413 protein-coding genes, 2 other RNA genes, 1 pseudogene, 4 riboswitches and 1 other annotated feature (1 of these 421 only partly in view) are annotated in these 461,373 nt (G+C 48.7%); of the genes and pseudogenes, 122 read left to right on the forward strand and 294 right to left on the reverse strand.

Annotation, left to right across the window (positions count from 1 at the left end; genetic code table 11):
* The 3 genes from LQE92_RS00005 to LQE92_RS00015 form a co-directional block, all read left to right on the forward strand.
* Positions 1-303 (forward strand): formate--tetrahydrofolate ligase (locus tag LQE92_RS00005; RefSeq protein WP_231060973.1); only part of this gene is annotated, 303 nt, incomplete at its 5' end.
* A 101-nt stretch (positions 304-404) separates the two neighbouring features.
* The gene (locus LQE92_RS00010; RefSeq protein WP_231060974.1) at positions 405-1,034 is read left to right on the forward strand and encodes a cyclodeaminase/cyclohydrolase family protein; all 630 of its coding nucleotides are present in this window, start codon (positions 405-407) and stop codon (positions 1,032-1,034) included.
* Between the two features lie 46 nt (positions 1,035-1,080).
* Positions 1,081-1,932 (forward strand): bifunctional 5,10-methylenetetrahydrofolate dehydrogenase/5,10-methenyltetrahydrofolate cyclohydrolase, encoded by an 852-nt coding sequence (locus LQE92_RS00015; protein ID WP_231060975.1) that lies wholly within the window; start codon positions 1,081-1,083, stop codon positions 1,930-1,932.
* A 75-nt stretch (positions 1,933-2,007) separates the two neighbouring features.
* Here LQE92_RS00015 and LQE92_RS00020 read toward each other — a convergent pair whose 3' ends face one another.
* Positions 2,008-3,360, reverse strand: coding sequence for an MATE family efflux transporter (locus LQE92_RS00020; protein ID WP_231060976.1), 1,353 nt, complete (start codon positions 3,358-3,360; stop codon positions 2,008-2,010).
* 153 nt (positions 3,361-3,513) lie between these two features.
* Between LQE92_RS00020 and LQE92_RS00025 the strand changes: the two genes are divergently transcribed.
* The 3 genes from LQE92_RS00025 to deoD all read left to right on the forward strand — a co-directional run bounded on the left by LQE92_RS00025 (position 3,514) and on the right by deoD (position 5,434).
* The gene (locus tag LQE92_RS00025) at positions 3,514-3,972 is read left to right on the forward strand and encodes an Lrp/AsnC family transcriptional regulator (protein ID WP_231060977.1); all 459 of its coding nucleotides are present in this window, start codon (positions 3,514-3,516) and stop codon (positions 3,970-3,972) included.
* Between the two features lie 100 nt (positions 3,973-4,072).
* Complete coding sequence (locus LQE92_RS00030) at positions 4,073-4,648, forward strand: TetR/AcrR family transcriptional regulator (RefSeq protein WP_231060978.1); 576 nt, start codon at positions 4,073-4,075, stop codon at positions 4,646-4,648.
* 72 nt (positions 4,649-4,720) lie between these two features.
* On the forward strand, positions 4,721-5,434 hold the full coding sequence (gene deoD, locus LQE92_RS00035) for a purine-nucleoside phosphorylase (protein WP_231060979.1): 714 nt from the start codon (positions 4,721-4,723) through the stop codon (positions 5,432-5,434).
* Here the strand turns inward: deoD and LQE92_RS00040 are convergent.
* On the reverse strand, positions 5,424-6,350 hold the full coding sequence (locus tag LQE92_RS00040) for a PfkB family carbohydrate kinase (protein WP_231060980.1): 927 nt from the start codon (positions 6,348-6,350) through the stop codon (positions 5,424-5,426). The genes deoD and LQE92_RS00040 overlap by 11 nt on opposite strands.
* A gap of 86 nt (positions 6,351-6,436) precedes the next feature.
* Here LQE92_RS00040 and cls (LQE92_RS00045) point away from each other — a divergent pair, with 86 nt between their 5' ends.
* Genes cls (LQE92_RS00045) through LQE92_RS00055 form a run of 3 tightly spaced genes read left to right on the forward strand, consistent with a single transcriptional unit; the run spans position 6,437 to position 11,556 of the window.
* Positions 6,437-7,966 carry a cardiolipin synthase gene (cls, locus tag LQE92_RS00045; RefSeq protein ID WP_231060981.1) on the forward strand — a complete coding sequence of 510 codons (1,530 nt, stop codon included), beginning with the start codon at positions 6,437-6,439 and terminating at the stop codon, positions 7,964-7,966.
* Between the two features lie 48 nt (positions 7,967-8,014).
* Positions 8,015-8,989 (forward strand): Gfo/Idh/MocA family protein, encoded by a 975-nt coding sequence (locus LQE92_RS00050; RefSeq protein WP_231060982.1) that lies wholly within the window; start codon positions 8,015-8,017, stop codon positions 8,987-8,989.
* Positions 8,990-9,036: 47 nt separating this feature from the next.
* Positions 9,037-11,556 carry a glycoside hydrolase family 2 protein gene (locus tag LQE92_RS00055; protein ID WP_331001201.1) on the forward strand — a complete coding sequence of 840 codons (2,520 nt, stop codon included), beginning with the start codon at positions 9,037-9,039 and terminating at the stop codon, positions 11,554-11,556.
* Between the two features lie 56 nt (positions 11,557-11,612).
* Here the strand turns inward: LQE92_RS00055 and LQE92_RS00060 are convergent, their stop codons facing one another.
* The gene (locus LQE92_RS00060) at positions 11,613-12,668 is read right to left on the reverse strand and encodes a PTS transporter subunit IIC (protein WP_231060983.1); all 1,056 of its coding nucleotides are present in this window, start codon (positions 12,666-12,668) and stop codon (positions 11,613-11,615) included.
* Positions 12,669-12,944: 276 nt separating this feature from the next.
* Here LQE92_RS00060 and LQE92_RS00065 point away from each other — a divergent pair, with 276 nt between their 5' ends.
* The 39 genes from LQE92_RS00065 (at position 12,945) to LQE92_RS00255 (ending at position 55,402) form a co-directional block, all read left to right on the forward strand.
* A complete protein-coding gene (locus LQE92_RS00065) occupies positions 12,945-14,063 on the forward strand; it encodes a DUF3048 domain-containing protein (protein ID WP_231060984.1) in 1,119 nt (372 codons plus the stop codon).
* Between the two features lie 65 nt (positions 14,064-14,128).
* The gene (gene spoIVA, locus LQE92_RS00070; protein WP_231060985.1) at positions 14,129-15,604 is read left to right on the forward strand and encodes a stage IV sporulation protein A; all 1,476 of its coding nucleotides are present in this window, start codon (positions 14,129-14,131) and stop codon (positions 15,602-15,604) included.
* A gap of 159 nt (positions 15,605-15,763) precedes the next feature.
* Positions 15,764-17,458 (forward strand): MutS-related protein, encoded by a 1,695-nt coding sequence (locus LQE92_RS00075; RefSeq protein ID WP_231060986.1) that lies wholly within the window; start codon positions 15,764-15,766, stop codon positions 17,456-17,458.
* A gap of 7 nt (positions 17,459-17,465) precedes the next feature.
* Positions 17,466-17,939 (forward strand): ribonuclease HI, encoded by a 474-nt coding sequence (rnhA, locus tag LQE92_RS00080; RefSeq protein ID WP_231060987.1) that lies wholly within the window; start codon positions 17,466-17,468, stop codon positions 17,937-17,939.
* A 100-nt stretch (positions 17,940-18,039) separates the two neighbouring features.
* Positions 18,040-19,272, forward strand: coding sequence for a tyrosine--tRNA ligase (tyrS, locus tag LQE92_RS00085; protein WP_231060988.1), 1,233 nt, complete (start codon positions 18,040-18,042; stop codon positions 19,270-19,272).
* A gap of 34 nt (positions 19,273-19,306) precedes the next feature.
* Positions 19,307-19,450, forward strand: coding sequence for a hypothetical protein (locus LQE92_RS00090; protein ID WP_231060989.1), 144 nt, complete (start codon positions 19,307-19,309; stop codon positions 19,448-19,450).
* Between the two features lie 24 nt (positions 19,451-19,474).
* Complete coding sequence (gene alaS / locus LQE92_RS00095) at positions 19,475-22,117, forward strand: alanine--tRNA ligase (RefSeq protein WP_231060990.1); 2,643 nt, start codon at positions 19,475-19,477, stop codon at positions 22,115-22,117.
* Positions 22,118-22,225: 108 nt separating this feature from the next.
* Positions 22,226-22,402, forward strand: coding sequence for a 30S ribosomal protein S21 (gene rpsU / locus LQE92_RS00100; protein WP_003504099.1), 177 nt, complete (start codon positions 22,226-22,228; stop codon positions 22,400-22,402).
* A 92-nt stretch (positions 22,403-22,494) separates the two neighbouring features.
* Positions 22,495-22,758, forward strand: coding sequence for a YabP/YqfC family sporulation protein (locus LQE92_RS00105; RefSeq protein WP_147595893.1), 264 nt, complete (start codon positions 22,495-22,497; stop codon positions 22,756-22,758).
* The gene (locus LQE92_RS00110) at positions 22,751-23,992 is read left to right on the forward strand and encodes a sporulation protein YqfD (RefSeq protein WP_231060991.1); all 1,242 of its coding nucleotides are present in this window, start codon (positions 22,751-22,753) and stop codon (positions 23,990-23,992) included. Before LQE92_RS00105 ends, LQE92_RS00110 begins: the two co-directional genes overlap by 8 nt.
* Positions 23,993-24,072: 80 nt before the next feature.
* Positions 24,073-25,071 carry a PhoH family protein gene (locus LQE92_RS00115; RefSeq protein WP_231060992.1) on the forward strand — a complete coding sequence of 333 codons (999 nt, stop codon included), beginning with the start codon at positions 24,073-24,075 and terminating at the stop codon, positions 25,069-25,071.
* Entirely contained in the window at positions 25,068-25,571 is a 504-nt protein-coding gene (gene ybeY / locus LQE92_RS00120) for an rRNA maturation RNase YbeY (protein ID WP_231060993.1), read from the forward strand. The genes LQE92_RS00115 and ybeY overlap by 4 nt, the downstream gene beginning before the upstream one ends.
* A gap of 9 nt (positions 25,572-25,580) precedes the next feature.
* Positions 25,581-26,690 carry a DUF3048 domain-containing protein gene (locus LQE92_RS00125; RefSeq protein ID WP_231060994.1) on the forward strand — a complete coding sequence of 370 codons (1,110 nt, stop codon included), beginning with the start codon at positions 25,581-25,583 and terminating at the stop codon, positions 26,688-26,690.
* Entirely contained in the window at positions 26,683-28,350 is a 1,668-nt protein-coding gene (locus LQE92_RS00130; RefSeq protein WP_231060995.1) for a putative polysaccharide biosynthesis protein, read from the forward strand. Before LQE92_RS00125 ends, LQE92_RS00130 begins: the two co-directional genes overlap by 8 nt.
* Before the next feature lie 196 nt (positions 28,351-28,546).
* Positions 28,547-29,209, forward strand: coding sequence for a hypothetical protein (locus LQE92_RS00135; RefSeq protein ID WP_231060996.1), 663 nt, complete (start codon positions 28,547-28,549; stop codon positions 29,207-29,209).
* A gap of 80 nt (positions 29,210-29,289) precedes the next feature.
* On the forward strand, positions 29,290-30,522 hold the full coding sequence (locus LQE92_RS00140) for a BaiN/RdsA family NAD(P)/FAD-dependent oxidoreductase (protein WP_231060997.1): 1,233 nt from the start codon (positions 29,290-29,292) through the stop codon (positions 30,520-30,522).
* The gene (locus tag LQE92_RS00145; protein WP_231060998.1) at positions 30,519-32,147 is read left to right on the forward strand and encodes an NAD(P)/FAD-dependent oxidoreductase; all 1,629 of its coding nucleotides are present in this window, start codon (positions 30,519-30,521) and stop codon (positions 32,145-32,147) included. Before LQE92_RS00140 ends, LQE92_RS00145 begins: the two co-directional genes overlap by 4 nt.
* Before the next feature lie 67 nt (positions 32,148-32,214).
* Positions 32,215-33,057, forward strand: a complete 843-nt coding sequence (proB, locus tag LQE92_RS00150) for a glutamate 5-kinase (RefSeq protein ID WP_231060999.1) — start codon at positions 32,215-32,217, stop codon at positions 33,055-33,057.
* A gap of 45 nt (positions 33,058-33,102) precedes the next feature.
* Positions 33,103-33,954 carry a patatin-like phospholipase family protein gene (locus LQE92_RS00155; protein ID WP_231061000.1) on the forward strand — a complete coding sequence of 284 codons (852 nt, stop codon included), beginning with the start codon at positions 33,103-33,105 and terminating at the stop codon, positions 33,952-33,954.
* Between the two features lie 9 nt (positions 33,955-33,963).
* Positions 33,964-34,191: a DUF896 domain-containing protein gene (locus tag LQE92_RS00160; RefSeq protein WP_147595882.1), complete on the forward strand. Its 228-nt coding sequence runs from the start codon at positions 33,964-33,966 to the stop codon at positions 34,189-34,191.
* On the forward strand, positions 34,188-34,742 hold the full coding sequence (locus LQE92_RS00165) for a 5-formyltetrahydrofolate cyclo-ligase (RefSeq protein ID WP_231061001.1): 555 nt from the start codon (positions 34,188-34,190) through the stop codon (positions 34,740-34,742). The genes LQE92_RS00160 and LQE92_RS00165 overlap by 4 nt, the downstream gene beginning before the upstream one ends.
* A 34-nt stretch (positions 34,743-34,776) precedes the next feature.
* Positions 34,777-36,024, forward strand: a complete 1,248-nt coding sequence (locus LQE92_RS00170; RefSeq protein ID WP_231061002.1) for a glutamate-5-semialdehyde dehydrogenase — start codon at positions 34,777-34,779, stop codon at positions 36,022-36,024.
* A 60-nt stretch (positions 36,025-36,084) separates the two neighbouring features.
* On the forward strand, positions 36,085-37,524 hold the full coding sequence (gene miaB / locus LQE92_RS00175; protein ID WP_231061003.1) for a tRNA (N6-isopentenyl adenosine(37)-C2)-methylthiotransferase MiaB: 1,440 nt from the start codon (positions 36,085-36,087) through the stop codon (positions 37,522-37,524).
* 16 nt (positions 37,525-37,540) lie between these two features.
* Positions 37,541-38,509 carry a C39 family peptidase gene (locus LQE92_RS00180; protein ID WP_231061004.1) on the forward strand — a complete coding sequence of 323 codons (969 nt, stop codon included), beginning with the start codon at positions 37,541-37,543 and terminating at the stop codon, positions 38,507-38,509.
* A 47-nt stretch (positions 38,510-38,556) separates the two neighbouring features.
* Positions 38,557-41,190 (forward strand): DNA mismatch repair protein MutS, encoded by a 2,634-nt coding sequence (gene mutS, locus LQE92_RS00185; RefSeq protein WP_231061845.1) that lies wholly within the window; start codon positions 38,557-38,559, stop codon positions 41,188-41,190.
* A 1-nt stretch (position 41,191) separates the two neighbouring features.
* Positions 41,192-43,051, forward strand: coding sequence for a DNA mismatch repair endonuclease MutL (gene mutL, locus LQE92_RS00190; RefSeq protein WP_231061005.1), 1,860 nt, complete (start codon positions 41,192-41,194; stop codon positions 43,049-43,051).
* A 12-nt stretch (positions 43,052-43,063) separates the two neighbouring features.
* On the forward strand, positions 43,064-44,020 hold the full coding sequence (gene miaA, locus LQE92_RS00195) for a tRNA (adenosine(37)-N6)-dimethylallyltransferase MiaA (RefSeq protein ID WP_231061006.1): 957 nt from the start codon (positions 43,064-43,066) through the stop codon (positions 44,018-44,020).
* A 28-nt stretch (positions 44,021-44,048) separates the two neighbouring features.
* Positions 44,049-45,332, forward strand: coding sequence for a methionine gamma-lyase family protein (locus LQE92_RS00200; RefSeq protein ID WP_231061007.1), 1,284 nt, complete (start codon positions 44,049-44,051; stop codon positions 45,330-45,332).
* Positions 45,333-45,483: 151 nt separating this feature from the next.
* Positions 45,484-46,182: a RadC family protein gene (radC, locus tag LQE92_RS00205; protein ID WP_231061008.1), complete on the forward strand. Its 699-nt coding sequence runs from the start codon at positions 45,484-45,486 to the stop codon at positions 46,180-46,182.
* A 1-nt stretch (position 46,183) separates the two neighbouring features.
* A complete protein-coding gene (mreC, locus tag LQE92_RS00210) occupies positions 46,184-47,044 on the forward strand; it encodes a rod shape-determining protein MreC (RefSeq protein WP_231061009.1) in 861 nt (286 codons plus the stop codon).
* A complete protein-coding gene (gene mreD, locus LQE92_RS00215; RefSeq protein ID WP_231061010.1) occupies positions 47,041-47,565 on the forward strand; it encodes a rod shape-determining protein MreD in 525 nt (174 codons plus the stop codon). Before mreC ends, mreD begins: the two co-directional genes overlap by 4 nt.
* Positions 47,558-50,461, forward strand: coding sequence for a penicillin-binding transpeptidase domain-containing protein (locus LQE92_RS00220; RefSeq protein WP_231061011.1), 2,904 nt, complete (start codon positions 47,558-47,560; stop codon positions 50,459-50,461). The genes mreD and LQE92_RS00220 overlap by 8 nt, the downstream gene beginning before the upstream one ends.
* Positions 50,462-50,481: 20 nt before the next feature.
* Positions 50,482-51,156, forward strand: a complete 675-nt coding sequence (gene minC / locus LQE92_RS00225; protein WP_231061012.1) for a septum site-determining protein MinC — start codon at positions 50,482-50,484, stop codon at positions 51,154-51,156.
* Between the two features lie 41 nt (positions 51,157-51,197).
* Positions 51,198-51,989, forward strand: a complete 792-nt coding sequence (gene minD, locus LQE92_RS00230; RefSeq protein WP_147595870.1) for a septum site-determining protein MinD — start codon at positions 51,198-51,200, stop codon at positions 51,987-51,989.
* A 12-nt stretch (positions 51,990-52,001) separates the two neighbouring features.
* Positions 52,002-52,283 (forward strand): cell division topological specificity factor MinE, encoded by a 282-nt coding sequence (gene minE, locus LQE92_RS00235; protein ID WP_147595869.1) that lies wholly within the window; start codon positions 52,002-52,004, stop codon positions 52,281-52,283.
* Positions 52,284-52,293: 10 nt separating this feature from the next.
* Positions 52,294-53,436 carry an FtsW/RodA/SpoVE family cell cycle protein gene (locus LQE92_RS00240; protein ID WP_231061013.1) on the forward strand — a complete coding sequence of 381 codons (1,143 nt, stop codon included), beginning with the start codon at positions 52,294-52,296 and terminating at the stop codon, positions 53,434-53,436.
* 2 nt (positions 53,437-53,438) lie between these two features.
* A complete protein-coding gene (gene mgsA / locus LQE92_RS00245; protein WP_147595867.1) occupies positions 53,439-53,834 on the forward strand; it encodes a methylglyoxal synthase in 396 nt (131 codons plus the stop codon).
* A gap of 25 nt (positions 53,835-53,859) precedes the next feature.
* Positions 53,860-54,891, forward strand: a complete 1,032-nt coding sequence (locus LQE92_RS00250) for a D-alanyl-D-alanine carboxypeptidase family protein (RefSeq protein WP_231061014.1) — start codon at positions 53,860-53,862, stop codon at positions 54,889-54,891.
* A 91-nt stretch (positions 54,892-54,982) separates the two neighbouring features.
* On the forward strand, positions 54,983-55,402 hold the full coding sequence (locus LQE92_RS00255) for a twitching motility protein PilT (protein WP_147595865.1): 420 nt from the start codon (positions 54,983-54,985) through the stop codon (positions 55,400-55,402).
* A 174-nt stretch (positions 55,403-55,576) separates the two neighbouring features.
* Here LQE92_RS00255 and LQE92_RS00260 read toward each other — a convergent pair whose 3' ends face one another.
* Positions 55,577-55,786 (reverse strand): DUF378 domain-containing protein, encoded by a 210-nt coding sequence (locus tag LQE92_RS00260; RefSeq protein WP_147595864.1) that lies wholly within the window; start codon positions 55,784-55,786, stop codon positions 55,577-55,579.
* A gap of 93 nt (positions 55,787-55,879) precedes the next feature.
* Here LQE92_RS00260 and LQE92_RS00265 point away from each other — a divergent pair, with 93 nt between their 5' ends.
* From LQE92_RS00265 to LQE92_RS00300, 8 genes are all read left to right on the forward strand, one after another.
* Positions 55,880-57,271: an HlyD family efflux transporter periplasmic adaptor subunit gene (locus LQE92_RS00265; RefSeq protein ID WP_231061015.1), complete on the forward strand. Its 1,392-nt coding sequence runs from the start codon at positions 55,880-55,882 to the stop codon at positions 57,269-57,271.
* A gap of 92 nt (positions 57,272-57,363) precedes the next feature.
* Positions 57,364-57,894, forward strand: a complete 531-nt coding sequence (locus LQE92_RS00270; protein WP_231061016.1) for a cell division protein SepF — start codon at positions 57,364-57,366, stop codon at positions 57,892-57,894.
* A gap of 13 nt (positions 57,895-57,907) precedes the next feature.
* On the forward strand, positions 57,908-58,678 hold the full coding sequence (locus LQE92_RS00275) for a YlmH family RNA-binding protein (RefSeq protein ID WP_231061017.1): 771 nt from the start codon (positions 57,908-57,910) through the stop codon (positions 58,676-58,678).
* A gap of 40 nt (positions 58,679-58,718) precedes the next feature.
* Entirely contained in the window at positions 58,719-59,840 is a 1,122-nt protein-coding gene (aroB, locus tag LQE92_RS00280) for a 3-dehydroquinate synthase (RefSeq protein WP_231061018.1), read from the forward strand.
* Positions 59,841-59,843: 3 nt separating this feature from the next.
* Positions 59,844-60,413 (forward strand): signal peptidase II, encoded by a 570-nt coding sequence (gene lspA / locus LQE92_RS00285; protein WP_231061019.1) that lies wholly within the window; start codon positions 59,844-59,846, stop codon positions 60,411-60,413.
* Positions 60,410-61,321: an RluA family pseudouridine synthase gene (locus tag LQE92_RS00290; RefSeq protein ID WP_231061020.1), complete on the forward strand. Its 912-nt coding sequence runs from the start codon at positions 60,410-60,412 to the stop codon at positions 61,319-61,321. Before lspA ends, LQE92_RS00290 begins: the two co-directional genes overlap by 4 nt.
* A gap of 64 nt (positions 61,322-61,385) precedes the next feature.
* Entirely contained in the window at positions 61,386-62,018 is a 633-nt protein-coding gene (locus LQE92_RS00295) for a cytidylate kinase-like family protein (RefSeq protein WP_231061021.1), read from the forward strand.
* Positions 62,019-62,276: 258 nt separating this feature from the next.
* Positions 62,277-67,745, forward strand: coding sequence for a cadherin-like beta sandwich domain-containing protein (locus tag LQE92_RS00300; protein ID WP_231061022.1), 5,469 nt, complete (start codon positions 62,277-62,279; stop codon positions 67,743-67,745).
* Between the two features lie 87 nt (positions 67,746-67,832).
* Here LQE92_RS00300 and glmS read toward each other — a convergent pair whose 3' ends face one another.
* On the reverse strand, positions 67,833-69,650 hold the full coding sequence (gene glmS / locus LQE92_RS00305) for a glutamine--fructose-6-phosphate transaminase (isomerizing) (protein ID WP_231061023.1): 1,818 nt from the start codon (positions 69,648-69,650) through the stop codon (positions 67,833-67,835).
* 421 nt (positions 69,651-70,071) lie between these two features.
* Between glmS and LQE92_RS00310 the strand changes: the two genes are divergently transcribed.
* From LQE92_RS00310 to LQE92_RS00335, 6 genes are all read left to right on the forward strand, one after another.
* Positions 70,072-71,016 carry an aldo/keto reductase gene (locus LQE92_RS00310; RefSeq protein WP_231061024.1) on the forward strand — a complete coding sequence of 315 codons (945 nt, stop codon included), beginning with the start codon at positions 70,072-70,074 and terminating at the stop codon, positions 71,014-71,016.
* 323 nt (positions 71,017-71,339) lie between these two features.
* On the forward strand, positions 71,340-72,059 hold the full coding sequence (locus tag LQE92_RS00315; protein WP_231061025.1) for a tRNA lysidine(34) synthetase: 720 nt from the start codon (positions 71,340-71,342) through the stop codon (positions 72,057-72,059).
* A 27-nt stretch (positions 72,060-72,086) separates the two neighbouring features.
* Entirely contained in the window at positions 72,087-73,151 is a 1,065-nt protein-coding gene (locus tag LQE92_RS00320; RefSeq protein ID WP_231061026.1) for a tyrosine-type recombinase/integrase, read from the forward strand.
* Positions 73,152-73,230: 79 nt separating this feature from the next.
* The gene (locus LQE92_RS00325) at positions 73,231-74,700 is read left to right on the forward strand and encodes a DNA-3-methyladenine glycosylase 2 family protein (protein ID WP_231061027.1); all 1,470 of its coding nucleotides are present in this window, start codon (positions 73,231-73,233) and stop codon (positions 74,698-74,700) included.
* Positions 74,701-74,719: 19 nt separating this feature from the next.
* Positions 74,720-75,259, forward strand: a complete 540-nt coding sequence (locus LQE92_RS00330) for a methylated-DNA--[protein]-cysteine S-methyltransferase (protein WP_231061028.1) — start codon at positions 74,720-74,722, stop codon at positions 75,257-75,259.
* A 367-nt stretch (positions 75,260-75,626) separates the two neighbouring features.
* Complete coding sequence (locus tag LQE92_RS00335; protein ID WP_231061029.1) at positions 75,627-75,992, forward strand: hypothetical protein; 366 nt, start codon at positions 75,627-75,629, stop codon at positions 75,990-75,992.
* 69 nt (positions 75,993-76,061) lie between these two features.
* Here the strand turns inward: LQE92_RS00335 and LQE92_RS00340 are convergent, their stop codons facing one another.
* The gene (locus LQE92_RS00340) at positions 76,062-76,436 is read right to left on the reverse strand and encodes a LysM peptidoglycan-binding domain-containing protein (RefSeq protein ID WP_231061030.1); all 375 of its coding nucleotides are present in this window, start codon (positions 76,434-76,436) and stop codon (positions 76,062-76,064) included.
* A 187-nt stretch (positions 76,437-76,623) separates the two neighbouring features.
* Here LQE92_RS00340 and lexA point away from each other — a divergent pair, with 187 nt between their 5' ends.
* On the forward strand, positions 76,624-77,238 hold the full coding sequence (lexA, locus tag LQE92_RS00345) for a transcriptional repressor LexA (RefSeq protein ID WP_231061031.1): 615 nt from the start codon (positions 76,624-76,626) through the stop codon (positions 77,236-77,238).
* A 107-nt stretch (positions 77,239-77,345) separates the two neighbouring features.
* Here lexA and rsfS read toward each other — a convergent pair whose 3' ends face one another.
* The 18 genes from rsfS to LQE92_RS00435 all read right to left on the reverse strand — a co-directional run bounded on the left by rsfS (position 77,346) and on the right by LQE92_RS00435 (position 93,885).
* Complete coding sequence (gene rsfS, locus LQE92_RS00350; protein ID WP_231061032.1) at positions 77,346-77,702, reverse strand: ribosome silencing factor; 357 nt, start codon at positions 77,700-77,702, stop codon at positions 77,346-77,348.
* Complete coding sequence (gene yqeK / locus LQE92_RS00355) at positions 77,699-78,307, reverse strand: bis(5'-nucleosyl)-tetraphosphatase (symmetrical) YqeK (RefSeq protein WP_231061033.1); 609 nt, start codon at positions 78,305-78,307, stop codon at positions 77,699-77,701. The genes rsfS and yqeK overlap by 4 nt, the downstream gene beginning before the upstream one ends.
* Positions 78,308-78,346: 39 nt before the next feature.
* Positions 78,347-78,973, reverse strand: coding sequence for a nicotinate-nucleotide adenylyltransferase (gene nadD / locus LQE92_RS00360; protein WP_231061034.1), 627 nt, complete (start codon positions 78,971-78,973; stop codon positions 78,347-78,349).
* Between the two features lie 50 nt (positions 78,974-79,023).
* Positions 79,024-79,314: a ribosome assembly RNA-binding protein YhbY gene (gene yhbY, locus LQE92_RS00365; RefSeq protein WP_231061035.1), complete on the reverse strand. Its 291-nt coding sequence runs from the start codon at positions 79,312-79,314 to the stop codon at positions 79,024-79,026.
* Between the two features lie 8 nt (positions 79,315-79,322).
* Entirely contained in the window at positions 79,323-80,609 is a 1,287-nt protein-coding gene (obgE, locus tag LQE92_RS00370) for a GTPase ObgE (protein ID WP_231061036.1), read from the reverse strand.
* Between the two features lie 77 nt (positions 80,610-80,686).
* Positions 80,687-80,977, reverse strand: coding sequence for a 50S ribosomal protein L27 (gene rpmA / locus LQE92_RS00375; RefSeq protein WP_147595844.1), 291 nt, complete (start codon positions 80,975-80,977; stop codon positions 80,687-80,689).
* Positions 80,978-80,980: 3 nt separating this feature from the next.
* Positions 80,981-81,328, reverse strand: coding sequence for a ribosomal-processing cysteine protease Prp (locus LQE92_RS00380; protein ID WP_231061037.1), 348 nt, complete (start codon positions 81,326-81,328; stop codon positions 80,981-80,983).
* Positions 81,329-81,341: 13 nt separating this feature from the next.
* The gene (gene rplU / locus LQE92_RS00385; protein WP_147595843.1) at positions 81,342-81,650 is read right to left on the reverse strand and encodes a 50S ribosomal protein L21; all 309 of its coding nucleotides are present in this window, start codon (positions 81,648-81,650) and stop codon (positions 81,342-81,344) included.
* 179 nt (positions 81,651-81,829) lie between these two features.
* On the reverse strand, positions 81,830-82,201 hold the full coding sequence (locus LQE92_RS00390) for a lipocalin-like domain-containing protein (RefSeq protein WP_231061038.1): 372 nt from the start codon (positions 82,199-82,201) through the stop codon (positions 81,830-81,832).
* Between the two features lie 155 nt (positions 82,202-82,356).
* Positions 82,357-83,547, reverse strand: a complete 1,191-nt coding sequence (locus LQE92_RS00395; RefSeq protein ID WP_231061039.1) for a ribonuclease E/G — start codon at positions 83,545-83,547, stop codon at positions 82,357-82,359.
* Positions 83,544-84,287: a TIGR03936 family radical SAM-associated protein gene (locus LQE92_RS00400; protein ID WP_231061040.1), complete on the reverse strand. Its 744-nt coding sequence runs from the start codon at positions 84,285-84,287 to the stop codon at positions 83,544-83,546. Before LQE92_RS00400 ends, LQE92_RS00395 begins: the two co-directional genes overlap by 4 nt.
* Positions 84,271-86,139, reverse strand: a complete 1,869-nt coding sequence (locus LQE92_RS00405; RefSeq protein ID WP_231061041.1) for a TIGR03960 family B12-binding radical SAM protein — start codon at positions 86,137-86,139, stop codon at positions 84,271-84,273. Before LQE92_RS00405 ends, LQE92_RS00400 begins: the two co-directional genes overlap by 17 nt.
* A gap of 224 nt (positions 86,140-86,363) precedes the next feature.
* Complete coding sequence (locus tag LQE92_RS00410) at positions 86,364-88,613, reverse strand: response regulator (protein WP_231061042.1); 2,250 nt, start codon at positions 88,611-88,613, stop codon at positions 86,364-86,366.
* A gap of 92 nt (positions 88,614-88,705) precedes the next feature.
* Positions 88,706-89,326, reverse strand: coding sequence for an ABC transporter ATP-binding protein (locus tag LQE92_RS00415; RefSeq protein ID WP_231061043.1), 621 nt, complete (start codon positions 89,324-89,326; stop codon positions 88,706-88,708).
* On the reverse strand, positions 89,316-90,245 hold the full coding sequence (locus LQE92_RS00420) for an ABC transporter ATP-binding protein (protein ID WP_231061044.1): 930 nt from the start codon (positions 90,243-90,245) through the stop codon (positions 89,316-89,318). Before LQE92_RS00420 ends, LQE92_RS00415 begins: the two co-directional genes overlap by 11 nt.
* 9 nt (positions 90,246-90,254) lie before the next feature.
* A complete protein-coding gene (locus tag LQE92_RS00425; RefSeq protein WP_231061045.1) occupies positions 90,255-91,127 on the reverse strand; it encodes an ABC transporter permease in 873 nt (290 codons plus the stop codon).
* A complete protein-coding gene (locus LQE92_RS00430) occupies positions 91,108-92,112 on the reverse strand; it encodes an ABC transporter permease (protein WP_231061046.1) in 1,005 nt (334 codons plus the stop codon). Before LQE92_RS00430 ends, LQE92_RS00425 begins: the two co-directional genes overlap by 20 nt.
* Before the next feature lie 93 nt (positions 92,113-92,205).
* Entirely contained in the window at positions 92,206-93,885 is a 1,680-nt protein-coding gene (locus LQE92_RS00435; RefSeq protein ID WP_231061047.1) for an ABC transporter substrate-binding protein, read from the reverse strand.
* 266 nt (positions 93,886-94,151) lie between these two features.
* On the opposite strand from LQE92_RS00435, the gene LQE92_RS00440 reads away from it, so the two are divergent.
* A complete protein-coding gene (locus LQE92_RS00440) occupies positions 94,152-94,979 on the forward strand; it encodes a DUF368 domain-containing protein (RefSeq protein ID WP_231061048.1) in 828 nt (275 codons plus the stop codon).
* Positions 94,980-94,986: 7 nt separating this feature from the next.
* Here LQE92_RS00440 and LQE92_RS00445 read toward each other — a convergent pair whose 3' ends face one another.
* The 18 genes from LQE92_RS00445 to LQE92_RS00530 form a co-directional block, all read right to left on the reverse strand.
* Positions 94,987-96,210, reverse strand: a complete 1,224-nt coding sequence (locus LQE92_RS00445; RefSeq protein WP_231061049.1) for a hypothetical protein — start codon at positions 96,208-96,210, stop codon at positions 94,987-94,989.
* On the reverse strand, positions 96,207-96,767 hold the full coding sequence (locus LQE92_RS00450; protein ID WP_231061050.1) for an RNA polymerase sigma factor: 561 nt from the start codon (positions 96,765-96,767) through the stop codon (positions 96,207-96,209). Before LQE92_RS00450 ends, LQE92_RS00445 begins: the two co-directional genes overlap by 4 nt.
* A 188-nt stretch (positions 96,768-96,955) precedes the next feature.
* Positions 96,956-97,381, reverse strand: a complete 426-nt coding sequence (locus LQE92_RS00455) for a hypothetical protein (RefSeq protein ID WP_231061051.1) — start codon at positions 97,379-97,381, stop codon at positions 96,956-96,958.
* A gap of 68 nt (positions 97,382-97,449) precedes the next feature.
* Positions 97,450-98,736 carry a bifunctional phosphoribosyl-AMP cyclohydrolase/phosphoribosyl-ATP diphosphatase HisIE gene (gene hisIE, locus LQE92_RS00460; protein ID WP_231061052.1) on the reverse strand — a complete coding sequence of 429 codons (1,287 nt, stop codon included), beginning with the start codon at positions 98,734-98,736 and terminating at the stop codon, positions 97,450-97,452.
* A 26-nt stretch (positions 98,737-98,762) separates the two neighbouring features.
* The gene (hisB, locus tag LQE92_RS00465) at positions 98,763-99,350 is read right to left on the reverse strand and encodes an imidazoleglycerol-phosphate dehydratase HisB (protein ID WP_231061053.1); all 588 of its coding nucleotides are present in this window, start codon (positions 99,348-99,350) and stop codon (positions 98,763-98,765) included.
* A gap of 9 nt (positions 99,351-99,359) precedes the next feature.
* Positions 99,360-100,649, reverse strand: a complete 1,290-nt coding sequence (gene hisD, locus LQE92_RS00470; protein ID WP_231061054.1) for a histidinol dehydrogenase — start codon at positions 100,647-100,649, stop codon at positions 99,360-99,362.
* Between the two features lie 40 nt (positions 100,650-100,689).
* Positions 100,690-101,349, reverse strand: a complete 660-nt coding sequence (hisG, locus tag LQE92_RS00475) for an ATP phosphoribosyltransferase (RefSeq protein ID WP_231061055.1) — start codon at positions 101,347-101,349, stop codon at positions 100,690-100,692.
* 43 nt (positions 101,350-101,392) lie between these two features.
* Positions 101,393-102,652 (reverse strand): ATP phosphoribosyltransferase regulatory subunit, encoded by a 1,260-nt coding sequence (hisZ, locus tag LQE92_RS00480; protein WP_231061056.1) that lies wholly within the window; start codon positions 102,650-102,652, stop codon positions 101,393-101,395.
* A 90-nt stretch (positions 102,653-102,742) separates the two neighbouring features.
* Positions 102,743-103,276, reverse strand: a complete 534-nt coding sequence (locus LQE92_RS00485) for a Holliday junction resolvase RecU (RefSeq protein WP_231061057.1) — start codon at positions 103,274-103,276, stop codon at positions 102,743-102,745.
* A gap of 59 nt (positions 103,277-103,335) precedes the next feature.
* Positions 103,336-104,349: an RluA family pseudouridine synthase gene (locus tag LQE92_RS00490; RefSeq protein WP_231061058.1), complete on the reverse strand. Its 1,014-nt coding sequence runs from the start codon at positions 104,347-104,349 to the stop codon at positions 103,336-103,338.
* Between the two features lie 32 nt (positions 104,350-104,381).
* Positions 104,382-104,939 carry a hypothetical protein gene (locus LQE92_RS00495; protein WP_231061059.1) on the reverse strand — a complete coding sequence of 186 codons (558 nt, stop codon included), beginning with the start codon at positions 104,937-104,939 and terminating at the stop codon, positions 104,382-104,384.
* A gap of 7 nt (positions 104,940-104,946) precedes the next feature.
* Entirely contained in the window at positions 104,947-106,551 is a 1,605-nt protein-coding gene (locus tag LQE92_RS00500) for an MBL fold metallo-hydrolase RNA specificity domain-containing protein (protein WP_231061060.1), read from the reverse strand.
* Between the two features lie 15 nt (positions 106,552-106,566).
* Entirely contained in the window at positions 106,567-108,438 is a 1,872-nt protein-coding gene (locus LQE92_RS00505) for a YgiQ family radical SAM protein (RefSeq protein WP_231061061.1), read from the reverse strand.
* 37 nt (positions 108,439-108,475) lie between these two features.
* Positions 108,476-109,138, reverse strand: coding sequence for an HAD family hydrolase (locus LQE92_RS00510; protein WP_231061062.1), 663 nt, complete (start codon positions 109,136-109,138; stop codon positions 108,476-108,478).
* The gene (locus LQE92_RS00515; protein ID WP_231061063.1) at positions 109,135-110,553 is read right to left on the reverse strand and encodes an RsmF rRNA methyltransferase first C-terminal domain-containing protein; all 1,419 of its coding nucleotides are present in this window, start codon (positions 110,551-110,553) and stop codon (positions 109,135-109,137) included. Before LQE92_RS00515 ends, LQE92_RS00510 begins: the two co-directional genes overlap by 4 nt.
* A gap of 31 nt (positions 110,554-110,584) precedes the next feature.
* A complete protein-coding gene (locus tag LQE92_RS00520) occupies positions 110,585-111,400 on the reverse strand; it encodes a GTP pyrophosphokinase (RefSeq protein ID WP_147595818.1) in 816 nt (271 codons plus the stop codon).
* A 106-nt stretch (positions 111,401-111,506) separates the two neighbouring features.
* The gene (locus LQE92_RS00525) at positions 111,507-112,310 is read right to left on the reverse strand and encodes a M23 family metallopeptidase (RefSeq protein ID WP_231061846.1); all 804 of its coding nucleotides are present in this window, start codon (positions 112,308-112,310) and stop codon (positions 111,507-111,509) included.
* Between the two features lie 99 nt (positions 112,311-112,409).
* Complete coding sequence (locus LQE92_RS00530) at positions 112,410-113,879, reverse strand: aminoacyl-histidine dipeptidase (protein ID WP_231061064.1); 1,470 nt, start codon at positions 113,877-113,879, stop codon at positions 112,410-112,412.
* An 85-nt stretch (positions 113,880-113,964) separates the two neighbouring features.
* On the opposite strand from LQE92_RS00530, the gene LQE92_RS00535 reads away from it, so the two are divergent.
* Positions 113,965-114,894 carry a hypothetical protein gene (locus LQE92_RS00535; protein WP_231061065.1) on the forward strand — a complete coding sequence of 310 codons (930 nt, stop codon included), beginning with the start codon at positions 113,965-113,967 and terminating at the stop codon, positions 114,892-114,894.
* A gap of 53 nt (positions 114,895-114,947) precedes the next feature.
* Here the strand turns inward: LQE92_RS00535 and LQE92_RS00540 are convergent, their stop codons facing one another.
* Genes LQE92_RS00540 through rsmD form a run of 3 tightly spaced genes read right to left on the reverse strand, consistent with a single transcriptional unit; the run spans position 114,948 to position 116,732 of the window.
* Positions 114,948-115,640, reverse strand: a complete 693-nt coding sequence (locus LQE92_RS00540) for a DivIVA domain-containing protein (protein WP_231061066.1) — start codon at positions 115,638-115,640, stop codon at positions 114,948-114,950.
* A 27-nt stretch (positions 115,641-115,667) separates the two neighbouring features.
* Positions 115,668-116,144, reverse strand: a complete 477-nt coding sequence (coaD, locus tag LQE92_RS00545) for a pantetheine-phosphate adenylyltransferase (RefSeq protein ID WP_231061067.1) — start codon at positions 116,142-116,144, stop codon at positions 115,668-115,670.
* Positions 116,145-116,168: 24 nt separating this feature from the next.
* On the reverse strand, positions 116,169-116,732 hold the full coding sequence (rsmD, locus tag LQE92_RS00550) for a 16S rRNA (guanine(966)-N(2))-methyltransferase RsmD (protein WP_231061068.1): 564 nt from the start codon (positions 116,730-116,732) through the stop codon (positions 116,169-116,171).
* Between the two features lie 223 nt (positions 116,733-116,955).
* On the opposite strand from rsmD, the gene LQE92_RS00555 reads away from it, so the two are divergent.
* Complete coding sequence (locus LQE92_RS00555) at positions 116,956-117,168, forward strand: alpha/beta-type small acid-soluble spore protein (RefSeq protein WP_147595810.1); 213 nt, start codon at positions 116,956-116,958, stop codon at positions 117,166-117,168.
* A gap of 275 nt (positions 117,169-117,443) precedes the next feature.
* On the opposite strand, the gene LQE92_RS00560 is transcribed toward LQE92_RS00555, so the two are convergent.
* A complete protein-coding gene (locus LQE92_RS00560; RefSeq protein ID WP_231061069.1) occupies positions 117,444-117,593 on the reverse strand; it encodes a hypothetical protein in 150 nt (49 codons plus the stop codon).
* 109 nt (positions 117,594-117,702) lie between these two features.
* Between LQE92_RS00560 and LQE92_RS00565 the strand changes: the two genes are divergently transcribed.
* Entirely contained in the window at positions 117,703-118,020 is a 318-nt protein-coding gene (locus LQE92_RS00565; RefSeq protein WP_231061070.1) for a hypothetical protein, read from the forward strand.
* Between the two features lie 15 nt (positions 118,021-118,035).
* On the opposite strand, the gene LQE92_RS00570 is transcribed toward LQE92_RS00565, so the two are convergent.
* A complete protein-coding gene (locus LQE92_RS00570; RefSeq protein ID WP_231061071.1) occupies positions 118,036-118,851 on the reverse strand; it encodes a carbon-nitrogen hydrolase family protein in 816 nt (271 codons plus the stop codon).
* A 131-nt stretch (positions 118,852-118,982) separates the two neighbouring features.
* On the opposite strand from LQE92_RS00570, the gene LQE92_RS00575 reads away from it, so the two are divergent.
* The gene (locus LQE92_RS00575) at positions 118,983-120,107 is read left to right on the forward strand and encodes a PTS transporter subunit EIIC (protein ID WP_231061072.1); all 1,125 of its coding nucleotides are present in this window, start codon (positions 118,983-118,985) and stop codon (positions 120,105-120,107) included.
* A 5-nt stretch (positions 120,108-120,112) separates the two neighbouring features.
* On the opposite strand, the gene LQE92_RS00580 is transcribed toward LQE92_RS00575, so the two are convergent.
* Both LQE92_RS00580 and LQE92_RS00585 read right to left on the reverse strand, forming a co-directional pair.
* The gene (locus LQE92_RS00580; RefSeq protein ID WP_231061073.1) at positions 120,113-120,754 is read right to left on the reverse strand and encodes a lactate utilization protein; all 642 of its coding nucleotides are present in this window, start codon (positions 120,752-120,754) and stop codon (positions 120,113-120,115) included.
* A gap of 104 nt (positions 120,755-120,858) precedes the next feature.
* Complete coding sequence (locus LQE92_RS00585; RefSeq protein WP_231061074.1) at positions 120,859-121,428, reverse strand: DUF305 domain-containing protein; 570 nt, start codon at positions 121,426-121,428, stop codon at positions 120,859-120,861.
* 133 nt (positions 121,429-121,561) lie between these two features.
* Between LQE92_RS00585 and LQE92_RS00590 the strand changes: the two genes are divergently transcribed.
* Positions 121,562-121,735 carry a hypothetical protein gene (locus tag LQE92_RS00590; RefSeq protein WP_231061075.1) on the forward strand — a complete coding sequence of 58 codons (174 nt, stop codon included), beginning with the start codon at positions 121,562-121,564 and terminating at the stop codon, positions 121,733-121,735.
* Positions 121,736-121,747: 12 nt separating this feature from the next.
* A complete protein-coding gene (locus LQE92_RS00595; protein ID WP_231061076.1) occupies positions 121,748-121,990 on the forward strand; it encodes a spore coat protein in 243 nt (80 codons plus the stop codon).
* 84 nt (positions 121,991-122,074) lie between these two features.
* Here the strand turns inward: LQE92_RS00595 and LQE92_RS00600 are convergent, their stop codons facing one another.
* Positions 122,075-122,731 (reverse strand): HAD family hydrolase, encoded by a 657-nt coding sequence (locus LQE92_RS00600; RefSeq protein WP_231061077.1) that lies wholly within the window; start codon positions 122,729-122,731, stop codon positions 122,075-122,077.
* Between the two features lies 1 nt (position 122,732).
* Positions 122,733-124,085 carry an MATE family efflux transporter gene (locus LQE92_RS00605; RefSeq protein ID WP_231061078.1) on the reverse strand — a complete coding sequence of 451 codons (1,353 nt, stop codon included), beginning with the start codon at positions 124,083-124,085 and terminating at the stop codon, positions 122,733-122,735.
* Between the two features lie 165 nt (positions 124,086-124,250).
* Here LQE92_RS00605 and LQE92_RS00610 point away from each other — a divergent pair, with 165 nt between their 5' ends.
* On the forward strand, positions 124,251-125,648 hold the full coding sequence (locus tag LQE92_RS00610) for an MATE family efflux transporter (RefSeq protein WP_231061079.1): 1,398 nt from the start codon (positions 124,251-124,253) through the stop codon (positions 125,646-125,648).
* A 468-nt stretch (positions 125,649-126,116) separates the two neighbouring features.
* The gene (locus LQE92_RS00615; protein WP_231061080.1) at positions 126,117-126,416 is read left to right on the forward strand and encodes a hypothetical protein; all 300 of its coding nucleotides are present in this window, start codon (positions 126,117-126,119) and stop codon (positions 126,414-126,416) included.
* A 31-nt stretch (positions 126,417-126,447) separates the two neighbouring features.
* Here LQE92_RS00615 and LQE92_RS00620 read toward each other — a convergent pair whose 3' ends face one another.
* From LQE92_RS00620 to LQE92_RS00640, 5 genes are read right to left on the reverse strand one after another with little or no spacing between them, the layout of a single operon-like run.
* Positions 126,448-127,647, reverse strand: a complete 1,200-nt coding sequence (locus tag LQE92_RS00620) for an FprA family A-type flavoprotein (RefSeq protein WP_231061081.1) — start codon at positions 127,645-127,647, stop codon at positions 126,448-126,450.
* A gap of 37 nt (positions 127,648-127,684) precedes the next feature.
* Positions 127,685-128,695: an NAD(P)H-dependent glycerol-3-phosphate dehydrogenase gene (locus tag LQE92_RS00625; protein ID WP_231061082.1), complete on the reverse strand. Its 1,011-nt coding sequence runs from the start codon at positions 128,693-128,695 to the stop codon at positions 127,685-127,687.
* A 47-nt stretch (positions 128,696-128,742) separates the two neighbouring features.
* A complete protein-coding gene (gene plsY, locus LQE92_RS00630; protein WP_231061083.1) occupies positions 128,743-129,378 on the reverse strand; it encodes a glycerol-3-phosphate 1-O-acyltransferase PlsY in 636 nt (211 codons plus the stop codon).
* Between the two features lie 2 nt (positions 129,379-129,380).
* The gene (gene der / locus LQE92_RS00635) at positions 129,381-130,706 is read right to left on the reverse strand and encodes a ribosome biogenesis GTPase Der (protein ID WP_231061084.1); all 1,326 of its coding nucleotides are present in this window, start codon (positions 130,704-130,706) and stop codon (positions 129,381-129,383) included.
* Positions 130,699-132,075, reverse strand: a complete 1,377-nt coding sequence (locus LQE92_RS00640) for a DUF512 domain-containing protein (RefSeq protein ID WP_231061085.1) — start codon at positions 132,073-132,075, stop codon at positions 130,699-130,701. Before LQE92_RS00640 ends, der begins: the two co-directional genes overlap by 8 nt.
* A gap of 187 nt (positions 132,076-132,262) precedes the next feature.
* Here LQE92_RS00640 and LQE92_RS00645 point away from each other — a divergent pair, with 187 nt between their 5' ends.
* Positions 132,263-133,483, forward strand: coding sequence for a ribose-phosphate pyrophosphokinase (locus LQE92_RS00645; protein WP_231061086.1), 1,221 nt, complete (start codon positions 132,263-132,265; stop codon positions 133,481-133,483).
* A 59-nt stretch (positions 133,484-133,542) separates the two neighbouring features.
* Here the strand turns inward: LQE92_RS00645 and LQE92_RS00650 are convergent, their stop codons facing one another.
* From LQE92_RS00650 to ruvA, 20 genes are all read right to left on the reverse strand, one after another.
* Positions 133,543-137,448 carry a cadherin-like beta sandwich domain-containing protein gene (locus tag LQE92_RS00650; protein WP_231061087.1) on the reverse strand — a complete coding sequence of 1,302 codons (3,906 nt, stop codon included), beginning with the start codon at positions 137,446-137,448 and terminating at the stop codon, positions 133,543-133,545.
* Positions 137,449-137,549: 101 nt separating this feature from the next.
* Positions 137,550-137,726, reverse strand: a riboswitch (cobalamin riboswitch).
* Between the two features lie 8 nt (positions 137,727-137,734).
* A complete protein-coding gene (locus LQE92_RS00655; protein ID WP_231061088.1) occupies positions 137,735-138,601 on the reverse strand; it encodes an AraC family transcriptional regulator in 867 nt (288 codons plus the stop codon).
* Between the two features lie 80 nt (positions 138,602-138,681).
* Positions 138,682-140,166, reverse strand: coding sequence for a DUF4430 domain-containing protein (locus tag LQE92_RS00660; RefSeq protein WP_231061089.1), 1,485 nt, complete (start codon positions 140,164-140,166; stop codon positions 138,682-138,684).
* 15 nt (positions 140,167-140,181) lie between these two features.
* Complete coding sequence (locus LQE92_RS00665) at positions 140,182-141,117, reverse strand: ECF transporter S component (RefSeq protein WP_231061090.1); 936 nt, start codon at positions 141,115-141,117, stop codon at positions 140,182-140,184.
* On the reverse strand, positions 141,084-142,775 hold the full coding sequence (locus LQE92_RS00670; protein WP_231061091.1) for an ABC transporter ATP-binding protein: 1,692 nt from the start codon (positions 142,773-142,775) through the stop codon (positions 141,084-141,086). The genes LQE92_RS00665 and LQE92_RS00670 overlap by 34 nt, the downstream gene beginning before the upstream one ends.
* The gene (locus LQE92_RS00675) at positions 142,748-143,632 is read right to left on the reverse strand and encodes an energy-coupling factor transporter transmembrane component T (protein WP_231061092.1); all 885 of its coding nucleotides are present in this window, start codon (positions 143,630-143,632) and stop codon (positions 142,748-142,750) included. Before LQE92_RS00675 ends, LQE92_RS00670 begins: the two co-directional genes overlap by 28 nt.
* 15 nt (positions 143,633-143,647) lie before the next feature.
* Positions 143,648-147,124, reverse strand: a complete 3,477-nt coding sequence (locus LQE92_RS00680) for a cobaltochelatase subunit CobN (RefSeq protein ID WP_231061093.1) — start codon at positions 147,122-147,124, stop codon at positions 143,648-143,650.
* Entirely contained in the window at positions 147,117-148,142 is a 1,026-nt protein-coding gene (locus LQE92_RS00685; RefSeq protein WP_231061094.1) for a radical SAM/SPASM domain-containing protein, read from the reverse strand. Before LQE92_RS00685 ends, LQE92_RS00680 begins: the two co-directional genes overlap by 8 nt.
* Positions 148,129-149,061, reverse strand: coding sequence for an ATP-binding protein (locus tag LQE92_RS00690; protein WP_231061095.1), 933 nt, complete (start codon positions 149,059-149,061; stop codon positions 148,129-148,131). The genes LQE92_RS00685 and LQE92_RS00690 overlap by 14 nt, the downstream gene beginning before the upstream one ends.
* Positions 149,062-149,095: 34 nt before the next feature.
* Positions 149,096-150,919: a VWA domain-containing protein gene (locus LQE92_RS00695; protein ID WP_231061096.1), complete on the reverse strand. Its 1,824-nt coding sequence runs from the start codon at positions 150,917-150,919 to the stop codon at positions 149,096-149,098.
* Between the two features lie 84 nt (positions 150,920-151,003).
* Positions 151,004-151,186, reverse strand: a riboswitch (cobalamin riboswitch).
* 59 nt (positions 151,187-151,245) lie between these two features.
* Positions 151,246-153,351, reverse strand: coding sequence for a thioester domain-containing protein (locus LQE92_RS00700; RefSeq protein WP_231061097.1), 2,106 nt, complete (start codon positions 153,349-153,351; stop codon positions 151,246-151,248).
* A 236-nt stretch (positions 153,352-153,587) separates the two neighbouring features.
* Complete coding sequence (locus tag LQE92_RS00705) at positions 153,588-154,316, reverse strand: MBL fold metallo-hydrolase (RefSeq protein WP_231061098.1); 729 nt, start codon at positions 154,314-154,316, stop codon at positions 153,588-153,590.
* A gap of 75 nt (positions 154,317-154,391) precedes the next feature.
* A complete protein-coding gene (locus LQE92_RS00710) occupies positions 154,392-155,906 on the reverse strand; it encodes a carboxypeptidase M32 (RefSeq protein ID WP_231061099.1) in 1,515 nt (504 codons plus the stop codon).
* 123 nt (positions 155,907-156,029) lie between these two features.
* A complete protein-coding gene (locus tag LQE92_RS00715; protein ID WP_231061100.1) occupies positions 156,030-156,482 on the reverse strand; it encodes an NUDIX hydrolase in 453 nt (150 codons plus the stop codon).
* Positions 156,483-156,571: 89 nt separating this feature from the next.
* A complete protein-coding gene (locus tag LQE92_RS00720; RefSeq protein WP_231061847.1) occupies positions 156,572-158,068 on the reverse strand; it encodes a peptidoglycan D,D-transpeptidase FtsI family protein in 1,497 nt (498 codons plus the stop codon).
* Complete coding sequence (locus LQE92_RS00725; RefSeq protein WP_231061101.1) at positions 157,980-159,434, reverse strand: FtsW/RodA/SpoVE family cell cycle protein; 1,455 nt, start codon at positions 159,432-159,434, stop codon at positions 157,980-157,982. Before LQE92_RS00725 ends, LQE92_RS00720 begins: the two co-directional genes overlap by 89 nt.
* Before the next feature lie 8 nt (positions 159,435-159,442).
* Positions 159,443-161,641 carry a U32 family peptidase gene (locus LQE92_RS00730; protein ID WP_231061102.1) on the reverse strand — a complete coding sequence of 733 codons (2,199 nt, stop codon included), beginning with the start codon at positions 161,639-161,641 and terminating at the stop codon, positions 159,443-159,445.
* A gap of 100 nt (positions 161,642-161,741) precedes the next feature.
* Positions 161,742-162,155 (reverse strand): cell division protein ZapA, encoded by a 414-nt coding sequence (locus LQE92_RS00735; protein ID WP_231061103.1) that lies wholly within the window; start codon positions 162,153-162,155, stop codon positions 161,742-161,744.
* Between the two features lie 128 nt (positions 162,156-162,283).
* On the reverse strand, positions 162,284-163,294 hold the full coding sequence (ruvB, locus tag LQE92_RS00740) for a Holliday junction branch migration DNA helicase RuvB (protein ID WP_231061104.1): 1,011 nt from the start codon (positions 163,292-163,294) through the stop codon (positions 162,284-162,286).
* Positions 163,295-163,347: 53 nt separating this feature from the next.
* Entirely contained in the window at positions 163,348-163,962 is a 615-nt protein-coding gene (ruvA, locus tag LQE92_RS00745) for a Holliday junction branch migration protein RuvA (RefSeq protein WP_231061105.1), read from the reverse strand.
* A gap of 173 nt (positions 163,963-164,135) precedes the next feature.
* Between ruvA and LQE92_RS00750 the strand changes: the two genes are divergently transcribed.
* Positions 164,136-165,191, forward strand: coding sequence for a ribonuclease H-like domain-containing protein (locus LQE92_RS00750; protein WP_231061106.1), 1,056 nt, complete (start codon positions 164,136-164,138; stop codon positions 165,189-165,191).
* Here the strand turns inward: LQE92_RS00750 and LQE92_RS00755 are convergent.
* From LQE92_RS00755 to LQE92_RS00825, 15 genes are all read right to left on the reverse strand, one after another.
* The gene (locus tag LQE92_RS00755; RefSeq protein ID WP_231061107.1) at positions 165,183-166,049 is read right to left on the reverse strand and encodes a transcriptional regulator; all 867 of its coding nucleotides are present in this window, start codon (positions 166,047-166,049) and stop codon (positions 165,183-165,185) included. The two genes, LQE92_RS00750 and LQE92_RS00755, sit on opposite strands and share 9 nt — an antisense overlap.
* 356 nt (positions 166,050-166,405) lie before the next feature.
* On the reverse strand, positions 166,406-167,245 hold the full coding sequence (locus LQE92_RS00760; protein ID WP_231061108.1) for a tyrosine-type recombinase/integrase: 840 nt from the start codon (positions 167,243-167,245) through the stop codon (positions 166,406-166,408).
* A 174-nt stretch (positions 167,246-167,419) separates the two neighbouring features.
* Positions 167,420-167,899 (reverse strand): hypothetical protein, encoded by a 480-nt coding sequence (locus LQE92_RS00765; RefSeq protein WP_231061109.1) that lies wholly within the window; start codon positions 167,897-167,899, stop codon positions 167,420-167,422.
* Between the two features lie 117 nt (positions 167,900-168,016).
* Entirely contained in the window at positions 168,017-168,964 is a 948-nt protein-coding gene (locus LQE92_RS00770) for a dimethylarginine dimethylaminohydrolase family protein (RefSeq protein ID WP_231061110.1), read from the reverse strand.
* Between the two features lie 32 nt (positions 168,965-168,996).
* Positions 168,997-172,533, reverse strand: a complete 3,537-nt coding sequence (locus tag LQE92_RS14500; protein WP_231061111.1) for a M14 family metallopeptidase — start codon at positions 172,531-172,533, stop codon at positions 168,997-168,999.
* A gap of 57 nt (positions 172,534-172,590) precedes the next feature.
* Entirely contained in the window at positions 172,591-173,556 is a 966-nt protein-coding gene (locus tag LQE92_RS00780) for an ABC transporter ATP-binding protein (protein WP_231061112.1), read from the reverse strand.
* Positions 173,549-174,583, reverse strand: a complete 1,035-nt coding sequence (locus LQE92_RS00785; protein ID WP_231061113.1) for an ABC transporter ATP-binding protein — start codon at positions 174,581-174,583, stop codon at positions 173,549-173,551. The genes LQE92_RS00780 and LQE92_RS00785 overlap by 8 nt, the downstream gene beginning before the upstream one ends.
* 12 nt (positions 174,584-174,595) lie before the next feature.
* Positions 174,596-175,510, reverse strand: coding sequence for an ABC transporter permease (locus tag LQE92_RS00790; protein ID WP_231061114.1), 915 nt, complete (start codon positions 175,508-175,510; stop codon positions 174,596-174,598).
* A 12-nt stretch (positions 175,511-175,522) separates the two neighbouring features.
* Positions 175,523-176,440 (reverse strand): ABC transporter permease, encoded by a 918-nt coding sequence (locus LQE92_RS00795; protein WP_231061115.1) that lies wholly within the window; start codon positions 176,438-176,440, stop codon positions 175,523-175,525.
* A gap of 156 nt (positions 176,441-176,596) precedes the next feature.
* Positions 176,597-178,327 carry a peptide ABC transporter substrate-binding protein gene (locus LQE92_RS00800; protein ID WP_231061116.1) on the reverse strand — a complete coding sequence of 577 codons (1,731 nt, stop codon included), beginning with the start codon at positions 178,325-178,327 and terminating at the stop codon, positions 176,597-176,599.
* Between the two features lie 68 nt (positions 178,328-178,395).
* Complete coding sequence (locus LQE92_RS00805) at positions 178,396-179,322, reverse strand: dimethylarginine dimethylaminohydrolase family protein (protein WP_231061117.1); 927 nt, start codon at positions 179,320-179,322, stop codon at positions 178,396-178,398.
* A 152-nt stretch (positions 179,323-179,474) separates the two neighbouring features.
* A complete protein-coding gene (gene rpsA / locus LQE92_RS00810) occupies positions 179,475-180,590 on the reverse strand; it encodes a 30S ribosomal protein S1 (protein WP_231061118.1) in 1,116 nt (371 codons plus the stop codon).
* On the reverse strand, positions 180,571-181,437 hold the full coding sequence (gene ispH, locus LQE92_RS00815; RefSeq protein WP_231061119.1) for a 4-hydroxy-3-methylbut-2-enyl diphosphate reductase: 867 nt from the start codon (positions 181,435-181,437) through the stop codon (positions 180,571-180,573). Before ispH ends, rpsA begins: the two co-directional genes overlap by 20 nt.
* A 7-nt stretch (positions 181,438-181,444) precedes the next feature.
* The gene (gene cmk, locus LQE92_RS00820) at positions 181,445-182,113 is read right to left on the reverse strand and encodes a (d)CMP kinase (protein WP_231061120.1); all 669 of its coding nucleotides are present in this window, start codon (positions 182,111-182,113) and stop codon (positions 181,445-181,447) included.
* A gap of 23 nt (positions 182,114-182,136) precedes the next feature.
* Complete coding sequence (locus LQE92_RS00825; RefSeq protein ID WP_231061121.1) at positions 182,137-183,432, reverse strand: BaiN/RdsA family NAD(P)/FAD-dependent oxidoreductase; 1,296 nt, start codon at positions 183,430-183,432, stop codon at positions 182,137-182,139.
* 135 nt (positions 183,433-183,567) lie between these two features.
* Here LQE92_RS00825 and LQE92_RS00830 point away from each other — a divergent pair, with 135 nt between their 5' ends.
* The gene (locus LQE92_RS00830) at positions 183,568-184,674 is read left to right on the forward strand and encodes a DUF362 domain-containing protein (protein ID WP_231061122.1); all 1,107 of its coding nucleotides are present in this window, start codon (positions 183,568-183,570) and stop codon (positions 184,672-184,674) included.
* A gap of 2 nt (positions 184,675-184,676) precedes the next feature.
* Here the strand turns inward: LQE92_RS00830 and LQE92_RS00835 are convergent, their stop codons facing one another.
* The 10 genes from LQE92_RS00835 to LQE92_RS00880 form a co-directional block, all read right to left on the reverse strand.
* Positions 184,677-185,948, reverse strand: a complete 1,272-nt coding sequence (locus LQE92_RS00835) for a M16 family metallopeptidase (RefSeq protein WP_231061848.1) — start codon at positions 185,946-185,948, stop codon at positions 184,677-184,679.
* A gap of 88 nt (positions 185,949-186,036) precedes the next feature.
* Positions 186,037-187,449: an oxaloacetate decarboxylase subunit alpha gene (locus tag LQE92_RS00840; RefSeq protein WP_147595747.1), complete on the reverse strand. Its 1,413-nt coding sequence runs from the start codon at positions 187,447-187,449 to the stop codon at positions 186,037-186,039.
* A 23-nt stretch (positions 187,450-187,472) separates the two neighbouring features.
* Positions 187,473-188,597 (reverse strand): sodium ion-translocating decarboxylase subunit beta, encoded by a 1,125-nt coding sequence (locus LQE92_RS00845; protein ID WP_231061123.1) that lies wholly within the window; start codon positions 188,595-188,597, stop codon positions 187,473-187,475.
* A 63-nt stretch (positions 188,598-188,660) separates the two neighbouring features.
* Positions 188,661-189,038 (reverse strand): biotin/lipoyl-containing protein, encoded by a 378-nt coding sequence (locus LQE92_RS00850; protein WP_231061124.1) that lies wholly within the window; start codon positions 189,036-189,038, stop codon positions 188,661-188,663.
* Positions 189,039-189,063: 25 nt separating this feature from the next.
* Complete coding sequence (locus LQE92_RS00855; protein ID WP_231061125.1) at positions 189,064-189,390, reverse strand: OadG family transporter subunit; 327 nt, start codon at positions 189,388-189,390, stop codon at positions 189,064-189,066.
* 15 nt (positions 189,391-189,405) lie between these two features.
* Complete coding sequence (locus LQE92_RS00860) at positions 189,406-190,860, reverse strand: acyl-CoA carboxylase subunit beta (protein WP_231061126.1); 1,455 nt, start codon at positions 190,858-190,860, stop codon at positions 189,406-189,408.
* 306 nt (positions 190,861-191,166) lie between these two features.
* Positions 191,167-191,568, reverse strand: a complete 402-nt coding sequence (locus LQE92_RS00865) for a VOC family protein (protein WP_231061127.1) — start codon at positions 191,566-191,568, stop codon at positions 191,167-191,169.
* Between the two features lie 57 nt (positions 191,569-191,625).
* The gene (locus LQE92_RS00870) at positions 191,626-192,342 is read right to left on the reverse strand and encodes a J domain-containing protein (protein ID WP_231061128.1); all 717 of its coding nucleotides are present in this window, start codon (positions 192,340-192,342) and stop codon (positions 191,626-191,628) included.
* Position 192,343: 1 nt separating this feature from the next.
* On the reverse strand, positions 192,344-193,246 hold the full coding sequence (locus LQE92_RS00875) for a DUF5685 family protein (protein WP_231061129.1): 903 nt from the start codon (positions 193,244-193,246) through the stop codon (positions 192,344-192,346).
* Positions 193,247-193,275: 29 nt separating this feature from the next.
* Positions 193,276-194,577, reverse strand: a complete 1,302-nt coding sequence (locus LQE92_RS00880; protein WP_231061130.1) for a D-alanyl-D-alanine carboxypeptidase family protein — start codon at positions 194,575-194,577, stop codon at positions 193,276-193,278.
* A 146-nt stretch (positions 194,578-194,723) separates the two neighbouring features.
* Here LQE92_RS00880 and LQE92_RS00885 point away from each other — a divergent pair, with 146 nt between their 5' ends.
* The 4 genes from LQE92_RS00885 (at position 194,724) to LQE92_RS00900 (ending at position 197,572) form a co-directional block, all read left to right on the forward strand.
* Positions 194,724-195,350: a histidine phosphatase family protein gene (locus LQE92_RS00885; protein ID WP_231061131.1), complete on the forward strand. Its 627-nt coding sequence runs from the start codon at positions 194,724-194,726 to the stop codon at positions 195,348-195,350.
* A 12-nt stretch (positions 195,351-195,362) separates the two neighbouring features.
* Positions 195,363-195,547: riboswitch (cobalamin riboswitch) on the forward strand.
* A 138-nt stretch (positions 195,548-195,685) separates the two neighbouring features.
* Positions 195,686-196,438, forward strand: a complete 753-nt coding sequence (locus LQE92_RS00890; protein WP_231061132.1) for an energy-coupling factor ABC transporter permease — start codon at positions 195,686-195,688, stop codon at positions 196,436-196,438.
* A complete protein-coding gene (locus LQE92_RS00895; RefSeq protein WP_231061133.1) occupies positions 196,435-196,755 on the forward strand; it encodes an energy-coupling factor ABC transporter substrate-binding protein in 321 nt (106 codons plus the stop codon). The genes LQE92_RS00890 and LQE92_RS00895 overlap by 4 nt, the downstream gene beginning before the upstream one ends.
* A gap of 34 nt (positions 196,756-196,789) precedes the next feature.
* Positions 196,790-197,572 carry a sirohydrochlorin cobaltochelatase gene (locus LQE92_RS00900; protein WP_231061134.1) on the forward strand — a complete coding sequence of 261 codons (783 nt, stop codon included), beginning with the start codon at positions 196,790-196,792 and terminating at the stop codon, positions 197,570-197,572.
* 86 nt (positions 197,573-197,658) lie between these two features.
* On the opposite strand, the gene LQE92_RS00905 is transcribed toward LQE92_RS00900, so the two are convergent.
* The 21 genes from LQE92_RS00905 to fba form a co-directional block, all read right to left on the reverse strand.
* Positions 197,659-199,077 carry a DUF6612 family protein gene (locus tag LQE92_RS00905; protein ID WP_231061135.1) on the reverse strand — a complete coding sequence of 473 codons (1,419 nt, stop codon included), beginning with the start codon at positions 199,075-199,077 and terminating at the stop codon, positions 197,659-197,661.
* Positions 199,078-199,143: 66 nt separating this feature from the next.
* Positions 199,144-200,598 carry a tetratricopeptide repeat protein gene (locus LQE92_RS00910; protein WP_231061136.1) on the reverse strand — a complete coding sequence of 485 codons (1,455 nt, stop codon included), beginning with the start codon at positions 200,596-200,598 and terminating at the stop codon, positions 199,144-199,146.
* Position 200,599: 1 nt separating this feature from the next.
* A complete protein-coding gene (locus LQE92_RS00915; RefSeq protein WP_231061137.1) occupies positions 200,600-201,244 on the reverse strand; it encodes a precorrin-8X methylmutase in 645 nt (214 codons plus the stop codon).
* A 9-nt stretch (positions 201,245-201,253) separates the two neighbouring features.
* Positions 201,254-201,787 (reverse strand): cob(I)yrinic acid a,c-diamide adenosyltransferase, encoded by a 534-nt coding sequence (locus tag LQE92_RS00920; protein WP_231061138.1) that lies wholly within the window; start codon positions 201,785-201,787, stop codon positions 201,254-201,256.
* A 24-nt stretch (positions 201,788-201,811) separates the two neighbouring features.
* The gene (locus LQE92_RS00925) at positions 201,812-203,308 is read right to left on the reverse strand and encodes a cobyric acid synthase (RefSeq protein WP_231061139.1); all 1,497 of its coding nucleotides are present in this window, start codon (positions 203,306-203,308) and stop codon (positions 201,812-201,814) included.
* A gap of 41 nt (positions 203,309-203,349) precedes the next feature.
* On the reverse strand, positions 203,350-204,408 hold the full coding sequence (locus LQE92_RS00930; protein WP_231061140.1) for a pyridoxal phosphate-dependent aminotransferase: 1,059 nt from the start codon (positions 204,406-204,408) through the stop codon (positions 203,350-203,352).
* Positions 204,409-204,418: 10 nt separating this feature from the next.
* On the reverse strand, positions 204,419-205,399 hold the full coding sequence (gene cbiB / locus LQE92_RS00935) for an adenosylcobinamide-phosphate synthase CbiB (RefSeq protein WP_231061141.1): 981 nt from the start codon (positions 205,397-205,399) through the stop codon (positions 204,419-204,421).
* 1 nt (position 205,400) lies between these two features.
* On the reverse strand, positions 205,401-205,994 hold the full coding sequence (locus tag LQE92_RS00940) for a histidine phosphatase family protein (protein WP_231061142.1): 594 nt from the start codon (positions 205,992-205,994) through the stop codon (positions 205,401-205,403).
* Between the two features lie 3 nt (positions 205,995-205,997).
* A complete protein-coding gene (locus tag LQE92_RS00945; protein ID WP_231061143.1) occupies positions 205,998-206,342 on the reverse strand; it encodes a bifunctional adenosylcobinamide kinase/adenosylcobinamide-phosphate guanylyltransferase in 345 nt (114 codons plus the stop codon).
* Between the two features lie 106 nt (positions 206,343-206,448).
* Entirely contained in the window at positions 206,449-207,207 is a 759-nt protein-coding gene (locus tag LQE92_RS00950; RefSeq protein ID WP_231061144.1) for an adenosylcobinamide-GDP ribazoletransferase, read from the reverse strand.
* The gene (locus LQE92_RS00955; protein WP_231061145.1) at positions 207,204-207,746 is read right to left on the reverse strand and encodes a bifunctional adenosylcobinamide kinase/adenosylcobinamide-phosphate guanylyltransferase; all 543 of its coding nucleotides are present in this window, start codon (positions 207,744-207,746) and stop codon (positions 207,204-207,206) included. The genes LQE92_RS00950 and LQE92_RS00955 overlap by 4 nt, the downstream gene beginning before the upstream one ends.
* A gap of 27 nt (positions 207,747-207,773) precedes the next feature.
* Positions 207,774-208,904: a nicotinate-nucleotide--dimethylbenzimidazole phosphoribosyltransferase gene (gene cobT / locus LQE92_RS00960; RefSeq protein ID WP_231061146.1), complete on the reverse strand. Its 1,131-nt coding sequence runs from the start codon at positions 208,902-208,904 to the stop codon at positions 207,774-207,776.
* A gap of 4 nt (positions 208,905-208,908) precedes the next feature.
* Positions 208,909-210,294, reverse strand: a complete 1,386-nt coding sequence (locus LQE92_RS00965; RefSeq protein ID WP_231061147.1) for a cobyrinate a,c-diamide synthase — start codon at positions 210,292-210,294, stop codon at positions 208,909-208,911.
* On the reverse strand, positions 210,291-212,324 hold the full coding sequence (gene cobK, locus LQE92_RS00970) for a precorrin-6A reductase (RefSeq protein WP_231061148.1): 2,034 nt from the start codon (positions 212,322-212,324) through the stop codon (positions 210,291-210,293). The genes LQE92_RS00965 and cobK overlap by 4 nt, the downstream gene beginning before the upstream one ends.
* A 24-nt stretch (positions 212,325-212,348) precedes the next feature.
* Positions 212,349-213,080, reverse strand: coding sequence for a precorrin-3B C(17)-methyltransferase (gene cobJ, locus LQE92_RS00975; RefSeq protein ID WP_231061149.1), 732 nt, complete (start codon positions 213,078-213,080; stop codon positions 212,349-212,351).
* Positions 213,077-214,183: a cobalt-precorrin 5A hydrolase gene (locus tag LQE92_RS00980; protein WP_231061150.1), complete on the reverse strand. Its 1,107-nt coding sequence runs from the start codon at positions 214,181-214,183 to the stop codon at positions 213,077-213,079. The genes cobJ and LQE92_RS00980 overlap by 4 nt, the downstream gene beginning before the upstream one ends.
* A 25-nt stretch (positions 214,184-214,208) precedes the next feature.
* Positions 214,209-214,964 (reverse strand): precorrin-4 C(11)-methyltransferase, encoded by a 756-nt coding sequence (cobM, locus tag LQE92_RS00985; protein WP_231061151.1) that lies wholly within the window; start codon positions 214,962-214,964, stop codon positions 214,209-214,211.
* Positions 214,957-215,652, reverse strand: coding sequence for a precorrin-2 C(20)-methyltransferase (gene cobI / locus LQE92_RS00990; RefSeq protein WP_231061152.1), 696 nt, complete (start codon positions 215,650-215,652; stop codon positions 214,957-214,959). The genes cobM and cobI overlap by 8 nt, the downstream gene beginning before the upstream one ends.
* A 56-nt stretch (positions 215,653-215,708) precedes the next feature.
* A complete protein-coding gene (locus LQE92_RS00995) occupies positions 215,709-216,026 on the reverse strand; it encodes a hypothetical protein (protein ID WP_231061153.1) in 318 nt (105 codons plus the stop codon).
* A 15-nt stretch (positions 216,027-216,041) separates the two neighbouring features.
* Positions 216,042-217,184, reverse strand: coding sequence for a cobalt-precorrin-5B (C(1))-methyltransferase CbiD (gene cbiD / locus LQE92_RS01000; protein WP_231061154.1), 1,143 nt, complete (start codon positions 217,182-217,184; stop codon positions 216,042-216,044).
* A 230-nt stretch (positions 217,185-217,414) separates the two neighbouring features.
* Complete coding sequence (gene fba / locus LQE92_RS01005; protein WP_231061155.1) at positions 217,415-218,356, reverse strand: class II fructose-1,6-bisphosphate aldolase; 942 nt, start codon at positions 218,354-218,356, stop codon at positions 217,415-217,417.
* A gap of 233 nt (positions 218,357-218,589) precedes the next feature.
* On the opposite strand from fba, the gene LQE92_RS01010 reads away from it, so the two are divergent.
* Positions 218,590-219,210, forward strand: a complete 621-nt coding sequence (locus tag LQE92_RS01010; RefSeq protein WP_231061156.1) for a DUF4397 domain-containing protein — start codon at positions 218,590-218,592, stop codon at positions 219,208-219,210.
* Positions 219,211-219,229: 19 nt separating this feature from the next.
* Here LQE92_RS01010 and LQE92_RS01015 read toward each other — a convergent pair whose 3' ends face one another.
* From LQE92_RS01015 to LQE92_RS01025, 3 genes are read right to left on the reverse strand one after another with little or no spacing between them, the layout of a single operon-like run.
* Positions 219,230-221,050: an ABC transporter ATP-binding protein gene (locus tag LQE92_RS01015; protein WP_231061849.1), complete on the reverse strand. Its 1,821-nt coding sequence runs from the start codon at positions 221,048-221,050 to the stop codon at positions 219,230-219,232.
* A gap of 25 nt (positions 221,051-221,075) precedes the next feature.
* Entirely contained in the window at positions 221,076-223,301 is a 2,226-nt protein-coding gene (locus LQE92_RS01020; RefSeq protein WP_231061157.1) for an ABC transporter ATP-binding protein, read from the reverse strand.
* A 24-nt stretch (positions 223,302-223,325) separates the two neighbouring features.
* Positions 223,326-223,922 (reverse strand): MarR family winged helix-turn-helix transcriptional regulator, encoded by a 597-nt coding sequence (locus LQE92_RS01025; protein WP_231061158.1) that lies wholly within the window; start codon positions 223,920-223,922, stop codon positions 223,326-223,328.
* 325 nt (positions 223,923-224,247) lie between these two features.
* Between LQE92_RS01025 and LQE92_RS01030 the strand changes: the two genes are divergently transcribed.
* The gene (locus LQE92_RS01030) at positions 224,248-225,195 is read left to right on the forward strand and encodes a LysR family transcriptional regulator (RefSeq protein ID WP_231061159.1); all 948 of its coding nucleotides are present in this window, start codon (positions 224,248-224,250) and stop codon (positions 225,193-225,195) included.
* Between the two features lie 42 nt (positions 225,196-225,237).
* Here LQE92_RS01030 and LQE92_RS01035 read toward each other — a convergent pair whose 3' ends face one another.
* The gene (locus LQE92_RS01035) at positions 225,238-226,581 is read right to left on the reverse strand and encodes a sensor histidine kinase (RefSeq protein WP_231061160.1); all 1,344 of its coding nucleotides are present in this window, start codon (positions 226,579-226,581) and stop codon (positions 225,238-225,240) included.
* A gap of 2 nt (positions 226,582-226,583) precedes the next feature.
* Positions 226,584-227,327 carry a LytR/AlgR family response regulator transcription factor gene (locus tag LQE92_RS01040; protein WP_231061161.1) on the reverse strand — a complete coding sequence of 248 codons (744 nt, stop codon included), beginning with the start codon at positions 227,325-227,327 and terminating at the stop codon, positions 226,584-226,586.
* 286 nt (positions 227,328-227,613) lie between these two features.
* On the opposite strand from LQE92_RS01040, the gene LQE92_RS01045 reads away from it, so the two are divergent.
* Positions 227,614-230,274, forward strand: coding sequence for a leucine-rich repeat protein (locus tag LQE92_RS01045; protein ID WP_231061162.1), 2,661 nt, complete (start codon positions 227,614-227,616; stop codon positions 230,272-230,274).
* Positions 230,275-230,519: 245 nt separating this feature from the next.
* Here LQE92_RS01045 and thrC read toward each other — a convergent pair whose 3' ends face one another.
* Both thrC and arcC read right to left on the reverse strand, forming a co-directional pair.
* The gene (gene thrC, locus LQE92_RS01050; RefSeq protein ID WP_231061163.1) at positions 230,520-231,731 is read right to left on the reverse strand and encodes a threonine synthase; all 1,212 of its coding nucleotides are present in this window, start codon (positions 231,729-231,731) and stop codon (positions 230,520-230,522) included.
* 147 nt (positions 231,732-231,878) lie between these two features.
* Positions 231,879-232,817, reverse strand: a complete 939-nt coding sequence (arcC, locus tag LQE92_RS01055) for a carbamate kinase (RefSeq protein WP_269141838.1) — start codon at positions 232,815-232,817, stop codon at positions 231,879-231,881.
* 343 nt (positions 232,818-233,160) lie between these two features.
* Between arcC and LQE92_RS01060 the strand changes: the two genes are divergently transcribed.
* Positions 233,161-234,141, forward strand: coding sequence for a serine hydrolase domain-containing protein (locus LQE92_RS01060; protein ID WP_231061164.1), 981 nt, complete (start codon positions 233,161-233,163; stop codon positions 234,139-234,141).
* Between the two features lie 114 nt (positions 234,142-234,255).
* Positions 234,256-235,089, forward strand: a complete 834-nt coding sequence (locus tag LQE92_RS01065; protein WP_231061165.1) for a C40 family peptidase — start codon at positions 234,256-234,258, stop codon at positions 235,087-235,089.
* Positions 235,090-235,137: 48 nt separating this feature from the next.
* Here the strand turns inward: LQE92_RS01065 and LQE92_RS01070 are convergent, their stop codons facing one another.
* The 8 genes from LQE92_RS01070 to argS all read right to left on the reverse strand — a co-directional run bounded on the left by LQE92_RS01070 (position 235,138) and on the right by argS (position 246,642).
* A complete protein-coding gene (locus LQE92_RS01070; protein WP_231061166.1) occupies positions 235,138-235,332 on the reverse strand; it encodes a hypothetical protein in 195 nt (64 codons plus the stop codon).
* A 269-nt stretch (positions 235,333-235,601) separates the two neighbouring features.
* Complete coding sequence (locus LQE92_RS01075) at positions 235,602-236,891, reverse strand: O-acetylhomoserine aminocarboxypropyltransferase/cysteine synthase family protein (RefSeq protein ID WP_231061851.1); 1,290 nt, start codon at positions 236,889-236,891, stop codon at positions 235,602-235,604.
* Positions 236,892-236,986: 95 nt separating this feature from the next.
* Positions 236,987-238,156: an iron-containing alcohol dehydrogenase gene (locus LQE92_RS01080; RefSeq protein WP_231061167.1), complete on the reverse strand. Its 1,170-nt coding sequence runs from the start codon at positions 238,154-238,156 to the stop codon at positions 236,987-236,989.
* A gap of 47 nt (positions 238,157-238,203) precedes the next feature.
* On the reverse strand, positions 238,204-239,268 hold the full coding sequence (locus LQE92_RS01085) for a hypothetical protein (RefSeq protein WP_231061168.1): 1,065 nt from the start codon (positions 239,266-239,268) through the stop codon (positions 238,204-238,206).
* Between the two features lie 47 nt (positions 239,269-239,315).
* The gene (locus LQE92_RS01090; protein ID WP_231061169.1) at positions 239,316-240,488 is read right to left on the reverse strand and encodes an iron-containing alcohol dehydrogenase; all 1,173 of its coding nucleotides are present in this window, start codon (positions 240,486-240,488) and stop codon (positions 239,316-239,318) included.
* A 113-nt stretch (positions 240,489-240,601) separates the two neighbouring features.
* Positions 240,602-241,624, reverse strand: a complete 1,023-nt coding sequence (locus LQE92_RS01095) for a dipeptidase (protein ID WP_231061170.1) — start codon at positions 241,622-241,624, stop codon at positions 240,602-240,604.
* Complete coding sequence (locus LQE92_RS01100) at positions 241,608-244,862, reverse strand: DEAD/DEAH box helicase (RefSeq protein WP_231061171.1); 3,255 nt, start codon at positions 244,860-244,862, stop codon at positions 241,608-241,610. The genes LQE92_RS01095 and LQE92_RS01100 overlap by 17 nt, the downstream gene beginning before the upstream one ends.
* A gap of 10 nt (positions 244,863-244,872) precedes the next feature.
* On the reverse strand, positions 244,873-246,642 hold the full coding sequence (argS, locus tag LQE92_RS01105) for an arginine--tRNA ligase (RefSeq protein WP_231061172.1): 1,770 nt from the start codon (positions 246,640-246,642) through the stop codon (positions 244,873-244,875).
* Positions 246,643-246,801: 159 nt separating this feature from the next.
* On the opposite strand from argS, the gene LQE92_RS01110 reads away from it, so the two are divergent.
* Positions 246,802-247,254 (forward strand): hypothetical protein, encoded by a 453-nt coding sequence (locus LQE92_RS01110; protein ID WP_231061173.1) that lies wholly within the window; start codon positions 246,802-246,804, stop codon positions 247,252-247,254.
* Between the two features lie 96 nt (positions 247,255-247,350).
* Here LQE92_RS01110 and efp read toward each other — a convergent pair whose 3' ends face one another.
* From efp to coaBC, 7 genes are all read right to left on the reverse strand, one after another.
* Entirely contained in the window at positions 247,351-247,908 is a 558-nt protein-coding gene (efp, locus tag LQE92_RS01115) for an elongation factor P (protein WP_231061174.1), read from the reverse strand.
* 58 nt (positions 247,909-247,966) lie between these two features.
* Entirely contained in the window at positions 247,967-248,467 is a 501-nt protein-coding gene (locus LQE92_RS01120) for a YqeG family HAD IIIA-type phosphatase (RefSeq protein ID WP_231061852.1), read from the reverse strand.
* Positions 248,467-248,934 (reverse strand): transcriptional regulator NrdR, encoded by a 468-nt coding sequence (gene nrdR, locus LQE92_RS01125; RefSeq protein WP_147595695.1) that lies wholly within the window; start codon positions 248,932-248,934, stop codon positions 248,467-248,469. The genes LQE92_RS01120 and nrdR overlap by 1 nt, the downstream gene beginning before the upstream one ends.
* 24 nt (positions 248,935-248,958) lie before the next feature.
* Entirely contained in the window at positions 248,959-249,216 is a 258-nt protein-coding gene (locus LQE92_RS01130; RefSeq protein ID WP_231061853.1) for a YlmC/YmxH family sporulation protein, read from the reverse strand.
* 87 nt (positions 249,217-249,303) lie between these two features.
* A complete protein-coding gene (locus tag LQE92_RS01135; protein WP_231061175.1) occupies positions 249,304-250,911 on the reverse strand; it encodes a peptide chain release factor 3 in 1,608 nt (535 codons plus the stop codon).
* Between the two features lie 66 nt (positions 250,912-250,977).
* Positions 250,978-252,510, reverse strand: a complete 1,533-nt coding sequence (gene cls / locus LQE92_RS01140; RefSeq protein WP_231061176.1) for a cardiolipin synthase — start codon at positions 252,508-252,510, stop codon at positions 250,978-250,980.
* A 60-nt stretch (positions 252,511-252,570) separates the two neighbouring features.
* Positions 252,571-253,761, reverse strand: coding sequence for a bifunctional phosphopantothenoylcysteine decarboxylase/phosphopantothenate--cysteine ligase CoaBC (gene coaBC, locus LQE92_RS01145; protein ID WP_231061177.1), 1,191 nt, complete (start codon positions 253,759-253,761; stop codon positions 252,571-252,573).
* 128 nt (positions 253,762-253,889) lie between these two features.
* Here coaBC and LQE92_RS01150 point away from each other — a divergent pair, with 128 nt between their 5' ends.
* Positions 253,890-254,654: a type III pantothenate kinase gene (locus LQE92_RS01150; RefSeq protein ID WP_231061178.1), complete on the forward strand. Its 765-nt coding sequence runs from the start codon at positions 253,890-253,892 to the stop codon at positions 254,652-254,654.
* A gap of 135 nt (positions 254,655-254,789) precedes the next feature.
* On the opposite strand, the gene LQE92_RS01155 is transcribed toward LQE92_RS01150, so the two are convergent.
* The 22 genes from LQE92_RS01155 to LQE92_RS01260 all read right to left on the reverse strand — a co-directional run bounded on the left by LQE92_RS01155 (position 254,790) and on the right by LQE92_RS01260 (position 279,141).
* Positions 254,790-255,413, reverse strand: a complete 624-nt coding sequence (locus tag LQE92_RS01155) for an ECF transporter S component (protein WP_231061179.1) — start codon at positions 255,411-255,413, stop codon at positions 254,790-254,792.
* A gap of 95 nt (positions 255,414-255,508) precedes the next feature.
* A complete protein-coding gene (locus tag LQE92_RS01160; RefSeq protein WP_231061180.1) occupies positions 255,509-256,237 on the reverse strand; it encodes a peptidoglycan recognition protein family protein in 729 nt (242 codons plus the stop codon).
* Between the two features lie 152 nt (positions 256,238-256,389).
* Positions 256,390-257,235 carry a putative manganese transporter gene (locus LQE92_RS01165; RefSeq protein ID WP_231061181.1) on the reverse strand — a complete coding sequence of 282 codons (846 nt, stop codon included), beginning with the start codon at positions 257,233-257,235 and terminating at the stop codon, positions 256,390-256,392.
* Positions 257,236-257,258: 23 nt separating this feature from the next.
* Positions 257,259-259,136, reverse strand: a complete 1,878-nt coding sequence (locus LQE92_RS01170) for an ATP-dependent helicase (RefSeq protein ID WP_231061182.1) — start codon at positions 259,134-259,136, stop codon at positions 257,259-257,261.
* On the reverse strand, positions 259,130-260,584 hold the full coding sequence (gene gltX / locus LQE92_RS01175) for a glutamate--tRNA ligase (RefSeq protein WP_231061183.1): 1,455 nt from the start codon (positions 260,582-260,584) through the stop codon (positions 259,130-259,132). Before gltX ends, LQE92_RS01170 begins: the two co-directional genes overlap by 7 nt.
* Positions 260,585-260,611: 27 nt before the next feature.
* A complete protein-coding gene (locus LQE92_RS01180; protein WP_231061184.1) occupies positions 260,612-261,349 on the reverse strand; it encodes a Sir2 family NAD-dependent protein deacetylase in 738 nt (245 codons plus the stop codon).
* Positions 261,350-261,456: 107 nt separating this feature from the next.
* On the reverse strand, positions 261,457-263,460 hold the full coding sequence (feoB, locus tag LQE92_RS01185; protein WP_231061185.1) for a ferrous iron transport protein B: 2,004 nt from the start codon (positions 263,458-263,460) through the stop codon (positions 261,457-261,459).
* A complete protein-coding gene (locus LQE92_RS01190) occupies positions 263,457-263,684 on the reverse strand; it encodes a FeoA family protein (protein WP_231061186.1) in 228 nt (75 codons plus the stop codon). The genes feoB and LQE92_RS01190 overlap by 4 nt, the downstream gene beginning before the upstream one ends.
* A 124-nt stretch (positions 263,685-263,808) precedes the next feature.
* On the reverse strand, positions 263,809-265,248 hold the full coding sequence (locus LQE92_RS01195; RefSeq protein WP_231061187.1) for a spore germination protein: 1,440 nt from the start codon (positions 265,246-265,248) through the stop codon (positions 263,809-263,811).
* A gap of 95 nt (positions 265,249-265,343) precedes the next feature.
* Positions 265,344-266,033 (reverse strand): L-ribulose-5-phosphate 4-epimerase, encoded by a 690-nt coding sequence (locus LQE92_RS01200; protein WP_231061188.1) that lies wholly within the window; start codon positions 266,031-266,033, stop codon positions 265,344-265,346.
* 69 nt (positions 266,034-266,102) lie between these two features.
* Positions 266,103-266,411, reverse strand: a complete 309-nt coding sequence (locus LQE92_RS01205) for a Dabb family protein (RefSeq protein WP_231061189.1) — start codon at positions 266,409-266,411, stop codon at positions 266,103-266,105.
* Positions 266,412-266,429: 18 nt separating this feature from the next.
* A complete protein-coding gene (gene gltA / locus LQE92_RS01210; RefSeq protein WP_231061190.1) occupies positions 266,430-267,812 on the reverse strand; it encodes an NADPH-dependent glutamate synthase in 1,383 nt (460 codons plus the stop codon).
* Positions 267,812-268,699 (reverse strand): sulfide/dihydroorotate dehydrogenase-like FAD/NAD-binding protein, encoded by an 888-nt coding sequence (locus LQE92_RS01215; protein WP_231061191.1) that lies wholly within the window; start codon positions 268,697-268,699, stop codon positions 267,812-267,814. Before LQE92_RS01215 ends, gltA begins: the two co-directional genes overlap by 1 nt.
* Positions 268,700-268,981: 282 nt before the next feature.
* A complete protein-coding gene (locus tag LQE92_RS01220) occupies positions 268,982-270,154 on the reverse strand; it encodes a Yip1 family protein (RefSeq protein ID WP_231061192.1) in 1,173 nt (390 codons plus the stop codon).
* A gap of 123 nt (positions 270,155-270,277) precedes the next feature.
* A complete protein-coding gene (locus LQE92_RS01225) occupies positions 270,278-270,991 on the reverse strand; it encodes a zinc ribbon domain-containing protein (protein WP_231061193.1) in 714 nt (237 codons plus the stop codon).
* 19 nt (positions 270,992-271,010) lie between these two features.
* Complete coding sequence (locus LQE92_RS01230; protein ID WP_231061194.1) at positions 271,011-271,979, reverse strand: FHA domain-containing protein; 969 nt, start codon at positions 271,977-271,979, stop codon at positions 271,011-271,013.
* A gap of 24 nt (positions 271,980-272,003) precedes the next feature.
* Complete coding sequence (locus tag LQE92_RS01235) at positions 272,004-273,026, reverse strand: AAA family ATPase (protein WP_231061195.1); 1,023 nt, start codon at positions 273,024-273,026, stop codon at positions 272,004-272,006.
* 32 nt (positions 273,027-273,058) lie between these two features.
* Positions 273,059-273,808 (reverse strand): YARHG domain-containing protein, encoded by a 750-nt coding sequence (locus LQE92_RS01240; protein WP_231061196.1) that lies wholly within the window; start codon positions 273,806-273,808, stop codon positions 273,059-273,061.
* Positions 273,809-273,882: 74 nt separating this feature from the next.
* On the reverse strand, positions 273,883-275,118 hold the full coding sequence (locus LQE92_RS01245; RefSeq protein WP_231061197.1) for an AI-2E family transporter: 1,236 nt from the start codon (positions 275,116-275,118) through the stop codon (positions 273,883-273,885).
* A 207-nt stretch (positions 275,119-275,325) separates the two neighbouring features.
* Positions 275,326-276,048 carry an HAD family hydrolase gene (locus LQE92_RS01250; RefSeq protein WP_269141839.1) on the reverse strand — a complete coding sequence of 241 codons (723 nt, stop codon included), beginning with the start codon at positions 276,046-276,048 and terminating at the stop codon, positions 275,326-275,328.
* Between the two features lie 3 nt (positions 276,049-276,051).
* A complete protein-coding gene (locus LQE92_RS01255) occupies positions 276,052-277,326 on the reverse strand; it encodes a diaminopimelate decarboxylase (protein WP_231061199.1) in 1,275 nt (424 codons plus the stop codon).
* A gap of 81 nt (positions 277,327-277,407) precedes the next feature.
* Positions 277,408-279,141: a DUF5050 domain-containing protein gene (locus LQE92_RS01260; RefSeq protein ID WP_231061200.1), complete on the reverse strand. Its 1,734-nt coding sequence runs from the start codon at positions 279,139-279,141 to the stop codon at positions 277,408-277,410.
* Positions 279,142-279,658: 517 nt separating this feature from the next.
* Between LQE92_RS01260 and LQE92_RS01265 the strand changes: the two genes are divergently transcribed.
* The gene (locus LQE92_RS01265) at positions 279,659-279,964 is read left to right on the forward strand and encodes a hypothetical protein (protein ID WP_231061201.1); all 306 of its coding nucleotides are present in this window, start codon (positions 279,659-279,661) and stop codon (positions 279,962-279,964) included.
* 70 nt (positions 279,965-280,034) lie between these two features.
* Here the strand turns inward: LQE92_RS01265 and guaB are convergent, their stop codons facing one another.
* The 3 genes from guaB to LQE92_RS01280 all read right to left on the reverse strand — a co-directional run bounded on the left by guaB (position 280,035) and on the right by LQE92_RS01280 (position 283,617).
* Complete coding sequence (gene guaB, locus LQE92_RS01270; protein ID WP_231061202.1) at positions 280,035-281,489, reverse strand: IMP dehydrogenase; 1,455 nt, start codon at positions 281,487-281,489, stop codon at positions 280,035-280,037.
* Between the two features lie 203 nt (positions 281,490-281,692).
* Positions 281,693-283,315 carry a chaperonin GroEL gene (gene groL, locus LQE92_RS01275; RefSeq protein ID WP_231061203.1) on the reverse strand — a complete coding sequence of 541 codons (1,623 nt, stop codon included), beginning with the start codon at positions 283,313-283,315 and terminating at the stop codon, positions 281,693-281,695.
* Between the two features lie 29 nt (positions 283,316-283,344).
* Positions 283,345-283,617 carry a co-chaperone GroES gene (locus LQE92_RS01280; RefSeq protein WP_147595667.1) on the reverse strand — a complete coding sequence of 91 codons (273 nt, stop codon included), beginning with the start codon at positions 283,615-283,617 and terminating at the stop codon, positions 283,345-283,347.
* 337 nt (positions 283,618-283,954) lie between these two features.
* Here LQE92_RS01280 and LQE92_RS01285 point away from each other — a divergent pair, with 337 nt between their 5' ends.
* Positions 283,955-284,215 carry a hypothetical protein gene (locus tag LQE92_RS01285; RefSeq protein WP_231061204.1) on the forward strand — a complete coding sequence of 87 codons (261 nt, stop codon included), beginning with the start codon at positions 283,955-283,957 and terminating at the stop codon, positions 284,213-284,215.
* 17 nt (positions 284,216-284,232) lie between these two features.
* On the opposite strand, the gene pdxR is transcribed toward LQE92_RS01285, so the two are convergent.
* From pdxR to LQE92_RS01315, 6 genes are all read right to left on the reverse strand, one after another.
* Positions 284,233-285,654 (reverse strand): MocR-like pyridoxine biosynthesis transcription factor PdxR, encoded by a 1,422-nt coding sequence (pdxR, locus tag LQE92_RS01290; protein WP_231061205.1) that lies wholly within the window; start codon positions 285,652-285,654, stop codon positions 284,233-284,235.
* Between the two features lie 12 nt (positions 285,655-285,666).
* Positions 285,667-286,296: an SGNH/GDSL hydrolase family protein gene (locus LQE92_RS01295; protein WP_231061206.1), complete on the reverse strand. Its 630-nt coding sequence runs from the start codon at positions 286,294-286,296 to the stop codon at positions 285,667-285,669.
* A gap of 81 nt (positions 286,297-286,377) precedes the next feature.
* Positions 286,378-288,039 carry a glutamine--tRNA ligase/YqeY domain fusion protein gene (locus LQE92_RS01300; protein WP_231061207.1) on the reverse strand — a complete coding sequence of 554 codons (1,662 nt, stop codon included), beginning with the start codon at positions 288,037-288,039 and terminating at the stop codon, positions 286,378-286,380.
* 104 nt (positions 288,040-288,143) lie between these two features.
* Entirely contained in the window at positions 288,144-288,638 is a 495-nt protein-coding gene (locus LQE92_RS01305) for a PaaI family thioesterase (RefSeq protein WP_231061208.1), read from the reverse strand.
* A 26-nt stretch (positions 288,639-288,664) separates the two neighbouring features.
* Positions 288,665-289,072: a GtrA family protein gene (locus LQE92_RS01310; RefSeq protein ID WP_231061209.1), complete on the reverse strand. Its 408-nt coding sequence runs from the start codon at positions 289,070-289,072 to the stop codon at positions 288,665-288,667.
* Positions 289,073-289,103: 31 nt separating this feature from the next.
* Positions 289,104-291,248, reverse strand: a complete 2,145-nt coding sequence (locus tag LQE92_RS01315; protein ID WP_231061210.1) for a DNA topoisomerase — start codon at positions 291,246-291,248, stop codon at positions 289,104-289,106.
* Between the two features lie 177 nt (positions 291,249-291,425).
* Here LQE92_RS01315 and LQE92_RS01320 point away from each other — a divergent pair, with 177 nt between their 5' ends.
* On the forward strand, positions 291,426-292,685 hold the full coding sequence (locus LQE92_RS01320; protein WP_231061211.1) for a Y-family DNA polymerase: 1,260 nt from the start codon (positions 291,426-291,428) through the stop codon (positions 292,683-292,685).
* Here the strand turns inward: LQE92_RS01320 and sigG are convergent.
* A complete protein-coding gene (gene sigG / locus LQE92_RS01325; protein ID WP_231061212.1) occupies positions 292,670-293,452 on the reverse strand; it encodes an RNA polymerase sporulation sigma factor SigG in 783 nt (260 codons plus the stop codon). The genes LQE92_RS01320 and sigG overlap by 16 nt on opposite strands.
* A 510-nt stretch (positions 293,453-293,962) precedes the next feature.
* Between sigG and LQE92_RS01330 the strand changes: the two genes are divergently transcribed.
* Entirely contained in the window at positions 293,963-294,412 is a 450-nt protein-coding gene (locus LQE92_RS01330; protein WP_231061213.1) for a MarR family winged helix-turn-helix transcriptional regulator, read from the forward strand.
* Positions 294,409-295,098: a hypothetical protein gene (locus LQE92_RS01335; protein ID WP_231061214.1), complete on the forward strand. Its 690-nt coding sequence runs from the start codon at positions 294,409-294,411 to the stop codon at positions 295,096-295,098. Before LQE92_RS01330 ends, LQE92_RS01335 begins: the two co-directional genes overlap by 4 nt.
* Positions 295,099-295,353: 255 nt before the next feature.
* Here LQE92_RS01335 and LQE92_RS01340 read toward each other — a convergent pair whose 3' ends face one another.
* The 18 genes and pseudogenes from LQE92_RS01340 to LQE92_RS01425 form a co-directional block, all read right to left on the reverse strand.
* Positions 295,354-296,052: a hypothetical protein gene (locus LQE92_RS01340; RefSeq protein WP_231061215.1), complete on the reverse strand. Its 699-nt coding sequence runs from the start codon at positions 296,050-296,052 to the stop codon at positions 295,354-295,356.
* Positions 296,053-296,131: 79 nt separating this feature from the next.
* On the reverse strand, positions 296,132-296,872 hold the full coding sequence (gene sigE, locus LQE92_RS01345) for an RNA polymerase sporulation sigma factor SigE (protein WP_231061216.1): 741 nt from the start codon (positions 296,870-296,872) through the stop codon (positions 296,132-296,134).
* Between the two features lie 58 nt (positions 296,873-296,930).
* A pseudogene (locus LQE92_RS01350) lies at positions 296,931-297,752 on the reverse strand (sigma-E processing peptidase SpoIIGA); the annotation flags it as partial.
* A gap of 153 nt (positions 297,753-297,905) precedes the next feature.
* On the reverse strand, positions 297,906-298,601 hold the full coding sequence (locus LQE92_RS01355; protein WP_231061217.1) for a response regulator transcription factor: 696 nt from the start codon (positions 298,599-298,601) through the stop codon (positions 297,906-297,908).
* Positions 298,579-300,120: a histidine kinase gene (locus LQE92_RS01360; RefSeq protein WP_231061218.1), complete on the reverse strand. Its 1,542-nt coding sequence runs from the start codon at positions 300,118-300,120 to the stop codon at positions 298,579-298,581. The genes LQE92_RS01355 and LQE92_RS01360 overlap by 23 nt, the downstream gene beginning before the upstream one ends.
* Before the next feature lie 105 nt (positions 300,121-300,225).
* The gene (locus LQE92_RS01365) at positions 300,226-300,480 is read right to left on the reverse strand and encodes a hypothetical protein (RefSeq protein ID WP_231061219.1); all 255 of its coding nucleotides are present in this window, start codon (positions 300,478-300,480) and stop codon (positions 300,226-300,228) included.
* Positions 300,481-301,096: 616 nt separating this feature from the next.
* Positions 301,097-302,374, reverse strand: coding sequence for a serine hydroxymethyltransferase (locus LQE92_RS01370; RefSeq protein ID WP_331001208.1), 1,278 nt, complete (start codon positions 302,372-302,374; stop codon positions 301,097-301,099).
* A gap of 250 nt (positions 302,375-302,624) precedes the next feature.
* Complete coding sequence (ftsZ, locus tag LQE92_RS01375; RefSeq protein ID WP_231061220.1) at positions 302,625-303,824, reverse strand: cell division protein FtsZ; 1,200 nt, start codon at positions 303,822-303,824, stop codon at positions 302,625-302,627.
* A gap of 186 nt (positions 303,825-304,010) precedes the next feature.
* A complete protein-coding gene (locus LQE92_RS01380) occupies positions 304,011-304,772 on the reverse strand; it encodes a cell division protein FtsQ/DivIB (RefSeq protein ID WP_231061221.1) in 762 nt (253 codons plus the stop codon).
* A gap of 13 nt (positions 304,773-304,785) precedes the next feature.
* The gene (locus LQE92_RS01385) at positions 304,786-305,952 is read right to left on the reverse strand and encodes an FtsW/RodA/SpoVE family cell cycle protein (protein ID WP_231061222.1); all 1,167 of its coding nucleotides are present in this window, start codon (positions 305,950-305,952) and stop codon (positions 304,786-304,788) included.
* Between the two features lie 30 nt (positions 305,953-305,982).
* The gene (gene murD / locus LQE92_RS01390) at positions 305,983-307,341 is read right to left on the reverse strand and encodes a UDP-N-acetylmuramoyl-L-alanine--D-glutamate ligase (RefSeq protein WP_231061223.1); all 1,359 of its coding nucleotides are present in this window, start codon (positions 307,339-307,341) and stop codon (positions 305,983-305,985) included.
* Positions 307,342-307,356: 15 nt separating this feature from the next.
* Positions 307,357-308,313, reverse strand: a complete 957-nt coding sequence (gene mraY, locus LQE92_RS01395) for a phospho-N-acetylmuramoyl-pentapeptide-transferase (RefSeq protein ID WP_231061224.1) — start codon at positions 308,311-308,313, stop codon at positions 307,357-307,359.
* A gap of 98 nt (positions 308,314-308,411) precedes the next feature.
* The gene (locus tag LQE92_RS01400) at positions 308,412-310,166 is read right to left on the reverse strand and encodes a peptidoglycan D,D-transpeptidase FtsI family protein (RefSeq protein ID WP_231061225.1); all 1,755 of its coding nucleotides are present in this window, start codon (positions 310,164-310,166) and stop codon (positions 308,412-308,414) included.
* A 29-nt stretch (positions 310,167-310,195) separates the two neighbouring features.
* A complete protein-coding gene (locus LQE92_RS01405; RefSeq protein WP_231061226.1) occupies positions 310,196-312,178 on the reverse strand; it encodes a peptidoglycan D,D-transpeptidase FtsI family protein in 1,983 nt (660 codons plus the stop codon).
* Between the two features lie 52 nt (positions 312,179-312,230).
* The gene (locus LQE92_RS01410) at positions 312,231-312,755 is read right to left on the reverse strand and encodes an FtsB/FtsL family cell division protein (RefSeq protein ID WP_231061227.1); all 525 of its coding nucleotides are present in this window, start codon (positions 312,753-312,755) and stop codon (positions 312,231-312,233) included.
* Between the two features lie 40 nt (positions 312,756-312,795).
* Complete coding sequence (rsmH, locus tag LQE92_RS01415) at positions 312,796-313,731, reverse strand: 16S rRNA (cytosine(1402)-N(4))-methyltransferase RsmH (RefSeq protein WP_231061228.1); 936 nt, start codon at positions 313,729-313,731, stop codon at positions 312,796-312,798.
* 2 nt (positions 313,732-313,733) lie between these two features.
* The gene (gene mraZ / locus LQE92_RS01420) at positions 313,734-314,165 is read right to left on the reverse strand and encodes a division/cell wall cluster transcriptional repressor MraZ (RefSeq protein WP_334301388.1); all 432 of its coding nucleotides are present in this window, start codon (positions 314,163-314,165) and stop codon (positions 313,734-313,736) included.
* Positions 314,166-314,364: 199 nt separating this feature from the next.
* Positions 314,365-314,511, reverse strand: a complete 147-nt coding sequence (locus tag LQE92_RS01425) for a Spo0E family sporulation regulatory protein-aspartic acid phosphatase (RefSeq protein WP_231061230.1) — start codon at positions 314,509-314,511, stop codon at positions 314,365-314,367.
* A gap of 203 nt (positions 314,512-314,714) precedes the next feature.
* Between LQE92_RS01425 and ychF the strand changes: the two genes are divergently transcribed.
* On the forward strand, positions 314,715-315,812 hold the full coding sequence (gene ychF / locus LQE92_RS01430) for a redox-regulated ATPase YchF (protein ID WP_231061231.1): 1,098 nt from the start codon (positions 314,715-314,717) through the stop codon (positions 315,810-315,812).
* A gap of 72 nt (positions 315,813-315,884) precedes the next feature.
* On the opposite strand, the gene LQE92_RS01435 is transcribed toward ychF, so the two are convergent.
* The 3 genes from LQE92_RS01435 to LQE92_RS01445 all read right to left on the reverse strand — a co-directional run bounded on the left by LQE92_RS01435 (position 315,885) and on the right by LQE92_RS01445 (position 318,305).
* The gene (locus LQE92_RS01435) at positions 315,885-316,160 is read right to left on the reverse strand and encodes a DUF1292 domain-containing protein (protein WP_231061855.1); all 276 of its coding nucleotides are present in this window, start codon (positions 316,158-316,160) and stop codon (positions 315,885-315,887) included.
* Positions 316,161-316,359: 199 nt separating this feature from the next.
* Entirely contained in the window at positions 316,360-317,631 is a 1,272-nt protein-coding gene (locus tag LQE92_RS01440; RefSeq protein WP_231061232.1) for a sensor histidine kinase, read from the reverse strand.
* Entirely contained in the window at positions 317,628-318,305 is a 678-nt protein-coding gene (locus tag LQE92_RS01445; RefSeq protein ID WP_231061233.1) for a response regulator transcription factor, read from the reverse strand. The genes LQE92_RS01440 and LQE92_RS01445 overlap by 4 nt, the downstream gene beginning before the upstream one ends.
* 192 nt (positions 318,306-318,497) lie before the next feature.
* Here LQE92_RS01445 and LQE92_RS01450 point away from each other — a divergent pair, with 192 nt between their 5' ends.
* Positions 318,498-319,220 carry a polyphosphate polymerase domain-containing protein gene (locus LQE92_RS01450; RefSeq protein WP_231061234.1) on the forward strand — a complete coding sequence of 241 codons (723 nt, stop codon included), beginning with the start codon at positions 318,498-318,500 and terminating at the stop codon, positions 319,218-319,220.
* Entirely contained in the window at positions 319,217-319,903 is a 687-nt protein-coding gene (locus tag LQE92_RS01455) for a DUF4956 domain-containing protein (protein ID WP_231061235.1), read from the forward strand. Before LQE92_RS01450 ends, LQE92_RS01455 begins: the two co-directional genes overlap by 4 nt.
* 11 nt (positions 319,904-319,914) lie before the next feature.
* Here LQE92_RS01455 and LQE92_RS01460 read toward each other — a convergent pair whose 3' ends face one another.
* The 10 genes from LQE92_RS01460 to LQE92_RS01505 form a co-directional block, all read right to left on the reverse strand.
* The gene (locus tag LQE92_RS01460; RefSeq protein WP_231061236.1) at positions 319,915-321,342 is read right to left on the reverse strand and encodes a Na+/H+ antiporter NhaC family protein; all 1,428 of its coding nucleotides are present in this window, start codon (positions 321,340-321,342) and stop codon (positions 319,915-319,917) included.
* Positions 321,343-321,356: 14 nt separating this feature from the next.
* A complete protein-coding gene (locus tag LQE92_RS01465) occupies positions 321,357-322,331 on the reverse strand; it encodes an asparaginase (protein ID WP_231061237.1) in 975 nt (324 codons plus the stop codon).
* A gap of 188 nt (positions 322,332-322,519) precedes the next feature.
* Complete coding sequence (locus LQE92_RS01470; RefSeq protein WP_231061238.1) at positions 322,520-323,590, reverse strand: CFI-box-CTERM domain-containing protein; 1,071 nt, start codon at positions 323,588-323,590, stop codon at positions 322,520-322,522.
* Positions 323,591-323,781: 191 nt separating this feature from the next.
* Complete coding sequence (locus LQE92_RS01475) at positions 323,782-324,510, reverse strand: YebC/PmpR family DNA-binding transcriptional regulator (RefSeq protein ID WP_231061239.1); 729 nt, start codon at positions 324,508-324,510, stop codon at positions 323,782-323,784.
* Positions 324,511-324,599: 89 nt separating this feature from the next.
* A complete protein-coding gene (locus LQE92_RS01480) occupies positions 324,600-325,979 on the reverse strand; it encodes an MATE family efflux transporter (RefSeq protein ID WP_231061240.1) in 1,380 nt (459 codons plus the stop codon).
* Positions 325,966-327,318 carry a hemolysin family protein gene (locus LQE92_RS01485; RefSeq protein WP_231061241.1) on the reverse strand — a complete coding sequence of 451 codons (1,353 nt, stop codon included), beginning with the start codon at positions 327,316-327,318 and terminating at the stop codon, positions 325,966-325,968. Before LQE92_RS01485 ends, LQE92_RS01480 begins: the two co-directional genes overlap by 14 nt.
* Positions 327,319-327,362: 44 nt before the next feature.
* Positions 327,363-327,707, reverse strand: coding sequence for a type II toxin-antitoxin system PemK/MazF family toxin (locus LQE92_RS01490; RefSeq protein ID WP_147595623.1), 345 nt, complete (start codon positions 327,705-327,707; stop codon positions 327,363-327,365).
* An 89-nt stretch (positions 327,708-327,796) separates the two neighbouring features.
* Positions 327,797-328,978, reverse strand: coding sequence for an alanine racemase (alr, locus tag LQE92_RS01495; protein WP_231061242.1), 1,182 nt, complete (start codon positions 328,976-328,978; stop codon positions 327,797-327,799).
* Positions 328,979-329,008: 30 nt separating this feature from the next.
* Positions 329,009-330,523: an NAD(P)H-hydrate dehydratase gene (locus tag LQE92_RS01500; protein ID WP_231061243.1), complete on the reverse strand. Its 1,515-nt coding sequence runs from the start codon at positions 330,521-330,523 to the stop codon at positions 329,009-329,011.
* A 99-nt stretch (positions 330,524-330,622) separates the two neighbouring features.
* A complete protein-coding gene (locus LQE92_RS01505; RefSeq protein ID WP_231061244.1) occupies positions 330,623-331,279 on the reverse strand; it encodes a redox-sensing transcriptional repressor Rex in 657 nt (218 codons plus the stop codon).
* A gap of 221 nt (positions 331,280-331,500) precedes the next feature.
* Here LQE92_RS01505 and abc-f point away from each other — a divergent pair, with 221 nt between their 5' ends.
* Positions 331,501-333,417, forward strand: coding sequence for a ribosomal protection-like ABC-F family protein (gene abc-f, locus LQE92_RS01510; RefSeq protein ID WP_231061245.1), 1,917 nt, complete (start codon positions 331,501-331,503; stop codon positions 333,415-333,417).
* A gap of 102 nt (positions 333,418-333,519) precedes the next feature.
* On the opposite strand, the gene LQE92_RS01515 is transcribed toward abc-f, so the two are convergent.
* The 3 genes from LQE92_RS01515 to LQE92_RS01525 all read right to left on the reverse strand — a co-directional run bounded on the left by LQE92_RS01515 (position 333,520) and on the right by LQE92_RS01525 (position 336,909).
* On the reverse strand, positions 333,520-334,386 hold the full coding sequence (locus LQE92_RS01515) for a DUF6612 family protein (protein ID WP_231061246.1): 867 nt from the start codon (positions 334,384-334,386) through the stop codon (positions 333,520-333,522).
* Positions 334,387-334,473: 87 nt separating this feature from the next.
* Positions 334,474-335,379, reverse strand: coding sequence for a S8 family peptidase (locus LQE92_RS01520; protein ID WP_231061247.1), 906 nt, complete (start codon positions 335,377-335,379; stop codon positions 334,474-334,476).
* A 315-nt stretch (positions 335,380-335,694) separates the two neighbouring features.
* Positions 335,695-336,909: an NADP-dependent isocitrate dehydrogenase gene (locus tag LQE92_RS01525; protein ID WP_231061248.1), complete on the reverse strand. Its 1,215-nt coding sequence runs from the start codon at positions 336,907-336,909 to the stop codon at positions 335,695-335,697.
* A 236-nt stretch (positions 336,910-337,145) separates the two neighbouring features.
* Here LQE92_RS01525 and LQE92_RS01530 point away from each other — a divergent pair, with 236 nt between their 5' ends.
* Complete coding sequence (locus LQE92_RS01530; protein WP_231061249.1) at positions 337,146-338,378, forward strand: 6-phosphofructokinase; 1,233 nt, start codon at positions 337,146-337,148, stop codon at positions 338,376-338,378.
* Positions 338,379-338,459: 81 nt separating this feature from the next.
* Here the strand turns inward: LQE92_RS01530 and LQE92_RS01535 are convergent, their stop codons facing one another.
* From LQE92_RS01535 to rd, 11 genes are all read right to left on the reverse strand, one after another.
* Positions 338,460-340,157: a GGDEF domain-containing protein gene (locus LQE92_RS01535; protein WP_231061250.1), complete on the reverse strand. Its 1,698-nt coding sequence runs from the start codon at positions 340,155-340,157 to the stop codon at positions 338,460-338,462.
* Between the two features lie 94 nt (positions 340,158-340,251).
* Positions 340,252-342,606 carry a SpoIID/LytB domain-containing protein gene (locus LQE92_RS01540; RefSeq protein WP_231061251.1) on the reverse strand — a complete coding sequence of 785 codons (2,355 nt, stop codon included), beginning with the start codon at positions 342,604-342,606 and terminating at the stop codon, positions 340,252-340,254.
* 110 nt (positions 342,607-342,716) lie between these two features.
* Positions 342,717-342,896: non-coding RNA, 6S RNA (gene ssrS / locus LQE92_RS01545), on the reverse strand.
* Between the two features lie 73 nt (positions 342,897-342,969).
* Positions 342,970-343,410, reverse strand: a complete 441-nt coding sequence (locus LQE92_RS01550; RefSeq protein WP_269141840.1) for a cytidine deaminase — start codon at positions 343,408-343,410, stop codon at positions 342,970-342,972.
* Positions 343,411-343,470: 60 nt separating this feature from the next.
* Positions 343,471-344,127 carry a deoxyribose-phosphate aldolase gene (deoC, locus tag LQE92_RS01555; protein ID WP_231061252.1) on the reverse strand — a complete coding sequence of 219 codons (657 nt, stop codon included), beginning with the start codon at positions 344,125-344,127 and terminating at the stop codon, positions 343,471-343,473.
* A gap of 123 nt (positions 344,128-344,250) precedes the next feature.
* Entirely contained in the window at positions 344,251-345,039 is a 789-nt protein-coding gene (locus tag LQE92_RS01560; protein WP_231061253.1) for a TIGR03915 family putative DNA repair protein, read from the reverse strand.
* 9 nt (positions 345,040-345,048) lie between these two features.
* A complete protein-coding gene (locus tag LQE92_RS01565; protein ID WP_231061254.1) occupies positions 345,049-346,578 on the reverse strand; it encodes a putative DNA modification/repair radical SAM protein in 1,530 nt (509 codons plus the stop codon).
* Positions 346,579-346,731: 153 nt separating this feature from the next.
* Positions 346,732-348,090 carry an MATE family efflux transporter gene (locus LQE92_RS01570; protein ID WP_231061255.1) on the reverse strand — a complete coding sequence of 453 codons (1,359 nt, stop codon included), beginning with the start codon at positions 348,088-348,090 and terminating at the stop codon, positions 346,732-346,734.
* Positions 348,091-348,242: 152 nt separating this feature from the next.
* Positions 348,243-350,771, reverse strand: coding sequence for an FAD-dependent oxidoreductase (locus tag LQE92_RS01575; RefSeq protein WP_231061256.1), 2,529 nt, complete (start codon positions 350,769-350,771; stop codon positions 348,243-348,245).
* A 15-nt stretch (positions 350,772-350,786) separates the two neighbouring features.
* The gene (locus LQE92_RS01580) at positions 350,787-351,188 is read right to left on the reverse strand and encodes a bacteriohemerythrin (protein ID WP_231061257.1); all 402 of its coding nucleotides are present in this window, start codon (positions 351,186-351,188) and stop codon (positions 350,787-350,789) included.
* 42 nt (positions 351,189-351,230) lie between these two features.
* Positions 351,231-351,392: a rubredoxin gene (rd, locus tag LQE92_RS01585; RefSeq protein ID WP_231061258.1), complete on the reverse strand. Its 162-nt coding sequence runs from the start codon at positions 351,390-351,392 to the stop codon at positions 351,231-351,233.
* Positions 351,393-351,524: 132 nt separating this feature from the next.
* Between rd and LQE92_RS01590 the strand changes: the two genes are divergently transcribed.
* Complete coding sequence (locus LQE92_RS01590; protein ID WP_231061259.1) at positions 351,525-352,199, forward strand: Crp/Fnr family transcriptional regulator; 675 nt, start codon at positions 351,525-351,527, stop codon at positions 352,197-352,199.
* Positions 352,200-352,362: 163 nt separating this feature from the next.
* On the opposite strand, the gene LQE92_RS01595 is transcribed toward LQE92_RS01590, so the two are convergent.
* The 15 genes from LQE92_RS01595 to LQE92_RS01665 all read right to left on the reverse strand — a co-directional run bounded on the left by LQE92_RS01595 (position 352,363) and on the right by LQE92_RS01665 (position 369,092).
* Positions 352,363-352,851 (reverse strand): dihydrofolate reductase, encoded by a 489-nt coding sequence (locus tag LQE92_RS01595; RefSeq protein WP_231061260.1) that lies wholly within the window; start codon positions 352,849-352,851, stop codon positions 352,363-352,365.
* An 18-nt stretch (positions 352,852-352,869) separates the two neighbouring features.
* On the reverse strand, positions 352,870-353,700 hold the full coding sequence (gene thyA / locus LQE92_RS01600) for a thymidylate synthase (RefSeq protein WP_231061261.1): 831 nt from the start codon (positions 353,698-353,700) through the stop codon (positions 352,870-352,872).
* 22 nt (positions 353,701-353,722) lie between these two features.
* On the reverse strand, positions 353,723-356,101 hold the full coding sequence (locus LQE92_RS01605; protein WP_231061262.1) for a ribonucleoside triphosphate reductase: 2,379 nt from the start codon (positions 356,099-356,101) through the stop codon (positions 353,723-353,725).
* 199 nt (positions 356,102-356,300) lie between these two features.
* The gene (gene hflX / locus LQE92_RS01610; protein WP_231061263.1) at positions 356,301-357,536 is read right to left on the reverse strand and encodes a GTPase HflX; all 1,236 of its coding nucleotides are present in this window, start codon (positions 357,534-357,536) and stop codon (positions 356,301-356,303) included.
* Positions 357,537-357,595: 59 nt separating this feature from the next.
* The gene (locus tag LQE92_RS01615) at positions 357,596-358,771 is read right to left on the reverse strand and encodes a tetratricopeptide repeat protein (protein ID WP_231061264.1); all 1,176 of its coding nucleotides are present in this window, start codon (positions 358,769-358,771) and stop codon (positions 357,596-357,598) included.
* A gap of 9 nt (positions 358,772-358,780) precedes the next feature.
* On the reverse strand, positions 358,781-359,650 hold the full coding sequence (locus LQE92_RS01620; protein ID WP_231061265.1) for a DegV family protein: 870 nt from the start codon (positions 359,648-359,650) through the stop codon (positions 358,781-358,783).
* A 45-nt stretch (positions 359,651-359,695) separates the two neighbouring features.
* Entirely contained in the window at positions 359,696-360,208 is a 513-nt protein-coding gene (locus LQE92_RS01625) for a dUTP diphosphatase (protein ID WP_231061266.1), read from the reverse strand.
* A gap of 173 nt (positions 360,209-360,381) precedes the next feature.
* On the reverse strand, positions 360,382-361,050 hold the full coding sequence (locus LQE92_RS01630; protein WP_231061267.1) for a YkgJ family cysteine cluster protein: 669 nt from the start codon (positions 361,048-361,050) through the stop codon (positions 360,382-360,384).
* Positions 361,051-361,111: 61 nt separating this feature from the next.
* Positions 361,112-361,459, reverse strand: an RNA gene (gene rnpB, locus LQE92_RS01635) — RNase P RNA component class A.
* Between the two features lie 420 nt (positions 361,460-361,879).
* Positions 361,880-363,535, reverse strand: a complete 1,656-nt coding sequence (locus tag LQE92_RS01640) for a nucleoside kinase (RefSeq protein ID WP_231061268.1) — start codon at positions 363,533-363,535, stop codon at positions 361,880-361,882.
* Positions 363,536-363,559: 24 nt separating this feature from the next.
* Positions 363,560-364,354 (reverse strand): Nif3-like dinuclear metal center hexameric protein, encoded by a 795-nt coding sequence (locus tag LQE92_RS01645; protein ID WP_231061269.1) that lies wholly within the window; start codon positions 364,352-364,354, stop codon positions 363,560-363,562.
* A gap of 16 nt (positions 364,355-364,370) precedes the next feature.
* Complete coding sequence (locus tag LQE92_RS01650) at positions 364,371-365,132, reverse strand: tRNA (adenine(22)-N(1))-methyltransferase (RefSeq protein WP_231061270.1); 762 nt, start codon at positions 365,130-365,132, stop codon at positions 364,371-364,373.
* Positions 365,133-365,161: 29 nt separating this feature from the next.
* The gene (gene rpoD, locus LQE92_RS01655; RefSeq protein ID WP_147595595.1) at positions 365,162-366,265 is read right to left on the reverse strand and encodes an RNA polymerase sigma factor RpoD; all 1,104 of its coding nucleotides are present in this window, start codon (positions 366,263-366,265) and stop codon (positions 365,162-365,164) included.
* A 49-nt stretch (positions 366,266-366,314) separates the two neighbouring features.
* Positions 366,315-368,072, reverse strand: a complete 1,758-nt coding sequence (gene dnaG / locus LQE92_RS01660) for a DNA primase (protein ID WP_231061271.1) — start codon at positions 368,070-368,072, stop codon at positions 366,315-366,317.
* 15 nt (positions 368,073-368,087) lie between these two features.
* Positions 368,088-369,092: a deoxyguanosinetriphosphate triphosphohydrolase gene (locus LQE92_RS01665; RefSeq protein ID WP_231061857.1), complete on the reverse strand. Its 1,005-nt coding sequence runs from the start codon at positions 369,090-369,092 to the stop codon at positions 368,088-368,090.
* A gap of 263 nt (positions 369,093-369,355) precedes the next feature.
* Between LQE92_RS01665 and LQE92_RS01670 the strand changes: the two genes are divergently transcribed.
* Positions 369,356-370,708 carry a sodium-dependent transporter gene (locus tag LQE92_RS01670; RefSeq protein ID WP_231061272.1) on the forward strand — a complete coding sequence of 451 codons (1,353 nt, stop codon included), beginning with the start codon at positions 369,356-369,358 and terminating at the stop codon, positions 370,706-370,708.
* A gap of 65 nt (positions 370,709-370,773) precedes the next feature.
* Here the strand turns inward: LQE92_RS01670 and LQE92_RS01675 are convergent, their stop codons facing one another.
* From LQE92_RS01675 to LQE92_RS01690, 4 genes are all read right to left on the reverse strand, one after another.
* Positions 370,774-372,270, reverse strand: coding sequence for an RNA-binding domain-containing protein (locus LQE92_RS01675; protein WP_231061273.1), 1,497 nt, complete (start codon positions 372,268-372,270; stop codon positions 370,774-370,776).
* 72 nt (positions 372,271-372,342) lie between these two features.
* Entirely contained in the window at positions 372,343-374,091 is a 1,749-nt protein-coding gene (locus LQE92_RS01680; protein WP_231061274.1) for a S8 family peptidase, read from the reverse strand.
* Between the two features lie 138 nt (positions 374,092-374,229).
* Complete coding sequence (locus LQE92_RS01685; RefSeq protein WP_231061275.1) at positions 374,230-374,943, reverse strand: YggS family pyridoxal phosphate-dependent enzyme; 714 nt, start codon at positions 374,941-374,943, stop codon at positions 374,230-374,232.
* Between the two features lie 114 nt (positions 374,944-375,057).
* Complete coding sequence (locus LQE92_RS01690) at positions 375,058-375,711, reverse strand: YczE/YyaS/YitT family protein (protein ID WP_231061276.1); 654 nt, start codon at positions 375,709-375,711, stop codon at positions 375,058-375,060.
* A gap of 160 nt (positions 375,712-375,871) precedes the next feature.
* Between LQE92_RS01690 and LQE92_RS01695 the strand changes: the two genes are divergently transcribed.
* The gene (locus tag LQE92_RS01695; RefSeq protein ID WP_231061277.1) at positions 375,872-376,780 is read left to right on the forward strand and encodes an AraC family transcriptional regulator; all 909 of its coding nucleotides are present in this window, start codon (positions 375,872-375,874) and stop codon (positions 376,778-376,780) included.
* A gap of 68 nt (positions 376,781-376,848) precedes the next feature.
* Positions 376,849-377,098 (forward strand) — a binding site (T-box leader).
* 112 nt (positions 377,099-377,210) lie between these two features.
* On the forward strand, positions 377,211-378,593 hold the full coding sequence (locus LQE92_RS01700; protein WP_334301385.1) for a TrpB-like pyridoxal phosphate-dependent enzyme: 1,383 nt from the start codon (positions 377,211-377,213) through the stop codon (positions 378,591-378,593).
* 62 nt (positions 378,594-378,655) lie between these two features.
* On the opposite strand, the gene LQE92_RS01705 is transcribed toward LQE92_RS01700, so the two are convergent.
* Positions 378,656-379,810, reverse strand: a complete 1,155-nt coding sequence (locus LQE92_RS01705; RefSeq protein ID WP_231061279.1) for an aldo/keto reductase — start codon at positions 379,808-379,810, stop codon at positions 378,656-378,658.
* Between the two features lie 79 nt (positions 379,811-379,889).
* A complete protein-coding gene (locus LQE92_RS01710; protein ID WP_231061280.1) occupies positions 379,890-381,491 on the reverse strand; it encodes a spermidine synthase in 1,602 nt (533 codons plus the stop codon).
* A 151-nt stretch (positions 381,492-381,642) separates the two neighbouring features.
* Here LQE92_RS01710 and LQE92_RS01715 point away from each other — a divergent pair, with 151 nt between their 5' ends.
* Entirely contained in the window at positions 381,643-381,840 is a 198-nt protein-coding gene (locus tag LQE92_RS01715) for an endonuclease Q family protein (RefSeq protein WP_231061281.1), read from the forward strand.
* 200 nt (positions 381,841-382,040) lie between these two features.
* On the opposite strand, the gene LQE92_RS01720 is transcribed toward LQE92_RS01715, so the two are convergent.
* Positions 382,041-383,009, reverse strand: coding sequence for a helix-turn-helix domain-containing protein (locus tag LQE92_RS01720; RefSeq protein WP_231061282.1), 969 nt, complete (start codon positions 383,007-383,009; stop codon positions 382,041-382,043).
* Positions 383,010-383,199: 190 nt separating this feature from the next.
* Between LQE92_RS01720 and LQE92_RS01725 the strand changes: the two genes are divergently transcribed.
* Genes LQE92_RS01725 through LQE92_RS01745 form a run of 5 tightly spaced genes read left to right on the forward strand, consistent with a single transcriptional unit; the run spans position 383,200 to position 389,479 of the window.
* On the forward strand, positions 383,200-383,817 hold the full coding sequence (locus LQE92_RS01725) for an MptD family putative ECF transporter S component (protein ID WP_231061283.1): 618 nt from the start codon (positions 383,200-383,202) through the stop codon (positions 383,815-383,817).
* Positions 383,814-384,533, forward strand: coding sequence for an energy-coupling factor transporter transmembrane component T (locus tag LQE92_RS01730; RefSeq protein WP_231061284.1), 720 nt, complete (start codon positions 383,814-383,816; stop codon positions 384,531-384,533). Before LQE92_RS01725 ends, LQE92_RS01730 begins: the two co-directional genes overlap by 4 nt.
* Positions 384,530-385,984, forward strand: coding sequence for an ABC transporter ATP-binding protein (locus LQE92_RS01735; RefSeq protein WP_231061285.1), 1,455 nt, complete (start codon positions 384,530-384,532; stop codon positions 385,982-385,984). The genes LQE92_RS01730 and LQE92_RS01735 overlap by 4 nt, the downstream gene beginning before the upstream one ends.
* A 26-nt stretch (positions 385,985-386,010) precedes the next feature.
* Positions 386,011-387,771 carry an ABC transporter ATP-binding protein gene (locus tag LQE92_RS01740; protein WP_231061286.1) on the forward strand — a complete coding sequence of 587 codons (1,761 nt, stop codon included), beginning with the start codon at positions 386,011-386,013 and terminating at the stop codon, positions 387,769-387,771.
* The gene (locus LQE92_RS01745) at positions 387,764-389,479 is read left to right on the forward strand and encodes an ABC transporter ATP-binding protein (protein ID WP_231061287.1); all 1,716 of its coding nucleotides are present in this window, start codon (positions 387,764-387,766) and stop codon (positions 389,477-389,479) included. Before LQE92_RS01740 ends, LQE92_RS01745 begins: the two co-directional genes overlap by 8 nt.
* 217 nt (positions 389,480-389,696) lie before the next feature.
* Here LQE92_RS01745 and LQE92_RS01750 read toward each other — a convergent pair whose 3' ends face one another.
* Positions 389,697-391,778 (reverse strand): elongation factor G, encoded by a 2,082-nt coding sequence (locus LQE92_RS01750; protein WP_231061288.1) that lies wholly within the window; start codon positions 391,776-391,778, stop codon positions 389,697-389,699.
* A gap of 250 nt (positions 391,779-392,028) precedes the next feature.
* Between LQE92_RS01750 and aroF the strand changes: the two genes are divergently transcribed.
* The 4 genes from aroF to LQE92_RS01770 all read left to right on the forward strand — a co-directional run bounded on the left by aroF (position 392,029) and on the right by LQE92_RS01770 (position 397,001).
* The gene (aroF, locus tag LQE92_RS01755; RefSeq protein ID WP_231061289.1) at positions 392,029-393,045 is read left to right on the forward strand and encodes a 3-deoxy-7-phosphoheptulonate synthase; all 1,017 of its coding nucleotides are present in this window, start codon (positions 392,029-392,031) and stop codon (positions 393,043-393,045) included.
* On the forward strand, positions 393,042-394,139 hold the full coding sequence (locus tag LQE92_RS01760) for a prephenate dehydrogenase (protein ID WP_231061290.1): 1,098 nt from the start codon (positions 393,042-393,044) through the stop codon (positions 394,137-394,139). The genes aroF and LQE92_RS01760 overlap by 4 nt, the downstream gene beginning before the upstream one ends.
* Before the next feature lie 42 nt (positions 394,140-394,181).
* Entirely contained in the window at positions 394,182-395,447 is a 1,266-nt protein-coding gene (aroA, locus tag LQE92_RS01765) for a 3-phosphoshikimate 1-carboxyvinyltransferase (RefSeq protein WP_231061291.1), read from the forward strand.
* Between the two features lie 93 nt (positions 395,448-395,540).
* Positions 395,541-397,001 carry a DEAD/DEAH box helicase gene (locus tag LQE92_RS01770; RefSeq protein ID WP_231061292.1) on the forward strand — a complete coding sequence of 487 codons (1,461 nt, stop codon included), beginning with the start codon at positions 395,541-395,543 and terminating at the stop codon, positions 396,999-397,001.
* A 63-nt stretch (positions 397,002-397,064) separates the two neighbouring features.
* Here the strand turns inward: LQE92_RS01770 and LQE92_RS01775 are convergent, their stop codons facing one another.
* Genes LQE92_RS01775 through LQE92_RS01820 form a run of 10 tightly spaced genes read right to left on the reverse strand, consistent with a single transcriptional unit; the run spans position 397,065 to position 406,591 of the window.
* On the reverse strand, positions 397,065-399,338 hold the full coding sequence (locus LQE92_RS01775; RefSeq protein ID WP_231061293.1) for a complex I subunit 5 family protein: 2,274 nt from the start codon (positions 399,336-399,338) through the stop codon (positions 397,065-397,067).
* The gene (locus tag LQE92_RS01780; RefSeq protein WP_231061294.1) at positions 399,335-400,819 is read right to left on the reverse strand and encodes a complex I subunit 5 family protein; all 1,485 of its coding nucleotides are present in this window, start codon (positions 400,817-400,819) and stop codon (positions 399,335-399,337) included. The genes LQE92_RS01775 and LQE92_RS01780 overlap by 4 nt, the downstream gene beginning before the upstream one ends.
* Positions 400,820-400,844: 25 nt before the next feature.
* On the reverse strand, positions 400,845-402,326 hold the full coding sequence (locus tag LQE92_RS01785; RefSeq protein WP_231061295.1) for a complex I subunit 5 family protein: 1,482 nt from the start codon (positions 402,324-402,326) through the stop codon (positions 400,845-400,847).
* A 35-nt stretch (positions 402,327-402,361) separates the two neighbouring features.
* A complete protein-coding gene (locus LQE92_RS01790; RefSeq protein ID WP_231061296.1) occupies positions 402,362-403,855 on the reverse strand; it encodes a complex I subunit 5 family protein in 1,494 nt (497 codons plus the stop codon).
* Complete coding sequence (locus LQE92_RS01795) at positions 403,855-404,229, reverse strand: sodium:proton antiporter (protein ID WP_231061297.1); 375 nt, start codon at positions 404,227-404,229, stop codon at positions 403,855-403,857. Before LQE92_RS01795 ends, LQE92_RS01790 begins: the two co-directional genes overlap by 1 nt.
* Positions 404,230-405,207, reverse strand: coding sequence for a hydrogen gas-evolving membrane-bound hydrogenase subunit E (gene mbhE / locus LQE92_RS01800; RefSeq protein ID WP_231061298.1), 978 nt, complete (start codon positions 405,205-405,207; stop codon positions 404,230-404,232).
* Positions 405,191-405,454: a hydrogenase subunit MbhD domain-containing protein gene (locus LQE92_RS01805; protein WP_231061299.1), complete on the reverse strand. Its 264-nt coding sequence runs from the start codon at positions 405,452-405,454 to the stop codon at positions 405,191-405,193. Before LQE92_RS01805 ends, mbhE begins: the two co-directional genes overlap by 17 nt.
* Positions 405,441-405,767 (reverse strand): cation:proton antiporter, encoded by a 327-nt coding sequence (locus tag LQE92_RS01810; RefSeq protein ID WP_231061300.1) that lies wholly within the window; start codon positions 405,765-405,767, stop codon positions 405,441-405,443. The genes LQE92_RS01805 and LQE92_RS01810 overlap by 14 nt, the downstream gene beginning before the upstream one ends.
* Positions 405,768-406,130, reverse strand: coding sequence for a monovalent cation/H+ antiporter complex subunit F (locus LQE92_RS01815; RefSeq protein WP_231061301.1), 363 nt, complete (start codon positions 406,128-406,130; stop codon positions 405,768-405,770).
* Positions 406,127-406,591 (reverse strand): Na+/H+ antiporter subunit E, encoded by a 465-nt coding sequence (locus LQE92_RS01820; RefSeq protein WP_231061302.1) that lies wholly within the window; start codon positions 406,589-406,591, stop codon positions 406,127-406,129. Before LQE92_RS01820 ends, LQE92_RS01815 begins: the two co-directional genes overlap by 4 nt.
* Positions 406,592-406,744: 153 nt before the next feature.
* Between LQE92_RS01820 and LQE92_RS01825 the strand changes: the two genes are divergently transcribed.
* From LQE92_RS01825 to LQE92_RS01835, 3 genes are all read left to right on the forward strand, one after another.
* Positions 406,745-407,419, forward strand: coding sequence for a Crp/Fnr family transcriptional regulator (locus LQE92_RS01825; RefSeq protein WP_231061303.1), 675 nt, complete (start codon positions 406,745-406,747; stop codon positions 407,417-407,419).
* A 66-nt stretch (positions 407,420-407,485) separates the two neighbouring features.
* Positions 407,486-407,797, forward strand: a complete 312-nt coding sequence (gene trxA / locus LQE92_RS01830) for a thioredoxin (RefSeq protein WP_231061304.1) — start codon at positions 407,486-407,488, stop codon at positions 407,795-407,797.
* Between the two features lie 429 nt (positions 407,798-408,226).
* The gene (locus LQE92_RS01835) at positions 408,227-409,528 is read left to right on the forward strand and encodes a hypothetical protein (protein WP_231061305.1); all 1,302 of its coding nucleotides are present in this window, start codon (positions 408,227-408,229) and stop codon (positions 409,526-409,528) included.
* 104 nt (positions 409,529-409,632) lie between these two features.
* Here LQE92_RS01835 and LQE92_RS01840 read toward each other — a convergent pair whose 3' ends face one another.
* From LQE92_RS01840 to LQE92_RS01860, 5 genes are all read right to left on the reverse strand, one after another.
* Entirely contained in the window at positions 409,633-410,643 is a 1,011-nt protein-coding gene (locus tag LQE92_RS01840) for a hypothetical protein (protein WP_231061306.1), read from the reverse strand.
* 157 nt (positions 410,644-410,800) lie between these two features.
* Positions 410,801-411,688, reverse strand: a complete 888-nt coding sequence (locus tag LQE92_RS01845) for a D-psicose 3-epimerase (protein WP_231061307.1) — start codon at positions 411,686-411,688, stop codon at positions 410,801-410,803.
* Positions 411,689-411,710: 22 nt separating this feature from the next.
* Entirely contained in the window at positions 411,711-412,973 is a 1,263-nt protein-coding gene (locus LQE92_RS01850) for an L-rhamnose isomerase (RefSeq protein ID WP_231061308.1), read from the reverse strand.
* A gap of 104 nt (positions 412,974-413,077) precedes the next feature.
* On the reverse strand, positions 413,078-414,091 hold the full coding sequence (locus LQE92_RS01855; RefSeq protein WP_231061309.1) for a LacI family DNA-binding transcriptional regulator: 1,014 nt from the start codon (positions 414,089-414,091) through the stop codon (positions 413,078-413,080).
* 111 nt (positions 414,092-414,202) lie between these two features.
* Positions 414,203-414,628: a pyridoxamine 5'-phosphate oxidase family protein gene (locus LQE92_RS01860; RefSeq protein WP_231061310.1), complete on the reverse strand. Its 426-nt coding sequence runs from the start codon at positions 414,626-414,628 to the stop codon at positions 414,203-414,205.
* A gap of 278 nt (positions 414,629-414,906) precedes the next feature.
* On the opposite strand from LQE92_RS01860, the gene LQE92_RS01865 reads away from it, so the two are divergent.
* Positions 414,907-415,965 carry an ABC transporter substrate-binding protein gene (locus tag LQE92_RS01865; RefSeq protein WP_231061858.1) on the forward strand — a complete coding sequence of 353 codons (1,059 nt, stop codon included), beginning with the start codon at positions 414,907-414,909 and terminating at the stop codon, positions 415,963-415,965.
* A 71-nt stretch (positions 415,966-416,036) separates the two neighbouring features.
* On the opposite strand, the gene LQE92_RS01870 is transcribed toward LQE92_RS01865, so the two are convergent.
* The 8 genes from LQE92_RS01870 to LQE92_RS01905 all read right to left on the reverse strand — a co-directional run bounded on the left by LQE92_RS01870 (position 416,037) and on the right by LQE92_RS01905 (position 425,118).
* Entirely contained in the window at positions 416,037-418,133 is a 2,097-nt protein-coding gene (locus LQE92_RS01870) for a hypothetical protein (protein WP_231061311.1), read from the reverse strand.
* Positions 418,130-420,253, reverse strand: coding sequence for an efflux RND transporter permease subunit (locus LQE92_RS01875; RefSeq protein ID WP_231061312.1), 2,124 nt, complete (start codon positions 420,251-420,253; stop codon positions 418,130-418,132). Before LQE92_RS01875 ends, LQE92_RS01870 begins: the two co-directional genes overlap by 4 nt.
* Before the next feature lie 20 nt (positions 420,254-420,273).
* Positions 420,274-420,852: an HdeD family acid-resistance protein gene (locus tag LQE92_RS01880; RefSeq protein WP_231061313.1), complete on the reverse strand. Its 579-nt coding sequence runs from the start codon at positions 420,850-420,852 to the stop codon at positions 420,274-420,276.
* A 137-nt stretch (positions 420,853-420,989) separates the two neighbouring features.
* Positions 420,990-421,553: a TetR/AcrR family transcriptional regulator gene (locus tag LQE92_RS01885; protein ID WP_231061314.1), complete on the reverse strand. Its 564-nt coding sequence runs from the start codon at positions 421,551-421,553 to the stop codon at positions 420,990-420,992.
* A 117-nt stretch (positions 421,554-421,670) separates the two neighbouring features.
* Complete coding sequence (locus LQE92_RS01890; protein ID WP_231061315.1) at positions 421,671-422,468, reverse strand: ABC transporter permease; 798 nt, start codon at positions 422,466-422,468, stop codon at positions 421,671-421,673.
* Complete coding sequence (locus LQE92_RS01895; protein WP_231061316.1) at positions 422,461-423,351, reverse strand: ABC transporter ATP-binding protein; 891 nt, start codon at positions 423,349-423,351, stop codon at positions 422,461-422,463. The genes LQE92_RS01890 and LQE92_RS01895 overlap by 8 nt, the downstream gene beginning before the upstream one ends.
* A 12-nt stretch (positions 423,352-423,363) precedes the next feature.
* A complete protein-coding gene (locus LQE92_RS01900) occupies positions 423,364-423,513 on the reverse strand; it encodes a hypothetical protein (protein WP_231061317.1) in 150 nt (49 codons plus the stop codon).
* A gap of 189 nt (positions 423,514-423,702) precedes the next feature.
* Positions 423,703-425,118: a VanW family protein gene (locus tag LQE92_RS01905; protein ID WP_231061318.1), complete on the reverse strand. Its 1,416-nt coding sequence runs from the start codon at positions 425,116-425,118 to the stop codon at positions 423,703-423,705.
* A gap of 136 nt (positions 425,119-425,254) precedes the next feature.
* Between LQE92_RS01905 and pyrB the strand changes: the two genes are divergently transcribed.
* Together pyrB and LQE92_RS01915 are read left to right on the forward strand one after the other, a co-directional pair.
* The gene (pyrB, locus tag LQE92_RS01910; RefSeq protein WP_231061319.1) at positions 425,255-426,178 is read left to right on the forward strand and encodes an aspartate carbamoyltransferase; all 924 of its coding nucleotides are present in this window, start codon (positions 425,255-425,257) and stop codon (positions 426,176-426,178) included.
* A 55-nt stretch (positions 426,179-426,233) separates the two neighbouring features.
* On the forward strand, positions 426,234-426,656 hold the full coding sequence (locus LQE92_RS01915; protein ID WP_231061320.1) for an aspartate carbamoyltransferase regulatory subunit: 423 nt from the start codon (positions 426,234-426,236) through the stop codon (positions 426,654-426,656).
* A gap of 115 nt (positions 426,657-426,771) precedes the next feature.
* On the opposite strand, the gene LQE92_RS01920 is transcribed toward LQE92_RS01915, so the two are convergent.
* On the reverse strand, positions 426,772-426,984 hold the full coding sequence (locus LQE92_RS01920) for a hypothetical protein (RefSeq protein ID WP_231061321.1): 213 nt from the start codon (positions 426,982-426,984) through the stop codon (positions 426,772-426,774).
* Between the two features lie 344 nt (positions 426,985-427,328).
* Between LQE92_RS01920 and LQE92_RS01925 the strand changes: the two genes are divergently transcribed.
* On the forward strand, positions 427,329-427,754 hold the full coding sequence (locus tag LQE92_RS01925) for a hypothetical protein (RefSeq protein WP_231061322.1): 426 nt from the start codon (positions 427,329-427,331) through the stop codon (positions 427,752-427,754).
* A gap of 385 nt (positions 427,755-428,139) precedes the next feature.
* Positions 428,140-428,556, forward strand: a complete 417-nt coding sequence (locus LQE92_RS01930) for a hypothetical protein (RefSeq protein WP_231061323.1) — start codon at positions 428,140-428,142, stop codon at positions 428,554-428,556.
* Between the two features lie 80 nt (positions 428,557-428,636).
* On the opposite strand, the gene LQE92_RS01935 is transcribed toward LQE92_RS01930, so the two are convergent.
* The 5 genes from LQE92_RS01935 to LQE92_RS01955 all read right to left on the reverse strand — a co-directional run bounded on the left by LQE92_RS01935 (position 428,637) and on the right by LQE92_RS01955 (position 432,568).
* Complete coding sequence (locus tag LQE92_RS01935; protein ID WP_231061324.1) at positions 428,637-429,188, reverse strand: NAD(+) diphosphatase; 552 nt, start codon at positions 429,186-429,188, stop codon at positions 428,637-428,639.
* 38 nt (positions 429,189-429,226) lie between these two features.
* Positions 429,227-430,159, reverse strand: coding sequence for a cysteine synthase A (gene cysK, locus LQE92_RS01940; RefSeq protein ID WP_231061325.1), 933 nt, complete (start codon positions 430,157-430,159; stop codon positions 429,227-429,229).
* A 115-nt stretch (positions 430,160-430,274) separates the two neighbouring features.
* Positions 430,275-430,844 carry a phosphatase PAP2 family protein gene (locus tag LQE92_RS01945; RefSeq protein WP_231061326.1) on the reverse strand — a complete coding sequence of 190 codons (570 nt, stop codon included), beginning with the start codon at positions 430,842-430,844 and terminating at the stop codon, positions 430,275-430,277.
* A 72-nt stretch (positions 430,845-430,916) separates the two neighbouring features.
* Positions 430,917-431,549: an RNA polymerase sporulation sigma factor SigK gene (gene sigK / locus LQE92_RS01950; RefSeq protein WP_231061327.1), complete on the reverse strand. Its 633-nt coding sequence runs from the start codon at positions 431,547-431,549 to the stop codon at positions 430,917-430,919.
* 104 nt (positions 431,550-431,653) lie between these two features.
* Positions 431,654-432,568: a LysR family transcriptional regulator gene (locus tag LQE92_RS01955; RefSeq protein ID WP_331001210.1), complete on the reverse strand. Its 915-nt coding sequence runs from the start codon at positions 432,566-432,568 to the stop codon at positions 431,654-431,656.
* A gap of 152 nt (positions 432,569-432,720) precedes the next feature.
* Between LQE92_RS01955 and LQE92_RS01960 the strand changes: the two genes are divergently transcribed.
* Positions 432,721-433,353, forward strand: coding sequence for a chromate transporter (locus LQE92_RS01960; RefSeq protein ID WP_231061328.1), 633 nt, complete (start codon positions 432,721-432,723; stop codon positions 433,351-433,353).
* Entirely contained in the window at positions 433,337-433,891 is a 555-nt protein-coding gene (locus tag LQE92_RS01965; protein WP_231061329.1) for a chromate transporter, read from the forward strand. The genes LQE92_RS01960 and LQE92_RS01965 overlap by 17 nt, the downstream gene beginning before the upstream one ends.
* Positions 433,892-433,902: 11 nt before the next feature.
* Here LQE92_RS01965 and LQE92_RS01970 read toward each other — a convergent pair whose 3' ends face one another.
* Positions 433,903-434,211, reverse strand: a complete 309-nt coding sequence (locus tag LQE92_RS01970; RefSeq protein ID WP_231061330.1) for a hypothetical protein — start codon at positions 434,209-434,211, stop codon at positions 433,903-433,905.
* A 517-nt stretch (positions 434,212-434,728) separates the two neighbouring features.
* Between LQE92_RS01970 and LQE92_RS01975 the strand changes: the two genes are divergently transcribed.
* Positions 434,729-436,129 carry an MATE family efflux transporter gene (locus LQE92_RS01975; RefSeq protein ID WP_231061331.1) on the forward strand — a complete coding sequence of 467 codons (1,401 nt, stop codon included), beginning with the start codon at positions 434,729-434,731 and terminating at the stop codon, positions 436,127-436,129.
* Positions 436,130-436,159: 30 nt separating this feature from the next.
* Here the strand turns inward: LQE92_RS01975 and aspS are convergent, their stop codons facing one another.
* The 7 genes from aspS to purH all read right to left on the reverse strand — a co-directional run bounded on the left by aspS (position 436,160) and on the right by purH (position 446,191).
* On the reverse strand, positions 436,160-437,905 hold the full coding sequence (gene aspS, locus LQE92_RS01980; RefSeq protein WP_231061332.1) for an aspartate--tRNA ligase: 1,746 nt from the start codon (positions 437,903-437,905) through the stop codon (positions 436,160-436,162).
* Between the two features lie 358 nt (positions 437,906-438,263).
* The gene (locus LQE92_RS01985) at positions 438,264-439,628 is read right to left on the reverse strand and encodes an alanine/glycine:cation symporter family protein (protein WP_456298549.1); all 1,365 of its coding nucleotides are present in this window, start codon (positions 439,626-439,628) and stop codon (positions 438,264-438,266) included.
* Between the two features lie 72 nt (positions 439,629-439,700).
* Complete coding sequence (locus tag LQE92_RS01990) at positions 439,701-441,710, reverse strand: ABC transporter permease (RefSeq protein WP_231061334.1); 2,010 nt, start codon at positions 441,708-441,710, stop codon at positions 439,701-439,703.
* Positions 441,703-442,470: an ABC transporter ATP-binding protein gene (locus LQE92_RS01995; RefSeq protein ID WP_231061335.1), complete on the reverse strand. Its 768-nt coding sequence runs from the start codon at positions 442,468-442,470 to the stop codon at positions 441,703-441,705. Before LQE92_RS01995 ends, LQE92_RS01990 begins: the two co-directional genes overlap by 8 nt.
* Before the next feature lie 136 nt (positions 442,471-442,606).
* Entirely contained in the window at positions 442,607-443,596 is a 990-nt protein-coding gene (locus tag LQE92_RS02000) for a sensor histidine kinase (protein WP_231061336.1), read from the reverse strand.
* Positions 443,597-443,620: 24 nt separating this feature from the next.
* On the reverse strand, positions 443,621-444,292 hold the full coding sequence (locus LQE92_RS02005; RefSeq protein WP_231061337.1) for a response regulator transcription factor: 672 nt from the start codon (positions 444,290-444,292) through the stop codon (positions 443,621-443,623).
* A 348-nt stretch (positions 444,293-444,640) separates the two neighbouring features.
* Positions 444,641-446,191: a bifunctional phosphoribosylaminoimidazolecarboxamide formyltransferase/IMP cyclohydrolase gene (gene purH, locus LQE92_RS02010; RefSeq protein ID WP_331001211.1), complete on the reverse strand. Its 1,551-nt coding sequence runs from the start codon at positions 446,189-446,191 to the stop codon at positions 444,641-444,643.
* 52 nt (positions 446,192-446,243) lie between these two features.
* A riboswitch (ZMP/ZTP riboswitch) is annotated at positions 446,244-446,326 on the reverse strand.
* Between the two features lie 169 nt (positions 446,327-446,495).
* On the opposite strand from purH, the gene LQE92_RS02015 reads away from it, so the two are divergent.
* Positions 446,496-447,521 (forward strand): aldo/keto reductase, encoded by a 1,026-nt coding sequence (locus LQE92_RS02015; RefSeq protein ID WP_231061339.1) that lies wholly within the window; start codon positions 446,496-446,498, stop codon positions 447,519-447,521.
* Positions 447,522-447,935: 414 nt separating this feature from the next.
* Here LQE92_RS02015 and LQE92_RS02020 read toward each other — a convergent pair whose 3' ends face one another.
* From LQE92_RS02020 to LQE92_RS02080, 13 genes are all read right to left on the reverse strand, one after another.
* A complete protein-coding gene (locus LQE92_RS02020) occupies positions 447,936-448,490 on the reverse strand; it encodes a putative ABC transporter permease (protein ID WP_231061340.1) in 555 nt (184 codons plus the stop codon).
* 37 nt (positions 448,491-448,527) lie between these two features.
* Positions 448,528-449,655 (reverse strand): metallophosphoesterase, encoded by a 1,128-nt coding sequence (locus LQE92_RS02025; RefSeq protein WP_231061341.1) that lies wholly within the window; start codon positions 449,653-449,655, stop codon positions 448,528-448,530.
* Positions 449,656-449,760: 105 nt separating this feature from the next.
* On the reverse strand, positions 449,761-450,612 hold the full coding sequence (locus LQE92_RS02030; RefSeq protein WP_231061342.1) for an aminotransferase class IV: 852 nt from the start codon (positions 450,610-450,612) through the stop codon (positions 449,761-449,763).
* Positions 450,570-451,919 carry an aminodeoxychorismate synthase component I gene (gene pabB, locus LQE92_RS02035; protein ID WP_231061343.1) on the reverse strand — a complete coding sequence of 450 codons (1,350 nt, stop codon included), beginning with the start codon at positions 451,917-451,919 and terminating at the stop codon, positions 450,570-450,572. The genes LQE92_RS02030 and pabB overlap by 43 nt, the downstream gene beginning before the upstream one ends.
* A complete protein-coding gene (locus tag LQE92_RS02040; RefSeq protein ID WP_231061344.1) occupies positions 451,885-452,526 on the reverse strand; it encodes an anthranilate synthase component II in 642 nt (213 codons plus the stop codon). The genes pabB and LQE92_RS02040 overlap by 35 nt, the downstream gene beginning before the upstream one ends.
* 405 nt (positions 452,527-452,931) lie before the next feature.
* A complete protein-coding gene (locus tag LQE92_RS02045) occupies positions 452,932-453,657 on the reverse strand; it encodes an amino acid ABC transporter ATP-binding protein (protein WP_231061345.1) in 726 nt (241 codons plus the stop codon).
* Complete coding sequence (locus LQE92_RS02050) at positions 453,644-454,354, reverse strand: amino acid ABC transporter permease (protein WP_331001212.1); 711 nt, start codon at positions 454,352-454,354, stop codon at positions 453,644-453,646. Before LQE92_RS02050 ends, LQE92_RS02045 begins: the two co-directional genes overlap by 14 nt.
* A 14-nt stretch (positions 454,355-454,368) precedes the next feature.
* Positions 454,369-455,211: an ABC transporter substrate-binding protein gene (locus tag LQE92_RS02055; RefSeq protein WP_231061346.1), complete on the reverse strand. Its 843-nt coding sequence runs from the start codon at positions 455,209-455,211 to the stop codon at positions 454,369-454,371.
* A 68-nt stretch (positions 455,212-455,279) separates the two neighbouring features.
* The gene (locus LQE92_RS02060; RefSeq protein WP_231061347.1) at positions 455,280-456,668 is read right to left on the reverse strand and encodes a glycine--tRNA ligase; all 1,389 of its coding nucleotides are present in this window, start codon (positions 456,666-456,668) and stop codon (positions 455,280-455,282) included.
* 52 nt (positions 456,669-456,720) lie between these two features.
* Positions 456,721-457,362 carry a hypothetical protein gene (locus LQE92_RS02065; RefSeq protein ID WP_231061348.1) on the reverse strand — a complete coding sequence of 214 codons (642 nt, stop codon included), beginning with the start codon at positions 457,360-457,362 and terminating at the stop codon, positions 456,721-456,723.
* A gap of 90 nt (positions 457,363-457,452) precedes the next feature.
* Positions 457,453-458,139 carry a DNA repair protein RecO gene (recO, locus tag LQE92_RS02070; protein ID WP_231061349.1) on the reverse strand — a complete coding sequence of 229 codons (687 nt, stop codon included), beginning with the start codon at positions 458,137-458,139 and terminating at the stop codon, positions 457,453-457,455.
* 38 nt (positions 458,140-458,177) lie between these two features.
* A complete protein-coding gene (era, locus tag LQE92_RS02075; protein ID WP_231061350.1) occupies positions 458,178-459,077 on the reverse strand; it encodes a GTPase Era in 900 nt (299 codons plus the stop codon).
* A gap of 31 nt (positions 459,078-459,108) precedes the next feature.
* Positions 459,109-461,373 carry the 3' portion of an insulinase family protein gene (locus LQE92_RS02080; protein ID WP_231061351.1) on the reverse strand. It continues 675 nt past the right edge of the window, so 2,265 of the gene's 2,940 nt are visible here — the last part of the coding sequence; its start codon lies off the right edge, out of view; the stop codon is at positions 459,109-459,111.

Raw genomic sequence — 461,373 nt, forward strand, 5'->3', positions numbered from 1 at the left:
CATGGCAAGGGAGTGGTGCTGACGGCGGCAGCGAAGAAGCAGGCGAAGCAGCTGGAGGAGTTGGGCTATGGAGACTGCCCGATCTGTATGGCGAAGACGCAGTACAGCTTTTCCGACGATCAGAAGCTGCTGGGAGCGCCGAAGGACTTCGAGGTGACGGTAAGGAACCTGAAGATATCGGCAGGAGCGGGGTTCATCGTGGCATTGACAGGAGAGATCATGACGATGCCGGGACTGCCGAAGGTACCGGCCGCGGAGAAGATCGATGTGGATGAGAGCGGCAAGATCACAGGCCTGTTCTAAGATGAAAAATCTGTAATAGCTTTTTGTTTATTTATTTGGGGACAGTCCTCCAGGCTGTCCCCTTTTTGGAAGATTTCTGACAGAAAATCGGAGGTAGGGAAATGGGATTTTCAACTGTACAGTGTAATGAATTTGTAGAAGTGCTTGCTTCGAAGGCTCCTGTACCGGGCGGCGGAGGCGCCAGCGCTCTGGTGGGGGCGGTAGGTACGGCTCTCGGAAATATGGTGGGTTCTCTGACCGTGGGAAAGAAGAAATATGCGGATGTGGAAGAGGAAATGTGGTCACTGAAATCCAAAGCAGATACTCTTCAAAAAGAGCTTCTTAACCTGATTGAAAGAGATGCGGAAGTATTCGAACCTTTGGCGAAAGCATATGGAATGCCCAGAGAAACAGAAGAGGAAAAAGCGGAAAAAGCCCGCGTAATGGAGATTGTTCTGAAGGACGCCTGCTCCGTTCCCATGGAGATCATGGAGAAATGCTGTGATGCCCTCGATCTGATCGTCGAATTTGCTGCGAAGGGCTCTGCTCTGGCTATCAGTGACGCAGGCGTAGGGGCAGTATTCTGCAAAGCGGCGCTCCAGGGTGCAAGCCTGAACGTATATATAAATACGAAGTCCATGAAGAACAGAGAATATGCGGAAGAACTGAATCAGAAAGCGGACGCGATGCTCGCAAAGTATACGAAGCTGGCGGACGAAGTATTTGAAAGTGTATTGGGAAGATTGAAATAACAGCCTGAGGGCTTGAACAAATTGATTACAACAGGAGGATTTTGCGATGGCAAAGCAGTTGCTCGGAAAAGAGGTTGCCGCCGCTTTGAATGAAAAGATCAAAGCGAATGTGGAAGGATTAAAAGCAAAAGGAATCAATCCCACGCTGGGAATCGTTCGTGTAGGAGAAAGACCGGATGATCTTTCTTATGAGAGAGGTGCGACGAAACGGTGCGATACTCTCGGGGTGGCAGTAGAAAAGTTCCTGCTTCCGGTGGACGTGACGCAGGAAGAACTGATGGCTACCATTGATAAGGTAAATGAGGATGAGAACATTCATGGGGTATTGATTTTCAGACCGCTCCCCAAGCATTTGGATGAAGCCGCCGTGATTAAGGCGCTGAAGCCGGAAAAGGATGTGGACGGGATTACAGACGGCTCCATGGTGGGAGTATTCGCCGGAACAAAACAGGGTTTTCCTCCCTGCACTCCTCAGGCGTGTATGGAAATCCTGGATCACTATGGAATTGACTGCACCGGTAAAAAAGCCGTTGTGGTAGGCAGAAGCCTTGTGGTCGGCAAGCCGGCTGCCATGATGCTGATCAAAAAGAATGCTACCGTTACCATATGCCATACGAGGACGAAGGATATGCCTTCTGTGACAAGAGAAGCGGATATCGTGATTGTAGCGGCAGGACGTGCCGGAGTTGTGAATGAGTCTTATGTGGCTCCCGGACAGGTAGTGATCGATGTGGGAATCAACGTGAATGACGAAGGAAAGCTCTGCGGCGACGTGAAATATGACACAGTGGAACCCATAGTGGACGCGATAACCCCCGTACCCGGAGGAGTAGGAGCAGTTACTACTTCCGTGTTGGTCGGACATGTGGTTGAAGCAGCCATGAGAACAGTGAAATAAAGAAATCAAAAATACCAGCCCCAACGGCAGACCATAGGTGACCCGGGGGCTGGTATTTTGATATACTTTGTAAAATCATCTCTGTGGAATGTTTACTTTAAGCAGTGTTTTTCTATGTATCCGGTAATAAAGCAGGCCGATTGCGTCTGCCAGGAGCCATCCGGCAGGCACAGACACCCAGATTCCGATCACTCCGATGGAAGGAACGGCAGAGAGAGCATAGGCCAGCGCAACACGGGTGCCCAGGGATACGACAGTGAGGATGACGGACATGCCCGGCTTCTGGACAGCCCGGTAAAGGCCGTAGAGCAAGAACAGGCAGCCGATGCCGCAGTAAAAGGCTCCTTCTATTCTCAGATACTGTACTCCAATGGCGAGAATCTCAGTCTCATGTGGCTGGACGAAAATCAACATGAGCGGCCGGGCAAATATGCAGACAGCAGCCGTGATCGCCAGGCAGAATAGAAGAGATACCAGCATGGCGCTTCGGATTCCTTTTTGAATCCGTTTTGTTTCATGAGCTCCGTAGTTTTGTGCGATAAACGTGGAAAAGGCGTTTCCGAAATCCTGTACCGGCATGTATGCAAAAGAATCAATTTTAACAGCAGCCGCAAAGGCAGCCATTACAACGGGACCAAAGCTGTTGATCAGACCCTGCACCATGAGGATGCCGAAATTCATAATGGACTGCTGCAGACAAGTCAAGAAGGAAAACTGTGCAATTTCTGTTAAATATTCTTTTTTAAATATTCTGTTCTTTTTTTGTATCCGGAATTCCGGAACGCGGATCAGAGTATACAGAAGAATACCTATGCCGGAGACAAACTGAGACAGGACTGTTGCAATGGCGGCACCTGCGACCCCCCAATGGAAGGAGAGGACAAATACCAGGTCTAAAATGATATTAAGTCCTGCGGAAATGCCGAGAAACAAAAGCGGTACCATGGAATTGCCGATGGAACGAAGGAGGGAGGCATAAAAATTATAAAGGAATGTCGCGCTGATCCCGATAAAGATAATCCATAGATAGCTTCTCATGAGAGGATAGATTTCAGGAGGAATCTGGAGCAGCCGCATGATCGGATCTATCCAAATAAAAACGGCGATATTGAGAAAAAGAGTACAGACGGCTATCAATATAAAAGATACGAAAAGGCTGGACTTCAGACGATCCATATCTCTTTCTCCATAACGGGTAGAAAAGACGACGCCGCTGCCCATGCAAAGCCCCATCAGGATAGAAGTAAGGAAGGTCATGAGCGTATAGGAAGAGCCTACGGCCGCCAGGGCATTGGAACCCAGGAACTGTCCTACAATAAGAGTGTCCGCAATATTATAAAGCTGCTGCAGAAGATTTCCCAGTATCATAGGGAGCGCAAAGCGCAGCATGGTTGATGTGATATTACCGTGTGTAAGGTCCCTCTTCATGACTCCTCCAATACAAATAGAAATTTATATATTTCGTTTCGTATTGATTCTAGGATATATTTTAATTTATGTCAATATTATTATTTCTTTTTGTTGCGAAAGAGGTGAGAATTTAGTAAAATATAACAAAATATAGAAAAACGAGGTGGCAATATGTTTTTGAGTGGGTTAGACGATCTGGACCAGAAAATCTTAACGCTTCTGATAGAAAACGCGAGACTTTCTTATTCTGATATCGGAGAGAAGACAGGTATTTCCCGTGTGGCGGTGAAGGCCAGGATAAGTGCCCTGGAGGACAAAGGAATCATAGAAGAATATACGACTGTCATCAATCCGCAGAAGATAAGCGGAGCCGTATCCTGCTATTTTGAAATTGAAACAGAACCTGCCTGTCTTCAGGACGTCATAGACCGTCTGAACGGAAATGAATCCATCACACAGATTTATCGAGTGACCGGCAGGAGCAAGCTTCATGTACATGCAGTCGCAGCAGGGCAGGAGGAGATGGAGCGCCTCATACGGCAGGAAATGGATACGCTCCCCGGAATTCTGAATATCAGCTGCGATACGATTTTGTCCCGGATCAAGGATATCAAAGGCCTTCGGCTTTAGAGGTCTGCATTTCTGATTGACAAGATGGGAAATATGTGTTTTTATTACATTAAATAAAAATTCATTGAAAATTAATTCAACGAAAAAACGAGGAAAATCAATGGGTCTGAGGTCCGAGCAGAAGGAAAGAAGGAAAGAAACGATCATTTGGGCGGCTGTAGATCAATTTTTGTCTAAAGGGTATTCCACCACTAAGATTGAGGATATTGCAAAGGCTGCAGGAATGAGTTCGGGGCTTTTGTTTCATTATTTTAATTCCAAAGAAAATCTTTATGAAGAGCTGATCAAAATGGGAATGGATGGAAAAAACGTACCGTTTGAAATGGACTTTTCCTCGCCTCTGGCGTTTTTCCAAAATTATATAATTAAACTTCTTTCTCTTGTAAAGGAAAAACCTCAGGCGGCAAAATTATTTGTTCTGACGGCACAGGCACAGAGAGGAGACGGCGCCCCTGAGAGAATACGCAGGCTGGCCAGAAATGAAAACACCATAGAATTTTCGGCTGAGCTGATACGGCTGGGACAGATGCAGGGAAGCATTCGGAAAGGAGACGCTGTGGCTTTATCACTGGCTTTTTGGTGCAGTGTCCAGGGGATCATGGAACAGCTGGCGGTCAGCGAGACTTCACCGGTTCCGGATCCGGACTGGCTTCTGGATATTCTGAGAGGGAAATAATCGATATGGTTCCTGGTAATCTTCCATTAAATATGATAAACTGATAAAAACAAAATACAGGAGGTATGGAAAATGGCGACTCCTCACAACCAGGCGGCCACAGGCGAAATAGCGGAAAGCATTCTGCTGCCGGGCGATCCGCTGAGAGCGAAATTTATTGCGGAGAATTTTCTGGAGGATGTAAAGGAATTCAACTCCGTGCGGAATATGCTGGGGTATACGGGAAACTATCAGGGAAAACGAGTATCGGTCATGGGAACGGGCATGGGCTGTCCGTCCATAGGGATATATTCTTATGAACTGATCCATTTTTATGGTGTGAAGAATCTGATCCGGGTGGGATCCTGCGGAAGCATTCAGGAGCATGTGCAGGTGGGAGATATCGTGATGGCCATGGGGGCCAGTACCGACGGCAATTATGCCCACCAGTATAAACTGCCGGGGACTTATTCCGCAACGGCCTCCTATGAGCTGCTTGCAAGAGCCGTGCAGTCGGCATCCGAACACGGATTTTCTCATGTGGAAGGAAATATTCTTTCTTCTGATCTTTTCTACACGGAAACACCCGAATGGAAGGAATGGGCGAAGATGGGGCTTTTGTCCATCGAGATGGAAAGCTATGCGCTTTACTGCAATGCGAACCGGGCCGGGGTTCGGGGGCTGGGGATCTTTACGGTATCCGATTCCATTGTGACAGGAGAATCCCTTCCGGCGGAGGAACGCCAGGTCGGATTCACCAATATGATGCAGGTGGCATTGGAGACGGCCGTTTTCTTTACGGAATAGGAGAGCTTTGCGGGATCGGGATGGAGAGCGCGTCAAATGTCTCTTTGGAGAGACAAGCTCCCCTTGTCCCGACGACTGCCGCAGAAACCCGGTTGGCAGTCCGGATGGATTCTTTCAGGGAAAGTCCCGATGCCAGACAGGCCATGACGGCTCCGATATGCGCGTCTCCAGCGCCTATGGTGTCTGTAACGGAATCTGTCTGTACCGGGGGGATGTATCCACAGGAAACTCCGTCATCGTAGTAAGCGCCGTTTTCTCCCAGTGTGATGATCACGATGTTTTCGGTGAGGGTGTGAAGCGCCTGAGCAGCCTGTTCCACTGCTGTTTCTCCGGTATAGGACAGCGCCTCTGTCTCATTCAGGTGAAGAACGGGGCGCAGCGCAAAAAGACGCTTCATCTTGTCCGGTCCAATCTGGCATATCCGGGGCCCCGGAGCGAAAAATATCCGAAGGCCAGGAGTGGCTTCCAGATAGCGGAGGATAGCTTCCCCTGTGGATTCTTCTATTTCAAGGCCGCACACATAGGTATAGTCTCGGCAGTTTTTTGGGAGGAGCTGGAACCATTCCTCCCGGAACCGGTATTCGGCGCCATGGCAGGAAAGAAAGGTCCGCTCTCCGCTGTCTTCTACGAAGCAATAACAGCATCCGTTTTTTTCGTCAGGTGCCGGGATGGGAACAGAGACATTTCGTGCGGCAAGCTCACCGCGTATGAAGTCTCCGTAGACTCCTGTCCCTATGGGGGAAAATAAGACTGCCGGGACCTGGAACAGCCGAATCGTATGAAAGACATTCCAGGCACACCCGCCCAAGGACATTTCCTGACTTATGATATGAATATCTTCTCCGGTGGAGGGAAGATGTGGAATCCGTATGATGACATCGGCTGCGGCAGAGCCGATCACTAGACAATTTGGCATTGTAAAGCCTCCCTTTCTTGACTGCCATTATAGTACCACAAAATGCCGGAAAAAGAAATGATATGGTCGGGGGCAAAGAGGTGATTATGAAATACAAAAAGCTGATAACCAACAGAATTCTGATCACGGGACTTCTTTTGATCATTCAGGTGGTATGGATGGCGATTCTTCTTTTAAAGCTGGGCAATTATTCTGTCTGGATCAATATTGCATTTTCTGTCCTCAGCGTTCTGATCGTGCTTTATATTATCGGTAAAGATGAAAACTCGGCGTATAAAATCGCCTGGATCATCCTGATCTTGTGTCTACCCTTGTTTGGCGGTCTTCTGTATCTTTGCTTCGGAAATAAAAATCCGTCTAAAAAGATGCGCAAGCGTCTGGAACTGGAGCACAGACGCCTTGAAAAGGAATTCCAGGGCGATGATATGGCCATTGATGAAATACGGGCGCTGGATGAACGGGCCTCAGGCGTCAGCACATATCTTAAAAATACCAGCGATTATACCATATATAAGGACACGGACTCCAAATATTATCCAGTGGGTGAGCTGATGTTCAAGGACATGCTGGAGGCTTTGGAAAAGGCGGAATATTATATCTTCATGGAATACTTTATCATAGAAGAAGGCGTCATGTGGAACAAGATTCTGGAGATTCTGGAGCGTAAGGTATCACAGGGTGTGGATGTCCGTCTTATCTATGACGATATGGGCTGTGTGGCGCTGCTGCCTGGCAGCTATGCGAAGATTCTGGAGAAAAAAGGGATAAAGTGTATGGCATTCAACCCATTCGTACCGTTTCTTTCCATGGTCATGAACCACAGGGACCACAGAAAGATCATGGTGATAGACGGCCATACGGCGTTTACCGGAGGAATAAACCTGTCAGACGAGTATATCAACTTAAAGCAGCGGTTCGGCCATTGGAAGGATACGGGAGTACGGCTTGTGGGAGAGGCAGTCTGGAATTTCACTCTGATGTTCCTGGAAATGTGGAATGCATACCGAAAGGAGGACAGGAGTCTGGAGCAGTATAAGACTCATGTCCATCATCCAAAAGCCTTTACAGGAAGCGGATATGTGCAGCCCTTCGGAGATTCTCCTCTGGATAATGAGACCGTTGCGGAAAATGTCTATATCGAGATACTTAACCAGGCGAGACATTACTGCTATATCTTCACGCCCTATCTGATCGTGGATAATGAGATGAAGACAGCTCTTTCTCTGGCCGCCAAACGGGGAGTTGATGTGCGGATCGTGACTCCGGGGATACCGGATAAACCTCTGGTCTTTCGGCTCACTCGTTCCAATTATGCGCCGCTCCTGCGGGCCGGCGTGAAGATATACGAATATACGCCGGGCTTTATCCATGCGAAGAGCTATGTGTGCGACGATGAATTTGCAGTTGTAGGGACCATCAATATGGACTACAGGAGTCTGTATCTGCACTTTGAATGCGGAACATTTATGTACCGGACGGAAGCGGTGATGGATCTTAAGATGGACGCTGTCCAGACCATAGGAAAGAGCCGTCCTGTTTCCCTCAGGGAATGCCGGACCGGAATTTTTGGAGGTCTGCTGGATTCGGTACTGCGGATACTGGCCCCTTTGTTTTAAAAATAATAGAAGGATTCATGCATCATATGGTGCGGAAGGAGGCTATATATGAAGGTGGGAATTTTGGGAGCGGGAAATATCGCCAATCAAATGGCGGAAGCTGTCTGCGGTCTTCGTGGAAAGCAGATAGAGGCATATGCCGTGGCGTCCAGGGCTCATGCGCGGGCAAAGGCATTTGCAGATAAATACGGTTTTAAAAAAGCGTATGGTTCATATGAAGAGCTGGTAAATGACGGAGAGGTGGACCTGATTTATGTGGCGACACCTCATTCCCACCATTATGAGCATATGAAGCTGTGCCTGAATCATGGGAAAGCCGTCCTGTGTGAAAAAGCATTTACTGTAAATGCTGCACAGGCCAGAAAAATCTGTGCTCTTTCAGAAGAAAAAGGAATCCTGGCGGCAGAGGCCATATGGACCCGCTATATGCCCAGCCGGAAGATGATCGACGAGATCATCGCAGCCGGCGCCATCGGGGAGGTACGTTCTCTCAGTGCCAATTTGTGCTATGTCATCCACCATGTTCCGCGGTTAAAGGATCCGGCCTTGGCTGGAGGAGCGCTTCTTGACGTGGGTGTCTATACACTGAATTTCGCCTCCATGGTCTTTGGAGACGACGTAAAGGCAATGACTTCAACAGCCGTGCTGACAGACGCCGGCGTGGACGAACAGAACAGCATTACTCTGACTTATGAAGACGGCAGGATGGCTTATCTTTACAGCGGAATGTCAGTCCAGAGTGACAGAGAAGGGACCATAAACGGAGATAAGGGATACATAAAGGTTCAGAATATCAACAACTGTGAATACATCCGTGTATATGACCTGGACCGGAAGCTGAAAGCGGAATATAAGGCGCCGGGTCAGATAAACGGATATGAATACGAAGTGCTGGCCTGCCAGGAAGCGCTTAAAAACGCTGCGGTCGAATGCCCTCAGATGCCTCATTCTGAGACCATACGCATCATGGAATGGATGGATCAGCTCAGAGCTTCGTGGGGAGTTGCATATCCCTGTGAATAAAGAAACAGGGACAGGCAGAATCAGGAGACAAGAGAGGCGGAAATTGAATGGATGGATGGAAGACGAGGTGGAGTGATTCCGTTACCCCCGATCATGTCTGGGGGGAATATCCCAGACCTTCTCTGGTGCGAAACGGCTGGATGAGTCTGAACGGCCTGTGGGAATATAAATTTACAGAAGATGAAAATATGCCGGAAGCATTTGAAGGACAGATTCTTGTCCCTTTTTCTCCGGAAGCGCCTCTGTCCGGTGTGAACCGGCAGCTTATGCCGGAAGAGCTGCTCTGGTACCGGAGGTTTTTTTCGGTTGGAGATATACTGCGAAAGTATGATGCCGGCCGGCTGCTTCTGCATTTTGGAGCGGTGGACCAGTCCTGTACGATATACATCAATGGGAAAGAAGCAGGAAGCCATGTGGGCGGATATCTGCCGTTCACATTGGACATCACGGATTTTTGCAGCAGGGAGGCGGAAAACGAGTTACTGCTTAAGGTGAAAGATGTAAGTGATACCTCATGGCACAGCAGAGGGAAGCAGAAGCTCGACTGCGGCGGTATGTTTTATACGGCCCAAAGCGGTATCTGGCAGCCGGTCTGGCTGGAATCCGTGCCAGAGGATCCTGTCCGCTATGTCAGGATACGCACAGACTATGAGGAAGGACAGGTTAAGATCAAGGTGGGGACCAGGAAAACGGTCCCGGTACAGATAATGGTCTTAAAGCCGTTTTCCGATCTACTTGTAACGGAATTTTCGGAACACGGAGCTTTGCCTGAGGGAGAATGGGAAGAAGAAAAGGTTAGGATCAAGGCTTCTGGGAACCGGGAGTGGACGATTGACCTCGAGGATTTTGAGAGCTGGTCACCGGAGCATCCCTTTCTTTATGGAGTGCTCATAAAAACGAAACAGGATTCTGTACTCAGTTATTTTGCCATGCGAAAATGTGAGGTCAAAAAAGATGAAAATGGAATCTCCAGGATTTTTCTGAATGGCCGTCCTTATTTTCAGACAGGTGTTCTGGACCAGGGATATTGGCCTGACGGCCTTTATACGGCTCCCTGTGACCAGGCGCTTATCTATGATATTGAGCTGGCAAAAGACATGGGATTCCGGATGATGAGAAAACATGTGAAGATAGAACAGGAGAGGTGGTATTATCACTGTGACAGGCTGGGAATGTTGGTCTGGCAGGATATGGTCAACGGAGGGAGTTCATACAGACAGTGGTTTGTCACCTATCTGGCGACTGTTTTTAACTATCTCCATATTTCTGTGAAAGACCGCTGGCAGAGGCTTCTGTCCCGAAGGGAGAAGGAAGGCCGCGCAGAGTTTTGCAAAGAGGTCAGGGAGACGGTGAAGGTCCTTTACAATCATCCGTGTATTGTCTGCTGGGTTCCGTTCAATGAAGGATGGGGGCAGTTTGATGCAGAAGGGATCACAGAAGAGATTCGGAGCCTTGACGGAACCCGCATCATAGATCAGGCCAGCGGCTGGTATGACCAGGGAGGAGGAGACATCAAAAGCATCCATTCTTATTTTCTGCCTTTTATATTTCGGAAGGAGGGGCGGGCAGCAGCTCTTACTGAGTTCGGTGGCTATTCCCTGCAGATAGATGGGTATCGTCTCGGCGGAAAGGCATACGGTTATAAGCGGTTTGAATCGGAGGAGACACTTAAGAAGGGTTTGGAGCGTCTCATGGAAAAAACCGTGATTCCTTCTGTGAGAAAAGGGATATCCGCCACGGTATATACCCAGCTTTCAGATATTGAAGATGAAATAAATGGGTTGATGACATACGACAGGAGCATTGCCAAGGTAGATAAAAACTGGATGAAGGTTTTGAATGAGCGGCTTATCCGACAGGGAGAACCAAAAGGTATTTCGGTGAGTACGAGGGGAAAAAAGACGCCGTTTAATAAAAAAAATCGCGCGGCAGTGTCTATTATTGGAGGCAGTGACGGACCGACTGCTGTTTTTCTGGCAGGAAAGAGCAGACATAAAAAAGACCGGGAGAGATGGGAAAGGCGTCTGAAGTCTCTTTGCCGCAGTACGGTGCCCGGCACTCACACCGTTGAAGAACTGGAGAAATATCTGATCGAGAAATATGGGGCGGAGAAGCAGGATCCGAATTCCCGTTCCTATGAGATGGCCAGGCGATGTATGTGGGGAAACCTGGTGCTTGACGAACGTCCGGATCTCGTAAAAACTCCGATGCCGGCGCCTATTGGAAGGCATCCGGAGAAAGCAGAGCTGGAGGCGTATATCGGCCGGATAGAGAAGCGGAACCAGGAGGCAGAGCAGATTTCTTCCGATCTGCTTCCCATGAGATACGAGAGGTATCGGATCCTTTTAAGGAAAGACGGGAAGGTATGTGGGGAAATGAATGTGGAGACAGAGGCGGTGCGCCAGCGTATGTCAGTCTCTTTTTCCACGGAAGGCAGATGGGATGAAGCGAATGAAATGGCAGCAGACATTTACCGGTATTTCGGAGTCAGTACAGAGGATATGGAGAATAGGAGTGAACGATTCCTGGCTTATGCGGCTGCCGTGGGTGTGAACAGACATCCGTAAGCCAGAAAACCGGCCCGTGCTATATGCACGAGCCGGTTTTGCCGTATGAAATGTAATCAAACGTCCAGCTTCATATCCCCGTCCTTAATCCAGTTCTTTTTTCTCATGAACCAGGATATCAGACAGGCAAGGACACCAGGAAGCAGGAAATGGAGCAGAGCAATCTTCAGAAGCACGATACCTGCGCCTTCTGCCGCGGCCATAGTCTGGAAAGTCATGATCTGTCCCACCAGGCCGGCGGTCCCCATTCCGGAGCCGACGGGATTGTTGGTCATATGAAAGACCATGGTGGACAGAGGCCCTAATATGGCGCTGGTGATAATAGCTGGCAGCCAGATGACCGGTTTTCTGACGATATTGGGAACCTGAAGCATACTGGTTCCGATACCCTGCGCCAGCAGACCGCCCATTTTGTTTTCTTTATAGCTGGCTACCGCAAAACCGATCATGTTGGCGCAGCATCCGACCGTAGCCGCTCCCGCGGACAGGCCGGCCAGGCTCAGAGAGACGCCAAGGGCCGCGGAGCTTATGGGCAGGGTGAGGATCATCCCCATCAGGACGGATACAATGATTCCCATGAGGAAAGGCTGCTGTTCAGTTCCCCAATTGATCAGCGCGCCTAAAGAAGTCATAAAAGCGGAGATGGGAGGGCTGAGGACAAGGCCGACAGCGGAGCCGGCGGTGATACAGACGATCGGAGTCAGGACAATGTCCAGCTTCGTTTTGCCCGCGATCAAATGCCCGATTTCGATTCCCACATATGCGGCAATAAACGCGCCGAGAGGTTCGCCGGGGCCGGTCAGGATGATGCTTCCGTCAACAAGCACCTTTCCTGCGATGATCTGGCTGGCAAAAGCGCCGACCATACCGCTGGTGGCCGCGGAAAGGACTACCAGGGGACTTTCCTTAAATTTGCATGCTACGCCGCAGCCTATGCCTGCGCCTGTCAGAGCCGCGGCCATTTTGCCGAAGAAGAACAGAAAGTTCCCCACAGGTCCGCCAATCAGATTTCCGATCTGCTGGATGATGGTTCCGACGATCAATGTGGAAAAGAGGCCAGTGGCCATGCCGCTGAGGCCGTCGATGAACAGCCGGTTCAGCCATTTTTTCATAAGTGTTACCGCCTTTCTCATACTTTGCTTTACTCTCCCAGACAATACTTATGTAAAAATAATAAATACAACTGTCTTGTCAGATGCCGCAACCCAGCATACCACAGAACAAGAAAAGAAGCAAGAGATTTTTATGAGAATTCATGGAAAAGAAATTGCGGTAAAGTCCCGTATATGATACAATTGGCGTACATGGATGCTGGGTTTCATGTTTCCGTTTTTTGGAAATATTAGTAAGGAAACTCTGATTTCTATATGGGGGAGGCGGGAACGTTTATGAAAAGACTTAAAAAAAGAAAGCTTCAAATGGGAGTATCCTTGTTTGTCATCCTGATGCTTTTGGCCGGCTGCGGCAGGAAACAGGAGGAAACTGAGAAAGCGGCTGAAACGGTGAAAGCTACGGAAACGGTTCCAGAAACGGAGGCTGTCACTGAAACGGCAGAGACAGAGCCGGAAACAGAAGCGGTCCCGGAGGGGATGGTCAGGAGCTATCTGACCGGCCAGTGGGTGCCGGAGGAGATAGGCCGCAGACGTCCGGCGGCCGTGATGATCAGCAATGTGAAAGCCGCCCAGCCAAGCTATGGATTGAGTGCGGCGGATGTCATATACGAAGCTCCCGCAGAGGCCAGCGCCGTTCGTTTTGTTGCTTTTTTTGAGCGGTATGATGATCTGAAGGAGATAGGCTCTATCCGGAGCGCCAGGACTTATCATGCGTTCTTTCAAAAAGAATTTGAGTCCATTTTCTTCCACTACGGCCAGTGCGAATATGCGAGGCCTTATCTGGAGGGCGGCCAGTGCGACTGCGTAAACGGCGTAACAGGGGCCAGCGAATGGGCTTACCACAGTATGGAGGGCCGTGAGAAGCCTCATCATCATTTTACGTCGGGAGAAGAGATTGAGTATGCTATAGAACGGATGGGATATGATAACCAGTATCCGGAAAGCTATACGGGCCATTATCAGTTTGCAGCGGACGGAGAGACGCCGTTCATGCCTGACGCGTCGCCTGCCAGCCGGGTATCTGTGGAATACATTTCCAATAAGCCCTGGTTTGAATACAATGCCGAAGACGGTCTCTATTACCGCTATCAGTTCGAGGGGCCTCATATGGACGCCGGTAATGACGAACAGCTGGCATGCAGGAATATTATCATCCAAGTATGCGATTATGAACATTATTTTGATACGGATTATCTGAATATTTTTGTACAGGGAGAAGGCGCAGGACAATTTATCACCGACGGAAAGGTGATACCGGTCACCTGGAAAAAGGACGGAGAATGGGGAGTGACCCATTATTATGATTCACAGGGCAATGAGATCAAGCTGAACCAGGGAAAGACCTGGGTCTGTATTGTCCGCACAGAACGGGCCGGACGAGTGCAGATTTCATAAATAAAGGGTATAATGGGAAATCCCTTCTGCATATACTTTATCAGCATATACAGGAGGGATTTTTTATGGACAATTTTCATGTATACAAGGACATCCAGGCAAGAACGGGCGGAGAAATCTATGTGGGAGTGGTAGGGCCGGTACGGACGGGAAAATCCACTTTTATCAAGAGGTTCATGGATCTTTTGGTGCTGCCGAATATCAAGGATGCCCACGAGAAGAGCAGAGCACAGGATGAACTGCCGCAGTCGGCGGCTGGAAAGACCATTATGACGACGGAACCGAAATTTATACCGAAAGAAGCGGCAGCTATCCAGGTGGGGAATGACGTGGATGTAAAGGTGCGGCTGATCGACTGTGTGGGCTTTATGGTGGACGGAGCGAGCGGACATATAGAGAACGAAGAAGAGCGGATGGTGAAAACACCCTGGTTCGATTATGAGATTCCCTTTACCCAGGCAGCGGCCATCGGGACGGAAAAGGTCATTAAGGAACATTCCACCATTGGTATTGTCATCACCACCGACGGTTCCTTCGGAGAAATCCCCAGGGCCGGATACATAGAAGCGGAGAAACAGACCATCGATGAGCTGAGGGAGATCGGAAAACCCTTCGTTATGCTCCTCAACACCATGACGCCCTATTCCGATGAGGCCAAAGGGCTGGCAGAGAAGCTGTCCGAGGAATATCAGGTACAGGTGCTCCCGGTCAACTGCGAGCAGCTTAAAAAAGACGATATAACCAGGATACTGGAAGAAGTGCTGAATGAATTTCCGGTATCGGAATTGGATTTCTATATGCCGAAATGGGCGGAGATCCTGCCTGCCACCCACTGGCTGAAGGAAAAGATTCTGGGCATCGTGAAGGAGATGATGGGCGGCATCACATATATGAAGGACCTGTTATCGGAATATATCCAGGGAGACGATTCTCCCATAAAGAGAGTACAGCTGCGGCGTGCTGATCTGTCCGACGGAAAGGTCTCTCTCGACGTGATGGTAGACGATGGAGTTTATTATCAGATACTGAGCGATTACACCGGCGTACCCATTGGCGGAGAATATCAGCTGATGGGGATTTTGAAGCAGTTCTCCAAGACGAAAGGAGAATATGACAAGATGAAGAATGCCATGGACGCTGTCCGGCAAAAAGGATATGGAGTCATCATGCCGGAGCGGAGCGAGATTCTTCTGGATGATCCGGAGGTCATTAAGCACGGGAATAAATTTGGAGTCAAGATCCATGCACAGGCTCCTTCCATCAACCTGATTCGGGCTTCCATAGAAACAGAGATCGCTCCCATCGTGGGAGATGAGAAACAAGCGGAGGACCTGATCGCTTATATCCGGGAGAACAGCCAGGAAAATGACGACGGCGTTTGGAATACCAGTATTTTTGGAAAATCCATAGAACAGATCGTCACAGACGGCATACAGACAAAGGTCGCTCAGATGACCGACTCCTGTCAGCTGAAACTTCAGGAAACCCTCCAGAAGATCATCAACGACAGCAATGGCGGCATGATCTGTATCATTATCTGATTGTTGACTTTCAGTCGGGAAGCTTTTATACTGGTTCTGATAACTGCAGAGAGAAATAAGGGTGCATAGATCCGGCGGCGCCGGCTGATTCCAATACCGCCGCAGGCCGGAATGTGCATCTTTCAAAGCTTCGACAGAGAATCACAAGAGGATGACAGAATGGACGAACAGACTATGATTTATATCGGCATCATTGCCGGAGTGCTTTTGATTCTGCTGGTACAATATTTTATATCCAGAAAAGCGCACTATCGGAATATATGCCAGAAGGTAAAGGAACAGTGGGGAAAGGTTTCAGACCGGGAATATACACTGGAAGAGTTCGACAAAATTTCCCACTACTATGAGCAGCATAAGGGAGAAAGGTTTTCCATCGACGATATTACATGGAATGATATGGGGATGGACGATATTTTTCTCCTTTTGAATACGACCGGATCGGCAATTGGAGAAGAATACCTGTACTGGGCGCTCCGCACGCCGGAATTTGATGAAAAGGTTCTTAAGCGCCGCTCGGAGCTGGCAGATTATTTCCGTGCCAATACTACGGCACGGGAACAGTACGCAGTCTGTTTCGCACAGATGGGAAGAAAGAAAAGGATCGCACTTGCGGATTACGTCCATAAGCTGAAAGAAATGCCAAAAACAGCAGCATGGCCCCATGTGCTGGCGATACTGCTTTTGATCGGTGCCATCGGCTCCTTCGGGATTCGTCCGGCCTATGGCATCGGGATTCTGCTGTGTGTCATTATATTCAATGTCATCACCTATTATAAATATAAAGGGGACATGGATGTCTATTTCCAATGTATGTCTGAAGTGGCGGATCTGGTGGAATATGGCCTCAGGCTGAACCGGATCGACATAAAAGCAGAGATTCTGGAGCCTTATCAGAAAAATCTCAGGGAGACTTGCTCAGGCCTTAAGCCGGTCAGGAGCCAGTCATGGATTCTGTCCACCAAATCAGGAGTGGGAGGTTCCCTTATGGAAGCCGCCATAGACTACATGTGCATGATGACACATCTGGATCTTCTGATGTTCCACAAGATTACAAAAGTGATAAAGAATAAGGGAGCGGAGCTGGAGCTCCTTATGGAAACCATGGGATGCCTGGAACTTGGACTCTGTATCGGATCCTACCGGGAGTTTCTGGGTTCCTTCTGTGAACCGGTTTTTCACAGAAAGTCCTCCGGAACACTCTGCTGCCAGGAAATCTATCATCCGCTGGTGGAGAATGCCGTACCGAATACCATAAGGACGGACAAGCCGGTGCTGGTGACCGGCTCCAATGCTTCCGGTAAGTCCACATTCCTTAAAACCATCGGAATAAACGCTATATTGGCCCAGACCATATACACGGTTTCAGCAAAGTATTATGAAACGGATTTTTGCAAGGTGTATTCGTCCATGGCTTTGAGTGACAGCCTGGAGACTAAAGAAAGCTATTACATGGTAGAGATAAAATCCCTCAAGCGGATATTGGATACCATTGGAGATGAGATACCGGTGCTCTGTTTCGTCGATGAGGTCCTGCGCGGCACCAATACGGTGGAACGGATTTCTGCGTCCGCCAAGATTCTGGAGAGTATGGCGGGGAAAAACGTACTATGCTTTGCCGCTACCCATGACATCGAGCTGACTAAGCTTCTTTGTGATCTATATGCCAACTACCATTTTGAAGAGCAGATCGAAGACAATGACGTCCTGTTTTCCTATAAGCTGTATCCTGGCAGGGCGGAGACCAGAAATGCAATCCGGCTGCTGAGCATCATGGGATACGACGGCAGGATCATTGAAAATGCTCAGGCTATGGCAGAGCGGTTTGTAAAAACCGGAGAATGGAGTTTGGAATAGCATGACTATGAAGGTTACGATATATACGGACGGCTCGGCCAGGGGAAATCCCGACGGGCCTGGAGGCTATGGAGCGGTTCTCCAATATGTGGACGGCAGCGGCGTGCTCCATGAGAAGGAGTTGTCCGCCGGATATAAGAAGACGACGAATAACCGGATGGAACTCATGGGAGTCATTGCAGGCCTGGAGGCCTTAAACAGACCATGTGAGGTGGAAATCGTTTCGGATTCGGCCTATGTGGTGAAGGCATTCACGGAGCATTGGCTGGACGGATGGATTCGGAAGGGATGGAAGCGCGGAAAGAATGAGCCGGTGAAAAACGTGGATCTGTGGAAACGGCTTTTGAAAGCAAAGGAACCGCATGATGTATCTTTTCGATGGGTAAAGGGGCATGCAGGACATCCGGAAAATGAAAGATGCGACTGTCTGGCGACGGCCGCTGCAGACGGAGACGATCTTTTAACAGACGAGGGCGCTTGACAGCGTCCTTTTCCACTTTATTCTTGCAGAAAAAAGCGGTCTGTGATACGATATGATAATGAGTAAAAATATGGACGATTTTACAAGGAGGAGATAATAGATGTCTCAAAATGTATACGACACCCTGGTAGAACGCGGTTTCATAGAACAGGCTACCAACGCGGATGAGATTCGTGAGATGCTTGGGAAGGAACGGGTGACGTTTTACATCGGTTTCGATGCTACAGCTGACAGTCTGACGGCTGGACATTTTCTGACCATCATGGCCATGATGCATATGCAGAAGGCCGGACACCGCCCCATCGCTCTTCTGGGTGGCGGGACTACCATGGTGGGCGATCCAAGCGGCAAATCGGATATGCGTAAAGTCATGACAAAGGAGACGATCGCGCACAATGCCGAGTGCTTTTATAATCAGCTGTCCCGCTTCATAAGCTTTGATAATGACGGTGCGATCATCGAAAACAACGCCGACTGGCTTTTAAATCTGAATTATGTGGATTTTCTCCGGGATGTGGGGGCCCATTTCAGCGTAAATAAAATGCTGACCGCGGAATGCTATAAGCAGAGGATGGAAAAAGGCCTGACGTTTTTCGAATTCAATTATATGGTCATGCAGTCCTATGATTTCCTGGTGCTGAACCGGAAGCATGGATGCAGGCTGCAGATGGGCGGCAATGACCAGTGGTCCAATATCATAGGAGGCGTGGAGCTCATCCGCAGAAAGGAGAGCATGCCGGCATATGGCCTCACATTTAAGCTTCTCACCACCAGTGAAGGCATTAAGATGGGAAAGACCATGAAGGGAGCCGTGTGGCTGGATCCGGCCAAGACATCTCCTTATGAATTTTACCAATACTGGAGGAACATTGAGGACGCAAAGGTAGAAGAATGCCTTGGCCTTCTTACTTTCCTTCCCATGGATGAAGTGAGGCGGCTGGGAGCTTTAGAGGGTGCAGAGATCAACTGCGCGAAAGAAGTGCTGGCCTATGAGATCACCAAGATCGTTCACGGTGAAAAAGAAGCGGAAAAGGCTCAGGAGGCCGCTAAGGAGTTGTTCGCCCGGGGCGGCATGAGTGAGGACATGCCTACCACCGTATACAGGAAGACAGACTTGGATGATGGGAAGGATCTGATCACTCTGCTTGTGGATACGAAGCTGGTGCCCACCCGGTCGGAAGGGCGCAGATTGATCACCCAGGGAGGAGTGACGGTAAACGGTGAAAAGGTGACGGCCATTGACCGGAAATTTACCAGTGCCGATCTGAAGGACGGCGCTCTGCTCATAAAAAAGGGAAAGAAAGCGTATCATCAGGTTAAAATAGAAGCGTAACGGATAAATCAAGATCAGAAATGGAGGGTTTTCCATGGGAGCATTTTTTTCAGTACTGTATCAGACCGCAGTAAAATTTGTATTTTTGGGAGCGTTGGCATTTGGCGGTATCATGTGCGGGATCAAGCTGAGGAAACACAAAGATGCCAAGGTGAACGAAGACCCGGCAAAAAAATAAAGACAAAATGAAACACATGGAGGAATGATCGTGGAAAAGTACGGCGTAAATCAGCTCAGGCGGATGTTTCTTGAGTTTTTTGAAAGCAAAGGGCATTTGATAATGAAGAGCTTTTCTCTGGTGCCCCATAATGACAACAGTCTGCTGTTGATCAATTCGGGCATGGCACCGCTCAAGCCCTATTTTACAGGACAGGAGATACCTCCCAGAAAACGGGTGACCACCTGCCAGAAATGTATCCGTACAGGAGATATTGAAAATGTTGGGAAAACGGCCCGCCACGGCACGTTTTTTGAGATGCTGGGAAATTTTTCTTTCGGGGATTATTTTAAGCATGAAGCCATCGCGTGGTCCTGGGAATTCTTGACAAAAGTGGTAGGACTGGACGCTGACCGCCTGTATCCTTCCGTCTATCTGGAAGATGATGAAGCTTTTGAAATCTGGAATAAGGAAATTGGCATACCGGCAGACCGGATTTTTAAATTCGGGAAAGAGGATAACTTCTGGGAGCACGGAGCTGGGCCCTGCGGTCCCTGTTCTGAGATCTATTATGACAGAGGAAAAAAATATGGATGCGGCAGGCCGGGATGTACCGTAGGCTGCGAGTGTGACCGGTATATGGAGGTCTGGAATAACGTTTTCACCCAGTTCAACAATGACGGCCACAACAACTATACTCCTCTGGACTATAAGAATATTGATACCGGGATGGGCTTGGAGCGTCTTGCGGTAGTGGTTCAGGATGTGGAGTCCATATTTGCCGTGGATACCATCAAGGCTTTACTGGATAATGTGGCGGAACTCGCCGGTATTTCTTATATGGAGAATGAAGATAAGGATGTGTCGCTCCGTCTGATCACGGATCACATCCGCTCCTGTACCTTTATGATCTCTGACGGCATCATGCCTTCCAATGAAGGCCGGGGTTACGTGCTGAGGAGACTTCTGCGACGGGCGTCCCGTCATGGAAGGCTTCTTGGAATCGAAGGGAAATTCCTGGCCAGACTGAGTGAAACGGTCATTGAATTGTCCAAAGACGGCTATCCGGAGCTGGATGAAAAGAAAGAAATGATCTTCAAGGTCCTTACGGAAGAAGAGGATAAATTCGATAAGACCATCGACCAGGGCCTGAATATTCTGGCAGAACTGGAAAGCAGGCTCAGAGAAGAAGGAAAAACAGTGCTTGAGGGAGAAGATGCCTTCCGCCTCTATGACACTTATGGATTCCCTCTGGACCTGACCAGGGAGATCCTGGAAGAAAAAGGGTTTTCCGTGGATGAAGAAGGGTTTAAAAAGGCCATGGAGGTCCAGCGGGAAATGGCCAGAAGCTCCAGGAAGAAAAGCAATTATATGGGGCGTGAAGACATCTATCAGGGGCTTGACGCGGAGCTCACCACAGAATTTACCGGCTATGAGACACTTTGTGATACGGGACTGATAACAGCTCTGACCACGGCAGATGAGATCGTGCAGGCGCTGACAGATGGTCAGGCCGGCACGGTAATTACGGACAGGACTCCCTTTTATGCCACGATGGGCGGACAGAAAGCGGACACCGGTATCCTGTGTACCAATGATGCCGAGTTTATCGTGGAAGACGTCATAAAGCTTCAGGGTGGAAAAGTGGGCCATGTGGGCCATGTGTCAAAGGGAATGCTCCAGGTGGGAAGCCAGGTGTCCATGAGGGTGGACAGTGAGAACCGTACAGAGACTTGTAAAAACCACAGTGCGACCCATCTTCTTCAAAAAGCCCTGCGTATGGTACTTGGTTCTCATGTGGAACAGGCCGGTTCTTTTGTGGCGGCTGACAGGCTCCGGTTTGACTTCACTCATTTTTCGGCCATGACTCCCGACGAGATTGAGAAGGTAGAAGAAATCGTAAATGAAGAGATTCTGGCTTCAATTCCTGTGCAGACGGATATCATGAGTATCGAGGATGCCAAGAAAGCCGGAGCGATGGCGTTGTTTGGTGAGAAATATGGGGATACGGTCCGGGTGGTATCCATGGGAGATTTCTCGAAGGAACTCTGCGGCGGGACTCATGTGGCGAACACTGCATCCATCACCACATTCAAGATTATTTCCGAGGCGGGCATCGCCGCCGGAGTCAGAAGAATTGAAGCTCTTACGGGAAAAGGGGTATTCCGCCATTATAAGGATCTGGAAGCGGAGCTCCACGCGGCCGCAAAGGCTGCTAAAGCGGAACCGTCAGGGCTTATCAAGAAGATTGAAGCCCTGCAGGAGGAAATAAAAACCCTTCACTCTGAAAATGAAAAGCTCAAAAGCAAGCTGGCCAATGAAGCCGTAGGCGACGTGATGGACCAGGTTACAGAGATAAATGGTGTTAAAGTCCTGGCTGCCCAGGTAAAGGATGTAGACATGAACGGTCTCAGGGGTCTGGGCGATCAGCTGAAGGAGAAGATCGTCGAAGGCGTGGTGGTCATCATTTCTGAAAATGCAGGCAAGGTCAGCCTGATGGCGACGGCAACGGAAGAAGCACAGAAGAAAGGCGCTCACGCCGGAAATCTTATAAAAGCTATCGCATCCTGTGTCGGCGGCGGCGGCGGCGGACGTCCCGGTATGGCCCAGGCCGGCGGAAAGAATCCCGCGGGTATAGAGGAAGCGCTGAAAAAAACACTGGAAGTTGTTGCAGAACAAGTAAAATAGGTATTGACGAAAACGGATTTTATGATATACTAAAGGTAGTGCGAAAAATATACCCAAACAGTTGTATTATGCACAATACACAACTGGAGGGAGGTTAGGTGTGAGTCTATGTCAAACGTTATTGTGAAAGACAATGAAAGTTTAGATAGTGCCTTACGCAGATTCAAAAGAAACTGTGCGAAGGCCGGCATTCAGCAGGAGATTCGTAAAAGAGAACATTACGAAAAACCCAGCGTTCGTCGCAAGAAGAAGTCTGAAGCCGCAAGAAAACGTAAATACAATTAATTGTGCAGACAAAAAAGAGCCATTGTACCTCAATGGTTCTTTTTTTTACCCCTTTTTCATAAACTGAAATGTAAAAGAAAAGAGGGGCGCCGATGAAAAAAGGGATGGAATCTTTGGTGTCGGCCCTGGAGCTTCCGCAGGACTTATGTCTGGGGGCCGCCGTCATCACTGCTCTCGGATGCAGGGAGCTTACCATCGAGAACCATAAAGGAATCCTGGAATACGGACCCGAGTGTATACGGGTCTTAAGCGGTATGTGCAGAATTAAGATTACCGGAAGTGATCTGGTGATCTCCTATTTCAACCGGGAGGCTATGAAAATCGAAGGAAGGATTCGTGAGATCATTTATGAATAGACGTGGGCAGTGGAACGGAAGCTTAACGGTCAGAGCGGAAGGTGGAAGCCCTGAACGTTTTTTTAATTTATGCGGTTTTCACGGGATTTCGCTTACGAGGATTGAACGGGACGGAGACGGATACCGGTTCTGTATAGCTGCCCGCGACTTTTATGAAGCCAGGAAACTCTCCAGGAAAGCACAGGTAAAGCTTCTGATAAAAGAAAAAAGAGGACTTCCCTTTTTTCTGAAGAGAAGCCGGAAGCGTCTGGCTTTTTATGTGGGCATTCTTGTCTGCACGGGCCTTCTATACGCTTCTTCGTTATTTATATGGGACATCCGCATGGAGGGAAATACCAAATACACGGACAGCACTCTTCTTCATTTTCTAGAGACGAAGGGATATTCACATGGGATGAAGAAAGCGGGAATCGTGTGTGAGGATATTGAAAAAGATATCCGGAATCACTATAACGACATTACCTGGGTGTCTGCAGAGATATCCGGAAACCGTCTGATCATCCGAATCAAGGAGAATCAGGTGCTGGAAGCGGCGGCCGATTCCGGACAAGAGGAAGAAAAGGAAGAGACAGAGCCTTTGACCAGCCAGGAGGTGCCGGATACTTCAGCTCTGGGACGAAACGTGACGGCCAGCAGAGGAGGAGTTATTCTTTCCATGATCACCAGGACCGGGACTCCGGCCGTCCATGTGGGAGACACGGTAGAGCCGGGGCAGATTCTGATCTCCGGAATCGTGGAGATCAAGGATGAGGGCGGAAATCTTTTGAAGACCGAGGGCGTAAAGGCTGATGGCGACGTCATTGCCAGCACGACTTATCTTTATAAAGACAGTTTTTCCCTGACATATCCAGAACAGTATTATACGGGGCAAATAAAGGTACGCCGCTATCTGTGGCTGTTCGGAAGCCGCCATTATGTGCCGGGAGGAAAGAATACTTATGAAAAGTCGGATGAGGTGGACACTTACAGCCAGGTACATCTTTGGGGAAATTTTTATCTGCCGGTGGGATGGGGATCTGTTACTGCCAGGGAATACCGTGATGCCGAAGGAGTGTATTCAGAGACAGCCGCAAAAGAGCAGGCAGAAAAACGGTTTCGGGCATATTGTGAAAATCTGGAAGCGGCAGGTGTAAAGGTGGAGGACGCTTCTTATCAGGCTTCAGTGGGGACAGATACCTGTGACGTGACCGGCACGATCCATGCCACGGAGGCCATCGCACTTACAGAGGAATAACTTTTTTTGGAAAAGGGGTTCTATTTACGGAAAAAAATGTTAGAATAAGAAATAGCAAATAGAAGGAGACAGAAGAAAGCATGGGTATTGTGGAAACGATGATCGACATTCCTGCGGAACACGAGCGGAATGTCTGCGGCCAGTTTGATGCTTATCTGAAGAAGATCGAGCGGACTCTTCGCGTGACTATGGTGTCCAGAGATGGATACATCAAGGTCATCGGTCCAGAGCAGATGGTGACAAGGGCCAGCAGTGTCTTCGGAAATCTGATCGAGCTTTCAAAACGAGGCAATATCATTACGGAACAAAATGTGGATTATGCTTTATCCTTGACGTTTGAAGAAAAAGACGGCAAGATCCTGGAAATCGACCGGGATCTGATCTGCAGGACGATATCCGGTAAGCCGGTCAAACCAAAAACCATCGGACAAAAAGAGTACGTGGACGCCATACGGGAAAAAATGATCGTATTCGGCCTTGGGCCGGCCGGCACCGGAAAGACATATCTGGCCATGGCAATGGCAATCCAGGCTTTTAAGAACAATGAAGTCGGCAGGATCATCCTGACGCGGCCTGCCATAGAAGCGGGAGAGAAACTGGGCTTCCTTCCGGGAGATCTGCAAAGCAAGATAGACCCCTATCTGCGCCCTCTTTATGATGCTCTTTATGAGATCATGGGGGCCGACAGCTACCTGCACAATGCAGAAAAGGGACTTATTGAGGTGGCCCCTCTGGCTTACATGAGAGGCAGGACTCTGGATAATGCGTATATCATCCTGGATGAGGCGCAGAATACGACTCCCGCACAGATGAAGATGTTCCTTACCAGGATCGGATTCGGCTCTAAGGTCATCGTAACTGGAGATATGAGTCAGCGTGATCTTGTGGGGGACGGGCCATCCGGATTGGATATGGCTGTGAAGGTGCTCCGAAAGATTGATGAGATTTCTTTTATACGCCTGAGCAGCAAGGATATTGTGAGACATCCTCTGGTGCAGAAAATCGTACAGGCTTATGAGGCATACGAAAGCAAAAGCCCGTCGGGTGGAAAGGCAAGAAAGCCAGGAGGAAACAGATGACCTGTGATATTTCATATGAAGCGTGCAGGCCTTTTGAGATTCCTTATGAGGATATCGTAAGGCGCGTGGTGGACGCAGCGCTCATACAGGAGTCCTGTCCCTATGAGGCGGAGGTCAGTGTGACGCTCACGGACGCCGAAGAGGTACGGAGGATCAACCGGGAATTCCGGGGGCTTGATAAGACGACGGATGTGTTGTCTTTTCCCATGGCAGAATATGGATCGCCGGCAGATTTTGACTTTCTGGAGGAAGAGAGTGCGTTTGACTGCTTCAATCCGGAGACCGGCGAACTCCTGCTGGGGGACATCATTCTTTCTGTGGATAAGATTCGGGAGCAGGCTGCCGCATACGGCCATTCGCTCACAAGGGAACTGGCTTTTTTGACGGCGCACAGCATGCTTCATCTAATGGGTTACGACCACATGGAGGAAAAAGACAGGATTTTAATGGAGGAACGCCAGCAGCTTCTGATGGAAGCTCTGGACATTCCGAGAGAATAGGATGGATATATGAAAAAGAGGCCGATGGTTTTTGCTGCTCTCGCATTGCTGCTTGTCCTGCTTTCCAGCTGCGGAAAACAGGCTGATGAGACGCTTCCGGTCACAGAAATATCTTCTGAAACCGAAGCAGTGAAAGAAACGACAGAGGAAGAGAATGAGACGGCAGAAGAAGAAATGGAAGAGACGCTTCCAGAAGGATTGTGCAGAAGCTATCTGACTGGAAAAGTCGTATCTGAGGCCATAGGAAGAAGGCGCCCGATTGCTGTGATGCTGAGCAACGTCCGGGCCGCCGTCCCGCAGAGCGGCATTGGAAAAGCAGATGTGATCTACGAAGCTCCTACGGAGGGAAATACCGTCCGACTGATGGGGATTTTTGAAGACTGGGACAGTCTGGACAAGATTGGTTCCATGAGGAGCGCGAGGACCTATTATGTTTTGCTCCAGCATGAATTTAATCCTATCTTCGTCCATTACGGCCAATGCAATTATGCTCTGGACTATATCGATACGGATAATTGTGATAACCTGAACGGTGTGCTGGGCATTGGGGAGACCGTCTTTTACCGGACGGACGACCGGCCGAAGCCTCACAATGCCTATGCATCTGCTGCGGGGATCACTGCCGGGGCAGAGAAGATGGGATACAGCTGGCAGTACGCGGAGGATTATACGGGACATTATCAGTTTGTGAAAGACGGAGAGGTTCCGGAGCTGACCGGCGCGTCCGCGGCAAATTTTGTGAAGCCGGGTTATTCATCGAATACTCCTCTTTTTACCTATGATTCTGAATCGGGAGAGTATTACCGCTCCCAGTACGGAGAGCCGCAGATTGACGATACGACTGGGGAACAGCTGTCCTGCCGGAATATTCTGTTCCAATATTGTGAATATGAGCATTATTATGACACAGAATATCTCTATATCTATGTGATGGGAGAAGGCGCTGGGAAATATATCACTGACGGAAAAGCCATCGACGTTACCTGGAAAAAGGACGGTGACTGGGGAATCACCCGGTATTACGATACAAATGGAAATGAAATCAAGCTGAACCAGGGAAAGACCTGGGTCTGCATCATTCAAACAGAAAAGGCAGAGAACGTAGAAATCTATGAGTAGCCAAAATCAAAGACTAAAGAGAAAAAAGAAAAATAATAACTTCCTTGTGCAGGGAACAATCCTTGCGGGGGCCGGGATTCTGGTACGGATCATAGGACTTGTGTACCGGATTCCCATGCAGAATAAGATTGGCAGCGCGGCCATGGGAATGTATTCATCCGCGTTTTATATTTACAATATCATGCTGCTGCTGTCTTCCTACAGCCTGCCCCTTGCCGTATCCAAAATGGTTTCGACCAGGGTGGCTCTGGGCCAGCATAAAAATGCTTATCGGATATTCCAGAGCTCCTTACTGTTTTCCCTGGTATCCGGCGGTGCGGCATGTCTTCTCACGTTTTTCGGTGCGGACTTTTTTGCGGCGAAATTATTAAATGAACCGGGGGCGGCATATGCGATCAAGGTACTGGCGCCCACAATTTTTGTTATGGCGTTCCTGGGAACTCTGAGAGGATATTTTCAGGGCCTTGGTACCATGATTCCGACCGCAGTGTCTCAGGTGTTTGAACAGATCATCAATGCAGTAGTCAGTGTTTTAGCCGCGTTCCTTTTGTTTGATATGGGCGCGAAGATGGACATTGCGAAGGGGAAGGATTTTTATGCGGATGCCTACGGCGCTGCCGGCGGTACTATTGGTACGGCGGTGGGAGCCTTGGCGGCCCTTTTCTTCTGTTTCGTAGTGTTCCGCATGTATAAGCAGGTCCTGAACAAGCAGATGAGGCGGGATAATACGGTGATGCTGGAATCCTACGGCAATATCGCAAGAGTTCTCATAGCGACCATCATCCCGGTCATCATCAGTGGGACTGTGTACAATATCAGCAACCTGATCGATAACAGCATATATGGATTCTATATGAAGTCCACAGGCGGCACGGCTCATTACATGGCCAACTGGGGGGTATATTCCGGTCAGTATTATCTGCTGATAAACGTACCCATCGCCATTTCCAACGCATTATCTTCCTCCATGCTTCCCTCTCTGACCAGAACGGTGACGGAAGGAAAGAAAGGAGAGGTGCTCCGGAAGATCAATGTGACGATTCGCTTTTCCATGATCGTAGCAATCCCTGCGGCTGTCGGACTGACGGTCCTGAGTTCTCCTATCGTGAATATGCTGTTTAAGCAGGATACCCAGCTGGGCGGAGATCTGCTGTTCTTAGGCTCTCTTGCGGTGATCTTTTTCTCCCTGTCCACGGTGAGCAACGGCATCCTGCAGGGAATCAATAAAATGAAGGTCCCTGTGAGAAATGCCCTGATCTCTCTGATTCTTCATGTGGGTGTTCTCATCGCGCTCCTGTACGGGCTGAAAACAGGAATCTACGGGGTCGTCATAGCCAATATGCTGTTCGGTCTTTCCATGTGTATCCTGAATGGGATATCCATAGCCAATTTCCTGGGGTACAGACAGGAGGTCAAGAAAACCTTTGTGCTTCCGTTTCTGGCTTCTGTAATCATGGGAGGGGCTTCCTATTTGGTCTATTATCTGGTGAACATGGTCACGAAGAGGAATTCCATAGCCTGTCTGCTGGCTGTTATTGTGGCTGTCGTCGTATATTTTGTGATGCTAATCGTGTTCCGCTGTGTCAGCGAGAGTGAGCTTCGAAGTATGCCGATGGGCGGTAAGCTGGCCTCCGCGGCGAAAAAACTGCATCTGATGTAACCAATGGCCATGTTTAAAATCTGCATAGTGGTAGATACTAGAAAGAGGATGATACTATCCTCTTTCTTTTTTATGTAAAAGGAAGGCCGCTTCGCAGCTGCACATCGGCGCTCAAAGCAGGATTACCCACTTTGTTCTTTTATGAGAAAGTGCGCCGCAAAGCGTGTTATCAACTTAAAAATAGGGGTGAATCACTATGAAAAAAACCATATGGTTGTATCTTTTAAGCTTTTGCCTGCTTTTTTTCGTATTTTCTACAGTCTATTATTTCAGTTACCGGAATCTGGAACAGAAAAAGGAGCTGGAGCTGGCGGAGAAAGAACAGGGAAGCAAATCGCAGTTTAACACGGTGGAAGCGGAGACTCATGTTCCGATGACCGCAGCCGCGGATGGTGCTGAATCTGGGCAGAATACGGATGAAAATGCTGTGGCTGCCGGAAAAAAAGACGGGTCGGTGGTGACAAGGGATATGCTTTACATTTCTCAGAATTATGATCCGAAGACGGAAGTCCTGACGGAAACCATTCTGCCCATGCCGGAGGATTATCTGGGGCTTACCAGAGAAGAATTGATCTCTCTTATGAAATCATCGGACAGCGGAAAGAGCCTGGTGTCTTTTTCTGCCTCGCGCCTGGTAGTTAGGAGTGAGGAGGCAGTGAATCCCGATGATTACCGATTCCTTCTTATCTTGGAGGAAGGTTATCTGAAAATTTACTACAGCGACAGGCGGGATGTCTATATGGAAACCTATCTGACAGAAGAGGAGCTTCCGAAATCTGAACTAGAGGTTCTTAAGAGCGGTTATTATATAAAGGGAGTGGGAGAGCTCTACGACTATCTGGAATCCATCACCAGCTGAACTTGCAATCCCACGGTACTCATATTATAATGGCTGTAGCTAAACTGCGGGATACACTCAGCGCAGAAAGGAGACAGGCCATGAAAAAGACAGTGATAATCGGGGGCGGAGCGGCCGGCATGACGGCCGCCATCGCTTCCGCTGGTGCCGGGGATGCGGTCACTCTTCTGGAGCACAGCCCCCAGCTGGGGAAGAAGTTACTGTCCACGGGAAACGGCCGGTGCAATCTGACCAACCGGAATCAGGATGCTTCTTTTTACCGCTGTTCGGAAGCGGATTTTCCAGAAAAAGCACTCCGGCAGTTCGGATTTAAAGAAACGCTTGATTTTTTCCGGGGACTTGGACTGTTTTTTAAAGAAAAAGAGGGATACGTATATCCCCGTTCGTCTCAGGCCTCTTCCGTACGGAATGCTTTGCTGCGTGAACTCGAACGACGGAAGGTAGATTTGAGACTGGAAACAAAGGTGCAGGAAATTGTAAAACATGGAAAAGGATTTAAGGTGAAAACAACGGAATCCTCCTTTGCATCTGACTGCGTCATACTGGCCTGCGGAGGAATGTCGGCTCCGACCACAGGTTCCGACGGAAGCGGTTATGGTCTGTCGGCTAAAATGGGGCACAGGATAATTGAGCCGGTGCCGGCTTTGGTGCAGCTTCATTCTTCCAGAACTGCCCTTCAGAAAGCGGCAGGTGTTCGGGCAGACGGGCGGATCTCTCTTTACATAATGGAAAATGGCGGACGGACATTTGCCGGAGCCGATACCGGAGAGATTCAGCTGACGGATTATGGGATTTCCGGAATCCCTGTTTTTCAGGTCAGCCGCTATGCTTCGAGAGCTCTGTCGGAGAATAAACAGGTATGGGCTGAAGTTGACTTTCTTCCAGAGTACACATCTATAGAGACAAAACAGAAGCTTTTCCGATCTATTCGTCTGGAAAAGAAAGGCTATGACTGTCTGGAGGTGCTTTGCGGCCTGTTTCCGGAGAAGCTGGCCCTGGCATTTTTAAAGGAGGCGGGTATTCCGTTTCATCTTCCGGCGAAACAGCTGGATGAGAAACGGGCAGAGAAGCTCTGCCGGACCGTCACATGTTTTTTGGTACCGATTTCTGGTACGAATTCTTTTTCCCAGGCCCAGGTGACTGCGGGAGGAGTAGATGTACGGGATGTGGTGCCTGAGTCAATGGAGTCAAAGCTCGTCCCAGGACTGTACTTTGCTGGAGAGATCCTGGATGTGGACGGTATCTGCGGCGGATATAATTTACAGTGGGCATGGACCAGCGGCTGGCTGGCCGGAAAGCAGGGCAGAAAATGATACGGATCGCACAGCTTAAGCTTCGTCCCGAAGAGGATGAGGCTGAGCTCTATAAAAAGCTTTGCAGAAAACTAAAACTTCGGAAAGAGGATATTCTTTCCTGGAAGATTGTTAAAAAATCCATTGATGCCAGGAAAAAGGAAGATATTCAAATTGTCTTTCAGGTGGATGTGGAGATAAAGAAAAAAGAAAGCGCAATAATAGATTATTTGAAAAACGCACAGGTTCAGTTGATAAAAGAGGAAAGCTACCGGTTCACAGAGCCGGGAGCGGAACCGCTGAAGAACCGGCCCGTGATCGCCGGTACAGGACCAGCCGGACTCTTCTGCGGTTATATGCTGGCGAAAGCTGGATACTGTCCGATTCTTTTAGAGCGGGGCGGCCCTGTGGATGAACGTGCGGAGACGGTAACCACATTCTGGAAGACCGGAATTCTGGATCCAGAATGTAATGTCCAGTTCGGGGAAGGCGGCGCCGGGACATTTTCCGACGGAAAATTAAATACTCTTGTAAAAGATCCGGCCCATCGAGGGAAAAAAGTCCTTGAGATATTCGCCCGGATGGGAGCAGGAGAAGAAATTTTGTATGAACAAAAGCCCCACATCGGTACAGATGTGTTAAAACATGTGATAAAAAATCTGAGAAGGGAAATCGAACAGGCCGGAGGAGAATTTCACTTCCATTCCAAAGTATCCGGACTGGACACAGATGGAGGCAGATTGACGGGAATTCATGTTTCCGGGACAAAGAAAGAGGAAGAAAAATTCTTTCCCGCAGATTGTCTTGTGCTGGCCATCGGCCACAGTGCCCGGGACACCTTTAAACTGCTATACGAAAAGAGACTGGATATGAAAGCCAAATCTTTTGCAGTGGGCTTACGGGTCGAGCATCCGCAGCAGATGATACAGGTTTCTCAGTATGGAGAGACCTTTGCCGGGCTTCTCGCCCCTGCTCCTTATAAGCTGACCGCAAGGTCGAAAGACGGAAGGGGAGTTTATTCCTTCTGCATGTGTCCCGGCGGCTATGTGGTCAACGCTTCATCTGAACCGGGGATGACGGCTGTCAATGGCATGAGCAACAGAAGCCGGGACGGCAGAAACGCAAACAGCGCCATGATCGTAACGGTATCGCCGGAGGATTTTGGAAATGGGCATCCCCTTTCCGGAATCGCATTTCAGAGAGAGCTGGAAAAGACTGCTTATGAACTGGGCGGAGGAAGAGTTCCTATTCAGCTTTATGGGGATTTTAAAGAAGACAGAATGAGCCGTTCTCTGGGAGATGTCCTTCCAGATACTATGGGTGGAAATCATTTTGCAAATCTGCGTCGTCTGCTTCCGGAATATTTAAACAAGGCGCTGATAGAGGGTATTGAACAATGCGGGAAGAAATTACGGGGATTCAGCCGATATGATGCGGTGCTTTCCGGCGTAGAGAGCCGGACGTCATCCCCCATACGGATTGAACGGAATGATTCCATGGAAGCGAACATTCCCGGAATTTATCCGTGTGGAGAAGGCGCGGGATATGCAGGAGGGATCACATCAGCCGCCATGGACGGGATGAAGGTGGCGGAGGCCATTGCGTCTCGCTTTTCTCCTCGTTTCCTGCAGAGCAGAAAAGATTGATTCTGGATGTCAAATCTGCTAGAATAACGGTGTTGAGGAGAGAAAAAGAAGATAAGAGAGGATACATATGGACAGAAAAGCAAGGCTTTCAGGGAAAAATCGGATCGTCGTGAAGATTGGATCTTCCTCACTCACTCATAAATATACGGGATATTTGAATTTAAATAAAGTAGAGAAGCTGGCACGGGTGCTCTGTGATTTGAGAAATCAGGGGATGGAGGTCGTGCTGGTGAGCTCCGGCGCCGGTGCGGTGGGCAGAAAGACTATGGGATACATGGAGCGTCCGGATGACCTTCCAGTCAAGCAGGCGCTGGCCGCAGTCGGCCAGGCAAAACTAATGATGACCTATCAGAAGATTTTTTCGGAGTATAATCAGGTGGTTGCTCAGATTCTGATGACAAAGACGACCATGCTCAATGACAATTCCAGAAGAAATGCCAGAAATACCTTTGATGAATTGTTTAAAATGGGAGTAATTCCCATTGTCAATGAAAATGACACAGTCGCCACACATGAGATTGAATTCGGAGATAACGACCGGCTGTCTGCCATTGTGGCGGCGGTGATACACGCGGATCTGCTGATACTTCTTTCCGATATTGATGGTCTTTATGAGGATGATCCCAAGAGGGATCCTGAGGCGGAATTTATCCGGGAGGTGGAAGAAATCACCGATGATCTGCAGGAAATGGGGAAGGAGACCACCGGGAGCACAGTGGGAACCGGCGGAATGTCTGCAAAGATCGTAGCGGCCCGGATGGCCACCGATGCGGGGATCGATATGGTAATCACCAATGGAGAAAATGTGGAGAATATATACAGGGTCCTGGACGGAGAACAGGTCGGCACACTGTTCCTGGCCCATAAAAACAGGGATTTTGATCTGATTGAATATCTGACAGCATATTGAGACATCCCAGGGATTGATGAGCGGACAGGAAGGAGTGGACATAACATGAAGAAAGCAAGTCTTGTTTTGGAGGGCGGAGCTACCCGCGGAGTTTTTTCTGCCGGCGTCCTGGATTTCCTGATGGAGAAAGAATTATATATTCCCTATGTAATCGGTGTTTCTGCAGGAGCCTGCAACGCGGTGGACTATCTGTCCCGGCAGATTGGAAGGACAAGGGACTGCATGATTCCCCGCGATAAAAAAAACGGCTATATGAATTTAAAGAAGGCGTTAAAAACTAAAAGCCTGTTTGATATGGATATGATATTTGACCGATATCCCAAAGAACTGTTTCCCTTTGATTTTAAGACCTATCAGGAATCAGCCCTGCGCTGTGAGATGGCTGTGACCAACTGCCTGACCGGAAAAACGGAATATCTGGATGACCGAGAAAATGAAGACCGTCTGTTTGCCATCTGCCGTGCTTCCTGCAGCATGCCGGTAGTCACCCCGATGGTAGAAATCGGCGGAGTCCCATATCTGGACGGCGGCTTGTCTGATTCGGTGCCTGTTGCCAGAGCCCTGAGGGAAGGTCATAAAAAATGTGTGGTAATCCTCACCAGGAACGCAGGCTATCGAAAAAAGCTGTCTCATAAAGCCGCAGTGATCTATCATTCTGTTTACAAGGAGTATCCGGAGCTTGTAAAGACGATCTGCAGGCGGCCGGTAATGTATAACCGTACAATGGAGCTGATCGAACGGCTGGAAAAGGAAGGGCATATCTTTGTGCTGAGACCGCTGGAGCCTGCCGTATCCAGGACGGAGCAGGATCCGGAGGTGCTGGAAAGCTTCTACCGGCATGGTTATGATCTGATGGAGTCCAGATATGAAGAGCTTCTCTCATATTTGGACAGATAAGGAGAGTTTATGACGGAAAAAGAAATTCAAAGAATCAACGAGCTTTATCACAAATCGAAAAAAGAGGGGCTCACTCCGGAAGAAAAAAGGGAACAGGCGGCACTTCGTGAAGCTTATATTCAGGCGATCCGCATGAATTTGAAAGGAACCCTGAATAATGTAAGCATTCTGGAGCCGGACGGCAGTGTGACGGAGCTTAAAAAGGTCAAGGAAGCGAAAGACAGGAAAAGACAATGATGACAAAAAAAGAGATCAGGCGGATGGCCAATGAAAACAGAAAAGCCATGCTCCCCGGTGAAGAGGAAGAGAAGAGCAGGAAAATCTACGAACAGATTCTGTCCCTGCCGGAATATAAAGGGGCCCACAGTCTGTACTGTTATGTGGATTTCAATCATGAGGTCAGGACCTGGGATATCATGGAAAAAGCCATGGAGGAAGGAAAACGGGTTGCGGCCCCGAGAGTGGACGGGGACTCTATGGACTTTTATTATATCACGTCCAGAGAGGATCTGGAGCCGGGATGCCTCGGAATCCTTGAGCCGAAGACCGGGCTTTCCATGGCGGCAGAGGAGGAAGCCTTTTTTCTGATGCCCGGGGTAGCCTTTGACAGAGAACATCATCGCGTGGGATATGGGGGCGGTTACTATGACCGGTATCTGGAGCGGTTCCCAAAACTGACAAAAGTGGCGGTAGCCTATGAATGTCAGGTTTTTGATCAGGTTCCCCATGAGACTTTCGATATCTGCCCCGCCGTTCTTGTGACGGAGGCAGGAATCAGCAGGAAGTGAGCGGAGAGCCGTTTTACAGTCAGGAGGATTGAAAATGGAAGAATTGATCAAAATGGGAGAACGGGCCAGGACGGCTGCGTCTTTGTTAGGCAGATTAGGGATAGTTGAAAAAAACAGAGGTCTGTCTGCGGCGGCTGATGCTCTGACTGCCAATGCAGGATCCATATTAAAAGCCAATGAGATGGACATGGAAGCAGGAAGGAAAAAAGGGATGCATCAGGGACTATTGGACCGGCTTATGCTGACTGGAGCCCGGATAGAAGCCATGGCCGAGGGCCTGCGCCAGATTGTTTCCCTGGACGATCCGGTGGGAGAAGTCCTTTCCATGAAGAAGAGACCGAACGGACTTGTGATAGGAGAAAAAAGAGTGCCTATCGGCGTGATCGGAATCATATATGAATCTCGTCCCAATGTGACGGCCGACGCGTTCGGGCTCTGTTTTAAAGCAGGAAACGCTGTAATCTTAAAGGGAGGAAGCGACGCTCTGAATTCCAATAAGGCAATCACGTCCTGTCTGAGAGAGGCGCTGGCCGGCTGCGGGCTTCCTGAGGATTCCATCCAGCTTCTGGAAAGTACGGACCGGGAGGCTGCCAAGGCGCTTATGCGTATGAACGGCTATATTGATGTCCTGATACCCAGAGGAGGTGCCGGACTCATCCGTACCGTAGTGGAAAATAGTACGGTTCCCGTAATAGAGACCGGGACGGGCAATTGCCATATATTTGTAGATGAAAGTGCGGATATCGATATGGCGGTCTCTATCATCTTCAATGCCAAGACACAGAGGATCGGTGTATGCAATGCCTGTGAGTCCCTGGTGATTCATAAAGGCATTGCAGACAGGCTGATGCCTGCTCTGGCGGCGGAGCTTTCTGAAAAGCAGGTAGAAATCCGCGGTGACGAAACGGTCTGCCGGCTGCTTCCAGATGCGGTCAGGGCTTCCGAAGAGGACTGGGGAACCGAATACCTGGATTATATCTTATCAGCAAAGACAGTTGGCTCTGTAGGAGAAGCCATTGCCCATATCAACCGTTATAACACGAAGCATTCGGAAGCGATCATCACAAAAGATTATGCAAATGCCCAGAGGTTCCTGGATGAGGTGGATGCCGCTGCCGTATATGTAAATGCCTCCACCCGGTTTACCGACGGATTTGAGTTCGGCTTTGGGGCGGAGATCGGTATCAGCACGCAGAAGCTCCATGCCAGAGGCCCGATGGGGCTTAAGGCGCTGACAACGACTAAATATATCATATATGGAAACGGGCAGGTCCGTCCCTGAATTGATTTTTTTAAAAGCGTCGGCTATAATAGAAAGGATTAAGAGAAGGGACAAAGAACCGTGGATAAAACAGAATATGTCAATATAATAGAACAAGCGCCGGTTGGTGAGCCAGAGCGGCAGCATTATTTCATGCAGGAGCTCCGTGAAATTGTAATGGAGAGATCCGATAAATTGGGAAGGCCTTTATATGCCAATGTGACGACCTTCGGATGCCAGATGAATGCCAAGGATTCGGAAAAGCTTCTTGGTATTTTGGAGGCAGCCGGATTTACCGCTTCTGGGGAGGAAACTTCAGACTTTGTGATCTATAATACTTGTACGGTCAGAGACAACGCCAACCAGCGCGTATATGGACGTCTGGGTTATCTGAACAGCCTGAAACAGAAAAATCCGGATATGATCGTTGCCCTCTGCGGCTGCATGATGCAGGAGCCGTCTGTGGTGGAAAAAATAAAGAAAAGCTATCGATTTGTGGACCTTGTATTTGGCACTCATAATATTTTTAAGCTGGCAGAGCTTCTTTACCGGCAGATGACAGAACGGCATATGGTAGTTGACATATGGAACGGAACGGATGAGATTGTGGAAAAGCTTCCGGCAGAACGGAAATATTCCTTTAAATCCGGGGTGAACATCATGTACGGCTGCAATAATTTCTGCAGCTACTGTATCGTACCATATGTCAGAGGGAGAGAACGCAGCCGGAATCCGAAAGATATCGTGGAAGAAGTAAAGAATCTGGTAAAAGACGGCGTGGTGGAAGTGATGCTGCTCGGACAGAATGTGAATTCCTATGGGAAAACTCTGGATCCGCCTATGAGCTTTGCAGAACTTTTAAAAATGGTAGCTGCAGTGGAGGGTCTCGAACGCATTCGTTTCATGACGTCTCATCCGAAGGATCTATCGGATGAGCTGATCAGGGTGATGAGAGACTGTCCGAAGGTCTGCCGTCATCTGCATCTTCCTCTTCAGTCAGGCAGCTCCAGAATACTTTCTCAGATGAACCGGGTTTATGGAAAAGAGCAGTATCTGGCTCTGGCAGAAAAAATAAAGACAGAAATTCCGGATATTTCTCTGACTACAGACATCATCGTAGGGTTTCCGGGCGAGACGGAAGAGGATTTCCAGGAGACTTTAGACGTAATCCGCAGAGTGAGGTATGACAGTGCCTTTACTTTCCTCTATTCTAAGCGGACAGGCACTCCTGCGGCAGCCATGGAAGATCAGGTGCCGGAAGAGATTATGAAAGACCGGTTTGAGCGTCTCTTAAAAGAAGTACAAAGAATTTCCGCTGAAATGAGCGGAAAAGATGTGGGGAAAGTCATGCCGGCTCTTGTGGAAGGGCTGGATGACCATAATCCTGGTATGGTTACCGGCCGTTTGAGCAATAATATAATGGTACACATTCCGGGTGAAGCTTCTGACATCGGAAAGATCATTCCGGTGAAGCTTGAAGAATCCAGAGGATTCTATTATATGGGGACGCGCCTCCCTTAAATATGGAGGTATGGGTATGAAAAAGTGGATTTGTTTTAGTCTGAAAAAGGAAAAAAGAGTGTGGGAAGTCCTGCTGGCAGCCTTTGCCGTGGGTTTTTTCTGCTATGGAGCGCTGGTCTCCTTTGGGACAAGCTGGCAGAATGAATTGAAAATCCAGTTTGCAAAGGTGGCACCGGCAGCTGGGAAAAGCATTAGGATCCTTGACCGGTCGGGAAGTTCACCGGAAGCCTCCGCTAAAGGGAATGGCTCTGTCCAAAAGTTGTCTTATGAACGGATGAAGAGTGGGGACATCATGTATTCCGGTTATTTTGGTCTTCTGAACATCAGGAGCATTCCCTCAAAGAGAGGAGAGCTGCTTGGCCAGATTGCTTACGGGGATGAAGTGCAGGTGTACTGGAAGGAAGATTCCGGCTATGTCAGGGTCTTATGCAAGAAAGCACATTCCGATGAATTCATAGAAGGATATTGTACCAGGAAGGAACTTTCCGACGCAGAACCAAAGGATGCGCGCATTTATCTTGGCGTCGCTGATTTTAAGCAGTATGACGCACGGTGGGCAAATGTTTCACTGGGCGGCAGCTATGAGACGATTGCGAGCGCCGGCTGCACCACCACCTGCTTGGCAATGGCTTATTCGTATCTGGAAGGCTATATGACGACTCCGGATATGATGGAGGAACGGCTGTTTTATAATGATGACGGCCTTTTGAGCTTTCCGAAAGCATATGTGAAAATCTCCGAGAAAGATTATCTTTCTTCAGCCCTTGAAAAGCTGCAGCAGAAGATTCCTGTACTGATCGGATGCAAACGGGATGACGGAAGTCCTCACTGGGTGCTGATCATGGGATACAGCGGGGATGGTGTGAACCTGAATACGGAAGATTTTCTGATTCATGACCCAGCCTCTGAGGAGCGGCATACTCTGGCGGATTTTTTCGCTGAATTTCCAAATTTCAACAAGATCGCATATTATAACGGGACATGAAAGTCAACAGAATAGAGAGGTAAAACGTGGCAGCACAATTATCACCAATGATGCAGCATTATCTGGAGACCAAAAAACAGTATCCCGACTGTATCCTTTTTTACAGGTTGGGGGATTTTTATGAAATGTTTTTTGAAGACGCGCAGACGGTTTCCAGAGAGCTTGAAATCACACTGACAGGAAAGGACTGCGGACTGCCGGAACGGGCTCCCATGTGCGGAGTCCCTTATCATGCAGTGGACACGTACCTGAACCGGCTGGTTCAAAAAGGTTATAAAGTAGCCATTGCAGAACAAATGGAGGACCCCAGGCTTGCAAAAGGGTTGGTCAAACGGGAGGTCATCCGGGTCGTGACTCCCGGCACGATTTTAAGCAGCCAGGCTCTTGATGAGACCAGGAATAATTATCTGATGTGCATTGTCTATTTGGCAAAATCCTTTGGAATCGCCATAAGCGATGTGACAACCGGTGAATTTCTGGTCTCAGAAGTGCCTACGATCCGTGCGCTTTTGGATGAGATTTATAAATACATGCCTTCAGAGATTATCTGCAATGAAGCCTTTTATATGTCAGGAGTCGATCTGGAGGATATGAAGAACCGCCTGAATTTTATCATCTCTCCTCTGGATAATCATTATTTTGATGAGGATATCTGCCAGGATACTCTGAAACGGCATTTTCATGTGGAACGCCTCGAGGGTCTTGGACTGGAGGATTATAAGATCGGTCTGATCGCTTCTGGAGCTGCGCTTCTCTATCTCTTGGATACTCAGAAAAACTCATTGGGGCATATTACAAAGCTGGTGCCTTACCAGTCTGGAAAATATATGGTGATCGACACTTCCACCAGACGGAATCTGGAACTTTTAGAGACTCTGAGGGAGAAACAGAAAAGAGGTTCTCTTTTATGGGTGCTTGACAAAACCAGAACTGCTATGGGCGCCAGAATGCTCAGAAGCTTTATTGAGCAGCCTCTCATAGAAAAAGCGGAGATCACAAAACGCCAAGACGCTGTGGAAGAATTGAACGGGGAATATATCACCCGGGAGGAACTGATCGAATATCTGAATCCCATCTATGATCTGGAGCGGCTCATTGGAAGAATCTCCTATCAGACGGCCAATCCGAGAGATCTGATCGCGTTTAAGAATTCCCTGCAGATGCTTCCCCATATCAAACATCTGATGGAGCAGCTGACAGCGCCCCTTTCTAAAGAAATCTGCGGACAACTGGATACACTGGAGGACTTGGCAGAGCTGATCGGCCGCGCGGTCGTGGAAGATCCTCCCATAAGCGTGCGGGAGGGCGGCATCATCCAGGAGGGCTTCAACGAAGAGGCCGACCGTCTGCGGAAAGCAAAGACAGAAGGAAAGAAGTGGCTTGCCGAACTGGAGACGAAAGAGCGCGAGAGAACGGGAATCAAAACGCTCCGGGTCAAATTCAACAAGGTGTTCGGCTATTATCTTGAGGTGACGAATTCTTTCCTGTCCCAAGTGCCTGACGACTATGTCAGAAAACAGACCCTCACCAACGCAGAACGCTTTACGACGGATGAACTGAAAAAACTGGAAGAGATCATCCTGGGGGCGGAAGACAAACTTTTCATCCTGGAATATGATTTGTTCTGTTCGCTGAGAAATACCATAGCCGAGCAGGTGGCCCGAATCCAGAAAACAGCCCGCAGCATTGCCTGGATCGATGTATTGACCTCACTTTCTGTGGTGTCCACCAGGAATGGCTACGTGAGGCCCAAAATTAATGAAAAGGGTCTGATCGATATAAAAAACGGCCGCCATCCTGTGGTGGAACAGATGCTTCGGGACGACCTGTTCATTGCCAATGACACCTATCTCGACAATGGAAGCAATCAGATATCCATCATTACCGGGCCGAATATGGCCGGAAAATCCACTTATATGAGACAAACGGCGCTCATTTGTCTAATGGCGCAGATTGGGAGCTTTGTTCCGGCGGAAGCTGCCAATATCGGCATCTGTGACAGGATCTTTACTAGAGTCGGGGCTTCCGACGATCTGGCAAGCGGCCAGAGCACCTTCATGGTGGAGATGACTGAAGTGGCAAATATACTCCGGAACGCGACAAAAAACAGCCTTTTGATCCTGGATGAGATTGGCCGGGGGACCAGTACCTTTGACGGCCTGAGTATTGCCTGGGCTGTTATAGAATACATATCCAATACGAAGGTTTTGGGGGCGAAGACGTTGTTCGCTACCCATTACCATGAGCTGACAGAGCTGGAAGGTTCCATAAGCGGCGTGAATAATTATTGTGTTGCAGTGAAAGAAATGGGGGACGATATCGTATTCCTCCGGAAGATCGTCAAAGGCGGAGCAGATAAAAGTTACGGAATTCAGGTGGCAAAGCTCGCCGGAGTGCCGGATCCGGTGATCGTGAGGGCGAAAGAGCTGGTGGAGGAGTTATCGGATGCCGATATTTCTGCCCGTTCCAAAGAAATTGCCGATGCCAGCCGGCAGGCGTCCCATAAGAAACCGGTCCCGAAGCTGGATGAGGTCGATCTAAAACAGATGAGCCTGTTTGATACGGTGAAAGATGATGATATCCTGAAAGAGCTGGAATCTCTGGAGCTTGTCACGATGACTCCGATCGATGCCCTGAATACTTTATACCGGCTGCAGAACAATTTGAAGAACAGGTGGTAATATGCCAAAGATCACAGTGTTAGACCAGGATACAATTAATCAGATCGCAGCAGGCGAGGTCATAGACCGGCCGTGCTCCGTTGTCAAAGAGCTGATGGAAAATGCCATTGATGCAGGTGCGACAGCCGTGACAGTAGAAATCAAGGATGGGGGAATCTCTTTTATCCGTATTACCGATAATGGGTGCGGGATTGAAAAAGAACAGATTCCGACGGCATTTCTCCGTCATTCCACCAGTAAGATCCGTTCCGTGGAGGATCTGCTCACGGTATCCTCCCTGGGTTTTCGTGGAGAGGCACTTTCAAGCATCGCTTCGGTATCCCAGGTGGAGCTGATCACAAAGACAGCTGAGGCCCTGACTGGCTCCCGGTACCAGATCCATGGCGGAAAAGAAATTTCACTGGAGGAGATCGGGGCGCCGGACGGCACCACTTTTCTGGTCCGGAACTTATTTTATAATACACCGGCAAGGAAGAAATTTTTAAAAACAGCCCAGACGGAAGGAGCTTATATCAGCAGCCTGATAGAACGCATGGCCCTGTCCAGGCCAGATGTGTCCATCCGGTTCATCCAGAACAATCAAAGCCGGATCCATACTTCGGGAAACCACAATCTGAAGGACCTGATCTACATGATATATGGCAGAGAAATCGCCGGGAACCTTCTGCCGGTAGAAGCTGTAAAAGAAACGGTGAAGATTTCCGGATATCTGGGGAAACCGCTTATCTCCCGGGGGAATAGGACTTACGAAAACTATTTCATCAACGGGCGCTATATCAAAAGCAATTTGATCAATAAAGCCATTGAAGACGGCTATCATTCTTATATGATGCAGCATAAGTACCCTTTCGTGGTTCTCCAGCTGGAGATCGAACCGGAGTTTCTGGATGTAAACGTCCATCCTTCCAAGATGGAGCTTAGATTCCGGAATCAGGAAGAAATCTATGATTCGGTCTACAGAGCAGTACATGATACCCTGGCCGGAAAGGAATTGATCCGCAAAGTATCCCTGGATACGGAACTTCAGGGATTCGGTGCCGGGGATGCTGCAGGGGAGAAGACAGATACCAAAAAGCATACTGTCCAAAGAGCGCCGGAACCTTTTGAAGTCAAGCGCATGGAAAGAGACCGGGAACCCCTCTGGAATCAGGAGAAGGTGCGGGAATCCACAGTATATATGGAAACGCCTGCCAAACAGCCGGAGGTAAAGATCGAGCCCGCTGCAAAGGAAGCACCGAAGCAGCTGGAGCTGTTTGAGGAAAAGCTGCTGACGAAAGAGGCACGGGATGAATACCGCTTTATTGGTCAGCTGTTTGATACCTATTGGCTGATTCAATACCGGGATGAATTTTTGATCATCGATCAGCACGCAGCTCATGAAAAAATCCTTTATGAGCGGATGGTTCGCCAGTTGACGGAGAAGAAGGTCCTGGCTCAGATGGTCAATCCGCCGATCATACTTACTCTGAATCTGCGGGAAGAAGAAGTTTTAAAAAGCCATAAAGAAAGATTTTTGGCCCTTGGTTTTGAAATTGAGCCTTTTGGAGGCAGAGAGTACGCTGTCTACAGTGTTCCCTCAAATCTCTATGGAATCGCCCAGACCGAAATTTTGATGGAGGTTCTCGACAGTCTGTCGGAAGAACTGGAACAGGAGTCTGAGCAGGTGATTTTGGAGAAGCTGGCTTCCATGAGCTGCAAAGCCGCCGTAAAAGGCGGGGATTCTCTGTCTGTGAAGGAAGCAGAAGCCCTGATCGATGAGCTCCTCACGCTTAAGAATCCTTATGCCTGCCCCCATGGGCGCCCTACCATTATTTCCATGAGCCGCAGAGAATTGGAAAAAAAATTTAAAAGGATTGTATAAAGGATCACGAAGATGAAAAAACCCTTATTGATATTGACCGGTCCCACGGCCGTCGGGAAGACAGCGCTTTCCATCCGGGCGGCAAAAGCCTTTGGCGGAGAAATAATCAGCGCGGATTCCATGCAGGTCTACCAATACATGGACATTGGATCCGCGAAAGTGACAAAAGAAGAGATGGCGGGGATTCCCCACCATCTTATTGACGTCCTGCGGCCGGAGGAGTCCTTTCACGTGGTAAAATTTCAAAAAATGGCCAAAGATGCAATAAAGGAAATTTACGAACGGGGACATCTGCCGATACTCACCGGAGGAACCGGATTCTATATTCAAGCTTTGCTGTATGACATTGATTTTACGGAAAATGACGCAGATACCGGATACAGAGAAAGGCTGGAAAGACTGGCTGAGGATAAGGGCGCAGGATATCTCCATCAGATGCTCCGGGAGAGGGATGCCCGGGCCGCAGAAGATATCCACGAAAATAATATAAAACGTGTGATCCGTGCTTTGGAGTTCTACGAGAAAACAGGGAAGCCCATTTCGGAGCATAACCAGGCTGAACGGGAAAAGGAATCTCCTTATCAGTTTGCTTATGTGGTGCTGTTCCGAGACCGGACGGAGCTTTATAAGCGCATTGATCTTCGTGTGGAAAAGATGATGGAAGACGGGCTTTTAGACGAAGTCCGGCATTTGAAAGAAATGGGATATACGAGAGATATGGTATCCATGCAGGGACTGGGTTATAAAGAACTTCTCGCGTACCTGGAAGGAGAGACGACTCTTTCAGAAGCGGTCCGGATACTGAAGCGGGACACAAGACATTTTGCGAAAAGACAGCTGACCTGGTTCAAGCGGGAGAGACAGACAGACTGGATTTCCATAGACGGCAGATCTGAAGAAGAAATTCTTTTGGAAATTGAGGACATCATGAGAAAAAGAATGGCCACGTCCGGCCGGACTGACGGCTGAATATGGGAAAGAAAAAGGGAGACAGAATATGGAATCATTAGAGACGATGTATAAGAGCATCGGTATAGATAAAAAGGTCCTGGAGCTGGGGACAGAAGTAGAAGCTTCTTTAAGGGACCGCTTCGATAAAATTGACAGGACCGCTGAATATAACCAGCTTAAAGTGCTTCATGCCATGCAGAAGAACAGAGTGGCGGAGGCACATTTTTCTGGATCGACCGGATACGGATACAATGATCTGGGACGGGAGACCCTGGAAGCGGTGTACGCAGATGTCTTCCATGCGGAAGCGGCGTTAGTACGGCCGCAGATCACCTGCGGCACCCATGCGCTGAATGTTGCGCTGGCCGCGAATCTCCGTCCGGGAGACGAGCTCCTTTCACCAGTTGGAAAGCCTTATGATACTTTGGAAGAAGTCATCGGTATACGGGAATCCAAAGGATCTCTGAGGGAATATGGCATCACATACGCCCAGGCTGACCTGAAGCCCGACGGTTCCTTTGACTTTGAAGCGATTGCAGGGAGCTTGAACGCCAGAACAAAGCTGGCTACCATTCAGCGGTCTAAAGGATATGCCTCCAGGCCCACCTTGTCAGTCTCACGGATTGGAGAATTGATTTCTTTTCTCAAGGAAAAAAAGCCGGATATCATCTGTATGGTGGATAACTGCTATGGGGAATTTTCAGAAGAGACTGAACCGACAGATGTGGGGGCTGATATGTGTGTAGGTTCTCTTATCAAAAATCCGGGAGGCGGTCTGGCCCCATGCGGCGGATATATCGTGGGTAAGGAAGCTTGTATTGAACAGGCGGCATACCGGTTGAGTTCGCCGGGACTTGGAAAAGAAGTTGGAGCCAGTCTTGGGCTGAACCAGACTCTTTATCAGGGATTTTTTCTTGCGCCTACGGTGACTGCCGGCGCCATAAAAGGAGCCATATTTGCGGCGGCGGTGTATGAGAGACTGGGATTTCCCGTTTATCCGTCTTCGGATACTGCCCGTCACGACATCATCCAGGCGGTCGATCTCGGATCTCCCGAAGCTTTGAAAGCTTTCTGCCTGGGGATCCAGGGGGCGGCTCCTGTGGATTCTTTTGTCACCCCGGAGCCCTGGCCGATGCCGGGATACGATTCTGATGTCATCATGGCGGCCGGAGCGTTTGTACAAGGCTCCTCTATCGAGCTTTCTGCCGACGGGCCTTTAAAACCGCCCTATACGGTCTTTTTTCAGGGGGGACTGACCTACTGTCACGCGAAGACCGGCATCCTTTTTTCCGTACAGAAAATGCTGGATAAAAATGTGATATCTTTCTGAGGAATTCATTAAGATTCACATTTCTGGTGTACAGGGAATAAAAATTGTGCTAAACTGTTAGTTAGTAAAATTTTGGTTTTACGGGGGGTTTTTGGTAAGACTCCGGTTTTTGTCTGGCTTGTCATCCCATATGGAAAAAGGAGACGAGCCTATGGAAGAAAAGAAAAATACCATTCGGGAGCTGCCGGCTTCCGAACGTCCTTATGAAAAATGTATGGCCTTGGGGCCGGCGGCACTGTCCGACGCAGAGCTTTTGGCAGTGATCCTCCGGACCGGTACGAAAGGGCAGGGAGCGCTGCAGACAGCCAGGCATGTGCTGTCCCTGAATCCTTCCGTGGACGGGCTTTTGGGACTTCATCATCTGAATGTCCGGGAGTTTCAGTCCATTCCCGGTATCGGCAAGGTAAAGGCCATACAGCTTTCCTGTATCGGAGAGCTTACAAAACGGATGAGCAGAAAAAGCATCGACAGGGAGAAGGCGTTCGTATCTCCCGGAGCCGTTGCGGCATACTTCATGGAAGAAATGCGCCACAAGGAAAAAGAAGAGCTCCGTGTGGTGCTTTTGGATACAAAAAGCCGTTTTCTCCATGACCTGGTGATCTCCATGGGCACGGTGAACAGCTCCTTGGTCTCTCCCAGGGAAATCTTTTTGGAAGCGTTAAAATACCAGGCGGTCAGTATCATTCTGCTACATAACCATCCCAGCGGCGACCCTGACCCCAGCAAAGAGGATATCCTGGTGACCCGCAGGGTATATGAAGCAGGCAGGCTTCTGGGAATCTCCCTGGCCGACCATATCATAATCGGGGACAATTGTTTTATCAGTTTAAAAGAACGAGGAATATTGTAGGATGAAGAACAAAAAGAAAGCTTCTTTGCCGGCCAGATACCTGTTGTTTTTTCTGTTACTGTTTTGTATCGGGCTACTGACCGTCAATTACTTTAAGCCGGGATTTCTGAGTCCGGTAACCAACGCAGTGAACTCTGTGCTTCTTCCCATGCAGAAGGGACTGAATCATCTGGGGACCGGCTTTGCGGATACCGCTTATGACTATCAGAGCCTGGAAGAAGCCAGGACGGAGAACCAGCAGTTAAAGGAGGAGCTGGCTTCTCTTAAGGAGGATATCGGAAATTATCAGCAGGGACAGACGGAGCTCAAGCAGCTTCAGGAGTTGTTTGAACTGAAGGGACAGTATACGGACTATGAGATGACAGGAGCCCGGGTGATACAAAAGGACGCGGGGAACTGGTATCATTCCTTTGTGATCGACAAGGGAACAGAGGACGGCATCCAGGCGGATATGAATGTGATCGCCGGCGGTGGTTTGGTAGGGATCGTTACAGAAGTGGGGAAAAATTTTGCCAAGGTCCGTTCTATCATCGATGACGACAGCAATGTGAGCGCCATGTCCTTGAATTCCGGCGATACCTGTATCGTTTCCGGAGATCTGAAGCTTTATAGTGAAGGGAAGCTCCGTCTCAGTTATATCGATAAGAATGACAATATCTGGGATGACGACAAGATCGTGACCTCCAATATCAGCGACAAATATCTGCCGAACATCCTGATCGGCTATGCCCAGGATATTCAGACAGACAGCAATAATGTGACCAAATCCGGGTATCTCGTGCCTGCGGTGGATTTTGACCATCTGCAGACGGTTCTGGTCATCAAGACCCTGAAAGTAACAGGCGAGGAGAATCAGCCATGAAAATCAAGCGGATCCTTGTGATGGCAGTCGTCATTTTCGCCGGTTTTTTCCTCCAATATGGAATATTTGCAAATGTTCCGCTGATCGATACGGTTCCTAACATTCTTTTGATCATCACCGTGTCTTTCGGATTTATGAAGGGAAAGATCCAGGGAATGGTAATCGGGCTGTTCTGCGGCCTTTTTACGGACATTGTATCGATGAACGCGCTGGGGTTCCATATGATAATCTATATTATCATAGGCTATATAAACGGCGCTTTCCATCAGTGGATGTATTCGGATTACATTGTGTTCCCGCTCATTGTCACCACATTCAGCAGCATCTTGTACAACCTGTATTTTTATGTTTTCCAGTTTCTTGTGAGGAATCGGCTGGATTTTATCTATTATCTGACGCATGTGATCTTGCCGGAGGTGATTTATACGGTGGTCCTGACAGGCATCATTTATCAGCTGCTTTCTTTTATCAATTATAAACTGGAAATGACAGAACGAAGGAGTGCGACAAAATTTGTTTAGTGAAATTTGGGAAGTTCTCGTAAGCGGCATTAAAAGGGTAGTGAAATCCAGGCTGTTTGTGGTCAGCATTATTTTTATTGCCATGTTCACCAGTCTGGTGTTCCGTCTTTTCAAGCTGCAGATTGTGGAGGGGGCTGACTACCAGGAAAATTATGTCCAGAAGACGCTCAAGACAGTCAATGTTTCTGGAACAAGAGGAAACATTTATGATCGGAACGGGAATCTTCTGGCTTACAACAAGCTGGCCTATGCGGTCACTGTCGGCGATACGGGAGTTTATGCGAATGGGTATCAGAGAAATGAAATGCTGCTTCGTTTAATCCCGATTCTGGAGAAGCATGGTGAGACCTTGATAACGTCTTTATCCATTACTCTGGACGAAAACGGCGTTCCGCAGTACACCACCAGCACAGAAGAAGAAAGACGCCGGTTCCTGAGGGATGTATACGGCTTAAAAAGTACCGATGGCCTGGATGATGAGAATGGAAAATATCCTTCCAATATTTCCGCCGCCGATTTGTTTGAAAAGCTGAAGGAGCGGTACGGAATCGGAACAAATCAGGACAAGACTACTTATGAGATTGAAGATACCATGGCGCTCAAGCTCATGAATATCCGGTATGCTATGGCGCTTAACGCATACCGCCGTTACGATGCCGTTACGGTGGCTTCCGATGTGAAGCTGGAAACGGTGGCAGATATCAAAGAACATTCGGATGAACTGCGGGAAGTAAATGTGGAAGAAGAGACCATCCGCGTTTACAATGACAGCTATGCTTTCGCCCATATTCTCGGTTATACCGGGAAGGCGGATCAGGAAGAGCTGGAGGAGCTTCAGGGACAAAATGACAGCTATGAGCTGAACGATGTGGTGGGGAAATCCGGAATCGAGTCCGCTATGGAGCTCGATCTGACTGGAATCAAGGGAAGCCAGACCATGTACCTGGACAGCGAGGGGCGTATCCTGGAAGTAACCGATACGGTGGACCCGGAGGCCGGAAGCGATGTATATCTGACCATAGACCGGGATCTGCAGGTGGGTATCTATGCCTTGATCGAACAGAGCCTGGCCGGTATCCTGGTGGCAAAGCTGACGGACGATGAATCCTATGTGATCACAGACGATACCGATACTTCCGATATAAAAATTCCTGTAAAGAATGCGTATTATCAGTTTATCAATAACAATATTCTGTCCATGAGCCATTTTGCGGCAGATGATGCCAGCGATTTGGAAAAGAGCATTTATGACCGTTTTGTGGACAGAAAAGCTTCCGTGATTCCGGAACTTTTATCCCATTTGTCTTCGATAGAGGCTCCCACGTTTGATAAGTGTGAGAAGTCCATGCAGGATTATCAGGATTACGTATTTGATTATATGAGAGACAATTCCTTTTTCCTGGAAGGTTCCCTGAATTCAGAGGATGAGATTTATCTGGGGTGGGTCAATGAGACTATCAGCTTTCACGATTTCCTGTATCATGCGGTGGAGAGCAATTGGATCGACACCACGAAGCTTTCTACCCAGGAAAAATACACCAGTACGGATGATACCTTCCAGTCTCTGGTGAATACGCTTGCCGCAGCCATGGACAGTGATGTCGGGTTCCATAAGCTGATCTATAAATATTTGATAGAGGATGATGTTATTTCCGGAAGAGAGCTCTGCCTCTGCCTCTATGAGCAGGGCGTTCTGGAATATGACGAGGCCGCCATCGCCAGTTTGTCAGAGGGAGGAAAGAAGGCGGCGTTCAATTTCCTGAAGGAAAAGATAGCCAATTTGGAGCTGACTCCAGCTCAGATGGCCCTCGACCCCTGCTCCGCATCCTGTATCATAACCGATGTCAAAACCGGGGAGGTCAAAGCGCTGGTCACTTATCCAGGATATGATATCAATAAATTTTCCGGCTCCATCGACGTGGCATATTATAATCAGCTGTATAATGATCTGAGCCAGCCTTTTCTGAATCGGGCCACTCAGGTAGAGACGGCGCCGGGTTCCATTTTCAAGGTTCTGACCACGGCCATCGGCCTGGAAGAAGGCGTTATAACCGAGGCGGAAGAGATTGACGACACAGGCGTCTTCGAAAAACAGGGACTGCATCTTAGGTGCTGGCAGGCCGGCGGACACGGAAAGCTCAGTGTGATCGGAGCCATCGCCCAGTCCTGTAACTATTACTTTTCAGAGGTGGGCTACCGTCTTTCCCAGTCCAATGGAAATTACGATGGAGATAAGGGCATTGCCACCATACAAAAATATGCGAGCATGTTTGGCCTGGGTACGAAATCCGGCGTGGAGATTGCGGAAAGCGAGCCTCACATAACGGATCAGAACCCAATTCCTTCATCCATCGGACAGGGTACTCATACCTACGCGAACATTCATCTTTCCAGATATCTGACGGCGGTGGCCAGCAGCGGAAATCTGTATAAATACAGCCTGATCTCTAAGGTACAGAAGAATAGTGGGGAAGTGACTCAGGAATATACGCCTCAGCTGGAAGGCCATGTGGAGCTGGCACAGTCCACATGGGATGCGATGCACAACGGCATGGAGGCCGTGGTGGGCCCGGCCGGCACGTATTTCACTACGTTTGCAAATTCGCCTATTAAGACAGAGATCGGGTTCGCCGGTAAATCCGGTACAGCTGAGCAGGCAAAACAGCGGGCGAACCATGGTACCTTTATCGGATATGCCCCGGCGCGTATCCAGGAAACGGATCCTTATGTGGAGCCGGAAGTAGCCGTTTCTGTTTCCATACCCAACGGCTACGGGGCCAGCAATGCGGCAGCCATCGCGGAAAAAGCTCTCCGCCTGCAGTACGGTTATATCACTCTGCAGTCAATCTTAGAGGAAAACCACGCAGCGGATGCCAATGATTATATACCAGAATAAAAAACCGGTGAGGTGATAAGATGCGGCAGACAGTCATTATCAAAGGCAATAATTATGGCCTTTCCGTGTTCCTGGATCCGGAAGTCCCCATGGACAAGCTCCTTGAGGACATTACCGCAAAATTCCGGGATTCCGCGAAATTTTTCCGCGGAGCGAAAATGGCCGTTACCTTTGAAGGACGGACTCTTACACCAGAAGAAACGAATCAGATCGTAAATACCATTTGTGAAAATTCTGAGATAGATATCTCCTGTGTCATTGACACGGACAAAGCACGAGAGGCCTTCTTCCGGCGTACGCTGGAAGAAGAGGCAGAAGAAGAAGGCGACGGAAAGCCTGTCGGGAGCGGCCAGTTCTATAAAGGGACGCTTCGTTCAGGACAAGTCCTGGAAGCAGAGGGGAACATTGTCATTTTGGGAGATGTGAACCCAGGGGCGAGGATTGTCGCCAAAGGAAATATTATTGTGCTGGGAACCCTGCGTGGTACGGCGATAGCCGGACTGGGCGGAAAGAAGCATGCCATTGTCGTGGCCCTGGAGATGGAACCAATTCAAATCCGAATAGGAGATGTGACAGCCCGCACCGGCGGCCGCCACGTCTCTGAGGGCGGTGCGCAGATCGCGTACCTGGACTTCGGCAAGATCTACATAGAGCCTCTCTGCAAAGAGGTCATCGATGAGGTCAGCTTCCGTTAGGTATCTGACAGCAGGAATTTGAATTTTGGAGGAATGAGTTTATGAGTGAAGTCATTGTAATTACGTCCGGCAAGGGAGGGGTTGGAAAAACCACTACATCGGCCAACCTCGGTATCGGCCTTGCCATGCTGAACAAGAAAGTAGTTTTGATCGACACAGATATCGGCCTCAGAAACCTGGATGTGGTGATGGGGCTGGAGAACAGGATTGTCTATAATCTGGTGGATGTGGTGGAAGGCAGCTGCCGTATGAGCCAGGCGCTGATCAAGGATAAGAGGTATCCGAATCTGCAGCTTCTGCCTTCGGCACAGACAAGGGACAAGTCCAGTGTGTCACCGGAGCAGATGAAGAAGCTGATCGATTCTTTGAGAGAAGAGTTTGACTATGTCCTTTTGGATTGTCCTGCCGGCATAGAGCAGGGCTTCAAAAATGCCATAGCCGGAGCCGACCGGGCGATCGTGGTCACCACGCCGGAGGTTTCCGCGATCAGGGACGCTGACCGTATCATCGGGCTTCTGGAGGCCAATGAGATTCGCCGCATCGATCTGATCGTGAACCGGATTCGGATGGATATGGTTCAGAGGGGTGATATGATGTCGATTGAAGATGTCATTGATATCCTGGCTGTCCATCTGATCGGCGCTGTCCCTGACGATGAACACATCGTGATCTCCAGCAACCAGGGCGAGCCGCTGACAGGGTCGGACTGTATGGCGGGACAAGCCTATATGAATATCGCAAGACGTGTCACCGGTGAAGAAGTGCCGATGCTGGACCTGAACGTGAAAAATGGTTTTTTTTCCAGGTTGGCCGGGCTTTTTAAGAAGAAATAAGGGGGACAAGTCATGGGATTGTTTGATTTTTTTTCGAAGAATAAATCGGGGAATGTGGCAAAGGACCGGCTGAAGCTTCTGTTGGTGTCCGATAGGGCCAATTGTTCTCCTGAAATGATGGAAGCTATTAAAAATGACATCATCAAGGTGATTTCCAAATATATGGACGTAGATACAGAAGCGCTGGATATCCAGATCACCCAGACGGAATCAGAAGGCGGTCACGGCGCCGTCCCGGCCCTCTTTGCGAATATTCCAATTAAAGACATAAAAAATGGGAATCCTAACAGATAAAGGATGAAATATGTTTAAGTTTAAAGAGTACCGTTTTCGTTATTTCAATATCAGACTCATATTATTTGTACTGTCCCTGGCAGTGATCGGCATATTGTTTGTGAAGAGCGCCACGATAAATTCCGGGACAGATACTTATAACAAACAGATTTTCGGCGTGGCTCTGGGAGTGGCATGCATGTTCTTAGTTTCTTTGATTGATTATCACTGGATCTTGCAGCTTTACTGGCCTATTTATGCAGTCAATATCGCGATGCTCCTGGCCACAAAGTTCATGGGGCAGTCCGGCGGAGGAGCGCAGCGCTGGCTGAATCTGCCGGTAATCGGTCAGATACAGCCGTCTGAGTTTTCGAAGATCATGCTGATTTTATTTTTCGCCATGTTTTTCTATAAACACCGCGAAAAAATCAGTTCGGTGCGGATTGTGATTCTGTCACTTATTCTGTTTGGCATTCCAGCGTATATGATATTTGATCAGCCGAATCTTTCCACGACCCTTGTAACGGTGGTGATATTCCTGGTCATGCTGTATGTGGCGAAAATAAGCTATAAATGGATCGGAGGCGTGTTTGCGGTTCTGGTACCTGCCGGCATCTGGTTTATTTATTATATCCAGCAAGAGGGACAGAAGCTTCTGCAGCCATACCAGGTGAACAGGATCATGTCGTGGATCAACCCGTCCAAGTATCCCGCGGACAATACTCAGCAGCAGATGAATTCTATCATGGCCATCGGTTCCGGACAGCTTCATGGGAAGGGGCTGGCAAATACCACCCTGGCTTCCGTGAAAAACGGGAATTTTCTGTCCGAAGAGGACACGGATTTTATTTTCGCCGTGATCGGGGAAGAGGCCGGTTTTGTGGGAAGTGTCATCATCATCAGCCTGCTGGCCCTTCTGACGGCAGAATGCATCTATATGGCCGCAAGAGCGAGAGATATGACAGGAAGACTTATCTGCAGCGGCATGGCGGCTTTGATTGCCTTCCAATCTTTTGTAAACATCGGTGTGGCAACGGGGCTTGTTCCCAACACAGGCCTGCCGCTTCCTTTTATCAGCGCCGGACTGAGCTCGCTTCTGAGCATTTTTATAGGTATGGGATTGGTTTTGAATGTCGGTCTTCAAAGAAAATATGATAATAGAGGAGGGTTTTAAGTATGAATGTGGGACTTATCGCACATGATGCAAAGAAAAAGCTGATGCAGAATTTTACGATCGCGTATCGGGGGATTCTTTGTAAGCATGAACTCTATGCGACAGGTACAACGGGGCGTCTGATTGAAGAAGTGACAAATCTGAGCATCCACAAATTTCTGGCGGGCCATCTGGGCGGAGAACAGCAGCTGGCGGCACAGATTGAGAACAATCAGATTGATTTAATGATCTTTCTGCGGGATCCCCTCCACCCGAAGTCACACGAGCCGGATGTTTTCGAGGTCATCCGTTTGTGCGATATCCACAATATTCCTCTGGCTACGAATCTGGCCACAGCTGAGCTCCTGGTGAAAGCGATGGAGCGGGGAGATATGGAATGGCGGGAAGCTTACAAATAATTTTAAGAAGGAAATGATACAGGATATGCCACGAACAACAACAGCGAAGCAGGTAAAACGTACCCGGATTGCACTGAAATTCGGCCTTGCCATATTGGCGGTCGCCGCCTGCACGATCGTCTTCTCATGTTTTATTAAAAGCCCTTTTTCAGGAAAAGGCAGTACTTCCATGCTGGCCGCTTATGAAGGACAGGATGAGGATCTGTCCATGGAGGCGCCGGATGTTCCTGGAGAAGCCCCGGCCCTGTTTGCGGAGAAGCTTTGCGTAGTTACAGCGGATTCAGAGGCAGATCCTGACATCACGTCTGAGGCCGGTGTGACCTTTGACCGAACCAACGGAGAAGTGGTCTACAGTAAAAATGCTTATGAACGGCTTTATCCTGCCAGTGTCACAAAGATCATGACCTGCCTGGTAGCTTTAAAATACGGGGACCTGTCTAAGGAGATTACTGTACGGGCCGATATGCTCGCAAATCTGGACCCGGATTCTTCTGTATGTCGTGTAAAGGATGGGGATACGCTGAACCTGGAGCAGCTTTTGTATGGACTGATGCTCCCCTCAGGAAATGATGCAGCCAATGTGATCGCGTATTTGGTCGCAGGGGGGGAAGAAGCGTTCGTGGAGTTGATGAACCAGGAAGCCCGTTCTCTGGGAGCGACGGACAGCCACTTTGTCAATGCCCATGGGCTGAATGATCCGAATCATTACACAACGGCGTACGATATCTACCTTATTTTTAACGAGTTGATGAACTATGAAGAGTTTATGAAGATCATCGGTACGCAGCAATATACGGCGCAGTATACCAACAATGGACAGCCGGTGACTAATACGTGGAACAGAGGAATCTGGTATTTCTGCGGACAGGCGGTGGCGCCGGACGGCGTAACTCCTCTTGGGGGAAAGACTGGTACGACTCCGGAAGCGAAATTCTGCCTTTCTATGGCATCAGAGGATGAGACGGGAGCGCAGTATGTTTCAGTGGTCCTGAAAGCCGATAGCCGTGAGTCGTTGTACGTTACCATGACCTCTCTGCTTTCAAAAATTCAGAAATAAGGATTGTACTTTCATGTGATTTATACTATAATTAGAACAGGGTTTTATAAATATCCGAACTATTACTTAGTGACTAAAGGAGGAGTGCATTATGGTGCAGATCATAGCAGGAAAGATGGGGAAGGGAAAGACAAAGTTTCTGCTTGAAAAAGCAAATGTGGCAGTGAAAGAATGTAAGGGGTCCCTCGTATATCTCGACAAAAATACGAAAAATATGCACGAGTTAGACAACAAAGTTCGTCTTATCAATGTCTATGATTATCCGATTCGTTCTTATAATGCTTTTATTGGATTCCTGTGCGGCATTATTTCACAGGATTATGATCTGGAATATGTATTCCTGGACAGTTTCTTAAAGCTGGCGCACCTGGAAGGCCAGGACATCTCCGCCGCTTTGATTGAATTAGAACAGCTTGGACAACAATATGGAGTTACCATCATCCTGAGTATTTCTATGGACGCACAGGATCTTCCTGAACATGCACAGTCAAAAGTGATTGTTTCCTTATAGTAACTTACATAATGAATGATAAATATGGTTCGGGACGTGATAACCCCACGTCCCGAATTTATTCTTTGACACCGACCGTATATGCATTGTGTTTCCCTGCCAAAGAATAAAGCCCCCGGCGGATCGCAGAGGCAGAAAGAACGCATCTGCATCCCAAAAGATGACGGAACGTTTTCAGTCAGTACCGTTTCCGACACGGCCGAACATACTGATAAGATACAGGCCGCAAATGCCCACAACAGCGTAAATGATGCGGGAAATCAGGGTCATGTCCCCGAACAGGAATGTGACCAGGTTGAATTTGAAGAATCCGATTAGACCCCAGTTCACGGCACCGATGATGGTGATGACGAGAGCGGTGTAATCAAGTGGTTTGGAATTCATGAGCTTTTCCCTCCTTTCCTTTTTTTAGTTTATTCTTATTTCAGGATATTATTATGGGAAAGATTTCCAAGGTTTGTTTTAAAGGAGCCATTCATGGCAAGTACAAGCAAAAAGATCATTCGTTATAAAAAACCGAAAAATATAAATATCGGCATAGCCGTATTTGCCGTTATTTTTTTATATTTGATCATCGTGCTCATTCAGTTCATGATCAAACCTAAAATTAAGATGTATGAAGTCTTAGACGGAGACATTGCCAACGATTCTTTTTATACGGGAGTGATACTCCGAAACGAAACAGTGGTGAATTCCGATTATGCCGGATATGTAAACTACTATCTGCGGGAAAAGCAAAAAGCTGCGGTCGGGAACCTGATTTTCACTGTGGATGAGAATGGCTCCATGACTGAATATCTGAATCAGTCCTCAGGAGAAGAGAGCAGGTTGTCTGATGATAATCTGAAAGAAATGAAAGAATTACTGGCAGATTTCAGTACGTCTTACTCTGACAGCCAGTTTTCAGACGTATACGATATCAATACAACTCTTAATTCTATGCTGATGGAATATATCAATATCAATGCCCTGCAGGAGCTGAGCACAGCGGAAGGAGAGGGAAACGCGATTTCCTTTCAACGGTGTTACGCACAGACCAGCGGGATTGTTATCTATTCGACGGATGGAATGGAGGGGCTGACTGCAGATCAGGTATCAGCAGATACTTTCTCTAAGGAAAATTATCAGAAGACCACTTATGCCGGCGGACAGCTGATAAACAGTGGTACTCCTGCTTATAAAATGATCACCGATGACTCCTGGTCAGTGGTGATTCCTCTGGAAGAGGACGAACTGTCGGATTACACCGATGTGACCTCAGTGTCTGTTCATTTTCCGAAGAAAAATCTGGATGCGGCGGCCGGTTTTTCCGTTTTTACCGGAAAAGACGGAGTATCCTATGGGAAAATCGACCTCAATAAATATATGATCCAATTTGCAGGTGAGCGTTTTGTGGAAGTGGAAGTGAAAAATTCTCAGGCAGAAGGGCTGAAAGTGCCCAAGACAGCGTTGACCACGAAAGACTTTTTTGTCATCCCCGCGAATTTCATTACCTCAGGAGGAGACAGTGCCGAAGAAGGCTTCTATAAAGAGGTCTATGCCAATGACGGGACTTCCACAATGGAGTTTACTGTAGCTGACATATACCGCACCACTGATGAATACTACTATGTTTCCATGGATGATTTTACAGAAGGAGATTATATCATACTTCCAGACTCCAATGAACGATATCAGATCGGCGCAAAGGAATCACTGCAGGGAGTATACAATATAAACCGGGGATACGCTGTTTTTAAGCAGGTGGAGATTCTGGATGAGAACAGTGAATATTGTATCGTTAAGAAGAATATGTCATATGGTCTTCGAAGCTATGACCACATCGTGCTGAACGCATCTCTTGTAAAGGAGGACGATATTCTCCGCTGATTTTTAGAAAAAATACATATAATCTGTTGACACAATTCGCAAAAACATTGATAATGATAGGTGAGTAAAAAATTGAAAGGCGGTCTTTACCCATGAGTAAGTTTATTGATAAATTTCTTGACTCCATGAAACTGAACGACGAAGACGATTACGACTACGAAGATGACTATATGTATGATGAGGAGGAAGATGACGATTACGAGGAGGAACAGCCGAGGAAAAGCTTCTTCCATCGTGAGAAACGAACTGCAGAGGAGGAACCGGAAATGGTGGATAGAAAGCCTGCGGCTGCAAAATCTAAACCGAGGACAAGCAATGTAGTTCCCATGCGTGCTGCTACAAGAGGCGGGATGGAAGTCTGCATGGTAAAGCCCAGCAGTCTGGGAGATGCTCGCGAAATTTGTGATACGCTTTTGAGCGGCCGTGCAGTTGTCATCAATATGGAGGGGATTCCCACGGAAACTGCGCAGAAGATTATTGACTTTACATCTGGCGCATGTTATTCCATGAATGGGAATATGCAGAAGATTTCCAATTACATATTCATCGCGACTCCTCAGACTGTGGAATTATCCGGTGATTTTGAGGATTTAATGGGCAGTTCTTCCGGTCTTTCAGACTGACGGGTTGAAAAAGATGGATAGAGAAGAGCAGTTGTTTCTACACCGTCTCCATGATTTATCTGATGCGTGCTTTCAGCGGGGAATTCCCGTTTATACGGATTTTTTGAATTTACATGAGCAAACAGTTTTTCTTTCGGCGCTGCCGGAGTTTTCCCATGTCCGCTGTTATCTGGACGGCGGTTATGAGACAGCAGAGAGAAAGATTGTTTGCTTTCTTCCTGTTTATGGGGGATTTGAAGAAGGGCCAGACAGGGAACAGCTTCCCATAGTTCCGGTACGGATTTCCTCTTCTGCGGGAAAATTTACAGTACCAAGCACCCATCGGGATTATTTGGGAGCTGTGCTGAACCTGGGAATTGAGCGGGGAAAGATCGGAGATATCATCGTCGGGGATGGATTTGCGTACTGTCTCTGTACGGAAAATATGTCTGATTTCCTGATGGAAGAATTAAAGTCCGTCAGACGTAATCCCGTGGCCTGCACCAGAGCGTCTTTTGCGGATTTGGAAGAAAACCAGAGCTTCACTGTCATCACTGGTTCCATCGCTTCCCTGAGGATGGACGCGCTGCTGGCGCTTCTTATGAAGTGTTCCCGCTCAAGAGCGTCTGAATGTCTGGCAGAAGAGAGGGTGTTTTTGAACGGAAAATTATGTGTTTCTCAGACGGCTGTGCCAAAAACAGGGGATATCCTTTCTGTCAGAGGAGTTGGGAAATATATTTTTGACGGGGTCCTCACTTCAACGAAAAAAGGACGCCAGATGGTTCAGCTGAAAAAATATGACTGAGGCGGCATTTAGATTATAAAATATGAAAGGGTGATAAGAAATGACAGCAGAAAATAAAGTGGAGCCTGAAGAAATCATGGTACATCAGAATGGAAAGCCCATATACCCGGTCATTTTAACGGATTCCTTTTACAGCCTCCCAAAATCGGCGGCACAGCTTAACCTTTCTGGCAGAAAAGTATGCATTGTAACAGACAGCAGGGTGGCAAAGCTGTATTTGGAAGAAATAAAAAACATTTTTGACAGCATATCCGAGAAGATAGTATACTTTGTTTTTCCGGCGGGAGAGCCCTATAAAAACCTGGATACCGTAAAAAGCCTTTATGAGTATCTGATCTGTCATTCCTTTGACCGGAATGACATCCTGGTGGCGCTGGGCGGCGGAGTGACGGGGGATTTGACCGGCTTCACGGCCGCCACATATTTAAGAGGAATTGATTTCATCCAGGTGCCTACTACCCTCCTTTCTCAGGTGGACAGCAGCATCGGCGGCAAAACCGGCGTGGACTTCGACGCTTACAAAAATATGGTAGGGGCCTTTTATATGCCCAGACTGGTATATATCAATGTCTCGGTGTTAAAAAGCCTTCCCGAGGAACAATTTGCTTCTGGCATGGGAGAGGTCATAAAGCATGGCTGTATTCGTTCCGGAGAATACTATCATTGGCTGGAAGCCAATAAAGAGAGCATCCGGCAGAGAAAGACAGATTTCATGGCGGCAATGGTAAAGGGAAGCTGTCTCATCAAACGCGCTGTGGTAGAAGAGGATCCGACGGAAAAAGGGATACGCGCCCTTTTGAATTTTGGACATACCCTTGGCCATGCCATCGAAAAAGAAAAGGGGTTTACGCTGAGCCACGGGGCCTGTGTGGGAGTGGGATGTGTAGCAGCGGCTTATCTGTCCGAACGGCGCGGAATGCTGAAACCGGAAGAGTTTAAGAATCTGGAGGAGCTCCTTGCCTATTTCCGTATTCCCGTTTCGCTGCAGGATATCAATGTATCAAACGTGCTGGACGCGGTAAAGCATGACAAGAAAATGGACTCTGGTGTCATTCGGTTTATATTACTCCGGGCCTTGGGCGATGCCTGCATCGACAAAACCGTTTCGGCGGAAGAAATGGAGTCGGCCATGGACTATCTGACAAAACCAAGAGGAGAATAACATATGGAAGAAAACCAAACAAAAAAACGGCTTTTTACGGTATTCCGCTATCTTTTTGGGGCAGTTTTGCTCGTGGGATTCGACCAATGGACAAAGAGCCTGGCGGTGGCACATCTGAAGGGACAGGAAGCGTATCCTGTCATCAAAGGAGTCTTTGAGCTCTCCTATCTGGAAAACCGGGGAATGGCATGGGGGCTTTTGTCCGGCCAGCGGTATGTCTTCCTGATTGGGAGTGTTCTCATCCTTCTTCTGATTGCATATGCTTTCTGGAAGGCTCCATCAACCAGGAGATACCTGCCGGCTCGTCTGATTCTGACTGTGCTCTGTGCCGGAGCCGTCGGAAATCTGGCGGATCGTCTTGTACAGGGATATGTGGTGGACTTTTTTTCCTTAACACTGATTGATTTTCCGGTATTCAATGTGGCGGACTGTTATGTGGTGGCTGCAGGAATCGCTTTTGTGATCTTTTTTCTGTTTTATTATAAAGACGAAGAACTTGCCGTCTTTCTCCCCGGAAGAAGAAAGAAGAAAAGCACACCGGATAAAAACAGAGGAGAGGATGCGCAGATATGACGTTTTTCTCTTACAGAGCGGCAGATGAAGATGTGGGAAAAAGGCTGGATAAGTTTCTGTCTGAAAAGCCGGAAATGCCCTCCAGAAGTTATCTAAAGAAACTGATTGAGGAATCCCAGGTCCAAGTCGATAAAAAGGCCGTAAAGGGCAATTACAGGGTTCAGGCGGGGAATGAGATCGAGGTATCCGTTCCGGAGCCGAAGGAACTGGAAGTAGAAGCAGAACCGATGGAACTGAATATCGTCTATGAAGATGATGACCTGCTCATCGTTGACAAGCCGAAAGGCATGGTAGTACATCCTGCCGCAGGGCATGAATCACACACACTGGTCAACGGCCTCTTGTATCACTGCAGAGATAATCTGTCTGGAATAAACGGAGTTCTCCGTCCCGGCATTGTCCACAGAATCGACCGGGATACAACCGGACTTCTGCTGGTGTGTAAAAACGATTTTTCCCATGCGGCCATTGCGGAACAGCTGAGGGTCCATTCCATTAACAGGCGTTATCATGCCATAGTCCATGGTGAGATCAGAGAAGACGGCACGGTGGATGCCCCCATCGGAAGGAACCTCAATGACCGAATGAAAATGGCGGTGAACCCAAGGAATGGAAAAGAAGCGGTTACCCACTATCACATATTGGAGCCGCTTAAAAAATACACTTATATCGAATGCCGGCTGGAGACCGGCCGCACCCATCAGATTCGTGTCCATATGGCATCCATCCATCATCCTCTGCTGGGTGATACGGTCTATGGACCTTCGAAATCTCCAATCTCTCTTGAGGGCCAGACACTTCACGCAAAAGTTCTCGGTTTTATTCATCCGAGGACAGGCAGCTATCTGGAATTTGAGGCTCCGTTACCTGAGTATTTTGAAAGATTATTGGTGAAATTGCATATATAACTATACTTTCTTTGACAAATATAGTATAATATAACTATCTTAAGGATGAGAGGAGCTGAATGCTATGCATGGAAATCTAGTGATTACCATCGGAAGAGAATGCGGAAGCGGCGGAAGATTCATCGGACAGAAGCTGGCAGAGCGCCTTGGAGTCAGATGTTACGATAAGGAATTACTTGCATTATCCGCGAAGAACAGCGGGCTGTGTGAAGAAATCTTTGAACATCATGATGAAAAGCCCACCAACAGCTTTTTATATTCACTGGTCATGGATACCTATTCCATGAGCTATAATCCTTCTAACTTTGTGGATATGCCCTTGAACCAAAAGGTATTTCTTGCTCAGTTTGATACCATCAAGAAACTGGCAGAGCAGGAATCCTGTGTGATCGTAGGGCGCTGCGCCGATTATGCGCTCGCGGAATATCCGAATATGGTCTCCGTATTTACCACCGCATCTTATGATGACAAGGTGGAGTACCTGAAAGAACATTATCATATCGAACCGTCAAAGATCAAGGATTTCATTACAAAGACCGATAAAAAACGCGCGTCTTATTATAATTATTATTCCAATAAAAAATGGGGGAGCGCAAAGAGCTACGACCTCTGCATCAACAGGAGTGCGGTTGGATTTGACGGGGCAGTGGACGTCATTCTGAACTTTGTAGATGTTAAAAAAGCAGATAAGAAATAAATCGAGTATTATGATTCAATAGAGCCGGCAGAAACAACTGCCGGCTCTTAGTTTTTGTCATTGGTTCATTACAAAATAAATAATAAGATTAAGGAAAGAAATTTGGTTAAAGTGTAGAAAATAACAATAAAATCTCAAAATAGTTGACGCAAATTAGTGATCGGCTATATAATCCAAGTAATTCATGGTTTATATTTTTTACATTTAAAGGTATGATCAATGAAAAAAATCAGGGGAATGGGAAAGAGAGGGGAAGGCATGAAATCCAAAAAACGGTGGTTTAAGAAGAGTGCAGCCATGTTTCTGGCTCTTTGGATGGCAGCGGTTAATTTACTGCTCGCATTTCCGGTTCAGGCGGCGCTTGACGAAATGGATGCAGGACAGTGGAACACGGATCTGGAGGGGGTTCAGGCGGTTGGTTCCGAACTTACTTATGTGGACGGAGGCCTTTTGGTAGAAGGCGGCGGTGACGCGGCGGCAATGACATCAGTTAAAAAAGAAGGGGATTTTATTTTTGAGACAGATGTGACATTCCGAAGCGGTTATGTAGCCAATCTGATTTTCGGCTCTGAGCTCAGTAATTTAGGTGCAGAGCATCCACTGGAAAATTCTGTCGTGTTCAAACTGGACAGAAGAAAAGAACGAAAGAATGAGACAAAGCTCTTTTATTACAGTTTTGAGAAGGGGTTTCCCGAGATTGGAACAAACAATGGGAGGGCGTTTGAATATGAAAAAGATACTTATCACCTAAAAGCCGTTGTAAAGGACAACTTGTGTACCTGTTATGTAGATGATGTTTTAGTTGCTTCCGGCAATATTTCAGAATACTATAAGTTGGGATATATTGGCGTAGCAACAGCAGAAGGCAGTTCTGCCGTTTTCCAGAATACATACTTCAAGCAGGAAGCAGAAGGAGAAAAGGAAGATACCTGGAAAACAAACCTGGAAGGCAGACATGTCGTAGATGCCAAATCTGATTTTACAGAGGACGGTATCTGGATGACTCCGGATAAAGACAATGGCAAGAGAGACGCTATGGTAATCAGCGATACCATGTCAAACGGCAGCTTCGTCTATGAAACTGATGTTTTCTTCAAGGACGGCGAGGTGGCGGACTTGATATTTGGCGCGCAGAATACTGACAAGCAGGAAGTTTCCTGTCTGTTCAAATTTAACCGGAACAATCCGGCTGAGACGAAAATGTTCGCTTATGGTTATGGATTCCCTACATTTGCGCCGAACTGTGGAAGCTTCGATCTGGGAAAAGAAAACTATCATCTTAAACTGGTGGTAAATGTAAATAAAAACTTCTGTATGGGGTATGTCGACGATGTGCTGGTTTGTGCCGGAGAACTTCCGGATTGGTATGAAGACGGCCATTTTGGCATAGGTACTTCGGAAGAAAATGGTACATATGGCAGCGTTGTATTCCAGAATACTTATTTCCGTGAGGGAAAGGAGGTCTTATGGAATACTAATCTTGAGGGTATTACCCCCATCAAGGCAGATTTTGAGTATACTGATGACGGCTATAAACTTATCTATGCCAATATCCCGGGAGAAAATGACGCCTTTGCAGGCAGTTCCACTCTTTCCGGCGAACGATTTAAATTTGAATCGGATGTTATTTTCCAGGATGGCAATGTAGCAAACCTGATTATCGGAGCGCCCAGCGCAGATTCGTTAGAAGATGGCTTTGTATTTAAATTAGACCGCAGTAATCCTCGGGAGACAAAGGTTTTTTGCTACGGTCATGGCTGGTCTCTTGTATGCGAAAATACGAATGAGTCTCTGTATGAGCTTGGCAAGGACAGTTATAATATGAGGGCTGAAGTAGACGGTAATTTATGCAGTCTGTATATTGACGGTGAGCTGGCATGTACAGGCGCACTGAAGGATTGGTATAATCCCGGTTATTTGGCTGTCGGCGCAGGGGAACATTCTACTGTTACTTTCCAAAATACTTATGTATCGAAGCTGAAGACAGAACAGGGCGGTTCTGAGAGCTGGAATACCAGTATGAATAAGGATGGTATGACAGCCATTGGCAATGTCATTACTTATGATGAGTACGGCCTTCGCGTAAATGCTGGCGGCGAATCTTATCTGATGAGTGATGTTTACATGGGCCCGGATGATTCCTTTGTTTATGAAACTGACGTAAAGTATGTGAACGGAGACTGCCTGGGGCTTATGTTTGGAGCAAAGAATCCGGATGCCAAAGATGATGCTTATGTCTTTTATATGAACCGCACCGGCGGCGGCGGAAACTGGTGGAACAAAGATACCAGATTCTGGAAGTTTAATACTGGCGCAGGGGATACTTTCTTCAGCGATGATCATTCCGGCAGTTTGACAGAAACGGATTTGTTTGAGATTAATAAGGAAGATTATCATTTAAAAATAGAAATAAATAGTGACTATTTCTGGGCGTACATTGATGGAAAGCTGGTTCATCAGTTCTATTTGCCGGGATATCAGGGCGGTTACCTGGGGATGCGTATCGATGGTACCGCATATTTCCAGAACACGATGGTTACAAAGACAGAAACTAGAGAATTAGCGGAAATTACGGATGTGCGTGTGGAAGGAAGTAGGCTGACGCCGGAGTTCAGCAGGCTGGATACGGATTATAGTGTGCTGGCGGTTGATCATACTCAGAAAACGGCAAAAATTGCCGCTGAATTTACGGGCGAAGATGTAACACTGACCATCAATGGGAAAGAGGCGGAGAATGGTGTATACGTGGATGTACCTCTGGAGGTGGGGAAGCAAATCATCCCTGTCAAGCTGGTGGATAATATAAAAAAAACTGAGTTTAATGTAACCGTGTCCATTTACAGAAAGGAAAGTCCTGAAAAATTTATGACGGAATCCTGGAGGGACCAGTATCATTTCTCTCCTCTAGAGGGCTGGATCAACGATCCCAACGGTCTGATTTATTATAATAACCAGTGGCATCTGTTTTATCAGTATATTCCGTTAACGACGATCCATGATGATTACGCGAAGCACTGGGGACACGCTGTATCCGATGATTTGGTGCACTGGGAAGAGGTCCCTGTAGCTTTGGCTCCAGACGAGCTTGGTTCTATTTGGTCCGGCAGTACCGTGGATGATCCCGAGAACAAATCCGGTCTTTTTGATGGCCCCAGTACGAATAACCTGCTGGCGTTCTTTACTCATATGAACGGCGGACAGAGTCAAAGCATCGCGTACTCCGAGGACGGCGGCCTTACCTGGACAAAGTATGATAAGAACCCGATTTTAACGGTAGAGAAGAATGATCCGCTCCGTGACGGCGCATTCCGAGATCCCAATGTATTTTGGTGTGAACAGGCAGATAAATATCTGATGGTAGTGGCCGGCGGTCCCCTTCGTATTTATTCTTCCGATAATCTTTTAGACTGGACCTTTGAGAGCGCTTATGGCGGAAATGCAGCGTACCGTCCCTCTGGTGTAGGGGAAATACATTCCGAATGTCCCGATTTATTCCCTCTGCCGGTAGACGGTAACAAAAATAACATCAAGTGGGTCTATACCGGGGCCGGAGAGTGGTATATCATCGGTGACCTGGAGCAGAGAAAAGTGGATGGAAAGCTGAGCTGGTGCTTCGTGCCGGACGAATCTGGAAGCAGAAGGCTGACCATTCCCGGAACGGATTCTTATGCGGCAGTAAGTTTCAAGAAAGGCCCGGAGGGCCGTGTGGTCATGGTAGGATGGATGGCAAGCTGGGGAAGGATTTTCAACGCGCCTACAGAAGGCTGGAACGGTACCTATACTCTGTGCTACGATATATCTTTAAAAACGACGTCCGAAGGTATCCGTCTGTATCAGGAGCCTGTAAAAGAATATGAACAGCTAAGACAAAAGCCTATTTTTGAAGAAGAAGATGTTATAATTGAAGCGGACGGCGCTAACATTCTGGAAGGCTGCCGCAGCGACCAATTTGAGCTGGTGGCACATTTGAAGCCGGAAGACAGCGTAACAGAAGTTGGCTTTAAACTGTTACAGGGAACTGACCAGGAAATGATCGTGAAATACAACCCTCAGACCGGCGTCCTTACTCTGGACAGCAGCAAAGCATCGGCTGCCGGAGGAGGAAGCTTTAATGGAATCTATAATTATAATCTTCGTAAGAATGATGATGGCTCTGTTGATTTAAGTATCTTTGTGGATAAGGGTTCCATCGAAGTAATCCCAAACCACGGACAGGTTTACGGCTCCGTTCTTGTATTTCCTAACTATGCAGGAATCGGTATGGAAGCTTTTTCGACAGGCGGCAATACCGCAGGCAGTCTGGTAATTTATCCACTAACCGGTATCTGGAGAGAGGAAGCTTCTGGAGAAACAACTCCTGTAGAGATTTATCTCAGCGCGGAGGAAGGAAAGACCATTACAACAGGAGAAGAATTCACGATATATTCCAGAGTGGCTCCTGATACGGCTTCCCAGGCGGTGGACTGGACTGTGGAAGATCTCAGCAGTGCAGTGGAGATCGCAGCGCAGGATGATGTTTCCATTACCCTTAAGGCGGTATCGGTCGGTACTTTTACAGTGACGGCGGTAACGAAAGATGGAAGCTTAACAAAATCTGTAAATATAAATATCATGGAAAACCCTTTCCGCACGAACATCACAGGCTGGAGTGTTTCTGGAAGTGGAAACTGGACACTGGTTCCGGAAGGCTATCAGGGGGTCAGCACCGGAGGCGATGTATTTGCAATCGGTAAAGAGACGTTTGAAGATGGCTTTAAGCTTGAGTTTGACGTGACCGTGCTGGAGGGTACCGCGTTTGGTGTTGTCTTTAACGCAGGAGACAATCCGGGCGGCAGCTCTTATATGGTGAACTTTGACTTTGGTACCGATAATATGGGACAGCAGTTCCGCTGGACTGAGTTTCCTTACAGAGGCGATGCAAGCAATCATGCAATCGCGAAATTTGATGATACCTTCCGACCAGAGATTGGCAAGAAACATCATATTGAAATGAGCTATGTGGACGGAAAACTGACCTATATCATGGATGGTCATACTATTTTTGACGGTGTAAAAGAGAAAAACGCGACTTATTCCGGAGGCCATGTCGGCGTAATCGGTTTCAAGAGCACATCCGTCATAAATGATTTCTATGTAACAGGTGTATCCAGACTTAAAGATTTAAGCGTTTCCTCTGGCACTTTGTCACCTGCGTTTGATCCTTCGGTTTTGGAATATGAAGTGACAGTAGAGAATGCGGTGGAAAAGATTCAGGTGATACCTGTGAGTGATGCTGGTGTGGAAATCCTGGTAAATGGAGAAGTAGTGGCAAATGGCGCAGCTTCTGATGAAATAGCTCTTGCGGCAGGTGAGAATACGATTACGGTGGCTACAAAGTCCTGGGATGGAGAAACAGTCTATACGATTTCTGTAACCAGGGAAGAGAAGGCAACAGATCCAACAGACCCTTCAGATCCAACAGACCCTACGGATCCGGCAAAGCCTACGGAACCGACAAAACCTACAGATCCAACAAAGCCGACAGATCCAGCAAAACCTACAGATTCAACAAAGCCGACAGATTCAACAAAGCCGTCTAGTCCGTCAAACCCGACAGCAGGCTCGACGAATGGGAAGGGAAACGTACCTACTGGCAATGTGACTGCAATCGTACCGGTGTTTGTTATCATGATGCTCGCGGCAGCAACTCTTGTGATAGCAGCGTTCAAGAGAAAAAGAAGTAAATAAACAATACAAAAAAAGCTCCCCTGCCCTTCAAGATTGTGGGGCAGGGGAGTTAATGTACCGAAAGTATTTTTTCTTTGGGTAACGTTTTTATTCTACGGTTACAGATTTTGCCAGATTCCTCGGCTTATCCACATTAAGTCCCTTCATATCAGAAGTATAGTAGGCCAGGAGCTGCAGGATCACGGCAACTGGAAATACCGTAAACCGGTCATGGGGTACCGGAACCGAAAAATGCATGTCGCAGATATCATCGGTTATTTCCGCATGTTGCTTGGTGATCAGAATAACGAACGCGCCTCTGGCTTTCACCTCTTTGATATTAGAAATTGTCTTTCCATAAATATGGTCCTGAGTGGCTACTGCAATAACAGGTGTGTTTTCTTCTATCAGAGCGATTGTTCCATGCTTTAATTCTCCTGCCGCATAAGCCTCCGCATGGATATAGGAGATTTCCTTGAGCTTCAGGGAACCTTCCAGGGAAAACGCATAGTCCAGGCCTCTTCCCACAAAGAAGGCATCCTTTGCCTTCGCCAGGATACTGGCGGCTGTTTTGAGCTTTGCTTTGTTTTCCAGGATTTTCTGGACTGCCGGTATCGTATCCAGAAGACGGGATACAAACTCACCGGCGTCCTTTTGTGAAAATTTTCCACGGACCATCGACATACGGCAGCCGATCAAATAAAGACTTGCCAGCTGTACCATATACGCTTTTGTACTGGCCACAGCGATTTCAGGCCCGGCATGAGTGTAAAACACATAGTCACTTTCTCTCGCGATAGTAGAGCCCTTTACATTGACCACGGACAGTACTTTAGCACCGCGTTCTTTGGACAGGTGGAGAGCCGCAAGGGTATCGATGGTCTCGCCTGACTGGGAAATCACGATCACCAGAGTCCTGGCATCCACCAAAGGATTCTCATAGCGGAATTCAGAAGCGATATTGACAGATACAGGAATCTTGATGATCGGTTCGATCAGCGCTTTCCCAACCATTCCCGCATACATGGCGGTCCCGCAGGCTACGATGGCAATTTTGTCGCAGAAGGAAAAGAGCTCGTCGGGAATCTCGTCTTCAGAAAAATCAGGAATTCCCTCCCGGAGCCGGGGTAAAATCGTATTTCTGAGCGCCTCCGGCTGTTCATGAATCTCTTTCAGCATATAATGCGGGTAGCCGTTCTTTTTGGCCGCCTCCACGTTCCAGCTCACCTCAAGGATTTCCGGTTCCACCGGGTTCCCATCCAAATCCTGTACAGATATACCATCCTGACGGAGAGTGACGATCTGATATTCCGGAATTACGAAATAGCGGTTTGTATAGGGGATGATAGCTGTGACATCAGAGGCCACAAATGAACCGTCCTCCATGTGGGCAGCCACCATAGGACTTATGTTCCGGACACAGAATATCTGATCGTGAATATCCTCAAACATGATGCAGAACGCGTAAGAGCCTGAGATTTCACGAATGGTTTTCCGGATAGCGTCGTAAGGGTCTCCTTTATAATAATGATCAAGGAGTTTTGCAGCCACTTCCGTATCGGTTTCTGATACCAAAGAATCCCGGAACCCGAAACGATCGATCAGATTGTGATAATTTTCTATGATACCGTTGTGAATCAAAGTAATCCTGCCGGCAATATGGGGATGGGCATTGACATCATTTACTCCTCCATGGGTAGCCCATCTGGTATGGCCGATGCCGCAGTGGGATTCAATATCCACAGCAGTACACGCGTCCTTTAACGTAGCTACGGGTCCGGCTTTTTTCATCAGAAAACGGTCATTTCCACTGGACAAAAGCGCAACTCCGGCACTGTCATATCCTCGGTATTCCAGCTGCTCTAGCCCCTCCAGTAAGACAGTCAGGGCATCCAGGCGCCCCGTATAGCCAATTATTCCGCACATAAATTAGTCTCCTTTATAATTCCAAATGTATGTAGTTTTTGTATGATGAGTCCCTGATCATATTGAATTTGTTTTGCCGTCACCGGCATATTTGCCAATATGTACACGCACAGGTAGCATGGAAGAGTACCCGCCGAATTTTCGATAATCTCTTCTCCTCGTCACCCTCAAAAAACGGAGGGGCATGGCGCTTTTTCTATGAAGTTTTTTCGCTACGGCCTCCCAACCCATAACTCTTCCCTACTATATCATTTTCACCTTTTCCAGTCAAGTTACGCATAAAATACGGAGAATTTGCAGAAGAATTTAAATTTTACCCCTTGTTTACAGACGTTATACGCCTTATAATGGTAAATGAGAATCCTATTCCACAATAAAATGGATACGAGACACTGAAACCAGTTCGAAAGGAGTAACGATCATGAAATACATAGAGGTAGGAAAATCTGGCGTTAAAGCTTCCAACCTGATCATGGGCTGTATGCGGTTAAAAGGAAAAACACCAGCAGAGGCGGAAAAGCTGATCCGAACGGCTATGGAAGAGGGCATCAATTATTTTGACCATGCGGACGTTTATGGCAGAACCGGAAAACGCGGAGAATGTGAAGAGATATTCAGCAAGGCGATCAGTCTTTCCAAGCCTTCTGTCCGGGAGAAAATGATCATCCAAAGCAAGTGCGGGATTGTAAAAAGCGCGACCGGGGCTTATGATTTTTCCAAGGAGCATATCCTGAAGGCCACAGACGGCATTTTAAGCCGTTTAAATACAGATTATCTGGATTTCCTCCTGCTTCACCGTCCGGATACTCTTATGGAGCCTGCGGAAGTGACAGAGGCTTTTGAAACCTTATTTAAACAGGGCAAGGTACGTCATTTCGGCGTTTCCAATCAGAGACCTCTGCAGGTCAAGCTTCTGCAGAAATATCTTCCCTATAAGCTGGAGGTAAATCAGCTGCAGCTCAGTATCGTCCACTGTCCGATGATTGATTCCGGCATAGCCGTGAACATGGACATCGAACAGGCTTGTGACAGAGAAGGCTCCATTCTGGAATATTCCAGGCTTCATGATATGACGATACAGGCGTGGTCACCGTTTCAGCAGGGTTTTTTCGGCGGGCCGTTCCTGGGAGATCTTGAGAATTATCGAAAATTAAACGAAGTGATCGACCGTCTGGCGGCTAAATATGAAGTAGCGAATACAGCAATCGCCGTAGCGTGGATCACCAGACATCCGGCCAATATACAGGTAATCCTAGGTACCACAAATATACAGAGAATGAAGGATGCGTGCAGGGGCTCTGAGATTTCTCTGACCAGAGACGAGTGGTATGAAGTCTATCAGGCGGCCGGAAAGAAGCTGCCGTAAATACACAATTGAAAATAAGAGTAACATAGTGGAAGCAAAGGCACAGAGACAGTCGGCATGGATTGACGGTTTCTGTGCCTTTATGATATAATCTCATTATATCTATTCGTTAAAGTTGAGTTTAGCGAATAGATATGGATATCGAGGAATACTATTCTTCCGGTCCATTCCCTTAGGTTATCCCGTACCTTTAAATCATTTTCTGAATGGCTCCGGATGCTATTGATTAGTGCTCTCGTCTTGTGATAAAATATTAATTTAACTGGTAATCCATATTTATTGTTACCCGCAAAAAATTCTATGAAGGATAAAGGAACGATGACATGAATCTTCAAAAATTGCTCAGTTATACCCGACGCGCAGTGGATGACTACCATATGATCTCGCCCGGCGATAAAATAGCCGTAGGGATATCCGGCGGAAAAGACAGCCTGGCCCTTTTATACGCTCTTCATGGACTGCAGAGATTTTATCCGAATCCATTCACCATTGAAGCGGTCAGCATTGCTGTTTTTAAGGAAATAAATCTGAAGCCGGTAAAGACTCTCTGCAGGGAGCTGGGGGTTCCCTATACCATTGTTCCAACGGACATCTCCGAAATCGTTTTTAAAGAGCGTAAGGAGGAGAATCCCTGCTCTCTGTGCGCCAAAATGCGGAAAGGGGCCTTCAATGAAAAGGCCAAAGAATTAGGATGCAATAAAGTGGCCTATGCCCATCACAAGGATGACATTGTAGAGACCATGTTAATGTCTTTAATATTTGAGGGACGCTTCCACTCTTTTTCTCCTTATACATATTTGGACCGTATGGACCTGACGGTCATCCGTCCGCTCTTATATGTGCCGGAAGCGGACATCATCGGTTTTAAGAATCAATATGAGCTTCCAGTCTGCAAAAACCCCTGTCCCGCCGACGGCCATACAAAGCGGGAATATGCGAAGGACCTTGTACGTCAGCTGAATTCAGAGCACCCAGGCGCCAAAGAACGAATGTTTGCAGCCGTCACAAATGGAAAAATCCCCGGCTGGCCCCAAAAAGTATAAAAAAGAAAGGAAAGGAGTTCCGGTCCTATGGAACAAAAGCCTTATTATGAACAGGTCGATATACAGAATACGAAAAAGCTCCGCGAGCTGGTGTCCACTCTCCCATCTTTTTCCGCTGTATTTTTCCGAGGCATCGAGCAGACCACCTCATCCCGCACAAGAATCGCATATGCTTATGATCTCCGGGTATTTTTTGAATTTTTACTGAAGGAAAACCCTTACTACCGGAACAAAGAAATGAAGGATATCACACTTGACGATTTAAACAGGGTGAGGGCCTTTGATCTGGAAGAATATATGGAATATCTTAAGTATTATTCCAGTGATGAAAATATAGAACATATCAATAAGGAACGCGGTATAACACGGAAAATTTCCGCCCTGAAATCTTTTTACAATTATTTCTATAAGAAAGAACTGCTTCAGAATAATCCTGCCGCTCTGATCTCTCTTCCCAAGCTCCATGAAAAGGATATTATTCGTCTGGATATCGACGAGGTGGCTACTCTTCTGGATCAAGTGGAAAACGGTGAAGGACTTACAAAACGCCAGCAGGCATTTCATGAAAAAACAAAGATACGGGATGTGGCCCTGCTGACTCTGCTGCTTGGCACGGGTATCCGTGTTTCTGAATGTGTGGGTCTGGATATGAACGATGTGGATTTTCGGAATGATGGAATCCGAATCCACCGGAAAGGCGGAAAGGAAGTCGTCGTATATTTTGGTGAAGAAGTACGTGAGGCACTACTGGGCTATTTGGAGGAACGGAAACGGATCATACCGGTTTCTGGACATGAACAAGCTCTTTTTCTGTCTCTCCAGTCCAGGAGGATGAGCGTAAAAAGCGTGGAGAATCTGGTAAAGAAATACGCGAAGATTGTATCTCCTCTGAAAAAAATCACGCCTCACAAGCTGCGGAGCACATATGGCACGAATCTTTACAAAGAGACTGGAGATATCTATCTTGTGGCAGACGTGCTCGGCCACTCTGACGTGAACACTACCAGGAAGCACTATGCCGCGCTCGAAGAAGAACGGCGGCGCAGTGCAAGAAATGCAGTGCGTCTGCGTGAGAAGCCGGATAAAAAATAGCAACCGTTCAGAATAATCAAAAACCATGTCCGAAAACAGGAAGACTCATGGCACTAAGAAAGCTATAATATGATGGGAGGTGAGAAATACGATAGAAAAAGAAAAAGGGATGTATGCGGCGTTTAAGGCAAAAGACGCACGTTTTGACGGGCGTTTTTTTGTAGGCATCTCGTCTACGGGGATCTACTGCCGGCCAGTTTGCCGGGCAAAAATGCCCAAAGAAGAAAATTGTACTTTTTATGCCACGGCGGCGGAAGCAGAACAAGCAGGGTATCGGCCTTGTCTGCTGTGCAGGCCGGAGCTGGCTCCCGGACAATCTATCACCGATGCCAGCGCCGCATTGGCCCGTAAAGCTGCAAGACTGCTGGAAGAAAGCTGCGGCAGCGGTCTCAGCCTGGACGAACTTGCAGGGCGGCTGGGCTGTTCGGGCCGGCACCTGCGGCGAGTGTTTGCGGAGGAATATCATATCTCTCCCATACAATATTTACAGACCTGCCGGCTGCTGCTTGCCAAAAATTTATTGACGGATACTGACTTACCAGTTCTGGATGTGGCCATGGCGTCAGGATTTGGAAGCCTGAGCCGGTTTAATGACCTATTTAAAAAACAATACAGGATGCCACCTGCGGCTCTGCGGAAAAACAGGACAAAAAAGGGGCGGCACAACGGTGGTCTTACACTTGCGCTGAGTTACCGCCCTCCTTATCTCTGGGACAAAATATTGAATTTCTTGGCTGACCGCGCAATTAAGGGGATTGACCTGGTACGGGACGGTGAATATTGGCGAACAGTATGTCTGAAAAACAGTTCAGGACAACGGATCTTTGGTTGGCTAAAAGTAGGACACGCCGCAGAAAAAAACACATTGCTCATTACGGTAAGTTTGAGTCTGCTGCCAGTATTATCCCAAATATTATCCCGAATCCGCCGTCTGTTTGACCTCTATTGCGACCCGGAGACAGTGTATGAAACCCTTAATATCATGAATGAAGTCCAACCCGGCCTGTGTGTTCCGGGAACCCGCGTGCCGGGATGCTTTGATTCTTTTGAAATGGCGGTGCGCACAGTGCTGGGTCAGCAAATCACGGTGAAAGCGGCAGGTACTTTGGCCGGGCGGTTAGTAGCAGCTTATGGGAAACAAGTTGAGACAGGTATCGAGGGCCTGACCCATGTGTTCCCTTCGCCAGAGGACGTTGTAACCTTGGGTGAAAATATTGAAGATTGTTTTGGGGTGTTGGGCATCATTGCATCCCGTTCCCGGACCATCCGGGCCTTAGCTCTAGGCCTGGTCACTGGCGATCTCACCTTGGACCCAACTGCACAGCCGGAAGAAGAGATGAAAAAACTGCTGAATATCCGGGGAATTGGGTCATGGAGCGCCCAGTATATTGCCATGCGTGCTATGGAATGGCCCGACGCATTTCTGGAAACAGATGCTGGCATTAAAAAAGCTCTGGATTTCCGTCCACCGAAGGAGATACTGAAGATGGCAGAATCCTGGCGGCCATGGCGCAGCTATGCCACAGTCAATCTATGGAATACATTGTAATTGTAAAGGAGGATTTCGCATGTTTTATCAAACAACATATCTATCTCCTGTCGGCCTGCTTACTTTGGCATGCGATGGTGAAAACTTAACAGGTCTTTGGATGGCGGGTCAAAAGTATTTCGGAGAAAGTATGCCAGAGAATATGGCAATGCAGGATGATCTGCCAGTTTTTTGCCGTGCGAAAAACTGGTTGGACCGGTATTTTGCCGAAGAGAATCCCCAGATTTCTGAACTGCCTTTACGTCCCATCGGCAGTGAATTTCGTATGGGAGTATGGAAGATTTTGTGCGATATTCCTTATGGACAAGTCATCACTTACGGCGATATAGCAAAAAAAATGGCGGTCAGGCTTGGCAAAAAAACAATGTCCAGCCAAGCGGTCGGCGGTGCCGTGGGCCATAATCCCATTTCAATCATTATCCCTTGTCACCGGGTGGTAGGTGCAGGCGGAAGTCTGACAGGTTATTCAGGAGGCATTAGTAAGAAGATTAAACTTCTAGAATTAGAAGGCGCAGACATGTCCCGCCTTTTTGTGCCGGCAAAAGGGACGGCGCTTTAACGCAAAAAAGAAAAGGATGCGGTGACTCTCTCCTTTTCTTTAATAAAATATAGTATACCTTTAAATACCTTTCAAACAAACTTATCTTTACGAATTAGAGGAGACAGGAGAAAATCCGTTTCCATCCAGGCGGGTCGCTGGCAGCCGTAACCAGCATCTTTACGGCCTCCGGTCGGTCCTTTCCAACTGACATGGATAAATCGATATTTTTCCATGTCAGATTCCGACAAAAATCCGCATGACATGCGATTTTTGCCTCCCTTCGGCCGGGAAGATCCTGCCAACGCCTTTGCAGCGCTCCCCTTACGATGGAATCGGATTGTTCCTCCTGCTCCTCTTCCCGCACCGAAATAAGCTTTCGTTTGTTGTGAAAGCCATTAGAGCGGCCACGGAGGCCCGCTGCCGTAAGGCGTGCGGGCCCTGGGGATATCCAATCCTTTTCTGGAATCTAAGAAATGAAATTTGTCCGGTACAGTGCGGCGGAAGGGCACCGGCAGAAAGATTCCGGGCCGGCCTAAAGGAGAGCGCTGCAGGGCAGCGGCCGGTGTTCTCCAGGAGGAGGGAGGCAGAAACGGAAATACCGATTCCGTTTCTGAGCGAACAGGAGACGGGAAATCATAAGGATTTCCTGTCGACATGTGAGCGGTACTGCCAAAGCGGGGATAAAGCGGCACCTGCATCGCCAGCGAACCGAAATCGTGACGGTCCGGAACTTCTGCCGGTGCTGAACTGAAGCTTAATCGGAGCTTACTAAAAATGTTTCTAGAAAGTGTTTTGTACTATACTTTTTATGACGGCAAATCTATTTATATTCTTCTGAGTAATATACGACTGTCAGATAATTTCCAGCATGGATTTCGTCGGATTTCAAATGGTTGATGTTCTTAAGCTCTTTTACATATGATTTCAGTTGATTGGGATCGGGACAATACTCTTTTGCGATATTCCATAATGTGTCTCCGCGGTCGATCTGCACAGCCGTATAATATTTATACAGAGACGCGTCTGTTCTGCTGCTTTTGGCACTGACAAAAACACTGAAAAAAATAACAGAAAACATAAGGATCGCACCAAGTATGGCTGCAAATTTTACTTTCCTCCGGGAATATCTGGTTCTGTTCCGCATGTCCGCTCTCCTCTCCTCGACTAAAAACTCATCAAACTGCAAATTTTTCATAATATTTCTCTTCTAATAAAAACGTTTGTTCTCGAACATTAGTTCTTTTCATGCATTAAGAATACTACAAGAACAAGTGTTTGTCAATGGGTTTTCGACATTTTTCAAACAAACGTTTGGATTTTTGCTTGCATAATAATCGAACGTATGTTACTATTAAAACAGAAATTTTAGAGGAGGATTCCCTATGTCTGGTAAAATCACGGCTAAACAAATGGAAATTTTAGAATTTATAAAAAAAGAGATATTAAAAAAGGGGTATCCGCCCACCGTCCGCGAAATTTGTGAAACCGTCCATTTGAAATCAACTTCTTCGGTCCATTCTCATCTCGAGACATTGGAAAAGAACGGATATATACGACGTGACCCAACGAAGCCAAGAGCCATTGAAATTGTAGATGATGTGTTCGGGCTGACCCGCCGGGAGATGGTACAGGTTCCGGTCATCGGTACGGTAGCTGCCGGCCAGCCGATACTCGCTGCGGAAAATATTGAAAATTACTTTCCGTTCCCGGCGGAGATGCTGCCCAATAAAGAAACCTATATGCTTCATGTAAAAGGAGACAGTATGGTGAATGTGGGTATCTTTGACGGAGACCAGATTCTCTGTGAGACTGCTTCAACTGCTTCCAATGGAGAGATTGTCGTGGCTTTAGTAGAAGATTCCGCAACGGTTAAGAGGTTTTATAAAGAAAATGGATATTATCGCCTGCAGCCGGAAAATGATTCCATGGAACCAATTATTTTAAAGGAAGTGAAAGTGCTCGGAAAAGTAATTGGGCTGTTCCGCCTGATGTCTTGATATTTGAATAAAAAGCAGCAGCATTATTTTTATGATAAAACAGGCGCAGTCATCACGACTGTGCCTGTTTTATTGTCTCTTTATATATCTATCATATATAGACAGCCTTAAGATTCTAACTCCTTTTCTGATATAAATTTCCCATCCCGCCAAATGCGTTCCAAATCATAGAATCGTCGGTCCTCTTTTGAAAACACATGCACAACCACATCTTTATAGTCCAGAAGAATCCATTTCGCAGCCTGATAGCCCTCTCTTTGAGAACAATGATAGCCAGCCTTTTCCATCTCCTCTTCCACGTTGTCTATCATTGCCTGAACCTGATTGCTGTTTTCACCATTGGCAATAATGAAGTAATCAGCCAGGCAGGACACCTCCGAAATATCGATGATCGTCACATCCTGCCCTTTCTTGTCGCTGAGGGCATTATAAACAATAGATGCCATTTTTTTAGATTGATTCATGAGCAGTTCTCCTTTTGTTCCAATATATTCTTCTCAAACAGCGTTTGATAATAGGTGCATGCCTCCCGCGTGGTCTCATCGATACAGTCTGGCATTTCTTTTAGATAATCAAGTGTATCCGCCATGATCTCATATACAGCCCGGTCTAGGTCCACAAAAGCCAGGCGGCGGATCTTTTCCAGATTTGGCGCTTTAAACCGGCGAGGTTCAATATAATCGGCTACATAGATAATCTTTTCCAACAGTGTCATCGCCGGCCGGCCTGTCGTATGATACCGAATGGCATCCAGAATCTCCGGATTCTGCACGTCATATTTGTGCTGTGCCAAATAGGCCCCCAGTTTTGCATGAAGGAGAGACGGGTTTTGTCTTTCGGTTTCAGAGACCGGAAGCTCATATTTTAAACTCTTTTTTAGCAGAGTACTGTTGTCATACTGCTTCGCGCAGTCATGGAGCAGACCGCCCAGCTCCGCATCCTCCGGATTACAGCCATAGCGCATGGCAAGACAGGAAGACGTGTACGCCACGCCTAAAGTATGCTCAAATCTCCCAATTCCGAGCTTATGGCGGAGCTTCTCTTTTATGGTCAAACGATCAGGTTTCATAATTTGTATTCCCCTCTCATTTTCAGTTGTTTTTGTTTCCTATTTATACAGCTGTTTTTCCATAATATATTGATAGACAGATTCCGGAACATAATATCGTATGGGAAGACCCGAGGCCCTTCTGTTCCGCACTTCATGGGAAGAAATAGCGATATCCGGCATATCGATCAAATAAATCCGTCCGCCAAAATGACCCTCCAGATATCGAATCCTCCGTTCCAGCTTATCCTCCGGCATATCCATACGGTTTCCCACCAAGAGGATTGCTTTCCGGAAGATTTCTTCCGGTTTATGCCAGCTGCCCACGGCAAAAAGAGAATCGGCACCCATGATAAAATAAAAAATGGTATCCGGGTGAGAAACACACAGCTCTTTCAGCGTATCGCTGGTGTAAGTCGTGCCAATCCTCCGTATTTCCAGATCAGAATAGACAAATTTATCGTTTCCGTCAATGGCAAGCTCTACCATGGCCTGCCTGTGTTCCACAGAGGATACCTGCCTGTTGTCTTTATGGGGAGGCTGGGAAGAAGGCATAAAAAGTACTTCATCCAGGTCAAACTGGACGCATGCCTGTTGGGCCAAAATCAAATGGGCGACATGTATGGGATCGAACGTACCTCCCATTATCCCCACCTTTTTTCTTGTCGATTTGTCCGATAATTCCATCTCCTGCTCCTCATTACGTCCGTTTCATCCTAGACTTTTTCAAACGGATATTATATTGGAAGCTCAAGCTTCTTTTTCGTTTTGGATTCCCGGTACAGGACGATCTTTTTTCCTATGACCTGTACAACCTGTGAACGTGTCCGTTCTGCCAGTGCCTCTGCGATCATGCGCGGATCATCCAGACAGTTTTTAAGAACGTTTACCTTTACCAGTTCCCGTGCTTCCAGAGCTTCGCTGACCGCCTCTGTAATCTCCGGCGTCAGACTCGACTTGCCGATCTGCATGACCGGGTCAATTGTCATGGCCAGACTTTTTAAATATGCTCTTTGTCTGCTGTTCATAACCCCTCCTATTTATAATAATCAAATTCCAGTCCGTACATTTTTACGGTATCACCTTCCTGAATGCCCGCCTTTTCCAAATCATCCAAAATACCGGTCTTTTTTAAGAAATTCTGGAAAAATTCGAAGCCTTTTTCTGAATCAATGTTGGTGTAACCCAGCATTTTTTCTATCTTAGGTCCCTCTAAACTATAATAACCTTCCTTCAGTTTTTCAACCGTATACGGCAGATTCTCATTGATCAATATTTCTGACGGATCGAATTCCTGTTCGAAGACGACAGGGGTATCATCCAGTTCCTGCAGAAGGCCATAGACATAATAGAGAAGCTCCTTTAGTCCCTGTCCGCTGACTGCAGAGATTGGAAACACCTTAATTCCATCCTTTTCAAAGAAGCTGCGGATTTTCTCCGTAGTTTCCTGTTCGTCAGGCCCCAGCGCATCGATTTTATTGGCGGCAATGACCTGAGGACGTTTAAGCAGCTCCGGGTTATATTTCTCAAGCTCCCCGTTTATGGTTTTTATATCCTCTATGGGATCGCGTCCTTCTGTGGATGCGGCGTCAACCATGTGGATAAGAACTTTTGTCCGTTCGATATGCTTTAAGAAAGCATGTCCTAAACCAATGCCCTCTGAGGCTCCTTCTATGAGTCCGGGGATATCAGCCATGACAAAGCTCTTATGATCATCCAGATCGACGACACCTAAGTGGGGATTGATCGTGGTGAAATGATAATTGGCGATCTTCGGCCTTGCATTGCTCACTCTGGAAAGAAGGGTGGATTTCCCCACATTCGGAAACCCTACCAGTCCCACATCCGCGATCACCTTCAGCTCCAGAAGGACCCAAAGCTCCTGGCCGTCCTGGCCCGGCTGGGCATATTTCGGCACCTGCATGGTGGCTGTGGCGTAATGCATGTTTCCGTTTCCGCCTTTTCCGCCTTTTAATATGATTTCTCTCATGTTGCCGCCGGACATATCTGCTATGACTTTTCCACTTTTAAAGTCCTTGATGACGGTGCCCTCCGGCACTTTGATGACCAAATCCTGGCCGTCTTTTCCGTGACAGCGGCGTTTTCCGCCCTCTTCCCCGCTGGTCGCCACATATTTGCGTATATGGCGGAAGTCTGTCAGCGCATTGAGGCCCTTGTCTACTTCAAATATAATGTCTCCTCCACGGCCGCCGTCACCGCCGTCCGGTCCTCCATTCGGCACATAGAGTTCCCGGCGGAAGCTCACGTGACCGTCACCGCCCTTGCCGGATTTTATAAAAATTTTTGCACTGTCTGCAAACATTCTGCCACATTCCTTTCTGTTTATCCCACGGGGTAAAAAAGCCGACGCTCACAGCGCCGGCTTCTATTATGCATGGCTTATTCGTTTACAACCTTAGGGTACACAGAAACCTGCTTTTTGTCTCTGCCTTTCCTCTCGAAACGCACCACACCATCTACCAGAGCAAACAATGTGTCGTCGCCGCCGCGGCCAACATTGACTCCGGGATGGATCTTTGTACCGCGCTGTCTGTAAAGGATATTGCCGGCCAGCACAAATTGTCCGTCCGCCCTTTTCGCGCCAAGTCTCTTGGACTCGGAATCTCTGCCGTTCTTAGTAGAACCAACACCTTTTTTATGAGCGAATAACTGAAGATTCATCTTCAACATGTCTTACACCTCCTCAGTCAGGATACATATCAACTGATTTCCTTTTTTGTCCGTCCTGTAACTCTCCTCAATGCTTTCAAGCCCAAGCATCAGAGTGTTCAGCAACAATTTAGATTCTTCACTGACCGTCCCCGGAAGGGAACACTCCAGATAACCGTCATCGGCCGAATAAGAAATATCATCTTTCGTAAAGGACTCAATGGCATTTATGGTGTTCTGTGTCAATACAGAGACAGCAGCACACACGACATCCTCACCGGCGGGCGCAAAACCTGCATGGCCTTTTACCTCAAAACCACGGTATCTTCCATCGGAATCTATCTTTACTTTAACCGTAATCATCGTTTTCATTCAAAAATGCCAATTAAGCATTGATCTTATCAATCTTTAACTGGGTATAAGCTTGTCTGTGACCGTTTTTCTTGTGATATCCGGTCTTCCTCTTATACTTGTAAACGATAACCTTTTTGCCTCTGCCATCATTCATCACAGTAGCAGAAACGCTTGCACCTGCCACAGTAGGGCAGCCAATGGTAAGCTCTTCACCGCCTACAGCCAATACCTGATCGAACGTGTAAGTCTCGCCGGCTTCTGCGCCAAGCTTTTCCACCTTGATGATATCGCCTTCGGCAACTTTATACTGCTTTCCACCTGTTGCTATAATCGCGTACATAGGGCACCTCCTATTTATCATTACTCGCCAACTACGGTGTCCGGAATTCCGGCCCTTTTCAACCTCATTGCGCGGCATACTATATAAATATAACAGGGATTTCCATGGTTGTCAATGTGTTTTTACAACCAATCCATCCCTGTTACGTTTGTTTTTACTTCCTATTCAATGACAGCAGCTTATTTCTCGAACGTCATGGTTCCTTCGTCCATGGACATGACCAATTTTCCGTCCTTATACTCAGCGTCGACATCTTCTCCGTCTGCAGTCAGCGTGCAGATGGAATCTTTGTATTTCCAGGTTCCTTCTGCTTTCTCTCCCGCCACATCCATGCTGAATTTTCCATCTGCACTGATGGTCAGAGTCATATTTACATCATCCTGACCAGCCATAGCCAGGAACTGATCCACATTAAGGGTCATCCCGCTGACTTCGATCGTGGTCATCTTCCAGTCGCCTACCACAGGGGCACTGCTTTTTTTACCGCAGCCTGTCAGAGCCATAACTGTCATGGCCAGTACCAACATGAGAATCACAATACGCTTTTTCATTTCAAATCCTCCATTTGTCTCAATATTCGGTCCGGGCACTCCCTATGTATTCCGGTATGGTTCCTTTGAAGCACTGCCAGAATTTTAGCCCGCCTTTAATAATCTACTATAAATCTAGACAAAACACAAGTAAATTTTTACTTTTCGCCAAAAACTCAGGGCCATATTTCATGAAGAGGCTTCCGGATCTTCTTTCTTGTGAGTTCTGCGAGGTTCAGACGTGTGAAGCCAAGGAGCACCGTTTTTACGGGATCCTTCCGGAGCGCTTCCTCAAAAGCTCTGAGAAGTGCATCTTTATGCTCTTTTATCGTCATATCGATGAAGTCCACAATGATAATTCCGGAAAGATTCCGAAGCCGGAGCTGAATGGCTATTTCTTCGGCAGCTTCCAGATTGATCTTAAAAAAAGTCTCTTCCAGGCTCTTTTTTCCGTCAAATTTTCCGGTATTCACGTCGATGGATACCAGCGCTTCCGTCGGCTGGATCACCAGATAGCCGCCCGATTTTAACCATACCCTTTCCTTCCGCGCACGCTCCAGGACTGTTTCCAGACTGTAGATCTTCGTCAGCGGATAGGCGTCCTCATAATAGCGCAGAAAAGGGAGGCGGGCGTTTTCATCTGCCATACGGATGGATTCTTCCTTTTTTCTTATGATGTCATAGACCGTTGGATCATCGGTGACCACTTCATCCAGAGAAGCTGAGCGGTTGTTGAAGATTTCAGAAAGGAACGCCGGCTCCGGTTTGTGGAGCAGCGAACCGCCTGTACGGCTGGTCCATGTGGATAAAACAGCGTTCATCTGAGCTTCCAGCCGTGATTTTTCCAATAAGAGCGCTTGTTCCGGTGCATTTTCTCCATTGGTCCGGACAATCATTCCGTAAACGGCGTCCTCAGTGCCCGGCGGATAAAGCAGCGCCTTAAGCGCCTCTCTCCGCGCTCTGTCTTTTATTTTGGCAGAAAAGGATATCCCCGTTTTCCCAGTCATGAGCACCAAATACTGTCCGGTGAAAGTGAGCTTAGTAGTCACGGAAGGAGCTTTTGTCTTAACTGCATCTTTTTCCACCTGGACCAGAATCTCATCTCCTTCATGCAGGGGACAGCCTGTCATTCCGACATTCGGATACCGCTCCCATTCTTCCAGAGGATAATAACAAACTGTATCTTCTCCGATATCCACAAAAGCAGACCGGATATTTTTTATGATATGCTTCACTCGCCCCACATAGATTCGGCCTATGAGAGAACACGCTTCCAGGTCTTCCGGAAAAAGGCTTGTAATACGGCCGTTATCTTCTTCGGCCGTTATTCTCCAGTTATTCAGTGAAGTGATGATCGTTTTTCTCATGGTTTATCCTCTTCCGTTCTGGGAACCGGAATCAGGATTTCTTCTCCCATTTCTTCCAATGGAATAAAAGAATGCTCCTTTTCTGTTCCTGTATCGGCATAAATCTCCAGACGGTGAATGGAAAAAGCGTGCGGACAGAACTCCCTCCCGGCATATTGAAAGAGAGCCTCCAGAAGCAGCTCCGGCTTTAGATTATCAGCGCTTCCCGCAGCCAGTCTCAGGAATATGCCTGAAGCTTCCACTCTCCACTCATATATCATCGGACGGATGTCCACTTGTTTTTCACATTTTTTAGTCTTTTTCCAAATCAGGATGGATTCCTGAGAACAGAAAGAGGCAAAAAAAGCTTTCCAACCGTCCCAAAGGATTTCTTCATATCCTTCCTTTGAGGATACCATATAATCAGCGGCAGCTACAATGGACATCGCAGGCTTGGCAGTATCGGGCAGCCTGCGGTAGCTTAAGATCTCCATTCCTTCCACCATTTCATGATTCATACGGTCCCGCATCGTGCGGGAATCCTCTGTGCCGTTCATTTCTATGTCAAGATATTCCCCTTCGCTGGTCAGACCGAGTCCTAGGGGGGAAGCGAAGGACATGATCTGATGAGGACTGAATCCGCCGGAATATGCGATATCCACGCCCGCTCTCCGATTTACCTTTTGGAAATAACGCATCACGTCCAGATGTCCGATGAATTTCATGATGCCGGTCTTAGAAAATTTAATCCTGATCTTCAAAGCATACACCTCCGCCGAATTTCCTGACACCGCAGCCCTGGCACTGTGCCCGGCAGTTGGAACTGACGGTCCCCTCCATAGCGCGCTTCCACTCTTTCTTCAAAAAATCTTTTGTGACGCCTGTATCGATGAAGTCCCAGGGCAGCAGCTCGTCTAAGGATCTCTCTCTGAGATTATAAAAGGCCGGATCCAGATCCTGGGCCTCAAATGCTTCCATCCATTTCCCATTATCGAAAAATTCTGACCAGGAATCATAAATACATCCCCGGCGATAGGCATCCAATATGACCTTGCTCACTCGGCGGTCTCCTCTGGCCAGGACCCCCTCCAGTACGGAGACGTCGGCCTCGTGCCAGTTATATTTAAGACTTTTATGGTTCAGCTGATTTTTCATGGCCTCATTGACCACACGAGCCTTTGCCAGATATTCTTCCTTAGTGAACATGGATGCCCACTGAAACGGAGTGAAAGGTTTTGGAATAAAGAAAGAGGTACTCACATTTACCTGGACTCGTCCCTGCCGTTCTTCCTTCGGGACAGTTTCATAGTATTCCTTCGCTACTTTGTTGGCCAAGTCCGCAATCCCTTCCATATCCTCTTTTGTCTCTGTGGGGAGTCCCAGCATAAAATAAAGCTTCACCTTATTCCAGCCTCCCCGGAATGCCTCAGCCGACCCGTTCAGAATGTCTTCTTCTGTAAGGCCTTTATTGATCACATTCCTCATTCTCTGACTGCCTGCTTCAGGTGCAAAGGTAAGGCTGCTCTTTTTCACATCCTGAACACGGCTCATCACATCCAGAGAAAATGCATCGATCCGCAGGGAGGGCAGAGAAATATTCACGTCTTTATCCCTGAATTTTTCAATAAGAAAATAGACCAGCTCCTTCAGCCGGCTGTAATCGCTGGAGCTCAAGGAGCTCAGGGAAATCTCGTCATGACCGGTATTTTCCAGGATATTCACCGCATACTGTTCCAGCTGTTCCAGGCTTCTTTCCCGTACAGGTCGATATACCATGCCGGCCTGACAAAACCGGCATCCCCGGATACAGCCTCTTTGAATCTCCAGGACCACTCTGTCCTGGGTAGCTTTCAGATATGGCACCAGGGGTTTTTCCGGATAACTGACCTGCTCCATGTCCATGACCAGCTGCTTTATGACCTGCCTGGAAGCATGAGGATTATTGGGCATCATGGATTTAAGAGTACCATCCTCACAGTATGAAACATCATAAAAGGACGGGACATAAATTCCTGGAAGTTCCGCAGCCCGTTCCAGGAAATCCTGGCGGCTTCCGCCGGAAGCTTTAATTTCTTTATAGATATCCATCAGATCATTATACCGGGTCTCGCCTTCTCCGATATAAAACATATCGAAAAACGCAGCAATCGGCTCCGGATTATAGGTACAGGGTCCTCCTCCGATGACAATGGGATATTCTTCTCCACGGTCAGCGGCATTAAGAGGAATCTGACTCAAATCCAAAATCTGGAGGATGTTTGTATAACACATTTCATACTGAATCGTAATACCGAGAAAATCTGCGTCCTTTACTGGCAGCTGGCTTTCCAGCGAAAATAAAGGGATGTGCTCTTCCCTGAGAACCCTGTCCATGTCAATCCACGGAGAATAGACCCGCTCACAATAGACATCGTCTCTTCTGTTAAACATGTCATACAGAATCTGTATCCCCAAATGAGACATCCCGATTTCATATACATCGGGAAAACACATCACAAAACGGATATCCACTCCGCGGGGATCCTTTTTCACCGAATTCACCTCATTGCCGATGTAGCGCGCTGGTTTTTCGACTTTTAACAGTATTTCATCTCGTAATGCTAGTTTTTTCATATTTTTCCTTTCGGCTGCCGGGCTTGGCTGCTCTGTATTCCCTGTCACCGCTCAGCATCTGAAACAATATTTCATCAAAATCTGATAATAATACAGTCTAAAGTATTATATCATTTTAAAACAGAACTTCAAGTGGTTAATGGAAAGGAACGCAAAAAAGCTCCGAACCCGAAGGAGGAGCCTGAAAGCGGCGTTATTTCTGCGGACCTGCAGCTGCAGAGGGGCTAGCAGCTACAGTATTTGGTTAATACAAGTTCCAGCTTTTTGCTGTCAATAGGCTTAGTTAAATAGTCATCCATACCAATGGATAAGGCTTTGTCCACATCTTCTTTAAAGGCGTTTGCGGACATTCCTACTATGATTGTACGGGGGCGCATTTCCTCCGCCTCTAACTGACGAATAGCCTTTGTAGCCTGATAGCCATCTAAAACCGGCATTTGTACATCCATAAATATAATATCATAACGGACAGATCCATTCTGAACCAATGTGATTGCCTCTCGTCCATTCTCCGCCGTGTCTACGTGAAGACCGCGTTCGGTAAGAAATGTCTCGGCAATTTCTAAATTAAGCGCGTTATCTTCAACCAGAAGCACCCGGCCGGATATCCGGGAAACATTGCTGGTATCCGATTCCAAATCCTTGTTTAGCCTGTCCGGCATCAGCGTATCGCACATGACTTCATAGAGATGGGATTTAAAAAGAGGCTTAGACAGAAAAGCGGTAACACCAGCCTCACGCGCTTCCTCCTCGATGTCTGTCCAATCATAAGCACTGAGGATGATGATCGGAATGTCATCTCCCACTTTCTGCCGGATTTCTCTCGCTGTCCTGACGCCGTCCATGCCGGGCATCAGCCAATCCAAAATAATAACATTATAATCTATGTACTGTTTATGGGCGGTCTCTACACGGACCACAGCCTCTTCACCGCTCAGGACCCATTCACTCTTCATACCGATTTCTTCCAGTATCTCCGCAGTATTTATACACACGTCCTGATCATCGTCCACCACCAGTGACCGCAGATCCTTGAATAAATCAGGAATGATTTTTTCTTCCTGCTGTTCTGTCTCTAATGGGAGCGAGACCGTAATCGTAGTTCCCACGTTTATCTGGCTATGTACAGAAATCATACCACCCATAATATCTACGATGTTCTTTGTGATCGACATTCCAAGCCCTGTCCCCTCAGTTTTGCTGACAGTAGAGGTGGCGGCCCGTTCAAATGGCTGGAACAGGACCTGCTGAAATTCTTCGCTCATACCAATCCCGGTATCGCTGAACTGGAATTCATAAATCGCCCGTCCGTCGCACTCGCAGGACTTCTGTTCCATACGGAGTCTGACTTCTCCTCCCTCATCAGTAAATTTGATAGCATTGCTCATGATGTTCTGCATGATTTGATGCAGGCGCATAGAGTCAGTAATCACAATTTCATTTGTAATTCCCAGGATAGACAGATCTAGTTTTAAATGCTTCGCTTTTACCTGAGGTTCGATTATGGTCACAAAATCATGTACAAAATCTGCAAGGCTGATGGGTTCCTCGTTCAGTACAACCTTTCCCTTTTCAATTTTGCTCATATCCAGAATTTCATTGATCAGGCTCAGCAAATGTCTGGAGGAGGTTGATATCTTACTCAGACATTTCTTTACACGTTCCCTGTCATCCAGATGGGAACTGGCAATCGCAGTCATGCCAATGACAGCATTCATAGGCGTTCTGATATCGTGGGACATGTTGCTGAGAAACTGAGATTTGGCTTCGTTGGCGGCCTGAGCGGCTTCCGCGATCTGTTTTTGCAGATATACCGCTTCTTTTTCCCGTTTTTTCAGAATATGCTGGTAAATAAACAGGGACACAGCCACTGCAATGCCTAAAGCTGTGACCAAAAGAAGCATTATTTTTCTGTACGATAAAGATTGACCATAAAATTCATTAAATTTATTATCTGCATTTTTCACTAAAAGGGTCAGTTCACTGTCGATTTCGTCCAAAAAGGGAATAATCATATTATCCGTGAATCTTTTGATAACTGCATCCATGGCACCGCTGTTCTGACACATCTCTAATAGGACGTTCATCTGCTGAATCACATTGTCATAGAGCGTACTGATATTTACAGCGGCGTCGGCATCGGTAAGGTACAATTCTGTTAGGATATATAACGCTTCCCGGCTGCTTTCCTGATTCTGCACAAAGCTGTTTGAGACTTCTTCTATAGCTTCCTCGGATCGGTCAGTTCCAAGGCGGGCAGCCAGCAGTCTGATTTGCAGTGAATTCACCTTCATATCGCCAGCAGCAATGACTACTGGAAAGGGGTGTTCTTTTATATTTTCAATTTCTTCGACTATACTGCCCGTATAAAATACAGATACAAGATAGTATCCAAGCATCAAAACCGCCAGGAATATTGCGGTGACTGATGACAGCTTATGATATTTTTGGGCTGCATGATGGTTTTCAGACATGATATCCCCTCTTAACATTATTTTTTAATCATAGTATCATAGAAAAGGGGGTTCAGCAATGTTTTTTCATATGGAGAAATGTAAACCCGGCTTCACAAATCCTTGCTGTTTATTTCCTCCAGGCGGATTTCCCGATCACATATTTTTTTCGCCAGTTCTTTATTATGGGTCACCATCAAAAGTCCCAGTCGACGCTCCTCCACTTCTTTTAACATCAGATTCCAGATCTGCGCCTGTGTGATCACATCCAGCATGGTGCTCATCTCGTCCGCAAACAGGAAATGAGTTCCATGAAACAGGGAACGGGCCACACAGAACCGCTGCAGCTCACCCCCGGACAGTTCTCTCGGATATCGCTCCAGCCAGTCTTTTTCAATCCCGAGCGCTTCCATCACCTCGTCCCGGTACATACCGGATTCCTGCAGCACTTTTTTCATTTTCCATCGAGGATTTATGGCTTTTTCCGGATGCTGATAAATCAGCTGTACCGGAGAAATGCCTTTTCGTGGAAGCGGTTTTCCGTCCAAAAGGATTTCCCCTTTTTGCGGGCGGAGATATCCGGCCATAATCCGAATCAGCGTACTCTTCCCATATCCGCTTGGCCCCACCAGACCGACCCGTTCTCCTTCTTCTATACTCAGGCTGACGTCCTGTAAAATCCACGGAGATTTAGCACCATACCGAAAGCTGATATTTTTCGCTTCAATCCGCATGAATACACCTCACATATCCCCCACGCACCTCTCTCATGGGTATCTCTTGTTCACATTCCTTTGTTTTATAAGGACATCTGGGAGAAAACAGGCAGCCCTCCGGGAGATATTTTGCATAAGGCTGAAAACCAGCAATCGGTTTAAAACCATTCTGCGGAAGTGCCTCCCACAGCGCTTTGGAATAAGGATGGCGAAGAGCCTCAGGCCCCTTCCTGAAATCCTCTGCTTCCGTTATTTCCACAGTTGTTCCCGCATAGAAAACGGCGATACGGTCCGCTATATGAAACGCCAGGTCAATATCATGAGTGATCAGTACCACAGCTTTTCCCTCATCCGCAAGTTCCCGAAAAACCTTCAGAGCCTCCAGCGCCATCTCCAGATCCAGTCCCGGTGTAGGCTCGTCGGCAATGATCAGCTCTGCGCCGCTGATCACTGCCGTGGAGACAAGGACTCTTCTGGCCATACCGCCTGAAAGCTGAAAGGGATACAGCTTTTCTGTTTTCTCATCCAGATGAAACCGTTTAAAGATCTCCCGCTGGGCGGCTATGCGTTCCCGGTCCGGTTTGCTGCCCCTCACCTGTGCTTCCACCTTCATCAGTGGATCCAGATAAGCGACAGACTGAGGAACCAGCGCCATTTCCTTTCCTCTCAGTTTTTCTTTGTCTTTCTGGGACAGTACACGGCCTCTATAAGAAATCTCCCCGCTCATTGCCGCATTCCCCGGCAAAAGCCCCATGACCGCATGAGCCAAAAGGCTTTTTCCGGAACCGCTGGATCCGGCAATCGCCACAATCTCTCCTGGGCATACATCCAAATTCAGGTTGGAGATTACTTTAAGATCATACTGCTCCAGCCCTGTGTCATACATATGAAAGGATACTGACAGATCCTTAACCGTTAAAATTGGTTCTTTTTCCATAACTCTCTCCTATTCATGGGCGCTGTAAGGATCTATGATCTTCTTCAGGTTCTCTCCCAAACGGTCAAACAGCAGGACGATGATTACCAGCATCAGTCCCGGAAAAAAGGCCAGCCACCACATTCCCGTTGAAAGATATTTCATGGATTCTGACAGGATGATACCGATAGCCGGCTGCTCCGGGGGCAGGCCAAACCCAAGAAAAGTAAGACTGGATTCGTGCATGATGGCGTGGGGAAACATCAGGATGAGCCCGATGATAAACTGCGGCACCATATGAGGCAGAATATGATGGACGGTGATCCACCAGCTGGAATGTCCTAGCTTTCTGGATACCTCGATATACTGCTGGGAACGTATCTGAAGGACTTCACTACGGATAATACGGGCCAGCCCTGTCCAATGGGTGACCGCCACACCTATGAGGACTCCTTTAAGACCCTTCCCGCAGGCAAAGGATATCAGAATCAGAAGGACCGTGTGAGGAATCCCCATTACCAGGTCTATCACCCAGTTGATAAAGTGATCCAGCCAAGATGCCCCTGTAGCCGCCACGACGCCTACGATCAAAGCGATCACAGCGCTTACGCAGGATGCCACAGTCCCTACTACAATACTGACAGATAAACCCTTTATGGTCCTCACCAGCATGTCTCTGCCCAGCATATCTGTTCCGAAGGGATGCTCCCAGGAAGGTTTCAGACCTTTCTGAGAGAAATCTGCCGCGATCAGATCATTGCTTGATAAAGCCCCTGCCAGATATATTCCCACAAGCACGGCAAACATCAGTACCGCCAAGACGATGATTTTTGTTCTCCTGTTCAGAAAACAGGAGCCCTTTCCAACTCGCAGAGTACGGTCTTTAGCTGCCATATGACTCATTCTTATATCCCTCCTTGATCTGCGGATCTACGATTCCATAGATAATATTGGCCAGCATATTTCCGGCAAAGACGAACAAAGCGCTGAACAGAGTAATTCCCAAAAGAAGAGGGATGTCAGATCCCATACCTGCCGCAGCCGCAGCCGCACCCAGTCCGGGATAAGAGAAAACACTTTCTGCGAGCACAGAACCGCCGAACAATTCACTGAATGAACCGAACTGCATGGTAACAGCGGGAAGCAGTATATTCCTGAACCCGTGCCGCTTCAGAATGCTGAATCGTGATTCTCCTCTCGCCTTGGCAAAAAGAACATAATCACTTTCCAGCACATCTACCAGCTTTTCTCTTGTATGAAGCGCCACGTTGGCAAAGGAAAGAAAGCTGAGAGTCAATGCGGGCAAAACCAGATGATGGATTCTCTGCAGGATAGTAACCTCATCGGCCGGCACTCCCTTTGGCACGCTCATCCCCATTGGGAACCATCCCAGCTTCACAGAAAAGAACATGAGAAACACGATTCCTATCCAAAACGTAGGAATCGAACACATGACAAGGCAGATCTTTTTCAGAATCTTATCCAGCCACTTTCCATTAAAAATTCCCATGGCGCACCCGATACCGAAACCAATCAGGCCCGAAAAGAGCCAGGCCGTCAACATGAGCGCCAAAGAAGCTGCAAATTTTTCTTTGATGATATCCAGAACCGGACGGCGGTATATCAGTGATGTACCGAAGTCGCCATGGAGAATAGAATTTCCCCAGGCGAGGAATCTCTCCAGTGGAGGATCATTTAATCCCCAGTATTCCGCTATATTTTCTCTTTGTTCTTCACTGACGTTTGGGACTGCTCCCACGTACTGCTGTACAGGATCCACAGGAGACGCGCTGACCAGTATGAAACTGATTATGCTGACAGCGATCAGAAGTGTCACCACACGGACCAGATATCTGCCCGTAAATTTAAGAACGTGCATTTTTTTCATTCGCCCACCCTCATTTTTCTTTTATTGTAAACGCACATTTCGCTCCGGACAAAATCTGCCCGGAGCAAAATAATATTTTTATCAATGATTTCCTTATTCCCAGGTCCACTCCGCCAGATTGGCAATCAGGGGCCAGGCTTGTCCATGGGCGTGTATCCTCTGATTTCCGATATCCAGTCCGTCCTTTACATAATAAAGATGCGTCATATTCACGTAGAATGCCCAGGGGGCCTCTCCTCTCATGGAGGTACCCGTCTCTCCGTCCCACTGCGCTTTCTGCCACCATTCATAGGAGTCCTCAATTGTGAGGGAGTTCATCGCCTTGTCCAGATATTCATCTGTTTTTTCACTGGTATAAAATTCGGGATTATAAAAATCAGTCTTACCTGCGTTGCTGCTGTGATACAACATATAGGAAGTCATCGGACTGTCCGAGCCCCATCCCATGATCATAGGTTCCGAGAACATTCTTTTCACGGTATCGTCCGCGCTCACACCTTCGACGTTTATGTCAAATCCCATATTTTCTTTGGCTTGATTTGCCACAGACATTGCCACTGCCTGACGCATGGAGTCTCCCGCAAAATACATCAGATTAAAGGACAGCTTCTCTTCGTCTTTTTCCCGGATTCCGTCTCCGTCCGTATCCTTCCAGCCAGATTCATCTAAGAGCTTATTGGCATATTCAATGTCTGTTTCAATCACATCTTCTTTGTTCCACCACAGCATTCCGTCACATTCGGAATACGCCGGAGCCGCATAGCCGTTTAAAGCTTCCTCTATAATCTTCTCCCGGTCAATGCCATAACAGAGTGCTTTTCGTACATTGACATCGCAGGTGATGTTATTACCAATTTTGTAGCCATCCTCCGTCGTCTTGCCTTCATCGGGAACTGTAGGAAGCGTGATGCCTCTGTTATCCACAGATTCGACTTCTTCCACATGCATTCCTTTGATTTCTGAGGCGGCCAGTGTCGCGGAAGTGAGAGCGATATCCACCTCTCCCGCCTGTGCGGCTACAAAACGGGCGTCTTCTTCCTGAATCAGAACAACCGCTCTCTTTATCTTAGGCTGTTCCCCGTAATAACTTTCATTTGCCTCCAGGATAAACTGCTGGCCCTTATCCCACTGGACCATCTTATAAGGACCAGATCCGATGATCTGGTCTGCTTCCAGACCAAATTTATCACTATAGGCATTTTCCGGTACGATCCCCATCTGAGCAATTGTATAGATAAAAGTCACACAAGGCTTTGACAGCTTGAATTCGACGGTAGTATCATCCGTTGCTTTGCAGCTCTCCATCATGGTCAGATCCATGTAAGTGGCTTTTTCCTTGGCGGTGTTGAACGAGAAAGCCACATCGGAAGCTTTCAGAGGATCACCATTTGTAAACGTCACATCGTCTCTTATTTTAAAGGTCCAAGTCAGCGCGTCGTCACTGACCGTATATCCTGTAGCCAGATCATTTTCCAGCTGATCGTCGCCATTTACTTTTACCAGATTAGAGTAAAGGGGAGAACCTGTATATCCGAATCCCGTGCAGGGGTCAAAAGAATCTCCCTCACTGGAAAAACCAATGCTCACCTCTGATTTTGCTTCCGCAGGTTCCCCCTCGTTTTTCTCCGTCTCTTCCTTCTCCGTCTTCTCTGTGTTGCCTGCCGTCTGGCTCGGCTTGACTGTCGATGTACCGGAATCTCCGGATCTGCCGCAGCCTGCAGCCAAAGCGATTATGCATAAAAGCACTGTGAGTGCCTTCATTCCCTTTTTCATCTTTTCCATCCTCCTGTTTTACGCTTTTTCAGCCAACGGGTTTATTATACATAATTCGTGCTTCTTCGGGAAGCCACCCCGGGGGATATTTTTTTAACATTCGCATAAAGTTAGTATAAACAGGATGGCGGCAGACCTTCTGTTAAGAAAGCATCAAGCTCGTGCTTGAATTATGGACAGACGGCTCCTCGTCTGTTATAGTGGTATCAATTTCACGTCAACTTGTTTACAGAATTCAAGAGAGGAATATAAGAAAGGCAGGCAGAATGTTCGAGATTTCCACAATAATCAAAGGTTTTATCATCGGCGGCTCCATGCTGATCCCGGGGGTCAGCGGCGGAACCATGTCCATGATCTTTAAAGTATATGACCGTATGATCTCATCGGTCAGTTCATTTATGAAGCACAAAAAAGAGAGTTTTTTCTTCTTGCTCCAATTCGTGCTGGGAGCCGGAGCCGCGTTCCTCATCTTATCCGGCCCCATGGCTTCCCTAAACCGTCATTTTCCACAGGAAATGGGATTTTTTGTGATCGGAGCTGTGATCGGAGGGATTCCGGTCATCTATAAAGAATCGAGGACAGAACACTTGTCCTTTAAAAGCTTTCTCTATCTTGCTGCCGGACTGATCCTTGTATTTGGCATCGCCATGCTTCCAAAAAATCTGTTTCATGCCGGAAGCGGTGGCCTCCTCAGTTTCCTCATTCAGTTTCTGGCCGGTATTCTGGGTGCGCTGGCGTTAGTTTTGCCTGGGATTTCTTTTTCTTCCATGCTGTATATGATGGGAGTCTATAATTTTATTTTCGGCGCGCTCGGAGACAGAAATTTCCTGTCTCTACTCCCCTTTGGCGCAGGATGTATCCTGGGTATTCTTCTGCTGACCAGATTTCTGGAAACAGCCATGAAACGATATCCTCATCCCACTTATATGATCATACTGGGATTTGTGATGGGTTCCATCGGAGATATCATGGGGGAGATTCCGCGAATGCCGGCCGGGAAAGAAATCTTTTCCTGCATCTTCTGGGCCGCCGCAGGATTTTTCATTATTTATCTTCTGTCCAGGTGGGAAGAACAGCATCCAGAAACCGTATAATCCGCTGTTAATTGAAGCCGCCGTCCCATAATGGCATATTGGAAATATATTCAGATCTTACGGCCGGAACATAATATGCGCCGTAGGTCTTCAGTCCGTTTTTTTCTTCTAACTCCGGAATTTCCACGTAGAAGCAGTAATACGGCATATAGTACTGTTCCCTCGTTCCCCTTCTATAAACGAGTTCCACCTTTGCGGCGTAATCCAGGCCGGCCATTTCATAAGGTACACTTGTAATATAGTTTCCATTTGATAACAGATCAGACGCTTCATCTGCCGTTATGATGGGATAGTCACCAACTTTCTGCGATAAGTCCGGCTGGTAGATTCTGGCGAGGAACAGATCCCCATCATCATTGCAGTAAAAGGCAATCCGGTTAAAATTGTAATTGACGATCTGTTCTGTCTGACTGCCGCCTGCGTCAAAAAATTCAATATGATATACCTGCTGAAGATTAATGTTATAATCGCCGCCATAAATATTGATCTTCGAATCTTCAAAATGAATTAGATTTTGATATTCCTTTTTAAGGTACTTCGCTGCTTTCAATAACTCTTCATAAGACGCGTAGTGAGTAAAATTGTACTCTTCCGGCAATGATATGGCAGGTTCAAAGAAAATCGTCGCTGTCATTGACTGGTCCACTTCAATTTTCAAGCCTTCTGCTTCTGCCGTCAGACTCGTCGGTTCAAAATATCCCTCGGGTACGGTGTCTCCTCCAATCTGAAGCTTTTCTATGATTTTTTGCTTTGTTTCTTCGTCAGGAGCGTTGTCTGTGATATCCAAAGAAACAGGATCCAGTCCCAGCCGGCCGGCGATTTCCATCAGAAGTTCCCGCATTTTATCTGAATCAGCTCCTGATGCCATTGAGTTTTCATCATAAGACAGAGGATTCTGATAAACCGGCAGGGCAGAGATCTCCGTCGTTTCTTTCCAGGGATTTTGATTGGTCAGTTCGGAAATATCATAGGCCATATAGCCCTCAAAACCCATACTGTCAGTACTATTTTCGGAAATTGTAAGAAGCGGTAATTCTATAGTATTCCCCGGTGACTTTTTGGGGAACATCCGCATCCCCGCATATACAGCCAAAACAAGGCACGCTGCCACTACTCCCCATTTGACCCAGTGCAGTCTCTTTTTCTTTTTTTCTCTGCGGACTAAGTTTGTTTCCTCAATGATATCATCATGAAGCATATTCAACGCATCGCTGATTTCCTCTTTTTTCATAGATTATATCCCTCCTGTTCCAAATAAATTCTAAGTCCCTTCCGGGTGCGGTACAGCATACTTTTCACTTTTGACTCGCTCATGCCATGATAATCGGCGATTTCCTTAATGGAATCCATAAAGTAATATCTTCCGACAAAAGTAGTGCGTCCCTGGGCCGATAATGTATTAAGATAAGTATTTATTGTTTCTGCTAAAAGATGAAGATCTGCGGTCTGTTCCGTTGTAACAGTATCAGAAACGCAGTCTCCCAGTTCAGAAAGAGAAACAGCATATTCTGTCGCCCTCCGCTTTTCTCTGTTTCTTGTTCTGAAAATATCGATGGACAGCTGCCGCGTGATTTTTCCAAGATAGGCGGAAAGGACATTTGGCCTGTGAGGCGGCAAAGAATTCCATGCTTTTAAATACGTGTCGTTGACACTTTCTTCACTGTCTTCTAAATCCGAAAGAATATTATTTGCGATTTTAAAGAGATAACGTCCATATTTTTGCTCCGTTTCCTGTATGGCTGTTTCGTCCCGCTGCCAGTACAGAGCTACAATCCTGTCGTCCTGCATAAATACACCTCCTTTTTTAGCCGTCAGGCGCCCTTACTATATATCCCGACAAAATTTGAATTTGGTTGTATCGAATACAAAATTTCTTAACGTGCATCTGCAGAACATTTTCAAATAAATAAAAAATATGCCGAACAAGGCCATTGCCCTATCCAGCATATTTCGTTTAAACCTCATATTTGTCTCACTTATTCCAAAGCATCCAAAAGACGTCCTGCTTCCAGGGTATTGTCCGCGATTGGAACCCAATGATGGGCCAGCTTCAGGAGGAACCGCTCGTCCGGTGTCCTTCCTTCCTCCTCCAGGAAACGGATAGAGAGTTTAAACAGTTCCCGTTCGCTGAGAGCAACATTGTCCAACACGACTCTTCCCTTTTCCAGCATATAGGAGGTATCCGTGTCTTTCCTGGCAATCATCTCATCCACCGTGTCCTTCAGGAACTGATAATGCTCCTGGTCCCACGCGGCCATAAACAGGCATTTACACATCCCTTTTGTACAGAAGGGCTGTTTTTTCAGAACTTTCCACAATTCTTTGAACCTCTCCATATGTGCCGTTGATAAAAACAGTTTCGCATCCATTAAGGAACGAAAACATTTCTCCTTCCATGCCATGGCTGCTCCCCCTTTACAGTTCTTTTATGTAATTTTACCCTATTCCGGAGGGACAATCAAGTAATAAGTCAACGATTTGCCAATTCTTTTGTAATATCTTCCCAGGTCACGCCCTTTTCCGCCATCAGGACCATGGCGTGATAGAGGAAATCCGACAGTTCGTAAACGATTTCTTCCGGATTGGGGTTTTTGGCGGCAATAACGATCTCCGTCGCCTCTTCTCCTACCTTCTTCAATATTTTATCTATTCCTTTGTCGAACAGATAGTTGGTATAAGAACCTTCCTTGGGATTGGCTTTTCTGTCCAGGATTACCTGATACACATCCTCAAATACCATAAGCGGATTGGTATCGTCATACTCCTTTTTCACCAGATTATTAAAAAAACAGGAGCGGTGACCGGTGTGGCAGGCAGCTCCCATTTGAGCCACCTTGGCCAAAAGGGTATCATTGTCACAGTCCAGATAAAGAGATTTTACGTATTGGAAGTGGCCGGAGGTCTCCCCCTTCAGCCACTGGCTTTTTCTGCTCCGGCTGTAATAGTGCATTTTACCCGTTTCCAGAGTGTCCTCAAAGGCTTTTTCATTCATATACGCCATCATGAGGACTTCGGAGGTCTTATAATCCTGTACGATGACCGGAACCAGGCCATCCGGTCCCAGCTTAAGCTGGGAAAAGCTCATCGGGCTTTCAAACGTATTCATGGAAAGCCCTTCTTTTTTCAGATGCTGTTTAAGGCTCATACAGTCAGTGCCGTCGTCTTTCCCAAACGAAAGAACGGCTCCCTTCACTCCGGGAAGCGACAGGATAGGTTTGAGCTCTGGCGCCGTCCTCATCTGGGTCAGAAGAAGCATCGGATACCCGCTGCCTTCCGGGAGGCATGTGAAAGCGGCTCCCATATCCAGAATGAAACAGCCGGCTCCTAAAGAAGCATACTCCTCCATCCGTGAGATTTTATCCTCTCTGTCCAGCCAAACAGCAATCTTCTCTTTACCGAAACGGTCGGAAACCTCCTTTAAAATATCAATGCTTTCTTCCTCGGAGGCTTTTAAATATACCATTTTTGCTCCGGCATAAAGATATTTTTTCACATCCTCCACCCGTTTGACCCGTCCGCCCGTAATCACAGGGATATCCACGGCGCAGGCAATCTTTTTGATCATGCCGATATGGACGTCATGCCCTGCATCATCCTCCGAGAGGTCCATGATCATTAATTCATCAGCGCCGTTGTCATCGTAATAACGGCACAGCTCTTCCGGGCTGTTATCGGGAAACCCTCCCCGTTCTATTTCAATTTCTACCTGACCGTTTCTAAGGGCAAACAAAGCTGCCAGTTTCTTTTCTTCTGCCATGTCGTCTTCTCCTCACGATTTATAAGTTATAAAGAACCCTTTGTGGACAAGAGTCCGGGAATCCGGCCATCTGTCATGGTGGCCATATCCAGGGACTTGGCAAACGCCTTGAACATGGCTTCAATCACATGATGAGTATTCTCGCCGTGAATCTCCTTGATGTGAAGATTCATAGCTGCCGAATAGGAAACCGCATAGAAAAATTCCCTGATCATCTCCGTCTCAAGACAGCCGACACGCTCTGCCGTGAGAACGGCGTCATATACCAAATATGGACGTCCTGACAAATCCAGGGCACAGAGAACTAAGGATTCGTCCATGGGAAGCAGAAAAGAGCCATACCGGCGGATTCCCGTCTTGTCTCCCACCGCCTTTCCAATGGCCTGACCCAGTGCAATGCCTGTGTCTTCAATGGTATGATGTGTATCCACTTCCAGATCTCCCTTGACTGATACGGTCAGATCAAACAGGCCGTGCTTCGCAAAGCTCACAAGCATGTGGTCGAAAAAACCAATCCCGGTCTGAATCTCACTAATGCCCGTTCCATCCAGATTTAATGTAACGGATATGTCTGTCTCACTGGTTTTTCTTAAAACTGTTCCGATTCGTTTCATGGCGCCCTCCTATTCAAACCGAACTTTTATGGCATTGCTGTGGGCGGTCAGCTTCTCCTGATCCGCAAACCGTATGATGTCTTCATGGATGGGCTCCAGGGCTTCCCTGGAATACGATATGATACTGGACTTCTTTACAAAATCATCCACGCCCAGGGGTGAAAAGAATTTGGCCGTCCCGTTGGTGGGAAGCACATGGTTCGGCCCGGCAAAATAGTCTCCCAGCGGCTCACAGCTGTGTTCTCCGATAAAGATAGCTCCGGCATTCCGAATCTTCGTCATGACGGTAAAAGCGTCTTCGGTCATGATCTCCAGATGCTCAGAAGCAATCTCATTGGCAGCCGCTATGGCCTCATCCAGGGTATCTGCCAGCAGGATATATCCGTAATTCTCCAGAGATCTGGAGATGATATCCCTTCTGCTGAGAATTTTAAGGAAACCATCTATTTCCTGGTTTACCGCGTCTGCCAGCCGTTCAGAGGTGGTGACCAGAATAGCGGAGGCCATTTCGTCATGTTCTGCCTGGGACAAAAGATCTGCAGCCACATAGCGGGAATCTGCCGTTTCATCGGCTAATACAAGAATCTCACTGGGGCCGGCGATAGAATCTATGCTCACGAAACCAAATACTGCTTTTTTAGCCAAGGCGACAAAAATATTTCCGGGACCTACGATTTTATCAACCCTCGGTATGGATTCTGTCCCAAAAGCCAGAGCAGCGATCGCCTGAGCCCCGCCTGCTTTAAAGACCTTATCTACTCCGGCTTCTTTTGCGGCTACCAGGACAGCCGGATTTACTCTGCCGTCTTTGCCCGGCGGGGTAATCATGACGATTTCTTTCACTCCCGCCACCCTGGCAGGAACAATATTCATCAGTACAGAGGATGGATACACGGCCTTTCCGCCCGGAACATATACACCCACCCGGTTAAGGGGCGTGACCTTCTGTCCCAGCAAAACGCCATTCTCACTGGAATCAAACCAACTGTACCGCCGCTGTTTTTCGTGAAAGGCACGGATATTCACAAGCGCCTTTCGAATGACCTCCACAAGCTCTTTTTCCACCAGGCCGTACGCCTCTTCCATCTCAGCCTCCGTGACGCGGACAGTAGATGCGTCCAGTCTGCAGCCGTCAAACTTTTCCGTATAAGCAAACAAAGCTGAATCCCTGTTCTTTCGTACTTCCTCCACAATGGCATTCACAGTCTCCGTATAGGTGCCATAATGTCCAGGACTTCTCTTCAAAAGCTGATCCAGTATGTCCTTTTTAGATGACTCATCCAACTTCACTATTCTCATTTTGTCTCCTCCTGTCGCCTGACGGCAAAAAGTACGGATATTACCGTCCGTCCTGCTCTCTTGACTGGATAAGTGCTCTCATATCGGTAATGATTCTGCTGATGCGTTCGTGCTCAATCTTCATGCTGACCTGATTGACCACCATCCTTGCAGAGAGCCCTACGATCTCCTCTAAGACCGTAAGCCCGTTTTCCCTCAGAGTCGAGCCCGTTTCCACGATGTCCACAATGACTTCTGAAAGGCCTACAATGGGCGCAAGCTCAATGGATCCGTTTAGCTTGATAATCTCTACGGTCTGATGTTTTTTATTATAAAAATAGTCCTTAGCGATACCGGGATATTTGGTGGCTACCCGGATGAGCTCATGGTGCTTGAGCTTATCTGCCGCATCCTTCGGCCCGCAGACGCACATCCTGCACTTTCCAATCCCCAGATCCAGGACTTCATAAAGCCGCCTTCCCTCTTCCAGAATAGTGTCCTTTCCGACAATCCCGATATCGGCGGCGCCGTACTCCACATAAGTAGGAACGTCATTGGCCTTTGCCAGGAAAAAGCGGAGTTTAAGCTCTTCATTCACAAAAATCAGTTTGCGGGTCCCTTCATCCTTCATCTCTTCACAGGGCAGACCGATGGCTTCAAACAGCTCCATGGTCTTCTTAGCCATCCGTCCCTTTGCCAGGGCAAATGTTAAATATCTCATATGTTATCCTCTTCTATCTGTCTCATTTTCCTGAGTACTGTTTTCACTCAATTCCTTTCGGATAGGAAAGGTGCCTTATCTCTCCCGTATCCGGACAAACCACCTGGATGTCCTGCCCGCTGTCGGATAAATAATAAATCTCCTCCAGACGGTTCCGTCTGGCAAAGGCTGTGTAATCTTCAAGCAAAGTCTCTTCTTTCCTTCGGATGAGCTGCAGGTTTTTCCCGGAATTCCTGAGATGAGAGGCCATTGGTATTGCAGATGCCTGTCTGGATCTGTCGTAGAGCAGAAGGATGTCCATCTTCGGAGTCTCAATCTCGATATTCTGCCTGGAGAGCGCGGCCATCAGGCCGTCTATGGATATAGAAAAGCCTACAGAAGGAGCGTCCTTCCCAAACTGTTTCATCAGGCCGTCGTAGCGGCCGCCCGATACGATCGGTTCTCCCATGCCAAAGGTGACCCCTCGGAAAATGATCCCTGTATAGTACTTATATTTGCCCAGCATGCCCAGATCAAATGACACATAGTCTGACAGTCCGTAATAACTGAGGATGCGGTATAAATTCTCCAAGCGTGTCACAGCCGCCTTTGAACGGGCATTTACAGTCATGGCCTTCGCCGTCTCTATGAGTTCTGCGGATCCGAAAAGCTCCGGTAGCTTTAAAAAGACTTCCGTCAGTTTCTCATCAAGGTTTTGCTCCTGAACCAGTTCCTCCACACCAAAGAAATTCTTTTCTTCTATGAGTGCCCGGAGCCTCTCCTCCGTATCTTCGTCAAGTCCTGCTTCTTCCACCAGGCCTTTGAAAAAACCCACTTGTCCGATATCGACCTGAAAATCTTTGAGACCTGCTTTTAAAAGACAATCGATGGTAAGAGCGATCATTTCCGCATCTGCGTCACTGGAATCATCCCCGATCAGCTCGGCTCCCTGCACGGTAGATTCCTTCAGGCGTCCTTGATAACTGCTGTGATTGATGAAAGTATTGGCAAGATAACTGAGGCGGATGGGAAACGGTTCGTCCGTATAATATTTTGCGGCGCACCTGGCCACAGGAGGCGTCATATCCGGACGGAGCACCAGAGTATTCCCTTCCCGGTCAAAAAATTTATACATTTCCTTAGAAGCGACGCTTCCCCGCTCTTTATTAAAAATATCAAAAAACTCAAAGGTAGGAGTCTGAAGCTCGTTATATCCGTACCGCTTTAATGTGCTCCGGATCCTGTCCTCGATGACCAGCTTTTCGGCGTATTCGGAATTATAAATGTCCCGGACTCCTTCCGGCGTATGTAATAATTGTTTCATAAAGATCTCCTGACACTTTAATATATTAACGCGATAATTCATTATCATAGTAGCACGCAGAATAAATTATACCGGATGAGACGGAATCTGTCAATCTCTGCTGTCCAAATCTTTTTGCAGCATTTCCAGATAATGAACATAAGCTCCGTGTTTTGTATGTATTTGATAACTTTTGTCAATTTCTTCGTAAGTAAAGCTTTTTCTTCCGCCGTCTCTCCCTCGGTTCCAATACTCCAAAAGGCGGCGAAAGGGCACATAATACATTTCGTCCAGACCGGTAAAATAGAGAATGATAAATGAAACGCCCCCCTGCTTTTCAAATTCCTCCATAAACAGCATCTGATGCTCGTGGATATTCTGCAGCGGAAACGTCGTGCTCACGCACTCCTTCGCATCGAAACACACAGGAATTCCCTGGACCGCCCCAATGTAATCCACCGTACTCTTCTGATCAAAATAGGCCAGCGTTATATGGCGGCTTTCTTTATCGATATTGATAGGTTTAATGGGCGTCGGTATCTTTTGGATCAATGCCAGGCCGCTCTCTTTATATTTTTCGTTCGTATGGTTGATCAAATCCTCCAGGGTCGAACCCCGGAGCCCTCTTGTCCCCCAGGTAGCCATGGGCTTTTGCTTCCTCTCCAGTTTATGATATTCGCCGGATCCGGTCTGCCGGCAGCGTCTTATTTCAGTCTGCTCCAGGTATCCGTTATGCCGGGAAGCGGCAAAACCTTTTCCTCTGTAAGAATCTTACGGAAAAGCTCCGGAGGAGGAGCCTGTACCGAACGGCCTGAAAGACCCTTAAGCGCTCCGGAAAGCTCCGGGAATTCCATTCTCCAGGAATGGAGCAGCTGATGCTCCAGATGATATTCAGACCGAAATCTCCGGTTCACAGATGAATCTCCGTACTTCCCATCTCCGATCACCGGATGGCCGTCGGCCGCCAGATGCGCCCGAATCTGATGAGAACGTCCGGTTATGAGCTCTACCTTCAGCAGAGTCTGATTTCTGCCGGCGGCAACCGGCTCATAAGCCGTGTGGATCTCACTGCTTCCCTCTCTCTGTTCCGGATAGATCTTCACCTGATTGCTTTTTTCATCCTTGACAAGCCATCCATGCAGGCGGCGTTTTTTTACTGCAGCGCCGTCCACAAGGCACAGATAGAATTTACGGATACTCCGCTCCTTAAAAAGTATGGAGAGCTCCTGAAGGGCTTTCAGAGTTTTGCCCGCGGTCACAAGACCGCTGGTGTTCCGGTCAAGGCGATTGCATACAGAAGGGCGGAAGCTTCTCAGAGCTTCTTCCGTCACCTCTCCCTTTTCCAGCAGATACGAGAGCAGGTATTCCACCAATGATACATCCTCTTTTCCGGATTTCTGAGAAAGCATTCCCGCGGGCTTATTGATCAGGATCACCTGGGAATCTTCATAGATGACAGACAGCTTTGCAGCAGGACGTTTAAAGGAAGCCTCCGCTTTTCTGCGAAATCCTTCAATCGTTTCTTCGGAAAGGAATAGCTGGATCGTATCCCCTTCCTTTATCCGTTCCCCGCCGCTGCATTTCTTTTTGTTGACGGTGATATTCTTTTTCCGAAACATTTTATAGAAAAAGCCTTTTGGCGCAAGCGCCATATATTTCTGGAGATATTTATCCAGTCTCTGACCTGCCTCCGCCGTCCCCACCGGCAATTCCCTCATAGGCTTCCTCCCTCTTTTTTCCGTCTTCTGATCTACATGGAATAAACAAGGAATTCTCCCTTTTTCTTCTCAAGCTCTTTCTTTTTTTCATCGGATTCAGGAGGCTGGATTCCGTCCACCCTCTTTAAGAACGCACTGTAATCGGTATACAGCTGAATCTTAGAATAGACTCCGACACTTTTCAGAAGACCGTTTATATCCTTTTCCGCCTGCTTGACTTCCACTTTCCTGCCAGCCGTATAGGCGGTGATTCCCATTTCATGGAAGACGGCCGCCTGGACTGGAATCAGTTTCTGACCGGCCGTCACGATCATATCGCAGGAAAGTACCAGTCCCTCCGATACTTCGGCGAGCCTTTCATAATCTTCGCTTTTCAGAGGAAGCCCTTTACATCTGGCTATGACATTCACAGCAAAAGTCGCTGCGGGCAGTACGGAGCAGATTGCGCCTACCGTCCAGATATTTTTCCGGTTTCCGGTGGTGATGAGACCTATGGTCAGTGCGCCAAATACCAGGGCGCAGCAGGCCGCCAGCTTCAAAATCTGTGCTTTCAGTTTCTTTTTTCCATAACCGTAAGTTCCTTTTTCCATGTTCTGTTCATCTCTCCCATTTATCACACAGCATATTGATCTGGTCTGCCATTCTCGCCAGATCCTTGTTGGCGCTTCCCTCGTTCTTCCGGATGAGCGCCATCAGGCGTTCCCCTGCGGCTAAAAGCCTTGCAAACACAGTGTTGGCCTTCTTTGCTGCAGATTTTTCACGCCGCTTCAGGATGCGGACGCCTTCTGAGACCCAAGAATCCGTTTTCATGTCATAGACCGCTCCGCTGTAAGGAGCCGATGCATCCATCCCATGTTCTTCTTTTAAGCAGGATACGAAATGGTCGCACACACTGTCTTCTCCATGGACTATGAATACTTTTTTCGGTTTCGGGTCAAAGGAATCAATCCATTTCAACAGCCCAGTCTTATCCGCGTGGCCGCTGATTCCGTCCAGCTTCTTAATCTCTGCTTTTACTTCGATAGTCTCACCAAAAAGCTTCACGGTGCTCATGCCATCCAGCAGGGCGCGCCCCAAAGTGCCTCCCGACTGGTATCCTACAAACAAAATCGTACATTCCGGGCGCCACAGGTTGTGCTTCAGGTGATGACGGATACGGCCTGCCTCACACATTCCGGACGCCGATATGATAACTTTCGGCTCCTGGTCAAAGTTTATGAGCTTGGAATCGGCACTGGTCACCGATACAGTCAGCCCCTGAAATTTAATGGGATCGATTCCCTTCTCCAAAAGCTCTGTGGCCTCTTTGTCAAAGCAGCTGTATTTATATTTATTGAAGATATTTGTGGCTTCTATGGCCAGCGGACTGTCCACATAAACCTTAAAGCCCTCATGACCGCGGATCAGCCTGTCTTCTTTGATCTTTCTAATGAAATAAAGCATTTCCTGGGTACGCCCTACTGCAAAAGAAGGAATCACCACATTTCCGCCCCGGTCAAAGGTCTTCTGAATCACTTCCGTCAGCTCTTTTACATAGTCCACTCGGACATCACTGTGAATCCGGTCCCCATACGTGGACTCCATCACAACGTAATCAGCCGTGTCCAGATACTGAGGATCTTTGATCAGAGGCTGATCCAGGTTTCCGACATCTCCAGAAAAGACCAGTTTTCTCTCCTCTTTATCCTCAGAGATCCACAGTTCAATGCTGGCCGAACCGAGCAGATGGCCGACATCGGAAAAACGGGCCTGAATGCCCTCCGCGATGTCCACCATTTCGTTATATTCGCAGGCCACCAGCTGTTCCAAAAGTCCTACAGCATCGTCCATGGTATATAAGGGGATAAATTCCGGCTTTCCGGCACGTTTCCCCTTCCGGTTGCGCCATTCCGCCTCAAATTCCTGAATATGGGCGCTGTCACGGAGCATGATCTGACATAGATCGCAGGTAGCCCTAGTGGCATACACCTGCCCACGGAAGCCTTTCGCGTAAAGAAGAGGAAGAAGCCCGGAATGGTCAATATGGGCATGAGTCAGGAGGACACAATCGATCTCCGAGGCATGTACCGGAATTTCCTGGTTCTCATAAACATCCTCTCCCTGCTCCATTCCACAGTCGATCAGCATATTCATACCGGCGGCCTTTACCATATGGCAGCTTCCGGTCACTTCGTGATCCGCGCCTAAAAATATCAATTCCATACTATTATCTCCTTATTATCTCTTTTTGGGATGAACGTTTCGGATGGCCGATTTCTTTTTATCCTTCTGTTTCCCTCCTGAAGCAGCTTCCTCTTTGCCAGGCCGTATGAGACAGCGGCTTCCATATCCGATCAGGTCTGTTCTGCCCGCTTGTCTGAGCGCTTCCAGGACCAGCTCCCGGTTCTTTGGAAGGCGGTACTGGATCAACGCGCGCTGCATGGCCTTTTCGTGAGGGCTTCTCGGCACATAAACCCGCTCCATCGTCCTGGGATCAAATCCCGTATAGTACATGCAGGTCGAGAGGGTGGACGGAGTCGGATAAAAATCCTGCACTTGCTCCGGCGTATGCCGGATATCCCTCAAATATTCTGCCAGGACCACCGCATCGCGGATGGTACAGCCTGGGTGGGACGACATCAGATACGGCACAAGATACTGTTTCTTTCCGAGTCTTTCATTCATCTTCCGGAAAGACTTCTCGAAATCCAAATACACACGGCTGTCCGGTTTTCCCATATATTTGAGCACGTTCGGTGAAATATGCTCCGGCGCCACCTTCAGCTGTCCACTGATATGATACTCACACAATTCTTTCAAAAATTCACTGTTCTTGTCTGCCATCACGTAATCAAACCGGATACCAGAACGGATAAATACCTTTTTCACTCCAGGAACAGAACGCAGCTTGCGGAGAAGCGCCAGATAGTCCCTGTGACTCACCTGCAGGTTTTTGCACGGAGCCGGGAACAGACACTGCCGGTCGGGACAGGTGCCGGATTTGAGCTGCTTTTCACAGGACGGCGCCCGGAAATCCGCGGTAGGTCCGCCTACGTCATGAATATAACCTTTGAAGTCCGGTTCTTTCGTGAGGATTTCTGCTTCCTTTACCAAAGACGCATGGCTTCTCACCTGTACGATCCTTCCCTGATGGAAGGTCAGAGCACAAAAGCTGCAGCCTCCGAAGCAGCCCCGGCTGCTGACCAGGCTGAACTTGATCTCTGAGATGGCCGGCACTCCTCCCGCCTTTTCATACATGGGATGATAAGTCCTCATATAAGGCAGGTCATAGATATCGTCCATCTCTGTCCGGTTGAGTGGCATGGCCGGAGGGTTCTGCACCACATATCCCCGGTTTCCATAAGCTTCCGTCAGAGTTCTTCCGCGAAATGGATCGGTATTCTTATATTGGATAAGAAAACTCTCCGCATAAGTTTTCTTATCCTGTCTCACACGTTCAAAGTCCGGAAGAGCTATAGATTCGTATACTGAGTCCAGAGTTTTTGTTTTGTATACGGTACCCGGTACATATGTGATCTCGGCTACCGGGATACCGGCATCCAGCGCTTCCGCAATCTCCACGACGGAGCGCTCTCCCATGCCATAACTGATCAGATCTGCCTGAGAATCCATCAAAATGGAGCGTTTCACCTGATCGGACCAGTAATCATAATGGGCCAGGCGCCGGAGACTTGCCTCGATCCCTCCGATGATCACAGGCATTCCGCCGAATACCTTTCGAATCAGATTACAGTACACAGTCACCGCGTAATCCGGCCTTTTTCCCATGATTCCTCCGGGAGTGTAGGAATCGGTCCCGCGGCGGCGCTTGGATACAGAATAATGATTGACCATAGAATCCATATTTCCGCCGCTCACTAAAAAGGCAAGTCGGGGCTTCCCGAGTACCTGGATACTTCCATCATCCTTCCAGTCCGGCTGGGCGATGATTCCCACCTTATAGCCCCTGGATTCCAGGACACGGCTTATGATGGCCGGACCGAAAGACGGATGGTCTACGTAAGCATCTCCAATGATATAAACAAAATCCAGCTGTGTAAAGCCTCTTTTTTCCATATCCGCCCGGCAGACGGGAAGAAAATCCTTCATGGCGCATCTCCTGTATATATGCCGCCGGTACGGCGTTCTAAACACTCAGGTCTATTTCACTATAAGTTTCAACAAATCCGTCGGCCAGTCTCTTCTTTTCTTCTCTCGCCGCCTCAGAATAGCCGTCTGCTACCGCCCATACGGTCATACCGGCCCGCTTGCCCGCCAGGATCCCGGCAGGTACGTCTTCAAAAACCAGGCAGTGCTCCGGCTTCTCACCGAGGCTTTCCGCCACACAGAGATAAATATCCGGGGCCGGCTTCCCCTTCGCCACTTGACATCCGACCGCAATTACAGAAAAGAACTCCGAGATATTAAGAGCGTCAGTGACGGCAGTGACCAGTTCCCTGGAATTACTGGTAGCGATCCCCATGGGAATTCCCCGCGTCCTTAAGTATTCCAAAAATGCTTTTACTCCAGGCTTTAACGGGACCTCATGGCTGTACTGATACAAGGCCATCTGATTCCAGCAGTCTTTGATTTCCTGAATACTCATGGGAATCTGGAAACGTTCCTTAAAGTAACACGCCGTTTCAGAAAAGCTCATGCCCTCAACAGCATCCGAAAGGTCTTCCGGCAAAGGAATATGAAACCTTCCTAAAAATTCAACATCAATATCCTTCCACATACTCATGGAATCCACAAGGGTGCCGTCCAGATCAAATATCACGGCTTTTATAGAATCTGGTATCTGAATCATTGCCATCTCCATCCTGGATAATACTTGTTTTTAAGAGTCATCCGGCTCCGCTTGGCAAAACCGAGGGGATATCCATCGGTACAGACGAGGCACCATCCGTCTTTCCCCCATATAACTGCATTATCCGCTTCCACCGTCTCACCTTTCAGATATTTCACTGTCCTCAGATCCTCCGACGGAAAATCCACGCCGTTTTCAAACTCTTCTTTTTTCAGGTACATGGCCAGAGCCTGAGATGGCTCAAAGCGGTTTTTCTTAAGCGTGCCCAAAAGAAGACCAGTGCGCAGAAAACGTATGGGCGGAAGTTTCTCCCTCGGTATGGGCAGCAAATAGACCTGCCCCTCCCGCTCCCAGAAATACCCCTCTTTTTCGACGGGACGGTGAACGAGCTTTAAAAACCCGGCAAGCTCTTCTCTTTTTTTCAGAAAATCCCGGTTGTTCTTTTCCATATCGGCTGAACAGGCCTGACGAGTCTCCCGGGAATCAAAATCCGGGCTTCCTTTTTTACGGAGCAGGGAAAGGAAATGCCCTTCTCCTGAAAGCCTCCAGGGAAACAGCCGGATGGAAGCGCCGTCGCTTCCCTGAACAAATCCGTACTTCAGTGGTACCGGCACCGGCTCCAGCTCTGGAATTTCCTCACAGATCCATTCAATATTGTCTTCATCTTCTTCCTCCGCAAAGGTACAAGTGGAATACAGCAGCATGCCGCCCGGCTTTAACATCCCACAAGCACACCGAAGAAGTTCTTTTTGAATCGGAATGTAATGCTCCGGTCCTTTCTCCGTCCAGCTTCTGATCATGGACGGTTCCCGCCGGAACATGCCTTCTCCGGAGCAGGGGGCATCCACCAGAATCTTATCAAAATATACCGGAAAATTGTGGAGAAGCCGTTCAGGCTCTTCACTGGATACCAGGATATTCCCGATTCCAAAACGCTCCAGATTTTTTAAAAGTCCGTTGGCCCGGGAGGCACTGATATCATTGGACAGCAAAAAGCCGCTTCCGGCCAGCCTTGCACCCAGCTGGGTGCTTTTTCCTCCCGGTGCGGCACACAGATCCAAAACCCGGTCTCCCGGCTCGACCGGCAGAATGGCTCCAGGCGCCATGGCGCTGGGCTCCTGCAGGTAATATAGGCCCCCGTAATAATACGGGTGCCTGGCGGGCATCCCTGTTTTTTCATAATAATATCCCAACGAATCTGACCACGGGACAGGCTCTTCCGTCCGGGCGTCTGCAGAAGAAAGGACCCCCGCTCTGCAATCCTCCGTCACCTTTAACGGATTCAGACGGATGCCGCGGAAGGTTTCTTCTTCCATGCAGGTCAGATATGCTTTCAATTCCGTCTCTCCCAAGAGCCGTCTCATCTTTTCCATGTATTTTTCTGGCAGTTCTATACTCTTTTTCTCTGGATTCATCCATTCACCGCACAATCGTTTTCTTTATGTATCAAAAGGAATGAAGCCCCTGGACCTTCCTGACTGCTGCCAGCTTATCCAGCCGTCTTCCGAATTCCTCCAGCTCTTCCAGAGAGCCATTGTGGTAGATCTCATAAAATTCATTCTGTATATTCAGCATGGCATCTTCGTATTCTTCTTCACCGCTGTATAAATTCTGAAGATTATTCAGGATATCCGCCACCACAGAGGCTTTCTCCTGAAAAAGCTGCTGGGCATCCACGATTTCATCACGGATGGCCGACATCTCACAGTCCAACGCCAATACCGCCTCGGCGGCGGCGCTCAGACGTCCTGCCAGCTTCTCAGGAATCTCTTCCTGATATTTATAACGCAGGGAATGTTCGATCGTGGCCCAGAAATTCATGGCCATCGTCCGAATCTGTATCTCCACCTGTATATTATGACTTCCGCTCATGGTATAAACCTCATAGAGGACATTCACATGATAGCTGCGGTAACCGCTTTCTTTCGTATGACTGATATAGTCCCGCTCACTGACGACTTCCATATCTCTGCGGCTGCGTATGAGCTGCACCACTTTGTCGATATCCTCCACAAACTGGCAGATGATACGTATGCCGGCGATGTCATCCAGCTTTTCCGTAAACTCATTGAGCGCAATACCCTTCCGCTGAGCTTTCTCCAGGATGCTGGAAATCTTCTTCACCCGGCCCTGAACCGCCTCAATGGGGGAATAAACGCCTGATTCACGGCATTCATTGATGATGTGGTTGAACTTTACCACAAGCTCCTCCACCGCCAGATGATACGGAGCGAGGGACTCTCTCCATAGTTGAATCTTCATAAAACCGTACTCCTGTAAAATAATAGGAATGGGCGAAAGCAGCAGCTCTGCCTTTCTACTTTGCTTCTTCGCAGTTATTATACCATATTTTCTGCCAAATTGGGAGCTAATAGGAATATTTTACTTTCTTGTCCTCCAGATATTTAAGAATCCAATAAGGATTTACACTGAGCTCTTCATAGTGATCCGTCCTAAAATAGATTCCAAAATGCAGATGGACTGCAAAATTTCCGGTGGTACCCTCGACTTTGCTGTAACCGGTATCGCCCATAAACCCCAAAAGCTGTCCTGCCTTTATTTCTTCTCCCGGTACAAATTCATGGTCATAAGAACTCAGATGGGCGTAATAAAGATATGCGCCGTGGGGTGTGCGGATGCCAATGCGCCAGCCGCCCAGCTCGAGCCACCCGATATGCTCGATGGTCCCATCGCTCACGCTTATCACTGGAAAAAATCCCCGGCTGTTTCCGCCGCCCATGATATCTGTTCCTTCATGACGCCGTTCCCCTCCGTATGTACGTTCATATCCCCAGGAATCCTCATAGCCGTAATTCCGGGAGGCCTCACTGTCTCCCTGCGGCAGCGGAAAATATTCAAGATCTGTCAAAAGAGTTTCATACGCACGGGAAAGCTTCGTAAATTCCACCGGCTTCACCCTGTTCACACTCTTTTTAATGTCCTGCCACCGTCCAAAAGAAAGAGAGTTTCTTTTCCCCTCAGTCAGATCATATTCACTGTCTACCATGAATGCTGCAATAACTTCAAAGGGATCCTCTTTTTTTTCCTCCGCCATGGAAAACATGGCGGACAAGTTCCCTTCCCCAAAAGCCATAGCGCGGAAGGACTCTTCTTCGGAAGTATACTCATTCAGCTGGTAATAAACCGGATTCTCCCAGAAAAAATGCAGCATGCAGACTAGGACGATTCCCAGAAGAAGCACTGCAAAGCCGAGGAATCCCAGGCTGTTTCGTTTCCTCACGGCACGCTCCGGTTCCATTTTTATAAAGGTCTATGCATCCTTCATATGTTTTAGTACCTCAATCAAAAATTTCCACACCCGGTCCACCGAGGAAATGGATAAACGTTCCTTCGGGGTATGGATATCCAGGATATCCGGCCCCATGGATACTGCGTCAATACCGGGAATCCCCGCGGCAAAAAGCCCGCACTCCACCCCCGCATGGATTGTTTCCACCCTGGCCTCTTTCCCATATTGCTCTTTATATACCCTGCAGAGCAGCCTCCGAAGCGGTGATTCCGGTCGGAACTCCCATTCCGGATAGTCCCCGGAAGTATGAAAAGAGCCTCCGGAGAATTTTGTAAAAAGCTCCAGCCTCTGGCACAGCGCACGTTTTCTGGATGAAGAGGAGCTTCTCACCAAATAGGAAACGGTGAATCCATCCGTCTCCGTCAGGGACAGAATACCTAGATTCAGAGAAGTCTCAACCAGCTCCGGGAGCTCCTGGCTCATAGCCTGAACGCCGTTTGGTGTATTTAAAAGAAAAAAGCAGATTCGCTCCATATCCTCCGGTATAACTGCCGGCAAAGAAGCTTCATTCTCATTCGCCTCAAAGAAAAGGCGCAGCTCCGGATCTGTGACCCGGTATTCGGAACGGAAGATATCCTCCCATTCTTTCACCTTGGACTTTAAGCAGTCCAGATCCCGGCGCTTAACCAGCAGGTGTATTTCCGAATTTCTTGGAATGGCATTGTCCTGAGAGCCTCCTCTCGCAGAAAGAAGCCTCATGTCCTTCAGCTCATGAGAAAGCTCCCATAGCAGCCTTCCCATCAGCAGATTTGCATTGGCGCGCCCTCTGTGAATGTCCACACCGGAATGGCCGCCTGTGAGACTTATCAGCTGTATCCGTACCGGAATTCCTGCAGCCATTTTCCATGAAAGAGGGAGCTCCACGTCATAACGGACTCCGCCGGCACACCCTGCCAGAAAGCTGCCCTCTTCTTCAGAATCCAGATTCAGCAGATATCTGGCGCGGAGCCCGTCCATGTCCAGGGCATTTGCCCCCAGCATTCCAATTTCTTCGTCGGAGGTAAATACACATTCCAGACGCGGATGAACGATCTCATCGGAATCCAAAATGGCCAGTGCATAAGCGACCGCTATGCCGTCATCCCCGCCCAGCGTCGTCCCTCGGGCGCGGATATAATCCCCTTCTGCCTCCAGACGAATCGGGTCCCGTTCAAAATCATGCTGGATGCCCGCCTCTTTCCCGCACACCATATCCAGATGGCCCTGCAGCATGACGGTGGGAGCCGTTTCATATCCGTCAGAAGCTTCTTTTACGATCACAATGTTATCCGCCTCGTCCTGCCGGTAAAAAAGCCCGCGCGCCCTGGCAAAATCCGCACAATAGTCACTGACGGCCTTCGTATTTCCAGAGCCCCTGGGAATATCTGAAAGCGCCTTGAAATACTCAAACACCTTTTCCGGCATTCTACCTGCAATTTCTTTGTACTCCATCTGAATCCTCCTTAACCGGCGCGTTGTTTGTCATGGACAACGGCCTCTGTTCATAGACTATAAAAAACGAAAGGGGTAAGTCTGCGTGAAAAAACTCTGGTTTCCTCTATGCATGCTTCTTCTTTTTCTCTTTTGCATCTCTCATCCCGCGGAAGCCATTCCTGGAGCGGCAGCCGGCCTTTCCCTTTGGTACTGTACGGTTCTTCCTACGCTGCTCCCCTGCATTGTCCTTTCAAGCTATCTGATCTCCACAGAGCTTGTGAAAAAACTGCCTCCCGGCCCGTTTGCATTTGTCATCGGATGGTTCTGCGGCTACCCAATGGGGGCAAAAGCGATTGCTGATCTATATAAAACAGGACGGCTGTCCAGAGAGGACGGAAACCTGCTTTTGATTCTTTGCTGTGAACCCAGCCCCATGTTCCTAACTGGATTCTTATGCACCGGAATGCTGCACCTTCCCATTCTGCAGGTGCTTCCCTGCCTGATCGCCATTTATCTGCCGCCGGTGCTCTGCTATGGCGCCGCTATGGCGGTCCGTCACAGAAAACCGGGAACATCCCGGCATTATGCACCAACGGATACAGAAAGGTCCGATTCTCTGCCCGAAAATGAAAGAAGCGGAGGAATCCTGGCCTCTTTCCTCCGATTTGAAGGAGCGATGATGGACGGGTTTCTGGTCATAGCCAAAATAGGAGGCTATCTGATGTTTTTCACGATGCTCTCTTATTTTTTCCGGGACAGATGTCCGATACCGCTATTGAATACTCTGGTACCGGGGCTCCTGGAGATGACATCTGGAATCGCCTTCACAGTCCAGTCCGGCCTTTCCCGCACTCTTGTGGTCGCTCTCTGCTTCACCTATACAGCCTTCGGAGGACTTTCAGGACTCGCACAGACGGCCAGTGTCCTCGGCCGCACGCCGCTGTCCAAACGGAGCTACCTTTTCTGGAAGCTTCTGCAGGCATCCATGACCTTTGCTATCCTGTTTTTACTTTTCCCTTTTCTGCAGGCATGAATACAAACGGAATAAAAAACGAGGATGCCGCTGGCATCCCCGCCTGATTTTTCTTATTCCAACATATCGGCGTTTAAAACGCCGTTATCCTCCAGTACTGCTTCTGCCCTTCTGTCTTCTGCAGTGGGGGCGGCTTCCGCCTGTGGCACTTGCAGTTCATCCCGGTTTTTCGTCACGATATCGCCGGTGGACTGGAGAGATTCAATAAAGGAGTTAAATTTACCGGTCGTCTGTTCAACAGCAAGATTGATAATGGACTGAAGCCCCTTGAGCATATCATCTGTATATCGGATGGCCCCCTCACGAATGTTGTCTGAATCAGCCACCGCATCGTTGATGATCTGCTGGGCTTGTCCGTTGGCCTGATCCACCACTTCTCCCGCCTGCTGATACGCCTGCTGCATTACCTCATGCTCACTCACCATCTCAGCAGTATGCTGCTCTGTCTCAGCAATGATTCCCTCTGCCTGAGCCTGGGCCTCTGCAAGAATCCTTTCTGCATCAGCACGCGCACTTTCAATGATGTGATCCGCTTCTTCCTTCGTGGAGCTTAAAATAGCCTCCTTATTGCTGATGATCTTCTGATATTTTTTGATCTCATCGGGAGTGCGCAGACGAAGCTCTACCAACAGCTCTTCCATCTCATCCTTGTCCACGATGATCTTTTTATTATTAGTAAAGGGCTGTGCCTTACAGCCATCTATGTACTCCTCAATCTCGCTTATCAACTGTTCAATCCTGCTCATGTCCTGTTTCCTCCCAAAGATTATTTATCACTCAAATTTCTTCAGCACGCGTTCCACAATCGACGCAGGCACGAAAGCGGAAATATTTCCGCCGTAACGAGCCATCTCGCGGACGATACTGGAGCTTAAATAAGCGTATTTCAAATCCGTCGTCAAGAAAATCGTATCCATTTCCGGACAGATGATCCTGTTCGTCTGCGACATCTGCAATTCATATTCAAAATCTGTGATGGCGCGCAAACCTCTGACCACCATCTTTGAGCCGCATTGTCTGGCGAAATCCACGAGAAGGCCATCGAAAGCTTCGACCTTCACATTCTGCAGATGTACCGTCACTTCCTTTAACATAGTAACACGTTCCTCAACAGAAAACAACGGATTTTTTGAACTGTTGTTCAGAACTCCCACCACCAGCTCGTCCACCATTTTGGAAGAACGTTCGATGATGTCCAGATGCCCAAGTGTGACCGGATCAAAACTCCCCGGATATACGGCAATCCTCATACCTGCTCTCCTTTATCTGAAGTCTTATAATTCTTTCATCGAAACAAACACATGTTTATTGGTCTTATATTTCTTTTCACGTACTATCGTAAATATGGTGTCCTCCAGATAAGAAAAATCCGTATCAAGAGATGCTTCCACAAGGATTATCGTAACTTCATCCACCAGTCTGGAATGGCTCAGGCAGGTCAAAGCTTCTCTTTCCAATCCCTTTCCATAAGGGGGATCCATATATATGATGTCAAAGACCTCATCCCCCGCATCTTCCAGCTTCCGCAGTGCGGTAAGGACGTCACATTCCATCAGCACCGCGCGTTCCTCCAGATGGGTGATGGAAAGATTCTCCCGGATACAGGAAGCGGCTTTCCGGTTCTTTTCTACAAAAACGCATTCCGACGCTCCGCGGCTTAAAGCTTCAATGCCGATGGAACCGCTCCCGGAAAACAAATCCAGAAACCGGCTGCCGCTCACATCTGCCTGAATCATATTAAAAAGGGTTTCTTTTATCCTGTCTGTGGTCGGCCTGGTATCCAGTCCGTCCAGTGTTTTCAAAGGAAGCCGCCTGGCTGTCCCAGCTATCACTCTCATTGTTGTTTCCTCAATTCTAATCCGATCATAAATATTTTTCGCCGGATTGGTTAGCTTGTTATATTATAGTATGGATTGTTTTTTCAATCAAGTATTTAATCATTACATTTTTATGAGGAATTTACAAATTCTGACAGAAGAATCAGAAGTTGCCAGTGTATTATTTTATTGCATGCACATAATAAGCGTGTACCAAATAACAACCGAAAAGGAGGTGCTTCACATGTCTAAGAGCACAGGAAGCAGCAATCAGGTAAACGTACCTGAAGCAAAAGAAGCAATGGATCGCTTCAAAATGGAAGTAGCAAACGAACTGGGTGTACCGTTAAAGAATGGTTACAACGGTGACCTTACTTCTTACCAGAATGGTTCCGTAGGCGGATATATGGTTAAGAAGATGATCGAAGAGCAGGAAAGACAGATGGCTGGCAAATAAATAAGGCCTCTGACCTGAATGACCTGGAAATATAACAGTTTCCAAATGGAAAATGGCTGTCCGGACAAACATGCGGACAGCCATTTTTCTTATTTCATAGTACAAAACACTTTCTGGAAACATTTTTAGTAAGCTCTGATCAAGCTTAAGTTCAGCACCGGTAAAAGTTCCGGACCGTCACGATTTCGGTTCGCTGGCGATGCAGGGGCCGCTTTATCTCCGCTCCGGCAGTACCGCTCACATGTCGACAGGAAATCTTTATGATTTCCTGTCTCCTATTCGCTCAGAAACGGAATCGGTATTTCCGTTTCTGCCTCCCTCCGCCTGGAGAACACCGGCCGCTGCCCTGCGGCGCTCGCCTTAAGGCCGGCCCGGAATCCTTCTGCCGGTGCCCTGCCTGCCGCGCTGTATCGGACAAATTTCATTTCTTAGATTCCAGAAAAGGATTGGATATCCCCAGGGCCCGCACGCCTTACGGCAGCGGGCCTCCGTGGCCGCCCCAATGGCTTTCACAACAAACGAAAGCTTATTTCGGTGCGGGAAGAGGAGCAGGAGGAACGATCCGTTTCCATCGTAAGGGAAGCGCTGCAAAGGCGTTGGCAGGATCTTCTCGGCGGCAGGGAGGCAAAAATCGCATATCATGCGGATTTTTGTTGGAATCTGACATGGAAAAATATCGATTTATCCATGTCAGTTGGAAAGGACCGACCGAAGGCCGCAAAGATGCTGGTTACGGCTGCCAGCGACCCGCCTGGATGGAAGCGGACTTTCTCCTGTCTCGTCTGGTTTGCAAAGATAAATTTGTTTAAAAGATATTCAAAGGTATATATTTTGACACATCACTCCGCATAAAGTGCTGGGAAACTATCAATAAATTTCTTTCCTTCTGTGTTTAAGCAGCGGAAGCTGCTCTCTCACGCGTTCTACTTCCGTCAAATCTATGGTTTTCGTCAGAATGGACTCATCTTCTCCCGCTTCATATAGAATCTCTCCCCATGGCGATACCAGGATAGAATGTCCGTATGCGATATAGGAGGCGTTTTCGTCTGCGGCAGGAGAAATACCTGCCACAAAAATCTGGTTGTCCACGGCCCGGCTCCGGAACAAAAGCTCCCAATGTCTCGGTCCGGTCGTCCGATTAAAGGCCGCCGGGCAGAACACCATATTCGCCCCATCCTCTACCATTCTGCGGAATAGCTCCGGAAAACGGATATCATAACAGATACAAAGGCCCATCATCCCAAATTCTGTGGAAAAGACCGTCGCCTTATCTCCAGGCGTGAGAGTATCCGACTCTTTAAAATACTGTCCGCCTTTGATATCAATATCAAATAAATGGGATTTTCGGTGCTTTGCAATGATGCGGCCCTCCCGGTCAAAAACGAAAGAAGTGTTATAGATCTTCCCGGCATCATCCCGTTCAGGAAGACTGCCACCGATCAAATACACATGATTTTCCGCGGCGGCGGAAGAAAGTCTTCTTACGCTTTCTCCGTTCTCATCCTCTGCGTATACCGGAAAATTCTCTGTTTCATAAGGACAGGCGAACATCTCCGGCAGAATGACGAAATCCGCTCCGTCTCTTGCGGCAGCTTTGATCTTTTCTCCCGCAGCGATCAGACTGTCTTCTTTCGTCTTCCTCACCCTCATCTGAATCATTGAAACCTTACAGGATAATTTCATATCCGCTTCCTTTCATGTCCGGAATTTCCTTGAAAACCCATTCCGGCAATGCTATACTTGCTTTGTGGCGCAGACGGCAGAGGCTGTCTGCCGTATATCGATCTCTAAAACATTTCCAGGGAGTGCATATCATGGAACAGAATAGAAAAAAACACATTGTTACTGCGGTCATTGACCATATTTCCAGCTGTATGGCGCCGGTCATCCCCATCCTCGTCGCAGGAGGACTGGTAAAGCTCCTGGTCATCGTCCTGACCATGACGGGAGCACTGGCAGAGGGCAGTCATACAGAACTTGTCCTGTCCATAATCGGAGACGCTCCCCTCTATTTCCTGCCTTTTTTCCTTGCCTATACGGCTTCCGTCCATTTTCACGTGAATACAGTACTGGCCATAGGCGCGGTCGGAGCGATGATGAGCCCTGCTTTCGTGGAGCTGGTATCTTCGGCAGGAAAACTCTCTTTTGCGGGAATTCCCCTGGTAAAGGCTAACTATGCGTACAGCACCATTCCCATCATTCTGCTGATCGCAGCCATGATCTATGTGGAAAAGCTGGTACATAAACTGATGCCAAAGATTCTGGACGATATCCTGTCCCCCCTGGTGATTCTGCTCCTCTCGTCTTTGCTTGGCCTCCTTTTGATCGGCCCTATCGGAACACTGATCGGAAACTTTCTGTCCGGCATCATGGTATGGCTCCAGGCCCATGCGCCTGTGGCTGCCTGGGCTCTGTTTGCCGGTCTTTCTCCCCTCTTCGTCATCACCGGCACCCACTGGGTATTCGTCGCGGTGGCTCTCAGTCAGCTGGGAACGTTCGGCATCGAGGACGGCGTCATGGTGGGATTTTTCATCCTTACGCTGTCACAGGCAGGCACCTGTCTGGCCGCTTTTTTCCGGGCCAGGACTTCGGCCCTGAAAAAGCTGGCTTTAAGCTGTGCCGTCACAGTCTTTTTGACTGGCGTCACGGAACCGCCCATCTACGGTGTATCACTTCCGTACCGCCGGCCGCTGATCACATCCATGATCGGAGCAGCCCTCGCAGGCGCTTACCAGGGATTTGTTACGATCCACTGCTATGTATACGCCTTTCCGGGAATGCCGTCTTTCCTGATGTTTGCGGATTCCGGTGAACCTGACAATCTCATGAAAGCCATGATAGCCGCGGCCATAAGCTTCGCGGCATCCTTCCTTCTGACTCTGTTATTCGGAGGCCGCTTCGATGCGGACAGCCAGACGGAAGAAGCCGTTCATGCCTAAAGCAGTCAATACCCCAGCTCTTCTCCGACCAGCACTACCTTGATTCTGCCGGCAGGACTGCAGTTCCTGGTAATCAGAACCTGATTGCAGATACAGTCGGGTGATATGCAGTCCCCGCATACGCCGGTAACCGTACACGGCGTTTTTCTCTGAAAACGCTGCTGATTTGTGGGTGCAGCTATGGTCCTCGCCCGAACCAGCGCATCATCCGCTGTCTTCGCCACCTTATTCATACCAGCGACCACTATGACATATTCCGGCCCATATACGACCGCTGCAACGCGGTTCCCCGTACCGTCCACATTTACCAGCTGGCCGTCTTCACTGATTCCATTGGCGCTGGTCAAATAATATTCTGCAGACATGGCGTCCCTGTATGCTTTCTTTTTTTCTTCTTCATTCGCTGCCTTATCCCGGTCGATCGTCCGGTAATTCCCTCGATTCAGCGCATCCGTAAGTCCCATATCCCGGATGGTCATGGAACCTCCCCATGATACAGACGACTCTTCCGGTATTAATTCCAATACCTTTTGAAGGGCTTCTTCCCTTGTGGTGCAGTAATAAGCCTCGAAATGACGGCTTTCCAGATTCTTCACCACGGTAATGCCGCGCTTTTCCTGAAACAGTTCTTTAGGTGTTTTACTCATGTTTCCTTCCTCCAGTTCTTTTTCCGTTTAACGGATAACCTTATATAAGTATAGAATAGCATAAGATCACCGAAAAAAGCAATGTGAAGAAGGGTTCGTATCATCTATTGCCCAATACACCGGAGCAGCCGTTTCATCTCCTGTATTCCGCGTTCCTGTGACGTAATGATTGCTTCAAGAATCGGGACAAGCTCCCGGCAAATGGAATAGTTAAGTACGTTTTTTGACATCCGGACCGCACCCTCATGATGGGGAATCATCTCTCTCATGAAATCAGCATTGATATTGTTGTCGGAGCAGGCATTCTGCATCCGAGAAAACATGGTCTGCGTGATCTGCCGGAAATGCCTCTGATAAAGGCACAGATCCTGTTCTGAATTGCAAAGTCCGCTGCAGTTTGTCAATATCTGCTGCATATTTTCAATGCTTCTCGTCTGTTCACTTATGATATTCTGAGCGATGTCCTGTAAGGGCACAAAGGTCGTAAACTGCAAAAGATTATACGACATTTCGATAGCGGCCCGGTGATGGGGAATCATCTGTACAATAAAATTATGTGACAGACTCTCTGTCAGCTCAGCTTCTGTCATTTCTGAGATCATATCCTCCAGTATTTCATAATAGCAGCACAGATATTTCTTGGTAACATCACTGAATTGTTGTCTGCAAGACATTTGGCGTCCCTCCTTTTCCTTTTAGATTATTCATTATGCAGATAACAGGTGACCCCTTTATTTCGTATTTCAGAATATTTTCTATGAAACGGTAGAACATAAGACTGAAATAAGTATTGGAGGTGAATCGTAAATGACGACCAAAGAATTACTGTATGTTGAAGACGCGCTGGGCCATGAGAAATATTTTCAGACCAAGTGCAAAGAAACCGCAAATCAGATTCATGACACTGAACTGAAAAACTGCATAGAAGATATGGCACAGAAGCATCAGCAGATTTTTCAGAATTTCTACGAACTGCTGTAAGGAGGAAACGTAATGGACGACAAAAACCTGATGGAAAACATTCTACTGCTGGAAAAAGGCGTGTGTGATCTGTTTATGCATGGAACGATTGAATCTTCCACAGAAAACGTTCACCAGGCATTCAATTCCGCTTTAAACGATGCACTCTGCATGCAAGATACGATTTACGATAAAATGGCCGCAAAAGGCTGGTATCCCACCGAACAGGCAGAACAGTCTAAAATAACCTCCGTAAAGCAGAAATTTATCGGCTGATCTAGAAGACCAAAAAGAAGTAAATATGGAAAAATGCCGGCAAACTTCATGTTTGCCGGCATTTTTCCATATTCGTTCCCTTTATCACAGTTTTAAGAGAAGCTCTGTCAATTCTTCCACCGTATCGACGATATGCCCGGCACCTGCCTGTGAAAGCTCTTCATAGCCTCCATATCCGTATGTGACGCCTACAGAAACCACGCCGGCTTTCAATGCGCCGAAGATATCGTGCTTCCTGTCTCCTACCATAAAGACGTTTCCTTTATCTTCCGGTCCTGCGCCGAACCGTCTTAAAGCCTCTTCGATGACCTCACTCTTCTGAACACGCTCGCCGCTCAGTTCACTCCCCGTCACAAACTCAAAATAATCCAGGATTCCGAAATGCCTCAGAATCGGTTCCGCGAATACCCAGGGCTTGGAAGTCGCAACCCCCAGGCGTCTGCCCGATTCCTTAAGCGTTCTTAGCATGTCCTCTATCCCCTCATAAATCTCGTTTTCATACATTCCTTTTTCAGAAAACCGTTCCCGGTATTTCTTAACGGCTTCATCCGCCTGTTCCGGCTCAAAGCCGCAGTATTCCATGAACATGTCCTTTAGCGGAGGCCCGATGAACGGCGTCAGCCGATCGAGATCCGGCTCTGCATATCCCAAGGCCTCCATGCCATACTGGACACATCTGGTAATCCCTTCTTTCGGGTCCGTAAGAGTGCCGTCCAGATCAAATAAAATTATCTGTGCCATTTTATTCCTCCGTAACTGCCAATTTCTTAGTCTTCCACCTGCCGCTGGCAAACCTGCTCCCAGAAATCAGGGCTCCCACAATCCATCCGATGGGAATCGCCCACCAGATTCCACTGGCTCCCATGGGGGAAGCGGCCAGAATATGAGCGCCGGCCACCCGAACGGAAAAATTGCACAGAGTGGCGAGCATGAATACCCGGACATCGCCGGCTCCCCGAAGGACTCCATTAAAGACATTCATCGTGCCCATCACAACGTAAAAGGAAGAAACCACCCGCATATAGTGGACTCCAACTCCGATGGCTTCCGCACTCGTTCCGCTGTCCATGAAAGCACCTATAAAAGCTCCTCCGAAGAAATACAGAATCACCGCCAGGGACACAGAGATTGAAGAAGCTATGATAAGACCGGAACACATCCCCGACTTGACCCTCTCCGTTTTTTTGGCTCCCATATTCTGAGCTGTAAACGTGGACACCGCGTTTCCCACCTGAACCATGGGATTGATGGCTATCGTATCAATCTTAGTAGCTGCCGTATATCCTGCGATCACGACAGAACCGTAGCTGTTCACAAGTCCCTGGACAAATACAAGCCCCAGAGACACGATGGACTGCTGGATGGTGGTAGGGACCGCCAGGCGGAACATCTGCCCCAGCAGACGGCCGCTGAACAGCGCCGGCTTCTCTTTTGTCTCAATCCTTCTCACGCTCCTTATGAGAACAAGAAAAGAAAGGACTGCGGAAATCCCCTGGGCTATCAGTGTTGCCCAAGCCACACCCGGGACTCCCATATGGAGCCCAATCACAAAATACAAATCCAGTATCACATTGAGGATAGAGGACATGGTCAGAAAAATAAGAGGGAATCTCGACTCCCCCAGAGCGTTGAAGATGGAATTCAGGATATTGTACATGAACAAAAACACCAGGCCCATACAGTAGATCCGCAGATAGGCGGCCGCATCTGCAAAAATATTTTCCGGTACCTTCATGGATCTCAGAATCCATTCGTGGGCCGCCAGACCGAATATGGACAGAATCACACTGAGAACGAGCATGGAGATCAGCGCAGTGTGGATTGCCAGCTTCATCGTATCCATATTTTTGGCTCCGAACAGCTGGGAGATCACTACGGAACAGCCGATGCCCATGCCTATGGCGACAGCGATAAACAGAAAAGTGATCGCCGTGGTGGTTCCGACCGCCGCCAGGGCATCTTCACCCACAAAATTGCCCACCACCATGGAATCCACCACATTATAAAGCTGCTGAAACAGATTCCCGAGCACCATGGGCATCGCAAATTTGAACAAAGTGGGAAACGGTTTTCCCACAGACATATCCTTTGCCATAATTTAAGACTTCCTTATTTTAAATTCTTTGTGAGCTTTTTACTCACTCCATCCCTAAAAATACCACATTTTCGTTGTTTCTACAAGGAATATATTGCGGCATTTTTTTTATTGTGCTATGCTTGTTCCTGATGCTGTTTGAAATCAAGTGAATGGAGTGAGTTTATGACAGAAGAAAAAATCCAAAAGACACAGCCGCAGGAAAACAAAATGGGGGTCATGCCGGTCAATAAGCTGCTGATCAGCATGTCTTTACCCATCATGATTTCCATGCTGGTACAAGCAATGTATAATATCGTAGACAGTGTATTCGTGGGACGGCTGTCGGAAGCCGCCCTTACAGCCGTATCCATGGCGTTTCCCATTCAAAGTCTCATGATCGCCTTCGGTACTGGTACTGCAGTCGGCATCAATGCGTATCTTTCCAGGAATCTGGGAGAAAGGAATTTTGCTCAGGCAGACGCCGCTGCTATCAACGGGATTTTCCTGGCATTTTTAAGCTATATTGCCTTTGCCGTTTTCGGTCTGTTCGGAAGCCGTTTCTTTTTTGCCAGCCAGATACAGGATGAAGTGATCGTCCGGTACGGAACGGATTATCTGACCATCTGTACGATGGTGTCCATCGGCCTTTTCATGCAGATGACGCTGGAACGTATCCTTCAGTCTACCGGTAAAACAATCTATACCATGATTACCCAGGGGACAGGCGCCATCATCAATATCATCTTCGATCCGATCATGATCTTCGGCCTGTTTGGTTTTCCCCGCATGGAAGTGGCAGGAGCCGCAGCGGCTACGGTCCTGGGCCAGTGTGTCGCCGCCGTGATGGCTCTCATTTTCAATTTAAAGAAAAACGACGAGCTGCACTTCCGTTTCCGCAAATTCCGTCCAAGCGGCTACATCATCCGGCAGATCTACAAGGTCGGGATTCCTTCTATCATCATGCAGGCAGTCGTCTCCCTGATGACTCTTTTAATGAATGGAATCCTCCTAATGTTCTCTTCCACTGCCGTATCGGTGTTCGGAGTATATTTTAAGCTTCAGAGCTTTGTTTTCATGCCAGTCTTTGGCCTGAATAACGGCATGATTCCCATTGTCGCCTACAATTTCGGAGCGAGAAAGAAAAAACGAATCATAGATACCATCAAACTGAGTGTCGTTATTGCGGTCGGTATCATGGCAGTGGGCTTTGCTGTATTCCAAATCTTTCCAGAAGCCCTCATCCGGATGTTTAACAACTCTCCCGATATGATTTCCATGGGAGTCCCCGCTCTGCGCAGAATCAGCCTCTGCTTTGTATTCGCGGGAGCCGCCATCGTTATCTCCTCTGTGTTTCAGGCTCTGGGCAATGGATTTTACAGCCTGCTGATTTCCCTGATCCGGCAGATTTTCGTCATCGTGCCAGTCGCTTATCTGTTCGCAGTCTCCATTGGCCTGGATGCCGTCTGGTTTGCCTTTCCGATTGCAGAGATCGTTTCAGCCGCCCTGTGCGTCGTTCTCCTGATCAGGACTTATAGAAAACAGTTAAAAAACATACCGGATTCTGCGCCGGAAAGCGTCTGAATCCAAATACACAAAAGCCCGGAAGGAGCCAGCACATTACAAGTGCAGCCCCATCCGGGTCTTTCTTTTAATACCTTTGAATACCTTTCAAACAAACCTATCTTTACGAATCAGAGAGACAGGAGGAAGTCCGCTTCCATCCAGGCGGGTCGCTGGCAGCCGTAACCAGAATCTTTGCGGCCTTTAGTCGGTCCTTTCCAACTGACATGGATAAATCGATATTTTTCCATGTCAGATTCCAACAAAAATCCGCATGATATGCGATTTTTGCCTCCCTGCGGCCGGGAAGATCCTGCTAACGCCTTTGCAGCGCTCCCCTTACGATGGAATCGGACTTCCTCCTGCTCCTCTTCCCGCACCGAAATAAGCTTTTATTTGTTGTGAAAGCTATTGGGGCGGCCACGGAGGCCCGCCGCCGTAAGGCGTGCGGGCCCTGGGGATATCCGCTCCTTTTCTGGAATCTAAGAAATGAAATTTGTCCGGTACAGCGCGGCAGGCAGGGCGCCGGCAGAGAGATTCCGGGCCGGCCTAAAGGAGAGCGCCGCAGGGCAGAGGCCGATGTTCCTCAGGCGGAGGGAGGCAGAAACGGAAATACCGATTCCGTTTCTGAGCGAACAGGAGACGGGAAATCATAAAGATTTCCTGTCGACATGTGAGCGGTACTTCCGGAGCGGGGATAAAGCGGCCCCTGCATCGCCAGCGAACCGAAATCGTGACGGTCCGGAACTTCTGCCGGTACTGAACTTAAGCTTGATCGGAGCTAACTAAAAATGATCCCAAAAAGTATTTTGTAGCATATTTACATGGATTCTGCGATTGCCTTGACCAGAGCTTCCAGCTGCGGAAGCTGCTCTTCTTTGAGTGCGGATTTAATCGTCAGCTCTTCGGAAAGAATCGTCATATTCTTCATAGAAGATAAGATTTCCTTCATCTGCCTGCCCGCTGCCGGAGCCCAGGTTCCATTCTCTATCACCGCCGCCGTGCGGTTCTGCAGATTATGTGCCTTAAGCTCCATAAGAAGCGTCTCCATGGGAGTAAAAATCCCTCCGTTGTAAGTGGACGACGCAAATACCAGATGACTGCACCGGAAAGCCTCAGAGAGCACATAAGAAGGGTCCGTCACTGATACGTCATACATAACGATGTTCTTCACCCCGGCATCTGCGAGACGAGAAGCGAGGACATTCACTGCATTTTCCGTATTTCCATAGATGGAGCCATAAGCGATCATCACTGCCGAATCTTCCGGCGTATAGCTGCTCCACATTTTATATTTGTTGATGAACCAGCCGAGGCCTTCTCTCCATACGGGGCCGTGGAGGGGGCAGATCATCCGGATGTCCAAAGCGGATGCTTTTTTCAGCAGGGACTGTACCTGCGGGCCGTACTTTCCTACGATATTCGTCAGATATCTTCTGGCGTCGTCCAGCCAGTCCCTCTCAAAGTTCATTTCATCCGCATAGAGATTTCCGCTCAACGCTCCGAAGGTGCCGAAAGCATCTGCGGAAAACAGAGCGCCGGTGACGGAGTCATAAGTCACCATAGTCTCCGGCCAGTGTACCATAGGCGCCATTACAAACGTCAGCGTATGCTTTCCTGTATTCAAGGTATCCATTTCTTTTACCAAGAGAATCCTGGCATCCACATCAAAGGAATAGAACTGTTTCAGCATGGAGGCTGTTTTTGTATTGCACACCAGCTTAACATCCGGATAGCGGAGCACCACGCCGGCAATGGCCGCACAATGGTCAGGCTCCATATGGTCGATCACCAGATAATCCAGCCCTCTCTCCCCCAATACATGGGCGAGGTTTTCAAAAAACAATTCACTTATGGAAGAATCCACCGTATCCAGCAGTACGGTCTTTTCGTCCATCAGGACATACGCATTATAGGAAACGCCATTTGGTATGGGATAAATATTTTCAAATAGCGCAAGCCTGCGGTCACTTCCGCCGATCCAGTATAAATCTTCTGTAATATTCTTCACACAGTACATGATCTGTATTTCCCTCCTGTATTCAGTCTGTCCGGTATTATTGTTCCCAGGGAATATTGGGATGTTCAATTCCCTTATCCCGAAGCATCAGGTCTTCCACCGCGTCTGAGGCTTTCTTCCCTTCAAAGAGCACCTTGTTGATCTCCTTCGTTATGGGCATCTGCACCCCGTATTTATCCGCCAGCTTTGCCGCGGCTTTGGCAGAATATACGCCTTCGACGACCATCTGTACTTCTTTCATCGCCTCATCCATGGTCTTCCCCTGCCCAATGAGAATGCCGGCCCGTCTGTTCCGGCTGTGCATGCTGGCGCAGGTCACGATCAGATCACCGACCCCGCTCAGACCATACATAGTTTCCATCCTGGCTCCCATTTTCAGAGCCAGCCTGGTGATCTCCGCCATCCCTCTGGTGATCAATGCCGCCTTTGTATTGTCGCCGTATCCCAGGCCGTCCGCAACGCCGGCTGCAAGGGCTATGACATTCTTCAGGGAGCCGCCCAGTTCAATCCCCATGATATCAGGGCTTGTATAGACCCTGAACACATTGCACATGAAAATGTTCTGGATATATTCCGCTGTCTTTTTATCCCCTGCCCCTACGACACAGGTGGTCGGAATCCCTCTGCCCACTTCTTCCGCGTGGCTGGGACCGGAAAGGACTGCCACATTTGCACAGGGAATCTCTTCCTCGATCTGCTCTGACAGTGTCATCAGGGACTCCTCTTCGATTCCTTTCGCCACATTGACTATAATCTGCCCTTTTTCCACAAAGGGAGACATCCTCTTTGCCGTGGCACGGGTAAATACAGAGGGGACGGAAAGGACCATGAGGTCAGCTCCTTTTATACATGCTTCAAGGTCCCCGGTGATTTCCATATCCTCCGGAATCGGTACACCCGGCAGATTCTTGTGCTCCCGTTTTTCCCGGAGCATATCCACCTCTTCTTTGATCGCTGACCATACCTTTACCGTATGCCCCTTCTTATACAGCAGAAGGGATAAGGCCATCCCCCATGTGCCGGAACCGATTATACTGATATTCGCCATAATTTCTTCTCCTTCAGAACCGTCTGGTCCTCTTTCATTCTAAATTCTTATTTCTTGGAACCGAATTTATTTTCCGTCCCATGCAGCAGCCGCTTGATATTGGCACGGTGGCGCCAATAGGCCAAAGCGGCGAACACTAGAACAACGATATAGGACTCCGTCAGATACGCTCCTGTCAGCGGCAGAAGCCCAAAGAGTCCGAATCCGATCCACATAGCCAGGAATATGCTGACCACCAGCAGAGAGCCGACGGAGACGATTCTGGTCGCCGCCACGCTGATGATAAAAGCTAAGAGACAAACCAGGGTGATCCTCCAGTCCATACTGATGATCACGCCCGACGTGGCGGCAATTCCCTTTCCGCCTTTAAAATGCAGATAAAAAGGATAGTTATGCCCCAGCACGACGCCAAGCCCTCCATATAACATCAGAAGAGGCGCCATTTCCGGCTGTGTCTTTCCATAGAGAAAGCGTACCAGGAGACAGAGGACGATGGCTTTCAGAAAATCGCCCAAAAATACGACTGCTCCGGCCTTTTTCCCCAGCACCCGCAGAGCGTTGGTAGTCCCGGCATTTCCGCTCCCATACTGTCTGATATCCTTGTGTATGATCTTTCCGTAGATATAGCCGGTCTGAATAAGGCCAAAAGCGTAGCCGGCCGCAAGACAAATAAGACGTTCCATGATTACTCCTTGTCCTTCCTTTCCCTGGTGATGAACCGGAGGGACGTTCCGCCGAAGCCGAAGGCCTCCCGGATTTTGTTTTCCAGATATCTGGTATATGAAAAATGCATCAGTTCCTTGTCGTTCACAAAGAGGACAAAGGTCGGAGGCTTTACGGCCACCTGTGTCATATAATAGATCTTCAGGCGATGCCCCTTATCTGACGGAGGCTGCTGCATGGCCACGGCTTCCATCAAGATCTCATTTAAGACTCCCGTTGAAATTCTCAGGTTCTGATTTTCTATGACTACATCAATATGATCAAACAGCTTCGGCAGACGCTGGCCGGAAAGGGCGGAAATATATATGATATCCGCATAAGGCATAAAAGAAAGAATCTCCCGGATCTTCGCGGAAAACTCATTGACCGTCTTATTATTTTTCTCTATGGCATCCCATTTATTGACGGTGATGATGATTCCCTTTCCCCTCTCATGGGCAATGCCGGCAATCTTGGCATCCTGCTCCGTCACACCCTCAGTAGCATCGATGACCAGGACCACCACATCGGCCCTTTCCACCGCCGTGACGGTACGGATGATACTGTAGCGTTCCAGTTCTTCCTTTATTTTACTCTTCCTCCGGAGACCTGCCGTATCAATGAACACATATTCCGTCCCATTTCGTTTTATGACCGTATCAATGGCATCTCTCGTAGTTCCCGCGATATCGGATACGATTACCCGATTCTCTCCCAGAAGCTTGTTGATGATCGAGGATTTCCCCACATTTGGTTTTCCCACGATGGCAACCCTTGGCCTGTCATCGTCCTCATCGTCTCCCTCCTGTATGTCAAAATGCTTTACGACTTCGTCCAGGAGATCTCCAATCCCCAGCCTGGAAGCAGCTGAAACAGGAACTGGATCCCCAATTCCCAAATTATAAAATTCATAGACATCAGGCATAAATTTTGAAAAGCTGTCCACCTTGTTGACGACGAGCACCACCGGTTTTCCAGAGCGGCGCAGCATATCCGCCACCTTCGCATCGGAATCCACCAGCCCCTGGCGGACATCGGTAATAAAGATGATCACATCTGCCGTAGCGATGGCGATTTCCGCCTGTTCCCGCATCTGGGACAATATGATATCTTTGGTATCCGGCTCTATGCCTCCTGTATCGATTAAGGTAAATCTGCTGTTCAGCCAGGTGCAGTCCGCGTAGATTCTATCACGGGTGACTCCCGGCGTATCTTTTACAATGGAGATCATCTCCCCTGCCAGTACATTGAACAGAGTGGATTTCCCCACGTTGGGGCGGCCTACAATGGCCACGATTGGTTTACTCATCTGGATTCTCCTTTAATTCATATGCCTGATATACGGCCGTTTCACCAGTCCCGCAGGCTCCTGTCAGGGCATCTACAAACTCCTGCCCACTGGATTTTACAATAACTACTCTCGTCTGCAGAGCCGTCTCTACCTGCTCCACGGTGATATCATCCAGAAAAACGTTCTCTCCGCTCCGGAGCATATTCACCGGGAGGAGGAGCCTGTTTCCCAGGTCCTTTCCCTTTAACTGTTCCATCAGATCAGTTCCCGTGATCAGCCCTGATACGGTGATCTTTTCTCCAAAAAACCGGTTCTCTATGGCGTATATACGGACTTCAGGTCCTTTACACCGTGCCCGTACCCGGCCTGCAAGCTTTTCTATAAAAGGAGCGGCCAGGCATCCGGTTGCGATGGACACCGCCTGTACTTCCGCCTCCCTCTCTGCTGCCGCCGAAAGAGCTTCCTCCACTTCTTCTAAAAGAAGCCTGAGCATCCCCACTCCATTTTCAAGCTGCAGATATCCGTCATAGCGCGCTTCCTCGGGAAGCTCCCTCCCCGTCATCAGATAGAACTCATCACTGGCATGGATAAAATGACTTCCGCAGCGTTCAAAATAATAGTTCTGCCACGCTTCAACACGGCGGACGGTATCCTCCATATCTTCTTTTGTCAGAGATTCCAAAGGAAATAGGGATTTTCTGTACCGGGTAAGTCCCACCGGGACTACCGATACGCTTTTCATATGAGGCAGATATTTTTCCAGAGCCTCAATGGTATAATCAAGATGCTTTCTGTCATTGATTCCTCTGCAAAGTACAATCTGCCCGTTCATCTCAATACCAGCATCCGAAAGCCGGCGGATTTTCGCAAGAGCCTCCCCGGCGAACCGGTTATGGAGCATCCGGCAGCGAAGCTCCGGTTCCATGGTATGAATGGAAATGTTGATCGGACCCAGATGATAGGCGATGATACGGTCTATATCGTGGTCGCTCATATTGGTGAGCGTGACATAATTCCCCTGCAGAAAGGAAAGGCGGCTGTCATCGTCTTTAAAGTACAGCGTGTCCCGCATCCCGGCAGGCATCTGGTCAATGAAGCAGAACATACACTTATTTCTGCAGGAGCGGTATTCATCCATCAGGCCGTTTTCAAACTCAGCCCCCAAGTCTTCATCCTCGTCCTTCTCGATTTCCAAAAGCCATTCCTCCCCGTCCGGCTTTTTCACAAGAAGTTCCACATACGTATCTTCCATATAATACTGATAATCAAAAATATCTTCAATCCTGTGCCCGTTTATTTCCAACAGGACATCTCCGGGGGCAAGCCCCAGATCTTCCGCTGCGGAATCGGGATGCACACGGGTGATGACATGTCCTTCTTTTTTCATAATCACACTCCTGGGCGGACCTTCCGCACCTTTCCTATCATAACAATATTTGCCTCCTTTGTAAAGGATTTGCTTCTTTTGTACTTGCGAAAAGGCGCAAGAAATGTTATAAATTGTATGGGTGGATATGAGCGGGAGGTTTCTGTTCTGCCACTGCACAAGGATATATCATTACTGGAGGATTCCCATGTCCAACGATTACGCTTTTAAAAATACGATACCTGTAGCACCGCTTAAGCTCTGCGCTCTGGAAAGCTGCCGTTCCTTTGCGGAGAAGGTCAACCGGCATATCGTGACCTTCCGAAAAAACGATACGGAAGAGCTGCTGAGCCGTAAGGCCAGCATCGAATACCGCGGCTATGACTGCAATTCTTATCTGCTGAACGCTTCCTGCCCCAGATTTGGCACTGGGGAAGGGAAAGGTCTCATTCACGAATCTGTGAGAGGCACCGATCTTTTCATCATGGTCGATGTGGTCAACTACAGCCTCACTTATACCGTCTGCGGCCACCAGAACTTCATGTCTCCAGACGACCACTATCAGGATTTAAAACGAATCATCGGCGCATCCATCGCCAACGCCCACCGTGTGAATGTAGTCATGCCTTTCCTGTATGAAGGACGTCAGCATAAACGCAGCAAACGGGAATCATTGGACTGCGCCTGCGCACTGGAGGAGTTATCCAATATGGGCGTGGCAAATATCATCACCTTTGATGCCCACGATCCCAGAGTACAAAATGCTATCCCGCTGCATGGATTTGACAATTTCATGCCGCCTTATCAGTTCATCAAGGCGGTGTTTCAAAAAGACCATGATCTGATCATTGACAAGGATCACTTAATGGTCATCAGCCCGGATGAGGGAGCCATGGGGCGCGCCGTATATTTTGCCAACAACCTGGGCGTCAATATGGGGATGTTCTATAAACGCCGTGATTATTCTACGGTCATCAACGGCAGAAACCCTATCGTAGCCCATGAATTTCTGGGTGCTGATGTGGCGGGAAAGACCGTGATCATCATCGATGATATGATCTCCTCGGGTGAAAGCATGCTGGACACTGCCAAGGAGCTGAAGGACCGCCACGCGGACAAGGTAATCATCTGCTGTACCTTCGGTCTGTTCACAGACGGCTTTGATAAATTCGACGAATTCCACAGCCGCGGCTATTTCGACTACGTGGTCACCACAAACCTGAACTACCGTCCGGACGAACTTTTAGCTCGCGACTGGTATCTGGAGGCAGATATGTCCAAATTTACCGCTGCCATCATCAACACTATCAACCATGACCAGTCTCTGAACACGATCATCGATCCTACCGAAAAGATTCAAAAGCTGATCGCGAAATACAACCGGACCCGTGAAGAACAATTCCGGCAGTTTGAGCTCAACTTTAAATAAATACAGTACTTTTAAAAAGGGGCCATATTCCATCAGGGACATGACCTCTTTTTTATGTTTTAAATACTCTTCTTTTTCCTGCTGACTGCCAAAAGAGCTGCCGCCGCAGACATAACAAATATCAGCCATGCCGCATTGGATTCATCTCCAGTCTTTACATTGCCGTTTGAAAGAGTCTTTGTCGCTCCTCCCGCCGTCTTTGTATTCCCACCGGCTGTTTTAGCAGCGCCTCCCGGCGTCTTTCCGTCATTTTTGGAGTCGCCTCCATTATTCGTTTCATTTCCGTCCTGCTTATTGTCATCCTGTTTATTATCGTCCTGCTTGTTATCGTCCTTTTTGTCTTCCTCTTCTTGGAAGGCATCGATCTTAGCCTGAACAACGGATACGGCGCTGTAATTCTCCAGATATTTCTCGTCGTCCTCCAGCACACCGTCATGAAGCCGCCTGATCTCATCTAAAAGGGACTGCAGAGTACCGATGTTATCTTTGTTGATCTCCAGCTGATTTCCCAGCTTATTCTGCTCGATCAGCTCATTGATGAGCTTTACCTTTGCAGGGCTTACATAATATTCGTAGCTTTCCAGGTTCATCAGGTCCTTTTTATTCAGTCCCTCTGCCGCTTTGTCGACCGCATCGATGAGCCCGCGGTTTTCCAAAGTTATGGTCACTCCGGGAAGGGTCTCATTTATGAGAGCGTCCACATCGCTTCTCTGTTTGATGACCTGGTCCACACGTGCTTTCGCCGAGGTGAGTCGGGAAAGGTTCGTAATGGCAGATGTGTCATCTCCAAGCGCATTCACTCTCTCTAAAAGTGAATAGATTCCATCCTTATCCGTCGTCAGGATATCCGCTTCTGCGGGCAGCTTTTCAATATCCGCCACGATCGCGTCGGTGATCACCTTCCGCTCCAGAATCGGAATCTGTGCATAGGCCGCTTCCAGAATACTGTAGCCGATGACCCGCTCTTTGTCAGCTTCCTCCATCAATTGGTAACCCTGGTACAGGTTCTCGATCATATCCCTGTCGTTCAGGGTGATATCGTCTATCGACGGAATCGCCGCTATCCCGTTATTCATCCGTTCTGCCGGATCCATGGAAGAAATAGCCATGATGTCAAGAAGCTTCTGATACTGTGTCACCACCGCCTTTTCACTGTCGCTCAGCGCGTCATACCGGGATTTGATCCTTCTTATCTCCGCATCATTGTAAAACTTATATTCATTCACTTCCGGCTGACGTTTAATCTGCTGGTCCACATCCGCGCCGGTAATGATTCTGGACGCCAGATCATCCAGACCATATGCATAAAGGTAATTGGCATCGTTATAATAATAGATCAAACCGTTGCTGCCGATGGTCATGCTCTGGGAACAATACTGACCCACGCCTATGTTTTCCACCTTCTCGTAGATTGGGGTCGTCTGTCCTACACTGTCCTGAATGATATACATGTTGGAAACCCGGTCGGAAACGGCTCCCTCCGGCGCATAGGGCACCACATAAAGATAGACCTTGTGGTTATTTGCTTCTGTTGCATATGCGGTGGAAAGTACCGGTGTTCCCTTTGAGGCAATCTCATCAATCCGGTAAATCTCCGTCATGGTATTGGCATCGATAACACGGAAGGGTTCGCCGCTGCCGCCGTGTCCGCCGCCGCCGCACACATATAATCTGTCATTATAGATGACTGGAGAGGATTTGATGCCGGCTCCCGCAATATCCGATTTGAACCATTTCTCCGATTCTCTGTTAAAGGTGCCGTCCGCGTTCATTTTGATGGAAAGGATCGCGCCGCTGTTCATGGCAAGCGTCACATAAAGGCGCTGGTTCTTTTCATAATAATTCGGAGTCGACTGTACCTGATATCCGTCCAGCATTAAAGTATCCACTATTTCTCCCGTTTTGGAGTTCACAGCAAATAGTCTGCCGTCTGTATCGCCGAAATACGCATAATCACCGACGAACTCCGCGCCGCCCCACAAAAAGCCCTGGTTGGAAGTGGGCAGAGCACCTACTGACCATTCCGGACTGATATCATAGTCAAGCTTTTCATCCGTTGCGATAAAGGCATAGTAATCTCCTTTTCCGTAAGATGCAAAATAGAAATATCCGTCATGATACATGATCGGCGTCTCGATCTGAGCCCCGCTCAATGCAACTGTCTGATAAAGGAACTCCAAGGTATCCGCATTAAATACACGCACACGGGTTTTATTGTTGTCATCAATGCTCATTGCAAATACTTTTCCATCCGCGCAAGTCACCTGAGGAAGAAGCATCATGCTCTTGGGCACATCATTTTCAGCCTCGATCACACCGGTTTCCGGGTTTACCTTCCGGACCTTGTTATCGGACGTGTAGTATACATAGTCATTGTAATATGCAGGCGCACTGACGTGCTGCATCATCGTGTTTCCGCCCGTTGCCTGGATTTTCCATTTTTCTGTCAGTTCATCTCCGGTCTGAGGCGTCTTCGCATCTGAAATACCCTTTAGATCCTCATTGCCAAGGAACTGATTCCAGTTTAAAACATCCTCAGGAGAAGGATTCTCTGTCTTGGCCAGAAGCTGGTTATAATAATGCTCCGCTTCTGTCAGCACATCATAGTTGCTCACCTTCGGCTTTTCCGATTCCGCCAGTCTGTTATAGGCTTCTCTTGCCGCATCGATCTTAGGTTTACTTAGTCTTAAGGTAACGCCTCCGATAAAGGAAATCATGTTCTCCACATATGAAACGTCGCTGTAATCCGCCGCTTTTACCAGGCTTTCCTGGATATTGACTGCCTGTCCCTTTCCGACGCTCAAGCTCTTTTCCAGATCCTGATAGCCACTCGCCGTTATCTTATAGGTGTAGCTGCCGGCTGGAAGAGTGTAGACACCGTTCACCGGCGCCATTTCCGCACTGTCGGAATTGAACACGGTTACAGAAGCAAACACTGGGTCAGGCTGGAAGGTAACATCGTAAGATTTTGTCACCTTCAGATTATATGCAGTCGACGTCTCCGTGCCACCTGTCGTATCCTTCGCAACAACAGGTATGGTGAACGTATCTTCATCCGGCAGAGCGACTGTTACATTCCCGCCTTCCACATCCGGATCACTGAGAACGCCATTTACTGTCAGCTGCTGAACATCCCCGTCCGCAGATCTCTGAATCGCCCCAATCGTCATGGAAGTGTCCGATGAAGGAACCACAACTTCGTATTCTGTGGTGCTGTAATTGAATTTGGGACTCAGAGTGGCAGTGCTCATATCCTGGGTGTATACATTCAGCGCGCTCAAAGCGGGCTTCCAGTTTACGGTTACCTGATACTCCTTTTCATTCCCATCTGCGTCTGTCAGCTTCAGTGTAAGAACATTTGAGCCGTTCTTCAGCAGGTTGGAAAGTACCACGCCCCGGCTGTTTCCGGCTGTCAAAACGACAGAAGACGCCGAATCAGATCCGTAAGGGACATAAGAAGCCTCAATGGTCTGAGCATTCTCCGCATTCACCTTGATATAAAGGTTTCTGTTTGTATAACGGTAGACCGTGCAGCCGTATTCCAAGACACTGCTGTCAAATTCTTTGTCCAGTGGAAGTTTGTTGCTCTCGGTAATGCTGGTGCTGTTGCCAAGCATCAGACTGGTCAGCTGTGCCAAAGAAACACCGGAGTATAAACTTATCCTTTCCTCAGCCGCTTTCATTGCGGAATTTTCCGCCGCAGTCGTTTCCTCGGAGGTTTCCGGAATGGTATCCCCGGGAGTACTCTCCGTCTTGGCCTCCGTAGTCTCCTCAATCTTTGTTTCCTCTCCGGCCGTCGTTTCGATTTCCCCCGTCGAAACAACCGTTTCTTTCGGATCGCCTGAAACAGTTGATGACGCTTCTTCACTGGCAGCCAGCGAATTCATCGGGACTGTGCCGGCCAGGAGAAGAAACGACAGCACTAAAGATAGTACTTGTTTTTTGATCTTGCTTATCCTTCTCATCTTTTTCTCCTTCTTTTGGCAGAAATTAAAATCCAGATGACCATCCGGTACATCTGGATTTAAAACAGCTTTAATAAACCCAGACCTTCCCTCCCGAAAAGTCACCCATTGCAATGCCGGCAGGTCTCCTGACTCGAGTTCCCTTTACTGATCTGCGTCTTCCCGGTCTCCCAGTGACTTATGCAGACGTTCATCCCTCTTACAGTAGCGGGGGCTGTCCCGGTTTTTCACCGTGTTCCCTATTAATGTAACATACAACCGCCATTGCGAATTTCATTTTCTGCTTCTATTTATGTTTTCTCACGGGTATATAAATATCCATGCAGGAAGCGTGTTTATCCTTACATCTGGCATCGTAATACTCAAAATCATAGCCTTCTTCATCCAGGTCATAGCCGCTGGTCTCTAGCCAATCCTCATATATGTATTTCCAGGTCTCCCGGATGCTCTCCGCAAAAGCTTTATGCCCCTCTTCCAGGGTCGTGTCCAGCGGTCTTGTCGTAAATACCGCATACTCCGCTGCAGGAATCGTAATCACATCCAATCCTTCCGGACCAGTCTGATCTGCTTCTAGTTTTTTACCGAAAAAATAGGACAAATTACCCTGAGCATCCGGCTCCTTCAGCCATAAACCAATTTTCACCGTGTTCTCATCCATATGTCCATGATGATGTTTTTGTTTCTCCCCGGAGCCTTTCTCCCGAAACCAGTACGCCCCGTCCTGAGCACCGTCAAGCTCTTTTTTATCAGACCCACAGCTGTGTCCCAATACACGAATCGGTCCTAACTCTACAAATTTGGGTTCTTCCATTTGTACCCCTCCTATACCGCAGGCCTGCATTTTCAAATATTCTGTGGGCGTACAACCGAATTTCTTTTTAAATGCCTTTACGAAACCGCTGGGTGTTTCAAATCCCACTTCCAAAGCCGCTTCAAATATACCGGTTCCTTTTTTCACCTTTTCTGCCGCCAGCTCCAGCCGTTTTTCCCGTATATAAGAGGCTAAAGACATACCGTTTGAAATCTGGAAAATCCGGCAGAAATGATAATAAGAATAATGATACCGCTTTGCCAGCTCCATAGCTGACAGCTCTGACTCCAGATGGCTGTCAATATAGTCCCGGCATTCTTTCATCATATCTGTGCACCCCACTGCTATTCCTCCTGCACTTTCTTCACTATAGCACATACCTTCTCCGGTTTTCTAATCCGGAATTGCGGTTTCACCGGAATTTACCAGTAATGCCCGCCGATATCCCTTCCCAGGTCACAGGTATAGATCCACTGAATGACATCATTGTCTTCCAGAACATATTTTGCACATCCGTAGTTGGGGAACCATCCGTTGACCGTATACATCCATCCGCTGCCTTCCCCGCAGTCAAATTCATTCAGATGGTTGATGCCTACAATGTAGCCGGCTCCATGTACGCCGTCGTTCCGGAATTCCAGTTTGATCCCGGTTTCCCTTGTCGTCCGTTTCAGGACGTCAAATACGGTCTCTCCTTCATAAAGCTCCACCTCGGAAGCGGATAAGATCACACCATTGCCGGGGATATACCCCTCTAAACCTTCTGTCAGCTGATCCATATTGTTCAAAACGGTATCGCAGCGGATTTCTATGATACAGGTACGGGTTATTTCTTCCGGCTCCGTCGCAGTCTGGGTTGGTGCGGGCTGAGCCGCCGCAGGCTGAGTCGGAGCCGTCTGGGAATTTCCGCCCTGATTCCCAGACGTATTCCCTTCCGTATTTTCCGCGCCGCCGCCGGAACTGGGATTCCCCCCAGAGACCGTATTTTCTTCGCCCTGCGCGCCAGAGGGAACAGTTCCCTCTTTTGTCTCTTCCTGTGATGACGTACTTTCCGACGCCTCGGAACCGCTTTCTCCAGATGTTCCTTTTGAAGCTTCCGATGAATCGGTGCCCTTCGTACCAGTATTCGTATTTCCGTGATTTACCAGCTCTTTTTCTTCACCCCGGAGAATAACATAATCCCCGCCCTGTTCCACGTCAAGTTCCAGAGATCCGTCCTTTAGAGAAACCTCCAGCTCCTCGATTCCCTTTGCTTCTCCGTCATATCTGCAGGCCAGATAATTTTCCTTCTGACTGAAATCTCCTTTCAGAACAAGCGTCGCTTTTCCCGGAAGCTTTCCATCGTGACGAAGGGAAAAATTGCAAACTCTCTCCGCCCCATAGCTGTCCGAAATCTGCTGGTACAGATTGGCCGTATATACGCCGTCTTCTTTGATATCCAGGTTGACAGGAGCCGCCACATCCAGATTGTTTCCTTCAATCCTCCATTCTGCCTGAAGATCCTCGGATACCTCTTCCGTGTGTTCTTTCATCCCTCCCTCATCTATAAGGGCCTGAATATCTGCCGCAGAAATGGAATTTTCGTTTTTCGCCTTTTTAAAATCCTCTATATCAGATTTAATTTGTTCCAATGCTTTTTTAGAATCATCCTCAGAGGCTTTTCTGTCCGCCATCACGGCAGCGGCAGCCTCCACTTTTTCCGAAAATGATTTTACCGTGTATTCCGAATACTGCCCGTTATCGTTCCCTTTATCAGCCGTGTTCACAAGCTCCCGCCCGATGGATACCTGTTTGGAAATCTTGCTCTTAATATCCGGGCCTTTAATGGAAAAATGCAGTACGATCCCGGCCACGATCACGACAAACAAGATACCCAATATGATTTTTCTCACTTTATTCTCTTTCATATTTTCTCCTCTCTTTCATCGGTAGATTCCATACTTGATCTTTACACGTTCTACTTTCCGAATCACCTTTTCTCCAAAAACAAACAGGAAAAAGGCGCTCCCCAGAGCATGGGTGAAATCATATGGGACGCCGGAAATATATAATATCTTTAAAGACTCCCAGTTTATATCCAGCCCGGAAGCCGAGACATAACTATTGAATACCAGCGCCGAAATATTCATGATACCGCCGTAAATGATAAAGGTCGTGAGGAACCCATATACGGACAAAGTCAAATCATCCACCGGCATCCGCTTCCTTTGTATCAAATATCCGGCGATCAATCCGACCGCGCCGAAGACATACAGCCGCCAGCCCATGAAGATACCGTCACCACTTATCCGCCATTCGAGCCAGGCCGCCAAAACAGCAAAAACAACTCCTGTGATTGGTCCGGCTATCACCTGGAAACTCCGGCTGTTCAATTTATCCAGATCTTTTTTGTTGAACACCACTCCCGCCAAAAACCCGAGAATCCCCCAGCAAAACATCTGCCATGGGGTCCATGGTCCCTGCCCCAGAAAAAAATTACATACAAACCGCGCCAGCGCTCCCACAAGGAAGCCTGCCTCAGGCCCCAGAGAAATCCCGGAAACAATCGCCATGGCGGTCCCCGCCTGGAATGGTATCGTAATATAGCATATCATGTTTCCGAGGGCGGTGAGGGCCGTCATCATAGCCACGAGGACAATCTCTCTCGCCCTTGGCTTCCTTCCCTCAAACATCATGAAAAAAGGCGCCATGATATAAAAGATGATCAGCAGACTGATAAATAGAAAACTTCTGTCCTCCAGAAATTCGATCCCAACAAAAATGGTGAGCGGTATCAGGACAAAAATCACAGCTGCTGAGACAAAAATCCGTTTACGCCTTAATTTCAGGAATTGTTTTTCTGTATATTTCTGCCACATAACTCCACCACTTCCCTATAAGTAATCGCCCGTTCAAATAGATGCCTGGACATCCGGTTTGCCGCTGTCGTATAAAAATTATTTCCGCCGAAAAATTCATGAGGTGTATCTATCGCCGATATCCCTCCGTCAAAGAACATTGCACACCGATCTGCATATTCCCCGCAGAACTCAATGTCGTGGGTCACCATAAAAATCGTGACTCCCTGGTTTTTCAGCTCCCTCAATATATCTGCCAATATTGTCTTGAAAAAAGGGTCCAGCCCTTTCGTCGGCTCATCCAAAAGCAGTATCTTAGGCTCCCTGAGGAGTATCTTTCCAAGAGCGAGCCTCTGTTTCTCTCCGCCGGACAGATCGTAGGGATGAGCCTGTTCCATGCCGCCAAGCTGCATTTTCTGCATCATCTGCTGAATTCGCAAAAGCTTTTCCTCTTTGGGCACAGGGTCATAGTAGAGCGCTTCATAAAGCTCTTCCTCTGCCGTGATCTCTGTAAAAACAGACGCCGGATTTTGCGGCAGGACCCCCAGGCAGTTTGTAAACAGTTCATTTCCCTTGTATTTTTCCAGCGGCTTTCCTAAAATCCGTATTGCGCCTCTCCATGGCTTGTTCACCCCGGATACAATACCGAGCGTTGTGCTCTTTCCTGCGCCGTTGCCGCCGAGCAGGCAGAAAAACTCCCCCGTCTCTATGGAAAGAGATAAGTCTCTCACCACATCTTCCGAATTTCTCTCGTAACGGAACCAGGCATTCTTGATCGTAACTGCTTTTTCCCTGTCTTCACCGGGCTCTTCTTCCGATTCTGGAAGCGACTTCAACATGATTTTCGGAAAAACCTTTGACAGCCATAGTCTTCCCTCCCGGATAGTCAGAGGATAATCACCCCCTCCGTCCACATCCGCATATATTTTCATAGGGGCCGGAAGCCCCAGAAACATTTCATGGCGGCATTTTCCGCCGCTTAAATAAGCGCCTGTCTCCCTGGGAGTCCCCCAAAAGCAAAGCCTCCCTTCTTCCATGACCATGACCTTGTCCGCCATTGGAAACACTTCCTCCAGGCGGTGCTCAGAAATCACGATCGTAATGCCGAGATCCCGGTTTATCTTTCTCAGGGTTTCCAGGAATTCCAAGGCGGCAATCGGGTCAAGCTGTGCCGTTGGCTCGTCTAAAACGATTACTTTAGGATACATAGCCATCACAGAGGCCAGATTTAAAAGCTGCTTCTGCCCGCCTGAGAGTTCGCTCGTATTTTTTCGAAACCAGGACTGGATTCCAAAATAGCACGCCATTTCGGAGACTCTCCTGCGGATGGAATTTGTAGACAGTCCCAGATTCTCCAGGCCGAAAGCCATCTCATGCCAGACCTTGTCGGTGACGATCTGATTTTCCGGATCTTGTCCTACAAATCCAATCTCTTCCGCGTCTCTCCGATCATCCAGGTGCATAAAATCTTGTCCGCAGTAATAAATCTCTCCTTCTCCTTCTCCATATGGAATCAGGCTTTTTTTCATATGACGCAGGAGAGTGCTCTTCCCGCATCCTGATTTTCCGCATATTAAAACGAATTGGGACTCCCCGATGGAAAAACTCATTTTATCAAGAGCCTTTTTCTCTCTGCCCGGATAGCAGAAATTCACATCTTTGAATACAAATGTTTCCATTTTATCTCTCCCTGCAGTTCTATGTAAATGGGAAGCAGCAGAAAAATACCATAAGCTATATATACAACAGCAGAAAACGCCGTTGTCTCTCGGAAAACAATTCTTGGATAATACAAGATGGAATTGACCTTCTGGAAACATCCATAGATTACGATTCCAGAAAGAACAGCTATAGAAGAGAGCATGAGCGCGTCCCGCCTGTCAAAGCGAAAGATACTGTAGTTGCTCCTCCCTTTCAGTCCATATCCTCTGGCTTCCATAGAATCAGATGTTTCAATTCCCGCCTCCAAAGACCAGGCGATCAATATGGATATCTCTTTGCCCAGCTGCCTCACTCTCCGAAACAGTTTCTGACCGGTAAAATTCCGCCCAAGATACTTTTGCCCCTGAGAAATTTCGCGGAACCTTCTTTTTAAAAGAGGGATAAAACGGAAACACATGGATAAGACCAAGCCGACAGACGGTATGATACTCCCGAACAGATATATGAATTTATCCGTATTCATGACACAGCTGAAACAGGAAAACCAGATGATCATACTGGTGAACATAATGGCCGCCGCCGCTCCGAAGGCAACTGCTTCCATGGTCACCGCGGCATCGTTGAGATAAAAAAGAATGGTCTGTCCTCTCTGAGTAAAAAGAGGGTTCAAAAGAACCGCCAGCAGCACGATCGGTATCAGGAAACAGAGATTCCGCTTTACCGCTTTTCCGCCTTCCAGCATGAAGGAATAAAGAAAAGATACCAGAAACGTCATGGCCAAAAAAAGCGGATGCATGGAGAACATCGTAATCAGAAGCACCATTAAAAAATAAGTGAAGTTCACGACCGGATGGTATCCTTCAAATGTATCCATAGCTTTTCCTCCTCTCTATCCCATATCCTCCAGGCTTCCTTCCATCTCCAGATATATATCCCGGGCAAGCATAAGGCTTTTTTCATCCGCATCCCACATTCCGCGCCCATAAGCTTCCAGAAGACGTCCGCTCATATTATGCACGGCCCATGGATTCTGTTCCTTTATCCATTCTTTCAGTGTCTCATCCGCCAGGTAGGTCTGCACCAGCCCTTCGTATACCCATCCGTCGATATTCCCTGTCGATGCATCCCAGCCAAAGGCGATATCAAACATGGCAGACATTTCCTGTGCGCCTCTGTAACCGTGCTCCATAAGCCCCTGGATCCAGGAAGGATTTAATAACTTCGTTCTGACCAGCCGTTCCAGCTCTTCTTTTGTGGTGCGTATCTGCTCCTCTTTTCCGTCGCTGAATGAAACCGTATAGGATACCGCGCTGCCGCCGGCCGCCTCTGCCGCGGCAACAGCGCCTCCAAAATAATTATAAAAATCATCACTGTCCAACAGATCCTCCTCCACAGAAGAAAGATTTTTCAGGACCACCTGACTGTCTTTCATACGGTCGACAAAAGAATCCGCCATTTGTATCCCCTCGCGTCCCTGTCCATATGCAAAAGCGCTCCAGGCCAGATAGGCGTCTCCCAGCTCTTTCCGCCCGTCCCACTTCCCGCTGGAGATAAGCAGATTGATGCCGGCTCCATATTGTCCGGGAGGACAGCTGAAAATTCGGGCAGATGCCTGCTTTCTCGCCTGCTCCTGTTCCATCCCCTGTCTAATAAGTTTCCTGATATCGCGGTTAATATGTTTTCTTATGTAATTAAATTCATCCGGCTCTTCTTCGGAAGCTGCAAGGTTCACCGCTTCATCCAGAAGCTCCATCAAATTCGGAAAATTATCCCGGAACAGACCGCTTACCCGCAGTGTGACGTCAAAGCGGGGATGATCCAGTTCTGCTGCAGGGATGACCTCTACTCCGCAGACTCTGTCATGCTTCGGAAACCATTTGGGCCTTACCCCGTAAAGATAAAGGACCTCCGCGATCGTAGTTCCGTAAGTCTTCATGGTTTCCCCGGAATATACGACTATCGTAACTGCTTCCGGCATCTTTCCCAAATCAGAGGCCGTTTTATGGAGGAGCTGCCTGGCCAGACTCTCTCCTGATCTCCATGCCTCCCTCGTCGGTATCTGGAAGGGATGGACACCGTAGAAATTCCTGCCGGTGGGAAGCGCTTCATAAGCCCCGCGGCTCGGACACCCGGACGCACCGGGTTTTATAAATCTACCGTGAAAAGCATTTACCACTGCATCCAGCTCTTCCGGGATCCTGAGGACTTTTTCTTTTAAGTCTCTTCGATTTCCTCCGCCCAGCTCCAAAAAATCCAGTAAATGGTCCATCCGTTCTTTTTCCGGAATCTTTCCCAGCACATGCAGTCCGTCCCTTATCTGAGAATAGCGTATCTCTTCCAGCCTGCTGTGCAGTTTATTTACTATGGTGTCTGATTCATCAAAAAAGCTCCGGATTTCTTCTTCCGACAGGAGATGTAAAGAACCTCCGGCTACTTTTATGATTTCCTCCAAGAGTCCCCTCTCCTGGCTTTTATCAAATTTCATGGCATTTTCATACTGCTCAAGCTTATCCTCCAGAACCTCCATATCACCGTAGATCCCGCTTTCTTTCATGGCGGGAACCATATGGCTGATCAATACGGCCGAAGCCCTGCGCTTAGCCTGTGTCCCTTCTCCCGGCAGATTCATGATATATGGATACGCATGGGGAAGCTCATCCAATACAATGGACGGGTAACAGGAGGCAGATAAGCCCACTGATTTCCCGGGGAGCCATTCCGCAGTGCCATGAGCGCCCACATGGTAAATGAGATTTGCACCAAACACCTCTTTTATCCAATGGTAATATCCCAGATATTGATGAGGACACGGGTGTTCCATGGAATGATACACTTCCTCTGCTTTTTCTGCTGATTCTCTGGACGGCTGGATTCCGATGAACAGATTACCGTTTCGAATTCCGGGAATCAGGATTTTCTTCTCCAGAGTCATGAAAGCTCCGGGCGCCTTTCCCCATACCCGCTCCATTTCCTCCTGCACGGAAGTCGGAAGACCGTCAAACCAGCCGGCGTATTCTTCCTCTGATATAAGATCCACGCTTTTTTCTTTTATCTGCTCTTTCGAAAGATATCCAAATTCGTTTGTCAGTCCTTCTGTCAGTTCACGGATGACCTCCTGCCCGTTTTCCCATTCCCTGTCAAGGGTCAGTCCTTCTCTTTTAAGCACTTCCACCATTTGAAAAACGGACTCCGGCGTGTCAAGTCCATAAGCGCAGCCAAGCATATCCATTCTCGGCGGCATATTATGCAAAAGAATCGCCACTCTTTTTTCAGATGATCTCATAAGGCTCAGAAGCCCCCAGTTTACCGCTAATCCCGCCAGCCACTCTATCCGGTCCGGAACCGGCACGATACGATTCATTTTCCCGTATTCCGTTTCCTGGATTTCCGTACATCCAATCACAGAGGTGATGATCTGCCCATCCAATTCCGGCTCATAAATATTGGAACACATCGTCATAGCATCCATGCCCTGTGCGGACCCTTCCCACTTTTCATAGGAAAAATAAGTGGTCATCGCCTGAAATACCGGGACTCCCAAACTGGCAAATACACTTTCACAGGCATCCTCTCTTCCTTTTCCAGGAGCGGCGAGCATGGTCATAGAAAAACCCGTGGTGACGATAAGTCCCTGTATTCTTACGCTTCCGTCATCTCTTTTCAGGTACCGCCTGATTATCCCGGAAAGACCCTCTGTCCTTTCCATAGGCTGCATCGTACTCACCACAGGCAGAGGAAAACCTCCGCGTTTCCTGATCTCCTCTAATAGCATAGCCGCATGGGCCGTGTCGTCATTCAGCGCGTTCAGATAGTGCACCAAAATCCCGATCACTGGGCCCTCAAACGCATCAGCCTCCTGCAGGACGCTTTGTTCTTCACACTCCAGAACCTTCCATATCCCTTCCCGATACGCAGGAACAGGTTCTTCAAAAGAAACTTCTGTATCACCGAATTCCCGGAGCAGATAAGCGATCAGATTCTGAAAGTTTTCGGTCCCTCCCAGTTCATAATACTCCGCGATTTTTTGATGCTCTTCTGGAAGCAGGCCGCTTTTCTCCTGCATCTGGCAGACCTCTTCTTCCATCTCCGAATGAAAGAAGAACGGTTTTTTGTGACAGATCTCTTCTTCTAATTCTGAGAATTCAGGAAACCATGCGAGCCCTCCATGCAAAAGCAGAACCAGGAAATCGGCTTCCTCCACCGCATTCAGGAGCTGTTTGTTATCCGCTCCTCCTTTTCCTACCTGCCAGGCATCAAAAGAATGAAATTCTATTTTCCCCTTTAGGGACGGGGCCAGCTCCTTTTCGGCTTTCAGGAAATGATACGCCCTCTCATCACTTTGATGAATCAATACCAGTTTAAACATCTGAGTTCTCCACAATCTGAAATGCTGTCTTTCTGAGGCTGCAGTCCACTTCCTGCTCACCATTCAGTATCACACGGGATGGGCACCCCTCCGGACAATACCTTTCATACCGGCATAAAAGACACTCCTTCTTCCGGAGTTTCTCCAGCTTTTTCTCTTCGTCCAGCTTTTTCAGAGAAATATTTCCCAGGATATTTCCCATAAAATAATCTCTTTCTCCCGCCAGGGAGCCGCAAGGATAACAGCTGCCGTCCGGAAGCAGAGCGGCTGCTCTTCCGCAGCCGGCATAACAGTACGGCAGCTTCTTTCCGAAGGTCATTCTTCTCCGAGCCTCTTCCACTTCCCTGAGCACTATGCTCCTTCCGGATATTGTTCTCAATTGGTCGCATCTGTTCTGCATGGCCGGAAGAACCTCTTCAATCTGAGAAGGAGCAATACGAAGTTTGCCAAAGGCCGGCCGCCCCCTTCCGGCAGACCGAAAAAGATCCAGGCCAATCCCGTTCACCGATCCCAAATACCAGCAAAAATCAACCAGTCTGGGAAGTTCTTTTACATTCATGGCTGTTACCACCGCATTTATATTAACCCTGATCCCATGTTCTGCGAGCAGCCTGATACCCCGGACGACGTCAGCCGTTTTTCCCCTCAGGAGCTCATTGACCTCCGGGACTCCATCCAGGCTGATTCCAATTGATATGGCATGTTCTTTGATAAACTCGGCCTGTTTTCTTTCCAAAAGCGTGCCATTCGTCTGAAGCCGGAATTCTGCGTCTATCCCCTGCTCCTCCACATTCCGCACCACCTCACAAATCGTCTCCCATCCAAGAAGCGGTTCTCCGCCGGTAAACTGGATGATCAGCGGTGCGTCCGCAAATCTTGCTATGGCAGCCATTGCGGTTTTCACCGGCATGTCCCGGCATTGGCTCAGTTCACTTCCCGCACTGGCATAACAGTACATACATTGAAGATTGCATCTGCCCGTCACCCACAGGACCAGAAGCATTTTATTCTTTTTCATGACGGCCGCCGTCTTCTCCGGAACACAGCCGGTCAAGCTCCTCCCAGTCCAGAACCTCATCGGAAAAAGGACGTTTGTGCATCCGATGCGGCAGTACATAAGAAGCGGCCTTTCGGATGTCTTCTCTGATCACTTCCGTCCGTCCCTCCCACGCAGCCAGTGTCCTGGCGGTATTCACCATACAGATATCCGCTCTGTGTCCGTCCACATGCAGGGAAATCCCGATCTGGGCAGCCAGCATCAGAATATCTTTTGAATAAGAAACCTTGTAAAGCAGTTTCTTTGCCTTTAAAATCCGCGCTGTGAGTTTTTCCTCCTCTGCCCGGTATCTCTCAAGAAACGATTCCGGATCTTCCTCAAAGTCCAGTCTTCTGGATATCACTTCTACCCGCTCTGACGTCTCTCGTTCACCTGTCACGTCCGTTGCCAGGCCAAACCTATCCAAAAGCTGAGGACGAAGCTGTCCCTCTTCCGGATTCATAGTCCCAACGAGGACGAACCGGGATGGATGACTGTAGGAGATTCCCTCCCGTTCTACCCGGTTGACTCCCATCGCCGCCGCATCCAGGAGCAGATCTACAATATGATCGTCCAGAAGATTGATCTCATCTATGTACAAAAGGTTCTGATCCGCTTCTGCCAAAAGCCCCGGCTCAAATCTCCGCGTTCCTTCTTGTATGGCGCTTTCCAGACTAAGCGTTCCTACTACTCTGTCCTCTGTGACGCCTACCGGCAGATTCACCACCTTCATTTCCGGCATCAGAGACGCAAGCGCCCTGACAGCGGTGGATTTCGCTGTCCCTTTCTCTCCCCGTATCAGGACTCCTCCCAATCTGGGATTAATGGCGTTTAGAAGAAGCGCCGTCTTCATATCTTCCTGTCCTACAATGGCAGAAAAGGGATAATTATACTCTGTCACCACAATGTCCTCTTTCCCGGCCGCAGCCGTTCTTCTATCGTATTTCGTTCAGGATATCCCTGAAGATATCCGGTCTTTCCGTCAGCTTCTCCATGGGAATCTGATATCCGTTCATGGCTTCTGCCAGCTGCTCTGCCAGTCCAAGACGTACATATCCCTGCTCTGTATCAATCACTATGCTGCGAATCGCCTCGCCCGCAAAGCGTTCCGCCTGGCAGACAGCCTCCTCATATGGTGCTTTTCCACCGGCCGTCGCTCTTCCGTCTGTAATGAGCATGAGCACCGGAAATACTGCTCTTTCCTTGGCTAAGACTCCCTTCATCATCTCGTAAGAAAGACGAAGCCCTTCTGCAAGAGGCGTTTTCCCCTTCGTCTTCAATTCCGTTAATCGTCTGGCCGCCAGATCCACACTGTTAGTAAACTCCAGTAAAAGGCGGGCTTCCTTATCCTGGAAAGTGATCATAGCAATCTTGTCACGCTTTTCATAAGAATTTTGAAGAAGAGAAAGTACGATTCCTTTTACGGCCGCCATCCGTTCATTTGCTCCCATGGATGCACTTGCATCCACCGCAAATAAAAGATAACATCCTGTCTTTCCGCTTCTCACCTTCAGCCGGATATCCTCCGGCTTTATCTGGACCGCCATTTTTCGTTCCCCGGCCCCTTTTCCTCCGGCAGAATGAAATGCCGCGTGAAGCAGTGTGTCCCCGAACGCAACATCTGATGCGCTCATAGGGATTCCCTGCCTGCTTTTCACGGTGTGTCCCTGACCTTTTATTTCGTCTGCCCGGATTCTTCTGCCGGTACAGTTTGCAGAATGTACTTTTTCGCTGTGCTTCATCCAATCGTTGACCGGACATACTCCGCCTGCTTCTTGAAAATTCTCCTCCTGTGAAAGGTTTTTATCCGGCTCCTGTTTCCTCTCATTTCCGCCGGCTGCTCTGCTCTCCCTGTATCCCTCGCCTGTCTCCTGCTGCGTTTCAGGAACCTCCGCCTTCTTACTGTCTTTCTGCTCTTCTTTCCGTTCCGCCTCGTTTTCCTGATTCTTTTCCGCCCATTCTTCTGACAATCTGTGCCGGCCTCGGTGAGGGAAAACATATTGTGCCGCTTCTAAAAGATGAGCCGCGGTCACCATGGTCCCATTCCCCCAGGCTGCGGCGGCCCGGGCAGTCTGAATCAAGAACAGCTCCGCGTGGTTTCCCTCACACCCCGCTTCTTTTACCAGTTCAGAAGCCAATGTTTTGGCGCCCTCCGTGATTTCTATCCTGTGCAGCCGTTTTCTGGCCCTGTCTAAGTTCTTTGCTATCATCTCTGTTTTATCCCGAAATCTGTCGCAGAAATTTTGAGGGTCCTCCTCGTATTCCAGGCGGCGTTCAATGATCTGCATCCGCTTCCTTAATTCCTTTTCTCCTTCCAAATATACAAGAAGGCCAAATTTATCCAAAAACCCAGGGGAGACTTGGCCTTCTTCCGGGTTCATAGTGCCAATGAAAACCATACTTCCGGCCGCCGCAGAGATTCCGGCTGCCGTCTCATCCGGCAGCAGATTGGATTCATCCATGTATAACAGATGTCCCTTCGCCTGTTCCAGTATTCCCGGAATGTGCTCTCTGCGTCCGTTTTTTGTGATACTTTCCCAGTCATCGCATCCATACAGCCTGTCTTTCGTCGTGTGGAGAGGGACTTCATACAATTTCATATTATGGTCCAGATCTGCAAGGCCGCGAACCATGGTAGACTTTCCCGTCCCCTTTTCACCTGTGAGCATAACGCCTCCCACATCCGGATTGATCAGCGCATAGATCAACGCCCGTTTCGCCTTTTCATTTCCTACCAATGCACTAAATGGGTACCCCATTTTTCTTTATCCTCCAGTAACAAAACAATAAATGACCCCTTTTGCCGGGGCAAAAGGGGTCACAAATAATAACCAATCCCCTCATCCCGGAAATAGCTGGCAACGGATATCCTGACTTCGCTTCTCCCTACAAGGCCCTTCTCGGCAAATCTGCCAATGGTATCCGCCTTTTCGTCTGCGTTACAGTAGAGGTGACTGTCCCGGATTTTCACCGGGTTCCCCGTTCATGATTTCACTTATTTAAAATACACCATATTTTTTTATTATAGCATCTTTTTGTTCATTTGGCTTATCCAAAATAGCTATTTAACAAATTTTTGCCTTTCTTATCCCCTCCTTCTGTTCGCCCATAAACACACGAACAGCAATATTACAGAAAACGCACTCCCCAATATTAAAAACCAAATACCTCCATTTTGGCTGTCGCCCGTTTCCGGAGATGCCGGAGCCAGTACCGTTTCCTTTTCTGTCTTCTCCTCACTTGACTCCGTCGATTCACTTTGAGCTTCCGATGTCTTCGTTTCTTCCTCTGGTTCTTCCGGCCTCTTTTCATTTATTGCTGTGATCACAAGCTCCCCTTTCGATTCTCCCCCGATCTGCACCTCAAGTTCATCACATGACTCATATCCCTCCGGAACGTCTGTTTCGCGGACCAGATACACACCATAAGGAAGCGGCACCGTCTCTAGTTTCCCATTGGAATCCGTATAGAGGACCGTCTCTCCCTGGTCTCCGATCACGGCCGGCTCTGCCTTCTCCCAGTCATATTTTCCTTCCTTTCGTTCTAAAGACGACTTAAAATAAAATGAAAATCCGGCATGAGGAAGAGGTAACTCCTTTTCCGTGTCTCCGTATTTCTTAAGGATAACCGGCCGTCTGATCATTTCATCCTCTGCCGCGACCATAACCTCTACGACAGGCGTCGCATCATCCTGATATCGGAGCGCTGCCTCATATTCCTCCGGATTCTTCCAGTATCCTTCCGGCGGAACAGCCTCTGTCACTATATAATCCCCAAATGGAAGACCGCCAAGTACCCCTTCTCCCGCCTCATCGGTGACGATCTGTCCCATCAGAATGCGTTCTTCTTCGCCGTTTCCTTCCTGTCCAGAAAGAAAATAGACCTCATATACCGCGCCGGCCAGCGAAGCGTCCCCAGAAAAATCCCCCTCTTCCGAAGACCGTTTTTTTAGAGACAGGGCTCCCTTTGCCGGAAGGTTTTCCCAGGTGCTGTCCACGATCTGTCCCGCCCGCACCGTGACGGTCTTTGGTTCCTGCGTCCTTATATATCCTTCCGGGACCTCAGTCTCCCTTATTTCATACCTGCCGTCAGCCAGATAGCTGCTCATCCCTTTTCCATCATCTCCTGTGAAAAACTCGCAAATGGGTTTAGAGTCTACGGGAGCATTCAAGGGAAACACGCCGAAGCGAACGCCTGGCAGTGGTTCTTTCGTTTCCCCGTCATGCTTTTCCACCTGAATCTTTCCTGGCTCCTCCGGCAGCTTGATTCCATTTTCCGCATACTTTATTTCTGCCAACCCTATTTTTTCTACTTTCCCCATCGTTTGATAAGCACCGTCTGACGGTTCAAACACAGATACCTGGTTTCCATCCCCCGCATATCCTGTTGCCTGCAGGACCAGTTGTTTTTTGCCGTTTCCTTTCCAAGGAAAGCTCAAAGAATGTGTCCTCCGGTCAGAGAGTTCTGTTTCTGTACTCCAGGAATTTCCAGCCAAAACCTTTCCGTCCAGCCTGATCTCACTCCCTTCCTCCAAGCCCTCTGCCAATATGGTGCAGGCATCCAGATTTTCCGCGAAAACAGAAAAACTGACGACAATCTCTTCTTCGCTCCAGCTCGCAGAAACGCCTGTGATACTAATTGAAAGATTTCTCTTGATTCTGTTTCCGTAAAGAGCATTTCCGGCCAAAGTCCGATACATGGAAGCTGCGTCCACGCCGTCCAGATTTATCGGAGTGGCTTTTTCATAGGCAAAATAGTCATGATCGCTGCCTTCCTCGTGCATGGAAGCCAGTACTGACCATACGGCCAGCTGCGTCGCCTGCCGCTGCGCCTCTTCGGGAATTCCCTTACTCAACCAATATCTTGTATTCAATGGATAGCCATCGGCTATGATATTTCGTATGGCTTCTATTCCTTCACTGCTTATTCGACCGGCGCCCCCGGCGCCTCCATAGGACTGATTCCCGTCGGGACTCTGGAGCGTACTGTTTAAACAGTACGCCACAGCCCCGTCCGAGGTATCCTGATACGCCTGAATCACATTGCTGGTATCGTTGACCGCCAGATACATCTTTTCAAAGGGAATTTTTAAAAACCCGGATACAGAAGCCTCCACTGCCTTCGCCACAGAACAAACGGCTGCCAATCCCATAAACAGGTACAAAATGGTTCTGCTGATTTTTCTTTTCATATAATCCGTCCTCTCATAAAATGGTTTCTGGACGGACAGGAAGCAAACTTAATAACAGACCTTTCCCCTCCTTTATGGCTTAAATTTGCTTCTCTTTGGTATTTGCTCTATTGATTTTTAAATATAATATGGAAATAATTGACCAGAACTGGTCATGAAATAACTGATGTGCAAAGAATAAGCTGGCTTCCTGCCCTTCCCTGCAGAAGCCATTATAACAGGAAACCAGCCGAAGTTCAACAGGAAAACGTCTCTCCCTCTTTCCTGATTCTCTTTATCTTATGCCGGTATGGCTCGGATGCTGTCTCTTTCAACAGACGGTCCATTACCATATAATCCATTTGAAAATGCATAGGAAATACAACATCCGTATCTGTCTTCCTCATGAAATAGTCAAATCCCCACCAATACCGTTCTTCTTGTCTGGGATCCAGCGGAACAAAAGCAGCATCAAAATGTCTTCCTTCCATTTTCTGAATCTCAGTCTGGAACCGCCTGGTCATATCTTCATATTCAGCCTCTGTCTCTCCAATCCAGGTCCACCAGTTCAAATCCCCCGCATGATACAGGCTTTTTCCTTCATATGCCAGAAGAAAAGCCACACCCTCGTCTGTGGAGGCCAGCGTCTCCACCTGGAGGACACTGCCGCCCACCATAAATTCCGCCGAGGAGTTCTTTCCAATGTAGGAAATCTTATCATAGGCCGAAGCCGGAACCTTTTTTCTTTCCAGATAGGCACGGTTCATCCGGATATCCTTCGACAGGAGGAAATGGATATTGGGATAGATTTCAGACAGGGACAGCACTGACACCCGGAAATGGTCGTCATGCTTATGGCTCGCCAGTACGAAAATGTCCTTCTCCCTGGGATATTCCGGCAGTTCTCCCGCATAATAGTCAAACAAAAAGACAGCGTTGGAAAATTCAATGGAAAAGCTGCTGTGATGGATATATGTAATTTTCATATAAGACCTCCTTTCACTGTGGGCGGAGACAGCGGCCCGCCGCTTCATGCGCAGGCCGTGTGGGCGCCCAATGTTTTATAGTTCTAATCCATAAAGTGCCGAATATTTATGCTTCAGATAGGCGATATAGTAATGGGGATTGAAAGGCTCACCTGTTATATCCCGCAGCACCTCGTCCATTTTTCTGGCAGCGCCGAACTTATGAATGTGTTGATTCAGATATTTGGTGATCTGTGCCAATCCTCCGCTCTTCAGCAGGCTTTCCACATCCAGTTCCTTTGACATCTGATGATATATCTGGGACGCCATGGCATTTCCCAGGGCATAAGAAGGAAAATATCCGAATTCTCCCATGGCCCAGTGGATATCCTGGAGCACCCCTTCTGCAGAGCTGCCCGGCTTTACCCCCAGATATTCCTCATAAAGCCGCTCCCATTCCTCTGGCAGCTGCTCCACCGAAAGGCTTCCGTCAATCAGCTTTTTTTCCAGTTCATACCGGACGATGATATGGAGACAATAGGTAAGCTCATCAGCCTCAGTCCGGATAAGTCCCGGCTCTGCCCGGTTTATCGCCCGCAGAAACTGATTTAGGGATACGTTTTTTAGCTGCTCCGGAAACTGATCCTGTAATCTCCCATAGATTGGCTCCCAAAACGCCTTGCTCCTTCCCAGGATATTTTCATAAAACCTGGACTGTGACTCATGTACGCCGCAGGTTCCTCCCATGACCGGAGTCTGCGTCACTTCGTCGCTGTTTCCTTGTTCGTATATCGCGTGACCAGTCTCATGGATTGTGGAAAAAATGGCGCTTTCCAAATTATCTTCATAATAATGCGTGGTGATTCGCACGTCATCTTTGTGAAGGCTGGTCGTAAACGGGTGTTCACTTTCCGCAAACACACCCCTGGAAAAGTCAAACCCCAGATAAGCTGCCAGCCATCTGTTCCAGCTCTTTTGTTTTTTTATATCATAAGTCTGAAAAAGGAATCCGGACTCCACAGGCTCCTTTTTTGCCACAGCCTTCACAAGCGGCACGACTTCAGCTTTCACCTGCTCAAAAAAATCGTCCAGAATTTCCATCGTGAATCCTTCTTCATAGTCGGAAAGAAGAATGTCATAAAGCTTTTCATCTTCTTTTTTCCGATATGACGCAAACCGTTTTCTCGTATCCACGATCTCAGACAAAATCGGCGCAAATATTTTAAAATCTCCGTTTTTCTTTGCCTGGCTCCATTTGCTGACAGACACAGCCGTAAGTTCCGAAAAACGGCGGTATTCGTCCGGCGGAATGACAGACAGCTTTTCCCGCTCCTGTTCCAGCCGTCTCAGAACAGCCCTCTGAATCTCCGAAAGCCCCTCCTTTTTTTTCTCCTTCTCCAAAAGCTTCCCGGTCTCTTCCTTCACGAGAAGCTCCTGATAGGCGGCAGATAATGTTCCTACGACCTTTGCCGTCCGGTCTGCCGCTTCCGGCGGCGCCAGAGTCTCGTTGTCCCAATCAAAAAGGGTGAGAGCGGTCTGAAGGGCATTCCACCTCTCCAGGAAATCAGAAAACTCGTCCCCCTTATTTTCTTCTGCTGCTTTGACTTCCATAAAATCCCTCCTTTAAATATCCATAAAAAATCAATGTGGGGCAATCCTGCAAAGCTTTCTTTTCCTATAAAGGAATGAAGAGGATGCTCCCACATCCTCTTCTCTATTGTGTTCTATTTTCGCCTAAACATTCCTTTTGCTGTTCCAGAGGTTCCTTTTCTTCAAATCCAGATACTCGTGATAGGCTTTTTCCATGATCTGCTTTTCATTCTGAAATTTTAAGAGATGATAAGCTTCATAAAATTTATAATATCCGGAATCCAGAAAATATTCCTCCCGTTGTGGTTTACTGTAATAGCTGTCCGCCATCATCAGATACCAATGCACGTCCTTCTCCACAGTATCCTGCGGAATGTTGAACGAATATTGGCTTTTCCCAATATATTTGACAATGGATGCCTGAACGCCCGTTTCCTCTTTCACTTCGCGCAGCGCCGTCTCCTCATAGGATTCTCCTGCTTCTACAGTTCCCTTCGGCAATACCCAGCCCTCGTATTTATTTTTATAATTTTTATATAGGACAAGAATTTTGCCGCGAAATATAACCACACCGCCACAGCTCTTTGCTTCGATCATTGCAATCCCTCCTGGTCTTGGTGTGTCTGGCTCTAACGAGATTATACCCTATTTTGCAGACAGGTGCAAGGGCCGCCGCTTTCATGTGATCATTGTCCGTTTTTTCTGGAAAAATATCCTTCAAAAAGTGCCTTTGCTCCTTTTGTAGCCACGGAACCGCCTAACCCTCCGTTCTCATAAATGATACTGATGACGATTTCTGGATTTTCCGCGGGAGCAAAACCGACAAACCAGGCATGGCTGTCTTCCTTATTGGAATTGAATTCCGCAGAACCGGTCTTTCCTGCTACCTGATAGCTGTCCGACTGCAGTGAAGGACTGGTCCCTTCATTTACCACAGCCACCATAAAATCTGTAAGAGTTTCCGCCTCTGAGGCAGATAAAAGCTTTCCATAAGACGAGGGCATGAACTGCTTGACAATTTTACCATCAGAGCTTTCCACTCGGTCGATCAAATACGGCGACATCATGGTCCCTCCATTGGCAATCGCGGACGTAATCATCGCGTTATGAATAGGGGATATCATGGTCCTTCCCTGCCCGATGGAGGTCTGCACCCGTTCAGCCAGGCCTGAGGTACCGTCCATAACAAAGGAACTCTCCTTATACTCCATGGACAGCGGAAGCTCCGTATTGAACAGGAAACTGTTACAAAGCGCATGGAAACTGTCCAGATTCAGCTGCTGTCCGACGGTAGCAAAAGAACAGTTACAGGAATTTGCCAAAGACAGACGCAGATTCAGATGGCCGTGCACATGACCGTCATAGCAGCTCATGACCGCGTCTCCATAGGGAAGTGTACCTTCACAGTCAAACTGATAGTTTTCCCAGGTATCCGGGTACTCCCGGATATATTCTAGCGTAGTCAAAAGCTTGAACGTGGAGCCGGGCGGATAAAGTCCCTGGGTCGCCCGGTTCAAAAGGTTCGCGTCCTGGTTCTCTTCCGATATCAGAGACTCCCAATCCGCGGATATCGTATTTGGATTATAGTCTGGCTTTGACACCATTGCCAGTATTTTTCCGGTACTGGGCTCCAAGATCACACAGGCTCCCTTATAATCCCCTAATGCATCATATGCCAGCTGCTGCAGATACGGGTCAAGAGTCGTCACCACATTATCCGCAGGGTTTTTCACCTCAGACAATTCATTGTTCACTTGGTCAATGACATTGAGGTGGGAAGTGAGAAGATACTGGTTTGCAGACGACTCCAGTCCCGTCTTTCCGGATGCAGAATATCCGACCACATGGGCAAACAGGTTCTCATATGGATAACTCCTCGTTTCATTCCCCTCTTCATCCTCCACGGTTTTAGCCAGCACCTCTCCGCTGCTCCCGAGGATCTCTCCTCTCACGATCTTTTCCGAAAATGTATCAAGTCTTGCATTATAAGAGCTGTTGATGATATCCTTACTCTTCGCTGTGACATAATAGGAAAAATAACCGATGGTCGCGATGAACATCAGCACAAAAAGGACTCCCGCAAGGCGAATCTCTCTATTTACTTTTCTGGTTCTTTCCTCTACCTGAAGGATTTCTTCTTCTTCCTTCACCTGACTTTCCAGAGCCTTCTGCACCTTTTCCATATCTTTGCGCGTGTACGGCCTGTCGTCTTCGTTCCTGTTCTTCTTCCTGTTCAATTCTATCAACCTCATCCTGTTTCAAAATATAAAGCCCCTGAATAATCCCAAACATGATAAAAGTACTCATGATCGAGCTGCCTCCATAACTCACGAACGGAAGCGTTATTCCCGTAGAGGGAATGAATTTGATGACGCCTCCGATATTCAGGAACACCTGCACGCCATATACTGCCGCCAGCCCAAAAGCTATGATCTTATAAAACATTCCGTCCATCCAAGTAGATATCCACAAAAACTGCAGAAGGCAGCTTAAGCAAATTAAAATCAGCGCAATGGCGAAAATCGCCCCAAATTCCTCAGAAATCGCGGAAAATATAAAGTCAGACCGAACGACCGGCACAGTTTCCGGCATTCCCTGATAGAGCCCTGCTCCCAGCCAGCCGCCGCTTCCGATGGCGAACAAAGACTGGATAATCTGCCATCCGTCGCCGGTCGCATCCACCCAAGGATCTTTCCATACCTGTACACGTGTCTTGACATGGCCGAACACCTTATATGCGAGCACGGAAGCTCCACTTCCCGCTATGGTCCCTCCCAGCAGATATAAGTAGCTTTTCGTCGCCACAAACAGCATCAGGAGATAGGCAACAAAATAGATGAGCGCTGCTCCCAGATCCTTGGAAGCTACGAGGATCAGTACGTGCATCGCCGCGACCACAGTCGTAACGCAGACCCGTTTGAAACTGATGCTGGTCTGAAACATGGAGGCCACAAAAAACACAAAAGAGATCTTCACAAATTCCGAAGGCTGAAGTGAGAACAGACCTCCGATATCAAAGGAAAGCTTCGCTCCATAGGAGGTCATGCTGAAGACCAGTACCAGGGCCAGGGCTGCGATTCCGATTCCCGCATAAATCCAGCCGAACCTCCAGAGATACCGCATCTTCCGAACAATCACCGGGACCACCATAGCCACTACAGCCGCCGCCACCGTTATGATGAACTGCCGCACAGCCCGGTCCACATTCAGCCTGGTGAGCATGATAAAGCCTATGGCCAACAGCATACAAGTATTGTTGATCAGTAGTCGGGACGCTTTCCGATAAAAAATATGAAAAAACATCAGATACAAAATGAAGAAAACCAACTGAGCCAGATAAAACGTCACCATGGACACCTGATTCGTATATAATGTAATGGCCAGATATCCGGTCAGATGCAGCATGAACATACAAAAAAGCTGCATTACACAGGCTCGGTTCCTACGCTTATGGGTCTTCATCCGAAGATAATGATATGTGGACAATGTATACAAAATAATCAGCACTATCATCACATATTTGGTTGCCTGAATCACTAAACTCGTCACTTTTCCACCTACTCTGCTCCCCGTCTGAAATGCCCTTTTGTGCGGGCGGCGGGTTGATATCCGGGTTCTTCGCCCCTCAGCGCCTTTCCAAACGCTTTTAAGACAAGAGTAACCTCTCCGGGCTCCTCCGTTGTAAACAGGAGCCGCATCATGGAAGGCTTTAAGCGCATGATTGCCGGTATCTCATCCGCCAGCCACAGCACATCGCTGTTATAGATCATATTATAACAGAATCTGCAATAATTTTTCACTGGGAATCGCTTCTTTTTCCTGTCCTCCAGCTCCATGAGATCAGGCTTTCTGTCGCAGCCTCCCGCCGTATTTCGAATGCATTGGGCCGATACCATCATGGGAAGCCTTCCGTACACGATCATCTCGCTTCCGGCACATCCTCTTTCCCGGAGGTCCCTTTCATTCAGCTCCAAAGGCGCCGTGTCCATGGACATTCCAGACTGCCTGAGCCAGTTCCTCGCTTCTTTATTAAAGGAATATAAGGAATGATCCGCCACATAGTCATATTCTGTTCCCAATTTTTCCATAAAATGCAGTTCATCCACCACTCTTATTAAAAAACCGTCAACATCCCGAATGTGCCAAAAACGTTCCTGGGCAGAAAACTCTTCGTCTGCCCGGCTCCTGTAAATCTGAGGAAGTGCCAGATAGAACTCTTTTCCCCTATCATGGCATTCCCCCGCGTATGCGGATATTTTTACCCACGAAATCCGATTCACGGAAAAATAAATCCTGCAGACTGCTTTCTCCCTCACCGCTGCATAGAATTGTCCTTCCTCCTCCACATAAACAGACAGCGGAACAGAAGTCTCCGTGGACGCCATCCGAACCTGCGGCTCTATATCCGCGTCTCCCGTCTTTATGGTTTCCGCTTCCGCTTTCCTTCTGTATTTTTTCAATATAGTATCTTTTAAAGCATCCGCAGCCTTTCTCCGCAGCTCATTCAGAGCTTTGACCGGAAGGAATATACCGGCATCCATCTGAATGGAGAGCTCTTCCAGAACAAAAGGAGTCCCTCCTAATTTTTCCATCTGCTTTCTCAGATCTGTTTCCTTCAGCGGACGGTTCTTCGCCGACAGCACCGTGTCTCCTTCCACAGAAACACTCGTCTCTCCCTGGATTAAAGATAGTTTAGCAGGCAAATCTTGAGCAATTGTTAAGTTTCCCTTTATTTTCTCTTTAATTTCATGATTCAAATAGCGGCGGTCCAAATCCGCCAGAAGACCGGCCTCCACCTCCCGGAAAGCCGGCTTCTCTGAGAGCGCCACCATCTGTTTCCCGTTGTGGTCGCGAAAATATCCGTCTGAAAATCCACCTCTGTCAAAAAGTCCCAGCAGAAGCTTCCTGTCTTCCTGTGACACCCGGTATTCCCGTTCACTTCTGTTAAAAAGCATATCGACATATTTCCGATAAACGCTCACCACCCCCGCCGTATATCTGGAGCTTTTCATCCGTCCTTCTATTTTCAGGGAATCCACTCCTGCCCTCATAAGCGCCGGAAGAAAATCCAATCCGCACAGATCCTTCAGGTTCATCACATAGCCCTGATCCACTCCGGACAATCTGCGGCCTTTCTCCCATACACCATAGGGAAGACGACAGGGCTGTGCACACCGCCCCCTGTTTCCGCTTCTTCCGCCGATCAGGCTGCTGTAAAGACATTGGCCGGAATAACAATAGCACAGCGCTCCATGAACGAAGGTCTCAATTTCAATATCCGTCTGTTCGCGGATTTCTCGAATCTCTTCTACAGACAGCTCTCTGGCCGTCACGATTCGGGATGCTCCCAACCGCTCCGCCTCCATAGCTCCTTTTACGCCCGTTATGGTCATCTGTGTGCTGGCATGAATCGGGAGCCCAGGAAACCATCGCTTCACCGCCTGCCAAACTCCCATATCCTGTACAATCAGCGCATCTATCCCCGCTTCGTACAAAGGACGTAAAAAGTCATAGAGCTCTCCTCTCAACTCCTTCTCTTTCAACAAAGTGTTGACCGTCAGATATAACTTTTTTCCGTGAAGATGTACAAAATTTATGGCTTCCAGCAGCATATCCTGCTCCGGGTTTTCCGCATATGCCCTGGCGCCAAACCGCGTGCCGCCCATATACACTGCGTCAGCCCCTGCGCTGACGGCCGCCTGCATGCTCTCAAAAGAGCCAGCCGGCGCCAGCACTTCCATTACTTTTTTTCTCATACCTTGTCCCTCAGCAGAAAAACAGGGGGCCCGTGCTGATCAGCCGTCCCCCAATTCATTTCATTGTCAATCCTTGCAGACACATATCCGCCTGTGTTCATTATTTTTCCTCCGGCTCTTCCTGTATCTCCTGCCGAAGCTGCTTCTCCTCTGCTTCCTGTGATACCGTATGACGGTGTGATTCTTCCAAATCCCTTTTCATTTCCTCCAGCCTGAGCTGAGCCGTCACCAGCTGATGCTTCAGGCTGTATATTTCCTTTTCCTGCGCCTCTGTCTGGGCTTCCAGCTCTTCCAGCTGACCAACAGCCTTAAAATAGTCATCCGCCACATTTAGCTGTAAAAGCACATTCTGATAATCCGGCGTCTGCCTCAGAAAACCGTCTACTTTTCTGAGCTCGCTGTTTTTGCCATTCAGATAGCCGGCCACTTTCTGAAGATATTCTTCACTCTCGTAGCCGCCCAGAGTATATACTTTTCCGGCAATAATCACATCCGTATAATTTCTGGAACTCATCTTGCTTCTCCTTATGTTCCCTGGTCCCGCCAGTCTTTCCTTATATTATAATGGGATTCCCCATAAAAGACAACTAGAAATATACAACTTTAGAGAAAAGACACAAGATATAGTATCCATTGCCCGCCTTATACCTCTGTGCTCTCAGGAAAAGGCAGGCCCAGATGATGATAAGCCCGTTTCGTCACCGTCCTGCCTCTGGGAGTACGGTTTATAAATCCATTTTTAAGGAGATACGGTTCGTATACGTCTTCCAGAGTACCCACATCCTCACATAAAGCCGCCGCCAGAGTATCCAGGCCGACAGGGCCCCCGCCAAATTTTTCAATCATTGTGAGCAGAACCTTTCTATCCGTATAATCCAGACCCAGCGGATCCACATCCAGAAGATCCAGAGCATCCGATGCTACCTTTGCAGTGATAACGCCATCATATCTCACCTGAGCAAAATCCCTGACTCTTTTTAAAAATCGGTTGGCCAGTCTCGGCGTCCCCCTTGATCTCGAGGCAATCTGTCTGGCTCCATCTTCTACGATCTCCACCTGAAGTACCTTTGCAGACCGCAGGATAATAGCCAGAAGTTCCTCTTCCGTATAAAATTCCAAATGATGTACCACCCCGAACCGGTCCCGGAGGGGAGCCGTCAGAAGGCCCGCCCTGGTAGTCGCTCCTACCAGCGTAAAATGAGGCAGATCCAGCCGTATGGAGCGGGCGGACGCTCCCTTTCCGATGACAATATCAATGGCATAGTCTTCCATGGCCGGGTAGAGCACTTCCTCTACCTGCCGGTTCAGACGGTGAATTTCATCCACAAAAAGGATATCTCCGTCATTTAAATTATTGAGAATGGCCGCCATTTCTCCCGGTTTCTCTATGGCAGGCCCTGCGGTTATCTTAAGTTCCGATCCCATTTCATTTGCTAGTATACCTGCAAGGGTAGTCTTTCCAAGCCCAGGCGGTCCATAAAACAAAACATGATCCAGAGATTCTCCCCTCGACTTTGCAGCCTCGATATAGACCCGCAGCATATCCTTGGCTTTCTGCTGTCCAATGTATTCATCCAGAGTCCTGGGCCGCAGGTGGTTTTCTATCCCCTGCTCTTCTCTGGTAAATTCCGTATTGATGATCCGCTTTTCCATCGGCAGAAACTTCCTTTCTCCTTACCGCTCCTGTTGCGCCTTTATTTTCCCAATCAAAACAGCGCCATCGTTTTCAGGGCGGCTTTTAAGATCGCTTCCACTTCCATCTCCTCTGCGCCCGGTATCCGGCGGACGGCTTTCATAGCTTCCGAAGCACTGTAACCAAGCGCTGTCAGAGCCTGGACTGCTTCTCCTTTGTTGTCCGCTGAAGTTCCGGATATCTTTCCCTTCACCGCCTCATGGGCGCTCTTTCTTTCAAATGCGTCCTCCAGGCTGAGCTTGTCCTTCAGCTCCAATATGACCTTCTGGGCCGTTTTAAGACCAATCCCAGGTGCTCTGGCTATGGACTTGGCGTCCTCCGAGAGGACCGCAAATCGCAGGTCATCCGGCGATATGACAGAAAGAACCCCCAAGGCACCCTTCGGCCCAATTCCATTGACACCGATCAGCAGCTTGAATATATCCAAATCATCCCGGGAAGAAAAACCATAAAGGCTTAAAGCATCCTCTCTCACATAGAGATAGGTATAAATCTGAATCTCTTCCCCTATGGAGTATTCTGTCAGAACCGAGACCGGCACCTGAATCTGATAACCAATCCCTCCATTTTCCAGTATGACCGAGTCCTCATACACTTCCAGAAGTCTTCCCTTGATATATGAAATCATTTTTCTGTCCCTCTTTCATTCTTCCGTTCCATGAACAGTTTAACATAGTTCCCAGGACATGGCAAGTTTTTTCGTACAAGTGTTCTTTTTTCCTTGACACAAAAAAATAAGCCACTTATAATAAGGACATGATAGCTATCACAAAAGAATACTCATTTAAAACTGCATATGATATGAGACGTCTGGGAAATCCAGAGGAGCTCCTGTTTTTCGATATTGAGACGACCGGCCTTTCTTCCAAAAAAGACATGATATACTTGATCGGGTGTGTATATGTAAAGGATGGATCCTGGCATCTGAAACAATGGTTTGCGGACTCACCGGAAGCTGAGCGGGAGCTTTTATTTCATTTTCTCACGTTCTCTTCCGGCTTTTCCACTTTAGTCCACTTCAACGGAACCACTTTTGATATTCCATTTCTCAGAGAGCGGGCAGCAAAATTCCAGACACCCTCTGGCAGACAGACTCCTGCCAGCCTGGATATCTACCGGAAAATTCGGCCGCTTAAAAAGCTCCTCTCGCTTACTGACTGCAAACAGAAGACTTTGGAGGCATTTCTAGGAATTGGCAGAGAAGATCCGTTCAACGGAGGGCAGCTGATAGAAATCTATAAGGAATACCTCCGCTCAAAGGATGACCGGCTTTTCCATGTACTCATTCTGCACAATGAAGAAGACGTCAAGGGACTTCCCGCCTTGCTTTCTCTTTTGTCTTTCCAGGATTTTTTTGGAAGCAGATTTCACTTTGAAGAGGAGCGTTTCCATACCTACCAGACATATGAGAAAGAAACAGCAAGGGAGCTTCTTGTCACCTGCAGGAACGAATCAGAAGCTGTACCTGTATCCTGCCGGTTTTCTTCTGATTCCTATACGTTTTCCTGTAAGGAAGACCTCCTTGTGCTCCGGATTCCAGTCTTAAACGGAACACTAAAATATTTCTTCCAGGATTACGGTAACTACTATTATCTTCCCGAGGAAGACAAAGCCCTGCACAAAAGTGTCGCCGCCTACGTCGATAAAAACCACCGGGTAAAGGCCACGGCCAGGACCTGCTATCAGAAACGAGACGGACTCTTTATCCCGTTTCCGGAAACTGCAGCCGGAGAACATCCTCTATTTTATGAAGAATATAAATCCCGCCCTTCCTACGTAGAATATCAGGAAAACATGTGGCTGGAGGACGGGCTTTTAGAGCAGTTCCTCTCCTCCTCTCTTTCCTTTCTAAAATGAAAACCGAGAAATTTTATAATCTTCCAAATATTCTTTCACCATGTTCTCTCCCTGCTTTCGTGCCGATATGGCATCTTCCACTTTCGTGTATGTGCCCAAACTGTATCGATGCCGGCGAAAAGTAATGGAAGCATTATATTTTCCATTCCTCAAAAGCCGGACTCCGCGGACCCCAGTGTCTGAAGAAGTGCTTTTAGTGGGCCTGTCAATATTTTTCAGAAATTCAATGCAGGTGCCATCCCTGTAGGTCAACACTTTTTTAAAATCCCTCCCGGCATCGATGTCCGCTTTCGCACAGCCGCAGCTGACGGTGTGTCCGTTCTGCAAAGAAGTGGAACGCACTTCCACCGTGTTGCCGCAGTCACACAAACACTCCCATACTACAGCCTTTGAACTACGCTTTTCTGTAGGACAGACTGCTGTCAGTCTTCCAAACCGGTCGCCGGCCTGGACCGTCGGCCGGCGCCAAGCACATCCGCAGCTCTTCGCTGTCCCTCCTCTGAGCTGATTTGTGGAAATGAGACAGATGCCTCCACAGTCACACTGACATTCCCACAATACTGAACCATCGTCTCCTGTCTGCTCTGTTTTTTTCAGGACAGTCAATCTTCCAAATCTCCTGCCGGCCAGATCCTGCGTATGATTTTTTCTCGCACAGCCGCAGCTGACAGCTGTCCCCGCATTTAAATGTCCCGTACGTTTGTAGGTGATATTCCCACAGTCACACCGGCATTTCCATCTGCCCATTCCTTTCTCCGGCTTCACATATTCCAGCACCACCAGCTTTCCAAAACGTTTTCCTGTGAGATCTTGACAGAGTTTCTTTTCCGGTACTGCCTTTATCCCAGCTTTATCCATCGTACAATGCTCCCTTCCATCAAGAAGACGCAGCACTATTCAACCACAGGAACATAATTTGTATTATGTAGTATCATACGATGGGAAACTAAATTAAAATCTTACATTGAAGGAAAACAGAAATAAAATAAGAAACACAAAATACGCCCTCATCTTTCTTCTCAAGAAAAAGTACTGGGAGCGGTATTGTGTTGCTCAGATTTTTTATAGATTGAAATATTATTTTTTTTTTCGCAGGTTTCTTGAAATTTCTTACTATGTATGATAAAACGATTACTAGATATTGGTATTTATATACAAGAATTGAAGGCGCTCTGACTACATAATACAAATTATGTGGTTTTTTATTTTATCTGTTAAACCACCAACCCCAGACATTCTATTTTCCTGCGGTGTTCTGTACTGGAAGTCATAATATAAATGCGGGTCGTCTCAATGCTGCTGTGGCCCAGGATGTCCGCCAGCTTGGCAATATCTTTTTCAATACTGTAAAAGGTTCGGGCAAAGAGCTTTCGTAAATTATGAGGGAAAACCTTATTGGGATTTATGCGGGCCGATTCGCAGAGTTTTTTCATCTCCTTCCAGATGTTGCTTCTGTTCATAGGACGTCCACTCCTTGTACGGAAAATCACGCCGCTCTGGATGCCGTTTATTTTCGCATAGTCTAGCAGCTTTTTTTTAAGTCCACCCGGAACAAGGATGTTTCGAATTTTGCCTTTGCAGGAAATGGTGATTTCTCCCCGACGTACCATTTCCAGATTAAAATATTGCAGTTCCGATACCCGTATACCAGTTCCGCAGATGGTCTGAAGCAGAAGGCATAACCGCGGACTGACCTTCGCCGCTCTCAGAAGCCGGTAATACTCTTCCTTGGTCAGTTCCTTTTCTTCCTCCGAATAGGTTTGCCGCTGCGTCCTGATAGTCTTTACTATGCAGTCCGGTCTGTCCAAAAACACCATCAGACGGGTGATTGATACCAGCATGGAATTGATGGATCGCACGGCATACCCTTCTTCTGTCAGTTTACGTTTATAGCTTACCGTCAGCTCCTTGCTCACGGCCCGTCCAGACAAAAATAAGGAAAATGCCCGGACATCTCGGGTATATTTTTCAATCGTGGCCGGGCTCTTTTCTTCACGGACCAAATACGACTGATAACGAGTGATTGTACTTTCTGTTATGATGATTTCTTTCATATAAATCCCTCCTGTGCTTTCAGTATGAATATTTCATTCATCTTTTATCCAACTCAGCCGCGTTTTCCTTTTAGCGGCTCTCAGAAGGTATATTTTATAAAAGAGCAAAAAAATACTCCCCCCTGAGTGACAAGCTTTTTTCGCTCGTCAGTCCAGAAGGGAGCTAATCTTTCATTATCCCAATATTCTTCGATACTCCAGCATCAGTTCTTTTGCGGCAGGACTGCATATCAAGGTCCCCGTTTCCGTATCAAAAGCGGCAATCCGTGCCTGACAGTATCCCCGGTTATAAAATCCATAGCCCCTGTAATAGCGGAAATGCCTGATAATGCGCCGTACATCATCCCTAACTTTTCGTTCACTGATAAAAATACCGGTCACATACGTATATATATGTCCCGGAGCGGGGAACTCCTCTCCTCCACGCACTAAAAACGGCTCTATGGCCGTAGTCAGATAGTTCTTAAAACGAAAGATATCACCCTTTGACAAAGTGAGCGTATCCCGGATGAAAGCGTGTTCAAAACAATTGAAGTGGCTGTAAGCTGCATAAGTATCATAAATTGTGTCTCCCAGCTGGTAAGGACAGGTCAGATCATAATCATTCGCATAATACTCCATCAGCCGTTCTAAAATGGCTGCAGAATCTATCATAAACAACACTCCTAAAGCAATGTCTAAAATTCGACAATTTTCTCATTAATCGCTAGGTAAAAGCATATCATTATTTTAGGAGGCTTGCAAGCAGAAACTGCTGGTTATTTTTTCACTTCATTCTTTTACCGGATACACAGGGATAGAATCCCTCTTCAAAAAGGCAGTGATGCAGTGCAGCGCTCCTCCGCCTTTCTTGATTTCACTGATGTCTACTTCTATACATTCTACTCCAGCCTCTGTCAAAAGCTTTTTCGTCAGGGGATTTCCGGCCGGCATTAAGACCTTGCCCGGCTCAAGTGCCACCAGATTTGCCGCCAGGTTGTCCCGTTCTTCCAAAGTAGGAATCTCCAATACACGGAAGCCTCTTTTTTCCAGAGCTTCATACACGATCTCAGGAGTGCTCCTGGAAAAGGCAAGGGCCACATCATGGTCGGCTATGGACAGCATACCGTCCAGATGCTTCAGTCTTCTCGGAATGCTCAGTGTGTAAATATTCTTCACGCCCATGTTGTAGAGTTCCCCCGACACCTGATCGTATCCGGACTGGTTGCAGCGGGTACCTGTTCCGAAGATCACCGTCTCCCGATCTATCCAAAAAACACAGGCGCCGTCAAAAGTTCCCGTTCCATTGACCGTCTTGATGATAGGCACTCCCAGCTTTGCTGCCGCCTGGGCTGCATATTTCACCTCGGGAACGCGGACGGCGATTCCAGGCCTTGCCATGATCACGCCTTCCGGAGTTCCCAAGACCAGGTCCCGGCAGAACATGGCGTTTGGACAGCTTTCATCCATTTCCTCCACGTAATTCACCTGCACACCGTTTTCCCGGTAGATCCGCGCCACTTCATCATGCTGTTTCCTCACTAATTCCGGATTATAATCATCTCCGTCTGTCATGACAAAGGCCAGTCTTTCACTGTCCTCTCTCGTGATATTTTCGATTTCCTTTCCCGGACGGCGCATCAGCACAGAGCGCAGCTTTCCAATTTCCGAATCCACTCCCCAATCTCCATAAAGCTTCGGCAAATCCTCCCTAAAAGTATTTGTCGTCTGTTCAGCCATATTTTCATCCTCCTTTTATACTGCCCCGGCGCTCACATGAGCGGGCGTCTGCGAAACTTTGTATACGTATAATGTCCATGCCGTTCCGATACTCGGCATTCCGATATCAGATCCGTCTCTTTAAGAACCTCAAACAGAGCCAGGTCCGACAGCAGATGCGCTCTGGCATTCAGCCACATATCATCCCCCGTCACCGTCTCGTCGGCCACCTCCGTAGTCCAGTCCAGCGTCGTGATCTCCGGATTACTCAAATTAAAATTATTTGCCCGTTTCTGCTTGTTGGTTTCTATCCAGTAGAAAATCACATCTTTATAAGTTTCTGTGCGGAACATGGTGGGGAACCATTTCTCCGCATATTTGTAAAACCGTTCCTGGCAGACTTTGTTCCGCTCCCAGATTTCCTGATCCTCATTGATATAATCAGCCACCTTGCTTCTCACCCGGTTTCCAAAAGAAATCGTATAGGGATTACTCTCATCAAACCAGATATAACCGTAATAGAGAGCCTTGGGAATCCAGAAGCCTTTATACCACGGGGAGATATATCCGGAAAAAGGCTGGACCAGTTCGTGTCCCTCAAATCCATGATTATCCGTCACTACATCAAACAGCCACTTTCTCCAGAGCTTGACCACGGCGCGGGATTCTCCGTAAATGGTATCCGGATTGTTATAATCCTTCCGGAATTCAAAGCCGGCGCTGTTATACCTGGCTGGATGGCAGAGCCACTTCGGATTCTCCTTCTGCACCGTACAGTGGAGCTCCCCGCCATCGATGTTTTCCCAGGGCAGCGTCAATACATTCACTGTATCCATCTGGTCTCTGAGGCTTTCGTCCTTCAGAAGACGGTCGAGCAGCAGGAATGCAGAATTCACACTGGAAGCCTCATTGCCGTGATGCCGGCCGTTAAACAAGATCATGAGCCGGTTGGTCATCAGCTTATTCCGAGCATACAGGATGCCCGCATCTTTTTTAATATATTCGATATAGAAAATCTTCCGTCCCTGATAAGTGGTTTCCACGGGGCGTATTTTCAGTTCCGGATACCGGCTGTAATAAGTAAGAAGCTCTTTATATCCCGCATAATCAATGACGTCCTCCCGGAGTATCCGGTCTTTCTCTTCTTCCTTAAGCACCGAGGCTTTCTCCCCGGCAGGCAGGATATCCAGGACTGCCTCTTCCCCGCAGCCCTTGTATATCAGCCTCCACGGAGTATCCGGACAGTAATTCAAGATGCCCTTCTCCAAAAGCTCTCCTGCGACTCTCAGGCGGGAAAGAGCGGATGAGGCACATGAATTCTGTATTTCTTCCCCTTCTGTTCTGATCTCCATGAGTAAAACCGCAGTATCGCCTTCAAAATGGAGTGAAACCGGCTCTGCCTTCACTTTTTCCTGCTCGATGGGACAGATCTTTCCGTCGAAGCTTCCATAAGGTTCTTCCGCATAATCCTCATAGAGAATCACCTCAAAGCGGGAGTCTTCTTCCTTCACATTTTTTATCTCCGGAATGATCAGTCCCACATTATCCAGACCTCGGCCGCACTCCCGTTCCCCAAAGGTCTTAAACCAGTCCAGAAGATAGAAATACATATCCTCCTGCATATTCTCCGTGGTCGATACGCGTTCCTCACGGATTCCCGTATCATAGTCCACTTCACTCATCGAAATATTCAGCTGAAGTCGGTTGAAAAGCGGCTGGGCACCTACAAGCCCGTCCACTGTATATTTGTCCGTCAAAAGCTTTTCCAGATCCGGCAGGACTGTATCCTCCATAGCTGTCCAGATTCTTTCCGTATCCGTCTCAACCTGCTCGTCCAGGAGAATTCTGCCGTTCTTCTTTACGATTATCCACCCGGTTGTCACATGGGTCTTCCCGATCACAGGATAACGGTTCATATAATATTTTTCAACATATTTCACATCGAAGGTATCTGAGAACACCTCAGCATCCTCCGCACCGTAGGCCCGAATTCTATAAGTATGCCCCAGATCATCGGCGCGGCGGAAGGCAACGGCATCGGTAGAGATTGAAAGACCGTCCGCCAGAACCTCATCCACCGGGAACAGCTCCTGAAGCCATCTGGTCGGAATATCGAACCATTTATGAGGCTTGTCCTGATGTTCCCCATAATTGGGGGCGGATTCGTCTTCAAATTCTTCTTCGCCCAATTCATTGACAAAGTATGAAAAATCAATCTCTATTCTCTTTATATCTCCCAGCATCTTCAAACGTGGAAGAACCGATTCCTCTATCCAGCAGCTTCCGGACTTAAAAGAACGGCAGACAGAAACGTGGTCCGCTCTGGCCCCGGCTGCCTCAACGGCGTCGCAAAGCCTTTTTTCCATACGCCTTCTGACATCCGCATCTTCACTGAGCCGTCCGGAAATTTCCACCACATCTCCTTTCGAAAAAAATGGCAGCGCCTTCTGGCTGAATTTCTCCCAGAATTCCTTTCCCTCCCAGACAGGCGTAAAATTCCATCGCTTTACTTCCCGTCCCGTCTGGCATTTCTTCACGTCCACAGGCACGCCGGTTCGTTCCGTCAGATAACGTTCAAAAGAAGTCTCATCCATAATTCCGGCCGTATACTCCCTTGTGACCAGCTCTGCCTGTTTTTCCGCTTTCTCCTTCCCTGTCAAAAACGCGGCGGCCTGCCCAACTTCCTTTCTTCCACCGGCCAGTGCCGACAGATCCTCCAGCCAGTTCTGATCCCGAAGCTCTTCTGACCTTTCCATCCAGGAGGACAATAGTTCCGGAAGCGTTTCTTTGCTTCCAGCAAACACGGTATCGTTTCCCTGAAAGAGGATTCTCGCCGTATCCTCCTCCTGGAAACGGAGGTATTCTATTCCTTCTGCATCATCTGTTGATTCGGCCGCAGCAAGGGGATAAACCGTTTCAAAATTCCGAAGGCTTATGGACAGCGCCAACGACAATAAACTGTCCGCATCCAGAATATGGGCCTTCTCCATATGGATCCGCTTATTTAAATTCTGAGAGAGACCAGGCTTCAGCGCATCATAGGATTTGCAGGAATCTTCTTCCTTCGAATCGCCGAAATCAGCAGCCAGTTTTTCCAGCCATTCTTCGTCCAGTTCCTTCCTGGATCCGTCCTCCCGATAGACTACACCTGTGATTCTGCCTTCCGGAAAATGAATCCGCACTTCCTCCACACATATCTCCGCAGAAAAAGCTTCTGCCAAATGTTCCCTCAGCCTTCTCACATTTCCTCCGGGAGCTTCAGGAAAACGGCAGACCAGATATTCTGTCAGACTCTCCAGGTCCCGCTGGCTTCCCGCCTCTGCCAGCACACCTCCGCAGGACAATAAGATCCGGCCGTTTCCGGCTCCCAGTTCCTGATTCCGTGACAGGCGGACGGCAAGCTCCGGCTCACTTTTGCAGACGGGCCGTTTCATCCCGGAGCACTCCACGCCAATACGGGCAGCCAGATTGACAAACAACCGCTCCTGTTCCCTGTTTTCCAAACAGAAAATGCCCGGCCTGTTTATAAGCAGCCCGGAGCTCTTTTCCAATAATCCCTGCTCTGTATAGAGCTCGCATAAACATTTCACTTCTTTTTCCCCTTATCCGTGATTATTTACCGTGATTATTCGATTTCATTTATAGTTCTATTCTCCTGACACCATATGGCACGCCACAAAATGCCCCGGTTCCACTTCTTTTAGCTCCGGAGCCTTTTCAAAACAGGAGGGCTTCGCCAGCTTACACCGGGACGCGAACTTGCAGCCCGGCTTGGGATTCACAGGGCTGGGAACGTCTCCCTCCAGAAGAATCCTCTTTTTGGCCCGCGTTACATCCGGATTCGGAATCGGTATGGCCGAAAGAAGCGCCTCCGTATAAGGATGCAGCGGATTCATATAAAAATTGTGACTGTCGGAGACCTCCATGATCGCTCCCAAGTACATCACCGCCACACGGTCGGAGATATGCTTCACCACGCTCAAATCATGAGCGATGAATAAATACGTCAAATTCAGCTCTCCCTGAAGCTTTAAGAGCAGATTGATCACCTGAGCCTGAATGGAAACGTCCAGCGCGGAAATCGGCTCATCGCAGACAATGAACTCCGGATTCAGCGCCAGTGCCCTGGCGATTCCGATTCTCTGTCTCTGTCCGCCGGAGAACTCATGGGCAAAACGATTGGCATGCTCCTTGTTTAGCCCTACCAGGTTCAAAAGCTCATATACTCTTTCCTGCCTCTCGCTTTTACTGGAGCAGATTTTATGGATATCCATGCCCTCGGAAATAATACTTCCTGCCGTCATCCTGGAATCCAGGGAAGCATACGGATCCTGAAAGATCATCTGAGCTTCCTTTGTAAAGTTCAGATATCCTCTTCTGGAAAGCTTCGTGATGTCCCTGTCCTGAAACAGAATCTGTCCTTCCGTGGGTTCGTAAAATTTCATTATGGTCTTTCCCAAGGTGGACTTTCCGCAGCCAGATTCTCCTACAAGACCCAGGGTTTCTCCTTTGCGGATAAAGAGACTGACGCCGTCCACAGCCTTTAGCTCTTTCCCCTTGCCCACATTGAAATATTTCTTCAGGTTCTTTACTTCCACCATGTTTTCACTCATCGGATTTACACTCCCTGTTCGTAATCGGATTCTTCACCTCAGGCGCATTCTCATGGTATAGCCAGCAGCTGGCCGTATGCTTCTCTCCCAGCTCAAAAGCTTCGGGAGCCTGCTCATAGCAGATTTTCATGGCATATTTACAGCGGCTTTTGAATGGACATCCTTTGATATCCGAATGCAGATCCGGCGGAGTCCCGGGTATGCTGTCAAGCTCTTCCTTACTTGCCTGGTCAATCTTCGGGACCGATTCCAAAAGTCCCCAGGTATAGGGATGCCCCGGCCGGTAAAATACATCCTTGCAGCTCCCTTTTTCCACCAGACGCCCCGCATACATGATCACAATATTCTCAGCCATATCCGCAACAATGCCTAAATCATGGGTAATCAATATGATAGAAGTGCCCAAACGCTTCTGAAGGTCCTTCATCAGCTCCAGAATCTGAGCCTGAATCGTCACATCCAGAGCGGTGGTCGGTTCATCCGCGATCAAGAGCTTCGGATTGCAGGCCAGCGCGATGGCAATGCTGACACGCTGACGCATCCCCCCCGAAAATTCGTGAGGGTATTGGCATGCCCTCTGCTCCGCATTGGGAATCCCCACCATCTTAAGCATTTCCACTGAACGCTTGATAGCCTCGGCCTTGTCGAGATGCTGATGCTTTATCAGGCCTTCTGCAATCTGCTTGCCTACAAGCATCGTAGGATTCAGAGAGGTCAGCGGATCCTGGAGAATCATTCCAATCTTCGCACCTCGGATTTTCTCCATTTCCTTCTGAGAAACCTTAAGGACCTCTGTATCTTCAAACCGAATATGGCCGTTCTTATACTGAATCTGGTCGTCCGGCGTGAGCCGCATCACAGCCTGGGCCGTTACGCTCTTTCCTGAACCGGACTCGCCTACGATCGCCAGAGTCTCTCCTTCATGTACCTCAAAGGAAACTCCCCGAACCGCCTTTACTTCACCGGCATAGGTGTCAAAGGACACCTGCAGGTCTTCAACCTGTAATAATACTTGTTCTTCCTTCATGGGACAGCCTCCTTATTTCCTGAGTTTCGGGTCCAGCGCATCTCTGAGACCGTCTCCCAAAAGCTGCAGAGACAGCATGGTGACGCTGATAAAAACAGCCGGAATAATCAGCTGATAAGGGAACGCTTTCATCACCTTGGAACCCGCGTCGGCCAACTGGCCCCAGCTGGTAAGCGGCGGCTGCAGGCCGATACCGATATAACTCAGATAAGCCTCCGTAAAAATAGCGTTCGGTATGTTCATCGTCAGCGTCACAATGATGACTCCCAGCATATTCGGCACCATATGGCGTATGATGATCCTCCATTTGCTGGCTCCCAGTCCGGTGGCCGCCACCACGTAATCCTGGGTCTTCAGCTGCAGCGCCTGTCCGCGGACAAGCCTCGCCATCTTTATCCAACCCGTCAGCGCAAACGCCATGATGATCGGCAGCATACCCGTTCCGAACAGCATGGTGATCACGATCACATATACCAAAAAGGGAATGGAGTCAATCACATCGGTGGCTCTCATGATGAACGTATCCAGCTTTCCTCCGAAGTAACCGCTGATGCCCCCGATGATCACGCCGATGGTGCTCTGGACCACCGCAGCGACCAATGCGATGAAGAGCGATACTCTGGCTCCCATCCATACGCGGGCCCAGATATCACGCCCTACATCATCAGTTCCAAACCAATGCTCTCCGCTCGGCCATTTGTTGGTATTGATGAGGTCCACGTCCGCATGATTATATTTGCCCATCATCGGACCAAAAATGGCCATGATAGCCAGAAGGACCAGAATCACAACACCGAACATTGCCACTTTATTCTTTTTCAAACGGCGCCAGGCATCCTTCCAATAGGTGACACTGGGGCCGTACAGCTCTTCTGCTTCCGCATTTGAATGCTCTATAAATTCAAACAATTCCTTATTTTCTTCCATATCCGCTCCCCCTTATTGATACAATTTTATCCTGGGGTCTACCAGTCCATATACAATATCCACAAACAGCTGCATGACGATCAAAAACACACTGTATACCAGAGTCATGCCCAGAATCAACGGATAATCCAGGGTCTGGATGCTGTTCACATAGTGTTTGCCCAGACCAGGAATCGCAAAAATATTCTCAATTACAAAAGTACCTGTAAGGAGGACTGCCACCATGGGACCAAGAACCGTCACAATAGGCAGAAGCGAGTTGCGCAGCTTATGTTTTCTGGTGATCTCAAAATTGCTGAGTCCCTTCGCCTTTGCGGTCTTGATATAATCCTCATTGGAAATCTCCAGCATACTGGTACGCATGATCCTCGCCACACTGGCCACAGAACCGAGTCCCAGGGCAAAGGTCGGAAGAATCGTGGACGCCTCTGTTTCCCACAGCGCGACCGGCAGTATCTTAAGCTTCACCGCAAATACATATTGGATGAGGCTTCCTATGATAAAACTTGGTACCGATATCCCGATGACCGCTATGGTCATACTGAAATGGTCCCAGAATTTATTATGTTTTAAAGCGGCCAGAATGCCTAGGCCAAGCCCGGCAACCACCGCAAATATCAGAGCCCGGATTCCCAGATCCAGTGAATAGGGAAACGCTTTTACAATAATTTCATTAACAGTACGGTTCTGTGTCCGGAGGCTGTATCCCATATTGCCATGGAGCAGATTATTCATATAAGTCAGATACTGCTCATGGAGAGGCTTGTCCAGACCATAATACGACCGCATCTTCTCCTGAGTGGCCTTGGGCACCTTCACATCGTTAAAAGGGTCGCCGGGAAGAAGTCTTATCATCAGAAAGACCACAGAGACCAATATGAAGATTGTAAGGAATGCAACACAAATCTTTTTAACTATGTATTTAACCATACTCTCTACCTTTTTCTGAATATAGTGTCCTCTTTCCCGACGGGAGCAAGGAATAATATATAAGGATGCCTCCCGCCAAAAGGCTGGCCGCGAAGGCATCCTTATATTGCCAATTACTAAACAACCGGAAACCGATCAGGTCTCACTAAAAATGGATCACTGTGCGTCCCCCACATATTTCACTCTCGCAAAATCAGGGTCATTCGCGCCAAAACCGCACTTGGAAACACCTGTCAGCGTCTTCTTCATGCCCCAGTAGCCGCTGGTCTGGAAAAGCGGTACACAGAACATCTCGTCCAGAGCCTGTGTCTCTGCCTGGAACAGAAGTTCCGCACGTTTCTCCATATCATCCGTGGTATTTGCTTCTTTGATCAGCGCATCGTAATCCGCATTTTCAAATCCGCCGAAGTACATATTGTAGCTGCTTCCGCTGCTGTAGCATTCCATGAAAGTCATAGGATCGTTATAATCCGGCGCCCAGTTGGTGATACAGAAATCATAATCACCCTGGTTCTCCTTATCCTGTCTTGCAGAATAGGTCTGAGTATCGATCTGCGCGTCAATATTGAAGTTTGTCTTCAATACGTTCTGAAGAATGGTAGCGGATGTCTTGGCCGCCCCTTCATCAAAGGTCAGAATGGTCATCTTGGGAAGGCTGTCCTTGCTCAGGCCTGTCTCCGAAAGTGCCTGTTCAAAAAGCTCAGCCGCTTTGTCGGTATCAGCAGACGTGGGAAGGGGATTCTCAAGCGGGAACTTCTCTGCCCATGTGGAATCGCAGATCGACATCAGATCCGGCATCATTCTGGTCACAGCAAAGGAACCGTCGCCTCTCGCCGCCTCGACAAGACCTTCTCTGTCAATGGCATAGGAGAATGCCTGACGGAAGCTCTTGTTCTGAAGGAGCTTAGAAGCATCTCCGCGGTCCGTCTTTACGTTGATGACGGAATACCAGATGGTAGCGCCTACGATATTTACAGCCTCACCGTTATCAATATATTTCTGGATCTGCTCCTTGGGAATCGTATTGGTGATGTCCAGCTCCCCATTGTCAAACATATCCATAATCGTATTTTCATCAGAAATGATATACGCTTCGATCGTGTCCACATTGATGGCATCCGCATTCCAGTATCCGGGGTTCTTCTCAAATACCAGCTTGCTTTCATGATCCCACTGTTTCAATACGAAAGGTCCGTTGCACACTACGGTCTCGGGAGAAGAAGCATAATCCTTACCGTACTGCTCTGCGATATCCTGGCGGACAGGATAGAAACAGGGCATTTTCATGAGGTCGAGGAAATAGGGCATATTTCTCACCGCTGTAATCTCCAGAGTCTTTTCATCCAAAGCCTTTACGCCCACTTCATCGGCGGTGCACTCACCGTTGTTGAACTCCTCGCCGTTCTTGAAATAATATCCCATCCAGGAATAGTTTCCGTTGGGCGCATCTTCACTGGGATCCAGAAGACGCTTGATCCCGTATTCAAAGTCTTGTGCTGTCACAGGCTCGCCGTCCGCCCATTTCGTGTCTCTTAAATGGAAGGTATAGGTAAGGCCGTCGTCGCTGATATCCCAGGATTCCGCGATAGCCGGCTCAATCTTATTGTCATATATACGGACAAGTCCTTCATACATGATACCTCTGGGGCAAATACTGTCAGAGCTGTTCCCGAACCCGGGGTCCAGGGAAGAAGGCTCCGCCGCAAAGGGAATACGGATCGTCACTCCTGTTCCTGTATTCACCGCCTCCGTGCTCTTCGTTTCACCGCCTGCTTCTGTCCCTTTTGCCTTTGTCTCGTCTTTATCTGTCTTTCCTGTGGCACCACAGGATGCCAGCATAACTACCACGAGAAGCAGTGATAATGCACTTATCAATTTCTTTCTCATTACTGTATCCTCCTTGTCTCTCCTTTTAATTATAACATTCCCAGTCCTTTCCCGCAACCCTAACCGGGTCATTCGGGCAGATACAGGGGGACGCTATCACGTTTTAAGAAGGCCGTCATGCAATGGATCGCGCCATTGCCCTTCATTACCTCACTGACATCAGTCTGGATTACCTCCACCCCGGCTTTCTCCAGAGCAGCCACTGTCTTGGGGCAGCCAGCAGGCATCACGATTTTTCCCGGCTCCAGCGCGACCAGATTCTGGCAGAATCCTGCAAACTCTCCCAGATCCGGAATATCAACGATATTGAAATCACGTTTTTCAAGCTCTGTATATACGGTATTCGGCGCCGCCATCCGCAGCACCAGAGCCGTTCTGTAATCCACAAACGCCATAAAGCTGTCCAGATGTGCCATTCCTCTGGGAATCTCCACTTTGATAACGTGCTTCACTCCCATGGCTTTCAGTTCTGCTTCCACCTGTTCCATACCGGATTGGTTGCAGCGCAGGCCATACCCCAGCATGCAGGTCTCCGCATCCATCCACAAAAGACAGGCTCCGTCAAATATACCTGTTCCATGGACGGTTTTTATGATCGGTACACCCAGCTTCGACAGCTGTCTCGCCGCATATACTTCTTCTCCCACACGACATTCTGCTGCAGGACGGGCTACAACTGCTCCTTCGGGAGTCATAAGGACCAAATCCCTCGCATAAATCCCGTTCGGGTAATCGTCTCCCATCTCCTCTATGTAATGGACCGCCACGCCGTTACTTCTGTAGATATCCGCAAGCACGTCCTGCTGGTAGCGAACCTTCTCCGGATCCCAGTTTTCTTTCATCGCCATGGCTTTCGGATCTTCAATTCCTTCTATTTCCTTACCTGCCCGGCGCATGAGCACTGCCCGCAGCTTTCCTATCTCGGAATCCACGCCCCAGTCGCCATAAAGCCGCGGCATATCGTCACGGAAGCTTCCCTCTGTTATTCCATACATATATCCCACCTCTTTCCCAAATTTTCCAAACACTGGTGCCGACGCACCCAATGAATAATTATACAAAAAACCAATTATTTTGTCAATTATAATACGTAAGAAACAAAACGCCTCTGGAAAATCTTTCCAAAGGCGTCGTCGCTATCACATCATTATTCTTCAGTCATTGCCTCTTCGCCGGATTCCTCTATGAATTCATCTGCTACCGGTTCTGCAGGTGCTTCCAGCACCTTCATGCTCAGGCTGATCTTTTTGTCTTCCCCATTGAAATCCACAACCTTAGCTTCAATCTCCTCTCCAATGGCAAGTACATCGGAGGGTTTCTCTACATGCTGTCTGGAAATCTGGGATACGTGGAGCAAAGCATCGATGCCGGGTTCCAGCTCCACGAATGCGCCGAAATCGGTCATCCTGGCCACGCGGCCCGTCACGATATTGCCCACTGCATAATTCTCAGCTGCACGAACCCAGGGATTTTCCTCAGGGAACTTGAGACTGAGTGCAATCTTATCACCATTGATATCTTTAATAAACGCCCGGATCTCTTCGCCGACCTTAAAGACCTTCTTCGGGTTCTCCACACGGCCCCAGGACATTTCAGAAATGTGAAGCAGCCCGTCAGCACCGCCCAGATCGATGAACGCGCCAAAATCCGTGATATTCTTCACAATACCCTCTACTGTCTGTCCAACCTCAATGCGCTCAAACAACTCTTTCTGCATCTCCGCTTTCTTCGCCATGAGCAGCTGTTTGCGGTTGCCGATAATCCTTCTCTTCCTGGGATTGAACTCTGTGATGACAAATTCAATCTCCTGGTCAGCGTACTTGTCCAGATTCTTCTCATAAGAATCGGATACAAGGCTAGCCGGTATAAATACTCTGGCGCCTTCCACGTTCACGCTGAGCCCGCCGTCGAGCACCTGGACCACTTTGGCAGTCAGGACCTCTCCGCTGTTAAACGCTTCTTCCAGACGCTTGTTCCCGCGGTCAACGGCCAGTCTCTTGTACGACAGGAGCACCTGCCCTTCGCCGTCGTTTACCTTCAGGACTTTGGCTTCCATTTCGTCGCCTGCATTTACGACACTAGTAAGATCCAAAGAGGAGTCATTCGTATATTCATTCTTGCTGATGATGCCGTCTGACTTGTAACCTATATTTAAGATGATCTCATCTTCTTTAACACCGATAACTGTGCCAGTGACTACCTCTCCTGTTCTGATTGTTTTCAATGATTCTTCCAGTAATTGTTCAAAACTTAATTCTGACATTCCTATGAACCTCCTCTATGATATGATTCGGGGTGGATGCCCCCGCTGTAATACCTACGCTTCGTCTGCCCTCCAGCCATTGCTCCTGCAAATCCCGGATAGTCTGAATATAGTAAGTATTGTTGCATTCCTTTCTGCAGATTTCAAATAGCTTCTGGGTATTAGAGCTGTGCTTTCCGCCGATTACCAGCATCACATCAATTTTGGAGGCGAGCTGCCTTGCTTCTGCCTGACGTTCATGGGTAGCACTGCAGATAGTATTCACAACGATACTATCATAACTCTTTTTTAATATTATTTCAACTAAAACTTGAAATTTATTGTAATTAAATGTCGTCTGTGACACGATGCAAAGCTTTGTCCCTTCCGGAAATCTAAGCTTTTCCGCCTCTTCCGGCGTTTCCACCACAAAAGCCTCTTTGCTGCACCAGCCGCGGATTCCCTCCACTTCCGGATGGTTCCCGCTTCCCACGATCACGATCGTCTTTCCTTTTTCAGACTCCTCTTTGACGATCTTGTGGATTTTCTTTACGAAAGGGCAAGTAGCGTCAACCACATTCACTCCCTGTTTTTCGAGAAGCTCATACACCCGTCTGCTGACCCCATGGGACCGGATGATCACAGTACCGCCTGACAGCTTCCCGATATCCTCTTCACTGTTTAAGACGCGGACTCCCTTTTCCTCCAAGTCGCGGACCACCTCTTCATTGTGAATGATCGGGCCATATGTATAGATAGGCTTCTCCTCTTCGTTATCCTCCGCCCGGGCTGCCTGTTCATAAACGGTGTCAACTGCCCGCTTTACTCCAAAACAGAATCCCGCGGTCTTCGCTACCACTACTTTCATGAAATGCCTAACCTTCTTTGCTTTTTAATTTTTCCAGTATCTCTTCCGCCACCTGATTGATGTCCATATCAGAAGAATCCAGATAGACAGCATCCTCCGCCCTCCTGAGAGGAGAGTTCTCGCGGTGCATATCCCGGTAGTCTCTTTCTTCTATATCTTTTTCAATTTCTTTTATATTACAGGGAATCCCCTTTTCTGTCAATTCCAGAAATCTTCTTTTTGCTCTTGTTTCCACACTTGCGGTCAGATAAACCTTCAGATCCGCCTTCGGAAGCACGACAGTTCCGATATCTCTTCCGTCCATCACCACATTCTCCGACGCGGCCAGCTTCTGCTGCAGCTCCACCAGTTTTTCTCTCACCGACAGATATCCGGACACGGCGGAAGCCATCTTCCCCGCGTCTTCTGTCCGCAAAAGTCCAGTCACATTTTCTCTGTTTAAGAATACCTGTTGGACTCCATCCTCATATACGATGGAAATATCCACATCCCCACAGGCTTTTCCAATGGAGGCTTCATCGTCCGGCGAAATCCCCTTTTTCATAAAATATATCCCCATGGCGCGGTACATGGCGCCCGTATCCACATAAACAAAACCGAGCTTCTTCGCCACCAGCTTTGCAATAGTACTCTTTCCGGCCCCTGCGGGCCCGTCAATGGCAATGTTGATACTCATATGCCTTATCCTTTCTCACTGCTCTATTCATTTAGACCGGCTGCCTGGCCCTGCCCGCCGGCACTTCGTCCCGCCGCATATCCCGTTGACCAGGCTATCTGAAGATTATATCCTCCGGTCACCGCATCCAGATCCAGCATTTCGCCGGCAAAATACAGTCCCCCGACAAGCCGGGATTCCATTGTGGCGGGATCGATCTCACGCACCTTCACCCCGCCCTGCGTGATGATTGCCTCTTTATAGTCGCGAAGTCCGGTAAGCGTAACGGTAAATGCTTTCGTGAGACTGACAAGCTCCTCCCGTTCCTCCCGGGAAATCTCATTAACCCTTTTGTCTCCGGAAATCCCGCTTCTTTTTATTATAACAGGAATCAATTTGGAAGGATAGAGGCTTCCCAGAGAATTTTTAAACTGCCGGTTCTTTGTTTCCCCAAAATCCCTCAAAATCCGATGGTCAAGCTGTTCTCTGGAGAGGGAGGGCTTCAGATCGATGCTCAAAAGAAGGGGAGCTTTCCGAATCTGTCTGGTCACAATACTGCTTCCGCTGAGAACAGCCGGTCCGCTGACCCCATAATGGGTGAACAGCATCTCTCCGAACGCTTCATACAGCACCTTTTTCCCGCTGCTGATTTTCAGGCTGACATTCTTCAGAGAAAGTCCCTGAAGTTCTTTGACCCATTCCTCCCCCGCATTAAAAGGTACCAAGGCCGGCGTAAGCTCTGTGATCGTATGACCGGCGGCGCAGGCAAACCTGTATCCGTCTCCCGTGGACCCGGTTGAGGCATAGGACAAACCTCCTGTAGCCAAGATCACCGCGTCCGCCCCGCAGAATTCTCCTCGTTCTGTCAAGACCCCTTTTATCCTCTTTAACTTCTTATTCCCTGCCCCGGCTTCTACCTCCGTGTCTTCTATGACAATCTCTTTTACGGCCTCCTGCAGCCTCACCTCCGCCTTAAGCCTCTTCAGCTCCCTTTCCAGGCAGGCGATCACATCGGAAGAATGGTCAGATGACGGAAACACCCGATTCCCCCGCTCCGTCTTCAGTCTGAGACCGCGCGTTTCCAGAAAGTGCTTCATGTCCTGACTGGAAAAACCATAAAAAGCGCTGTACAAAAATTTAGAATTAGAGACCACATGAGACAAAAGAGTTTCCACATCACAGTCATTTGTCACATTGCAGCGCCCTTTCCCGGTAATGAAAAGCTTTTTTCCCAGCTTTTCATTTTTCTCCAAAAGAATCACCCGATTCTTTTTTTCTGCCGCTCCAATGGCTGCCATCATGCCTGCCGCGCCGCCTCCAACTACTATGATCCTTTTCATACAAAGCCCTCCTGTCCGTACACAGATGCTATTAATTATATTTCAAAAGAGGAATCCCGTCAAACAGTTCTTCCTGCGCTTGTAATTCTATTCGGATTCCGCTAAAATAAAAGAAATACAGAAGGAGGATTCCCAATGAAAAAGAACGATGTTTTCATGATTCACGGCTCTGATTACCGGGAGATGACCAAATCACTGCTGCATGCGGCGGACCTGGCCGGCATGATCAGAAACAGAGAAGCTGTCATTAGCCTCAAGCCCAATCTGGCGGTGTCCAAATCTCCTTCTTCAGGAGCCACCACTCATGCAGAGCTTCTGGACGGCACCATCGAATATTTAAAAGAACAGGGGTTTTCCCATATCCGTATTATGGAAGGCTCCTGGGTCGGAGACAGTACAGAACGTGCCTTCCACGCAGCCGGCTATGACAGAATCTCAAAACTTTACGGTATTCCGCTCATTGATCTCCAAAAAGACAGATTTCAGGAATATGACGCGGCCGGCATGAAAATAAAGCTGTGCGACACAGCCGCTTCCTCGGATTTCGTGATCAATATGCCTGTGCTGAAGGGACACTGCCAGACTACGATCACCTGCGCGCTGAAGAACAATAAGGGAGTCATACCCAACTGTGAAAAGCGGCGTTTCCATACTCTCGGACTGCATAAGCCTATTGCTCATTTAAACACCATTGCAAGAAACGATTTTATCCTGGTAGACAATATATGCGGAGATCTGGATTTTGAAGAGGGCGGAAATCCGGTTCCCATGGACCGTATCCTCGGTTTCGCAGACCCGGTGCTCTGTGATGCCTTTGTATGCGACACCATGGGTTTTTCCACAGAAGAGGTTCCTTATATCCATATGGCGGAAAAGCTTGGAGTCGGTTCTTCCGACCTTTCGCGGGCAGATATCCATATGCTGAACCAGCCCTCTGAACCTGATTTTTCTCCGAAACCGTCCAGACGGGTGGCAGCTTTGGCCCAATACATCTCTCCTGAAAATGCCTGCAGCGCCTGCTACGGCTCTTTGATCCACGCCCTGAACCGGCTGGATGAAGCCGGTCTCCTGAAAAAACAGCTTAAGGATTCACCGATTGCCATCGGACAGGGCTGCCAGGATCGATCTGGATCTGTCGGCATCGGCCGCTGCACCGAAAAATTCTGCCATTCTTTAAAAGGCTGCCCTCCGAAAGCCAACGATATGCTTGAATTTCTGAAAAAAAACTGGCTGAATGATTAATCTCATTCAGCCAGGGTCTGGATAAGCCCTTTTATCTTTTCCATGGGAATTTTCTTTTTACTCCCTTTTATCACCGTCACCATGTTCTCCGGACGGAATATCTCTCTGGCCATCCGCGCCATATCCTTTTCTGTCACTCTTTGAAACGCTTCTTTTTTCCTTTCGATATCCGGATATTCTTCGTCCAATATATGACAGTCATATGCCCGGTTCCAGTTGAAATCATCGGCATCGTCCAACGCCATATCCCCGTTGTCCACATAAATCGCCCTGACGTATTCCAGGCTGCCAGGAGAATGCTTCATCTCCCGAAAGACCTCCATCGTTTTCTGAAAGGCTTTTATAAGCTTTCCGGAAGAAACCTCATAGCTAAGCTGCAGACTGCCCAGATTTTTATAGCGTTCAAACCGGTCATCATAACTGTATATGTATCCGGTCTTCTCCGAAAGCTCCTGATACATACGGCAGTAATCCCCCACGAACAGCATATCATAAAACAGACACAGCATCGCATCGGTATACCTGGATGTGTCCACATCAAAGGATACCGCCAGCTCTGTCTCCCCGCCTTTTATTAAAACAGGCTTTATGCTCCTGTGAAAAAAACTCTCCGGAACCGGGGCCAGATTCATCCGTTTTGTCCCAGCTTCATACCATTCGCTCTGTTCCAGGAGGCTCCGCAGATACCCCAGATTCTCCTGGCTGCACCGTCCAGTCACATACAAAAAAAGATTCCCCGCCGACAAAAACTGCTTCCGATACTCAGACAACGCTTTCTTTCCTGTCCGCTCCAGATTCTTCTTCTTTCCCGCAATGGTCTGTGTCAGGGATGTCCCCTTCCAAACAGTCCGTTCCATCTGCCGTTCTGCAGACTTCTTCTTCTCACATTCCCGAATCTCCGCCTTGACCCGCTTACGCTCAGTCGCAACTTCCTCTTCCGATAAAATCAGTGGTTCAAACAGCTTCACAAATATCTCTGCGGCCTCATTCCAATGTTCTGCAGCGCCGCTAATACTGAATTGTACAAATTCTTTATAGGTCGCGCCATTGAATGAAAGACCGAGCCTGTCCAGAATCTTATAAAACTGCCCCTTCATCAGGCTGTTGATGTTGCGGATGACTACATGCTCATAAAAATGCGCGATACCGTTCTCCTGCTTTTTTTCGTACATGGAGCCTGCTTTCACATACATGCACAGGCAGAAGCTGTGCAGATGCTGATTTGGATAAGAATAGACCGGTATCCCGTTTTTCGTCAGCATACATTGTTCCATCAATCTCAGTTCTCCTAAATCTACTTTTTACTAATAAAAGGCCTGCCGTATATCACGCCAGGCCTTTCTTGCAAAATTCATTTAACGCTTACACAGGATATGCCTTATTGTCCGTATCTGCAACAGCAGGGTCAACCTTGCTCTTCTGCGCTTCTCTGTATTTAAAGAAGTCAACGGCAACCTGAGGGAACAGAGCATAGGAGAGAACATCCTCATCCTGCTCCTTCCACTGAGACATTTCCGCTTCAATCTTATCCAGCTCATTCTCGATCAGATCGGCAGGGCGGCAGGTAATCCTCTTCTCGTCACCAATGCATTTCTTGATCACGTCGGGATTCATAGGCTTAACGGTCTGACCGTATTCACCGCGCAGCAGAGCCTTGGATTCCTTCGTAGCTACCTTATAGCGCTCTCCCATCAGAACATTGAGAACGGCCTGAGTACCTACGATCTGGCTGGAAGGAGTAACCAGAGGGGGCTCTCCAAAGTCTTTCCTCACTCTCGGAACTTCCTCCAGAACTTCCCGGTATTTGTCCTCTGCTCCCTGATCTTTTAACTGGGAAAGCAGATTGCTGAGCATACCGCCAGGTACCTGATACATCAGGGTCTTTACATTTACTCCTAAAACCTTGGGATTCAGAAGGCCGCTCTTAAGTGCTTCCTCCCGGATCGGCGTGAAATAATCGGCAATCTCAGACAGCTTATTCAGATCCAGTCCGGTATCATAAGGAGTATCCTTAAATGCCTCAACCATGACCTCGGTCGCCGGCTGGCTCGTGCCCATTGCCAGAGGTGACATTGCCGTATCAATGATATCACAACCGGCTTCTACCGCTTTCATATAAGTCATGGAAGCAACACCGGAAGTATAATGGGTATGCAGGTCAATGGGCAGAGTAGTAGCGGACTTAAGCGCCTGAACCAGCTCAGTCGCTTTTGCAGGTACCAGAAGACCGGCCATATCCTTGATACAGATGGAATGTGCGCCCATATCTTCAATTCTCTTTGCGATATCCATCCAGTAATCCAGCGTATATGCCTCTCCAAGCGTATAGGAAAGAGCTACCTGTGCATGGCCTTTTTCTTTGACAGCCGCCTTGACTGCACACTCTAAGTTGCGGATATCGTTCAGGCAGTCAAAAATACGAATGATATCAATACCGTTAGCTATGGATTTCTGTACAAAATATTCCACTACATCGTCTGCGTAATGGCGGTATCCCAGGATGTTCTGCCCGCGGAACAGCATCTGCAGTTTAGTATTCTTAAATCCGTCTCTTAATTTCCGGAGCCTTTCCCAGGGATCTTCCTTCAGGAACCGAAGGCTGGCATCAAAGGTGGCGCCGCCCCAGCATTCTACGGCATGATAGCCGATCTTATCCATTTTGTCAACGATGGGAAGCATCTGCTCCGTGGTCATTCTTGTCGCGATCAGGCTCTGATGAGCGTCACGCAATATAGTCTCGGTAATTTTTACCGGTTTTTTCACTACTTCTGACATGTTATTTCCTCCTGTCTTCTCTATTATTTCACACCGAATACTGCCATAAAAGTACCGGCAGCCACTGCCGTACCGATAACACCTGCTACGTTGGGGCCCATGGCGTGCATTAACAGGAAGTTAGTCGGGTCTGCTTCAGCGCCAACCTTCTGGGATACACGGGCAGCCATCGGAACTGCGGATACACCGGCAGAGCCGATGAGCGGATTGATCTTGCCACCGGAGAGCTTACTCATAAGCTTGCCGAGAAGCACACCGGACGCTGTACCGAACGCAAACGCGATCAGTCCCAGTAGGACGATTTTTAAAGTAGCCACATTAAGGAACGCCGACGCACTCGTGGTCGCGCCAACGGAAGTACCAAGCAGGATGACTACGATATACATCATGGCATTGGAAGCAGTCTCTGTCAGCTGTCTTACCACGCCGGATTCTTTAAACAGGTTGCCGAGCATCAGCATACCGACCAGCGGCGCCGTAGAAGGCAGGATCATGCAGACAACGATAGTTACGATGACCGGGAACAGAATCTTCTCCAGTTTGGATACCGGACGAAGCTGTTCCATCTTGATCTTCCGCTCTTTCTCTGTAGTCAGGAGCTTCATGATAGGCGGCTGTATGATCGGCACTAAGGACATATAGGAATACGCCGCTACTGCGATCGGTCCGAGAATCGCCTGCTGTCCCAGCTTGTTGGCCAGGAAGATAGACGTAGGGCCGTCGGCACCGCCGATGATAGCGATGGCTGCAGCCGCTTTGTCACCAAAGCCAAGAAGCATCGCGCCGATATACGCCGCATAAATACCAAACTGAGCAGCCGCTCCCAAAAGGAAGCTCTTTGGATTTGCGATCAGCGGGCCAAAATCTGTCTGCGCGCCTACCCCCATGAAAATCAGGGACGGCAGGATCGCCCACTCATCCAGCTTGAAGAAGTAGTTCAGAAGTCCTCCTTCTTCCATGATCGGCGGATAAATATTAACGAGCAACATACCAAAGGCAATCGGAACGAGAAGAAGGGGTTCAAACCCTTTCGCGACCGCCAGATAAAGGAACACGCAGGCAACTACAATCATCAGGTAGTTTCCCCATTCGAGGCCTAAGAACGCAGTCTGCCCCAGCAGGTTCCCTAACGTATCTAAAATATTCATTGCGCTACCTCCCATTTCGCATTGTAAGATGAATTCGTTTCCAGAAACAATGGAAATGAGTGATTAGTTCAGGGTCGCCAGAACTGCGCCTGCCGCGATCTCGTCGCCGACTGCCACGTCAATGCTGGCTACGGTGCCGTCTTCCGGTGCCACAACGGGAATCTCCATCTTCATCGCCTCAATGACAACGACAGGATCTCCTGCTTTTACCGCCTGTCCCACGCTGGCTTCCACCTTGAAGACCTTTCCGGCCGCACCTGCTTTTACCTGAATGCTGCCCGCGCCGCCTGCCGGTGCTGCTTTCGGAGCCGCTGCAGGAGCCGCCTTGGGAGCTGCTTTCGGAGCCGCCTTGGGAGCCGCTGCCGGCGCGCTGCCTGCGCCCGCTTCTTCCACTGTCACATCATATGCCACGCCATTTACTGTAATTGTATAATTTTTCATTATCATTTCCTCCTGAATTCTTATTTTACCAATTTCTATGCTGTGCTCTCTTGATGGAGCGTACCACAAAACCATCGGTGGAAGTTCCCGCAGATGCCGCCACAGCCGCAGTGATAACCGCTACTAATTCCAGATCATCCGTAACTTCTTCCTCTTCCGCAGGCGCAGCCGGCATAACCGGGGCCGCTGCCTTCGGTGCTTCCAATGCCTCTTTTCCTCTGTTCTCATAAGAACGGACACATTTGCTCATCAGCATGATCACCAGGATGATGATGATCAGTACGACGAACACTGTCCCCATACCGAGAAGCGTATTGGAAAGGGCGTCTGCAAAAATATAACTTAAGTTCATATGCTCACCTCATTTTTAGACTGTTCCGTGTTTTTTGGCCGGGCGCTCTTCCCTTTTGGTGAAAAGCATCTCAAATGCGCCGATCACATATTTCCTTGTATCCTGAGCATCGATGATATTGTCCACATAGCCTCTCTTCGCCGCGGACAGCGCGCTGGACTGGAGCTCTGCGTATGCCTTGGCTTTTTCTGCCAAAAGCGCAGCCCCGTTGTCTGCTTTTTCAATCTCATCTGCATAGATGATCCTTGCAGCGCTGGTGGCATCCATCATACCGACGGAAGCTTCCGGCCATGCGAACACGACATCTGCACCGATGGATTTGCTGTTCATCGCGACATAAGCGCTCCCATAGGCGGCCCCTACGATCACATTTACTTTTGCCACTGTAGCATTGGCAAACGCATAAGTCATATCTGCCACCGCTTTCGCGATCTTCCTTTCCTGGTGCATATCAGCTTTATAACCCTTTACATTGGTAAGTGTCAGAACCGGAATGCTGAATGCGTCGCAGAACTCCACGAATTCTGCAGCCTTTCTGCAGCCGGCGCTTGTCAGCACATTATCAAAGGTCGAGACGGCTTTTCCCTCTTCATCACAAATCTCGGAACGGTTTGCTACCGCACCTACTGTGGTGCCGTTCAGGCGGATAAAACCGGTGACCATTTCCTTTGCGTATTCTCTCTTGGTCTCGAAGAAGAAATTGTCGTCTGAAATCATGGACAGGGCAATGGAGGTATCTCCCGCACAGTTTTCAAGTCCGTCACATACGCGGTTTAAGTCATCTGTACACTCATCATAAGACATATCGTCCTCATTGTTTGCGGGCAAAACAGAAATAAGGGTCCTGATCTCTTCGAAAATTTCAGACTCCGCCGCCGCAACATCCACAGAGCCGATTGCTTCACTCTGATAAGCCGCTGACGCCGTATCGCATTTTGATACAGTATTACCGTCCAGCGCATTGGGAGCGTTTACAAACAGTCTGGCCTTCTCTTTCTCCATGAACGTAAAATCTGTAAGGGCCGGAACTACGCCCATACCGCCGCCGCAGGTTCCGAAAACAGCTGTAATCTGAGGAATCACGCCGGACGCATCCGTCTGATTTTTATAAAGTTCTCCAAATGCCTGCAGGGCGTCTGTTCCTTCCTGAAGCCTGAGTCCGGCACAGTCAACGAGGCCGATGACCGGGGCTCCCATCTTCATAGCCAGAGCGTATACATTGGAAATCTTTTTCGCATGCATCTCGCCCATGGAACCGCCGAGCACGGAAGCGTCCTGGCTGTACACATACACCAGATTACCGTCGATCGTACCGTAACCGGTAATAACGCCATCTGCCGGCGTCTCTTTTTCCGGCAAATTAAAATCAGTGCTTCGGGCTGTTACATAACTGCCGATTTCCACGAAGCTCTGAGCGTCAAGTAAGCCAGCGATTCTCTCGCTTGCTTTTCCTGTTGATAAATTACTCATTTTGCAGTCCTCCATTTTCATTTATTTAAAAGTAAAACAATTTTCTGCCGATTTTAATTATATCTTAAAGGCAATAAATTATCAAGAATTATTTAAGAGTTTTGTCACAATTTAGGAGCTTATCACAAAGAAATAACACTTTCTATGTTTCGAAATACAAACTTAAGTAATGAGAAGTTCAAAGAACTCTCCCATAGAGTAAAAAAACGGCATCAGCCGAAGCTGTGCCGTTCTCGCAGCGCAGAAACCGCGCAGCAGTCCTATATCGCATGAGTTCACAAAAAAGCCCGTTCCGTCCGGGCACTTTCACTGCTCACAGAAAAACTCGATCTCTTCGCCCGCCGGTCCCCTGCAAAATCCTACCCGTATGGAATAAGGAGGCTCGGACGGAAGACAGACATTCTTCGGCTCCACAAGAATCTCATATCCCGCACTCCGTACCCGGGATATCATCTCGTCCGTATCAAACACATGAAAGGCCAAATGGACAGATCTGTTTGGTGATAAAGCGGCATCGTCATCCACTTCTATGATTTCTATAAAACTGCCTCCTCCGGCAGACACCATCGCCCCCCGTGCACCTTCCTTTATCCAGCTTCTTTCCAGGTCAAGCTCCAATAAGCCGGTGTAAAACGCCGTCACTTTTTCAAAATCTTTTCTGGCAGGCTTGATACCCACATGATGAATTCCTTTGATGACCGGATTCATATCCCTTCCTCCCTTCGGCATGAACAAAATAAACCTGCCACACTCGTATCCATAAGATCAGAAAGGCCGGCAGCAGCACAGATTTAATATGGCATTCAGCGCGATTATCTGACAGCACCAATTACTGGCGCCGCCCATACTCCGCCCATAGCCTTCTCCCATGGACTGATACCAGCTCCCTCCAGACTGCAGCTGGTTGAGCAGTGTGCGGAACTGCTGGTTGTCCGGCTCCAGCTCCACCGCTTTTTTCGCCGACTCCATGGCCTCAATATTATTTCCCAGTCCTGAATTGGCAGCAGCATGGTAATAATACCAGGTCCCATTCCGATTGCTGATTCCCGACAATACGTTGAGCGCTTCCTTATAATGCGCAGAATTGATATAATTGGCGGCAGCCCGGAGATGGCTGTCCGTTTCACTCTGATAAGTGTTCTGACGCTGGCTGTTACCGCCGTAAGCGCCTCCGAAACCACCGAAGCCGCCAAAACCGCCGAAACCGCCAAATCCACCGAAGGGATCCTGGTATTCCCGTCCCCCATAGGTACCTCCGCCGTAGCCTCCCGAATCAAAGCTCTCGCTCCCTCCGTTCTGCCTCTGCTTCATGATGATCTCATAAGCCTGCTGAACCTCTTTGAACTTCGCCTCGGCAATCTCCGGATGGGCACTGTTTACATTGGAATCCGGGTGGTATTTCCTGCTCAGATTCCTATATGCTTTTTTTATATCTTCATCGGATGCCGAGGAATCCACTCCCAGCACTTTATAAGGGTCCATGCTATTCTCCCGTTCTTTCTGCTCTCTTCTTTTTTATGATATCGTACTTTGTCCATACACCAGCATACAATATATTCCGTAAAATATCAATATCCTTTAAAATAGGCAGGCGCTCAAATTCCCTGGAGCATTCCGCCATCATCATGGTCAGAACCTGGCCGCACCAGACATCAAACTCTTCCTTTTCTTTCATTTCCCGGAGAGGATTATACCGGTCCTTCTTTTCGTCTTCCTCCAGATCCTCATACGCATCCATTAAATATATGAATTTACCCAGATAAAATCCGATTCGTCTCAGAGAAGCGGCCCACTCATCTTCTTTAAAAACAAGCAGCTCTCCCAGCATTTCTCCGGTGAACCTCGCTGCCGTATCCAGGCTTTTTCCCTTCTTTTCCTCATAGGCATGAAGCTTCTTCAGATATTCCACCATGGAGTTCCACTGACGCGGATATTTTTCCCTTAAAGACGCACAGTCCTTCTTCAGAATCCGGGCCGCCGCCAGACAACCCACATTTCGGTCGTCCATCCAGTCATCCAGCAGATTGTGATAAGTCAGAAGGACCGTCATATCCGCCGCATAGTCAATATAAGGATTCTGAATTGACATATGCTTTGCTGTCGGGTGAAGAGCGCATCTTCTCATGGACAAGAACTCTCCGCCTTCGTAAAGCCCTGTGAGAAGCGCCGCTAAAAATACCATATCATAATTTAGAGCCAGCTGTCCCGTAAATCCGTACCGCATGCGAAGACTCCTGCACAGTCCGCAGTAATATCCCTGATACCGCTGAAAATCCTTGATCTTAAGCTCCGGCTTATTGATCGTCACGTATCCGAACATATGCACACCCTCTCTCGTATCATCGTCTACTGTTCCATAGCAACATGCTTTTGTTGTTTTTATCATAGCACATCCTGAGAAAACTGACACGGTTTTTAGAAATTTATCAAAAAATTATCAATTATTTTAGAAATACACCAAGACAAGCTGACCGCTTCCACCCGCCCCGCCGTGCGGATCTCGCTGGCTGCCACCGTTTCACCGTTCAGGCTGTAAACAATCCTTCCCACGGTCTGCCCTGCTGTCACAGGAGCTTCAAGGCTCTCCTCCAGCGTCTGTTCAATACTTACTTCTTCGCCCTCTTTCATCAGCAGCTCCCATCTGCTTCCCTCTTCCTTTACCTCCACAAGTCCGATCTCCGCTGTGTCCGTAAGTTCTCCGCTTTCCGGTATTCCATTTAACACCGGCACCGGCCTAAGCTCCGGCGCTTTATAGATCTCACGGTATTGGTAATTCTTCAGTCCATAGCCCATCAGTTTTTTGGTATCGCTCCATTTGTAACTCTTATTGTTCGGCCATCCACAGGCCAAAAGAGCCACGATAAACGTCTTCCCGTCCTTTTCCAGAGCCCCGACATAGCAGTATCCCGCATCTCCCGTAAAACCAGTCTTTCCGGAAAAAGCTCCTTCCATCATGGATAAAAAAGCGTTGTGATTATAGCAGGAAAAGCTTCTCCCTGCCGCCGAAAAAGCATAATCTTTTGTTCCCGTGATCTCCCGGAACCGTTCCTTTGCCGGCGATTCCATGGTACAATAGCGCATAATGCGCGCCAGATCCGCCGCAGTCGTGGAGTGGACTTTTTTTTCTCCGTCCACATCTTTTTCCGCATCCAGACCATTAGGCGTCAGAAAACAAGTGTCCTCACATCCGATCTCCCTCGCTTTCTTGTTCATCATTTCCGCAAACCCTTCCACACTTCCTCCGGCCGCTTCCGCGACGGCCACGGCCGAATCGTTATGGGATTCCAGCATCAGAGAATACAGCAGATCCCCAAGACGGTATTCTTCCCCCGCCCGCATACCCAAATGAACCTTTGGCTGAGATGCGGCATACTCGGAAACTGTGACAGCCATATCCTCGTCAAGTGTCTCCAAAGCCAGAATACAGGTCATGATCTTCGTAGTGCTGGCCATGGGCCTTGCCTCGCGGCCGTTTTTCTCAAAAAGGATCCGTCCGGAATCCCCGTCCAGAAGCACGGCAGAAACGGCGTACAGCTGTCCCAGCTCCTCTGGTACAGATACCGTCTCTTCTCCATTTGAGGGGCCGGATCCGGCCGGTTCCTCCGCCAGTATGGGAACTGCCGGGCATGCCGCCAGCACGGCTATGACCAAAGAAAAAAGAACTGCCGCCCATTTTCTCTGGATGCTTTTTTTCTGGTAATAAGGTTTTCGTTTCATGGATACCTACCCGGCTTTTCCGTCATCAGTTCATTTTATGCCGGATTTTCTGCTCTATTCGTCCCGGTTATTTGCATAAACAGAGTCCATATGATACGATACCATATTATAAAACATTTATTACATCTTTAGAAAGAGGAAACGATTTGGAAATTTACCTTATCCGGCACGGTCAGACCGATTGGAATGCCCGCGGCATCATGCAGGGCCAGACTGATATTCCGCTGAACGCGGCCGGCCGCAGCCAGGCAGAAGCCCTGGCTGAATCCCTTAAGGCTCTGCCTATAAAAGCATTATACTCCAGCCCTCTTACACGGGCGCTGGAAACAGCTCAGATACTTGGAAAAGTCCTTCGCCTCACTCCTTTTTTGCTATCCTCCATGAAAGAAACCCACATGGGACGTTGGGAAGGAAAAACATGGGCACAAATCAAAGATTCCGACTCTCGGGCCTACGAAGCCTGGCAGGCAGATCCTTTCCGCATCCCCCATCCTGAAGGAGAGTCCTATGCCCAGGTGGCTGCCCGTGCCAAAGAGGCGCTTCTGTCACTGGAAAAAGGAAAAACACCGGCCGCCGTAGTCACTCATGGTGATGTCATGCTGGCCCTTCAGACCCTGTCCGGAGAAACGTTTACACATGATACCGTCCACGGTATCATGGCCGGTATGGAACGGCTCGGTCTCTCCAACAGCTGTGTCTGGAAGTTTTCCCTGAATGAGGGAAAACTTCAGTTTGACGGACCACTTTTTATTGACAATGGTTTCACGAGGTGATAGACTTTTAATGAAAATCTAGTGCCTTCAGGTGCCGGAGCCGCAAGCTCCGGAGAATAGGGAAGTAAGTGAGATTCTTACGCGGTCCCGCCACTGTAAGGGAAGAAAGAGGATTCAGACGCCACTGTCTGCGGATGGGAAGGCGAATCCATCGAGGAGACCCGAGCCAGGAGACCTGCCTGATGACACCATTTTTGCACAGAAGCTGCGACGATGGTTTCGGTGTAATGCAGACAGAATCTGTTACGGTATTAAGCAGATTCTTTCCGTTATGCCTTTTCCGGTCCAGACCAGAAAAGGCTTTTTATTTTATACTATTTAAGGAGGTCATACCTATGACTAAGAAACAAAGGAAGCTGGTCGTTGCCGCCAGCGCATTTGCTTTGGGGTTTGGAATCATGCCTGCCGCCAATGCCATGCACATCATGGAAGGATATCTTCCTATTTCCCACGCCATCGGCTGGGGCGCCGTCTGTATCCCTTTTCTGCTGGCAGGACTTTTTTCCATTAAAAAGACTGTCTCAGAGCACAGGAGGACACTGACTATCCTGGCCATGGTCGGAGCTTACGCGTTCGTCCTTTCTTCTCTGAAGATTCCTTCCGTAACAGGAAGCAGCTCCCATCCCACCGGAACCGGCCTGGGCGCCATCTTATTCGGGCCCTGTGCCATGAGCGTACTGGGCATTATCGTCCTTCTCTTTCAGGCTATCCTTCTGGCCCACGGCGGACTTACTACCCTCGGCGCCAACACATTCTCCATGGCCATTGCAGGTCCATTCGTTTCCTATGGCGTGTTCAAGCTGGCCACAAAGCTTAAATGTCCGAAATTGGTGTCCGTGTTCCTTGCGGCATTCCTGGGCGATCTCTTCACTTACTGCGTGACTTCCGTCCAGCTGGGCATGGCTCATCCTGGAACAAACGGCGTCGCCGGCTCCTCTCTCGAGTTCCTCGGAATATTTGCGGTGACTCAGATCCCCCTGGCAGTCATCGAAGGCATCCTTACCGCCATCGTGATCATGGGACTGGAAACTTACGCAAAGAGCGAGCTCACAGATCTTGGATATTTTAAGAAGGGAGGACTTGCATGATGGAACAGACAAAAACATCTTCGGGCAAATGGAAGACCGTCCTGATCCTGCTTTTAATCTGCGTACTGATCGCAGTCATCCCTCTTGCCATAAACAAAGATTCTGAATTCGGCGGCGCCGACGGGGCGGCCGAAGACGCAATCTCAGAAATCGATCCTGATTATGAGGTCTGGGCCTCTCCTGTTCTGGAGCCTCCCGGCGGAGAAACGGAATCCCTGCTGTTCTGCCTTCAGGCGGCCATTGGTTCCGGCATCTTCTTCTATTTTTTCGGCGTAATGAGAGAACGGCATAGAAAAGAAGCGGGAAATCAGCAGTAAAAACAGTTAAGAACGATAAAGGAGCCTAATATCCATGCAAAAGACAGGAATCCTGGTCGTCAGTTTTGGGACCAGCTATCATGATTCATTGGTCAATAATATACAGGCTATAGAAGAAAGTATCGGAAAAGAATTTCCAGAGTGTGAACTCCGCCGCGCTTTTACCAGCGGCATGATCATCCGGAAGCTGCAAAAACGGGACAGCTTCCGTGTATATACGGTGGAAGAAGCTTTGGAATCCTTTGTTGTGGACGGCTTTACCGATCTTATCGTTCAGCCGACCCACATCATCAACGGTATCGAAAATGATATCATGCTGGATACGGTGCGTTCCTATCTGGACAAGTTTCATTCTGTCCGTGTAGGCACTCCTCTCCTGACTACCACCGATGACTATCGTGCCCTGATCGACGGAGTCATGTGTGAATTCTCCAGTTTGGAAGACGATGAATTTCTGGTCTTCATGGGCCACGGGACGGAGCATGACGCCAATGCTGTCTATCCTGCGCTGGATTATATGCTGAAAGCAGACGGGCACACCAATGTTTATATCGGCACTGTAGAAGGGTATCCGGATCTGTCCCTTGTTAAAGAGCTGGTCCGTAAAAAAGCTCCTAAACGGATTCTTCTGGCCCCGCTGATGATCGTGGCCGGCGACCATGCCACCAACGACATGGCCGGGGAAGAAAAGGATTCCTGGAAAAACGAGTTCCAAAGGGAAGGTTACGAAGTGGATTGTATCCTTAAGGGGCTCGGAGAATATCCCGCTGTCCGGAATATCTTCGTAACACATGCCAAAGAAGCCGCTCCCTTGTAGAAAAAACCAGTTGAGGAATATAAATTTTTAAAACAAATCGGGAAAGCCATATGGCTTTCCCGTCATTATTTTATGAAACTTAACATTTACTGCGATATTTTGGAAAACAGCGTCTCCATTATGGTCGTCTCGTCAATCAGAGCGCATTCCTGCTGGTAAGCATGCTCTTCAATAGAACATTCCAGAACCAGGTTCCCGTCCAGGAAAGTCCACGCATAGTATTCCACATAGTTGCTGTCTTCGTCAAAGGTATAGCTCACCTTGATGTAGCCGACTTCTCTTCCGCCTGCCTGAACTTTTTTGAGCTCCTGCACCTCCACGTTGGTATAGTCATCATCCTCCTGGTAATATGCCACATCGTCCTTGCGGTCCTGGACCAGCTGCTCTTCCGTGTAGTCGGAGCTCAGCCGGTAGGTCAGATACACGTCGTCGAAATCCTGATCGTTCGTATCCGTAAAAGCAAGATATGTTTCATCCGAATACGGATTCAGTACATAGCCGTCCGGAGCGCCGACATTTACGCTCCCGTCACCAAAATAATTCTTAAGCGTATAGCTGCCGTCGGCGTTGGGGGTGATGCCGGCTTCCTCTCCGCTCTCGCTCTCACCTGCCTGAGTACCCTCTTCCGTGCTCCCCGGTTCATTTCCGTTTCCGCCCAGGAAGTCATCCAGCTGGTTGTCTCCTGTTCCGTCTGAAGAAGCGGATTTCGCCTCCTCCGGTACTACGATCTCATTCACATTATCAAATCCCGTATAAGCAAAAGTAAGAATAAAGCTGTCAACATAAGCTTCCGCACCACTTTCTTCGGCAGCGCCATCCATCAGCTGAGACATGCCTTCACTGCAGTCCATGATCATTTCCACCGGAAGCATAGTCTTTTTATCAATCTTCATGGTCACATCAGCGCTGAATTTCGACCAGTCCATTTCTCCTGACATCTCTCCCATGCTGTCAGACATCTCTCCCATCATGTCTTCCATCAGATCGCCGGAAACCTTGGATCTCAGGACATACACGTCTTTCCCGTCCACCTTCTCCAGCTTATCGTTCAGCGTATATGCCACAGAGCTGTCAAACAAAGACTGAATGGATTCCATCTGATCTTCCTCCGGAAGCTCAGCCTCCGTTCTGGTCCACTGGTCCATACTCTTCGTATAAGTTACGGCTTTTCCGTCCTCAACTACCGTATAGGATTCTATATCCACGCTGAGGCCCATCAGACTCATGGAAACATTTCCTTTCATATGGGTTGCCATAGGCTCCTGAATGACGTCCATGTCAACATCCATATTCACATCGATATCCACGCTCACGCCGCTATGCTCCACGGACATTCCCATATCCAGCTTCATATTCGCACTCATGGAACTGATCTTCTCCACGTTTGCCTGTACTTCTTTCATGAGGCTTTCCGCGGTTATCTTTTTCCCGCAGCCGGAAAACGCTGCTGCTGCTGCCAGCAGCACACATAATACCAATCCGATCCATTGTTTTCTTCTTTTCATTTTCTCCTCTTTTCCTCCCTTATTTTTCCATGTTGTGACTCTTAAGTCATCTATGTCATCATGCCGTCAGACCGGTCCATAGCCATATATCACAATATTCTGGCCGTCATCTGACTCTGCATAAATCCATCCATCATAAATACTTTTTATCGACGCATCTTCCGAAATACTCTGCCTGCTCTCCAAAATACCATTATCCATGACCTGATAAAGAATCCTGTCATTGTAATCAAACAGATAAATCTCCGTATCATCGGCAAATGCATCCATCCAGGAAATCTCCTCCGTCAAAAACGATTCTGTTCCCTGCAGGAAATCCACTTCATAATAAACCCAACTGTACCGGTTCCCTCTTTCAGCCCCCGTACAATAAACGGCTGAATCCGAAGTCATGGAAATCACAAAGCCGTCTTCGGACTTGGATTCCCCCAGAACCGTATAAAGCTCCTTTGCCGGATCATACCGGTAAAAGATGAGCGCTGACCATTCATATGACTGCCCTGTCCCCTCCGCTTCTGCGAAATACAAGGCTCCGTCCCGCATCTCCATATAACGGCAGTCTGCGGATATCTCCATGATATTCCCATCTCCGTCAATCTGATACAAGACCGCCTCCGCGTCCATGCCGTCTGCCTGCTCCATACAATACATATAGCTTCCGCAGCACTGTGCCCGGCCGATCCGTTCCATGACGAGAACAGGCTGGCTGTCTTCCATATTTACCCGATACAGATTACTCGTCTCCCCTTCCCCGGGGCCGGATAAAAAATAATAGTCTGCTCCGATCCGTCCGACAGGCTCCGGAATATCTTCACATATTCCAATTATCTGCTCACCGGAACCATTGATCTCATTCCGATAGATCGCATAGGCATCCTCTTCCGTCTTCTTGGCATAAATGAGTTCGTCTCCGTTAAAGGCGATCTGACAGTATATCCCTGGAATCGACAGTTCCCAAAGCACCTGTCCCTGTGAATAGATATTCACACCTGTTCCTTCCGCCACAGCAGCAGTGAGTCCTCCCTGAGCAGCCAGGCAATAGCCCTCTGCAAAATCCAGATTCGAACCAGAAGAATCCCCTGACTCCGTCCACATGGTCTCTGACTCCTCCATGGTCTCCGACTTAATGACGGTCTGTGACTCGCCAGAAAGGCCAGCTTCCGCGACTCTGCTCTGGCGTTCCAGCTCAGGATATGTACCCAGGCACCCCATTCCTTCTTCGATGACGCTCTGGGCGGATTCGTAATCTCCCTCCAGAAGATAAATATCCACCAGCTTTACATAGGGTTCTTCATCCCTTCCGGGCTCCAAAGAAATAGCTTCTCGATAAGAAATGGCCGCCTCCTCATAGCTTCCTTCCTCCTGATAGATGTCGCCCAGCTCAATGGCCTCACGCCACCGTCCAGATGCACGGGATTCATGCTTTTCAAATACCATCATGCAGGCTGACAGGATGAGAATCAGGCTGAGACACAGGACTCCCAGCAGGACCGCCAGCTTTTTCTGGCTGTCTTTTTTCATATCACTGTCCCCTCGTCTCGTCAATCATGTACAGCAGCGCATTACAAATGGCCGCTGCCACATTGCTTCCGCCTTTCCGTCCCCGCGCCACGATATAAGGCACCTCTGTTGCCATGATCAGCTCTTTAGACTGAACTACATTCACAAATCCCACCGGTACTCCGATGACCAATGCAGGATGAATCCTTCCTTCTTTGATCAGCTCATACAGACGGACCAGTGCTGTGGGCGCGTTGCCGACGGCAAAGATAAGAGGCCCTTCCATGGAAGCTGCCTTATCAACGCCCGCCACCGCCCTCGTAGTGCCGTTTTCTCTCGCCTGACGCGCCACATCCTCGTCTCCCATGAAGCAGTATACCTGTCCCCCATACCGGGCCAGGGATCTTTTATTGATCCCGGACCGTCCCATCTGAGTATCTGTCACTATGGACGCCCCGCACCGGATAGCCTCCAGCGCCTTTCCGATGACACCATCTGAAAAACAAAGAGTGTCCGCGTATTCAAAATCCGCTGAAGTATGGATGACACGTTTTATTACCGGCGCCTTGTCCTCATCAAGCTTCCGGCCTCCCAGCTCTTCTGTGATGATCTCAAAACTGCGGGCTTCAATCTCACCGGGCAGGACATTCTCCAACGTTACTTTCATCGTTTCCTCCTAATATTCAATACCTTTTCTGGCGGCAATCCCTTTATCAAACGGATGTTTCACTTTTTTTATCTCCGACACGTAGTCAGCCGCTTCCATGAGCTCCGGGGCCGGGCCGCGTCCTGTCATGACGACTTCCAGATTATCCGGCTTCGTCCGGAGGAATTCGAGCAGTCCTTCCCGATCGATCAAGCCATGGTTGTAAGTCGCTATGATCTCATCCATGATTAAAACCGTATCGTTCTTTCCGGCTGCGGCTGCCGCAGCAGCCGCAGCCTGGCGGAATACCTTCTGATACACTACAGCCGCTTCCCTCTTCTGCTCCTCGCTCATCTGAAAATAAAATCCAAAACTCTTCTCACAGGGTATCATCACAACTCCAGGTATATCCCGCAGTACCGCCAGTTCTCCGGACGCGTCTGTCTTTAAAAATCTGGAAAACACCACAGTGAGTCCTGTCCCGGCACTCCTCACGGCTTGTCCGATGGCCGCCGTCGTCTTCCCTTTTCCATCGCCGCAGTAAATCTGTATCAATCCCTTCATGCAGCCGTCCTTTCCCTTATAGGTCTATAAACCGGCCTCCAGAATACGGTATACCGCATTCATATCCATGCCCTGCCTTATCCCATCGGCCAGAATATCATACTGCCTTTCCTTATAAGCTTCCATATCAAAAGCCTGAACTTCTGAAATATCCAGTCCCTTCTTTTCATACAGGCTGCCAATCACAGCTTTCAGAACAGCCTCCTCGTCGAAGATGCCATGGACATATGTACCATAAATGCTTCCGCTCTGAGCGCCGTCAGCCTTTCCGACACTGTCGAGCCAAGTAAGCGGACTTCCGTCCCCTTTTAAGCTGCTTTTTCCCATGTGAATCTCATAGCCTTTGAACCGGACGCCAGACAAGCCGGCCAGAATACCGGACACATCCCGAAATTTTCCTTCTACCTGTGTCCTGGTCTTATGCTCTTCAAATACCGTATCCATAGGCAGAAGTCCCATGCCCCGGATACTGCCTCCGGCCTCCACTCCAAAAGGATCCGACAGCGTCTCCCCCAGCATTTGATAGCCGCCGCAGATACCCATGACAATTGTTCCCGCAAAAGAAGCCTTTATCACCGCAGCCTCCAGTCCGTTCTGACGCATCCACAAAAGATCTTCCATGGTATTTTTCGTTCCCGGGAGAAGGATCATGTCAGGCTTTCCCAGCTGTCCCGCCGCCGTCACATACCGGAGCGTAACCCCCTCCATAGCTTCAAGCGGCCTGAAATCCGTAAAGTTGGAAATTCTGGGCACCCGGATGACCGCGATATCCACAAGCCCTCCGCCCTCATGTCGGTCAAACCTCTCTGTCAGGCTGTCCTCATCATCTATATCCACATGGAGGTACGGAATGACCCCTACAGTAGGAATGTGGATTCTCTCCTCCAGCATCTGTATGCCGGGATCCAGTATAGTCTTATCGCCCCGGAATTTATTGATGACTGTCCCCTTTATCATGGAACGCTCTTCCTTTTCCAAAAGAGCGACCGTTCCGACCAGCTGGGCAAATACCCCGCCTCTGTCAATGTCTCCGGCCAGAAGCACAGGAGCGCCTGCCAGCTTTGCCATGCCCATATTGACGATATCATCCGATTTCAGATTGATCTCTGCGGGGCTTCCCGCCCCTTCCAAGACAATTATATCATATTCTTCCGCCAAAGAGTTGTATGCTTTCATAATATCGGGAACCAACGCCTTTTTATAGCGGAAATAGTCCCGCGCCGCCATGTTCCCTCGCACTTCTCCATTCACGATCACCTGGGATCCAGTGTCATTGGTAGGTTTTAACAGAATCGGATTCATCCGCACCGAGGGCTCGATTCCCGCCGCTTCCGCCTGCATGACCTGGGCCCTTCCCATCTCCAGCCCCTCTTTGGTGATAAAGGAATTAAGCGCCATATTCTGTGATTTGAACGGCGCTACTTTGTATCCGTCCTGTCTCATGACCCGCAGCAGCCCGCCCGTCAAAAGACTCTTTCCCGCATTGGACATGGTCCCCTGTATCATCAGTGCTTTCGCCATGTGTTTGTCCTCCTGTCACTTTCCGCCTGATCTCCGGGCTCTTATTCCACTTCCGAATCCGCTACGCCGTATATCTGTCCCAAGGCATTGAGGAGTGTTTCATTCTCCTTCCTTGTACGCACCGCTATCCGGTAATATCCAGGGCAGAGTCCCTGGTAGTTGCCGCAGTCCCGGATCAGGATGCGGCGGCGGACCAAAGCTTCCTTCAAATCCGTCCTGTCACCGTGAAAAAACAGGTAGTTGGCACTTCCCTCATATACAGTAAACGGATAACTCCTCATATGTTCCAAAAGCCACTGCCGCTCATTCCTTATATAACAGACGGAAGCCTCCAGAAAATCCGTTTCCCTCAGCGCCTGGATACCTGCGGCCTGAGCAGGCACCGATACGCTCCAGGGCTGCCTCAGCTCATTCAGTCTTTCTATAAGAAACGTATCCGCCGTCATTCCATATCCCAGGCGGAGACCGGCCATGGCATAGGATTTTGTAAATGCCCTTAGAAGAAAAATTCCGCCCTCCGATATGCTTCCGGCCATGGAAACGCGCTCCTTTTCTCCCGTGAGCTCCAGGAAGCATTCATCCAGTACGAGAAAAATCCCCAGACGCCGGCATTTTAACAGTACTTCCTTTAAAAAATCCCGGCCGGTAAGCATACCTGTGGGATTATTGGGATTGCACAAAAACGCAATGTCTGTCTCTTCTGTCAGAGCCTCCAGATAATCCCTTCCAATCTGAAACCCGTTCACCCGATCCAAAGGGTAATAACGGCACCGGCAGCCAAAAGCCTCCAGTGCCTGCCCATACTCGGCAAATGTCGGGGCCGTGAGAAGCGCCTGCTTTGGCCTTTTGGCCGCCGCCAGCAGAAAAATAAGTTCAGCGGCTCCATTTCCACATATGATATGTCCCGGGCTGATTCCTTCTGCCCGGCCAATGGCCTCCCGGAGCTCCGTACAATAAGGATCCGGATAATGCTCTGACCGGTCAATGCTTTCCCTGGCCGCCGTTTTCACCCTCTCCGGCATGCCGAGGGGATTCAGGTTCGCAGAAAAATCCAGAATCTTTCCGTATTGATATATATTGCCGCCATGTATATGTTTCACCTGCGCCACCTCATCCCAGTTTAAATATCACACGGTACAAAAGAAGAGAACACCCCATAAAGAAGAGAAGTCCGAGAACTGACGTCATATACATAAGCCTGTTGGCTCTTCGTATGTCTTCGACAGCAGCCGGCCGTTTCGCATCTCCGATGGTCTTCTTTTTGTGAAGAACTCCGAAGTACCAGGCGTCCCCCGCCAGCTGGATATCCAGAGCCCCGGCACAGACAGATTCCGTCTGTGCCGAATTGGGGCTGGCATGATTGTGGCGGTCACGCCAGAACACCATCCAGGCATTCCGCCAGTCCATCTTCAAGAAAACACTGGAAAGCATCATCAGGAATGCAGAGATTCTGGCCGGAATGTAATTGCAGATATCATCCAGCCAAGCCGCTGCCCTCCCAAAATACAGATACTTCTCATTTTTATATGCGATCATAGAATCCATAGTATTGACAGCTTTATAGAAATACCCCAGCACCGCTCCGCCAAACGCCATGTAAAGCATGGGGGCGATCACACCGTCTGAAGTATTTTCCGCTATCGTTTCCACCGCCGCTTTTATGACGCCTTCTTCAGAGAGTTTTTCCGTATCACGGCCCACAATCCGGCCGACCGCTTTCCTGGAGCGCTCCAAATCTCCTTTTTTCAGCTGTCTGTAAACTTTCATACTCTCTTTTTTCAAGGATCTCGCCGCTAGAAGCTGATAACACATAAAGCTTTCTATAGCCAGCCGCAGATATGGATGCACCATGCCGGCCAGATAAAGAAGCAGAAATGGAATGCCCGTGGAAACACCTAAGACCAGAAAGACCAGCAAAACCCCGCCGGCCATCTGATCTCCCTTCGTATCCGGAAAAAAATTGCGTATCTTTTTTTCTAAGAAAGAGATCAGGCCGCCAATCAGGCAGACCGGATGCGGCAGCCGGCAGGGGTCGCCAAAAAGCATGTCCAAAAGAAACCCTATGCCAAGCGCAAATGCAAAATATTTCATGTCACGGAACACCCCTGATATCTGTAAGTTTATTGTCCCCGGACTTCCAGGCTTCTTCGCATAGCCATGCGGAAAATCCCTGTCCGTTCTTTACCTGCCATTCATAAAAATTCCGTTTCGGAGAGCCGAATCGCTCCAGAATGGACATGATCGTCCCTCCGTGGACTACAAAGGCTGCCGAACCGGCTTCTTCTTCCAAGAGCTCACCAACAGCGAGATAAAAAGTCCGGCAGCATCTTTCTGCAAAAGCACTGCGGCTCTCTCCTCCCGGAAACGGCAGAGTGCCGCCGCTGTCCACCCAGGACTGATAATCCGGTACACCTTCAAGCTCTTTATAATTTTTATTCTCAAATCTTCCGAAATCACACTCATTGAAGCCCGTCCTGATCCGAGCGGGCAGCGATGGGAACAAAAGAGTCGCGGTTTCTTTCGTTCGGAGCAGGCCGCTCACGTATACGGCCTCCGGATCCGGAAAAGAAAGCCCGGCTGCAATCGCCTCTTTTCCTTCTGCACAGAGCGGCTCATCCGTCGTCCCGATATAACGGCCAAGAAGATTTCCCGAAGTCTTTCCGTGCCGGATTAAATATATCTTCATGCTCTATCCTTTGATCTTTCCGGGAATCCCCGCCATGACCCGGTAAACCTCGTCTGCCTGCTTTGCCAGATCACAGAGGATCCTGCCGGCTGTTTCCCGGTATTTTCTCTCAAACACATCTACCGGCACGATACCGCAGCCAATTTCATCCGCCACAAATATCATATCCTTCCTGCACTCCGCTATCCCAAACAACTCTTCCCGAATCTCATCCTGGCCGGCGCCGGCATCCATGCGCCCCCTGATCCATTCATGGACTCTGTTCATCACCCGGTCTGGTTCTTCTCCGGCTATTTCAAGGGCAGCCTCTGTTTTTCCCTGGTAAGCTCCTCCGATTATCAACACCATATTCTGCTCCTTATCATTTTAACACAAAATAATAGCTGTGTCATGGTCTGTCCGTTATCCTTATGAACTTTCTCCCGTACAATGCCGGCCGCCCATCCCGTGCCGTCTAAAGCGGCAGATACCAGGCGGCTACCACGGCTATTCCCATGAACAGCTCACAAAGTTCCGTAAACCAGCCGGCCAGATCGCCGGTAATACCTCCAAATTCTTTATAAGCTTTATAGCGGTAATAACAAAAGACGAAAAGGCCTGCGGCTGCGGCAAAAAGTCCTGCTTTCCAATCCAAAAGGATCATACCGGCGCCGGCTGCCAAAAGAAAGACTGCCAATACGAAGCGGGTGACATACTTTTCCGCATTGGTGGAAAAGGCGGCCAGAAGACCATCCTTCCTGGCATTTTTAAAAGTCACCACAGACATTCCGCTGAGGGCCCTGGAAAATACGAAAGAGACAGCCATGACCGTCAGATATTCATCCGGCATGCCGCTCCACATGCCCAGAGAGACGACCAGGTAGATTCCTGTGACGATTATGGCAAAGGCTCCCGTATGAGAGTCCTTCAGAATCTCCAGCTTTCTCTCTCTGCTCTGGTATGAGGAAAGCGCATCTGTCGTATCCAGGAAGCCATCCATATGGATGCCCCCCGTCACCAAAAGCGGTATTACCGTGAGACCGGAAGCCCGCAGAAGCTCCGGCGTATCCAAACGGCTGCAAAGCACTCCGAACCCGACGATCAGCGCGCCTATGACCACACCGATCAGGGGAAAAAAACACATGACGTATTTCATCTTGTCTTCCGACCAATCGGCCCGCGGCACCGGTATTTTAGAATACATGGCAAAGGCAAGCAAAAAGGAATTTATCATAACGGTCCTCCTTTGTGATAGATGGGAATGGAATACACGACCTCTATCAAGGCATCTGACTCTGCCGCCATTCTCCGGTTGATCTCCCCCAGGGCTTTCCTGTACGCTTCTGTGGATGCGTCATAAGATACGCCGTCGGAAAACACTTCGTTGCTCACCACCACCAGATTATCCGTCTGCGCTCTCAGGTTTCTGATTCCTTCCATGACCGCCTCCGGCGTTCTGGCGCCTGCTCCGCCCTTCTGGTAGAATTCATTGGCAGTCAGGTTGGACATACATTCCAAAAGTACAGACGGCTTCTTTCCTTTTACGGCAGGCAGCCGCAGACTGTTAAGGCCGGTATAGCACTCTACGGTGGTAAATCCCTTATCCTTCCTCATCTCCCTGTGCCGTTCAATTCTCCTGCGGCTTTCTTCGTCAAAGGGAAACATCGTTGCAAGATAAAATCTGCCGCCCTTTCCGCCATCCATCTTTATGAGCAGGTTTTCACTGAATTCCGATTTACCGCTCCCGCTTCCTCCCGTCACTACCACAAACATCTGTTGTCCTCCGTACTTCTGAAATACTTATAACGGCTGATACTGCTCCACGTTCATATCATCAAAGGTAGCCATCCTGTGGTAAACCGTGAGGCCCATATCCAGGACGGACAGGGCGGCTATCGCGCCGGTCCCTTCCCCCAGGCACATCTCGCAGCACAGCATGGGCTTAAGACCCAGCTCATCCAATATGAGCTGGCCGGCCGGCTCCTTGGAAACATGGGACGCAATCATATAATCCCTTGTCAGGGGCTTAAGCTTCACCGCCAAAAGAGCGGCCACACTGGATATAAACCCGTCAATAAGCACCGGAATCCGGTATATGGCGCCTCCCAGAAAGAGCCCTGTCATACCGGCGATATCATAGCCTCCTACTTTCACCAGGATATCCATAGGATCTTCTCTGTCAGGCATCAGATTTCCAAGCGCCTCTTTGATCACATATATTTTCCTTTGCAGCCCTTCGTCAGAAAGACCTGCTCCCTTTCCGGTCATCCGCTCCGCCGGCTGGGAAAGGAGCGCTGCGGCCACCGCGCTGCTGGTGGTAGTGTTGCCGATACCCATCTCCCCTGTGGCCAGGATATCGTATCCCTGTGCCTTAAGACATCCTGCTATCTCGATTCCGACCAGGACAGCCCGGAGCGCTTCTTCCCTGGTCATGGCCGGACCCTTCGCAAAATTCCGGGTACCCCTTCTCACCTTTCGCTGAAGCAAAGTCCTGGGAAGAAGCTCTCCCTCTTCCTTCGGAACTCCTTCTAAAAGACTTCCCTCCGTTGCCATTCCAATATCCACAGGAAAAACGTCGGTCCCGGCCGCCTCCGCCATCACTGTCACCGTAGTGCTTCCCACCGCCATATTCTCTGCTACAATGGCGGTCACTTCGCTTCCCGTCTGAGTGACCCCCTCTTCGATTACGCCGTTGTCCGCACACATGGCCACAAGTGCCCTCTTTTTAAGATTCACACGGCTGCTGCCGCTGATTCCTGCTATCTTTGCCACATTATTTTCCAACAGCCCCAGGCTTTTTAAAGGTTTTGCAAGACTATCCCATCTTTCCTGGGTATCTCTGGCGGCGTCCTCATTCACAGGACCCACGCTGCGAAGCAGTTCATCAAGCCGCGCCGCGAGCTTTCCTTCCATCGTCATCTCTCCGTCCATCGTCTTATCCTCTCTTTTTTCTCCGGAATTCCCGGCAGCTCTTTAAAAAACTTCCTGCCAATTCCGGATTGCCATAGTAATAAAAATGCGGGAAACCGGCCAGCAGACTGCCCTGATTTACCATACATTTCCACCTTCTCTTCCCCGCAGGCTTCTCTGCCAGAAAGGAATCTCCGTTGCAGGTACTGTCCCAATAATGGAACTCATGGGCGGGAAAACGTTCCCCTGCCTTTCCGGCTATGGTGTCCTCCTTAGCCGTCAGCGTTATGTAGCCAAACCGGGAAAGTCCCGGTGTACGGTAGGCATGTCCCTTTATCACACCTGCCATCGGCCATGTCTTTCCTTCCCCGTCTTCCAGTGTCTCGTGGAGATACAGAAAACCGCCGCACTCGGCCAGACAAGGAAGGCCTTCCTCCAACACATTTTTTATTTTCGAAAGCATCTCCGTGTTTTCTGATAGCGCTCCTGCATAGAGCTCTGGGTATCCTCCCCCAAGAAGCATTCCATCCGCTTCATCCGGCAGCGTTTCATCCCTAAGGGGACTGAAAGGAAGCAACTCTGCTCCCATATCCTCAAGCAGCTGAAGATTATCCGCATAATAAAAGTTGAAAGCCTCGTCCCTCGCCACTGCGATCCGGACCGTCCCCCCGGAGGCAAAACGGCTCAGATCCGGCTCTTTGCAGCAAAGAGCCGGCGCCGTTTCTCCCAGCGCACACAATCCTTCCAGATCCACAGTCTTTGAGATCACTTCTGCGAGTCCCGACAGCTTTTTTTTCAGATCCACCATCTCATCGGGACGCTTTAAGCCCAGATGGCGGCTTTCCAGAAGACATTCAGAAAGCTTAGGCACATACCCGTAAACCTTTACCGGAAGCTCTGCTTCAATCAACGCCTTCATTTTCTCATATATCATCGGAGAGACCTGGTTTAAAAGGATTCCACGGATCTGCTTTTGCTTCTCGTAATCAAGGAAGCCCTTTATCAGGGGCACCGCGGACAGGCTCATCCCCCTGCAGTTTACAATGAGGACCACTGGGGTCTCCGTCAGAGCAGCCACTTCATAGGTGCTGGCCTCCGCCGACATGCCGCCTAAACCATCAAAATACCCCATGACGCCCTCTATCACAGAAAGATCCGCTTCCCCGGCCCCTCTCTCCAAGAGGAACCGCAGTGTTTCCTTTTCCGTGAAAAAGCTGTCCAGATTTCTGGATTCCATTCCCAAAACGCTCCTGTGAAACATCGGATCGATATAATCCGGCCCGCATTTAAAGGAAGCCAGCCGGACACCCTTCTGCTTCCACGCTTCCAGCAGGCCGCAGGTGAGAAGCGTTTTTCCGCTTCCGCTGCTCGCCGCCGACAAAAGAATCCTCGGAGTCTTCCCCGCCATCATATCTCTTCCTTTCCAGTGAAACTGACGATATAGACCGGATTCTGTCCCATCATCAGCTGATGCTCCCCCAGCTTTTTTGCCCGGGAGACCATCACCTGGGATATCTCCCCGTCTTCTGTGTCATAAGTCTTCATCAACGAGACAGCTTCAGCCACCGTCTCCAGGGCAATGGCGTTTATGACAATCCGTATTCCCGGATTTTTCCGGAACAGAAGCTCGACGATTGGCTTCAGGTTTCCAGAAGAGCCTCCAATAAACGCATGAGTCGGAACCGGAAGCGTCTCCAGTGCTTCCGGCGCTTCCCCTTCTATGATCTCCAAATTGGGAACGCCAAATTTTCGTTTATTCTCCCGAAGGAGAGCGGCCGCCTCCGGATTTTTCTCTATGGCGTATACCCTTCCGTTCCCGGCCTGAAGCGCAGCTTCCACAGAGACCGATCCGGTACCCGCACCGACGTCATAAATTACAGAATCCCGGCACAGCCTCATCCTGGAGACCGATACTGCCCTGATCTCACATTTGGTCATCGGCACCTTTCCCCGTATGAATGCGTCATCCTCCAGACCATGGGTCACCACATGGCCGGCAGCCATGGGATTTTCAATAAAGGCCACTGCAAGAGAGTGAAAATCTTCTGAAAGGAGCGTCTCTGGAGTTCCCCGCCGGATGCGCTCCTCCTTATAGGAGAGCTTTTCCCCCACAGCCAAACGCACATCAGATAACCCATAGTGCAGAAGCTCCTTACAGAGCTCCCCCACACCGTCCTTCCCTCCGAGGAGGGCAAAGACCTTTCTATTTTCCCGCACGGACTGTATCAGGTTCTCAAATCGGCCGTGGATGCTCATAAGTTTTGCATCATCCCATGAGATTCCCAGCTTTGCCGCAAAATAAATCAGTGAAGACATTCCTGGAATGCAGCGGACAAGGTATCCTTTTTCCTCCAAAAGCGGCTGCAGTTTTTTGGCACCGCTGTAAAATCCCAGATCGCCGGAGAATGCCACCGCAATATTCCGATACTCCGGGTGCTCCTCCATCCAGGAAATCATTTCCTCATTTTTATAGGATACAAAGGAAGGTTTCTGCAAAGTCCCCAATGCCTGCAGCATCCGTTCTGCTCCTACTACCGCATCGCATTTATCAAAGGCATTCTTTGCCGCGTCTGTCATCTGAGAAACCGCCCCTGTCCCAATGGACACCAGCACCGCCTCCCTTCGTTTCATTTGAAGGCCGTGTTCAGCCGGCGCATCTTCCTCTGCCGCGCCGGAAGGAAGAATCTCCATTTTCTCCAGAAGGCCGAGAATCTGCTCATAGGAATATCCCTGGCGCTCCTCCGGCCGTCCTACAATCACAACAGCCGCACCTGCATGCTCTGCCGCGCGGAGCTTCTCCTCGAATCCTCCGGCTTTCCCCGACGACTTTGTCACAAGGTAGCGAATGTCATATTCCTTCATGATGGCATAGTTCATTTCTTCCGAAAAGGGTCCCTGCATGCAGATAAGATTTCTTCCCTCAAATCCCAGCCTGCGGCTGGCAGAGACAGATTCTTCAGTAGACAGCACTCTGGCAAATACCCGTTTCCTGTAATCCTTTATTTCCGTATATTCCTTAAGCTCCTTGCTCCCCGTGGATGCGAGAATGTTTCCGGTCGTTTTCTTAAGATATTCTGCGGCGGCTTTCACACTGTCTACAAAGACTGTATTTCCGCCGTATTCTCCTGCCGTCTCTTCCCGAAGCAGACGAAAATAAGACAGACCGTTCTTCTCCGCCGCTCCTCTGATATTTGCAGACACTTCCACCGCATAAGGATGAGTGGCATCGACCACACAGGAAAAGCCATCTGCCGCCATCAAAGATTCCATCTGTTTCTCATCAAGGCGTCCGGTCAAATGTGTGATGGTCTCACCTCTCGGAAGAAGCGTTTCTCCGTATTCTGTCGCCACACAGACCGCCGTCTGGACCGATGCGCCAGAAAGCCGTTCTGCCAAGCGCCGTCCCTCCGTCGTCCCTGCGAATATCAGTACCTTATTCATCCTTCTTCACCCTCCTGATCGTTTTCAGACGTTTCGATAGCCTCTGGGAGTCACCATCTTCCCTCCGATATTCTTTGTCTGAGAATTGCCGATCCATACAGTAGTGAACATATCTACCTGAGTCTCCCGCAGCTCTCCCAAGGTCAGAACATGGCCTTCCTCGCCGCAGCGGCCGATGTTCTTCACATAGCCGCAGACAGTATCCGGTTTCTGATACTCCAGAACCAGATCACACGCCTTCTGCAGATAATCCTGTCTTTTTTTGCTGGAGGGATTATAGAGACAGATCACAAAATCTGCGGCTGCCGCCAGTGAGACCCTTTTCTCAATTTTCTCCCAGGGCGTCAGCAGATCGCTCAGGCTGATGACCGCGAAGTCATGAATTAGAGGAGCGCCAAGCACCGCCGCGCCGCTGGTAGCCGCGGTCAGACCTCCAATCAGGCGGAGCTCCACAAGCGGATATCTGACGCCTATCTCATACATCAGCCCCGTCATGCCATAGACGCCGGCGTCTCCGCTGCAGATCATCGCGACAGTCTTTCCTTTCATCGCCTCTTCAAAGGCCAGCTCACACCGGTCCACCTCCCGTTTCATGGGAGTGCTCATATATTCTTTTTCCGGAAAATGCTCTTTGATCAAGTCCACATAAACCGTATATCCTACGATCAGGTCGCTTTTTTTCAATGCCTCGGCCGCCTCTATGGTCATTTTCTCATAGGCTCCCGGACCGATTCCAATCACATATAATGTATTCAATCCCAGTTCTCCTTTTCAAACCGTATTTCAATTTTTCGCTTTGCAGCCGCTATGGTGATACCGCTTCCCGCCTGCTTCCTGAGCAGAACACAGCCGTTTCCGCTTCCTGCTGCAGCCGCCCGTTCGCATACGGAATCCACGCCTACTGTTTTCTTTACAAAATCCGATCCTGTATACACTCCCGGAACGCTGGACAGCTCTTGTCCAGAATAGAAACAAAGAGGGAGGCCCAGGGTCTTTGAAAGCTTCAGGAGGCCCTCTTCCTCCTTTTTCACATCTATGGTAGCGATCTTCTCCAGCGCCTCCTTAAATATCCCGGAAAGTAAGAGCTGTTTTTCAAGAGCTTCTTTCAGGCTCTCCTCAGAAACGCCTCTTCTGCAGCCCATTCCCACCGTCACGGTACGGGGAATCAGATATAAAGTATCCTTGCCGGAGTCCAGTTCTTGCTCCGACACAGCCACTTTAAGCCCATTCTGCTCCCGAAATGCCTCTATCGTCTCACAGAAACACAACTCTTCCGGTATCTTTCCTCCCCCGACATGCTGGCTGCTGTAAAAAGGAATCGTATTCCCGGCCAGCAAAAAAGCGGACACCCGCTTCGCCAGACTCCTGTCCGAAAGGATAAGACCATTTTTCACAGCAAATACATCTACCGCAAACCGTCCGTTTACATCGGTAGCGGTGGAGATCACCGGGACAGCTCCGGTGAGCCCCGAAGCTAAAGCAGCCAGCTCATTGGCCCCGCCCACATGGCCCGACAGCAAAGCTACAGCGAATCCGGCCCGTTCATCCATCACTACCACCGCCGGATCGGTGAACTTGTCTTTTAAAAACGGCGCGACTGCGCGCACGGCAATCCCACATGCCCCGATGAAAATCAGACCGTCGTACTCCAAAAAAGCCCGGCCGGTCCAGGTCTTCAGTGAGCTTCTCACGCTTTCCGGCTGATCCGCTTCCTGTGGATTCTCCCCGTCCTCCGCCTTATTCTTTTCCGCCCTTTTCTCATATCCTTTTGCCAGATATCCAAGGCCGCGAAGCTTCCCGCACAGCTTCCGGTTCAACTGGCTTCCTGTCTCCGTAAAACTGATGACCGCTATCCGCATGGACTCTCCTTTTTCCTAAAACAGTCTATTTTACCGCCTTTCGGAATTCTGTGGTAAACGCCGGGTTATAAAGCTCTGAACGGTCATAAGTATCGCCCAGTACCTTCCCGACCACGATAAGAGCCGTTTTCTTGATCCCGTTCTTTCGCGCCGTCTCCGCCAGTGTAGAGACCGTACAGCGGAACACCTGCTCATCCGGCCAGGTCGCTTTGTATACGATGGCCGCTTCCGTATCCTCCCCATATCCGCCGGAAAGAAGCCGCTCTTCCAGTTCCGTAAGCATCCCTGTGCTAAGAAAGATCACCATAGTAGCCTGGTGAGCGGCAAGAAGGGAAATTTCCTCCTTTTCCGGGACCGGGGTCCTTCCGGCCATTCGGGTTATGATCACAGTCTGTGATACATCCGGAAGCGTATATTCCGCGTGAAGGGCGGCGGCGGCTCCGCAAAAAGAGCTGACCCCCGGACACGACTCAAAGGGGATCCCAAGTCTTTCCAGCTCGTCCGTCTGCTCCCGGACCGCACCATATAGACAGGGGTCCCCTGTATGAAGGCGCACAGTCATCTTTCCCGATTTCTCCGCCTTCTTCATCACTTCTATAACTTCTTCCAAGGTCATGACCGCACTGTTGTATACTTCACAGGAATCCTTCTTATAATCCAAAAGTGCCGGATTTACCAAAGAACCTGCATAGATAATCACATCTGCCTGCTCCAAAAGGGCTTTTCCTCTGACTGTGATGAGATCCGCAGCGCCCGATCCTGCTCCCACAAAATTAACCATGATGTGCCTCCTTTACGATCAGCAGAGAATAATACCCTGCATTTTCGTCAATTTCTTCCACAGACCGATAAATCCTTTCATTTTCCATCCCGCAGTTTTCCACCATATAGGCTTCGCAGTCCTTCTTGCGGAGAAGATCCTTGACCTCCCCCATTTTCTTTCCGGATTTCATCAGAATCTTAGTTCCCGAGAGTTTCAGAGCTTCCTCCGCTCCATAAGTAGCCGGTATCACATGCAGCTCTTCTTTCGTCTCCACAAGTCCCAGATTAAGCCTCGCAGCAGCGGCGCAGAAAGAAGGAATCCCATTTATGATCTCTGTAGGATATCCTGCCCCCGCCACCCTTCTGTGGATATAAAGATAGGTAGAATAGACCGTCACGTCTCCCAAAGTCAGAAACGCCACCTGCTTTCCTTCCCTGAGACATTCCATAATCCGCCCGGCTCCATTGTCATGGCTTTCCGCCAGCTTATTCTTATCCTTTGTCATAGGCATATCAACGCAGAGGAATTCTTTTTTATCGATTCCTTCCACGGCTCCCTCCGCGATTCGGTATGCCACACATTCTTCCTTCGAAGCCGCCGGCAGGGCGATTACATCAGCCTCCCTGATCACCCTCACTGCTTTTAAGGTCATGAGCTCCGGATCTCCCGGCCCGACCCCGACCCCATAAAGTTTTCCATTATTCATCACTTTATCCTCCGGCCTCTTTTTTAAGAGACCTTTCTTTTTTCCATCCTGCCTCGTCACGGGCGTTTCCGGTATTTTTCCAGAACGGCTGAGTAAGCTATCATCATAGCAATGCACAGAAGCATAGTTCCCAGGATTGTCACAATAGCCCCCGGCGAATTTTGTCCGCCTCTTGAAAAGAGTCCAAGCACAAAGAGCAGAACAGAAAATAAGATCCATATGATTCCGACGGACCGATTATACCGCCTGATGTCTGTCACCTCCGGAGCTTTTACATTGGCCCAGAACCCCATCTGTCTCTTCGCAAAAAAACAGCTGACTCCCAATCCCAGAAAAACAGCGCTCACCAGACTCCAAATGACCATGAACAACATACCGCGCCTCCTGTCTCAGGATTTCCGGATCCGCTCCAGCATAGTAGCCGCGCCGGACGTCTGTCCCAAAATCCCGTATACGTTTGAAAATGTGACCGCCTCTGTCTCCATGCCTCCTAGGCACCTGTGGTCCAGATAAAAGCCTATCCGGTCCATGACGAGTTCCATCGTTCCTTTTAAATATCCACACTCTTTTAATATCCTCACCCCGTCATCGGTGGTGGGGGCTTCCAGGAGCTCCCGGAGCATTTCCACAGGCGCCCCAGCCTTAAGCGCCGCCGATGTAAGGAGTTCCAGCCGGCAGTCTGAATTTCGGGAATGGGTATTCATGATCCCGCCGGACAGCTTTATAAATTTTCCAATATGCCCTATAAACAGTATCCCTTTCACTCCCAAACCCATAGCGATGTCAATGGTATCCCCGATGTAATTGCTGCATTTCATGGAGCGGGAAGGACTGATCCGCAGCTCATCTCTGGAAAACACAGTCCCATAGTTTCCCGGAATCACCACCAGATACTCCAATCCGCTTGATATCAGCACTTTCATTTCCACTTCTATGGACTTTATCAGCGCAGCTTCGCTCATGGGCTCCACAATCCCGGTCGTCCCCAAAATGGATATCCCCCCCTGTATTCCCAGACGCGGGTTGAAGGTCTTCTCACCAATCCTTCTCCCATCCGGCACTGAAACTGTAATGTTCAGATTTCCCCTGTATTCATAAGCTTCACATGCCTCTGATACCGCTTCTCTTATCATCTGCCTAGGCACCTGATTGATGGCCGCTGCTCCCACAGGCTGTTCCAGTCCTTTTAACGTCACACGCCCTACTCCTTCGCCTCCATCCACAAAAAGAGGCTCTTTTCCATCCTTCTCTCTGTACTCCACTCGGGCGTAAATGAGTAAGCCGTTGGTGGCATCCGGATCATCTCCGCCGTCCTTTTCCACAGCGCAGCTGACCCAGCCCTCCCCTCTGCTTATATCCTTTATATCCAGCTGCAGAAGGATTCTTTTTGGCGTCATCAGATCCACCCTTCTGACCTCTGAGCCACCCAGGAGCATGAAAGCCGCCGCCTTTGCCGCCGCTGCGGCACAGGACCCTGTCGTATAACCGCACCGCAGCTTCTTATTCTGTTTCATCACATATTTTTCAAGCATCTTTCGTTTCCCCATGGTCCAACACAGAAAAAGCCGCTGAAAACTCAGCAGCCCGCTGTCATTCCACTGCTATTTACTTACGCAGATATTTTAACAAAATCGACATACTTTGTCAACGCAGGCACTGAACTCTCCACCGGATTTTCTGTGCTGTCACTATGCTTATGAAAATAAAAAAAGCGGCATGGGAACCCATACCGCTTGTCTGTTTCGTAGGAAAACTCCTGCTGTTACAGAGCCTTTCCAGCAGAGCCGAGCACTTCTGCGATCTTATGCTTAACAACTGCCTTTACGTTAGCTCTGGCAGGCGTCAGATACTGTCTGGGATCAAAATGATCCGGATATGCCGCCATATGCTCTCTGATTCCGGCAGTCAGAGCCAGTCTCAGGTCAGAATCAATATTGATCTTGCATACCGCCATCCTTGCAGCCTGACGAAGCTGATCTTCCGGAACACCGATGGCATCCTTCAGAGCGCCGCCGTTTTCATTGATGATCTTCACATACTCCTGAGGAACAGAGGACGCTCCGTGCAGCACGATGGGGAATCCGGGCAGTCTCTTTGCCACTTCTTCCAGAATATCAAATCTCAGCTGAGGATTTGTACCAGGTTTAAATTTATATGCGCCATGGCTTGTACCGATGGCAATAGCCAGGGAATCAACGCCGGTGCGGTCTACAAATTCCTGAACCTCTTCCGGCCTTGTGTAAGAGGAGTCCTCTTCGGAAACCTTTACATCATCTTCGATGCCGGCCAAAGTACCAAGCTCAGCCTCTACCACCACGCCTCTCTCATGAGCGTATTCCGCAACTTTTTTTGCAAGGGCGACATTCTCATCAAAAGGTTTTGAGGATCCGTCGATCATAACGGATGTGAATCCGCCGTCAATACAGGATTTGCAAATTTCAAAATCTGCGCCGTGATCCAGATGCAGAGCGATCGGAAGATCCGGATAAATCTCCAGGGCAGCATCTACAAGATGCTTAAGATATGCAGCGTTTGCGTATTTTCTTGCACCGGCAGATGCCTGCAGGATAATCGGGGATTTCTCCTCCGCTGCGGCTTCTGTGATACCTTGAACGATCTCCATGTTGTTTACATTGAATGCACCAATGGCGTATCCACCTTCATATGCTTTTTTAAACATTTCAGTAGTTGTAACTAAGGGCATTGTTTTTTCTTCCTTTCCTTATGGATTCTGCGCTTCCTTCGCGCTTCGTCTTTATTATATCATAAAGTCTCTATTTTAACAGTTCTTTTTTCACTAAAAAAATGCGCAAAATACAGGGGTTTTCCATTAACATTTTGTAAAAAAATGTCAATGCTTCTTTCCGTATAAGTTTCACCAATCCCCGTAACCGACATATCATAAATCAACAGCATTTTCCTGAAAGGATGTTTTCCTTGAACGAAACCTCCTGTTATATCCGGTTTTTTCACGCTGCTGCAGACACAGAAGCCCTTCAGGTTTCCGTGGACGACGCGTCTTTTATCCCCAGCCTCCCTTTCCGTACCGTCAGTGGATACGGTCCGGTCAAATGCGGCTTCGTGACTATCACGCTGTCCGGTACACGCACCAGACGGGTTTATCTACAAAAGACTCTGCCTTTTTTCCTGTCCATTAAATATACCATCGCAATCATTCAGACGGTCAATGGACTGGATCTCCGGCAAATGTATGATTACATGTGCCCGCTGCTCCCCGATAGGTTCGGCTGCATCCGTGCTGCAAACCTGGCTTACGGCAGCCAGCCCATGGACTTTTTCCTCTACGGCAACAAGCTTATGTTCACCGACGTGGGATTTAAAGAGGTCACCCCCTTCAAACCCTTACGTCCCGGGGAATACGGCTTTTACCTGACGCCGACCCAGGATGAGGAAAATCCTCTGGTATCCGTGCTCACTGACATAGAAGCCGGGAACATGTATACCATGTGCGTACTTAACGGTACCTGGGGGCCGGATGCCATAGACGTCATGGTCCTCAGCTATGACGATACCATACCGGAAATCCAGCCCCGATGACCGAATAAGATGCGGTGCTTTACGCAGTCTTCTCAAACTGGCTGTTGTAAAGATCCGCATAGAATCCCTTCTTCGCCAACAGTTCTTCGTGGGTACCCTGCTCGATGATATCCCCGTCCTTCATGACGAGGATCAGATCGGCATCGCGGATAGTGGAAAGCCGGTGGGCGATGATGAAGCTGGTACGCCCCTTCATCAGATTGTCCATGGCTTTCTGAATCCGCTCTTCCGTTCTCGTATCCACGGAACTGGTGGCCTCGTCTAAGATCAGTATCCTATTATCCGCAAGGATGGCGCGCGCTATGGTCAGCAGCTGCTTCTGTCCCTGGGAGACATTGTTCGCCTCCTCATTCAGTTCCATATTATACCCTTCCGGCAGTGTGGAAATAAAATGATGGGCGTGAGCTGCCTTGGCTGCGGCTATGACCTCTTCGTCAGTGGCATTCAGGTTTCCGTACCGGATATTTTCCATAATGGAGCCTTTAAACAGCCAGGTGTCCTGAAGGACCATTCCGAAAAGCTCCCTGAGCTCGCTTCTGTTAAAAGAGCGTATATCATGACCATCTATTTTTATGGAACCGCCGCTCACATCATAAAAACGCATAAGCAGTTTTACAAGCGTGGTCTTCCCCGCACCGGTCGGTCCGACGATGGCGATCTTTCTGCCCGCGGATATCTCCGCACTGAAATCTCCTATGATGATCTTGTCGGGGCGGTAGCCGAATTTTACATGGTCAAAGGTCACATTTCCCTCAATTCCTTCAATGGATACGGGATTCTCCACGATCTGATCCTCTTCCTCCTCTTCAAGAAATTCAAAGACACGCTCTGCCGCCGCTGCCGTCGACTGAAGCAGGTTGGATACCTGAGCAATCTGAGTGATCGGCTGTGTAAAGGTCCTCACATACTGAATAAAGGACTGAATATCGCCGACTTCTATGGTCCCGCGGATGGTCAGGAAACCGCCCACGATAGCCACGGCCACATATCCCAGATTTCCCACAAACTGCATGATAGGCTGCATCATACCGGAAAAGAACTGGGACTTCCATGCTGACTGGTACAAGGTCTCATTGGTGTCGTTAAATTCTTCCAGGACAGCCTCTTCCCGGTTGAAAACCTTCACTACCGTATGGCCGCCGTAGGTTTCTTCCACCTGTCCGTTTACATGACCCAGATATTCCTGCTGCTGGCTGAAGAACTTCTGTGAATGCTTCACAATGAAGGAAATCAGCAGCATGGAAATGGGAAGGATCAGCAGTGCAATGATAGTCATGAGCGGGCTTATGCTTAGCATCATGACCAGGACGCCGATAATGGTCGCCACTGATGTGATCAGCTGCGTAATACTCTGGTTCAGGCTCTGCCCAAGTGTATCGACATCATTCGTCACACGGGAAAGCACCTCGCCGTGGGTCCTTGTATCATAATAATTCATGGGCAGGCGGTTGATTTTCTCAGACATCTCCCGCCTCATCCGGAAGCTGACCTTCTGTGAAATGGAGGTCATCACCAGGCCCTGGATAAAGCTGAAAAAGGCGCTGATCACATATAATCCAAGCAGGATCAGAAGAATCCTTCCGATGCCGGCAAAGTCAATTCCAGCTCCTCCGCTCAGCTTCCCAGTAAGGCCATTGAATATCTTCGTCGTTGCTTTTCCTAAAATCTTCGGCCCGATCACAGTGAATATGGTACTGCCGACGGCAAAGATGAGCACCGTCAAGATTCCCCATTTATAACGTCCCATGTAAGCCAAAAGCTTTTTCATGGTCTTTTTAAAATCTTTCGCTTTCTCACCTGAGCCCATAGGTCCGTGTCCCATACGGCCGCCCATACGCATTTTTCCCGGATTCTTTCCTGTCTCATTACTCATTGTCTGCAACCTCCTTTTCCAGGTTCTCACTGCCAGAGCTTCCATCCGTTCCAGAAAGCTCCGCCTCTGACAGCTGGGACTGGGCAATCTGCCGGTAAATTTCATTCGTCTTAAGAAGCTCTTCATGGGTGCCTTTTCCCACTATACTCCCCTCATCCAGAACAATGATCTGCTCCGCATGGAGGATCGTGCTGACACGCTGCGCCACGATCAGCATAGTGCTGTCGGACACCTGATCCTTCAAAGCCCTTCTGAGAGCCGTATCCGTCTTAAAGTCCAGTGCGGAAAAACTGTCGTCAAACACGTATACCGGCGGCTTCTTTGCAACAGCCCGCGCAATGGAAAGACGCTGCTTCTGTCCGCCGGACACATTGGCTCCTCCTTGGGCGATATGGCTGTCGTATTTATCTGGCTTTTCTTCTATAAAATCGGAAGCCTGGGCAATCTCGGCAGCCTTCCGGATCTCTTCATCGGTGGCGTCCTTCTGTCCGAACCTCAGATTAGAGGCGATGGTCCCTGAGAATAGAACTCCTTTCTGAGGAACAAATCCAATCTGACTACGCAGTTCTTTCTCCGACAGATCCCGGATATCAACGCCGTCCAGGGTGATGGCTCCCTCCGTCACGTCATAGAGACGGGGAAGCAGATTCACCAGAGTGGACTTTCCGCTTCCGGTACTGCCGATGAACGCCGTCGTCTCACCTGGCTTTGCCACAAAGTCAATATCGTGGAGCACATCATTTTCTGCTCCCGGATATCGGAAAGAGACATGTTTAAATTCTACTACGCCCTTTTTATCCTTTGGCAGTCTCGCAGGGGATTTCTTCTCTTTTATAGAAGGCTCTGTCACGAGTATCTCGTCAATCCTGTGCGCCGCAACACTGGCCCTCGGCAGCATGATGGATATCATAGTGATCATCAGGAACGCCATGATGATCTGCATGGTATAAGTGATAAAAGCCATCATATCCCCTACCTGGATGTTCCCGCTGTCAATGCCGTGCGCCCCGGTCCAGATGATCAGTACTGTGATGCCGTTCATGATCAGCATCATAGCCGGCATCATGAATGTCATACACCGATTGGTGAACAGCATCGTCCTGGTCAGATCCCGGTTGGCATCGTCAAACCGCTTCTCTTCATGCTTCTCCCGGCTGAACGCCCGGATGACGGGAAGTCCGGTCAGGATTTCTCTGGTCACCAGGTTCAGGCGGTCAACCAGTTTCTGCATCTTCTGGAACTTCGGCATTGCCACGACCATGAGGACTGCCACCAGGCAGCTGACCGCTGCCACTGCGACCGCGATGATCCACGCCATGGAGGTATTGGTACGGAGCACTCTCACCAAGCCGCCGATTCCGATGATCGGAGCATAGAGAACCATTCGCAGAAGCAGCACCACCACCAGCTGTACCTGCTGAATGTCGTTTGTACTTCTCGTGATCAAAGAAGAGGTGGAGAATTTATCCATCTCCGCGTTGGAAAAAGAGACTACCTTCGAAAACACCTGCCCTCTCAGTCTCATGCCGACCGATGCGGCTACTCTTGAAGCGATCAGACAGACCAATACGCTGGCCGCCATGCTCAGCAGGGCGATTCCTAGCATCTGAAGCCCCTCTGACCATAAATAATCGGTCTGAAGCTTGTTGATATTTATCCCGACGGCCTGATACTCTGCCTTCACGTAGGTAATCCCCATCTGATCCATTATGGAATCCGAAAGGGCTGCCATCTGCTTATCCATCTCCCCTCTTATCTGAGAGACTGCTTCTTCCGGCAGGACTGACACATCCATTCCGTTCTTCTCTGCCATCAGGAGTGAGACGGCCGGCCCGCTCATGATGCCGTCCAGTGTCTCCAGGTCCTCCTTTTCCATATCGTTTCTCAAAAGCAGATCCTGGCTGCGAAGCTCCGGATACTTCTTCGCATATTTGTTGAACTCTTCTTCTGTAAGGCTCTCTTTGGAAATGCGGGTGTAAGAAGCTTCTGCCGCCTCCCGTTCTTCTTCATCCATGAACCGCAGAAGTTTTTCCATTTCCGTCTGGCGGATGACCTCCGGCGACACATGACTGATTCCTCCCTGCTGTATTCCCACGTCCACAATGTCGGACGTATACGCCGGCAGCGACAGATCGCAGAACGCCTGCAGGCCTAAAAGCGCCAGGATCAGCAGCACCCAGCCCGCCGACTTCCTGAGGTATTTCAATATTTTAGTCATAATACATATTCTCCTTCTGATGTCTTATTCTGTAAAAGATGCCTTGCGTCTTTCTACCTCTTCCTCTGCGTAATCGAAAAGCTCTTCCGACAGATTCAGAAGCATCATCATTTTTTCTTGACCCATCCGCTCAAAAATCTGTTCTGCCATCTGATCCCGATACCTCCGCTCCTCCTCCAGACATCTTCTTCCCAACTCCGTGAGTTTTACGAACACTACCCTCCTGTCGTGTTTGGACGCTGTCCGTTCGAGATATCCCTTTTCTTCTAGGTTTCCAAGCATCCTGGAAACGGCCGGCTTGCTGATAAAACCGCCGCCTGTCAGATCAGAAGGCTTCGCCCCCTCTTCATGAGCGGATATCTCCGCCATGCGGTCCACGTGGATCATCATCATCATCTCACTGGGCTTAAGCTTCAGGGACATCTCCTGCAGACAGGAAAAACGGTGAAACCGTTCAATCTGCTCAAAAAACATTCTTCCCATCTGAGCAACCGATTCCTCTCCGGTCCTTCTGCGATAATACCGCCTATTCCGCCCTCTGTGGGTCCTGCAGTCACCGTGGATCTCCCTATGGGGTCCGGCCCTGCGTTCTGAGGCCTCTCTTTCCCTATTGTTTTCCAATTTCTCACTTCCTATCTGTATGCTGTCCAGGTAAATTTAATTAACAATGTAAACTATTAACTATGACAAACACTTATTATAGTTCAAATTCTTTGAAAGTCAATACTGTTTATGCTTTCTTAAGAATTCTGTCTTGACGAACATAGTGTAAAAGAACAATATATATTCAGAATGGCGCGGCAGGCAAGACACCGGCCGAAACTCCAGCCGGTGAATTAATGGACCATAGAAAATGATTTCAAAAAAGTGTTTAGAAGTTTCTTTTACAAATAGAAATTTCTGCTCTATACTTATCTTATCAAGGGTATTTTAGGAGGAGCCTCCCATGAAAAAAGAAATGTACTATGTTTATGAGATATACCGTGAAAAAAGCTTTTCTAAGGCGGCCGAAAAGCTTTTTATTTCTCAGCCTGCCCTGAGCGCCATCGTCAAAAAGCTGGAGAACGAAATCGGATTGCCGCTGTTTGATCGGAGCGCCAAACCCATTCGTCTCACAGAAGCCGGAAAGTTCTATATTCAATCCGCCCGTAAGATCATGGACATCGAATCCGATATGGAGGCTTATTTTCACGACCTGTCAAACCTCCAGACAGGTACAGTGAGGCTCGGTGCCGCCACTTATTTCTGTACCTACATCCTGCCTCCAGTCATCCATTCTTTCTCTGCCTCTTATCCTGGTCTGAAGGTCCAGCTTACAGAAGGTTCCTCCCCTGAGATTCTGGAACTTTTAAAGGATTCCTCTCTGGATTTTTCCCTAGACAATCTGACCTGTGAGGAGCCCGGATTTCTCTGCCGGACTTATGCTTCAGAATCCATAATCCTGGCAGTACCCTCCTGTCTCAAATCTTCAGAGCTGCTGGCCGAAAAAAGCCTTTCCCATACTGATATCCGAAACGGAAGGCATCTCTCGGAGGACTGCCCCTGCGTATCCTTGAAAGCGTTTGAAAACGAGTCCTTCATCCTTCTTCGCCGCGGCAATGATATGTATCAAAGAGCTTCCGGCATGTTTGAACGGGCAGGCATCTCCCCTACTGTCAGCATGTATCTGGATCAGATGATGACCGCTTACCATTGCGCGGCTTCGCAGATGGGCATAACCTTTATAAGGGACTCCATCCTGCATTATGTGCCGGAAACCGACCGTCTTGTATTCTTCAAGCTCCTCGACCCGTCTGCAAAACGGGGGATTTATCTCACCTACCGGAACAACCGCTATCTGCCCCGCGCGGCATCCGCTTTTTTAAAATTTTTGATTCCGTCCGAGCAGTCATAGAAAGAAAAGCTTCCTCAGGAGGTGCAGCCGTCAATATGCCAGTCACCTGTTTGCATACAGCAGCACCGAGGTAGTAAAGGTGTCTGAGGTGTAGGTGAAGTCTGCCATGCCGCCATATCGTTCTGCCATCGCCCGAACACTGGCAATGCCCACGCCCTCGGCTTTGTTCCGGCCCGGCTTGCTGGATAAAAAACGTTCACCCTGCTGGCAGATCACCCCGCCGTAACCGTTCTCCATGCGGATCAAGATTTGTTCCTCCTGGGCCTGTACCCGCAGATGAATATATCTCTGGCCTTCGACCGCATTCAGCGCGGCGGCGACCGCATTCTCCCACAGGTTGCCCAGGATGACCGCCAGATCGCTGCCTGCGGCTCCTGGCTTCCTCGGCAGGGACACGCTGATGGATACCTCCACTCCCGCCTGTTTCGCAAGCGCCTCATACCGGCGGCAGAGGGTGTCGACCACAAAGTTTTCACAAATCGGCGGCTGGATGGCTCCCGCCATGCTTCCGTCGTAACCCTCCAGATAGGCCAGAGCTTCTTGCACCTTTCCCTTTTCCAGCAGGCCCCGCAGCACTTGTACATGCTGCCGGCGGTCATGGCGGATGCGTTTCATTTCCTCGGCGTAGCTCTCCAGATCCTCTACCCGTGCCCGCTGCAAATCAAGCTGGTGGGCAAGCTGGGTACGGCTTTCCGCTTCCTTCGCTGCCTTTGCGCTGCTGGAAACGGCCCAGGCTGTTTGAGAATAGGTGACAAAGGCACACAAATGAATCAATATTTTCAGTCCATTGGCAAAAGCGTAATCCTCAATGGGATAGAAATCCACCTGTGCAGAGTACAAGAGGAAGAAAAACAGAGGAAGAAGCCAAAGGTGAACATAGCGCCCGGTTTGTGCTGCTCGCAGCCTTCGGTAAAGTTTCCGGCAGGCGAAGGCGAGCAGCGGGGTGAACAGTAACGAAGGCAGTCCAAAGCCTGCAATATCGGCCCGGCAAAAGGTGCCGCTGATCAGTTGGGGCCAGCATAGGCTGTAAATCAGATAGCTTATGCTGCGGCAGAAAAGCATCGCCTGCACGGACAAAAACAAAATGAAAACCAGCCTGCTGCCCGGTTCACCTGTGACCCGGCGCAGTCCGTAATAACCAAAGAGAATCCAGAATGGAAGCGTCAGACCGCTGTAATCTATCCCAGGGGGCAGCAGATGCACAGCCGTTTGCTGTACAGCAATGTTTAATCCAGAGCCCGTCACAGAAATCAACAGCACCCACAATGCAATCCGCCGCATACTCATCCGCAGCCGCAGCTGTTCCCCCACAGCATAAAGGCAGAAACCGATGGTCATGGCTCCTTCCACAATACCAATGATATATTCCGAAATAATGGCTTCCATTCTCATCCCTCCATCCGCCCAAACACATAGGCCATATACCGGCTTTTCAGGGCGGCACGGCCATCCCGCGCGAGGGGGATTTCCCGTCCGTCTTTCATCAGAAAGCTGTCCTTATTCATCCGTTTTACAAAATCCATATTGACGATAAAGTAGCGGTAGCAACGCAGAAACGGATTGCCGCCAAGGCGTTCCTCCAGGGCCGTCAAGGACTGGCTCACCGCCATTTCGCCGCGCACAGTGTGCAGCACCGTCTTGTGCCCGTAAACCTCGATGTACTTGATGCCGGAAGCGTCGATGTCCACTTCGTCCCGCCCGGCATTGACCCTCACCCTTCGCATGCTTAAGTTTATTCGGGCATGAACCCGCCGCATGGCCTCGCAGAAGGCGTCCCAGCTCACCGGCTTTAAGAGATAATGGGCGGCCTCCACATCGAAGCCGTCCGCGTAATGCTCCTGGCTGGTGGTAGTGAACACCAGCGCGCCCAGATACCCCTTGCCCCGCAGGATGCGCGCCGCATCCACCCCCAGCGCCCCGTCCATGTAAATATCCAAAAACATCACGGCAGCGGCGCGGGCCTCTTGACTTTGCAGCAGCTCTCCGGCGTTTTCGTAAGCCAGCGTGGCGATGGGCAAACGGTTCTCCTTTGCGTACCGGGCGCAGTAACCCAGCAGGATTTCCCGGTCAGGGGCAAGATCGTCGCAGATTACAGCCAGCATCTCCATTCCTCCTTCTACAGAGAAAATCACAAAATTCTAATCTATCAGGACCAGTATACCATGAAATCCGCCCAGTTTGCGGCAAATTTCTCCGGCTTAAGCTCTGTGGTAACGGCTTAGGCTTTTTCTATTGATTAATGAGCGTGGATTTGCAACAATCAGGACGGACGAAAACGCAGAAGCCGGAAACGACTACACGGCGAAAAAGCAAAGAAGCGCTTAAGTGATATACCCGTTGTCTTGCCTATTTCATAGGCACCCTATCAGCTCTCTTGCGGCCCGCCGGGCACCGGCCTGATAAAAAGGAGGAAGAACTATGAGAAAGACCAAAAAACAAAACCGATGGCTGATCCTGGCGCTGTGCCTGTGTCTGCTGGCGGGTGTGTTCCCGCTCACCGGCACGACATATGCCGCCGAAGCAGACTGCAGGCTCCCTAACGGCCATCAGGGTGCGTGCAAATTTCCTGTGGCGCTGGGAGATTCTCTGACTGGCAGCATGTCCGATTCCATCACAGGCGACGGCTACATTTTCTATCCAGCCAGCGGCGAGATGTCTGTCACCGCCAACGAGGGCGTTTTTAACTGGAGGACTGAGCATAAGGTTTCGGACACAGATATCTTGTCGGTGGTGTGTACGGAAAACGTAAGCGAATTTGGCGGCGATGGCTTCGTTGCCTGCCTTAACCTCACTTCGGTGAGCCTGTCAGCGAATATGACCGATTATTGGGGCCATCCGTTCGACGGCTGCTCTAACTTGACTACAATTGATGTGGCGCCGGAGAATCCCCGGTATGCAAGCGCGGACGGCGCGCTGTATGACAAGGAGAAATGGGAGCTGCTCTACTATCCCGCGGGGAGGAACGGCTCTTTCACAGTGCCGGAGGGCGTGGCCACTGTAAAGGAAGGCGCGTTTCTCGACTGTCTCGGCTTGACTTCCGTCACCCTGCCGGGCAGCGTGGAGATTCTCGAGCAGAGTTCCTTTCACAACTGTCCGAGTCTTACCGAACTCTATTTCACCGGCGATAAAGCGCCTACGGTAGGAAATTATGTATTCCAGGATCTGCCCAAGCAAGGTACGCTGTTCCACATCGCCGGAGTGACAGGCTTTGGTGCAAAGAAGTTCGGCGACCCATATTTAGATCAATGGGAGCGAAAACCGATGGGCATTCTCCCCATGGTACACGGCGACGTAGGATATGCCGGAGAGCAGTGGTGGGTCATTGGCTGCAACGGGGACGGCATCCGTTCGCAGGACGGTACGATGACTCTTCTGTACAAGGGTTACCTGCGTAATGTCTCCTTCGATACGCAGGAAAGCCGCGGCGGATGGGAAAACAACCAATATGGCGGCAGCCTGCTCCAAGCAGAAATGGAAAAATTTTACGCTGGAATATCTCCACAGGAGCAGGTGTTGATCCTGCCGCAAACGCTGGACAACGTGCGGGTGGGCGATGATTACAGAGCCACACTGAATGGGGAACAGCTTGTCTGGTCCTTGTCCTATGATGAGGCAATCCGCCTGCCGCAGGACGTCCGTATAATCGAGGGGCCATGGTGGCTCCGGTCGGCCCGCATTACCTATTGCTCTGTCGCATTCTCCAACAGCACGCAGCAAGCAGATCTGTTTGAAAGGGATGGCAATATTACTAGCAGCTATGTGAACAATACGTTCGGCAGCCGGCCCGCCTTGACACTAAAGCTGGACTCCGTGCTCTTCACAGCCGACGCCGCAGGCGGAAAGCCCGCAGCGGGCAGCAGCCTGCAGGAATACGCCACGCCCACCGGCACGGTCAAGCTGACGGTGCCGGTGACAGATTCCAGTCTGACCCTGAATGTGCCCACCACCGACCCGATTACCGCCATGACGGGTGGCACGGTCAGCTTTGTGTATGAAAACGCCAAGACGGGCGCGAATCACAGCGTGTCGGTACTCATCAAGGACAAGGCCACCGGCGATATCCTCTACTACGGCAGACCAGTGGACTGCACCGCAGCCGCCAGTGCGGCCGGCACCGCCGGATTTAAGCTGCCGGATGGTCTGGGAGAGGGCGAATACACCTTGCTGGCTTTCAATGAGCAGGTAAACGGCAACAATTTGACCGACTTCACTAGTACGCCAATAGAGCTTACTTTAAAGGTGAAAAGCAAATTCAAATTCACTGGCCTTCCGGAGAACTATACTCTGCTGGTGGGCCAGAGCGTGAGCTGGACCCCCGCTCCCGCGGGCGGCTCCTGGAGCTACGACCCCAATCTTCTCTCCATGACCCAGCACGGCGATACCTACACCTTCAAAGCATTAAAAGAGGGCAAGGCAACGGCAGCCTACACAGTGGACGGCGTGCTCCGCACCGTAACCATCACCGTTAACGCCATCCCGCAGACGGAGAAAAGCGAAGTCACCGGCCTTCCGCAGAGCTATGCCATGCTGGTAGGCCAGAGCGTGAGCTGGACTCCCGCCCCCGCGGGCGGCTCCTGGAGCTATGACCCCGACCTTCTCTCCATGACCCAGCACGGCGATACCTACACCTTCAAAGCATTAAAAGAGGGCAAGGCAACGGCAGCCTATACGGTGGACGGCGTACCCTGCACCGTAACCATCACCATCAATTCCTCCGCCATCCCACAGACGGAGAAAAGCGAAATCACCGGCCTTCCGCAGAGCTATGCCATGCTGGTAGGCCAGAGCGTGAGCTGGACTCCCGCCCCCGCGGGCGGCTCCTGGAGCTATGACCCCGACCTTCTCTCCATGACCCGACACGGCGATACCTACACCTTCAAAGCATTAAAAGAGGGCAAGGCAACGGCAGCCTATACGGTGGACGGCGTACCCTGCACCGTAACCATCACCATCAGTTCCTCCGCCATCCCACAGACGGGCGATACTTCGAGCACATTGCCCTGGCTGCTGGCGATTCTGACGGCATTGGTCTGTTGCGGCGGCCTGATGGTCTACCAGAAGAAAAAGAAAGAATTATAATCCATGAATCAAAATGACAAGTGATTACTTCATTTGAAAACCACCGCGGTATAAGACTGCGGTGGTTTTTCTATTTTACTATGAACTTTTTGAAAAAGGGAGCGGATTTGGCCACAATTTTCTGTCCGTCAGGAAAGGCGGCAAGACATACCAAAGACAAACTCCTTTATGAGCCGATAGGCAAAATCCGCATCCCACTACAAATTGAGACGACGCCTTTATGGCGGAAGCTTTTTTCTCTCCGACTATAATCCTGCAATAAAATCATCCAGCTCTTCTAATCTCGTATTGTGACACACTAATTTATGCCGAGACAAGATGGAGGTATATTTAAGACCTGTGGACGTGGTCACACAGACAATCTTCTCATTTCCTTTAAGCATTCCCTGCTGCCCCATTTTCCGCACGGCGGCATAGGATGCTGCTGAACCCGGCTGTACGAAAAGGCCGTTCCGGCACAAAGTCCGCTGTGCTTGCAAAAGCTCCTCATCCGTCACCGACACAGTCTTTCCTCCATACTTCTTCAGGCATCTCAACACTGCATTTCCACTGGGCGGAAACGCGTTTTCAATGGAATGGGCGATAGTATCCGGATTCTGGGTACGCTCAATTTTATCAAGTCCTTTTCTGTATGCGTTGTTAATAGTAGCACATCCGACCGCCTGGGCACATACCATAACGGGAATCTTAGAAATCAGCCCTGCTTTCTTAAAATCCAGGAAACCTTTCAATATCCCCCGGAAATGTCCCCCCGCGCTGGTAGGCACTACAACATAATCCGGAACTTCAAAATTCAATTGTTCGCAGACCTCAAAGGAAAGGGTCCGGTAACCCTCTATCCGAAACGGCTCATCGGAATTCACAAAATAAATTCCGTGGCGTTCTCCAATGGAAAGGCTCTCGTCATAAAGCCTGGCATAGTCTCCCTCCACCTTAATAAGGTAAGGGTCATAGACAGCGATTGGATTCAGCTTTTCTTCGTCAATATGATCATTCACCAGAATGAACGCCTTTAGTCCCGCACGGTTAGCAAACGCAGCCATGGAGATTGCCATGTTCCCAGTGGACAAAGTTCCCGCCTTCCGATATCCCAGCTGCAGGGCCCTCCGGATACCGGCGGCTGATCCTCTGTCCTTAAAAGACCAAGTGGGATTCACGCTTTCATTCTTTATCAGAATCTCTCCCGCACCGGTTTCCTCTGTTAGCCTCGGCATGGAAAGAAGCGGAGTGAACCCTTCCCCCATGTTCAAAGCGTCGTTTCTTTCAAAATAAGGAAAAAATTCCCTGTATCGCTCAAACAGCGTTCCTCCGAAGGGCTCCTCCTTCCGTATTTCCCCATGGCCGTCAAATGGGATTTCCAGAGTCTCTCCGCACTTATCGCAGCGGACCGCCGCTTTCGACGCATCATACTCCGTACCGCATCCGGTGCATACCAGTTTACAATTCCAATCCGACATATCCTTTCCCCCTTTTTCTGTACACCTGAATTTCTTCTCTGTCCTCAGTGTAGCACCGGCGGAAGAAATTGGACAATACATCTTTTTATATGGCCCATAACCTAAATCATATGACCACGTCTGAAAGACCGTCCAACCAAATGAAAGTCACTGGCAGATAAGGGTGCCGGTCGTTCCGCAGATGCCATCCCGCGCCTTTTCTAAAAGTGTAATCAGCGCATTCCGGCCGGGGCGGGAGGAAGCAAACTCTGCGGCGGCCTGTACCTTCGGAAGCATGGACCCGGGAGCAAACTGCCCTTCCCGGATATAATGCTCCGCATCCTTGACGGTCATTCTGTCCAGCCATGTTTCATTCCATTTTCCAAAATTGACAGCAACCTTTTCAACCGCAGTCAGAATAATGAGAAAATCCGCGTCCAACTGTTCCGCCAGCAGACAGCTGGCGAAATCCTTGTCGATCACCGCGCTGGCTCCGGTAAGCCGGGCATCGCATCTCGTGACAGGAATCCCTCCCCCTCCACAAGCTATGACCAGATGGCCGGAATCCACCAGAGAACGAATCGCATCTATTTCGATGATCTCCGCCGGCCGGGGCGAAGCGACCACTCTCCGGTATCCGCGGCCGGCATCCTCTTTCATAACATATCCGTATTGTTTCTCAGCCTCCTCCGCCTGCTCCTTCGTCATGAAATGACCAATGGGTTTAGAAGGTGACAAAAACGCGGGATCGTCTTCATTGACCCTCACTTGTGTCATCATGGTAGTGACTGGTGTATCATATCCCCGTAACCGCAGCTCCTCACGGAGAGCGTTCTGCAGATCATATCCGATATACGCCTGACTCATGGCAACGCAAACAGACAACGGAGTATTCGGCTGTTCCGACCGTTCCCGGCTCAATGCCGCCATGGCATTGCTGATCATCCCCACTTGGGGACCGTTCCCATGGGTGACGATCACCTCGCATCCCTCATCCACCAGATCTACGATTACCTTTGCCGTATGCCCTGCTGCCTTTCTCTGTTCTGAAAGGGTAGTGCCCAGTGCATTTCCTCCAAGGGCGATCACGATTCTTTTCTTTTTCATAAATATTCCTCCAATATAAATATCTGCCTCCCGACAGTATTTAATATCAATGATATTTGACGCCGATGGGCAGATGAAATATATCTCTTAAAAATATCATACCATAACCGTCTGCAAAATCAAGATATTTTATGAGAATATAGGCTAATTCAAAAACATATATAGCAATTACAGTTAATATTCATAAATATAAAAAGCTATCAGAGAATATTTATGCAGAAATTATGTAAAAAGATCATCAAAAACGATTGCTGAAAAAAGGGTTGAAAATCATTTCTTATTCGCTTATCCTTAGTGTCGATGTATAAAAACAGCATAAAAGAAAGCGCGGAGGTCCTATCCTATGAATCAGGTAAAAACAACAGAACTGGAAAAGCGAATATACCAAGATTATGGTACTGTCGCAGGTATAATCATATTGAAAAACGGTCAGCTTCAATACGAAAACTATTTTAACTCCTGCACAAAGGACAGCCGCATCCACGTATATTCTGTGACAAAGAGCGTTCTTTCCCTATTGATCGGAATCGCTGTGGATAAAGGATATTTAAAAAACTGCAGCCAGAAGGTGTTGGATTTTTTTCCGGATTATACAGTCAAAAGGAGAGAACACACTATACAGAATATCACCATTGGAAATTTACTGACTATGACAGCTCCGTATAAATATAAATATTTTGCACCCTATATCAAATATTTCAAGAGCAATGACTCAGTAAGATTCACTCTGGATCTTTTGGGCGGAAAGGGACAAATAGGAAAGTTCCGATACACGCCCGTCATTGGACCGGATATTTTATCTGGTATTCTTACAAAAGCGGCCGGGCAGCCGGTGCTTGACTTTGCTTCGGAATACTTATTTTCACCGCTGGGCATCACGGTCAAAAAGTCCATTGTATTACAAAACAAAGAGGAACAGATCGCTTTTAACAGTTCCAGAGAGATAAGCGGTTGGGTATCAGATCCGACAGGAGTGAATACAGGAGGATGGGGCCTCACTATGGCACCTTCTGATATGGCGAAAATAGGCCAGTTATACTTAAACGGCGGAGTATGGAACGGCAGGCAGATTGTACCGGCTGAGTGGATAAAAAAGAGTACCGAAGTACAGAGCAAATGGGAAAACTTGTCTTATGGTTATCTATGGTGGATCATCGATGAAAAAGAACATGCCTACGCTGCTCTCGGAGACGGTGGAAATGTGATCTATGTCAACGAAAGAAAAAAACTGGTAGCCGCAGTCACTTCTCTTTTTGCTCCCAGGGCCAAGGACAGAATAGCACTGATCAGGGAGCATATCGAACCTATATTTGAGGACTGTTAAAACGAAACGGGAAATGATTCTGGATTCATAATCGAATCTTCTTTCTCATAGGATGTCTTAAAGTCATAATCAAGACAATGACAGTACAGGCATTAGGCGGGAAGGAGAACATATATGTGGAGTAACTGCGGAATTGTAAAAACACCGGTGCTCAAGATGAAGGAGCATCCTCTGGATGAGGCCCAGACGGTGGACGAGGCCCTGTATGGCATGGAAGTCTTTATCCGCGAACGGGCGCAAAAGGGCTGGGTCTCCATTGAAACCGATTATGGATATCAGGGGTATGTAAAGGCAGAAGGACTGGAACTGCACGAATGGACAGTCAAACGCTGGCAGAGATTCCGCCGGCTTGTGGTGGACGTGCCGCTGGCCGATGTCTTTGAAGTTCCCGGCTTTAAGAATCCGTATTTCCTGAGTCTTCCAAAGGGGAGCCAGGTGGCTGCGACGGAAAATCCAGGACAGGCCGGCTGGTATCAAATCCGGCTGGTAGACGGGCGGGGCGCGTATATGAGAAAAAGTCATCTCCGCTCTCTTCTTGAATCCCACTATTCTCTGAAAAAAGAAGAGGATGTCCTAAGAGAGAGCCTGGTCCGAACTGCACTCTCTTATCTCCACACTCCATACAGATGGGGAGGCAAAACGCCTCAGGGAATCGACTGCTCCGGGCTCTGTTCCATGGTCTATCTGCTCCATGGAATCTCCATATATCGGGACGCAAAGCTGAAGGAAGGCTACCCCGTCAAGGAAATACCTGTATGCACAGTAAAGCCCGGGGACCTTTTATATTTTCCAGGACACATGGCCCTCTATATCGGCGGTCTACAGTACATCCATTCTACAGGACGCATGGGGGACGACGGAGTCGTAATAAGCAGCCTGAATCATACGGCAGAAAATTACAGAGAAGATCTGGCCGGCAATGTGACTGCGGCAGGCACCATATTTTAAATTCAGGCTGCGGAAGTGTACTACCAAATACTTTTTGGAATCATTCCCTTAAGGGCTCTCAAAATACCGGCAGAAATTCCGGACCGTCACAATGTCGGTTCGCTGGCGATGCAGGAGCCGCTTTATCCCCGCTCCGGCAGTACCGCTCACAGTCGACAGGAAATCCTTATGATTTCCCGTCTCCCGTTCCCTCAGAAACGGAATCGGTATTTCCGTTTCTGCCTCCCTCTGCCTGGGGAACACCGGCCGCTGCCCTGCGGCGCTCCCCTTTAGGCCGGTCCGGAATCATTCTGCCGGTCTCCTGTCTGCCGCACCGTTATGAATGTTTTCCATTTTCCTGATTCCAGAAAAGAATCGGATATCCGCAGAGCCCGCACGCCTTACGGCGGCGGACCTCCTCCTGTCTCTCTGATTCGTAAAGATAGGTTTGTTTGAAAGGTATTCAAAAGTACTACAAAAAACACTTCAAGGTACCGGCGTCAGATCCGTCACCTTGAAGTGCATCGTTTCTTTTATTCTTTTGTGCAATTAAGAGCCTGTTCAATATCGGCGATGATGTCGTCTACATTCTCGATTCCGACGGAAAAACGAATCAAATCTGGCTTTACGCCTGCTTCGATCAGCTGCTCATCACTCAGCTGCCGGTGGGTATGGCTGGCAGGATGAAGTACCGATGTTCTTGCATCCGCCACATGGGTCACGATACAGGCCAGCTTCAGATTGTCCATAAAGCGGATTGAAAGCTCTCTCCCGCCTTTAAGGCCGAAAGCAATCACGCCGCAGGTGCCGTTCGGCATATATTTCTGAGCCCGTTCATAGTAAGGACTGCTCTTTAACCCAGGATAATTCACCCAGGCCACCTGTTCATTCGCTTCCAGGTATTCGGCCACTTTCTGCGCGTTCTCGCAGTGGCGGGGAACCCGCAGGTGCAGCGTCTCCAGTCCCACATTCAAAAGGAATGCGTTCTGGGGAGATTGAATCGCTCCCAGGTCCCTCATCAGCTGGGCCGTCGCTTTCATAATATACGCCTTTTTCCCGAAGGCTTCCGCGTATACAAGTCCGTGATAAGAATCATCCGGAGTCGTAAGCCCGGGGAATTTTTCTTTAACAGCCATCCAGTCAAAATTCCCGCTGTCTACGATACATCCACCCACGCTCATTGCATGCCCGTCCATATATTTCGTAGTGGAATGAGTCACGATATCCGCACCGAATTCAAAGGGCCTGCAGTTGATGGGAGTCGCAAATGTATTATCCACGATCAGCGGAACGCCGTGCCTATGCGCCGCCTCTGCAAATTTCTCGATATCCAAAACTACCAGTGACGGATTGGAGATCGTCTCTCCAAATACGGCCTTGGTATTGGGCTTAAATTCTTTTTCCAAATCCTCCGGAGATATTTCCGGATCCACCAGAGTGAAATCAATGCCCAGCTTTTTGAGCGTCACGGTAAACAAATTGGAGGAACCGCCGTAAATGGTAGCGGAGCTTATGATATGGTCTCCCGCCGAAGCGATATTGAATATCGCGTAAAAAGTCGCCGCCTGCCCTGAGGAAGTCAGCATGGCGGAAGAACCACCCTCCAGCTCGCAGATCTTCTGTGCGACCGCGTCGTTGGTAGGGTTCTGCAGCCTTGTATAAAAATATCCGTCCTCTTCCAGGTCAAAAAGCCTGGCCATCTGCTCACTGGTATCATATTTAAACGTTGTACTCTGATAGATGGGCAGCACCCTCGGCTCCCCTTTTTTAGGTGTCCAGCCGCTTTGAATGCAGATGGTCTCCGGCTTATACTTGTGTTCCATAATTGTTGTATCTCCTCTCTTTGTTTCTTCCCTTTGCAGCCCCGCCGACGCTTTTTCTCCATTTCCGGATGCCGTCATTTTTAAATCCTCCCTCTTTACAAGCAGGCGCGGTATATGTTTACCACATCCTGCTCATGCAGAGGCACGTAGGCCTGCGTATCCAGCTGTGCGTAAGGTACCGCGGCCTTTGCCATTACCTCAAACAGGGAATCGTCGATTCCCAGTTCGGAAAGTGTAGCGGGAAGCCCGCAGTCCACAAAAAACTGCTCCGTGGCGTCAATTCCCATATTAGCCAAGGCAAATTCATCCGGCTGCCTGGGAAATCCCCACACATTTATGGCATAGTCCACAAACTTCCCTACCGTGCTTTCCGACAGGATATACCGCATCCAGGCAGGAGTAATGACAGCCAGCCCTACGCCGTGAGTGATATCATAATAGGCCCCCAACTGATGCTGTATGGCATGACAGGACCATTTTCCTTCCTTGCCGCATCCGCACAGTCCATTTAGAGCCATGCTGGCCGCCCACATGATATTTGCCCTGGCCGAATAATTTTCCGGCTCTGTCAGAGCCACAGGACCCCATTTGATGCAGGTCTTAAGGATTCCCTCTGAAAATTTATCCTGCACATATGCGTCCTCTGTCTTTTTAAAATACCCTTCAAAAATATGGGACATGATATCTGCCACGCCGGCTGCTGTCTGAACCGCCGGAAGTGTATACAGATATGTGGGATCCAGAACGGAAGCCCGGGGATACAGATGGCTGCTGTGCACTCCCTGCTTCTCATGGACGGCCTGATTGGTGATCACCGCTGTCGGATTCATCTCCGATCCAGTAGCCGCCATGGTGAGCACAGTAAATATCGGAAGCGCATCGGTGATCAGAGACGGGTCTTTCACCACATCCCAGGCATCTCCCCCGTAGAAATATCCCGCTGCTATCGCTTTTCCGCAGTCCACGGTACTTCCGCCGCCCACAGCCAGAATCATGTCGGCCTGATGTTCCCTCGCCATGGCGATCCCTGCCCGCACAGTCTCAATTTTAGGATTCGGCGTCACTCCCCCAAGCTCCCAGAACTGAAAGCCGTTTTCCTTCAGAATGCCGCATACGGTATCATAAATACCGTTCTTTTTAATGCTGCCACCGCCGTATACCATGAGCACCCTGTTTCCGCACGGTCTCATTTCTTCCGGCAGGCAAGTTGCCTTCCCTTTGCCGAACAACATCTTTGTCGGCGCATAAAAATCAAAATTCTCCATGGCCTACCCCTTTTCGCTCCTCCTTCTAAACTGCGCGCCTTCTGCCGTCAATATTTGTCATATTCGTCCAGGCACTCCAGAGTACAGTAATAGCTCCCCTCGTCGATGGAAACGTAAAGATCACTCGTTCCCCACTCCGTAAACAGATAGCCATCCGCTTCCGCATCGGAAAAAAAGCCCTGCACCTCCTGCCAGAGCTGGTTTCGGTCTGCCGCAGGGTCCAGACCGCAGCCCGCTAAAAGCAGGAGCTTCTGAGCCGTATCCCTTCCGCTGGCAGAGACCGATACCTGCATCACCTCTCCGGTGACTGTATCGGAAACAATCCGAAAATAGTTTCCCGTATCATCACCGATATCAACATAGACGCTTTTCTCATAATAGGTGTAGTCTCTGTCCCCGTAGGAGGATATCCAATTGCTGGTCACCGCATCGGAAACCTGGATATCTTCACTCTGCCACAGTTCTTTACAGTAGCCGGCCAGCGTGTTCATATAAATCTGTCCGTCCACATCGTAATGGGAATAACCACTGCACGGTTCGCCGGCCGCCAGGATTTCTTCCTCATCAACGTCCTGATGAGAGCTATCTGCCCCGGCCGACTCCTCTTCTGAAGCATTACCTCCGTTAAATGCCGCCTCCAAACCGCTGTCCTTCCAGAGCTTAAGAGCCGTTGTCTTGATCGGTTCCCAGCAAAGGATGACCACCAGGATCAGGGCCGCAGCGAAAAACAGCCTTCCCACGATCTTCATGCCGCTGCCGTCTTTCTTTTTCTCATCCTCCAGAGTATTTTTCTTCCGATGAGGATCAACATTTGGTATTCCATATGTATGTTTTCCACCGCAGGCATCCGGATACCTGGTGTTCCGGTATGTATCCGGCGAAGGCTTTTTAGCACTGGAACGCGGAGGAGCGCTCCCATAGCTCCCTACGCTCCATGTATCCTTCGTCGTCACCTCCGCAGTTTCGAGGACTCCTGCCCCCGATCCGCTTTCATTGGGTAGGAAATCTCCCTCATATATAATCGGCTCTTTCCGAAGCCGCTTACACTCCGGGCAAAAACTCTTTGCCGTCAGCTCATGCTCGCACACCGGGCACAAATAACGTTTTTTCATCTCTCTCCCGCCCTTCTCTTCCGGCTTTCATCATTCCTGTCAACACTCTATCTACAGGCCAGACGGTAGACCTCTTCACACTCTTTTCGTCCCAGTTTCACAAAGAATCCCTCTGTACGTCCGTCAATCTGCAGAGTATCCAGAAGCTTCGGTATATCCTCTTCTTTTGCTCCCAGCTCCGAGAAAGAGGTCGGCATACCAATGGAGCGGAAAAATGCCTTAGTCCTCGCAATTCCTTCCCTCGCTGTCTCCTCCGGATGTTCGAAATTCATTTCGCATCCCCAAACGCGGACCGCAAACTGAGCAAAACGGTTTACATCATGGGGCATCACATAAGTCATCCATGCAGGGAACATCACAGCCAGGCCCGCTCCGTGGGCGCAGTCATAAAGTGCGGAAAGCTCATGCTCCAAATTGTGGCTCGCCCAGTCCTGCTCTCTGCCGACTCCGCAGATATCATTGTGCGCCATGGTGCCCGCCCACATGATATTGGCTCTGGCCTCATAATCATTGGGATCTTCAAGGACCTTCGGAAGCTCCTTGATGATAGTTTTGAGAACAGCCTCACAGAACCGGTCCGTGATTTCCACATTTCTCGTATTGGTAAAATACCGTTCAAATACATGAGCCATGATGTCCGTACAGCCGCTAGCCGTCTGATACGGCGGCAGCGTCATCGTAAGCTCCGGGTTCATGACAGCAAATACCGGCCGGATGACTTCGCTCCCATAAGGCCGTTTGTACATGCCGTCTTCGTTGGTGATCACGGATCCGTCGCTGCCTTCGCTGCCGGCTGCCGCTATGGTCAGGACCGACGCTACCGGAAGAGCGCGCTCCGCAGCTGCCCTGCCTGCGTAGAAATCCCAAAAATCTCCGTCGTAAACAGCTCCCATGGCAATCGCTTTGGAGGAATCAATGGTGCTTCCTCCGCCGACGGCCAGGACAAAATCCACCCCTTCTTTTTTGCACAGCTCAATGCCCTGATATACAAGGCCGCTCCTGGGATTCGGCTTCACGCCCCCCAGCTCTATGTAGGAAATCCCTTCCTTGTCCAGAGAAGCCTTTACCCTGTCTAAAAGACCGGAACGGACAACGCTTCCGCCGCCGTAATGGATGAGCACCCTGCTGCCGCCGAAGCGCCTTACATAATGGCCTGTCTCATTCTCTTTTCCTTTTCCGAACACAAAATATGTCGGGCTGTAAAATGTAAAATTATCCATACCTTCTCTTTCTCCTTACCGTTTTATTTTTATCCAAGATGAATTCATTTTATCACAGTTCCCTTTATTCTTCCATAGCAATCATGGAAAAACTCTGCCGGAAACCGTAAAACTTATCCCATGGCATCCCGGATGACCCGCTCTGCGTTTCCGCGCATGACAAGCTCCAGCTGGCGTTCCGTAAAGCCTTCATTTTTGAGGGCTTCCCATAAAAGATACATCTTATCCGGAGAATCGATCTCCAGGTCTCCTGTAATACCGTCCAGATCGGATCCCAGCGCCAGGACGCCTTCCCCTCCACAGTCCAGGATATGACGTGCATGGGCGGCCATTCGGGCAGCACTGCTGTGTTCACTGAAAAAATCTTCATCCAAAAATCCTGGAGCGAAGTTTAACCCCATGACGCCGCCCTTTTCTGCCAGCAGACGGATCATATCGTCACTCATATTCCTGGAGCAGTCCGCCAATGCTCTCGCATTGGAGTGGGACGCCACAAAAGGCCTGGCGCAAAGCTCTGCCACATCATAAAAGCCCTCATCCGACAGATGGGACACATCTACGATCATTCCCAAAGCATTCATATAGGCCACCGCCTCTTTTCCGAAAGCAGACAGACCGCTGCCCCTGCTCCCATAGACAGCGTCTCTGTAGTTGGCCCTTCCGAAGCAGTTATCATGGTTCCATGTCAAAGTTATCAGCCGAATCCCCATATCATAAAACCTCTTCAGGTTTTCAAGCTTTCCGCGCACCGCCCTGCCGTCCTCCAGAGTCAGAAAAGCAGAAATCTTTTTATCCGCTTCATTCCGTTTCAGATCCCCATAGGAACCGGCGAGCGCGATCTCGTCTCCATGCAGTGAAACCTCCCTTTTAATTCCGGAGATCAACTTTTCAATATAGAATTCATCCCATAAAGCCAGCTCTGATTCTGGGCGTTTTCCGTCCTCATCTTTTTCCGGTAGGACCTTTACCTGGATTTTCGCATCCTCATCCGGCATCCAAATAGCAAAGAACTGCGCAAGACATCCTCCCTTCTTCAGTCTCCGGATGTCAATCTTCATCTGATTTTCGTAGAGGCTTCCGCCTTCGTCCGCAAATACCAGAAGGGTATCGCAGTGCATATCAATATAATCCTGCATCCTCTTCCTCCAACAATTTGATCAGCGCCTCCCTGCTGAGACTTCCGAAAGAAGCCGCCTCATTTTCGATCACCTGATCCGTCAGCTCCTTCTTCATCTCCTGAAGCCGCAGGATCCCTTCCTCAATGGTGTCTTTGGCTATGAGCCGGAACACCGATACCACCTTTTTCTGTCCGATCCGGTGGGCCCTGTCGGTGGCCTGATTCTGTGCTGCCAGATTCCACCACGGGTCAAAGTGTATGACCACATCAGCCGCAGTCAGATTGAGCCCTGTTCCGCCTGCCTTGAGGGAGATCAGGAATATCGGTACCTCGTCATGATTGAACGCATTGACAAGTTCCATCCGTTCCTCTTTTCCTGTCTGCCCCGTCAGCTTATAATATGCGATTCCTTCTTTGGAAAGACGTTCTCCCATGACATCCAGCATGGAAGTAAACTGAGAGAACAACAGAATCTTATGGCCTGACTCCGCTCCACCCAAGACCAGCTCCATACAAGTCTCCAATTTGGCCGAACCGCCTTTATAATCCTCGTAGCAAAGGCCCGGATCACAGCAAAGCTGTCTCAGTCTTGTAAGCTCCGCCAGAATCTGGATCCGTCTCTTTTGGTATTGCTCATCTCCGGAGGATTCCAGTTCTTTTTTTAACTTCATGGCATTGGCTGCATACAGATTTCTCTGGCTCTTTCCCAGACGGGAGTACACCACGCTTTCCAATTTATCCGGCAGATCCTTTAAGACATCTTTCTTATAGCGCCTCAGCAGAAATGGGCCAATCATCCGATGCAGGCGCTTCAAAGCGGCCTTATCTCCGTCCCGCAGCACCGGCATTTCAAACTCTTTTTTAAACTTTTGGTAGCTGTACAGAAATCCAGGCATCAGATAATCAAATATACTCCACAGATCCCCCAGGCGGTTCTCAATGGGCGTACCGGTCAGAGCAAATTTAGTGACTGCACGGATTCGTTTTACCGCTCTCGCATTCTGCGTCGCATGGTTTTTAATATACTGAGCTTCATCAATGATCTGAAAACGAAATTCTTTGCTCTGGTACAGCGCCGTATCTCTTCTCAGAAGGTCATAGGAGGTGACATATACCTGTGAGGGCTCCCGTCCGTCGGACAGGAGCTCTGCCCTCTCCGCTCCCGTGCCGGCCACAACGGTCACCGTAAGCTCCGGTCCGAACCGGCGCAGCTCACTCTCCCAATTGTAAATCAAGGAAGCCGGGCATACGATAAGCGCTCTCATATCCGGATCTTTTCTGGCCTCATCCACCAAAAGGGCTATGACCTGAATCGTCTTGCCCAGGCCCATATCATCCGCCAGGATGCCTCCGAAGCCATAGGCGTCCAATGTGCGGAACCAGAAGAATCCGTGCTTCTGATATTCTCTGAGGGTGTCTCCCAAAGACGGCGGCACTTCAAAATCGCTTTCTCTCACGGAATTCATATTTCGGACAATGGATTTAAAAGCACTGTCCCGGTTTACGTCAATATGTCTTCCGTCCTTCAGCACTTTATCCAGATAGAGGCTCCGGTATCTTGGCACATGGATCTCGCCTTCAAGTGGCTGACGATCATCCAGAGCCAGCCCCCTTGACAGTTCAGCCAGTGTTCCGAAGCCGGTTTCGGACAGCCTCAGAAAATCTCCTGACTTCAGGCGGTAATAGGTCTGTTTCTGACGATAGGCAGACAATATCTTCGACAGCTCTGAAGAAGACAGGCCGCCTGCATCCACCTGCAGATTCAGCCACTCTCCCTGCAGGCTGACACCCACTGAGACCCTGCTCTCGGAAAGTATCCTGCGTTCCTTCATCGCGCCGCTTAAATATACTTCTCCATGCTTCTCGAACTCTGAGATTCCCCCGTCCAGCAGGCTGAACATGGCTTCTTCATCCCCTTTGACAGTAAAGCAGCTGTCATCGGCATAACGTCCGGTAAAATACTGTTTTATCAGAGTTCCGACTATCAGTTCCCCCACCTGGTCACGAAATACTTCCGAATACTTCGTCCTGTCAAAAGGGGTGAATTTAACCGAACCGTACCAGAATTCCGCCTTCAGCGTAATCTCATCAGCAGAGGGACTGTCAAAGTAAAACTTTGTTCTGAGAGGCTCTGTATGGTACTGTTCCAGATCTATGCCCATGGATTCCAGGCTGACGTAGCCGGAAATTCTCGAGAGGACATAGTCGCAAAAAGAAGGAAGGTCCTTTTCACTCATTTCCACAGACAGGATTCCGCTTCCCTTTCCCGGACTCATGGCCTGCAGAAACTCCTTTAAAACGGCAGTACAGCCCTTGTCACAGCAGTAGAGAATGTCCTCCCGTATCAGGTACATCCTCCTTTTTCCGTAAAATACCGTGACTTCATCCAGAAGGGAGATCCTGGCCCCGTCCCTTCCATGCGCCCGAATGACGCCAAACAGCCTCGGATTCTCCTTTTTTACCTTGAGCTCTTTTATGCTCCCTTCCTGTGTCTCAAATTCCACCGTTCGTCCGGTCAGCACTTTCATAAAGCTGTCACAGGCACCCGGGGAAAGCTCCAGTTCCCGGAGCACCGGCATCATACCCCCTCTTATGGGGTTCAGCTTCTCGTAAAGATAACGGTATTCTCCTACAGCCCTGTTTATCTCCTCTGCCAGCCGGGCAGAATCATCATCAAAGGCTTCCAGGCTGTGATAAAAGCCCAGCTGCTTTCCATACTCCACATATGCGTCGCATTCCAGGGCTTCGGAAAATGCCGCCATATCCTTCACCAGATAAAATCTGTTTATACCGACCTTCAGATAAACACGGAGCATTCCGCCTTTTTCCCGGAGCACCGGCTCCAAATGGATCTTCTCTTCCATTTTGGAAGCCATCAGCTTTGTCATTTCCCGGCTGGTATACGTGTGGATCATCCGCCGGACCTCCGGCGGCGTAGATACATGAGGAGAAGCCTCTGCTTCCCTTTTTTCCATTGCATAAAAGGCTGCCGCCGCCTCATGGCAGCACAGCCCTTTGTATTCCTTATGGGCGGAGCATTGGCAGGTCGCCTGATAGATGCAGTCGCCCTTGATCAGCAGAGATACCTGATAGACCCTGTTCCCGTCCGTAACGGATGTTTTTAAATTCTCTTCCCCTTTCCAAAAGCTCTCGCTGGAAAGAAAGCGGACCTTTCCCATCTGGAAAAGCTCTCTTCCCTTTTCGTATTCCTGTGCACTTTTGGATTTTCTGCGAATCGTATCGCTGGAGAACGCCATCATTTCCCACCTACATTCTGTCTGGTGCCTCAAAACCGAGAAGACCGATGCAGGTTTCAAGTACCCGCTTTACAAGCTCCAGCAGCCGGATATATGCCGCCTGCCTCTCTTTGTCTTCTTCCGCCATGATCTTTGTTTCATGGTAGAATCGGTTGAAAGCATTGGATAAGTCATATATATACTGACAAATCTTATGAGGCGCCTGTTCTGAAAATGCAGACAGCAGGGCGTCAGAAACCTTGCTCACCTCAATCTGAAGAGCTTTCTCACTTTCAGAAGCCGCGGGAAGCATCCTTACCGTTCCCGTATAATGCTCCGGCAGTGCTTTATATTTTGCCTGAATGGACTTGATCCGGACAATGGTATACAGAATATAAGGGCCTGTGTCCCCCTCAAAGGAAATAAACCTGTCCACATCAAACATATAATCCTTTGAAGCCTGATTGGACAAATCCCCGTACTTGAGCGCCGCCAGACCGATGACTTCGGCCGTTTTCCTGGCCTCCATCTCTGAAACCGTACGGTTTTCCATGATTTTTTCATAGACCGCATCGCTGATTTCCTTTATCAGATATTCCAGCCTCATCACTCCGCCGTCTCTGGTCTTGAAGGGCTTTCCATCTTTTCCGTTCATAGTGCCAAAGCCCAGGAAATTCAGTCTCACCTCAGGCCTTACGATCCCGGTCTTTTTAGCGCAGCGGAACACCTGTGTAAAATGAAGCTCCTGCCTCTTGTCAACCACGTAGAGCACACGGTCCGGAGAAAACAGCTTCTCCCTTTCCACCAGCGTAGCCAGATCCGTTGTCGAATAAAGAGTAGCTCCATCCGACTTTAGGAGGATACAGGGCGGAATCTCCTTAGTATCCGTATCTTCCTTGACATCTACCACCAGGGCGCCCTGGCTCTCATGGGCAAATCCCTTCTCCTTCATCTCCCGGACCATAGCCGGGATATAGGGCTGTGCATCACTCTCTTTTTTCCAGATGTCAAAGGTCACATTCAGCTTTTCGTAATTTTTTTTCAGGTCCGAGACTGATACATTCAGGATATGATTCCACAATGCCATATATCCCCTGTCCCCGCTCTGCAGCTTAAAGGTCGCGTCATGGGCCTTCTCCGCAAAGGCCTCGTCAGCCTTGGATTTGGCGCTGGCCGCCGGATAAATCTCTTCCAGCTCTCCTATGGTAAACGGCGCTTCCTCCGGATAGTCCCCCGTATATGCTTCATCAAAATAAGGGAGCTCCGGCTTTCTTTCCTTCAGCTCTTCGATGATCAGGCCCATCTGGAGACCCCAGTCGCCCAGATGTACGTCTCCTATGACTTCATGGCCCAGAAAGCGGCCCAGGCGTTTCATGCTCTCGCCTATGATCGCGGAACGGAGATGACCCACATGAAGAGGCTTGGCCACATTGGGGCCGCCGTAGTCGATGATAATGGTCTCTTTATCACCTTCATAGGTCACTCCCAGTTTTTCCGAGTGATCCATTTCCTCCAAATAATCTGCCAAAAACACTTTGGAAAGCTTTAAATTGATAAAACCGGGAGATACTGCGGCAGTCTCCTCAAAGCACGGAGCGTCCTTCAGCTTTTCCACCACATCGCCGGCGATCATGATGGGGGCCTTTTTATAGAGCTTCGCACCAGCCATGGCGCCGTTACACTGATATTCACAAAGGTCCGGACGGTTGGACAGCGTCACCTTGCCCAGTGACCCCTCATATCCGCAGGCTTCAAATCCCTGCTCTACGGTCTCTGTTATCAAATCAATCAGTTTCTTCATGGTTCCTCCTCGGTTTCAATGATTTTTCCTGTTTTCCCATTCAGCCTATCCGATATATTATAATATGTATTCCCTAAAAAATCCAGCATTTTATCTTTTCAATCCCGTCCTGGGGTGTTATACTGTTTAAAGGTATAAAATAAAACGGAGGATATTGATATGAATGTAAAGATTCAGGATTTAAAGGACGTAACTATTAAAGGGGTGAATGTGGCTTTCACTGATACATGTGAAGCTTATAAGGAAACTTTCTTCGAGTGGACCGCATTTCCTGTTGTAACCGGATTCAAGACCGGAAACATCATGTCCGGCGTACTCCAAGGATGGCACCATACTCCCAACTTCGACGTAATCGAATTTCATGAGGACGCAGAACAGTTCTATTTCTTTGAAGGAACCGCTTTGATGCTGTTCATCGATATCGTTGACGGAAAACCCGCCATGGATACCGCCCAGATGGTTCGTATCCCCGCAGGAGTCCAACTGGATATCGCTGCCGGAAAAGGCCACTTCGTAGCGGTAGCCGAAGGCTGTACCTTCAAGGCCGTCGTGGTCTCTCCCGTACAGGAAGCTCCCAGGATGGACCTGCCCGAGATGATCTGCGGAGAATGATTTAGTCATATCCAAATGTGATACAAGCATAAGACCTGTGGTCAAAAAAGGCACTTCGCTTATCAGCCGAAGTGCCTTCTTTCTATGATTCTGAATTTATACTCTGGATAAATACTCGCCCGTTCTGGTGTCAATCTTGATCTTGTCCCCCTGCTCTACGAACAGAGGCACATATACCACCGCGCCGGTCTCAACCGTAGCAGGCTTCGTCGCGCCGGTAGCCGTATCGCCCTTGAAACCGGGTTCCGTTTCCGTAATCTCCAATTCAACGAACAGAGGAGGCTCGATAGAGAATACCTGCCCTTTATGGGAGCAAACCTTTACCATCTCATTCTCTTTTACAAATTTAAGCGTATCGCCGACCATATCCTGACTCAGGGGAATCTGATCATACGTATTCACATCCATAAAATAATACAGCTCTCCATCTGAATAAAGATACTGCATATCGGCCCTGTCAATATGAGCGTTTTCAAATTTTTCTGTGGGACGGAAGGTCTTTTCAACCACACCTCCACTCTTGATATTCCTTAATTTCGTTCTAACAAAAGCTGCGCCTTTGCCGGGTTTTACATGCTGGAATTCGATGACCTGGAACACGTTCCCTTCGATTTCCACCGTAATACCGTTTCTAAAATCGCCAGCTGATACCATCTCTGATATTCCTCCTTCAGTTCAACTTGTCTATCTGTTTAATTCTATACTATATCAATTAGTTTTTCAAGGATTTTTTGTAGAAATGTAGGACCACCCGCTCCAGATACCGTTTGAGCACGATCTGGATTTCTTCCTTCGGATGGATGGGCTTCACCAATATGCTGTATATCCCGCAGCGCTTGGCTCCATACACGTCGGTAAACAGCTGGTCGCCGACAAATACTGTTGTTGAAACATCCGTTCCCATCTCTTCCATGGCACGCCTGTAGTTTTTCCTGGAGGGCTTATGGGCGTTGTACAGATAACGGCTGTTCATCGCTTTTCCAAAAGGTGCTACCCTCGGCTCCTGGTTATTGGATATCAAACAAGTCTCAAATCCCATCTCATGGAGCCTGGCAAAAAGAGCTACCGCATCCTTCGTCTCCGGCTTTCCATGGGGCACCAGCGTATTATCAATGTCAAACAAAAGGCCCCGGACCCCCCTGGCCCATAACGCCTCATAATCGATTCTGTAAGAAGAGTCCACATATTCATCCGGATAAAATCGTCTAAACATCATAGCTCTCTTTTCCCGCCTTTATAAAGCTTCTCCAGCTCCTTTAAGAAGGTATTCACATCTTTGAACTCCCGGTATACTGAGGAGAAACGGACATACGCCACCTCGTCCAGCTGCTTCAGCTTGTCCATGACCAGGTTGCCGATCCTGGTGGTGGTAATCTCTTTTTCTTCCGAATTGAAGATTTCATTCTCCACTTCGTCCACCAAGCGATTGATATCCTGGGTGGATACCGGCCTTTTATGGCATGCCAGCAGCACTCCAGCCTCGATCTTCGCACGGTCATAGGCCTGTCTGGTGTCATCCTTTTTGACCACCATCAGCGGAATCGTCTCGATCTTTTCATAGGTGGTAAATCTCCGTCCGCAGGCCTCGCACTGACGCCTCCGCCGGATGGCGTTATTGTCCTCTGCAGGCCTGGAATCGATCACCTTGATGTTTTCGTTATTACAGAACGGACACTTCATGGTATATCCTCCTTTTTCCGCTGCTCATTTGCATTTATTCAGGCAGTCCTCCGTGATCACTTTCACCAGTACAAAGTCCTCCCCAATCTGCTCCACACAGCCATATGGAATTATGTATTCCGAATCCCTGCCCAAAAAACCGCAGATATGGGCCGGACCCGGTATGATGAACTTCTGAATACAGCCCGTTTTACAGTCAAACTCTGCATCGGTTATAAATCCCAGTCTCTTTCCGTCACAGATGTTGATGACCTCTTTCATTCTTAAATCGCTCATCCTCATGGCAAGCTCTCCCGGCATAATACCTTCCTTAAGGCTATTTTATGCCATCCGGCCTGTACTTGTTGCCTGACGCCGATGATATCCCGGTCAATTCCTGCTGAACTCCTCCAGGACAAGGCCCGGATTCCGGTCTAGCACCATCCCCATGCTCCAGCTGTTGATGAACAGGAGAAGCGGATTCCCTTTCAGGTCTTTTACCCTCTTCATATCAGAGGTGCCCTGAATCTTTTCCACATCCAGACCGTCCTTATTGGCGATCCAGCGTATATGCTCATAGGGAAGCGGATCCAGCTTCACTTCCACATTGTACTCGTTATTCAGACGGAACAGCAAGACATCAAACTGCAGAACGCCTACCACTCCCACAATGATCTCCTCCATGCCGGTATTGAATTCCTGGAAAATCTGGATGGCCCCCTCCTGGGCAATCTGGTTCACACCTTTTAAAAACTGCTTCCGCTTCATGGTATCCATCTGACGAAGTCTCGCAAAATGCTCCGGAGCAAAAGTCGGGATCCCCTCGTAGGCAAATTTCTGACCGGAGGACGTAAGGGTATCGCCGATTGAAAAAATCCCCGGATCAAAGACCCCGATGATATCCCCCGCATAGGCTTCGTCCACAATCTTTCTCTCCTGTGCCATCAACTGCTGAGGCTGGGACAGCTTCACCTTTCTGCCGCCCTGGATATGATTTACCTCCATGCCTGCTTCAAATTTTCCGGAACAGATCCGCATAAACGCGATTCTGTCTCTGTGAGCCTTATTCATATTGGCCTGTATTTTAAATACAAAGGCAGAGAAATCCGAACTGACCGGATCTATAATTCCGGTATCTGCCTTCCTCGGAAGCGGCGGGGTCGTCATCTTCAGGAAATGCTTCAGGAACGTCTCCACCCCAAAATTCGTGAGTGCAGACCCGAAGAAGACCGGGGACAGCTTTCCCTGTCTCACCAGCTCCATGTCAAGTTCCTGTCCCGCGCCGTCTAAAAGCTCGATGTCCTCCAGCAGCTGGCTGTGATAACCTTCTCCAATGAGCCAGTTTACCTGAGGGTCATTCAAGTCCACCTCTTTTGTGTCCACTTCCTTTTGTCCGTTCATCGCCGCCGTGAATGTGGTGATACATTTCCTGTCCCTTTCATATACGCCTTTGAACTCCCGCCCTGAACCTATGGGCCAGTTGACCGGACAGGTGGCAATGCCAAGAACCGACTCGATTTCATCCATCAGTTCAAACGGATCATTCGCATCCCGGTCCATTTTATTGATAAAAGTGAATATGGGAATCTGCCGGAGCAGGCAGACCTTGAAAAGCTTGATCGTCTGAGCCTCCACACCCTTGCTGGCATCGATGACCATGACCGCGGAATCCGCCGCCATCAGCGTCCGGTAGGTATCCTCAGAGAAATCCTGATGTCCCGGCGTATCCAGGATGTTGATACAAAATCCTCCGTAATTAAACTGAAGAACCGACGATGTGACAGAAATGCCCCTCTGTTTTTCTATTTCCATCCAATCGGACACTGCATGCTTCGCAGTCTTTTTTCCTTTCACGGAGCCGGCCAGGTTGATCGCGCCTCCATAGAGAAGGAACTTCTCCGTCAATGTCGTCTTTCCCGCATCGGGATGGGAAATGATTGCGAACGTCCGTCGTTTTTCTATCTCGTTTTTCCATGATTCCTGCTGCTTAAAAGCCACTTGATATGTTCCTCCTAATTGTGATATTCAAAATTCCCTCCCCATCCGTTCCACCGTCAAACCAATTTAAAACAGGGGGGTAAACAGACTCATCGCTGAAACCAGCATCTGCTCATATACTGGGCGGCGCCTGCAAAAGTCCATGGTGATCTCCATGGATTCTTCCATGGTCGATTCAAAATCCCTTTTTAATTCATCTACCGCTTCCGTTTTATAAAGCAGGGCTCCGCACTCGAAATGCAGGTAAAGACTGCGGAAATCCAGATTGATGCTGCCGATGGCCGCCAGAGCATCGTCTGCGACGAAGGCTTTCGTATGAAGGAAGCCGGGCAGATATTCAAAGATCCTCACTCCTGCGTTTATAAGCTGGGCATAATAGGATCTGGTCAGCATGAAAATCAGCTTCTTATCAGGGATATGCGGTGTCATGATCCTCACATCCACACCGCTTTTCGCCGCCAGAGTCAGCGCCACCATCATCTCGTGGTCGATGATCAAATACGGCGTATAAATATATAAGTATTTCCTGGCATTATGGATGATATTCAGGTATACATTTTCACCGGTACATTCATGGTCCAGCGGCGAATCTCCATAAGGCTGGACATATCCTTTTTCTGCGCTCTCACCCATATGCTCTTTGACACGGTAGGCTTCATAGTCAAAATCCGTATGCTTTACGGAATTCCACATGCCGAGAAACATGGAAGTATAATTCCAGACCGCTCCGCCTTTCACCAGGATCCCTCCGTCTTTCCAATGGCCGAAGCGTTCTACCTTATTGATATATTCATCAGCCAAGTTAAGCCCTCCGCAAAACGACACGCGTCCGTCTATCACAGCCATTTTTCTGTGGTCTCTGTTGTTGAAGATAGCGGACATCACAGGGCGGAAGGGATTAAAGGTCCGGCAATGGATGCCTTTCTTCTCTAAAATGCGCGGATAATTTCTCGGAAGCAGCCAGATACAGCCCACATCGTCATATAAAAGCCGCACCTCTACGCCCTCTTTTGCTTTTTTCTCCAAAATCTCCAGAATCGTCTTCCACATGTATCCCTGTTCTATAATAAAATATTCCAGAAATATGAATTGCTCCGCTTCCTTCAAAGCTTTGCACAGCTCTTCAAAATACTCTTCTCCTCCGGAAAAATAATGGGTGGACCCATTCCGGTAAGCCGGGAAATGAGCAGTCTCATATAAATACCGTGACTGCTTTGCCATGGCCGGATCAGCCGCCTTAAGCTCCTGATCTATCCCTTCCCGCTGGACCATATAAGGATACAGCTCCTCGTCTATCCTTTGATGTCTTTTCCGATGGGCGACTATCACATTCGCCCTGCCAAAAAGCAGATAAAGTATTGTCCCCACGATGGGCACGCTCAATATCAGGATGCTCCAGGCCAGCTTATAGGCGGGATTATTCCATTGGCGCACGATATGGATGACCAGCAGAAGTCCGATCAAGGACAAAAGGACCGTGATCGTCCAGTAATACTTCCCCAAAAGCAGCACGGAAGCCACGATCCATGCCACCTGCAGGATGATCACCATGGCTACCCATACCATTCGGCTGGTCAAAAATGTAAGTATCCGCCTCATGTCCTCTCCTTCCTGTCTTTTCTTCCCGCACGAACGGTTTCTCTCCAAGTAACGCAGATCCTACAGTCTCTTTAATATCTCATCCAAAATGATTCCCGCCGCCGCGTCTTTGCTCATTTTGGGAAGCTCTGTCTCTCCTTCTGCCGTAAGGATGGTGACCACGTTGGTGTCGGTTCCGAAGCCTGCTCCCTCTACCTTCACATTGTTGGCCACGATCATATCCAGATTTTTCTTCTTCAGCTTTTTCCTGGAGTTCTCCACCATATTTTCTGTTTCCATGGAAAAGCCGCAGAGAAACTGTCCCGGCCTCTTATTTCTCCCCAGATAACCCAGGGTATCTTCTGTCCTTTCCAACTGGATAGAAAGGGAATCATCGGATTTCTTCACCTTTTCCTCACTGACGAATACCGGACGGTAATCTGCCACAGCGGCCGCCTTTATAATGATATCTTGTTCCGGCGCCCGCTCCGTCACCTCTTTAAAAAGCTCTTTTGCCGTTGTGATCTCCACTGTTTCTACAAAATCCGGCTTCTGGATCTCCGCAGGCCCCGTGACCAGAGTGACGCGTGCCCCCCGGTACATGGCCATTTTCGCCAGGGCATATCCCATCCTTCCCGTGGAATGATTGGTAAGGAAACGCACCGGATCAAGAGATTCTCTGGTGGGACCTGCTGTCACCAGAACGCGCTTTCCCGCCATATCCTTTTCGAAAGCCAGCTCCCTGAGGATATAGGACAGAAGCGTCTCTTCATCGGCCATTTTTCCGTTCCCTGTATCGCCGTTTGCCAGCATTCCCACCACCGGTTCTACAAATTCATATCCGTATCCCTTGAGCTTCTCAATGTTTTCCTGAACGATAGGATTATTGTACATATTCGTGTTCATGGCCGGCGCCACCAGCTTCTTACAGGGACATGCCATGATCGTAGTGGTCAGCATATCGTCGGCAATTCCGTTTGCGATCTTTCCTATCACATTGGCGCTGGCCGGCGCAAGCATCACCAGATCTGCCAGTTTTGCCAGAGCCACATGCTCCACACTGAATTCAAAATTCCGGTCAAAGGTATCGATCAGACATTTTGTCCCCGTCAAAGTCTCAAACGTCGTGGGCGTGATAAAATTGGCCGCGTTTTTTGTCATCAGCACATGCACCTGACAGCGCTGTTTCTTCAATAGTCTTGCCAGATTGGCGATTTTGTAAGCGGCAATGCTTCCGGAGACACCCAAAAGTACCGTCTTTCCCTGCAGCATATCTTTTACTCCTTCTATTGGCAGTGATTGTTATTTTCTTGGTTCTGTGCTATAATCGCACCGTGGCCGGCTGCCGGCCGCACCCTATTCTAAAGACGGCCTGCGCCGCAAGAAAGGATTTATCTCAAATGATTCTCGCAATTGATATCGGCAATTCCAACGTCGTAGTCGGGTGCATTGATGCAAAGCAGACTTATTTTGTCGAACGAATCTCCACCAATGTAAACCTGACCGTATTGGAATATGCCGTCACCATCAAAAACATACTGGAGCTTTACCACATTAACCCCAAGGGACTTGAAGGCGCCATCATTTCCTCCGTGGTCCCGCCTATTTCGAACACTGTAAAGCTGTCCGTGGAAAAGATCATCGGGAAACCCTGCCTCCTTGTGGGTCCCGGTATCAAGACCGGGCTGAACATCGTCATGGACAATCCCGCCACCGTCGGCAGTGACCTGGTGGTGACAGCAGTAGCCGGCATCAAAGAATATAAAGCCCCTTTTGTGGTGATCGATATGGGGACCGCTACCACGATCTCCTGTGTGGACAGGCATCACAACTATATCGGAGGCGCTATCATGCCGGGAATCCGTGTCTCCCTGGAGTCCCTGGCCCAAAAAGCCGCTCAGCTTTATACCATCAGCCTGGAGACGCCGAAACACGTCATCGGCAAAAACACCATTGAATGTATGAGAAGCGGCATCGTCCTCGGCAGCGCTTCCATGCTGGACGGCATGATCGACCGGTTCGCAGAAGAGCTTGGAGAAGCTCCCGTCGTTATCGCCACCGGCGGCTTGTCCAAAACCATCATTCCCCACTGCCGGCACGAAATCATCTATGATGACAGCCTGCTTTTAAAAGGGCTTTGGATCATCTATGCCAAAAACCAGTAAAGCCCACAATTCCATAGGGATTTTACCATAAACAGGCAGAAAATACAATAGCGTAAATTTTGCTGTGACGCGGCAAAAAGAACAGATAAAAAGCGCCTGTCTCCGTCGGAGATAAGGCGCTTTTATCTGTTTTATCTATCGGCTGAAATTAAAATGCAAAAGAACTTTTCCGAGTGCCATGGTAAGTACCAGCGCAACGATGGCTTCCGGCACTCCGTTGGCTATGATGATTCCGATTATCACCTGATATACCGCGCCGACCGCGACTTCCTTTGCGGCAGCGAACTGTTCCACAAAGCAGAAATAGATCAGGTTCATCACCAGCAGGGTATTTGTCAAAGCTCCTATCACGCCTGCTGCGGGCAAAGCCACATATTCTATAGACTTCTTTCCCTTTCCCAGCATCATGATGCCCTTAAACACAAAATAGGGAAACACCCCTACTAAGATCCGGGGGACAAAGCAGATCAAAAGACTCCATAGGTTGCCTCCGGAATAAAAAGGTGAGAACGCAAATGACAAAAGACTGGGGTTAAAGGTATTGTTGATCAGGCTGGTGAGCCCAAAGATGAATCCAAGAAACGCGCCCTTTTTCGGTCCTAAGACTACGGATCCGATAATGACGGGTACATGGATCAGAGTGGCCTTTATGACCACCAGGTTGATGTAGCCCACATAAGGTACGAAGGCCATCAGAATGATAATGGCTGCTATGACCGCAGTCAAGACCATGTTCCGGGTTTTTACCGAAGTATTCATTTTTTCCTCCTGCTACTGTTCCGCTTCCCGGACCGTCTAACGTTCCGGATACGCTGGATACAATGCGTTTTCAGTTCCTCCCCGATTATAGCATATTATCTGGCCTTGTCCACCTCTTTTAAAAATTTCTCCCATTTGCCTTCATTGTCCACAAAATATTTAGGACAGATTTTTCCCGTTATATCATAATGGCGGATGATATCATCCGTATCGATCAGATAAGTATCCGCCAGCCATGCGGTCAGTTTCACCAAGGACTGATAGGTAGCCTTCGTGAATTTTCCGCTCTCATCCTCATGGCAGCACTCAATGGAAATGGTATCGCTGTTCCTGTCATTGGAAGCATATGCCACTTCGCTCATGGGAACGCATTGAAGGATCGTGCCGTCTGTGTCAATGATAAAATGACTGCTGGCATAAGTGCCGGAGCTTCCATCTGCCAGGCCTGCAAAATAATTCCGGTTCTGCTTGGCGGTGGTGCCGGGATTTGCCGTATAATGGACCACTATGCCGTCCACATCATTCAGCGCCGTACCCGGCCTGGAATATTCATTGGTCGGAAGAAGGTTCCTCTCTATCCAATCCGGAACTTCTATCTTCTCCCACTGGATGACCCGTTTTCCTCCGGAGTCAATATAAACCGGCTGGCTGGAATCTCCCGCCGTTCCATGACTGCCCGTAGTCTTGATGCCCGTACCGTCTCCGGCCTCCGCCTGCCTGCTCTTTCCAGAAAATACCACAGTTTTTAAAAACATGGCCAATAATATTATCACAAGGATGATTCCCGCTGCGATCGTAATCCTTCTGACCCGTTCCTCCCTCATCGTAACCCCTGCCTTTCTCCTTTGTCCTATGCCGGCACCCTAAGTATAGCATAAAATTACGATTAAAATATCTGAATTTTCCCTTAAATATTCCCTTCATTTTCATTAATCCCATAAATGGAAACATTTTCAGGGACGGTTTATCTGTCCGGTCACATCACCGCCTGCAGAAGCATTCCCGCGATCATGGAACATAAAAATAAGATTCCCAAAATCCTCAGATTCTCTTTTCCATTTTTGTTTACGCGGAAAAGCACCGCGAGTCCAATCCCCGCACTGGCGCAAAGTCCCGCGATCACAGAGCCAAAGCTTAAGACTCCGCTCAGATAAAGCTCTGTCAGAGCAACGGATGCGGCGCAGTTCGGAATCAATCCTATGAGTCCGGCCAGCACTGGCTGAAACAGGGAATCCTTCATCAGTATCCGGGATAAAGTCTCAATACCAACCGCTTCCAGAAGAAGGTTCAGAACACAGTTAAACAACAGAAGATAAAGGAAGATCTGTATGGTGTGGCGGACAGCCGCTTTCAGGATGCCGCCTTCTTCCTCGCACCCACAGTGATCGCAGATATTTCCCAGCTGTTTTCGCTTCATCGGACTTTTCCTGAAAAGGATATCCACCGCGTATCCAAATAAAACTCCTATCACTACTTTGGTGGCCAGAAGCCGGATTACCACTGCTCCGTTGCCTGGGTTCCCCAGGATCAGAAGTACGGCCTCATCCGAGGTGGAAAGAAACACTGCCAGCAGCGTTCCCACGGTAATCACTCCGCCGGAATACAAATTGGCGGCCGCTACGGAAAACCCACACTGGGGGATACACCCGAAAAGTGCCCCCACAAGGGGGCCGGCCCCGCCAATCCGCGTGAGCAGCCCATTCCTGTGTTTTTCTGAATAATGCTCTAAAACCTCCAGAATTAAAAATGCAGCAAACAGGAAAGGCAGCATTTTCACGGTGTCCCACAGTCCGTCTTTTAATGCGTCTATTAAATAATCCAAAGAGACTGCCTCCTTTTTTATCCTTATGATCCGCCGGCATCCTTCCGACATTTAAGCTCCTCCACGAACCGGCTGACTGCAGCGGCTTTTCCATAGCGTTCTTTGACAGAATAGATGTGCAGCTTTTCTTTTGCTCTGGTCATCGCCACATAGAACAATCTCCGTTCCTCCTCCACATCTGCCGAAAGTCCGGCTTTTTCATGAGGAATCACCTGTTCGTTGACATCCGGAAGGAAGACAACAGGGTATTCAAGCCCTTTCGCCCCATGCATGGTCGAAACCACCACTCCGCGGCGATCCGCCGCTGAATTCTCTCTCTGCCGTTTCATCTCTTCCCGGTATTCGGCCATGTGGCTGAACCAGGCGGCAAAGGTTTTGTATTCTCCCGCATCTGATTGAAGCTCCTCCAGAATTTCCAAAAGACCATTTTCCTCCAAATGCCGCTCCTTTGCATATCCTTTCAGATACCCGTCGTATCCGATTGTTTTCCGGATATACCCCACAGCCTGATAAGGAGAAAGTCTGCCCACTGCGCGAAGGTCTTCGCGCAGACACCGGACCCGTTCTGCCATCCACTGCTTTTCTTCATACATCGCTTCTATTTCATCCAGAGATACCCCGCTCCCGGAAAAAACAGTCCTGGAGATGTAGCGGCAGGGCTTATTGATGATCCGCAGGAGGACAGGCCGGCTCTCATCCCCCATGGTCGCCCGGATATAAGCAAAAATGTCACCGCTGGTCCAATGGTCGTAGAGGCTGGGAACTGTATCCCTCGTCTGGAACGGGATATTATATTCCATGAGCTTTCCAAGAAGTTTCCTGGCCCCCGTATTTGTCCGCACGAGCACAGCGATTTCTTCATAGGCCCTGCCGGATTCCCGGTAAGAGCGGATATGAGACAGAATCCGTTCGTACTCCTCTCCTGGCCCCGGAAAGCTTCCCAGAATAACAGGCCCTCCATCCTTTCCTGTTCCGGAAATTTCCTTGCGGAACCGAACCTTGTTATGGGAGATCAGATTTTCCGCCGCCTGGATGATCTTTTCGGAAGAACGATAATTCACTGCCAGCAGATACCGGTCCGCTCCCGGATATTCCTTTTCAAATCCAAGCATCAGCTCCGGCCTGGCTCCCCGGAACCGGTATATGGCCTGGTCATCGTCTCCTACAATGAACAGGTTATTCTCAGGCAGTGCCAAGAGCTTCAAAATCTCATACTGAAGCCGGTTGATATCCTGAAATTCATCACAGAGGATATATTGATATTTCCTCTGCCAGCCAGACAGGATATCCTTTCTGGCCGAAAACAGCTCAAAGCAAAGAGAAAGCATATCGTCAAAATCGATCACCCGCTCTTTTCTCAGCCTCTCCTCATATGCATGGTAAATCTTCCGAAAAGTATCCTCCGGGCAGGTTCTGGAATAATAGTGGCTGATATCCAGCATATCGCTCTTTACCGTACTGATTTCGCTGAGCAGCTCCTGCAGAGACTCTATGCCTTCTTCTGCCATGGTGGGTTCTACCTGCGCCGACACTTCGGAAAGGAAGCGGAGCCGCCTCTCCTCCCCGATGATCTGGGACGCGTCATAGTGATAAGCATGCTTCAGCACGCGGAAATACACGGAATGAAATGTCCCGAAGGTTATAGGAAGATGCCGCCCTTCCATCAGGTCTTCAAACCGTGTCTTCATCTGCGTGGCCGCCGCCCTGGTAAACGTAATGACCAGAATATGCTCCGGCGCCACACCGTATTCCTCTATGAGCATCCGAATCCGGTGGGTGATAACTAGAGTCTTTCCAGAACCGGGCCCCGCTAATACAAGAGCGGGACCCTCTTTATGGCTGACTGCCATCTTTTGATAAGAATTCAGCTGTGATTGTTCCGATAATGGCTGTTTTAGCATGCGCTTAGCTTTTCAATGCCTTTCTGTATGCGGGAAATCGTCTCTTCTTTCCCAATGACCTCCATGATCTCGGTAGCCCCGGCAGGCGTCATCTGTTTTCCGGACACCGCGGTGCGGACCGGCCACAATACGTAGCCATTCTTGTAACCCTTTTCCTTCGCATAATTCTGGAGGACACCGTAAAGCGCGTCATTGTTGTAATGCTCCTGGGCTTCCAACACCGGCAGAATATCTTTTAATACCGCCAGAGAGCTCTCTTCTGTAGTCTTCATCTTCTTATGGATGTACATAGATGTCTCATATTCCGGAAGGGTTTCGAAAAAATCGACCAGCCCCGGGATATCTGGAAATACCTCAATCCTCGTCTGCACCATCTGTGCGATCTTTCTTAAATCCAGCGGTTTTCTGATAGCTTCTCTGAGATAGGGCTCTGCCATGGCATAAAATGAATCCGGATTCATCGCCTTTATATATTCGCCGTTCATCCATTTAAGCTTTTGAATGTCAAATACCGCCGGTGATTTGCTCATATGACGGTAATCAAAAGCTTTTACCAGTTCCTCCAGGGAAAAAATCTCCCGGTTCTCCTCCGGACACCAGCCCAGAAGCGCCACGTAGTTCACCACTGCCTCTGTCACAAAGCCCTGAGATATCAGATCCTCAAAAGAAGAATGACCGCAGCGCTTGCTCAATTTTTTATGCTGTTCATCTGTAATCAGCGGACAATGGACATATACCGGCTCCTTCCAGCCGAAAGCATGGTACAGCCTCGTATACTTCGGTGAAGAGGATAGATATTCATTGCCTCTTACCACATGGGTGATTCCCATTAAGTGGTCGTCCACCACATTGGCAAAATTATAAGTAGGATAACCGTCTGACTTGATCAGGATCATATCGTCAAGCTCTGAATTTTCCACGGTGATGTCCCCATAGATCTCATCAAAAAAAGTCGTCGTCCCTTCCGTGGGATTATTCTGGCGGATCACATAGGGCACTCCGGCTTTCAGCTTCTCTTCTACTTCTTCTTTGGAAAGATGCAGACAATGCTTGTCATATACCACAATTTCTTTTCCCGCGACCTCCGTCTTAAGGGAATCCAGCCGGTCCTTGTCACAGAAGCAGTAATACGCCTCTCCCTTATCCACCAGTTCTTTCGCATATTTCAGATAGATGCCCTGGGCATTTCTCTCACTCTGCACATATGGGCCGCAGCCGCCATCCTTGTCCGGGCCCTCATCATGTATAAGCCCCGTCTTTTCAAGCGTCCGGTAAATAATATCCAGAGCTCCCTCCACAAAACGTTCCTGATCCGTATCCTCCACGCGCAGAAGAAAATCTCCACCATCGTGTTTCGCGATCAAATAAGCATACAGCGCCGTACGCAGGTTCCCCACGTGCATTTTACCTGTGGGGCTCGGCGCAAACCTTGTTCTTACTCTTTCCATGATAACTGTCCTTCCTGTTATATGATTCTATTGAATGACCTCTGGCAGTACGTCCGATACCTTTTCATAAATCACCATATCGGCTTCCCGGTCCGTTGGATGGGTCTCGTTGTTGATCAGCACCAGCTTGTCCCCGGTGTAATAAAGGCGGAACCTCTTGGTCAGATAAGCATCCAGATGAGTGCCTATCACCAGCAGCATATCGGCTGCCTCTGTTTCATTGGCCACCTTAGTGATCAGGCCATTGTCGAGCATCTCTCCCGCCAGAAGGATACCCGGTCTGATCGCACTCTGGCACTTGTCACAGTGGGGGATTCCGTGAGATTTTAAAATGTACTCCGGTGAAAATTCCTTTCCGCATCCGGTACACCTGTTGTTGTGAAAGTTTCCGTGCAGCTCTATGACATTTTTCACTCCGGCCGCCTGATGCATACCGGATATGCTCCTTGTCGCTACGGTCACATATCCCCCGGCTTTCTTTTTCTGAGCTTCCAGACGCGCCAGGGCATAATGAGCCGGATTCGGCTCTCCGCCTCTGCTCAGGACTTCTTTCTTATAAAAGTTGTAGAAGGAGCCCGGACGGCTGTTGTAAAACTGGGCGCTTAAAAGCTCTTCCGGCGACACACCGTATTCAGCTTCAATTTGGTACGCATACGGCTCATCCCGAAAATAGGCAATTCCCGATTCCCGTATCATACCCATGCCGCTGAACACCATAATCTTCTGGCTTTCATCAATCATCTTCTTCAATATTTCATACGCCATATCATCACCTCTGTCAATTTCACATCCTGCAGCCCGTTTATCCTTCCCCTTTATAAAACTACAGCCATTATATACGATTTTATTTTAATAAGAAAGCCCTTTTTTTCTCATAGAAAAAGGCCTCCTATCTGATATACCAGCACGGCCGCCGTCCACGCCAGAAGCAGCTGAAATAAAACCATACCGGCCGTCCACTTCAAAGAATGGGTCTCCCTGCGGATGGTGCCGATAGCCGCCACACACGGAGTATACAGCAGGCAGAAGAGCATGAACGCATACGCGTTCAGAGGACCGAATCCCTGGGAGCCCAGGACTCCTGAAAGAGCGGTCATGCCATATGCCGAATTAATATTGCTGATTCCAAAAAGTACAGAGCAGCTGGATACTACCACCTCTTTTGCGGACAGCCCGCTGATGAGCGCTACCGCGATCTGCCAGACGCCCAGGCCCGCGGGAGCCAATATCGGGACAAGAGCATGGCCGAGCATGGCCCCGAAGCTGTCCGACACCTCCGTGACCATTCCGGAAAAATTAAAATTCAGGACGAACCAAAGCACAATGGAAGCAATGAAAATCGTGGTTCCTGCTTTAGTAAGATAATCCTTGATCTTTTCCCACACGTAGATGGCAATGGTCCTGGCATTGGGCGTTTTATATTCGGGCAGCTCAATGAGAAGGGCATTTTCCAATTTTTTCGGCGACAGACGGTCGACCACCAAAGCGACAGCGATGGCCATCAGGACGCCGATGACATAAAGGGAATAAGCAACAAACATGGCTTTATTTCCGAAGAATACACTGGCAAACAGAACATAGACCGGAAGCCTCGCCGAACAAGACATGAACGGCGTGATGAGGATAGTCCTTCTTCTGTCCCTTTCACTTTCCAGCCCCCTGGTCGCCATGACCGCAGGCACCGTACAGCCAAAGCCCAGGACCATGGGCAGGAAAGCTTTTCCGGAGAGGCCCACCCTTCCCATGATATCATCCATCACATAAGCCACTCTCGCCATATACCCGGAATCCTCTAAAAAAGCGAGGGCAAGGAACAGGATGAATATATTAGGCAGAAAGGTCAGAATACCTCCCACCCCTGCAATGATACCGTCTACAATCAGCGATACCAGCCAGTCCGCAGCCCCTATATTCTGCATCAAAAGCAGCGTTTGACCAGAAAACCACTCCAGCCCCGTTTCAAAATAACCCTTCAGAAAATCTCCTATGGTAAAAGTCAGGAAGAACACCAGGGCAAGAATTCCCAGAAATATCGGCACTCCCCAGATACGATGCGTCATCCACCTGTCGATCCGCTCCGTGCTGGCCGCTTTTTTCTCCTTATTGACCATACACTCTTCCATGATTTCTTCTATGTAGTCATATTTCTCATTAATGATCTGCTTTTCGTAGGATTCATCCAGCACTCCGGGCAGATCCAGCGGATAATTTTTCGTGATCTCTTCGTCAAAATCCAGTTCTTTAATGGCCATCCATCTGGCGTTGGGCAGCTTTCCATATTTTTTATTCAGGGCATCCTCTGTCTTTGCGATCCTGGCCTCCAGCCCTTTGGAATAAAACATCACCTGACTGTGAAGCCCCTCTTCGGAGTGATGCACCACAGCGTGAAGAAGGACCTCCAGCCCGGTCCTTTTTCTCGCGGACACCGGAACCACGGGAATTCCGCCCAGCATTTCCGGCAGACGGTGAAGATCGATCTCCAGCCCCCGCTCTTCCACAATATCCATCATATTCAGCGCCAGAATCACGGGTTTTCCAAGCTCCAAAAGCTGAAGCGTCAAATATAGGTTCCGCTCCAAAGAAGATGCGTCCACCACATTGACGATAACGTCCACTTCTTCTCCCATGACACACCGTCTGGATACCTTTTCCTCGATACTATATGAAGTCAGGCTGTATATGCCCGGAAGGTCGATGACTTTGATCCTCTGAGATCTGTATTTCGCTTCTCCCTCCACTCGCTCGACAGTAACCCCCGGCCAGTTGGCCACTTTAAGGGATGCTCCCGTCAGAGCATTGAACAATGTGGTTTTCCCACAGTTTGGGTTCCCGACAAATCCTACCGTAATGCTTTTTTGATCTGAAGCCGCCTTCATCCCTGTACCTCCTTTATGAAAATACCATCGGTGATCAGGCGGCCCAAAGCCAGCCTCGTTCCCCGTACACGAATGATGGTCGAACCATTCCGTTTATTATTTAAAATCGTGATTTTCGTCTGTTCATTGACCCCCAGCGCCTCCAGACGCCTGGTCACATTCTCTTTCACCTGCAGACGCTCAACTTGATATACACAGCCTATTTTCCCTTCAGTCAGAGTCATGCTCCTCATTCCCTCCGTGACGTTCATTCTGACAGATAGCCCTGGTGCGGAATTCCTTCCTCCAGGGCTATTCTATGAGAATTGTATGCCAATTGAGAATGTTTGTCAACAAAAGTTTCGTAAATCAGGAATCCTTCTCCCCCGGAGTCAGGCGGGCGCGGAGAAATCGTCTCTTCACTTCCCGCAGGCTGAACGGGAGAATCGGGTATATATAGCTCTTTCCGGCAATGGTCTTGTTCGTTACCACTGCCAGGATAAAGATCAACATGCCGGCTATAAAGCCCCACAGATTGAATATCGACGTTAGGATCAGCAGAATCAGACGCATGAATTTAAGTGCATATCCCAGTTCAAAGCTGGACTGCGTGTAGTTGGACAGAGCGACAAATGCCATATATAGCATGGTCTCAGAGTTGAACCAACCGGAATTTGCCGCAAATTCCCCGACCACGAGGGCCGCTATCACGCTGAGCGGCGTCGACAGCATACTGGGCGTATTCAAGGATGCCAGCCTCAGACCGTCAATGGCGAATTCCAGAATGAGCAGCTGCCAGATCAGCGGTATGTTCACCGCATCCTTGATCATGATAAACTGAAAGCTATCGGGAATCCATTCCGGATTCTGCATGAACAAAAGCCACAGCGGCGTAAGAATCACCCCGAGAATCGTGATCAGCATCCTTGAAAGTCTCAGGTAGGTGCCTGTGACCGGCGGAAAATAGAAATCATCTGCTTCTTCAATGATATCAAACACAGAAGACGGAAGAATCATCGCTGCAGGCGACGTATCCACCAGAATGATGATGTTCCCTTCAAGCAGCTGGGCGGCCGCAGTATCAGGGCGTTCTGAATATTTGAATTTCGGGAAGGGATTATACCATTTATATGGATAAATACATTCTGCCAGACTCTCCTGGCTCATGGTCAAAGCATCCACCTTGATATCTTCAATTCTCTTTTTTATCTTCTTCAAAAGCTCCGTATCCACGCGCCCTTCCATATAACAGATGGCAATGTCCGTCCGAGAGCTCTTTCCCGCCTGTGTGATCTCCACGCTCAGCTTCGGATCGCGGATCCTGCGCCGTATCATGGCGGTATTGAAGATCAGGGTCTCTACAAATCCGTCCCTTGAACCGCGCAGCACTTTTTCTTTTCCCGGCTCTGACACACTTCTGGCCGGATATGTCCTGCAGTCTATGGTCAAACAGGCGTCATAGCCGTCAATGAACAGGCAGGTGATACCCATCAAAAGCTGTGTTGTGATCTCATCTACATCCCGCAGAATACCGATCTCTCCATAAGGCAGATGCTTCTTGGAAAACTCGTGGGCCTCCTTAGGAAATTCTTCCGCTGATATCCCGCACATATACTGGATAATCCTCTGCAGTACCGCATCTTTTACGAATCCGTCCACAAAATAAAAGCAGGCCTGCCGGCCTCCGATTTTCATGGTACGGTAAACCACGTCGAAGTTGGTATCCACTCTCAGAAGTTCGTGGAACAGCTGCATATTATCCCCAATACTGGAAGATATGGACTGTTTTGTTTTCTCATCTTCTTTCATCACTCTTCTCCTTTCCGCGCTTCTGCCCTTATTGTCCGCAGGGAAAGGAGATTCTATACGATAATCTTTTATCTTAATGCAACGACAATATCTGTCTACTTCTGGCCATAGGTCGCATTAGGACCGTGTTTTCGGAAATAATGCTTATCCTGAATATAAGAAAGAGCCGGCTCCGCTTTTGGATTCAGCATCTCCGTTCGAGTGGCCATTTTAGCCACTTCTTCCAGTACGACCGCATTGTGAACAGCCTCTGCCGCATTCTTTCCCCAAGTAAACGGACCGTGGCTGGTGCACAGCACCCCAGGCGTGGACAAGGGATCTTTTCCTTCAAAGGCCTCAATGATAACTTTTCCCGTATTTTTTTCATAAGCACTTTCGACTTCTTTTTTCGTAAGTACACGCGCACAGGGAATCTCTCCGTAAAAATAATCCGCATGAGTCGTTCCATAACAGGGGATTCCCCTGCCGGCCTGTGCCCAGGAAGTGGCCCAGGAAGAATGTGTGTGCACGATACCGCCTATTCCCGGAAATGCCTTATAAAGCTCCACATGAGTCGGTGTATCGGAAGATGGGCGGAGCGTGCCTTCTACTATCTTTCCGTCCAAATCCACAACAACCATATCCTCCGGCTTCATCGTAGCATAGTCAACGCCACTGGGTTTGATCACCACCAGGCCGCTCTTTCTGTCAACGGCGCTGACATTTCCCCATGTGTAAACTACCAGACCGTGCTGGGGAAGCTCCATGTTCGCCCGGTATACTTCCTCTTTTAATCTCTCTAACATATTATCCTCTCCTTTTCCGCTGAAAAAGAACCGCCGGTCTTCAACGTCCCGGCGGCCCTTTACCACTATCTATTCACACTCGTAATCACAGCAGGTCCTGTCGGTCAGGTACGGTTTTACACAAACTCCCACTGCTTCCACATGTCCGGGATGTACCTGATATGCAGCCAACGCTTCTGCCGATACGAAGGTGCTGTCCAGAACGATATCTGCAGAACTGGTGGGCAGGGGCGGAGCGATCACTTTTACGTCCACTACTCCTTCTGCCACAGCTTTCACTGCCTGCAGGCGCTCATTGAACTCCGCCGCAACTGCTGCTTTCTGCTCATCGGACACTTCCGGCTTAAACTTCCAGCTCACTAAATGCTTGACCATCATAAGTCTCCTTCACATACCTTATTTAGATAAAAACTCATGGATGCCCTTAGCGCCTGCGCGTCCGGCTTCCATAGCCAGGATGACCGTAGCCGCACCGGTAACGGCGTCTCCGCCGGCGTATACGCCTTCTTTGCTGGTCTTTCCTGTTTCAGCTTCTGCAACGATACATTTCCTCTTATTCACATCCAGACCAGCCGTCGTAGAAGAAATAAGAGGGTTGGGAGAAGTTCCCAGTGACATGATCACTGCATCCGCCTCGATTTCAAACTCGGACCCCTCGATGGCAACAGGTCTTCTTCTGCCGGAGGCATCAGGTTCGCCAAGTTCCATCCGAATGCAGCGGATACCTCTTACCCAGCCTTTATCATCCGTAAGAATTTCTACAGGATTGGTCAGTAGGTCAAAGATAACGCCCTCTTCTTTTGCGTGATGAACTTCTTCTGCTCTGGCAGGAAGCTCCGCTTCACTTCGCCTGTATACGATATGGCTCTCTGCGCCCAGACGAAGCGCTGTCCTGGCAGCATCCATAGCCACGTTTCCGCCGCCCACGATGACTGCTTTTTTGCTTACAGGCATGGGAGTCGCATAATCATCCAGTCTTGCTTTCATCAGATTGCTTCTTGTCAGATATTCATTGGCAGAAAATACGCCGTTGGCATTTTCCCCGGGAATCCCCATAAACATGGGAAGACCTGCGCCGGAGCCGACAAAAACAGCAGAAAAGCCTTCTTCATCAAACAATTCATCGATGGTCACAGACTTGCCGATGATCACGTCTGTTTCCAATTTCACACCCAGAGACTTCACGTTCTCCACCTCGGGCTTCACAACCGCATCCTTGGGAAGACGGAATTCCGGAATCCCATATGTAAGCACACCGCCGGGCTCATGAAGAGCCTCAAAGATCGTTACATCATATCCCCATTTTGCCAGATCGCCTGCACAGGAAAGACCTGCGGGACCGGAACCGATGACTGCTACCTTCTTACCGTTCAGCTTGTCCGCTTTTTTGGGCTTGATTCCATTTTCCTTTGCCCAATCAGCCACAAAACGCTCCAGCTTTCCGATGGAAACAGGATCGCCCTTCCTTCCGCGTATGCATTTTCCTTCGCACTGGCTCTCCTGAGGGCATACACGCCCGCACACAGCCGGCAGGGAAGAGGAATCCGAAAGGATCTGATAAGCGGCAGCAAAATCTCCCTCAACGATTTTTCCGATAAATCCGGGAATATCGATGGCTACCGGACATCCCTGTACGCAAAGCGGCTTTTTGCACTGCAGACAGCGCTTTGCCTCTTCAACTGCTTCCTCCTGGTTATAACCCAGGCACACTTCTTCAAAGTTAGCGGCCCTTACTTTGGGGGCCTGCTCCCTGACGGGTACTCTCTTTAATCCTTCCATTACTTGTCACCTCCGCAATGTCCACATCCACCATGATGGGTATCACCCTCCTGGAATTTAAGCAGGGCTCTGCCCTCTTCTGTCTTGTACATAGCCTGACGCTTCATGGCCTCGTCAAAATTGATTTTATGGCCGTCAAACTCAGGACCGTCTACACATGCGAACTTCACTTCATCACCCACAGTCAGACGACAGGCACCGCACATACCAGTACCGTCTACCATAATGGGGTTCATGCTGACAATGGTAGGAATGCCTAATTTCTTAGTTGTCAAACAACAGAATTTCATCATGATCATCGGGCCGATCGCCACACACAGATCATACTGCTTGCCTTCTGCAACCAGATCTTCGATGACCTTTGTCACCATTCCGCTTCTGCCGTAGCTTCCATCATCGGTAGTAACGTAAAGATTTCCTGCCACCTCTTTCATCATGTCTTCCATGATGATCAGGCTCTTTGTCTTGGCACCGACGATGACATCGGCATCAATCCCATGCTCATGAAGCCATTTTACCTGAGGATATACAGGCGCCGTGCCGACACCCCCTGCCACGAACAAAATTTTTTTCTTTTTAACTTCTTCCAGATCATCTGTAGTGAGCTCGGAAGGGCGGCCCAGCGGACCTACAAAATCCATGAAGCTGTCCCCTGCTTTCAGATCTGCAAACTGATAAGTAGATGCTCCAATCGGCTGGAATACAATAGTTACGGTCCCCTTTTCCCTGTCATAGTCTGCGATGGTCAGAGGAATCCTCTCCCCTTTTTCGTCCAGCCTGACAATGATGAACTGTCCGGGCTGGCAGGCTTTTGCCACACGCTTTGCTTCTACATCCATAAGAACAATGTTCTCTGCAAGATGCTCTGCTCTAAGAATCTTGAACATTTTATTTCCTCCTTACCTTTCCTCCCGCACGCCGGCGTATACTGCCGCCATGCTATCGTTATCATTCTAACACTCTCTTTTCACCTTTTCAACCCATAATTCGTGAAAATTCAGGTCTGAGCCTGAGAAAACCTGGTATATTTTGATCATATCTTAGAATACCTTTCAAACAAATATTTGCGGCTGATCAATACAACAGGTCAATTTGTATCATATCCATAAATGCAAACCGCCGAATCTCTAAACAGATTCGGCGGTACTTTGTATCTTATTATTTTAAAATCAGAAAAGACTAGAATAGCCCATGAGCTGACCGAGGATGTTCCGTCCGGCCACATTCAGGAAAATCCACGAAATAATCGCCGCTGCTACTATATTCACAAGGAAGATCACAAACAGCATCCATATCCTCTTATTCCTATCATTTGGGCAGAAAGAATCCATCGCAGCCGGGATGAAGAAATAACACAGAAGACTGCCTGCTTCATAAACAATCAGGAACAAAATATAAGTAAAACGGCCGCTCAAAGGAAGAATCAAAATGAGCAGTGCTGATAATGCTGTGAACGGCATCTGTGCCAGGGCTTTTGCTGAAGCAACTCCGAGACCCTGCATATAAGTCATCGGCTTTTTCGCCATGGATTTCACAAACAGCATGGAAAAAGCGGCCCAAACCGCGAAAATCGCCGCGCCTGCAAGAAGCGCCATAAAGAAAAGCAAAGGAGTATTGACCACCTTGATTCCCATGCCATAACTATATTTGCCCACCATTGAATTAATCTTAAATCCGAAGAAGGCAAACATCAAAGCAAATAAAACCGCCTGAATTCCCAAAAGACCGAATATCACATGGCTCTTTCCGGCTGCAGCCAAATTCCCGAGAGTTCCGGCCGGCTTTTTGAACGCATCCAGGATCGTTCCCCACAGTCCCTTCACATAAACGCCCGCTGCTCCGGACTGCTTTGGCGCCTGAGGTCCTCCATAAGGCTGCCTCTGATTCGGCTGCTGCGTATATCCCTGATAGTTCCCGTAAGGATAACCCTGATTCGGCTGCTGCGTATATCCCTGCTGATTCCCATAGGGCTGACCCTGACTGGGCTGCTGCGTATATCCCTGCTGATTCCCATAGGGCTGACCCTGACCGGGCTGCTGCGTATATCCCTGCTGATTTCCATAGGGCTGGCCCTGACCGGGCTGCTGCGTATATCCCTGCTGATTTCCATAGGGCTGACCCTGACTGGACTGCTGCGTATATCCCTGCTGGTTTCCATAGGGCTGGCCCTGACTGGGCTGCTGTGCATTCGTCTGCTGCCCTTCTTTATCCGGCTGTACCGGAGCCTGCTGCTCCTTAGCAGCTACCGGCGGTGTCTGAGGCGCCTGTGTTTTTTGCTGCTGGCACGAACAAATCTCTCCTTCATTCAGGGGCCTGCCGCATTGACTACAAAACTTTGCCATACTTTTTCCTCCTTGATGTCGTTCCTCATTAGAACTAAAGAACTTATTTATATTGATATTTATAAGTAAAGCCAATATTCCTTGTATTTTTATCCGCTCTCTGTGAAGTCAGACTGCGGTTTGTCAATCCAATATGGAACCGACGTCCTCCGCCGATATCTTCCATACGGGAACAAACAGAAATTTCCTTCCGCTCTTCACCACCGTTATAGTCGCCTCCTGATCCTGGGACATCCCCAGAGCCGAGACACTCATATTCACTGTCAGATCTTTGCAGATAAGCCCATCCGAATTCCGGTATGGCGTCCCTTCCGCTACCCTGCTCACTTTGACATTGCTGAGCATCGATATATAGGAAACCAGCTGCCCCATATTTTCCCTTGCTTCGGAGATAAAGGTCTTTCTGTCATATTCCGGTGCGGTACCCCAATAAACACTGTCATAAAGAGCTCCCCAATCGCTTTTTTTAAGCGCTCCCACAAGCTGTTCCACCGGCGCCATCGGTCTGCTCTCCTTATATGCAACAAATCCAAAGGCCGACGCGGCAGCCACTGCCAAAATCAGAGCAGCGGCGATGATCAGTCCCTTTTTTCCTTTCTTCTTGTCATTTCCCTGATAGGGCGGCATCCCTGGCTGCACTCCAGGCCGGACTGGATCCCCATACTCCGAATAAAAAGGTTGTGTTACCTGCTGACCAGCCTGACTCCAAGGCACCTCTCCTGGGGCCTCTTTTACCTCATCCGCCAACGGAATCGTCTCCGATTCCATCGGCCTGCCGCAGCTTCTGCAGAACTTTGCCCCATCGCTGTTTTTTGTGCCGCAGTTCGTGCAATACATACTCTCCTCCCTTTCTGTCCTACCTTATCATAAACTGGAACGGCTCATCTGCCAAGACAAACCCATCTCCGTGGCAAAGCCTGTATTCATCTCCGGGATCCAGCCGCATACCGTTCAAGTATGTGGAGTTAGTAGAATTATGATCCACCAGATAATATTCTCCTTCATCCATCAGGATACTGGCATGGTGACGGCTGACCGCCCGGTTATCCGGGATACAAAAGTCCGCATCAGGACTCTTTCCAATGAGAGTCTCATCCAGCACTACCGCCATTTCATCACCGGTCCGGATGCGGATGATATATGCAATCTCCCGGGCAGCAAACGCATCCGGGAGCATGATATCCAATCCATCCTCCGACGGTTCTCCTTCATATGAAAATTCAGGCGCGTTTTCTGTCTCCGCCATTTCCATTCCAAAAGATACCGGATTCTCTGCCGCCGCAGCCTCCGCTGAATCAGCCGCAATATCCTGCAGAAGTAGGGCATCTGTCATTTCCCTGCACTGATCCAGGTTATCCCGTTTCACTCCCTTTACATATTTTAAAAGTGTGATCATATTTTCCTGATTTTTCTCTGGATTCCCTTCCATGACATTCACCAGCTCCGTCATAAAAAGACGCAGCTTTTCTATCGGACTCCTCGATTCTTTTTGAAGCCCGCAGATCCATTTGACCTCTCCGCTCTCCTCATTGATAAATACATCAGAAAGCTCCATCAGCAGCTCATTTCTCGGAATCATATATTCATCCAGATTCACCCAAACTCCCAAAAGGCTTTTAAGTATCTGGACCACCGCTTTTTTCGGCATTCTGGCAGGAAACATACGAGGCAGCGGAGAATATCCCTCCGTAATATATCTCGCCTCCCCTGCCGCTTCATCAATCTCCAGCTTCAGCACACCTTCTATATTATTATAAATAAGCATTTCATAGGTAATCCCATCAAATGCCGCTTCTGTCGGCGCTTGTCTATCGATCCTATCCATATGTAATCTCTGCTCCCTTCTGTTCTACCGCAATATTTCCTGCAGCACCTCCAGCCGGGCCATCTGCTCTGCCATCTGCACCGTTCCGGCCGGCGGAAGGATCTCTATACTCCCAGCAACCACAATCTCCGGGTTTTCATAACGTTTCCCGTACTGGGCATGAAATTTGTTATAAAGAAGTGCCGTCTTCTGGCAGATTCCCGGATGCGTGGACAAATCCAGGCGTTTCATCAGCGTCCAGATTTTATGGAATCTCTGATTGGAAACAAAGGTCCCGTCATTGACCACAACCACCTTATCCGCAGCAATAAGAGCCGCAAAAAGCCCATGGTTTACGGAAAAGCTGCTGTCTATGATGATATAGCGGAAATCTCCCCGTTCTGTCAGCCTCTTCAAAAATGCTTCCACCCGCTCTTCCCCGATATCCATAATGCTCAGGGGGGCATCGGCATTGTCATAAAAATACACTCCACTGGAATCCCGGTTCAGCGCGGCAGACATGGCTGCTTCTAAATCCGCCCCTGTTTTCATTTCCGTCATAAGAAACTGGAAGTCTTTTGGATTGACCCCTTGGAAAATACTTCCAGTGTCGCCCAGATCGCTCATATTGATGTACAGGACCCGCTTTTCCTCGGCGGCAAGACGCATCGCATACGCTGCTGCCGCCGTGGAAGTTCCCACCGCCGCATTCGCACCGATAAAGGCCACCGTCTTCACTGCAGTATCTTCCTGGTCCAAAACCCTTTCTATGCCATGAAGAAGTTCCCGGCAGCTCTGAAAGCGGAAAATTTCTCCCGGTTCTTCTGAGGCTTCTGCAGTAAAATATCCCACATGGATATCCCCTATGAACGGCGGATATTCTTCCCTCAGCGCATCAGACGTCAATACGGCATCCACAGATCTGGTGGCGATCAGGCCGTCCAGTTCACCCCTTTCATAGACTGGACAGAATTCCGCTGTCCGCCCATACCGCTCCCCCATATACTGGCAAAACCGTTCCGTATACACGGCATCTAAATCATATACCGCTATCCGTATCTGCTTCATTTTCTCAATCGTCCTTCCTGGGATAACTGTATTCAATACCCCATTTTCTTTTCGTAATCCGCGATCAGCTTCCGGTTTGCGACCTCATAATCATTGAAGACGCTGTCCCCCAGCGCTTCAAATTGGTTTGGCTCGTAAAGAGGCGTATACCAGGACTTACTCATAAAATATTCGTTCAGAGCCGCATCCTTGAATTTTCGTCCATGGCGGGCGTATATCTCGTTTCTCGCTATCCTCAGCTGTTCTTTCGTAAGACCGACCAAATCTGCTTCCGTCAGATAAACAGAATCGCTGCCAGGCAGTACATATTCACTTTCCGCAGCTGTCGCAGCCGCGGTAGTTACGGGTGCTGTAGTCGTCGGCGCTGTAGAAGGTACCGTTGGCGCTGCCGTCACGGAGGATTCGACTGACGCCTCACTGGTCTTTGCCTCCTTTTTACTCTCTTCCTTCTCCTCTTCCATACCGGCCTCTGAGGTGGTCTCCGCTCCCGCTATTTCCACATCGCCTCCATTTTTCCCGCCGAAAACTTTAACTCCAAGGAAAATGAGCACGCCTATCAGCACTACGGCTACCACGCCCAAAGCGGCGATCAACACCGTCATACCCCTGCCTTTTTTCTCCTTCTCCGGCGCATCGTAAGAAGACTGCCCGCTTCTGTATGGATCCTGCCAATTCTGAGGCGGCGGAGCATCCTGCCGCTCCACAGGCCAGACCTTCGCGCCGCATCCGTCGCAGAACCTGGAATCATCCGGTATCTGTTTCCCGCATTCTTCACAATACATGATCTATCCTCCTGCATCTTATGTCAAAAATTGAAAATTCACTGTTATTTTATCATAACTTCCCGAATCATGCATCAAATATCTTTGTCGATTTTCCCCTCATCCGCCAAGACCGTCATTCCCTTTTTCCTCAGTTTGTAATCGACAATGGAGCTGATGATCTGATAGATCACAGCAAATACGGGTACTCCGATGAGCATTCCCACAATCCCAAAAAGTCCTCCGAAGAGAAGGATTGAAAACACCACCCAAAAAGCTGAAAGTCCTGTGGATTCTCCTAATATCTTCGGTCCGATGATATTTCCGTCAATCTGCTGGAGAATGATGATAAATATAATGAAAATGACTCCTTTCGCCGGATTGGCCAGGAGTATCAGGATCGCGCTGGGAATGGCCCCCATATACGGTCCGAAAAATGGTATCACGTTGGTCACTCCCACTATTACGCTGACAAGGACTGTATAAGGCATGTTCAGAAAATAAAGCACAATAAAACACAGAATCCCGATTATCAAAGAATCCACGAGCTTACCGGCTATGAAGCCGCCGAATATCCTGTTGCTGTCTTTCAGAGTATCAATCAGGATTCCCGCATTTTTCTTGGAAAAGACCGCGTAAATGACCTGCTTCGCCTGCCGCTTAAAAGTACGCCTGCCGTTCAGGACATACAGCGCGACGATCACACCCACCACGATGTTCAAAGTAGTGCTGAAGAAATTAATGACTCCCGCAGTCAGGTATCCAAAGACCATGTTCATATCCTTCAGAAAATCCGTCTGCACCCAGTTATTAAAAAAAGTAATGATCTTTTCCGTAATATTCCGGACAATCTCCGTATTCATCCCTTCCTGGCCCATATAGTCGGTAATCGCTGCCGATGCATGCTGAATCTGCCCTGGGAGTGCCACGATCATATTGCGGATATTGGTATACAGTTCCGGAAGTACCATGACACCCAGAATCACGATGATGGCGACCCAGAAGAGAAGCGCCAGAAAAATGCTGACTCCCTTATTGAGTTTAACAGCCCGTTCATCCTTTTTTATGATTTTCTTAATAAGACCGTCAAGCCTCTTTTCAAAGAATCTCACCACCGGATACATGATATATGCGAATACAAATCCAAAAACAATCGGCTCCAGAATCTTCAAGATAGTCCGGATGGCTTTCAAAACCACATCTATTTTGTATAAAAGCAGAAAAAACAGAATACTCGCTGCAATCACTAAAAATGCCGTGAGACCCATGGAAGCGTATTTCTTCATTCCATGTCTAGCAGTTTCCAATTTTCCTTCTTCTTCCTTTTTCATATGCCCGCTCCTTCCATTTGGAGAATTCCCCCAACCATGACAAGTATATCACAGGCACAACATAATTTCCATAGAAAGAACTCCCCGACCGGGCCGCCCCATTTTAGAATCATGACAAGAAAGCGTTACGTGAACGGACCGAAGAAAAATTAAAGATGCCGTTCGTCTTCCGCCGGCATCTTCATCGATATTATGTACTTTTGCCTGTCAGGTCAGGTTAGGCATTCTTTCTGCAAACCTTCGGAATTCCTCAAAGCTGCCGGAAAGATATCCCTCCAGAGATCTTCCATGTCGGTTCAGCAGACAGTCCGTCAAAAGGTAGCCCTTGATTCCCAGGGATGTAACACACATATCCTCATCCACGTCGTTTCCGACCATCATGCACTGTTCCGGCATTTTCCCGAAACGCTCCAAAATGGAGGTGTAATATTTCAGGTTCGGCTTGCAGAATGTCTCTTCTTCATAAGTGGTCACCAAATCAAAATCCCCCGGAGAAAGCCCCGCCCATTCCATCCTGCGGTGGGTGGCCACAGAAGGAAACAGCGGATTCGTAGCCAGGATCACCGTGTATCCCTTTTCCCGAAAAATCTTCACAGTCTCACTTGCCAGAGGCTGGAAAGCAGTAGCTGCCTTCGCTTCACCAAACTGTTCCCGGTAGAACTGCTCAAATACAGGCTCTTCGCTGAGCATTTCCCGTCCCATCACCTGAGAGAACACATTCCAGAACCGCTCCCGGTTGCTCATGGTCCCGTCATTTTGTACCATAGCTTCCGTCCCCTTCCACACAGAAGACGTCAGGTGCTTCGGGTCATAGCCCGACGGTGCAAAGGTCCTTCCCAGCGCGCCCATATAACACTTCACGAACTCCTCCTGATCCATTGGCAGAAGACTTCCGTCCAAGTCAAACAATATCGTGTCTATCCTATGCATTTCCTATTCCTGCCATTTCATGTCTTTTAATATATCACAGAAATCAAACGTCGCAAAATAATCCCGAGGAGTTTCCGCCCGCCGTATCAGCTGAACGCTTCCGTCTTCCCTAAGCAAAAGCTCCGCCGAGCGCAGCTTCCCATTATAATTATATCCCATGGAAAATCCATGAGCGCCCGTATCGTGGATCACCAGAAAATCTCCCACATCAACCTTAGGGAGCATCCGGTCAATGGCAAACTTATCGCTGTTCTCGCAAAGCGAGCCTGTTATATCATATTTGTGGTCACAGACACTGTTGTCCTTACCCATGACCGTGATATGATGGTATGCTCCATATATCGCCGGCCGCATCAGATTCGCAGCGCAGGCGTCACAGCCCACATACTCTTTATAGATATGCTTCTGATGTATTGCCTTTGTCACCAGACAGCCGTAAGGCCCCATCATAAAACGCCCCATCTCAGTGTAAATGGCAATATCGTCCATGCCGGCAGGAGTAAGCACTTCTTCATATGCTTTTCGCACTCCGTCTCCGATAGCCTGAATATCATTGGGCTCCTGCTCCGGCCGGTAGGGTATTCCCACTCCTCCTGACAGATTGATGAATTTAATATCAGCCCCCGTCTTCTCCTTCAGCTCTACCGCCAGCTCAAACAGCACCTTGGCAAGCATCGGATAATATTCGTTCGTCACAGTATTGCTAGCCAGAAAAGCATGGAGACCGAAGGTTTTAACTCCTTTTGCTTTCAGTATCTTAAATCCCTCGATAATCTGTTCGTGGGTAAAACCGTATTTGGCATCCCCGGGATTGTCCATGATGCCATTGCTCATCTTGAAGATTCCTCCCGGATTATACCTGCAGCTGATTGTCTCCGGAATTCCCGCGCATTTTTCCAGGTATTCAATGTGGGTAAAATCATCCAGATTGATAGTCGCATTCAGATTCCTGGCAAACTGATATTCCTCGGCCGGCGTCGCGTTGGAGGAAAACATGATTCCGTCTCCCGAAATTCCCAAAGCGTCCGCCAGCATAAGCTCTGTCAATGAGGAGCAATCACAGCCGCAGCCATACTCTTTTAAAATATTTATCAAAAAGGGATTCGGAGTGGCTTTCACCGCAAAGTACTCACGAAAGCCTTTGTTCCAGGCAAACGCTTTCTTCACCCGCATGACATTCTCCCTTATTCCCTTCTCATCATACAAATGATAAGGAGTCGGATAACTCTTGTCGATCTCTTTCAACTGTTCCAGTGTTACAAAAGGTTCTTTTTTCATGTAAGCGCTGCTCCTTTCGTTTCTCATAAGTCAAACAAAGCATACTATAGCTCTTCTTAAATGTCAACCGGCCCCCTGCCATTAGTTTCCATACAGAATCTCTTGCTTTGTCCCGTCTTTAGATATTCTGCCCAGCTCCTGTTTTTTCAGACTGTTCTGCCCACTCTTCATCCGATAGTATACCCAATCCTCTGTCACGTTGATCTCATAAAAAATCTCATTAAAATAGCTGTCTCCTCCATAGGTGGCTTCATCAAACACCTTCAGCAGCTTCTCTGCCTGTCCATTGTCTCCGCAGACTGCCATGGCCCGGTTAGTAAGAGGGGCACCATTTTCTCCCCAGACTCTTCCGCCAGTGGCTGCATACAGCTTTCCGTCCGAAGCAACAGTTCCGACCCAGCTTCTTTCCTCCAAAAGTCTGTCTCCAAAGGACTCCTTGAAGGCATCGTATACATGGAATCTGGAATCCGGGAATTCTCCCTCACTGTCCCCGCAGGAAAGATAAAGCTTTCCGTCTGAAACCTGAATCCCCAGTACGTATTCCGTATAACTGCCGTAATCGCTTGTAAACGGCGCGTTACTTTCCCGATGTACCGGCAGCTCTTCCGCCATGGTGCCGTCCAAAGAAGCCCGGTAGAACTTAGTAAAATTATAAGGTCCGAAGAAGCAGTTATAATAGCTGACTGTATAATAGAGCTTTCCGTCTGAAATGCACATTTGAGGAGAAGCGTTTCCCAAATTCTCCACCAATTCCGTCACATTTCCTCCATCCAGATCCATCCGGTAGAGGGAGGCATTATCATGATAGGTCACTGTCACCGTCTGGCCGCCGTTGCTGTTCATATTGGTGCAGGTATAAGTCCCTTCCCTCCCGTTTCTTCCTATATAGTAAAGATATCCGTCATATACGGTAAAGCCCCGGTAACCGGCTCCGGCCGTATATTCATCCATATAGTAATCCGAAAAGCTCATGACCACGCCGCCCTCATCCGCCGGCACGCCAATCGCGGTCAGCCCGTCTCCATTCAATCCAACGCGGTACGGTGTCCGGGTCTTATACGGCCTGTCATATTCCCCGGCCTTTTCTTCTTCCGCCAGAAAATAGACCTGGTCCTCCCACAGGTTCAGAGAAGAACAGCTTCCGTCAAAAAGCTTCACTCTTCCGCTCCCATCCTGATTCATGCGCCAAAGAGCATTCTCATAGCTGTATACCACGCAGGTTTCATTTTCGACTACATATCCGCCATTATTTATATTTCCGGCCAAATTCCCCGCTCCGGTCACATTCTCTGTTTCTTGTCTGGGATTTTCTTTTGTCTCGTCCGCAGTGCTCTCTCCACTTTCCTCTGCCGTCTCCTTTTTTTCATCATTCCAGTAATTTTCAACGGTCTTCTCGGACAGCTCCGGATAGACCGTCTTTACCATATCCAGGACTTCCTGTTTTTCTGTCTCGTCCACGCGCTCCTGCCCGATCTCCAGCGCCTTTTTCACCAAAGCAGAATTTTTTGTTCTCTGAATACCATCACAAATCGTTTTGACCGCTTCTTTCCAATAAGAAAAATCCTCACCAAGAGAAGCGTCTGCGAACCCTATGTAAGCATCTGCATATTCAGGCTCCATTTCGATCGCCTGCTTAAAAGAAGATATGGCCTCCTCATAATTTCCTTCCTCCAGATTCTTCTTCCCCGCCTCCATCCATTTCTCATATCCCGTCTTTTTCTCCTTATTCATATAAATGAGAAGACAAAGGCTGCCCGCCGCTGCTGCGATGATCACGCACACCAGGGCGATGATAATACCTCTTTTCTTTTTCATATCTTTTCTCCCAATATAATAATAAACAAAAAATCAATTATAAAACTTCATTTTATACCCTGCCTCACGAAGTGCGCCTGCCCGGAGGGCATGTATTTAGGGGTGCCCCTGGGTATACCTTTGAATACCTTTCAAATAAACCTAATCTTAACGAATAAAAGGAGGCAGGAGGAAGTCCGCTTCCATTCAGGCGGGTCGCTGGCAGCCGTAACCAGCATCTTTGCGGCCTTCAGTCGGTCTTTTCCAACTGACATGGATAAATCGATATTTTTCCATGTCAGATTCCAACAAAAATCTGCATGATATGCGATTTTTGCCTCCCTTCGGCCGGGAAGATCCTGCCAACGCCCTTGCGGCGCTCCCCTTACGATGGAATCGGATCGTTCCTCCTGCTCCTCTTCCCGCACCGAAATAAGCTTTTGTTTGTTGTGAAAGCTATTGGGGCGGCTCACCGCGGCCCGCTGCCCTAAGGCGCGCGGGCCCTGCGGATATCCGATCCTTTTCTGGAATCTAAGAAATGAAATTTGTCCGGTACAGCGCGGCAGGCAGGGCGCCGGCAGTGAGATTCCGGGCCGGCCTAAAGGTGAGCGCTGCAGGGCAGCGGCCGGTGTTCTCCAGGAGGAGGGAGGCAGAAACGGAAATACCGATTCCGTTTCTGAGCGAACAGGAGACAGGAAATCATAAAGATTTCCTGTCGACATGTGAGCGGTACTGCCAAAGCGGAGATAAAGCGGCCCCTGCATCGCCAGCGAACCGAAATCGTGACGGTCCGGAACTTCTGCCGGTGCTGAACTTAAGCTTGATCGGAGCTAACTATAAATGATTCCAAAAAGTATTTAGTATCATCGTCTAAAAAACCGCTGCCGGTGATATCCGGCAGCGGTCCTATCCCGTTATTCGTCTACGCTGTAATTGGGCGCCTCTTTGGTAATATGAATATCATGAGGATGACTTTCTTTCAGTGATGCGGCCGAAATCTTTACAAATTCCGCTTTTTCCATCAAAGAAGGGATATCCTTCGCTCCGCAGTAGCCCATACCGGACCGGATGCCGCCTATCAGCTGGAACACCGTATCCTCTACCGTTCCCTTATAGGCCACTCGACCTTCCACGCCTTCCGGCACAAGCTTTTTCGCACCTGTCTGGAAATACCGGTCCTTGCTCCCGTTTTCCATCGCCGCGATGGAACCCATACCACGATATACTTTATATTTTCTTCCCTGGAACAGTTCAAATGTCCCGGGGCTTTCATCACAACCGGCAAAAATGCTGCCCATCATGCAGACGCTTCCGCCCGCAGCGATTGCCTTTGTCATATCTCCGGAGTACTTGATGCCTCCGTCCGCCACGATTGGAATTCCAAATTCCTTTGCTGCCCCATAACAGTCCATGATGGCTGTGATCTGAGGTACGCCAATGCCCGCGACCACTCTGGTCGTGCAGATGGAACCAGGTCCGATTCCTACTTTCACCGCATCCACACCAGCCTCGATCAAAGCCCTGGTCGCCGCGCCTGTAGCCACATTTCCAGCGACAACCTGAAGCTCCGGATAATTCGCTTTGATATCACGGACGGCATTGAGAATATTGGCGGAATGTCCATGGGCAGAATCCACTACCACACAATCTACCTTTGCCTTGACCAGTGCTCCGACGCGCTCCAGAAGGTTCGCTGTGATTCCCACGGCAGCCCCGCACAGCAGGCGTCCCTGGTCGTCCTTCGCGGACTGCGGATATTTAATCTGTTTTTCTATATCCTTAATGGTGATCAGGCCCTTCAGATTGAAGTCTTTATCCACAATGGGAAGCTTCTCTTTTCTGGCCTTCGCCAAAATCTTTTTCGCCTCTTCCAGCGTGATTCCCTCAGGTGCGGTAATCAGCCCTTCCGATGTCATGGAATCTTTGATCTTCTTCGTAAAATCTGTCTCAAACTTAAGGTCACGGTTCGTTATGATGCCCACCAGCCTGCGTCCTTCTGTAATGGGGACACCGGAAATCCGGAACTTGCCCATCAGCTCATTGGCATCCGCCAGTGTATGTTCAGGAGATAAATAAAAAGGGTCGGTGATGACACCATTCTCAGAGCGTTTAACCTTGTCCACTTCCTCGGCCTGGGCCTCTACCGACATGTTCTTATGGATAATGCCGATACCTCCCTGTCTCGCCATGGCGATTGCCATCCTGTGCTCTGTAACTGTGTCCATCCCGGCACTCATCATCGGAATGTTCAATTTGATCTTCTTAGTCAGATGGGTCGATAAATCCACCTGATTCGGTGTTACCTCGGAATATGCCGGTACCAACAGCACATCATCAAAGGTAATTCCCTCACCGATTATTTTGCCCATGTTTATTTCTCCTTTCTTCCTCACATGCTCAAAAGCTCATCTTATTTAATATAATACTCTACCAAAAATGTCCGTCGGTGTCAAACAAATTCGACAAGGTTTTGCAATCTTTTAATACAAAAAAGGACCAGTCTGAAACAGACCGGTCCCTCTGCATTTATCACTTAAAATTCTGATGTTCAGTTGAATTTCCAGCCGAACAATTACATCATTCCCATTCCGGGAGCGCCTGCGGGCATTGCCGGAGCGTCTTCCTTGATATTCGCCACTACAGATTCCGTGGTCAGCAGCGTAGCTGCAACGCTTGTAGCATTCTGCAGCGCGCTTCTCGTAACCTTGGCAGGATCTACGATGCCGGCAGGAATCATTTCTACATATTCTTCCTTCAAAGCGTCGAAGCCATGGCCTGCTGCCGCTTCTTTTACTTTATTTACGATTACAGAGCCTTCCAGTCCTGCATTGGCAGCAATATGATACAAAGGAGCTTCCAGGGCCTTCAGTACGATCTTAGCGCCTGTCTTCTCGTCACCTTCCATAGTACCTACCATCTTTTCAACTTCTTTTGCAGCATGGATGTATGCAGAACCGCCGCCTGCAATAATGCCTTCCTCCACAGCCGCCTTGGTAGCCGCAAGAGCATCTTCCATACGCAGCTTCGCTTCTTTCATCTCAGTCTCGGTCGCCGCTCCAACACGGATGACCGCCACGCCGCCGGATAACTTGGCAAGGCGCTCTTGTAATTTTTCTTTATCAAACTCTGAGGTCGTCTCCTCAATCTGGGACTTAATCTGGCCGATTCTGGCTTTGATATCTTCGCTCTTGCCCTCGCCGTCCACGATGATGGTGCTTTCCTTCTGAACCTTTACAGACTTCGCACGGCCCAGCTGATCGATGGTAGCTTCCTTCAGATCCAATCCGACTTCTTCAGAGATTACGGTGCCGCCCGTCAGGATAGCGATATCCTTAAGCATTTCCTTCCTTCTGTCGCCATAGCCGGGAGCCTTTACTCCTACAACGCTGAAGGTTCCTCTCAGTTTATTTACGATCAAAGTGGTCAGAGCTTCACCCTCGATATCCTCTGCGATGATCAGCAGCTTGGAGCCGCTCTGTACGATCTGCTCCAGAAGAGGAAGAATCTCCTGAATATTGCTGATCTTCTTATCGGTGATCAATACATACGGATTGTCAAGCTCTGCACACATTTTTTCCATATCTGTGCACATATAAGCTGAAATATAGCCTCTGTCGAACTGCATACCTTCGACCAGATCCAGCTCTGTTTTCATGGTCTTTGATTCTTCAATGGTAATAACGCCATCCTTAGAAACCTTCTCCATAGCGTCAGCTACCATCTCGCCTACGCTGTCTTCACCAGCAGAAATTGCCGCAACCCTTGCGATCTGGTTCTTGCCGCTGATAGGCTCGCTCATTTCCGCAATCGCTTCCACAGCCTTATCGGTCGCTTTTTTCATACCTTTTCTCAGGATAATGGGGTTCGCACCCGCCGCCAGGTTCTTTACGCCCTCATGTACCATGGCCTGAGCCAATACTGTTGCAGTCGTCGTACCGTCGCCGGCCACGTCGTTCGTCTTGGAAGCCACTTCCTTGATGAGCTGTGCGCCCATGTTCTCAAACGCGTCTGCCAATTCAATTTCTTTTGCGATGGTCACACCGTCATTGGTGATCAGGGGAGTTCCGAAGGATTTATCCAGAACGACATTTCTTCCCTTCGGTCCCAATGTCACTCTTACTGTATCTGCCAGCTGATTCACGCCAGATTCCAGTGCTGCTCTTGCTTCAGCACCATATTTGATTTCTTTTGCCATAGCTTCTCAATCTCCTTTTCGCTGTTATATTACTTTACAATTGCTAAAATGTCGTTCTGCTTCACTACGATATACTCATCTTCTCCCAGCTTAACCTCAGTTCCGGCATATTTGGAATAGATGACTTTGTCGCCTACGGCAACTTCCATTTTTACTTCTTCTGTTCCAGGACCCACAGCGATCACTTCAGCCTGCTGGGGTTTTTCCTTTGCCGCTCCGGGCAGCACAATCCCTGATTTTGTGGTTTCTTCAGCTTCAACCTGTTTTAATACGACTCTGTCGCCTAAAGGTACTAATTTCATTACGATTCCTCCTATCTAATTATTAGCACTCACTCTAATCGAGTGCTAACCGACTGGTATTATATTATATAATTTAAGGTCAAAATGCAACGTCCGTTTATCGGCTATTTCAGTGAATTTTTCTCTATTATCTCCACTTTTCTCTTGTTTTCTTCACCTATTTTGTTTTTTCTATAATTTTATCAATATCTTCTCTGTTTTTGGGACCTTCTGATTCGCCAGAATCCATCAAAACGAAATTTTCTATAAAGAAATGAAAATAGCCCTTTTCATCCGGCCAAAAAAGGATTACAATAATACAAAATTATTTTCTTTATAATAGAAAGGAGTTTGTGCCATGCGTAAAGGCATTTTAGGAAAGGTTCTGGCGATTTCTGCCATAGCCGGCGGCGCAGCCATCCTCATTGCAAAGCTTGTAAAAAACAGCGCCATAAAAGATTCGGAAAACAGAGATTTTGAGGAAGACGATTTCTGCTGCTGCGATGACTGCGGCGAGGATACTCTCTCAAGGAATTACGTTCCCCTCTCCCACAGTTCAAAAGAAGAAGACAGCGAAGAAGCAGAGGAAAGCGACAGCCGGGAAGAAAAAGAAGACTGACGGCAGCCAAACAGATTTTATTCACTAAAGGCGCGGCAAAGTAAATCCGCGCCTTTTTCTATTTCCTCCCTGCTAAGATTTGCATATCCCAGCAGCACGGTCCCGGATCTGTCTTTTTGGATTTCCTGTGGCGAATTTCCGTCTCCGATACCAAATTCTGACAACCCGTATACCCGCACTCCGGCCTCCTCCGCCAGGGAGACCAGACGCTCCTCTGATACCCCCCGCACGCTTTTTAACAGTATATGAATTCCGGCATGCTCTCCGCTGATGGAATATTCCTTTGCCAGAGGCAAAAGTGCCGTGAGGAGGGCATCATGCTTCGCTTTGTAAATTCCCCTCATCTTGTTCAGATGCCGCTCATAATAACCATTTTCAATAAATTCCGCCAGAATCCGCTGATCGATCCTAGACACTGTGGAGGCATAGAAGCTGCACGTCCCTTCATATTGTTCCAGGAGAGGCGTCGGAAGCATCATATAGCTGACACGGATAGCCGGAGCGACCGCCCTCGAAAATGTGCCAAGGTAGATAACGCGTCCGGCCGTATCCGCGCTCTGCAGGGAGGGAATCGGCTTTCCCCGATAGCGGAATTCACTGTCATAGTCATCCTCAATGATATACCGTCCTTCCTTTTCAGCGGCCCATGACAAAAGCTCCATGCGTCTGCGGATGGGCATGACGATCCCCGTCGGGAACTGATGGGACGGCATCACATAGGCTATGTCCGCGCCTGACACAGCCAGCTTCCTGATATCCATCCCGTTCTCGTCCATCTCCACTGGGACCACAAGATGTCCCAGTCGGTCAAATACCCGGTATGCCTGCCGGTAGGTGGGGGTCTCCATGGCGATAACATTCTGATTTCCAAACAGCTGGTTCAAGAGCATAAGCAGATATTCGTTCCCTGCTCCGACAATCAGCTGTTCCGGCCGGCAGGTCACCCCTCTTGCCCCGTATAGATACGTGCAGATTGCCTGCCTGAGTTTAAGATCTCCTTTATTCTCTCCCGCAGAAAACAGTTCTTTATTATCTCCGTTTAATATATTCTTAGACAGCCGCCTCCAGATTCCATATGGGAAACTCTCCAAGTCAATTCCCCGCAGGGAAAAATCACAGATCCACTTCCTATCTTTCTCCTGTTCTCTCTCCCCACCCGGCACCGTCTGTCCGCCCAGGTCGAACAATGCTTCCAGTTCTGACACGTAGTATCCCCGGTACGGCTCCGCTTCCAGGTAGCCCTCAGACAAAAGCTGGTCATAGGCCATCTGCGTAGTACTTCTGCTGACTCCCAGATGCTCCGCCAGTTTCCTAGTAGAAGGAAGTTTCGTCTTTGCCGGCAAGTTGCCCTGTTTAATCTGTCTTTTTATATACACATATATCTGTTCATAAAGAGGTCTGTCCCCCGAATCATTTAAGGGAACGGTCAGTTCATACATCTTTTTTTCCTTTCATGGTTCGTCTTCTCCATCTTTATATGCCATAAGCCAGGCGGCTGCTAAGACCGCGTGGCCTTTCTCCTTTAAATGAATGCCGTCCGTTGTCAGTGCCTCTGCTCCATAGTGTTTCTGCGCCTCAGAAAAAACATCCCAAAGTGGGACAAATCCAGTATCATAAACTTGAGAGAGACGCCTGACCTGACTGCGGAACCTTCCAAGCGGCTCCTTCCAAGTCAAATACTCCATAGGCTTTGGGAATACAAACGGCTCCATTAGTATGATCTCAGCATCCGTATGCTCTCTGGTCTCCAGAAGCAGCTTTTCCAGATGGGCTCCGAATCCCTCCGCTCCACAGCCTCCCGCACCTCCTATATGCATATACAGGTCATTGATGCCCACCAGGACGGTCAGCACATCCGGCTTCAGGCTGATACAGTCCTCCTTCCACCGGCCGAGCATTTGAATTGCCGTAAAACCATTGTGTCCCCGATTGTATACACATATCTCCTCATGGCAGGACAATTGCTCATAGATCATTCTTACATATCCGAATCCCAGCTCCCCCGGACGGTCATCAAAGAGTCTGTCGCAGTCGGTGATGCTGTCACCTGTGAATACCAGGCGCTTTTCTGCCTCTGCCATGGCAGGCCTCCTCCTTTATGCGAAACATGCCGCAAAACACCTTGTGTCCTGCGGCATACTTTTTATTTTATCGATAAATTCTCATTTTTCAATTTTGAATGAACTCTTCAAGGATACGATCCGGTTGAATACCAGATGTCCCGGCTCTGAATCTTTGCTGTCCACACAGAAATATCCGTTTCTCACGAACTGAAAGCTCTCCGGAGCCTCTGCACCAGCAAGTCCCGGCTCTAGATAACAGTCTTTAAGCACTATCAAAGAATTGGGATTCAGGTTCAGACTGCCATCCTCTTCATTATAAACACCCTTTTCTTCATCCACAATATTCTCATAGAGCCGGACCTCCGCTTTCACCGCATGCCGGGCAGATACCCAGTGAATCGTGCCCTTCACTTTTCTTCCTGTGAAACCGCTGCCGCTTCTCGTCTCTGGATCATAGGTACAGTGAACCTCAGTGACGTTTCCTTCTTCATCCTTAAGCACCCCGGTACACGTTACAAAATATCCGTTCATCAGACGAACCTCATTACCGGGGAACAGCCGGAAATATTTCTTCACCGGAACTTCCATAAAATCTTCCCGCTCAATATAAAGCTCCCTGCAGAAAGGCACCGTTCTCACTCCCAGCTCGGGGTTCTCCTGATTATTCTGAACCTCCATATATTCTACCTGGTCCTCCGGGTAGTTGTCAACGATGAGCTTCAGCGGATGCAGCACCGCCATCATCCTTGCTTTCTTTAATTTCAAATCCTCCCGGATGCAATACTCCAGCATAGGCATCTCACAAACGCTATTGCTCTTGGACACCCCCGCCATTTCCACAAATCTGCGGATGGACTCCGGTGTATATCCGCGTCTTCTCAAGCCGCTGATAGACACAAGCCTCGGGTCGTCCCAGCCATCTACGATTCCGTCTTCCACCAGCTTTTTGATATAACGCTTACCAGTAACAACGTTTTTCAAATACAGCTTCGCAAATTCAATCTGCTTGGGCGGATGGTCAAATTCACATTCCCTCACCACCCAGTCGTATAAGGGTCTGTGATCCTCAAATTCCAGCGTACAGATGGAATGGGTGATACGCTCCACTGCATCTTCGATCGGATGTGCAAAATCATACATGGGATAAATACACCATTTATCTCCTGTATTGTGATGATTCATATGTGCCACCCGGTAAATGACCGGATCACGCATGTTGATATTGGGAGAAGCCATATCAATCTTGGCACGGAGCACCTTTTCTCCATCGGCATACAGGCCGTTCTTCATATTTTCAAACAGCTCCAGGTTCTCTTCTTCTGTCCTGTTTCTATATGGGCTGTCCTTGCCCGGCTCCGTCAAAGTTCCCCTGTATTCACGAATCTGATCAGCTGTCAGATCACAGACGAAAGCTTTTCCTTTTTTGATCAGTTTTACAGCACATTCATACATGATATCAAAATAGTCCGAAGCAAACAAAAGACGGTCTTCCCAGTCCGCCCCCAGCCATGCTACGTCCTCTTTTATGGATTCCACAAATTCACTTTTTTCCTTTGTAGGGTTGGTATCATCAAAACGTAGGTTGAATTTCCCGTTATATTTCTTTGCCAGGCCATAATTCAAAAGAATCGATTTGGCATGTCCGATATGGAGGTAGCCGTTTGGCTCCGGTGGAAATCTCGTCTGCACATGGTCATAATATCCATCTGCCAGATCCTTATCAATTATCTGCTCGATAAAGTTTTTTGTCTCGTTTTCCATAAAAGCCTCCTGCTGATTCGTAATTTCGATAATACCGTATCTTATACTTTTACAGTATCTCCAATTTTTTCTATCATACCACATAAATCCATTTTGTAAAATACTTATTTCCTAATCCTGAATACCGCCGTTGCCAGGGCCGCTGTCTTCCCGTTTTTTGAATTGACCGCTTCCGCAGTCAGATTCGCGAGACTCCGTCCGATCCGCACGGCCTTCGCCGTCACAAGGAGCCGTTCACCCGCCGGGACCGGCCGCAGATAACTGACTGTCATGGAAACAGTGGCCGCGTTCAGACTGCCGCTCAAATAGCGGGCAGTCATACCGCAGGTGGTATCCATGGCTGCGGCGATCATTCCACCATGCATGGTGCCACCGGCGTTCAACTCCCACTCCTCCACCTCATAGGCCAAAGTCAGGGTCTTATCCGCTTCGCTGCAGGCTACAAAGGACTTTTTCATCATATCATGGATCCTTGGCTGCGGATTCTCCTGGCCTTCCACCGCCCGCCGTATCCCCTGCTCCATGGCTGCCTGCCGTTCTTCGTCCCCCGCATCATAGGTCAGCCTGTTTTTCTCTTCAAAAAGCCTTCGATAGTCCATCTGTTCTCTCCCTCTGCCGCACTGTATCATTTCTTCTGGAATACAAACAGCTTGCTGAACACATAATTTCCTATCATGACCACCACCTGGCTCACAAGCTTCGCAATCTTATCATTGCCATGAAGAAGCGTGACCAGGATATACATGACAGCCATATCCATCAGAAGCGTCGTCAGCCTGGACGTGACAAAGCGTGCCGCTTCGGAAGCCTTGTTCTCATTTTGGCTCTTAAAGACAAAACGCCGGTTGGTCACATAAGCAAACGCCACCGCACCAATCCAGGACAGTACATTGGCCGCCTGGAGCTGCAGGCCGTTTTCCGGATCCAGAAATGTAAATACGCATCCATAATATATAGCAAGGCTTACCGCTGTCGTCAGGACTCCTACGATAAGATAATTGATTATCTCTTCATATTTTCTGTATGATTTCATACATTCTTTCCACATTGTCATCCACACTTTCTTACTTTGCCTGTGTTGTTTTAGACTCGGACTTTTTCCGTCCCTGTGTCCGCCCGGCCCTGCTTCGGCCGCTCCCGCTGTTATCTTTTTTATAGTATCCCTCAATCCGGCTGTAGCAATCCCTCACCATGACACTGTTATTGAGCCGCATCACATTTTCCGTCCTTCTGGTCACGAAATCCTTGAGCTTCTCCATATATGCCTCCTCGGTTATATCGCCGTCGGCCACATAGGTCAGGCCCTTTTCCCAGCTGGCAGTCAAATCCGGGTTTAAAAGAGGACGGATGGACATGTAAACGGTATCGTGTATCACCTCTCCCAAAAGAGTCGGTGTAATCACCTGCGTCTTTTTATTTAAAGAAAGATACTTGTTGTTCACCAGCTTCTTTAATATCTCAGCCCTGGTCGCACTGGTACCGATACCGCTCCCCTTTATCTGAGCCCGCAGTTCTTCGTCCTCGATCAGCTGTCCTGCATTTTCCATGGCCAGGATCATGGTTCCAGATGTATATCTCTTCGGCGGCGATGTCTCCCCTTCCTTAACGGTCAGCTCTTCTACCGGGAACTTGTTTCCCTTCGCGAGTTTTTTCACCGCTTCCAAAAACTCCGGATCATTGATATCTGCTTCCTGTACATCCCCGTCTTTTTTCCCGGCTTCCTCTTCTCTTGATTCCTCCTGCCCAGAAGAATCCGGATTGTCTTTCTTTTCTTCCTTTGATTTTGTACTCTGGGGGTATCCGGTCACCTCCAGGTACCCTTTCTCCAAAAGTACCCGGAAATTAGCAAAAAAATGCTCTTCCCGGATGACAAGTTCCAATCCAAATTTTTGATAGACGGCGGCAGGATAAAACACACTGAGAAATCTCCGCACGATGGCCTCATATACTTTCACCGATACGGCCGGCATACTTCTCAGCCCTCCGATGCCTTGTCCTGTGGGGATAATCGCGTAATGGTCGGTGATCTGCTTGTCGTTCACATATCTTGTCCGGGCGATTCCTTTATAACTTCCGGTCTCCAGAATATGCTCCGCAAATCCCGCCACTCCCGGAATGGACTGGAGCCCCCGGATATTTTTATGTATTTCTTTTGCGACGGCTGTAGACAGCACACGGGCATCCGTCCTGGGATATGTCACCAGTTTTTTCTCATAGAGCTCCTGTACTACCTTAAGCGTTTCGTCCGGACTCAGCTTAAAACGCCTGGAGCAGGTATTCTGAAGCTCCGCCAGATTGTATAACAAAGGAGGGTTCTTTTTCTCCTTCTTTTTTTCTATGGAAAGCAAAGTGGCTGTGACCGGCTGTTCTTCACTCAGATGCGCGATCAGCTCTTCCGCCTTTTTCCGTTCCAGAAATCCATTGTCCTTATACAGGAAGGGAGAGGCGAAATACCGGCTTCCCTCCACCGCACGCCATTCTGCATCAAATGCTTTGCCGTCACAGGATACTGAGGCCAGAACACGAAAGAACGGAGTTTTGACAAAGCTTCTGATCTCCCTTTCTCTGCGTACCGTCATCCCCAGCACACAGGTCATCACCCGGCCCACGCTGACCACCGTCCGGTCCGATCTCATACAGTTAGAAATCACATTCCCGTATTTCAAAGTCAGCAGACGGGAAAAATTGATTCCCATGAGATAGTCTTCCTTCGCCCTCAGATACGCAGACGCGGCCAGATTGTCATAGTCACTCAGATCCTTTGCCGTCTGGATTCCCTTTCGTATTTCTTCTTCCGTCTGAGAGTCAATCCAGACCCTCCGCCTTGTCTTTCCGTGTACACCGGCCATCTGCTCCACCAGGCGGTAGATATACTCTCCTTCCCGTCCGGAGTCAGTACAGACATAGATCGTATCCACGTCCTTCCGGTTCAGGAGACCTTTAACAATCTGAAACTGTTTTTTCACATTCCCGATCACTTCATATTTAAAAGCATCAGGAATAAACGGCAGAGTCTCCAGGCTCCACCGTTTGTATTTTATGTCATATTCTTCCGGATAACTCATCGTGACCAGATGACCTACGCACCATGTGACCACAGCTTCTTCTGATTCCAGATAGCCGTCTCCCCGTTTGGCACTAACCTTCAGCGCTTTCGCAAACTCCTGGGCCACGCTGGGTTTTTCCGCAATATAAAGTGCTTTTCCCATAAATCCGAATCCTCCGATGGTCTCTATCATACCATAGGAGTTCCATTTACACAAGAATTTTTAGGCGTTGTACAGAACATACGTTTGATTTTCTTTTCTGTTTGTGATATACTGTTTTCACAGCGTCGACAGACAGGGGACAGACGCGAAGATATTGGAAAGGAGACGTCTGCAACCATGAATATGCCTCTCTATTTTCATATTGATGTCAATTCTGCATATTTAAGCTGGACCGCTGTTCGTGAACTGAAGAACGGAAATGCTCAGGATCTGCGTCTTATCGCTTCTGCCATAGGCGGCGACCAGGAAAAGCGGCACGGTATCATCCTGGCCAAATCTCCTCTCGCCAGGGCCTGCGGTATCCGAACCGGTGAACCGGTAGCTTCTGCCGTAAAAAAATGTCCCAATCTAAAACTGGTCCCGCCGGATTTTGAACTCTACGATACGAATTCTCGGGCATTTCTGGATATCCTCAAACGTTATTCTCCATTGGTGGAACCGTTTTCCATCGACGAAGCTTTTATGGATATGACCGGAACTGGGCTTCTGTATGACAGTCCCGTATCCGCTGCCGAATCCATCCGGCAGACCATCAAAGAGGAGCTGGGTTTCACGGTCAATATCGGTATTTCTGAAAACAGGCTGCTCGCTAAGATGGCCAGCGATTTTGAAAAGCCGGACAAAGTCCACACTTTGTTTCCGGAAGAAATCGCGGAAAAAATGTGGCCTCTTGACATCCGGGAACTATATATGGTAGGCCGCTCTGCCGAAGCGACTTTAAGAAAGCTCGGCATTCACACCATTGGAGATCTGGCAGCCAGCAATCCCGCCACTATAAAAGCTCATCTTAAAAAACATGGAGAGACCCTTTTTCGTTACGCCCATGGTCTCGATGACGGCCAGATGCTTTCTCCGGCTTCCAAAGACAAAGAGGTAGGTAATTCCACTACCCTCCCCCATGATGTGGAATCCGCCGATGAGGCTAAAAATATCTTGCTCTCCCTCTGTGAGACTGTATGTACAAGGCTGCGCCATGACGGCCTTCGCGCATCCTGTGTTTCTGTCAGAATCACAGATTGTGAGTTTGTAAGTCATACCCACCAGAGGATTCTGCCCGTGACTACCAATGTGACAGGTGAGGTCTTTTCTGTCGTCACCTCTCTTTTCAGCGAAATGTGGGACGGTACGCCCATCCGCCTGCTCGGTGTCCAGGCCAGCCATATCACGGAAGCTTCTTACCGGCAGTACAATCTGTTCGATTCCGGAAAAATCGATAAAATGGAAAAGCTGGACTCCGCCATCGATGAAATCCGAAAAAAATTCGGTGAAGACTCCATCAGGCGTGCCAGCTTTCTGAACAGTGAGACTAACCATATGACGGGACGGCTTTCCAAAAACAAGCGAAGAATAACCTCCATACCTCAGGAACTCAGATAATTCTTCATGATACGCAGTGCGTTCTTTTCCAGACGGCTGACCTGTGCCTGGGAAATCGCGATTTCTTTGGCTACTTCCATCTGTGTTTTTCCTTCATAAAACCTCAATTCAATGATATGGCGTTCTCTCTCCGGAAGGCGGTTCAGCGCTTCATTTAAAGAAATCTGTTCCACCCATTTTTCTTCTTTGTTTTTTTTATCACTGATCTGGTCCATGACATAGAGGGTATCGCCTCCGTCTGTGTAGATTGGCTCATAAAGACTTACCGGACTTTGGATAGCATCCAGAGCATATACCACTTCTTCCCGGCTCATTCCCACCTCTTCAGCAATCTCCATGATCGTCGGCTCCTTGGAATTTTTCTTCATCAATGCCTCTCTGGCATAAATCGCTTTATATGCTGTATCCCTCAGAGAACGGCTCACCCGGATGGAGCTCCCGGAATCCCGGAGGTAACGGCGTACCTCGCCCACGATCATCGGAACCGCATAGGTCGAAAATTTCACCATCATATCTGGATTGAAATTATCGATTGCTTTCATGAGCCCAATACAGCCAATCTGAAACAGGTCGTCAATGTTCTCATTATTACCGGAAAAACGTTGAATGACGCTGAGAACAAGCCTCAGATTCCCCTTAATGTAACGTTCCCTGGCCTCCTTATCACCTGCCTTGATCCTCTTGAACAGCTCCTCCTTCTCTTCTGCTTTGAGAAGAGGAAGCTGGGAAGTATTGACCCCGCAGATTTCTACCTTGTATACAGCCATACCTTTACCTCCGCATCATCATTCTATATAGAATGATGCACGGTTTTTCCTGGATTTATACTGATACTTTATCGTAAAAAAAAGGAAATAGAAAGGTATCAAAAAGGCCTTGACAAACATGAAAAACATTGATTAATAAAGGCTTTTGGAATCATTTTGGATGTCTCCCTTCAAGCTCCGGCAGAAGTTTCCGGCCGTCATGTTTTCAGTCCGCCGGCGATGCAGAGGCCGCTCTGAAGGTTTCATAACGGACAAAAGTTTGCCTCGACGCAGTGACAAGAGCTGGAAGGCGGATTTAACAATTTTTTGGCTATTGAAAAGTTGTGAATTTTGAAAGTCCCTGCGAACACTGATTTCTCGTAGACCAAGCTGCTTAAAACAATGATGATTTTTACTGGTTTGGTGCCCAGGTTTCCTGTGGCGATATAAAACGATTCTGAAAGGCATTGACGCAAGTATGAAATCGTACTACAATATTAAGTATGATTTCATACTTAAGGGAGAGTAACTATGAGGTTTGAAAAACATCCCGTTCTGCAAGAGTTTGACCGCTTGAATAATGCGATTGATGAGTTTTATCACGAGATTGCTGCAATGCAGGGACTTTCCGATAGTGCTTATGCGATTTTGCAGGCAATTCTCGTATTAGGAAATGGCTGTACGCAGACAGAAATTTACAAGTACACATTCTCAAATAAGCAGACCGTGAATTCATCGGTAAAAAAACTCAATCAAGATGGATTGATTGAATTTCAAGCAGGTGTCGGGCGAGAATTAAAGATCTATTTGACAGCTAAAGGTGACACACTTGTGAGGGAAAAGATATTACCCATCGAACAGGCGGAAAACGAAGTTTTTGAGGAAATGACAGATAATGAGCACCAAGAGATATTGCGTTTAATGGAAAAATATCTGATATTGTTTCGCAATAAAATTGAGACACTGCAAGGGGGACAATGATGACACACAAAATAATCAATACAATCGGATTAGGCATTTTAGGCGTTGATCCCTTTACAGCAGTCTACCTTTTGTCCATGGGACTGCGGCAAGAAAAGAAGTCAAATATTACGCTGTTCTTCCTCTCATATGCGGGATTCAGCGTTCTGATCGGAGCCGTACTTTCCGCCATCTTTGGGACTGCGGCAGTGGATATTCTCAAAAACATGGTGCCTGGGGACAATAGCCCATTTTGGGCAGTTTTGGAATTTGCGGTATCCGTTTTTATTCTGGTGTGGGTGCTGAGAAAACTTTTTGGTGTTCACAATAAAAAAGAGGAAAAGGAGAAAAAGGCTGTTGATGGGACTTGGATCAAGTCCCTAAGCACCGGATTTGTATTTGCAATCTCTTGTTTTACCGATCCCACTTATTATGCCGTTATCCTCTTGGGCGGTGAGGCAGGGAACTTTCTGACTGCAACGTTGCTCTTGATGATTTGGTTTATAGTCAGTCAGTTTATGGCACTGATCGTCTATGCTGCCAACAGCTTAAATCTTCTGGATAAGTTGGTTGCATTTGTTGATAAGCTGAAAGAGAAAAAAATAAAGCCTATTACCTATATTCTCTATACCATATTGGTAATCATTGCTATCGTATTGCTGGTTGATACAGGATTTTATTTATTTGACGGTAGATACCTGTTTTGATTACTTTTTATCGTTTTCAATCTCTTATCCATGGTGTGAAATAGAGGACAATCGTTGCGATTTTTTCTCTTAAAATCACCAAAACTCTACAAGACAAACTTATACGGCGATATGAGAAGATACAAGCTTTTTCCTCAGGTTTATAAACACATACTAAGGCTTATAAGACGATTTTCGTCTATAAAATTAATAAAAAATAAAAAATCAGACGGACAGCTGTTCTTTCGCCGACCGTCTGGTTTTCCTTTTTAGCCATCATCTGGACATATTCACAACTTTTCCATCCAGAGCTTCCATCTGCTCATCACTTATGACATACAGATTATTTTCTTTATCATAATCCAGTGTTACATCTACAGTAATCTTCGTCCCATAGGTCACAGCTGATACACTTTCTTCCAGGGCCTCCGTGACAGCCTCACCATATGCTTCTTCATATTCTGTGTCGCTGTATTCATCGAATTCTCCGTTTTTTGCCCGGTTATTAAAGCTGTCAACTGCTGATTGAAAAGGCTGCCGCACCGTTCCGAAGAAATCCACCGGTTCTATCTCCACCGTGACCGTATAAATATCTCCGTTTCGGACCACATCCACCGCTTCATACTTCGCCTGACCGTAAATAGTCTTAGCCACCTGTACAAGCCGCTCAGTCAAGGATATGCTGACCACATCGGACTTAATGGAAAGCGCCTCTTCAATAGCCACCGCAAAATCCTGTGTATTCGCTTCATAGATATTCTGAGCCTGTTCCTGGTCGGAGCCCGTTATCTCTATATACTTATCATACTGCCCAAGATAGTTGGCATCCATGATACCGATGACATATTCCTGATATACTTCTCTGCCGCTTCCTATACTATTTCCATCCTTGGAGCCACAGGCTGCCAGGCTGAGTACCATACAAGCCGCCGCGATACATGCCGCCGTCCTTTTCCATATTGCATGTGTTTTCATATTGAACTGCTTCCTCCTGAGTCAATCGAAAATTTCCAATTCCCACCAAGCACAAAATGCCTTTACGATTATACCATATTTATTCAAATCGTACAATTTCTTTTTTTAACTGGTGGATGATTTTCTTTTCCAGCCGGGAAATATAGGATTGGGATATGCCCAGCAGGTCGGCCACTTCTTTCTGGGTCATCTCATTGCCGTCGACCGTGTTGAGCCCAAACCGGAGAGAGACGATCTTTCGCTCTCTTTCATTGAGCTTTTCTATGGCCAGGTTCAAAAGTGATTTCTCCACCTCGTCTTCAATCCCTTTTGAGATAACGTCCTCTTCTGTCCCCAGTATGTCAGACAAAAGCAATTCATTGCCGTCCCAGTCCACATTCAGAGGTTCGTCAATGGAAATTTCCAATCTGGTCTTGCTATTTCTCCTCAGATACATCAAAATCTCATTTTCGATACATCTGGAAGCATAGGTCGCCAGCTTGATGTTCTTGCCGCGGTTGAATGTATTGATCGCTTTAATGAGGCCGATGGTACCGATGGATATTAGATCCTCGACTCCAACACCGGTATTGTCAAATTTTTTCGCTATGTATACAACCAGCCTCAAATTGTGCTCTATCAGAGCTGCTTTCGCTTCCTTCTCCTCTTCTGTTCCCAGCCTCGCGATCATCATTGCTTCCGATTCCGGTGAAAGCGGGGCAGGAAGCACATCGCTTCCCCCTATGTAATGAACCTCGTTCTTCTTCGAAAATAAAAGGCTCCTCATGCTGGAGATGATTTTCAGTTGAAACCTGCTGGGAACCGATACTTTGATGACCATGACTCTTCCTCCTCTTCCTTTCACACGCTGTAAATCCGGCAAAATCGCCGTGCAGAATCAACTGATAGCTTCCATCCCGGGATACGCTTCCTTCCTTAAGGGCCACCATGACCGGTCCTTCTGTCCGGTGCCCAGAAGCTCTTTCTTCCCCTCTCACGACCAGGGCATCCAAAAGCTTCCCTTTCAGGAATCCACTTCCTCCAATAGAGCTGTAGGGGATTAAAAAAAAGCCGCTCTCTTCCTCCGGTTCCGGAAATAATGGCCGCAGAAGTTCCTCTTCTCCAATGGAAACCGGAAGCCCGGTCGTCGGCTCATACAGACGGTTTCCTGTATCCACAAGAGCTGTAACTTCCACTCTTTTCTCCTTACGGCAAAGTACTACCCGGCAAAGCCCGGTTCTCTCCCTGCGCAGGCTTCCCGCAAAGGCAAGAACCTCCTTTCCAACGAAAAAAGCAAACACAGCCAGAAAAAAAAGCACCAGCAGGCTCCCACCATAGGCTTCTCTGCCTATCAGAAGCTCCCGCACGACATATCCCATTCCCGTATGGTAATACAGCTGATTCAGGAAACCTCCCGTAAATATGGAAACCACAGCCAGTCCGGCAGAAGCTTTTCCCAATATACGCCATCCCTTAAGTCCAAATGCTATCCTGCACATGAAAGGGCCAATCAGTCCATAGGTGATCAGAAGCTCCGCCCATCTCGGAAAAGGCGGAAGAAGTACGAGCACACAGGACCAAACTCCCCCTGCCGCCGCTCCTAAAAGCAGCTTCAGCCCTTTTTTACTGTATTTGAACCACATCCCCGTAAATAACAGAAGTCCTGCATTCATCCAAACATTTACTGCAAACAGCACGTCTATGTATAATTTAATTTTCACAGGTTCTATTATAGTGGTTTCTTTCTGCAGAATCTGTCAAAAATAAGGGGCCAGACAGCATTTTTCATCGACTCTTTTCGCACCAGGGCGCACTTTTCTATGAAAAAAAAGCCCTGAAAGTATCTTCCGATACTCTCAGGGCCGTGAATATTTCTAAAGACCGTGTTCTATATACTCTTTCGGCGTCATATCATATTGATTTTTAAATATCCGATAAAAATAATTCAAATTGTTGTAGCCGGCCATATCGGCTGCCTCTTTGATGGAATATCCTTGCTCCAGAAATTCTCTGGCCCTTCTCATCCTTACCTCATTATAGTAAGCTGTAAAATTAGTGTCCAAATATTTTTTAAAAAAACGCGCTACATTACTTTTACTCATGGACAGCGCCTTCGCACAGTCTGCCAAACGGATATCCTCCGCGTAATGAACATCTATGAACTCCAGCAATTGATTAAAGGAAGGATTGTCGGAATACTTATATCCGACCACCCGTTTCATGGTCTCGCAGAACTGCTCGTACATGACCGGTTTAAGAAGAAAATCCTTCGCGTTCATCCTCAGCGCCTGCTGGACATATGCAAAGGAATCAAACGCCGTGATGATAATAAAGTTCACGTTCCCAGAGTATTCTCGGTTCACCTTCTCCATAACCTGAAGACCATTCATACCCGGCATCTCAATATCTAAAAATACGATGTCCGGCCGGAGCCGGTATATGGCTTTGACCGTCTCATCTCCATCCTTTGTCTCACCGACCACCTCCAGAGGCAGGTTGTTTTTCCGAATAAAATACCGGATGATCTCACTGGGGGCACTTTCGTCATCAGCCAGTAAAACCCGTTTCATCAGCATTCCTCCTCTCTTCTATGGGGATATAAATGACTACGGCAGTCCCTTCTTCAGAAGAATCCACTTGATACCCGAAGCTGCCTCCATATAAGGATTCCAGCTTCCGCACTACCATGGCTGTGCCATGTTCGGCACAGCCGTTCTCGATTTTTTCCCGCAGAGCCTTGAGCGTTTCTGCTTCTATCCCCTCTCCATTATCAATGACCGTCAGTTTGATCCTATTTTCCTCCCGTTCCGCCCGGACGGAAAGTTTCATTTTTCCTTTTTTGTTTTTAAACCCATGCTTAAAGCTGTTTTCTGCCACAGGCTGTAAAAAATTAAAAGGAACCTTCTCCTGAAGCAGCAGGGATGAAATCATATATTCTACCTCCAGCCGCTTTCCGAACCGCAGTCTCTGAAGATTTGTATAATTTTTCAGATATTCGATCTCCTCTCCCAATGTCACAAAATAACTGCTCGTACGCAGCGTATAGCGCAGAAGCTGAGAAAGATCTCCCACCGCCTGATAGGTCTGCATCGCCTCCTCTTTCACCGCAAGTCCCGCAATCGTATTCAGCGTGTTGAACAGAAAATGCTGGTTGATCTGCAGGTTAAATGCCTGGTCCTGAGTGGTCTTTAAAGACTCCTGAAGCATTTCTTCCTCTTTTTTCCGGTCAGACAGCACTCTTACATTATGCTGGAGCGCCACCTGCATCTGGCACAGCTGATAATGATTGCAGATTGCTTCAGACAATTTATGTATGATCTGGACGATACCGGTCACCGTACTGTCCGGCACATTATAGGGAAGCCCTTCCTCTGTTTCATCTCCTTTTCTCTCTCCGGTGCGGACATGCCCTGCCTTGATATATCCCAAAAATTCTCCGTCTGCTACAATGGGAAGCGCATAAACCCAAAGACCGTGCTCACAGACATAGGCAGAAGCCCCTTCATAATAAGGTGGAAACCAAAAATTCTTTTTCCGAATGAGCGGACAATTCTCCAAATCCTCATCAATACGGCAGATATTCTTACAGTACTCCGGATAATCTTTACTCTTATAGACCAGCTTCCGTTCCGAATCAAAAATGGCAAGAGGCATTTTAAGAGGTGCGAGCATACTCCGGAATAGTTCTTTTACTGTATCCCTTAAAAACTCTTGTTTGTCTATGCTCTCCTGTTTCCTAACCCGCTCTGCTTCATTCATCCGCACCTTCGGCACCGCCGTCAGGGCCGGTATGGAAATCAAAAGCTTGACAATAGGTTCTTCTCCATCGTTTATGGATTCATGGGCCATTCCGGTAGAAATATGATAGATGCAGCCCTTCTCAAGAACACTTTCTTCTTCTCCTATCCGCTGTCTTCCGTGCCCGCTGATGACATACATCAGCTGCTCGTCCCCGCAGTGAATATGTCTCGGCTGCACGGTACCTGGAAGCATTGTGCTGATTCCCACTCTCATGTTATCCATGAACCCTTCTTCAGGCTCATAGAGCCATTCAATCATTCCCCAATCCAGCTTTTGTATCTTCCCCATGGAATCACCTCGTTTTATTATAACATATCTCTATTCTAACAAAAATAACCTTTATCATAAAGCAATACTTTGCCGAACCAAGTGCGCCCGCCCGGAGGGCATGTATTAAGGGATGCCCTTGGGTATAATAGAAAATACTTTTTGTCCCAGTTTAGACACCGACAGAAGTTCCGAGCCGTCACGATTTCGGCTCGCTGGCGATGCAGGAGCCGCTTTATCCCCGCTTCGGCAGTACCGCTCACATGTCGACAGGAAATCTTTATGATTTCCTGTCTCCTGTTCGCTCAAAAACGGAATCGGATTTTCCGTTTTTGCCTCCCTCTGCCTGGGGAACACCGGCCGCTGCCCTGCGGCGCTCACCTTTAGGCCGGCCCGGAATCATTCTGCCGGTTTTCTGTCTGCCGCACCGTTTCAGACATGCGCCATTTTCCTGATTCCAAAAAAGGATCGGATATCCACAGGGCCCGCACGCCTTACGGCAGCAGGCCTCCGTGGCCGCTCCAATGGCTTTCACAACAAATGAGAGCTTATTTCGGTGCGGGAAGAGGAGCAGGAGGAACGATCCGATTCCATCGTAAGGGGAGCGTTGCAAAGGCGTTAGCAGGATCTTTACGGCCGCAGGGAGGTAAAAACCGAATTTCATGCAGGTTTTTATTGGAATCTGACATGGAAAAATATCGATTTATCCATGTCAGTTGGAAAGGACCGACCGGAGACCGTAAAGATGCTGGTTACGGCTGCCAGCGACCCGCCTGGATGGAAGCGGACTTCCTCCTGTCTCCTTTGATTCGTTAAGATAAGTTTGTTAGAAAGGTATTCAAAGGTATACCTTGCCGCGCGAAGTGCGCCTGCCCGGAAGGCATGTATTTAGGGGGACCCTTGGGTATACCCTCTTCAAATATCAGAAAACGGCAGAGGCCAAACATGTCCCCGCCGTTTTCTTCTATGGGAATTCAAAATAATCTTACTGCCGCTTCTAATCGCAGGGATTCCATTCCTCCGCGAACATCGGATATTTCTCCGCTTTTTCCTTGACGGCTTTTCGGACCTCTTCAAGGATTTCTTTGTCTTCATAATGCTTCAGAGCTTTCGCTAAAAGCCTTGCGGTTTCCCTCATGTCTTCCTCCTTAAACCCTCTCGTGGTGAGAGCCGGGCTTCCAATCCGAATACCGCTGGCCAGATTTGCGCTCTGAGGATCATAGGGAATCATGTTTTTATTGACCACGATACCCACGCTTCCCAGCACATCTTCCGCTTCCCGCCCCGTGGGGATCAGCTCTCGTATATCCACGAGTACCAGGTGGGTTTCCGTCCCTCCGGAAACCAGCCGCAGTCCGCACTTTTTCAGTTCATCTGCCAGAGCCTCCGCGTTTTTCAGCACCTGACTCTGATAATTCCGGTACTCCTCTGTCATACACTCTTTAAAAAGAACCGCTCTAGAAGCGATCATATCCATTTTCGGCGCCCCTTGAAGGCCTGGGAATATCTGCTGGTCGATTTTCTTTCCCAAGGCTTCCTTACACATGATGACACCGCATCCCCTGGGGCCCCTGAATGTCTTATGGGTGGAGGTGGTTACCACATCGGCATAGGGTACAGGCGACGGTATCACTCCTGCCGCGATCAGCCCCACTGGATGAGCAATATCGGCCATCATGTACGCCCCCACTTCCTTTGCTATTTCTCCAAATCTCTTATAATCTACTTTTCTGGGATATGAAGAGGTACCGCAAATGATAAGCTGCGGCTTATGTTCTTTTGCCAGGCGTTCTACCTGCTCCATATCAATGGTCTCCGTCTCCCTGTTGAGTCCGTATTGTATGACACTATAGGTCTTTCCACTGTAGTGGAACCGAGCCCCATGACTCAAATGACCGCCTTGATTAAGCTCCATGGATAAAATCGTATCCCCGGGTTTTAAGATAGCCCTCAGGACTGCCACGTTGGAAAGAGTCGAGCTCATACTCTGAATGTTTACATATTCGCAGCCAAACAGCTCCTTACAGCGCTCAATGGCCAGCCGTTCCACCTGGTCAGCGATCTCACAGCCTCCGGCAAAACGCCTCCCCGGATATCCTTCCGCGTTTTTATTAGCCCAAACGGTTCCCTCCATTCCAACTGTTACAGGAGAAGCATAATTTTCCGACGCGATTAGGCAGAGCGTCTCCAGCTGCCTTTTCTCCTCCTGCTCCGTATATCCGGCAATTTCCGAATCAAACTTCCGTATCTGTTCAAAACTATTATCCATATACATATCCGATTCCTCCTGTATGTTGTCGGGACATGTGCCCTTTTGATGACATTATTATCCCACTGCAGGACATTTGTTTCTAGGAACCAGTCTGTCAGTTTATTGCACAAATCACGCACTGCCTTGGAGGAGCAGGTGTGAATGGATAATACCGATGTCTAAAACTAAAAGAAATGATCACTTAAAGGACAACAAAAAAGGATATCTTTTCAGATATCCTTTTATATAGATATTAAACTACTATTTTCAACTTTTATTTTTTGGTCCTCTGAAGAAAATCGGGTATCGTAATGCCTTTATTCTCCGGGGCTTTATATGTAGCGCCGCCGCTGAATCCTGTCGTCGAAGGGCGCACCGGTACGCTTCTTCTCTCCGGCATGGAAACTCCTGCCGATGCAGGTTTTACCGGTGCAGAAGGAGACACGGAAGACGCTGCAGGCTTCACTGCTGATTTATAAGAACTGAAGCTGGATGCCGGCTGTGACACAGGAATCTCTGACTCAAAGGTCTCCAGCCCGGTGGCAATAACGGTAATACTCGCTTCATCCTGAACGGTATCGTCATACATGGCGCCGAAGATAATATTGGCATTGTCTCCTGCAAGCTCCTGAACGTAGCTGGCCGCTTCGTTTGCTTCCATCAGGCCGATATCGCCGGAAATATTGATAATAACATGGGATGCACCCTCGATGGTAGTCTCCAGAAGAGGACTGGATACGGCTTCTTTGACCGCTTCAATCGCCTTGTCATCACCCTTAGCCTTGCCGATGCCGATATGAGCGATGCCTTTGTCAATCATAACTGTCTGAATATCAGCAAAATCCAGATTGATCAGCGCAGGTACATTGATCAGGTCCGTAATGCCCTGGACAGCCTGCTGAAGCACCTCGTCCGCGCGTTTCAGAGCTTCCGGCATCGTGGTCCTTCTGTCTACAATCTCCAGAAGTTTATCATTGGGAATGACAATCAAAGTATCAACGCTTTCCTTCAGGTGCTCAATACCTGTCAAAGCGTTGTTCATACGTGTTTTTCCTTCAAATTTAAACGGCTTGGTGACAACTCCGACGGTAAGAATCCCCATCTCCTTGGCAATCCCGGCTACAACAGGAGCCGCACCGGTACCGGTGCCTCCGCCCATACCACAGGTCACAAAGACCATGTCGGAGCCTTTGATCGCAGAAGAAATATCTTCAGCACTCTCCTCAGCCGCTTTCTGGCCCACTTCCGGCTTGGCGCCGGCGCCAAGGCCCTTGGTCAGCTTCTCACCGATCTGAATGGCAGTGGGAGCCTTACACAGCTGCAAGGCCTGCTTATCCGTATTGATACCGATAAATTCCACTCCGCAAATATTTTCATCAATCATACGATTCACAGCATTATTGCCAGCGCCGCCCACACCGATGACAATAATTTTTGCTGAGCTCTCTGACTCATTAATCTTGATTTCTAACAAAACATATTCCTCCCTTGATGTATCACTCGAAAAGCCGACATCGGCCGGCTGGCGTCATTACTTCCTATAGCATAAGTTATTTTTCCAAAATAATCAACTACTACTTTCATAAAAATCCATTAATTTTCTCAAACGATTCTCCGTCATTTCCATATGTTTCCAGTTCCTTCCCTTCTCTGTTTTTTCTCAGTTCTGGATAAACGGATACGAAGGATTCAAAGCGTCAGGAGTATATTCGTTGAGGTAAAGAGTTCCCGAAAGGCTGGATATCTGCGGATACATATCGTGGAATTCCGAAATTTTTTCAGCCATATACTGATTGCTTCCCAGTACCACACGGATGCCTCCCACATAAATATCCACATTTCCCGAATTGTCAAAGCTCAGCTTGTCCACCTGGATCTCAAATCGTTCCAGGAGCTGGGACAGATTCAGGATTTCCCCGAAGATTCCCTCATCTGCCACTGTGAGCTTCTCATACATGACGATGCTTTCGAACCGCAGTCCCGTTACCAGCGGCACCGACGGCGTCCGTTCACTGGAACTCTCAACGATGATGCCGTCCTTATCAAAATACATGTACGTTCCCATGTATTCAATACAGCCGGCCAGGCTTTTTTCATATACCGTAATCTTTGCGGAATGAAGGCCTGTAACGCTCACATGGTATTTCTCAATAAACGGGATATCTTTATGCTCCCGGAACTTGTCCTGATAGACCGCATAAATGGTATTCCAGTCCCTATCCTCCGTGAAGATCATGGAGATCAGTTCCTCATTTGTATAACGTCTGCTGCCGGTCACCGTCACTTCCGTTATCCTGGTTGTCCACGCGAACAGAAAGACGCCTAAAGCAAGCGCAGCCGATGTGCCGAGAACAACCAAGGTCCGTCGTGTGTGCCTTCTCTTTTTTGCCGGTCTTTTCCCACTTCCGTTTTCTTTCCTCATCCTGCCGCCCTCGTCATCTTTCGTACTTAATGCTGTTGGATACGCTTAAGGCGGCTCCCATTTCCATCATGAGGAATACCACGGAAGTACCCCCGTAACTGATAAACGGGAGGGTAATACCGGTATTGGGAATGGTATTAGTGACCACGGCGATGTTGAGGATCACCTGCAGGGCTATATGGGACATGATGCCCACCACCAGCATCGCGCCGAACAGGTCAGGTGCATTGTTGGCAATGACCACAAAACGCCAGATCATGAACAGGAAAAGCAGGATGACACAGATTGCGCCAAACAGTCCCAATTCCTCACAGATAATGGAAAATATCATGTCATTCTGAGCCTCCGGCACGAACCCCAGCTTCTGCATGCTCTCTCCAAGCCCTTTGCCGAACAGCCCGCCGGAACCAATGGCATAAAGTCCCTGCAGCACCTGATGCCCGCCCTCCAGGGCGTAAGCCGTGGGATTTTTCCATACCAGGATACGTTCGAGCTGATATTCCTTCAGGATATGCAGTTCAATGATCTTATCTGAAAAAACGGTGATAAAGACCGCCGCCGCCGCCACAGCCGCCACAGCTATGATGAACCTCGCCTTTTTTCTGCTGGCCACGAAAAGGACCAGGAACACAATACCAAAGAGAATGATGCCGCTGCTCAGGTTATTATCCAGCACCAGATAAATGAGAGGCGCCTGAATGGCAAATATCAGAAGCTGCACCTTCCACATATCAATTTTCTTAGAAAATTTGTTTACCAGACTGGCCAGGGAAAGAATCAGAGCCACCTTCACCGCCTCCGCTGCCTGGAACAGGGATGTGGAACCAAAACCAAACCACCTTTTTTTTCCATTGTATTCAATACCCAAAGGGGTGAAATTCACAAGGATCATGAGTACGATCGCCAATATGTATGCCAGGACCGCGAGCTTGGCAAACTTATGATAATCGATCTTTGATACCAGAAACATGCAGATGATGCCGAGGATCAGAGCAAAGCCCTGTTTCTTCAGATAGAACAGAGAATCTCCTGTCTTAATCTGTGCCGCATAAGAGCTGGAGCTGTACACCATGATGAGGCCAAAACAGCATAAAAAGATAATGACCGCCAAAAGGCCATAATCATAATATCGCTGAGGTTTATTCCGTTTTTTCCTTAATTCGTCATTTTTATTGCCCATCTGCATTCTCCAACTCCAAATAATGTTCCGTTACTGTCTGACCAGTTCCTTAAAAACTCTTCCCCGCTCTTCATAGTTCTTGAACATTCCCCAGCTGGCACAGGCAGGCGATAAAAGTACCGCATCACCGGGAACTGCCGTTTCTTTTGCAATCTTGACCGCTTCCTCCATAGAATCTGCGAAACAGAAATCCGCAAAGCCGCACGCTTTGGCTTCTTTAGCTATCTTCTCCGCAGTCTGGCCCAGAAGGACCATCTTTTTCACCTTTCCGTCAAAAGCCTGAATCCATTCTCCATAAACAGATCCTTTGTCGTATCCTCCCGCGATCAGCACAGTGGGGCGAGACATGGCGCGAATTCCCTGAATGGCCGCATCCGGATTGGTACCCTTGGAGTCATTATAATATGCGACCCCGTCCTTTTCCAGCACAAATTCTATCCGGTGCTCCACGGCCTGAAATTCCTTAAGAGCTTTCCGGATCACCTCCATGGGAACTCCCATTGCAAACGAGACGGCCGCCGCCGCCATCGCATTTTCATAATTGTGGACGCCCAGAATATGAAGCTCCTCTGTCCGCACCACAAGCTCCCGTTTCTCTCCGTCCAGCTCACTGATGATCTCATTCTCTTCCAGGTACATTCCTCCCGGAACCCGCTGTCTACTGCTGAAATAGATGGTCTTTGCTTTTATATCCCTGCCGAATTTTCTCAGAATCTCATCCTCATAGTTCAGGACACAAGTATCAGAAGGTCCCTGGTTCTTTGCCACCAACTCCTTGACCCGTATATATTCTTCCATAGTCCCATGCCGGTCCAGATGGTCAGGGGTAATATTCAGGATGGCGCTCACATCAGGCCGGAAATCCATGATCGTCTCCAGCTGAAAGCTGCTGACCTCCGCCACCGTAACGGAATCTTCCGTAGTCTCCAGGGCTTTTTCCGTATAAGCCGTGCCGATGTTTCCCACAACGAAGCTGCTTGCATAATATCTGCTGAAAATCTCACCCACCAAAGCCGTGGTCGTTGTCTTTCCATTGGTCCCCGTAATGGCAGCCAGCCGTCCTTTGGAATTCTGGTATGCTGCTTCAATCTCGCCCCATATGGGAACGCCGGCATCGCGGAGTTTTTTCACAAAAGGAGCCTTCATGGGAATGCCGGGGCTGATGACGCATACCTCCGCCCGTTCTGCCGTCTCATCAGGAAGCTCCCCAAGAACAATCTCTATCTCACCGTTCGGAAATTCTGCGGCCAGTTTATCCTTAGAAAGGAACTCGTTTCCATCGTATAATAGGATGGGCTTCCCTGTCTTCAAAAGCATTTTGGCGGCTCCGATCCCGCTGATGCCCCCTCCGGCCACAAGTACTTTTTTATATCCTGTCTTTTCTTCCATTTCTTTTCCTTTCCGCTACATTGCCATATAAGCGACCAGACAAAGAATCGCAGTCACAGCGGAAAATACCGTCACAATCCTCGTCTCCGACCATCCGCCCAATTCAAAATGATGGTGAATGGGCGCCATACGGAACAGTCTCTTGCCATGGGTCTTTTTAAAATATGCCACCTGCAGAATGTCCGATAACGTTTCCACAAAATAAATGAATCCCACCAAAAGGATAAAGATCGGCATCTGAAGCATGAACGCAGTGGACGCTACGAACCCGCCGAGGGCCAGGGAACCGGTGTCACCCATGAATACCTTGGCCGGATACGCGTTAAACACCAGGAAGCCGAGAAGACTGCCCACCACGGCCCCTGTTATCGGATCGATCCCGCTCTTTTCCCCCATGGACACAATGGTAAAGAAAACAGCTACCAGAATAGTCACACTGGTACAGAGTCCGTCCAGTCCGTCCGTCAGGTTCACGCCGTTATCAGTGCCCAGCACGATGATAAAAAACGCCGGTATAAAGAACCAGCCCAGCTCCAGGGTCTTTCCCCCTGTAAAAGGAATGATCATAGCTGTCGATACCACATCAGAGGTCATCAGATAATAGCACAGAATACCGGCGATTATCAGCTGCCCTGCCAGCTTTTGATATGGTTTAAGGCCCTCAGAACGCTTCAGGACCACTTTTATGAAATCATCCAGGAGTCCTACTATCCCAAAACCCACCGTGGTAAATAAGATTGGAATGATTTTCGGATAATCTTTTACAAAAATCAGGCTGGTGACCGATATGCTGATGATTATCGCCAGTCCGCCCATGGTGGGCGTGCCTGATTTTTTCGCGTGGCCCTTCGGTCCCTCCTCCCGGATAGTCTGACCGAATTTCAGCTTCCTCAGAAAGGGAATGAGGATCGGACACAAGACCGCGCTGATGGCAAATGAAATCAATACGGAAATAATTGCTGCATATTTCATATGGACACTCCTGTATTCTTTGTCTGTATGTTGTATGATGAATCCTCAACTGTTACAGTATAAGACTTTTTCCATGAAGAATCAACCTCTAATAGCCGCTAATTTTCTGCAGTTTCCTCCTCTGTCACGGCTTCCCGCTCAATCCCCAGATACGGCAGGATATTGTCAAACACATCTGCCACCACAGGCGCTGCGATGGTGCCGCCGTAATAGATTCCCTCCGGTTCATCTATGGTGATCAGAGCGATCACCTGTGGATTATCCGCAGGTGCAAAACCGATGAATGAGGAAATATACTTGTTCTCACTCCTGGGCAGCTTCTCTGAGGTCGCCGTTTTGCCGCCGATTCTGTATCCTTCCAGATAAGCCTTATGGCCGGTGCCTTCCGCTACCACCTGTTCCAAAATATAGCGCATGGTCTCGCTGGTCTCTTCGGATACAATGTGCTCCGTAGTGTCATAGGACAGCTTCTCAATGACGGTCTCCTCACTGTTTTGTACCTCCACGCCGAAGTGCGGGGTTATCCTGGTCCCGCCGTTTATGATGGAGCTGGCCGTAGTGATGAGCTGCATCGGAGTGATCTGGAATGACTGGCCGAAGGAAACTGTCGCCAGCTCCACTTCTCCCATATTGTCCTGCTTGTGCATAATAGTCCCGGCTTCTCCCGGCAGGTCGATTCCCGTCCTGCCGAGCAGGCCGAACTGGTTAAAATATTTATACGTATTGGTGACTCCCAGCCGGAGTCCTACTTCAATAAAGACCGGATTGCAGGAATTCATCGCTCCCTGGAGAAAATTCTCGGCTCCGTGTCCGGCAACTTTATGGCAGTGGATCCTTCTGTCTTCCACGATTTTATATCCGGGGCAATAAAAATTATCAGTGAGGGATACTACCCTTTCTTCGAGGCCTGCCGCAGCCGTTATGATCTTAAATGTGGAGCCGGGTTCATATGTGTCATTGATACAGGAATTTCTCCACATCTTATTGAGAAGGTCCTGATATTCTTCGTCAGTCACAGACGTATCCATTTGATAATTCAGTGTAAACGGATCGTTCAGGTCAAATTCCGGTACGTTGACCATGGCCATGATCTCCCCGTTTTGGGGGTTCATGATGATCATGGATACTTTTTTTGCATTCTTTTGTTCCATGACCTTAAGGGCCGCCTGCTCCGCATATTTTTGAATGTTCACATCAAGGCTCAGGTACAGACTGCACCCATCCACCGGCTCGATCCGGTTTTCCGCCGCCGTATCAATCTCTACGCCTCTGGCATCAGTCTGTGTTAAAATGGTCCCATTCTCACCTTTCAGATAATCCTCATACATGACCTCCAGCCCGATAATTCCCTGATTATCTCCTCCTGTAAATCCAAGTACCTTAGAAGCCAGGCTTCCAAAGGGATAATAACGCTTGTAATCCTCGTCCACCTTGACCCCGTCGAGATCACACGCCCGCACGGCGTCTCCAACGGATTTATCCACGTTGGATTTAATAATCTCCCTGGAACTGTATTTTTCCACCTTTTCCCTCACTGTATCCGCGGAAACCTCCAGTTTTTCAGAAAGTACCCCTATCACTTCTTCAGCATCCGTTATCTGATTATGGATCACCGATATGGTACATACGGTCTTGTTATCAGCGATGATGGTGCCGTTAGCATCGTAAATCCGCCCTCTGGCCGCCTTGATGGAGCGTTCCCGTTCATGAAGTTCCTGAGCCAAAGCCGTATAATGAGCAGACTGAAATAACATCAGATATCCCAGCCTGCCCATTAAAATTCCAAAACCTGCCAAACATGTTACAAACATGATCAATATTTTTCTGCGGTGAAAGGTATAGTTTGGAACCATGAGGTTCCCTCCCAGGCTTTTATTACAACCTATTCGGCTCCGTCCTGAAACATTCCTTCCTCATATCCGTTCTCGTCCCCGCGCGGCTCTCCCTGGGGCACCTCTCCCTCTGGATTCTCTCCGTTTCCCGGATCTTCGCCTTCCGGATTCTCGCCCTCGGGGTTCGCTCCCTGTGCATCTGTCCCATTCGGCTCCTGAAGAGGGGATTCCGTAGTCGTTTCTTCTTCCCCGGTGCTCCGTGTGGGGAACAGATTCAGATAGGGAAGGATGTCCACCCACAGATCGTGGGTCAGCGTCGTGGCATGTCCGCCCGCCGACTGATTCTCCACATTCGGCTCGTCGATCACTACCATCATAAAATATTCCGGATTGCTGGCCGGGACAAAGCTGCAGAAAGAAACCGCATACTTTTCTTCACTTCGGGGCTGTTTCTCTGCCGTGCCGGTTTTTCCGCCGATCTCGTATCCAGGCACTACCGTAGAATACGTGGTCTGTTCATCCACCATGGCCAGCATCGCTGTCTTCAGAAAATCAGAGGTACTCTCGCTGACCGTCTCACGGACCAGTGTCTTTTCTTTGCTTTCCACGACTGAGCCTTCCGGACTCAGTACCTCCCGAACTACATGTGGGGTATAATAACTGCCTCCGTTGATTACGGAACAATACGCTGCGGCCATCTGAATCACTGTCACATTGAAATTTTGACCGAAGGAGTTGGTCGCCAAGTCGATATCCGACATGTCTTCTTTGTTTTTCAGAATACCGTATTCTTCTCCCGGAAGATCGATTCCTGTCCGGTCGCCCAATCCGAATATCGGCTGATATTTGCAGAAAGTATCCTTCCCTATCTGCCAACCGATATGCATCAGGGCGTCGTTACAGGATTCCACAATGGCCCCCTTTACGTCCAACTGGCCATGACCAGATAATTTATGGCAGTTGATCCTGCCGCCTCCGGCAATATCCTCCCCGCCATCGCACATATAAGTATCCGTTGTCTTCAGGCTTCCCTCCTCCAGTCCTGCCGCGATCGTCAGCGGCTTCGCTGTGGAGCCGGGTTCGTAGGTGGTCTGAGTGATAAAATTCTTCCATATTTCATTTTGAGCATCAGTCCGCTCATCCTCACTCATGGCGTCGATCTGCTCCTGAGTATAATAACCGCTCACGGACATATCAGACGGATTATTCAAATCAAAATACGGATAGGAAGCCATGGCCAGAACCTCGCCGTTATTGGGATTCATCACGATCACCGCCGTATTCTTGGAACCAATCTTTTCATTAAACAGCTTAATCTGATTTTCTACGATGGACTGGAGATTTACATCAATGGTCGATACCACCGTATTGCCGTCCACCGCGTCCCGCGTCACCTGCTCTGCGTCGGAGTCCTCGTTAATGGATCCATATCTCCTTCCGGGCACTCCCGCCAGTGTATCATTATAATACTGTTCCATACCGTAGCTCCCCAGGGAACCGTCTTCTGAAGCGAACCCGATCAGATCGCAGGCCAGAGATGAATACGGATATATCCGCTTGTATTCCGTTTCAAACCAGACGCCATCTATCTTATCCTTGATCTTCAGATTTTCATTGATCTCCGTTTCCTTTGCAAGGAATTTATCCCGTTTTTCCTCACTCATCCGCTTCTCATACCGGATATACCGTTTATTGGGATTTTCATTTATCAGCTTTTCCAATTCTGTCCTGTCATACCCATAGCACTCCACCAGAGCATCAAGGGTAGGGCCGGTGATGTTCTCATCCGCCGTGATCACAGAAGGATCCAGAATCAGGTTGTATACCGCCTCATTGGCGGCCAGTACCGTACCGTTCCTGTCCGTGATCTCCCCTCGTTTGAACGGAATCGTATCTGCCGTATATGTCTGCTGTGCCAGAACGGTCCTTCCGTAATCTCCTCCCTTTTGTTTGCCGATAATGCCGACGGCAATGGCCAGCCCAAATAAAACCAGCGCCACCAGGATAAAGGTGAGCGCCAGCTTTTGTTTCATATATTTTTGGAAAATCTTAGGAGTCCTTTTGGGACGGCCCTGCCGGCCGCGTCTATTCTCTGGGGATGTCTTCATATTGCTGTACGTACTCACTTTCTGTTCTGTCGTAATAGATCACCTGGCTGTCATCCGGATATACCATACCCAGTTCTTCCGTAGCTGTCTTATATATCTGATGGATGTCGGAAGCCACTGCTATCCTGGACTGTGTGGCCTCATTCGTATCCTTAAGTTCTTCCAGATTCGCCTCCATCTCCTCGATATTGGTGATCCTGGTTCTGATGGAAGCCTGTACCTTCAGATAATTCACACAGACTGCAAGTACCGCCACACAAGCCATGGTAAGGAACATGACATATGCAGGGCTCATCTGCAGCGCCTTTTCCCTGTTTCTTCTGGATCTGCGGATTTCCTCCGCCCGTCTGTCATCGGGAACGTAAAATTCCTGTTCTTCCAGCTGTCTTGCTGTATTTCCGTCTATCTCCGTATACAGATACGGTTTTCTGTCATACTGTCTGCCCGAACGTCCTCTGTATGAGTCCGCGTTCCTTCTTTTCTGTCTGCCGTTTGCCGCCATTTTTTAATTCCTCCCCGTGGCATGACCGCCCTTATGGAGCCTATGCCCTCTCAAAAACCCGAAGCTTGGCGCTTTTCGCCCGCCTGTTATCTAAAAGCTCCTCCTCACAGGGAAGAACCGGTTTCTTCGTGATCACTTTTCCTTTGCTCTTGTTTCCGCACACACACACGGGAAAATTCGGAGGACAGGTGCAGGGATTTTCATTTTTTCTAAATCCGTTTTTTACGATTCTGTCTTCCAGGGAATGAAATGTGATGATACAAAATCTTCCCCCAGGCTTTAAAAGTGAAATCATCCTGTCAATGGACCGGCTCAGTACATCCAGCTCATGATTGAGCTCGATCCGGATGGCCTGGAATGTCTTCTTGGCCGGATGGCCGCCTGACATCCTCACCTTTGCCGGTATCGCCGCTTTGATGATGTCCACCAGCTGTCCGGTGGTGCGGATTTCTTCTTTTTCTCTCGCCGCCACAATATGTTTGGCAATATTTTGCGCGAATTTGTCTTCTCCGTAATCCCGGATAATCCGGTACAGATCGGATTCACTGTAATCGTTCACGATATCCTTTGCCGTAACCGCCTGACGCTGATCCATCCGCATGTCCAGCACAGTATCCTCTTTATAGGAAAATCCCCGCTCCAGAGTATCCAGCTGATAGGAAGAAACTCCCAAATCCAGCAAAATGCCGTCCGCACATCCGATTCCCAGCTCTTTTAGTACTGCATCCATATTCTCGTAATTGTTCCGTACAATGGTCACTTGTTCTTCAAAAGGCCTGAGCCTCTCCGAGGCCGCTTCAATAGCAGCCGAATCCTGATCGATTCCTATGTACCTGCCGCCAGGTCCCAGTCTCCTGCACACTTCGAAGGCATGTCCGCCTCCGCCCAGTGTGCCATCCACATAAATTCCGGCTGGCCTGATGTTCAAATATTCTATCGTTTCGTCCAACAGCACTGATCTGTGTTCAAATCCCATGGTTAAAACCTCAGTTCTTCCAAATCTTCCGCGATTTCCTCAATCTCATCGTATACGTTGGCCTCTTCCCATGTATCACGGTTCCAGATCTCCACCCGGCTTCCAACGCCTACTAAGACTACATCCTTTTCCAGACGTGCATAAGCTCTCAGGTTATTGGGAATCAATATTCTCCCCTGCTTATCCACCTCGCACTCACCGGCGCCGCCCATGAGGAACCTGGCAAATTTTCTGGCTTTTCCCTGGGTCACGGGCAGATTTTCCATGCTGGAGACGACAGAATCCCATTTTTCTTCTGTGAATACAAACAGGCATCCATCCAGACCTTTGGTCACGATGAACTTGTCCCCTCCTGCTTCTCGAAACCTGGCGGGAACGATCAGACGCCCCTTCGCGTCCATCGTATGATTGTATTCACCCATAAACTGATTCATCATCTGTGCCACCTAACCAAAACAAATCTACCACTTTCCACCATTTTAACCCACTTTTTAACCACTTGATACTATTTTAAGCCATTTAGAGGGAAATAGCAAGAGGGATTATGAATTTTTTCGGACACGCTTTCATACAAAATAAAAAAGACTTGTTTCCAAGTCTTCTTCCTCTTTTGTATATGTTTCATATAATACATTACTTTTTTCCAGAATACTCCAGGTACCGTTCGATAAGCAAATCAAGCTTCCTACTCAGGTGCAGAATTCTGTCAGGCGCATCCTTCCGCTCAATAGCCTCCCCCAGCTCGCATCTGACTCGCTCTATTTTTTCTTTTAAATCCATAACCCCTCTGATTCCTCTATTTCATTCCTGGCCTCCTTCGCTTCTATTAGCCATTTTAATCTTTTTTTCGCCAAAAATCAAATGGATTAAGACGCCTTTTTCTGCCTTTTTCGACAGTCTCCACCTGCTTTCCTTTTTTCTCAAAGTGTGATACACTTATACGAGTTTGACGTTAAAATTGCAATATTATTAGGAGGTTTTCCATGAAATTAGGTATCGTAGGCTTGCCCAATGTCGGGAAAAGCACTTTATTCAATTCGCTGACGAAAGCAGGTGCCGAATCCGCCAACTATCCGTTCTGCACCATAGACCCCAATGTCGGCGTGGTAGCCGTGCCGGACTTCCGTCTCGGACTTCTGGCCGGTATGTACGCCTCCAGGAAGATAACTCCTGCTGTCATTGAGTTTGTGGATATCGCCGGCCTGGTAAAGGGCGCGTCCAAAGGAGAAGGACTTGGCAATCAATTTTTGGCCAACATCCGCGAGGTGGATGCCATCGTCCATGTAATCCGCTGCTTTCAAAATGACAATATTGTCCATGTGGACGGGAGCATAGATCCGCTCAGGGATATTGAAACCATAAATCTGGAGCTCATCTTCTCTGACCTGGAGATTCTGGAACGCCGGATTGCCAAGACTTCTAAAGGAGCGTTTAACGACAAAGTTCTGGCAAAGGAGCTGTCTGCCCTTAAGTCCATGAAATCTCACCTGGAAGACGGAAATCTGGCCATTACCTATGAAACAGACGATGAGGATGAGGAGGCTTTTTTACACTCCCTGAACCTTTTGACCGCAAAACCGGTTATCTTTGCCGCAAATGTAGCTGAGGACGATCTGGCCGATGACGGAGAGAACAATCCTTATGTAAAGGAAGTCCGCCAGTTCGCCGCCGGACAAGGCAGCGAAGTCTTTGTGATCTGCGCCCAGATAGAGCAGGAGATCGCTGAACTGGAAGACGATGAAAAGAAGATGTTCCTGGAGGATCTGGGATTAAAAGAGTCCGGTCTGGACAAGCTCATAAAGGCCAGTTATAAGCTGCTCGGCCTGATTAGCTATCTGACTGCAGGGGAACAGGAGACAAGAGCCTGGACTATTAAGAAAGGGACCAAGGCCCCTGCTGCCGCAGGAAAGATCCATACGGATTTCGAACGCGGCTTCATACGCGCAGAGGTCGTCAATTATCAGGACCTTTTGGATGCAGGAAGCTATGCTGCTGCAAAAGAAAAGGGACTTGTGGGGCTGGAAGGAAAAGAATACGTGGTAAAAGACGGCGACGTGATCTTGTTCCGTTTCAACGTCTGATCAGGCAAAATTGAGACCAAAAAACCGGCGGAACATATTCCGCCGGTTTTATTTATGGACAATGCACAATGATCATTCTTCTTCATCCATCTCGTCAAATTCAGCGGAATCCAGAATTTCATCAAATGCTTCCGCCACCGCTTCGTACTCTTCATCATCCTCAATATTCTGGAGGTCAGGCTCACCGTTTTCTCCTGTTACAAAACGGTACAGATAAACTTCGCCCTCTTCTCCTTCCGGCGGATTCGTAGGAAGCAGCGCGATATAATCCTTTCCAGCAGCCTCAAAGGTCGTCAGAACGATACATTCCAGCTGAGAATCGTCTTCCAGTGTCAGAGTGACGGTCATCTGTCCATCCTCACCCTCATGAATATGGTCATGACCGCAGTCACAGCCGCAGGTACCGCAATCCTCTGCACAGCCGCCTTCAAACTCTTTTGCCATAGTTAATAGTCCTCTCTTTTCTCAAAAATTGCAGGCCTCCGGGCCCGATAGTAATTGCATACACACACTGTAACAAAAAACTCCTGAAAAAGCAAGGCCTAAGTCACGGTTTAAAACGAGGCAGCGTGGCAAGAAAAGTGGTGCCTTCCTCCTTCCCGCTCTGTACAGATATCCTTCCGGCATGACTCTCCACGATATTGCTGGCTATGGACAGACCGAGCCCATATCCTCCGGCGTCTCTCGACCTGGATTTTTCTTCCCGGTAAAAGCGTTCAAATACATGGGGAAGCTGTTCTTTTTCTATATAACTGCCGGTATTGTGAACCGACAGCTTCACCTTGTCTTTGTTTCCCAAAAGAGACAAGGTAATCACTCCTCTTTCCTCCGCATACTTACAGGCGTTATCCAGCAGAATCCCCAGCAGCTGTCTCAGCCGCCCCTCGTCTCCTGACACATAAAGCTCCGGTTCAATGGCTGTCTCAAGCTTTTTTCCCTGTTCAAACATCACTGATTCAAAGGGCAGCGCGGCACTCCATGCAAGATCACTCAGATTTAATCTGGAAAAGACCGGTCTGTCTGTTCCCGCGTCTGCCTTTGCCAGCTCCAGCAGATCGTTGACCAGATCCTTCATCCGGACCGCTTCGGTCCTGGTATTCTCCACCCATTTTTCCTGATCTGCTATGGAATCCTCCTTATGACTCAGCAGAATACCCGTATTGGCCAGAATGACTGTCAGCGGCGTTTTAAGCTCATGGGAGGCATCCGCCACAAACTGCCGTTCCCGGTCCCAGGAATCCTTGACCGGCCCCACCACCCAGCCGGCCAGACAAACGCTGATGACAAAAAATACGGCCAGGCTTCCTATTCCAACCAGCAGGGATACGAAAATAAGACTCTTCATTGTGGACACCTCATCGCTTCTGTCCATGAAGACAATCTGTGTGCCGTTTGTATCCGAATATTTCAGATAACGCAGCCCCATTCCTTTCACGGCTCCCCGCTCTTTGTCCTGCGAAAGACAAAGCGCCACAATATCCTCCAGAACTTCATCTTCGATCACCAGATTTTCTCCGATCACCTCTTTCACCGAGCCGTCCTGCTCCAGCTTCACCACAAACGTCGCGCCTTCCTTTGCATCTGTCATCAGAAAAGGCCGGTCCGGCCCCAGCTGCATACTTTTCTTTCCATACCGGTCTTCCGCGTTTTCCGAAAGCCCCGGAAACTCCCTCATTACTCTGCGCTCCATGACGTCATAGCTCTCCCTGCAAAGACGATCAAAGGTCACAGCGCATACCACCGCAAAAGTAATGACCAGCACAATACTAACCAGTATCATATTGATCAGTATGAATTTCCGCTTCAGCTTTTTTATCATGGCATATGTTCCTCCATTCGGTATCCGATTTTTCGTACCGTCCCGATACTCGCCCTGGAGCCTAAAAAAGCTAACTTCTTTCTCAAAAAAGAAATATACACTTCCACATTATTGTCTTCTGCATCCGTCTCGCTCCCCCATATCTTCAAAAGGATGGTCTCCTTTGGAAGTACAGATTTTGGATTGGACAGAAGAAGTCTCAACACTTCAAACTCTTTCATTCCCAAATGTACGCTTTTTTCTCCGCATTCCAGCATATAAGTATCCAGGTTCAGCGATATATCGCCATAGGAAAGATGCTCCACCACAACCTCTCCCTTCCTCCTGGAAAGAGCCCGGACTCTGGCCAGGAGCTCCTCTGTCTCAAAAGGCTTCGTGAGATAGTCATCTGCCCCGCAGTCCAGCCCCTTTACCTTGTCGCTGGTTTCAAACCTGGCAGTCAGCATCAGGACAGGCGTCCGATTCTTTTCCTTTCTCATGGCCCGTACCACGTCAAATCCGTTCATCTTCGGCAGCATCACATCCAGAATCACTACATCATAGATGCCGCTCATCGCATAGTCCAATCCGTCCTCTCCATTATATACCATATCAGCCGTATATTTGTGCTCCCACATGATCTGTCCCAGAGCTTCGGCCAGTCTGATCTCGTCTTCTACAATCAAAATTCGCATTTCTTCCTCCCGTTTCTCATATCCTCCGCTTTTATTTATACCACAGTTCTTACTCCTCTTTCCATCAGAATAAAAGCAAACGCTGAAATTAGTCTGAAATTCCGAGGAAAATTTCAGTCTGGTTTCAGACAAATTTAAGGTTGCCTTTTTATAATGTCTCCAGAAAAGAATACTGCAGAAAGGATGATATCCATGAGTATTAAAACGTTTAAACGAATGGAAAAAAAGTTCCTCCTGACGGACCGCCAGTACGAGGAACTGAAGAATCGGATGGAGCCATATATGGAATACGACCAGTATTGTCCGGACGGTTCCTTCTATTCCATCTATAATATTTATTATGACACAGACGATTATCGGCTCATCAGAACCTCTCTCACAAAACCCTATTATAAAGAAAAGCTGAGGCTGAGAAGCTATCAGCTTCCTGATTCTCCGCAATCCCCTGTATTTCTAGAAATGAAAAAAAAGGTGGGGGGAGTGGTGACAAAGCGGCGCGCGTCCCTGTCTCTGGCAGAAGCAGACGTCTTTCTGAATCATCATAATTCTCCCAAGGACACGGCATATCTGGACGGACAGGTGCTCCATGAAATCTCATACTTCATGGAACGTCATCCCCTGTCGCCGGCAGCGTCCATTTCCTATGAAAGGGTCGCTTATTTTGGAAAAACCGATCCAGACTTTAGAATCACCTTCGATTTCTGTATCCATTCTCTGGATCTGAGATCAGATTCCACCATCCCCCGGGAACTTCTGGACCCCGGCACCTGCCTGATGGAAGTCAAGCTGGTCGGCACTGCCCCCCTTTGGCTGGCGGAAGCTTTTTCTTCTCTTCATATCCGCTCCGCCAGCTTTTCCAAATATGGCGTCATGTATAAACAATCTCATATAATCAAAGAAAAGGAGTTCCTATGAATTACATATTTTCTTCTGTAGCCGGAGACAGTCTGACTCTGTCGTCCACCGCAGCCATCCTGGCCTGCGCCCTGTTGACCGGATTTTTCATCAGCTGTATTTATATCTTCACTCATAAAGAAAGCGGATATGTCCCGTCCTTTGCGATCACCCTGATCATGCTACCTGCCATCATCGCCACCATAATTCTGCTGGTCGGCAGCAATGTGGCAAGGGCCTTTTCCCTGGCCGGCGCCTTTTCCCTGGTGCGTTTCCGGAGCGCTCCCGGCGATCCGAAGGACATCGCCTATGTATTTTTTACCGTAGCCGTGGGGCTGGCCTCCGGCATGGGATTTCTCACTTACTCCCTGCTGTTCGCCCTCGTCCTGTGCCTGGCCATGGTGATACTGGAAAAATCTCATTTCGGAGTCCCCAAAAGTGAAACCATGACGCTTAAAATCGCCATCCCTGAGGATTTGAACTACGAAGGGCTTTTTGATGAAATCTTAAAGGAATATACAGATTCCTGGAAAATACGCCGTGTCCGTACTACAGAATTTGGGACCTTATTCGAGCTGGTATACCGCATTCAAATGAAACAGAACATCAGCCAAAAGGCTTTTTTAGACAGCATCCGGTGCAGAAACGGGAATATGAACGTCACCCTGGTCCTTAACGAATATGAGGACCGCATCTATGAATAACGCTCTGTGCTCTATTCTGCCTCTCCCTGTACATTTATAAAATCTTTCCTGCCGATTCCAAGGAAGATGGACACAAACATGACTGCCGTCATAACAAACGTGAAGAAACAGTATGGCGTGATCTGTATCCCGCTCAAGGGAGCACTCGTATCCACCGTAAAGCTTAAAATATACATCATAGTACAAGTCCACGGCAGGCTGTAGCACCACGTACAGGACTGGGCGTCCATCAAGTTCGCCATCCGGTAGCGGCTGATTCCATGCTTATCGGCAAGGGGCCTCGCGAAGGAAGGCCCCACTGTCAAAATGGCCGGAGCGTTTAATCCCATAATCGATGACAATGCGATGACCATGAAAGAGATCACGACCTCTGCTCCTACCGCACGTCTGGTCACATGGCTGAGAGCGTTCAGAATCTTCATATCTCCATGTCCGCACTTCATGATATGAATCGCACTGAACAACATCAGACATAGGACAACCATCTGAGTCATACTGGACAGACCGGTGAACACAGCGCCTCCGACCGCACGGTCAAGCCCCGAGCCGCTGACAGAAAACAAGGCTTCTCTCACTGGGTTCACCGCATCGATCTGAACAAAGTCCATTAGTCCGAATATCACTGCAACCGTTCCCGACAATACGGAGCCTATAATCGTAGCAATGATCAGGTCGCCGGATTTTATGGCAATGATCAGTGTAATGATCACTGGAACGATCATGATCAGAGTCATTTGATTATAGGAGACCGCTTCTTTTATGTTGGCAGACTGGCCCAGTATATTTCCCACGATGATCGTGATGATCAGGGTAATGGCAGCAGCCGTCAGAGAATATTTCAGGCGGCTTCTCACACACTTGGGAACATCCACGTCCATGGCAGTCGCTGAGGCGATCGTGGAATCGGAAACCGGCGCCAGGTTATCTCCAAATGCTGCTCCTCCCAATATCGCCCCTGCCAAAAAGGCAGGATTCACTCCCAGTTCCACTCCGGCCGGATACAATACTCCCATACAGGCTGCAATTGTTCCGAATCCGGTTCCGGTAGCCGTGGAAAACAAAGTAGCGGCCAAAAAGGAAATCACCGTAAAGAGCACGGGACCCACGCCAAAGGATCCTGCCAGACCCGCAAGACCCGTGGCAAAGCCGGACATCCTCAGAATCCTCGAAAACACGCCGGCAAACAGCCATGTGGCAATGGGAAAAGCCGTATCCTTACTGGCCATTCCCATGATCAGCGTATTGCTGTATTGCTTTTTATCCTTCGCCAGGAAAAACGGGATCACCAGCCCCAGGAAAATCGGCACCCAGAGAGCCCCGTCGGATATGGAACCCCAGAAAAAGGTGGTGACAATGATCAGCACGATGAAAAGAAGCAGCGGTGCCAGGGAAACCCATTCCCCTCCGTAAAATTCTAATTTTCTATTTTCTTTTTCCATATCATTTTCCCCCTTCAGTATAATTGAAATATGTTCTGCAGCTCATCTCTGCCGCTGGTCCTCAAAAGCGCCAGAGACAGCAGGATTCTGGCTTTCACGGGAATCAATGTCTGGCCAGGTATGGTCATCAGCTCTTCATCGCAGTGATCCTGACTGACCATACCGTTTCCGACCCGTGTCGTCCTCACGATAGGTATTCTTTCCGAAAGCTTTCGGATTTCTTGCTTCCAGCTTTTGCTCATGAGCCCGCTTCCTGCTCCCGCCAGAATCAATCCCTGTGCCCGGGATGCAAGAAATTCCAGGATACCAGGATCGGCATCGGCATAAAAATATGCGATTTCTACTTTGGGAAGCATGTCGACTCCTTTTACTGTAAATTCCGTATCCACCGTATGTTTTTTGACCGGAAGCTGCAAAAACCGCGGAACGGAATCCTGCATATATCCGATACATCCAAAGTCCTTTCCGTCAAATGCCGCCGGGCGGAAACAGTTGACCTTCTGTACCCGGTCGGCACTGAAGATCCCATCGGCAAATACCACCAGTACTCCTTTTCCTTCCGCCTCTTCACTGGCTGCCAGAGAAACCGCCTCATAGAGATTCTGCGGACCATCCGCGCTGTTGGCCGTAGCTGGACGCATCGATCCGGTCAGTACCACTGGTTTTTTTGTCTTAACTGTCAGATTCAGGAAATATGCCGTTTCTTCCATAGTATTAGTTCCGTGGGTAATGACAAACCCGTCTATGGAAGGGTCCTCCGCCAGCTGGTTAACTCTCTTCGCAAGAGCGATCCAATTCCTACATGTAATATCATCACTGGAAATGTTTAGAATCTGTTCTCCCTCCAGAGCCGCAATTTCTCCCACCCCTTTTATGCTCTCCAGAAGTTCATGGACATCAAATTTTCCGTCGCGGTAACCGGAAGTCTTTCCTTCCTCTCCCGCAGCAGAGATTGTCCCGCCTGTTGCCAGAATATATACCTTCTTCATCTGTACCTCCTCCCTTTTCGCAGTAAGCTTCCGAATCCTGATAGAGAAAAAGGACCTGAGCCTTCTTTCTCAAATCCTTTTTATATCCGCTTCCGCTCTTTATTCTATTTTCCCATCTATCCTGTGATTTATCTATGAACTATTCTCCAGCTTTTTTCTACTTTTCCGCACAATCAGCCGAAAATGCCTCAGCTTCCCATGTCGGTCCCCCTGTGATCCTCCCGTACCCGTGAATCCAGATATCTCGCTTCCAAGCTCCTGACCATTTCCACATAGCGCTCTTCACATGCTTCCTCCCTTCCGGCTGCGATATCCTGAAGGCACGGCTCCAGATATGTGCTCCAGACAGATCTATAAATACCGGCGCGGTCCTCTTCCATATCCATACAGGTGACAATGGCAGGCGCCACCTCGTAGTACTCTTCTACCAGGGCTCGGCCATCTTCACTTTTCATCATGTATGTATCCCGGAATTTCCGGAGGCTTTGAAGCTCCTGACAGTCGTCAGGCTTCCCAAAGGATTCGCAGACTGCCGTGGTTATGAAGCACATCTTACCCTTTCGAAAACCGGTCACCATATCACTGTAGGTGCCTTTCCTCAGAATGGACTTCGGATACTGGCGCATCCATTCCTCCACCATGATATCCGTCAGCCTTTCACTTACGCCAAGCCTAAGTTCTAGAATCATTGGAATCGTATAGACTGCCAGAATCATCTTATACTGGTCACATTTCAATGCCCTCGCATTCTTGGAGCGCAGAGACTGGTCCGACTCCACCTCTGTATGAATGTCTTTCATGAGATTGGAGGCCAAAAGACGCATAAACTCCTCTCCATGGTCCTCTGCCTCCAGTGCATAGCGGTCCACCGCTTCCACCGCCGGACGGCATTTTATTTTATATGCATCAAAGTAATCCGGGTATTCCGAACGCTTAAAGTGTTCCATCGCATTCTTATGCCGGAACAGAATTTCAGAAAAATGTATCTGCGCATATACCTGATTGGCTTTCAAATTATATTCATCCAATTCTAGCATCCGGCCGATCAGTTCCTCTGCTTTTGAATCTCCGTTTTCCCAGAGTTTATGCAGCACCTCTTCCAGCTCCCCCGCCTGGCTCTTTTCCTTGCCCTCATGGGGAATCACCAGTTCCTCCTGGCTGAGTACCGCACCGCAGTACATACAGGAAAATGTTTCAAGCTCTTCCGGAATGCACAGAGCACCTCCGCATTTCGGGCATTTACCTTCTCTGTTGGCCATATTTCTTCCCACTTTCTTTACTGATCCGTTTCTTTATCTTAGGTTCCAAAATCACCGCAGTCTTTCCCGGTCATCATATCATATTTTGCAGCCGTTTACAATATTTCCGCGCTGCTTCCCATAAGACTAAAAAAGCCCGGAAACCAGCAGTTTCCCGCCGGTTTCCAGGCTTTTTCCTGTCTGTGAGCCGCTCATTCATCCCAGTTATGGTATACTTCCTGGACATCGTCATCCTCGTCCAAAAGACCCAGGATTCGGTTCATCATCTTAATATCCTGCTCATCATCGAGACTCACCCAAGTCTGAGGGATCATCGTCACCTGAGCATCCGCCATGGGAATCCCCTCTTTTTCCAAGGCTTCGCGGACGGAACTAAAGTCCTCCGGATTCGTCGTGATCTCAAAGCTGTCTTCTTCCTCCGCAAAATCCTCAGCTCCCGCATCCAAAGCGAACATCATCAGATCATCTGCTTCCATTTCACATTCTTCTTTATCCACGATGATCTGTCCTTTTTTATCAAACATAAAAGACACGCATCCGGGAGTTCCCACGTTCCCGTTCCCTTTGGTAAACGCGTTGCGGACATTGGAAGCCGTCCTGTTTTTGTTGTCCGTCAAGGTATCTACGATAATCGCAATGCCATTCGGTCCATAGCCTTCATAGGTAATCGTCTCATAGTTCACGGAATTGGCATCACCGGCAGCCTTCTTTATGCCTCTGTCAATGGTATCATTGGGCATATTGTTGGCCTTTGCTTTCGCAATGACGTCTCTCAGCTTGCTGTTGTTGGCCGGATCGGCTCCGCCCTCTTTTACCGCCACAGCGATCTCTCGTCCGATCACTGTAAAAATCTTGCCTTTGACTGCATCGTTTTTCTCTTTCTTATGCTTGATATTCGCAAATTTGGAATGTCCTGACATTTGAACCTCTCCTTTTTTCTATCCTTCAGTTTCACTTATTATCTTATCCGACTTTTTATTCTATCATTTTTTCTGTATCCTGACAAGGCTTAAGACATGCCCGCCGCAAGATTTTTCAGCCATTTTTTCTTCTTATAGCGTCGGTATCCAATGAAAAACTTCGCAAACTCCTCCGTAAGCGTCATGGCAAACACCAGATGTATCGGAAACCGGAATACCAGCGCTCCCAAAAATGACATGGGGACGCCGATAAGCCAGACGCTTCCACTGTCCAGCATCAGACAGAACCTTGTATCTCCTCCGCTTCGCAGGACCCCTACCACATTCACGATATTGAACATCTTAAAAGGAAGGAACAGCCCATAAACCAACATACAGTAAGCGGCTTCCTTCAGCACTGTCTCAGATACGTCATAAAAGCCCACCAGCAGATTCCGTGTGACGATGCAGAACACGGCCAGCAGTATCGACGCCGTAAATTGAAGCCATAATAGTTTAGACGCGTCTTTTTCCGCATCTTTGATCCGTCCGGCGCCCAGTTCATTTCCGAGGATCACCGTGGAAGCGGCAGAAATCCCCTGGAAAAATACCAGAATCATATCCTGAATGGTCTGAGCGATAGTCACCGCCGCCACAGAGGTATCTCCCATTCTTCCATATGCCAGGGAATACATGGTCACTCCCAGCCCCCACATGAATTCGTTTCCGATTATTGGCAGCACCGTCCGTATGTACTCCTTTATCAGCGTCTTTGGATAGCCGATAAGCTCAGAAACCTTCGCTGCCAGCTCTGTTTTCCACCCGTAAACATACAGAAAAATGCAGGTCACTTCCACTAACCTGGCTGCAAGTGTTGCGACAGCCGCGCCGCTGACTCCCATGGCCGGCGCGCCGAAATGGCCGAAGATCAGAGCATAGTTTAATGTAATATTGACCATGATCGCGATCAGACTCGTCACCACCGGCGTTCTGACTCTTCCAACAGACCGCATCACCGCCACATATATATTCGTGACTGCCGTAAACGGATAGCTGATGCAGGCCAGCCTCAGATAAGCGGCTCCCGTCTCCACAGAGGTAGGACTGTTGGTGAAGATCCTCATGACAGCCTTCGGAGCAAAAAGACTGGGCAGAGTAAAAAGAAGAGAACCGATGATTCCCAGAATCAGAGAAATCCCCAACACCTTTCGAATATTTTTCCCATCGTGATTTCCCCAGAACTGGGCGCTCAGCACGGAAGCGCCGCTGGCAATCCCGAATATCAGCAGATTGAACACAAAAAACACCTTGTTGGCCAGCCCCACTCCGGCAATGGCTGTCTCACCCAAGGTGCCGATCATCATGGTATCCACCATGTTCGTAACGGTATTAAGAAGTGCCTGTGCTGCCACAGGCACTGCGATCATGACCGTCTTTCTCAGAAACACCGCATCCGAAAATACAGCGCGAACCGATTTAATCATCTTCATGTACTTTTTCCTCACCCGCTTCCTCCTCCGGAAGCTTTTCCACCCTCACTGTATCTATCATTTTGTTTTCCACATTCAGTATGGAAAAACGATATCCGCCAAATCGAATCTCCGGCTTCTCATCCTCGGACGGTATCCGGTCCAGCTTGGATATAAGAAACCCATTGACCGTGTCATAGTCCTCTTCGTCAAAATCCAGCCCCAGGAGCTCTCCCGCATCTTCGAGAGGCGTCATTCCCTTCATCACATATCCGCTTCCGGAAGGAATGATGAACTTTTCTTCTTCATCATATTCATCCAGGATATTCCCTACGATTTCCTCCAGGATGTCTTCCATCGTGATCAGTCCTTCCACCTGCCCATACTCATCTATCACGATGACCATGTGGATTTTCCTGGACTGCATGACTTTGAATAATTTATTGATGTTTCTAGTGACCGGGATAAAATGGGGCTTCCTAAGCAGTCCTTCGATATCCACAAGCTTTTTGCCCCGGAGAGACTCATTTTTTTGCAGGAGCACCGCATCCTTTAAATGCAGGATGCCGATGATATCATCCAGGTTCTCCCGGTAGACTGGATATCTGGAATTACTGCCGGACAGTATCACCTCCAGCGCCTCGTCCAGGGTCATATCCCCATCCAGGGCGGTGATATTGGTCCTGTGGGTCATGATATCCCCCGCCTCTTTATCATCAAACTCGAAGATATTTGTGATCATCTCCGCCTCACTCGCCTTAATGACCCCCTGTTCATGGCCCTCGTTAACCATAGACATGATTTCTTCTTCCGTAACGTTGTCGACATCCTTTCCCGGTGTCACTCCGAACGGCCGGGCAGCCAGAACGGACAAGCTGCTCAGCAGCCAGGCAGCCGGATAAACCGGAATGGACAGCACCCGGACTGCCGGAAGCAGGGCATATGCCCACCGCTCCGGATACCGTTTCGCAATCCGTTTCGGCACCAGTACTCCGACACATAGGAGAACGATCACCAGGACGACTGCCGATACCGTCATCATGGACAGATATCCTTTTCCGGACTCCGGACTGTTCCTAAAAAAGCTATGTAACAGGAACCTCTGTCCCTGTTTCAATAGATAAGCTCCGCATATCAGGCCATTCACTGTAGATATGACCTGAACCACGTTGGCATACGTAAAAGAACGGTTTGATATCTTTAAGATCCCGGCCGCTTTCCGGTCCCCGTCTTCCTTTCGCTTTAAAAGCTCCGCGCTGTTCAATTCCTGAATGGCGGCGCCAAATCCATAAAATATAACCTCAATCACTATGATTCCCAACAACAGCAGCAAACTCCAGGGCGAATACCCGTCGTCCATGATTATCTCCGGCTCCTTTTCCGTTTCCTGCCATCCGCTTCAGCCTATGTATACAAATCCAGGCTGATCAGCAGCGCTGTGTTCACCTTTTGCAGCAGTCCATCATCCAAATGGCAGATTTTTTCTTTTAATCTCTGTTTATCTATTGTGCGGAGCTGCTCTAAAAGTATGACGGAATCTTTCACCATCTGGCAGTGTTCCGCCTTCAGCTCCACATGAGTGGGCAGCTTCGCCTTATTCATCCTTGAAGTGATAGCGGCACAGATGACCGTAGGACTGTGCCGGTTCCCGGTATCATTCTGAATGATCAGCACCGGTCTGACTCCGCCTTGCTCCGACCCGATCACTGGCCGTAAATCCGCATAATAAATGTCGCCTCTTTTAATCATTCTACATTTCACGCTCCGATATCTGCATTGGCTGTACTTCTTTCCTTCCTAGTATTTCCAATGTTTCTTCGGTTCATACGGGAAATGTCCTACAAAACGATTTCATAAGGATCCGTAAAGTAATCCTTTTTTCCCACTATCTTTCCGCCGTCCAGGTAGATTCTCGGAATCCTCTTGCCCAGATCACATACAAATTCATAATTAAAGGTTCCGGCCAACTCCGCCAGCTCCTCCACCGAAATCATCTGCTCTCCGTCCCTGCCCACCAAAACAGCCTCGTCTCCCTGCCTCACTCCCGGAATGTCCGTCACATCGACCATCAGCTGATCCATACAGACACGGCCGGTTATCGGCGCTTTTTTTCCATTCAGGAGTACATATCCCCGATTGGACAGATTCCTGAGATATCCGTCCCCATACCCTATGGCAATCGTGGCGATCTTCATCCGATTCTGCGCTGTATAGGTCCCGCCGTATCCCACTGTTTCACCTGGCTCGATCTCCTTTGTAAAAATCACACGGGAGGTCAGCCGAAGGGCGGGCGCGAGCCTGACCCGTCTCCTGTCCACCTCATTCGAGGGATACATTCCGTACAGTGCGATGCCCGCCCGCACCATATCCACATCAAACTGAGGAAGGTCGATGATCGCCGCACTATTTCCCATATGCTTCAGCGGAATCTCCACCCCCCTCTTTTTAAGAGCGCTCACAAATCCGTCAAAGATTTGGTACTGTCTTTCCGCATATGATTTATCCTCTTCATCCGCTCGGGCAAAGTGGCTGAATATCCCCTCCAGCATGATCCCCGGCAGCCTGCTCATGGCTTCCATCTGTGTAAGGGCTTCTTCTCCCGGCTTAAATCCGATCCGGTTCATTCCTGTTTCCAATTTTATATGGATAAATGCTTGTTTTCCGCACTTCTCAGCCGCTTCTGAAAGGCGCTGCGCCATCTCATAGGTATACACCGCCAGACGTATTTCTTCCAAGACTGCTTTTTCGTAAGCGTCTTCCGGAACATATCCCAGGACCAGAATGGGTTCCGCAATCTGGTGATTTCGCAGATTGAACGCCTCCTCAGCCGTCGCCACCGCATAATAATCCGCCAGGCCCTTAAGCTTTCTCGCGATGGGGACCGCCCCATGTCCATAACCGTCTGCCTTGATGACCGCACAGATTCTGGTCCCACTCCGCGTGTTTTCCTTCAGAGCTTTTACGTTGCCATATACGGCATCCAAATCTATCCAAGCCGCTGTGCGGCTATATTCCATCATCTTTATCCTCCGCTTGTTCTTCTATCCGCTTTATGTCCATTCCTTAAACACGGCTCCGAGACATGAGATAATATCCGTCGCCATCATCGCATGCGTTCCGCATCTTTCTGCCGCTGCGTCGCCGGCCAGTCCATGAAGACAGACTCCCATCTCCGCCGCGTCTCCCGCATTCATACCTGCCGCCAATAAGCCTCCCAGAATGCCGCTCAGGACGTCTCCGGAACCGCCCGTAGCCATACCACTGTTTCCTGAGCTATTGATATAAACGCCGTTTTCCGAAACCACTGCCGTTCTCGCGTCCTTCAGTACACAAACCGCCCCATACTGCTCCCGGAATTCCAGAGCGGCCGCTATGGGAGCTCTTTTGATCTCACCTACTGTTTTACCCGTGAGTCTGGACATCTCTCCGATGTGGGGAGTGATGACCGCGCTGCCGTCCAGATATCCCGCCAATTCGCTGCGGCGGGATATCAGATTTAAAGCATCCGCATCCAGCACCTTAGGCAACGTTTTATTTTTCAACAGCCAGTGAAGAATCTGTTCTGCATAGGATTCTGTGGAAAACCCCGGACCGGCCACCAGCACATCGGCCCATCTGCAAAGTTCTTCAAGTTCCTCCATATCTGGATGTTCCCGGTCAAAGCCGGTCACGATCGCTTCCGGAAGCATAGTCTTCAGCACCGGCACATTTTCATTTACCGTATATATCTGCACGAGTCCTGCTCCTGACCGATATGACGCCAATGCACTCATATATGCGGCTCCGCTCATGCTCTTGCTTCCTGCCGCCAGCAGCACTTTTCCAAAGGTGCCTTTATTCCCGTCAGCCGGACGCTTTGGCAGCCGTCTCAGGTCCTCCGGACCAAACGTATAGGCCATGCGGCTTTCCATTCCTCCCGGCAGGGAAAATCCAATATCCGCCACCTTCTTTTTTCCACAATAAAAGGCGCCCGGATAAAGCAGCATTCCAAGCTTCTCAAATCCAAATGTCACCGTCGCGTCCGCCTTCACGGCTGCCCCGAGGATCTGGCCGTCTGAAGCGCTGACCCCGGATGGGATATCCACTGCCAGCACTTTAGTGCCGGATATCCTGGCTCTTTCAATGGCATCCACCAGCTCTATAAAAGTTTCATTCAAAGGGCGGCTTAAGCCTACGCCGAAAAGAGCGTCGATGATCAATTCAAACCCATTTTCTATACTGTATTCTTGCCCGCTGTCCGCTGTTACTATCGGAATTCCCAGTTTCTCGATTATGGCACGCTGGACGGAATGCTCTTTTGTCGAATGAGATTCCACTCCGCACAGAAGCACTTTCACTTTTCTTCCATGCAGCTTGAGCATCCTGGCCACAGCCAGACCGTCGGCTCCGTTGTTCCCCATGCCGCAGATCACCAAAACAGATCCATTCTGACTGCTCATCTGCTCCGCCTCGGCGGACACTGCATACGCCGCCCTTTCCATAAGGGCCAGAGAAGGGATGCCCAGTTCCTCAATATTGTAGCTGTCAATCGCTTTCATTTGACTGCCGTCTGTCAAATACCGCATATCCCACTCCTTTATTGCTTCTGCGAAATAGCAAAATTCCCCGTCATTATGACAGGGGAATCTGCTTCCTTTTTTCTCTTCCATATGGGCGCATTCTTTTTAGGAATTCTGGCCGCTTCCTTCCTTATCTCTCTTCTCCGAAATCCGATAAGACAGCTGCATCAGGCTCTCCGACAAATGTACGTTTTCCACCACTACGTCATCCGGAACCTTCAGATCCAGGTGAGCGAAATTCCAGATAGCCTTAATACCGCATGCGATCAGCCTGTCCGCCACCTCCTGCGCCGAATTCTTGGGGACTGTGAGGACCGCGATATCAATGTGACACCCGGATAAAAACTCCTCCAGATCCTTCATATCCAGAGTCCTAATCCCGCGGACACTCTTGCCGATCCGTTCATGACTCACATCAAACAGGGCCTGGATCATGAATCCCCGCCGTTCAAAGTTTGAATAATTGGTCAGCGCCTGTCCAAAGTTGCCGCCGCCTATGATGATCATGTTATTCTGCCTGTCAATCCCCAGAATCTTCGCAATTTCATTGTAGAGATATTCCACATTGTAGCCGTATCCCTGCTGGCCAAATCCGCCGAAATTATTCAGGTCCTGACGAATCTGGGATGCTGTCACATTCATTTTTTCGCTGAGGTCATTGGAGGAGATGCGTTCTACTCCACTTTCCATCAGTTCCCCCAAATATCTGTGGTACCGGGGCAGCCGCTTAATGACCGCATTGGAAATTTCCTTTCGTTCCACTCTTACCACCCAATTTCTTATAAGATTATGCTTCCTTTTTATATGCTTATACTTCTTTTTTATTATAGTATCCCTATAGGTGCTTGTCAAATAACTTTGATAATTATTTTACATAACCGGAAACCGCCTCTCACCGCCTTATTTTCTCTGCTCCCTTTGTTGACGCTCTCCACAAAAACAGTTACAATATACCCCAGAAGAAAAAATAGGGGGAATACGTCATGATACTTTCCTGCCATCAGGTAAGCAAGTCCTTTGGGGACGCCGTTGTCATCCAGAACGGCTCCTTTCATATAGAAGACAGAGAGAAGGCAGCCATCGTCGGCATCAACGGCGCCGGTAAATCCACTCTTTTAAAGATCATCACCGGAGAGCTTCCGTCTGACAGCGGAACCGTCGTTCTCGGCAAGGGCAAGACTCTGGGATATCTGGCCCAGCATCAGGATTGTCCTTCAGACCAATCGGTCTATGATACGCTTCTGGAAGTAAAAAAAGAAGTGCTCGCCCTGGAAGAGCGCCTGCGGGAATTGGAAATCTCCATGAAGCTGGCAGAAGGCAAAGAATTGTCACGGCTCATGGACAACTATGCCAGGATCAATCACGAATTTGAACTTCAAAACGGATATGCCTACAAAAGTGAGATTACCGGTGTTCTGAAAGGCCTTGGTTTTACTGAGGAGGATTTCACAAAACAAGTCCGCACCTTGTCCGGGGGGCAGAAGACCCGTGTGTTTCTCGGCCGTCTTCTCCTGTCAAAGCCTGATATCATCCTTTTGGATGAGCCCACAAACCACTTGGATATGGAGTCCATAGCATGGCTGGAAACATACCTGCTCAATTATCCCGGCAGTGTCCTGATCGTCGCCCACGACCGGTATTTTCTGGACCGGGTGGTGACAAAGATCATAGAGATTGACCAGGGGCATGTATCGGTGTTTTCCGGGAACTATTCTTCATATGCAGAAAAGCGGGCCATGCTCCGGGACGCAAAGATGAAAGAATATCTGAACCAACAGGCAGAGATCAAGCATCAGGAAGCCGTCATTCAGAAGCTCCGTTCCTTCAATCGGGAAAAATCCATCCGCCGGGCAGAAAGCAGAGAAAAGCTTCTTTCTAAAATAGAGCGGGTGGACAAACCTACGGAAGCTTCTTCTGCCATGCACATACATCTGGAGCCCAGGATAATGAGCGGAAACGACGTGCTGACCGTCCGGGAGCTGTCAAAATCCTTTGGGGAAAACTGCCTGTTTTCCAATGTTTCCTTCGAGATCAAGCGGGGAGAACGAGTGGCCATAATCGGCAGCAACGGCACCGGAAAGACCACACTTTTGAAAATCATAAACGGCCTCCTTCCTGCCGATTCCGGAGATATACGCCTTGGCTCACGGGTCAACATCGGTTATTATGACCAGGAGCAGCAGGTGCTCCACATGGAAAAAACGCTGTTCGACGAACTCCAGGACGCTTATCCGGATATGGACAACACCCAGGTCCGCAGCGTTCTGGCTGCATTTCTGTTTACCGGAGACGATGTGTTCAAGCTGGTGAAAGATCTGAGCGGCGGTGAGCGGGGGAGAGTCTCTCTGGCTAAGCTCATGCTCTCGGAAAGCAATCTGCTGATTTTGGACGAGCCGACTAACCACCTGGACATCGTCTCCAAGGAAATCCTGGAAAACGCGCTGAACGGATACACCGGTACTGTGTTGTATGTTTCCCATGACCGGTATTTTATCAATAAGACCGCCACCAGAATCCTTGACCTGACTGGCCAGACCTTTGTCAACTACATCGGAAACTACGACTATTATCTGGAAAAGCGGGAACAGCTGACAGCTGCTTATACTGCTTCCGACGAGGCTTCTTCCGTCCCGGTCTCTTCGGCAGGAGCAGACACCAAAGCGGACTGGAAAGCGCAAAAGGAAGCCCAGGCCAGAGAGCGGAAACGCCTGAATGACCTGGCCAGAACAGAAGAAGAGATCACCGCCCTGGAAAACCGCAATGATGAAATCGACGTTTTATCCTCCAGACCGGATATCTGTACGAATATGAGCGAGCTTTTGAAGCTTACAGAAGAAAAAAACCGGAATGATTCTCGTCTCTCTGAGCTGTATGAATTATGGGAGAGTCTCGCGGAATAAACTTCTTAAGAAAATCTAAAACCCCCTGCGTCATTTTCAGTATCTGCCGAAAAAGACGCGGGGGGTTTACATACTTTTAACTTATAAACACATCTGCATTTTTCACAAAGGTATCTCTGTCTCCTTGGCATCCATATCGACTGCCCCGGATCTTACGTCATCCGGCACAATAATCTCGCTCACAGTATTCAAGACATAGTCCGCCATCGTCACCTTGAAGGCAGTCACCGTCACTTCATCAAAGCCCTGCACTTCCTTCTGTGCCTGCATCGCCGCATTATAGCTGTCTGTAAGGTCAATGGTCATTTCCAGCAGCGCTCCGCTCTCGCCATCTATCCTGGCGGTAATCTTCGTATCCAAATCCGCAAAGGCATCTGTACTCTCTTCGAAAAGATTACCTAAAGAAGCCATTAACTCCGCTGCCAGTTCCTCGCTATGGACTACGGCATCCACCTGATAGACTTGTTTTTCATCGGATTTTTCAGGTTCGCTTATCTTCAGAGTTTCCGTATCCTTTTTCATAAACTCCAGAGTTTTCGATACGTCCGCCGAAGCAGGCATGGCCTCAGATGTCTGCTTGACCCATTGGCCCCCCGCCTTCGTATACACCACATACTTATCACCGTCTCTTACCGCATAAGCTTCCGTATCCATCGTGATTCCTGAAAAATCGATATCCAAAGTACCGGTCATATGAACAGCCTCTGGATTCTTCGTCAATTCTATACTCTGGTTCATTATCATTTCCAAAGCCGCATCCACCCCTCCGGAACTATAGTCCATGGACATCTCCACGGCCATCTTTCCGGTCATGGAATCGGCTCCTATCATTGCTTCTTCCGCCTTTTCGATCAGGCTTTCCGCTGTCACTGTATCTGCCTGTGTCTTCTTGTCTCCACACCCCGTATACATACCTAAAATCATGGAAAATACTAAGAGCAACGCCAGATATATTCTGCCTTTTTTCATTTGAGTGCCCTCTTTTTCTTTATTTCATCATAATTCAGCAAACGAGTATCAAATCCGTCTGCTGGCCTTTGTACGTTTTTTATCATATCATTCATTCAGCAATCTGGCAATATGAATCATTCCCCAGCCCTGCTGATTTCTGGGAAGTCCCAGATCCACGGTACTTTTCATCAGTTTCAGTTTCACGTCCTGCGGCGTCATCTCCGGATGCTTCTCCAAAAGGAGCGCAATGGCGCCTGACACCACCGGCGTCGCCATGGAAGTACCGCTTTTAACCCCATATGGCTTGTTGTTTTTCCGTCCCATGGCGTTGCAGGAGACAATGGATGCTCCCGGCGCCACCACGTCCGGTTTACAGATACACCGGGACGTAGGGCCTCTGCCGGAATAGTCTACCATCGGCGCCCCGCAGACCTCTACTGCATGGTGGTCATCGGATGATCCGACTGTGATCACTTTTCTGCTGATGCCTGGCGTCGTCACTGACATGGCGGAAGGACCTTCGTTTCCCGCCGCTACTACCACGACCAGTCCGTCCGCCCAGGCTTCTTCTACTCCGCGGATCAGCGCAGACTCCTCTCCCGTCTCTCTTTTGGGAATAGATCCCACTGATATATTGACAATGCGGATACCATATTCTTCTTTGTGCTCCCGCAGCCATTTAAGGCCCCGCAGCAGATTTGCCACAGAGCCGTTTCCCTTGTAATCAAGCACTTTTATGCCTATGAGACTACAGCCGGGAGCCATACCTTCATAGAGCCCTCCGGACGCTTCTCCACTGCCTCCCAGCACCCCCATTACATGGGTCCCGTGGGAATTATCATCATATGGAAACCTTCTTCCATTTAACATATCCTGAAATCCATACAGCCGATGGGCGAAATCCTGGTGAGGATATACCCCCGTATCCAGGACGGCTATGCCGACGCCCTTTCCTGTCAGCCCTTGTTTTCTGGCCCATTCGGTGCCAATCATTTTGTGTACGTGATTCATCTGACCCTCCCCGCCCTGGTTTCATACCTTTATCATATTCCTGAAGCTCCGGAAGGGTCCGTAATAAAATAAAGTATGCGTCTGCTCGGAAGGGATTTTATTTGCACCGAAATAAGCTCCTGTTTGTTGTGAAAGCCATTGGAGCGGCCGCGAGGATATCCAATTCTTTTCTGGAATCAGGAAAATGACGAATATTCATATCGGTGCGGCGGGCGAAAAAACGGCAGAATGATTCCGAAAAGTATTTTGTATTGTAGAATAAAAACAGAGAGTCCGGAACAACCGAACTCTCTGCCTCTGTCATCTCAATCAGATTTAACAGTCAAGTTTTCTTTCCAGACGTTCCCGGATGGCTTTAATGAACTCACCACTCTCCGCCACATGAGGATTCGGAATCGTCGTCATAAGCGCCAGATCCTTCGTCATGATACCGTCCTCAATGGTCTGAATGGTCGCGCTCTCCAGGAAATCAGCAAATTTCTGCAGTCCCTCGCTGCCGTCCAGTTCCCCTCTCTTTCTCAGGGCACCACTCCAGGCAAAAATCGTCGCAACGGAATTCGTCGATGTACTCTCGCCTTTCAGATACTTATAATAATGCCGCTGCACCGTCCCATGGGCCGCTTCATATTCATAATTCCCGTCGGGTGACACCAGGACAGAGGTCATCATGGCGAGGGAACCGAATGCAGTAGCGACCATATCGCTCATCACATCCCCATCGTAGTTCTTGCACGCCCAGATATATCCGCCTTCTGATTTGATGACACGGGCTACTGCGTCGTCGATCAATGTATAGAAATACTTGATGCCTGCCTTTGAAAATTTGCCGGCATATTCTTTATCGTAAATATCCTGAAAGATATCCTTGAATGTATGGTCGTATTTTTTAGATATGGTATCCTTTGTGGCAAACCACAGATCCTGCCTGGTGTCCAGCGCATAACTGAAACAGCAGCGGGCAAAGCTTTCGATGGATTGGTTCAGATTATGCATGCCCTGAAGCACGCCAGGACCCTTAAACTCGTGGATCGGTTCCCGTGTTTCCACACCATTGACATCCGTATACACCAATTCGCAGATACCCGGGCCGGGAATTTTCATTTCCGCAGCTTTATACACATCTCCATACGCGTGTCTCGCAATGGTTATGGGCTTGGTCCAGGTCTTTACGTATGGCTCGATTCCTTTTACAATGATCGGCGCCCGGAAAACAGTTCCGTCCAGAATCGCACGGATCGTGCCGTTGGGACTCTTCCACATTTCCTTCAGTCCATATTCCTTAACCCTGGACGCATTGGGAGTGATCGTAGCGCATTTCACGGCCACGCCATATTTTTTGGTCGCCTCCGCCGCCTCCGTGGTCACCTTGTCGTTTGTAGCGTCTCTGTGCTCTAGTCCCAGGTCATAATATTCCGTATTGAGATCAATAAACGGAAGCAACAGCTCTTCCTTTATGATTTTCCACAATATACGGGTCATCTCATCCCCATCCATCTCTACGATGGGAACCTGCATTTTGATCTTATCCATGCTTGTCCTCCTTCAGCCTGCTGCCTGCCGTCTTTCCCCGGCTTTTTCTCCCTTATTATAGGCATATTTCAAATGACTGTCAACAAAGGCTCCGCGTGTTTTTTGTGTTTTCCCGCGCAAGCCCTTGTCAAAACCGTCTTTTTGTTATAGAATTATGCTAATTTGGCTAATATATCGGCCATACTCGCAGCATTTACGCTGCGGAAGACCCAACAGAAAAAAAGGAGAGATCACACATGAGCAAAAAAAATGTCATTGTCGGACAGTCCGGCGGCCCTACTTCCGTAATCAACAGCAGCCTTTACGGCGTGGTTACCGGATTCCTGGGCTCTGAGAAGATTGACAAGATTTACGGTATGGTAAATGGCATCGAAGGTTTCCTGGCTGGAAAGACTACAGTCCTTTCCGACCTTTCAAAGGACGAGTTGGAGATTTTACAGACGACTCCCGCTTCTTATCTGAAATCCTGCCGTTTTAAGCTGCCGGAAGATTTAAACGACCCGGTATACCCTACTCTTCTGAAAAAATTTGAAGAAATGAACATTGGATACTTTTTCTATATCGGCGGCAATGATTCCATGGATACCGTGTCCAAGCTCTCCCGCTACGGCGAGAAGATCGGCACTGATATCATTTTCATGGGTGTTCCCAAAACCATTGATAATGACCTGATCGTGACAGACCATACGCCCGGATACGGCAGCGCTGCAAAATATGTAGCTACCACAGTCCGTGAATGTGCATTGGATGCCGGCGTTTATGCCGCTCCCTGTGTGACCGTCGTTGAGATTATGGGAAGACATGCCGGCTGGCTGACTGCCGCTTCTGTCCTGGCGAGGAAATTTGAGGGAGACGCTCCTCATCTGATCTATCTGCCGGAGACCGCATTCGATATGGATCAGTGTCTGGCTGACGTGAAAAAGTGCCTGGAGAAGACAAGCAACGTAGTCCTCTGCATTTCAGAAGGCATTGCCGACAAGGACGGCAAATTCATCTGCGAATATGCCGGCGCCGATGGCGCTGTGGATAGCTTTGGCCATAAGAAGCTGACCGGCAGCGGCAAATATTTATCCGAAGTCATCAATGAAAAACTTGGTGTAAAGGTCCGCTCCCTGGAATTCGGCATCATCCAAAGATGCGGCGCTTCTTTAGCTTCCGCCACAGATATCGAAGAAGCCGCCATGGCCGGTTCCGTAGCCGCAAAGGCCGCATTGGAAGGAAAGACCGGTATAATGGTCGCTTTCATAAGGGAGCCCGGAGAAGAATACAAGATCACTTACCAGCTGACTGACGTCAACGAAGTATGCAACAAAGAAAAGCCCTTCCCGGCTGAATGGATCACCGACAACGGCACCAACATCGGAGAAGGCTATGTAAAATACGCGCTACCTCTGATTCAGGGCACATCTCCCGTAAAGCTGGTAAATGGCCTTCCTGCATTTTTAGACCTTGCCACTACTCTGAAATAATCAAGTCACACCTTTTCATCATAAAAGCCCTGAAGGCGGCCGCTTCTGGTTCTCCTTTCAGGGCTTTTTCATCTTCTCAGCCTATCTGCTGCTGTGGCAGGCTGCTTTTTCCCGATACATGTTCTCATCCGCTTTTTTCCACAGTCCATCTATGCTGCAATCTGGATATTCCTTTTCAGATGCTGTCCCCCGTGCGATGGACAAGCAGAATGAATCCTCCGGATGCCGTCTGTTATACTCGGCAATCTTTTCGTCCATATAGCTCAGCCGTTCCGCCACATTTACATCCTCTCGGGTGACCGCCACAAAAAATTCGTCGCCTCCAATACGATATATGGTCCCCGCTTCTTCAAAGGCTGCTTTTATACAGCCAGCCGCACTCTGAAGGAGCCGGTCTCCTGCCTTATGCCCGTATTTGTCATTAGTCTGCTTCAATCCGTTCAGATCCAGCATTATAAAAGTCAGGTTCTTCTCCCGTCTCGCTTCAGTATTTAACCCGTCTATAAATTCTTCAAAAGAGCTGCGGTTATTCACTTGAGTCATCAGATCAGTATACGCAAGTTTTTGATATACGGCCGCCTGTGTCCTGACCTCATGATAAGACAGCAGCATTTTTACCGACATGTAGCCTAATATCAAGATGAACAGCAGAAAACCCATTCGGAAAAACAGACTGTTATCCAGTCGTCTGCTGACATAAAAGCTCAACAAGGCAGCAAGGGAGAACAAAGTCAGCGTCCCGATAGCCACGAGCATACCTTTGGCATAATAAGACGCGTGATTCCGGACATCATAGACCAGATAACAGATTATAAAAACGATCATCGCCGCCAATAACAGATGTGTCACCGGGAGCATTTGAGGATAATCCGCTATTCCCACCGCGTAAAAAACACTCTGCACGGCACAGTTGAGCAGGCACATAAGCTGGAAACCTCTGAACATACGCGTCTTTCCCGCACAGATTTTCTCAACAAAGCCTATCATCGGCACAGGAAGAAGCATAAAGCTGAAAAATGAGGTCACGCACACAGCGATGCTGCTTTTAAATACAAGCTGAGACAGAGACGAATCCGTCCAGATCCAGACAGCAGACAAGAATACAAACAAGCCAAGGTTCAGAAAAACCCCGCTCTCTTCTATAATCTTCTTATATCTCGCCCAGACAAAGCAGGCGAACAGCGCCACACAAAATAGGAGCATAAGGATAAGGCACAGCACAAGACCGGCCTGGGATTTCAGCATTTGTAAGATCAGATTGCTGGTATTGTCGAGGTAAATGGACTTAATCCCGGCCTTTTCTCCCCAGTAATCCATTTTTAGATGAATGGATATCTCTTCTCCGCCATATTCCGCTTTCATGGGGACAAAGCATTTGATGTTGCCAAGCAGGCTGCCGAGAGGCGGTTGATTTTCAAAACCGTAGTCATAAATACATATTCCTCCCACATACACCTGAACACTCTGATAATCATTCGGAAACATCAGGCTCTGTCCCTCTTTTGTCTCCGGAAGCACATTATAAAGCACAGCTTCTTCCCCTTTATAAGAGAACTGCGCTGGAAATTCCTCTATGGCATGTTTTTCTCCTCCGCTCTCATAATACCATCCATGCTGAAATTGATTCACCGAAACCTCCGGTGAAACTGACGGAAGTCCTGATGTCTGGCTGATCACGACTGTCAGCCAGATGAATATCACAATTACAGCTATGATCAAAACTAAATATATCTGCTTTATGCCATTCTGACGCCGGTCATTGGGGGCTGTTTTTCCCATATCATCTTACCCTTCCCGAAAAAATTCTGTCCATTACCTTTTCCCTATTATATCTTTCAGGAACAGCAGATACAAGCGTTTTCTCATTTCTTCCTTAATACTCCTGAAATATTTCTGTTCCAGGATAAAAATACTGGAGGATTTCCACACAGGATTTCCCCTGGCCTGCGAGTGTGCTGGCCGCAGTCTGGCTCATTCCCACTCCATGTCCGTATCCTCCTCCCCTGAGCTTCCAACCGCTCAAGATTTCTCCGTCTTTGATTTCTTCCATCCATACACTGGCGCTGGGAAGAATGGTCTTGCCGGTTGAGGTGCTGCCATCCAGTCTTGTATAGACATGCTCCGTATCTCCCAGAAGAGCTCTGACAGTTCCCGGCCGTTCGATCCGAACAGCTCCTTCCGTCCCTTCGATCAGCAGCCGGTTGACAAAACCGCTCTGACTTCTTTCCTCTACTTTTATTCCGGTGACAGTACCTATGCTCTCCGGCCCATTTCCTCCGTCCGCCGCCGCAAAGCTTCCGTCTCCCTGCCGGAAAAGCACAAGCTCCTCGTGGCTTTTCGCATAGTCTTTCAGAAACTTATCCATTCTCGCCGTCATTTTCTCAGTGGATATCGTTGTCTCCCACCGGTACCACGGCGCGCTGCTCTCCAGGTTTCCTCCTTCTCTATTCTCCAGATAAGCCCGAAAGGCTTCTTCTGATGATAAATCCGGCGCCGCTCCTTCCGCCATATAAATACTCTTCAAATACGGATATTTCGCCTGGTCGCTGCCCCACACCTGCATGTCATTTCCGAAGCCGCAGGACGTGGCATAATAATAAGTGGTCACCAAACTTCCACCATAGGTGAGGACTTCTCCGTAAGTCTCCTCCACCGCCTGTCTCGTAAGATCATCGGTCTCCGTGTTGTTATACACCTGAAAGGTCGTACTGTCGTCCACATGGGCTCCGTAAGTGCTGTACGCACTGCCTTCAATCTGTCTGCAGGCATAACTCCTGGCACAGACAGCTTGTGCTTTCAAAGCCTCCAGCCCATAGCTCTCCGGCATTTCGCTGGGCACCACATAGCAGAGATACGTCTCCAAATCCACTTCATTGATGATGAGTATCCCCTCTTCGGATACGGCCAGCTCTATGGTTCCTTCATACCACGGAGCTCCATATTTTCTGGAAAAGGAGGTAAATCCAATCTTTCCGCCTTCATCCGGGGTGATACGGACTCTCCCCTTGGAAAAATACGGACTGTCCCTGTCTAGCTCTACACTTTCCCCCGCTTCATGACGTTCGGAAGCTTCTCCTTCATTATAAGTTACTGTAAAAGCTCTATCAGAAGTGAACACCGCTGTCTCATGAAATATGGATCCAATCTTAGCGTCGGTCAGAAGCACCCGTATGTTCTCCGCCGTAACACTCTTTCCTATCAGAGCCGCGCATATCTTTCCTTCGGCTACCACAAATTCCGCCTGATCATATCCGATCATCAGATCCCCTGCTGACAGTTCCGCAAATCCCCCATAAGTCCGGTATACATGAAAGGTATCTGCCAAAGGAACTTTACCATATCCCTCAATCTCCATTTCACCGTCCCCTACCGCTAAAAGTTTGCCTCTTATGGTTTCTTTTTTCAGGGCCACTTCAGTTACCTTTCCCTTTTTCAGCATGATGTCCCCCGTCATCCCGCTGCATTCTTTTTCTATGCTTCCCACCTGGAACTTTCTCCAGGTTCCGTATAAATAGACCTTAAGTTCTCCGGATCCATAAGAATCCAGCCATACATTTTCATATGTAATCTCCTCCGATACTACTTCCTCCACCTGCAGCAATTCTGCTCCCTTCGTCTTCACCTTAAGGCGCATGTCCACCATTGAGTCCAATGACAGACCCTGAAAGTTAAATACCCCTTTATCGGTGCGGGCTTCCCAGGTACCGGCGTCCTCCAGGTTGTTCGGCGTCCCGATCAATAATATTTCCTGCTCGATCACAGCCCCTGCCGTATCGTATTTTCCCAGAAGAAGTTCATAGAAATGTGACCAGTCCTCTTTCGACACCGGATCTTTTCCGGAAGCGCCGCTGGAAAATGTGATTTTTTCGGGAAGCTGAAGCCATTCTGCCATATAAAGAAGCTCCTGACAGTTCAAAGCTCCTCCCATGGTTTTTCTGTCCGCCGGAATCTGCTCGACATCCCAAATCCCCTGCCCGTACAGATATTCTGCGTAGGGCACATACCAATTTTCAGCGTCATCCCGAGAAAAATTTTGAATCCCGGCCGCACTTATTTCTTCCCCGTCTGCGATTGCAAGCGCAGTCTGTCTGGCAGCCAATGCCCGCGTGACACAGTCTGTCCCACTTCTGCCCTTAAAAAAAAGCCAGGCTGCCAGTCCTCCCAGGCAAACCAGCATCAGGGCGGCTAACCACAGCAGCCCTCTTTTTCCTTTTCTTCGATTGGTCATATTTCTCCTCCCTCATCCGCCTTCTTTTGCTACCGGTTAAAAACGCTTTCCGAACGGCATAACAAAAGACAGCATATTATCATAAGATAATATGCTGTCTGCATCTTTCGTATTCCCCCGAAATGCCGGTTCCTGCATTTTTGATTCCTAGCCCTCGCTAGGTGGGCAACCGCAAATGAGTTTCTGCCATCCACTCAAAGGAGGCCCGACATCCACTCACTAATATTGGAATCCCGTTTTACACTCTGTAGGTTCAAAACATACAGGATGGTCGAACATTCCAGGTGGTTCTTCAATTCTATTAGTTATTATATACCAGAAGGTGCTGTCTGACAAGGGCAATTTCTGCCAAAATACACAGTTTTAGAGGGTTTCGGGACCGAAGCTTTCCGGCAGGAGCTCCTCCAGCAAAAACACCTTGTAATCCTCCAAAGATCTGGCCAAGACCACCTGGAATTTGGAAGGATCACAGAATTCCCGCATCACCTGACGGCAGACTCCGCAGGGAGGGCAGTACTCCACTGTTTTTCCATCCCGGCCTCCTGCAATGACTATACAGGAAAATGTTCTTTTCCCTTCGCTCACTGCTTTAAAAAAGGCCGTCCTCTCCGCACAGTTTGTCGCGGAATAGGAAGCATTCTCGATATTGCAGCCGGTATATACGGTCCCATCCTCACACAGCAGAGCCGCCGCCACATGAAAGTGGGAATACGGCGCATAAGATAAGGTCAGCTGCTTCATCGCCCGTCCGATCAAACTCCTAAGCTTGTCCGATTCAATCTTCCTCTGTTTCAAATCCTTCATGTTTTCTTTCCCCATGATTCTTCTACAGCTTCCTTGCTCTTCACAAAACTTTGAAAGGAATCATTTCTTCTCACTTTTCACTATCTTTACCAGGCGGCTGGTGCCCAGGCGGCTCGCCCCCAGCGTGATAAAACGTTCCGCATCGTCAAACGAACCGATTCCTCCTGCCGCTTTGATCTTCACACCATCTCCCACATGGTGGGAAAACAGTTCCACATCAGCGAAGGTAGCTCCTGCCGTAGAAAACCCTGTTGACGTCTTAATGTAATCGGCTCCTGCCTCCGTTACGATTCCGCAGAGTGCAGATTTCTCTTCCTCAGATAACAGGCAGGTCTCTACGATCACTTTAAGGATCTTATCCCCGCAGGCATTCTTGACCGCCCGTATCTCATCCCTTATATCATCCAGTCTCCCATCCTTCACATCCCCCAGGTTTATGACCATATCGATTTCATCCGCCCCTTCCTTCAGGGCTTCCATTGTTTCAAATACCTTCACTGCTGTCGTATTATACCCATTCGGAAATCCGATCACCGTACAGACCGCCATACGGTCTCCCACATATTCCTTAACACGTTTTACATAAGAAGGAGGTATGCAGACAGATGCCGTACAGAATGCGACGGCATCGTCACAAATGGTCTTTATCTCCTCCCAAGTCGCTGTCTGAGACAGCAGAGTATGATCCACACATTTTAAAATATCTTCTCTGTTCATATATTCCTCTCCCACAAGCTGACATTTTACGAAACCGCTTATTCGGCCGCCGGTTTCGCGCTACGCCTTATTATATCATATCCCCTGAATTCTTACTATAATCATCGGAAAATTTTCGCTCTCTTACAGAAATTCTGTCATATGTTTCCGGTACCACAGCGGCATCATCGTCCTCTGGCATCGGTAATTCTTCCTGTCCTCGATTCCAATGGTGTTAAAAAACACCTTCCACAAATCTGTATATCCGTCCTTTTCCTTATTTTTATCCAGAAAAACACCCGCCTGCTCCTCTGTCAGGCGGGCAATCGCATAAGGCTTCAAAGCTTCATGGACAGCAGCCAGCGCCCTCGTCTCATCGTATATGATCCAGTTCTCTCCTGAAAACCGGTCCTCGAAATGAGGGGCAACCAGAGTCAGCACATTGCTCTTCGGAGCGATGACCGCAAACAGAACGCCGTTTTTCAGTTGTTTAAACCGGATGAATTCCAGAAAAAGGTGCGCTTCATTCGCCACCTTCCGTGCCAGTTCAAACACTCGGCCGACTGCCGGAAGCTGCAGCATCCGAAGGGTATCTTCTTTATAGCGGAATCCTTCCATCAGAAAACGGTAGATGGCATCAGCCCGGTCGGGCTGAGAGGACATCGCGGTACGATAAACCCTGCGGAACGCTTCGCCGGATATTTTCTTACGGATAGTGCGTGCTACTTTCTCCGCTTTATCCGCATCAGAAAATACTTCTTCATATTCGAAAAACAGCTCCGGCTCATACTGCCTTTTCAGAAACAGCCTGACATTCTCATGTCCTATTTCCATTCCGGAAACCCAGGCGTCATACACCCCTGTGAATATGCCTTCCACCGTGTCCTCACATAAGTACCCTTTCATATTCATCGCTCCCTTTCTGTTTTCCATAACCGTTTCCTACAGCTGCCCAGCCGCCGCTTTATGAAAATCCTCCACCGTGGGTGGAATCTCCAGCTTCATATCATCAAACAGGCTCAGCTGCCGAAAGCTCTCCTGGTGCTCGATCTGCCAGTTCTTTTTCTGACTGTCGCTGATCAGCCCGGCTGTTATCCGGTTTTCCTCTAATTTCACCGGATACATCTGCCTGCCGCCGCAGGTAATAAAATAATGGGCGCGCTTAAGGACCACTCCCAGTTTTTTTAAATCCGGAAAATCGAGCTTCCCCATTCTTCTCGCCTGTATGATACGGCGCGCCGATTTCGCTCCGATTCCCGGCACCCGCAGCAGCAGCTCATAGGCTGCCAGATTGATCTCCACCGGAAAACACTCCAGATGGCGGACTGCCCAGTCGCATTTAGGATCCAGGAAAACGTTGAAATTGGGCTTGTCTTCTGATAGAAGCTCTTCCGCCCGAAAACCATAAAACCGAAGCAGCCAGTCGGCCTGGTAGAGCCGGTGCTCACGCAGGAGCGGCGGCTTTTCCCCCGGCGCGGGCAGAGCGCTGTCTTCGTTGATTCCCACATAAGCGGAAAAAAACACCCGCTTCAAATCATATTTCTGGTACAAAGCCTGCGTCACCATCATCATATGATAATCGCTCTCCGGGGTGGCGCCCACGATTATCTGCGTGCTCTGTCCCGCCGGGACGTACGTACGTATTTCGTTTCTCTCCCGTCTCACCAGTCCTCTTCTTCCGCCATATCCTTCCAAAGCCTGACCGACGCTCAGATCTCTCCCGTCTATGACATGGCCGGCGCTTCCGCCCAGCCCATCCCTCTGCTGCTCTCCCAGCCGGAAAATGCCGTTGGAAAAGCTTTTTGCTCCATAAGCCCTTTCAAGTCTGGCCGTCTGACCCATGGACAGTCTGGAATCCACGATTCCCGCCTGAATCTGCCGCATGGGACCCAGTATCGTCTGCCTGCTCTTATGAGGTGCGAGGGAACGGAGACTCTCTGCCGTCGGAAGCTCCAGGTTGATGCTCATCCGGTCAGCCAAAAGGCCTATCTGATCTATCAGAGCCATATCCGCGCCCGGAATCGCTTTCACATGGATATATCCCCGAAACTGGTGCACCTCCCGCAGCTTATATAAAACTTCATAAACCTGTGCCATGGTATGGTCGGGAGATTTCATGACGCCGGAGCTCAGAAAAAGCCCCTCTATATAATTTCTCCGATAAAATTCTATCGTCAGCGCACATACCTCATCCGGCGTGAACGCCGCGCGCTCCACGTCATTGGAACGTCGGTTGATGCAGTATTTACAGTCATAAATACAATGATTAGTCAGAAGGATCTTAAGAAGCGAGATGCAGCGTCCGTCCGACGCGAAGCTGTGGCATATGCCGGCTGCCGATGCATTCCCCAGCGTCCCCGGTTTTCCGGGCCTGTCCACACCGCTGGAAGTGCAGGCCGCGTCATACTTCGCCGCGTCTGATAAAATCCTCAGTTTTTCCTTGAGCTCCGCCGTCCCCTGTCCGATCTCCATAACAAACGCCTCCCGAATTCGAATATATGTTCTGTTTTAGTATAGCATTTAATGCTTAGAAAGGCAAGTTATTTTCGAACATTTGTTCTCATCCAGATTTATCCATCTCCAGCAGTTTTTATGTATGCGGAGGGAAACGAAGCATCCGGCGTTTTATAAAAGACGCGGCCTGTATCGATGATATATATAGAAAGACAAGAAGACCGAAAGTGTGTCTGCCGTCACCTGAGACCATACGATTCCGAACATGCCGAACACAGCATTCAAGAAAAAAAGCATGGGAATATTAAAAACCACCCATCGCGTCACTCCCAAAAATAAAGCCTTATTTCCCATCCCGAATGCCTGAAAAAGATGCACGGTATAAAAACATAAAAACATGAGCGGCGTGGCCAGCACTCTTATTCTGAGAAACTGCGCGGCCATTTCAATTGTTCGGACATCCGATATAAAGAACCTCACCAAATAAACAGCGAACAGCTCATATAAGACAATACATATCCCCGCTATCACAAGCCCCATCCTTCGGGAAATCCGGATGACATCTTCCATACGCTTCTGGTTCTTCGCCGCAAAGTTGTATGCCACGAGCGGCGTCATGCCCTGACAGATCCCAATTCCAACATTCAAAGGCAGCCTTTCCACCTTAAGGACAATTCCGATGGAAGCCAGCGCCAGATCGCTGTAGGATACCATAAGCCGATCTACAATAACATAATCCAGATCAAATAACAATGTCGCGACGGCAGACGGGATTCCGACGGCAAAGACCGCGACGACATTCTCCTTTTTGGGCATCCCGTATTTCAGGCTGAATGTAACGACAGAATGTTCTCTGATCCGAAACAGAATCACCAGAAAATAAATGCAGGCAATACTGTTGGAAAGACAGGTCGCAATTCCGACTCCAAGTACTTCATATCCATCCGGCAAAAAGACAAACATAAAGAGAGGATCTAACGCAATGTTTAAAAGTCCCCCTAAAGCGATTCCTATGCCGGCTTCCTTTGACCGGCCGGTACTGCGGATTAAATTGGACATCACATTTGACAAAACCGTCGGTACACCGCCAAGTACGATGACGCAGACGGCATACTGCCTGGCATACTGAAACGTATTTTCTCCCGCGCCGAGTATATTCAGCAACGGCCTCATAAATAAGGCCGTCATCGCTGAGAATAATGCCGCAGCAAATATGGAGAGATAAAGGGAAAAAGCGCTGACCTTTTTTGCTTCAGCCTCCATATTCTTCCCGAGCAGTCTTGAGATCAGTGCCCCTCCGCCAACTCCTGTAAGGCTTGCAAGGCACAGCGTAATATTAAAAATGGGGAGGATCAGAGAGGTCCCTGCCACCATATAGGGGTTATTCGTTCTTCCCACATAAAATGTATCTGCCATATTATATATCAGCACAATGATCTGACTTATGATCGTTGGAACAACCATCACTCTCAGCGCTGATGCAGCGGGCAGCTTTTCAAATACATCTTCATTTGTTTCCGTCTGCTTCAACTGACCTCGCCTCTTTCCATATACTTATCCGCCTGACGGATACATCCGTCTTTCTTCATACATTTTATCATATGATCTTAAGCAATTCTACCAAAAAAAGTCCTGCAAGTCATTGGTCAACTTGCAGGACAAACTGATATTGTTTCATTTCATCAGGAAAATAATTCCCGGAAGCTTTTTCTCTTTTCCACTGCCTCTGTAAGCGCTGCCATCTTAGAGGTATCTCCGATCAGGATCACACCGCAGAGCTTGTTATTAAGAAAATAATACTTCTCATACTGCTTTCTTCCCATATCCTTGAATTCCACAGTCCTGTACACCAGATTCGGGTTTCTGCCGTTATCACCGACAGCGTAAAGGGAAGTATTCATACCGTTAAAGGTCAGCGCGGCAGGAACCATAGTATAGACCAGTTTTTCTCCAACAGCGTTTGCTCCCGCCACCTTTCCCTGCTCTGACGCTTGGGGCCAGATGGCATAATTGACGCCTTGGTACTGTGCACAATCCCCGCATGCAAAAATATCGGGAATGCTGGTTTCCATCCGTTCATTTACCACAACGGCCTGTTCTGTCTCCATGCCAATGGATTTGGCGAGCTGCGTATTGGCGCGGACTCCGCAGGAAATGATGACCAGTTCTGCCGGGATTACCGTTCCGTCGCCCAGCTTTACACCTGTTACGGTACCATCGCCCTCGATCGCGCTTATCTGTACGCCCGTATGAATGGATATTTCGCAGCTTTCACTGATCGCTTTCAGCAGATTGCCGGCGGCCTCGTCCAACTGGCGTCCCATCAGCTGAGGGGCCAGCTCCAATACAGTTACCATACATTTTGACTTTTTGAGTTCCCACGCCGCCTCAAGGCCCAGTACACCGCCTCCGATTACTACCGCATGCTTTACGTCCGGAAGCAGGGCCGCCACTTTCTTCGTATCTTCCAGACGGCGTATGGCCACCACTTCCCGTTTATCGGCGCCAGGAATAGGCGGAATAAAGCTTTCGGAACCCAGCGCGTAAATCAGCTTGGTATATTTGAATTTTGCTCCATCCGATAAAGTAACTTCCTTCTGGCCCGGTTCAATCTTCACCACTTCTCTGCCCAATATCTGGGCCACGTTATTTTCTTCGTACCAGCTTTCGTCTTCAATGGCCAACTGGTCAGCCTGAAGCTCAGACATGATAGACTTTGTGAGCATGGGCCGGTTATAAGCGCTGTAAGGCTCATTGGATATGAGGATCACAGAGCCGGTCTTGTCTCTTTCCCGAATCGCCTTTGCCGCGTTGAATCCCGCGGCTCCATTCCCCAGGATCACATAAAAATCCCTGGTGTTTCTGCTGAAATCCGTGACTGTTTCTTCCACAAATACGAAATTCTCTTTTCCCACCCCACAGACCGGACATATCTCAAGGGAAGAATCAAAAATCGCACCGCAGACCAGGCATTTCACTAATTTCCTGGCTCCCGTTTTCTTGGGATTTTCTTTATCCTGAAGCAGGCACCCGAAATTATATCCGTATTCATAAGCGTCGATCCGATCCACCTCACCGGGTTTAAATCTTACCCGGAAGCCATCGTCGGGAACACGCATACGCAGCTGTCTCAAACGCTCAATAATGTGAGGGACACCCTCTCCGCTCCAGCCATAGCTTCCGAAGGCACTGGCCAGCTTTCCGCCATGGGTTCCCGCAAATATGGAGGTGGTCAAATCCCAGATGGGCTTAAGTGCTTCTCCTACGATGGTCGGCGTACCAAATAGAATTCCGTCGGCAAATCCCAGCTCCTCCAGTACCTTCCCCTGATCCGCTGTGACCATATCATAGCTCCGGACCTCGATATCCCCGCTGTCCTGTATACCTTTTGTAATAATCTCCGCCAAAGCTTCGGTATAACCGTATGCACTCACATACGGAATGATGACCGTCTTCTTTTTGTTCGGATTGACTACCGTACACCACTCTTCATAAGTATTCAGCATGAAATCAATATTGGTGTCAAGGACCGGACCATGGCCGGTGCAGATCATCGAGATATCCAGCTCCCGAATCCGCTCCAGCGCTTTCAGCATGAACGGCTTGAACGGACCGATGATGCAGTCAAAATAATATTTGGTAGCCCGCATATAGCCTTCCTGGTCCGTCACCTTGCTGGCGAGAACATCCTGGAAACCGTAATGGGAACCAAAGGAATCACAGGTCACGAGAATCTGTTCTTCTTCAATATAAGTGTACATCGTATCCGGCCAATGAAGATTGGGGACAACCAAAAAACGAAGCGTCTTGTCACCAATCCTTATTTTTTCATTGTCCTTAACCGCGATGGCACAGAAATCCCGATTGACGATTTCTTTAAGGAAGCTGAGAGCGCACCCCGTAGCAATAATCTTCAGGCCCGGATTCAAATCCAGAAGCCGTTCCACACTGCCGGCGTGATCCGGTTCCGTATGATTCACCACCAGATAATCTATTTTGTCTATATCCGTAAGCTCTCTGAGCTTTTCCAGATAATCCTCATAAAACTTCTCTTTTGCTGTTTCAAACAGGATGGTATGCCCGCCCGTTTTCATAATGTACGAATTATAGGTGGTACCGAACTCCGTCTCCATGATGATATCGAAGACTCGGAGTTTATCATCCACAATGCCTGTCCAGTAAAAGTCTTTCCTCAGTTCCATTGTTTTCATCGCGCTATTTCCTTTTTATTTATTGACGTATTGTGCCACTTTTTTGTCCCATACCTGAATGTGATTCACAAACCATTCTGAAATGTTTTTGTTTACAGCCGCCACAAACGCATCCGTAGGTCCTTCTTCTTCCTCCAGCATTTCTCTCAGCTCTTCGATCGCCTTCGCAAACTGGGCATGCTGTTCTTTATGGCTCTTGACATCCGGATATCCGGACTCCTCCTGTAGCTTTTCCTCAGCGGAAAAATGAAATACTGTATAATCCATCAGGAAATCCAGAGTCTGGACCGCCACATTCTTCTCTTTTCCTTTCGCGCAGCTGTCCACCAGTTTATTGATGCGGTCGATCAGCTCCTGATGCTGTGTATCTATCATTTCGCTGCCTGTGACCAGGCTCTTGTCAAATACGATATTCATATCCTATATCCTCCCTTTTTCATCCGCCCAAAACAGCGTTTTTTATTCTTCCTCTACAAAGGAATCTTTACCCACTCCACAGACAGGGCACACCCAATCATCCGGCAGGTCTTCAAAAGCAGTTCCAGGCTGAATCCCGCTGTCAGGGTCTCCTACTTCCGGGTCATAAACATATCCACAGGGTTCACATACATATTTTTTCATTTTACTTCACCTTAACCTTTCTTTGATATATAATATTGTTAGATTTCTTTTTGTTATTCATAGTATATCCCATTTGAAAAATAAATCTGTTGCATATGCAACTTTATAAAAAAATTTTTGAGAGGAACCGCCATGCCCGCTAAAGTTTCTATTTTAGATCATATCAGCCAGGAAGAATATAAACGCATGATGGTCTGCTTCCGTGCCGTCGAACGAAACTATATGCCAGGAGAGATTATAACCACCTTTGGACAGGGCAGCGCTTTAGTCGGCATTCTTCTGGACGGTGAAGCAGTCGTCATGCGCACCCATTTCGATGGCCGTCAGACCATCCTGGAGCAGCTTGAGGAAGGGGATATCTTTGGAGAAACTCTGTCCGCCGCAGCCAGTGAAGCTTCCCTTATTCAAATTATCAGCTATAAAAAGACCAGGATTCAGTTCATCGATTACGGCCACCTGGTGAAGCGGTGCTCCAATGCCTGTTCCTTCCACAGCCAGCTGGTCAGCAACGCCCTGATGCTGATTTCCCAAAAAGCCGTTCATCTCAGTGAACGTCTGGACATTTTGAGCCAGCGCACCATACGGGACAAGCTCCTGTCATATTTCAGCCTGCTCTCCAGAAAAAACCATTCTGAATCCTTTGAGCTTCCCTTTACTATGAGTGATCTGGCCGACTACTTGTCAGTAGACAGAAGCGCCATGATGCGGGAATTGAAGAAAATGAGAGAAGAAGGACTGGTAAATGTGAACAAAAGAGCTGTTACCTTTCCCACAGCAAAACAGGAACTAAGCATGTGGAAAAGCTGATATATTTTGTACATAAATTAGACCGTCTCGTAATTTAAACGTTGTCAGAACCACCGGTTAGTAAACTGATTTTAGAGTGTTAGAAAAAGCGGGCAATAAGTCTTTGGACTTATCACCCGCTTTTTGCGCTTTCTATCGGCAGCCTCCCTTTTCGGTCAGCCGTCTATTTTCGGCGGTAAACGTTAAACGCAAACTCAATTCCTTCCTGCTGCTGTCTTTCTCCCTCCTCCGAAAGTTCCCATTCCGGCGATTCATCCAAGTCAGGAAAATACGTATCTGCCTCATAGCTTTTATAAACCCTCGTCACATATGCCGTATCACAGCAGGGCAGAAATTCTCTATAAATATGGCCTCCTCCGGCGATGAACACCTCACTTGCATCATACCGCTCCAGATATTCAAGCGTTTCTCCCACACTGTGAAGAACCACAGTACCTGCCCTGGAAAAATCCGGATTCCCCGACAGCACCACGTTAATCCTGTTTTTAAGGGGCTTCCCGCCGGGAAAGCTGTCCAGAGTCTTACGTCCCATTACCACGACATTTCCGGTGGTCATCTTCCGAAAGAACTTCATATCCTCCGGCAAATGCCATAGAAGAGCTCCGTCCCTGCCGATTGCCCAGTTCTCATCTGCTGCTACAATTATCTGCATACGCCCTCCTGCCGTTCGTCAAACTGCCACCGGTATCCGTTCTTTAAACGGATGATATTTATAATCCTTCAGTGAAAAACTGTCCACGGTAAACTGGTAAAAATCCGTAACAGTCTTGTCCATGACAAACTCCGGCGCCTCGTAAGGCTCCCTTTTTATGAGTTCCTCCACCATCGGAACATGCCGGTCGTAGATATGGGCATCTGCGATCACATGCACCAGCTCTCCCGGCTCAAGGCCTGATACTTGTGCAAACATACACAAAAGGACTGCATACTGACAAGTATTCCAGTTATTGGCCGTCAGCATGTCCTGGGAACGCTGATTTAAAATGCCGTTCAAGCGGTTTCCGGACACATTGAATGTCATGCTGTACGCGCACGGATACAGCATCATTTCATGAAGATCCTGATGGCTGAAAATGTTCGTCAGCATCCTGCGGCTGCTGGGATTATGCTTCAGATCATACAGCACCCTGTCTACCTGATCGAACATCCCTTCTTTATACTGATGCTTCACACCCAGCTGATATCCATAAGCCTTTCCTATGGTCCCATTCTCGTCCGTCCAGGAATCCCAGACATGACTTCCAAGCTCCGCCACACGGTTAGATTTTTTCTGCCAGATCCAAAGAATCTCATCAATAGCTCCCTTGAACGCGCTCTTTCTGATGGTGATAATGGGAAACTCCTTTGACAGATCATATCGGTTTACCACACCGAATTTCTTAATGGTATGAGCGGGAGCTCCGTCTTCCCACCTGGGCCTGACATCATATTCCGTATCCCACACACCGTTTTTCAAAATATCCCTGCACGTCTCAATAAAAACCTTATCCGCATAGCTCATGATCTGCTCCTTCCCCCATCTCTCAGCGTGCTTCCACATACCTCCGGATATTGGATGCGTTTACATACTTCTCCGTTTCGCTTCCCTGAACCACGACCAGCGTCGGGGCCTGCATCACGCCGTACTGCGCCGCAAGATCCATACGTTCTTCCGCGTCTATGACCTCATATTCCTCATCCTTCAGGAATTCTTTAGCCAGTTTGCAGTTAGGGCAGGTCTTCGTCGTAAACAGGTACTTAAGGACTGCTTTCACCTGTCCTTCTGCTTCTTTTTTCTCACAGTTCTCCTGGCTGTAAGTCACATTGCTTCCAGCTCCTTTTTTCATGCAGGAATTCACCGGATCATACACCTGGCGGTTCTTGTACTCCTGTGTCTTGCCTTCGTTCCAATTCTGCACCGGCCGGTAGTATCCCGTGATACGGCTGTACACTTCAGCCCGCTTTCCGCAGGTCGGACAGGTAAAATGTTCACCGGAGATATAGCCGTGCTCACTGCAGACAGAATAAGTAGGCGACATGGTATAATAAGGCAGACGGTAATTATCAGCAATCACACGCACCAGCTTCGCCGCCGCTTTCCAGTCTGGAAGCTTTTCGCCCAGAAACGCATGGAAAACCGTACCGGAAGTATATAAAGTCTGAAGTTCATCCTGAATATCCAAGGCGTCAAAAATATCCGCCGTATATTCCACCGGGAGATGAGAACTGTTGGTATAATAAGGAGTATCTCCCTCTTTCCCCGCTGTCCTGATATCCGGATACCGTTCTTTATCATGCTTGGCAAGACGGTATGTAGTGGACTCCGCAGGCGTCGCCTCCAGATTATAAAGATCTCCATACATCTCCTGATAATCGGAAAGTCTCTCCCTCATGTGGTTCAGCACATCCTTGGTAAACTTCTGAGTCTTTTCATCCGTCATATCTCCGCCCAGCCACTTCGCATTCAGGCCTACTTCATTCATGCCGATCAGGCCGATCGTGGAGAAATGATTGTCAAAAGTTCCAAGATAGCGTTTGGTATAAGGATAAAGGCCTTCATCCAAAAGCTTTGTGATAACGCTCCTCTTAGTTTTAAGGGAACGGGCCGAAATGTCCATCATCCGGTCAAGTCTGGCATAAAAGTCTGTCTCGTCCTCCGCCAGATATGCGATCCTCGGCATATTGATGGTGACCACTCCAATGCTGCCTGTACTTTCTCCAGATCCAAAGAATCCGCCTGTCTTTTTCCTGAGTTCTCTCAGATCCAGCCTCAGACGGCAGCACATACTGCGGACATCACTGGGTTCCATGTCACTGTTTATATAATTGGAAAAATACGGCGTCCCATACTTGGAAGTCATCTCAAACAGAAGACGGTTATTTTCCGTATCAGACCAGTCAAAATCATTAGTTATGGAATAAGTAGGAATCGGATACTGGAATCCGCGGCCGTTGGCATCCCCTTCGATCATGGTCTCAATGAAAGCCTTATTAACCATATCCATTTCTTTTTTGCAGTCTTTGTATTTGAAGTCCATCTCCCTGCCGCCGACAAGCGCCGGAAGCTCCGCCAGATCGGAAGGTACCGTCCAGTCCAATGTAATATTGGAAAAAGGCGCCTGGGTTCCCCATCTGCTTGGCGTATTGACTCCATAGATAAAGGACTCAATACATTTTTTCACTTCCCGGTAAGATAAATTGTCTGCCTTCACAAAGGGAGCCAAATATGTATCAAAGGAAGAAAACGCCTGGGCCCCTGCCCATTCATTCTGCATAATGCCCAGGAAATTCACCATCTGGTTGCAGAGCACGGACAGATGCTTGGCCGGAGACGATGTGATCTTTCCGTCAATTCCGCCCAGTCCATCCATGATCAGCTGTTTTAAAGACCATCCGGCACAATATCCAGTCAGCATGGAAAGGTCATGCAGATGGATATCCGCTCCTCTGTGAGCGTTTGCGACTTCTTCATCATATATTTCAGACAGCCAGTAATTCGCCGTAACGGCGCCTGAATTGCTAAGAATCAAGCCTCCTACGGAATATGTGACCGTAGAGTTTTCCTTCACTCTCCAGTCCTCAACCTTCACATAGCTGTTTACAACGTCGCTGTAATCCAGGATTGTGGACTTCATGTTGCGGATCTTTTCCCGCTGCTTCCTGTACAAAATATAAGCTTTCGCCACATCCGTATAGCCGGCCTGCTCCAGAACATGCTCCACACTGTCCTGGATCTGCTCCACGGTCACACGGCCGTCTTCGATCTTATTCTGAAAATCCGCTGTCACTCGCAGGGACAGAAGCTCCAGGATCTCTTCCGTATACATTTTATTTGTCGCCACAAATGCTTTGAGAACCGCGTCTTTTATTTTGTTCAGATTGAACTCCGCTATTTCTCCGTCTCGTTTAATTACGCTAAACATATAAATCCCCTTTCCGGCAAAACAAGGCTGGCTGCCTCAAGCCACATGATAGATTATAACAAAGGCCATATATTCCGTCAATAGGCAAACACAATATATATGTATTTTATTTTGTCCAAATACCACATCTAGTTTTCCAATATATGGAAAAAACCAGAGTTTCCGGTAATTCCGGGCTCTGGTCATCCAGAAAATAATCTTATATTTTTCCAATCAACTCTGCCGGCATATATGCCGTCACCGCAATGCCGTTTTCTTTATACTCCTCGGAAAGCAGCTGCCCATATTTTCGTATGAGCTGTATTTTACCAGCATCGCTGTAGGGGTAAAGCCGTTCCAGATATATCTTACTCTCCCGAAGGATCCTGGCCAAAAGCTCTTTGAGCTCCAGAAGGCCTGTACCGGTCTTTGCAGATATGCAAAGTGTTTCATCTGCCTGAAAATCCCGCAGGATAGGCAGCTCTTCCATCCGGTCAATCTTGTTGAACAGAGTGATGACCGTCTTTCCCATGACCTCAAGGCTCTTTAAAGTTTCATAAACCGTATGCATCTGAATATCCATGTACGGGTTGGACGCATCCACCACATGAAGAATCATATCCGCATATTTGGCTTCCTCCAGAGTACTTTTAAACGCTTCAACAAGATGATGGGGCAGCTTGCGGATAAACCCAACCGTATCCGTCAAAAGAACGGTCTCACCGTCCGGAAGGGGAAGCTCTCTCGTCGTGGGATCCAGGGTGGCAAACAGCTTGTCCTCGGACAGCACGTCCGCGTCAGTAAGCGTGTTGAGGAGCGTCGACTTTCCGGCATTGGTATAACCTACAATCGCAGCCACCGGCATATGGTTCCGTTCCCTCTGCTTCCTGGTCGTCTCCCTGTGCCGCTTCACATCCTCAAGTTCCGCCTTCAGCGCGGATATTCTCTGGTGAATCAGACGGCGGTCAACCTCCAGCTTTTTTTCTCCCGGCCCTCTGGTTCCAATGCCGCCGCCCAGCCGGGACAGCGAATTGCGGAGTCCTACCAGCCTGGCGGCCCGATAGCGGAGCTGCGCCAGCTCCACCTGAATCTTCCCCTCTCTGGTGGACGCCCTTGAAGCAAAGATATCCAGGATGACCAGAGTGCGGTCCATCACCTTTACATCCAGGAGACTTTCAAGGTTCCGAAGCTGCGCCGGAGAAAGCTCGTCATCGCAGACGATCCCGGTGGCTCCTTCCGCATCCAGATAATCCTTCAGTTCGGAAATCTTCCCGGTACCCAGGTAAGTACCGGGATGCACCGCTTCCCGGTTCTGGATCAATGTCCCCACCGAAACGGCTCCCGCCGTTTTCACCAACTCAGAGAGCTCTTTAAGAGACGCCTCGGTATCATCGCCGTCACTGGTGCTGACACCGACTAAAATCACGCGTTCTTCTATTTCTTTTATATCGATCATATTCCCTCATATACGACATACCTAATTCCCCGTCCTGTCATTTCAGGGCCGGGCCGGCGTCACTGCTGCCTCGTTTCCAAAAAGGCGATCTCATGGTCAATCTTCTCATTGCTGCCATAGGTGTCCCGATAAGCAGTGAATTTCTGCAGGGCAGTCTGGAAATCACCCAGGTATTCATAACAGGCCGCCTCCACATATGACAGCTCCTGCATAAGCGAACCGTCATTTTCAGAGATGCCCGACTGTGCGTCTGACAGTGCCTGCTGGTAATTTTCAAGACGCATCTGGCAGAGTGCCATCTGATAATACACAGATGATTTACTCGACGCGCCTGCCAGCGCCTGCTCAAATGCATGATTAGCCGACTCGCCGTCTCCCAGTGCCTCGCAGGCCAGTCCCAAGTAAATCCAGGTATTTCCGTCCCGCTCTTCTTCCTTTACCTGCCCCAGCTCAGTCCTTGCCTCTTCGTAATTCCCAAGAAGATACTGAATCGCTCCCCTGTTTCTCTGCTCCTCCGCAGACTTTGCCTTAAAGCCCAGCGCCGTCTCCAGATAAGGAATCCCATCTTCCGTGCGCCCGTTCTCCTCCAGCGTCAGATACATATCCACGTAGTAATCCATATCCGCGGGAGCCAGATCCATTACTTTATCGAAATCTGTTTTCGCATTGTCCAGATTTCCGGACGCTGCATAAGCCTTTCCTCTCAGAAAGTAATACTCCGGATTTTTCTCATCCATGGAGATCAGCGTACTATAATCCTCAACTGCGGCTTCGTGGTTTCCGTTCCGGCTCTCCGCCTCAGCTTTATAAAGATAGATATCGGTACGAAGCTCCTCCTGATTTTTTTTCATCCCCAGAACATTTAATGCCGCTTCAAAATAATGGACGGCTTCTTCATAGTTTTCTTCCTGATAGCAGACGATTCCCATGGCCCGGTACACTCCAGGGTCTTCGGGAGCCAGACTGATGCCATGGGTCAGAGAAACTCTCGCCCCGTCGTAATCTCCATCAGCCAGCTGCGCCATACCTTTATTGGTATAGTATTCTGCCCGCTCTCCATCTTTCTGGATGGCTTCTTCAAAGGATGCAATGGCCTCTTCATACTGTCCATCCCCATAAAGGGAAAGCCCTTTTTTATTCTCATCACTGCCTTTTCCGCCGGCACAGGAGGCCAGAAGAAGGACACACAGGCAGGCCAGAAGGCCCGCCCGGATTTTTTTCCATCGTTCTTTCATAATTTCCTCTTACCGTTTATTTCCCATATAGAAAAGCGCCATGGTGCCGGGACCGGAATGTGCACCGATAACGGCGCTGACATAGCTGATATAAAAATTCTTGGGGCCAAATTTTTCCTCAATCAGCTCCGCCACATATTTAGCATCCTCCAGGCAGTCTCCGTGGCTGATAAAGATATCTTCGTTCTCGTCTTCAAACCCTTTGATCGTCTTTTCCATATTGGATACCAGGGCCTGAAGGGACTTCTTCCGTCCCCTTACATTACACAAGGAAACGAGCTTGCCTTCATCATCCACATGGAGCACCGGCTTCACATTGATCAGGGTTCCCAGGACCGCCGTAGTCTTGGATACCCGGCCGCCTCTGTGAAGGTGGTGGAGGTCGTCCACAGTAAACTGGTGGCATACATTCAGCTTATGGTCCTCCAGCCACTTTGCCGCTTCCTCAAGGGATTTCCCCCCGTCTCTAAGTTTGAGCGCCTTATGTACGAAAAGGCCCTCTCCCATGGAAGCGCACAGAGAATCAATCACGATGATCTTCCTGTCCGGAAACTCTTCCTTCAGATCGTTGGCTGCGATCACAGCATTCTGATAGCTGGCGCTGAGTCCGGATGAAAAAGCAAGATACAGAATATCTTTTCCTGCTTCCAAGTGCCTGCGCATGGCATTTCCCGCGTCTTCCGGATTTACTGCCATAGTGGTGGGCATGCTCCCCGCCCGCATCTTCTGATAAAAATCCTGAATACTCAGCAGATGCTCTCCTCCATAAATAGTACCTTCCAGATTATAAAATAAATTCAGCACATCCAGATCGTGCTCCTTGATATACTCCTCCGGCAGATCAGATGCCGAATCCGTCATAATTACATATTCGCTCATAGTCCTCTCCTTATCCTATTTCTATTTTAATCATCATCCCGCAGTTCATACTCCGGTGCTTCCGAAACCGCCGTTCCTCACGGCTGCCGCATCGTCATCCTCTGTGATCCCAAATTCCATGAAAATCCCCTGGGCAAATCCGCTTCCTGCTTCCAGGCGGAGCTCCTTTCCCTCTCTGCTGTCATTGGTGATCTTAATGAATATGTGACCTTCATTCTCAGAATGATAATAATCACTGTCCACTATGCCGACTGTGTTGTTCATCTGAAGCCTGTATTTAAAGCCAAGGCCGCTTCTCGGATAAATCTGAAGTACCCAGCCTTCTTCCATCGCAGCGCGGATCCCCGTCGGGATTTTGACAGACTCTCCCGGCTTCAGGCAGATGGGGACCGGAGTGATGAAATCATAGCCCGCCGATCCGGATGTAGCCCTCTTCGGCACCTCGGCCATTTCATATGCCGCTTCACAGGACGCTCTCTCTTCTTGTCCGAAGGTATCCAGAAAATCCTTACTGAACTGGGACCTGCTGACCTTTTCAAACCGTGCAATCCGTTTCATATTATTTCCCCGCTTTTGTTTTTTACTCTTCCATTGTACCATGGATTGTATCTGATGCAACCCCATTTTTTCAATTTATAGAATCCAAATCTGGATTAAACACTTTGCATTCGGCATCACATAGCTTTCTTCATCATATATTGCGGTATCGAAAGCCCTGTTCCGCATGATTATCACCATCCTAATGCTGAAACCAGCTTTTTTGCCTTGGCAAGCCGTTCCTCAAACTGAATATAGAAATCTGCTTCCGTATCGTATGATTCCGCATAAAACAGATTCAGCATAAAAGTGTTTACATCCTTTTGAAGCGCTTCATCCCCGCTCCCGGCAAAATGCTCTTTCAGTTCCTTGAGAAAATTATGCCACTCCAGGATAAAACGCTCATACTGTCCGGCGTCCGGAATATCAATCCACTTCTTCACCTTTATTTTCGTCCGGATGGATTTCGGACATTGGCGGCTTTGTAAATAATACCGGAACGAATTTCCCTCATAATATCTCCCCAGAGGAAAAATACGGCAGAGACCGGGACGGTAAGCATGGACGGAGCATCTGCCACGATCATTCAAAAAAACACAGCTCTCCTCCAGGCCTGTCATTTTAAGGTTCGGTAGGATGATTCCCTCCTCCACATGGAGCTCCGCGTTTTCCTCGAGCAGTTCTTTAAAGGTTGCAGAAAGGCCTTTTAAAAGGCGGTGTACATCCAGAGGATCCAGAATCACAGAGTTTCCCATACCCTGACAGCAGACGGAACACCCCGCGCATCCTCCGCAGTCGGCCTTTACCATGTCATTTAATCCATATAACCGTTCTATTTCATCGATATGAACCTCTCTCTTCATATTTCCTCCAAAGAATTGAAAAACGGCCCAGCGGCCGTTCACGGGACATTCCCTTGTTTTCAATATGAGCAGGACTATAAGCCGGGTTCTGTCGCGAATGGTCATCTATCTAGGCCTGCCGTCACCGGAAGGCTCAAGCAACCTACCCGAAAGCAGACGGGCCGTCTTATGCTTTCTGTTCGGTCTTGCTTCGGATGGGGTTTACATATGCCTCCCCTGTTACCAGGAGAGCGGTAGTCTCTTACACTGCCCTTCCAACCTTACCGGTTCAAAGCCGGCGGTATATTTCTGTTGCACTATCCTTGGAGTCGCCTCCACCGGATGTTATCCGGCATCCTGCCCTGTGAAGCCCGGACTTTCCTCGCCTGCCGCTTTTCAGCACTGCAGCCGCGACCATTCATCCTGCTCTGTGGTATCATAACACAAGCCGTTCAGAAATTCAAGAAAAAACAAACGAAAACCATTGGAGCGGCCCCTGCACCGCCAGTACTATGCCCTGCACAGGGCAATGCAAGGTATAAACTTTAACGGTATCTTGACATCCATCCATCCCCGATTGTGATATAGTATTAGTAGGAAGGAAGGTGATTATATGATGTGCACGATACTTGTAGGACTTGTTTTTATCACGGTTACTGTGAAGATGGGGCTTCCATTGTTCTTGTACCTGAAAGATATGAATAAGGACGGCACACCTTTATGATTTCGCCGGCATAGTATTTTTATATGTACTTTCCATATTGAATTCGAGAAAAGAAGGCCTGCCGAGAGCTGCTCCGGCGGGCCTTTTATTTATATATATAAGAGGAAAGGGAGTTTAAAGTTACACTCAAACGTGGAAGCAGCTTCCCCCGATGAATTCTCTCAAAAGAGAGTTTTTCGGTATGTCTTCACTGACCACAGTCAGGAAATAGTCAAAGAATTTGAGCAGCCGCTTTGCCTCCATATATTCCGGCGCGTCCTTGGGTATCCCGAAAAGAAGCGGCTCTGCATAAGGCTTTAAGACTGCCAGTTCATAGATCAATGCAGAGTTGAATACCACGTCTGCCGATTCCTGATAAGGAAATATATTTTCCTCCTCGCCTCTGCGGACAGAAGGCCACATGGCGATGGTGTCCTTCGCCGCCGTGCCTCTGGTACGCGCATCTCTCACCATACGCCTTATCAGACGCCCGTCTGTGCTCGGTATCCGGTTATGCTCGTCAATATTCAGCTGAGTGAGTGCGCTGATATAAATCTTGAATTTATTTTCCGGAGGAAGACTGTAAGACAGTTTGTCATTGAGTCCGTGGATACCCTCCACGACCAGGATATCATCCGGCCCCATCGTCAAAGTATCGCCTTTATATTCCCGTCTTCCCTTCTTGAAATTAAACGTGGGCATCGCAACTGTCTTTCCTTCCAGCAGAGCGCACATGTCCTGATTGAACTGCTTTACATCTATGGCTTCCAGACATTCATAGTTATATTCCCCAAATTCATCCCTGGGAGTATTTTCCCGGTTCACAAAATAATTGTCCACTGCAATGGGATGCGGTTCAAGACCTAAAGTCCGCAGCTGGATAGACAGCCTGTGGGAAAAGGTCGTCTTCCCGGAGGAAGAGGGACCCGCGATCATCACAAATTTCCGTTTCCGGTCCCTTGCGATCTCTGTGGCAATCTCTCCCAGCCGCTTTTCCATCAGAGCTTCCTGCACGAGAATCAGTTCGGTCATCCCTCCGCTCACGATCCGGTCATTCAGATCCCCCACGGTGTCCACGCCAAGAGCTTCTCCCCATTTGGAGGACTCCTTCTGGCACTGATATACCTTCTCTCCGGGTTCAAAATCTGGCACCTCTTCCGGATTTTTCTGCGTAGGCATCTGGATGACGATGCCACCATCATAATAATAGAGCTTAAAATATTTCAAATATCCGGTATTGCATACCATATATCCATAATAGTAATCCTCAAATTCCCGGATGCTGTATATATTCACCTTAGATACTCTCCGGTAATGGAACAGCTTCTCCTTGTCATACATCTTATATTTACCGAACAGGTCCACTGCTTCATCGGTGGAAACACTCCGTTTCATCAGAGGCAGCTTTTCTTCCACCAGCTCCTTCATTTTCTGAGAAACGGCCTCCACAAATGCCTCATCCACCTGAATATTGCCCCGTATATCCACATACACGCCTTTGCTGATTGCAAAATCCACCAGCACCTTATCCAGGACATCTCTTCCTGCAGCCGCATAGATCGCCTTCACTAAAAGGAAGATCATACTGCGCCTGTACGTCTGAAATCCTGGCTTATCCGCCGCAGTAAAAAATTCGATTATGCTCCCGTCCCTTACTTTCTTATGTAGCTCCGACAGCTTCCCGTTCACAGACGCCAGAAGAATGTCATGGGAATAATCCTGTCTTACGCGCTCTGACAATTCCAGAAGTGTGGCTCCCTCCTCCACCTGCATTTCCTTTCCGCCGCATGTTACTGTCCACATAATATCAACCCCTTTCTGCCTGCATCATATTATCTCATAAGGATATGAAACAGGAGCTTTCTTTATCACAAGACCGAATCCGGCCATTTCCAGCTCTTTTGCAACTGCATCCACAAAAATATGCTCCAGACCGTAATGCCCCGCATCTATGAGAGAAAGTCCGTCCGCCATCAGATCAAGCCCCTCATGATGACCCATATCGCCGGTGATCAGTACCTCCGCGGCCGCTTCCACAGCAGGAATCTGCATGCTTTTTCCTGATCCCGGTGAAACAGCAATACGTCTTACCAGCCGTTTTTTGTCTTCACTATAAACAGTGACTGCCGGTATACAGAAACGTTCCTTCACAAACTGTGACAGCTCTACAACGGTCATGGCTTCTGCCAAAGAGCCTGTTTTGCCGATTCCCACCGGGACTCCTTCATGCTCTCCCATGGCCTCAAGGGGCAGACATCCCCGCAGCCCCAGGCATTCTGCCGCCAGGTCTGCCATGCCTCCCTCCGCTATATCAAAATTAGTATGGCCCGCATAATAGGAAATATCCGCCTGCAAAAGCTTCAGGACCCGTCTTCCCACCGACGCCTCATCACTGACCTTTTTTATGGCTCCAAAAATCAGCGGATGATGAGTGATCAGCATATCTGCTTTCTCCTGCACAGCCGCTTCTATTACTTCATCTGTAGCATCCAGAGCCACATATACGCACCGCACTTCTTTGTCCGCCCTCCCGGCGAGCAGGCCTACGTTATCCCAGTCACAGGCTAGTGATTCCGGCCATTTTTTGTCAAACCACGCTTTTATCTCACGGCACTTTTTCATACGACCGCCTCCTTTGTCATTTCTTCCGGCTCTCTTGCCTAGTTTTTTCCGTTCCTGCCTGGATAAGCGCTTCCTGAACAGCCAGAATCTCCCTGTCTATCTCCAGAAGGCGTTCATCAGCCTTCTTTGTTCCCGCTTCCATTAACGTATCCCGAATCTTTTTCAGAGTGTCCTCTTCTTTTTTCAGGTATTCCAAAAAAACTGATTTCCCCGTCCGAAGCAGATACCTGCCGTATTTCTCTTCTATGTAAGACCAGGGCTCCTCATCCAGCTCCAGAGTTTCTTTTCCATCTACGATTTCCGGTAAATATCCCGCCTTTATGACAACATAGTACTTTCCTTCCTCTTCTGCCATGTCCTCCGCAAATATCTGATATCCATTCTCCAAAAGATAGCGCCGGACCTCTGAAATCTCCGATTGAGGTGATAATACCAGCCTCCGCAGCCCGGCCGCAGTCCTTTTTCCTTTTTCTAAGATCCGGATTGTCAGCATTCCTCCCATGCCGGCAATCACAGCTGTGTCGGCTTCTCCAGGCTCCAGCCCTTCCAGGCCGTCACTTTTCCGGAGAGAAATCTGTGCCTCCAGCCCGTGCTCCTCAATGTGCGCTTTCGCGCGAAGAAGTGGTCCCTCATTGATATCCATAGCGATCGCAGAGGGTATCACCCCCTGTTCTACCAGCCAGATCGGCAGATATCCATGATCCGTGCCAATATCGGCCAAACGGCTCCCCGAATCCACCATGGCCCCAATGGCTGTCAGCCTCTTTGATAACTCCATCTGTCTTTCGTTCTCCTTATACCCTGTGTCTATTCCAGATAATCCTTAAGCTTTTTGCTCCTGCTCGGATGCCTAAGCTTCCGGAGAGCCTTTGCTTCAATCTGCCGGATCCGCTCTCTTGTCACATTAAATTCTTTTCCCACTTCCTCCAGGGTCCGCCCCTCTCCATCGATCAGCCCGAACCGCATACACAAAACTTGCCGCTCTCTGTCTGTCAACGTATGGAGGACCTCCCCCAGCTGTTCTCTCAGCATACTAAACGCGGCCGCCTCGGCTGGAACTTGAATGCTCTCGTCCTGTATGAAATCCGCCAAATGGCTGTCTTCCTCTTCACCCACCGGAGTTTCCAGAGAGACCGGCTCCATGGAAAACTTCATGATCTCCCTTACCCGCTCTTCTGGAAGGTTCATCCGTTCTGCAATCTCATCGGGCTGAGGATCCCTTCCATATTCCTGTAAAAGCTGTCTGGATGTGCGGATCACCCGGTTGATCGTCTCGACCATATGGACCGGTATGCGGATCGTCCTGCCCTGGTCGGCTATGGCCCTTGTGATCGCCTGCCTGATCCACCAGGTTGCGTAAGTGCTGAACTTGTATCCCTTTTTATAATCAAACTTCTCCACGGCTTTCATAAGCCCCAGATTTCCCTCCTGGATCAGATCCAGAAACTGCATGCCGCGTCCCGCATACCGCTTTGCGATGCTCACGACCAGTCTAAGGTTCGCTTCAGCCAGACGTCTTCCGGCTTCTTCATCTCCCTCTTCGATTCTTTTTGCGAGAGAAAGCTCTTCTCCCGTCGTTAAAAGAGGGATCTTCCCGATCTCCTTCAGATACATCCGAACCGGGTCTTCTGACGAAGGCCCCTCTATATTCACCGTCTCCTGAAATTCCGTCTCTGTTTTGTCTCCTTCCTCATCCGAAAGGAAAAGAAGCTCTTCTTCTGCTATTTCACTGCGTACTTCCACGCCTCCGGCCTCCAGCACCTGAAATGTCTTATCGATACAGTCCGCATTCAGACTGTCATCTCCAAGCACTTCCATGATGTCCTGGTAATCCAAGGTATTTTTCCTCTGTGCCGCCAGCTTCAAAAGCTTAGCCAGCTTGTCCTCCAGCCGGAGCCCCACCGCTTCCATATAACTCCCATCCTTCCGTAACCGAATGCTATTCGGCTATATTCTATCCTTAATTGAGAGAAATATGCAGTTGATTTATGTTCGCCTGCTCTTTGATGAGCTCCTGCAAAGCGGCTATTTCCGTCACATTCCTGCTTTTCTCCTCCAGGCTGTGCCGCTTCACCCGCTTCACGGTTTCAGAAAACGCTTTCTCTCTCTCCTCCTTTGTCAGCTCTGAAAGGGAAGTGTTGAACAACGCCGCCACTTCCTTATATTCTTCCTCATCGTTAATAAAATGGCTTAGGATGCCGGCCGGTTCCAGATGCCCTGACTGCAGGCCTTCAAAGACCATGGCCGCAGCCTTCTGATAAAGGGTCTCTGTAAAATCCTCCGGACCTATGATTCCCTTCACCGCGCCATAGACACGCTCATCTTCAATCAGCCAGGTCAGCAGAATCCTCTGGGACTGCCGTACTCCGTCTGGACGCTCTTTTTTCTCCTCTGTCCGCCGCATGCCTGACGGACGTTCTGCCGCCAGTCCGACCTTTCCGCCCATGGTATTGACAAGACTCTTAAGATTCTCATACCCGATATGATACTGTCTCGCCACAGCTTCCGTATAATTATCCCGTTCCAGTTTTTCAGAAAACTGCAGCAGCTTCTTTGCCACTGCATTATGAAAAGCCGTTTTTTGCTCCGGGTCTTCCATGTCATACTGCCTGTAAAGCACATCTGTCTCAAATAAAAAACCGTTCTGCGCTGATTCTATCCGTTCCTCAAAGGCCTCCGCTCCCAGATTTTTGATGAATTCATCCGGATCTTTATACGGCTTCAAGCTCAGCACCTTGGCCGACAGCCCTGCTTCTTTCAAGATGGGAATTGCCCGGAGGGCCGCTTTTATCCCGGCGCCGTCACTGTCATATGTCAGGATCACTTGCTCCGTATACCGTCTAAGAAGGCTGGCTTGTCCGGAGGTAAACGCGGTTCCCAGGGACGCTACCGCGTTAGTAAATCCGGCCTGCTGCATGGAAATCACATCCATATATCCTTCGCAGATCAGCATATAAGGCTTTCTGGCCGTTCTGGCATAGTTGAGTCCATACAAGTTCCTGCTCTTATCAAAAGCCTTCGTCTCCGGCGAATTCAGGTATTTCGGTTCTCCCTCTCCCATGACACGCCCGCCAAAGCCGATGATCTTTCCGTTCACATCCATAATCGGAAACATCACCCGGTTCCAGAACCTGTCATGGCTTCCTCTCTCTTCTATCTTTACGAGTCCCGTTTCCTTTAATAGGCTGTCACTGTATCCTTTTTTCTTCAGATACTGATAAAGGTCGTCCCGGTAAGCATTGGAATATCCCAGGCCGAATTTCCGTATGGTCTCATCCGTAAGGCCCCGGTCTTTCAGATAGTCATACGCCCTCTGTCCGGACACGCCTTTCATTTGATAATAAAAATACCGGCCGGCTTCCCGATTCACTTCAAGTATCCTTGCCCGCAGATCCGCCTGTTTTCTAGCTTCCGCGCTCTCCTCCTGCTTCGGCAGCTCTATCCCCGCTCTCTCCGCAAGATAAGCGAGCGCTTCTGGAAATGTATAGTTCTCATATTCCATTAAAAACGTGATCACATTGCCTCCCGCTCCGCATCCAAAGCAGTAATACATCTGTTTGGAAGGCGTCACGGAAAAGGACGGTGTTTTTTCATTATGAAAAGGGCACAGCCCAAAATAGGTGCTGCCCCGCTTCTGTAATTTCACATAGGAAGAGATCACGTCTACGATATCGTTCCGCGTCCGCACCTCTTCCACCAATTCTTCCGGATAAAACATAAGCTCATTCCCCTGTCAGTTTTTCCACGCCTGCGGAACAAACAGATTCGTAAACGTGTCGATCGCATAGCTGTCACTCATCCCCGCAATATAATCACAGACCACCCGTTCTTTTGAATCTCCCTGGTCCATCAGCATCTTGTATTCCCCTGGAAGCTCATCCACATGGTCCAAATAATATCCAAATAAATCCACCAGCAGCTGCTGTGCTTTTGGATCCTCTTTTTTGGATACACTATTCTTATATACATTTTCAAACATGAATGCCCGAAGGCTACCCATGGCTTTTTCCACTTCCGGCGCCATGAGGATCTCCGGTTTGCCGCAGCTCTCCTCAATGATACTGTGGATCAGCGTATTCAGACGCTCCCGCACCGTATGTCCGAGGACATCCGTATAGGGAGAAGGGAGCATCTCCTCTGTCAGGATCCCGGCACGTATGGCATCATCTATATCATGGTTGATATACGCGATCTTATCCGACAGGCGGACTACTTTTCCTTCCAATGTATGGGGGCGGCCGGACGTCCTGTGATTCAGGATGCCGTCGCGTACCTCCCAGGTCAGGTTAAGTCCTCTTCCCTCCTTTTCCAGACGCTCCACCACGCGGACGCTCTGCTTATAATGGGCAAAGCCTTCTGAACACACCGTATTTAACGCGTCTTCCCCTGCGTGGCCGAAGGGAGTATGTCCCAGATCATGTCCCAGCGCGATGGCTTCCGCCAGCTCCTCGTTAAGCCGGAGGGATTTCGCTATAGTCCGGGCGATCTGCGCCACTTCAAGCGTATGTGTCAGCCTCGTCCTGTAATGATCGCCCACCGGTGAAAGAAAAACCTGCGTTTTATGCTTCAGACGCCGGAAAGATTTGCAGTGCAGGATCCTGTCCCTGTCCCGCTGATAAGCCGGCCGGATATCACAAAGAGGCTCGTCCCGTTCACGCCCTCTCGTGTTTTTGCTGAGGGAAGCATAAGGACTTAATATCTCACATTCCTGTGCTTCCAGCTGTTCTCTGATGTTCAACACTGCCACCGCCTTTCCCTGTCCGGCCTGTGCCGGCGCGGTATATCGTCTGGCCCGCGTGTGGTTTGCAAAGATAAATTTATTTAAAAGGTATTCCAAGATATACTTCTTCTCGTACATTATACCATGTCTGCTGATGATAGAAAAGTAAATCCCATCGCCTTTTTTTGATATTTTATAGAAATTTCACTTTTCCCTTGTCCATTTTAAGAATTTATTGTAGACTTAATAGAACATTGTCATTTTTTGTGGGAGGTAAAAACATGGAACAGACACCAAAACGAAGCAGTTTTTCCGGGAAGCTGGGGTTTGTCCTCGCTGCCGCGGGATCTGCGGTCGGCCTGGGAAATATCTGGCGTTTCCCCTATTTAGCCGCAAAATACGGCGGAGGGATTTTTCTTTTATGTTATTTGATCTTAGCCGTAACGTTCGGATTTGCTCTCATGGTGGCGGAGATCGCCATTGGACGAAAAACCAGGCAGAGCGCCATAAAAGCCTACGGAGTCCTCGATAAGCGTTTCCGTTTTCTCGGCCCCCTCTGCTCGGTCGTACCGATCATCATCACACCCTACTACTGTGTAATCGGCGGATGGGTATTAAAATATCTCTCAATATACGTGACCGGCAACGGAGCGAACGTTTCCGACGGAAACTTTTTTACGGAGTTCATCTCATCCTCATCACCGATGGTCTGGTTTATCATCTTCGTGGTGATCACTGTCGTCATCGTCATGACCGGAGTGGAAAAAGGAATTGAAAAAGTCAGCAAATTTATGATGCCGCTGCTGGTGCTTCTTTCACTGGGAATCGCCATATATTGCCTGACCCTGCCTGGAGCCATGGACGGAGTAATCTATTATCTGAAACCCGATTTCAGCAAGTTCTCCATCACGACGGTACTGGCCGCCATGGGGCAGCTCTTTTATTCCATGTCACTTGCCATGGGCATCATGATCACATACGGCTCTTATATGAAAAAAGATACCAGTCTCTCCTCTGCCGTACATCAGATTGAGATTTTTGATACCGGCATTGCGTTTTTGGCCGGTCTCATGATCATTCCCGCCGTATTTTCTTTCACCGGCGGCGCGGACATCAATGCGGGACCAGGGCTTATGTTTATGACCCTGCCAAAAGTCTTTGGCAGCATTACCATCACCAATATCATCGGCACGTTGTTCTTCCTGCTGGTATTCTTCGCCGCTTTGACTTCATCCATTTCCTTGACGGAAACAGTGGTCTCCATCATCTGCGACAAAACCGGCATGAAACGGATATCCGGCTGTATCATCACTGCTGTCATCCTCTTAGCTCTGGGAACTCTTTCCGCTTTGGGTTATGGCGTCCTGTCACAAATTCAGATCATCGGCATGGCATTCCTGGACTTCTTTGACTTTGTGAGCAACAGTGTCCTGATGCCCATCGTGGCCTTTATCACCTGCATTTTGGTGGGCTATGTCATCAAACCTAAGGCTGTCATAGATGAGGCAGAAGAAAGCGGTCCCTTTAAGGGGAAAAAACTATTTGTGATCATAATCAAGTATATCGCTCCCATCTGTATCATCGCTATCCTGATTAGTTCAATCTTAAATTCTCTTCATATCATCAACATATGATTTTCAGAACAAAACAGCCTCTTGTGATAAGAGGCTGTTTTGCTTTATTTTTTCACAAAACATAGTCACCGTTTCAGCTGATAGAATCGGTTATCCTTTTCTCCGGCCCGTTCCAGAATGCCTTCCTCCACCATCCGTGAAAGAAGCTCCTTCGCTCCGGATACTCCTATATTCAGAAGCTCTGCTACGGCCGCGGCCCGCACCCGTATGGATCTCGTCACAAAATCGATCACCTGCTGCTTCTGAGCTTCATAGATAATTTCTTTCGGCAGCCTGCGGCGTTTACCAGAGCTGCAGATGTCTTCGTCGTTTTCGGGTTTTTCATTTGCTTCCGCCTCATCCTCCCTGGCAATTTCCAATGAGACTTGTGTTCTGGGCGGCCGGAATTCCTCACGAATTTCCGGCAGGGCAAAGCCCAGTTCCTTCCACAGCTCATAAACCCGGCTCAGACCGCGTCCTGCTCCGTTGCCAATATTGATCAGGTGGAATATCTTGATCAGAGCCGGATTCCTAGGATCCCGGCTGCCCTCTCCCACTGCCTGTTCTTTATCTGTCCCAAAACTTCCAGGATTCTCGAAAACAATCCTGCGTCCTCTCTTCTGTATGAGGACGCCCTGTTTTTCTTTATAGTCGGCATGAACCAGACAATTTGCCAGGACCTCCTTCAATGCTTTATGCAGAGGGGTCTCCTGCCTTCTGCCCAGTACGTCCGGCACCTTGATCTCCCTTTGTATCCTTTTATAGACCAGGCAGTAAAAATCAAACAGGTTTCCGCTCCAGTCTCCGGAATCCGAAACGATCCTGTCCTCCCAGATCCCATCTCTTTTGAGTTCCTGGTAATCCAGCATATAACAGGGAAACTCCCTCCGAATCTCCTTTTCTTTTCCAAACATCAAAAGCCCGGCCGCCGTGAGGTGCCGTTTTCCATCCCTTCCCTGCCGGAGGGCTGAAAGCTTTTCCAAAAAGTCCTCGTCAGAAAGGCTCTGCCAGATATGTCCCGGCCGCTCACGGCCGAAGGCTTTCCGGTAACGATCCACTGTACCGCCGTCGAGCATCTCCCTGCCGCCGTATTCCAAGATCACATTATCCTGGCTTTCAAGCTTCGCATCCCTCAGCATAGCGTCCACTTCTTCCTTGGTGCAGTGGTAGTCACCTTCCCCGTCTCTCCGGTACGTCCCTGTGTAAACATCCATGCCGATGCTGACCGGCTTTTCCCTGCGCCCGGCCCTGGGGACGGAAATGACCACGATTGCCTTTCCGTTCAGCCTGACGCTCCGGATCTGCTCCCTTGACAGAACGTTCTTGTTCACAAACCGCTTATCCGTCACGATACGCCAGAATTCATCCATCATTCCCTGAGTGTCCGGCAGATTATGTACCAAAAAAGAATGGTCCTCCCGCTCCTCCACTCCCAGGAGGATAATCCCTCCTAATGTATTGGCAAAAGCAGAATACGTCTCCCAAAGGCTGCGGGGCAGACCGCCAAGTGCTTTCTTCGCTTCGATCCGGTTATTTTCCCGATAAGTCTCTAACCGTGTCAAATCAATAATATCCTCTGTCATATCCCCTCTCCATCCCTGTACCAAGTCTCTTTTATCTTTATCATAGCATAATCCGCCCCGTTTGGATATCTTTCAGCGGCGGTCGGGAAAACTGTCGTTGAGACATAGCGCTCCGTACCCCACCTGCGGATTTGGATATGTGGTAAATCCAGGCAGTGGACGCGCCCCGCGCCTTAAGTACGCTTTCAGCTTCTCACCATAAAGATAAGGGTCATTTCCTTTTATGATTCCCCACTCCATCATGAGAGCCGCTGCTCCCGTAACAAATGGAGCGGCAAATGATGTGCCGGTCATCGGCCCGTAACCTCCTCCCGCCTGAATCGTCTCTATTCCCACTCCCGGAGCGACGAGATCCGGTTTCACCTGGTTGGTCACCCGCGTATATCCTCTCCCGGAAAAATCCGCATAGGTCAGATAACGGCTGTCATAAGCTCCGACTGTGATGACATCCGCGGCCGTACTTGGTATAGTAAGCGTGATATCAGGTGTCGGATTGCTGAACCTGGTCGCTCGGTTGAGCACTCCCTCGCTGGGCAGCCACATGTCATATCTGCCCTCCACGATCTTTTGCGGTATCAGCTGAAGATAATAAATCCCGCTCTCAAGGTAAGTATCCGTAGGGATAAAATCAATGAAAATCTCCTGGGCGCTGCTGTAAGGAATCGGTTCCCCATAATATACATAGATATTCGCTTCCGGCGTCTGATACCTGCCTATGGGCTGTTCCAGGCTGAACGGCCCCAAACGCCTGCCTCTGGGGGTTGTCATCATGATGGAGAACCGATCCACATAAGATTTCCAAAGCTGAAGGCTGAGCCCAGTCTCATACTGTCCGACCGTCAGCCGGACGAAGGTACTGCCCGCCTCTCTGTCGGCCCCCTCCGGCAGATTGATCAGGACGCCGGAGGTATGGCCTCCTGAGCCGCCCTCGTTACCGCTCCCTACACAGATAGCCATCTTTCCCAAATCCGAAACGTCGTTCAAAAAACGCTCCAGAAGAGAAGTACCGTCATGAGACCCATAGGTATTGCCAAAGCTCAGATTTACCACGAGGGGAAAACGGTATTCCAGCATCTTTCGCACTACATAGTCTACCGCCTGCATAAGCTCTGTAGTCCGCGGGAATCCGCCTCCTGCATTGCCGAGCTTTACGACCAAAAGCTGGCTTTCCGGCGCCACTCCCCGGTATTGGCTGCCCCCTGCACCGCCGTTTCCAGCTGCAATACCTGCAACCGGCGTGCCATGATTCTGAAAGTCCTGAGACGGCACCAGAGAACGGTCGTCTTCCCTTAAAGCCTCGTTTATCTGTTCCCTGGTATATTCCGTCCCAATATAGTACCCCTCCGGGGGATTCCCATCTATGGTCTGGTCCCAGAGGAAAAGAATCCGGCTGTTCCCTTCAGAATCCAGGAAATCCTCCAGCCAATAATCGACGCCGGAATCGATGACCGCGATCACGACCCCTGACCCGAGAAGAGCATCGCTGCCAATCTGCACCTGATTGATACAGGAAACACTCCTTCCAATGTACGTAGCGAAGGAAAGCCCTTTCGGCTTCTCTATGTATTCAATCTCCGGCTCCTGCGAAAGCGCCTCTACCAGAGGCTCCGGCAGTGTTACAATCGCATAATTATTGAGGAGCCGCACCACCCGGATATCATCTCCCACCAGCCGTCTGATATCTCCGCTGTATTTCACGATGATATCCCAGGTATTGGTTGCTTTCTCATAGCCCACATTCAGATCCAGAGACTTTTCCCGCTCCTCCTCCGGCACTGCTAAAGCCAGGTTCAGAAGATTTTCCAGCTTTTGATCCGGCATATGATCTCCACCATCCTGTCATTCTCTTTATCCTTTTTATTCTATGAATGGATGAAAGGATCTAATACAAAATGGACGGCCTCTGTCTGAATTCCATTTCAGATCAGCGGCCGCCCATTAAAAGGCATAAACAGTTCCTCAAAGTGTGCCGGCTGATTCCGGCGCTCCATACTGTCTGGCCCCAAAAATCGCGGTCCCCACGCGGACCATGGTTGCCCCCTCTTCTATGGCCACTTCGAAATCACCGGTCATTCCCATGGAAAGCTCTTTCATTTCCACTCCCGGTATCTTTTCTGCCTTTATCGTCTCAAATAAGGCTCTCATTTCTTTGAAATATCCTCTCGCATCTTCCGGATTTTCCACAGGAGGCGCAATGGTCATCAGGCCTTTCACCCGGACATTGGGAAACGCTGCGATCTCTCGGATGAGAGCCGCCGCTTCTTCCTTCGGCACACCGTCCTTTGTCTCCTCTCCTCCAATATTGACTTCGACGAGCACCTGGCAGATGACCCCGTGCTTCTCTGCCTCTTTCTGAATCTCCCTGGCCAGGCGGACAGAATCCACCGAATGGATCATATACGCCTTATCTACAATATATTTCACTTTATTTCGCTGCAGATGACCGATGAGATGCCACCGGAGCGGCTCTGTGATCTCCTCCGTCTTGCTGCACATTTCCTGCACCTTATTCTCACCAAAATCTTTGATGCCGCAGTTCATGATCTCTTTAAGCATCTCCACCGGCTTTGTCTTGCTGACGGCAATGAGTCTCACCGATTCCCGGCTCCTTCCGGCCCTTTCACATGCTGCCAGAACACGTTTTTCCACAGCTTCCAGATTATCCTTCAACATAGTATTCCACCTCGATTTCCTCTCTGCCTGTGCGTGATTCCCGCACATTCAGGCTGTCCTCATCTTAGCACATCCAATCATGTTTTGCAAGATTGCAGGTGGCTTCTCTCGCGCCTAACCAGCGGAAACAGGACGTTTTCCGCGTAGAAGCGGAACCGCCACATGCCCATTGAAAAACTCAATAAAGGGACCCAGGCAGATAGCTGTTGCCACGGTTCCCACGCCAATGGATGCCCCCAGGACCAGCGCGAGTATAACACAGAAAAGGTCCGTCCCCATCCGGCAGGTTTTCAAGGAAGCTCTGCTGCGGTCCCTGAGGATTAGAGCGGCCGCATCATAAGTGGACACTCCCAAATCTGCAGTGAAATAAAGCGCTGTCCCTATACTCAGGATAAAAAGCCCCGCCAGGAAAAAAACGGCCTGCATCAGTCCCATTCCCACCTCTGACAGTGCCAGGCCGGAGACCGCGCACTCCAGTCCTTCAGAGAGCAATCCAGAAGTAAACTGCACCGCATAGCCGGCTCCTACCATGTTGATCAGAGTCGCTATGCCGATATAATGCTGGTCTAGAAACCAGACGACAATAAATACAGCGAAATTCACAATGGCATAGATACTCCCATAACCTACCCCTGAAAACTGACTAAGCCCTGTGATAAAACCGGTATAAGGGTCCATCCCAAACATAGCTGTCTTAATGAAACCACATCCAATACCGCTTAAGGCTACGCCCGCCAATGCCATGGCAAGCCTTCGTCCCTTGTCCATAAGATCCCTCCCGCATATAGGTTTCAAAAGAATCCTTGATTTCTTCTATAATTTCATTATAATTGCATTATAAAGCTTTCTCTATAACTATAATCAAGATTTCTATAACAATCCTGCCTTGTATATCGGCACTGCGATTGAGAAGGGAGTGAGGCGATAAATGAATAAGAGGATTATTTTTATTGACAAGAATCAAAGAGAGCTCAACCGCACTTTAAGCGGCAGCTTTCCTGTCTGCGTAGAACATGAGCTGCTGTCAGATTTCATCAAGCGGACCGTTCTCCACCACTGGCATCCGGAGCTGGAAATGGCAGCCGTACTGCAGGGTTCTGTCATCTGTCAGATAAACGGCGTTTCCCGCCGGCTGGAAAAGGGAACCGGCATTTTCATCAATACCAATGTGCTGCACGGCTATCTGCCCGACGGAGAACAGGACTGTATCTATGAAGCCATCCGATTTGAGCCTTCCCTGCTGGGGCAGCCGGGAAGCTGCATCTATGAAAACCAGATCGCTCCTGTCCTTTCCAGTGCGGACTTGTCCTCCGTTCTGCTCTCCAAAAACACCGGCTGGCAAAAAGAATTTCTTACTGCCATCGAAGAGATCGGAAACCTGGAACAGGAAAAGTCCTCCTGCCTGGAGCTTAAGATTCTGGAACGGCTGGCCCGGATCTGGCAGCTTCTTTACGAAAACACCATGGAGCCTGCGCTGCAGACTCCCCAGTCAGCTAAGGATATCGCCCGGATGAAGCGGGCCATAACCTTTGTGCAGAATTCCTGTCATTCCACCGTTACGCTGAACGACATCGCCGGCTCCTGTTCTCTGAGCCAAAGCGAATGCTGCCGGCTCTTTAAGCGTATTCTGCACCAAAGCCCGATGGAATATGTCATTACCTGCCGCATCAATAAAAGTCTTCCCCTTCTGGCGGAAGGAACCTTGTCCATAACCGAGATAGCCGGGCTGACGGGCTTTCAGAGCAGCAGCTACTTTACCGAGACCTTCCGGCGGATGACCGGAGTAACGCCTTCCCAATACCGAAAACAGGCGGCTCTGTCCCTTACCCGTATCTAACAGGATATCTCATTTACACAAAAAACAGTTGACACATTCCTGTCTTTTGGAGTATATTGTTAGTGACAGTAAAACCAGTGAATGAGAAGAGTAGATATCTCGTATCCCTCACAGAGAGCTTCCGGCAGGTGGAAGGAAGCAGGGAACCGGATGTTGAATGGGCTCATGAGGGCAGGGAGAACGGCGCAGGCCTAGTAATACCTGACGGGAACTTCACCCGTTATCAAGGAAGCATATGTGGCAGCATATGGAATGAGTGGATGAACGATCATCAATCCGGGTGGTACCGCAGAAGACTTTATGGCTTCTGTCCCAGTGAAAACTGAGACAGAAGTTTTTTTATTTTATGGAAAGGTTCGTTCTATAAAATAAACATGCTCTGCGGGGATTGCACTGCCGCAGCCGATTATATGTATGAAACAAGGAGGATATGAAAATGAAAAAAATTCCGCACAGGCTTTATCTCACAGAGGAACAGATGCCGAAACAATGGTATAATCTCCGAGCCGATATGAGGGAGCTTCCCGACCCGATGTTAAATCCGGCAACCTTCCAGCCTGTTTCTGAAGAGGAACTGTACCCCATCTTCTGCAAGCAGCTGGCGCATCAGGAAATGGACTGTACGACCCGTTACATCGATATCCCGGAGGAAATCCAGGATTTCTATAAAATGTACCGTCCCTCCCCGCTGATCCGGGCTTTTAATCTGGAAAAAGCGCTTGGGACCCCCGCCAAGATCTATTACAAATTTGAGGGAAATAATACGTCGGGCAGCCATAAGCTCAACTCCGCCATCGCTCAGGCATATTACGCTAAGGAACAGGGACTTACCAGCCTGACGACAGAGACCGGAGCCGGCCAGTGGGGCACCGCCCTGGCGGAAGCCTGCTCCTATTACAATCTGCCTCTGACAGTATACATGGTAAAATGTTCTTATGAGCAGAAGCCTTTCCGAAAAGCGATCATCGAGACCTTTGACGGCCATATCGTCGCCAGCCCCAGTAACACGACCAACACCGGCCGCGCGATTCTGGAAAAGGATCCCAACACCACAGGAAGCCTGGGCTGTGCCATTTCAGAGGCCGTGGAAAAAGCGGTCACCACCGAAGGCTGCCGTTATGTCCTCGGCTCTGTCCTGAATCAGGTCTTACTGCATCAATCCATCATCGGGCTGGAATCCAAAACAGCCATGGAGATGCTGGATGAATATCCGGATATCGTAATCGGATGCGCAGGAGGCGGATCCAATTTGGGCGGCCTGATCGCCCCTTTCATGCAGGATAAGCTGACAGGAAAGGCAAGCCCCAGGATCATAGCAGTAGAGCCCGCGTCCTGCCCTTCCCTCACAAGAGGCCGTTACGCCTATGATTTCTGTGACACCGGCCGTGTGACGCCGCTGGCCAGAATGTATACCCTTGGCTGCGGATTTATTCCCTCTGCCAATCATGCAGGCGGCCTGAGATATCATGGGATGTCTCCAATCCTTTCTAAGCTGTACCATGACGGTTACATGGAAGCCGTTTCCGTAGAACAGACAAAGGTATTCGAAGCTGCCACACTTTTTGCAAAACAGGAGACCATCCTGCCGGCTCCGGAATCTTCCCATGCTATCCGCGCCGCCATCGATGAGGCATTGAAATGCAAAGAAACAGGAGAAGCCAAGACCATCCTCTTCGGATTGACCGGAACTGGTTATTTCGATATGAATGCCTACAGCTCTTTCCTGAACGGCACCATGACCGATACGATACCTACTGACGAAGAACTGGAAAAAGCATTTGGGGAGCTTCCTAAGATTCCCGGAATCCAGTAAAAGAAACGGGATGGAATTCTTTCGCCATAAGAATTCCATCCCGTTATTTTATATTTACTAAATCATTTCCCAAATAAGGCCGCGGCCTGTTTCATCTTTCCGATGATGTCCACCCCAAAGGGACAATTCTTCATACATTTCCCGCACTCCACACATTCTCCCGCGTGATGCTCCAAAAGGCCATAGTGATCCATGAGGGTATCCGGCACCTTTTCCTGTATCAGAGACAGGTCCAGATATTTGTTCACGGATGCTATGTCAATCTTTACGGTACAGGGGGCACAATGGCCGCAGTACATACAGTGGCCATGGAAAGAGCTCCTCGGCGCTCCGGAAAGTATCTCACTGTAATCCTTTTCTTCCTGACTGGCCACGCCATACGCAGCCGCCGCCAGGACCTGCTCTCTGTCAAATGCCCCGACCATAACAGAAGCCACAGCCGGTCTGGTCAGGCAGTAATGCAGACACTGTACCGGAGTCAAAGCCTTTCCGAATGGACATTCCTCTTCGCTCAGCAATACTCCGGCGGCATATCCCTTCATGACGGTCAGCGCCACCCCTTCGTTCTGGCAGGTCTGATACAGCTTTGCCCTTTTCGGGTCGATTCCCTGATATACTCTGTCTTTGTATGTACTTTCCTCGAATAAAAAATCTATTTCTTCGCTGGCAGGCAGCATGTCGTAGGCAGCATTGACACTGAACAAGATCACATCGATAAGGCCCGTTTTTACAGCCCTGAGCGCCATATCCGGATTGTGGGTGGACATTCCCAGAACGCGGATTATTCCTTTTTTCTTAAGTTCCTTCGCGTATTCCAGGACCTCTCCCCCGAAAACCCGGTCAAAATCCCGGTCATCGTCTATGTAATGAAGCATTCCGATATCCACATAATCCAGCCGCATCCTCTCGAGGAAATCCTCATAGGCGGACACCACTTCCTCCAGCTTCCTGGTGCGGCGGTACTGTCCGTTCTCCCACATGGAGCACAGATGTCCTTCCACCACAAAGCTCTCCCTCTTATACCGGCTGAGCGCTTTTCCTACATTGCTCCTGACATCTGGATTGGAATTATAGATATCAATAAAATTTATGCCCTGCTCCATGGCACAGTCCACAATCTCCCGGCATTCTTCATAACTTTTCCCTTCAAAACCTTCTCCGCCCAGTCCAACTGCGCTCACCTTGATTCCCGTTCTTCCTAAAACCCTATATTCCATATGATACCCTCCTCTTTTTTTACAGTTTAACACTTGGAGTGCGCTCAAAGTCAAGAAAAACTATCCTGCCTCGGATTTTTCAGAAACTTTCCAGAACTCCTCGGATTCCCTCTTCTTTAAAAACCTGTTTGTAATAGCCGACTTCATCTTGTATCAGCTCATCAATCACTTCCATTCCCAAAAGCTCTACCGGCGCCTGATCATCCGTGAGCAGATATCCGCCCTTTTCATATGGCTCCATGCTGCCTTCTACTTTTTCCATGAGCGTTTTCAGCTCCTGTTCCTCTATCTTCCTGACCCGCGCTCCAAATGCGTCCATATTATCAGGGATTTCCGATGCAAACAGCACTCGATTGGTGGAGTTTTCCACATCCACTGTACAGACGGCGCCAAAGACCGACGCAATGGTATCAGAAAGATATTGATTGATATTCCCCTCTTTTTCGGCGTGCATATTCATATTTACCACCATGATTCCGTCATCGGTCAAATGATTCCGGACCATGGTGAAAAATTCTTTAGACGACATCTGGAAGGGAATCGTGATATCCTGATACGCGTCCACCATGATCACATCGTATTTTTCATCAACGGCATTCAGATACGCTCTGCCATCATAGGTGGTCACCTTCACAGCCTCCGGAAGTTTGAAATACTCCTCTGCCAGATCCGTTATTTTCTGGTCGATTTCCACGCCTTCTACGGACACTCCCTCAAAATATCTCTGGCACTGCCTGGCATAAGTGCCTGTCCCCATGCCTAAGACCAAAATAGAGGGGTCCTTTTTTTCCGGTACTCCCGCCATGATCGGAGCTGCCAGTGCATAATCATAATACATACCTGTCAGGCTGTCATCCTTCTTCATGATCGACTGAACTCCAAAAAGGACGTTTGTAGAAAGAATTACGCTGTCCTCATCCTCCTTTACCTGAAGATAATTATAGATGGATTCCCCTTCATATAAAAGGCCGCTTTCCCAAAACGCAAATTTCCCCGCAGAACCAAAAATACTACAGAGCAGAAACAGAAAAACACTCACCCCGCATTTCACTGGCTTCGCTTTTGTACTGATGAAATAAACCAAGCCGAGTACCAGCAGGATCCCGGAAAATATCAAGAATGTAATGGACGTGCCTACCGCCGGTATGGTGACAAAAGTAGGAACGAAGGTACCGATGATGCTGCCGATCGTATTAAACGCGCCGAGGGTACCCACCGTCTTTCCGCTGTCGTCCAGGCTGTCCACCGTATATTTCACCAGAGAAGGCGTCACAGTCCCCAGCAGAAAAAGCGGAAATACAAAGATGACCATGCAGGCCAGAAATGCCGCCCATATCAGCAGATTGCTGTTCACAGCAAATACCAGGAGCGCCGAAATACCAAGAATGATGTATTTGCCGGCCAAAGGAATGGCAGCTATCCAGACTGCCGCAATAATCAGGCGCATATACAGCTTGTCCGGATCCGGATTCTTATCTGCGCTTTTTCCGCCCCAGATGTTTCCAAGCGCCATGGCAATCATGATCGTTCCGATGATGATCGTCCAGACGATCTGAGAAGAGCTGAAATACGGCGCCAGAAGCCGGCTGGCCCCCAGCTCCACCGCCATTACTGACATGCCGGCAAAAAATTCCGTCATATAAAGATAGTACTTGTTCTTCAATATCTTTTTTGTTCCCATCCGTGTTCTCCCACATCTTTCCATTTCATAATACTAGTATTCTATCATCTGGAGTGAGTACGTCAAGCACTTATGGCAAAAGAAAACAAAGAATCCTGCTTGTTCTTTTCAACAATGGAGGCTATAATATAAGAAAAAAGGAGGTATAGAGATGGCTGCAATAGATGGATGTGAAGCAAAATTCCGCACGCCTGTGCCGGAAGAACGTATTTGCCCCAAATGCGGAAAGACTATTGAGATTTTTACGATCAGGGGAAAGGTCACCGAAGAGACCGCCTGTGAGTGCGGCTATGTGGTTCCGGCTGATGAACCGGATTCTCCTGTGGTAGAAAAGAAAAAAGAAGAATAAAGCCGCCATTGATAAGCAGGCTGAAGAGATGTTTTTAAGGCTTTTTAAACACGTGGCCGGGCGAGAGAAATTGTGAATTGCGAAGTTATTTATCTGTAATGCGGAACGGGCAGAGTTTTTGAACTCTGCCCGTTCCTTTTATATCGGCCTATTAACAGCCCCCTAAAAAAGCCCAGCCGCGCGGGGGCTGGATACATAGCTTATTTTTGTGCCATTTTTCGGTATTCTGCTGGCAAAATACCTGTACTCTTACGGAACAATTCTGCAAACCGGCTGGCCTTTGTATATCCAACCGTTTTAGCAACCTGCCCGATATTAAGATCCGTATGCGCCAACAAATGTTCGGCTTGGCTCATGCGTCGCTGTTGAATATATTCTGTAATCGTGCAATCATTGTATTGCTTGAAGGTAGATTGCAGCTTGGTAGCTCCCATACATGCAATTTTAGTCAATTCTTCAATGGTAACATCTTGTGCATAGTGATCATTTAAAAATAGAGTTATCGTTTTTAATTCCTCAATATCCTTCGCAGACAGGCGCCGTTCTACTTCCTGCCTTTCTAAATTACGCTTATTCCATTCTACTGTAAGCGCAATCGCTTCTGCCACTTTTCCCTCATAGAATAGGCTTGCAGCTATTCCTTCTCCGCGGTAGTCTTTCACCTGTTTCAGCAGCTTTGACATTTCGGGAAAATTCATTGTTTGTCCAACTGAGGCAAAAGCCTCTTGAGGACTTGCATATTCACCGGGATATCGTTTTTTGAGACAGTCTTCGTAATAAGCTGGCATAATTTCAATTCCAATGGAACGAACCGGTATTTTTTTGTGAATCAAAACTTTATAAGGCTTATAACCTCCAATAAAACTTTTGATACTTCCTGCTTCTAATCGACGATATGGAGAAAGTTCTTCTCCCGAAACGGATTCGTATTGGTCAATACTTAAACATTCAGGCCATGAAAATTCCATAATGGTGTCTTTATGAAAAAAGAAATCGTGGATTCTAATACTAAATAAGTCTTTTACAGAATAAATCCAAAAATATCCGCCGCCTATTTCATCAGAGAATTTCCAGGTCGAACCGATACCGCAATAGGTGTCATTTTCTGTATCAGGGATAAATCCTTTTTCAGCAAACTGCTCTTTATAAAAATCAACGATGTTGCTCATTTTTTCGCCTCCGCTTCGTTTATGCCACGATTGCACGAACTTATACCCTGATTACACGAACCCTTCTTCAAAGTATTGTAAGAACGAGTATCGTGGAGTATGCTGTTTCATGTGGTTAGCGGTATCTAACCCCATGATATCACATTATATTTCAAGCGTCAAGACGACGCTTCAAAAGGAGGAAAAACAAATGTCGAATCAGCAGTCATCCTATCTGAATAAGAAAGGTCTTACAGTAAAGGATTTAGTCTCAATCGGTATTTTCAACGCGTTATTCTTTGTTTTTGAGTTAATAGGTTCCTTACCGTTTGCACCCAATCCAGCACTCACCTTCTATCAACCGCTGGGAATCGCACTGCTCTGCGGCCCTGTCTTTTTGCTAATGGTAGCAAAAGTGCCAAAGCGCGGAAACATCGCAATTTGTGGTATTATCAACGGTATTATCTGGTTCGTGTTTGGCATGCACTGGGCGATGGATTTGGGATATATCGTGATGGGTATTGTAGCCGATCTTGCAGCCGGCATGCGTGGCTGTAAAAATACCAAATGGAATATTGCGGCGTTCGCCCTGTTCTGCCTCGGGCCTGCCGGTGTGTTTCTTGCTTATTCGGTCAATCCTGCGGCTTGGGCGCAGATCATGCTGGAAAAAGGAACTTCACAGGAATACATCGATATTATGGCCAATTCAGCCCCCATTGGCATGCTGCCCGTTATTCTCCTTGGAACAGTTGTACTTGCCATCGTCAGCGGTTTGATTGGACGCAAGCTTTTGAAAAAACAGTTTGAAAAGGCAGGGATTACTGCATGAGCAGCAAAAAGGTTCGTTCCGGCTTATGGATAGACCCGCGTACCAAAATTGTACTTTTACTTTTATGTGTGTTAACTGCGGCTATGGCTCCCTCATTGTTTTATGAGATTCTTTTAGTCTGTTTGGTATCTGTGTTTGGTCTTTCCTGTGGAAAAATTCGCTATGCCCTTATTGGCATGATCGTATATATGATTTTTTACTTTTTGACACTTGCCACGATGCAGCTTCACGGCTCTGTACAGGTTATGTTGGTGGCATTTTTTGGCTTAGTACATAAGGTGTACCCTTGCGGTTTTCTATCGGGAATTATTCTTACCACAACGAAGACTGGCGAATTTCTTTCAGCAATGAATCGCAGCCATATTTCCAAAAAAATCGTTGTGCCGATTGCGGTCATGCTACGCCATATGCCAACAATACGGGAGGATTGGCGTTTTATTAAGGACGCTATGAAAATGCGGGATGTTTCGCCGTCTTTAAAAAATTTTTTGAAATATCCCGGTATGACCATCGAATGTATTTATGTGCCTCTAATGATGGCGGCTTCCAAAACAGCGGATGAGCTAACAATAGCATCGGTCACACGGGGAATTGAAAACCCCAAACCACGCACCTCTTTTATCCAAGTACGTTTTGGTATCAGCGATTTGATTGTATTTTTATGTTTTTTGGCAATGTTCCTGGCCGGACAGTTTTGTAAGGGGGTATTTCTGTGATTGAATTAAAGGACATTACTTTTAGCTATTCCAGTCAGGTAAACGGCGGGCTCCATGATATAAACCTCACCATACAAAACGGGGAATGTATTTTACTTTGTGGGGGCAGCGGGTGCGGAAAAACCACCATCACGCGTTTGATCAACGGGCTAATTCCCCGGTTTTATCCCGGAAATCTAGAGGGCAATGTATTGGTGGATCATAAAAATGTGGACGATTTTCCTATGTACGAATTAGCAGAACATATCGGCTCTGTATTTCAAAATCCTCGGACACAGTTTTTCAATGTTGACAGCGACAGCGAAATTGCTTTTGGACTTGAGAATGAAGCCAGACCACCGAAAGAACTCAGGGAACGTGTCAACGCAACGATAGAAAAATTAGGAATTCAAAGCCTACGTAATCGCTCCCTGCATGAATTGTCTGGAGGCGAAAAACAAAAAGTTGCTTTTGCGTCGGTTTATGCCATGAACCCGAATATATATCTTTTGGATGAACCATCTTCCAACCTGGATATGGACGCCATTGAGGACTTGCGAAAACATCTGCAGCTCATAAAAAAGCAGGGAAAAACGATACTGATTGCAGAACATCGCTTGTATTATCTCATGGATATAGCAGATCGCATTGTTTTTTTTGAGCAGGGGGAAATCAAAGGCATTTATACGCCGGAGGATTTTCAAAAAATACCGACATTTAAGCGGGAAGCCATGCGGTTGAGAGCAACAGATTTGAAGGAAGTACATCCTGAGATTTCCGAAGTCGTTCAGCCCGTACCGTTATTGAAACTGCGGGACGTTTCCATATCTTATAAAAAGAAGTCTGTTTTAAAAAATATCAATTTGACTGCCGGTCCGGGCGAAGTGATTGGAATTGCAGGCCATAATGGAGCTGGAAAAACCACTTTTGCGAGAGCATTGTGCGGGCTTCACAAGCATACAACAGGAGAATTTTTGTGGGGCGGGCAGCCCCAGGACAGGAAAAAACGTCTAAGGCTTTCCTATATGGTAATGCAAGATGTGAATTATGAACTTTTTGCAGACAGTGTAAAATCTGAGTGTTCCTTTGGAATCCGAAATCCTGACACCGCTTTGGTGGAGGCTGTAATGGAAAAATTAGGGCTTACCCCTTACGGTGATAAACATCCCAACACTCTATCCGGCGGGCAGAAGCAGCGGTTAGCAGCAGCGGTCAGCATGATCTGCGGGAAAGAACTTCTGGTATTTGATGAGCCCACCTCCGGTCTTGATTACGACAGTATGACGCAAGTTGCGGATCTCGTAAAGGAGTTGGCAGCATTGGGAAAAATTATTTTTATTGTGACACATGATTATGAATTTGTTTGCCGTACCTGTACTCGTGTTCTCCATATAGATCATGGGGAACCGTGTGATATACCCGTATCTGTGGCCGAGGAGAAAACACTGAAAAAGCTGTTTTCTATTCGATAGGGCTGCCTGGAAAGGAGAAATTATTTATGGAAAAAAAGAAGAGTCCACTCAAGCTGCTGCTCGAATGGGTTGGTCGGGAAAAATATTGGATGTATTTATCCATTCTGTTATCGCTTATCAGCGGGCTTTGTACGATGATTCCTTATTATGGGATTTATCGGCTGATGGAAGCAGTCTACAATAATACCTTTACCACAGAGTTTGTCATGAAGGATGCCGCCTTGATTTTTGGATCAATCCTGATTCGGTTTATTTTATTCGGCGCGTCTGGTGTCGCTTCTCATAAGGGAGCCTATCGTGCATTATATAAAGTGCGCTGCATGGTTGTTGACCATATGGCAAAAGTACCGCTGGGAGCCTTGAATGAACGGAGCACAGGAGAAATCAAAACTGTTCTCAATGAAGATATTGAAAAGCTGGAATTATTTCTTGCCCATAATATGCCGGAACTGGTTTGCTATCTCGTTGGCCCGATTGTAGTATTTATCTATCTGCTGACGGTCAATGTCCCTCTGGCTCTTATCTCACTGATTCCTCTCGTTCTGGCGCTTGCTGTTATGGGATGTATGTTCGCAGGTGCTTCCGGCATGATGGGGAGAGCAAATAAGTCCGTAGCAAATTTGAATTCTGTCATGGTGGAATACATAAGCGGTATGAAATTGATCAAAGCATATAACATGGGAAGCAAATCATTTCAGAAGTTTTCTGCTGCTGTTCAAGAAGAAAACAGCGTATGGAATCAAATGTCAAAAAAAATGGGGCCGTTTTATGCCGCTTTTATTGTTGTGATCGAGTGTGGTATGCTGCTCATGATTCCTTTAGGTGGAATGTTCTTTCTGAAAGGCTCGATAACAGCCAGCATATTTTTACTTTTTGCCTTTGTCGGCTCTATGTATTTGACCGAGATCCGACCATTGCAGGAATTGGGCAGCAGCTTTGCACAGGTACTCGCCGGTGTGACCAAAACCGAGGAAATATTGAATATTTCTACGTTTGAAGGCGGTACGGATTTTCCTGACAAACATGATATTGAACTGAGAAATGTCAGATTTTCATATGATGGAAAAACAGATGTACTTGAACATTGTAATTTGAAAGTAGACGACGGGGAACGCATGGCCTTAGTTGGGCGATCTGGGGCTGGAAAAAGTACCGTTATTGAACTGATTTCCCGTTTCTATGACGTCCAGGAAGGGGAGGTCTTGATTGGTGGAAAGAATGTAAAGGACATCAATTATGAAACCCTCCTGCAAAATGTTGCAATTGTATTTCAAAAGACTTTTTTGACCCGTGATAGTGTAATTGAAAATATCCGCATGGGTACCAATGCCACGCTCAAAGAAGTGCGGGCCGCCGCAAAAGAAGCACAAATTGATAATTTTATTATGTCATTGCCAAATGGATATGATACGAAAGTGGGCAGCTTCAGTTCCCGGTTTTCTGGTGGTGAAAAACAAAGAATAGCCATAGCGAGGGCAATCCTTAAAAATGCACCAATTTTAATTTTGGATGAGGCTACAAGCGCGGCTGACCCTGAAAACCAGGTTGAGATTGACAAAGCGATTGAAAACCTCTGTAAAGGAAAAACCGTCATTATTGTGGCGCATCGGTTGAGTGCACTGAAAATGTGTCATCGGATAGCTGTAGTTGAACATCATACAATTACTTCCGTGGGATTTCACGAGAAAGTACGAAAAGAAAATGACTACTATAACCACGCATGGACGGATTATGAAACAGCGAGGAATATGTCATATCAGTTAGAAGGGGGTACAAAAAATGCTTGAAAATCCAATGCGGAAAAACGGAAAGTTCTATATAGGCATGGTTTTAAATGTGCTTGAGGGTATGCTGTCCGGTTTCAACTTCTTTCTCTTATATGAAGTTATGAAAATGCTATGGGCCGGAAAAGTTAATTTCTCATTCTTGCTTTACTCAGCGCTGTCTCTCGCAGGGATATTTGTTTTAAGAATTATTGTTTATGGAATCGGATATACGGAAAGTCAGATTGGCGGTGCTGCGGTGAGCAACCGCATCCGGTTGTTTTTGGGTAATAAAATCAAGAAAATACCTTTGTCACGGTTCACCCAGGGGCAAACTGGACAATACATCAATATTATCACAAGTGATGTAAATAATTATGAAAAAATCTTGACGCATACTGTTGGCGATCTGGTGAAGTACATTGCCTTTTGCCTGATGATGATTGTTTTTGTTGGCTATATCTGGCTTCCGGGCGGAATTATTCTTGCCTGTGTAGAACTGGTATTGATTCCATTTTTGTGGCTCTCTTTCCGGGTTGTCAAAAAATACGGAACAGAAAAGAATAAGGTAAGTGCCGAAGCGGTCAGCAGCATTGTTGAATATATTACCGGCATACAGACGTTTCGTGCTTATGGAGTAGGCGGCACAAAAAATAAAACGGTTACTTCAGACTTGAAGAAATTCAGCGATGTAAGTTACGACTATGAAAAACATGGCATTCCCACCAATGCCATTCAATGTGTTTTCCTTTGGTTAGGACTTCCTATTATGGTCATAGCGGCTTCCGGCCCCCTGCTTTCAGGAAAATTAGACCCTGTTTCCTATTTACTTATTTGTATGCTGCCTATGCTTTTGGCAAAATTATCAGATTCTATTTCGCGGGGCCTTATGAGTTATAAAAACCTTAAAATTTCCAGAGATAAAATCATTGACATCATCAACGAGCCGGAAGAACAAGGAAGTATGGAGCCGCTTCAAACAGCCACCCATGAGATTACTTTTGACCGTGTGGATTTTTCCTATGTTGCAGAGGAACCCGTTTTACAACACATTTCTTTTACGGTTTCCGATCAAAAATTGACTGCTATTGTGGGCGATTCCGGTTCGGGTAAATCTACGATTTTGAATTTGATCTCCAAATACTACGAGCCGACAGGCGGCACGATTTCCATAGGCGGAAAAGCAATCAACCATGTGGCAGCAGAGCGAGTTTTGGAGCAGATTTCAATGGTAGATCAGGATGTATTTCTATTTGATGATACTATTCGTGAAAATATCCGTCACGCCCGCCCAGACGCCACCAACGCAGAAATTGAAGCCGCCTGTAAGGAAGCAAACTGTGATGGCTTTATCCGCAAAATGGAGAAAGGCTATGACACACCGACAGGAGAAAACGGCAATCTTCTTTCTGGAGGTGAGCGGCAACGGCTTTCTATCGCTCGTGCCATTTTGAAAAATAGTCCTATCCTACTCCTGGATGAAGCGACGGCTTCCCTTGACATTGAAAACGAATTGGCCGTAAAAGAGGCGATTTCCAATCTGCTAAAAGCTAAAAAAACCGTTGTGATGATTGCACATACATTGTCTATCGTTAAAAATGCAGATCAGATACTTGTTGTATCTGGTGGAAGAATAGCCGAGGCCGGTACGCATTATGAGCTTTTATCGCAAAACGGCAAGTATGCGGCCATGTGGAAAGCAGAGCAAAAACTTTCAGTTTCGAGGCTTTGAAATGCAAGACCGTTACATAGCATGGCGAAATATTATGAGGGAGAAACTTTCTTCCTCTGTTTCGCTGTGTCTGTGCAGCGGTTTTTTGATTATTTCGGAAAGCCGCTGCAATTTCAAAAAGATGGCGCTGCAACCTTCCGGCTGCAGCGCCATCCTACATACTTTTCCTTTCGTTACCGCATCCCGGATAAGCGGGATTCTTTCTTTTTTCTTTACCTTACTCTTCCGCCGCCCTCGCCGCGATTTCTTTTGCCTGAACATCACCGGGAGCCTGCTCGTAACGGGTGAACTCATATTCAAAATCGCCGATTCCACCTGTCATGGAACGAAGATCCGTGGAATATCCAATCAGCTCTGACATGGGAATATCCGCCTCGATGACCTGGTTTCCCGCATGGTCGGGATTCATCCCCAGCACACGTCCCCGTCTCTTGTTCAGATCACCCATAATATCACCTGTGAACCGATCCGGCACGATAACCTTCATAGAAGCGATAGGTTCCAGAAGGACCGGCTTCGCATCCGGCTCGGAAAACGCCTTTTTCACCGCCAGAATAGTCGCCATCTTAAACGCCATCTCGGAGGAATCCACTGCGTGATAAGAACCGAATACCAAAGTCGCTTTCAGACCCACCACCGGATATCCGGCCAGCGGTCCTTTCAGGACGGATTCCTGGATACCCTTTTCCACCGCGGGGAAATAGTTTCTCGGAACGACGCCGCCTACGATCTTTTCCTCAAACACATACGGCTTTCCCAGATCGCCGGAGGGTTCGAACTCAATGACGACATCTCCGTACTGCCCATGTCCGCCGGACTGCTTTTTATGTTTGCCCTGTACCTTGACTTTTCCTTTGATGGTCTCGCGGAAAGCAATTTTCGGCTTGGACAGTTCCACCTCCACTTTATAGCGGCTGAACAGCTTGCTTACCACTACCTCCAGCTGCTGGTCACCAATCCCATAAAGGAGACTCTGCCTGTTTTCTTTATCAACGACCGACTTAAGCGTCAGATCCTCTTCCATCAGCTTGCCGAGAGCACCTGCGATCTTATCCTCATCTCCTTTGTTCTTCGCCTTGTAGCTCATATATGTATAAGGCTTGGAGATGGCAGGTCTGTCAAATACCACCGGAACTGCCTTTGTGGAGAGCGTATCTCCTGTATTCGTCACGGTCAGCTTCGGAATGGCTCCGATATCACCGCTTCTTAACGCCGACACCTCAATGGCCTCTTTGCCGCGCATCACGTACAGCTTCGCGACCTTCTCCTCTGCTTCCTTATTCGCGTTATAGAGAGCTGAATCCGGACGGAGCACGCCGGAGCAGACCTTCACGTAAGAATATTTTCCAATAAAGGGATCCACCAGAGTCTTCCAGACCTTCACGCTGAGAGGATTTGCATCCTGGTAATTCGCTTCGAAGATATCTCCTGTAACCGCGTTGGTCCCCGCAAGCTCCAGTTTTTCCGGCGAGGCAAAATATTTTTCCACCGCCTGCAGGAGCATCGTAGTGCCCTGTCCGTTTACGCCGGCGCCCATGAGTACCGGAACGATCGAGCCGTCCATCACATGAGTCCTGAGTGCGATGGAAATCTCATCATATGTAAACTCTTCACCGGCAAAATACCGGTCCATGTATTCTTCACTTGTCTCCGCCACGGATTCCATCAGTGCCTCCCGGCAAAGCTCCAGGTTTTTCATGGAGTACTCCGGAATCTCACATTCCTCATAGTCGCTCAGGCTTAGGAATCTCCTGCCCTTCATCTTGACCACGTTCACGAAACCTACAAACCGTTCGTTCTCACGGATGGGCAGATGGAACGGAGCGATCTTCTTTCCATAAAGCCCCTGCAGGTCCTCTACGATCTGCCGATAGCTGGCGTTGTCATCATCCATATTTGTAACAAAGATAATCCTGGGCAGATTATGCTTCTCGCAGAAATCCCATGCCTTTTGGGTTCCCACTTCTACACCGGATTTTCCATTTATCACGATAATCGCCGCGTCTGCGACGTCTAGAGCCTCTTCCACTTCTCCCACAAAATCAAAATAGCCGGGAGTGTCCAAAAAATTAATCTTAATCCCTTCCCACATGATGGGAATCACAGTTGTGGAAATCGAAAACAGACGTTTTGTTTCTTCTTTATCGAAATCGCTTATGGTATTTCCGTCCGTTATTTTACCCTGACGCGTGGTAACTCCGGTGACATGTGCCATCGCTTCCACCAGAGTCGTCTTACCTGCGCCTCCATGCCCCAATAATACGACGTTGCGAATTCTTTCCGATTCAAAAACGTTCATAAGATACTTCCTCCCTTTTTTCTGTATTTGTCCCCACGCCGTCCCAAAATCTGACGGCAAGATGTCATAAATCCCTCATCCCAAGACTTAGTTATATTGTACTAAAAAGTTTTGAGAATAGCAACAAAAATATCTGAATTGTATAAAACACTTTATCCCGTTACGCTTTAACGTGAAAAAGCGTTGACAAAGCCGGTTTTCTGATTTACAATACCCATGGTATGAGGAAATACAGAAAGGACATGACATTATGATCATCATTATGAAACCCGGCGTTACCCGAGGAAATGTGGACCACATTGTAGAAATGATCGAATCCAAAGGACTGACTGCTCATCTTTCCCAGGGCTCCCAGGTAACCATCATCGGCGTAGTGGGCGATAAGACTAAACTGGCCCATTCCAATATAGAAATTGCTCCCGGCGTGGACAGGATCGTTCCGGTCACCGAAAGCTATAAGCTGACAAATAAAAAATTCCATCCTGAGGATTCCACCATTACCGTCGGAAACGTCTCCATCGGCCCGAAAACTCTGACTATCATGGCCGGCCCCTGTGCCGTGGAAAGCGCGGACCAGGTCATGGAAACGGCTATGGCTGTAAAAAAAGCCGGCGCTTCCATGCTGCGGGGAGGCGCTTACAAACCCCGTACCTCTCCCTACTCCTTCCAGGGGCTGGAGGAAACAGGCCTTCAATATATGAAGGATGCCGGAGAAGCCGCAGATCTGCGGACCATCTGTGAGGTGACCAGCATCCATGCACTGGAAATCGCCGTTAAATATGTGGACATGATACAGATCGGCGCCAGAAACATGCAGAATTTTGAGCTGTTAAAAGAGGTCGGCAAGACCGGCATTCCCGTGATGCTGAAGCGCGGTCTCTCCGCCACCATCGATGAATGGCTGAACGCCGCCGAATACATAGTGGCCGAGGGAAATGCCAATGTGGTCCTATGTGAACGCGGCATCCGTACCTTTGAAAAAGCCACCAGGAATACTCTGGATTTAAGTGCAGTGCCTGTTCTTAAGGCCAAGACTCATCTGCCGGTCATCGTGGACCCCAGCCACGCCACCGGAGTCCGCGCTTACGTAGCTCCCCTTTCAAAGGCGGCCATCGCGGCGGGAGCCGACGGCCTGATGGTAGAAGTACATCCCTGCCCGGAGTGCGCTCTCTCCGACGGGCCCCAGTCCCTGACTTTCGAAGACTTCAATCAGCTCTGCGATAATCTTGATCCCTACGCCAAACTGGCAGGAAGGACGTTCCGATGAATGATCTGACATTCGGCTTTATCGGCCTGGGCCTTATCGGAGGCTCCATTGCCAAGGGCCTCAAACGTGCCAACCGGAATCACCGTATCATGGCTTACGCCCGCCACCGCTCCACCTTAGATGCAGCACTCAGGGACGGGACCATTGACGAAGCTTTGGAGGGAGTGGACGATAATCTTTTGAGATGCGACTACATTTTCCTGTGCACCCCGGTCTCTTACAATGAAGAATATCTGACAGCCATCCGGCCCCACCTTAGAAAGGATGCCATCCTCACCGATGTGGGAAGCGTAAAGACAAATATTCATGAAGCGGTCGGGAATATGGGACTGGAGGCCAATTTCATCGGCGGCCATCCCATGGCCGGTTCTGAAAAAAGCGGCTACAAGTATTCCACTGACCACCTGGTGGAAAACGCCTATTATGTGATCACGCCCACGCCCTTTTCTCCGCCGGAAAAGGTGGAGGAGCTGCGCCGGCTGGCTTTGTCGCTGTCGGCCCTCCCCCTGATCTTAGATTATCGACAGCACGATTATATCGTCGCCGGCATCAGTCATCTTCCGCACCTCATTGCTTCCAGTCTCGTGAATCTGGTTAAGGATAAAGATACTCCCGAACAAACGATGAAGCTGGTAGCCGCCGGAGGCTTTAAGGACATTACAAGAATCGCCTCCTCCTCTCCTGTCATGTGGCAGCAGATCTGTGCGACCAATCGGGAAAACATCCAGGCCATCCTCGGAGACTATATCGCTTCTTTAGAGCAGGTACGAACGGCAGTGGCAGGAGGCGATGACCAGGCTGTATACGATTTATTCGATACCTCCAGAGAATACAGGAATTCCATACCGGACCGTTCTTCCGGCCCGATCAAAAAGGAATACTCTCTGTACTGCGATATCGTGGATGAATCAGGGGCCATCGCTACCATCGCCACCATTCTGGCAGCACATCAGATCAGCATCAAGAACATCGGGATCATACACAACCGTGAGTTTGAGGAAGGCGTCCTTAAAATAGAATTTTATGAGGAGGATGCTTCCATAAGAGCGGTCGATCTGCTGACTCAATGCCGCTATACTGTCTATCACAGGTAAAGAGACAACATAGACCAGTACCCCCAGATTTGAGGTAAAAACATGACAAGACCATTAAAAGGGGAAATCACTGTACCCGGTGATAAATCCATTTCCCATAGAAGCATCATGCTCGGCGCACTGGCCCGCGGCACCACGCGGGTGAAAAATTTTCTCCAGGGCGCCGACTGTCTGTCCACCATCGGCTGCTTCCGGGCAATGGGCATCCCCGTCGAAAATAACGGAACAGAGGTACTCATCCGCGGAAAAGGACTCCACGGGCTTCAGGCTCCGAAAGGCATCCTGGACTGCGGAAACAGCGGTACCACTGTCCGCCTGATATCCGGCATCCTCTCCGCACAGGATTTTTCCACAGAGCTGACCGGAGACTCTTCTATCCAGAAGCGCCCCATGGCCCGGATCATCACTCCTCTTTCCAAAATGGGAGCCGATATCGTAAGCATACGCGGGAATGGCTGTACCCCCCTCCGTATCCGCGGACAGAAACTGCATGGCATTCATTATGAGTCGCCTGTGGCCTCCGCGCAAGTGAAATCCTCCGTCCTTCTGGCCGGCCTCTATGCTGACGGCGCCACACAGGTGACGGAGCCACTTGTCTCCCGGAACCACACGGAGCTTATGCTGCAGGCCTTTGGAGCACAGATTGCCACGGAAAACACGACGGTATCCATAACGCCTCCTGAAGAGCTCTGTGCACAAGAGGTACTGGTTCCCGGCGATATCTCATCCGCCGCCTATTTCCTGGCTGCGGGAATTTTAGTGCCCGGTTCCGAACTGCTCTTAAAAAATGTAGGCATAAATCCCACCAGAGACGGGATCCTCCGGGTATTCCAGAATATGGGGGCCGATATCACTCTTTTAAACCCGCGCATCTGCTCCGGAGAACCGGCCGCTGACATACTGGTGAAATCCGGCGCGCTCCATGGCACGGTAATCGAAGGAGAGATCATCCCCACATTAATTGACGAGCTTCCCATCATCGCCGTCGCCGCCTGCTTCGCAGAAGGAACTACGGTCATACGGGACGCTTCCGAATTAAAAGTAAAGGAATCCAACCGTATTGCCGTCATGACCGAAGGCCTGTCGGCCATGGGTGCGGATGTAAAAGAAACAGAAGACGGAATGATCATCCGGGGCGGCTTTTCCCTGCACAGAGCAGTCATCGACAGCCGTCTGGACCACCGGGTAGCCATGAGCTTCACAGTCGCAGGCCTGGTAAGTGACGGAATTCCGGACATTAAAGGGCGGGACTGCGTGAAGATTTCTTACCCGGCTTTTTATGAAGATCTGGAAAAATTATCGAAATAAATAAGTTTCCTGTATTTTTTACGGCATTTTTTCCCAACATGTGCTATAATGAAATAATGTCAATCTAAAATATAAAGAAAGTACAGGTAGCAAATGAATTTTAATGAACTGAATCTACGAAAAGAAATCCTGCGGGCAATCTCAGATATGGGATATACGGAAGCCACCGATATTCAGGGAGCAGCCATTCCCTCCATACTGGAGGGCCGGGATGTCACCGGACGTTCCAGCACCGGCACGGGCAAAACCGCCGCTTTCGGCATCCCCATCGTCCAGAAGACCGCAGATAACTCGGACAAAGCCAGCGTTTTGATCCTTTCTCCCACCAGGGAACTGGCGGTTCAGATAACCGATGAGATCCGCAAATACGCAAAATATTTGTCCAATATTTCTGTCGCCGCCGTATATGGTGGCGAGTCCATGACCAATCAAATCCGGATGTTAAAAACCGCGCGGATCGTCGTGGGAACTCCTGGCCGGGTGATGGACCATCTCCGCCGCAAGACTCTGAAGCTTGACCATCTGCAGACCGTAGTGCTGGATGAGGCCGATGAAATGCTCAATATGGGCTTCATCGACGATATCCGCAGTATCCTGGAGAGCGCTCCCAGCGAGCATCAGACCATCCTCTTCAGTGCCACTCTTCCGCCGGCGATCATGAAGATCACAGAAGATTTCCAGACAGACACGATCATTGTCAAGGCTGACAAAGGGCAGCGGACCGTCTCCAGTATCGAGCAGAACTATTATCTCATACCAAAGGAACGAAAAGATGATGCGCTGAAGCTTCTCCTGGAATATTGCCGCCCCAAACGAGCTCTGGTGTTCTGCAACACAAAAAAGATGGTCGATGAGCTTTCCGAATCCCTCTGTGAATCAGGCTTCCGCGCGGCAGGGCTCCACGGCGACCTGAAGCAGAGCCAAAGAAATATCGTCATGAGAGAATTCAAGTCCGGGCGAAGCGGAATCCTGGTAGCTACAGATGTAGCGGCAAGAGGGATTGACGTGGACGATGTGGAAGCCGTTTTTAACTATGACATTCCTCAGGAAAATGAATACTACATCCACCGTATCGGCCGAACAGGACGCGCAGGAAAATCCGGCTCCAGTCATACGCTGGTCACAAACCGCAAACAGCTTATGCAGCTTCATGAAATCGAACGGTATGTGGGGATGTCCATAAGGGAAAAACCGATTCCAACGCTTGAGAGCATAGCAGCCTCCGGCACTGCGGAACTGGCCGACATCATCCGCAGACAGGTGAGCAAGGGCATAGACCAGCAGTATCTCGCTCTTGTCAGCCAGCTGAAGGAAGAGGGCTATTCTGCGGAGACGGTTGCCGCCGCCCTCTGCGAGCGGCTCCAGAAAAAGAACAAACGGCTCTCTTCCGTCCAGGACGTCTATCCTCTGGTGCTTGGAAGAGAAAAGGAATCCCGTAGGCGCAAACCCCGGTATGACAGCAGGGATTACGGAAAAAGAGAGTTCCCCAAAGGCTTCAAAGGAAAAAAAGACGGCGGGCACAGTAAGCGCCGGGGACCGAAATACGATTACTAAATAGAATATTTCAAATATAAATAAAGAATCCCATAAATGGGATTCTTTATTTTGTCAGCTTTATCATCTCTGCCACAGCAGATACAAAAGCACCAGAATCAACCCGATACACACCAGCATCAGGGCAAAGGACAGGCTGCCGTTTATAATCCGGTTCGTTCGCACCGTCTCCTCTTCCAATTCGATCAGGTTCGGTACGTAGGATTTCCTGATGGGGTGTTTCTTTCTCACAGTCTTATTTAGCAAGGCCGCACAGCCGTCCAGAAAATGCCCCATCGCATATGCGAACCGGTCTCTCATCACTTTCTTTCTGTGCCCCTTCACCTGCCGGTGGGTAGTCCTTCTGGCGAGCACAATGATGCCATCTGTCATATGATCCAGCACACGGCTTCCAAAAGCCGTTGCTGCCATAAAAACCTTCACCGCGGTTTCCACGACATACGTATCCAGGAACTGGCACACGGCGCCAGAGATTCCCAAAAACGCTCCCTGGATTCCGGAGATCACATACTTATCAAGAAATCCGCAGATTCCTCCAAAAAGCCAGGGGAAAAACTGCAGAAGCACAGGACGGTAAACCCGCTCCTCCAGATCAAGAAAAGCCGGCCACCTGTCAACATATTCCCTGATTCCGTTTCTTCCCTTTCTCATGAGGCAGGTCCGGATAACGCCGAAATACAGCACCAGACCAATCCCGACGGAAACCATTCCTCCTTTTAAGTTTTCTAAAGAGAAATAATGTACAGCGTGAAGAGGATTCTCCCCTCTCATAAATGGCTGGCCCAGCTCCGCAATCTTATTCATGACGATACCGGGAAGCGTCCCCATCACCGGGAGAAGAAGCGCGGGAATCGTTACGGCAAGTCTGCTCTCTGTGTTCCAATACTTTTTATATTCCCAGTCAAACTCATCCTGTTTCTCAGGATGCTTCTCCACAAATACCGCAATAAAAAGCTTGAGCATATAAGCTGCGGTCATGCCTCCCGCCAGAAGGAAAAGCCACTCCACCGTTTTAAAGAAGGCAGGCGAACCCATGACCGCCATTCCCGCCTTGGCCTGCAGCGTCAGCGCCGTATATTCCACTATACTCTCATGGAGCAGCGTCTTGCTGACATATCCGCTCCAAAGGGGTATACCCCCAATGCCCAGTGCCCCCATCAAAAAGCAGAATTTAAGCAGCGGCTTCTTCCTGCCGAAGCCCCGGATTTCATTCAGGTTCAGTTTATGGAGGTTCATATAGACGACTCCCGCCGCCATGAAAAGAACCAGCTTAAACAGGGAATGGTTCACCATGTGGAGCAGCGTCCCTCTCACCGCAAGGGCATTCTCCTCTCCCAAAAGCCCCTGCATGCCGATTCCCACAAGGATAAAACCAATCTGTGACATGGAAGAGCATGCCAGCGTCCGTTTTAAATCCACGGAAAAGACCGCCAGGGCCGCGCCTCCCAGCATGGTCACCATCCCAAGGAGCAGGACCGCCATGCCCCAGGCCGGATCATGAAGGAAGATATTGCAGCTGACCACGAGAATCCCGAATATTCCGGATTTCGTCAGAATGCCGGATAAAAGCGCGCTCGCCGGCGCCGGAGCCACAGGATGGGCCTTGGGAAGCCAGATATGCAAAGGAAACATTCCTGCCTTTGCCCCGAAACCGAACAGCATCAGCGCGCCGGACAGATATAACACTCCGCTCTTTTCCGGCCGCACCTTACGGCATGCCTCCAGGAGTTCATCCATCTGCAGCGTGCCCGCCGTGTGGTACAGCATAAAAAGCCCCATCAGCATGACCATACCGCCGACCACCGCAACACCCAGGTATGTGCCGGCCGCCCGCATCGCCGCCTCTTTTTCGTCATGGGCCACCCACACATAGGAGGTAAAGGACATAATCTCAAAGAAAATAAAGGTGGTGTACAGATCTGCCGATAAAAACACGCCCATAGTCGCCCCAAGGGTCAGGAGCAGAAACAGGTAATATCGGTTCCGGTTCCGGTAGTGTCCAAAATATTCTCTGGAAAATACGGTCGTCATCATCCACATAAAGGCCGCCACCAGGCCATAGAGCACCCGGAAGCCGTCGAGCCTCAGAGTGAGCCCCAGGCCGCAGAAGCCTTCCCATTTAAAATCGAGCACATGCAGCTCCATGCCGGAAACGCCCCCGCTTCCTGACAGAAGCCCGCAGGCAAACAGGCCGCACAGCAAGGCGAATTCTGCGATCACGACACCGTCCGCAAAAAGATTCCTTCCGGTCTTCCTTCTCCGACCGGTCCCATAAGAGAGAAAAGCACCGATCATGGGCCAAATTACAAGAATCAACAAAATCCAGTCACCGCTCATATGCCGCTCCCTCCCGCCGTCTGCTGAAGAAAATGGAAAAGAGGTCTGGAATACAGTCCGAAAAACAGGATGACAGCCGCAAAAATGACGATGGGGGTCAGCATGCGCCATCCCGGCTCCTTCACCCCATCCAAAGCCGTCTCGTCATAACCCTCTTTGGGAAAATATGCCCTGACCACCACGGTCATCATATAGATGCCAGTCATGAGAGCCGAATAAAGCAGAACACCGGCAGCCAGAAATCCGGGAATGCCGCCGAGCCCCACGGCCGCCTGGGCAATATTCCACTTGCTTATGAATCCCGCGAAGAGCGGGATGCCCGTAAGAGACAAGCCTGCAATCGTAAAACATGCTAAGGTGACCGGCATCTTTTTCCCTATGCCGTCCAGTTCATATACATAGTTTCTTCCCGCCTGGTGCATCACCGCTCCGGCGCAGAAAAAGGAACAGATTTTCATAAACGCGTGAAAGACCAGATGGCTGAGAGCCGCTGCCATCCCTGCCGCACTCATCATAACAGCGCCCAAAAGCACATAGGAAAGATTGCTTATGGTAGAATATGCCAGCCGCCTTTTAAAATGAACCTCCTTTACAGCCATGGTAGAGCCGTAAACGATCGTCACAAGCACCGCTCCCAACACTACATAATGCGCCCAGGTCCCTTTCAGGAAATCTGCCCCATAGCTGAAATAAGTCAGTCTCAGTATGGCAAAAGCCCCAGATTTCACCACAGCCACCGCATGGAGCAGAGCCGTGACGGGCGTCGGAGCCACAGACACGGAAGGCAGCCAGCTGTGGACTGGAAACAGAGCCGCTTTCACGCCAAATCCAAAGAAGGCCAACACATACATAAAAAGAATCACATTGGTGTCAAACCCCGGTACACCCTTGTTGAGCACGCCGCCCAGGGTAAAATCTGCAGTGCTCCCATATATCAGCACAAACACCAGCCCTATGAACGCAAACGCGGCGCCGCCAATGGAATAATAGAGATACTTCCGGCTTGCCCGGATCGCCTCCTTCGTTCTGTCGTGGAGCACCAGCGGAAACGTGACAAGAGTGAGCAGTTCATAAAACAAATACAAGGTCACCAGGTTTCCGGACAGAGCGATTCCCAGAGTCACACCGTATGTCATCGTGTAAAACGCAAAAAACTCCCTTCCCCGCCTGTCTCCCTCCATATATTCAAAGGCATAGAGCGTAGCAAGGGGCCATAACACGGATACCAGCCCAGAAAACACAGCTCCCATACCGTCCATACGGAAAAACACCTTAAGATTTCCTGCCATAGAAAAAAGCACGGCGCCGTTTCCCTGTTCCCTTCCAGTGAACAGCACAGCCCAGATCATGGCGCTGGATGCCAGCACGATCAATTCTGTAAATATAGGATGCACCCGCGCCTCTTTCTCCGGAATCATCAGCATGAGGATTCCGCCTGCTATGGGCAAAAGCACCGGCGCGACCAACAGCAATTGGTTCATAATAGATCCCCCATTCTCCTGTCCGTCAGAACAGCAGCTCGGCTGCCGCCGACGCTGCATTTAAAATCACGCCTGGGAACATGCCGAGCGCCACGGCTCCCATCGTCATCAGAATCATCGGTACCGTCATAAGAGCAGAAGGCTCCCGCTTCTCCAGACTGCCGTAATCATAATCTGCCCCAGGGAAAAATCCATGTATCGTCACCGGAAGCAGATATCCGGCCGTCAGAAGAGCGCTTATCAAAAGAATCACAGGTCCCAGCCAGGAGAAAACTCCCGTTCCTGATGAAAGGGCCCCCGTCGCCAGATACCATTTGCTCACAAAACCGCTCGTAGGCGGAATTCCCACCAGGGTAATGGACACCAGTGTGAAGCACCATATGGTCACCGGCATCTCTTTTCCAATCCCCCTAAGCTCCGCCACCTTTGTCTTTCCCGTCTTATAGATGATGGCTCCGGCTCCCAGAAACAGAGTGTTTTTCACCAGGGAATGGAATATCACATGGGCAATCGCTCCTATAAACGCCGCCGGATGGAGAAGAGACAGTCCAAAGAGGATATAGGAAACCTGGCTCACCGTCGAATAAGCCAGTCTCTTTTTCATAATCTTCTCTTTATAGGCCATCATGGAACCGAGGAAGATCGTCGTCAGGGTAAGTATCATCCAGACAGTTTGTACCCAGGTCCTCCGGAGGATATCCGGTCCTATCACATAATAGACCACACGTATGACGGCCAGCACGCCCATCTTCGTGATCACACCGGACAGCACGGCGCTGGCAGGAGCCGGCGCTTCCGGATGAGCGGTCGGCAGCCATCCGTGCATAGGAAACATGCCCGCCTTTGTGCCGAAGCCGATGATCATCATAAAAGCAGACGCCAGAAGAAGACCCTCGTGGCCGGCTGTGGCAGAAGCATCCAGGATCCCGCCGGCCTGGAAGCTTCCTATCGCTCCATACCCCGCAAGGAAGAAGATGCCGAAAAGCGCCATGAAAGCGCCAGCCACCGAATAAAACAGGTATTTAAGGCCCGCCATTATGGCCGGCTTCGTCATCTCATGCAGGACCAGCGGCAGAGATGTAAAGGTCATCACCTCAAAAAACACATAGAATCCAACCATGTTGTCGGCAAAGGACAGCGCCGTCAGTGCTCCCTCCACAATCAGGTAAAAGCCGAAGAACCGTTCCTCATGCTCCTCATGGCTCATATAGGAAAATGCAAAACATCCCACCAAAAGCCATACGGATACCGACAGGCCCGCAAATATCCTGGAGATGGTATCCACATGAAAGGAGATGCGGATCGTATCTGTGAGCTGCCATAAAGTCACGGATACATCCCCCCGCATCAAACAGAGTATGGTAAAAAGAAGCTCCAGCACCAGCGCTCCGAATACGACCGTGAGCTTCGCTTTCCTCCCCATTTTGGCTTTGGCCAGCGCCAGCGTCAAAATGCCGGCCGCCATGGGGAAAAAGATCGGAAGCAACAATAAAAAATCCTGTTCCATAATACCCTCCCTTATTTTGTCAGCCTGATGCCGCCTTATACGAACATACTGAGTCCGGCGTCAATGGCATTGACGATGGGCTGGGAAAAAAGGCCCAGCACCAAATTTACGATTATAAATAATAACGACGCCACCTTAAGCTTCCTGGAAGCCTGATGGGACATGTCAGCCCCATATTCCCTCTCTGCCGGAGAATAAATACTTATGACCAGACGCAGGAAATAAATGGCGTTCAATATGGTGCTGACCGCCAGTCCGAGGATAGTCGCCACCATTTTATGCGGGCTCTGGACCGCAGCTGTGGCGAACATCAGCTTGGAAATGAATCCCGACAGCATCGGAAACCCGACCATGGACAGCGCACCCACCGCGAAAGCGATGCCCGCCGCCCTGTTACGGTATCCGGATCCTCTGAGACTGCGGTAATCCGCTTTTCCGTCCGACACCTCATAAAGGCCCACGGCGCTGATAAACAGAAGAGATTTTGTCGCCGCATGGGTAAAAATATGGAATACAGCCGCCGCCATTCCGGCTTTCGTCCCCAGGCCGATGCCCATATAGATATACCCGATCTGTGCCACCGAGGAATAAGCGATCATCTTTCTCGTATCCGTCTGCTTAATAGCTTTTACGGATCCCACGATCATGCCGACCAATCCGAACACGAACAGAGCATTGATCACCTTGCTGCTCACGACATTCTCGTACCCCAGCACCCGGTAGAATACTTTTATCAGCAGAAATATATATCCCTTCGATACCAGGCTCGACAAAATGGCGCTGGCCGCAGGCGTGGCATACCCGTAAGTTTCCGGAATCCACGAGTGAAACGGATACAGGCCGCTTTTTATGGCCAGGCCGACAGACATGAGCGCTATTACCACAAGCAGGGGCACTTCATAGGAACCGGAAGCCACAATGGCTCCCACCGCTTCCTTGGCCGGCTCCATCAGCAGGTGTCCGGTGATATCGTAGAGCATACTCAGGCTGATCAGGAACATACCAGAGCCAAGGAGGCTCATGACCATATACCGGATGGCCGCCACGATTCCGTGCCCATCCTGTTTTATCATGATCAGGCCGCAGGCCGCAATGGTATTGATCTCCACAAATACGTAAGCCGTAAACAGATCATTGGTATAGATGAGGGCCAAAAGCGAGCTCATCAGAAGGTCCACCAATATGAAGAACAGATTGGTCTTCGTCTCCTCTACGTCGGTGAAAATATGGCTCATGCCGCCCAGCAGCGAAAGGAGCATGATCACGGAAAATCCCGTGGCCGTCAGGGCTTCCAATACACCCGCTCGGATCTCATTCCCCCAGGGCGCCGGAAAATGCCCCATCGAATAAGTATAGCTGGTTCCCGTCTTCATCGTATACGCCAGAACAGCCGAGGACATGACAAGAACCGCAGTCACCATGAACAGACAAAGACGCTTCGCCCACGGCCCCTTTAAGACAGAAGACAGGATCCCGCAGAACATCGCCAGTATAATGGAGAAAAACGGAAAATTACACACAAAATCCATCACCGTTCCTCCTTCCTCCACTGCATGACTATCTCATCCAGATCCAGAGAACCATATCGTCTGTACAGGCGGATGGTCAGAGACAGCATCAAGGCTGTCACACTGACCGACACTACGATTCCGGTGAGCACCAGGCCGTCGGGTATCGGGTTCGTATACGCCGCCGGATCCGTGATCCCATCAGTCAGGATCGGCACCATTCTTCCGTATATGTATCCCTTGGCCGCCAGAAATAAATACACCGCAGTATCCATGATGTTCAGGCCAATAATTTTCTTTATCAGATTTTTATGGAGCAGAAGCGTCGTAAATCCAATCCCGAATAAGATCATGGACGCCGTCTCCTCCATATTCGCCGCCAGATGTGCGAGCATCTACATCCCCCCCTTTCGGAACAAGGTATAAAACGCATACATGGTGCAGGCCACCACAAGGCCCACACAGATATTCAGGGGAAGTATCAGTCCGCTGGATAAAATCGCCCCGGGCGTCCCCAGAGGGATTCCGCTCTCCATATGGTTAGCCCCCGTGAAAAAGGAATAGCTTTTGGCGAGACAGTAAAAGGTCAAAGCCGCCAGGGTAATCCGCCGGAAGGTCTTCTCTGTAAAGAAACGCTCCGTTTTCTTGAATCCAAAGGCATTCAGATATAAGATCAGGCCGGATCCAATGACCGCGCCGCCGGAAAAGCCTCCTCCAGGCGACAGGTGGCCGTTCAGTATTATATAAATGCCAAAGATAAAGATGAGCGGTACCAGGACGCAGGATACCTTCTGGAGGATCAGATCATTTTTCGGCTCATAAAGCCTGTCATTTTCTTCCTCTTTTTTCTTCTTCATTTTCTCTTTGCTGCTGGAATTATCCAGGCGCATGAGCACCAGGACACAGGTGGCCGCTATGAACAGCACGCAGGACTCTCCGAAGGTATCAAAGGCACGGTAATCCAGTATCATGCCGGTCACGAAGTTGGTCGCGCCGGTCTCTTCCACTCCCTTTTCTATGTAACGGGCAGAGACTTCATTGTTGATGGGGTTATCCGGGCTTCCGAATTCTGGCAGGTATACCACTGTCCATAAGAGCACACCGATGAGAGTAACACAAAGGAGCACAGAAGCCAGACGGTAAATGATACGGAACAGTTTAAGTTCCTTATTGTGGGCCGTATCATAAACCACAGAATTTATCTTTTCCTCGTCAAAAAAAGGCTCTCCATCTTCCGGAAGCTTTGTATTTTCATCCTTTTCTCCGTCCGGAGGCTTGATTTCCATCCGTCCTTCCAGAGGGTCGATATCACCGTCCACCCATTTTTCCAGGCGGTGCCACCGGCTTTCCTCATAGTCATCCCTCAGTCTCATCCTGCTTCTCCTCTCTGATGGCCCTGATCTTCTTCAAGGTCACAAAAAACAAGATGCTGGTGACGCCGGCCCCTACGGCCGCTTCTGTGACCGCCAGGTCCGGCGACTGCAGTATGACCCAGATAACAGCCATGATGGAACTATAAGACATATAGATGATAATGGATGTCAGAAGCTTCTTCGTAAAGCTTACGGACAAGGCACATACGATCAGCCCAGCCAGCAGACAAAACTCAAATATCCTCATGATGCTCCACCTCGATCTCTCCCAAATCTTCATCCGTCGTCACTTCCAAACGGCTGATCATATGGCCTGCCACGGGACTGGCCAGCCAGAAAAAGAGCACCACCAGCAAAAGCTTCAGAGAGTCAAAGCTAATACCCTTCCAGATGATAAGCCCCAGAATCACGAAAAGAATGCCGAGAGTATCCCCCAGGGCAGCGGCGTGCATCCGGTTCAGAGCGCGGCGGAACCTGTTTACTCCGATGGAAGCTGCCAGAAACATCAAAATACCGAACAGCAGAAACGCCGCCGAAATTCCAAAACGTACCCATTCCATCTACTCATCCTCCTTTTCCAGATATCCCTGATGCTCCAGATTATCCTCTATAGCGGCCTTATCTCCCCGGATTCCTTTTTTCTCCAGATATATCCCGGTATAAACCTTCGTAAGGACCACTACGGACAGAAAGCTGATCATCGCATATATCAGGCACACATCCACAAGATAGCTCTCTTTCAGATATACGGACAAGAGCGCGATGATGACGATCGTCATCGTTCCAATCATATTGACCGCGATGATCCGGTCCGCAGTCTTCGGCCCGCGGACAGAACGTATGATGGATACCAGGACCAAAATAGCCAGGACCACCATGCACGCCATAAGAATTCCCTGATAAAATGTTTCTGCTCCTGTCATCGGCCTGCCTCCATCTTCCTTAAAAGCCGAACGAAATCCGACTCTTCAATTCCTTCTGCCATATCCTTATCCAGACAGTGGACACAGAATTCATTTCCCTCCACGGAAACCGTAATAGTTCCCGGTGTCAGCGTAATGGAATTGGCCAGAAGCACTTTACAGATACTGCTTTTGAGATCTGTCTTAAAATATACCAGGGCCGGCTCCGGCCGGTATTTCTGGGACAAGATCAGGCGCAGGACATTTAGATTCGCCTTGGCGATCTCTTTGACTAAAACACCCAGAAAAGTTAAAAACAGTCCTGTATTTTTATACAACAAAAAATCTTTCCGAAGGCTGTAATCCATAAAACGGCAGATAAAAAAATAAACTGCCGCCGAAATTGCCAGACCAAACAGAAAGATCTCCCATGTAAATCTTCCATTCAACATAATCCAGAAAGATAAAAATATAAGATACATCTTGACGCATCCCCTCCCTGTGAATTCTCGTCCAACGCCCTTATAGAGTATAACTCTCTTCCCTTGAAAACACAAGGAAACTTTCCGTCTCCTATTTTCCCGTTAAAAGACATATAAATAAAGGTAACAGACGGATCCGCCGAAGAGGAAAATATGATTCAGAATGACAGAATATCAATATTACAGACCGGTTTCTCTTTTTGGGAGCATTTATCAGAAGAAGAAAAAGAAATACTGGCCGCTTCCTGCTCCATTGTACAGTTTGAGAAGGAAACTCTGATCCACCGCAACGATGAAATGTGCATCGGCATGCTCCTCGTGCTCTCCGGACAGATCCGTACTTATATCCTTTCCGATGACGGCAGAGAGGTCACCTTGTACCGTCTTTTTAAAGGCGATACCTGCATTCTTTCAGCCTCCTGTGTATTGGACGCGGTCGTATTCGACGTGCTGATAGAATCGGTGGAACCGACAGAAGCCCTGCTTGTTCCTCTTCCGGCATTTCATCAGCTGATGACGCAGAATGTCTACGTGGAATTATTCGCCTATAAGCTGTCCACCGAACGGTTTTCCGATGTCATGTGGACTGTCCAGCAGATATTATTTATGGGGGCAGACAAACGGCTCGCCATCTTTCTGTGGGATGAGGTGGCAAAGACCGGCGAAGATACGGTCTCCTATACCCATGATCAAATAGCCCGCTACATCGGAAGCGCCAGAGAAGTGGTCTCCCGAATGCTTAAATATTTCAGCGGAGAAGGAATCGTCTCCCTGTCCCGCGGCAAGATCCGAATCCTCGACCGCAGCCGGCTCAAAGACTATCTGTGACTCAGTCACAGAACCGAAACGAAATTCTCCGTATACTATTTAGTAAAGAAATAAGGAGTTATCAATATGTCAGTCAAAACCATAACAAAGCAAAATTTCCATAGAGAGATCATGAATTCAACAAAGCCGGTACTGCTGGATTTCTGGGCCGAATGGTGCGGTCCCTGCCGCATGCTCTCTCCTACGGTAGACGCCCTCGCCGGAGAAAGGCCGGACATCACCATAGGAAAAGTAAATATTGACGAACAGGCAGATCTGGCAAAGCAGTTCCGGATCATGAGCATTCCTACACTTGTCGTCCTCAAGGACGGAAAAGTGACGGCTCAGAAAGCAGGCGTGCAGTCCAAGGAAAACATCCGGGCCATGCTGTACAGTTAGGGCTGGGCATCATTTTGGAAAATCTCGGCACAAAAGCCGTCCTAATATAAAAAAGCAAAAGACAGGCGGTTTTTACGCCTGTCTTTTTCAGCGCAGAACGAACGGGAAAGCATCTGCAAACGGGGAACATATCAAGACATATCAGAACAAAAAAACAGCGTCCCGACAGGCGGCGAAAACCTGTGGAATGCCGGCAGAAACATTCTATGCCAAAGCAGTCAAGCTTAAAAAAGAACTTAAACAAATCAGCAGAATTATTTGTAAAAGTGTACCTTTACAAATTTTTACAAAAATAATAATATATTGAAATTATACCAACAAATTCATATTTTTTCAAGTTTTTTCTGTTTGCTCTTCTCCATCTTTTCTGTTTTGTAAAGGTACACCTTCTTAAATCGGCAACACAGAACAAAAATCCAAGGAGGAAAAATGATGAAAAAAACTCGAAAAATATGGAGGGGACTGTTGTGTCTGTGCATGGCAATATGGCTTGTACCAGCAACTGTCCAGGCGCTGACTATTGATATTACCGGTACCATTACCGGTACTGCTACTTACGATGGAGTAAATGTGACTATCCGCCAGACAGGCGTTATTATCAGCGGCACATTTAGGGACAATACCGTTTTTAGCAAAGAAGGGGCACTGATCCTGGGCGGTACCTTCGTCAACTCTAAAATTGAAGATGACGGTACAGGACGGTATGGTCTGAAAGTGAATCTTGACAATCTTTCAACTGACAGCATATTATCTGAATATGAAAATGTGCAATACGCGATAATGCCATATAACACCGAGTTTTCTTTTACTCTTTCTCCTGACGCCGGTTACGGACTTCCCAGTTCCATCGCCATATCACAAGGCGATACTGCTCTTGCATCAGGAACAGATTATACCTATAACAACAGTACCGGCGCTGTCACCATAAATGCGAATGTTATAAAGGCTCCTCTGGTACTTGAAGCTTCCGGAGCCAGCCATACTCATACATGGAGCGATACTTGGAGCAGTGACGCCGCCCATCACTGGCATGAGTGTGGAAACAGAAGCTGTCCCATCACAGACAACAGTCTAAAAGACGGCTATGGCGAACACGTCTGCGACCAGAAAACTGTTGATGAGACGTATAAAGCCTCAGCAGCCACCTGCACTACAGCGGCCGTCTATTATAAGTCCTGCGTCTGCGGCAGGGCAGGAACAGAAACCTTTTCCTCCGGAGAACCAGACAGCAGCAGGCATACCGCCTTGTCAAAGACAGAGGCGAAAGAAGCCACTTGCACCGAAAACGGACATACTCAGTATTGGTACTGTGACGCTTGCGGCAAGTATTTCAGTGATGAAAACGGCAGTAAGGAAATCGCCTTGGCAGACACGATGATCTCAATGACAGGACATGGCTTCGGTGCGGACTGGAAATCAGACAGTGCCAACCACTGGCATGAATGCGCTTGTGGTGAAAAAACGGATATAACAGCCCACACCTATGGCAGCTGGACAATTACAAGGGGTGCGGCAGCCACCGAAACCGGAAGCCAAGAAAAGGCCTGCTCTGTCTGCGGCCGTAAAGTCACAGAAAGCATTCCAGCGACGGGAACAAAATCCGCCGGTTCAGCGGATACCCCCCAAACTGGCGATCCCAACAGCACAGGGGTCTTTATTGCCCTGTTTCTTCTGGCAGGGGCTGGCCTGACTGGTATGGGAATTTATGCAAAGAAACACAGAGTACAATAAATATCAAATTCCCTCGATTGCAGACGGGCTCCCTTAAAAGGGAGCCCGTTATTTGTTCTCGTCAACCTGTATATCCTCTTTAAAACGAAGCTTTTGCCCTGTCCTCAATGCCTCAGGATCTTCCGTATAATGCAGCATATGATTCCCAGAACGCTGCAGACGTAGACCCAGGACTGTCCGGCTGCCAGTACCAGGAAAAACTGTCCCAGACCGCTCAGAACGTGCGGACTTCCAGGCAGATAGACCGCCGTCCTGGCCGCCAGAAATGTGAGTCCTGCGAATATCACAAAGGGGACAAGTCCCCGTCCTGTATCGAATCTTCTCATCCTGCCGTCGCAGGCTATACGCCTGCGCGTGAGTATCCAAACGGCCGATACCACGCCATAGGCCAGCAGTGCCGCTGCCAAAATGAGATAAAGCCCCTCGGCGTAATTACGGTCGGAAACCATCTGGACCATGGAGCCCAGCACATCCCTCTGGCTCCAGAAGCCTGTAAACAGCCGAACGGTCATCCCTCCCATCAGAACAAAAGAGGCAAGTCGAAGAACAAGCGGCAGTATTCTGCCCAGAGTTCCTCCGACGGCCTTCCCAGTCACTTTTCCCACAGATTTCACGGAAGCTGCAGCGCGTCCTTTATGCTTTTTTTTCTTTCTGGTCACCTGCTCCTCATAAACAGTCCGGTTCCCCGGTCGGCTCTTTTTACCACTCTGTCTCTCTCCGCCGCGAATATCGCCGTTCTCTGAATGTCTTTTTTGTGAATCTGAATCGTACGGGTCTCTTCCATATTTACCGTATTTCTTTCCGGAACTTTCCTTTTTCTCTTCGTATTCCGGGTATACCGGAGATTCATTTCCCTCCCAATGGTAAACGCTTCTCTGTTTTTCTCCGTCATACTGTTCCAACGGCTCCAGCACCACCGTCTCGTCAAGGTCCGTTTCCTCACGGAAAGGCCTCTCTCCGGTATCCGCCGCCCAGGCGTCATCCTGCGGCACAAAATCCACACCTGAAAAATCGTCTGCCGACCGCGCTGTCCGTCTCCCCGGCCCCGTTAAAAGCGTCCCGCAGCTGCTGCAAAATTTACCTTCTGTTTCTCTTCCGCATTTCGGACAAATCATAATTCTCATCCCCTATATAAATAACGATCTTACTTTCCCAGTATCAAATATATGCCATTCTAGCACAATGCGACAAAAAACGCAAAATTTTCACAGAAACATCACATATCCGATTCCTGAAAGCAGGGGACGAAACACAAACAAGTACCCTTTTTATCTATCGGTAATCCGACGCAGGACCACTGAACACATATCTCAGATATGCCACAGAATTCCTGGCGTCTTCGTCCAGCTGCTCTTTGGTGGCGCTGTTGCTAAGATCTCTCCAGATCTTGATATCGCTTCCCACCTCGCCGCCATCCAATACAAACGGTTCCATGACTACATTTTTGTCATATCCTATTCTTCTCAGCGCATGGCCGATCTCACACCAGGGCATATTCCCTTTCCCCGGCACCCGCCTGTTGTTCTCTCCCACATGGAAGTGGCCCAGCCGGCTGCCCGCTGTCAAGATCGCATCCACCATACTGTCCTCTTCAATATTCATATGGAACGTATCCAGCATCACCTTGGCAGCCGGCACATCCACTTCCTTTACAAACTCCACTGCCTCCTTCGCCGTATTGAGAAGGTATCCCTCAAACCGGTTCAGAACCTCCAGGCAGTAGTCCACACCGCATTCTCCGGCGATTCTGGATACAGTCCTGACATTTTTCACGCTCCGCTCCCAATCCCCTTTTTTATCGATGGGTTTCGTATAGTCCACCGGCCAATAGGAATAAATGCCGCCGCCAATGGTGTGGATATCCAGATATTCCAGTTTTTTCAGAATATCCGTATAAAACTCGATAGCGTGTTTCGTCACAGTCTCGTCCGCAGATCCCAGGTTTTCTTCCGCAGAAGGGCCGTATCCCGCTGTCAGGGTGATCCCTTGGGCTTTTGCCTCTTCCTTAAAAGCCGTAAGCTCGGCTTTACTGATGTCCTTAAGAGCCGCACAGGAAATTTCCAAAATATCAAATCCCAGCTTTTTAACCTTCTCTATGTATTTTCTCTGGTCCGCTCCCCATTTATTTTCCCAGTAAGCAAAATAAATACCATATTTCATTTTATTTCCTCTCTTTCCCATTTCACTGACGTTTTAACTGGACTTCTTTCTCATACTGCTCTACTTCCGTGAACCAGCCAAATCCCACCGGCACATTCTCCATTTCACAAATATAATCCCAGACTGCCTGGAAAGGCATCGTCTTCATTTCTTCCATAAGAGCCAGGCGCTTCGTGTAGTTTCCTTCATTTTCATAGGTCCGCAGCTCCTTTGTCGGTTCCAGGAAAGCTTTCAGGAGCGCTTTCTGCGTGTTGCGAAGACCGATCACTCCTGCGGCCACCCGGTTTATGGAAGCGTCAAAATAATCCGTTCCGATATGCACCCTGTCAAGCCATTCGTTCCTTACGATTTCATTCATGATGTTCTGAGTCGTATCGTCAAATGCCACCACATGGTCACTGTCCCATCTCATGGGCCTGGTAACATGAAGAAGAATTTCATCACACATAAACATAAGAGACGAGATTTTATTCGCCACTTCCTCTGAGATATGGAAATGTCCGGCGTCCAGCGTGACCGGAAGATGATGCTTCGCCGCATATGCCATGTAGAATTCATGAGAACCTACCGTATAGGCTTCCACTCCTATGCCAAATAACTTGCTCTCCAAAGAATCCATATTGTGAACGCGGTCCGCCTTCCGGTCAAAAACGCAGTCCAGGGACTCCTCCAGTCTCTTTCTGGGAGCGTACATATCAGCGGGCATATCCTTGTAGCCGTCGGGGATCCAGTAATTCGTCATACATTTTATCCCGGTCTCCTGTCCCAGATATTCTCCTATCTCACTGGCACGTCTGAAATGCTCGATCCAGAATTCCCGCACCCTTTTATCTGCACTGCTCAGAGTAAATCCGGAATTTGCCATGGGATGGCCTGAGCAGCTGGGGTTAAAATCCAATCCGATCCCATTCTCTTTCGCCCAGTCCACATAGTAACGGTAATGCTCCCTTTCTATCCTGTCCAGGTCGATTCCCGGCTCCGCCGAAGCGATCATCTTGGACTGGATGCTGAGTTTATGTCTGCCCGGAATCAAAGAAAACACTTTTCCAGCATCTTGTACCAGCTGCTCCGCGTTTTTTGCCGCTCCCGGATAGTTGCCTGTCGCCATGACCCCTCCACCGGTTCCGGCCTCCACCTGCAGAAACCCCTTGTCGTCGTCCAGCTGCCACGCATTAAAAGAGATTCTGACGGCAAGAAGCTTCTTTACTGCTTCCTCCGTATTCACCCCCATCTTTGCGTAGCGCTCCTTTGCCAGTTCATAAGCCTGTTCTGTTTTGCTTCCCATATTCTTTCTCCTTTCTGAAATTTAATGCCACAGTGGCTGTTTTTATTATGTAAACGTTTACTCATGCCCACTTTACCGATAAACCAAAAAGCAGACCGGCAAATTCACTCGGGGCGTTTTTCCGTGGACTTCCTCTCTGTCAGCCGTACCGGTATCACCTGGTGACACCCTCCCGCCGTTCTCCCCTCAATCAATTCCACCATTTCTTTCGCAGCGATTCTGGCCATCAGCTTCACATCCTGATGAACGCTGGTAAGCGCCGGCTCATATATGGCCGCCAGAGGCGTATCGTCAAAGCCAGTCACCATGACATCCTCAGGCACTTTTCTGCCGCGTTCCCGAAGAGCCATGACTGCCCCCGCCGCCAGTTCATCCGTGGTACACATGATCCCGTCAAAGAAGATGCCCTCCTCCAAAGCCTTTCCCACGGCCTTCCTGGACGCTTCTGCCGAAACACTGTCCGCACAAAGGATGAGCTCCTTATCCAAAGACCTCCCGGCTTCCGCCATGGCGCGGCAATAGCCCCGGTATCTGGCTTCCTTGTTCCAGTCGTTTCCCTTATCCCGGAGGACAGCTATTCTCCCGCATCCTCTTTCTGCCAGCTTACCGGCCGCCTGATATCCTCCGCTTTCATTATCGGACTCAATGAGCACGATCTCCTTCTGACCCTCGTATCCTTCCGGCCGCCTGTCCAGATAGGCCACTGGCATGTCTTCAATCTCCGTATGTATCCTGCTGCCGGAAATGAACAAGATCCCGCTGACCTGGTGGGCGAGCAGAGTATCCACATGCCGCTTCTCCAGCCGTTCATCTTCATTGGTATTGCAGATCAGGGTGGAATACGAATATTTAAACATCTCCATTTGTATCTCCAGGACCAGACCCGCAAAGTGACGGCTCAGGATATCCGGAACGATGATTCCCACCACATCAGTCCGCCTGGTCTTAAGCCCCTTGGCCGGCAGGTTCGGCACATAGTGATATGCCTCAATGATCTCCCGGACTTTAGACTCCGTCTCCGCTGAATACCGCCCGTTCTGATTGATGACCCGGGATACGGTGGCTACAGATACTCCTGCAAGCTCCGCTATTCTTTTTATCGTGATTTTCTTCTCCATAGACCGCACCTTGACCATCTGTTTGCGTAAACGTTTACTCAACTACGATTAGTGTACCTCAAAACTTGTATAGTTTCAATCCTTTTTTAAAGGAAATGAATTTTTTCTTATTCACCACAGCGTCTGTTCCGCGAATCCAACGGGAATATCATTTTCGTAGATCCATTCGGAAACGTGTTCTATCGTCAATTCGAAAAACACCTCGTCTGATTCTATAAATTCATCTTCTTCGCCAAAGGAATCCGGATATCGGGAAATATACGATCTTTTCAGTTCTGTATTGCCGCTGCCGAATGCGGAGCCTAATGATCTCGCCTTCCCCGTGAAATAAAAATTGCCAACGCATACGGCGATATTGGCATTGGCCGTCATCTCTTTCGCTTTTTTTGAGGACGCCGACGTCCGGATATATAAGCTCAGGCCAATGTTCAGGGGACTTACAGGCCTTGAAGAAACAACGTCATGAAGGCTCGTCGATAAATAGATAACTTCTGCTTTATTCAATGTCTCTTCCAGTTTCTCTAAATTAATCTCCATGCTTTCTTCTCTCCTGTTCTCTTGATCTCCATTCCAATCAAATCTTTTCAAATATACCTCCGGAAGATTAAAATGTCAATTTTCATTTACTCCCATATATTCTAATAAGCTGACATAAAGCTAAATCCACTTTTTACATAACCAGCTGGATGAAAAATTCAATTTGAATCTCCTCAGGAAATGAGTGATTCCATGTACACGGTATTGTCCTGCACGTATTTTTCCATTCTCCATATTATACCAGTAAGCAAAACTCATAGGAGAACGACCCATTGAACATGAAAACCCTGACTAAACGGCTTCTCTGCCTCTCCCTCTGCTTACTCGTCCTGATCGGGACAGTATCCGGCTGCGGAAAAAAAGCAGACAGCAAGAATACGGTTGCCGAAAAGACAGAGGCCCCCAAGCAGGAAGCCCTGACCCCCGTTACCTTAAGCGAAGTGGCACACTCCATTTTCTATGCCCCCCAATATGTGGCCATTGAAAACGGATATTTTGAAGAAGAGGGCATTGACCTCACCCTCATTAACAGCGCCGGAGCCGATAAGGTAATGACCGCCATGATCTCCGGCGGCGCCGATATCGGTTTCATGGGTTCTGAAGCCAGCATCTATGTCTACGCAGAAGGAAGCTCTGACTATGCGGTGAATTTCGCTCAGCTGACTCAGCGCGCCGGCAACTTCCTGGTAGGAAGAGAAGCAGACGAAGATTTCAAATGGGAAGACCTGAAAGGCACGAAGGTCCTCGGCGGCCGCGCCGGCGGCATGCCTGAAATGGTATTTGAATACATTCTGAAAAAGAACGGGATCAATCCGAAAACAGATCTGACTATCGACCAGAGTATCGATTTCGGTCTGACTGCCGCCGCTTTCATAGAAGGCGACGCAGACTATACCGTGGAATTCGAGCCCTTTGCCACTAAGATTGAATTGGAGGACGCTGGAAAAGTCGTGGCGTCTCTCGGCGTGGATTCCGGATATGTTCCTTATACGGCCTACTGCGCAAAGCAGAGCTACTATTCCGAGCATCCTGAAATCATCCAGGGCTTCACAAATGCTGTCCAAAAAGGCCTTGACTATGTGAACAGCCATACTGCAGAAGAAATCGCCAAGATCATACAGCCCCAGTTTTCTGAGACCGAGGAGAGCACCATAGCCGCGATCGTCGGCCGTTATCTGGACCAGGATACCTGGAAAGAAGATCTGGTCTTCAGCGAAGACAGCTTTAACCTGCTGCAGGATATCCTGACAGAAGCCGGTGAGCTGAAGGAAAAAGTCCCTTATAAGGAGCTGGTAAATACCGAATATGCGGAAAAAGCTGCAGAAACAGCTAAATAGCACGTTTACTCAATAAGAAAGAGCGCGCTGCCGAATAGATGATTCTCATCTATGGAGCAGCGCGCTTTTCTTTATTCTTCTGTCTCTACCGCGTCTGTTTTATAAATGAACTTCACGCTTCCGCTCATATCCTCTGAAATTCCTGCAAAGGATCTATAATTCTTAGAAGCATCTACGGTAGCCCGGAGTCTGGATACCAGCACATCCAGGTCCCCGTCGACCGCATCCACCAGCTTCTGTACTCCCTCTTCGCTGAATTCCTTCAGACCGTCAGATAACTGCAGTGCTCCGTCGGCCAGCTGTGATACCCCATCCGTAAGGGCACCGCCGCCGCTCTGCAGCCGGCCGATTCCCTCGCGGAGAGTCCCTGCGCCGTCATAAAGATCTGACGCTCCGTCAGCCAGCTCGGAGGCTCCTCCAAGAAGCGCTCCGGCTCCTTCATTCGCTTTGGCAACGCCTGCGGTATAGCTCAGCAGGCCGTTATAAAACTCATAGTAGCTGTCCAGCTGGGCCTTAAGGGCCGCTATGCTTCCTGCTCCGTTTCTGGCACTTTCCACAGCGGCATTGATCTGAGACATCACCTCACTGCTCTGCATATTCTGTTGGATCAGCTCCTGAACCTTAGATTCCGTGGCAGCAGCTATCTGTCCCCGGATGTCGGACGACTGCATCTGATTATCCACAGCTCCCGCGACCATGGCCTGGGTATCAGCATCCACTCCGCCTGCGTTCACAGCAGCCTCATACTGCTCCGCCGTCATCGGCATTCCGGCCGCCTGCAGGACTCCTTCCAGCACCTTTCCGCGGACAGCCACCTCAACCTGGGCGCAGATGGCCGTCTCCTGAGCTCGCACTTTTCCGGTCACCGCATCAAGTGCCGTATTATATGCCATGTTGTATACGGTGTTCTCGTCCAGGGAGCCTTTGACCCCATCCAACACCTCTGCATAGTTGTCAACGGTGAGCGCCGGTATAGAAAGCCCCGCCGCCGCCAACTGGCTGTCCGCCGCCGCCAGCAGAGAATCAAATACCTGTCTGGCTCCTCCGTTCAGAGACTCATTATTGGCCGCCAGTTTATTCAGACCTCCAGCCAGATCACCGGCCCCGTCTTTGAGGCTCTGAGTCCCGTTCTTTAACGCTCCTGCTCCGTCTGACAAGGCCCCTGCTCCGGATGCCAGCTGGCTGACCCCGTCAATCAGCTCTCCTGACTTGCTCTCCAGAGTCTCCAGGCCGTCATACAAGGCGGAAGAACCATCCAGCAGCTGCTCCATGGCATCGGACAGTTTATCCAAAGACTCTTTCAGCTTATCAATGGAATCCCCCTCCTCCAGATTGATATCACCGAACACTTCATTTGTTGCCAACGACAGAGTAGCCGCCACTTCAAAGTCTGTCACATCCGCTGTGATCTCCACATAGTCCGGAAGTTCTAATTTCTCTTTGTCAATATTCAGATTCTCCTGGAGTCCGGGCATCGCGATTCCTGCAACGATGGTATGGCTCCCATCATTCACCAGCCGTCCATTGGAGACTTCCACATTCTTAAACTGCTCATTGTCCAGTATCATGCCGGTCAGCATCACAAACGGCACATAAATCTTCTGTTTTTCTCCTTTGATCTCCGCTTCCTCATATTGATTATTGGTATAGTCAAACCGCATGGTGACTTTTCCGCTCTTTCCTGCCAAATCCTCCGCAGAAATGACTTTTCCGTCCAGCTTGTAGCTGATGGACATAGTTACCGGAAGTTCCTTGCGGATATCTCCTTTATAATAAATATCATTGCCCTCTGCATCCCAGACGCGCGTGCCGCCATTTACGGTGCTGCTTTCTTCTCCGTTCACATTTGTCACATTGTCAAGCTCTGAACTGTCATTTATCTGTGCCTTGCCGATACTGTTCTTTATCCAGTCACTTACAATGATCTTCCTGGGGGAGCCGTCAGCATCCGCGATCACATAAACCGTCTCATCCTTTGATACGTCTCCTTCTGTGATTTCCTGTTCCTTTTCACCTCCGGCAGTTTCCGTTTCTGTCGTCTCCTTTTCCGCCGTGCTTCTGGTTTTCGCTCCGGCAGCATAGGATATCGCTCCCACCAGACTGAATACCATCACAGCGCACAGAATCAGGGAAAGGATTTTAACTGATCTCTTTTTCATGTCTTTCATAATGCAACCTCCGAATCATTTTTTCGTTTCCATCCTCTTTTTTTGCTTTTATCTTCTTTTTTCCGGAAGCCGATGCTCGTCGCACAGATCACCCGGTCAAACAGCATAAACATTGCCGGAAGAATCAAGATCACACAGAACATGCTCACAATGGCTCCACGGGCCATCAGATTACATAAAGAGCTGATCATATCGATATCCGAATAACAGGCCACTCCAAAGGTGGCTGCAAACAGCCCCAGCGCGCTGACGATAATTGACGGAACAGACGCCGCCAGAGCATTTCCCACAGCCGTTTTTTTGTCCAGTCCGGAATATCGTTCACTTTTATACCGCGTAGTCATCAAAATCGCGTAGTCGACTGTGGCTCCCAGCTGAATGGTGCTGATACAGATCGGGGCGATAAAGGGCAGAGATACATTGGTATAATGCGGCAGTCCCAGGTTGATGAAAATAGCAAATTCTATGACAGCCACCAGGATGAACGGCAGAGAAATACTCTTTTCCACGATTGCGATGATAAAGAAGATCGCGATAATAGATATGGCGTTCACCACCTTAAAGTCCGTATCCGTGACCTCTATCATATCCTTTGTACAAGGAGCCTCTCCAATCAGCATACCATTCTTGTCATATTTTTTTAGCACTGCGTTCAGCCCGTCTATCTGATCATTGACCTCATTGCTGGCCGTCTTGTATTCTGAATTCACCAGCAAAAGCTCCCATTTATCACTTTTCAGAATACTGCTGATGGATTCCGGTATCATTTCCTCCGGTACCAGAGATCCGATCACAGAATCCATTCCCAGCACGTATTTCACGCCGTCCACAGATTCCATTTCCTTTATCATCGCTTTCGTCTCTTTATGAGACAGGGAGGAATCTGCCAGTATCATGTGGGTGGAGCCCACCTGGAAGGTTTCCTGAAGCTTGGTGTTGGCGATAATATTATCCATATCTCTCGGAAGGCTGACCGACAGATCGTAATAGACCTCGCTGTTGGTCTTTTTATATCCTCCGTATGCAGGAATCAGTATCAGCACAAACAGGACCAGAAATATGGGAAACCGCCTGGTAACAAAGCCCGCCACCTTATCCGCTTTAGGAATCAGAGATTTATGCATGGTCTTTTCCAGCGGTTTATCCAGTACCAGGATGAGCGCCGGCAGTGTCGTTACACATCCGATCACTCCCAGGATGACTCCCTTCGCCATGACTACGCCGAGATCCCTGCCCAAGGTAAAGCTCATGAAACAAAGAGCGATAAAACCTGCGATCGTTGTAACGGAGCTCCCGATCACAGAGGTGAGTGTTTCCTTAACAGCCCACGCCATGGCTTTTTTTCTGTCGGCCCTCCGCCGCTTCTGTTCACTATAGCTGTGCCACAGAAAGATTGAATAATCCATCGTGACCGCCAGCTGGAGCACCGCCGATAAAGCCTTTGTCAGATAAGAAATCTCACCCAGGAAATAATTGGTTCCCATATTTAAGAGGATTGCCATGCCGATGCTTATGAGAAAAATAAACGGTATCAGAAAATTATCCATAAAAATCATCATGGCTGCACAGGCCAAAAGGACTGCTATCCCCACGTAGATCGGCTCCTCCTTCTCACACAGCTCCTTTAAGTCCGTGACGAGCGCCGACATTCCGGATACAAAGCACTGTTCTCCGGTGGCCTCCCGGACGGCTTGTATGGCTCCCATGGTCTCATCGGATGATGTGGAACTGTCAAAGAATACGGCCATCATGGTGGCATCCCCGGAGTTAAATGCTTGATACAGCTTATCGGGAAGCAGATCCATGGGAACCGACAGATCCAGAATACTGTCATACCACAAAACGGTATCCACATGTTCCACCTGTTCGATCTTTGCCTTGAGCTCCGCTACTTTCTTTTCCGGCATTCCCTCCACAATCACAAAGGAAAAAGCTCCCTTTCCAAAATCCTCCATCAGGATATCCTGCCCTTTTACCGTATCCATGTCCTCCGGCAGATAATTCAGCATATCATAATTGATTCTCGTCTTAACCATTCCGACTGCCGAAGGTACCAGCAGCAGGACTGCAAGTATCAGAATGGGAATCCGGTACTTAACCACCGCTTTTCCAAACTTCATTTCTATTTTTCCTCCTCTTCTTATTCTTCTTTGATTACGATATCCGGTTTCTTTCCCTTAATGATTTTTACGGCACAAAGTGCCACACACAAGTTCAGAATTCCTTCCGCCATCAGCGTGGTTCCGACCATGATCATGAGAAGGGATGCCCCTGTAAAGGGATCTATGACCAGCAGAAGTCCAAAAAGCCCCGTGACTACCGCTGTCAGGCCGATGACCCACCATTTCCCGATTCCAAATCGTTTCGCGTCTACTGCCGTCTGAATCTTAAACAGACTGTCAGCCAGAGCCAGGATGCCGATGACGATATGCAGGATGGAAATCACTCCTGCTGGATGAAAAAGCATCACCAGCCCCATTGCCACGGACAGCAGGCCAAGAGCCAAATCAAATTGAAAGGCCAGACGGTAAAGATCCTTGGAAAAATACCCGATCAGTTTTATGACTCCGCACAGGATGAGCAGCGCCCCCGCCGCATAGCAAAGCGCCTGTGCCGATATTCCGGGACAGACTATTAAAAATATACCTGCGGCGCATGAAACCAATGAGGTGACAATATATCCGAATTTTGCGGCTTTGATTGTCTTACTCGTCTTCATACCATATCCTCCTTTTCTTTCCGTTTTTTATTTTATGACTCCTGTTTCTTTTTTTAAATGGATAAAAAAAAGGCAGTGCACAATTTTTGTGCACTGCCCTTTCATTGACTAAAAATCAGACATTTTATATCCAATGCCTAAATTCCCGGCCTGGAAATCCTCCTGAGCGCCGCCTCAATCTCACCCTCCAGCATCCTGCCAAGCCTCCGGATGACCTGCCTCGGATCGTACTGCATTCCGGCCCCCAGCCAGTCCAGAACCATACCGGTCAAAGCCGCTTTATAAAATTCCACGATCAGCGCCTTATCCTCCTCACTGGCTCCGGTTCCCTCCGACACCTGCTCGACAAACCGTTTCATCACATCCCTGGAAATATTGTTCAGGTACTGCTCAAAAATCTCCCGGTTTACAGAATTATATATATGATAAACGCTTTTCTTATTATCCAGGGCAAAATCTGCAGCCGCAATGAATCCTTCTTCCCAGGATTCCATATCTTGATGTTCGGAAATCACCCGCTCTGTCTCCGCTTTCAGGATGTCTTCCACCAAAGCCGGTATATCATCAAAATGATAATAAAACGTATTTCTGTTGATTCCACAATCCTCCACGATGTCTTTTATGGTGATCTTATCCAGCTGCTTTTCTCTCAGAAGCTTTAAAAATGAGTCGACAATGGCTTTCTTTGTAAATGACGGCACAGATGTGCCTCCTTTCCTTCCCTTATTCCAACCCTTAACGTGTCTTCCATTATAACCGATAACCCCCGCATTTACAAACTACAAAAACCTTAAACTGTTTTCTGCCCTAAAAAATTGTCAGATGGACAGATCCTTTTTGCTGAAGATCCGTATTCCCACACCGAACAGTAAAAATCCGGTCCCATAGAGAATGAGGAGCATCCAGACCGCCGCTCTGTTTCCTGCCGCTATTTTTTCTGGCTGGAACAAGGTCAGAGGAGTGAAGTATTTGAGCTTATCAAATTTTTCCCCCACCTGAGACAGCATCTGGACCAGAATAAACAGGATACAGGCTCCCGCCCCAAAGCCCATAGCCTTTCCGCTTTCCGAAAAAACACAGGAAAAGAGGAAGCATACTCCGGAGAGGAAAAAAAGAAGCCCCAGGAGCCCTGCGTTCACCAAAAGAAATTTTCCAATCTCCAGCTCTCCCGGAAACAAAACGGCTGCTGCTGCGATTGTCAGCAGCGTCACATAGACGACGAGGATCAAAACCATCTGGCAAAGCACACCAGCCAGTGTGAACGTGAGCTTCGTCCGGCTGTTGGGCGTAGCCAAAAGATAGGCGAAGATCCCCCGGTCCGTATACCGTATCATCAGCCGGTTTACCAGAATAATAATGAACACGACCGGAAATACCACGAGCAGAAATCCGTACAGATAGTTGATGACAAAATCCAGCAGCGTGATGCCGGGGGATGCCATCCCGAACGCGGAAAATATCTGCGGCATGCTTTCCATCATCACTTTCAGGCTTTCTCCCAGCTTGGGATCGAACATGCAGATGATCATTACCGAATATAAGGACAAAACGGCTCCAAATATCAGAAGGACCTTGTAATGCGCCCTCCATTCTCTTTTCCATAAGGTCTTATTCATCGTCTTCTCCTCCATAGAAGTGGAGGAACATCTCCTCCAGAGTCTGCATGCGCATGCGGACATCCGCAATCTCATAGCCGGCCAGCTCCTTTATGAATTCGTCCATCCCTCTGGATATGGAAATTTCCACATTTTCCCGCTTCGGCGCCGCGTCTTTATGTTTTTTCAAATATTCCGCCTTCTCTTCTTCCTTCTGGAAGGTTATTTCGAATATCCGTTTTCTGCTTTTTTGAATATCCTTCATCCGGGAGACAGATACCAGTTCCCCGCTTCGGATAAATGCGGTTCTGTCGCAGGTGCGTTCAACCTCCTCGAAAATATGGGATGAGAGGAAGATTGTAGTTCCCTTCTTTTTTTCCTCCAGCAGGATATCAATAAACCTGTTCTGCATCAGCGGATCCAGTCCGCTGGTCGGCTCATCCAAAAGGAGAATCTCCGGACTTTGCATCAAAGCACAGATGATTCCGATTTTCTGTTTGGTCCCCTTGGACATCCGGCGGATCTTTCCTCTCCCGTCCAATTCAAAACATTCCTTGAGCTGATTCATCCTCGACAAATCCTTGATTTCTTTCATCTGAGCCATAAATTTAAGAAACTCATCTCCGCTCATTTCTTCCATAAAGGCAATCTCCCCCGGCAGATAGCCCAGATGCCTCTGGATATCCGCACGCTTCTCAAAGCAGTCCATTCCGTCGATACAGGCACTGCCTTTGTCGGCCCGGATAAACCCCATCAGCTGCCGGATAGTCGTAGTCTTCCCTGCCCCGTTCGGCCCGAGGAACCCAAATACCTCTCCCTCACCGACAGAAAAGCTCACATCAAACACTCCGCGCCCTCTTCCATAATCCTTCGTGATCTTTTCTACTTCAATCCTGTTTTTCATAGATACTCCTTTTTATAAGATATCCGCCTGAACATATGGATTCACATCCTCTTTGATGTACTCTTTTCTCCTCCGTATCCCGGCCTTTGACGCTATCAGATCGGTGGAAGCGTGCTTATACTTGTTCCTCTCCGGAAGGTTTTCAAATCTTTCATTTGCCATCGCACTCTCCCTTCTGCTTTGTCCTTCCTGTTTGACCGTATCGGTCAATTTTTCTTCTTTACCCCCATTATAGAGAACTGACTATTTTTTACAACCCTTCCGGATGAAAAAGAGATAAATGCTTACATTCAAAAATAAAAGAAAGAATCCCTGCCTTCTGGCAGGGATCAAAACTTTTAATATGCGATATCAGCCTCCGCTGTTTCTGCGGATTATCGGCGTCTGGGGATTATAGGTACTGTTATGGAGAAATTCACGGCTGATCTCCACTCCGTCCTTCATCACCACCAAATCGGTGACCACACGGTAGCCTTCCTTTCCCCAGCTCTTATATTTTTCTTCTCCCGGCGCCAGAGTATCATCCTCCACATATTCCGGCTCCGGAATCGGAAGCGTCTCTTCTATCTTGGAATCCATCATCACGGAAACCCCTTCCTCCAGTACGGGGATTCCGTAGATATAGCAGGTCACCTCCGCACCGTCGGCGTCCACCAGCACCAGTACATTGCCGGAAGAATTGTTGACGAATTTAAGATCCGAATACGAATAAGCAATCATCGCGTCCTCTCCCAGGTTCACATAGGAGACCGTCATGCTGTGACTGTTCCTCTCGGTAGTCTTGAGCCCTGATTCCACGACCGCATTGTATATGGTAGAGGACACTTGGCACACGCCTCCGCCGAACTCCGGCACCACCTGCCCCTGGGCATAGGTCGCAGCCTGCCTGTATCCCTGGGATTCATTCGTTTCGCCCACCAGGGCGTTCATGGAAAATTCTTCTCCCGGCGCCAAAACTGTATTGTTGATGGTATCAGAAGCCAATTTTACATTGTGATCCCGGTCTTCACTGTTCACGTTCGCTTCTGTGCGGAACTTCGCAATACAGGTATAGACTTCCTTTGCCTGCTCCAGATTAAGCTCCGGAACGACCTCGGACACCTTTCCGGCCAGAACGGCATCATAATCCTGGATGTCTAACGCTGCCCGAAGCTGGATCTTCAGATCCTCCTGGTCCACCTGCCGTCCGGACTCCTCCGCCGAATACTGGAATCCGTTTTCTTCATCGTATCCGGTCAGAGCCGCGTTTTTAGCAGCCACGTCATACCGGGCAGCCACGTTTGCAACGGACTTTTCCAGCTCTGTCTCTTCGTAAGAATCGGATACCGTATAATATTTAGCCTTCCGCTTCAAAAGCGTGATATCCGACAGGCGTTCCTCATCGGTACCCTCATGTCCCAGGCGGAAAGCCTCTGCCAGAATCTCATCTGTATTGTGCGTGAGGATATTATCCACATCGTAGGATTCCCCTCCGCAGTCCACCTTGACCGCCCAGGTATAGCGCCCGTCCACCGCAGCAGCTACCTTTTCTCTGGCCTGGTCCATAGTAAGTCCGTCCAGGGGAATATTCTCCACAAAAATCCCTTCATAAAAGGTTTCCGAATGAGACAATATCTGATTGTGCTCAACGGTCTTTTTCACTATGAAAATCCCTATTACCAGGGCCACCACCCCGAGGGCCGCCAGCACCATACAAAGCATCGGAGCCCGCTCCCACAGACTTTTCTTTTTTTTGTCATGAGTCTGTTCTTTATCTGTAATCTTCATATTTACCTCTCAAAGTCACCGTTTATGTCCTACTTATACTTTACAAAAAATACCTCAATTTGTCTATGGAATATATTGCGTATTTTGAAGTTTTCGTATATACTGGTACAAAAGAAAAAAAGGAGGATGTTCACACATGAGACATTTACTGAGTCCTCTGGACTTCTCGGTAGACGAGCTGAATCACCTGATGAATCTGGCTGGCGATATCGAAGCCCATCCGGTCAAATATTCTGAAGCCTGTAAAGGTAAAAAACTTGCCACTTTATTTTATGAACCAAGTACCCGCACCCGTTTAAGTTTTGAAGCAGCGATGCTTAATCTAGGGGGCAGTGTTCTTGGTTTTTCTTCTGCCGATTCCAGTTCAGCTGCGAAAGGAGAAAGCGTTTCCGATACCATACGCGTAATCTCCTGCTACGCGGACATCTGCGCCATGCGCCATCCCAAAGAGGGCGCGCCCATGGTGGCCGCCACAAAATCCCGTATTCCCGTAATCAACGCGGGCGACGGCGGACACCAGCATCCCACCCAGACCTTGACTGATCTTCTGACCATCCGTTCCCTGAAGGGGCGTCTGGACAACATGACCGTAGGACTGTGCGGAGATCTGAAATTCGGCCGGACTGTCCATTCCCTGATCGACGCACTGGTCCGTTATACCGGCATCCGGTTTGTGCTGATCTCACCGGAAGAACTGAGAGTTCCCAGCTATATCCGTGAAAATGTGCTGGACGCCAACCATATCCCTTATGAAGAAGTCAGGGACCTGGAAACCGCCATGTCCTCCCTGGATATCCTTTATATGACCCGTGTCCAGAAGGAACGCTTCTTCAATGAGGAAGAATATATCCGCATGAAAGACTGTTATATCCTGGATAAAGCAAAGCTTGAAAACGCCAAACCGGATATGAGCATCCTGCATCCCCTTCCCCGCGTCAATGAGATCTCCGTGGAAGTGGACGACGACCCCAGAGCCGCCTATTTCCAGCAGGCACAATATGGTGTCTACATCCGTATGGCGCTCATCCTCACTCTGCTCGGCATCTCGGCGGAAGAATAAAGCTTCCTGTGGAAATTTTGACTGCTGTTATATTTTATAGAAAGGATGAAAATATATGTTAAATATAGGCGGATTAAAAAATGGCATTGTCCTTGACCATATTCAGGCCGGCAAAAGCATGGACATTTATAGATATCTGAAGCTGGACAAGCTGGACTGCCAGGTGGCCATCATCAAAAACGCAAGAAGCAATAAGATGGGGCGCAAAGATATTCTGAAGATAGAAGGCGGCCTGGATGTGGTGGATCTGGACGTACTTGGATATATTGATCACAACATCACAGTCAATATCATCAAAGATGAAAAGATCGTGGAAAAAAGGACTGTAAAACTTCCGAATAAGCTCACCAATGTCATCCAATGCAAAAATCCCCGCTGCATTACCTCTATTGAGCAGGAGCTGCCTCATATCTTCCTCTTGGCCGATGAAGAAAACCAGGTATACCGGTGCGCATACTGTGAAGAAAAATATAAATAAAACTCAAGCGGCTGCGGAATCTCTTCTGCAGCCGGTTTTTAATTTTCAGACAAAAAAATGTGAACCACTCAAATAAGTATGATACTAAATACTTTTTGGAATCATTCTATCAGTCCTAGTCAGGAAATCGACAGAAGTTCCGAGCCGTCACAATGTCGGTTCGCTGGCGAAGCAGGGGCCACTTTATCCCCGCTCCGGCAGTACCGTTCACAGTCGACAGGAAATCTTTATGATTTCCCGTCTCCCGTTCCCTCAAAAACGGAATCGGATTTTCCGTTTTTGCCTTCCTCCGCTTGGGGAACACCGGCCGCTGCCCTGCGGCGCTCACCTTTAGGCCGGCCCGGAATCGTTCTGCCGGTTTCCTGTCTGCCGCACCGTTTCAGACATGCGCTATATTCCTGATTCCAGAAAAGAATCGGATATCCCCAGGGCCCGCACCTTACGGCAGCGGGCCTCCTTCTGCCTCGTCTGGTTTGCAAAGATAAATTTGTTTAAAAGAAATTCAAAGTATACCACAAAAATTATTAATTAAAGCCAATTGTTATTCCGAATTTTGTTTTTTCCAATTTTAGATATCAGTCATTTTACGCTTTCAAACGGTATTGACATTCAATTATGAGTGTGTTATAATTTGACTATAGATTTAGTCTATCTTTTCAGGTAGGTGGAACTATGAAAAAAACATTATTTGTAGTTTTAGTTTTATTATTTATATCTACTGTTATTATTTATATGAAACATGTTCCCACAATATCTGGTGAAAACACAGAAAAAATTTCAGTAACTGTTTATTCTGAATCTGGCATTAAAGAATATTACGTACGTGATTCTATTATCATTTCAGAATTATGTGATGAAATCACAGCCTTGGACAAAACAGCTTTTTATGATTTCTTAGGGCGGAGAGCAGGCGGCTGGACGTTTCGTTTGCGTTTTTTCAATGCTGACGGAATAGAAAAAAGAAGTATCACATTCAAGAAAGGAGTAATAAATTATGATGGCATAATTGATAAAACGTTTTATGTAGATGATACGCTAGTAGATGAAATGCAAAAAAAACTAATTGAAATGGGGGAAGAATATGAAAAGAAATGGTAAACAGTTTTATGTTGTTGAATTATAATATTTGTAATTTGTTCTAATAATGTTTTTGTTTTGGCTTCTTCTGATATATCTATCGATAATATAACCGCAATCAAAGAAATAATTTCAATCTATGATGTTTCCTAAAAGGAAAATGAATTAGTTTATCTAAAATCTGCCAGTGATAAATCCCGCTACTTTTATATCCCCTTTGAAAACACAGGATACCTAATATATGATTCAATAAATATGCAGGACCACCCAGTTGTTATACAATGCAAGACCAATCTATAGTTTCTTTAACTGCCAAAAAAGTTATCGGCTCCATACAAGACCTATATAATATTGAAATGGGTACTATTATAATGCAGGTGATACATGTGGCTCAACGGCTGCTGCTATGTGGTTAAAAGGGTATGATAATTGTGTAAATGGAAGCTATGTCCCTAATAGCTTAAGCACTTCAAACGGAGTAGCATTATGCCAACATATGATTCAGTACATAGACAACAATTGGTATGGTGGTAGTAATCCTGTCGATGTGGCAGGAGGAATTTACAAATATTTAAAAACACAAGGCGTTAATCACTTTCCTACCGTAGAATCATCATCCTTTGCGCTTGTATTTAGTTGTGTATCATCTTTCAATAAACCTTACATTCTATTGATTCAGAATCATGGAAAATACGGAAATCATTGGGTAACCGGATATGGATATAATGACACAGGTTCTTATTCTTATGCTGTAGTGAATGATGGATGGGGAAGTAGTGGTATCCAGATTAATCTATCTTACGAATCTCAAATTATCCACTAAAGAAAGAAGAAGCAAAAATAACGAAGGGTACCATTATAGTACCCTTCACACTCTAGAAAGGCCCTCAGTCTGCTGCTATTTTAGAATAAGCAGCTGTCATACGCCTTGTCATACTGTTTTCTTTTTGCCAGCCAGCTAAGAAGGAATTTCTCCGCAAGGCTTCCATGGCTGATTGCGTCCTTCGCCTCCTCCGGCGTATACCAGGCCGCATGATCCACTTCTTTTGTCATACGGCTCAGATCGTCAGAATCCACGATACTCGCAAAGTTGAGCATCAGCGTATTGCTCTTGGCAAAATACTCACTCTCATTGAAACAGCATTCCGTCACACGCAGTCCCATTTCCTCTCTTACTTCTCTGGCAAGAGCGTGCTCCGCCGCCTCTCCCTTGTTCACGTAACCGGCAACCAGGATATTTTTGTCCCTTCCATATTGCTTTATCAGAAGGATTTTCTCCGAATCCGGACTGTATACAATGGTGCTGATCGCAACGTTATAGGTGGGGAACCGATATGCCCGGCAGGTCTCACAATAAGGAATCATCCCTTCATTTTCCAGAAACCTTTCTTTCAGCTCTGTTCCGCATTCCGTACAATAAGACATGATCTTTAAATCCTCTCTCTTTTCAATCATTCCGTCATTTCTCCGGCCCTTCATCCCGTACCGCAGGATCACTCACCGAAAAGGCTTGTAGACAGATACCTTTCTCCGGAGTCCGGCAAAAGCACGACGATGCTGCACCCTCTGTTCTCCGGCTTTTTAGCCAGCTCCATGGCGGCAAAGACCGCAGCTCCTGAAGAAATCCCCACCAGGATGCCTTCTCTGGCCGCAATGGCTCTCGCCGCCTCATAGGCTTCTTCCGTGGTGACGCAGACCACCTCGTCATATACGGAGGTATCCAAAACCTCCGGCGCAAAACCGGCTCCGATACCCTGCAGGCCGTGGGGACCTGCCTGTCCGCCGCTTAAGACCGGCGAATCCGCGGGTTCCACTCCGACCACCTTCACTGCAGGATTCATTTCCTTCAAATACCGGCCCGCACCGGTAATCGTCCCGCCTGTCCCGATACCGGCCACAAAAATATCCACCATGCCCTCAGTATCCTCCCATATCTCAGGTCCTGTGGTCTCATAGTGTGCCTTTGGATTGGCCGGATTCACAAACTGACCGGCCACAATGCTGCCGGGAATCTCTTCCGCCAGCTCCTCAGCCTTTGCGATGGCTCCCGCCATTCCCAGTGCCCCTTCCGTCAAAACAAGCTTCGCTCCATGGGCTGTCATCAGCTTCTGCCGTTCCACGCTCATGGTATCCGGCATCACGATTATCGCCTCATACCCCTTCGCCGCGGCAAAAGCTGCCAGGCCAATCCCCGTATTTCCGCTGGTAGGCTCAATGATCACAGCTCCCGGCGCAAGCCGCCCGTCGGCTTCGGCCTTTTCAATCATGGAAACCGCCACTCTGTCCTTCGCGCTTCCCGCCGGATTCAGATATTCCAGCTTTCCCAGGATTCTCGCTTCTATCTCCTCTCCTGCTGTAAGGCGTCTCATCTCCAGCAGAGGCGTATGCCCTGTGATTTCTTCAATCCCATGATAAATCCTTCCCATATTATCCTCCTGCTCCCGATACTTATTTGCTTTTTTCTGCATGTCCATTTTACGCCGCTCAATTTACTCTGTCAACCAGAACAAAAGCCGGCTAAACCAGCCGGCTCACTATTTCTCAAAGATGTTTTCCATTGTCCTCTTCCATCTTCCGCTGCTGCCTACGGCAAAGCAGAGCCACCGTCAGCGCGCAGAGAAAACCTATCAGCATCCCGGCCAGCACATCAGTCGGAAAATGGACCCCGACATACAGCCTGGAAAATGCGATCAGAAAAGCCAGTACCAGCAGGGCGTAGCCCCAGATCTTCTTTCCCTTCGGCAAAGTCAGGCAAAGCACGCAGGCCGCCGCGAAAGAGCATCCAGAATGTCCCGACGGGAAAGAAAAATCCCGCGGCGCCGCTACCAGCGGGATCAGATCCGAATACTGGTTGAAGGGTCTGGCACGATGTACCAGATTCTTAAGCCCCAGATTGAGTAATACAAAATCCAGCGCCAGCGCCGCCAGCACAAACAGTCCATATTTCCTGGTCTTCGGATACAGAAGGAGGGCAATGCCCAGGACAATAAAAAACCAACCCACATCTCCTAAGGATGTGACTGCTTTCATAAAGCCGTTAAGCCAGCCGGCCCGCAGGTTTTCCTGTATAAAAAGTAAAATCCCGTGCTCCAGGGTCCCAAGCCATTCCATATATCATCCTCCTCGCACCTGGCATTCCGCAGGCATCCGTATTCTGCATATCATATCATAATGTCTTCCGCTTCACAAGCTTTTCCTGTCCATCACATCACGCAGTTTAAGAAGCGCTCCCTTCTCTATCCTGCTCACATAGGAGCGGCTGATTCCGAGGACAGAGGCCACCTCCCGCTGTGTATGTTCTTTTCCCCCAAACAGACCGTACCGCATGGCAATCACCTGTTTCTCCCGATCACTCAGTATCTCCCCATAGGCTTCGTGCATCCTCTTGATGTCCTGATCCGTGGATATTTTTTCCGCCACGTCCTTACTCTCTGCTTCAATGATGTCCACCAGGCTGATGACATTGCCCTCTTTGTCCGTACCAATGGGCTCATAAAGCGAAACCTCCCGGCCTTTTTTCCGCTCAGCCCGGAGGAACATGAGGATCTCATTATCGATGCACTTCGCCGCATACGTCCCCAGTCTGTTTGCCCGGTCGGGATTAAAGGTATCCACGGCTTTGATCAAACCGATGGTGCCGATGGAGATCAAATCCTCCATCTCATAATCCGTCTGGCTGTATTTCTTTACAATATGTGCCACCAGGCGCATATTGCGCTCTACCAGCACATCTTTCGCTTCCCGCTCCCCTTGCTTCAGCTGCTCCAAAAATGTACGCTCCTCTGAAATGGTCAAGGGCTTTAAGAAGGTTTTCATGAAAAGGCTACCCCGGCAAGTTCTTTCTATTACTTTATGCAGGGACATCTTTCGTAGTGCTTTTACACTTTTTTATTTTTTTTGACAGGACAAGACAAGGCATGTCAGATTTGGGGGATTCCTTGTCCTTTTACGATTCTGCCTTTACATGAGCGGACACATTTAAGCAGTCCACGCATCGGCATGGTCACATATTTGCTCCGGTGGCGGACCGCGATCAGCTCATTAACCAGCTTAAAATCAGCTACCTCCAGCTCGACGAGCTCTCCTTTTTGTATCTCTTTTTCCACGAGAGGCTCAGGAAGCACGGTAATTCCCAGACCTGCCTTCGCCGCCTCAATGAGCGCCTGGGAATTTACACTCGTCCATCTCGGATGAGCAGCATATCCTTTTAAATACAAGGCGCTGTCAAAAGTATCCCGGACCGCGCTCCCTTTTTCCCGAAGCAGCAGCTTTTCCTGACTCAGTTCCTTCACATCCGCCGGCCCCGGTCTCTTCCGGTAGCCAGGAGCGCAAAGTATCTTCATGGAATAGGAAGCAAAGATATCGCAGACATATGCCCCCTGCGGCAGTGTCCCTTCCGTCAGCGCCAGATCCGCTTTGCCCTTCTGCAAAAGATCCATGACAGCGGCGGCCGGCGCCACATCCACATACACTTCCGTATCCGGCCATTCCGAGTGGAATCTCCACAGGGCCTCCGGAAGCCAGAAGGAAGCAATGGTGATGCTGGATACGATACGCAGAGGAGCTTGATATTCCAGGCGTCCCATATGCGCTTCCAATGTATCGCATGATGCCAGGATCGGTGTGACCTCCTCCAGCAAAAGCTGTCCGCACGGCGTTAGACGCACATTTCTGGGAAGCCGGTCAAACAGCTCTGTACCGGTCTCCTCTTCCATTTCCCGAATGGCATGGGATACGGCAGACTGGGTGATATAAAGCCTGGCCGCCGCTTTTGTGAAACTGCCCGTTTCTGCCACCGTCTGCAATATTCGAAAATGCCGCAGTGTCATTGCCATAGTCTTTCCTCCGTCTTCAAAACCCATGAATTATATTAATGGATATCTTAAAATTATATCATTTTACGAATGCCATATCAAGGCCTATAATGATTCAGGAGGCTTAAATAAAGCCTGGCAAATTACTAAGAATTGGAAAGGAGGACACAGACATGTCTGTATCCCAGAACACAGTTCCCTCAAAAGAATCTCCAAAGCCCGGCTTTCAAGAATCCTGCCGGCTTTGGTTCTGGCTTTTCCGCGTCAATCTGTTCATCAGTACCTTCACCTTCGGCGGAGGATACGTCGTAGTTCCCATGATCCGAAAATATTTTGTATTTCAAAAACGACTGTTCACCGAAGAAGAGCTTGTATCCATGGCCGCTGTCGCCCAGTCGACCCCAGGGGCCATTGCGATCAATCTGTCCGCTCTGGCCGGATATCATACAGCCGGATTAGTCGGCGCGGTCATAAGCTGCACCGCCGCGGTCATTCCGCCTTTTGCCATATTGTCACTCGTTTCTCTCTGGTATGCCGCCTTCGCATCCAATCTTCTGATTGCGGCCGTCCTGAAAGGAATGCAGGCAGGAGTCGCCGCATTGATCGTAGACCTGGTGGCCGATATGTGCGCCATGGTACTCAAAGAGCGTTCTGTTCTCCTGACCGCCATGGTTCCCGCTGCATTCTGCGCGGTCTTTTTCCTGAGTATCAATGTGGCTTTGATTTTGGTCGCCTGCTGCCTGCTTTGTATCCTGCGAATCTGGCAAAGACAGAGAAAGGAAAAATCCAATGAATCTTTTACTTAAACTACTGGCGGTTTTTTCACAGATCGGGCTTTTCAGCATCGGAGGCGGTTACGCGATCATCCCACTGATACAGGAACAGGTAGTGAATCAGCAGGGCTGGGTGACCCAGCAGACCTTCACTGACATCATCACCATTTCCCAGATGACGCCGGGTCCCCTGGCTGTCAATACCTCCACCTTTGTTGGCATACAGATCGCGGGGCTTCCGGGCGCCATAGCGGCTACTCTGGGATGTATCATCTCCGGAATCTGTCTCTCTATCCTGCTCTACCGTTTTTTTCAAAAACACCGCACCTCAACCTATGCCCTGGAAGTCCTAAACGGTCTTAAATCTGCTTCTCTCGGCCTGATCGTCTCCGCCGCGGTTACCATCCTCCTGCTGACCTTTACTGGCAGCAGCACGATACAGGCAGGTGCCTCCATAGACTGGATTGCAGTCGTCGTCTTCGTTGTCTGCCTGCTTGTCCTGAGAAAATGGAAGATCAATCCTATCCTCCTCATGGTGGCCACTGGGGTCTTAGGGGGGATTCTGTACTGAAGACCATAGTACTAAATACTTTTTGGAATTATTCTATTAGTCCTAGTCAAGAACCGGCAGAAGTTCCGGGCCGTCACGATTTCGGTTCGCTGGCGATGCAGGGGCCGCTTTGTCCCCGCTCCGGCAGTACCGCTCACAGTCGACAGGAAATCTTTATGATTTCCCGTCTCCCGTTCCCTCAGAAACGGAATCGGATTTTCCGTTTCTGCCTCCCTCCTCCTGGAGAACACTGGCCGCTGCCCTGCAGCGCTCACCTTTAGGCCGGCCCGGAATCTTTCTGCCGGTGCTCTGCCTGCCGCACTGTACTGGACAAATTTCATTTTTTAGATTCCAGAAAAGGATTGGCTCACCGCACGGCCCGCATGCCTTACGGCAGCGCGCTGCGGTGAGCCGCCTCAATGGCTTTCAGAACAAACGAATGCTTATTTCGGTGCGGAAAGAGGAGCAGAAGGAATGTTCCGATTCCATCGTAAGGGGAGCGCTGCAGAGGCGTTAGCAGGATCTCCCGGCCGCAGGGAGGCAAAAATCGCATATCATGCGAATTTTTGTTGGAATCTGACATGGAAAAATATCGATTTATCCATGTCAGTTGGAAAAGACCGACCGGAGGCCGCTAAGATGCTGGTTACGGCTGCCAGCGACCCGCCTGGATGGACTCGGACATCCTTCTGTTTCCTCGGGTTAATAAAATTAAGTTTGTTTGAAAGGTATTCAAAGGTATACCTTAAATGGGCCCTCAAAATTCCCGAAAAATCACTTGCCTCCCCCGTTTTTTTCTGCTATAGTACCCTCGTGCGCGCCTGACCGCATGATTAATTTTCAGGGGGATTTCTAAATATGAAAACTCAGGTGAATTTAGGAAAAGATTCCGTATTCTCTCTTGTTCTGCATCTGGCCATACCGACCATGATCGCCAATTTTGTCAACGTCCTCTACAATATCGTAGACCGGATGTTCATCGGCAATATTCCGCAGGTGGGAGGACTCGCTCTCGCAGGTGCGGGCGTCTGCGGCCCCATCGTGACTCTTCTGACTTCCTTCGGTTCCCTCATCGGCCTGGGCGGTTCCATTCTTTTTTCCATGCGTCTGGGCGAGGAACGAAAAAAAGAAGCGGAGACGATCCTGTCCAACAGCTTTCTAATGCTGGCTGCTGTGTCTGCCGTTCTCACGCTTCTGTTTCTTATCCTTAAAAACAAGCTGCTCATGTGGTTCGGCGCCAGCGCCGTCACCTTCCCTTATGCCAATACCTATATGACCATCTATACTCTAGGGACATTTTTTGCCTTGATGGCCGTCGGACTCAATTATTTCATCACCTGTCAGGGCTTTGCTTCCATCAGCATGGTGACCGTACTGATCGGTGCAGTCTCAAATATCATCCTGGATCCTGTCTTTATCTTTGTTTTTCGGATGGGCGTGGCCGGCGCCGCCGTGGCAACGGTGCTGTCCCAGATGTTTTCCTGTCTGTTCGCTCTCTTCTTCTTGTTTGGACGGAAAGTGCCCGTCCGCATCACTTTTGGAAACTATTCTTCCTCACTCATGCGGCGGATCATCCACTTGGGAATCTCCCCTTTTCTTATCATGGCCACCGACAGCATCATCATGATCGTACTGAACAGCTCCCTGCAGCGTTACGGCGGACTGGCAGAGGGCGACCTGCTGATCACAGCCGGCACGATCATCCAAAGCTACATGCTGATCATCACTTCCACCATGCTTGGCATATCCAGCGGCACTCAGGCCATCTTAAGCTATAATTACGGGGCAAAACAGGCGGACCGAATCAAGCTGGCAGAAAAGTATATTTTGATGCTCTGCCTGATCTTCACCTCTGTCATGTTCCTTATCTCCCGGCTGCTGCCTGCTTATTTCGCCCGGATATTCACCAATGATCCTTCTCAGATCCGCATGGCAGTCTGGGGAATCCATGTATGCACCTTATCCATTATCCCTCTCAGCTTCCAATATGCTTTTGTGGACGGTCTGACAGCTCTGGGATGCACGAGGGCGGCGCTGACCCTTTCCATGTTCCGAAAGGGCTCCTATGTGATCTTAGTGCTGGCGCTGCCCGCGTTTCTCGGAGCCAGAAATGCCTTTTATGCGGAGCCGCTCTGTGATATCCTGGGTTCTGCAGCCGCCACAATCTCTTTCTTCCTCATATTCCAAAAGCATTTGGATAGACGGATGCACGAAGTCCCGCCTCCGCTCAGGGACGATTCGCCGATGAAAACGGTATAGATGGTATGGCAAAAGCTAACCGCTCGTTTTTTACTGACGCACCTTAATGTGAACCTCCCTAAGCTGCTGCTCCGTCACTTCTCCCGGCGCGCCGCACATCAGATCCTGGGCCGTCCCGCTCATGGGAAATGCGATCACCTCCCGGATATTCTCTTCGTTTCTCAGAAGCATGATCATCCTGTCGACCCCCGGCGCCATGCCTGCATGGGGCGGTGCCCCAAACTGAAACGCATTATAAAGGGCGCCGAATTTATTCTTCAGAGTCTCCTCATCATATCCGGCAATCTCAAAGGCCTTCACCATGACATCCATATCATGGTTCCGGACAGCCCCCGAGGACAGTTCCACGCCGTTGCAGACAATATCATACTGATACGCCAGGATATCCAGAGGATCTTTCGTATTCAGCGCTTCCAGGCCGCCCTGCGGCATAGAGAACGGATTATGAGTGAACCCAACCTTCTTAGTCTCCTCGTCCAGCTCGAACATCGGGAAATCATTGACATAGCAGAAACGGTATGCCTTCTTTTCTATAAGCTCCAGCCGCTCGCCCAGCTCATTTCGAATCTGTCCCGCGTATTTTGCCGCTCTTTCCTCATTATCGGCCACAAAGAAAATCACATCATCCGGAACGAGTCCCGCCAGCTCTGCCAGCTCCGTCTTTTTTTCACCGGGAATGAATTTATCGATCGGTCCCTTATAGGACATGTCCTCCTTTACCTCCAGATAACCCAGACCGCCCATACCGATTGACTGAGCGAACTTCAGAAGCTTTTCATGGAAGCCCTTGGACAGCTTCGCGTGGACCTTGATCGCCCGGACCGTCTTCTTATGAAAAGGCTTAAAGGTACAGCCCTGGAAAAATTCCGTCACATCCAATATCCGGAGCGGGTTCCGAAGATCCGGCTTGTCCGTGCCGAATTCCAGCATGGCCTGCTTATAGCTGATGACCGGATAAGGCGCTTCGGTAATCTCATAGCCCTCCGGCGCGAACTCTTTAAATGCTCCGGTCAGCACTTCCTCTCCCGCACGGAACACATCCTCCTGTGTGGCAAAGCTCATCTCAAAATCCAGCTGATAGAACTCTCCCGGAGAGCGGTCCGCACGGGCATCCTCATCGCGGAAGCAGGGCGCGATCTGAAAATATTTATCGAAACCGGATACCATCAGAAGCTGTTTATACTGCTGGGGTGCCTGGGGCAGAGCATAGAACTTTCCTTTGTACTTCCTGGAAGGAACAATATAATCCCTGGCTCCTTCCGGAGAGGAAGCACAGAGAATCGGCGTCTGAATCTCCACAAACCCCATCTCTGTCATCTTTTCTCTCAGGTAGCGGATGACCTTGGAACGGAACAGGATATTTTCCTTTACCTTTTGGTTCCGGAGATCCAGATAACGGTATTTTAAACGCACATCCTCCCGTATATCTTTGGAAGATGTAACCTCAAAGGGCAGATCCCGGTAGACTTTGCCAAGCACTTTGATGCTGTGCGCCTCCAGTTCAATGGTGCCCGTGGGAATCTTCGGGTTATATGTCTCCTCATCCCGGTGTTCGATCAATCCTTCTACGGAAATGCACTCCTCCTTGCGAATTCCCTTTAAGAGGCCGGTATCCTTGAGGACAACCTGCATCACTCCGTACATATCGCGTAAATCGATGAAAGACACTCCTCCGTGATCGCGGATATTTTCCACCCAGCCTGCTATTTTCAGTTCAGCTCCCACGTCCCCTTCTCCAATCTGGTCCATGGTCTTGTTTCGATACATGTCTGACATTTTCTCTTTCTCCTTTACTTTTATAAGAACAAAAAATAAGCTGCCGTCCGGAAATTTTACTTTCAGGACGAACAGCTTTCATGTCCGCGGTACCACCTGATTTACTGCCGTCCAAACGACAGTCCCCTCATGGTCTGCTGATTCACGCCCAGCTCACGACGCACCTACTGTCCGTCAGAACGGAGTTCAGATTGCAGCTGATAGAGTGTTATTCATATAGATTCACTTTGCAGGATTCTCACTGCCGCCTGCTCACTGGGAACGATAATCTATACTACTTCTCTCCGTCATAGCCTTTACCGTATTTTATAATACAGAATTTATTTTGTCAATTCATTTTTCCCTTTGTTTTACATTCTTATTCACCCAGCTCTTCTTTTTCGTCCAAATGACCGCCCCATAGAAAATATCTGGTCTCTTTTACGACCACACCCTGCAGGATCAGCAGACAGATAAGGTTTGGAACCGCCATCAGTCCGTTCAGCAGATCGGAGAATTCCCATATCACTCCCATGGACGCCACAGCTCCCGCGAACAGCGCAGCCAGATAGATGAGCCGATAATATTTGATGCCCCGGCTTCCAAACAGATATATGACCGCCCGCTCACCATAAAAACTCCATCCTAAAATGGTGGCAAAGGCAAAGATGACCAGCGATACGGCAAAAATAACGTGGCCGTACTGATTCATAAGGCCAAAGGACTGCTCTGCCAGCTGGCCGCCTGAAAGTCCGTTAAACACCGCAGGCTTATGAAGCATGGAAGACACGATCACGATACCGGTCACGGCGCAGAACACCACTGTATCCCAGAACGTACCTGTCATGGACACCAGCGCCTGTCTCACGGAATTCCTGGTCCTGGCGCTGGCCGCCGCCATCGGCGCGGTTCCAAGGCCTGATTCATCGGAAAACAACCCTCTCGCGATTCCGTGGCGGGACGCCGAAAGAATAGTACTGCCCACGAATCCTCCCAGAGCCGCTCTCGGTGTGAACGCCGCCGTCACAATGAGCTTCAGAGCCGGAAACAGATACGCTCTGTTTATGAATAAAAGAGCCCCGCTTCCTGCCAAATAAAATATGGCCATAAAAGGCACCAGCTTCTCACACGCCCGGGAAACGGCTTTCGCGCCGCCCAGCATTACAATCGCCGCCAGGACCGATACTACGGCGCCCGTAACTGCCGGCTTTACATCAAACGCCGTACTCATGACGCTGCTGATGGCATTGGCCTGTACGGTACAGCCAGTGCCAAAGGTAGCGCAGATCGCGAAAAACGCAAAAACCACAGCCAGCGGTTTACAATGCAGTACATTCTCCATCACATACATGGGCCCGCCCACATATCCTCCGTCTTTATCCTTCACACGGTACTTCACAGACAGCAGAGATTCTCCGTATTTCGTCGCCATGCCGAATACGCCGGTCAGCCAGCACCAGGCCACCGCTCCCGGACCTCCCATGGCAACGGCTATGGATACTCCGATGATATTTCCCGTGCCGAGCGTCGCGGCCAGAGCCGTCGCAAGGGCCCCAAACTGGCTCATCTCCCCCTCGCTGTCCTCATCTTCCGTCACTGACAGCCGGAGAGCCTTGAATATTTTCCGCTGAGGCATCCGGAGGCGGATGGTCAGGAGCAGATGCGTGCCGAACAAAAGGGCCATCATGGGAATTCCCCATACAAAATTGTTACATAGACCTAAAAGGTTTTCCAATACTTTCATGTAACAACTGTATGGGGAATTTTTCTATTTTAGAAGAATATTACGCAAAAAGATTTATGCTTGTATGACGGTTCAGCTGACAATCTTATAGTAAGCCTTTGCCGTCAGCTGATAAACAGACAGATAAAACACAGCGAATACGGCAAAGCTCCCGGCCATGCACAAGGCGAACAATCGGATATCCGTCATTTGGAAAACAGCCAGCACTCTGGTGATAAAAGGAAATGCAAAGGCAACATGTATTCCCGCGCCCAAAAGCGGCAGAAAGAATACGGTCAGCACCTGGGAATGGATGGAGCGTTTGATTTCCCCGTACCCCATTCCGACTTTTTTCATGATGGCAAAGCGGGCTTTGTCGTCATAGCCTTCGGAAATCTGCTTATAGTAAATGATCAGAATCGTAGCCATGATGAACAGGCTTCCCAGAAAGATTCCGATGAAAAACAGCCCGCCAAACATACCTGTATCGCTCTTTCTCTGACTGGACCGGCAGTCGATCGAAACATTCAGAATCCCTTCTCCCGGGCCCGAAGGAGCCGTCATCCTGTCCATGAGCTTCTGATAAAAGGCTATCTGTTCCTCATCTCCGGCATTCAGGTCAAATCCATAGACTGCCTTTATGGAAGAAGCATTGGCTCCATAAGCCCCCGCCTGGAGCACACTCCATTCTCCCAGGGCCTTACGGTCCTTCACCACCAGGATATAGCTTTTGGACACGTCATTCATAGTCCCGGTCCCCGCCAGGAATTCTCCCGCCTGCCCTTTGATCTTATACTCCCTATCAAAGATGCGGACGGATTCTTTTTTATATTCGCCGCTCTTGTCACAGAACAGGATTTCATTCTCCTCCAGGCTCTGATCTTTTCCGGTCATCTTGTTGTAATCCTCCAGTGTCACCACATAGAGTTCTCTTAAGTTGTCGATTTCAAAAACAGAGCCGGAGCCGGTATTCGTTTCAAAATATTCCTCTTTTTCCAAGGCCGCGAAGCTCAAAAATGCAAAGGATAATTCCTGCTCCGCCGAAAGGCCTGTTTCCGATAAGACCGACCTGGTACGGTCTTTGATGGCTTCCACAGACTGCTCCGAATAATCCTTTGTGGTGATCATAATACTTCTGGGATAACGCTCCTTCAGCATATCTTTCATCCCCAAATACAGACAGAGGGAGGAGGATACCATTACCAGCACCATTGTGGATAAAATACAGATATTGGCAAGCCCCACCGCATTTTGCTTCATACGGTACAGCATACCGGAAACTGATATAAAATGATTCGGCTTATAATAATAGTTCCTTTTCCGCCTCAAAAGCTTTAAAAGTGCCACACTGCCTGCCGTGAAAAGGCAGTACGTACCTACGATCACCAGGAAAACGGCTATGAAGAAAAAGGATACTGCCGCCACCGGGTTCTCAATGGATATCGCCATGTAATAGCCGGCGCCCAGGCACAGGACGCCGAGTATGGCCGTCAGCCACCGTGTCTTCGGCTCTTTCTCCCCTGCCTGTCCTTCCCGTAAAAGCTCCATCGGACTCTTAAACTGGATCTGTCTTATACTGTTCAAAAAGATCAGCAGAAAAATACCGAGGAACAAAAGGCAGGTATCCAAAAACGCCTTTTTGGAAAATACAAACTGCAGCGCACCCTCAATGTGAAAAATATGGAGGATCAGCAGAAACATGAGCTTGTTCAGAACCGCACCGGTAATCAGACCAAGAAAAAGACTCATGAACGCAACATCCACTGTCTCACAAAATATCACCTTTCCCAAATGGCGCTTTTCCATTCCAAGAATATTATAAAGTCCGAATTCCTTTTTTCTTCTTTTCATCAGGAAGCTGTTGGTATAGAACAGGAAGATCAGGGCAAAAAAACCAGTTACCCTGGTCGCCATTCCCAGGGTATACCGGACCGTGCCGCTTCCCAGCACGTCATCGATTCCCGGATTTTCCGCCAGAGAGTGAATCATGAAAAACATCGCCGTGGTCAGGATACAGGTCAGGATATAGGGGACATACGTCCTGCTGTTTTTCTGAATATTGGTGGCAGCCAGCTTCGGATACATCAGAATTCCTTTACTCATGCCGCCCACCGCCCGTCGCTATCATAGTCAGAGTATCGGAAATCTTCTGATACAAGGTTTCCGAGGTGTCTCTCCCTTTGTATATCTGATGAAACACTTCCCCGTCTTTGATAAACAGCACCCTTTTTGCCTTGCTGGCCGCCTTGACGCTGTGAGTCACCATCAAGATCGTCTGACCGCAGTCATTGAGCACGCCAAACAGCTCCAAAAGGCTCTCCGTGGAGCGGGAGTCCAACGCTCCGGTGGGCTCATCTGCCAAGATCAGCTGAGGACTGGTTATGATGGCTCTGGCCACCGCCGCCCTCTGCTTCTGTCCGCCGGATACCTCATAGGGAAATTGGGCCAGGATATCCTGAATGCCAAGTCTGGGCGCAATACCAGAAAGCTTCCTGTCCATCTCGTCATATTTTCTGCCTGATAATACAAGGGGCAAAAAGATATTATCCCGTATAGAGAAATTATCCAGCAGATTGAAATCCTGGAACACGAAGCCCAGGTTATCCCGGCGGAACGCCGCCAGCTCCCTCTCCGGGATTTTAGTCACATCCTTTCCATTTAAATATACCTCGCCGCCCGTGGGCTTATCAAGCGCCGCAAGGATATTGAGCAAAGTCGTCTTACCTGAGCCCGACTCTCCCATGATTGCCGTATATTCTCCCTTCTCCACGGAAAAATTCACGTTGGAGAGAGCCTGTACCTGGCTGCCGCCAAATCTGGTAGTATAGATTTTCTTCAAATGTCTTACGTCCAGCATAGCCATTTGTCCTGCCTCCTTCATCTGCTTCAACTGAGATCTACGGCATTATTATAGTTAAAAGAAAAAGGAGCTGCCATTTCTTTGACTTACATTTTTACCGGCCCGGCTTACAAAATTGAAAGGTAAGACCCTTCTCCATTTATTCTGGACGGATATCCAAGAAATCCAGCCCCAGGCGGACTTGGGTACCTTTGCCCGGTTCTGAAGTGATATTGAGTGTATGGGACAGCTTATGCAGGATCTCACGGCACAGATACAGGCCGACGCCTGTTGCCGCCTTATCCGTCCGTCCATTATATCCGGTAAAACCCCGTTCACAGATACGGGGCAGATCTTCCGGAGCAATCCCAATGCCTGTATCCTCAATGATCAGTGTTTTCGGATGTTCCATATAAATGGTGATTTTCCCTTTATTCGTATATTTCAGCGCATTAGAAAGAAGCTGCTCGATCACAAAAGACAGCCACTTCTCATCCGTCAGCACCGTACAGTCCACATCCAGAAGCTCTAATCCGATTTTCTTCCGGATAAAAAGAGGCGCATATTTTCTGACGGAATGGCGCACGATCGGTTCCAGAGGATACCGGCGAATGACAAAATCTGTGCTGTCACCGTTCAACCTCAGATAGGAAAGCACCATTCCCACATACTGTTCCACCTTAAAAAGCTCGGAAAGCAGCTCCCGGTCATGGGCAGAATCCTCCGAAAGGAGCAGTCTCATGGCCGCGATGGGAGTTTTGATCTGGTGGGCCCACATGGTATAATAATCCACCATCTCCTGTCTGGCCTGCTGCCCCTTATCCGCAATCCGCATCCTTTCTTCACGCTCTCGCTTTAAAAGCTCCTGATAGTCGGATTCCAAAAGTGACTGAGGCTCCGGCAGATTTTCTCCGTCTACCAGGACGGTCTTTCTCAAAAGCTTCAGGCGGCTGTGCCTGCCCACATACCGGATAAAATCCCATGCCCACAGGACTAATCCCGAACAAAAGCACATCAGAACACAGTAAGCCACCGCGTCCAGCGGCAGCTGTTCCAGATAAAAGACGAGCAAAAAGATGCCCGAACACACGGCAAGCAGAAACAATCCCTTCCAATGGTCTTTTAGGTAGGATACCGCCAATCTTGTCATCTTTCCCTTTTACCTCCCTGTGATCTACTCAACCAGATAACCGATTCCCTTTTTCGTGGAGATAAATTCCTCCAGTCCGGCTTCTGAGAGCTTTTTCCTGAGCCTGGTAACATTCACCGTCAGTGTATTGTCATCCACATAAGAATCGGTTTCCCACAGCCGGTTCATAAGCGTGTCCCGGCTGACGATCTTTCCTTTATTCTCCAGCAGAGTTTTCAATATCCGGTATTCATTTTTGGAAAGCTCTATCCTATACCCTTCATAAATAAGGACCGCCGCATCCATATCTAATATCGCTCCCCGGTGCTGCAGAAGCTCCGTCTGCTTCCCGAAATCATAGGTCCTCCGAAGCACCGCCTGCACCTTCGCTGTCAATACCTCCAGGCTGAAGGGCTTTATCACGAAATCGTCGCCTCCCATATTCATGGCCATAACAACGTTCATATTATCCGAAGCCGAAGAAATATAGACAATGGGTACTTTAGAAACTTTCCGGATCTCACTGCACCAATGATAGCCGTTGAAAAACGGAAGGCCGATATCCAAAAGGATGAGATGGGGCTTATAATATAAAAATTCCTCCAGCACCTTCCGAAAATCCTGGACACATGCCGCTTCCATCCCCCAGGCCTCCATATGCTTTTTCACCGACGACGCTATCACGGAATCATCCTCCACGATCAGCACACGATACATGACAACCTCCCTTACTCCTCTATTCTTTATATTACAGGCTATTATAACATAAACCTGTATAATATTTTACTTAATAGAAGTCATTCTGCGAAATTATAATAGACACATGCAGGCAGCGGCCGTTACGAACAAAGGACGGTATATGAAATTGTTTAACAGTCCGAATATAAAAAAGGCACTATAATTAAAAGTGCTCAGCAAAGATAACACGATTATAGGTTCTGGGGAAGCCTGTTGTGAGAATGGTACCGTTAATATACCTAAAAAAATGAGAACACATAATGGGAACTACAAAGACCCCGCAGCCTTCCGGCCTCCGGGGTCTTTAACTTTCTTAATCTTGCGGCATCAATGGCGGAAATGTCTCATACCTGTAAATACCATTGCTATGTCATATTCATTGCACTTATCGATAGACAGCTGGTCGCGCATCGCTCCGCCGGGCTGGATGATTGCCGTAATACCGGCTTCATGAGCGGCTTCCACACAATCGGGGAAGGGGAAGAACGCATCGGAAGCCATGACCGCCCCCTTTGCCGCATCCGGTCCGATCAGCTCTCCGGCATGTTCTACAGACTGCTTGGTCGCCCAGATCCTGTTCACCTGCCCAGGCCCAATGCCTACAGACTGTTTATTCTTCGCCAGCGCAATGCCGTTGGATTTCACGTACTTCACCATCTTCCAGGCGAACATCATGTCTTCCATCTCCTGCTCAGAAGGCTGTCTGTCCGTCACCACCTTGAGCTCATCGCCGATCAGCTTGTTGTCGATGCCCTGGACGATCAGGCCGCCGTTCACTTTCTTTAAGTCGAGGGCCGTTTCCCTCTGAAGAGCCGTGATATCAGGCAGTCTTAATACACGTACATTTTTCTTCTCACAGAGAATATCCAGCGCTTCCTTTTCGTAGGAAGGAGCAATGATGACCTCCAGGAAGACCTCTGCCATCTTTTTCGCCATGGGTGCCGTAACTTCTCTGTTGACTGCTACAATCCCGCCGAAAATAGATACGTTGTCTGCGGCGTAAGCTTTGTCCCATGCTTCTTCAATAGTAGCTGCGCTGCCTACGCCGCAGGGATTTCCGTGTTTGCTGGCCACTACGGTCGGCTCCTCATATTCCTTGCAAAGCTCCAATGCTCCGTTTGCATCATTGATATTATTAAAGGAAAGCTCTTTGCCGTTTAACTGCTCCGCCATATCCAGCGTGCCCTTTTTCTTGCCTACCTCCCGGTAGAAAGCGGCCTTCTGGTGGGGGTTCTCGCCATACCGCATATCCTGTACCTTTTCAAAGGTCATGGTCAGAGTCTCAGGCAGATCATAATCCTCCCGCTCTGCTTTCAGATAATCGGCTATCATGGTGTCATAGTTGGAAGTGTGCATAAACACCTTCTGCATCAGATAAAACTTGGTATCCAGGGATACCTTTCCATCCTCTTTTATCTCCTTCAGCACTGTCTCATAATCTCTGGGATCCACGATCACCGCCACATCCTGGTAGTTCTTCGCTGCCGCACGGAGCATGGTAGGACCGCCTATGTCAATATTCTCCACCGCGTCTGCCCGAGTCACGTCATCCTTCATGATAGTTGCTTTGAAAGGATACAGGTTCACGATGACCATGTCGATCGGCTGAATTCCCAGCTCCTCAAGCTGTTTCATATGGGACGGATTGGAACGCATGGCCAAAAGACCCGCATGTACAATCGGATGAAGAGTTTTCACACGCCCGTCCAGGCACTCCGGGAATCCAGTCAGCTCGGATACCTCGATGGCTTTTACTCCTTCGTCCGTAAGTTTTTTGTAAGTTCCGCCTGTGGAGATGATTTCCACTCCCAGCTTTGTGAGTTCCTTTGCCAGTTCCACGATGCCGGTCTTGTCTGATACGCTGATCAACGCTCTCATTTTCATGCTCCTTTCTAAAAAAGAAAAACGCCTGAGTAACCCATAGTATCCTTCAGGCTGCCCAGGCGGTCGGCTCATATGTTATCCCGCGCTCCCCGTAGGTACTCCTACTCTCCGCCAGTCGCACGGTCTTGCATTTACATTATGATATTACAATAAAAAAGAAAACTTGACAAGTCCTTTTCTCTGATTTTACGCAAAATTTCCTTTTGGGATTCTTTCCGGCCAGGTTGACATTCCCTCTTTTCCCTACTATACTTTTCTTAATGAGAATCAGTATCTACTAATGATCGGGAGGTATCGTATGGTTACAGTAACACTTGGTAAAACAGGAATCACCGTCAACAAAAACGGTTTCGGCGCCCTGCCTATCCAGAGGATCCCCAAAGAGGACGCGGCATATCTTCTCCGGAAGGCCTATGACAACGGCATCAACTTTTTTGACACGGCACGCCAGTATTCGGACAGCGAAGAAAAGGTCGGCTATGCTTTTAAGGGAATACGGGACAGGCTTTATATTTCAACGAAAACTGCGTCCACTACAGTGGAAGGCTTCTGGGACGACTTACATACCAGCCTAAAGAACCTTCAGACCGACTACGTGGATATCCTGCAGTTCCACAACCCGGATTTCTGCCCGAAGCCCGGGGACGGCACCGGACTTTATGAAGCGATGCTCAAAGCCAAAGAGCAGGGGAAGATTCGGCACATCAGCATTACCAATCACCGGCTTCATGTGGCCATGGAAGCCATTGAGTCCGATCTGTATGATACCCTTCAATTCCCGTTCTGCTATCTGGCCGCGGAACAGGACATCGAGATTGTAAACGCCTGCAAAGAGCACAATATGGGCTTTATTGCTATGAAAGCCTTGTCCGGCGGACTGATCACCAATTCTGCCGCTGCCTACGCCTTTGAGGCCCAATATGACAACGTACTTCCCATCTGGGGCGTGCAGCGGGAAAAGGAGCTGGATGAGTTCCTGTCCTACATTGACAACCCTCCTGTGATGACTGAGGAGCTGTCCTCCTTCATCGTCAAAGAACGGGAGTCTCTGTCCGGCAGCTTCTGCCGTGGCTGCGGCTATTGTATGCCCACATGTCCGGCACACATTAAGATCGACGACTGTGCCAGGATGTCCCTGCTCCTGCGCCGCTCTCCTTCCGCCGGCCATCTGACTCCTGAATCACAGGCCATGATGGCAAAGATCGAGGACTGTATCCACTGCGGAAACTGCATGAAGAAATGTCCCTATGGGCTGAATACGCCAGACCTTTTGGCAGAAAACTATAAGGACTACAAAGAAGTGCTTGCAGGAAAACCCCTGTAGAAATCTTTGGATATACAGAAAAACGCTTTCAAATAAAACGTGGTATCCTTAATGGAAATCCAAAACAATCGAATCGGAATAAGGAAAGGCGAATTCGTTTCACATGAATTTGCCTTTTCTTGCTTTTTACAGATTGCTTGTATTATTTTTTCATTAGTATTCTTACGCAAAAGCCAACCTTCTTTATATCCGGAGCAAATAAAAAACTGAAAAAAGCTTTATTATAATTTCTGTTTTTACAAATACAAGAAAGGTATTACTAATTTCTGCCTCGCATTTAGGACGAACTTATTTATTGCGAAATCAAGCCAATAAGAATTTCCTGTTTTCTGCTGCTCTTTAAAATAGGATAACCAATTAATCTTTGAGAGCACTATATGCATTAATAAACCAAAGCCGCGGCAGCCAGGAGCTTCACATCCATCTCCTGACTGTAGCGATAAAATCTATTATTATGACCAGTACGATGCCTGTGCTGAGTGCATAGAGCAGCCGGAGAGGAATACGCTCCACCATTCCCGCAATCTTCGGATGGATAAAACGCAGAAATAAATATGACAAAATCCCAAAAGGAATCAAAGTCTCCAGGCAGACTCTCCCGCCTATATGGAACAGAAACATGGAATAGTCCCACCAGACCGTATGAAATACCGCTTCCAGGACAGCACCCGTCAAAAATTCCAAAACTCCACATACAGCCATGGAAAGAAGGATGAATCTGACCGGCTTATTCAGACAGCGTTTCAAAAGGACTCCAAGGCCTATTAATCCAAAACCATAGATAGGACAATAAGGCCCGTACAGGAATCCTCTTTCACAGTATTCTCCATAGAGGAAGAACATGAATACCACCTCTACTATCCAACCCATTACCGAATACAAAAACAATAGGAGAACTATCCTCGCCGCCTGTACTGATGCCTCTTCTCTCTTTTCCACGCCCCCCATACTGTCCTCTTCCAAGCTCATTTATGCTTCCTTTCTCTCCATTATGGCACTTTGTCTGTCACTCGAACCGGACTTTAATATGGACGATCTCACTGATACATCCCAGCTTTACTGGAAGTGCCCAGGCTCCGGCCCCGGAGCTGGTTATCACATGATAGTCCCCATCCGTCCGAAGGCCATAATTCATCTCATTAAGGAGTGAGGTGAATATCTGGCCGGGAAACATCTGGCCTCCGTGGGTATGGCCGCAGAGCTCCAGATCCACTCCCAGAGAAGCCGCTTCCTTCAGATAAAAAGGCTGATGATCCAGAAGTATAACGGGATGTTCGGTGTCCACACCCTCCATAATGCTGTAAATGGACTGTCTGTACTCTTCCATATCCCTTCGGCCCACAACAGTGATATCCCCCGCGATGACCTTCGTCTCGTCCTGAAGGACTGTAATGCCCGCATCTTCAAAATAAGAAGTGTATTCCGATTCCGTATAGATTTCATGGTTTCCTGAAATATAATAAACCCCGTATACGGTTTCGAATTTTGAAAAGGCCGTTCTGGCATACTCCTTCTGGCTTTCCGTCGTATTATGGTCAAAAAAATCTCCGCACAGAAATACCACATCCGGCATGAGCTTATTGGTCTTTTCCACTAGTTTGTCCAGTTCTGCCTTTCCTACTACAGTTCCGATATGCGCGTCGGAAATCATCACAGCATTCAGAGAATCCAGACTGCACTCTTTCTGAACCGTAATTTCGTACTCTGTTGTCCGCAGGATCCTGGCATTTACCGTCCCGTAAATGCCGGCCGCCAGGGTCACGGCCAAAATAAGGGGCGCGCCGCCATGGGTTTTGTCCAGCCAGGCCGTAACTCTATTTTGTTTTCTGCATTTTCGGAAGATAAATCGAATAAAATTGGAGATGAGAAACAGTCCCAGCGAATAGGACATGGTGATGATATAGACTGCGCTGACACAGGCGACCGCAGCACATATCTGCTCCTGCTCAAGCTTGGCAGAAAAAGCAGCGGAAAAAGCCAGTACCGCCACAAACACAGCCTGGATGAGAATATATACCCCTAAGGGCAGACGCGTCCGCTTCCACAGCGGATAAAATCGTTTCCATACATAAACGGCGCAAAGGAGCGCAGAGGCTCCCAAGGCCACCCAAAATACATTCAGCCAATATTCCATTTTATCTTTCGTCTCCTGTGATCATTTATAAAAATATCTTATATCATACACAAAAAATCCTAACTCAGCGAATCTGATTCCGAACAGTTCTCTTCCGCCCGTTCCTCATTCCGTCAAAATCCTCTCCAGCCACTCCATCAGTTTTCTTGTGATGACTCTCTCTTTATAATCATAACCGGCCAGATTCCGGACAGGCATGATCCTCATCAGGGAATTGGTCAAAAACACTTCCTTATAGTATTTGATATCCTTTGGGTAAATGACCGCTTCCTCCGCCATTCCCCGCTCCAGAAGCACCTGTCTCACCACTCCTCGGAGAAGGCCGCAGGACAGCTTCGGCGTCACCACGCGCCCTCCTTCCTCCACGAAAAAGAGATTAGATACTGCTCCTTCACAGATTTCCCCGTGCTCGTTTAAGAATACAGGCTCATTGATGCCTCGCTTTCTGGCTTTTCTTTTCTCCCAAATATTATCTCCATAATTTAAGGATTTGAGATAAGTAAAAATAGAGGTGGAATTCCTCCTGACGCTGGAAAAATCCGCCGTAAATCCCTGCTCATACTGCATCCTAGTGTAGATATTCCGTTTTTCCTCCAGGAGGACATTTTTTTCCGATACCGTTATTTTTAAGGCCCCATGGGTGATCGGATGCCCTTCCAGCCACTCATACACCTCTTCCTCCAATATTCCGCTTCGCCATCTCCCTCCTTCTTCATCATCTCCTCTGGGCAGCAGCCGCAGAATCCGCATGGACCTGGAGAGTCTCTGAAGATGCTCTTCCAAAAACTGCGGCCGGTTATTTTCAACTGCAATCGTTTCAAATATCCCCAGTCCGTAATAATAGCCGTCGTCGGCATCCACTTTCATGTCTCTTCTCTCTTTCTCTTTATATTCAAGTTCTCCCGCTGCTGTTCTCACAGCTCCAGAGCTTTCACCAGTGCTTTCGCTTTCTGGCATGTTTCCTCGTATTCGAACTCCGGCTCTGATTCACAAGTGATTCCACCCCCTGCTCCCAGATGATACCGGCCGTCCCTGTAAACCAAAGTACGTATGACAATATTCAGATCACAGCATCCGTCCAGCGTGATATATCCCATGGAACCGGTATACAGGCCACGTTTTCCCTTTTCCAGTTCGTCAATGATCTCCATAGCCCTGATCTTTGGAGCTCCAGTAATGGAGCCTCCGGGAAAAGCCGCACATATCAGATCCATTACCCCCTTGTCTTTCTGCAGTCTGCCCGTGACTGTGGACACCAAATGAAATACCGTCGCATATTCCTCTATGGAAAACAGCTCCGGCACCTTCACCGTGTAATTCTCACACACGCGGCTTAAATCGTTCCGCTCCAAATCCACTATCATCAAAAGCTCGCTCTTATCCTTGCCGGAATTCTTAAGCTCCTCCCGGAGCCTGTCATCCTCCTGTTTCGTCTCGCCGCGTTTTCTTGTTCCCTTGATGGGCCTTGTCTCTACCTGTCCATGCTTCATCCTGAGGAAGCGCTCCGGAGATGCCGATACAATCTGAAAATCCTGAAACCGACAGTATCCGCCGAACGGAGACGGATTTATCTCTCTCAGCTTCTGGAATACCTCATAGGGCTCCTTTTCACTCCAAATTGTAAGCTGCCTGGTCAGATTTGCGATATAAATATCTCCTTCCACAATATATCGCTTCATCTGCTCTACGGCGCACAGATATTCGGCCTTCTCACAATCCGCCGTTATGTATGCCTTTTTCTCTGTCCCTGAACTCACCGCTTTTACCGGCTCTGCAATGAGAGATTCCATTTCCCTTATGCCTTCCTCTGCAGGACAGGTATGGCCTCCAGCCGCCAGGTACAGCTCTTTCGTCTCATGATCTTCTATAAGGTAATGGTCAAAGAAACTCCACATGGCTTCCGGAAGCAGGTCTTCCTGACCGTCAAAACGGCTTGCCGTCCCTCCCCGTCTTCTTCCGTAATCATAAGTAAAATAACCGACAGCTCCGGAGATCATGGGCAGATCCGTTGGATTTTCCTCCCGGTGCTCATATAGATATCGTTCCATATAATCTTCAAAGGTTTCTTCCGACGGCTTACCGTTTATCGACAAGACGCCATCCTGCTTCAAAGTCAAATATGGCTTTCTGCCAACAATAGAAAACCGTCCCAGATCATTTTGTAAAGAAGAGTCCAGAAAAACGACCTGCTCTTCTTCGCGGAAGCACTCCATAATCTCCGCAATCGGCTTATACTGCCGCAGTTTTTTCACTATAGTCTGCATACGGATACCTCCCCTCCTGCTTCCATGCGTCACAAATGCTAATATAATTCTGCAGCAGTTCGTGCCCATATTGGGTAAGGACCGCCTCCGGATGAAACTGCACTCCAAACACTGGCTCTGTGCGGTGGGATATGGCCATAATCACCCCGTCCTCGCTCTTTGCGTCTATCTGCAGCATCTCCGGAAACGCTTCCTCTGATACCACAAGAGAATGATATCTCGTCACACGGTAAGTTTCCGGCAGCCCGGAAAAAAGTCCGGTCCCTCTGTTGTGCACGAATGATATCTTACCATGCATAGGACGTCTGCCCTTCTTTACGGTCCCTCCATAAACATGGCCGATTATCTGATGACCAAGACAAACCCCAAGAATCGGTACGCGTCCGGCAAACTGCTTCACCGCCAGACAGCATATTCCACAGTCCTCCGGCGTTTTCGGCCCCGGTGAGATCATAATGCCGGAAAGAATATCTTTTAAAAGAAGATCCTCTATTTCGTCCAAGGTAATCTCGTCATTCCGCACCACGCGGACTTCTCTTCCCAGCTCAGACATATACGAATATAAATTATAAACAAAAGAATCATAATTATCAATCATCAGATACATGATATTACTCCTTTCTGCCCGCGTTCCTAAAGACTGCGGGCTGCGGTGGACGCCTGGACGGAAACTATTTCCTCTCGCCTTAGCATCAGTGGACAGGGGAACATACGCCTCAAAGCGGGATAATCCGGGCATTTTCTGCGTTATCCTCAGCCGGCGTACATCTACGTACTGGATGTACGCGGAGTGAAAAGCAACACAGCAGGACGTGAAATTCACCCTGCCCTGACCGTATGTCCCCCTTGTCCACTGATGCTATAAACCAGACAAAGAAAGAAAAAACCGGAAGCAGATATCCGGCTCTCACCGCACATCTGCTTCCGGCAGTATTCTTTTTCTTATTTCCTTCCGCCTTTTAGGGCCAAAGAAAATCAAGATAAAGGCACACCTGATTTTTATTTTAAATTTTCAAAGCACCTTAGACAAAAACTCCTGGAGTCTCGCATCTTTTGGATGGGCAAAAAACTCTTCCGGCGTGTTCTGTTCCACAATGCGGCCTTCGTCCATAAACAGCACTCTGGATCCAACCTCTTTCGCAAATCCCATCTCGTGAGTGACCACCACCATCGTCATACCCTCTCTGGCCAGCTGCTTCATAAAATCCAGCACCTCCCGAACCATCTCCGGATCCAATGCCGATGTGGGCTCATCAAAAAGCATCACATCTGGGTTCATTGCCAGAGAACGGACAATGGCAATCCTCTGTTTCTGTCCGCCGGACAATTGGGCTGGATACTGCCCCGCCTTTTCCGGAAGTCCGACTCTTTCCAGAAGTTCTCTGGCCCTCTTATCCGCTTCTGCCTGTGTCATCAGGCCAAGCTTTACAGGCGCCAGTGTGATATTTTTCTGTATGGTCAAGTGGGGGAACAAGTTAAAGTGCTGGAAAACCATCCCCATCTTCTGCCTTATTTTATTCAGCTCCGCTCCAGATGCCGCGGTGATGTTCTTTCCCTCAAAGATAACCTCACCGTCCGTGGGCGTCTCCATCAGGTTCAGGCAGCGGAGAAACGTACTTTTCCCGGAGCCGGAGGGACCAATGATGACCACCTTTTCCCCTTTTTGAATATGTTCATCGATTCCGCAGAGTACCTGCTTGTCTCCAAACGATTTATGAAGGTTATTAACGTCTATCACTCTTTGCCAGCCTCCTTTCAAACATGCTGAGAAGCTTGGTCAAAAGGATGACCACGACCAGATACATGAACGCAGCAATCAGGAGGGGCGTCAGGTAATCGTAGGTTTTCGCTCCTACATTCATGGCTGCCTTCGTTACATCCAATACCGCGATACCGCCAATGATGGCCGTCTCCTTAATCAGCACGATGAACTCATTTCCCAGGGCAGGAAGGATATTTTTCACGGCCTGGGGCATGATGATCGATTTCATCGTCTGCATCTCACTGAGCCCCAGAGAACGCCCGGCCTCCGCCTGCCCCCTGTCCACCGCCTCGATGCCCGCCCGGATGATCTCCGCAACGTACGCGCTGGAATTGATTCCGAAACAGATGATTCCGGACAGGAATGCCGGAAATCCTCTGACATTGAATATAATATAATAAATGATCATCATCTGCACATACACGGGAGTCCCGCGGATGATGGTGATATATATGTTGGCAATCCATCCCAAAGGTCTGAAGCTCTTTTTTCTGACCGCCATATATTTTACAACTGCCAGAACCAATCCGATGACCACTCCCACAAGCACAGCAAAGAAGGAAACGTACAGAGTCGTACCGAAGCCCTTTAAATATGCGATGTATCTATCGTTTTCCAAAAACGCCGCGGAAAATTTGGCGCCTGCCTCCGCAAACCAGTTCAAGATACCCAAGACTGTTCCTCCGTTTACTTCGTGGTGTGATTGACAATGAATTCCTCAACCTTTCCTTCATCCACCAGCTTCTGGAGCACTTCGTTGATCTGTTCCAAAAGCTCCGTATTTCCTTTTTTAACGGCAATCGCATATCTGTCAGTGAACACTTCCTTATCGAGGACTGCCAGATCGTCGTTTTCCTTCACCATTTCCTCTGCAGGCAGAGCGTCCATGATGATGCAGTCTATCTTATCGTTTTTCAGATCCATGGCAGCTTCCATAAACTTGCCGTACTGCTTCAGGTCTTTCGTTCCCAGGTCATCCTGGCAGTAGATATCAGCCACAGTACCCGTCTGAACACCTACTACGGTATCTGCCGTCAAATCGTCCGTGGATGCTACCCTGTTCGCATTTTTGTTGACTACGACCACCTGCTTGGACGTCGTATATTCGATGGAAAAATCCATCTGTTTTTCCCGGTCGGGAGAGATGGAAATTCCGGCTGCCGCGAAGTCTACCTTGCCCTGCTGCACTGCCAAAAGCGCTCCGTCAAAGGTCATATTCTGGACCTCCAGCTCTTTTCCCATGGCTTTGGCGATTTCCTGAGCGATGTCAACGTCCACCCCCATTACCGTCTCGCCGTCTTCGGTGTACTCATAAGGAGCGAAGCCTGCTTCTGTGGCCATGATCAGCTTTCCGCTGTCTTTGCTCTCACTTTCCGAATCCTCCGCCGCCTTCGTCGTCTCTGTTCCGGCAGCCTTTGTTGTCTCTTTCCCAGCTGTCTTCGTCGTCTCTTTGTTTTCTTCCTTGTTTCCGCAGGCTGCCATCGATAAAACCATCAAACCTGCCAATAAAACCGCTGCTGCTTTTTTCATCTGCTTTTCTCCTCTCATATCATAGTTGGAGCAGGCGCAATCCTTTCTGCTCCTGCTCCAGGTCATCCTTAAAACGTGAATTTATCCTCAAAATACGTTTTCAATTCCGTAATCGGCACACGCACCTGATCCATGGAATCACGGTCACGGACAGTCACAGCATTATCATTTTCAGAATCAAAGTCATAGGTCACGCAGAACGGCGTACCAATCTCATCCTGTCTCCTGTAACGCTTGCCAATATTTCCTCTGTCGTCAAATTCACAGTTGTATTTTTTGGAAAGCTCCTCAAATACCTTGAAAGCGCCGTCATTCAGCTTTTTGGAAAGCGGAAGGACACCAATCTTCACAGGTGCGAGAGCCGGATGGAAATGAAGAACCGTGCGGACATCTCCACCCTCCAGGGTCTCCTCGTCATACGCGCTGCATAAAAATGCAAGTGTGACACGATCCGCTCCAAGAGAAGGCTCAATCACATAGGGGATATATTTTTCTTTCTTCTCATCATCAAAATATCCCATGTCCTCACCGGAAGTATTCTGGTGCTGAGTCAGGTCATAATCCGTCCTGTCAGCTATGCCCCAAAGCTCACCCCATCCGAAGGGGAACAGGAACTCCAGATCAGTGGTCGCCTTAGAATAGAAACAAAGCTCCTCCGGAGAATGATCTCTGGCACGCATCTCCTCCTCTTTCATGCCCAGGGCTTTCAGCCAGTCGATACAATAAGACTTCCAATAGGAAAACCATTCCAAATCCGTATCCGGCGCGCAGAAGAATTCCAGCTCCATCTGTTCAAACTCTCTCGTACGGAACGTAAAGTTTCCAGGAGTTATCTCATTTCTAAAGGACTTCCCGATCTGTCCGATACCGAAAGGAATCTTCTTTCTGGAAGTACGCTGTACATTCTTAAAATTTACGAAAATACCCTGCGCTGTCTCCGGGCGGAGATACACCGTATTCTTAGCATCTTCCGTAACTCCTTGGAAAGTCTTGAACATCAGGTTGAACTGGCGGATATCCGTAAAGTCCTTCTTGCCGCAGCGAGGGCAAACGATATCATGCTCGTCAATATATGTCTTCATCTGTTCCTGTGTCCATCCGTCCACGGAACCTTCTATGGCGATGCCGTTGGCATCCATGTAATCCTCTATCAGCTTATCCGCGCGGAAACGCTCTTTGCAGCTTTTACAATCCATGAGCGGATCACTGAATCCGCCCAAATGGCCGGAAGCAACCCAGGTCTGTGAATTCATCAGAATGGCACAGTCCACACCTACATTGTAGGGGTTTTCCTGGACAAATTTCTGCCACCATGCCCGCTTCACGTTGTTCTTAAGCTCAACGCCGAGATTACCGTAATCCCAGGTATTGGCCAGACCGCCGTATATCTCCGAACCGGGATATACAAAACCGCGGGATTTGGCCAGGGCCACAATCTTCTCCATCGTCTTTTCCATAAACTCATATCCTCTCTCTATTTCATTCTCTGTTCATATCATATCAAAAAAACTATTTAAATACAATAAAGCTGACCCCTGTCCCCGGTGTAGTGACCGTATGATCTCCGTCAATGGTGACGCCGGAGCTCGCGAACTGCACTTTGCCTTCGACCTGCATGGTGACGGGCCCCTCTATTTTTACCACATGATATTTGCCGTTTTTCGTCACACCATCCAGGGAAGCTGTTTCTCCCTTGGCATTCTGGAACTCGCCCTCCAGAGTCATCTCCGTCACCGTTGATTTCTCCATCTGGCCGATTCCGCCTTCCATGCCGGCGGTACCGGTGAATTCCAGATAATCCGCGCAGCTGGCATAATTCAGAAAAAGAGACGCTATTTCATCCTTCACTTCCAGAGACTCCACCGATACCGGAAGGGAAGCATCCTTATCTTTTTCATCCGCATAGGCAGAGGCCTCTGCGCCGTGCTCTTTATTATAAGCCTTCACCGCATCCTCTACATATGTCTTAAGCTCTTCCTCACTGTAATTGCTTCCGGAGAACGTCTCCATATCCGCACTGACGACGGTCCCGTCCTTTTTCACATAGATACTGCTGGATTCCGGTTCAAACTTTATTTTCTTTCCGCATCCGGAAATAACTGCTGCCACGGCAAGCATCGCTGTCAAAAAGCACGCAAATTTTTTTTTCATGATTTTCCTCCTCATAACAAACTTTTATCATTGTACCTTGTTTCGAGGATATTTTCAATATCTTTTCCTGTAAGAAACAATAAGAATTTATTACGAAAGTATGATATTTATACTGTTTAAAACTTGTTCGGATTTAAACTCCCGGTCCAAAAACCGGATTTTATTCTCCGCCACCGACTTTGTGAGCTCGGCAAAGACCTGGTCGGAGACAGCAAAGGTAAAAAGCTTCTCCACCGGAGTATTGATGATAAAATCCACCGTGTACCGGCCGGCATCGCCAAGCCCCTTAAAACACTCTCCGTCAAAATCCCCGTTCATGGTCATCATCCGCAGTTCATAAACAAGGCGCACCAGCCTGTTGTCCAGGCTTTCCCTGGACAAGGCCCGCAGCGCCTGATATAAAAGCTTGAGAGTCGAAAACTCGTCTCCGTTTTCCCTGGAATAATAATCCGCAAATTCCAGAAAATAATATCCCAGATATACATAATCCACTTCTGAAGTAACTTCTTCAAAATAGTTGGTGATCTCCAGCTGCTTAAGCGTATAAGAGCTGCGCCCTTCATACAGGCTGAAGCTCCCGAAGCAAAACGGCCTGGTGCCGGAGATCAGAGGGCTGTTCTGTTTCCTGGCCCCTTTCGCAAACGCATGGAGCTTCCCCCGTTCTCTGGTCAGGATCACCACCCGCTTATCATATTCCCCGATTGGAGCAGCAGACAGCACCAGCCCGGTCACCTGAAGCAGGTTATCCGAACCAAAATCTGAAAACGTCCGCTCCATACCGCCGCCTCCTTTCTCAAGACCATACGGGAATACTGCTACATATCCTTATAATATCCATAGTTTTTGAGATACAGGTCATTGTCCCGCCATTCCTTGCGTACCTTCACCCAAAGCTTCAGGTTTACTCTGGCGTCCATCATCTTTTCTATATCATACCGGGCGCTGCTGCCTATTTTTTTCAGCATCACTCCGCCCTTGCCGATGATGATTCCCTTATGGGAATCCCGTTCACAGATAATTTCTGCCTCGATATCATACAAACCGTTCTGCCGTTCCTTCATTGATTCAATAGTGACGGCTATGCCATGGGGTATCTCATCCTTTAAACAGCGGAGCGCCTTCTCTCTGATGATCTCCGCCGCTATCTGTCTCATGGGCTGGTCGGTCACTGTCTCCTCATCGTAGTATAAGGGACCGCTGGGCAGATACTTCATTAGTACCTCCAGCACTGTATCCAGGTTGGCGCCTTTCAGGGCCGACACCGGTATGATCTCAGAAAAAGGATAGACCTTCCGGTATGTGTCAATATAAGCCAGCACCTTTTCCTTTTCTACCGTATCGATCTTATTGATGGCCAGCACCACCGGTATTTTTACTTGTTTCAAAATGTCCAGGATATACTGCTCCCCGGCGCCGATATAAGAGGAAGGCTCCACCAGCCACAGGATCACGTCTACCTCTTTAAGCGTCCGCTCTGCTGCGCCCACCATATATTCTCCCAGCTTGTTTTTCGCCTTGTGAATGCCGGGTGTGTCCAAAAATACGATCTGTCCCCTGTCGTCCGTATAAACAGTCTGGATCCGGTTCCTGGTCGTTTGGGGTTTATCGGAAGTAATGGCGATCTTCTGTCCGATCAAATGATTCATAAGAGTGGATTTCCCCACATTCGGGCGTCCTATCAATGCCACGAATCCCGATTTTTTCTGTCGTTCCATATTTCATCCTCATATTCTGCCGTTTATTCTGTCAGAATAAACGCTTTGTCTCTTTAAACAGCTGCTTTTCTGCCTCTATCTTTCCGTCATTTCCCAAAGCGCAGATGTCACCAGTATCCAGGACAGCCTGCGTAATCCCGGCGAGCGCCCGGATATCCTCCTCTCCGGCGCCGATGACCTGGTCTCTTTCTTTCTGCAGCATCTCCTGGGTGATTCCGGAAAGATACATCATCATATCCCGTCCTCCCCTCGCCGAAGGGTTCATCGGAGTATCCATACTGCTGATGGTTCCGATTATATATTTGGTCATATCCCGCTCATCTGCCTGGAAATTCCGCAGATATTCCGGAACTCCTTCAAACACCCGGCTCGTTTTTCCCAGATTAGGATCCCGGTAGGATACGAAATAGCCGTCTCCAGAACGGCCGAAGCCGCTCATCACGCCGTACGCCCCGCCCTTTACCCGGACCTGGGTCCACAGATAATCATAACTCAGAATCACCTGGAGAATCCTCAGAGCGCCGGTATAAGAATAGCCCGCGTCTCTGAAATTCCCGCACCTTGCCACATACTGAACCTGGGAAGATGCTTTGAAGCCTTCATTCTTCTGTTCCAGAGAGATCACCTCCGAACTCACCGTGCGGAGAGGAAATCCCTTATCATCGTTTCCGCCTGAAAGCCCATTTAAAAAGTCCGGCAGTTCCATTTTAAAGTTCTCATATCCGGTCCCGTCTGCAGTAAAGCTGATAAACAGGTTTTCCTTTCGGAAAATCCGTTCCATCAGCTCCCTGAGCTTCCGGAACAGTGTTTCTTTTTCTTTTTCAAATCCATTCTCCAGCCGTTCTAAGAACCGATAATAATCAATCCCGGATGTGGCCTCCCCAAAAGCCGCTACAGCAGAATGATAAGACCCGGCCCGGAGGACTGCCGTGGAATGGCCTCCCGCCAAAATCCGCTCTTTCATCCTGGAACGCATCCTTGCAGCCAGTTCATATATGCGCTTTTCATCCTCCACGATGGAAGTATGCAGAATCTCATCTATGAACCCAAAGGCTTTCCCTATCTTGTCATAAAAGGCTTTCGCCGTAAAGTCAAAGGATAACCGGAAGCTTCCAGGGTCCTTAAGGACCGGATAGCTGCCAAGGCTGGTATTGATACCGCCAGTCTCGATATTGATTTCATTGAACAGCTCCAGATAAGAATGCCGCTCTGTATTCACCATTCCCAGCACTGCCTTCAGAAAGCCTAGATACGGCCAGTCCTCCGGAGCTGTCATCCCCGCGTCAAAGGCAAGCCTCAGATAGCCGATGCCGCTGGTGAACAGCTCCGTATGAAGTACAGGGACTCCCGCCTCCTCTTTTTCCTGATAGGCCAGAAGGGCCGCCTCTTTTCCGATATCCTCTCTGGAGAGCATGGGGATCGTTTCCAAGGCTTCCCTGGAAGAAGGCTCCTGCTGATATTCCTTTAACTCCTCCGTCTGGCGGACCAGCTCTCTTCTTTCTTCCGCCTTCATGGAATCCAGCTTCTTTGCCAGGACATCCATCTGCTTTTCTTCCCGTTCTTTATCCAGTCCTTTTTTCGGGGACAGGATAATGACGGCCTGATGAAGGTTATTCAGCAGATAATCCGTGATCAGCGCTTCAAAATATCCATCCTTCCGGTGTTCTTTCAGATAATCGAAGCTCTCCCCAAACTCCAGATGCATGAACGGGTCATTCTCATCGTAAAGCCAGCTGTCAAAGCACTGCAGGCCGTACATAAGGCCCTTTGGATAAGGACCGAAATCGGCTTCCCGGTATTTGAATTCATAGTAGTTGATGCCGGCCTCCAGGGATTTTTCATCGATTCCCTCCTCTGCGAGCGTCTCCAGTGTTTTCCTGATCACAGAGAGAAACTGTTCCTTTTTATTCTTCTCCGTATTCTTCGCTATGACGGAAAATACCGGCTGCAAAACGCCGCTATCATATCCTCCATAGATATCCGTACCAACACCGGCATCTATCAGGGCCTGCTTGAGCGGCGCCCCTGGAGCGGATAAAAGAGCATACTCCAGAATCTGGAAAGCCACGTAAAGTCTGGCGTCCAGATCCGTTCCCACCACCGTGTTCACCGACAGGTACGTCTTCCCTTCCTCACTTTCTTCTTCCGTGACAGGATAAAAGATTTCGTATTCGCTCTCCGGTGTGAATTCCTTCTGCATAGTGATCTCCGAATCCACTGCCCGCGCTTCATAGTGGCTAAGATATTCTTCATCCAGGAACCGCAGCTTCTCTTCCATGTCCATGTTTCCATAGAG

The sequence above is a fragment of the Lientehia hominis genome (assembly GCF_021044755.1).
Classification (GTDB): domain Bacteria; phylum Bacillota; class Clostridia; order Lachnospirales; family Lachnospiraceae; genus Lientehia; species Lientehia hominis.

Excerpts from the sequence above, each read along its gene's own strand:
- LQE92_RS00010 (WP_231060974.1), top strand. The coding sequence starts at position 405 with ATGGGATTTTCAACTGTACAGTGTAATGAATTTGTAGAAGTGCTTGCT.
- LQE92_RS00015 (WP_231060975.1), top strand. The coding sequence starts at position 1,081 with ATGGCAAAGCAGTTGCTCGGAAAAGAGGTTGCCGCCGCTTTGAATGAA.
- LQE92_RS00020 (WP_231060976.1), bottom strand. The coding sequence starts at position 3,360 with ATGAAGAGGGACCTTACACACGGTAATATCACATCAACCATGCTGCGC.
- LQE92_RS00025 (WP_231060977.1), top strand. The coding sequence starts at position 3,514 with ATGTTTTTGAGTGGGTTAGACGATCTGGACCAGAAAATCTTAACGCTT.
- LQE92_RS00030 (WP_231060978.1), top strand. The coding sequence starts at position 4,073 with ATGGGTCTGAGGTCCGAGCAGAAGGAAAGAAGGAAAGAAACGATCATT.
- deoD (WP_231060979.1), top strand. The coding sequence starts at position 4,721 with ATGGCGACTCCTCACAACCAGGCGGCCACAGGCGAAATAGCGGAAAGC.
- LQE92_RS00040 (WP_231060980.1), bottom strand. The coding sequence starts at position 6,350 with ATGCCAAATTGTCTAGTGATCGGCTCTGCCGCAGCCGATGTCATCATA.
- cls (WP_231060981.1), top strand. The coding sequence starts at position 6,437 with ATGAAATACAAAAAGCTGATAACCAACAGAATTCTGATCACGGGACTT.
- LQE92_RS00050 (WP_231060982.1), top strand. The coding sequence starts at position 8,015 with ATGAAGGTGGGAATTTTGGGAGCGGGAAATATCGCCAATCAAATGGCG.
- LQE92_RS00055 (WP_331001201.1), top strand. The coding sequence starts at position 9,037 with ATGGATGGATGGAAGACGAGGTGGAGTGATTCCGTTACCCCCGATCAT.
- LQE92_RS00060 (WP_231060983.1), bottom strand. The coding sequence starts at position 12,668 with ATGAAAAAATGGCTGAACCGGCTGTTCATCGACGGCCTCAGCGGCATG.
- LQE92_RS00065 (WP_231060984.1), top strand. The coding sequence starts at position 12,945 with ATGAAAAGACTTAAAAAAAGAAAGCTTCAAATGGGAGTATCCTTGTTT.
- spoIVA (WP_231060985.1), top strand. The coding sequence starts at position 14,129 with ATGGACAATTTTCATGTATACAAGGACATCCAGGCAAGAACGGGCGGA.
- LQE92_RS00075 (WP_231060986.1), top strand. The coding sequence starts at position 15,764 with ATGGACGAACAGACTATGATTTATATCGGCATCATTGCCGGAGTGCTT.
- rnhA (WP_231060987.1), top strand. The coding sequence starts at position 17,466 with ATGAAGGTTACGATATATACGGACGGCTCGGCCAGGGGAAATCCCGAC.
- tyrS (WP_231060988.1), top strand. The coding sequence starts at position 18,040 with ATGTCTCAAAATGTATACGACACCCTGGTAGAACGCGGTTTCATAGAA.
- LQE92_RS00090 (WP_231060989.1), top strand. The coding sequence starts at position 19,307 with ATGGGAGCATTTTTTTCAGTACTGTATCAGACCGCAGTAAAATTTGTA.
- alaS (WP_231060990.1), top strand. The coding sequence starts at position 19,475 with ATGATCGTGGAAAAGTACGGCGTAAATCAGCTCAGGCGGATGTTTCTT.
- rpsU (WP_003504099.1), top strand. The coding sequence starts at position 22,226 with ATGTCAAACGTTATTGTGAAAGACAATGAAAGTTTAGATAGTGCCTTA.
- LQE92_RS00105 (WP_147595893.1), top strand. The coding sequence starts at position 22,495 with ATGAAAAAAGGGATGGAATCTTTGGTGTCGGCCCTGGAGCTTCCGCAG.
- LQE92_RS00110 (WP_231060991.1), top strand. The coding sequence starts at position 22,751 with ATGAATAGACGTGGGCAGTGGAACGGAAGCTTAACGGTCAGAGCGGAA.
- LQE92_RS00115 (WP_231060992.1), top strand. The coding sequence starts at position 24,073 with ATGGGTATTGTGGAAACGATGATCGACATTCCTGCGGAACACGAGCGG.
- ybeY (WP_231060993.1), top strand. The coding sequence starts at position 25,068 with ATGACCTGTGATATTTCATATGAAGCGTGCAGGCCTTTTGAGATTCCT.
- LQE92_RS00125 (WP_231060994.1), top strand. The coding sequence starts at position 25,581 with ATGAAAAAGAGGCCGATGGTTTTTGCTGCTCTCGCATTGCTGCTTGTC.
- LQE92_RS00130 (WP_231060995.1), top strand. The coding sequence starts at position 26,683 with ATGAGTAGCCAAAATCAAAGACTAAAGAGAAAAAAGAAAAATAATAAC.
- LQE92_RS00135 (WP_231060996.1), top strand. The coding sequence starts at position 28,547 with ATGAAAAAAACCATATGGTTGTATCTTTTAAGCTTTTGCCTGCTTTTT.
- LQE92_RS00140 (WP_231060997.1), top strand. The coding sequence starts at position 29,290 with ATGAAAAAGACAGTGATAATCGGGGGCGGAGCGGCCGGCATGACGGCC.
- LQE92_RS00145 (WP_231060998.1), top strand. The coding sequence starts at position 30,519 with ATGATACGGATCGCACAGCTTAAGCTTCGTCCCGAAGAGGATGAGGCT.
- proB (WP_231060999.1), top strand. The coding sequence starts at position 32,215 with ATGGACAGAAAAGCAAGGCTTTCAGGGAAAAATCGGATCGTCGTGAAG.
- LQE92_RS00155 (WP_231061000.1), top strand. The coding sequence starts at position 33,103 with ATGAAGAAAGCAAGTCTTGTTTTGGAGGGCGGAGCTACCCGCGGAGTT.
- LQE92_RS00160 (WP_147595882.1), top strand. The coding sequence starts at position 33,964 with ATGACGGAAAAAGAAATTCAAAGAATCAACGAGCTTTATCACAAATCG.
- LQE92_RS00165 (WP_231061001.1), top strand. The coding sequence starts at position 34,188 with ATGATGACAAAAAAAGAGATCAGGCGGATGGCCAATGAAAACAGAAAA.
- LQE92_RS00170 (WP_231061002.1), top strand. The coding sequence starts at position 34,777 with ATGGAAGAATTGATCAAAATGGGAGAACGGGCCAGGACGGCTGCGTCT.
- LQE92_RS00180 (WP_231061004.1), top strand. The coding sequence starts at position 37,541 with ATGAAAAAGTGGATTTGTTTTAGTCTGAAAAAGGAAAAAAGAGTGTGG.
- mutS (WP_231061845.1), top strand. The coding sequence starts at position 38,557 with ATGATGCAGCATTATCTGGAGACCAAAAAACAGTATCCCGACTGTATC.
- mutL (WP_231061005.1), top strand. The coding sequence starts at position 41,192 with ATGCCAAAGATCACAGTGTTAGACCAGGATACAATTAATCAGATCGCA.
- miaA (WP_231061006.1), top strand. The coding sequence starts at position 43,064 with ATGAAAAAACCCTTATTGATATTGACCGGTCCCACGGCCGTCGGGAAG.
- LQE92_RS00200 (WP_231061007.1), top strand. The coding sequence starts at position 44,049 with ATGGAATCATTAGAGACGATGTATAAGAGCATCGGTATAGATAAAAAG.
- radC (WP_231061008.1), top strand. The coding sequence starts at position 45,484 with ATGGAAGAAAAGAAAAATACCATTCGGGAGCTGCCGGCTTCCGAACGT.
- mreC (WP_231061009.1), top strand. The coding sequence starts at position 46,184 with ATGAAGAACAAAAAGAAAGCTTCTTTGCCGGCCAGATACCTGTTGTTT.
- mreD (WP_231061010.1), top strand. The coding sequence starts at position 47,041 with ATGAAAATCAAGCGGATCCTTGTGATGGCAGTCGTCATTTTCGCCGGT.
- minC (WP_231061012.1), top strand. The coding sequence starts at position 50,482 with ATGCGGCAGACAGTCATTATCAAAGGCAATAATTATGGCCTTTCCGTG.
- minD (WP_147595870.1), top strand. The coding sequence starts at position 51,198 with ATGAGTGAAGTCATTGTAATTACGTCCGGCAAGGGAGGGGTTGGAAAA.
- minE (WP_147595869.1), top strand. The coding sequence starts at position 52,002 with ATGGGATTGTTTGATTTTTTTTCGAAGAATAAATCGGGGAATGTGGCA.
- LQE92_RS00240 (WP_231061013.1), top strand. The coding sequence starts at position 52,294 with ATGTTTAAGTTTAAAGAGTACCGTTTTCGTTATTTCAATATCAGACTC.
- mgsA (WP_147595867.1), top strand. The coding sequence starts at position 53,439 with ATGAATGTGGGACTTATCGCACATGATGCAAAGAAAAAGCTGATGCAG.
- LQE92_RS00250 (WP_231061014.1), top strand. The coding sequence starts at position 53,860 with ATGCCACGAACAACAACAGCGAAGCAGGTAAAACGTACCCGGATTGCA.
- LQE92_RS00255 (WP_147595865.1), top strand. The coding sequence starts at position 54,983 with ATGGTGCAGATCATAGCAGGAAAGATGGGGAAGGGAAAGACAAAGTTT.
- LQE92_RS00260 (WP_147595864.1), bottom strand. The coding sequence starts at position 55,786 with ATGAATTCCAAACCACTTGATTACACCGCTCTCGTCATCACCATCATC.
- LQE92_RS00265 (WP_231061015.1), top strand. The coding sequence starts at position 55,880 with ATGGCAAGTACAAGCAAAAAGATCATTCGTTATAAAAAACCGAAAAAT.
- LQE92_RS00270 (WP_231061016.1), top strand. The coding sequence starts at position 57,364 with ATGAGTAAGTTTATTGATAAATTTCTTGACTCCATGAAACTGAACGAC.
- LQE92_RS00275 (WP_231061017.1), top strand. The coding sequence starts at position 57,908 with ATGGATAGAGAAGAGCAGTTGTTTCTACACCGTCTCCATGATTTATCT.
- aroB (WP_231061018.1), top strand. The coding sequence starts at position 58,719 with ATGACAGCAGAAAATAAAGTGGAGCCTGAAGAAATCATGGTACATCAG.
- lspA (WP_231061019.1), top strand. The coding sequence starts at position 59,844 with ATGGAAGAAAACCAAACAAAAAAACGGCTTTTTACGGTATTCCGCTAT.
- LQE92_RS00290 (WP_231061020.1), top strand. The coding sequence starts at position 60,410 with ATGACGTTTTTCTCTTACAGAGCGGCAGATGAAGATGTGGGAAAAAGG.
- LQE92_RS00295 (WP_231061021.1), top strand. The coding sequence starts at position 61,386 with ATGCATGGAAATCTAGTGATTACCATCGGAAGAGAATGCGGAAGCGGC.
- LQE92_RS00300 (WP_231061022.1), top strand. The coding sequence starts at position 62,277 with ATGAAATCCAAAAAACGGTGGTTTAAGAAGAGTGCAGCCATGTTTCTG.
- glmS (WP_231061023.1), bottom strand. The coding sequence starts at position 69,650 with ATGTGCGGAATAATTGGCTATACGGGGCGCCTGGATGCCCTGACTGTC.
- LQE92_RS00310 (WP_231061024.1), top strand. The coding sequence starts at position 70,072 with ATGAAATACATAGAGGTAGGAAAATCTGGCGTTAAAGCTTCCAACCTG.
- LQE92_RS00315 (WP_231061025.1), top strand. The coding sequence starts at position 71,340 with ATGAATCTTCAAAAATTGCTCAGTTATACCCGACGCGCAGTGGATGAC.
- LQE92_RS00320 (WP_231061026.1), top strand. The coding sequence starts at position 72,087 with ATGGAACAAAAGCCTTATTATGAACAGGTCGATATACAGAATACGAAA.
- LQE92_RS00330 (WP_231061028.1), top strand. The coding sequence starts at position 74,720 with ATGTTTTATCAAACAACATATCTATCTCCTGTCGGCCTGCTTACTTTG.
- LQE92_RS00340 (WP_231061030.1), bottom strand. The coding sequence starts at position 76,436 with ATGAAAAATTTGCAGTTTGATGAGTTTTTAGTCGAGGAGAGGAGAGCG.
- lexA (WP_231061031.1), top strand. The coding sequence starts at position 76,624 with ATGTCTGGTAAAATCACGGCTAAACAAATGGAAATTTTAGAATTTATA.
- rsfS (WP_231061032.1), bottom strand. The coding sequence starts at position 77,702 with ATGAATCAATCTAAAAAAATGGCATCTATTGTTTATAATGCCCTCAGC.
- yqeK (WP_231061033.1), bottom strand. The coding sequence starts at position 78,307 with ATGAAACCTGATCGTTTGACCATAAAAGAGAAGCTCCGCCATAAGCTC.
- nadD (WP_231061034.1), bottom strand. The coding sequence starts at position 78,973 with ATGGAATTATCGGACAAATCGACAAGAAAAAAGGTGGGGATAATGGGA.
- yhbY (WP_231061035.1), bottom strand. The coding sequence starts at position 79,314 with ATGAACAGCAGACAAAGAGCATATTTAAAAAGTCTGGCCATGACAATT.
- obgE (WP_231061036.1), bottom strand. The coding sequence starts at position 80,609 with ATGTTTGCAGACAGTGCAAAAATTTTTATAAAATCCGGCAAGGGCGGT.
- rpmA (WP_147595844.1), bottom strand. The coding sequence starts at position 80,977 with ATGTTGAAGATGAATCTTCAGTTATTCGCTCATAAAAAAGGTGTTGGT.
- LQE92_RS00380 (WP_231061037.1), bottom strand. The coding sequence starts at position 81,328 with ATGAAAACGATGATTACGGTTAAAGTAAAGATAGATTCCGATGGAAGA.
- rplU (WP_147595843.1), bottom strand. The coding sequence starts at position 81,650 with ATGTACGCGATTATAGCAACAGGTGGAAAGCAGTATAAAGTTGCCGAA.
- LQE92_RS00390 (WP_231061038.1), bottom strand. The coding sequence starts at position 82,201 with ATGAAAAAGCGTATTGTGATTCTCATGTTGGTACTGGCCATGACAGTT.
- LQE92_RS00395 (WP_231061039.1), bottom strand. The coding sequence starts at position 83,547 with ATGAGAAAAACGATCATCACTTCACTGAATAACTGGAGAATAACGGCC.
- LQE92_RS00405 (WP_231061041.1), bottom strand. The coding sequence starts at position 86,139 with ATGAAAAAACTAGCATTACGAGATGAAATACTGTTAAAAGTCGAAAAA.
- LQE92_RS00410 (WP_231061042.1), bottom strand. The coding sequence starts at position 88,613 with ATGTCTGAAAACCATCATGCAGCCCAAAAATATCATAAGCTGTCATCA.
- LQE92_RS00415 (WP_231061043.1), bottom strand. The coding sequence starts at position 89,326 with ATGCGGATTGAAGCGAAAAATATCAGCTTTCGGTATGGTGCTAAATCT.
- LQE92_RS00420 (WP_231061044.1), bottom strand. The coding sequence starts at position 90,245 with ATGGAAAAAGAACCAATTTTAACGGTTAAGGATCTGTCAGTATCCTTT.
- LQE92_RS00425 (WP_231061045.1), bottom strand. The coding sequence starts at position 91,127 with ATGAGTCATATGGCAGCTAAAGACCGTACTCTGCGAGTTGGAAAGGGC.
- LQE92_RS00430 (WP_231061046.1), bottom strand. The coding sequence starts at position 92,112 with ATGAAAAAAATGCACGTTCTTAAATTTACGGGCAGATATCTGGTCCGT.
- LQE92_RS00435 (WP_231061047.1), bottom strand. The coding sequence starts at position 93,885 with ATGAAAAAGGGAATGAAGGCACTCACAGTGCTTTTATGCATAATCGCT.
- LQE92_RS00440 (WP_231061048.1), top strand. The coding sequence starts at position 94,152 with ATGTTCGAGATTTCCACAATAATCAAAGGTTTTATCATCGGCGGCTCC.
- LQE92_RS00445 (WP_231061049.1), bottom strand. The coding sequence starts at position 96,210 with ATGAAAAAAGAGGAAATCAGCGATGCGTTGAATATGCTTCATGATGAT.
- LQE92_RS00450 (WP_231061050.1), bottom strand. The coding sequence starts at position 96,767 with ATGCAGGACGACAGGATTGTAGCTCTGTACTGGCAGCGGGACGAAACA.
- LQE92_RS00455 (WP_231061051.1), bottom strand. The coding sequence starts at position 97,381 with ATGGCATGGAAGGAGAAATGTTTTCGTTCCTTAATGGATGCGAAACTG.
- hisIE (WP_231061052.1), bottom strand. The coding sequence starts at position 98,736 with ATGGCAGAAGAAAAGAAACTGGCAGCTTTGTTTGCCCTTAGAAACGGT.
- hisB (WP_231061053.1), bottom strand. The coding sequence starts at position 99,350 with ATGAAACGAATCGGAACAGTTTTAAGAAAAACCAGTGAGACAGACATA.
- hisD (WP_231061054.1), bottom strand. The coding sequence starts at position 100,649 with ATGAGAATAGTGAAGTTGGATGAGTCATCTAAAAAGGACATACTGGAT.
- hisG (WP_231061055.1), bottom strand. The coding sequence starts at position 101,349 with ATGAGATATTTAACATTTGCCCTGGCAAAGGGACGGATGGCTAAGAAG.
- hisZ (WP_231061056.1), bottom strand. The coding sequence starts at position 102,652 with ATGAAACAATTATTACATACGCCGGAAGGAGTCCGGGACATTTATAAT.
- LQE92_RS00485 (WP_231061057.1), bottom strand. The coding sequence starts at position 103,276 with ATGGCTACCTGGGGGACAAGAGGGCTCCGGGGTTCGACCCTGGAGGAT.
- LQE92_RS00490 (WP_231061058.1), bottom strand. The coding sequence starts at position 104,349 with ATGAGGGAATTGCCGGTGGGGACGGCGGAGGCAGGTCAGAGACTGGAT.
- LQE92_RS00495 (WP_231061059.1), bottom strand. The coding sequence starts at position 104,939 with ATGGAAAAAGGAACTTACGGTTATGGAAAAAAGAAACTGAAAGCACAG.
- LQE92_RS00500 (WP_231061060.1), bottom strand. The coding sequence starts at position 106,551 with ATGGAATTGATATTTTTAGGCGCGGATCACGAAGTGACCGGAAGCTGC.
- LQE92_RS00505 (WP_231061061.1), bottom strand. The coding sequence starts at position 108,438 with ATGAAGGATTTTCTTCCCGTCTGCCGGGCGGATATGGAAAAAAGAGGC.
- LQE92_RS00510 (WP_231061062.1), bottom strand. The coding sequence starts at position 109,138 with ATGATTCAGATACCAGATTCTATAAAAGCCGTGATATTTGATCTGGAC.
- LQE92_RS00515 (WP_231061063.1), bottom strand. The coding sequence starts at position 110,553 with ATGAATCCAGAGAAAAAGAGTATAGAACTGCCAGAAAAATACATGGAA.
- LQE92_RS00520 (WP_147595818.1), bottom strand. The coding sequence starts at position 111,400 with ATGAAGATTCAACTATGGAGAGAGTCCCTCGCTCCGTATCATCTGGCG.
- LQE92_RS00525 (WP_231061846.1), bottom strand. The coding sequence starts at position 112,310 with ATGCTGCATTTTTTCTGGGAGAATCCGGTTTATTACCAGCTGAATGAG.
- LQE92_RS00530 (WP_231061064.1), bottom strand. The coding sequence starts at position 113,879 with ATGGAGTACAAAGAAATTGCAGGTAGAATGCCGGAAAAGGTGTTTGAG.
- LQE92_RS00540 (WP_231061066.1), bottom strand. The coding sequence starts at position 115,640 with ATGAGCAGGATTGAACAGTTGATAAGCGAGATTGAGGAGTACATAGAT.
- coaD (WP_231061067.1), bottom strand. The coding sequence starts at position 116,144 with ATGAGGATTGCCGTATATCCGGGGAGTTTTGATCCGGTCACACTTGGG.
- rsmD (WP_231061068.1), bottom strand. The coding sequence starts at position 116,732 with ATGAGAGTGATAGCTGGGACAGCCAGGCGGCTTCCTTTGAAAACACTG.
- LQE92_RS00555 (WP_147595810.1), top strand. The coding sequence starts at position 116,956 with ATGTCTAAGAGCACAGGAAGCAGCAATCAGGTAAACGTACCTGAAGCA.
- LQE92_RS00560 (WP_231061069.1), bottom strand. The coding sequence starts at position 117,593 with ATGAAATTTGTCCGATACAGCGCGGCAGGCAGGGCACCGGCAGAAGGA.
- LQE92_RS00570 (WP_231061071.1), bottom strand. The coding sequence starts at position 118,851 with ATGAAATTATCCTGTAAGGTTTCAATGATTCAGATGAGGGTGAGGAAG.
- LQE92_RS00575 (WP_231061072.1), top strand. The coding sequence starts at position 118,983 with ATGGAACAGAATAGAAAAAAACACATTGTTACTGCGGTCATTGACCAT.
- LQE92_RS00580 (WP_231061073.1), bottom strand. The coding sequence starts at position 120,754 with ATGAGTAAAACACCTAAAGAACTGTTTCAGGAAAAGCGCGGCATTACC.
- LQE92_RS00585 (WP_231061074.1), bottom strand. The coding sequence starts at position 121,428 with ATGTCTTGCAGACAACAATTCAGTGATGTTACCAAGAAATATCTGTGC.
- LQE92_RS00590 (WP_231061075.1), top strand. The coding sequence starts at position 121,562 with ATGACGACCAAAGAATTACTGTATGTTGAAGACGCGCTGGGCCATGAG.
- LQE92_RS00595 (WP_231061076.1), top strand. The coding sequence starts at position 121,748 with ATGGACGACAAAAACCTGATGGAAAACATTCTACTGCTGGAAAAAGGC.
- LQE92_RS00600 (WP_231061077.1), bottom strand. The coding sequence starts at position 122,731 with ATGGCACAGATAATTTTATTTGATCTGGACGGCACTCTTACGGACCCG.
- LQE92_RS00605 (WP_231061078.1), bottom strand. The coding sequence starts at position 124,085 with ATGGCAAAGGATATGTCTGTGGGAAAACCGTTTCCCACTTTGTTCAAA.
- LQE92_RS00610 (WP_231061079.1), top strand. The coding sequence starts at position 124,251 with ATGACAGAAGAAAAAATCCAAAAGACACAGCCGCAGGAAAACAAAATG.
- LQE92_RS00615 (WP_231061080.1), top strand. The coding sequence starts at position 126,117 with ATGAAATTTGTCCGGTACAGCGCGGCAGGCAGGGCGCCGGCAGAGAGA.
- LQE92_RS00620 (WP_231061081.1), bottom strand. The coding sequence starts at position 127,647 with ATGTACTGTGTGAAGAATATTACAGAAGATTTATACTGGATCGGCGGA.
- LQE92_RS00625 (WP_231061082.1), bottom strand. The coding sequence starts at position 128,695 with ATGGCGAATATCAGTATAATCGGTTCCGGCACATGGGGGATGGCCTTA.
- plsY (WP_231061083.1), bottom strand. The coding sequence starts at position 129,378 with ATGGAACGTCTTATTTGTCTTGCGGCCGGCTACGCTTTTGGCCTTATT.
- der (WP_231061084.1), bottom strand. The coding sequence starts at position 130,706 with ATGAGTAAACCAATCGTGGCCATTGTAGGCCGCCCCAACGTGGGGAAA.
- LQE92_RS00640 (WP_231061085.1), bottom strand. The coding sequence starts at position 132,075 with ATGAAAAAAGAAGGACATGTCATCACCCGTGTGCATCCCGATTCCGCA.
- LQE92_RS00645 (WP_231061086.1), top strand. The coding sequence starts at position 132,263 with ATGTCCAACGATTACGCTTTTAAAAATACGATACCTGTAGCACCGCTT.
- LQE92_RS00650 (WP_231061087.1), bottom strand. The coding sequence starts at position 137,448 with ATGAGAAGGATAAGCAAGATCAAAAAACAAGTACTATCTTTAGTGCTG.
- LQE92_RS00660 (WP_231061089.1), bottom strand. The coding sequence starts at position 140,166 with ATGAAAGAGAATAAAGTGAGAAAAATCATATTGGGTATCTTGTTTGTC.
- LQE92_RS00665 (WP_231061090.1), bottom strand. The coding sequence starts at position 141,117 with ATGTGGCAGAAATATACAGAAAAACAATTCCTGAAATTAAGGCGTAAA.
- LQE92_RS00670 (WP_231061091.1), bottom strand. The coding sequence starts at position 142,775 with ATGGAAACATTTGTATTCAAAGATGTGAATTTCTGCTATCCGGGCAGA.
- LQE92_RS00675 (WP_231061092.1), bottom strand. The coding sequence starts at position 143,632 with ATGGATACATTTGAAGGATACCATCCGGTCGTGAACTTCACTTATTTT.
- LQE92_RS00680 (WP_231061093.1), bottom strand. The coding sequence starts at position 147,124 with ATGTTTAAACTGGTATTGATTCATCAAAGTGATGAGAGGGCGTATCAT.
- LQE92_RS00685 (WP_231061094.1), bottom strand. The coding sequence starts at position 148,142 with ATGAAAAAGAATAAAATGCTTCTGGTCCTGTGGGTGACGGGCAGATGC.
- LQE92_RS00695 (WP_231061096.1), bottom strand. The coding sequence starts at position 150,919 with ATGGGGTACCCATTTAGTGCATTGGTAGGAAATGAAAAGGCGAAACGG.
- LQE92_RS00700 (WP_231061097.1), bottom strand. The coding sequence starts at position 153,351 with ATGAAAAGAAAAATCAGCAGAACCATTTTGTACCTGTTTATGGGATTG.
- LQE92_RS00705 (WP_231061098.1), bottom strand. The coding sequence starts at position 154,316 with ATGAAAATTACATATATCCATCACAGCAGCTTTTCCATTGAATTTTCC.
- LQE92_RS00710 (WP_231061099.1), bottom strand. The coding sequence starts at position 155,906 with ATGGAAGTCAAAGCAGCAGAAGAAAATAAGGGGGACGAGTTTTCTGAT.
- LQE92_RS00715 (WP_231061100.1), bottom strand. The coding sequence starts at position 156,482 with ATGATCGAAGCAAAGAGCTGTGGCGGTGTGGTTATATTTCGCGGCAAA.
- LQE92_RS00720 (WP_231061847.1), bottom strand. The coding sequence starts at position 158,068 with ATGGAAAAGGTGCAGAAGGCTCTGGAAAGTCAGGTGAAGGAAGAAGAA.
- LQE92_RS00730 (WP_231061102.1), bottom strand. The coding sequence starts at position 161,641 with ATGAGAAAAAAAGTAATGGAAGTGCTGGCGCCGGCTGGCTCTTTTGAG.
- LQE92_RS00735 (WP_231061103.1), bottom strand. The coding sequence starts at position 162,155 with ATGAGTTCCAGAAATTATACGGATGTGATTATTGCCGGAAAAGTATAT.
- ruvB (WP_231061104.1), bottom strand. The coding sequence starts at position 163,294 with ATGGAAAAGCGGATCATCAATACGGAATTTACCAGAGAAGAGCAGGGG.
- ruvA (WP_231061105.1), bottom strand. The coding sequence starts at position 163,962 with ATGATTTCATATATCAAGGGAAGACTTCTGGAAGTGTATGAGGACTCG.
- LQE92_RS00750 (WP_231061106.1), top strand. The coding sequence starts at position 164,136 with ATGAGACGTCTGGGAAATCCAGAGGAGCTCCTGTTTTTCGATATTGAG.
- LQE92_RS00755 (WP_231061107.1), bottom strand. The coding sequence starts at position 166,049 with ATGGATAAAGCTGGGATAAAGGCAGTACCGGAAAAGAAACTCTGTCAA.
- LQE92_RS00760 (WP_231061108.1), bottom strand. The coding sequence starts at position 167,245 with ATGAAAGAAATCATCATAACAGAAAGTACAATCACTCGTTATCAGTCG.
- LQE92_RS00765 (WP_231061109.1), bottom strand. The coding sequence starts at position 167,899 with ATGATAGATTCTGCAGCCATTTTAGAACGGCTGATGGAGTATTATGCG.
- LQE92_RS00770 (WP_231061110.1), bottom strand. The coding sequence starts at position 168,964 with ATGGCTGAACAGACGACAAATACTTTTAGGGAGGATTTGCCGAAGCTT.
- LQE92_RS00780 (WP_231061112.1), bottom strand. The coding sequence starts at position 173,556 with ATGAGTGAAAACATGGTGGAAGTAAAGAACCTGAAGAAATATTTCAAT.
- LQE92_RS00785 (WP_231061113.1), bottom strand. The coding sequence starts at position 174,583 with ATGAAGGAAGAACAAGTATTATTACAGGTTGAAGACCTGCAGGTGTCC.
- LQE92_RS00790 (WP_231061114.1), bottom strand. The coding sequence starts at position 175,510 with ATGGAAGAAAATAAGGAATTGTTTGAATTTATAGAGCATTCAAATGCG.
- LQE92_RS00795 (WP_231061115.1), bottom strand. The coding sequence starts at position 176,440 with ATGGTTAAATACATAGTTAAAAAGATTTGTGTTGCATTCCTTACAATC.
- LQE92_RS00800 (WP_231061116.1), bottom strand. The coding sequence starts at position 178,327 with ATGAGAAAGAAATTGATAAGTGCATTATCACTGCTTCTCGTGGTAGTT.
- LQE92_RS00805 (WP_231061117.1), bottom strand. The coding sequence starts at position 179,322 with ATGTATGGAATAACAGAGGGAAGCTTCCGTGACGATATGCCGCGGCTT.
- rpsA (WP_231061118.1), bottom strand. The coding sequence starts at position 180,590 with ATGTCAGAATTAAGTTTTGAACAATTACTGGAAGAATCATTGAAAACA.
- ispH (WP_231061119.1), bottom strand. The coding sequence starts at position 181,437 with ATGAAAGTAGTGGTAGCGAAGACCGCGGGATTCTGTTTTGGAGTAAAG.
- cmk (WP_231061120.1), bottom strand. The coding sequence starts at position 182,113 with ATGAGTATCAACATTGCCATTGACGGGCCCGCAGGGGCCGGAAAGAGT.
- LQE92_RS00825 (WP_231061121.1), bottom strand. The coding sequence starts at position 183,432 with ATGAAAAGGATCATAGTAGTTGGAGGCGGCGCGGCAGGCATGATGGCA.
- LQE92_RS00830 (WP_231061122.1), top strand. The coding sequence starts at position 183,568 with ATGAAAAAGAACGATGTTTTCATGATTCACGGCTCTGATTACCGGGAG.
- LQE92_RS00835 (WP_231061848.1), bottom strand. The coding sequence starts at position 185,948 with ATGGAACAATGTATGCTGACGAAAAACGGGATACCGGTCTATTCTTAT.
- LQE92_RS00840 (WP_147595747.1), bottom strand. The coding sequence starts at position 187,449 with ATGTCAGAAGTAGTGAAAAAACCGGTAAAAATTACCGAGACTATATTG.
- LQE92_RS00845 (WP_231061123.1), bottom strand. The coding sequence starts at position 188,597 with ATGAATATTTTAGATACGTTAGGGAACCTGCTGGGGCAGACTGCGTTC.
- LQE92_RS00850 (WP_231061124.1), bottom strand. The coding sequence starts at position 189,038 with ATGAAAAATTATACAATTACAGTAAATGGCGTGGCATATGATGTGACA.
- LQE92_RS00855 (WP_231061125.1), bottom strand. The coding sequence starts at position 189,390 with ATGAACTTAAGTTATATTTTTGCAGACGCCCTTTCCAATACGCTTCTC.
- LQE92_RS00860 (WP_231061126.1), bottom strand. The coding sequence starts at position 190,860 with ATGAGTAATTTATCAACAGGAAAAGCAAGCGAGAGAATCGCTGGCTTA.
- LQE92_RS00865 (WP_231061127.1), bottom strand. The coding sequence starts at position 191,568 with ATGAATCCGGTCATCAAAGGAATTCATCATGTGGGTATCAAGCCTGCC.
- LQE92_RS00870 (WP_231061128.1), bottom strand. The coding sequence starts at position 192,342 with ATGGACCCTTATAAAGTGCTGGGAGTGGATTCCTCGGCATCCGATGAA.
- LQE92_RS00875 (WP_231061129.1), bottom strand. The coding sequence starts at position 193,246 with ATGATAAAAACAACAAAAGCATGTTGCTATGGAACAGTAGACGATGAT.
- LQE92_RS00880 (WP_231061130.1), bottom strand. The coding sequence starts at position 194,577 with ATGAAACGAAAACCTTATTACCAGAAAAAAAGCATCCAGAGAAAATGG.
- LQE92_RS00890 (WP_231061132.1), top strand. The coding sequence starts at position 195,686 with ATGACTAAGAAACAAAGGAAGCTGGTCGTTGCCGCCAGCGCATTTGCT.
- LQE92_RS00895 (WP_231061133.1), top strand. The coding sequence starts at position 196,435 with ATGATGGAACAGACAAAAACATCTTCGGGCAAATGGAAGACCGTCCTG.
- LQE92_RS00900 (WP_231061134.1), top strand. The coding sequence starts at position 196,790 with ATGCAAAAGACAGGAATCCTGGTCGTCAGTTTTGGGACCAGCTATCAT.
- LQE92_RS00905 (WP_231061135.1), bottom strand. The coding sequence starts at position 199,077 with ATGAAAAGAAGAAAACAATGGATCGGATTGGTATTATGTGTGCTGCTG.
- LQE92_RS00910 (WP_231061136.1), bottom strand. The coding sequence starts at position 200,598 with ATGAAAAAAGACAGCCAGAAAAAGCTGGCGGTCCTGCTGGGAGTCCTG.
- LQE92_RS00915 (WP_231061137.1), bottom strand. The coding sequence starts at position 201,244 with ATGAAAGTAACGTTGGAGAATGTCCTGCCCGGTGAGATTGAAGCCCGC.
- LQE92_RS00920 (WP_231061138.1), bottom strand. The coding sequence starts at position 201,787 with ATGAAGGGATTGATACAGATTTACTGCGGCGATGGAAAAGGGAAGACG.
- LQE92_RS00925 (WP_231061139.1), bottom strand. The coding sequence starts at position 203,308 with ATGGCGAAAGCACTGATGATACAGGGGACCATGTCCAATGCGGGAAAG.
- cbiB (WP_231061141.1), bottom strand. The coding sequence starts at position 205,399 with ATGAAATATTTTGCATTTGCGCTTGGCATAGGGTTTCTTTTGGACATG.
- LQE92_RS00940 (WP_231061142.1), bottom strand. The coding sequence starts at position 205,994 with ATGAAGATATATTTAATCCGGCACGGAAAGACTTCGGGAAATCTTCTT.
- LQE92_RS00945 (WP_231061143.1), bottom strand. The coding sequence starts at position 206,342 with ATGGTGTTGATAATCGGAGGAGCTTACCAGGGAAAAACAGAGGCTGCC.
- LQE92_RS00950 (WP_231061144.1), bottom strand. The coding sequence starts at position 207,207 with ATGATAAATTCCTTTTTGCTTGCCTTTGCCATGTATTCTAAAATACCG.
- LQE92_RS00955 (WP_231061145.1), bottom strand. The coding sequence starts at position 207,746 with ATGTTTGTGGTAGTGACGGGAGGAAGCGGGAGCGGTAAATCGGAATTC.
- cobT (WP_231061146.1), bottom strand. The coding sequence starts at position 208,904 with ATGGACGGAGAGATGACGATGGAAGGAAAGCTCGCGGCGCGGCTTGAT.
- LQE92_RS00965 (WP_231061147.1), bottom strand. The coding sequence starts at position 210,294 with ATGATGGCGGGGAAGACTCCGAGGATTCTTTTGTCGGCGGCGAGCAGC.
- cobK (WP_231061148.1), bottom strand. The coding sequence starts at position 212,324 with ATGAATAAGGTACTGATATTCGCAGGGACGACGGAGGGACGGCGCTTG.
- LQE92_RS00980 (WP_231061150.1), bottom strand. The coding sequence starts at position 214,183 with ATGCGGATAGCGGTCATCAGTTTTACGGAGACAGGAAGCCAGTTGAAC.
- cobM (WP_231061151.1), bottom strand. The coding sequence starts at position 214,964 with ATGGTTAATTTTGTGGGAGCAGGATCGGGCGCTGCGGATCTCATCACA.
- cobI (WP_231061152.1), bottom strand. The coding sequence starts at position 215,652 with ATGAATAATGGAAAACTTTATGGGGTCGGGGTCGGGCCGGGAGATCCG.
- LQE92_RS00995 (WP_231061153.1), bottom strand. The coding sequence starts at position 216,026 with ATGTTGTTCATGGTCATTTGGAGTCTGGTGAGCGCTGTTTTTCTGGGA.
- cbiD (WP_231061154.1), bottom strand. The coding sequence starts at position 217,184 with ATGCTTGAAAAATATGTGATGAAACAGAATAAGAAGCTGCGGTGCGGT.
- fba (WP_231061155.1), bottom strand. The coding sequence starts at position 218,356 with ATGCCCTTAGTTACAACTACTGAAATGTTTAAAAAAGCATATGAAGGT.
- LQE92_RS01015 (WP_231061849.1), bottom strand. The coding sequence starts at position 221,050 with ATGCGTATGGGCGGCCGTATGGGACACGGACCTATGGGCTCAGGTGAG.
- LQE92_RS01020 (WP_231061157.1), bottom strand. The coding sequence starts at position 223,301 with ATGACTAAAATATTGAAATACCTCAGGAAGTCGGCGGGCTGGGTGCTG.
- LQE92_RS01030 (WP_231061159.1), top strand. The coding sequence starts at position 224,248 with ATGAAAAAAGAAATGTACTATGTTTATGAGATATACCGTGAAAAAAGC.
- LQE92_RS01035 (WP_231061160.1), bottom strand. The coding sequence starts at position 226,581 with ATGGAAGCCATTATTTCGGAATATATCATTGGTATTGTGGAAGGAGCC.
- LQE92_RS01045 (WP_231061162.1), top strand. The coding sequence starts at position 227,614 with ATGAGAAAGACCAAAAAACAAAACCGATGGCTGATCCTGGCGCTGTGC.
- thrC (WP_231061163.1), bottom strand. The coding sequence starts at position 231,731 with ATGTCGGATTGGAATTGTAAACTGGTATGCACCGGATGCGGTACGGAG.
- arcC (WP_269141838.1), bottom strand. The coding sequence starts at position 232,817 with ATGAAAAAGAAAAGAATCGTGATCGCCCTTGGAGGAAATGCACTGGGC.
- LQE92_RS01060 (WP_231061164.1), top strand. The coding sequence starts at position 233,161 with ATGAATCAGGTAAAAACAACAGAACTGGAAAAGCGAATATACCAAGAT.
- LQE92_RS01065 (WP_231061165.1), top strand. The coding sequence starts at position 234,256 with ATGTGGAGTAACTGCGGAATTGTAAAAACACCGGTGCTCAAGATGAAG.
- LQE92_RS01075 (WP_231061851.1), bottom strand. The coding sequence starts at position 236,891 with ATGGAACACAAGTATAAGCCGGAGACCATCTGCATTCAAAGCGGCTGG.
- LQE92_RS01080 (WP_231061167.1), bottom strand. The coding sequence starts at position 238,156 with ATGGAGAATTTTGATTTTTATGCGCCGACAAAGATGTTGTTCGGCAAA.
- LQE92_RS01085 (WP_231061168.1), bottom strand. The coding sequence starts at position 239,268 with ATGAAAAAACGTTATTTGTGCCCGGTGTGCGAGCATGAGCTGACGGCA.
- LQE92_RS01090 (WP_231061169.1), bottom strand. The coding sequence starts at position 240,488 with ATGGATAATTTTACATTTTACAGCCCGACATATTTTGTGTTCGGAAAA.
- LQE92_RS01095 (WP_231061170.1), bottom strand. The coding sequence starts at position 241,624 with ATGCAGGATTATATTGATATGCACTGCGATACCCTTCTGGTATTTGCG.
- LQE92_RS01100 (WP_231061171.1), bottom strand. The coding sequence starts at position 244,862 with ATGGCGTTCTCCAGCGATACGATTCGCAGAAAATCCAAAAGTGCACAG.
- argS (WP_231061172.1), bottom strand. The coding sequence starts at position 246,642 with ATGAAGAAACTGATTGATTTGATAACAGAGACCGTAGAGCAGGGATTT.
- LQE92_RS01110 (WP_231061173.1), top strand. The coding sequence starts at position 246,802 with ATGAATGTAAAGATTCAGGATTTAAAGGACGTAACTATTAAAGGGGTG.
- efp (WP_231061174.1), bottom strand. The coding sequence starts at position 247,908 with ATGGTATCAGCTGGCGATTTTAGAAACGGTATTACGGTGGAAATCGAA.
- LQE92_RS01120 (WP_231061852.1), bottom strand. The coding sequence starts at position 248,467 with ATGTTTAGACGATTTTATCCGGATGAATATGTGGACTCTTCTTACAGA.
- nrdR (WP_147595695.1), bottom strand. The coding sequence starts at position 248,934 with ATGAAGTGTCCGTTCTGTAATAACGAAAACATCAAGGTGATCGATTCC.
- LQE92_RS01130 (WP_231061853.1), bottom strand. The coding sequence starts at position 249,216 with ATGAGGATGAGCGATTTAAGAATGAAAGAGGTCATCAACATCTGTGAC.
- cls (WP_231061176.1), bottom strand. The coding sequence starts at position 252,510 with ATGAGGCGGATACTTACATTTTTGACCAGCCGAATGGTATGGGTAGCC.
- coaBC (WP_231061177.1), bottom strand. The coding sequence starts at position 253,761 with ATGCTGCAGGGAAAGACGGTACTTTTGGGTGTCTCCGGAAGCATTGCC.
- LQE92_RS01150 (WP_231061178.1), top strand. The coding sequence starts at position 253,890 with ATGATTCTCGCAATTGATATCGGCAATTCCAACGTCGTAGTCGGGTGC.
- LQE92_RS01155 (WP_231061179.1), bottom strand. The coding sequence starts at position 255,413 with ATGAATACTTCGGTAAAAACCCGGAACATGGTCTTGACTGCGGTCATA.
- LQE92_RS01160 (WP_231061180.1), bottom strand. The coding sequence starts at position 256,237 with ATGAGGGAGGAACGGGTCAGAAGGATTACGATCGCAGCGGGAATCATC.
- LQE92_RS01170 (WP_231061182.1), bottom strand. The coding sequence starts at position 259,136 with ATGCTAAAACAGCCATTATCGGAACAATCACAGCTGAATTCTTATCAA.
- gltX (WP_231061183.1), bottom strand. The coding sequence starts at position 260,584 with ATGGAAAGAGTAAGAACAAGGTTTGCGCCGAGCCCCACAGGTAAAATG.
- LQE92_RS01180 (WP_231061184.1), bottom strand. The coding sequence starts at position 261,349 with ATGGCGTATGAAATATTGAAGAAGATGATTGATGAAAGCCAGAAGATT.
- feoB (WP_231061185.1), bottom strand. The coding sequence starts at position 263,460 with ATGAAGGCGGCTTCAGATCAAAAAAGCATTACGGTAGGATTTGTCGGG.
- LQE92_RS01190 (WP_231061186.1), bottom strand. The coding sequence starts at position 263,684 with ATGACTCTGACTGAAGGGAAAATAGGCTGTGTATATCAAGTTGAGCGT.
- LQE92_RS01195 (WP_231061187.1), bottom strand. The coding sequence starts at position 265,248 with ATGAAAGAAGATGAGAAAACAAAACAGTCCATATCTTCCAGTATTGGG.
- LQE92_RS01200 (WP_231061188.1), bottom strand. The coding sequence starts at position 266,033 with ATGTTAGAGAGATTAAAAGAGGAAGTATACCGGGCGAACATGGAGCTT.
- LQE92_RS01205 (WP_231061189.1), bottom strand. The coding sequence starts at position 266,411 with ATGATGGTCAAGCATTTAGTGAGCTGGAAGTTTAAGCCGGAAGTGTCC.
- gltA (WP_231061190.1), bottom strand. The coding sequence starts at position 267,812 with ATGGAAGGATTAAAGAGAGTACCCGTCAGGGAGCAGGCCCCCAAAGTA.
- LQE92_RS01215 (WP_231061191.1), bottom strand. The coding sequence starts at position 268,699 with ATGTTCAAGATTCTTAGAGCAGAGCATCTTGCAGAGAACATTGTTCTT.
- LQE92_RS01220 (WP_231061192.1), bottom strand. The coding sequence starts at position 270,154 with ATGGCAAAGTTTTGTAGTCAATGCGGCAGGCCCCTGAATGAAGGAGAG.
- LQE92_RS01225 (WP_231061193.1), bottom strand. The coding sequence starts at position 270,991 with ATGTATTGCACGAACTGCGGCACAAAAAACAGCGATGGGGCAAAGTTC.
- LQE92_RS01230 (WP_231061194.1), bottom strand. The coding sequence starts at position 271,979 with ATGGATAGGATCGATAGACAAGCGCCGACAGAAGCGGCATTTGATGGG.
- LQE92_RS01235 (WP_231061195.1), bottom strand. The coding sequence starts at position 273,026 with ATGAAGCAGATACGGATAGCGGTATATGATTTAGATGCCGTGTATACG.
- LQE92_RS01240 (WP_231061196.1), bottom strand. The coding sequence starts at position 273,808 with ATGTATTGTGAAGAATGCGGGAAACAGATACCGGATGATTCCAGGTTC.
- LQE92_RS01245 (WP_231061197.1), bottom strand. The coding sequence starts at position 275,118 with ATGAAAAAGGAAGAAGAAGGAAAATTGGAAACTGCTAGACATGGAATG.
- LQE92_RS01250 (WP_269141839.1), bottom strand. The coding sequence starts at position 276,048 with ATGCATAGGATAGACACGATATTGTTTGACTTGGACGGAAGTCTTCTG.
- LQE92_RS01255 (WP_231061199.1), bottom strand. The coding sequence starts at position 277,326 with ATGAAAAAAGAACCTTTTGTAACACTGGAACAGTTGAAAGAGATCGAC.
- LQE92_RS01260 (WP_231061200.1), bottom strand. The coding sequence starts at position 279,141 with ATGAAAAAGAAAAGAGGTATTATCATCGCCCTGGTGTGCGTGATCATC.
- LQE92_RS01265 (WP_231061201.1), top strand. The coding sequence starts at position 279,659 with ATGAAATTTGTCCGGTACAGCGCGGCAGGCAGGGCGCCGGCAGTGAGA.
- guaB (WP_231061202.1), bottom strand. The coding sequence starts at position 281,489 with ATGGGCAAAATAATCGGTGAGGGAATTACCTTTGATGATGTGCTGTTG.
- groL (WP_231061203.1), bottom strand. The coding sequence starts at position 283,315 with ATGGCAAAAGAAATCAAATATGGTGCTGAAGCAAGAGCAGCACTGGAA.
- LQE92_RS01280 (WP_147595667.1), bottom strand. The coding sequence starts at position 283,617 with ATGAAATTAGTACCTTTAGGCGACAGAGTCGTATTAAAACAGGTTGAA.
- LQE92_RS01285 (WP_231061204.1), top strand. The coding sequence starts at position 283,955 with ATGCGTAAAGGCATTTTAGGAAAGGTTCTGGCGATTTCTGCCATAGCC.
- pdxR (WP_231061205.1), bottom strand. The coding sequence starts at position 285,654 with ATGTATGAACTGACCGTTCCCTTAAATGATTCGGGGGACAGACCTCTT.
- LQE92_RS01295 (WP_231061206.1), bottom strand. The coding sequence starts at position 286,296 with ATGGCAGAGGCAGAAAAGCGCCTGGTATTCACAGGTGACAGCATCACC.
- LQE92_RS01300 (WP_231061207.1), bottom strand. The coding sequence starts at position 288,039 with ATGGAAAACGAGACAAAAAACTTTATCGAGCAGATAATTGATAAGGAT.
- LQE92_RS01305 (WP_231061208.1), bottom strand. The coding sequence starts at position 288,638 with ATGGACTATCGAAGGCTTTTTGAAGAGAAAAACAGGCTGACCTATGAT.
- LQE92_RS01310 (WP_231061209.1), bottom strand. The coding sequence starts at position 289,072 with ATGAAATCATACAGAAAATATGAAGAGATAATCAATTATCTTATCGTA.
- LQE92_RS01315 (WP_231061210.1), bottom strand. The coding sequence starts at position 291,248 with ATGGGAAAAGCACTTTATATTGCGGAAAAACCCAGCGTGGCCCAGGAG.
- LQE92_RS01320 (WP_231061211.1), top strand. The coding sequence starts at position 291,426 with ATGAATATGCCTCTCTATTTTCATATTGATGTCAATTCTGCATATTTA.
- sigG (WP_231061212.1), bottom strand. The coding sequence starts at position 293,452 with ATGGCTGTATACAAGGTAGAAATCTGCGGGGTCAATACTTCCCAGCTT.
- LQE92_RS01330 (WP_231061213.1), top strand. The coding sequence starts at position 293,963 with ATGAGGTTTGAAAAACATCCCGTTCTGCAAGAGTTTGACCGCTTGAAT.
- LQE92_RS01335 (WP_231061214.1), top strand. The coding sequence starts at position 294,409 with ATGATGACACACAAAATAATCAATACAATCGGATTAGGCATTTTAGGC.
- LQE92_RS01340 (WP_231061215.1), bottom strand. The coding sequence starts at position 296,052 with ATGAAAACACATGCAATATGGAAAAGGACGGCGGCATGTATCGCGGCG.
- sigE (WP_231061216.1), bottom strand. The coding sequence starts at position 296,872 with ATGGTCATCAAAGTATCGGTTCCCAGCAGGTTTCAACTGAAAATCATC.
- LQE92_RS01355 (WP_231061217.1), bottom strand. The coding sequence starts at position 298,601 with ATGAAACGGGTTTTACTGGCTGATGACGAAAGTGCCCCCAGTGAGATC.
- LQE92_RS01360 (WP_231061218.1), bottom strand. The coding sequence starts at position 300,120 with ATGGGGAAGATACAAAAGCTGGATTGGGGAATGATTGAATGGCTCTAT.
- LQE92_RS01370 (WP_331001208.1), bottom strand. The coding sequence starts at position 302,374 with ATGTATATGGATAATAGTTTTGAACAGATACGGAAGTTTGATTCGGAA.
- LQE92_RS01380 (WP_231061221.1), bottom strand. The coding sequence starts at position 304,772 with ATGAGGAAAGAAAACGGAAGTGGGAAAAGACCGGCAAAAAAGAGAAGG.
- LQE92_RS01385 (WP_231061222.1), bottom strand. The coding sequence starts at position 305,952 with ATGGGCAATAAAAATGACGAATTAAGGAAAAAACGGAATAAACCTCAG.
- murD (WP_231061223.1), bottom strand. The coding sequence starts at position 307,341 with ATGGAAGAAAAGACAGGATATAAAAAAGTACTTGTGGCCGGAGGGGGC.
- mraY (WP_231061224.1), bottom strand. The coding sequence starts at position 308,313 with ATGAAATATGCAGCAATTATTTCCGTATTGATTTCATTTGCCATCAGC.
- LQE92_RS01400 (WP_231061225.1), bottom strand. The coding sequence starts at position 310,166 with ATGGTTCCAAACTATACCTTTCACCGCAGAAAAATATTGATCATGTTT.
- LQE92_RS01405 (WP_231061226.1), bottom strand. The coding sequence starts at position 312,178 with ATGAAACAAAAGCTGGCGCTCACCTTTATCCTGGTGGCGCTGGTTTTA.
- LQE92_RS01410 (WP_231061227.1), bottom strand. The coding sequence starts at position 312,755 with ATGGCGGCAAACGGCAGACAGAAAAGAAGGAACGCGGACTCATACAGA.
- rsmH (WP_231061228.1), bottom strand. The coding sequence starts at position 313,731 with ATGGGATTTGAACACAGATCAGTGCTGTTGGACGAAACGATAGAATAT.
- mraZ (WP_334301388.1), bottom strand. The coding sequence starts at position 314,165 with ATGAATCAGTTTATGGGTGAATACAATCATACGATGGACGCGAAGGGG.
- LQE92_RS01425 (WP_231061230.1), bottom strand. The coding sequence starts at position 314,511 with ATGGATTTAAAAGAAAAAATAGAGCGAGTCAGATGCGAGCTGGGGGAG.
- ychF (WP_231061231.1), top strand. The coding sequence starts at position 314,715 with ATGAAATTAGGTATCGTAGGCTTGCCCAATGTCGGGAAAAGCACTTTA.
- LQE92_RS01435 (WP_231061855.1), bottom strand. The coding sequence starts at position 316,160 with ATGACCGTCACTCTGACACTGGAAGACGATTCTCAGCTGGAATGTATC.
- LQE92_RS01440 (WP_231061232.1), bottom strand. The coding sequence starts at position 317,631 with ATGATAAAAAAGCTGAAGCGGAAATTCATACTGATCAATATGATACTG.
- LQE92_RS01445 (WP_231061233.1), bottom strand. The coding sequence starts at position 318,305 with ATGCGAATTTTGATTGTAGAAGACGAGATCAGACTGGCCGAAGCTCTG.
- LQE92_RS01450 (WP_231061234.1), top strand. The coding sequence starts at position 318,498 with ATGAGTATTAAAACGTTTAAACGAATGGAAAAAAAGTTCCTCCTGACG.
- LQE92_RS01455 (WP_231061235.1), top strand. The coding sequence starts at position 319,217 with ATGAATTACATATTTTCTTCTGTAGCCGGAGACAGTCTGACTCTGTCG.
- LQE92_RS01460 (WP_231061236.1), bottom strand. The coding sequence starts at position 321,342 with ATGGAAAAAGAAAATAGAAAATTAGAATTTTACGGAGGGGAATGGGTT.
- LQE92_RS01465 (WP_231061237.1), bottom strand. The coding sequence starts at position 322,331 with ATGAAGAAGGTATATATTCTGGCAACAGGCGGGACAATCTCTGCTGCG.
- LQE92_RS01470 (WP_231061238.1), bottom strand. The coding sequence starts at position 323,590 with ATGGCCAACAGAGAAGGTAAATGCCCGAAATGCGGAGGTGCTCTGTGC.
- LQE92_RS01475 (WP_231061239.1), bottom strand. The coding sequence starts at position 324,510 with ATGTCAGGACATTCCAAATTTGCGAATATCAAGCATAAGAAAGAGAAA.
- LQE92_RS01480 (WP_231061240.1), bottom strand. The coding sequence starts at position 325,979 with ATGAAGATGATTAAATCGGTTCGCGCTGTATTTTCGGATGCGGTGTTT.
- LQE92_RS01485 (WP_231061241.1), bottom strand. The coding sequence starts at position 327,318 with ATGGACGACGGGTATTCGCCCTGGAGTTTGCTGCTGTTGTTGGGAATC.
- LQE92_RS01490 (WP_147595623.1), bottom strand. The coding sequence starts at position 327,707 with ATGATTAAAAGAGGCGACATTTATTATGCGGATTTACGGCCAGTGATC.
- alr (WP_231061242.1), bottom strand. The coding sequence starts at position 328,978 with ATGATGGAATATAGCCGCACAGCGGCTTGGATAGATTTGGATGCCGTA.
- LQE92_RS01500 (WP_231061243.1), bottom strand. The coding sequence starts at position 330,523 with ATGCGGTATTTGACAGACGGCAGTCAAATGAAAGCGATTGACAGCTAC.
- abc-f (WP_231061245.1), top strand. The coding sequence starts at position 331,501 with ATGATACTTTCCTGCCATCAGGTAAGCAAGTCCTTTGGGGACGCCGTT.
- LQE92_RS01515 (WP_231061246.1), bottom strand. The coding sequence starts at position 334,386 with ATGAAAAAAGGCAGAATATATCTGGCGTTGCTCTTAGTATTTTCCATG.
- LQE92_RS01520 (WP_231061247.1), bottom strand. The coding sequence starts at position 335,379 with ATGAATCACGTACACAAAATGATTGGCACCGAATGGGCCAGAAAACAA.
- LQE92_RS01525 (WP_231061248.1), bottom strand. The coding sequence starts at position 336,909 with ATGGATAAGATCAAAATGCAGGTTCCCATCGTAGAGATGGATGGGGAT.
- LQE92_RS01530 (WP_231061249.1), top strand. The coding sequence starts at position 337,146 with ATGAGCAAAAAAAATGTCATTGTCGGACAGTCCGGCGGCCCTACTTCC.
- LQE92_RS01535 (WP_231061250.1), bottom strand. The coding sequence starts at position 340,157 with ATGGGAAAAACAGCCCCCAATGACCGGCGTCAGAATGGCATAAAGCAG.
- LQE92_RS01540 (WP_231061251.1), bottom strand. The coding sequence starts at position 342,606 with ATGACCAATCGAAGAAAAGGAAAAAGAGGGCTGCTGTGGTTAGCCGCC.
- LQE92_RS01550 (WP_269141840.1), bottom strand. The coding sequence starts at position 343,410 with ATGAAGGATTTGAAACAGAGGAAGATTGAATCGGACAAGCTTAGGAGT.
- deoC (WP_231061252.1), bottom strand. The coding sequence starts at position 344,127 with ATGAACAGAGAAGATATTTTAAAATGTGTGGATCATACTCTGCTGTCT.
- LQE92_RS01560 (WP_231061253.1), bottom strand. The coding sequence starts at position 345,039 with ATGGAAAACAGAAAGGGAGCGATGAATATGAAAGGGTACTTATGTGAG.
- LQE92_RS01565 (WP_231061254.1), bottom strand. The coding sequence starts at position 346,578 with ATGGAGATCGGACAGGGGACGGCGGAGCTCAAGGAAAAACTGAGGATT.
- LQE92_RS01575 (WP_231061256.1), bottom strand. The coding sequence starts at position 350,771 with ATGAAAACAATGGAACTGAGGAAAGACTTTTACTGGACAGGCATTGTG.
- LQE92_RS01580 (WP_231061257.1), bottom strand. The coding sequence starts at position 351,188 with ATGAATATCGTATTTGACAAGAGCCTGGTCACAGGCAGCGAAATGATA.
- rd (WP_231061258.1), bottom strand. The coding sequence starts at position 351,392 with ATGAAAAAATATGTATGTGAACCCTGTGGATATGTTTATGACCCGGAA.
- LQE92_RS01590 (WP_231061259.1), top strand. The coding sequence starts at position 351,525 with ATGCCCGCTAAAGTTTCTATTTTAGATCATATCAGCCAGGAAGAATAT.
- LQE92_RS01595 (WP_231061260.1), bottom strand. The coding sequence starts at position 352,851 with ATGCAGATAATTGTAGCAGCAGATGAGAACTGGGCAATCGGCAGGGAC.
- thyA (WP_231061261.1), bottom strand. The coding sequence starts at position 353,700 with ATGAGCTATGCGGATAAGGTTTTTATTGAGACGTGCAGGGATATTTTG.
- LQE92_RS01605 (WP_231061262.1), bottom strand. The coding sequence starts at position 356,101 with ATGTTTAGCGTAATTAAACGAGACGGAGAAATAGCGGAGTTCAATCTG.
- hflX (WP_231061263.1), bottom strand. The coding sequence starts at position 357,536 with ATGATCGATATAAAAGAAATAGAAGAACGCGTGATTTTAGTCGGTGTC.
- LQE92_RS01615 (WP_231061264.1), bottom strand. The coding sequence starts at position 358,771 with ATGAAAGAACGATGGAAAAAAATCCGGGCGGGCCTTCTGGCCTGCCTG.
- LQE92_RS01620 (WP_231061265.1), bottom strand. The coding sequence starts at position 359,650 with ATGAGCGAATATGTAATTATGACGGATTCGGCATCTGATCTGCCGGAG.
- LQE92_RS01625 (WP_231061266.1), bottom strand. The coding sequence starts at position 360,208 with ATGAAACGGATTGCACGGTTTGAAAAGGTCAGCAGGTCCCAGTTCAGT.
- LQE92_RS01630 (WP_231061267.1), bottom strand. The coding sequence starts at position 361,050 with ATGAAGAGAGAGGTTCATATCGATGAAATAGAACGGTTATATGGATTA.
- LQE92_RS01640 (WP_231061268.1), bottom strand. The coding sequence starts at position 363,535 with ATGTGGACAGTAACATGCGGCGGAAAGGAAATGCAGGTGGAGGAGGGA.
- LQE92_RS01645 (WP_231061269.1), bottom strand. The coding sequence starts at position 364,354 with ATGAAAAAGTGCCGTGAGATAAAAGCGTGGTTTGACAAAAAATGGCCG.
- LQE92_RS01650 (WP_231061270.1), bottom strand. The coding sequence starts at position 365,132 with ATGGAGTTATCAAAGAGGCTGACAGCCATTGGGGCCATGGTGGATTCG.
- rpoD (WP_147595595.1), bottom strand. The coding sequence starts at position 366,265 with ATGGAAGCGGTGGGGCTCCGGCTGGAGGACAAGCTGGCTAAGCTTTTG.
- dnaG (WP_231061271.1), bottom strand. The coding sequence starts at position 368,072 with ATGTTTTATCCGGAAGAATTGGTGGAAGAGGTGCGGACGCGGAACGAT.
- LQE92_RS01670 (WP_231061272.1), top strand. The coding sequence starts at position 369,356 with ATGGAACAGACACCAAAACGAAGCAGTTTTTCCGGGAAGCTGGGGTTT.
- LQE92_RS01675 (WP_231061273.1), bottom strand. The coding sequence starts at position 372,270 with ATGACAGAGGATATTATTGATTTGACACGGTTAGAGACTTATCGGGAA.
- LQE92_RS01680 (WP_231061274.1), bottom strand. The coding sequence starts at position 374,091 with ATGCCGGATCAAAAGCTGGAAAATCTTCTGAACCTGGCTTTAGCAGTG.
- LQE92_RS01685 (WP_231061275.1), bottom strand. The coding sequence starts at position 374,943 with ATGTTGAAGGATAATCTGGAAGCTGTGGAAAAACGTGTTCTGGCAGCA.
- LQE92_RS01690 (WP_231061276.1), bottom strand. The coding sequence starts at position 375,711 with ATGGACAAGGGACGAAGGCTTGCCATGGCATTGGCGGGCGTAGCCTTA.
- LQE92_RS01695 (WP_231061277.1), top strand. The coding sequence starts at position 375,872 with ATGAATAAGAGGATTATTTTTATTGACAAGAATCAAAGAGAGCTCAAC.
- LQE92_RS01700 (WP_334301385.1), top strand. The coding sequence starts at position 377,211 with ATGAAAATGAAAAAAATTCCGCACAGGCTTTATCTCACAGAGGAACAG.
- LQE92_RS01705 (WP_231061279.1), bottom strand. The coding sequence starts at position 379,810 with ATGGAATATAGGGTTTTAGGAAGAACGGGAATCAAGGTGAGCGCAGTT.
- LQE92_RS01710 (WP_231061280.1), bottom strand. The coding sequence starts at position 381,491 with ATGGGAACAAAAAAGATATTGAAGAACAAGTACTATCTTTATATGACG.
- LQE92_RS01715 (WP_231061281.1), top strand. The coding sequence starts at position 381,643 with ATGGCTGCAATAGATGGATGTGAAGCAAAATTCCGCACGCCTGTGCCG.
- LQE92_RS01720 (WP_231061282.1), bottom strand. The coding sequence starts at position 383,009 with ATGAGCAACATCGTTGATTTTTATAAAGAGCAGTTTGCTGAAAAAGGA.
- LQE92_RS01725 (WP_231061283.1), top strand. The coding sequence starts at position 383,200 with ATGTCGAATCAGCAGTCATCCTATCTGAATAAGAAAGGTCTTACAGTA.
- LQE92_RS01730 (WP_231061284.1), top strand. The coding sequence starts at position 383,814 with ATGAGCAGCAAAAAGGTTCGTTCCGGCTTATGGATAGACCCGCGTACC.
- LQE92_RS01740 (WP_231061286.1), top strand. The coding sequence starts at position 386,011 with ATGGAAAAAAAGAAGAGTCCACTCAAGCTGCTGCTCGAATGGGTTGGT.
- LQE92_RS01745 (WP_231061287.1), top strand. The coding sequence starts at position 387,764 with ATGCTTGAAAATCCAATGCGGAAAAACGGAAAGTTCTATATAGGCATG.
- LQE92_RS01750 (WP_231061288.1), bottom strand. The coding sequence starts at position 391,778 with ATGAACGTTTTTGAATCGGAAAGAATTCGCAACGTCGTATTATTGGGG.
- aroF (WP_231061289.1), top strand. The coding sequence starts at position 392,029 with ATGATCATCATTATGAAACCCGGCGTTACCCGAGGAAATGTGGACCAC.
- LQE92_RS01760 (WP_231061290.1), top strand. The coding sequence starts at position 393,042 with ATGAATGATCTGACATTCGGCTTTATCGGCCTGGGCCTTATCGGAGGC.
- aroA (WP_231061291.1), top strand. The coding sequence starts at position 394,182 with ATGACAAGACCATTAAAAGGGGAAATCACTGTACCCGGTGATAAATCC.
- LQE92_RS01770 (WP_231061292.1), top strand. The coding sequence starts at position 395,541 with ATGAATTTTAATGAACTGAATCTACGAAAAGAAATCCTGCGGGCAATC.
- LQE92_RS01775 (WP_231061293.1), bottom strand. The coding sequence starts at position 399,338 with ATGAGCGGTGACTGGATTTTGTTGATTCTTGTAATTTGGCCCATGATC.
- LQE92_RS01780 (WP_231061294.1), bottom strand. The coding sequence starts at position 400,819 with ATGAACCAATTGCTGTTGGTCGCGCCGGTGCTTTTGCCCATAGCAGGC.
- LQE92_RS01785 (WP_231061295.1), bottom strand. The coding sequence starts at position 402,326 with ATGGAACAGGATTTTTTATTGTTGCTTCCGATCTTTTTCCCCATGGCG.
- LQE92_RS01790 (WP_231061296.1), bottom strand. The coding sequence starts at position 403,855 with ATGGATTTTGTGTGTAATTTTCCGTTTTTCTCCATTATACTGGCGATG.
- LQE92_RS01795 (WP_231061297.1), bottom strand. The coding sequence starts at position 404,229 with ATGCTCGCACATCTGGCGGCGAATATGGAGGAGACGGCGTCCATGATC.
- mbhE (WP_231061298.1), bottom strand. The coding sequence starts at position 405,207 with ATGAGACTGAGGGATGACTATGAGGAAAGCCGGTGGCACCGCCTGGAA.
- LQE92_RS01805 (WP_231061299.1), bottom strand. The coding sequence starts at position 405,454 with ATGAGGATATTTGAGTTTTGTCTGCTGGCTGGGCTGATCGTATGTGCC.
- LQE92_RS01810 (WP_231061300.1), bottom strand. The coding sequence starts at position 405,767 with ATGGAATGGGTACGTTTTGGAATTTCGGCGGCGTTTCTGCTGTTCGGT.
- LQE92_RS01815 (WP_231061301.1), bottom strand. The coding sequence starts at position 406,130 with ATGACAGGAGCAGAAACATTTTATCAGGGAATTCTTATGGCGTGCATG.
- LQE92_RS01820 (WP_231061302.1), bottom strand. The coding sequence starts at position 406,591 with ATGTATCTTATATTTTTATCTTTCTGGATTATGTTGAATGGAAGATTT.
- LQE92_RS01825 (WP_231061303.1), top strand. The coding sequence starts at position 406,745 with ATGATTCAGAATGACAGAATATCAATATTACAGACCGGTTTCTCTTTT.
- trxA (WP_231061304.1), top strand. The coding sequence starts at position 407,486 with ATGTCAGTCAAAACCATAACAAAGCAAAATTTCCATAGAGAGATCATG.
- LQE92_RS01835 (WP_231061305.1), top strand. The coding sequence starts at position 408,227 with ATGATGAAAAAAACTCGAAAAATATGGAGGGGACTGTTGTGTCTGTGC.
- LQE92_RS01840 (WP_231061306.1), bottom strand. The coding sequence starts at position 410,643 with ATGATTTGTCCGAAATGCGGAAGAGAAACAGAAGGTAAATTTTGCAGC.
- LQE92_RS01845 (WP_231061307.1), bottom strand. The coding sequence starts at position 411,688 with ATGAAATATGGTATTTATTTTGCTTACTGGGAAAATAAATGGGGAGCG.
- LQE92_RS01850 (WP_231061308.1), bottom strand. The coding sequence starts at position 412,973 with ATGGGAAGCAAAACAGAACAGGCTTATGAACTGGCAAAGGAGCGCTAC.
- LQE92_RS01855 (WP_231061309.1), bottom strand. The coding sequence starts at position 414,091 with ATGGAGAAGAAAATCACGATAAAAAGAATAGCGGAGCTTGCAGGAGTA.
- LQE92_RS01860 (WP_231061310.1), bottom strand. The coding sequence starts at position 414,628 with ATGGAGATTAATTTAGAGAAACTGGAAGAGACATTGAATAAAGCAGAA.
- LQE92_RS01865 (WP_231061858.1), top strand. The coding sequence starts at position 414,907 with ATGAAAACCCTGACTAAACGGCTTCTCTGCCTCTCCCTCTGCTTACTC.
- LQE92_RS01870 (WP_231061311.1), bottom strand. The coding sequence starts at position 418,133 with ATGAAAGACATGAAAAAGAGATCAGTTAAAATCCTTTCCCTGATTCTG.
- LQE92_RS01875 (WP_231061312.1), bottom strand. The coding sequence starts at position 420,253 with ATGAAGTTTGGAAAAGCGGTGGTTAAGTACCGGATTCCCATTCTGATA.
- LQE92_RS01880 (WP_231061313.1), bottom strand. The coding sequence starts at position 420,852 with ATGAAGACGAGTAAGACAATCAAAGCCGCAAAATTCGGATATATTGTC.
- LQE92_RS01890 (WP_231061315.1), bottom strand. The coding sequence starts at position 422,468 with ATGAATAAGACCTTATGGAAAAGAGAATGGAGGGCGCATTACAAGGTC.
- LQE92_RS01895 (WP_231061316.1), bottom strand. The coding sequence starts at position 423,351 with ATGAAAAACAGGATTGAAGTAGAAAAGATCACGAAGGATTATGGAAGA.
- LQE92_RS01900 (WP_231061317.1), bottom strand. The coding sequence starts at position 423,513 with ATGGCAAATGAAAGATTTGAAAACCTTCCGGAGAGGAACAAGTATAAG.
- LQE92_RS01905 (WP_231061318.1), bottom strand. The coding sequence starts at position 425,118 with ATGAAGATTACAGATAAAGAACAGACTCATGACAAAAAAAAGAAAAGT.
- pyrB (WP_231061319.1), top strand. The coding sequence starts at position 425,255 with ATGAGACATTTACTGAGTCCTCTGGACTTCTCGGTAGACGAGCTGAAT.
- LQE92_RS01915 (WP_231061320.1), top strand. The coding sequence starts at position 426,234 with ATGTTAAATATAGGCGGATTAAAAAATGGCATTGTCCTTGACCATATT.
- LQE92_RS01925 (WP_231061322.1), top strand. The coding sequence starts at position 427,329 with ATGAAAAAAACATTATTTGTAGTTTTAGTTTTATTATTTATATCTACT.
- LQE92_RS01930 (WP_231061323.1), top strand. The coding sequence starts at position 428,140 with ATGTGGTTAAAAGGGTATGATAATTGTGTAAATGGAAGCTATGTCCCT.
- LQE92_RS01935 (WP_231061324.1), bottom strand. The coding sequence starts at position 429,188 with ATGATTGAAAAGAGAGAGGATTTAAAGATCATGTCTTATTGTACGGAA.
- cysK (WP_231061325.1), bottom strand. The coding sequence starts at position 430,159 with ATGGGAAGGATTTATCATGGGATTGAAGAAATCACAGGGCATACGCCT.
- LQE92_RS01945 (WP_231061326.1), bottom strand. The coding sequence starts at position 430,844 with ATGGAATGGCTTGGGACCCTGGAGCACGGGATTTTACTTTTTATACAG.
- sigK (WP_231061327.1), bottom strand. The coding sequence starts at position 431,549 with ATGAAAACCTTCTTAAAGCCCTTGACCATTTCAGAGGAGCGTACATTT.
- LQE92_RS01955 (WP_331001210.1), bottom strand. The coding sequence starts at position 432,568 with ATGGCAATGACACTGCGGCATTTTCGAATATTGCAGACGGTGGCAGAA.
- LQE92_RS01960 (WP_231061328.1), top strand. The coding sequence starts at position 432,721 with ATGTCTGTATCCCAGAACACAGTTCCCTCAAAAGAATCTCCAAAGCCC.
- LQE92_RS01965 (WP_231061329.1), top strand. The coding sequence starts at position 433,337 with ATGAATCTTTTACTTAAACTACTGGCGGTTTTTTCACAGATCGGGCTT.
- LQE92_RS01970 (WP_231061330.1), bottom strand. The coding sequence starts at position 434,211 with ATGAAATTTGTCCAGTACAGTGCGGCAGGCAGAGCACCGGCAGAAAGA.
- LQE92_RS01975 (WP_231061331.1), top strand. The coding sequence starts at position 434,729 with ATGAAAACTCAGGTGAATTTAGGAAAAGATTCCGTATTCTCTCTTGTT.
- aspS (WP_231061332.1), bottom strand. The coding sequence starts at position 437,905 with ATGTCAGACATGTATCGAAACAAGACCATGGACCAGATTGGAGAAGGG.
- LQE92_RS01985 (WP_456298549.1), bottom strand. The coding sequence starts at position 439,628 with ATGAAAGTATTGGAAAACCTTTTAGGTCTATGTAACAATTTTGTATGG.
- LQE92_RS01990 (WP_231061334.1), bottom strand. The coding sequence starts at position 441,710 with ATGAGTAAAGGAATTCTGATGTATCCGAAGCTGGCTGCCACCAATATT.
- LQE92_RS01995 (WP_231061335.1), bottom strand. The coding sequence starts at position 442,470 with ATGGCTATGCTGGACGTAAGACATTTGAAGAAAATCTATACTACCAGA.
- LQE92_RS02000 (WP_231061336.1), bottom strand. The coding sequence starts at position 443,596 with ATGACAAGATTGGCGGTATCCTACCTAAAAGACCATTGGAAGGGATTG.
- LQE92_RS02005 (WP_231061337.1), bottom strand. The coding sequence starts at position 444,292 with ATGTATCGTGTGCTGATCGTGGAGGATGATTCCGTGATAGCGTCGTCG.
- purH (WP_331001211.1), bottom strand. The coding sequence starts at position 446,191 with ATGAGAGCGTTGATCAGCGTATCAGACAAGACCGGCATCGTGGAACTG.
- LQE92_RS02015 (WP_231061339.1), top strand. The coding sequence starts at position 446,496 with ATGGTTACAGTAACACTTGGTAAAACAGGAATCACCGTCAACAAAAAC.
- LQE92_RS02020 (WP_231061340.1), bottom strand. The coding sequence starts at position 448,490 with ATGAGCTTGGAAGAGGACAGTATGGGGGGCGTGGAAAAGAGAGAAGAG.
- LQE92_RS02025 (WP_231061341.1), bottom strand. The coding sequence starts at position 449,655 with ATGGAATATTGGCTGAATGTATTTTGGGTGGCCTTGGGAGCCTCTGCG.
- LQE92_RS02030 (WP_231061342.1), bottom strand. The coding sequence starts at position 450,612 with ATGCCAGAAAGCGAAAGCACTGGTGAAAGCTCTGGAGCTGTGAGAACA.
- pabB (WP_231061343.1), bottom strand. The coding sequence starts at position 451,919 with ATGCAGACTATAGTGAAAAAACTGCGGCAGTATAAGCCGATTGCGGAG.
- LQE92_RS02040 (WP_231061344.1), bottom strand. The coding sequence starts at position 452,526 with ATGTATCTGATGATTGATAATTATGATTCTTTTGTTTATAATTTATAT.
- LQE92_RS02055 (WP_231061346.1), bottom strand. The coding sequence starts at position 455,211 with ATGAAAAAAGCAGCAGCGGTTTTATTGGCAGGTTTGATGGTTTTATCG.
- LQE92_RS02060 (WP_231061347.1), bottom strand. The coding sequence starts at position 456,668 with ATGGAAAAGACGATGGAGAAGATTGTGGCCCTGGCCAAATCCCGCGGT.
- LQE92_RS02065 (WP_231061348.1), bottom strand. The coding sequence starts at position 457,362 with ATGAAAAAAAAATTTGCGTGCTTTTTGACAGCGATGCTTGCCGTGGCA.
- recO (WP_231061349.1), bottom strand. The coding sequence starts at position 458,139 with ATGGAGCGGACGTTTTCAGATTTTGGTTCGGATAACCTGCTTCAGGTG.
- era (WP_231061350.1), bottom strand. The coding sequence starts at position 459,077 with ATGGAACGACAGAAAAAATCGGGATTCGTGGCATTGATAGGACGCCCG.